We start from the raw sequence: 455,386 nt of genomic DNA, 5'->3' as shown, positions 1-455,386 counted from the left end.
ATGTTGGCGAGCGCGACATCCTCCTCGAGTTCGGGAGCCCGTGCGATCCACGCGCCGAGCTGTTGCGACAGGATGAGCGCATCGTCGCCGAGCCACCGCGCGTACTCCGCGACGTCCGCCGTCGCGGCGTGGCCCTCGGCGCCGGCCAGCTCGGCCGACAGCTCGACGTGCTCGACGGTCACGTCGCCATGCGGAAGCTCCTCGATCACAGGTGCGGCACCCCCTCGGACGCCGTGTAGTACGTGGCGTGGCGATAGTTCTTGCCCGCGGGGCTCTCGAAGAACGCCCCCTTCGAATCGGGATCGCTCGTCGTGATGGCGTCGGCGGGCACGACCCAGATCGACGTGCCCTCCCCCCGGCGTGTGTAGAGATCGCGGGCGTTGCGCAGCGCGAGCTCCGCATCTGGCGCGTGCAGCGACCCCGCGTGCACATGGCTGAGGCCGCGGTTCGCGCGGACGAACACCTCCCACAGCGGCCACGACTCGCGCGGCGACGCACCTGGAGTGGTCATGATCGGACCTCCGTCGTCGGCTCAGGGCGTTTCGACTCGCTTCGCTCGCTCAACGACCGAGAGGCGAGCTCGAGCTGCTGCTTGCGGGCGTACTCAGCCGCGGCCTCGCGGACCCACGCACCGTCCTCGTGGGCGTTGCGCCGGTTGCGGATCCGCTCGACGTTCATCGGGCCGCGGCCGGCGAGCACCTCGTGGAACTCCGTCCAGTCGATCTCGCTCGTGTGCCACCGCTCCGCCCGCTCGTCCCACCGCAGCTCCGGGTCGGGCAGCCTCACACCCAGTACCTCGGCCTGGGGCACCAGCATCCCGATGAACCGCTGCCGCAGGTCGTCGTTCGAGAACCGCTTGATCTTCCACCGCATCGACTGCGCCGAGTTCGGCGACTCGTCGTCGGGAGGCCCGAACATCATCAGCGACGGCCAGTACCAGCGGTCCACGGCCTCCTGCGCCATCTCCCGCTGCGCGGGCGAACCCTGCATCAGCGTCAGCAGGATCTCGAACCCCTGCCGCTGGTGGAACGACTCCTCCTTGCAGATGCGCACCATCGCCCGGCCGTACGGACCGTACGACGCACGGCACAGCGGCACCTGATTGCAGATCGCGGCGCCGTCCACCAGCCAGCCGATCGCACCCATGTCTGCCCACGTCGGCGTCGGGTAGTTGAAGATCGACGAGTACCGGGCCCGCCCCTCGATCAACTGCCCGGTCATCTCGTCACGGGTGATGCCGAGGGTCTGGGCCGCCGAGTACAGGTACAGGCCGTGGCCCGCCTCGTCCTGCACCTTGGCCATCAGGATCGCCTTGCGCTTGAGGCTCGGCGCGCGAGAGATCCAGTTGCCCTCGGGCTGCATCCCGATGATCTCGGAATGCGCGTGCTGCGAGATCTGCCGGATCAGCGTCTTGCGGTACGCCGCCGGCATCCAGTCCCGCGGCTCGATGCGCGAGTCGGCCTCGATGATCGCGTCGAACGCCGCCTGCTCGCCGGCCTCGTCGATCGGCGCCGTGTCGATCAGTGTCTCGGTCGTCATCATCGACTCCTTATTTACAGACCGTTCGTTCAGTAAAGTCTACAACGGACTTCTCCACCGTGCGGAAACACGGGTTGGTCACGTCGACACACCGGGAACGAATGCCGCGCCCCGGGGCGTCGCGCCACCGACCCGTGTTTCGGCGACCGGCTGTGGAAGTCAGTCGGTGGGGTGAGTGCGCCGCGTCGTCAGCGACCGGCCGCGGAGCTCGGCGACCACGTCGCCGGTCTCGTCGGTGACCGTGACGTCGTACAGCCCGTTGCGGCCCGAGAGGATGCGGCGCCGCGCGTGCGCGGTGAGCGTCTGGCCCGCATGGGTGGCCTTGAGGAACGTGATGTCGGCGCCGGCAGCCACCGTGACGTCGTCGTCCTCGTTGCAGGCCATTGCGAACGCGGTGTCGGCGAGCGCGAACACCATCCCGCCGTGCGTGATCGCGAAACCGTTCGTCATGTCGTCGCGCACCCGCATCGACACGATGGCCTCGCCCGGTTCGTCGCGCTCGACGACCATGCCGAGCGCGGCCGAAGCGTGGTCGCGCCGCAGCATGCGGCGCTGCCCGACGAAGTGCGCTGCGGGGTCGCTCATGCGCGCGCTCCAGCGGACTCGGGAGAGACGGATGCCGCGGCGGTGGCGGCATCCGTGTCGGCAGACGTCTTGGCGACCAGCGTGAGCACGTCGTAGGTCGCGACGGTCTCCTCGCGCTGGTTGAGGATGACGGCGTCCCACCGCACCTCGCCGTATGCGTCGTTCTCGCGCGGAGTGATCTGCTTCGCCGTGAGCACCACGCGGATCTCGTCTCCGGGCGACACCGGCGTCATGAACCGCAGGTTCTCGAGGCCGTAGTTGGCGAGCACGGGGCCCGGCTCGGGGTCCACGAACAGGCCCGCCGCCCACGACACCAGCAGGTAGCCGTGAGCGACCCGACCGGGGAAGAACGGGTTGGCGGCGGCGGCCGCCTCATCCATGTGGGCGTAGAACAGGTCGCCCGTGAAGTTCGCGAACGTCTCGATGTCGTCGAGCGTCACCGGGCGCAGCGGCGACGCCACCTGGTCGCCGATCGCGAGTTCGGCGAGCGACTTGCGGAACGGGTGACGATCGGAACGGGATGCCGCGCCCTGATGCCACACGCCGGTCAAGGCGGTGAGCATCGCGGGCGAGCCCTGCACCCCGGTGCGCTGCATGTGGTGCAGCACAGCGCGGATGCCGCCGAGCTCCTCGCCGCCGCCCGCACGGCCGGGTCCGCCGTGCACCAGGTGAGGGACCGGGGCGCCGTGGCCCGTCGAGGTGCGCGCGTCGTCGCGGTCGAGGAAGAGCAGGCGCCCGTTGTAGGCGGCGGTGCGGGCGAGCAGAGTCGCGGCGACCGCAGGGTCGGACGTCGCCACGCTCGTCACCAGCGACCCGCCCCCGCGGCCGACGAGGTCGGCGGCTTCGTCCACCGTCCGATAGGCGATCACGCTCGCGACCGGGCCGAACGCCTCGACGTCGTGGACGGCGTCGGGAAGGGCATCCGCGTCGCCGTCGAACCCGACGACGATGGGTCCGACGAACGCGCCGTCGGGCGCGGGGCCGGTCGAGCCGTCGGCACGGGTGACGTCCGGGGCATCCGTCGTGCCGATGAGCAGCCGGCCTCCCGCGGCTTCGAGCTCGCCGACGGCCCGCAGCACCTCGTCGCGCTGCGCGAGCGAGACGAGCGGACCCATCGTGACGCCCTCGGCATGCGGGTCCCCGATCACGACCCGCTCGTCGATCTTGGCCCGCAGTGCCTCGATGAGCGGCTCGACCGCGTCGACCGGCACGATGGCGCGCCGGATCGCGGTGCACTTCTGCCCCGCCTTCGTCGTGAGCTCGACCATGAGCTGCTTGACGTACGCGTCGAATTCGGGGGTGCCGGGCACGGCGTCGGGGCCGAGCACGGACGCGTTGATCGAGTCGGTCTCGCTGGTGAACCTGACGCCGGGCGCCGCCTGCTCGCGAAGTCGGGAAGCGGTCGAGGCGCTGCCGGTGAAGCCCACGAGGTCGCCGAGCCCGAGGTGGTCGAACAGCCCGGGTACGGCGCCGCTCACCAGCTGCAGCGAGCCGGCGGGCAGGCGTCCGGTCTCGACGAGCATCCGCACCCATGCCTCGGCCACGTACGCCGTCGGCGTCGCGGGCTTCACGATCGTCGGAACCCCCGCGAGGAACGCAGGGGCGAACTTCTCGAGCGCGCCCCACATGGGGAAGTTGAAGGCGTTGATCTGCACCGCCACACCGGGCAGCCGCGTGTACACGTGGCGCCCGAGGAACGTGCCGTCCTTCGACAGCGGCTCGACGGGGCCGTCGAGGTACACCTGCGCGTTCGGGAGCTCGCGCCGACCCTTGGACGAATAGGTGAAGAGCACGCCGATCCCGCCGTCGACGTCGCTCAGCGAGTCGCGCGTGGTCGCGCCGGCGCGCTTCGACAGCTCGTACAGCTCCTCCTTGCGCGCCGTGAGGGCGAGGCCGAACTCCTTCAGCAGCAGCGCGCGCTGGTGGAAGGTCAGAGCGCCGAGGCTCGCCTGCCCGACGGTGCGCGCGTGGGCGATCGCGCCGACCAGGTCGATGCCCCCGGTGCCGACGAGCGTCACGACCTCGCCGGTCGAGGCGTCGCGCACCTCCGTCGCGCCCGCGTCGGATACGGGCGTCCACCATGCGTCGCGCAGGTAACTGGGGAGGATGCCGGTCCCTGTCCGCTCCATCATCACTGTTCACTCCATTCGTAGAAGCCGCGGCCGGTCTTGCGGCCGAGATGTCCGTCGGCGACGAGGCGCCTGAGCAGCTCCGGGGGCGCGAAGCGCTCCCCCAGCTCGCGATGCAGCTCCTCGGCGATGCCGAGTCGCACATCGAGCCCGACGAGGTCCGTCGTGCGGAGCGGACCGACCGGATGCCGGTACCCGAGCTCCATCGCCGCGTCGATGTCGGCGGCCGAGGCGACGCCCTCCTCGAGCATGCGGATCGCCTCGAGCCCGAGCGCGACTCCGAGCCTGCTCGATGCGAAGCCCGGACTGTCGCGCACGATGATCGGCGTCTTGCCGAGCGCGGCGATCCAGCTCTTGGCGTCGTCGACGAGCGCCGGGTCGACCGCCGTGCCGGCGACGACCTCGACGAGCTGCGACGCGGGCACGGGGTTGAAGAAGTGCAGACCCAGGAAGCGCTCCGGGCGTGCGAGGCCGGAGGCGAGGTCGTCGATCGAGATGGACGAGGTGTTCGTCGCGAGCACCGCCTCCGGTGCGAGCACGCGCTCGGCGCGGCCGAGGGCCTCGAGCTTCAGCTCCCGATCCTCCGGGACCGCCTCCACGACGAGGCCGCAGCCGGCCAGGGCCGCAGCATCCGTCGCCGTCCTGATCGCTGCGGCGAGCGCCTCGTATCCGATGTCGGTGGTGCCGCGCTCGACGCTGCGGCGCACGGTTTCGAGGAGCCGAGCGGATGCTGCCACCGCCGCCGGGTCGTCGCGCTCGACGACGACCACCTCAGCGCCGGCGAGCACGAACGCGTGCGCGATGCCCGTGCCCATGCGCCCGCCGCCGATCACGCCGACGCGATCAGGAACGCTCATCGCTTCTTCCTCTCGAGGAACGCGGTCATGCGCCGCTCCTTCTCGGGGCTCTCGAAGAGCTGCGCCTGCAGCTCCAGCTCGATCTCGGGGTGCGCGGCGCGCGGGGCGAGCAGCGCCGTCTTCGTGTGGCGCGTCGCCAACGGGTCGTTGCGCGCGATGCGGTCGGCGATCGCGTGGGCCGCGGCGAGCAGGTCGGCGGGCTCGTACAGCGAGGACACGAGCCCCCAGTCGACGGCGGTGTCGGCATCCAGGATGCGCCCTGTCAGCAGCATCTCGGCGGCCCGGGCCTCGCCGACGATCTCGGGCAGGCGCCACGTCGCACCCGCCGCCGCGATGATGCCGAGACCGGTCTCGGGGTTGCCGATCTCGAGGCTCGGCGTTCCGATGCGGATGTCGGCCGCGTACGCGAGCTCGGCCCCGCCTCCCAGCGCGTAGCCGTCGATCGCCGCGATGACGGGCATCGGCAGGTTGCGTACCCGAGTGAAGGCGCGGGTGTTGATGCCCCGGCGCGCGTCGGCGGCGCGGCGTTGGCGCAGCTGGGCGATGTCGGCGCCCGAGGCGAACACACCGTCGGAGCCCGTGAGGATGAGCGTGCGGGGCTCGCGCTCGAGCTCGCCGCACAGCTCGTGCAGACGGTCGATGGTGTCCTGATCGATCGCGTTGCGCACCTCCGGCCGCGACAGCGTCGCGACGACGCGGTCCTCGCCCCGCTGGATCTTGAGCGGCTCAGGCATCGGCATCCTCTCGATCCGCTCCGTCACGGTCTCGCGCCCATAATATCTGATCGATCGTTCAGTAATGTCACCGTGTCGCCCGGCGTCCACGGCGACGGGTGCGAGACTGAGCACATGTCCGCGAGCACCGACGCCTCCCCCGCGCGACGCGGACGGCCCGGCTACGACCGCGACCAGGTGCTGGCGGTCGCGGTGGCACTCTTCAACGAGCAGGGATACGACGCGACGTCCGTCGCCGATCTCGCCTCGCGCCTGGGCCTCACGAAGTCGGCCCTGTACCACCACTTCGACTCGAAGGAGCAACTGCTCGCGCTCGCTCTCGACGAGGCGCTCGATGGGCTCGAGGGCGTGCTCGACGAGCCGGGCGCCTCCGTGGGCGACCCCGTCGAGCGACTCGGCGCCGTGCTGCGCGGAGCCGTGGGGGTGCTCGTCGACAAGCTCCCCTATGTCACGCTCCTGCTGCGCGTCCGGGGCAACAGCGAGGTCGAGCGCGCCGCCCTCGAACGCCGACGCAGCTTCGACCACCGCGTGACGGCGCTCGTGGCCGCGGCGCAGCGCGCCGGTCAGGTGCGCGCGGATGTCGACGGCGCCGTGGCCACGCGCCTGGTGTTCGGCATGGTCAACTCGATCGTCGAGTGGTATCGCCCCGGCGGCGCCGTCGATCGCGAGCGGCTTGCCCACGACGTCGTCGCGGTGGCCCTCGACGGCATGCGCACCCGCTGAGCCCCGCCCCTCCCTTCCCCTCCCGCGCCGAGCGTGCCCCTCCCGCGCCGAGCATGCCCGGCATGGTCGCGGCACCAGGGGCATGGTCGCGGCACCAGGGGCATGGTCGCGGCACCAGGGCGCGGGGCGGCGGAGCGACGGGGCGACGGAACGACGGAACGACGGAACGACGGATGCTGCGCCCCGAGCCTGCACAGCGGCTCAGGGGCGCAGCATCCGTCTCACGAAAGGTCAGGCCTTGGAGAAGCCGTAGATCGGGCTGGCCGACTGCTCGGCCTCGTGATCGGGGCCGAGCGGGATGCCGGAGCGGTCGCGCAGCAGCAGTGTCGCGATGAGTCCGATCACCGTCATGGCGGCGAGGTACCACGTGACCGACAGGGTCGAGCCGGTCGCCTGCACGAGCGCCGTCGCGATGGTGGGGGCGAACGCACCGCCGAGGATCGCGCCGATCGCGTACGAGATCGAGACGCCCGAGAAGCGGATGGATGCCGGGAACAGCTCGGAGTACAGCGCGGCCTGGGGGCCGTACGTGAAGCCGAGGCCGATCGTGAGGATCGCGAGTCCGAGGAACAGCAGCCAGATATCACCCGTGTTCACGAGCGGGAACAGCAGGAAGACGCCCACGAGCTGCAGGATCCAGCCGATGATGTACGTCGTGCGGCGCCCGATGCGGTCGGAGATGAAGCCGGCAGCCAGCGTCGACAGCAGCCAGGTGACGGCCGATCCCGCGACCGCCCACAGCACCGGTCCGCGCTCGAGGCCGAGCGGTCCCTCGGGGTTCGTCGAGTAGCCCTGGATGTACCCGCCTGTGGTCATGTAGCCGACGGCGTTGTTGCCCGCGAAGACCAGCGCGGCGATGATCACGAGGAGCAGGTGCTTGCGGAAGAGCGTGACGATCGGCATCCGCGCCTTCTCCTTGCGCTCGGCGAGCTCGGCGAAGACCGGGCTCTCCTCGACGCGGCGGCGGACGTAGTAGCCCACGAGGATCAGCACCACGCTGAGGAGGAACGGGACGCGCCAGCCCCATACGAGAAACGCGTCGCCGGGGGCGATCATCGCCATGAGCGCCATGACACCCGAGGCGAGCAGCAGGCCGAGCGGCACGCCGATCTGCGGCGAGGCGCCGAAGGCACCGCGACGCTTCTTCGGCGCGTGCTCGACGGCCATGAGCACGGCGCCACCCCACTCGCCGCCCGCGGAGATGCCCTGGATGATGCGCAGCAGCACGAGGAGGATCGGGGCCGCGATCCCGATCGCCTCGTACGTCGGCAGTACGCCGATGAGCGCGGTCGCCGCACCCATGAGGATGAGCGTCCACATGAGCACGACTTTGCGGCCGTACTTGTCGCCGAAGTGGCCGGCGAGGAACGCGCCGAGCGGGCGGAAGAGGAAGCTCACGCCGACGGTCGCGAAGGCCACGATCGCGCTGTTCGCGCCGAGCGGCGCGAAGAACAGCTGGCCGAAGACCAGCCCGACCGCGGTCGCATAGATGAAGAAGTCGTACCACTCGACGGTGGTGCCGACGACGGTCGCGAACACGACGCGACGGCGGTCGGGGGTCGACGCGATGGTTCCGGTGGGGGTGAATCCCTGAGGGGATCGTGAGGTGCTCATGTGACTCCTGTGTCGGGGCTGACGGCGTCGTCGCCGGCGAACTTCTGGGAAGCTTGCCGGATGCTGGACGATCATATACGATTTCGGATACGACGCAACAGGTCGCTTCGAGTGAGGGAGCTCATGGACGAGATCACGGATGCCGCAGACCGCCGTTTCGCAGCCCTCCCCGGCCGCCCCGGCAAGATCGTCGCCGTCCACCTCAGCTACGCGTCGCGTGCGGATCAGCGCGGGCGGCGGCCGCAGCATCCGTCGTACTTCTTCAAGCCGTCCAGCTCGGTCGCCTCCTCCGGCGACACGATCGAACGTCCTGCGGGCACTGAGCTCCTCGCCTTCGAGGGCGAGATCGCGCTGGTCATCGGCGCTCCCGCGCGACGCGTCGCGCTCGACGACGCCTGGTCGCACGTCGCGTGGGTCACCGCGTCCAACGACTTCGGGCTGTACGACCTGCGCGCGAACGACAAGGGCTCGAACGTGCGGTCCAAGGGCGGCGACGGCTGCACCCCGGTCGGTCCGTCTCTCATCGACGCCCGCGAGATCGACCCGAGCACACTCCGCGTGCGAACGTGGCTCAACGGCAGCCTCGTGCAGGACGACACCGCTGCGGGCATGATCTTCCCCTTCGCACAGCTGGTCGCCGACCTGTCGCAGCACTTCACGCTCGAGACGGGCGACGTGATTCTCACGGGCACGCCGGCGGGGTCGTCGGTGGCGCAGCCCGGCGACGTGGTCGAGGTCGAGGTCGATGTGCCCGGCGGCCCGTCTTCGGGTCGACTGGTCACCACGGTGGTGCAGGGAGCCGCCGCGTTCGACGCGGAGCTCGGGTCACTGCCCGCCGTCGACGACCTGCAGCGCAGCGAGGCGTGGGGCTCTCGGGAGGCGGCCGGACTTCCGCCGGCGGAGGCCGCGAACCCGCCACTCTCCCCCCGACTGCGCGCCAAGCTCGAGGCGGTGCCCGTCGCAGGCCTGTCGGCACAGCTGCGCAAGCGCGGGCTCGACAACGTGCACATCGACGGCGTCCGGCCGCTGCATCCCGAAGCGAAGCTCGTCGGCACCGCCCGCACGCTGCGGTTCGTGCCCAACCGCGAAGACCTCTTCGCGTCGCACGGCGGCGGCTACAACGCGCAGAAGCGCGTGTTCGACGCCGTCGGCGACGGCGAGGTCGTGGTGATCGAGGCGCGCGGAGAGGCCGGCTCGGGCACGCTCGGCGACATCCTCGCGATCCGCGCACACGCTCGCGGCGCCGCCGGCATCGTCACCGACGGAGGGGTGCGGGATGCGGCGGCCGTCGCCGCGGTCGGCATCCCGGTGTACTCCTGCGGCGCCCACCCCGCGGTGCTCGGCCGCAAGCACGTGCCCTGGGACGGCGACGTCACGATCGCGTGCGGCGGTGCCACCGTCCAGCCCGGCGACGTCATCGTCGGGGACGCGGACGGGGTCGTGGTGATCCCTCCCGCGATCGCGGAGGAGATCGCGGACGCGGCCCTCGCCCAGGAAGACGAGGACGGCTGGATCGCCGACCGCGTCGCGGAGGGGCATCCGGTCGACGGACTCTTCCCGATGAACGCCGAATGGCGCGCCGAGTACGACGCCCGAGAAGGAGGCCGCGCATGAGCCCGGCCGAAGCCGACACGCTCAGCAAGTCCCAGCAGGCGTACCGCTGGGTCAAGGAGCGCATCGCGAACCAGGAGTTCACGCCGGGTTACCGCCTGGTGCTGGGCAGCATCGCCGGCGAGCTCGACATGAGCGTCGTGCCCGTTCGCGAGGCGATCCGCCAGCTCGAGGCCGAAGGGCTCGTCACGTTCGAGCGCAATGTCGGTGCCCGCGTGTCGATGGTCGACGACTCGCACTACCGCTACAGCATGCAGGCGCTGTCCATCCTCGAGGGCACCGCCACCGCGCTGGCCGCGCGCCGGCTCACGGCCGACGACATCCGCAACGCACGTCGCATCAACGAGCTCATGATCGAGACGCTCGAGCACTTCGACCCGCGAGCGTTCACCGCGCTCAACCAGGAGTTCCACGCGGCTCTGTACGAGAAGTGCGCCAACCCGCGCATGCTCGACCTCGTGCACGCCGAGTGGGCCCGCCTCGGCCATCTGCGCGACTCGACCTTCAGCTTCGTGCCGGGCCGGGCCCAGGAGTCCGTACGGGAGCACGAGAACATCCTCGTGCTCATCGAGACCGGCGCCCCGCTGGGCGAGATCGAGAAGGCGGCCCGCCGGCACCGGTCGGCGACCCTCGACGCCTACATGATCCACGAGCACCCCGACGAGGCCCTCGGGCTTCCCGCGTTCTGAATCACGGATGCCGCGGGCCGCAGCATCCGTCTCCACAACCTCCGACGAAGGAGCAGCAATGACCGACACCCAGACACTTCTCGCGACGCGGCACGTGCCCGAGGGCCTGCCGACCCGCATCCAGCACTACATCGACGGTGAGTTCGTCGACTCGGCCGACGGCGACACGTTCGACGTGCTCGACCCGGTGACGAACGAGACGTACGTGCAGGCCGCGGCCGGCAAGAAGGCCGATATCGACCGCGCCGTCGCCGCCGCCCGGCGCGCGTTCACCGAGGGGCCGTGGCCGCGGATGCTGCCGCGTGAGCGTTCCCGCGTGCTGCACCGGATCGCGGACATCGTGGAGTCCCGCGACGCGCGTCTGGCGGAGCTGGAGTCGTTCGACTCGGGGCTGCCGATCACGCAGGCGCTCGGTCAGGCCCGTCGCGCGGCCGAGAACTTCCGGTTCTTCGCCGACCTGATCGTGGCGCAGGCCGACGACGCCTACAAGGTGCCCGGCCGGCAGATGAACTACGTCAACCGCAAGCCGATCGGCGTCGCAGGGCTCATCACGCCATGGAACACGCCGTTCATGCTCGAGTCGTGGAAGCTCGGCCCGGCGCTCGCGACCGGCAACACGGTGGTGCTCAAGCCTGCGGAGTTCACGCCGCTGTCGGCGTCGCTGTGGGCCGGCATCTTCGAGGAGGCAGGCCTTCCGAAGGGCGTCTTCAACCTCGTCAACGGACTGGGCGAGGACGCCGGCGACGCGCTGGTGAAGCATCCCGACGTCCCCCTCATCTCGTTCACGGGCGAGAGCCGCACCGGGCAGATCATCTTCGGCAACGCCGCACCGTTCCTGAAGGGCCTGTCGATGGAGCTGGGCGGCAAGAGCCCCGCCGTCGTGTTCGCCGACGCCGACCTGGAGGCGGCCATCGACGCGACGATCTTCGGTGTGTTCTCGCTGAACGGCGAGCGTTGCACCGCCGGCTCGCGCATCCTCGTCGAGCGCCCGGTCTACGACGAGTTCGTGAAGCGCTACGCGGCGCAGGCCGACCGCGTCGTGGTGGGCTACCCGCACGACCCGAAGACCGAGGTGGGCGCGCTGGTGCACCCGGAGCACTACGACAAGGTCGTCAGCTACATCGAGATCGGCAAGGACGAGGCGCGCCTCGTCGCCGGCGGCGACCGTCCAGAGGGCTTCGAGACCGGCAACTTCGTCCGTCCGACCGTGTTCGCCGACGTCGCCCCCGACGCCCGGATCTTCCAGGAGGAGATCTTCGGCCCGGTCGTGGCGATCACCCCGTTCGACACCGACGAGGAGGCGCTCGAACTCGCCAACGGCGTGCGCTACGGCCTCGCGGCGTACGTGTGGACCAACGACCTCAAGCGCGCCCACAACTTCTCGCAGGCGATCGAGGCGGGCATGGTGTGGCTCAATTCGAACAACGTGCGCGATCTCCGCACCCCGTTCGGGGGCGTCAAGGCCTCCGGCCTCGGCCACGAGGGCGGCTACCGCTCGATCGACTTCTACACCGACCAGCAGGCCGTGCACATCACGCTCGGCCCCGCTCACAACCCCACCTTCGGAAGGGCGGACGCCGCCGGCCACTGAGGGCCGCAGCATCCGTTCTCACCGTTCTCCTCGAAACCACGCAAGGACGCGACATGACCCACCGTGACCAGATGACCCGCACCTCCTCCGGCTTCTACGTGAGCCAGGAGGCTCCGATCCTCTCCGACAACCCGATCCCCGCGCCCAGCGCCCCGGCGCCCGACATCCTCCGCTGCGCGTACATGGAGCTCGTCGTCACCGACCTGCTGGCGTCGCGCGAGTTCTACGTCGACGTGCTCGGCCTGTACGTGACCGAGGAGGACGATTCCACGATCTACCTCCGCTCGACGGAGGAGTTCATCCACCACAACCTGGTGCTCCGCCAGGGACCGGTGGCCGCGGTCGCCGCGTTCTCGTACCGAGTCCGGTCCGCGGAGGACCTCGAGCGGGCCGTGGCGTTCTACGACGAGCTCGGCTGCCGCATCGAGCGCCGCCCCGAGGGCTTCACGAAGGGCATCGGCGACTCGGTGCGGGTGACCGATCCGCTCGGCTTCCCGTACGAGTTCTTCTACGCCACCGAGCACGTCGAACGGCTCTCCTGGCGGTATGACCTGCACACCCCCGGTGAGCTCGTGCGTCTGGACCACTTCAACCAGGTCACCCCCGACGTGCCCCGCGCCGTCAACTTCATGCAGTCGCTCGGGTTCCGCGTCACCGAAGACATCCAGGACGAGGAGGGCACCGTCTACGCGGCCTGGATGCGCCGCAAGCCCACGGTGCACGACACCGCCATGACCGGCGGCGACGGCCCGCGCATGCACCACGTCGCGTTCGCCACCCACGAGAAGCACAACATCCTCGCGATCTGCGACAAGCTCGGAGCGCTTCGCCGCTCCGACGCCATCGAGCGCGGCCCCGGCCGCCACGGCGTCTCGAACGCGTTCTACCTGTACCTGCGCGACCCCGACGGCCACCGCGTCGAGATCTACACCCAGGACTACTACACCGGCGACCCCGACAACCCGGTCGTCACCTGGGACGTGCACGACAACCAGCGCCGCGACTGGTGGGGCAACCCCGTCGTGCCGTCGTGGTACACCGAGGCTTCGCTCGTGCTCGACCTCGACGGCAATCCGCAGCCCGTGGTCGCCCGCACCGACTCGTCCGAGATGGCGGTCACGATCGGCGCCGACGGCTTCTCCTACACGCGCCCCGACGACGAGGGCGAGGAGATGCCCAGCTGGAAGCAGGGCGAGTACAAGCTCGGCCACCAGCTGTAGCCGAGGCATCCGTCGCCCCCCAACCGTCTGCTCGCCTGTCGCAAAGCGCCTCCCCTGCCAGCAATTTGCGACAGGTGAGCAGGAGACACCCCACCCACCAACCGCTCGCCTGTCACGAAACGCACCCCCTGCCAGCAGTCTGCGACAGGTGAGCAGGAGACACCCCACCCACCAACCGCTCGCCTGTCACGAAACGCACCCTCGGGCGACCGGTTGTGACAGGTGAGCGGAAGGTACGTTGACCCCAGGAGGAGAGACGGATGCTTCACCCCGACGACATCGCCCAGGTCGCGGCCGAGCTGGCCGAGGCCGATCGCACGCACGGTGTGATCCCGCGGATCACGGCGCGCTACCCGGACGCGACGGTCGAGGACTCGTACGCGATCCAGGGCGTGTGGCGCGACCAGAACATCGCCGCGGGACGCACGCTGGTGGGCCGCAAGATCGGGCTCACGTCCAAGGCGATGCAGCAGGCGACGGGCATCACCGAACCCGACTACGGCGTGATGTTCGACGACACCGTCTACGAGTCGGGCGCCGAGATCCCGGTCGAGAAGTTCTCGAACGTGCGCATCGAGGTCGAGCTCGCGTTCGTGCTGAAGACGCCGCTCGAGGGTCCCGACTGCACACTCGAGGACGCCCTCGCCGCGATCGACTACGCGGTGCCGGCCCTCGAGGTGCTGAACTCGCACATCGAGCTCGAGGGCCGCACGATCGTCGATACGATCAGCGACAACGCCGCGTACGGTGCGATGGTGCTCGGGACGGTGCGCAAGCGTCCCGACGAGATCGACCTCCGCTGGGTGCCGGGGGTTCTCGCCCGCAATGGCGAGATCGAGGAGACGGGCGTCGCCGCCGGCGTTCTCGGCCATCCCGCCGCCGGCGTCGCGTGGCTCGCGAACAAATTCCACCAGCACGGCGCACGGCTCGAGGCGGGCGAGATCATCCTCGCGGGCTCGTTCACCCGCCCCATGTGGGTGTCGCGGGGCGATACCGTCAGGTGCGACTACGGACCCATGGGAGTGATCGAATGCCGCTTCGTCTGAGCCCGACTCTCAGCGTCGTCCTCGCGCACGCCGATCGCCCGCTCGCGGGGATGTGGGTGTGCACGGGCTCGCCGCTCGTGGCCGAGATCTGCGCCGGCTCTGGCCTGGACTGGCTGCTCATCGACATGGAGCACTCCCCCAACGGCCTCGAATCGGTGCTGGCCCAGCTGCAGGCCGTCGCCGCGTACCCCGTCACCCCGCTCGTCCGGGTGCCGATCGGCGACGCCGTGACGATCAAGCAGGTGCTCGATCTCGGAGCCCAGAACCTGCTCGTGCCCATGGTGTCTTCGAGAACGGATGCCGAAGCCGCCGTCGCGGCCGTGCGCTATCCGCCGCGGGGCACCCGTGGCGTAGGCTCCGCGCTCGCGCGGTCGGCGCGCTGGAACCGTGTCGACGACTACCTGCAGCACGCCGACGACCATGTGTCGCTCTTCGTGCAGATCGAGACGTCGGCCGGTGTCGAGGCCGCCGCCGAGATCGCCGCGGTCGACGGCGTCGACGGCGTCTTCGTCGGCCCCTCCGACCTCGCCGCGTCGATGGGCGTGCTCGGACGGCAGACCCACCCCGACGTCATGGGCGCGGTGCATCGCGCGTTCGAGGCGGTGCGCGCCGCCGGCAAGCCCGTCGGCGTCAACGCCTTCGACCCGGCCGCCGCCGACGCCTACCTCGGGGCCGGCGCGTCGTTCGTCCTCGTGGGCGCCGACGTCGCACTCCTCGCCCGCGGCTCCGAAGCCCTCGCCGCCCGCTTCATCCCGTCCGGCGCCGCCGAGGATCGCGCCTCTTACTGACCCCACGCTCTCGTTCCTTTCCCCCAGACCACCTCTTCTCGCCGAGTCCACCCGAACCCGGGCCACCCCCGTGGGTGGTTTCGGCGAGAAGAGGTGGTCTGGGCACTGAAGCAAGCCGGGCGGCGTGTCAAGACCACCTGCGGGCGCCGCTTGCATGTCACGCTGGGGCCATGAAGCGCGACGTCACCAGCCGCATCGCCCTGAAGGTCGCCGAGCCCGCGGAACTCGTCTTCGCCGTCGCGGCCTCCGGCCACTACATCCCTGAAGCCGAGAGCATCACCGCGACGACGAACGGCACGCCTCTGCCGATCGAGGAGCTCGCCGACGCGCACGAGACTCGCCTGCACCGCGTCCTGGCGCCGGCCGGCGAGTTCGTGATCACATACAAGGCAACCGTCACCGGCGGCGAGACCGCCCGAGCCGACGACGTCGAGCGGCTCGTCTACCTCCGCCAGAGCCGCTACGCCGAGTCCGACGCCTTGGCCCCGACCGCGGCAGCGGAGTTCCGGGGCATCGACGGGGCCGCCGAGCTGCTCGCGGCAGTGTCGTCGTGGGTCGGCACGCGGCTGTCCTACGTGCCCGGTTCCTCGCTGCCGACCGACGGGGCCGTCCGCACCCTGCTCGCCCGCAAGGGCGTCTGCCGGGACTATGCGCACCTGTCGATCGCGGTGCTGCGCGGGCTCGGCATCCCGGCGCGCATGGTTTCCGTGTACGCGCCGGGGCTCACCCCGATGGACTTCCACGCGGTCGTCGAGGCCTGGATCGATGACGCCTGGCGGGTGGTCGACGCGACCACGCTCGCCCCGCGATCGAGCCTGGTCCGCATCGCGACGGGAAGGGATGCCGCCGACACGGCGTTCCTCACCGTTGTCTCCGGTCGCGCCGACCTCGTCGACATGGCCGTCACCGCCACCGCCGACGCGCTCCCCGACGACGACCTGACGCAGCTGGTCTCCATCGCCTGAGCGCAGTGCGGCGCCGCGGCGCAGCATCCGTTCCGCTGCGTCGTCGCGACGTGGCACAGTGAATCCATGAAGAAGTGGGTCGTGCGGTTCGCGTCGCTGCTGGTGTTCAACATCGTCGTGCTGCTGATCGTCGGCTGGCTGACGCCCGCGCGCGTCGGCTGGGCCGCCCTCTGGGCGGGCATCGTGCTGACGGCCCTCGTCATCTGGATCAAGCCGCTCGTCGAGAAGTGGTTCCGCTCGATGGCCGCGAAGTCCGCGAACCAGCGCACCAAGGCCGGCGAGAAGCTCGTCGAGTTCCTGCTCGCGTTCGCCGTCGCATTCCTCGTCTGGATCGTCACCGTCGTCTTCACCGGCGTCTCCATCGGCGGCGGCATCTTCGGAGCGTTCTGGGGTTGGGTCATCCCGCCGGTGATCCTGCTCATCGGCTGGGCGATCTACGGCGCCATCGACGACAGGGTCGAGTCCCACGCCGGCACGCTCTATGACAAGGCCACCGGTTCGAAAGTCGGATCGACGGATGCTGCGGCCCCACCGATCCCGAGCCCCGAGGCATCCGCCGGCCGCAGGGAACTGAACGATGGGCTCACCGACGAGCAGCGACGCATGCTCGACGAACTCGGCAACGGCTGATCTCGCCCGATCTGTCGATCGGGACGCGCTCGCATCGTCAGAGGGGTGTAGCGCCCCCTCCAGAAAGGACGACACCATGCGGTACGCACTCCTCCTCCACTACCCCGAGATGACCCCCGAAGACATGGGCGACGACGCCTGGGCCGAGGGCATGCGCGAGTTCGACGAGTACGCGAAGGCGCTCGACGAGGCGGGTGTGCTGATCTCGGCCGAGGTGCTGCAGCCCTCCGCCGTGACCACGACGGTGACGGCTCCCGACGGCACGCTGCGCGTGCAGGACGGCCCCTTCGCCGACACCAAGGAGCAGCTCGGCGGCACGTTCGTGATCGACGTCGCCGACCTCGACGCCGCCATCGGCTGGGCCGGCAAGGCTCCGTCGATCAGCTGGGGCACCGTCGAGGTGCGGCCCAGCGCGACCCGCTTCGAGAACGGCGCCTGGACCCCGTTCGCCGGCTGATGCCGAGCGTCGACGATTCCCGCGCGGTCGCCGCGCGCACCGCGCGGGAGTCGTACGGCCGCATCCTGGCCGTCGTCGCCGCTTCGACGCGCGATGTCGCCCTCGCCGAGGACGCGCTCGCCGACGCCTTCGAGCGGGCGCTGCGGACCTGGCCGGACGCCGGCATCCCCGCCAATCCCGAAGGGTGGCTGGTCACCGTGGCTCGCAATCGACTGCGCGACGCCCTCTCGTCGGCGGCCCGCCGGACCGGCGTGCCGCTGGACGAGGGGATCGCCGCGGTGCGCGCGGATGAGCACGAGGTCGATGCCCTCACGGCACTGGAGCGCGCCGAGGTGATCCCCGACCGCCGGCTCGAGCTGCTCTTCGCGTGCGCGCACCCGGCGATCGACCCGGCCATTCGCACACCGCTCATGCTGCAGACGGTGCTGGGGTTCGAGGCCGCTGACATCGCGCGGGCGTTCGGCATCGAGCCTTCGGCGATGGCCCAGCGGCTGGTGCGCGCCAAGCGGCGGATCCGGGGTGCCGGCATCCCATTCCGTGTGCCCACGCGCGCCGACATGCCGGCCCGGCTTCCGGCGGTGCTCGAGGCGATCTACGGCGCCTACGCCATCGGCTGGCTCGACCAGGGCGACGAGCCGCGCGAGTCGCTCGCCGACGAGGCCCGGTGGCTCGCGGTGCTCGCGGCCACGCTCCTCGACGACGAGCCCGAGGCCTGGGGGCTGGCCGCGCTGCTCACCTACGCGCAGTCGCGTGCGCCGGCCCGCGCCGAGCTGCCCTGGCCCCCGCTCGACGAGCAGGACCCGGCGCAGTGGGATCGCGGGCTGATCGGGGAGGGCGCCGCCCTGCTGCGCCGTGCCTCGGCACTCGGGCGGCCGCTCGGGCGCTTCCAGCTCGAGGCGGCGATCCAGGCGGTGCACTGCGACCGCGCGCGCAGCGGCGTCCTCGACGTCGAGACCCTCGCGAAGCTCTACCGAGGGCTCGTCGCGATCGCACCGACCGATGGTGCGCGACGAGCCCTGGCGGCGGCCGAAGGACGGCTCGCCGCGGCCCCGGAGGCATCGGACCTGTAACAAACCGACCCGCAACGGGCCGCGGGGCCGAACCCGTGACCAAGATGGAGGGATCCCCGCAGCGACAGCACGCATGCGCGGGCACCCCGACTCATGGAGGCACCATGTCGCGCCGCATCCGTCTCGTCCGCATCGCCGCCGGCCTCGCCGCCGCCGCGCTCGCCCTGAGCGGCTGCGCCTCGGGGTCCGCGCCCGCGAGCAGCGAGTCGCCGGCCGCCGAGGGGGGCTACCTCACGCCCGGCAAGCTCACCATCGCGACCGGCGAGACGGCCTATGAGCCTTACGTGATCGACGACGACCCCGAGTCGGGCGAGGGGTTCGAGGCGGCCATCGCCTACGCCGTCGCCGAGGAGCTGGGCTTCGCCCCCGAGGATGTCGAGTGGGTGCGGACGAGCTTCGAGGCCGCGATCGCGCCGGGACCGAAGAGTTTCGATTTCAACATCCAGCAGTACACGATCACCGACGAGCGCAAGCAGGCCGTCGACTTCTCGTCGCCGTACTACGAGGCGAGCCAGTCGGTGGTCGCGCTGAAGGGCGGCGCGGCCGAGGGAGTGACCGACATCGCGGGACTCAAGGGTCTGGTGCTGGGCGCGATGTCGGGATCCACGAGCGCGACGACGATCGAGCAGGCCATCGCCCCGACCACTGCGCCTCAGCTCTACGGCTCCAACGAGGACGCCGTCGCCGCCCTGAAGGCCGGCCAGATCGACGCCATCGTGCTCGACACCCCGACCGCGTACACCGCGGTGAACTTCTACATCGACGACTCCTTCACCGTGGGCGAGCTGCCGGCGGCGGGAGTCCCCGATCAATGGGGCCTGCTCCTTGCGAAGGACTCCCCTCTGACCGCGGACGTCACCGCGGCTGTCGACACCCTCCGCGAGAACGGCACGCTCGATGAGCTCGAGGAGGAGTGGCTCTCGGTGCTCAGCGAAGGCGTACCGCAGCTGAAGTGACCGCGTCGGCTACGTTCGTTCGGTGACCCTGCACCAGCCCAGCGCGCTCGAGCTCGACCGTCGCGCCTACCGGCGCCGCCGCTCGCGGCGGTCGGTGCTCATCGCGATCTCCTCAACGCTCGCGTTCGCGGTGATCGTCTGGGTGACGGTGATCAACACCGAGGGCTGGTCGAAGGTTCAGCAGTCCTTCTTCAATCTCGACGTCGCGATCCAGGCGCTGCCGAAGGTGTGGGACGGCTTCCTGATCAACCTGCAGGTCCTGGCCTACTCGGTCGTCACCGTCGCAGCGGTCGCTCTCGTGATCGCCGTGCTGCGCACGCTGCGCGGGCCCGTCTTCTTTCCCGCGCGCGTGCTCGCCGCCGGCTACACAGATCTCTTCCGCGGCCTGCCGTTCATCATCGTGCTGTACCTCATCGGCTTCGGACTGCCGACCATCACGAACACGCGCATGCCGGTAGTGCTGCTCGGGGTCATCGCGGTGACACTCACGTACTCCGCATACGTCGCCGAGGTGATCCGCGCCGGGATCGAGGCCGTCCATCCCTCGCAGCGCCTCGCTGCGCGCGCGCTCGGGCTCGGGTACGTGCAGTCGCTGCGTCGTGTCGTGCTGCCCCAGGCCCTGCGCAAGATCACCCCGCCCCTCATGAACGACTTCATCTCGATGCAGAAGGATGTCGGACTGATCTCCATCCTGGGCGCGGTCGATGCGATCGCCGCCGCCCGATCGGTGGCCTCGCTCACGTACAACTTCACGCCGTACGTCGTAGCCGGCGTCCTGTTCATCCTCCTCGCGATCCCGACGATCCGCCTGACCGACTGGTACACCGCGAGGCTGCGGGAGCGCGAGCAGGCGGGGGCGATCCTGTGACCGCCCTGCTGCGCGCGACCGGCATCCACAAGTCGTTCGGCGAGCGCGAGGTGCTCCGCGGCGTCGACGTCGACCTCGCGTCGCACGAAGTCGTCGCGCTCATCGGCGCGAGCGGGTCGGGCAAGTCGACACTGCTGCGGTGCCTCAACCTCCTCGAGCCGATCGACGACGGGCAGATCTTCCTCGATGACGAGGACATCTCCGATCCGCGCGTCGACGCCAACCGCGTGCGAGCACGCTTCGGCGCCGTGTTCCAGAGCTACAACCTCTTCCCGCACCTCTCGGTGCTCGACAACGTCACCCTTGCTTCGCGGGTGGTGAACCGGAGACCCCGCCGTGAGGCCGAGGCTCGAGCCATCGAGCTGCTCGGCCGCATCGGCCTCGCCGACCTCGCCCTCGAGCACCCCGACCGCCTCTCGGGGGGCCAGCAGCAGCGCGCTGCGATCGTGCGGGCCATCGCGACCGACCCCGAGGTGCTGTTCCTCGACGAGATCACCTCAGCGCTCGACCCCGAGCTGGTGGGCGAGGTGCTCGAGCTGGTGCGGCAGCTCGCCGCCGACGGCGCGACCATCCTGATGGCGACGCACGAGATGGCCTTCGCGCGCGACGTCGCGCACCGAGTGGTCTTCCTCGACGCCGGCACGATCGTCGAGCAGGGGCCGCCTTCCGAGGTCCTCGCGGCCCCGCAGGAAGCCCGCACCCGGGAGTTCCTCGCCCGCTTCACCGCGTGACCCCCGCATCCCCGGTATTCACGGCGGGTCAGTGAGTCAACCTGTTGACTTAGGGTGAGTCAACTGGTTTACTCAGTGATGTGTCCGACCGCCTGACCTTCACCCTCCACGAGCTCATCGCCGAGCTCGACGCGTTCGCCGACGCCGCCCTGCAGACGGGGTGGGGCGTCACGTTCAACCACTTCCAGTTCCTGGCCGTGCTCTACGACCACGAGCCCGTAGACATGACGACGCTCGCCCGCTGCCTCGGCGTCACCAAGGCCGCCGTGAGCAAGCGGGTGCCCGCGCTCGTCGAGGACGGCTGGATCACCGCCGTGTCCCAGCCCGGCGCGGGCCGCAGCATCCTGCTCTCGCTCACCGACAAGGGCACCGCCCTCGTGCGCGACGCCGGCGAGGTGCTCGAGCGCGAGTTCGCCGCGATGCTGACCCACCCCTCGCTCGCCGGCGACCCCATCGACGCGCCGCGGCTGAACGCCCAGCTCGTCGCCCTCACCGCCTTCATCCAGCAACAGCCGGCGCCCGGCCCGGGTGCCGCCCACCACCCTCAGGAGACCCTCGCATGAACGCTCCCCGCATCCTCGTGATCGTCGGCACGCCCTTCGCCGGCAGTCTCAACCACGCCCTCGCCCAGTCGTACGCCGACGCCGCACGCACCGGCGGCGCCGAGGTGCGCGTCGTCGACCTCGCGAAGGACGCCGTGCCGCAGCATCCGTCGCAGCGCGACGACGTGCGGCTTCCCCGTACCGAGGCGGACGTGCAGCTCCCGCCCGAGGTCGCCGCCTACGTCGCCGACGTGGACTGGGCCGACCACCTCGTCTTCTTCTTCCCCCAGTGGTGGGGCGCGCTCCCTGGTGCCCTCAAGACGTGGATCGACCGCGTGTTCGTACGCGGCTTCGCGTACCGCTACCGTCCGACCGGTCGACTGTGGGACAAGCTGCTGACCGGTCGCAGCGCGCGCATCGTCATGACGATGGACTCCCCCGCCTTCTGGAACGCGTGGGTCTACCGCGATGCGCCGATCCGGTCCCTGCGCACCGCGACGCTCGAATACTGCGGCATCAAGGTCCGCGGCGTGACGCGCCTCGCGGAGGTGCGGCACAGCTCCGAAGCCGACCGCGAGCGCTGGGTCCGCGGGATGGCGTCGTTCGGAGCGACGGATGCCGAGTCCGTCGCCCCGCGCGCACGCGACGAGCTCGTCGCGGCCTGACGTCAGGCGAGCGAGCGCTCCGCGGCCTCGACGACGTTCGTCATGAGGAGCGCGACCGTCATCGGGCCCACCCCGCCGGGGTTCGGCGAGAGGTAGCCGGCGACCTCGGCGACGTCGGGGTCGACATCGCCATGCACGCGGGACCTGCCGGTCTCGGGGTCGTCCTCACGGGTGACGCCGACGTCGAGTACCGCGGCGCCGGGCTTGACGTCCTCGGCGCGGACGATGTGCTTGACGCCCGCCGCAGCCACGATGACGTCCGCCTGGCGCAGGTGGTGCGACAGGTCGGCGGTGCCGGTGTGGGTGAGGGTCACGGTCGCGTTGATCTCGCGGCGCGTGAGCAGCAGGCCGATCGAGCGACCGATGGTCACGCCGCGACCGACGACGACCACGTCCTTGCCCTTGAGGTCGTAGTCGTTGCGCAGCAGCAGCTCGATGACACCGCGGGGGGTGCATGGCAGCGGCGTGGTGATCGGCGAGTTGACGTTGAGCACGAGCCGTCCGAGATTCGTCGGGTGCAGGCCGTCGGCGTCCTTCGCAGGGTCGATGCGCTCGAGGATCGCGTCGGTGTCGAGGTGCTTCGGCAGCGGCAGCTGCACGATGTAGCCGTGGCACGTCGGATCCGCGTTCAGATCGTCGATGAGCGCCTCGACCTCGGCCTGCGTGGCGTCGGCCGGCAGCTCCCGCTGGATCGAGTTCATGCCGATCGCCTCGGATTCGCGGTGCTTCATCCCCACGTACAGCTGCGAAGCCGGGTCGGCGCCGACGAGCACGGTGGCGATGCCGGGGGTGATGCCCCGCTCCTTGAGCGCCGCGACCCGCTCGCGCAGTTCGTCCTTGATCTGGGCCGCGGCCGCGCGCCCGTCGAGCTTCTGTGCGGTCATGTCCGCCCTTTCGTTTGGCGTTCGTGCACCGCCGGCGCCCGCGAAACTGCATCGGGGCCCCGAGACAGCGGTTGCACACCCGCAGTCTCGGGTCCCGGTTGCAGTCTCGCGGACCGCGGACGGAGGGGTGGATGCCGCGACCCTCCGGCCGCGGCATCCGTGTCGACAGTCGTACCAGACGACGCCCCCGCGATGCGGCGGCTCTCCCGCTCAGTGGCGGAAGTCGGGGTACAGCGGGAACTGGGCGGTCAGGGCCGAGACGCGCAGGCGCAGCTCTTCGACGTCGGCACCGGGCAGCAGCGCAAGCGCGATGATGTCGGCGACCTCCGTGAACTCGGCGTCGCCGAAGCCGCGGGTCGCGAGCGCCGGCGTGCCGATCCGCAAGCCCGACGTCACCATCGGCGGGCGCGGGTCGTTGGGGACCGCGTTGCGGTTCACCGTGATGTGGATCTCGTGCAGAAGGTCCTCGGCCTGCTTGCCGTCGATCTCGGCGTTGCGGAGGTCGACCAGCACGAGGTGCACGTCGGTGCCGCCCGAGCGGACCGTGATCCCCGCGCCGGCGACGTCGGGCTGCGACAGGCGTTCGGCGATGATGTGGGCGCCGCGCAGCACGCGCTCCTGGCGTTCCTTGAACTCGGGGGTCGCCGCGAGCTTGAACGCCGTCGCCTTGGCTGCGATCACGTGCATGAGGGGGCCGCCCTGCTGCCCGGGGAAGACGGCGGTGTTGATCTTCTTCGCGATGTCGGCGTCGTTGGTGAGGATGAAGCCCGAGCGGGGGCCGCCGATCGTCTTGTGCACGGTCGACGACACGACATGGGCGTGCGGCACCGGGTTCGGGTGCAGGCCGGCCGCGACGAGACCGGCGAAGTGCGCCATGTCGACCCACAGAGTCGCGCCGACCTCGTCGGCGATCGCGCGGAAGGCGGCGAAGTCGAGCTGGCGCGGGTAGGCCGACCAGCCGGCGATGATGACCTTGGGCTTGTGCTCGAGGGCGAGTCGGCGCACCTCGTCCATGTCGATGGTCGAGGTCTCGGGGTCGACGCCGTACGCGACGATGTTGTAGAGGCGGCCCGAGAAGTTGATCTTCATGCCGTGCGTCAGGTGGCCGCCCTGGTCGAGCGAGAGGCCGAGCAGCGTGTCGCCGGGGCGCGCGATGGCGTGCAGCACGGCGGCGTTGGCGGTGGCGCCCGAGTGCGGCTGGACGTTCGCGAACTCGGCCCCGAACAGCGCCTTGGCGCGGTGGATGGCGAGCTCCTCCGCGACGTCGACCTCTTCGCAGCCGCCGTAGTAGCGGCGTCCCGGGTAGCCCTCGGCGTACTTGTTGGTGAGCACCGAGCCCTGCGACTGCAGCACGGAGACGGGAACGAAGTTCTCGGAGGCGATCATCTCGAGATAACCGCGCTGACGGTCGAGCTCGCGGTCGAGCACCTGGGCGATCTCGGGATCGACCTCGGCGAGCGGGGCGTTGAAGAACTGATCGGTCATGCGATCTCCAGACTCACGGCTTTCGGATAGGGGTGTTCCACATCGGCCCAGGCGTGCGGTCGAATGCCGTAGTCGGTCGCTCCCCGGTGGTGGCCCACCTCAACGCCAGTCGCGACACACCGAGCATAACGGAACACGAACGGCTAGGCTGATTCCCACCCCTTTTGTTAGGACTCTTTACATGAATCGTCGGCGTGGACGGGTTGTCGCGGCAGCCGCCCTCACCTCCGCGCTGCTGGCCGGCTGCACCCCGGTCGCACAGAATGGAGACACCGTGTCGCTTCCCGCCGTCGTCCCCGCTCCCGTCTCGATCGAGGCGGGCTCCGGCGCGCCCTTCCGGCTCGCGACCACCGCGGTGGTGAACGGAGACACGGATGCTGCCGCCGCCCTGTCCGCGATCATCGAGACCCGCACGGGCCTGAGCCTCGCGACCGGCCACGGCTCGGTGATCGAGCTGAGGGTCGACGCGGGTTCGGGCGCGCCGGAGTCGTACCGGATCGCCGCGGACGAGGCATCCGTCGTCGTCACCGGCGCCGACGCGGCAGGACTGTTCTACGGCGTGCAGACGCTCGGTCAGCTCATCGCCCGCGACGGCAACGGGTGGGTCTTGCCTGCCGTGACGATCGAGGACGCCCCGCGCTTCGCCTACCGCGGCCTGATGCTCGACGTCGCCCGCCACTTCCACCCGGTCGACACCGTCAAGGCCTACGTCGACCGCGGGGCCTCGCTCAAGTTCAACGCTCTGCACCTGCACCTCACCGACGACCAGGGCTGGCGCATCCAGCTCGACTCGCGTCCCGAGCTCACCGAGAAGGCGTCGGGCACGTCGGTCGGCGGCGGCAGTGTCGTCGGTCAGGGCGAGGGTGGCGGCTTCTACACGAAGGCCGACTACCGCGAGATCGTCGAGTACGCGGCATCCCGTCACATGATCGTCGTGCCCGAGATCGACATGCCTGGCCACACGCACGCGGTCGGCCTCGCGTACCCCGAACTCGCCGAAGATCCGAGCATCAGCGACCACATGCGCCAGACCATCCGCGACGACGGCGGCGAGGAGCCGCGCGTGGGCGCGCCCTACGACGGCATGGCCGTCGGGTTCTCATCGCTGAAGATCCACGACGAGGCGACCTACGACTTCGTGGCCGACGTGTTCGGCGAGCTCGCCGCGATGACCCCCGGCCCTTACTTGCACTTCGGCGGCGACGAGTCGCTCTCCACGACCGACGACGACTTCGCGGCGTTCGTCGCACGCGCGAGCGGGATCATCGCCGACCTCGGCAAGACGCCGGTCGCCTGGCACGAAGCAGGCGCCGCCCCCGGCATCGCGGACACCACGGTGGGCCAGTACTGGGGATTCCTCACGCCGCAGGAGGGCGCCGCCGAGAAGGCGGCCGCGTTCGTCGACAACGGCGCGCAGCTGATCCTCTCGCCCGCTGACGCCATCTACCTCGACATGCAGCACCCCGACCTGCCGGGGCGCGGGCTCACATGGGCGAACGGACCGACGAGCGTCGAGCGCGCGTACTCGTGGGAGCCGTCGGACGTCGTGCCCGGCGTCGACGACGCCGGAATCCTCGGCGTCGAGGCGCCGCTGTGGACCGAGACGATCCGCACCGCCGCCGACATCGACACCATGGCCTTCCCGCGCGCCGCGGCGGCCGCGGAGGCCGCCTGGTCTCCGGCAACGGGGAAGAGCGAGCTGCGCACCTGGGCGTCGTTCCGCCAGCGCGTCGGCGCCCTCGGGCCGCTGTGGACGAGCATGGGCATCGGCTTCCACCCGTCCGACGAGATCCCGTGGGCCACCGAGTGACCGCCGCCGACTGATACGGAGCACCGCATGAGCACCCTCGTCCACTCCGTCCGCCTGCTGGGCTCCGTGTCGGTCGACAGCGACCGCGCCGATGCATGGGCGCTCTTCGAAGGTGATCGCGTCGCGGCGGCCGGCGTCGGCGGCGAACTCCCGCACGCCGACGAGGTCGTGGACGGCGGGAACGGATGCCTCGTCCCCGGCTTCGTCGACATCCACGGGCACGGCGGCGCCGGCGCGAGCTTCGACGACGGGCCCGAGGCCATCGCCGCGGCACGCGCCGTCCACCGTGCCCACGGGACGACGCGGGCGGTGCTGTCGCTCATCACCGCACCGATCGACGACCTCGCGGCGCGTGTGGCGATGGTCGCGGACCTCTGCGACGCCGATTCCACTGTCCTCGGCTCGCACCTCGAGGGCCCGTTCCTCGACCCGGGCCACAAAGGTGCGCACACCGCGTCGCTGCTGCGGGCCCCGGACGCGGCATCCGTCGACCGTCTTCTCGAGGCCGGACGCGGGACGATCCGCCAGATCACGCTCGCGCCGGAGCGCCAGGGCGCCTTCGACGCGATCCGGCGGTTCGTCGAGGCGGGCGTCGCGGTCGCGGTGGGCCACACGAATGCCGACGCCGACACGACGCGACGCGCCTTCGACGCCGGTGCGACGCTCATCACGCATGCGTTCAACGCGATGCCCGGCATCCACCACCGCGCCCCCGGTCCCGTCGTCTCGGCTCTGCGCGACGAGCGCGTGACTCTCGAGGTCATCGCCGACGGCGTGCACGTCGACCTCGGACTGATCGCAACGCTCTTCGCGGTCGCCGGCGATCGGATCGCGCTCATCACCGACGCGATGGCCGCGGCCGGCGCGCAGGACGGCCGGTACGAACTGGGCGGCCTCGCGGTGCGCGTGACCGACGGGGTGGCACGGCTCGAAGAGGGCGGTGCGATCGCCGGCTCGACGCTCACGCAGGATGCCGCGCTGCGCCACGTGGTGGGCGCGGGCGTGGCGCTCGAGGTCGCGTCGCACGCCCTCAGCCGGCAGCCCGCGCACGCGATCCACCGCGACGACCTCGGCAGCCTCGACGTGGGCGCGCTCGCCGACGCGGTGCTGCTGGACGACGCCCTCGCAGTGCACCGCGTCTGGATCGGCGGCCAGGCCGCCTGAGCGCTCTCGCGCGCACGTGAAAGGCGGGGCCGATGGTCCCTCCCCCGAGATACCTCCGAGCCCCGCCTTATCCGCGGGAGTCCCGCGGGGGGCGGCCGCCGTCGTGCCCCACACAAGGGCGGCCAGCCACTCTGACGAAAGAGACGGCGGGACCCTCGATCTATTACGCGAGTTCTGAGAATTCGCTCGTAACGGATGCTGCGCCTTCGAGTTCAGCCCTGGCCAAATCCGGAGGCGGCGACGACAATGGAACCTGCCGCGGTCGCCACCCGGGATCGACGTTGTCGATGTGCGCCGCGGAACTGGGGGACCGATGGACCACGAAGACGTGCAGCAGGGCGAGACCGACGTCGTCACCGACGCCGACGCCGACCTCGTCCTGCGGACGAGATCGGGCGACAACGACGCGTTCGCAGAACTCTGGCGGCGCCACTACCGCGCGGGGGTCACCGTCGCCCGCAACATGACATCGAGCCTCGATGCCGACGACCTCGTGCAGGAGGCGTACACGCGCATCTACCACTCGATCGTCCACGGCGGCGGACCGACCGGGTCCTTTCGCGCCTACCTCTTCACCAGCATCCGCAACACCGCCGCCGCGTGGGGACGCGCGCGGCGCGAGACCGCCTACGAGGAGCTCGACGGCGTCGAGGACCCCTCGGGCGTCGAGCACGAGAGCGAGGCAGCACTCGACCGCGGTCTCACGCATCAGGCTTTCCGCAGTCTTCCGACGCGGTGGCAGGAGGTCCTCTGGTACTCCGAGATCGAGCGCATGAAGCCCGCCGAGATCGCGCCGCTCTTGGGCATGAAGCCGACGGCGGTCGCGCAGTTGACGTTCCGCGCGCGCGAGGGACTGCGTGAGGCGTGGATCCAGGCGCACCTGCGGTCGGTGGCCGACGGCTCGGACTGCGAGTGGACCATCGAGCGCCTCGGCGCGTACGCCCGACTCAATCTCGGCCGACGCGACCACGCGAAGCTCGAGCGACACCTCGCCGGCTGCGTGCGGTGCTCGATCGTCGCGAGCGAGGCCAAGGAGGTCTCGAGCCGTCTCGCGCTCGTCCTGCTGCCCATCGCCCTCGGCGCGGTGGGCACAGCCGGTTACCTCGCGACCGTCCAGGGCGGCGGCACATCGCTGGTGGCGCTGGCCTCGATGCCCTCGAGCGTCGTGCACGGCACCGTGACCGTCGCACCGGCGGGAGTCGTGGGCGCGGGTGCGAGTGCGGGTGCGGGTGCCGGTGCGGCGGCGACATCGGCCGGGGTCGGATCGGCGGGGGCGGTCGGATCGGCGGGGGCGGTCGGCGCAGCAGGGGCGGCGACCGCCGTCGCCTCGTCGGCGGCGGTCTTCGGCACGTCGGCGGTCGTCGGCATCGGGACGGCCTCCGGACTCGCCGCGGCCGGCCTCGTGGTCGTCAGCGGCGTGGTCGCCGCGGCGGTGATGCTGCCGGCCACGGCCGGTCCCGGACCGGCGCCGACTCCCGCACCGACGACCGAGGTCGCGGCCGAGAACGTGGACGCACCGGCGCTCCTCGCGGACGACGGCGATGACTCCGCACTTCAGCTTCCGGCCGAGGCCGGTCCCGGTCCGGCGGACATCCCCGTGGTCCTCGACGCATCCGCCGGCGCCGAGGACGCGCAAGACGGGGGCGCCTCGGACTCCGGCGGTGGCGAGGCCGACGGAGAGACCGGTAGCGCTCATGGCGCGAACAGCGGCGGGTCGGGCAACAACGGCAACCCGACGAGCAACAACGGCAACCCGACGAGCAACAACGGCACCCCGACGAGCAACAACGGGCACGCGCAGGACAACAACGGCAAGGCGTCCGGCAACAACGGGAACTCCACCGGCGACGACGACGCAGACGTGTCGGGCGACAACGGGAGGGGCAACGGCGGCTCCAGCACCGGAACGCCGACCAACGGCACGGGCAGCGGCAACGACGGTTCGACCGGCAGCGGCACGCCGACGAACGGCAACGGCAACGGCAACGGGGGCGACACCGGCGCCGGCGCCGGCAGCGGCATGACGAAGGGAAGCGCGACGGTTCCGCGCGGACTAGGCCGTGGTCTCGCGGACCGTCAGGAGGCTCCGCCCCTCACCGACGACGCGCCGGCGGACGCCGAAGCGCCCGAAGTGACCGACACCGTCCCCCCGGAGACCGTCCCCAGCGACGGCGGGGACTGACGCGACCCCGCACCCCGGGCGGACGCGGACTGAGCGCCGCCGTAGACTGGAAGCCATGTCCGACACGCCGAACGTCACTCCCGCGCGCCCTGCCGAACCGGCACCCGGAACACGCGCACCACTGACCGAAGGCAAGGCTGCGCCGCTGGCGGCAATCGACATCATCGCGTTCATCTGCGAGATCTTCGCCTTCGGCACGCTCGCACTGTGGGGCTTCACCATGTGGCCGTTCCCGTGGAACGTCGTCGCCGGCGTCGGGGCTCCCGTGATCGCGATCCTTCTCTGGGCGCTCTTCGTATCGCCGCGCGCAGTGTTCGCGGTGCACCCCTTCGTGCGCGCCGTCGTCGAGCTGCTCGTCTACGTGTCCGCGACCGCGGCGTGGTGGTCGATGGGCAACGCCTGGATCGGCCTTGCTTTCGGCGTCGTCGCCGTGACCGCCGGGGTCGTCGCCGGCCGGCGGCGCCTGTCGTGACCTCCGGCGCCGACGCGCTGGCTCTCCTCCGCGCGGCGCTCGGCGATCGCGTCGACACCTCCCCGGCTTCACTGGCCGCCGCGCGCGCCGACAAGTCCGGGCACGCGGCATCCGGTCTCCCTCTCGTCGTCGTGCACGCCCGCAGCGTCGACGACGTGCAGCAGACGCTCCGCATCGCCGCCGGCACGGGCACGCCCGTGGTCACCCGCGGCGCCGGCACGGGCCTCGCGGGCGGCGCCAACGCGGGAGTGGGCGAGATCGCCCTGTCGGTGCGCGGCATGGACCGCATCCTCGAGATCCGCCCCGACGACCTCCTGGCCGTCGTCGAGCCCGGCATCCTCAACGCCGACCTGAACGCCGCGCTCGCCCCGCACGGCCTCTGGTGGGCGCCCGACCCGGCGAGCCGCGCCATCTCGACGGTCGGCGGCAATATCGCTACCGGCGCGGGCGGACTGCTGTGCGCCAAGTACGGCGTCGTGCGCGACGCGGTGCTCGGTGTGGATCTCGTCCTCGCGGACGGCCGCCTGCTCCATCTCGGCCACCGCACCGTCAAGGGCGTGACCGGTCTCGACCTGACGTCCTTGGTCATCGGGTCGGAGGGCACCCTGGGCGTCGTCGTCGGAGCGACGCTGAAGCTGCGCCGCCTGGTCCCCGGCGAGGTGTGCACGGTCGCCGCCACCTTCCGCGACGTGCGCACGGCGGCCGAGGCATCCGCGGCCGTCACCGCGTCCGGTGCACAGCCCGCGATCATGGAGTTGATGGATGCTGCGTCCCTCGCCGCCGTCCACGCGCTCCTGGGACTCTCGGCACCGACTCCCGGGGCGGCGCAGCTCACCATTCAGACCGACGGCCCGGCCGCGATCGCCGAGGCCGAGGCGATCGCGCGGGTGCTCCGCGGGGTGGGCGGGACAGTCGCCGTCTCGCACGACCGGGACGAGGGCGAGCGGCTGCTGACGATCCGCCGGGCGATGCATCCCGCGATGGAGACTCTCGGCACCGCGCTCATCGAGGACGTCTCGGTGCCCCGCAGCGCTCTCCCGGCGATGTTCGACGAGATCGCCCGCGTCGAGCGCGAGCATGGCGTCGCGATCCCCACGGTCGCACACGCCGGCGATGGCAACCTGCACCCCAACTTCATCTTCGACGCCGAGCCCGACGAGTTCGGCGTGGTCGAGGCGCCGGACCGCATCTGGGCGGCAGCCGACGACCTCTTCCGCGCCGCGCTCCGCCTCGGGGGAACCCTGACCGGCGAGCACGGTGTGGGCGTGCTCAAGCGCCGATGGCTCGCCGACGAGCTCGGCGACGACCAGTGGGAGCTTCAGCGGCAGATCACCCGCGTCTTCGATCCGCAGGGCATCCTCAACCCCGGCAAGGTGTTCGCGCGCTGAGCCGCGGCATCCTTCCCCCCGTCAGATGCCCTGCCAGTCGGGCTTGTTGTCGTAGGCGTAGCGGTAGTAGTCGGCGCGGGCGAGCTGCGATGCCGCCGCCTCGTCGACCACCACCGTCGCGTGCGCGTGGAGCTGGATCGCCGAGCCGGGCAGCGACGCCGAGAGCGGGCCTTCGACGGCCCCGGCGACCGCGGCCGCCTTGCCCTCGCCGAACGCGAGCAGCACGAGATGGCGAGCGCGCAGGATGGTGCCGAGGCCCTGTGTGATGCAGTGCATGGGCACGTCGTCGATCGAGTCGAAGAAGCGGGCGTTGTCGCGGCGGGTCTGCTCGGTGAGCGTCTTCACGCGCGTGATCGAAGAGAACGACGAACCCGGCTCGTTGAATCCGATGTGGCCGTCCGTGCCGATGCCGAGGATCTGCAGGTCGATGCCGCCCGCATCGCGGATGGCGTCGTCGTACTCCTCGCCATGGTGCTCGATGCCCTCCGGTGTGCCGTCCGGCGTACGGATGAGCTCGGGGTTGAAGCCCAGCGGCTCGACGAACTCGCGCGTGATCACCGAGCGGTAGCTCTCGGGATGGGCCGGGTCGATCCCGACGTACTCGTCGAGCGCGAAGCCGCGCACACGCGAGACGTCGACGCCCTCCAGGCGTGAGCGCAGCGCCTCGTACACCGGCAGCGGCGTGGACCCGGTGGCGAGACCCAGGACCGTCTCCGGGTTCGAGCGGACGAGTTCCGCTATGTGATCGGCGACGAGCGCCCCCGCGGCGGCCTTGTCTTCGACGATGACGATTTCAGCCATGGACCACTGCTTCCTCTGCGTCGTGTGTGGCGTCGCCCTCCGCGCCCACCAGCGCGGCTCCGAGTGCGGCGGCCGGTGAACCCGGCGGCAGCAGCTCGACCCGGTCGGCGAGGTGCAGAGAGCGCATGAACGAGGATGCCTCGGCACCGGCCGCGAGCTCGGCCGCGACATCCGTCATCAGTCGGTCTCCCAACGCCGTCACACCCCCTCCGAGGACCACGATATCGACGTCGACCGTCAGCACCAGCACCCGGATCGCAGCAGCCACGCCGCGGACGAGCCCGGCGCGCAGCCGGCGCCCCGAGGGGTCGCCCGCATCGGCCGCGTCGAAGACGTCGCGCACCGGCAGCGCGGACCGCTGGGCCCAGCGCTCGGCGATCGCACCGCCGCCCGCGAAGGCCTCGATGCAGCCGCGCTGACCGCAACGGCACAGGGGTCCGTTCGGGTCGACCGAGATGTGGCCGACTTCGCCGGCCGCGCCCCGCGCGCCGCGCCACAGCACCCCGTCGGACACGATGCCCGCGGCGATGCCGGTGCCGAGGTTGAGGTACGCCATCGAGCCCGCCGCCGGTGCGCCGCCCCGCGTGTGGAGCGCATGCGCGCCGAGCGCGGCCGCCTTCACGTCGTTCTCGACCTGCACCGGCACGCCCAGCGCGGGCGCGACCACGGCGGCGAGGTCCAGCTCGTCCACGCCGAGGTTCACGGCGTGCACGACCCGGCCGGTGCCCGGCTCGATCTGACCCGGAATGCCGACTCCGACCGATCGCACGGCCGAGAGGTCGACGCCGGCCTCGGAGCCGAGCGCACGCACGGCGTCGAGGACGGTCTGGGCCACCGCATCCGGTCCCCAACCCGTGGGGATGCGGAGGCGACCCGCGATCGCGCCCTCGGCGTCGACCGCCACGGCGTCCGTCTTCGTCCCGCCGACGTCGAGCCCGACCTTCATCGACCGACCTCCCCGGGGGAGGCGGCGTGGTCCTTGGTGCGCATCAGCCCTTGACCGCCCCCGAGACGAGGCCGCTGGTCATGCGGTGCTGGACGATGAGGAAGAACACGATCACCGGGATGGCCATGATCGTGGAGGCAGCCATGACGACCGCCCAGTCGGTGGCCTTCGTCACCTGCACGAAGGCGCGCAGCCAGATGGGCAGGGTGAGGGACTCCGGTCGCGTCATGATGACGAGGGCGAAGACGAATTCGTTCCATGCCTGGATGAAGGCGAACACACCCGTCGCGATGAGGCCGGGGGCCAGCAGCGGGAACGTGATGCGCCAGAACGCGCCCGATCGGCTGCATCCATCGATCATCGCCGCCTCCTCGAGGTCGGCAGGCACGCCGTTGACGAAACCGCGGAGTGTCCAGATGGTGAACGGCAGCACGAAGGCGATGTAGACGAAGCTCAGACCGATGATCGAGTTGAGCAGGTACCAGCCGTCGAGCACCCGGAACACCGAGACGATCATCGCCTCAGCCGGGATCATCTGGATCACCAGGATCGCGATGATGAACGATGTGCGCGTGCGGAAGCGGTAGCGCGACACGGCGATCGCGCCGAGGAAGGCGAACCCGAGCGCGGCCACCAAGGTGATCCCGGTGACGGCGACCGAATTGAACAGCGCGTTCAACAGGCTGTCGTCGGTGAGCGCTTCCTGATAGTTGCTGAGCGTGAACTCGTCCGGCCACCAGTGAGGGGTCGTCGAGCGCACCGCGGATGCCGGCAGCAGTGAGGTGTTCACCATCCAGTAGACGGGGAACAGCGAGGCGACGATGACGACGACCGCCGCGACGTTCAGGAACACGCGCGGGATCACGCGGCGACGGGCGGTCATGATTCCTCCTTGAGCATGGTGCGGATCCAGTACCCGGAGATGGCCAGGAGGATGACGACGAGGATCACCGAGATCGCGCCGCCGGCGCCGAGGTCGCCCGATGCCATGGAGACGCTGTAGATGTAGACGCCGATCGTGTTGGTCTCGGCGCGCACGCCGCCGATGGACTGCAGCGCGTAGATCTGCGCGAAGACCCGGAGGTCCCAGATGATCTGCAGGACGAGGAGCACGAGGAGGATCGAGCGCACGTAGGGGAACACGATGAGGCGGAACCGCGCGAGTCCTCCCGCGCCGTCGAGCGAGGCGGCCTCGAGCACCTCGTCGGGCACCTGCGAGAGCGCCGCGTACGTGCTGAAGGCGACGAACGGGATGGCGCCCCACGTGATGATGATGGCTGCGACGGCGTAGAAGCTCGTCGGGTCGATGAGCCAGCTGTGGCCGATCCAGTTATCGCCGGTGATCTGGGTGAGCACCCAGTTGACCAGACCGTACTGGGTGTCGAAGATCCAGCCCCACACGATCGTCGCGGTGAGCGCGGGCATCGCCCAGGCGAGCAGGAGCGAGACGGATACCGCCGTGCGCATCACCGTGCCGAGCTTGGTCATCATGACGGCGATCGCGACGCCGAGGAGCATCGTGGCGATGACGCTCACCACGCACAGTGCGACGCTGCGCCCCAGGACCGCCCAGAACTCGGGGTCCGTCAGCACGGCGACGTAGTTGTCGATCCCGATGAACTCGGGCGCGGCGCCGAAGATCTGCGCCCGGCCGAACTCCTGGAACGACATGATCACCAGCTGCACGAGCGGCCAGCCGATGAAGACGACGAGCATGATGAGGGCCGGCGTCAGGAGCGCGAGCGGCGCCCACGGGAAGCGGCGCTTCTTCGGGCGTTCGGGGTCTGGCCGTGACTCGGGTGACGAAGCCGGCGGAGCCGACGCCTCTGCGGGGATTGTCGTCATGGCAAACCTCCTCTCAAGAATTGTGTCGAGCCCTGAGCGGGCATGGAACGGGGCGCCCCGCGGCACGGAGCACCCCGTTCAGTGACGTCAGCCGTTCAGGATCGATTCGATCTGCTCGTCGGCTGCGGTGGCGAGCTCCTTGATGTCGCCGCCGTTCGCGATGTTGACGAACAGGTCCTGCATGATGCCCTGCGCCTCGACGTCCGCCCAGTTCGGCGAAGCGGGGGTCAGCTTGGAGTCGGCGGCGGCTTCGGCGATGACGGTCGCGAGCTCGGGCGTGGCCGCGGCGACCTTGTCACCGAGCGAGACGAGGGCGGGGACCAGGCCGTTCTCGGCGAGGATCGTCTGGTACTCGTCGCTCAGCATGATCTCGAGCGCGCTCTTGGCGAGGTCGGGGTTCTTCGACTTCGCGGCGATGCCGACGTTCGAGCCGCCCGCGAAGACCTGGGCCGCGCCGCCATCCATGCCCGGAAGGGCATAGTAGCCCGTGATGTCGGCGACGGCCGTCGGCTGCTTGTCCTCGTCGGCGACGATCGACCAGTAGGCCCAGCTCGGAGCCGAGTACGTGGCGGACTGCTCGGTGCGGAAGGGCACCCAGCCGTCGGCCTCGTCGCCGTCCTTCGGTGCCAGCGACGCCTTGGTCATGAGCTCCTGGACCTGCGCGAGGCCGGCGAGCGACTCGTCGCTCGACAGCTGAGCGTCCCACTCGTCGCCGTCCTGGACGGCGATCTCGCCGCCGTTCTCCCAGATGAACGGCAGGCCGTTGTACCAGTCCTTACCCGGGAAGTAGACGCCCGAGACACCTGGCAGCGCGCCCGCGAGGGCCACGCCGTTCGACACGTACTCGTCGAGCGTCGTGGGCACTGCCACGCCCGCCTGCTCGTACATCGCCGTGTTGTAGAAGACGACGCGGGCGCCCGAGTAGTACGGGGCCGCGTACAGGGTGCCGTCCCAGCTGCCGGCCTCGACGAACCCGGGGAGCAGGTCGTCGCCGCCGAGCTCGCCCTCGATGTCGGCGAGGCTCAGGAGAGCGCCGCTCGAGGTGAACGCGGGAGCCTGCGTGTTGCCCATCTCGACGATGTCGGGGCTGTCGTTCGAGGACAGGCTCGTGGTGAGCTTGTCGACGAGGCCGGTCCACTGCTGCTCCTCGATGACCAGCGTCGACCCGGGGTTCTCGTCCTCGAAGGTCTTCTTCAGGTAGTCGCGAGCGTCCTGCGGCGTGTCGGTGCCGACCAGCCACACGCGGATCTCGGCTCCCTCTTCGGACCCCGAGCCGCCGCCGTTGCCGCCGGCGCAGCCGGCGAGCACCAGTGCCGAGGCGCCGATGAGCGCCACAGCTCCAAGCGTCTTCTTCATGGTGTCTTCCTTCATCTTCGGTGTTCTCTTGGTGTCTCGGATGGGCCGGGTGACCCACCCGCGGGTGAGGAGGCTCCGCGGGGAGCTTCCGTGTTGTTGTGGGATCCGGGGGGATCCGTCGGGGAGTCGCGCAGTGTCAGGACACCCCGAGTTGTCCGGACAGGACCATGACGGCGGCGCCGCGCAGGACGATGTCCTGGCCTTGCTCCGTCATCCGCACTCGCACGCCTTCGTCGACGGACGGCGCGAGCGTGCGCGCACGGAGTGTCTCGACGGTCTGCTCCGCGAGGGAGCCGCCGAGGAGTTCGGGGGGGCCGGAGAGGACGATCTCCGACACGTCGAGGGCGCCGACCACGGGGGCGAGCGCGATGCCGAGCCGCTCCCCCGCGTCGCGGAGGATGCCCTCGTGGTCGGCGGGATCGGCCGCCGCGCTCAGCCGCGAGGTCAGCGAGGGCACCGAGAGCCAAGCCTCGAGGCATCCGACCTTGCCGCACGCGCACTGCGGGCCGCCATCCGTGCCGACCGTGACATGGCCGATCTCGCCCGCGGCGAAGCGGCTGCCGCGCATGGGCTGACCGGCGAGCAGAAGACCCGAGCCGACACCCCGGCCGACCTTGACGAGGAGCACGTCGTCGGGCGCGCCGCCGAACGTGTACTCGGCCAGGACGGCGGCGTTGGCGTCGTTCGCGACGAGGACGGGGACTCCGAGCGCGCCGCGCAGCGCACCTTCGAGGTCGAACCCGGCCCAGCCGAAGTTCGGCGCCGTGAGGATGACGCCGCGGTCGTCGACGACACCGGGGGTGCCGACGCCGATGCCGAGCACGGGTGCGTGGGAGTCGGCGACGAGGGCGCGGGCGAGCTCCACGACGGTGTCGACGAGGGCATCGGCGTCGGGCACCGCGACCTCGCGACGCGCGACGATGCCGCCGTCGAGCGTGAGGACGGCGCCGATGAAGGTGTCGCTCCCGGAGAGGTCGAGCCCGACGATCCGGTGCCCGGCGTGGTCGAGGTCGACGAGGATCGCCGGCTTGCCGGGCCCCGAGGCTTCGCGTACGCCGATCTCGGCGACGAACCCGTCCGCGATGAGCTCGGCGACGAGATCGGAGATCGTGACCCGGGTGAGCCCCGTCTCGCGGGACAGATCTGCGCGGCTCATGGCGCCCTGGTGGAACAGGGTCTGCAGCACGAGCGAGCGGTTGTGGCCGCGAGCGTGCTCGGGCAGGACCTTCGCGCCCTGGCGGAGCGAACGCCCGGGCATGAAGGCGCGGGTGCTCGTGGCGGGGCTCTGCGACGCGTCGAAATGGGAGGGCCCGCGTCGCGCTTCCGTGTGGGACATGTTTGTTAGTAGACCTTACGAACCATCTTTCCGCAAGCCCTTCAGGGGTATTTGAGCGGATGCTTTACAAAACCGTGATCCGCCGTGTCGCGATCGTTACGGGGTTGGGCGCGCGTTTCCGGTCGTGACCGGCGGTTCGTGCGTGACCAGGACGTGACCTCAGCACCCGGGCGAGTCGCCTACCATGGGGGGAAGCGTGGATCACAGTCGGGGGTGTGGCGTGACGAATCTGGCGACCGAGTCGCAGGCCGGAAAGGCGTCCGTCGGCGACGCCGTCCAGGCCGAGCAGGCCGTCGAGGACGAGCAGACCGCAGCGGCGGACACTGCGGCACCTGAGGCGGTGGACGAGACGGATGCGGAGCCCCCGGCGGACGCCGAAACGGCAGAGCCCGCCGCGCCCGCGGTCGCGGATGACTCCCCCGCAGCCGACAGCGCGGACGCGCCGGCGCAACCCGACGACCCCGAGCCGGAGGCGGAACACGACGCGAAGGTCGAGCCCGAGGGCGAGGCCGAGCCTGCGGACGACGCCGACCCCGAAGCGCACCCGGACCCCGAGCCGGAGGCGGAACACGACGCGAAGGTCGAGCCCGAGGGCGAGGCCGAGCCTGCGGACGACGCCGACCCCGAAGCGCACCCGGACCCCGAGCCGGAGGCGGAACACGACGCGAAGGTCGAGCCCGAGGGCGAGGACACCCAGGTCGAGGCATCCGTCACCACCGACACCGACACCGACGCAGAGACCGTCGCCGTCGCGACCGCCGTGCTGACGCCGGCAGCCGCGACCGCTCTCGCGCCCACTGCGGATCTCTCCGCCGAGACGGCGACCGCCGTCGGCACCGCTACCGCTCCCGCGGACGGCTCGCCCGCCTTCGCGTGGGCGCCCGCCGAGCCCCAGCCGAAGAAGAAGCACACGGCGCTCTGGATCAGCGCGGCGGCCGGCGTGGCCGTGGTCGGGCTCGTGGTCTCGTCGCTCGTGCTCATCGCGCCCGGCACCGCGGTCGCCGGCGTGCCGGTCGGCTGGCTCACACCCGGCGCGGCTGCGGCGGCCATCGAGCAGCGCCTCGGCGAGACGACCGTCGTGCTCACAGGCGCCGGCGAGGACGCCGAGGTCACCGGTGCCGAGCTCGGCGCTGCAGTCGATGCCCAGGCGCTCGCCGACGCCGCGTTCGCACAGCATCCGATGTGGAACCCGACGGCGTGGTTCGCCACGACCGACGCGGAGATCGAGCTCGACCCCGCGGCGGCCACCGAAGCACTGCGCGAGGCCGCGCCGCAGCTCTACACCGACGCCACCGAAGCGACGCTCGCGTACGACGCGGCAACCGCGTCGTACGTCTCAACGCCCGCGGTCGCCGGCACCGGGATCGACGTGGCCGCCGTCCAGGGCGCGATCCAGGCGGCATTCGAGGCCGGCGAGACCCGCGTGCAGCTCGACCCGGTCTCCGCCGACGTCCCTGCCGCCATCTCGACCGAGACCGCCGATGCGACCGCCGCGCAGCTGAACGGCATGCTCGACACCGCCGGCTTCTACGTGGGCGAAGAGCGCACCGTCCCGATCGATCGGGCGACGCTGGCCGCCTGGCTGACCGTCACGCCCGATCCGGAGAACGCCGCCTACGAGATCACCGCCGACGAGGCGGCCATCCAGGCCGTGGTCGACGGGCTTCCGGCGGCCGTCGACCGGCCGGCCGAGAACGGCGCGGTCATCACCAACTCGGCGGGCAAGGTGCTCCGCGAGGAGGCGCCCGGGATCTCGGGACGCGAGGTCGGCGACACCTCCGGACTGGCCTCAGACTTCGCCGCCCAGCTGGCGACGGGCGACGCGGTGTTCCAGACGCCCGTGACCGAGGTCGCGCCCGTCGTCGCGACGCTCGCCCGCACGATCGAGGTAGACCTGTCCAGCCAGACAGCGACCCTCTTCGAGAACGGCAGCGCGATCCGCTCGTACCCGATCTCTTCGGGGCTGTCCGGCACGCCGACGCCCACCGGCCATTTCACCGTGAACGCCTACACCCGCGTCCAGGACATGGGCGCGCTGTGCTACAACCCGGCCGCCGTGAACAGCTATTGCACGAAGGACGTGCCCTGGATCACGTGGTTCGCGCCGGACATCGCGTTCCACGGCGCCTCGGCGTTCCGCAGCCGTCTCGGAGTGCCGCAGAGCCATGGCTGCGTCAACATGTGGAACGACGACGCCAAGTTCGTCTACGACTGGACGGCGCGCGGCACCGAGGTGTGGGTCCACGCCTGACAGGTGTCGCGTCTCGACGACGCCCCTCGGACGCTTCACACGCGAGAGGGCCGGATGCTGCAGCATCCGGCCCTCTCGCGTGTTCGTCGTCAGAGCGCGTCGATGACCTCGTTGAAGGTCTGCGACGGCCGCATGACACCCGCGACCAGGTCGGCGTCCGGGCGATAATAGCCGCCGATCTCGACGGCCGAGCCCTGAACCGCGAGGAGCTCTTCGACGATCTTCTGCTCGTTCGCCGCGAGCGCCTCGGCCACGGGACCGAAGGCCGCCGCGAGCTCGGGGTCGGCCTGCTGCTTCGCGAGCTCCTGCGTCCAGTAGAGCGCGAGATAGAAGTGGCTGCCGCGGTTGTCGATCGTGCCGAGCGCGCGGCCGGGCGACTTGTCGTTCTCGAGGAACGTGCCCGTGGCGGCATCCAACGTGTCGGCCAGCACCCGCGCCTTCACGTTGCCGGTGAAGTCGGCCAGGTGCTCCAGCGACGCGGCGAGCGCGAAGAACTCGCCGAGCGAGTCCCAGCGCAGGTAGTCCTCGGCGAGGAGCTGCTGCACGTGCTTGGGGGCCGAGCCGCCCGCGCCGGTCTCGAAGAGGCCGCCCCCCGCGAGGAGCGGGACGATGGACAGCATCTTGGCGCTCGTGCCGACCTCGAGGATCGGGAACAGGTCGGTGAGGTAGTCGCGCAGCACGTTGCCGGTCACCGAGATGGTGTCTTCGCCCTTGCGCAGGCGGTCCAGCGAGTACTGGGTCGCCGCGGCGGGGGCGAGGATCTCGATCGTGAGCCCGTCGGTGTCGTGGTCGGCGAGGTACGTCTTGACCTTGGCGATGAGCGCCGCGTCGTGCGAGCGGTTCTCATCGAGCCAGAACACCGCGGGGGCGCCGGTGGCGCGAGCGCGCGCGACCGCCAGCTTCACCCAGTCGCGGATCGCGACGTCCTTGGTCTGGGTCGCGCGCCAGATGTCGCCCTGCTGCACGGCATGCTCGAGGAGCACGTCGCCGGCATGGTTCACGACCTGGACGGTGCCGGCAGCGGCGAGCTCGAAGGTCTTGTCGTGGCTGCCGTACTCCTCGGCGGCCTGCGCCATGAGACCGACGTTCGGGACGGTGCCGATGGTCGCGGGGTCGAGCGGGCCGTGCGCGATGACGTCGTCGATCACGGTCTGGTAGACGCCCGCGTACGACGAGTCGGGGATGACGGCCAGGGTGTCGGCCTCGCCGCCGTCGGCGCCCCACAGCTTGCCGCCGTTGCGGACGAGCGCGGGCATGGACGCGTCGACGATGACGTCGGACGGCACGTGGAGGTTGGTGATGCCCTTGTCGGAGTTCACGTACGACAGGCGCGGGGTGTCGGTCGCGGCGGCGAACGCGGCGGCGATCTCGCCACCGCCCTCGACGTCCGCCAGGCCTGCGAGGATCGCGCCCAGTCCGTCGTTGGGGGTGAGGCCCGCCTCGGCGATCTTGTCGCCGAAGGTGTCGAACACGTCGGCGTAGTACGCCTTCACGACGTGACCGAAGATAATCGGGTCGCTGACCTTCATCATCGTGGCCTTGAGGTGCACCGAGTAGAGCACATCCTCGCTCTTGGCCGTCTCGAGCGTCTCGGCGAGGAACGCGTCGAGCGCGGCCGCCGAGAGGAATGTGCCGTCGACGATCTCGCCGGGGAGCACCTTGATGCCGGTCTTCAGCTCCGTCGTGGTGCCGTCGGCGGCGACGAAGCGGATCGAGAGCACGTCGTCGGCGGGGATGACGGTGGTCTTCTCGTTCGACTTGAAGTCGTCGTGGCCGAGCGTCGCGACGCGGGTCTTCGAGCCCTCGCCGAACGCCTTGTTGCGGTGCGGGTGCTTGCGCGCGTAGCTCTTCACCGACAGCGGCGCACGGCGGTCGCTGTTGCCCTCGCGGAGCACGGGGTTCACGGCCGAGCCCTTGATGCGGTCGTAGCGCGCGCGCACGTCCTTGTCTTCGAGGGACTGCGCCTCGTCCGGGTAGTCCGGGATGTCGTAGCCCTGCGCCTGCAGCTCGGCGATCGCGGCCTTGAGCTGCGGGATGGAGGCCGAGATGTTCGGCAGCTTGATGATGTTGGCCTCGGGGAGCGTCGCGAGACCGCCGAGCTCGGCCAGCGCGTCGCCGACCTGCTGCTCGGGCGTCAGGCTCTGCGGGAACGCCGCGAGGATGCGGCCCGCGAGCGAGATGTCGCGCGTCTCGACGTCCACTCCCGCCTGGCGGGTCACGGCCTGCACGATCGGCAGGAATGAGGCGGTCGCGAGGGCCGGCGCCTCGTCGGTGTAGGTGTAGATGATGGTCGAGTCGGTCACCAGTCACGTCCTTCTTGCGGGTCGGCGTTCAGCCTATCGCAAGCGGCCGAGATATCTCGACGTCAAGATACTTCTCCGTATGAACTCCGTGTTAATCCGAGACTCCGACGATGCCGGATCTCGCCATGGGGGCTAGCCTGTGGTCCATGGGTGAACTGCGACTCGTCGAACTGTCCGCCGCGACCATCGTGGCGGTCAACAATATGTCGCTCAAGCCCGGCCAGGAGGAGTACCTGTCGCCGGTGAGCTACGGCATCGCCGCGACGGTCGTGAACCCGCAGACGACCTGGCAGCGCGTGGTCCTCGACGGCGAGGAGGTCGTCGCCTTCGTCAGCGGCAACTTCGACCCCGACGATCCGCAGGAGCACTTCCGCTCGGTGCTCTGGCGCATCAACGTCGACGCCGACGACCAGGGCCGCGGCGTCGGCCGCTTCGCGGTGGCCGGGCTCCTCGAAGAGGCCCGGAACCGCGGAATGGACCACGTGAACGTCATCTACGAGGCCGGCGAAGGCGGTCCGCAGGCATTCTTCGAGCGCGTGGGCTTCACACCGGTCGGCGAGACCGAGTACGGTGAAGTCATCGCAGAGATCCGCCTCTGACGCAAAGCCGCACGATCGACCCGAAGACTTCCCCACACAGCGCCCGCCGGGCGCTCAGAGACCGGCGGCGGGGCCTCGAATACCCCTCCCCCATCGAGACCCCGTCGCCTTCTCGGCCTGCGGCGTCGAAACGCTTCCGCGCGACGCGCTAGGGTGAGCGCGTGCCGAGATTCGATCTGTCCCCCGCGGAACTCGCGGACTACGCCCCCGACGTTCGCGAACCCGCCGACTTCGACGCCTTCTGGGCCGAGACCCTCGCGCAGTCGCGGCAGTGGGATGCGTCCCCCGACCTCGTGCGCCTCGAGACGCCGTACGCACTGGTCGACATCTTCGACGTGACGTTCCCCGGCTTCGGCGGCGACCCGATCAAGGCGTGGCTGACGCTCCCCACCGGCGCCGGGGGCCCGCTCCCCGCGGTCGTCGAGTACCAGGGCTACGGCGGCGGACGCGGTCTCGCCGGCGAGCGCCTCGGCTGGGCAGCCGCGGGTTACGCGCACCTCTTCATGGACACTCGCGGCCAGGGATCGATGTGGGGCTCCGGCGGCGACACCCTCGACCCGCACGGCACCGGACCCTCCTCGTCGGGCTTCATGACGCGCGGCATCGAGGACCCTGAGACGTACTACTACCGCCGCGTCTTCACGGATGCCGTGCGCGCTGTCGACGCGGTGCGCACGCTGCCGCAGATCGATGCCGGCCGCATCGCACTGTGCGGCGCGAGCCAGGGCGGCGGCATCGCGATCGCAGCGGCAGGCCTGTCGGACGACATCGTCGCCGTCATGCCCGACGTGCCGTTCCTCTGCCACTTCGAGCGCGCCGTCGGCCTCACGGGCGATGACCCGTACCAGGAGGTCGTGCGCTATCTCGCGGTCCACCGCGGTCGCGACGAGCGCGTGTTCGAGACGCTGTCGTACTTCGACGGCGTGAACATGGCGAAGCGAGCGGATGCTGCGGCCCTCTACTCCGTCGCGCTCATGGACACCATCTGCCCGCCGTCCACCGTGTACGCGGCGTTCAACCGCCACTCGACCGCGACGAAGCAGATCGAGGTCTACACGCACAACGGTCACGAGGGCGGCCAGGCGTTCCAGTTCCCGAAGCAAGCCCGCTTCTTCGGCGACCTGCTCTAGCAGCCGCGCCTCGGCGCTGGATCTGCCAGGGCATCACGGCAGCAGCCGCCCCATGGCCTCTTCCCAGACCGGCCGAACAGCTGGTCCTTGCCCTGTGAGGTTTCGGGCGACGAGCAACTGCGGTACGACAGGATCATGTTCGAGGCGCGCGAACAGCGCGCGTGAGGGGGGGATTGATGTCGTGGGACATTCCCGCGCGGGCGTACTCCGTGGAGGAACCTCGCGCGAACGACGACTGCGCATGCGGCAAGCCCGCGGACGAGCATCTCCGCGCGGAGCGCACGGCCCTCCCGGCGGGGGTCGCGTGACCGCCGCGGTGATCGCGATCGACGCGGGCCAGACCGGCATCAAAGTGCGCGTGCGCGAGCACGACTTCGTGTTCCCGGGCATCCGCACCGGCGAGCCGCTCATCCCCCAGCTCGCCGCCGTCACCCGCGCCGCGATCGAGCGGACGGGCGCCGAGGTCTCCGTCGTGAGCGCCGGTGTCTCGGGCCTCACCACGCGGGAATCGGATGCTGCGGCCCTCCTCGCCCGCATCGACGACCCCGCGGTGCGCGAGGTGATCCTGGCGCACGATTCGACGACCTCGTTCCTCGGCGCGCTCGGCGACACGCGGGGCGCCGTCGTCGCGGCGGGCACCGGCGTCGTGACACTCGCCGTGGGCGCGTCGCGGGTGGCGCGGGTCGACGGGTGGGGCTATCTGATGGGTGACGCGGGCAGCGGCTACTGGATCGGGCGCGAGTCCCTCGACGCCGTGATGCGCGAGTACGACGGTCGCGGGCCGGCGACGGCGCTGCGCACGGTGGCCGAGGAGCGCTGGCCCGACCTCAGCCAGGCGTACATCCAGCTGCAGTCCGACCCCGAGCGGGTGAGCGTGATCGCGTCCTTCGCGGCGCACGTCTCGCGCCTCGCGACGGAGGGCGACGCGGTGTCGCAGGACATCACGGTGCGAGCCGGCGGTGAGCTCGCGCACAGCGTCGAGACGGCGCTGCGCCACGTGCGCTCCGACGAGCCTGGCGAGCAGTTCGCCGCCTGCGCGATCGGCGGCGTCTTCCGCTCCCCGCAGCTGCGCGAGGCGTTCGCGTCGCACATCGCCGCGAGCGAGTTCGACGTCACGCTCGTCGAGCCCCTCGGCCACGGCATCGACGGCGCCGCGGCACTCGCGGACCTCGCACCGCAGCATCCGCTCGCCCACGCGGTCTCGATCGCGTACGTCTGAGGTTTCTCACTCCCCGGCCAGCAATCGCTCACCTGTCACGAAGGGTCGCCCCGCGCGGCACCTTGTGACAGGTGAGCCGCCCCGGGATGTGCTCACCTGTCACAATGTGCCGCATCTCGCGACGCTTTGTGACAGGCGAGCCGCGGGACACCGGATGTCCGTGATCGGCCGGCTTCGCCGAGACGGCGGATGCCCCGGCCCTGAGTGTGTGGACAGGGGGCCGGGGCATCCGGGGTCGACGTCGGACCGGGCTAGACGAGCGACTCCTGCCACGCGGCGTGGAGCTGGGCGAACTTGCCGGTGCCGCCGATGAGCTGCTCGGGGGTGTCGTCCTCGATGATCTCGCCATGCTCCATGACCAGCACGCGGTCCGCGATCGCGACCGTCGAGAGGCGGTGCGCGATGATGATCGCGGTGCGGTCGGCGAGCAGCGTCTGCAGCGCGTCCTGGATCTGACGCTCCGACGGGATGTCGAGCGACGCCGTCGCCTCGTCGAGGATCAGCACCGCCGGGTTCGCGAGGAACGCCCGCGCGAACGAGATCAGCTGACGCTGACCCGCCGACACGCGACCGCCGCGCTTGTTGACGTCGGTCGCGTAGCCGTCGGGAAGGGCCTGGATGAAGGCATCCGCTCCCACCGCGCGCGCCGCAGCCTGGATCTCGTCCATCGTCGCGTCGGGCTTGCCCAACGCGATGTTGTCGGCGACTGTTCCGCTGAACAGGTAGGCCTCCTGGGTGACCATGACGATCGCGCGGCGGAGATCCTTCGGGTGCAGGTTGCGCAGATCCACACCGTCGAGCGTCACCGCGCCGCGTGTCGGGTCGTAGAACCGCGACACGAGCTTGGCGAGCGTCGACTTGCCGGCACCCGTCGTGCCGACGAGTGCGATCGTCTGACCGGCCGGGATGTCGAGCGAGAAATCCGGAAGGATGACGCGGTCCTGGGAGTACCCGAACAGCACGTCGTCGAACCGGATGTGCCCTTTCGCCTCCCACAGGTCGACCGGGGTCTTGGGGTCCGGAACCGTGGGCTCCTCCTCCAGGACGCCCGACACCTTCTCGAGCGCCGCCGTCGCGGACTGGTACGAGTTCAGGAAGAACGCGACCTCCTGGAGCGGCGAGAAGAAGTTGCGGACGTACAGCACGGCCGACAGCAGGAAGCCGATCTCCATCGCGCCGTCGACGACACGGATGCCGCCCCACGCGATGACGATCGCGAGGGTGAACGACGCCACGGCCATGAGCCCCGGCTCGAACGTGCCGAACAGGCGGATCGAGCGCATGTTGACGTCGCGGTAGTCCATCGCCAGACCGCCGAACTCCTCGTCGTTGCGGCCCTCCTTGCGGAAGGCCTTCACGGCGCGGATGCCCGTCATCGTCTCGACGAACTTCACGATCACCTTCGCGCTGATGACGCGCGACTCCCGGTACACGAGCTGCGAGCGGGTGTAGAACCAGCGCATCAGGAGGAAGAGCGGGATGCCCATGAACGTGAGGATCAGGCCCGACTGCCAGTCCACGATGAACAGCGCGATCAGCGTGAACGCGCCGTACAGGATGCCCGAGACCAGCTCGTTGAGTCCGCCGTCGAGGAGTTCGCGGATGGTGTCGAGGTCGCTCGTCTGCCGCGAGATGATGCGGCCCGACGTGTACGACTCGTGGAACTCCAGGCTCAGCCGCTGCGTGTGCAGGAAGATGCGCTTGCGCAGGTCCAACATGATCGCCTGGGTGAGGCGCGCCGCGACGACGACGTACCACCCGATGAGGGCGGCGCCGCCGAGCGCGGTCACGAGGTACACGAGCACCACGAGGATCGTCGGCGCCCAATCCATGCGCTCCACCGCGGCGGGCAGCGCGTTGTTGATGCCCACGCCGATGAGCCACGGCCCCGCGACGCGCAGTGCGGTCGAGACCACGAGCACGACGCCCGCGAGGATCAGCTGCCCCCGCACCGGGGTGATGAGCGAGCCGAGCAGGCGCAGCGAGCGCTTGCGGATCGCCGTGCTCTCGGCGCGCGTGTAGTCGGAGCGGTCTTCGCCGCTCGTTCCGGTCACCGTCGTGCTCACAGGGTCACCTCCCAATCCTGGCCTTCCTGTCTCGCCCGGATGCGGGCCTGCTCGATCTCGAGACTCGAGATCACGTGCCGGTAGTGCTCACTGCTGCGCAGCAGCTCGGAATGGGTTCCGACGGCCGTCACTCGTCCCGCCTCGAGAAGGGCGACACGGTCGGCGAGCGTGACCGTCGACGGACGGTGCGCGACCACGAGCGCCGTCGTCTCGTGCAGGACCTCGCGGAGCGCGTCCTCGACGAGCGCCTCGGTGTCGACGTCGAGCGCCGACAGCGGGTCGTCGAGCACGAGCACTGCGGGCCGCGCGGCCACGGCACGAGCCAGCGCCAGACGCTGACGCTGGCCACCCGAGAGGGACAGTCCCTCTTCACCGATGATCGTGTCGACGCCGTCGGGCAGCTCGTCGACGAACGACGCCTGCGCCACGTCGAGCGCCTCGCGCATCACGCGTTCGGCCTCGGGGCTGCCGGGCACGAGGTCCTCGCGACCCAGCAGCACGTTGTCGCGCACGGTCTGGGAGAAGAGTGTCGCGTCCTCGAACGCCATGCCGATGTGCCGGCGCAGCTCGGCGAGCGTCAGGTCGCGCACGTCGACGCCGTCGAGCGTGACGCGGCCTCCGGTCACGTCGTACAGGCGCGTGGGCAGCGTCGTGAGGGTCGTCTTGCCCGAGCCGGTGAGGCCCACGAGCGCCATCGTCTCTCCGGGCCGCAGCACGAGGTCGACACCGTTGAGAAGATCGCGCTCGCGGTCCGCAGCATCCTGATACCGGAAATGCACGCCCTCGAACGCGAGCTCGCCGCGCGGCTTCGCGATGGTCTTCGGCTCCTCGGGTTCGACGATCGTGTTCTGCTCGTCGAACACCTCGAAGATGCGGTCGGTCGCCGTGCGCGCGTCGAGGAGGAACGAGAACAGGAATCCGATCGACTCCATCGGCCAGCGCAGCACCGTCGCCATGGCGAAGAACGCGATGAGCTCGGGGCCCTGGAGCTGGCCGATCGCCGTGAGGTAGATGCCCGCGCCGAGGCACAGCGCGAACGCGATATCGGGCAGCAGCACGAGCCAGAACCAGATCCAGCCGACGGCGCGCGCCTTGCTGAGCTCGGTCTCGCGCAGCGTCTCGGCCTGGCGCGTGAACTTCTGCAGCGCGTGCTTGCCGCGGCCGAACGCCTTGAGCACGCGGATTCCGTGCACGCTCTCCTCGACCGAGGTGGCGAGGTCGCCCGCCTGGTCCTGCGACTGGCGCGCGAGCGTGCCGTACGACTTCTCGAACCGGTATCCCGCGTACCAGAGCGGTGCCGACGTCACGAGGAAGATCGTGCCGAGCGCCCAGTGCCAGCGGAACAGCAGCGCCGTGCCGACGGCGATGGTGATGACGTTGACGACGAGCAGCACGAGGCCGAAGGCGAGCCAGCGGCGCAGCATGCTGATGTCCTGCATCATGCGGCTCAGCAGCTGCCCCGACTGCCACCGATCGTGGAACGCGACCGGCAGGCGCTGCAGGCGGGAGTAGAACGTCTGTCGCAGCTCGTACTCGACCATGGTCGCGGGGCCGAGCACGAACCAGCGACGGAGCCAGACCATGAGCGCCTCGGCGAGTCCCAGCGCGAGGATCGCGGCGGCGCCCCACCCGATCATGGCGATGTCGCCGGAGGCGATCGGGCCGGCGACGACCTGCTCGAGCACGAGCGGGATGGTCAGTGCGAGCAGGCTCGCGACGAGCGCGCTGGCGGCGCCCATCACCAGACGCGGAAGCACCGGCTTCGCGAAGGGAAGGAGTCGGGCGAGGGCTTGGAAGGTGGACGGTTCGGACCGTTGCGGCTGTTCTGATCGTTCAGCGAGGGCGGTAGTGGTCATGATCCTTGTGGGTGTGACGATGACCCGTCGTCGGGTCGCGTGGCGACAGCGACGCGTGGGAGCGCTGTCATGAGAGAGGAGCTTCCTGGGTGGAGGAACGCTCCGGAGGACGGCAGTATGCCGAATCCGGCAGGACCGGCGGATGCGAGGAGCGGACTACCCCTGGACGCGGGGACGCGGCAGCCGGGAGGCGGTGCGGCGTCCCGCGAGACGAAGGACGAATGCGGTCTTCGCGGCGATGGCGGCCTGATACATTTCGTCCTCCTTGGGCTGAGCGGAATCGGGCTGTGCACGCCGCTCGGTGACCCAGCGGCGCGACAGCCCTCCAGCCTATATCTGAGTGTTGCCTGAATGCAACAACCGCTTTCCGGTCTCCGGAAAGCGGTTGAGGCGAGTGGTTCAGATCAGCGCGGGCACCGCCGCTTCTCGCTCGAGCAGGCGCTGCTTGACGGGGAGCCCCCAGGCGAACCCGCCCAGCGTGCCGTCCGTGCGCAGCACCCGATGGCACGGCACGAACAGCGCGGGCGCGTTGCGGGCGCAGATGGATGCTGCGGCACGCACCGCGCTCGGAGACCCGAGCTCGACGGCGAACTCGCTGTACGTGAGCGGGCGCCCCGGGGCGATGCGCCGCAGCGCAGCCCACCCTGCGAGCTGCATCGCGGTGCCGTGCTGCGACACCGCGACCTCGTCGATCGCGGCAAGGTCTCCGCCGTAGTAGGCGGCGACGGCGGCGGCGGCATCCGTCTCGCCCTCCTCGACCGACGACGGACGCACGCGGTCCGCGAGGCGCGCGAGGATCGTGCCGGCGTCGGCGGTCCACCCTGAGGCGAGCACGCGTCCGCCGTCGTCGGCGAGGATCGTGAACGCGCCGTCGGGGGTGTCGAGGGTCTGGATGGTGGCGGTGGTCATGACATGCCTCCGGTCGTGATGAGCGATGAAGAGATGACGGATGCCGCGACCCGGCGCGGCGCGGCAGGCCTCGGCGGGACGGCGCGCCACAGGTGAGCGGTGAGGTAACTGCGCCAGGGAGCGGTGCGGGCGGCCCAGGCGTCGAGCGCGCGGGCCTCGGCGGGGAGCCCCGCTGCCGCGGCGCCCGCCCGCACGGCCACATCGCCCGGAAGGAAGACGTCGGGGTCGGCGAGCACTCGCATGCGCACGTAGTCGGCGGTCCAGGGTCCGATGCCGGGCATCGCGAGGAGAGCGGCGCGCTGCTCGGCGGCGTCGTCGCCGGCGGTGAGGATGAGCGACCCTTCGGCGAGAGCCGAGGCGGCTCCGGTGATGGCGCGGATGCGCGCGGCCGGACCGCGGAGCGCCTCGTGGCCGCGCTCTGCGATGGCGGCCATCGTCGGGAACAGACGGGCAGGAGCGGGGTTGTCGTCGGCGCCGGCGCCGAGCGACATCATCCCCGCGAATGCCGGGACCTCCTCGCCGAGCGCGGCGGTGAGCGCCGTCAGCGCGGTGCGAGCCGCGACCACCGTGATCTGCTGGCCGACCATCGCGCGGATCAGCATCTCGTGCGGATCGGCGGCACCCGGAACCCGGATGCCCGGCAACGCAGCCACGAGAGGAGCGAGCTCCGGATGCCGCGCCAGCGAGTCGTCCACCGCGTCCGGGTCGGCGTCGAGATCGAAGAGGCGCCGCGCCCGGGTGACGAGCATCGACAGGTCGGCGAGATTCGTGAGCGCGGCCCGCAGCCGCACCTGCCCCAGGTCGTCGAGGCGCAGCTCGAACCAGGCGGGGCCGTGCGGAAGGCGGATCGTGCGGGCGAACGTGGAGGCGGTCGCCGCCTCGGCGCCCGAGACGGCGCGGGCCGCCATCCATGAGAAGAGTCCTTGTGCATCCATCGCGCCGCGGTGCGGGAGGGCGAGGTCGATCGTGACTCCGGGCGCAGGCGCACCCGGCCCTTCGTGGCGCGAGACGCGACGCCGCGCGCGCAGCTCGAGCGGCGGCATCCCGAACACCTCACGGATGGTGTCGTTGAACTGGCGCACGCTCGCGAACCCGCTGGAGAACGCGACATCGGCGGCCGAGAGTTCGGTGCCGACGAGCAGCATCCGGGCGGTCTGCGCGCGGTGTGCGCGGCTGAGGGCCAGCGGGCCGGCGCCGAGCTCGGCGGTGAGCAGCCGCGTCAGGTGGCGCGGTGAGTAGCCGAGGCGCAGTGCGAGGCCGGGGACGCCCTCGCGCTCGACGACGCCGTCGGCGATGAGCCGCATGGCGCGTCCTGCGGTGTCGCCACGCAGGTTCCACTGCGGCGAGCCGGGCGCCGCCTCGGGCAGGCAGCGCTTGCAGGCACGGTAGCCCGCCTCGTGCGCGGCGGCACTTGTGGGGTAGAACGTGACGTTCGAGGCCTTGGGAGTGCGGGCGGGGCAGCTCGGACGGCAGTAGATCCCGGTCGAGCGCACCGCGGTGACGAACTGCCCGTCGAAGCGGGCGTCGCGCGAATCGATCGCGCGGTAGCGCTCCTCGAACGTCATGGCCAGGCTCATGCCCCTAGCCTGACACGCTCCCCCGACGTCGGCTCGCGGAAATCGGACACGACTGTCGCGTCGCCGTCGGCCGCTGGGGACGCGCCGGCGCCTACCGGTCGGTGCGGACGAACGCCGAGCGCAGACGATGCCAGAGCGGATCGCCCTCGCTCACACCGGAGACGATCCGGGCGACGCCGCCGGCCTGGCCCAGAGCACACGCGAGGGCGGTGATGCCGACGAGGCCTGCCGTCGCGGAAAGGCCGGCGAACGAGTCGGCGGCCAGATCGCGCAGCGCGAGCGCCACTCCACCGATCGCGAGGAGGAAGGCGAGCGTGGCCGTCGTGAGCCGGGCGAAGATGGGCGGGTCGAAGTTCGTCGTGCGGGCGAGCACCCACCCGCCGCCGCGCCGAGCGCGACCGCCCTGACGGTACGGCAGGCGGAGCCAGTCGGTCGCGGCCCTCGTCAGGGCCCGGCCGGTCAGCCACAGCCGCACGAGTCCCGTCGCGCCGGCGACGGCGATGACCGCGGCGAGCACGATGACGATGACATCGACCAGGGCGACCGCGCCGCCGAGCGCCGCGATCGCGTCGAGCATCCCGCCGATGACGAACGCGCCCAGCACCGACGCCACGAAGCACACGAGCCCGAGCGCCCAGCGCGACCAGCGTTCATAGTCGCCGCGCAGGAGCACCGCCACGCGATCCGCCTCTGCCACCGCCTTCTCCCCGCTCGGGACGTCGATCCAGGCACGCGAAGCCGGAAGGATGAGTGCGAAAGCCATACCGTCAGGCTACGACGTGCGGCAGGTCGCCCCCGCGCGCGGCCGCCTCCAGGGGAGCCGGCTCGACGCCATCGGGCAGCACCTGCGTGGTCGACAGCGTGAAAGCGGTGAGGACAGCCAGCTCGGTGCGCTGGCCGGCGTCTGTGCACATCCCCATGACGAGGATCGTCCCGTCGGCGGCGGGCAGGCGGATCTCGCCGACCGTCGTGACGACCGCCCTGCCACCGAGCTCCAGCGTGCCCGAGGCGACCGTGCCCACACGCCCGTCGGGCGCGGTGAAGGTCTCGGCCGCGGAATCCACACCGAACCGCGCGAGCGGGAAGAGACGGTGGAACTCCAGGGACGGGGCATCCGTCCCCGCCGCGACCCTCACCACGTTCGTGCAGAGGAAGCTGACGGCCGGGCGCTCGCCGAGCGTGAGGGAGACCCCTGCCGAGTCGAAGTCCGTACCCTCGAAAGCGGCGACCCCGGCGTGGAAGCCCGCCACGATCGCCGCACGTGCATCGTCGGGAAGCCAGCCGTCGCCGCCGGCCAGATACCAATCCAGCCACTCCTGGGGCGTGCGATCGCCGAACGAGCGGAACTCGATCCACCCTTGCGGCATCCGCTGCCACACACGATCGCCGCTCGTCCTCGGTGTCGCCATTTCAGAGCTCCTCATCCGTCCGCGGACCGTTGCCCTCGATGGTGTTGTCGACGCGCTCCGCGAGGTTCTGCCACGGGCCGCTCAGGCTGTCGACGAAGCTCTCGCCGTTGTCATGCGCGTCCTTCGCCTGCGACATGGTCCAGTACGTGTTCGAGACCAGGTTCGGCAGGTTGACGTTCAGGGCCACCGCGAGCGATCCCGCCGCGGTGCCGCCGCCGGCCAGCGCCGGGGTCATCCGCTGGATCGACGGGATGAGCACCTGACCACCGGGACCGATGAGCGATTTCGCCGCCATGCCGAGGGCACCGCCGGCCAGGAGGCCCAGGGCCCCGACCGCGAAGTCCGTCCAGTCCCCCCGCCCGGTGAGGGCCTGGAGACCGTCGATGGCCACGAGGGCTATCGACATGATGAGCGCCACGGTGCCGAGGACCGGGACGAACAGCGACAGGATCGCGATGATCGGCAGCGCCGCACGGAGGATGTCCTCCAGGATCGGCACCACGTTGTCCATGAGCCAGGTGCCGGCGTCGGCGAGCCATTCGCCCGCGTCGCCCAGGAAGTTCGAGAACGCGTTGCCCGCGTAGTCGTCGAGGATGCCGCCGGCGTCGTTGAGCGAGCGCGCGGCGGTCGCCGCCTCGTCGTCGACCTCCGCCTTGAGGCTGCGGGCGGAGGCGCGGATCTGCTCGAGCTCGTCGCCGGCCGTCCCGAGCGCCAGCGCCGCGTCCGAGACGGCATCGGGGTCCGCGTCGTCGTCGTCCTCGTGCTTCACCGCCGACGTGTGCGCGGACTCGCACGCGGCGACCCGCGCGGCTGCGGCATCCGCCTCCTCGGCGAGCACCCGCGCCCGCTGCTGGAAGGAGGCGAGCTGTGTGCTCCAGGTGCGCAGGGCATTCCGCGAGGTGCGCAGCGCTTCGCCGGTGTCGGCGAGCTGCGGGCGGAAGTCTTCACTCATCGAGGCGCGGAAGGCTGCGGCGGAGAGCCCCACCCAGTCGGCGTCGTCGCCGCCGTCGAGCATCGACAGCGCGTCGTCGACGCCGTCGCAGCCGCTCGACAGCGCGTCGACGTAGCTGTCGAGCGTCGCGAGGTCGCCCGGTGCGGGGTCGAACCCGAGCGCGCTGAAGTCGGTCACGCCGCACTGCCTTCCTGCGGCACCATGCTCGCTCCGAGCTCGCTGTCGAGACCTTGGAACGCCTCGAGGATGCCCTGCAGGCCGGTGCCGGCATCCTCGGCGTAGCGCGCGAGCTTGTCCATGCCGCCGCCCCATGACCCGTGCAGGTCTTCGAGGCGCCGGCGGAGCTCGTCCTGCGGCACCGCCGAGCCGCACACGTTCGAGAGCGCGCCCGTGGCGTCGTCCAGCAGTGTCCGCATGTTGGCGTACGCGTGCCGGCTCGCGTTCATCGCGTCGTAGTCGATCCGCACATCGGTCATGGCAGTCCCTCCGGAGACGACTGACCGGAGGCCGCGGGAGCGGCGCTCCGGTCAGAAAGTCGAGCTTTGCTTTGCGGGTGCGGTTCAGCCGCCGGCGAGCTGCTGGTCGAGGTCCTGGATGGCACGCATCATGCCCAGCAGCGACTCCGACATGTCGTTGATGCCGTCCACAGCACCCTTCAGACCCGTCGTCAGCTCGGTGTACCCCTCACCGAACTTGCCCGACGCGTGCTGCGTCTTGAAGTCCTCACCCAGCAGCGTGTCCACCTGGCTCTTCAGCGCGTCCAACTGACCCTGGATGTCATCACGAGCCTGCGACAGCGACGACGCCACCTGCTCCATCTCCGCATACGAAGCACCGAAATCAGCCATCGTCAACTCCCTCACTCAGATACCCGACCCCCGTCGGGCCGATGACTCCACGCTAACCGGGACGCCCGGGGGAGCCCATGGGGACCATTCCCCATGTGGATGAATGCCGGACGGTCAGACCTGATCGGGGCGGTAGTACGCGGAGCCGGCCTCGGGGGCGAGCGTCAGCGCGAGATGGCCGGGCGCCGTGGCCCGTGCGTCGTCGCCGGTCGCGGCGCCGATCAGTCCTCTCTCGACGAGCAGGTCGATGGCCGCATCGCGGTCGGCGATGATCCCGCGGAGCTGATCCGCGGGGATCTCCTTCACGCTCTGATCGACGTTGTCGTGGGGATTCTGCGGCCCGTCCTTGATCGTGTTGCCGCGCACGAACATCGCGGCGTAGATGACGACATCCGCGAGGATCACGACGATCCACGCCCAGGCGCCGCCGTCGAGGAGGTCACGACCCGCGGTGAGGGCGATGATCACTGACGCGAGGCCCGGCAGCACGTGCATGAGCGAGTTCGAGCGCACCGCCGACTTCGCGGCCGCGCGCGGGTAGCGCCGACGCTGCAGCTCGCTCCAGCCCGTGATCGGCAGCGAGATGAGCGTCAGGACGCCGGCGAGCGCCAACGGGAAGTCGTACACGCTCCCGGCCACGAGCCAGCGCAGCATGGCGGCGGCGCCGATGAGCGGCGCGATCAGCAGGAACAGGTACGCCAACGACTGCACGACGCTCCCGAACGAGAGGCCGGGATGCTCCCCGCGCACCGCCTCCTTGGGGGCGAGAACGACGAGGGTGTGCTGCGCGCGCGGCGCGCCGACGAACGAGCGAAGCTCCAGCCGCCACCACTCGAGCGGGCCCCATTCCTGGGCCTCGTCGACGAGAGCCTTCAGCGTGCGCGAGGTCATAGCTGCCATTCCTCCCCCACCCGCACCACCGCCGAATCGAGCTGATCGACGCGGGTCCGGTCCGATGTCGGCACGAACCCCTCGAGTGCGGACTCGCGCAGCACCTCTGCCGCGATCTCTTCGACGAACGCCAGACCGTAGGGTGCGACGGGACCGAGGATGGCGCCGACTGTCGCGTTCCGGCCGACGAACAGCCACCGGCGGAAGCCGAAGTCGTGGTCACCGTGACGCTCGAGCAGGGTCGCGGTGAAGCCCGGCCCGAACTGCTCGGACTCGACGACCTCGGTCGTCGCGGGCAGCAGCGCGGACGGCGACCACAGGAAGGCGGCCTGCTCGGCCTCGGCGAGGGGTTCCGCGGCGGCGAACACCGTCAGCGGCGCCAGCACGCGTCCCTCCGCTCCGACGATGAGCAGGTTCCTGCGGTCGTCGCCCGTGGCGCTCGCGATGTCTTCGAGGGCGAGCGAGAGGCGGTCGGCGACCGCTTCTTCGACGTCGTTGCGCGCGGCGAAGGCGTAGGCGGCCTCCCGGGCCCAGACGGTGCGCTCGGCTGCCGATCGCTCGGCGTGCGGAACGGCGATGGTCCGCTCGGGGTCGTGCCGGAGGGTGATCTGCATGTCAGCGAGTGCTCCACGTGAAGCTGGCGATGTGGTGGTCGAAGAGGGCGACCCACGCCAGGAGGACGGGCTCGTCCTCGGCGAGGTCGGCCGCGTGGGCGACCGTCGCGGTCCATTGCACCGCCTGCGTCCGCCGAGTGCCCGGGATCGGGATCAGATAGTTGATCAGCAGCGAGACGGCCGACACCGCGTCGATGGTGACGGGCCGTCGATCCGTCCAGCGCACGATGCGGTGCCCTTCGCCGACGGCGACGCCGCCGCGGTTGCGGACCGCGTCCTCGACGACGGCGTCCAGCGGAGACTCCGGGGTCGCCGAGCGCCGGAGGCCCACGAGGCTCGCGGCGCCCAAGGCCCAGCTGGGCGCCGACTCCCCGGCGAAAGCGATGGCGAAGGCGTCCTGGCCACGCAGACTGCGGAACGCGTCTTCCACCTGGCCGGTCAGGCCTGCCGCGAGGTCCGCACGCCCGGCGCCGGACAGGCGGCTGCGTGCAGCCCCGACGAGCTCGCGCTCGGTCTGGTCGCTGAGGTCGTACGCCTGCCAGCCGAGGGGAAGGAGCATCCGGTAAGCCGGCAGCGCCGGTGCCACGCGGCCTCTCAGCTCGCTGCGCAGATCACTCACCCGACCAGTCTCCCATCCGGCCGAGGGTGCCCCGTGCCGAAGCCGCCGCAGCGGGGCCGATCACGAGAACGGGTTCTGGTCGGGGTCGAACGACCCGGGCAGCGCACCGCCGGCCATGTCCTTGATCTGCCCCACGATCTGGAACTGGGCCACCCACACGGTGCTGACGGTGGTGAGGGCGTCGCGGGTGGAGGAACCCATCCGCGCCCAGTCGTCGATGTTCTTGCCCGAGAACAGGGCGGCTGAGAAGTCGGCGGCCCTGTCGGCGAAGGTCGTGCCGCGCAGCGCGTTCAACCCCGACGCCCAGTCGTCCATCGAGGTCGCGCGCAGACCGAGCAGTCGCACCGCGTCGTCGCCGAACGAGGTGCCCAGCGCGCGCCACCCGGACGTGGTGCCGAGCCCGCGGATCGTCCGCGCGGCCGGCCCGAGGAACGGGATGACGCCGAGGACGCCGAAGGCCACGTCCCACCAGCTGCCGTCATCGAAGGCGATCTTGCGTGTCAGGGCGACGACGAGCGTCGCGATGGCGACGATCGCGGCGAGCGCCGCGATGATCGGGCCGCCGATGACGATCGCGAGCACGGCGAGGACGATGCCCGCGACGGCAAGGACGTTCGCGAGGAAGTCCAGCGCGCCGCGCAGGTCGTCCTTCCACGAGTCCTCGATCTTGCCGCTGACGCCTTCCTTGATGTTCTTGGCGGCGAGGTCGAACGCATCGAACCAGTCGTCCCAGGCGGTGTCGTAGTCGCCGGCGGCGTCATCCCACTCGCCCTTCTTGGCCGTTGCGAGACCGCGCTTGCCGTCGGCGTTCGCGGAGGCCGTGTCGTACGCAGACTGCTCGTCGGCGTCGGCGTCGTCGTCGGGCTCGCGCGGCACGGCGCCCTCGGCCGTGTCGGCGTCGCGGGAGAGCTGGTAGTACTCCTTCCACAGGTCCTGCAGCTTCGACACGAGAGGGTCGATGACCGCCTGCGACGTCGCGAGCGCACCGCCGTAGGTGCGGATGTGCGGACCGACGGCGGCGTAGAGTTCGGAGGCCTCGGAGAGGTCGCTGCTGACCTTCTCGCACAGTTCGCGGAGCTTGTCGATCGACCGCCCCTCCATCTCGGCGCCGTTGTCGGCGAGCCGCGAGATGAGCGACCACGCATCGGCCATGTCGGCGCCGAGGTCGACGATCTGCTGGCCGCGCTGCGTCACGTCGTCGGCGTCGCCGCGCAGGTTGTCGATCAGATTGCCGCCCGTCGGGGTGTGCGAGGGCATGTAGGGGGTGACGGTCATCTCTCGCTCATTCGCTCTCGGACTTGCTGGCGGCCCGGACGTCGAAGTCCTTGAAGCCCTCGATCACGCTGTCGACGTGCTCGGCCACGCCCTTGCAGTTCTCCATCAGGCGTTTGCGGCGGTCGTCCCACCGGCCTTCGAAGTCGTGGGCGGCGTCCTTCAGCTCGCTCTTGTCGTACGGCCGGTCGACGGCGTCCTCGAGATCGCGACGGCGGCTGCCCGCGTTCTCGAACTCGTCGACGATGTGCTTGAGCTGCGTGCTCAGCTCGCCCAGCTCGTCGTAGCTGACCTTGACTCCCACGTCCGTTCCTCCCTGCGTCGTCCACCGTCATCAGCGACGCCGAAGGCGGGAGGGCGCATGGCCCTCACCGCCCCGGCGTTCCGGCGGTTCAGCCGCCGGCGAGCTGCTGGTCGAGGTCCTGGATGGCACGCATCATGCCCAGCAGCGACTCCGACATGTCGTTGATGCCGTCCACAGCACCCTTCAGACCCGTCGTCAGCTCGGTGTACCCCTCACCGAACTTGCCCGACGCGTGCTGCGTCTTGAAGTCCTCACCCAGCAGCGTGTCCACCTGGCCCTTCAGCGCGTCCAACTGACCCTGGATGTCATCACGAGCCTGCGACAGCGACGACGCCACCTGCTCCATCTCCGCATACGAAGCACCGAAATCAGCCATCGTCAACTCCCTCACTCAGATTCCCGACCCCCGTCGGGCGGGACACTCAGCAACCTAACGGAGCGCGTCGACGAGACGCGATGGGGACCATTCCCCATGTCCTCGCGCCCGGCGCCTCAGGCCGCGTCAGTGCTGCGGCGCCGCCTGCGGAACGGGGAGGACGGATGCCTCGACCAGCGGCAGCTGGACCGTGACCTGGCGCCCCGCCTGCACGAAGATGCCGCGGCCATCGGGGAAGTCGGACCGCTTGACCTTCGGGAACGGCACCTTGAACACCGCGTCGCCGTCGAAGGCGTCGGGCTTGATGATGATGCCCTTACGGCCGCCCTTGAAGTCGCCCACCAAGCCGAAGCCACTGGTGACCTGCGTGACGTCGGCGTCGCCGATGAGCAGATGCTCGCTGCGGTTGACCGCCTGGAACAGCGCCTTGAGAGGGCGCTCCGCCGGCGAGTCGGCGAACTGCGGCACGTCTTCGATCACGATCATCAGCCGCGCGTCGATCGACTCGTCGGCGACGAGCTCGCCGAGCTCGGTCGCCAGCTCCTTCGCCTCGTCGGGCGTCGTGGCGCTGCGCATCCAGGGGGCGAACTCCTTGAGCTGCGAGCGCCGGCCCCCGAAATGGAAGAGCCGCACCGTCGGATCGAAGCGCACCATCGACGTGACCAGCGCCTTCATCGCGTTGGTCTTGCCGGCCGACGGCGGCCCTGCGACGACGAACGTGCCGACGGGATCGAACTCGCGGGCCGCGAGCGTGTCTTCGGCGATGCCGAGCACCGGGAACTCGCCGAGGCGATCCGGCAGCGCCTGCCAGGCGAGCCGTGTCGGCAGCGAGCCGATCTCGTCCACCTCGTGTGCGCCGAGCGCCCGCAGCTCGTCGGCCCACTGGCCGAGGAGCTTGGTCTGCTCCGCCACGTTCGGCGTGCCGCCGAGCACCGCGATCTGCGTCTCGAAGCCGTCGACGATGGCACGGCCCGGTGCCGAGCGCTCGTCGAGCACGTCCTTGGGTGCGTTGAGCAGGGCGTACGCGTTCTCGTCGGAGAGCCGCAGCACCACCCGGCGCGACACGTTCGAGCTGATGGCGGTGGGGACCGACCCGGAGCGGTCCGCCGTCGCGACGACGTGCACACCGAGGGGGCGACCCTCGCCGAGGATGCGCATGAACGCCTGATAGAACGGCATCCGCGCGGTCGTCGACTCCCACTCGGCGCGGAACTGCGGAAGGCCGTCCAGGAGAACGATGATGCGCGACTCGTCGCGCCCGGTCAGCTCGCGGTATTCCGCGATGCTCGAGGCGTTTGCCGCGCTGAACCGCTTGGCGCGGTCGTCGAGGATGCCGGCCAGCGAGCGCATGATGCGCTGCACGCGCTCGGCGTCGTCGCCGGGGATGATCGAGCCGACGTGCGGCAGCACCTCGAGGCTCTTGAGCGCGCCGGCGCCGAAGTCCAGACCGTACACCGCGATGTTCTCGGCGCGGCGCCCCATCGCCGCGGCGATCGCGACCGTGCGCAGCACGGTGGACTTGCCCGAGCCGCTGGTGCCGTACACCAGAAGAGAGCCGTCGCGGTCGGGCTCGAAATACACCGGCTCCTGCAGCTGCCGCTCGGGCACGTCGCGCTTGCCGAGCAGGATGAAGCCGGGTCGTCCCGCCCGCAGCTGGCGGAGGTCGACGGTGGTCTCGAGGTCGTCGAGCCACGGGCGCCGAGGGGCGGGGATCCGCGCCGCCCGGGCGGCGGCGACCAGGGTCGCGACGATGCGCTTCTGGTCGTTCGGCCCGGGATCGATGTCATGCGATTCGGATTCGCCCGAGTCCGGCAGCTCCCACCGTTGCACGGACCCGAACCGCAGCTGCGCGACGCCCACGTCGGCGGCAGGCGCCTCGTCGGTGCTCCAGCCACCGGCGTAGGCGGACTGGAACGGCACGAGCCTGCCTGGGCCGGTCTTGGCGATGCCGCGGCCGGGGATGCCCGGGTCGAAGCGCGCGGCCACGGGATCGTCGACGACGTCCTTCGAGTCCGACTCGTCGGCCATGCGCAGCGCGACGCGGAGGTTGGTGTTGGCGCGCAGGTTGTCCTTGATGACGCCCGCCGGCCGCTGCGTGGCCATGATCAGGTGGATCCCCAGCGAGCGCCCGCGCTGCGCGATGTCGACGACACCGTCCACGAACTCGGGCACCTCCCCCGCGAGCGCGGCGAACTCGTCGATGACGAGCACGAGGGCGGGCGGGGTGTCGGGGTCGCGCCGCTTCTCCAGCTCGAGCAGGTCCTTCGCCTTCTTTCGGTTGAAGAGGTGCTCGCGGTGGTGCAGCTCAGCGCGCAGGCTGGTGAGCGCGCGTCGCACGAGGTGCGGGCTCAGGTCGGTGACGAGGCCCACCGTGTGCGGAAGCTCGACACAGTCTGCGAAGGCGGAGCCGCCCTTGTAGTCGACGAACAGGAACGTGACGCGGTCGGGGCTGTGGGCGGCGGCCATCCCGAGCACCCAGGCCTGGAGGAACTCGGACTTGCCCGCGCCGGTGGTGCCGCCCACGAGGGCGTGCGGTCCCTGCGTCCGCAGATCGAGGGCCATCGCGTCCGTGGCCCCCTGTCCGACGATCGCGCGGAGGGTCCCGGCCTTCTTCAAGCGCGGCAGCACCGCACCCGAGCGGTCGATGATCGTGTTGTTCTCGCGCCAGCGCTCCACGGCGGAGCCGGGATCCACGGCGAGCTCGCTGCCGACGAGCGAGAGGAACATGACCGAGTTCGGGATGTCGGACGAGTCCTCCACGACCGTGCTCGAGTCCACGACCGGGGCGAGCCGCTTGGCCAGCACGGTCATGAGCTCGTTCGACACGCCCTCGACCGCGGTCTCCGGATAGTCCACGCCGCTGCGGACCGTGCCGGCGTGGGCGTGCTCGAGGCCCTGGGACACGTCGATGAAACTGCGGCAGACGGCGGGCAGCGCCTCGACGACCGGCGCCACGAACAGGCCGTAGACACCCACGTCGGCGCCGCGCTCGAGCACCTGCGTGAGGCGCGCGCGATCGACCGGGGCGTCGGCGGTGACGATGACGAGCACCGCGGTCTGGCCGGGGAAGGTGGCCTCCTCCGCGGCGCGGCGCACATCGGTGCCGTAGCGCATCGGGTCCCACTCGTCGTCCAGCGGCAGGCGCGGCGACGAGGCGGCCTTGGAGCGCTGCATGACGAGCTCCTCGAGGCCCGACAGCAGCGCTGCGCCGGTCGACGCCGAATCCGACAGCGGCATCTCGCGGAAGGGACTGCGCTCGCTGGAGGTGTGCGGAAGCCACTTGAGCCACTCGAGGTGCGTCGCCCATCGGGGTTCGGTGAGCGCGATCGCGACCAATTCGTTGGGCGAGTGGAGGCCGAACAGCTGGACGCACAGGCCGCGCAAGGCGTCGGCGGCTTCCCGCTCGCCTCCCGCGACGCCGATCACCCCGACGCTCTGCAGCGACTCGAGCACCGGCACGCCGTCGATCATGCGGTAGCGATCCCGCAGCCGGTCGACGCGGTCGACGAACTCCTGGAGCGCCTCGGGCGATTCGGACCTCTTCACCGTCGTGCGCGACGGGGCCTCGGCGGTGCCCAGTCGCACCGACAGGAAGTTCCAGTGCTCGGGTCGCCGGGTCCACAGCATCGGGCCGAGCCGCATCGCCTCGTCGAAGACGACGGCCACCGGCGGCACCTCCGCGTTGCGGATCTCGCGCTCGCGCGGCCGTTCGCGATAGAGGCTCTCTTCCAGCTCTTCGAACGTGCGCTCGAAGATCTCGGTCTCTTTGCGGGCGCGCTGGCCGACCTGGGTGCGCTGCGAGATGAAGTTGCCGAGGAGCATGAGCGGCGACATCACCACGACCAGGAGCGAGCGAGGGTTGCCGTTCATCGCGAACAGTGCCATGCCGAGGATGAGAGGCGCGACCAGCATCGGCCACGGGAACAGCCGCGAGACCGGGTCCTTCGGCATCCGCGGCTCGGGCAGCTCCTCGCCCACGTACCGCGGCTCCACGCGCGGGCTGCGGTTGAACAGGAGCGAGCCGCCCCGCTCGAGCACGGGATCCTGTTCCACCGGCGCGAAGTCCTGCACCATGCGGACCACGATGTCCGTGTCGCCGAGGGAGAACCGCTGCCCGGGGATGACGCGAAGGCGCTGCACGAGGCCGCCGTCCACCACGATGCCGTTCGCCGAGTTCAAATCGACCAGCTCGACCGACGCACCGACTTCGATGCGTGCGTGCGACTTGGAGATCAGCGGGTCCGCCAGGACGATGTCGTTGCCCGCCACGCGGCCGAGGGTGAAGTGACCGCGCGGCAGCGGGAACTCGCGCCCGACGAGCGGGCCGCCGACGATCGAGAGGATCGCGGCCGGCGGGCCGCCGGCTGCGCGGGTGGAGATGTAGTCCTCGCCGAGGTTGACGATGGAGGCGACGAAGCCCGAGCCCACGGCTGCGTCGCTGATGAGCGTCTCGGGCGAGAGCATCGTGAACGTCGACGACGTCGGAGGCGCCACCTTGAGCGTCAGCACGTCACGCGGTGACGCGACGGTCTCGCGCGCCGGATCGGTCTCGACGATGTGCCTCGCGACATCCTGCACGGTCGCCGTCGTGTCGGAGGTGACCACGATGTCGATGTGCTGGGCGTTCCGGCGCTGCAGGGTGAGTCTGAGTCTCATGGGTTCCTCGCTGTGCTGCCTCAGCCGATGCGGACGCGGGCGCGCCGTTCGCCGAGCAGCAGGGTGTCTCCGGAGCGGACCGCGATGCCCTGGCCGGGCGGAAGGGCGTGCTCGACGCCGTCGCGGATCACCGCGCTCCCGTTGGTCGATGCACGGTCGATCGCGATGATGCTGCCACCCGTGCGCAGGAGCGCCAGATGGGTCTTCGAGATGGATTTCGACGGGTCGTCCAGCCGAACGAGCGCGAGACCGGCGTCCCCTGGCCCGGCCGCCGGATCGCGGCCGATCAGGATGCCGGACCCGTCGAGCGCGATGCGGGCGCCGGTGTCGAACTCGAGGACGACGCCCGGCGTCGCAGGGTCGGCCGGCGACGGCGATCGACGCGCCGGGGCTCCGGGCGCGGCCTGCGGGGCTGCTGGGGCAGGCGTGGGCGCGGGGCTCGCGTCGGGCAGCAGCCGGGGCGGCGTCCACGGGATCCCCGGGCCGGAGGAGGGCCCCGTGGGCGCGATGGCGGCCGGCGCGGCACCGGCCGGCGCCACGGCGGCAGGTGCGAGCGCGGGCGCCGGAGCGGACGCGGGGGACGCGGCATCCGTCCCGCTCGCCTCGGCGGTCGACGCGTACGCGTCGGTACGCGGCGCACCCACGACTCCCCCGCTGCTGCGGGTGACCGGGATGTAGGCGCCGGTGCCGGGGGCCGTCGCCGAGGTGGCGAGGGAGCGCAGCTCGCTGCGCTCGTCCGCGAGGTCCGTGGCGGCGGTCTTGCGGGCGATGCGCATGCGCTTGACGTCGTAGGGGTTGAGCCCGTCACGCGCGTCGACGAACCACGTCGCCCCGGCGAGGTCTGCCCAGCCGCGGCCCCGTCGCTCGGGGTCGAACAGCGGCGAGCACGCGATGACGAGCACCGGACCCACCAGCGGCACGAGGAAGCTGCCGTACAGCACGAGGGAGCGCACCATCGCGCCCCGCCAGAAGCCCGGGCGCTCGAGCGTGCGAACGTTGACCGATCGGATCCCGGTCGCGGCCTTGCCGACGGTGACGCCTTTGCGCCCGTGCAGCACGAGCTGCACCACGACGAACGCGCTCGTCAGCACCGCCGACGCCGCCCCGCAGGCGATGACGAGACCGAGGTTGCCGGCGTCCGGCGACGCCGTCGTGCTCAGGAGCGCAGGAAGGGTGACGAGGAGGACCGGGAGCTGGAGCACCAGCAGGATGCCAAGCTCGATCGATGTCGAGAGCACGCGCCGCCCGAACGGCGCCGTGCGCAGCCCGAGTGTCGCGGCGTACTCCGGCCTCGGCCGGCCGCGCCCATCGAGCCCCTCGACGGCACGCGTCGAGTCGTCGATCTCCCAAATCACCGGTCCTCCTGGCGAACGCTCCGCATCGACCCTATCCGGACGATCGTGCCCTCCCGACGAGAACCAGGACATGGGGAAAGAGCCCCATGTCCTGGTCGATCGGCCGGACGGCGCCTCCGGGGTGGCCGGCGTCAGTGGAAGAAGTGGCGCTCGTTCGTGAAGAACATCGTCACGTTCGCGGCCTTCGCCGCGGCGATGACCTCCTCGTCGCGGACCGAGCCGCCCGGCTGGATGATCGCCGAGATGCCTGCGTCGAGCAGGATCTGCGGGCCGTCCGCGAAGGGGAAGAAGGCGTCGGATGCGGCGACCGAACCCGCGGCGCGGTCACCGGCCCGCTCGACCGCGAGGCGGCACGAGTCGACACGGTTCACCTGACCCATGCCGATGCCGACGGTCGCCGAGTTCTTGGCGAGGACGATGGCGTTCGACTTGACGGCGCGGCAGGCCTTCCAGGCGAAGATGAGGTTGGTCATCTCCTCGTCGGCGGGACGCTCGCCCGACACCAGCTGCCAGTCCTTCGCGACGGACTCGATGTCGTCGGGGAAGCGGTCGGCGTCCTGCAGCAGCAGTCCGCCCGAGACGAGGCGCACGTCCATGCGCTCCTGCTGCCAGTCGGCGGGCAGCTGCAGCACGCGCAGGTTCTTCTTCGCCTTGAAGACCTCAAGCGCGGCCGGTTCGAACGCGGGCGCGACGATGACCTCGGTGAAGATGTCCTTGAGGTTCTCGGCCATCTTCAGGGTCACCGTGCCGTTGGCGGCGATCACGCCGCCGTACGCCGACACCGGGTCGCACTCGTGCGCGCGCAGGTGCGCGCTCGCGATGGGGTCGAGCGCATTCGGCGCGGTCACCGCGATGCCGCAGGGGTTCGCGTGCTTGATGATCGCGACGGCGGGCTTGACCATGTCGAAGGCGGCGCGCAGGGCCGCGTCGGCGTCGACGTAGTTGTTGTACGACATCTCCTTGCCCTGGAGCTGGATCGCCTGGGCGATGCCGTGGCCGCCGTTGCGGGTGTAGATCGCGGCACGCTGGTGCGAGTTCTCGCCGTAGCGGAGCGTCGCGAGGCGCTCGGCCTTGATCGTGAGGTGCGCCGGTAGATCCTCTTCGAGGAGCGTGCCCTCGGTGAACCAGGTGGCGACGGCGCGGTCGTACTCGGCCGTGTGTGCGAAGGCGCGGGCGGCGAGCTCGCGGCGCTGCACGAGAGTCGTACCGCCGGCGCGGACGGCGTCGATGACCGCGGGGTAGGAAGACGGGGAGACGACGATCGCGACGTTGGCGTAATTCTTCGCCGACGCCCGCACCATTGCGGGGCCGCCGATGTCGATCTGCTCGACGACGTCGTCGCCCTGCGCGCCGGAGCGCACGGTCTCGACGAACGGATACAGATTCACCACGACGAGCTCGAACGGCGCGATGCCGAGCTCGGCGAGCTGGCGCTCGTGATCCTCGAGGCGGAGGTCGGCGAGGAGTCCCGCGTGCACGCTCGGGTGGAGGGTCTTGACGCGCCCGTCGAGGGACTCGGGGAACCCGGTGACGCTCGACACGTCGGTGACGGTGAGGCCGGCCTCACGCAGGAGCGTCGCGGAGCCGCCCGTCGACACGATCTCGACACCCGCGGCGGCCAGCGCCTCGCCGAGCGCCAGCAGGTCGGTCTTGTCGCTCACCGACACGAGTGCGCGTCGCACCGCGACGACGTCGCGGGGGCGGTAGAGGGCGGGGTCGTGGCTCGGTCCGGCCATGGCGGATCTCCTCGGTGGGGGTGGGGGTCAGAGCTGGGCGCTCGCGGACACCGCCGCGAGGTCGAGGTCGCCGGTCGCGACGCGGCGCACCACGTCGATCAGGAGGCGGCGCTCGACGGGCTTGATGCGCTCGTGCAGGGCGTGCTCGTCGTCGCCGGGGAGCACGGGCACGCGCTCCTGAGCGAGGATCGGCCCCGAGTCGACCCCGTTGTCGACGATGATGACGCTGGCCCCGGTCTGCGCCACGTCTGCGGCGAGTGCGTCGCGCACGCCGTGCGCACCGGGGAACTCCGGCAGGTACGCCGGGTGGGTGTTGATGATGTGCGGCGACCACGCGTCGACGAGGTCCGCCGGCAGCAGGCGCATGAGCCCGCTCAGCACGACGAGGTCGGGCCGCCACACCTCGAGCTGGGTGGCGACTTCGGCGCCCCACTCCTCGCGGCTCGCAAACTGCGCGAACGGCACCATGAACGTGGGGATGCCGTACTCCTCGGCGTGCGCGAACCCGTCGGCCTCGCGATCGGCGCCGACGACGACGATGCGGGCGGGGAACTCGGGATCGGCCGCCGCGTCGAGCAGAGCGCGCAGGTTCGATCCTGTGCCCGAGATGAGAACAGCGACCGTCAGCACCGGCCCAGTCTAATCGGAACCACCCCTCGCACCGGGCGGCGTCACTCCGACCCGCCGCTCTCCCCGGGCGGCGCGGGCAGGGGCAGGTCGATCGGCTCGGTCATCGCGTCCGATGTGACAGGAGGGGGCGGATGCTGCGCCCCCGCGTCGCCCTCGGGCACCGCGCCGCCTCTCCGCGCGGTGAACGCGGCGACCGCGGCGAACGCGGCGAACGCGGCGGCCTCCGGGGGCTCGGGGTGCGGGTCCTCGTCCTGCCGGGCCGGCTCGGCCGCGGCGGGCGCCGGCACGGAGTGCTCCGTGGCCGATCGCCCGCCGGCCGATCGCGGCGACAGCAGCAGGATCGCGGCGCCGAGCAGCACCTCGAGGCCGACCGCCAGCGCGACAGGCCCGGCGTCGGGTCCGAACTCGGCGAGCCGCCCGGGTCCGAGCGACCCGGATGCCGCCCATGCGAGGAGCGCCGCCGCGGCACCCGAGAGCAGCGCGATGCCCGCGGTCACGACGAGACGTGCCGCGATCGGATCCTCGGGCGCATCGACGTCGCGCTCGAGACGCGCATCCGCGGCGGGCTCCGCCGGAGCCGACCCCGAGAGCAGCCCGCTGAGGGTGGCCGTCTTTCCCGCATCGAACCGCGACGAGGCCGGACCTGCCGACGGCGCGGGATGCGGCATCCTTTCGCGGGACCCTCCCCCGGCGTGCAGGAGCCGCGAGCGCGCGATCCACCCGGCGAGCGCGCCGAGGGCGATCGGCAGCAGGGCGAGCAGAAGCAGCCACGAGGTCGTCGATTCGGGCACGGCGCCCAGCACCGGCAGGCCCGGGATGGGACCGACCTGGGTGCCGGCGGGCGAGACCGAGGTCCCGGTGCCGACGGCGAAGCCGGGTCCGGCGGCGAAGCTCATCCCCCACACCGCGAGCGTCGGCACGTAGGCGAGCTGCGCGAGCGTGATGACGGTGGCGCCGAGCGGGTCGACGTCCCCGGCCTGGAACAGCGCGACGATCTGCCCCGCGCGAGCGAACAGGGCGACGGCGGCCATTGCGGCGCCGATGCCGACGAGCCCCACCACGACCACGGCCGTCCCGCGCGCGACGAGCGCGGGCACCTCCCCCCAGCCGTGCGGTGCGGCTTCGACGCGGTCGCGCAGGCGTGCGATCGCGCCCGAGCCGGCCTCGCACCACTCCGTGACCACGGCGGCGACGACGGCGGGAACGGCGAACAGCAGCGTCGGCACGAGGATCGCCTGCCAGTGCTCGGCGCGCGCGACGTCGTTCGCGCCGGTCAGCGCGGCGCCGGTGGTCAGCACGGCGAACACGGCACTCGAGGTGAGCACGCCGGTGAGCCACGCATCGGCGTGCGAGGCGCGGGTCCCCGAGCGGGCGGCGAAGACGACCGTGAATCCGGCGAACGCGAGCGGGGCGAGGGACAGGACGAAGGATGCGGCGCCCGCATCGATCCCCGTCGCAGCGAGGTAGTCGGGCGGCAGCGTGATCGCGAGCGGCACGAGATTGCCGAGCTGCCAGACCGACACCGCCGACGGCCACAGCACACCCCAGTCCGCTCCGCCGCCGAATCCGAACACCCACAGCAGGGTGAGCGGAGCAAGGGTCACGGCAAGGCCGACGGCCGTCGCGATGACGGCGTCGGTGGAGGCGAGAAGGGCGACGATGAGGCGATGCATGCGCCATCGACCCTACTTCGACGCACCCCCTCGGGCGGGGCGCCCGCGCGCGCGGTCGAGGCATCCGTCCAGCGGATCCTCAGGTTGGAGCGGGAGCGACCAACGTTTCACTCCGGAGGTCACCAAGCGGGATCGACCACCCCGCCGAGATCCGCTGCGGTGTCGGCACCTTCGTAACGATGGCGGAGATCGTCATCCTGAACCCCGTCATCCTGTCCAGTGGCACGGATGTCGCGGGTGACACGCTCGGGTTCACGCAGGTCGCCGCGACCACGGCGCTGACCGCCGGGGTGATGACGCTGCTGTTCGGTCTCGTGACCCGCTTGCCCTTCGCCTTCGCGGCGGGCCTCGGCATCAATTCGTTCCTCGCGGTGCCGGTTGTCGGGCGGTCACCTTGCCCGCGGGCGATGGGCCTCGTCGTCATCAACGGTCTGATGATCATCGTGCTGTCGGCCGCGACGGGCCTGCGCCGCATGATCTTCGACGCGGTGCCCATCCGGTTGAAGCTCGCCCTCACGGTGGGTACCGGCCTGTTCATCGGCCCGAAGTCCGACGGCGACGAAGTCAAACCCCGGAGGCTGGGGCCCCACGGTCCCGGACCTCCCGGCGTCGTTCGTCAGCGTGCCCGACCTGTCGCTGGTCGGCCGGGTGTCGTTCGGCTCGTTCGAGCGCATCGGCGTGCTCGCCGCGCTCATGCTCGTCCTCACGCTCGTGTTCACGAACTTCTTCGACGTCATGGGCACCATGACGGGCCTGTCGAAGGAGGCCGGCCTCGCGAAGGAGAAGGGCGACTTCCCGCGCATCAGGTCCGCGCTCATCGTCGCGTCGGCGCGGTCGCCGGTGGATTCACGTCGAGCCCGTCGAACACCGTGTTCATCGAGTCGGGAGCGGGCATCGGCGAGGGTGCCCGCACCGGGTTCGCGAACGTGGTGACCGGCGCGCTGTTCCTCGTCGCGATGTTCTTCACGCGGCTCGTGCCGATCGTGCCCACCGAGGTCGCGGCATCTGCCCTCGTCATCGTCGGCGCGCTCATGATGTCGCAGATCCGGTGCATCGACTTCTCGGACTTCTCGATCCTGCTGCCGGTGTTCCTCGCCATCACCGTGATGCCGCTGACGTATTCGATCGCGAACGGCAGCGGCGCGGGGTTCATCGCGTGGGTCGTGCGCTCGCTCTCGGGCAAGCGCGCGAGATCAGCCCGCTGCTGTGGGTCGTCGCCGCCGGCTTCGTGCTCAACTTCACGCGCGGACCGCTCGCGACCCTGCTCGGCGAGTCACGCGTCGACCGGACGGATGCCGCAGCCCCACCGGACTCGTCCCCTCCGGCGTCTCCCGGAGCGTGGTCGCTCGAGTCGGGGCGCACGGACCCTGTTCGGGGCGCACGGCGCACGGGTTCGGGGCGCACGGCGCATGTTCGGGGCGCACGGCGCACGTTCGGGGCGCACGGAACGCGCCCCAAACGAACGAAACACGCCCCAAACCCGGAGATGGCGGCGAATCACGCGTCGACCGGACGGATGCCGCAGCCCGCCGCATCCGTCCCCTCCCACGTCGCCCGGAACGGGGTCGCACGGGTTCGGGGCGCACGGCGCACGTTCGGGGCGCACGGAACGCGCCGCAAACGAACGAAACACGCCCCAAACCCGGGAGAGAGCGGCGAATCACGCGTCGACCGAACGGATGCCGCAGCCCGCCGCATCCGTCCCCTCCCACGTCGCCCGGAACGGGGTCGCAGGGGTTCGGGGCGCACGGCGCACGTTCGGGGCGCACGGAACGCGCCCCAAACGAACGAAACACGCCCCAAACCCGGAGAAGGCGGCGAATCACGCGTCGACCGAACGGATGCCGCAGCCCACCGCATCCCTCCCCTCCCACGTCTCCCGGAACGGGGTCGCACGGGTTCGGGGCGCACGGCGCACGTTCGGGGCGCACGGCGCACGTTCGGGGCGCACGGAACGCGCCCCAAACAAACAAGACACGCCCCAAACCCGGAGAAGGCGGCGAATCACGCGTCGACCGGACGGATGCCGCAGCCCCACCGGACTCGTCCCCTCCGTCCCCTCCCACGTCTCCCGGAACGGGGTCGCCCGGGTTCGGGGCGCACGGCGCACGTTCGGGGCGCACGGAACACGTTCGGGGCGCACGGAACGCGCCCCAAACGAACGGAACACGCCCCGAACCGGGAGCTGGGGCGGGTTCAGCGGCGCGGCGTCCAGCCGGCGGCGTCGCGCCGTCGTACGCGGCGCGCTCGGCGTCGGTGCGGGCCGACCAGCCCTGGGCCGCGTCGACCGTGTCGAAGCCGCCGTGCGCGACGCGGAAGCCGACGTCGTCGTGGTGCATGCGCCGGCCGCCGCCGCGGCGCGTCGATGCGCGGACGCTCCAGGCGTCCTCGGCGAACCCGCCGCCGCGGGAAGACGCGGTAGTCGGCGTAGCGGGCGGGGTCGATTACGTCCCACGTCCACTCCCCCGCGTTGCCGAGCGGGTCGAGAAGGCCGTTGAGGTCGGGCAGCTTGCCGCCGACGTTCTGCGGAGCCGTCATGCCGTCGCACTCGTCCAGGCGACCTCGGCGAGCGCGTCGTAGTGACCCCGGCCTCGAGAAGTTGGTTCTGTAGTGAGGGCGGGTCGAGCCGGCGATGCGCGTGAGCTCGATGTCGGTCACCGCGGGAGTACTACCCCACGGCCCGGGAGGGTGGGGCCGATCAGGGAGCGCGACGCCAGGAACCGGAGGCGGGCAGCTCTCCGCCGAACAGCTGTCGCACGGTGACGAGCTGGAACCCCCGGTCGAGGAGCCCGTCGAGGACGGCTCCGGCCGTGCGGGCGGTGGGTGCCTGGGTGTCGTGCTGGAGGATGATCGACCCGGCGCTCGGCTGCTCGACGGCCCGTGCGATGAGCACGTCGTCGGCGGGTCCCTGCCAGTCGAGGGTGTCGATGTCCCACAGGATCGCGGGCATGGCGGCAGCGGCGAGCACGCGCGGACTGAACTCGCCGTACGGCGGACGGAACGCGGTGATGTCCTGGCCCGAGACAGCCTCGAGCGCCTGGGTGGAGTCGACGATCTGGGCGGTGATCTGGGCGTCGGTCAGCTGCGGAAGATGCGGGTGGTTCCACGTGTGGCCCTCGAGCTCGTGGCCGTCCCGGGTCATGCGGGCAAGGGTCTCGGCGTACCCCTGCGCGTTCTGGCCCATCGCGAAGAACGTCGCGGCTGCGTCGCGCGACGCAAGCTCGTCGAGGATGCCGGCCGTGTAGGCGGACGGACCGTCGTCGTAGGTCAGCGCGACGCACGGCACGAACGCGCAGTCCACGACGCGCGCTCCCGCCGGCGCCGCGACGGGTCCGCTGTAGGGCTGTCCGGGGGAGGCCAGCACGCGTGTGCCGAGCGTCGACGCCAGACCGGCGGCGATGTCGGGGGGAACGACGATCTCGAGAGGCTCGGTGGTCGGCGGCGCGCCGAGCCCGGCGAGGTCGGGCGTCGTGAAACCCGGCGCCAGGGTGAGGACGAACCCCTGCTCCGAGGGGACGGTCGTCGCCAGCGCGGCGCGGATCGCCGCGAGCTGTGCCTCATCGCCGACCACCACCGGGCGCTGACTGAGCGCTCCCGCATCGCGGCGCAGCGCCTCGACGATGTGAGCGCCGAGCGCGGCCGCCGCGCCGTCAGCCCACAGGCCGTCGGCCGTCACCGTCTCGCCGGTCGCGACGTCCGTGTAGAGCGTCGTCGTGGCGTCGGAGTGGACGCCGGCCGGGTCGCCGGTGACCACACGGATGCGCTCGCCCACGATCGACCCGCCCGCAGCGACGATGCCGCACACCACGGCGGTCCCCGCGCCGCCCGCCGGGCCGAAAGCGGGATCGGCCAGGAGCTCGGCGGCCGGGAGCCGCGTGCTGCCGGCAGCGCAACGGCGGTCCCCGAGCCCGGACCCGACGGGCGACGGAGTGGGTACGAACGCCATCCCCGACGCCACCACGCGGTCTGCGATCGCCCCGCGGACGAACTGCTCCACCTGGGCGTTGAACGGGTCGGTGGCAGAGCCGGCCGGCAGCAGCGCGACGCGTGCCTGGATGCCGACCGCGTCGTTGCGCACGCGCAACGGCACGATACCCGCCCCGAGCGGCCCGTCCGCGGTCGCCGAGATCTCGGGGACCGGTTCGGTCGCGTGCACGACCTCGGGCGCCCACGCGGGGGGCTCCCATCCCCCGCGGGACGCCGGCGCGCACGCCGACAGTGCAAGGACCGCCGAGGCCAGCGCGGCCGTCGCCCACCGGGCCCTCATCGGCCGATGCCTTCCAGCAGATCGCCGATGGCGGTGCGGTACGCCGCCGGCTCATCGCCCGCGGTCGGGTGCACCTGCACGACGACGCGCACGCTGGGCGCGGCATCCGGCTCCCCCACCCCTGCGACGACTCGCCCATCGTCGAGATCGACATGGACCGCGGTCAGGCCGGACGCGAGCAGTTCTGACCGCGAAGCGCCCACCCCGGCGTCGGCGACGACATCGCCCGGGCTCTCGTCGACCGACTCGAGCCTCGCGCGCAGCGCGCCGTCGGGCGTCCGCACCGTGATCGCCTCATCCGAGTCGCGCGTAACGACCCAGTCGGCGGGCACGACGACCGAGGCGTCCCCGAGGTCGGTCGGAGCGCTGCCGTCCGCCACTTCGCTCGAGAGATTCGCGATCGTCGGCGGAACGGCCACGATCGCGGCGACGGTGACTGCCGCGAGGACGACGGCAGCTGCCGTGCAGGCGAGCGCGATCTCCCACCGCCGTGCGGTGGTTCCGACGCGTTCGCCCCCCGACACGGACACCCCCTGACGGGGCCGAGTCTAGGAGCGGGACGCACGCGGATCGCTCAGGAACGCCTGAGTTTCCCGAGATCAGTCCTCGCGCGGCTCGAGCACGAAGATCGCGATCCGCCGGTCGGTCCGCTGCTGGTAGTCGTCGTAGTCGGGCCAGACCTCCGCGGCCCGCGCCCACCACTCGACACGCTCGTCGCCCGACAGCTCGCGCGCGGTGTAGCCCCGCTTCGCATCGGCATCCTGCAGCTCGACGTGGGGATGCCGCCGCATGTTCTCTGCCCACTTGGGCTCGTCGGGGGCGCCGCCCTTCGACGCGACGACGGCGTAGCGCCCGTCGTGCTCGACGCGCATGAGCGCCGTCTTGCGCAGGGCTCCGGACTTGGCGCCGACGGTGGTCAGCACGATGATCGGCACGCCGCGCATGGTGTTCGCCTTCTCGCCGTTCGACGCCTCGAACGCCTCGGCCTGTTTGCGGGCCCAATCGGACGTGGACGGCTTGTACTCTCCGGTCAGCGGCATGCCACCAGCGTAAGGCGGCGGAAACCCCGTTCGGGTCGGGGTCGACTCGTCGTCTGGCGATGCCGCAGGCTCCGGCCGACGCGTCGACCTCCGTCAGCGGACGAAAGGAGGGGGACGGATGCTGCAGCCCTGGGCTGCAGCATCCGTCCCCCTTCTCGAGCTGGTGCGGGTCAGAGACTCTCGATGATCTCGCGCATGAGCGAAGCCGTCTCGGACGGCGTCTTGCCGACCTTGACGCCGGCGGCCTCGAGGGCCTCCTTCTTGGCCTGTGCGGTGCCCGCGGAGCCCGACACGATGGCACCGGCGTGACCCATGGTCTTGCCCTCGGGCGCAGTGAAGCCCGCGACGTAGCCGACGACCGGCTTGGTCACGTTCGCCTGGATGAAGTCGGCGGCGCGCTCCTCGGCGTCGCCGCCGATCTCGCCGATCATGACGATCGCCTTGGTCTCGGGGTCGGCCTCGAACGCTGCCAGCGCGTCGATGTGCGTGGTGCCGATGATCGGGTCGCCGCCGATGCCGATGGCGGTCGAGAAGCCGATCTCGCGCAGCTCGTACATCATCTGGTACGTCAGGGTGCCCGACTTCGACACCAGGCCGATCGGGCCCTTGCCGGTGATGTTGGCGGGCGTGATGCCGACCAGCGACTCGCCGGGTGTGATGATGCCGGGGCAGTTCGGGCCGATGATGCGGGTCTTGTTCCCCTTCGACTGCGCGTAGGCCCACGCCTCGGCGGTGTCGCCGACGGGCACGCCCTCGGTGATCACGACAAGGAGCGGGATCTCGGCGTCGATGGCCTCGACCATGGCGCTCTTGGTGAACGCGGGCGGCACGAAGGCGATCGAGACGTCAGCGCCGGTGGCGTCGATGGCCTCCTGCACCGAGGCGAAGACGGGGAGCTCGACCGGGTTGCCGTCGGCGTCGGCGTGCAGCACCGTGGTGCCGGCCTTGCGGGCGTTCACGCCGCCGACGACCTGGGTGCCGGCCTTGAGCATGAGCGCGGTGTGCTTGGTGCCCTCGCCGCCGGTGATGCCCTGGACGATGACCTTGGAATCCTTGTTCAGGAAGATCGACATTTCTCTGTTCCTCGTTCTCTCGGATTCTCAGATCAGGCGTTGGCGAGCTCGGCGGCCTTGTCGGCGCCCTCGTCCATCGTCTCGGCCAGGGTCACGAGCGGGTGGTTGGCGTCGCGGAGGATCGCACGGCCCTCCTCGACCTTGTTGCCGTCGAGGCGCACGACCAGCGGCTTCGAGGCCGACGAGCCGAGCTCGGCGAGCGCGCCCACGATGCCCTTGGCGACCGCGTCGCACGCGGTGATGCCGCCGAACACGTTGACGAACACGCTCTTGACCTGCGGGTCGCCGAGGATGACGTCCAGGCCCGCGGCCATGACCTCGGCCGACGCGCCGCCGCCGATGTCGAGGAAGTTGGCCGGCTTCACGCCGCCGTGGTTCTCACCGGCGTACGCGACGACGTCGAGCGTCGACATCACGAGGCCCGCGCCGTTGCCGATGACGCCGACCTCGCCGTCGAGCTTGACGTAATTGAGGTCGTTGGCCTTGGCCTTCGCCTCGAGCGGGTCGGCGGCGTCCTTGTCTTCGAGCAGCGCGTGACCGGCGTGACGGAAGTCGGCGTTCTCGTCGAGCGAGACCTTGCCGTCGAGGGCGATGATCTCGCCCTCCTCGGTGAGCACGAGCGGGTTGACCTCGACGAGCGTCGCGTCCTCGCCCTTGTAGACGTTGTAGAGCTTGACGAAGACGTCGCTCACCTTGTCGACCAGGTCGGCCGAGAAGCCCGCGGCCTCGGCGATCTCGACGGCCTTCGCCTTGTCGATGCCCGTTCCCGGGTTGACATCGATGCGCGCGAGGGCCTCGGGGCGCTCGACGGCGAGCTCCTCGATCTCCATGCCGCCCTCGACACTGCACAGCGACAGGTACGAGCGGTTCGCACGGTCGAGCAGCACCGAGAAGTAGTACTCCTTGTCGATGCGGGCACCCTGGGCGACCATGACGCGCTTGACGACGTGACCCTTGATGTCGAGGCCGAGGATGGCCTTCGCGGCCTCATAGGCCTCATCGGGCGTCTTGGCGACCTTCACGCCGCCGGCCTTGCCGCGACCGCCGGTCTTGACCTGGGCCTTGACGACGACGACACCTCCGATCTTCTCGGCTGCGGCACGCACCTCCTCCGGCGTGTCCGCGACGATGCCGGCGAGCACCGGCACCTCGTACTTCTCGAAAAGGTCTCGTGCCTGGTACTCGTACAGATCCACAGTGATTTCCTTCGCAGGTGGCGAATGGGGGTGGGGATGACGCGGAAAGCGTCTCGACGTCGAGATATCGACCAATCCCCCAGCCTACTACCGGTCATCGTCCGGTCCTGACCGCAGCGACGCGCCGCGGCGTTCCGAAGAGCGGACCGGATGCTGCGATCACGCGCTCGCAGTCACCGTGCGGTCGTGGGCTCCGTCGTCCGGACATCGGCGCGCTCATCCTCGAGCTCCTCGCCCGGGACGCGGGGCAGGCGCGGGAGGTCTCGGAGGGCCGGCCCTTCGATACGGGACCCCTCCGCCGTGAACCGCGATGCGTGCAGCGGGCAGTCCCACGTGAGTTCGGCGTCGTTCCACCGCAGCACACCGCCGAGGTGGGTGCAGACGGCGCTCACCGCGCACGTGCGCCCGTCGACCGTCGAGATCCCCACCGGCTGACCGGCCCGGTTGGCGACGACACCCTCCCCCTCGGCGGGGCGCGGCACCGGGGTGGGCACACCCTGCGCGCCGATCCATCCCGATGCCGCCTCCCACCCGACCCGCAGATTCTCCACGCCGCCGCGGGCGAGATCGGCGGGCACCGTGAACCGCGTGGAGATGACGTTCATCCACTCCGGGCGGGCGCGGCGTGGCACCCGGCAGATCTCGGCCGTCAGCCGCAGCGCCGCGGCCGGCGCGTTCGACAGCCCCCACTTCGCGTAGCCGGTGGCGAACCGGATGCGACCGAGCGCGCGCGGCATCGCACCGACGAAGGGGATGAGGTCGTGCGACGCGTAGTCCTGCGCCGACCACGAGGCGACGGGTTCGGCGCCCGGGAAGTGGTACTGCGCCCACGACACGAGGCCCGCGACGCTCGCGAGCGGGGAGGACGCGCGGCCGACAGGGAAGCCGTTGCCGCCCACGATCAGCTGCGCGGCCTCGGCGGGGCCGTCCTCGGGAGTGATCGAGCGCACCGACTTGGTCTCGCCGTCGACAGAGATGTAGAGCCCTTCGGGGAGGGGTCCGTCGGTCGCGAACGCCACGCACGACGAGCGCAGCCCGCGCACCTTGGCGAAGTAGAGACCGCGGTCGGTGATGGGGGTGGCTGTGGCGAGCACGACGTGGTTCGCCGCGAGGAATCCTGCTGTCGTCTCGATCCCGCACCACGGCACGGCGTGCACGCGCGTGACGCGCACGCCCGTGTGGAGCGTGCCTCCCTCGCGCAGCAGCGCCTGGGCGAGGGCGATCAGGAGGCGCTGCGGATCGATCGCGACCTGGCGGTCGAGCGCCACCGCGTCCACCATGTCGAACGGAGACTGCGCGAGCTGGTCGGGCTCGACCCGCCGCACCGGGAGCCCGGCTTCGACGGCCGCGTGCAGCTCGGCTTCGATGCACCCGACACCTTCCGGCGTCTGCGCGTACGAGTACGCCGCGCGGTGCGAGTAAGGCACGCCGAGCTCGTCGGCGATTCCCGTGAGCCAGTGCGCACCGTCCTGGTTGGACTCGACGTACGCGCGCACCAGCCGCGCCGAGTGGTGCCGGCGCAAGCCCGAGAGCACCGCACCCTGCAGCAGCGACAGCTTGCCCGTGTTGCCTCCCGAGGCGAGCCCTCCCACCTCCCCCGCCTCCACCACGGCGACGTCCAGTCCTCGGCGGGTGAGGAGCAGCGCGGTCGACAGGCCCGTCAGGCCGGCGCCGACGACCACGACGTCGCGTCGGCGGCCGGACGCGAACGGGGTGCCCACGACCTCGGGGGCGTCTCTCTTCCAGATCGGCGTCATGACCACAGTGAAGCCCGGTAGCCGCACACACGGCGACGGGGTTGACAGCGGCCGACCGAGCCGCCCCTGGCCGAACCGGGCACGCGGCGCGCGCGAGCGTGCCGCGCTGGCCGCAGCACGCGCATTAGGCTCTCCCCGAGATGTCCGACACCGCTGCCGCCTCCGCCACCCAGGCCGCCTCCCGCGCGGCCGTGGTCGCCGCCGCGCTCGAACTGTTCGCCGAGCAGGGGTTCGACCAGACCTCGGTGGAGCAGATCGCCCAGGCGGCCGGCGTATCGCGCTCGACGTTCTTCCGGCAGTTCGGCGGTAAGGACGACGTCGTGTTCACCGACCACGAGCTGCTGCTCGAGCGCCTGCGCGAGTTCCTGGCGCAGCCGCATCGCGATCCGTGGGCGGCCGTGTGCGAGGCATCCGTTTTCGTGTACGCGCACTTCGCGGCGGACCCCGAGCTCGCCCGGCGGCGCTACGCGGTCGTCCGAGGCGTGCCGGCGCTGCGCGATCGCGAGATCGTGACGGTGTTCCGGTACGAGCGGCTGTTCGACGAGTACCTCCGCGCGTCACTGCCCGGCCTCGACCCGCTGGATGCCGTCGGGTTCTCGGCCCTCATCACCGCGATCCACAACCACGTGCTGCGACGGCTCATCCGCGGACCGAAGAAGGTGCCTGTCTCGGTGCTGCGTGCCGCGCTCGACGACGCCCGTCGGCGGTTCGGTGTGCTGCCCGAGAGCGAGGCGGATCCTGCGGCCGACCAGGTCGTCGTCGCCGTGTTCCCGCGGGCGATGCCGACGGCCGAGGTGGCCCGCCGCCTGCGCGAGCGACTGGACGACTGACCGCCGCGGCGCGTCGCGAATATTCGTCGTCGCACGGTCTCGGCACGGCGGTATGTTCGTGCCATGAGCACCGTGGACACCTCGCCGGAAACGGCAGGGAACGCCCCCTGGTACACCCAGGATCCGGATGCCGTCGTCGCCGCGCTTCGCAGCGACCGCGACCGCGGCCTGACCGCTGCCGACGCCGCGAAGCGCCTCGCCGAGCACGGCCCGAACTCGATCGCGGCCGAGAAGCCGCCCTCGACGTGGCAGGTCGCGCTGCAGCAGCTCGCCGACCCGATGAACGTCATGCTGGTCGCCGTCGCGATCATCAGCCTCTTCATCAACCAGGTGAGCGTCGGCATCCTGGTGGGCGCGCTCGTCGTGCTGAACATCGTGCTCGGCACCCGGCAGGAGCTCAAGGCGAAGGCGTCCGTCGACGCCCTCGCCAAGATGCAGATCCCGCAGGCCAAGGTCGTCCGCGACGGGTCGCTCGTGCAGGTCGACGCCACGACCCTCGTCCCGGGCGACATCGTCGCCCTCGAGGCCGGCGACATCGTTCCCGCCGACGGGCGCATCGTGCGCTCGGCGACGCTCGAGACGCAGGAGGCGGCGCTCACGGGTGAGAGCGCGCCGATCCCGAAGGACGCCGGCACCCTCGCCGACACCGAGACGACCCTCGGCGACCGCACCGACATGGTGTTCCAGAACACCCAGGTGACGCGCGGAACGGCGACGGTGGTCATCACCGACACCGGCATGCAGACCCAGATGGGCCAGATCGCGTCGATGCTGTCCGCGGTCAAGCCGGCCAAGTCCCCGCTGCAGCGCGAGCTCGACTCGCTCACCGGCGTGCTCGGCTGGATCGCGTGGGGCGCTGTCGCGATCATCATCATCACGGGTCTGCTGCGCGGCCAGGAGATCACGTCCGTGATCCTCCTGGGCATCTCGATGGCGATCTCGGCGATCCCGACCGGCATGCCCTCGTTCGTGCAGGCGATGCTCTCGTACGGCTCGCGGCAGCTCGCCGAGCACAAGGCCGTCGTCAAGAACCTGACGGATGTCGAGACGCTCGGCGCCACGAGCGCCATCAACTCCGACAAGACCGGCACGCTCACGATGAACGAGATGACGGTGGAGTCGCTGTACTACCGCGGCGAGTGGTTCACGGTCGCGGGCTCGGGCTACGAGAAGTCGGGCGAGGTGCGCCACGTGGCCGGCCTGCCGGTGCCGCAGTTCAACCAGCTCGCGCTCGGGCTCACCCTCTGCAGCGACGCGACGGTCTCCGACGACGGCGCCGTGATCGGCGACCCCACCGAGGCCGCCCTCGTCGTGCTCGCCGCCAAGCTGGGCGCCGACGCCCAGCTCACGAGGGCGAAGTTCCCGCGCGTCGCCGAGGTGCCGTTCGACTCGGCGTACAAGTTCATGGGCACGTTCCACGAGATCCCGGTGGAGGGCGTCGAGACCCTCGTGGGCTACGTCAAGGGCGGGCCCGACGTCGTGCTCGACCGTTGCAGCTCGGTCGCGACGATGGAGGGCGTCGTTCCCATCGCGGACCGCCGCGACGCGATCCTCGAGGCGAACCGCTCGCTGTCGGAGCAGGGCCTGCGCGTCCTCGCGTTCGCGTTCCGCCGCTTCGCCCCCGACGCCCTCGTCGCGGACGACCCCATGGCGGCGGTCTCCGATCTCACCTTCGTCGGCCTCGTCGGCATCATCGACCCGCTGCGGCCGTCCTCGAAGGAGGCCGTGCGCATCGCGCGCGAGGCCGGCATCGAGGTCCGCATGATCACGGGCGACCACGCGATCACCGCCGCGGCGATCGGCGCGAAGCTCGGCCTCGGCGAGGGCGCCGCGAGCGGAGCCGAGATCCAGGCGATGAGCGACGACGAGCTGAAGGCGGCGCTGCCGCGCCTGCACATGTTCGGCCGTGTCACCCCGGAGGACAAGCTGCGTCTGGCCCGTCTCATGCAGGAGCAGGGTGCGGTCGTCGCGATGACCGGCGACGCCGTGAACGACGCCGCCGCGCTCAAGCAGGCCGACATCGGCGTCGCGATGGGCTCCGGCAGCGACGTCACGAAGCAGGCGGGGAAGATGATCCTCGTCGACGACAACTTCGGCACCCTCGTGACCGCGGTACGCCTCGGCCGCTCGATCTACGAGAAGATCGTCAGCTACGTCCGGTTCCAGATGTCTCAGCTGTTCTCGCTCGTGCTGCTGTTCCTCGTGGCGAGCATCTTCGACATCAACGACGGCGTGCCGTTGACGCCGATCATGGTGCTGTTCCTGAACTTCTTCATCGCCATCTTCCCGGTCATCGTGATCCTCCTCGACCCGGTGCCCGACGGCATCATGCTGAAGCCGCCGCGCGACCCGAAGAAGACGATCGCCAACCCGGCCGCGGTCACGCTCTGGTTCGTCTACGGCGGTCTGATCTTCATCACGACGCTCGTGCCGCTGCTGCTCTCCCCCGACCTGCTCAGCTCCACCGAACCCAACGTGCCGGTCACGATGGCGTTCGTGGTCTGCGCGCTCGGCTCGATCTTCGGTGGCCTCGTCATGCGCCGCGACCCCGAGTCGGGTCTCGCCGCCCCGATCATCGACGCGGTGAAGTGGCTGTCGATCCCGCTCGCTCTCACGGTCGTCGCGGTCGAGGTGCCGTTCATGCAGCGCCTCGTCGGCACGACGAGTCTCTCGGGCAACGAGTGGCTCACGGCGCTCGGCCTGGCACTTCTCGTGCCCGTGCTGATCGAGCTCGAGAAGTGGATCCGCCGCGCGCGGATCCGCCGCCGTGGCGCACAGGCCTGAGATACGCGCTGACTCCCGCGGAGGCGGTGGACCGCGGCATCCGTGTGCCGGTCGTCGTAGAGGCGGCCGACGCCGGGCGCGAGCGCGTCTGCACTGGTGCTCACCGCCGAGGCCCGCACCGAACGACGCCGGACCGCCGCGGCGTCGGAGGTTCGCCGTAGGCTCTCGGCGTGGCCACCCTCGACGATCTGCGCCGCACGGCGGCCGGGCTTGCGGGCACGGAGGAGCGCGCGACGACGGGCGGTGCCGCCTGGTTCGTGCGCAGCAAGCTCTACGGGTGGGAGTGTCACCCCTGGCCGAGCGTCCCCGACGACATGCGGGCGATCATCGCGTCCGAGCTCGTCGTCGGTGTGAAGGTCGCCGACCCGATCGACGCGCTGGCCCTGATCGAGATGGAACCCGACGTGTTCCTGCGCACGACGACGCCGTGGGGCGAGCCGAAGGTCGCGTTCCGCATGGCCGGCATCGACCGAGAGCACCTCGCCGAACTGGTGACCGAGGCGTGGCGCGTGCAGGCCCCGAAGTATCTGCGGCGCGCGCTCGACGACGCGGGTTAGGGCAGCGGGTCGTCGCCGCGCCCCCACGCGATGGCGATCAGCCGGCGCAGCACGTCGAGGTCGATGTCGTCGAGCTTCTTCACGTAGACGCAGCCCGCTCCTTCGGTGAACTTCCCGAGCTCCGGTAGCAGCTCGGCCCCTGCGGGAAGATCCTTCAACCCGTAGAGGGAGAGCTGCGCTTTGCGCGGCGAGAACGCGGTCTTCGGCCATTCGCCCCGGCGCCGGGGATCGGATGGGGACACGTACCGATAGCTGCCGTACCCGACCATCGACGGGCCCCACATCACGGGCTCGGCTCCGGTCACCTCGCGGAAGATCTCCGCGAGCGCCAGGCCGTCCTCCCGTCGCCGCTGCGGTGTCGCCGCCTCGAGGAAGGCCGTCACGTCGGCATCGCTGGCCTGCGTCTTGATCTCGCTCACGCCGCCATTATGGCCGCGTGCACCGACGCGGGACAGGGGCCGATCAGCCGGAGGCCGACGATCCGGTCAGCTGGTCGAGGATCGCGAACCGGCTGACCGACCCCGAGAACTCGGTGATGCGTCCGCCCCTCACCCGGTACATGGCGAACTCGGCCACGTTCACGTGACGCCGGGTCGGCGCGAGCGCGCGGCACCGCGCACCGATCCATGGCGGCCGCCGGTCTCGCGCCGTGAATGCCCGTCGCACCGCCATGGCCATTCATCGACCCCCGGTCCGCCGTTGGTACTGAGTACTATTGCTCGTGGGATTCAGTTCCACGAGAATCGGATCCGCCTTACCCGCATCCACACGCCAGGAGTCCGACCGTGCCCGACTTCCAGCCCCGCCCCGGCCAGCGCGTCGAGGGCTACGACGTCACCCGCCGCCGCGGCACCGACTACTACGCCGTGTTCGCCGACATCCCTGCGGCCGACCGCGAGGTGTGGGAACGAGCCCAGGCCTACGTCGACGAGGTCGGCACGCGCATGCAGGACGCGTGGGACACCGGCGAGTACCCCCTCGACATCGCGATGCGCGGCGGCGAGCTCGACCTCTTCAACGACGGCATCGTGCACCCGGCGCTCACGCGGATCTCGCCGCTCGGGGCAGGGCTCGTGAACATGGAGATCTCACGCGGCGACGGGTCCCTCGGCACCGTGCTCGCCGTGCAGGGCGGCCTGGCCCTGCGCACGCTCGCGCTCTTCGGCAGCGACGACCAGCAGACGCGGTGGCTCGTGCCCGTCGCGCGGGGTGAGGTCGCAGCATCCTTCGCTCTCACCGAACCCGACCACGGATCCGACTCGGTCTCCCTCGAGACCGTCGCCCAGTGGGACGCCGCCACGCAGGAGTGGGTGATCGACGGCGCGAAGAAATGGATCGGCAACGGAGCCTCGGGCGGCATCACGTTCGTGTGGGCGCGCGTCGAAGCCGACGACGACGAGTTCCACGGCGCGGTGCGCTGCTTCCTCGTCGAGCAGGACACCCCGGGCTACACGGGCACCGTGATCACGGGCAAGGCGTCGCTGCGCGGCATCCATCAGGCCCTCATCACCCTCGATGGCGTGCGCGTGCCCGCCGGTGCCGTCCTGCCGGGAACGAAGAGCTTCAAGGATGCCTCGACCGTGCTGTACTCGACGCGCTCGGGCGTCGCGTGGTCGGCGCTCGGACACGCGACCGCCTGCTACGAGGCCGCTCTCGCGTACTCGCAGCAGCGCATCCAGTTCGGCAAGCCCCTCGCGAAGTTCCAGATGGTGCAGGAGCGCCTCGCGAACATGCTCGAGGAGCTCACCGCGATGCAGCTGTACTGCCGGTGGATGGCCGATCTCGAGGAGCGCGGCGAACTGCGCCCGACGCAGGCCTCGCTCGCGAAGTATCACAACACCCGCGCGGCCCGCCGTATCGCATCGACCGCCCGCGACATGCTCGGCGGCAACGGCATCCTGCTGGAGAACGGCGTCATGCAGCACATGGCCGACATCGAGGCGATCCACACGTACGAAGGCACCGAGAGCGTGCAGGCGCTGCTGATCGGCCGCGACATCACCGGGATGAGCGCCTTCGCGTAACCCCTCCCCCCGGTTCGGCGCAAGCCGCCCGGTTCGTCCGCCGCACCGCATACGCTCGGCGCATGGGACTGTTCCGCAACGACCCTCAGCGCGTCGTCCTCGAATCGCACGATGTCGAGCCGCGGGCGACCCGCGCACCGTGGAGTCTGTGGGCCGACGGCTTCGGCAGGCTCAGCATCCGTGCCGTCCAGATCCTGGTCGTCGTCACCGTGCTCACCGGCGTCATCTTCGCGATCCAGTACCTGACGCTGGTGACCATCCCCCTGACGATCGCGCTGATCCTCGCGTGCGCGTTCGCGCCGGTGCTGAGATGGATGCGGCGCCGCGGCGTTCCGTCGCTGCCCGCCACCCTCATCACACTGTTCGCCATCACGGTCCTGCTGGCCGGTGTGGGCTGGCTCATCGTCTGGGCGGTCCGCGACCAGTGGGACGAGCTCTCCGCGCAGGCGGTGGACGGCAGCCAAGAGCTGATCGCGTGGGTGCAGACGTTGCCCTTCGCGCCGTCGCAGAATCAGCTCGACGAGTGGCTCGCGACCGTGATCGACTTCGTCACCAGCGCCCAGTTCGGGTCGGGCGCTCTCCGCGGCGTCAACGCCGTCGTGAACTTCGTCACGGGGTTCGTGCTGATGGTCACGATCCTCTTCTTCTTCCTGAAGGACGGCCCGCAGATGTGGGAGTTCGTGCTCCGCCCGTTCCGCGGCGGAAACTACGTGCGGGCGCGGCGGATCGGCGACAAGACGGTCGGCGTCCTCGGCTCGTACATGCGGGGCACCGCGACCGTCGCCCTCGTGGACGCCGTCGGCATCTTCATCGGCCTGCTCATCCTGAACGTGCCGCTGGCGATCCCTCTCGCGGTGCTGACCTTCCTGCTGGCGTTCATCCCGATCGTCGGCGCCACGGTTGCCGGCATCATCGCCGCGCTGGTCGCGCTCGTGGCCAACGGCTGGGTCAATGCCCTGCTGGTCGTGGGTGTCGTCGTGCTCGTGAACCAGCTCGAGGGCAACTTCCTGCAGCCGTTCCTCATGGGCCGCTCGATGAAGCTGCACGCGTTCGTGATCCTCGTAGCCCTGACGATCGGCACCGTTCTGGGCGGCATCGTCGGGGCGGTGCTCGCCGTGCCGATCGCCGCCGCGGCCTGGGGTGCGGTGCAGGTGTGGGACGGCGAGGACCTCCCCGCCCGCTGGGCGCGACCGAAACGTCCGATCGCCCGGTGATGCGGCGCCTGAGGCTCCGCCGCGCGCGCGTAGGGCACGCCTGGGCGGGGCTAAGGTACCCGCGGGCGCCAAGACAGGGGTAACGCCCGATGAGGGCCACCCGCCTTAGCGAGGAAAGTCGTACCCGTCAGCACAACCGGAACCGAGACCCGGCTCCGCCGCAGACAGGAGACACTCATGTACGACACCAGCTACGCGGGCCACATCATCTACCAGCAGCGCGTGGGCGAGCTCGTCCGCGAACTCGAGCTCATGCGCTCTCACGCCGAGCGCGGCCAGGCGCCCGCGCGCCCCGCGGGCCGGCCGCTGTCGGCCTGGTTCCGCGGAATCCTCCACCACGGCGGGGGTGCCGCGGCCATCGCGGGCCACTGACCTCCATTTCGCGACCGCGAGCGCGCACCCTGAACATCTGCCGACAGATGTTCGCCGGGAGGGGGCGAGGCCGGCACCGGCCTCGCCCCCTCCGCTTCGCGGGATCGGGTTCCCGGTGTCGTCGGGGAGCGGCAGGATGAGACGCATGCCGTACGAGATCCCCGCGCCGATGCTCGCGAAGTCCGTGCCCGACGTTCCCGATCGAGCGAAGGTTTCCGGTGGGCTGAGCTACGAGCCGAAGTGGGACGGGTTCCGCGCCCTCATCTCGTGGGACGGCGAGAATGTCGAGATCGGGTCTCGCGGCGCGAAGCCGCTGACGCGGTACTTCCCCGAGCTCGTCGAGGCGTTCGGCCGGCTGCTGCCCGAGCCGTGCCTCCTCGACGGCGAGATCGTCGTGCCGATCGACCGCGACGGCCGGCGCCGGCTCGACTGGGAGTCGCTGTCGCAGCGCATCCACCCCGCCGCATCGCGTGTGAACATGCTCGCCGAGCAGACGCCGGCGATGTTCATCGCGTTCGATCTGCTCGCCGTCGGCGACCGGGATCTGCGGAACGAGCCGTTCGCGACGCGCCGGCAGACGCTCGTCGACCTGTTGCGTGACGTGCCCGGCCCGGTCCACGTCACGCGCACCACCGACGATCCCGAGCTCGCACGCAGGTGGCTCGCCGAGTTCGAGGGCGCCGGTCTCGACGGCGTGGTCGCGAAGCCGCTCGACCAGCCGTACGCGCCCGGCAAGCGCACGATGTTCAAGATCAAGCACGCGCGCACGGCCGATGTCGTGGCGCTGGGGTATCGCATCCACAAGTCGGGTGAGGGCGTGGGCTCGCTGCTCGTCGGGCTGTACGGCGAAGACGGCACGCTCTACCCCGTCGGAGGTGTCGCCGCCTGGAGCAACGCGCGCCGGCTCGAGCTCATCGACGAGCTCGCCCCGCTCGTCGAGCGCGACGCCGACGGCGAGGCGTTGCGCGGCGAGGGCGAGAACTCCCGATTCCAGGCGGGGCGAGCCGATTCGTCGTTCGTGCGGCTGCGACCCGAGCGCGTGCTCGAGGTGCGGTACGACCAGCTCGAAGGCTGGCGCTTCCGCCACACCGTGCAGTTCGAGCGCTGGCGCCCCGATCGGGACCCGCGCTCCTGCACGTACGAGCAGCTCGAGGTGGTCGCAGCGTACGACCTGGCCGACGTGCTGGTCTGACGCCTCCGGCGGCGAGCGGATGCCGCGGCAGTGACCTGTTCGCCGGCCCGGCGCGGGTGTACCTTGCGGTCAGGGTCACTGCTGATGGAGGCATCCATGGCCCGCCGAGACCACCAGGATTCCCGCGGTCGTGCCGGCACGCGGATCTCGCTGATGTGCGCTGTGCTCGGGGCGCTGCTCGTCTCCGGCTGCTCGTCAGCCCTTTCTCTGCCCGAGAAGCCGCAGCCCACCGATGCCATCCGCGAAGACATCGAATCCATCTTCGGCACGCTGTACGGCGAGGATGCCGTGCGCGCAGTCCTCGTGCAGCAGCACGGGGAACTCGTCTACGAGCAGTATCAGGAGTCGACCGCGGACGACACCTGGGACGTGCGAGGCGTCACACGCGCGGTGACCTCGACCCTCATCGGCATCGCGATCGACCGCGGACTCATCTCAGGCGTCGACGCCACACTCGGTCAGCTGCTCCCCGCCTACGCGGCCGTTCTCACCGCCGAGACGGCGGCCATCCAGCTGAAGGCCGTGCTCACCCATACGGCCAACTTCGCGCCGATGTCCGAAGAGCGCGACATCCGCGGAACGCCGGCCGACCTTTATGCGCAGCCGGACTGGGTCGCCGCGATCCTCGCGGATCGCGCATCCCGCGGGCCGGGCGACGGGCGGTTCCTCTTCTCCGACCCGGGCACGCACATCCTCGCCGCCATCGTCGCCGAGGCCACGGGGATGTCGCCGTTCCGGTTCGCGGACGAGGTGCTGTTCGAGCCGCTCGACATCGACACCGCGCCCCTGTGGGAAGAGCGGTTCGCGGCCGGTCGCGACCCCCAGGAACTTCTCCGGGAGTACCAGGAAGCCGACGTGGCCTGGCCCGCCGACCCGCAAGGGGTGAATCTCGGCTATACGCACCTGCGGCTGCGCCCATCGGATCTTCTGAGCATCGGCCAGCTCATGCTCGACGAGGGCGCCTGGGACGACGAGCAGGTGGTGTCGGCCACGTGGGCCGTCCAGGCCACCAGTCCCGTCGTCGCCACCGTCGGTTACGGAACGATCGCCTACGGCTACCAGTGGTGGGTCGACCCGCAGCGCGGCGTGTTCTACGCCCAGGGCGAGGGCGGAACGGCGGTCGTCATCGACCCGGTCAGGGATGCCGTCGCCGTGATCGCCTCCGAGGTCACGATCGACGACGAGCGCGGCAATCACGGCTACGCGAGTGCGACGGCAGTGGGACTCGCTGTCCTGCTCCTCGCCGACCTCTCGGACGACTCCGAGTGAGACCGGCCGATCGCGCGGCCGCCTCGCGGCTGCCCCGTCAGGCCTCGTCCTTGGGCCAGTTCGCCTCGTTCTTGCGGCTCGGCTGCACGCGCGGCGGCTCGCCCGGCATCTTGGGGAAGTCCGGCGGGAACGGCAGCTCGCCGAGCCCGTCGTCGAGGTCGCGGTGCCACCACTCCAGCAGCGTGTCGATGCGCCCCGGCTTCGCGAGCAGGTCGGCCCACGGGTCGCCGACGTCGGCGAGGCGCCGCGGAACGGTCCGCACGGTGAAGTCCGCCGGGTCGACCCCGGCCTCCAGCTCTTCCCAGGCGAGCGGCGTCGACACCGTCGCGGTCGGCAGCGCGCGCGGACTGTAGGCGCCGGCCATCGTGCGGTCGCGGTTGGCCTGGTTGAAGTCGATGAAGATGCGCTCGCCGCGCTCCTCCTTCCACCAGTTCATCGTGACTTTGTCGGGGAGGCGCCGTTCCAGCTCGCGGCCCGCCGCGATGACCGCATGGCGCACGTCGAGGAACTCCCACTCCGGCTCGATCGGACAGAACACGTGGATGCCGCGGTTGCCGCTGGTCTTCAGAAACGCGGTCAACCCCGCCTCGGCGAGCACGTCGCGCATCGCAGGGGCGACGGCCGCGGCATCCGTGAAATCCGTCCCCGGCTGCGGGTCGAGGTCGATGCGCAGCTCGACGGGATTGTCGGTGTTCGCCGTCAGCGACGCCCACGGGTGGAAGACGATGGTGTTCATCTGCACGGCCCAGACCGCCGCGGCGATCTCGGTGAGGATGATCTGCGGATGCCGCCGCCCGCTGTTGTACGTCACGGTCTGGGCTTCGACGAAGGCTGGCGCCCCCTTCGGCGGGTTCTTCGAGTAGAACCGTTCGCCGTCGACACCCTCGGGGAACCGCTCGAGCGACACGGGGCGGTCGCCGTTCGCCGCCAGGAACGGCCCGGAGACCGCGATGAGGTACTCCGCGAGATCGCGCTTGGTGATGCCGGCCTCTGGCCAGATCACCCGGTCGGGATTCGAGATCCCCACCTCGCGATCGCCGTCGGGGCCGGGCACGGTGAGGGTGATCCGCGGGGACGCCATGGATCAGACGCTAGCGGCCGGTCGCGACATCCGTCACCCCGCTCACCGCTCGACCGGGAACACCATGTGCGTCACGCGGGCGCTCGGGATGACCACCGTCGGATCGCCCAGTCGCACCGCCGCGGGATCGACCTCGGCGAAGTACCGATGCCCCTCCCCCAGCACGACCGGCACGAGGTCGACCGCGACCTCGTCGACGAGCCCCGCGGCGAGCGCCTGGCCGGCGACGGTACCGGCGGCCACCGCGACCGTGCGATCGCCGGCGAGCTCCTGGGCCTTCGCCACTGCCTCCTCGATCCCGTCGGTCACGAAATGCGCATTCCCGGTGTGGGCATGGGCCCAGCCCTGCGGGGCCTCGTGCGTGAGCACGACGAACGGCACGCCCAGCGGGTGCACGCCGCTCCAGCCGTCGGTGATGTCGAACAGCAGGCGGCCGACCACGAGGCATCCGAGTTCCCCGATGAAGCTGCGCCAGTGATCCGCACTGGTCGGGGTGAGATGGAACGACGCCGGCTCGCTCGCGGTGAGGACCTCGACCTCACCGGCCTCGTACCAGTCGAAGAGGCGCCCCGGATCGTTGTTCTCGTGCGCGACGAAGCCGTCCAACGACATCGACGCCGACGTCACGACCTTGCCCATGGGTCAGCCCTCCGCCGCGAGCAGCCCGTCGAGCTTGTCGTAGCCCTCGCGCATGCCGCGCTCCATGCCCTCGGACTGCATGTTCGCGAGCACCTCGACGGTCGAGAACACGCTGTGGTCGACGATCCGCGAGCGACCGCCCTCGAGCGCCTCGAAGCGGATGCAGTCGATACTGACCTCGTCGGGCCAGCCCTCGAACTCGAAGGTCTGGATGATCAGCGCGTTCTCGCGCACCGTGTGGAACACGCCGCGGAACGCATACTCGCCGCTCCCGTCGCGTTGCACGAAGCGGTAGCCGCCGCCGGTGCGGAAGTCCCAGTGCGTGATCTCGGTGCGCTCCTCGCCGGGTCCGATCCACTGCTGGAAGAGCTCCGGATCGGCATGCGCCCGGAACAGCGCCTCGACGGGAGCATCGAACTCCCGCGTGATGTCGGCATACGACGTGCCCGGAACGGCTTCGATGATGAGCGGGTTGCTCATGATTCCTTCTCCTTCGTGTCGGTCCTGCGAGGGGCTGCTGCTGTGGGGACGGATGCTGCCGCCGCGAGCACCGCGTCGAGCCGCCGGTAGGCGCGCTCGGCGTCGAGCCGGTAGCGGTCGATCCATGCGGTGAGATCCTCGAGCGCCGCGGCGTCGAGGTGGACGGGTCGCCGCTGCGCATCGCGCGAGCGCGTGACGAGCCCGGCGTCTTCGAGCACCTTGATGTGGCGCGAGACCGCCTGCATGGTGATGGGGAACGGCTCGGCGAGCTCGCCCACCGTCGCCGGCCCGCGGCTCAGCCGCGCGATGATCGCGCGGCGGACCGGATCGCCCAGCGCCACGAAAGCTCGATCGAGCCGGTCATCGTCCATTGCTCAACGCATCCCTTTATCAACGCTTATGTTGAATAGAGTACGCGCGATCGGAGCGGTGTCAACCCCCCTGCTCGTGCCTCTCAGTCCGCGAGGGCGAGGAGGGGTGCGAGGTCCCCACGACTGAGGCGGATCCAAGGCCCCGCGGGGTCGACCAAGAGGCCCGCGAGTCCCTCGTCGGTGCCCAGCGCCTTCGCGAGCTGGGCGGGAGTGATGGGGCCGGCGTTGTCGCCACGACCCATGACCGCGACCTCGAGCGGGTGCGAGTAGACCTCGAGGAAGCGGCGCCCCTCGGCATCGCGCGCTTCGGCGATCCCGGGTGAGCCGCTGTCCGAGACCCCGACAGCGACCCAGAGCGGAACGCGTGTGAGCGCCTCGGCGAGCTCGGCGTTGGTCTCGGGCGTGCGTTCCGCAGCGAGGAGCGTCTTGACCGTCAGCTGGGGGTCGGCCTGCTCGACGGCACGCTGCAGCAGCGCCTTCGGCAGCACCGCGCGCGACGGCGACGACGCGGGGTCGATGATGATCCCGTCGTACGAGCTCGCGAACACGTGCCGCAGCACCGTGAGCACAGGCTGGCCCATCGCCGAAGTCTCGGCGTCGCCGTCGGCCTTGACGCTCGCCTGCAGCGCGGCGCCGCTCGAGTAGACGAGCGCGAAGGTCCGCTCTCCCGAGTTCGCGATCGCGAGCGGCAGCCCCTTCCCCTCGGCGAGGAGCGCACGCGCGTCGCCCTTGACCCGCAGGAACACGTGCCCCTGCAGCAGCTGCCGCGTGACGTCGAGCAGCGCCTGCGAGGCCGGAGCGTCGCCGATGCGCCCGAGCGCGGCGCGCAGCAGCACGTTGTCGCGCAGCCCCGGGACAGTCTCGGTCTGTTCGGGCGCCGTGCGCATCCACTCGCGGGCGCCGAGGCGGGGCTTCGGCCCCGGCGGCACGGTCTCACCGGCCTGGGGCTCGCGCGGCTCCGCCGGCTGAGAGGTCGCCGGCGACACCCCGAGCCCGCCGAACGACGAGACGGAGATGGACACGGATGCTGCAGCATTCGTCGCCGCATCTTCAGCAGGCACGTCGCGCGTGGGGTCTTCAAGCGCAGGTCGGGCGGCAGCATCCGTTCCCGCAGAGAGTGCGTCGCTGACGGCGGCGGAAGGCGCATCGCCGACAGCGGCGCCGGTCGCCTCGTCGGGTGACGGCGCCCCAGCCGGGGCAGCGGCCGCCCTCTCGGCCGTGACCTCGTCGGCCGGCGAGGGCTCGGGGAAGGTCGGCGGCTGCGCGGCGGGCTTCTTCGGACGGCGCGAGAACAAGGCCATTGTGCGAGCCTAACCCGCCGTGCTCTGCCCGATCGCGTGCCGTTCTCAGGATCGCTGAGAGAGGCTGCACGGCGTCCCCGGAATCTCGCGAGGGCGCCGACGCCGCGACGGCGGGGAGCCTTGGAGGCGGCGGGATGGAATGCCGCCCCGGCCGTGCTCCGCCGCCTGGCCCACCACCACCTGCTGATCGAGGGAGGTTCTCGCCGGGAGTGAGCCGCCGCTCGTCAGAGCTTCGTGATCGGGGCGATCTTGATCAGCAGCTTCTTCGGGCCGGCCGAGTCGAACCGCACGTGCGCGACGCGCTTGGCGCCCTCGCCGGTGATGGCGTCGACGCGGCCCTCACCGAAGTCGTCGTGACGGATGCGGTCACCGGGCGCCAGCTCGAGGTCCCCGTTGTCGCGCACCTTGGCGGGGATCTTGTTCGCGAAGCGCTCGAGGTTGCCCGACGGCTCGCGGCGCGCCAGCGGCACCAGATCATCGCCGTAGCGCCGGCTGCCTGAACCGCCGAACCCGGAGCCCGACCCCGAGCCGCGTCGTGCGTTGAGCGCGCGTGACTGCGTGCCGCCCCGCGAGTTCACGTCGCCCGGCGATTGGCGCCAGTGCAGCAGCTCGGCGGGGATCTCCTGAAGGAAACGACTTGGCATCGCGACCGTGACCTCGCCGAACTGAGCTCGGGTCATCGCGAGCGAGAGGTACAGGCGCTTGCGAGCGCGCGTGATGCCGACATAGAACAGCCGACGCTCCTCCTGCGGACCGCCGGGCTCCCCCGCCGAGATCCGGTGCGGGATGAGGTCCTCTTCGACTCCCGTCACGAAGACGGCGTCGTACTCGAGGCCCTTCGCCGTGTGCATCGTCATGAGCGACACCGAGCCTGATGCATCCTCGAGGTCGTCGGCATCCGACACCAGAGCGACCTCGGTGAGGAAGTCCAGCAGAGTTCCCTCGGGGTTGTTGCGCGCGAACTCGCGGGCGACGGCCACCATCTCGTCGAGGTTCTCGATGCGCGCCTCGTCCTGCGCGTCCTTACTGGCCCGCAGCGCGTCGTAATAGCCGCTCTTGTTGAGCAGCAGGGTGAGGCCCTCAGCGACGGCGGTGGGCGGAGCGAGCTCGCCCGAGGACGGGAGCATGATCTCGGAGGCCTCGGCCAGCACTGCGTCGAGATGCGCGACGGCCGCCTGGATCTTGGGCCCGACCCCCAGGGCCGACGAGTTCGCGAGCGCGTCCCGGAACGTGATCTGCTGATCGGCCGCGTACCGCGAGATCGTCTCGATCGTCACGTCGCCGATGCCGCGTCGCGGCCGGTTGATGATGCGGCGCATGGCCATCTCGTCGGCGGGGTTCGCGACCGCGACGAGGTACGCGAGGGCGTCCTTGATCTCGGCGCGCTCGTAGAACTTCGTGCCACCCATGATCTTGTAGGGCAGCGCCGAGCGGATGAAGATCTCTTCCAGCGCGCGCGACTGCGAGTTCGTGCGGTAGAACACCGCGATCTGCGAGTAGTCGACGCCGGCGCGGCGCAGCGCCTCGATCTCGTCGGCGACGAACTGCGCCTCGTCGTGCTGCGAGTAGCCGGTGAAGCCGACGATCTGCTCGCCCTCCCCGACGTCGGTCCAGAGCTTCTTGTCTTTGCGGTCGAAGTTGTGGCCGATGACCGCGTTCGCCGCCGACAGGATGTTCTGCGTCGACCGGTAGTTCTGCTCGAGCAGCACGACCTTGGCGCCCGGGTAGTCCTTCTCGAACTCGCTGATGTTGCGGATGTCGGCGCCGCGGAACGCGTAGATCGACTGATCGGAGTCGCCGACCACTGTCAGCGAGGCACCGTCTTCTGCGGCCGGTTCGGGCTCGAAGATCATCATGCCGCCCGACGCGGCGAGGGGCGCAGCATCCGATCCGGGCGGACGCGTGAGCTCGTGGATCAGCGCGTACTGCGCGTGGTTGGTGTCCTGGTACTCGTCGACCAGGACATGCCGGAAGCGCCGTCGGTAGACGTCGGCGACCTGCGGGAACGCGCGGAACAGGAAGACCGTCTGGCCGATGAGGTCGTCGAAGTCGAACGCGTTCGCCTTCTGCAGCTCGCGCTGGTATGCGCCGAACAGTTCGACGAAGACGCGCTCGGCAGGGTCGCTCATGTTGGCTGAGCGGGCGTAGGACTCGGCATCCGCCAGCTCGTTCTTCAGACGGGAGATCTTCGACTGCGTGGCCGCCGGCGTGAGCCCGAACGCGTCGGCCTCGTGCTCCTTGACCAGGCGCTTGATGAGGGCTCGCGAGTCGCCGGAGTCGTAGATCGTGAACGACTTGGTGAAGCCGAACTGCTCCGCCTCGCGCCGGAGGATCCGCACGCACGCGGAGTGGAACGTCGAGATCCACATGCCGCGCGACGAGTCGCCCACGAGGTGCTCGACGCGCTCGCGCATCTCGCCCGCGGCCTTGTTGGTGAACGTGATCGCGAGGATCTGGCTCGGCCACGCCTCGCGGCCTCGCAGCAGCGACGCGATGCGCCGTGTCAGCACGCTCGTCTTGCCGGAGCCCGCGCCGGCTACGATGAGCAGCGCCTGCCCTCGGTACGTCACGGCCTCCCGCTGCTGCGGGTTGAGCCCTTCGAGGAGGTCGTCGTCGAGGCGTGCGGCGGGGCCCTGGGGACCGATGTCTCTGCCGACGATGATGGGGGTGCTGGCGTCCGTCATTGCCCGTCAAGTCTAGGCGCGTGCGCCGACACCCATGCCGCCGGCGTCGTGCCGTTCACGCGCGGCGGATGCTGTGACTCACGGCAGCCGCGAGGCAGCCGCCTTCAGCTTCCGCAGCGCCGGCGACACCTCGGCGAGCCGTTTCTCCGCCTCGTCGCGCAGCAGCCCGGCGATCGTGTCGTAGGCGTCGGACAGCTCGCCCGCTCGGCCGGCGAGGGCACCTTCGTGCGCGACCCGGTGTGCGAGCAGCATCGCGTCGCGGTGCCCACCGAGCGCGTCGTGCAGGTCGTCGCCGGCCTCCGCGATGGCCTCGACCTCCTGGGGGAACAGATCGGGAGCGACGTCGGCGATCGCCTCGGCGACGTACCGCGTGCGGCGCGCGGCCTTGCGCAGCTCGTGGTGAGCATCGTCCGAGCCGTCGAGGCGGGCCTCGGCCTTCGCCACGCGCTGCGCCTGCTTCGCCAGCACGGCCGCGAACACGTCGGCTGCAGGCTGATCCGGGTCGTCGACGACCGCGGGATCGACGAACTCGCGCAGCAGTCGGGCGCGCTCCTCCGATCGCGGCGAACGCGCGAGCTCCACGAGCCGCTCGTGCGCGGCCGGGTAGAGGTCGCGCTCGCTCTCGACCAGCCGGCGCCGCACCGCGGGGTCGTCGATCTCGGCGCGCTCCAGCATCTCTTCCGCGACGTCGGCCCGCACCTCGATGTCGCGCACGACGCCGAGCTCGCGCCCCCACTCGGCGTACGCCACCCGCAGCCGCTCCGCCGCGCGCGTGTCGAGGGCCTGGCGGAAACCGCCGAGCACGCTCCGCAGCCGCCGCACCCGCACGCGGTGCTGATGCACGCCGTCCGGCTCGTCCGCCAGGGCGGCAGCGGCGGTGTCCTCGACCTCGGCCGCCGTGCGGCGCAGGATCTCTCCGAGCACGTCTCCGACGGTGGGATCCTCGCGCTGCCTGCCCATCCCCCGAGCCTAGAGAGGCGCCGCAACGAGAGCCAGCGGCGCGAGCAATCGGTACGCGTCCGGCCGAACCCTCGTCGACACACCCCCTCGGGTGTCGGCTCGTTCCTCGGCACTGGCAGCTGCGTCAGAGCCGCTCCCCCGAGATCCTGCTCGCCGAGCACCGGGATCTGGTCAACGCCCTTGCGGGTCGAGACGCCGAGGCGGCTGCCGACGTGGCGCTCCGCCACGTGGACACGAGCGACGCCCTCTCCCACGAGATCGTGCTCGGCGCCGACGGCTGACGCCGGAAACGCGTTCGCGCCTTCGTGAGCGCATGGTGAACACCCGGTCTCGGACTCCCCTTCAGGAGGGAACGGATGCTGCGCCCCGCCGCCGTCGCCATGGCACCGCGAGCAGCAGTCCGACGATGACCAGCGCACCACCGAACGCGGACGCGGCCCAGGGGGTGGCATCGGGGATCTCGAGGTACGTGGTGATGCCGAGGATGCGCGCGAGGCCCCACGGGAGCAGGCCCAACTCGTCGTTCCACAGGCTCAGCGCGGTCTCGAGGCCGACGAACCCGACGACGACCGCCGGCACGAGCAGCCCCGCGCCCGCAGCGGCGAGCACGTACCCGGTCGCGCGCCGTGCGCGCACCTGCGCCGCGAGCGCCCAGCCGGCAGCGACGAACACCCAGACGAACAGCGCGAACGCGACGGTGATGTACACGGTCCGCAGCACGGGGTCGGTCCAGAACGCGAACCAGTAGCCGCCCGGTCCGGTGAACGACAGGGCGAACAGCGTCACGATGCAGCGCAGCATCACGACACCGCCGACGGCGGCGATGACGGGCCACGGCGAGCGCTCCCAGACGAACAGGCGCAGCGCGAGGGCGAACACGACCCAGGCGCCGATGACGACGGCGAGGTGCGTCCACGACAGGAACGACGTCTGCACGGCGCGCGTCGCGATCAGCAGCCCGGCGGGCACGACCAGCAGCAGCCATCGGTCGAGCTCGAGCATGCCGAGAGTCGACTCGCGGGCCCGCCACGGCCGGGTCGAGGCGATCCACGTCGCGCGCGCCGCCGCGGCGCCGGGCTTCGCCACCAGGCGCGTGCGGGCGGCGAGCATGCCGATCACGACCCAGGCGGCGGCGAGCACGAGCAGCACGCGCGCGAACCACGCCATCGTCTCGTCGCGCTGCCCGCGGTCCACGCCCAGCTGCGCGGCGGTGAGGTTGAACGCCGGGTAGTCGATGTTCCCCTCGTACGCCTCGAGGTGCTCTGCCGCACGCTCCTCGTAGACGGCACGGTCCGCGTCCCACCGGGCATGCGCCTCGGGCGAGAGCGTGTCGTGCCACTGCCCCTGGTGCAGGATCATCGCGCGATACGCCTCGAGGAGCCGCAGGGTGTCGAGCTCGTAGTCGAGCGTGTTCAGGTACGCGGCCCGGATGTCGGCGGAGTGCCAGGTGGCAGCATCCGTCTCCGAGACCAGATCGCGCATCTGCTCGACCGCGGCCACCGCGTCCGCTCCGGAGGCGATCGCCGCCTCGACGCCGTCGGGGCCGCTGTCGCGGACGATCGAGTACAGCACATCGAGCACCGCGGAGTCGCCGGTGAGAATGTCCCACTCGAAGATCCACATCATGGGCGGCGGCTCGAGCCCGATGGCGAACACCCGCTGCTCGGCGAACTGCGGAACGTACATGCCCTCGGCGATCGCGTCGCGGGAGTGCGTCATCGCCGCGACGATCGCTTCGACGGTGGCGGGGTCTTCGGAGAAGTACTCGCGCGCCCACGCGGCGGTGATGCCGGCGACGTCGGCCTCGGGATCCTGCGCGAGGGATGCTGCGAGCTGCGTGTTCAGCTCGTACAGCTGCCAGAACCCGGACTTCAGGTACAGCGACATGGGTCCGGCTCGCCACGGTCCGCCGTCCTGAGTCCAGACCCAGACACCCTCGACCTGGTCGTTCGCGGCGAGCAGCTGCTGCAACGCCCCCTGGTACTGCGGGCCGAGGTCGTTGGGGAACGCGCCGAAGTTCTCGAACTCACGCCGGCTCTGGAACTCGACGATGCGCCGCTGGGCCCCCTGTTCGAGCGTGTCGTTCAGGGGCAGCCACGTGTAGAAGTCGCCGAGCGTGTACTTCGTCGACACGATCAGCGCGGGCGAATCGATACCGCCCAGCACCGCCTGATATGACGCGCTGTTGGTGTGCATGTCGCCGACGGCGCCGACCCCCACCGACCACGTGCGGAAGATCACTTCCCGATCGGATGCCTCGGCCTGCCCCGTGAACGCCTCGAGCATCGTGCGCACGGCGTCGACCGAGGTCACCTCGAGCGCGGAGTAGTAGTCCCAACCGCCCACGTCGTAGACCGGACCCGCCTCGCCGATGCGGATGAGCACCCCGTCGAGCGCGGGCACGGCGTCGTAGAGCTCGTCGAGGCCGGCGGTGTAGACGCTCCACAGCTCGGGGTTCTCGGTGTCGAGCGAGCCGAACTCCTCAGCGAGGTACTGCTCGAGCGGCCCGGTCAAGGCGAGCATGTCGGTGCGCAGGAACACCTTCATGCCGAGCTCGTCGGCGCGCTCCCAGAACGGTGCGTACGCGTCGCGGAGCGCCAGCGCCTTGTCTCGGTGATCGTCGCCGTCCGCGTAGACCGGGCCGTCGGGAGCGTCGTCGAACGTCACGTACTCGACGAATCCGGGGAACGCGACGGCGTTGAACCCGTTCGCGAGCGAGTGTCGCAGGAACCCGTCGAAGTCCTCGAACGCCGCGGCGAGGGCGGTCTGGTCGACGTACGGCGGCTCGGCCTGCACCACCGCCGCGAACGCCTTCGACGCGTGCGAGTAGTCGTCGCCCGCCTTCCACTGCGCCGGGTCGGGGATCACGCCGACCGCGCCGAGATCGGTCATGCGCACCGCCAGGCGCGAGGCCTCGTGTTCGCCGATGAGCTCGGTGAGCGGCGCGGCGGCGCGCACCTGGTTGCTGAGGTCGTAGATGCCGCGCGTGACGCCGGCTTCGCTGCCGGCGCGGACGAGCAGCGACGCGGCATCCCCTTCGAGCGTGTACGCGTCATCGGTCGCGACGAGGGTCGGGTCGATCCGCACCGTGAGCACGGCTTCGCCGGAGGTTGCGGATGCTGCGGCCGCAGCATCCGTCAGTTCCTCCAGTGCGACCGACACGCGCTCGGTGTCGGGAGCATCGAAGGTGAAGGACGGCGGCAGAACCGCCTCGGCGACCGCGGGCACGACCGGGGCGGCCGGCTCCATCTGGGCCGAGGGCTCGGTGCGGATGCCGAGCGCGTCGCCGACGGCGACGGCGACCCCGGCGCCGAGCGCCAGCAGGATGATCGCGGTGACGACAGCGAGGATGCCTCGCCGTCGCGCCGTCGTCATCCTCTGATCCTAGATCCGCCGCGGAGGCCCCCTTCGACCGGTGCACCGAACCGTTGCCGACATGTTGCCGAGGGGCGGAGCGGTTCACGGGAAGACGATCTCGGAGTCCGGTTGCCGGATCAGGAAGCCCTGCGCACGATCGCATCCGAGTGCCACCGCGACGTCGAGGTGGGTCAGGGTCTCGATGCCCTCGGCCACCACGCGCAGCCCGTGCTCCCGTGCGATCCGGACCTCGTCGCGCAGCGCGGACAGCGTGTCGCCGTCCGCCGCCCGCACGAGGGATCCCGGCAGCTTCACCTCGGTGAGCGGCAGCCGCGGGAGCAGCCCGCGCGAAGAGGGACCGGCGCCGAACCCGGCCATCGAGAACTCCACGCCGATCTCGCGCAGCAGGTGCAGCTGCGACAGCACCGCGCCACCGTCGACCGGCGGCAGGTCGTTCGGAAGCTCGAAGACGAGCGACCCGGGAGCGAGCTCGCGTCGCGAGATCTCACCGGCCACGTGACGGGCGAACGCCTCGTCCTCGAACTGGACGGGCGAGACATTGACGGCGACTGCCCAGTCCCGACCGGTCTCGCGCCACCCGGCGAGCGTGTCCACGCACTCGTCGAGCATTCGCCGGCCGAGCGCGTGGATGGATCCGCTGCGCTCGGCGACGCCGATCATCGTCACGGGGTCGATGTCACCGAGCCGCGGATGCCGCCAACGGCACAGCGCCTCGGCGGCCACGATCGACCCGCTCTCGAGTGACACCTGGGGCTGATAGACGGCGAAGACGTCGGAACCGCCGACAGCGGCCGCCAGATCATCCGCGAGGTCTCCAGTGCTGGGCATCCCTCAAGTCAGCCCTGCGGAGCGCCCCCTCGCAAGCCGACGCGCGAGGGACGACGATCGGGTAAAGTCCGGCACTTCGACGAGCGTGGGTGGTCTTCGAGGACAGATCCCCCGATCCCTATACTTTTGTCGTCGCAGAGGCAGCAGGAGGATCGCGATGCCGTTTCGGAGTCTGGAGACGTTGGAGTCTTGGCTCGCCGAATACCGTGCGCAAGGGAAGCCTCTGGCCGACGCCGCACGCGTGATGGTGCAGGACGGCGAGGGCGGGGCGAACACCGGCCTAGTGGCCTTCCGGCTCGGTCACGCTCCTACCGGCGTCTTCATCCAACCGGCCACGCAGGGCGCCTCCCGGTGGGTCGCGACGATGGAGCCGCGCGAAGAGAGCCTCGTGCTGGACCCGGCAGGACTGCTCGAGCTGTCCGCCGAGTTGGCTGCGGTCTCCGAGCTCTGCGCGTTCCTCGAGGCGAAGTCGCAGGAGTATCAGGGCACCGACGTCGCCTGAGCGACGGGTCAGTGCCGCGCGCCGACCGTGGCGGCGGTCAACGCCTCGAGCAGGGCGGCGGAGTCGCTGACCTTCGTCTGATCTGCAGCGCCGACCGCGACGTCGAAGTCGTCGTCGAACCGGTTGAGCACCGACCAGGGATCGACGGCGATGTCGATCGTCGCCGTGATGCGGTTGACGCGCCGGTCGGAAGGGTCAACGTCACGTCGCACGAGCGAGCGGTTGACGAGCCGATCGATCAGCGTCGTCACTCCGGCCGACGTGATCCCGAGGTATTCACGCAGCGCCGTCGGCCGGGTTCCGGGGTTGCCCACCACGAACAAGAGGGCGCGGGCGTCGATGTCGGTGATCCCGAGGCTGGCGCGCGCCGTGACCAGTGCGGCATTGCGCGCGTCGAGGTACTGGCGCAGCGCCTGCCCGAGGGTCAGCGCCGGGGTCTCGTTCGCCATGCCGCCATTCTCCCTCAGCCGCCTTGCGAGCTGAATAGTTCGTGGGCAGATCTTTAAGAAAACTAACTAAGTTTGCGAAGTATCACCTAGGATTGTGTCACCCGCCGACGTGACGTCGCACGCCGTCTCGCCACCACCGACCGCCTCGTGCAGAAGCTAGGAGGCATCGTGACCAACGGCAATGCACCGATCGTATGCCGCGTCGTGACCACCGCGCACGCCACGGACACCCCATGCTAGGCCTCGCCACCTGCGGCGTGATCGCCGTCGACCACGCGTCGACGATCCTCGACGCGAACTCGCAGGTGCTGGAGTGGCTGGGCTGCGACCGCGAGGACGTCATCGGAAAGCCGCTCGAAGCCCGCCTCACGCTGCGCATGCCGTTGGCGGACAGAGACGGCGAACGCCCGACCGACGCCACGCTCCACGGCGTCTCAGGGGTTGTTCGTCCCGTGGTCGTCGGCTCCCTCGGTGAGGACGCGCGCGGTGTGGAGCGCATCGCCGTCTACGACGTGTCGACGCGGTCCTCTTTCAATCTCGGATTCCAGGGCGCCGAGGCCAAGACCGAGCGCGGCCGGCAGCGTCTGCAGATCCTGCTCAACGCCGCGGTCGGCTTCGGCAACGTCAGGAACGAGGTCGACGCGGCTGAGCTGCTGGTGGATGTCGCCCAACGGGCATTCGCCGCGAGCGCGGTGAGCGTGCATACCGGCGGGCCCGATGGGCTGATCCAGGTCGCCGGGGTGAACCCGCTCGCCGCCCATTGGCCGGAGGGCCTCCGCCCCGCGGGAACGACGACCTTCCACGGCGGCAAGGTGCTGATCGTGCGCTCCCCCGAGGAGGCGGACTCCTCTGCACCCGGAGTCGGCATGAGCGATATCTATCGGGCCGGCGGGGTGCACGCGGCGATCGCCTCGCCGATGAGATCCCACGGTGATGCCGTCGGTGCGATGGTCTGCTTCTTCGACCACCCGCGGGAGTTCGACGAAGAGGCCGTTCCGCTCGCCGAGGCACTGTCCAATCAGGCCGCCCAGGCGATCGCGCGCATCCGTCTCGAAGACACGCTGCGGCGCGCGGCCATGCACGACGAGGTGACCGGACTGCCGAACCGGCGATTGATCGAGGAAGACGCCACGCGCACCCTTTTCCAGGACTACTCGGCGCTGACCGTGATCTTCATCGATCTCGACGGCTTCAAGGCCGTGAACGACCTGCTCGGTCATGCCGCCGGAGACGCGCTCCTGCGCGAGATCGGCGAGCGGCTGCGCGGAGTGATGCGTGAAACGGATGTGCTGGGACGATTCGGCGGCGACGAATTCATCGCGGTCGCCGCAGTGGACAGCATCGACGCCGCGGCGCTCGCCGACCGGATCCGCGCGGCGATCGCGGAGCCGTACGACGGACTGCCCGCTGCGCTGACCATCACGGCGAGCGTCGGCGTGGTCACCGTCGGCAACGACAGCGCCCCGGTCATGGACCAGCTCATCCGCGCCGCCGACCACGCCATGTACGAGGCGAAGATGGCCGGCGGAGACCGCGTCGCCGTCGCCCACCACGCCTTCATCCCCGCGACACCCGCCATCCCCGCTCGTTGAGCGGGCTTGCGAGTCGAAACGCCCCGGGCCCGGCGCAGGCAGCCGGGTCCGAGGCGTTTCGACTTCGGGCGCCAGAGCGCCCTCCGCTCAACGAGCGGTGAGGAGTGTCAGCTGCTCTTTCGCATCGCCCGAACTCCGACGGTCAGCCCGACCACCGCGAGCACGATCGCCGCCACCCAGCCCCACAGCACCTCGATCGCGCCGAGGTCGCCGGCGAACAGCGCTCGCTCGGCCTGCACGACCCAGTTCACCGGGTTCACCGCCGACACGGCGCGCATCCACGCCGGCCCCTCGTCCAGCGGCAGGAGCATGCCCGACAGGATCAGCAGCGGGAAGATCAGCGTCTGCTGCACGCCCCAGAAGAGCCATTCACGGTCCTTCGTCTTGAGGGCGAGCGTGTAGGACAGCGAGCCGAGACCGACACCGAAGACCGCGAGCAGGGCGAGCCCGATCACGAGCCCCGGCACGTTGATCGTGAACCCGAAGGGCCACGCGATCAGCACGATGATGAGCGCCTGCACGACGATCGGCGCGATCTCCTTGAGCGCACGGCCGACCAGCAGCGACGACCGCGCCAGCGGCGCGACCAGCGTGCGCTCGTGCGAGCCGGTCATCATCTCGTACTGCAGGTTCGACCCCGTCGCGCCGGTGCCGAACAGCACGATCATCACGAGCACGCCCGGCACGAACCACTGCAGGGTCTCCCCCACAGGCGCACCGGACGACCCGACCAGCAGCGGCGCGAAGAGCCCGAGGAACACCAGGGGCTGCACAAGGCTGAAGATCAGCGTGAACGGGTCGCGCACCACCGGCTTCAGTTCGCGGGTCAGCACGTTCCAGGTATCCCGCGTTGCCCTTCCCACGACGGAGTCCGCCCGCACCGCGGTGTCGGGCCGGGTCTCGATCTGCGCGCTCATCGCTTCGCTCCTGTCGTCTCGTTCACCTGTTCTGCGACGGATGCCTCGGCGGCAGCATCCGTGTTCTCCTCCGGTTCGCCCTCACCCTCGCCGGCCTCGCGCAGCGTGCGTCCGGTGAGCACCAGGAACACGTCGTCGAGCGTCGGCGGCACGCCGGTCGCGGTCCGCACCGTGAGCCCGGCCGCGTCGAGCGCTCGCACCGCGGCGGGCAGCAGCGCATCGCCCTCCGGGACCGTGAGGACGACGGATGCTGCTTCCCTACGCACCTCGCGCTCGGTGAGCCTCTGCACCACGGCGACGGCGGCGGCGGCATCCGTCGCGTCTGCGAAGCCGAAGGTGAGCACGTCGCCGGCGAGCTCCGCCTTCAGCCGCGCGGCGGTGTCGTCCGCGATGACCCGCCCGCGATCCATGACCATGACGCGTTCGGCATAGCGGTCGGCCTCCTCGAGGTAGTGCGTCGTGAGGAAGACGGTCGTGCCGTACTGCGCCCGCAGGTCGATGATGTGCTGCCAGAGGTTGGCGCGGCTCTGCGGGTCGAGCCCGGTGGACGGCTCGTCGAGGAACAGCAGCGGCGGTGCGTGCATGAGCCCGAGCGCGATGTCGAGCCGGCGCTTCTGCCCGCCCGACAGCTGCTGCACCGTGCGGGTCGCGAAGCCCGCGAGGTCGAGCGACTCGATGAGCTCGTCTGCCCGCGTGCGGGCGGCGGCCTTCGACATGCCATAGAACGCGCCCTGGCTCAGCAGCTCGTCGCGGGCGCGCTGCGAGAAGCTGCCGCTCGTGAGCTGGCCGACGTAGCCGATGCGGGCGCGGACGCCGGCGGGCTGCGTGAGGATGTCGAACCCGACGACCCGGGCCGTGCCCGACGTCGGCGGGATGAGAGTCGTGAGCATGCGCAGGCTGGTCGATTTGCCGGCGCCGTTGGGTCCGAGGAATGCGACGAGCTCGCCGCGCGCCACCTCGAATGCGAGGTCGGTGACGGCCTCGACGGTCTTGCCTTTCACGGTGAAGCGCTTGGTGAGCCCCTGCGCTTGGATGATCGATTCGTTCGCCATGCCCCCAAGCTAGAAGCGGATGCGGACAGATCCTGTCCGCGATGCATGAGATTCTCTTCTCATGTCCGACACGACCACCCGAGCCCTCTCGCTGCTCAACCTGCTCCAGACGCACCGGCACTGGCCGGGTTCTGAGCTGGCCGACCGGCTGGGCGTCACCGAGCGCACGGTGCGGCGCGATGTCGAGCGACTGCGCGACCTGGGCTACCGCATCGAGTCCATCCCGGGGGCTGCGGGCGGCTATCGCCTCGAGGCCGGCAGCGCCGTGCCGCCGTTGCTGCTCACCGATGAGGAGGCCGTGGCGATGGCCATCGGGCTGCGGGTGGCAGCATCCCAGCGGCTCGTGAGCGGCCCCGAGACGACCATCACCGCGCTCGCGAAGCTCGAGCAGGTTCTGCCCGCTCCCCTGCGCCGCCGCGTGGCCGCGCTGGCCGAGGCCGTACAGCCCGCGGGACTCAATGCCGGCGCGGCCGTCTCGGGCGAGGTGCTCGGCGAGCTGGCACTGGCCACCCGCGACCACGAGCGCGTGCGCTTCACGTACACCGCGGCGTCGGGCGAGATCACGCACCGCCGCGTCGAGCCGCACGCCCTCGCACCCGCCGACCGGCACTGGTACCTGCTCTGCTGGGACCTCGACAAGGACGACTGGCGCACTTTTCGCGTGGATCGACTGGCGGATGTCGCGCAGACGCGCGTGCTCTTCACCCCCAAGCCGCTCACGTCGGAGGAGGTCGAGGAGTTCATCTTCGTGGCGCGCTCATGGGCGCGGCAGGCGGTCGAGGCGGATGCGGTGATGGAGCTGCCCCTGGAGCAGATGCGCGAATACTTCGGCCAGTGGGGCCAGGGGGCGTCGGCGGAGGACGACGAGCGCACGCGGTGGCCGGTAGGTGGCGCGGACTTCCGCGAGACGATGTACGGCCTGTCGTGGATCCCCTCGGGAGTCGAGTACACGACGGATCTCGCCTCGCCGGCCCGGGAGGAGCTGCGCGAGACGCTGGAACGGATGCTGCGCGCCCTCGACGCGCCGGCGCCGTAGGCGAGAGGCCCCACGGCCGCAACGCCCCGACTCCCACAGCCTCAGCCGCGGATCCCCGATCCCCGGATAACCGCGCCCTGAATCCCCGCCGCCCATGCGCGCAGCATGAGAGGCACCCACCGACACAGGAGCCCTCATGCCCAAGCCACTCGACATCCCCGTTCCCGACCTCACCGGCAAGCTCGCCCTCGTCACCGGCGCGAGCGACGGCGTCGGCCTCGAGGTCGCCGCGCGTCTCGCCCGCGCCGGCGCCGACATCCTCATGCCCGCCCGCAACCCGCAGAAGGGCGAGGCCGCGGCAACTCAGATCCGCGGGCGAACGCCGGAGAGCAGCATCCGTGTCCTCCCCCTCGACCTCGCGTCGCTCGATTCGATCGCCACCCTCACCGCGCGGCTGAACGACGAAGGCCGCCCCATCGACCTCCTCATCGCGAACGCCGGCGTGATGAACCCGCCGACCCGCCAGGTCACGGCCGACGGGTTCGAGCTGCAGCTGGCGACGAATCACCTCGGCCATTTCGCGCTCGTGGCGCAGCTGCTCCCGCTGCTCGTCAAGGCGAAGGCGCACGTCACCAGCCAGGTGAGCGTCGCCGCCGATCAGGGCGCCGTGAACTGGGACGACCCGAATTGGGAGCACGGCTACGACCCGATGAAGGCGTACAGCTCGTCGAAGATCGCGTTCGGCCTGTTCGCGAGGGAGCTGCAGCGGAGATCGGATGCTGCGGGCTGGGGCATCCGGAGCAACCTGTCGCATCCCGGCATCACGCCGACGAACCTGCTCGCCGCGCAGCCGGGCATGGGCCGGTCCACGGATACGACGGCGGTGAAGTTCATCCGGGCGATGTCGCGCCGCGGTATCCTGTTCGGCACTCCTTCGTCGGCGGCGCTGGCACCGGTCTACGCCGCGACGAGCCCCGACGCCCGTGGCGGCCACCTCTACGGACCGAAGGGCTTCCGCCACCTGAGCGGCCTGCCGGCGGAACAGCCGATGTACTCCCGCCTCGAGAGCGAGAACGACGGTGGCCGCGTGTGGGACCTGTCCGAGCAGCTCACCGGCGTGCGGGTCGCACCACTCGGTCGTTGAGCGAGCGCAGCGAGTCGAAACGCGAATGGTGGGATCCCCAGTCCCTGGATGAGGAATGACGGATGCCGCAGACTCAGGGGATGGACAGAGCACAGCTGGCCGACTTCCTGCGTCGCCGCCGCGAGGCGCTGCAGCCCGAAGACGTCGGGCTGCGGCGCGGGTCGCGCCGCCGCACGGCGGGACTTCGGCGCGAGGAGGTCGCGGTGCTGTGCGACATGTCGACCGACTATTACAGCAAGCTGGAGCAGGCCCGCGGTCCGCAGCCGTCCGAGCAGATGCTCGCCGCGATCGCCCGCGGCCTGCGGCTGACGCTCGACGAGCGCGACCACCTGTTCCGGCTCGCCGGTCACACGGCGCCGGCGCGGGCGCTGCGCGGCGAGCACGTGTCGCCGGGCCTCATGCGCATTCTCGACCGCCTCGCCGACACTCCCGCGCAGGTCATGACCGAGCTCGGCGAGACGCTCGCCCAGACGCCCGCCGCCCGCGCCCTGTTCGGCGACGAGACGCGCTTCGAGGGCTTCCTGCGCAGCGTCGGCTACCGCTGGTTCGTCGATCCGTCGGCGCGCAACGTCTACCCGACCGAGGACCACCCGATGCACTCGCGCGCGTTCACCGCCGACATCCGCACCGCCTACGCGAAGTTCGGCGCCGACTCGCGTGCCGGCGCGATGGTGTCTGCGTTGCTGCGCGAGAGCCCGGAGTTCGCCGAACTGTGGGCCGAGCACGAGGTGCGCTCGACGCATGCCCGCGAGAAGCGCCTGCAGCACCCCGAGGTGGGCGTGATGGACATGCAATGCCAATTCCTCATCGACCCCGAGCAGGGGCAGACTCTTCTCGTACTCACCGCGACGCCCGGTACCCCGAGCTACGAGCGGCTGCAGCTGCTCTCGGTGATCGGCACGCAGGAGATCGCCGCCGGCCGCTGAGATCGCGTGCGCGACGCGCGTCCTCACCCGCTGTGCGCGTGCCCCTGGCAGCCCGGCGGATTGCGCCATATCATGCGGCTATTCGGCGGTGTCGCCCGAGTCGTGCACCGCCGGAATCCTGCGGCGCGAAGGGGGATGCTGTGACGTCAGCGACTCCCCCCGACCTCCGGCTGAACGACCCTTGGACGGCACTGAACGTCACGAGGTATGCCGCGGGCATCGTCTATGTGCTGTTCCTCTCTCCGTTGGCTCGCATCTTCTGGAACGTGGCCAGCGAGGTCGCCTTGGGCATCGCTCTGACGACCGCTCTGCGTGCGGGCAAGCCATTCTGGCTCGAGGCGATCTTCGTCGTGGTGACCGTGGTGCTGATCGAGGTCTTGCGCTCGATGATGCAGATGGTGGCGCGCCGGCCGAGCGTGCTGGAGAGGCTCGGCGGTCGGCCCGCTTTCAAAGACCTCGAGCTCATGCCGCTGTCGGAGTTCAAGTTCCTGCTGCGGTGCATCGGTGGACTCAAGTTCACCTTCGACGCCGAGGGGCAGGCGCTGATGCGCGCGATCGCCTCCACCGACGAGCGGTACTTCCACGACACCCTGAAGAGCGGGTACGTCGCCAAGTACGGCGACGAAGGGTGGCCCGATGCCTGGGAGCAGATTCGCAACGCGTCGGTCGGCGGGACGACATTCGCCGCCGCCATGCAGTCCGGACTGGTCGGCATCGTCAGCCTCAAGAGGCGCACCCTCAACGACATGCTGGTCGTGCCGGCGCTGCTCTACTTCTCGCTGTCGTTCCTGCTGCTTTCAGATGCTGTCGTCCGCGGCGACCCTCTCATCCTCCTGCAGGCGGTACTGGTCGGCGGCTTGATGGTGTCGGGACTGTCCTTCGCGCAGATGACCGTGATGCTCCGCCAGGTGACGGTGCTCGACCCGGATGAGGAGGTCATCACGCAAAGCGAGGTCATGGTCATCTCGGATGAGGCTCGGGCGAAGATGACCGAGATCCGTGAGGGCATGCGCGGGACGGAAGCGTACACGGCGCTCAAGCGCCACGCGGGACGGGTCTTCCTGCCGACCGTCGAAATCCGTCCGACCTACATCTCCAGCGTCCGAACTCTGGTCATGCAGCTGACGTTCGTCATCGTTCTGACGGCCGCACTGATCTGCGTGCCGCTCCTGCTGCTCCAGTGGGCAGGCAGTCTCGCGTTCTCGGAATGGCCCGCGGAACGCCTCGCATCGTGGAGCGGTGGGATGCTGCTGGGCACGGTTCTCCTCCCCTTCGGGCTTTCGCTGGCCGTGCTGTTCGGCTTCTGGCTCTTCACGCAGTTCAACAGGTTCCTCGCCTTGGCTATGGCCGCGATTCTCACCGCGATCCTCCCTTCCGTGCTCGCCTACGCCCTGGGAGTCGAATCACCGCAGACGATCGCGCTCACTGCGCTGGTGACGGCCGCGGTCGGAAGCATCCCGATCGCCGTGGCGGAACTGATCAAGAAGCAGCCGGCCGCGACCGTTCCCGCGCAGCTGGCGCCTGCTCCTGAGGCCGCTCATCCGCCGTCGGCAACCGTTCCGAGCCCGCGCACCCACGAGACGGTCGAACCCCTCCGTCCCTCTCGGTCGCGGAGCGATGAACGAGTCAGGCGAAACGCGTCGACCGCTCCGATCGACCAACCGACCCCTCCCCCGACCCGTCCTTCACGCCCCGTGCGCCGCCGCCCTCCCTCCACCGAAGCGTGAGCAGACGAATCTCGACCCGCGACCCCCTGCCCCTTCGCGGTCGGAGCGCTCCCCGACGCTCGGCGTATGCGCTGCGCCGCCTTCATGCGGAACGTCGACCAGCGCCAGCGCGGCCATCCTTCGACCGCCGATATCGTCGCCGGCTTCGCCGACGCCGGCTGCCCCGATGCACGGACCGTCCCGAGCAACGGCACGGTCCTCTGCGAGCGAAGCGAGTCGAAACGCCCGAGCCACGGAGCGACTCCGCTCTCGCAGCATCCGTTCGGATCAGTTCTCGAGCGATGCGTTGCTCACGCTCGCCTGCTGAGCCCGGGCGAGATCGAACACACCCCACACCGCCACCGCGCCGGCGGCCGCCAGCACGAGGAGCGACCAGACCGGCGCACCCGTCGCCTCGCCGAGGATCGTGATGCCGAGCACGACGGCCACGAAGGGATCGATGACCGTGAGTCCGCCGACGACGACTTCGGGCGAGTTGACGGTGTGCGCCCGCTGGATGAGGTAGATCGACAGACCACCCGAGATCGCGATCCCGATGAGGCACGCCAGCGTCAGCAGGTTCGAGGAGTCGAACCGGTAGTCCTGGGCGGTGAGGACCGTCTGCACCCGCAGGATGACGGTCTTGCCGAGCGTCGCGACGAACCCCGAGAACACGCCGGCAGCGATGACGATCAGGACGGCGGGCATGCGATGTCCGCGCCCGACGACGGCCAACACGATCGCGACGCAGAGCACGACGGCGAGCGTCAGCAGGATGGCGACGAGCTGGCGGTCCTGGATGGTGCGCTGGGTGCTCACGAGCGCGGCGACGGTGACGAAAGCACCCACTCCGATGACGCTCGTCGCGATGGCGCGCATCTCTCTCCGGGAGGGCTTCCGGTGTGTCGCACGAGCGGTGAGCAGCGAAGCGAAGACGAGCGCGACGACCCCGACGGGTTGCACCACGATGAGCGGTGCGAACGTGAGACTCGCCAGCTGAAGCAGGATCGCCGCCGCGATCAGCAGCGCGCCGATCACCCAGGGCCTGTTGCGAAGGAGCGCGAAGAACTGCTTGGCGCCGAAGGCTCCGGCCTCGCCGCTTCGCACTCCCCGCGCCTGCATCATGTTGCCGAGGGCCAGCATGGCTGCCGAGGCGACGGCCAGGACGATGCCCAGCACGGGGAACGAAGCGATGGTCGAAGGCATCCGTCCCCCTCTCCGCGGTGGGCCTCAGGCTACACAAGCGCCCCCGCGATGGCGGCGATGGCCGCCGGGCCGACACGACAGCATCCGCCGATGAAGCGCGCGCCCGCCTCAGCCCAGGAGGTGGTGAGCGCCGTGTCGAACTCGGGCTCACCGACCCATCGACGAGCCGCGCCATCCCAGGTCTCGCCCGAGTTGGGGTAGGCGATGGCGGGCTTGCCGCTCGCCTCGATCGCGGACCACACGGCAGGCAGCACGTCGCCCGGCGCGCAGCAGTTGACGCCCACGGCCACGATGCCATCACGGTCGGCGGCCAGCGCGAATGCCTCGGCTGCCGGCCGGCCGTCGCGCAACCGGTCCCCAGCGACGGTGCACGACAGCCACGCGGGCGTCGCGAGTTCGTCGGCGAGATCGAGGAGTACCGAGACCTCGTCGAGATCCGGGATCGTCTCGAGCGCGAACATGTCGGGGCCCGCGCTTGCCAGCAGCTCCATCCGCGGGGCGTGGAAGTCGCGCAGCGCGGTGCGACTCAGGCCGTAGCGGCCGCGATACTCCGATCCGTCGGCGAGCACCGCTCCGTACGGGCCCACGGACGCCGCGACCAGTCGGACCGCGTCGTCACCGGCGGACGCCGCGACGTCGTCGCGCACCTCTCGGGCGATCGTCACACTTCGGGTGATGAGATCCTTCGCCTCGTGGCGGGTCATTCCGGCGCGCTCGAACCCGGCGAAGCTCGCTTGATAGCTGGCGGTGGTGGCGACCCGCGCACCCGCGTCGAAATACGCGCGGTGCACCGCAGCCACCTCACCAGGCGCGTCGCGCAGCAGGCGCGCGGTCCAGAGGCCGTCGGTGAGGTCGTGTCCGCGCTCGGCGAGGGCGTTGGAGAGCCCGCCATCGAGCACGACCACCGGCGGTGTCCGCGACGTCATCACCCGCCCATCCTCTCCGACTCGAGGGCGTGTGAGCGGCGCGCTCGCGACGGAAACGTCGCGTCGAGGGCGGCTTCGAGATCGGCGAGCAGATCGGAGGTCTCCTCGATGCCCACCGAGAGGCGCAGGTGGCCGAAGGTGCGGAACGGCAGCGGGTAGGTGGCGACGCGACCGCCTTCGGTCCCGGTGTGCACGATCAGCGAGTCGTCGTGCCCGAGGGAGAAGCCCGACGTGATGAGCCGGAGGTTGGCGACGAACCGGTTCTGGGTGTCGGGGTCGCCCGCGACGGCGAAGGCGATCATGCCGCCGTATCCGCGACCGCCGAACTGCCGCGTCGCCAGAGCATGCTCAGGGTGTGAAGGCAGACCGGGATAGTAGACGTACTCGACTCGCGAGTCGTCTTCGAGGAACTCGGCAACGGCGAGCGCCGACGCCATGTGCTGCCGGAGACGCAGCGGGAGGGTCACCGAGCCGCGGTGGATCTGCCAGGCGTTGAAGGGGGAGATCACCCCACCGACATCGACCATGGCGTCGGCCTTGATCGGCTCGATGAGCTCGCGCGAGCCGATCACGGCGCCCCCCATGGCGTCGCCGTGACCGTTGATGTACTTGGTCAGCGAGTGGACGACGAGATCCGCGCCGTCGGCGAGCGGGCGGTAGAGCGGCGGCGGCGTGAAGGTCGAGTCCACCATCAGGATCGCACCGGCGGCGCGGGTGATCTCCGCGATGGCTGCGACGTCCGCCACCTTCGTGGTGGGGTTCGCGATGGCCTCGATGCAGACGAGCCGTGTGTGGGGACGGAAGGCCGCGCGCAGCGCATCCAGATCGCCCACGTCGACGAACGTCGCCTCGATGCCGTACCGCTGTGGCAGAAGTTCGGTCCACAGTCGCCAGGTCGCCTCGTACGTGACATCGCTGACGATGACGTGGTCGCCGACGCGGACGTGCGTGAAGAAGACGGCGTGGAGGGCCGCGACCCCGGATGCGAGCGCCACAGCGTCTTCGCCTCCGTCGAGGGCGGCGAGCTTGTCCTGCAAGCCGGCCTGGTTGACGCCCGTGTTGCGGGTGTACAGCCCCGGCGCGGAGGCCGACCAGCTGATGTCGCTCGGATCGTCGGGAAGCTCGTAGGAGTTCGCCATCACCAGCGGCGTGCGCAGCGCCTTCGTGGAGTCGAGGCGATTGCCGCCGTGCACAGCGAGGGTGAGGTCCGACAGGGTGTCGGCCCGTCGGCGGTCCGGCCGTTGCGGCATTGCGTTCCTAACTTCCAGCGAAGAGACGGGATACCGGGGTCGCCGCTCGACACGGCGCCCCTGTTCTACGGTAGTGTGTGCGATTAACACTTGCAATTGCCAATCGTGCACGGAGACATCGTGGCCGCATCGCACCTGGACGACATCGACCAGCAGCTGCTCGCAGCGTTGACCGCGGATGCGAGGCTGCCCATGGTCACCCTGGCAGCCCAGGTGCACCTGTCGCGCAACGCGGTGCGGCAGCGCATCGAACGCATGGAGCGCGACGGCGTCATCGCCGGCTACACCGTCCTCCGGGGCGCCGCGTCGCGGCCACGCGTGACCGCGATGGTCATGGTCTACCGCGTCGACCGCATGCGAGACGATCGGGTGATCGCTGCGTTGCGCGGCATCCCGGAGGTCACCCGCTGCGACGTGCTGTCGGGGGCGTACGACCTCTTCGTGACGCTGGAAGCGGACTCGATGGATCGCGTGGGCCAGATCTGGGAGCAGATCGCCGCCCTGCCGGGCGTGGCCGACACCGTGACCGCGATCTCGCTGTCGCGGGCGATCGACCGGCGGTGACGCTGCCGCCCGGGAGTCCGGGCGGCAGCGCACCTCAGTGCGCCAAGAGCGCAGCCGCCTCTTCCCGCGACAGTCCGGTGTGCTGCGACACCGCATCGGCGATCGGGATGCCGGTGCGAAGCGCGTACTGAGCCGCCCGGGCGGCCGCCTCGTAGCCGATGGACGGCACCAGGGCGGTCACGCTGCCGACAGACGACGCCACGTAGCGCGCGAGCACGGTGTCGTTCGCTTCGATGCCCTCCACGCAGAACCGGCGCAGCGCCGAGACGCCGTTGGTCACCCAGCTCAGCGATTGCAGGAGCGAGTGCGCGATGATCGGCTCGAAGGCGTTCAGCTGCAGCTGGCCGCCCTCGGCGGCGACGCCGATCGTGACGTCGGCCCCCATGACCGCGAAGGCGATCTGGTTCATCACTTCGGGAATGACCGGGTTGACCTTCCCCGGCATGATCGACGACCCGGCTTGGCGGGCGGGGAGGCGGATCTCGCCGAGACCCGCCTGCGGACCACTGGCGAGCAGCCGGAGGTCGTTGCTGATCTTCGACAGCTTGATCGCCGTGCGGCGCAGCACCGCGGAGGACTGCAGGAAGGCGCTGACATCCCAGCTGGCTTCGAACAGGTGCGCCGCCGGAGTCAGCGGAAGCCCGGAACCCTCGCGGAGTCGCTCGAGGGCGACATCCCGATAGCCTGCCGGAGCGGTCACGCCGGTGCCCACGGCGGTGCCGCCGAGGCTGCATTCCAGCAGCAGCGGCACTGTGTCGCCGATGCGCACCACGTCTTCGCGGATGGCGACCGCGAACGCGGCGAACTCGTCGCCGAGGGTCATCGGCACGGCGTCCTGGAGCTGGGTCCGGCCGATCTTGACGATGGCGCCGAACGCGGCGCTTCGCTCTTCGAACGCCTCGGCCAGGTCCTCCAGCTCCGGCACCAGCCGCAAGAGGCCCTTCGCCACGGCGATCTTGACCGCGGTCGGGTAGACGTCGTTGGTCGATTGGCTCCGGTTCACGTCGTTGATCGGGTGCACGACGTCGTAGCGGCCGCGCGGCAGCCCCAGGTGCTCCAGGGCGGCGTTGGCGATCACCTCGTTGGCGTTCATGTTCGTGCTGGTCCCCGCACCGCCCTGCAGGACGTCGACGCAGAACTGGTCGTGCAGCTCACCGGCGCGCACCCTCCGGCACGCGACGGCGATGGCCTCCGCCACGCCCGCCGGCAGCAGCCCGAGCTCGTGGTTGGCGGCGGCAGCAGCATCCTTCACGGTGACAAGGGCGTCGACGAGATCGGGATGCCGCGAGATCGGCGTGCCGCTGATCGTGAAGTTCTCCTGGGCGCGGGCCGTGTGCACGCCCCAATAGGCCTCGGCCGGCACCGCCAGCTCGCCGAGCGAATCGCGCTCGAGTCGGGTGGCGAGTGTGCTCATGCGTTGATGCAGACGACCTTGGGCTGGGTCATCTCCTCGTATGCGAATCGCACGCCCTCGCGGCCCATGCTGCCGTACTTCGCCCCACCGAAGGGCATGCTGTCGACCCGGTAGTCGGAGGAGTCGTTGATCATCACACCCCCGGCCTCCAGCTGCTCCGCCACCCGCAGCGCCCGCGTGATGTCGCGGGTGAAGGTCGCCGCGTGCAGCGCGTAGTCGATCTCGTTCGCCTGCGCGATCGCCTGGTCCTCGGTCTCGAAGGGCGAGAGGACGACCACGGGTGCGAACGCCTCGTCGGCCCACAGCTCGCACGAGAACGGCACCCCTTCGACGACGGTCGGCCAGTAGACGGCGCCTTCCCGGCGGTGCCCCGCCAGCACGCGGCCTCCCGCGGCCACCGCGTCGTCCACGAGACGCTCGGCGGCTTCCGCGGACGCGACGGAGATCATCGGGCCGACGTCGGTGGTCTCGTCGCGGGGGTCGCCGGCGCTGAGGACGATCGTCTGCGCCGCGAACCGGTCACGGAACTCTTCGTACACTGCGCTCTGCACGAGGATGCGCTGCGCCCCCACGCAGTTCTGCCCGGCCGCCCAGAATGCGCCGGACACGCACGCCTCGACCGCGGCGGGAATGTCCGCGTCGGAGAACACGATGACCGGGGCGTTGCCGCCCAGTTCCATCGCGAGCTTCTTGAGACCTGCGTTGCGGGCGATCGCTTCACCTGTGGCGAACCCTCCGGTGAAGGACACCATGCGCACCTCACGGGCCGAGATGAGCGCCTGTGCCAGTTCACGGTCGCCGTGCACGACCGTGATGATCTCGTCGGGCAGGCCCGCGTCGATCAGCAGGTCGACCAGGAACCGCGCGGTCAGCGGGGTCAGCTGGGACGGCTTGAGCACGACCGAGTTGCCGCCGGCGATGGCCGGACCCAGCTTGTGCGCGACGAGGTTCAGCGCATCGTTGTAGGGAGTGATGGCGACGATGATGCCCAGCGGCTCGCGGGTGAACCACCCGCGCCGGTTCTCCGAGCCTTCGAACGCATCGAACGGGACCACCTCCCCCGCATCGGAGCGGGCCGCGTCGGCAGAGAGCGAAAGCGTCATGACCGCACGGGCGACCTCCTTCCGCGCCTGGCGGATCGTCTTCCCCGCCTCCCGCACGATCAGGTCGGCTGCGGTCTCCGCGCGCTCGCCCAGCAGCATGGACGCACGCGCGAGGACCTTGTGCCGCGAGAATCGCGACAGCGACCGCGACAGCTGGAGCCCGGTGCGGGCGCGTTCGAGGATCTGGTCGAGCTGGGCGGGTCCGTTCTGCGGGACGGCCCCGATCGGCTCTCCGTCGAACGGACTCGTGACGACCAGATCGGGGTAGCCGGAGATGGTCTGCGTGTTCGCCATGACGCTCACCGGACGGTCTCGGCGCGAGCACGCTGGTGCGCGTCGATCGCGATGATGTCCGACAGCAGCGCGTAGGCGGTCTCGATGCGCCCGGCGCCGGGGCCCGAGACGGTCACCGTGCCGAGGAGATCGGTGTCGAAGGAGACCGCGTTCGTCGGGCCGCTGACGCTGGCGAGCGGGTGGGTCAGCGCAAGCGCCACCGGCTCGACCTTCGCGGTGACCGTTCCGGCGGCGTTGCGGAACGCCGACCCGATCAGCTTGTAGCGCCTGCCCTGCGCGGCGGCCTCGATGATGTCGGCGGCCGAGACCTCGGAGATCCCCCGACGGGTCACGTCGGCCGTGGTGATGTCGGCACCGAGGAGCTCGTTGGCCAGGATCACGACCTTCAGCTGGACGTCTGAGCCTTCGATGTCCGCCGTCGGGTCCGCCTCGGCGTAACCGAGCGCCTGCGCCTCCGCGACAGCGTCGTCCAGCGTCATTCCCGACTCCATCTGACCCAGCACGTAGTTGCTCGTGCCGTTGAGGATGCCCTCGACCGCGTCGATCCGCAGACCCTTGAGCGTCTCGGACGCGAATCGCAGGATGGGCGTCCCGCTGACGACCGACCCCTCGTACTGGAAGGTGACGCCGTTCGCGGCCGCGAGACGATTGAGCTCGAGCCCGCCCAGCGCGACCGGCCCCTTGTTCGTCGTGGTCACGCTCTTGCCGCTTTCCAGCGCGGCCCGCACATGTGAGATCCCCGGCTCACCGTCGATCGGGTTGGTGAAGGTGGCCTCGACCACGATGTCGGCCGTGCTGTTGCGGATGACGTAATCGTTCTGCGGCGCCGCCGTGCCACCCGGCTTGCCCGCGAAGGTCTCGCCGTCGGACATCGCGAACACCTCCGCCAGGTCGATGCCGTCTGCCTGCATCAGGGAGCCCAGGCGGAGGTCGGTGATGGCCACGACGCGGAGCGTGAAGCCGAGGTCGGTGGCGAGTTCGTCGCCGCGGTCGAGGATGATCTGCGCCAGCGCACGGTTGACGCCGCCGAAGCCGATCAGCGCGATGTCATGACGGTCCACGTCGAGCTCCTTCAAGAGATTCGGGAAGAGGTTCGACCCAGCATCCCCAGCCGGCGCGTCAGCTCGCGCCTGCCGGATCGCTCGCACAGGATGTCAGACTGACCACCGTCCGAAAGAACTGCCCGAACAGCCCCCGTTCGCCGCGAATTCCCGCGGATGCCTTGTGCACGGGCCCTCGCGCCCCGTAATCTGCCCGACATATGCGTTGTGCACCATAGACACATTGTTGTGATCATGTAGCACGGCGACATCCCACACCCGACTCCCGACTCGAATGCGAGAAGTCATGAGCCCGTTGCCCGAACAGAGTGAGCTTCCGAACGCTCTCCCCCACACCACCGCGACACAGGTGCCGCTGCGACGACTGCAGCGCTCCATGGACGCGCGCCACCTGATCATGATCGCCCTCGGCGGCGTGATCGGGTCCGGGCTCTTCCTGAGCTCGGGCTACACCATCAGCCAGGCCGGCCCGCTGGGCGCGATCATCGCCTACCTCATCGGCGCGTTCGTGGTCTGGCTGGTCATGGCCTGCCTCGGCGAACTGGCGCTGGCCTATCCGGTCTCGGGCGCGTTCCACATCTACGCGGCGCGCTCCATCGGCCCCGCCACGGGCTTCACCACCGCGTGGCTCTACTGGCTGTGCTGGGTCGTGGCGCTCGGCTCAGAGTTCACGGCGTCCGGCATCCTGATGCAGCGGTGGTTCCCCGGCGTCGACGTGTGGGTATGGTGCCTGATCTTCGCCCTGGGTCTCTTCGGCGTCAACGCGATCTCGGCGCGCGTCTTCGGTGAGACGGAGTTCTGGTTCTCGCTGATCAAGGTGGTCGCCATCGTCGCGCTCATCGTGTTCGGCGGCATGGCGATCTTCGGCTTCACCCCTCTCTCGAGCGAGCATCCCGCGGCTCCCCTGTTCAGCAACTTCGTCACCCCGGAAGGCCTGTTCCCGAACGGCGTCGCGGGCGTCGTCGTCACCGCCCTCGCCGTGTTCTACGCGTTCAGCGGTTCGGAGCTGATCGGCGTCGCCGCCGGTGAGACCAAGGATCCCGGCAAGAACATCCCCAAGGCCATCCGGTCGACGGTCCTCCGACTGCTGGTCCTGTTCGTCGGGTCGATCACCGTCATCGCCGCACTCCTCCCGTACGAGGACGCGGGCCTGACCAGCAGCCCGTTCGTGGACGTGTTCGAGTACGTCGGCATCCCGTACGCCGCCGACATCATGAACTTCGTCATCATCACGGCGCTGCTCTCCGCCGGCAACAGCGGCCTGTTCTCCTGCGCTCGCATGCTCTTCTCCCTCGCCGAGGAGGGGCACGCGCCGCGCGTGCTGCAGCGCCTCACCCGCCGGGGCATCCCCCTGGTCGCCCTCACCGTCAGCCTGGCACTGGGCCTCGTCTCACTGATCTCCAGCGTGATCGCGCCCCAGACCGTCTACCTGGTGCTGGTGTCGATCGCGGGATTCGCCGTCGTCGCCGTGTGGATGTCGATCGTCGCGTCGCAGTTCTTCCACCGCCGCAGGTTCGTGCGCGAGGGGGGCGACGTCTCGGCGCTGCCTTACCGCACACCGCTCTACCCTGCGCTGCCCATCGTCGCCTTCGTGCTCCTGTCGATCTCGCTCGTGGCCATCGCGTTCGACCCGAACCAGGTCGCGGCGCTGTACTTCGGGGTGCCCTTCGTCGGCCTCTGCTACCTGTACTTCTGGTGGCGCTACGGACGCCGCGGCGCGCGCCGGGTCGTCGCGGTGTCGGAGGAGGCCCCGGTCGACGAGGCGGACGACCCCGTCGCCGAAGAGCCCCACCGGCGGCCCCGCGGCTAGTCGCGGACACCGACCACCGCTGCCCATGAGCACGACACCCGCCTGGGTCGAGATCGACGCCGGTGCAATCGCCCACAACCTCGATCTCGTGCGCGGCGAACTCGGGACCACGACGCGGCTGTGCGGGGTGGTGAAGGCGGATGCCTATGGACACGGCATCTCGGTCGTGCTCCCGATCCTGATGGCGGCCGGCGTCGATGTCATCGGGATCACCTCCAACACCGAGGCGGAGGAGGCGCGCCGACGGGGCTTCTCCGGGCGCATCCTCCGGCTCCGCGCCGCGCTGCGCGAAGAGGTCGAGGACGGTGGCCGGTTCGATATCGAAGAGTGGGTGGGTGGCGACGATCACGCGCGCGTCCTGACCGCCGCCGCCCGCTCGCTCGGGCGCCCTGTCCGCACCCACCTCTCCCTCAATTCCACCGGGCTCAGTCGAGACGGAGTGGACTGGAACGACCCGAGGTCGCAGCCGTACCTCCGTCGCATCGCTGCGAGCCGTGAGCTCACCGTCGTCGGAATCTGCTCGCACTTCCCGTGCGAGGACGCTGACGATGTGATCGCCGGCGCCCACGCGTTCCGGAATCAGGCCGGCGCCGCCGAGCGGCTGCTGGGCGCTCCTCGCGGGCTCCTCGAGAAGCACTGCGCCACCTCGTACGCGGCGCTGAGCGTCCCCGAGTCACGCATGGACATGGTGCGGATCGGTGCGGCGCTCTACGGGGACACCTCGGCGGCCGTCCCCGGGCTGCGCCCCGCCATGCGCCTCGTGTCCCGTGTCGCGGCGATCAACCCGTACCCCGCGGGCAGCACCATCGGGTACGACCGAGCCGGACGGCTCGACGGCCCCGGCCGGCTGGCCGTCGTGCCTGTCGGGTACGCCGACGGCTATCCGCGCGTGCTCGGCGGCAGCGCGAGCGTGCTCGTTCGCGGCACCTTCGCGCGGGTGGTCGACCGGCTCGCGATGAACAGCCTGATCGTCGACGTCACCCATGTGCCCTCGGCCGGCGTCGGAGACGAAGTGGTACTTTACGGACGGCAGGGATCGGCACAGATCCTCTCGGCCGACATCGAGCGGGCAAGCGGCACCATCGCCGCCGCCGCCTATACCGCGTGGGGTCGGCTGAACCCACGCGTCGTCGTGAACGTGCCGGTCTGCGAGCCGACTCCCACTCCGTGACGCAACAGTGACCCCGACGGCCAGAAAGCATCGAACCATGACCGCCCCTTCCTCACTGCTGCAGGGGATCGCGCTGCTCGATGCGGCTGTCGCGCAGGAGCGATCCGGGCGCCAGGGCCACAATGCCTCCCGCCTCTCCGAGGTGACCGGGATCGAACGGAGCCGAGTCTCGCGCCTTACCCGGGAACTGCGCGACCTGGGCTACCTGGACCGCGACGACACGGCGGTCTTCAGCGCAGGCGACGAGTACTTCCGCGCCGCCGGCGCATTGAGCCGACCGTGGCTGCGCGCGGCCCGCGAGGACCTGCGCGTTCTCACCTCCCGGCTGGGAGTCTCGGCCCAGCTGATGGCGGCCGAGGGACCGGGCGCGATCCTGCTGCGCTCCGAGAAAGGTCCCGGAGTGGCGGCCGACTACCTTCGCCCTGGCATCGTCACCCCTATCTGGTGCACCGGTGCGGGCAGGGCACTGCTCTGGGACCACACCCGTGAGGAGCTCCACGCCCTCCTCGACGACGTCCAGTTCGTCGGCGTCGGCGGTCCCGGTGCAGCGCGGTCGGTCGATGAGCTCCTCCAGCTCCTCGAGCGCGACCGGGACCTGGGGATGGTGAACGCGCGCGAGGAGTACGTCGAAGGCGTGCAGGAGTACGCACTGCCGATCCGCGATGACCGGGGCATCGTGGCATCCATCGGCGTCAGCGGCGGCGCGCTCTCGCCGCGCCGTGTGCGTGAGGCGCAGGGCGCGCTCCGCGATGCCCACACGCGTCTGACCCGACTGGTCCGGGAACCGTGACGCCGGGCGGACTCAGCTCGTCGGCGCGGCAGCGGCGCCGAGCGCCACAGAGAGCCGGTGCGCCGCGTCGACGCACGCGGCCCCCAGGGCCGACGACCTCGGCTCCAGCCGGTGGCGCTCTCCCACGATCTGGACGCCCGCGATGACCTCGCCCCGGAAGTCCCAGACGGGCGCCGACACCGAGTACAGGCCCGGCTCGGCCTCCTCCGCCACGATCGCATAGCCCCGGGTCCGCGCCTGTGCCAGCCGCGCGAGGAACTCCTCGACGGACGTGGCCGCGTTCGGGCCGGTGCTTCGGAACTCGGTGCGGCTGAACACTCCGCGGATCTCGTCGTCCGACGCATCCCACAGCACCGCTTGGCCTGCATCGCTGCAGAACGCCGGGTACCCGCGGCCGATCCAGGAACCGATCATGCGGGCGCCGGCGGGCACGCTCTCGACGATGGTGACCGTGGCGTCACCCTCGAGAACGCCGAGGAAGCACGCCTCCTCGACGGCCGCGGAGAGGTCGTCGAGGATCGTGAGGCCCTCGCTGCGCAGGCGCCGGTCGACCAGCTGCTCGGCCGTCGCATACCAGCCCCACGCCAGGCGGTAGAGACCGTCCGGTCCTCGCGTCACGAGCCGCTCGGCTGCCAGCGCGGCGAGCGTGCGCGAGATCTGCGAGCGGTCGCGCTGCAGCTCCCGGGCGATGTCCTGGACGGATGCACCGTGCGCACTCGACGCCGACAGCTGAGCGACGCGGGAAAGCACGTCGATCCCTCGGCCCATGCTGGTCCGCTCGGGTACGAGATCCTCACGAAGCGACACAAGGAGAGGATATCCAGGAAACTCCGCGGCTCAGCTGACGTCGAGCTCGCCGCGCACGATCGAGTCGCCGGAGTGGGCGGGATCGCCGTCGAGGGCTCCTGCGAGACGTCGACGAGCACGTCGTCGCGCAGATCGACGTCTGCCGGAACGACGAACGTCCCCCTCTTCCCGTCGAGCGCGCCCAGGCTCACCAGGTCGACCGCGAGCACAGCGGCGATGCTCGCCGCCAGGGCGACAGCATCCGTCCGCCCGGGCGCCTGCGGCGCGGCTCCGGCTGATCCTCCGCGACGGGCAGCGGAGAGACGACGGTGGCGTTCTCGCCTCCCTCACACGCGCGTGTGCGTCGGGACGGAGAGTTCGCTGATCGTCACATCACGGAACACCGCCCTCGCGCCGCGCGCGAAGAGTCGGATGCCGTCATCTCCGGCGGCCGGGAAGACGCGGTGCGACTGCACGCTCCGGCCGTTGTCCACGAACAGCTCGACGCTCGTGCGATCGACCAGGAGGCGGATCCCCACGCGTCCGCCTGACGGGTCGAGCGGGGCTTGCGTGCGGCCTCGCGTGGGGTTGACGGTCAGCGTCCGGTCCAGATAGGCGTGCGGACCGGACAGGTTGAGCCCGGCGGCGACGAAGCGCGACCCGCCGCGGGCGCGGCACACCTCGAAGCCGATGTCGCCGGTGTGATCGACAGCCTCGGAATCCCACTGGATCTCACAGCTCAGGTCGTACGCGGGCGCGCGGACGTCGAGATCGAGGTCACCGGCGACGTCGACGTCGCCGAGGCGGTGCGTGCGAGTGGTGTACTCCGTCAACGCGGCGGTGGGAGTGGCGGCGAGGGCGTATCCGTCCTGCTCGCGCACCAGCCGGAGGTCCCGGACGATCATGTCGTCGCCGTTGTAGCCGTCGGTCACGAGGGTGGGGGTGTTGTGCGGGTAGTCCCAGAAGTTCGCCCAGCCGATCGCGTGGCGAAGGGACGGGTCTTGCGCACCGGAGCGGTCGTGGTGCGGGTAGGTGACGGCGCCGTAGAAGTCGAAGCCCCAGTCGAGCCAGCGGGGCTCCGGCGCATCGGGAAGGAACCGGCTGCCGTCGAAGGCGCCCGTCCAGTAGGCGTAGGTGGCAGGAAGGCCGCGGTGCTTCGCGTTGGCGCTGACCCCCAGAACCCACTGCGACGATCCGTCGTCGGCGGTCATCTCGAAGATGTCGGGACACTCCAGCAGCCCCAGGTCGCCGCGGGCGAACTGGCCGACCTGCGTCCAGGTCGCGAGGTCGGGCGAGGCGTAGAAGCCGAGGCGGTGGCCCTCGGCGAGGGCCATGAACCACCGGTCGCGGCGGCCGTCCCAGATCACCTTCGGGTCGCGGAACTCGTTGCGGTCCGGGTCGGCCAGCACCGGGTCGTTCCCGCCGGGCCGAAAGGATCGGCCGCCGTCGGTGGAGTACCAGATGAACTGTGCCTGGCCGCCCTCGGGCACCTGGTCGACCCGGGCCTGGGTGACCACGGCGATCACCGCTCCGCGTCCGAACCCGGCGGTGTCGTCCGTGTCGATGACAAGCGATCCCGACCAGCAGTCACCGTTTCCATCGGTGAACTTCTCGATCGCGACACCGTGATCGACGAAGCTCACATGGTCCCGGGTGGTGGCCCGGCGCCACGACGTGCCGATGCCGCCGGCGAGGTAGTCCGCGTTGTACAGGTAGTAGTAGTGGTACTCGCCGTCGACGAAGATCGGCCGCTGCGGGTCGTTCTTCCAATTGTCGGGCACGCTGAAATGAAACTCGGGCCGCATGGTCCGCCCCGTCGGCAGCCCCGGGACGACGGTCACGCGCTGCCTGCCGCGTCGCGTGCGACCGAGTGCATGGACCAGGCACGCAGCCGCGCCGGGACGCCGTCCCCGGACAGGCGGATGCCGAGGGCGTCCGGACGGGTCGGGTACACGCGCGCGGTCAGCGGGACTCCGCCCGCGAACACCTCGAGCGCCGAATGGTCCACGAGGATCCGCACGTCGACGGCCCCGTCGGCGTCCACGGGCACCTCTCCCGCGCGCGGACTAGTGTCGACCACCGGATCCAGGCTCGACCGCGTGCGGTCGAGCGCCAGCTCAGCGCGATCGCCGTGCCGCCTCAGGTGCAGCACCGTACGCTCGGCGTCGTCGTCGGTGGCGCGCAGCGCGATCGTGACGGCGCCGGAGTCGGGAATCGTGAGCCGCAGCTCGAGATCGAGCTCGTCCCCGCGGACGACCTCCAGCGGCTCGGCGCTGAGCACCGACGAGAACGCCACCATCTGCTCGTTGCGCAGCGCGTCGACCTCGGGAGCCGGCGCCTGACGGAGGGATCCGTCCGGCGCCGCCGTCACCACGCGCGGCAGCGACATGACGCCCGACCACCCCGCCGCGACGGCGGCGCTGTCGGGTCGCCCCTCCTGCAGCCAGCCGAACAGGAGGCGCCTGCCCGACTCGTCGCGCATCGACTGCGGCGCGTAGAAGTAGCGTCCGCCCAGATCGAGCCGATGCAGCGCGGCCGGCGTGAAGCGGTCGCCCTCGTACCGGCCGGACCAGTAGAGCGGGTGGTGGGTGACGCCGTCGTCCCACGCCGAGAAGACGAGGATGTCGCGGTGCGCGGCATCCTCCATGCCGATCCGGAACAGGTCGACGCACTCCCACATGGTGCCGGTCCAGTCGGGGTCGCCCGCATCGCCCACCGTGCTGTCGCCGACCACCAGGGGCCCGACATAGGCCCACTCGCGCAGGTCCGTGGACTCGTACAGGAACGCCGTTCCTCCGCGGCCCCGGATGCCGGAGCCGATCAGCTGACGCCAGGTCTCGCCTTCGCGCCACACGCAGTGGTCGCGGAAGGCAGTGACCTCGACAGCCGCCGGGGGCGCCGCGATCACGGGATTCTCGGCGACCTTCGTCCACTCGACCAGATCTGGGGAACCAGTCGCCACGCACGGCAGTTCTTTCTCACCGTGTCGACCGGAGTACACGATCGTGGGGGTGTCGCCGTCGTACACGATCACGCCGGACCAGCATCCGTCGACGTCGGGGCCGTCGCTCGGGGTCAGCGCGATCGGCAGATCGCGCCAGTGCACGAGGTCGGTGCTGACGGCGTGCCCCCAGTGGATGCGGTGGTGCAGCGGCGCGTACGGATTGAACTGGTAGAAGAGGTGGTACTCGCCGTCTCGCTGGGTCAGGCCGTTGGGATCGTTCAGCCATCCCGCCGGCGCGGTGAAATGGTAGGCCGGGCGGTGCGGATCAGCGGCGGCGCGCGCGATCAGCTCGGCCGGGACGAGCGTGGACGTGGATGTCGCGGTCATGCGGCGGGGCTCTCTTCGAGGTCGTCGGACAGTTCCAGGGCGGTGCCGGGCGCGTCGGAGGGTGGAGCGTAGAGCCCGCACCGCACCCAGTGCTCGGGCTGTTCGCTGACGTGATGGAAGACCGGTCTCGCGTCGGAGCACGGCTCGGCGGCGGTGTGGGCCAGCGCGCACCGAGTCGGCGTCAGCACCTGACGGCGGAGGCGAGCGCGTTCGACCGGGTCGAACGGCTCGGTGCGCCGGGGGTCGGGGACTGCCGAGATCAGCAGTCGCGTGTACGGGTGCTGCGGGTTCGCCAGGAGCTCCATCGCGTCACCGCCCTCGACGAACTCGCCCGCGAACATGACGACGATGCGGTCGGCGAGGTAGCGCGCCGAGGCGAGATCGTGCGTGATGTAGAGCATCGAGATGCCCTGCTCCTCGCAGAGCGTGCGCATGAGGTTGAGCACCCCGATCCGTACCGACACGTCGAGCATCGACGTGGGCTCATCGGCCAGGATCAGCCGCGGGTTCACGGCGAGCGCGCGGGCGATGGCGATGCGCTGGCGCTGACCGCCGGAGAGCTCGTGCGGATAGCGTTCGAGCATCTCGGCGGGAAGGCCGACCTTCTGCATCAGTCGCCGCTTGGCCTCGTCCATGGCGGCGCGCCCGGACGCGGCGCCGTGGATGCGCAGCGGACGCTCGAGGAAGTGGCCGACCCGGTGCACCGGGTTCAGCGAGCCGAAGGGGTCTTGGAAGATCATCTGCACCGCCGAGCGGTACTCCCGGGTCGCCCGTCGCTTCGAGGTCGCCATGATGTCTTCGCCCTCGAAGAGGAACGTGCCCGCCGACGGCTGCTCCAGACGCGCCAGGCACCGGGCGAGGGTGGACTTGCCGCTCCCGGACTCGCCGACCAGCGCGACGATCTCGCCGTGCGCGATGTCGAGGTCGACGCCGCCGAGGGCGCGCACCCGCTTGCGGGAGAGCGTCCCGCCGATGGTGAAGGTCTTCTCGAGTCCGCGCGCCGAGAGCACGGGGGTGTCGTGTGCGGTCATGAGATCGTCTCCGTCATGAGGGATGCGCCGTCGCTCGGTGCGACCCAGTGCGTGGGGCCGACCTGTTCGAGGTCGGGGATGTCGCGGAACCGCACGCCTTCGCCCAGCCCCTGCAGTCGTGCCCGGGGACCCGACATGGGCGGGAAGGCGTTCATCAGAGCGCGGGTGTACGGATGCTGCGGCGCGGCGAAGATCTCTCCGGCTCGCGCGGTCTCGACGAAGCGTCCCGCGTACATCACGGCCATGCGGTCCGACAGCTCGACCATGAGCGACATGTCGTGGGTGATGAAGAGGATCGCGAACCCCAGCTCGCGCTGCAGGTCCTTGATCTGCGCCATGATCTCCTGCTGCACCACCACGTCGAGCGCCGTGGTCGGCTCGTCCATGATGAGCAGCGGCGGTCGCAGCGCCGTCGCCATCGCGATGACCACGCGCTGCCGCATCCCGCCCGACAGCTGGTGCGGGTACGATTTCAGCCGCTCGCGGGGGATGCCGACGAGATCGAGCAGCTCGCCCGCGCGTGCCAGTGCGCTCTTGCGCGACGCGCCTTCGTGCGTGGTGAAGATGTCGGCGATCTGGTCCCCGATGGTCATCACGGGGTTGAGGGAGTTCATCGCGCTCTGGAACACCATCGCCACCTGGCGCCAGCGGAAGTCCCGCAGCTGTTCGGCGCTGAGCGCCAGGACATCGGTGCCGGCGAAGCGGATCGAGCCGCCCGAGATGAGCGCGGGGTCGCGCAGCAGCCGCAGGATCGCGTTGGCGATCGTGGACTTGCCGCAGCCGGACTCGCCGGCCAGACCGAACACCTCGCGTTCGGCGATCGAGAACGACACGCGATCGACAGCGCGCACCGTCCGGGCTTCGGTGACGTACTCGACCGACAGGTCGTGGACCTCGAGGAGCGGAGCGGTCATCGTGCCACCTCCTTCCGCGTGCGCGCGGCGACACGCGTCGGCGCGTCGGGGGTGGTCCGGCGGCGCGGCCGACGCAGACGCGGATTCGTCGTCTCGTCGACGCCGTAGTTGACCAGCGCCAGCGCGAAGGCGACGAGCGCGATGCATACGCCGGGAGGCACGAAGACCCACCAGGCGCCCGTCAAGAGGGCGCCGTCATTGCTCGCCCAGTAGAGGTTGGTGCCCCAGCTGACGGTGCTGATGTCGCCGAGCCCGAGGAACTCCAGACCCGCCTGGGCGCCGATGCCGAAGATGACGCACGCGAGGAACGTGCTCATGACGATCGACGCCATGTTGGGCAGCATCTCGCGGAACATGATCCGCACCCCGCCCTCACCGGTGACCTGGGCGGCGGAGACGAAATCCTTGCCGCGGATCGACATCGCCTGCGAGCGCAGCACGCGGGCGGATCCGGCCCAGCCTGTGATGACGAGCACCAGGATGACGGTGCCGAGGCCCTGCGGCAGGAACGCGGCGAGGATGACCAGCAGCGGCAGCCCGGGAAGCAGCAGGAACACGTTGGTCACCAGCGACAGGAGGTTGTCGATCGTGCGGCCGAGGTAGGCCGACGCGAGACCGACGAGGAGGCCGACGAAGGTGGCGGCGATTCCGACCGTGAAGCCGACGAACAGCGACGAGCGCGCGCCCCACACGTTCAGCGCGAAGACGTCCTGTCCCTTCGCGGTCGTGCCGAGCCAGTGCTCGACGGACGGCGGCTGAGAGCCGATGCCCTGGATCAGAGTCGGGTCGCCCGGCGCGATGACCGGGGCGAAGATCGCCATGAGCGCGAAGAGCACCAGGATGACGACGCCCGAGAGGGACTTCCCGTTGCCGAGGAGTCCTCGCAGGAGCCCTCCCCCGCCGCGTCGGCGGCGAGGGGGCGGTGCCGCGACGACCTGACCGTCGGGGGCGGGAGGCGAGCCGAGATCGAGCTCGGCCATGACGCGAGGATCTTGCGCGAGTGACATGTCGCACCCTCCGTTCAGCTCACGCGCACGCGCGGATCGAGGCGCACGTACACGATGTCGACCAGGAAGTTCGCGATCAGCACGGCCGTGGTGATCGTGAGGAAGAGCCCCTGCATGAGGGGGTAGTCGAGGTTCTGCACTGCGGCGAGCAGCGTGTAGCCGACGCCCGGGTAGGCGAAGACGACCTCGGTGAGCAGCGCGCCTCCGACCACGAAGCCGAGCGACATGCCGAATGCCGTCACCGACGGCAGCAGCGCGTTGCGGGCCGCGTACTGCATCATGACGCGGTTCGGGCGCAGACCCTTCGCCTCGGCCATGACGATGTAGTCCTCGGCGTTCGTGGCGATCATCGTGTTGCGCATGCCGAGCATCCAGCCGCCGATCGAGACGAGCACGATCGACGTCGCGGGCAGGATCAGGTGATAGGCGACGTCGCCGACGAAGGCGAGCGAGAACTCGGGCACGGTGCCCACCGCGTACGCGTGCCGCAGCGGGAAGGCCTGGAGCGTGACCCCGAAGAGGTACAGCAGCCCCATCGCGAGCCAGAAGTAGGGGAACGAGCCGATGAAGATCAGCACGGGCGGCACGACGGAGTCGAGGATGCCGCCACGGCGCCAGGCCGCCAGGATGCCGAGCACGTTGCCGATGACGACGGCGACGATCAGCGACACGAAGCCGAGCAGCAGTGTCCAGCCGAGCACGCTCGAGATCACGTCGACCACCGGTGTCGGGAACCGCGAGATCGAGAATCCCAGGTCTCCGGAGAAGATCTGCCCGAGGTAGCGCAGGTACTGCTCCCACAGCGGGGCGTCGCTCAGGCCGAACGACTCGCGCAGCGCTTCGATCTGGTCGGGGCGGATCTGCCCCTGCAGCCGGGCGACCATGCGCGACACCGGGTCTCCCGGCATGAACCGCGGAAGGAAGAAGTTGAGGGTGATCGACACCCAGAACGCGACGAGGTAGAACCCGAGCCGTCGCAGTATGTAGCCCATGATGCGTCTCCACGGTCGTCCTGCTGCGCCGCACCGGCGGCGCAGCAGGACGACGCGATGTGTCAGTCGGCGACGACCGGTTCGAGGCTGGTCAGGATCAGCACGGCGGTGCGCGAACGCACGCCCCCCAGGGGTGCGTACGGGTCGTCCTCCGTCGGCCAGCCCGTGAAGCGCAGGGTGCTGGCGGCGCCGAACTCCGGTCCGGGGAACAGCGTCGCCACCGGGGCCACTTCGGCGAACAGAGCCTGAAGATCGTTCATGATCGACTGCTGCTGGGCCTCGTCGGAGCTCGCGGCGAACTGCGCGAGCAGCGCGTCGGCCTCCGGGGTGCCGTAGCGGTGGTAGTTGTCGAACGACTGCTCACCGACCGGCTTGACCGTCTCGGTCGACATCACGCCGCGGTAGAACTGGTACGGCGTGGGGGCGTTGGCGCTCCACACGATCCCGGAGTCGAAGGTGCCGTTCTCGTACGAGGCGACGACGTCACCCCAGTCCTTCGCCGCGACCGTCACGGTCACGCCCAGCTCGGCGAGGTTCTGCGAGATGACGTTGCCGACCGACACCCAGTCGCTCGAGGTCGAGCCGACCGAGAAATCGAAGACGAACGGCGACCCATCGGGCAGAACGCGCTTGCCATCGGCACCGAGCGTGATGCCTGCGGCATCCAGCAGCTCACCGGCACCCTCGAGGTCGCGCTCGGTCCACGTGCACGAATCGACGACGGCCTCGTCTCGCCACGCATCGTACGAACCCGACAGACCGGTGCAGTCGGCGGGGTGCGTGTAGCCCTGCATGCCGATCTCGGTGACCTGCTCGCGGTCGACGGCCATCGAAAGCGCCTTCCGAACGTTCGCGTCATCGAACGGCGCCTTGGTGGTGTTGAACTGCCAGTTGATCATCGATCCGGTCGTCGGGAACCAGTAGAACCGGTGTTCGGGGTCCTTCGCGACGTACGCCTCGTCGATGTTCGGGATGAACTGAGGAGCCCAGTCGACGTCGCCGTTGGCGGCGGCGAGGTTCGCGCCGTCGTTGCCGGCGAAGGCCAGCATGCGGATGCCCTCGATCTGCTGCTTCTCGGGCTGCCAGTAGTTCGGGTTCTTGCCCAGGTCGAACGACTGCGCCTGGAAGTTGGTGATCTCGGTGTACGGCCCGGTGCCCACGGGCTCTTCGTTGGCGAACTTGGTCGGGTCGTCGACGTCGTTCCAGATGTGCGCGGGAGCGATGACCTGCTGACCGATGTCGAGCAGCGCGGGCGAGAACGGCTCGGTGAAGTCGAACTGCACCGTGAGCGGGTCGACCGCCGTCACGGACTCGATGTAGTCGAACCCGCCGCGCACCTCGCGCTGCAGGTCGAACGAGACCACGACGTCATCGGCGACGAGAGGCTCGCCGTCGGACCACTTCACTCCCTCGCGCAGGTGGTAGGTGATGCCCATGCTGTCGGGCGCAACCTCCCACTCGGTCGCCAGCCACGGGGTGGTCGAGCCGTCGGCGGGGTTGTAGACGAGCATCGATTCGTAGATGGCCACCTGGGTCATCGGGAAGTCGGGGTTCGCGAACGGGTTGAAGTTTCGGTCGAACGTCCCCATGTCCTCACGGGGGATGGTCAACAGCTGCGAGCCATCGAGCGAGTCGGCGGGTTCGCCTCCGCCGGCGCTGCAGCCGGAGAGGGCGAGTGCTGCTGTGGCCGCCAGGGCGGCGGCGATCAGCACCGCTGTGCGGTGAACTGTCATGATGAGGGTGTTCCTTTCTTCTTCGTTGAAGCCGAAGGGGGCTGCGCGTCGGACGAGATGTCCAGTCACACCGATGCGCGTTCGAGGAGCGGGCAGTCGACCGTCACGGTTCCCGTGCCGGTCGACTGACCCGCGATCATGCCGGCGAGGAGTTCCACGCCGAGGGCGCCCATCGTCTCGAAGGGCAGTGCAACCGTCGTCAGACCCGGCCGCAGGTAGCCCGCGATGAGCTCCTGGTTGTCGAATCCGACGACGGCGACATCATGGGGGATGCGCAGACCGCGTTCCTTGATCGCGTCGTACGCTCCCATCGCCATGCGGTCGTTCGCGCAGAAGATGGCGGTGGGCGGGTCGGTGAGATCGAGAAGAGCGGATGCTGCGTCATATCCGCCGTCAGCGGTCGCGTGTCCCGAGATCTCGAGGTTCGCGTCGGCGGCGATGCCGGCTTCCTGCAGCACCTCGTGATAGCCGCTGAGCCGGCCGACGGCGGCGGGGATATCGGGATCCAGATTGATGAACCCGATGCGCCGGTGCCCTGCGGCAAGCAGTCGCTCGGTCGCGCGGCGCCCACCGGTGCGCTCGTCCGGGACCACGGCGGGATAGCGGCCTTCCGCGTCGAAACAGTTGACGAGAACGGTCGGCACCTCGCGCGCGACCTCGGGCAGCTCGACCGCGCGGTGCCAGGTGGCCGCGTAGATGAGGCCCTCGACCCGCTGCTCGAGCAGCCGCTCGATCGCCGCCGTCTCGACGGCCGGATCGGACTCGGTCGACGCGATGAGCAGATACTTCTCGTCGACGAGGGCGCGATCCTGTGCCCCCTTGATAATGTCGACGGCGAAGGGGGCGGTGACGATCTCGGTCACGAGGCCGTACCAGTCGCTCTGCTTCTTCGCGAGCGCGCGGGCGCCCGCGTTGGGGCGGTAGCCCAGCTCGGCCGCGGCGGCGAGCACACGATCACGCGTGTCTTCGGCGATGCTGACCGAGCGCCGGTCGTTGAGCACGAACGAGACGGCAGAGCGCGAGACGCCGGCGTGACGGGCGACGTCCGCCATGGTCACCGCGCGCCTGGTCGTCTCTGACATGTCGTGTCCTTCGTTGGACGCGCGAAGCAACTAACGCGCGTGAGTTGGTGGTGAGAGCGATGCTAACGCGAGTTAGCCACTGTGTGCAAGACCCACTGTGCGCAAGACCCACTGTGCGCAAGACCCGGTGTGCGCAAGACCCAGTGCGCGCAAAACGAAGAGGCCTTCACGGATGCGCATGGCATCCGTCGCGCTCGCCCCTCTGAACCACCGCGTCAGAGCGCGAACTCCGCCATCCACGCGCACCTCGGCTCTGCCACCGCCGCCTCCGGCGCAACGGGCACCGCCACGGTCTCGATCTGCCGCGGCAGCACGCCCGGAATCAGCGGTTCGATCCGGCCCGGCTGCGCGTGCAGCGGCCCGGCGAGCGCCCACCGCTCTCCCACCTGCACCACCGCGAGCGGATGCCCGTCCGCCGTCGCGACGCCGGCCTCGTGTCCCAGCGAAGCAAGCAGCGCGGCGAGGGTCACTTGCACCTCCGCCTCCGACGCCTCGCGCGAGCGCAGCACCGCGTGCGGCGACCGCAGGTCGGTGCGGTCCGACCGCCGTAGCAGCGACCGGAGGTTCGTGCGCAGCGCGACCACCGCCGCGTCGGGCTCACTGTGCTGCTCCGACAACGCCAGAGCGATCGGCCACAGTCGCGGGTCGGCTGCGATGAGCGGAAGGATGCTGCTCAGCAGCCGTTTCCGCTCACCCTGAAACAGTCGCCGCACTCCGCGTGCGTGGCTCAGCACCGAATGAACCTCAGGCAAGTCGCCCAACAGCCGGGCAGCCTCCTCGACGGGTGTGCCCGCCCCCGCGCCCTCCGCAACGTCCGCCACGAGATTCGCGTACCCGAAGTCCCCGTCCCGCGTGTAGAGAAAAACGTCCGCCGCGATCTTGCCGGCCGACCGCGCCGGCAGCACGAGGTCGATCGGCCCGGCCGCCGGCCGCGTCGTGGCGACTGCCCGACCCACCCCGGTGTTGCTCAGCGCGGTCACTCGCGCCTGCGTGTTCGGCGTGCGGTACGTCAGCTCGAGATCCACGAGCGGCGCGAGGGAGAAATCCGCTCGCGCCCCCACGATCTCGGCGAAGCCCTCGGCCGACACGTCCACGCCGCGTGGCCGTGCGTTGATCCCGTCGGGTGACGAGAACCCCGCCGCCCGCGCCCGCCGCCAGAGCGGAGGCAGGTGCTCGCGGCGGTGCTGGGGTTGCAGCATCCGTTCCAGCATCCAGAGCAAGCGACCCGACCCGCGTTCCGGGTGCGGCGAGAGGTGCCACCACGTCAGCCGGCGGGCGAGGTCGCCGGCGACGGCGGGGGCCCAGGTGGAGGCGTCCGCATAGCCGAGTGCGGCCACCCACGCAAGGTATCGAGGCATGTCCTCCGCCGCGCGGCGGAGCTCAGCCATCGACACGCCCACCGGCGGGTTCTCGCGGGTGCGGGCGGGGGCGCGCAGCACGAGCTGCGCGGCCGCCATGCAGACGCGCGCGCCGAACCACTCGCCGGCGCGGGCGACGACGCGCGGCGACCAGCCCCGCGACAGCAGCTGGTCGACGTAGTCGGTGTAGGTGCGCTCGTTGACGGGGCGCTCGCGCAGCGACGCGACGGCGGTCGCGACCGTCTGCAGCACCAGCTCCTCGGCTTCGTCGGCGGTGGCCGGCACCGGCAGCGACTTCAGGGCGAACAGCAACGCGCCCGCCGACTCGACATCGATCATCAGCCGGGAGGTCAGTACGCCGATCGCGGTCGGAGCAAGCCGGCCGTCGACCTCGGTCGCGAACCCGCGGCGCAGCAACTCGTCGACCACTGCATCCAGATCGACGGCCGAGCGGTTCTGCCCGAACGCGAGCGTCTGCTCGAACCACGACTTCGCGGTCTCGCGGTCGACCACCGAGCCGAGCAGCAGCTCCGCGAGCACCGCGTCGCCCAACGCCGCAGTGATGCGACTGTCTGCCGCGTACCCGTCGCTGAGTTTCAGCTTCCACACGCCCTCTTCGGCGCGCGGCACCAGCATGAATCCGAAGCCCTCGGGCTCTTGCCCCGCCCGCCCGGCGCGCCCGAACATCTGCTGGGCCTGGCTCACCTCGAGCGGCGTCATCCCGAGTTCGAGGTCGCGGATGATCACGAACTTCGCGGGCGTGTTCACCCCCGTCGACAGCCCCGACGTGGCGACGAGCACGCGCAGCTGCCGTGAGCGAAACGCGTCCAGCGCACGATTCGCGCGGGGTGCATCACGGAAATGGATGCCGACACCCCGGCGAAAGCACGCCTCCACGAGCGCGTCGAGCTCGACGCCGTGAAACGGCACCCCGGCGGCGCGCGCCGCGGTGCGCAGGACGGCCGCCTTGCTCCCGCAGAACACGACGGCACTGGATGCTGCACCCTCGTCGCCTGGCGCGGTGCCGAGGCCGCCGCCGACCAGGCTCCGCAGGAGCGGCACGACCATCTCGTCCTTCGCGGATTCGTACTGCTCCCGCTTGCCGTGGGTCGGCGCGTCGTACGGCACCAGCTGCGTCGTCAGCACTGTCGGCCTCCAGGCCGAGCGCACGAGGTCGGCGTGGAACCACGCCGCCAGTTCTTCCGCGTTCGACACCGTCGCCGACAGCGCGACGATCCGGGTGCGCCCCTCGGCGACCCGCAGCCGTGCGATGAGCGACTCGAGCGTCGCGCCCCGGGTCGGGTCCCCTACGAGGTGGACTTCGTCGATGATGAGGCATCCGATGCGTCCGATGACGTCCTTCAGCGACGCCCGCCGGTACAGCGCCTCGAACTTCTCAGTGGTCGCCACCCACAGCTGCGCCTGCCGCACCGCGTCGCTCGACATGTTCGTCTCGCCGGTCAGTTCGATGGTGCGGATGCCGTGCGCGTTCCACCGCCGCGCGATCTCAGCGACTTCGGCGGCGAGCGCCCGGGCGGGCAGCAGCCACACCGCCGGCTTGCCGTCCGACACGATGGACCGCAGCGCCGCGACCTCGCCGATCAGCGTCTTGCCGGAGCTCGTCGGCGCGACGACCATCACGTGCCCGCTCGTCGACAGCACCGCCGGCACCGCCTTCGATTGCAGCGGGTTCAGCCGATCGAACCTGTCGAGGTACTTCTGCAGGGCGGGTGGGATGAGAGTGGATGCTGCGCTCCAGGCCTCGTCGCCGTGTGCGACCGCGTTCGCATTGTCGATGAGCGAGGTGAAGCCGGCCTCGACGGCGTCGACCATCGCGGGATCGGTGTGCAGGAACCCGGAGTTCTGGTTGCGGGCGATCTCGGCGGCCGTGAAGTTCATGGAGTGCGTGATCGCGACGTCGTCGGAGAGGACCTCCTTCTCGTGGATGTACCGGACCGGGATGAGAGCGACGTCGGCGCTTCGGAGTTCGCGGACCACAGCGTCGTTCGACCCCTCGGGTCTCAGGAGAACTTTGACGTCGACGCCCCGCCGGTGGGCCGCGAGCAGCGCGTCGAGCAGGCCCCTCGCCACGGGCGAAGCATCCCACCACGGCACCTTGACCCACACGCGAGTGCGGGCGCCGGCGATGGCACCGGTCAGCGCCACCAGCAGGTCGGCACCCTCGCCATAGTTCGACAGCCGTCGAGGCTCCCCCGCCGGCTTCACGTGCTCCCCCATGTCCGGGCCAGCGTACCGGTGCGGGCGGACACCCCTGCCCGATGTTCGTTCGTTGAGCGAGCGAGGAGCGAGCGGGTCGAAACATCCCACCCCCGCTCGTTGAGCGAGCGAGGAGCGAGCGAGTCGAAACGCCTCGAGCCGACGCGCAACCCGCGGATGCAGCTCACAGAGCGATGGGAGGCTGCGCGTCGGGCGCCTCGGGCAGGCCCGACGCGAGGATGCGCTCGACCATCGCGTACGCACGATCCGAAAGCGTGTCTCCAGGGAAGAACTCCTCGAAGAGCGTCTCAGCCTCTCCGACGGTGCCGATACCGCACGCCGCCAGGAGTTGACGAATGTCGTCGGTGTCTCTACCCGGCCGGCTCGCCTTGAGCTTCATCGCAAGCAGGGCGTCCACGGGCGCGACCTCGATCGTCACGAGGTCGTCCGAGTAGATCGTCTCCCATCGGATCTCACGGCCGAACCAGGGCACGAGCCCGCTCGCCTTGAAATTGAGCCAGTCCTGCTGCCAGCCGCGGCGCCCAGCGACGCGCTCAGCCGCTGCGAGCACCGAAGCCTCATCGCCGGGTCGAACATCCACGGCGTCGAGATCGGCCGTCGTGCGACGGTCGAAGTGCCGCAGAACGAGCGCTCCCCCGCCGACCACCCGAAGCCCGACCGGCTGCCCTGCGGCGTAGAGTTCGGCAACCAGGTCCCGAAGGCCGGCAATGAGGCCGGCCCGGTCGAGCAGAATCACACGCTCTCCAGGCTGTCGGCCCAGACGAGGACGCCGTGGTCAAGAAACTCGGGTGGCGCGTCCGCCCGCGTCGGCACTGGGTCTGCTTCGTCGACGACCAGCGGCCGCGCACGCGCGAGGCGGCGCTCCGGCTCCGCGACCCACTCGGGAAGCGGTACACGCTGTTCGTTGAGTCGGTAGGCCACGAGCGCGGCAATCGCCGCATCCCAGGTGCGTGAGCCGGTGAGCTCCGGCGTCGCGACCGCGAGAACACCGCGAAGAAGCCCCCGCTCGGCAACGAGGTTGTCGTTGAGCTGCACGAAGTAGCGGAACGCAAGCTGCAGCTGATCCTGCTCAAGGGCATCACCGATGGCGGCCGCGATCGTCGCAACATCGTCACGCGTCGTCGGTGCCGCATACAGGCGATAGCCGGCGCTGCTCAGGAGCCGACTCGCGGTGCCGAAACGCGGATCTTCGTGTCCGCGCTCGGCGAGCGCAACGCGACTCTGCGAGAGGCCCGCACGCGCGGCGAGATCACGCTGAGTGAGCTTGCGGGAGCGGCGAGCCGATCGCACGGCAGTACTGATCGTCGTCATGTCACCCACCTTTCACCATTGCATGACTCGGTTTACCTAATCATACGCTCTGTTTTCCATACCGTCCTTCTTCGCGTCGTCGAGCGAGGGAGTAACGAGCGAGTCGAAACGCCCCCAACCTCCGAGCAACCTCGTCCTGCGACAACCCATCCGTTTCCCCACCTGCCCCGAACAACCCTCACAGCACGGCAGATCGCCGCTGGGAAAGAGAGGTCTCTCATGGGCTCGTCACCGAATCGCATCGTCGCCACGGTCTTCGGCGCCGTCTACCTCCTCGTCGGCCTCCTCGGGTTCTTCGTCACCGGCCCCATCAGCTTCATCGCCACCGAGGGCGGGCTGCTCCTGGGCGTCTTCGAGGTCAACCCGCTGCACAACGTCGCGCACCTGCTCATCGGGGCGGCGCTGCTGATCGCCGGCATCGCCGGTGCGCGTCCGGCCAAGATCGTGAACATCACGGTCGGCGCCGCGTACCTTCTGCTGGGTGTCGTCGGCTTCTTCCTCGTCGGCACGCCGGCGAACATCCTCGCGCTCAACGCACCCGACCACTTCCTCCACCTCGCGAGCGCCATCGTGCTGCTCGGCGTCGGACTGGCCGCCGAGCGCTCCTCGCAGGTCGCGACGGCGTGACCATGGTTCAGGAGTCCACGACGGGGCGTGTCCGCCGCGCCCCGTCGTGGGTGCCGGTCGCCTCGTGGGGCTTCGGGCTCGTCGCCGTCGCGCTCGGCGCCGCGGCGATCGTCGCCGTGCAGGCCGACACGCTCTCGCGGGTTATCGGGGGGCTGTTGGTGGCGATCGGATTGGGGGTGCTGGGGTGGGGTACCGCGAGTCTCTCCCTCAACCGGACGCCGACCCCGCGCGCTGCCGTCGCCGGCATGTTCCTCGCGATAGGCGCTGCAGTAGCGCTGCTCGCGACCGCGCCGGGGCGCGCGAGCATCCTGGCGGTGGCACTGCTGCTGGGGCTCGGCGTCACCGTGGCGTGCGGGATCGTGCACGGCACGCGGCATCCGTCTCCTCGGCCGAGTCTGTGGGGCTTGGTCGGCGCAGCGGCGATGGTCACGATCGCCGTGGTGCCCGCGCTCGGCGTCTGCCAGAGCGCCGCGCTCCTCGACGCCGACGGCACCGTGCTCCCCGTCATCACCCACGACGGACACTGACGGATGCCTCGGCCACCGCTCGCCGAGCGGCTCGGGCCGCGTCGCATTCTGTCATCGCGCGACACGCTCCGACATTCCCAGGCGACCCGTGCGGGCGGCGTCTAGCGTGGAGTCATCGCGGCGATCCGGGCGGTCCCGGGCTCCGGTTCATACCCGGTAGCGTTGCGGGTTCGACTCCCGCCGTCGCGTCCACTTCGAAGGGCCGCGATCCCAGTGTTCACAAGGGATCGCGGCCCTTCACGTGTAGCGCGAAAGTGGTCTTGCCCACATTTTGCCCACACCCCTCTGGCACCTGTTCTCGCCGCTGGCCATAGATCAACGACGTCCTGGAAGAAGACGTGGGACTTCGCTCACCACAGCGGTGGCCCGCTGCCCAATCGCCGCACGGTGCAATCCCCTAGGCGAGATCCGCGGATAGGGGGTTCGGCCGTGCCCGGAATGCGATCTGATGAGGACAGGCCCTGACGCCCGATCCACGGCTGAGCGTCACCGAGAAAGGCATGAGACATGAGCGAGTATCTGGCCCACTGGAAAGAGGGGGCGAGCAAGGCGGCCATCGTCGCCTTCGTCGAGGAGGTCGTCTCTTCCAACGTGCCCGCAGAGGAGCGTGTCGCCGTCTTCGACGCCGACGGCACCCTTTGGTGCGAGCAGCCGGTACCTGCTGAGGCCGAGTTCATCCTTTCCCGGCTGGCCGAGATGGCCGAGTCCGACGCCACCCTGCGCGATCGCCAGCCGTGGAAGGCGGCGTATGAGCACGACAACGCGTGGCTCGGCAGGGTCATCACCGATCACTACGCCGGCGACGACACCGGGGCGAAGATCCTGCTCGGCGGCATCGGCGACGCGTTCGCGGGTATGGACGTCGAGGAGTTCCAGTCCCGGTCGGGCACGTTCCTGCGGGGCACCACACACCCCACCCTGAACCGAGCGCTCAGCAGCCTCACCTACGTGCCCATGCTCGAACTGCTGCGCTACCTCGAGGCCAACGGCTTCGAGACCCTTATTGTGTCCGGCAGCGGGTCTGACTTCATGCGCCCGATCAGCTCCGAGGCATTCGGCATCCCGTCCGGGCGTGTCGTCGGCACGCTCTCGCCACTGACGTACACGGACGCAGACGGCGGTCGGGTCGCCCGGAAGACTCAATTCGGCTTCCTCGACGACGGCCCGCAGAAGCCCATCCAGATCTGGAACCGATTCGGGCGGCGCCCTCTCGTAGCCGGCGGCAACTCGAATGGCGACATCCCAATGCTGCAGTACAGGCCGCACGCCGGTCGGCCGTCGCTGCGGATTCTCCTGCAGCACGACGATGCCGACCGGGAGTTCGCGTACACCAGCGGCGCCGAACGCGCGCTCAACACGGCATCCGAGAACGGCTGGACCGTGGTCAGCATGAAGAACGACTTCGCCACAATCTTCTGACACATGGAGCTTCGGAGCGGAAGGTCGATATGACTCTTGGTCGGCGGCTGATGGACGTCATCGGAATCGACGGCAAGATCACCTGATGTGGACTGAAGCGCTCCGCGCGCTGGTCTGCATGGCGCCGATGAGGGTCTGAGCAGCGCTCGGTCAGTCCGTTTCCGCGTGGTGTGGGCAGGGCGCCACAACACCGCCCGTCAGATCCAAGCCGAGGCCGAGTGCTCCCGCATCTGCGTCTAGGGCTCCGCGTCCCATTGACTCAGCGAGATGATCTCCAGCCCCAGTTCCTGCGCGCTCTCGAGAATCCCTGCCAGGTGCGATTGGTCGCGCACCCGCCCGGATAGGACCGTAGTCCCCGATTCACGTGTGATGTGCATCCCATCGAAGAGGCTCGCGTACTGGTCACCCAGTTCGCCCCGCAGAATCAGCCGATAGCCGATCGGCGGCGTGTGCGCACGCATCATCACAGCGTCCGACCCCGCGTCGTCGGTCAGCTTCGTTCGAGGAGATTCTCCTCCGGGTGAGGTCGGCTCAGCCATCACTGTCTCCATTCTGTGCAGGGGGCGCCGACGCCGTTCCGTCGGGTGAAGGTCGCTCTTGCTGGCGCTTGGCCACCCCCAGGTGCACCGCCCTCGTGAGAACGCGAACCCCGAGCCCGAGAAGGATGATGTTGAGGATCATCTGTGCCATCACCGCGATAAGCGCGACCTGGCTGACCGCCGCGATGTCGCCGAATCCGACGGTGCTGACGACAGTGAGGGTGAAGTGAAGCGCGTCCGTCCGCGTGAGCGGATCGCTGAAGCTGCGGGGATCGGCCCCGGCCACGACGTAATAGGAGGCGGCGAACAGACTCAGGAACAGCGCACCGAACCCCGCAAGAGACTCGATCGCGCGCACGGCCGGATGCGGAGATTCCATCACTGCCTTGATCTGCCACACGGCGACCAACCCGCATGACCTCGAGCGCGAGTCGCGCCCCTCGGGCAGCGACGCTCCGGACGCTCGAGTCGTAATCAGTCGACATGAGCGAGATTCTCCGCGGCGGACGAACTGGGCCGGCGCCGAGCCAGCGGAGTCCGCTTTGCTTCGGCCCCGTCGGGAGTCTGACGGGAGTACCAGCGGTGGTACACGGCTACGAGCGGCTGCGCCGTCAGGCCGTGAACGAACACGCTGATCCCGACCGTCACGACCACCGTGGTCAACAGGACCGTCGCGTCGGGCACCCCCCGTTCGAGGGCAAGAAGTGCGAAGACGATGGAGGCCAGCCCCCGGGGGCCGAACCATCCGATGAATGCCACGGTCGGCCAACGGGCGCCGGTTCGGATCATGGCCACGGCGACTGGAAGCATCCGAACCACCGTCAGGCTGAGCAGGGCGTAGATGACCACTTGCCAGGTGATCTGCGGGAAGACCATGATGACGGCGAGCGCACCGAATGCCATCCACGTGGCTGCCGCGAGAATGCTGCCGGCTTCGGACGTGAAGTACGTGGCGCCGACACCGCGCTCACGTGAGAACCACCCGAACGCCATGCCGCCGACGAAGGCGGCGATGAATCCGCTGCCGCCGAGGGTAACGGCGATCGCGTAGGCGCCCAGTGCGATGGCGAGGGTGAAGATCTGCCGCCATTGCGGCTGGAGCCAACCACGGTCCCCGGTGAAGCGGAGCAGGAACCCGCCGATCGCCCCCATGCCGATGCCCGCCAGCAGTCCCCAGCCGATCTGCGCGGCGATGTTGGCGATCACCGCGGAGGGTACCCCGCCGGCAAGGGTGGCCATCGACACGTCGACTGCCACCAAGAAGAACGGAACGGCGACGCCGTCGTTCAGGCCGCTCTCCACGTCAAGGGCTTGCCGAACGCGATCGGGCACAGCGGGGTCGTCCACCACCCGTTGACCCAGGGCAGCGTCGGTCGAGCACAGCATCGTGGAAAGGAGGAATGCGCTGGCTATCGAAAGACCGGGGAACAGGAGGATTCCCACACCAAGTCCCGCGATCAGCGTCAACGGCAGGCCGATCAGCAGAAGCCTGCTCGGCCATCCGAGGCTTCGGCGCAGTTGCCGCAGGTCGATCCGCGCGGCATCCGTGAAGAGGAGGAAGACCAGGGCGACCTCGGTGACCCGTTCCACAACCCCGGTGTCGAGGTCGGGCAGCAGCACTCCCGGGCCGAGCACGCCGACGACGAGTCCGGCCACAACAAAAGCCATGGCCGACGTGGCGCCGCGTTTGTCAAGGGGCCGCGAGACGGCGCTGTACAGGATCAGCACGACGGCCACGAGTAGCAGTGCGATCACGGCGTTCTCGATTCTGATCATCCACTTGGGTACGACGTCGTTCACGTCGCTCCCCCGGCACGGGGGATGTGGGGTTGGTATGACGTTGCCAGTGGCCTCAGGGGTCTGCATCCCCTTCCCCGAGAACCCCCTAGGTGTGATGTCCAGGGACGTTGTTCCGGGGACGCGTCTCTGAGGTGCTGACGGCGAAGGCCTCCCCGGTGTGAAGTGGAGCTGTTCAAGGAACCGCTTCACGAGCCAAGGGAGGCCTTCGTGTCTCACGTTAACGCTGCTCTGACTCCGCGCGCACGACTGAGGATGGCGCGGTTGATCGTTGATGATGGGTGGCCGGTCCAGCCGGCCGCGATGATGTTCATGGTGTCGCCGGTCACGGCTCGGAAATGGGCGGCCAGATACCGCGCCGAAGGCGCGCCCGGAATGATCGACCGCTCCAGCCGACCCCGCTCCATGCCGACCAAGACACCGCGGGAAGTGGTGAAACGGATCGTCCGGGTGCGGTGGCGGCGTCGGCTGGGACCGGCGCAGATCGCCGGCGAGCTGGGTATGCCTGCGTCAACCGTGCACGCTGTCTTGACACGGTGTCGGATCAACCGGCTCTCCCGAATCGACCGTGTCACCGGGGAACCGATCCGCCGCTACGAGCACGACCATCCCGGCGCGCTGATCCACGTCGATGTGACGAAGTTCGGCCGGATCCCAGACGGTGGCGGGCATCGCTTCGTCGGCCGTCAGCAAGGACTGAAGCACCGCGCTGTCACCTCCGACCGTGAAGGCACCCGCAACGCCCGCTACCAACCACACCTTGGAATCGGGTATCTGCACACCGTCGTCGATGACCATTCCCGCGTCGCCTACGTCGAGATGCACACCGATGAACGCAAGGACACAGCGGTCGGCGTCCTGCAACGGGCGGTCGCCTGGTTCGCCGACCAGGGCGTCACGGTCGAGCGAGTGCTCTCGGACAACGGCTCGGCCTACAAGTCATTCGCCTGGCGGGACGCCTGCGTCGAGCTCGGGATCGTGCACAAGCGCACCCGGCCCTACCGGCCTCAGACAAACGGCAAAATCGAGCGTTTCCATCGCACCCTCGCCGACGGCTGGGCATACGCGAGGTTCTACAGCTCAGAAACCGAACGCCGAGCCGCCCTGCCCGGATGGCTGCACTTCTACAATCACCACAGGCGACACTCCGCAATCGGCGGGCCGCCGATCAGCAGGCTCAACAACCTGCCTGGACATCACACCTAGGTGAAGTTCCATTCGCGGCCCGGGGCCTGGGGCGGGAGCATTTCTTCCGGCTCGACCCGTGTCGGCCCGCGCTTTGGGGGGATATCCTTCCGTTGACCGCCCTAAGGGGAGCGGTCCCACGACGTCCCATTGGGCGTTGTCGCCTCGCGAACGGAGATCGGCGTGCGTCAACCTTCCGGGTTCGCACATGAGGAGGCCGCTGTCTTCACCGAGCGGGTGCTGGTGGAGACGAAGCTGCAGGTGCCTCCCGTCCGAGACCAAGTCCTTGTCCGTGACCGGTTGGTGGATCGCCTGAACTCTGGCGCAGGAATGGGCCTGACCCTCGTGGCGTGCCCCGCCGGGTTCGGAAAGACCAGTCTGTTGGCGGCCTGGCACCGTCGTGAGTCGCAGCGGAGACCGATGGCTGGTACGGGGTGGAGGGCGCCGACTGGGCGCATCCGGGCGGGCGGGACAGCTCGATCGACGGACTCGGCGATCACCCGGTCGTGCACATCAGCTGGAACGATTCGGTGGCGTACTGCGCTTGGGCGGGCCGCCGTCTGCCGACCGAAGCCGAGTGGGAACGCGCCGCCCGCGGTGGAGTCCAGGGGGCAAAGTACCCGTGGGGAGATGAGGGAGTTGATGAAGGCGGATGGCGCGCCAACATCTTCCAGGGCAGATTCCCCACCCACAACACCATCGAGGACGGGTGGCTCACGACCGCGCCCACGCGCACGTTCGAGCCGAACGGCTTCGGCCTCTGGCAGGCCGTCGGAAACGTCTGGGAATGGTGCTCGGACTGGTTCGACCCCGGCTACTACGCCTCCTCCCCGATCATGAACCCCCGGGGACCCGCGCACGGCACCCGACGTGTCATGCGCGGCGGCAGCTACCTCTGCCACACCTCCTACTGCAACTGCTACCGCAACTCCGCCCGCTCCCAGAACACGCCGGACTCGTCGATGGGTAACGGCGGATTCCGTACTGTCGCACACTCTTCACGCGAGAGCACGCCCGCATGAACACCGCCGGCTCCATCGTCACGCGGCGCTCGCCATCGGCGCCGTCGTCATCATGATCGCTCCCCAGCGCAGTCCCGTGTATGAGGCGAGATACACCAGCGTCGAGTACTCGCCCGATGCGCTCGCGAGTCGCTCGATCTCCTCGTGGCTGAGGTAGCGGTGAGCTTTGGGGTGCTTGCGGGGCAGGTTGTCGACGCCGCGCGCCGGGTTATGCGGGATGCGGCGGTCCTTGACCGCGATATCGAGGACGGATGCCAGCACCCCGTGTGCTCGGATGACGACCGTGGCGCTCTTCGGCCGCGCGGCCTGCCCGCGCGTGCGGATGTGATCCCGCCGGTTCGTCTTCGCCGTCCCGGCGGCCAGCTGCGACACCCATGTGCGTACGTCGCTGTGTGAGATCGCGGACACCTGGGTGGTACCCCAGCGAGGCACGACGTAGACGCGCCAGGCGTCGTCGATCGCTCGGTAGCTCGACGGCTTCAGATTCTGAGTACGCGCACTTGCCGCAGCCGACTCGGCGAGGATGTGCCGGCTACCCTTCCTCCTCCCGCATGAGGATGTCGAGGAAGCGTTGATTGATGAAAAGCCGGTCCCGGCCCGCCTTCACATCGCGCAAGACGCCAAGAGCAACGAGTTCGTTGAGCCACTTTGTGGCCGTTGGTCGCGACACCGCGCACTGCTTGATCACGTCCGCAATGCGCGAGTATGGCTGCTCGAAGAGGACATCGAGCAGGTCCGAGTTCGCGCCTGCGCTCGTCCCGCGTAGCTGCTCACGGACCGCCGCCTGCAGCGCTTGGATCGCGTCGATTTTCGCAAGAGTCGTGATCGCAGTCGCCTCGACTGCGGCCAGCATGAAGAGCACCCACTGCTCCCACGCGGCATCCGTGGTCACGTCGAGCAGCAAGCGGTAGTAGTCGTCCTTGTGGGCGATGATGAAGCGCGACAAGTAGAGAATCGGCGACGCAAGCAGGCCGGCATCCACCAGCATCAGGATGTTTAGAATGCGCCCGGTGCGACCATTTCCATCGTCGAACGGGTGGATCGCTTCGAATTGGTAATGTGCGATCGCCATGCGGACGAGGGGGTCGACCTCGTCGGAGTTGTGGATGAAGTCCGCCCAATTAGCGAGCTTCTCCCGCACAATCGACTCGCCTTGCGGGGGTGTGTAGATCGCGCGGCGGGTAGTTGGGCTCGCGATGATCGTGCCCGGGAGCTTGCGCACGTCCATTTCGCGGCCCTGCACAATTGAGCAGATCTCAACAGCAGTGGTCACCGACAGTGGTCGGGAACGGACGCTGTCGAGCCCCGCGAACAGCGCGGTGCGATAGCGGAGGGTCTCCTTCGTCTCCGGCGCCGCAAGGTCGGACTCGTCTTGAGCGAACCGGAACAGTTCGTCGGTGGTCGTTACGATGTTCTCGATCTCGGAGCTCGCCTGCGCCTCCAGGATCGGGATTGCGTTCAGGAGCACTGCCGGGTTCGGCATCCGCCTCGCGGCCTGATCGAGCGCGGCAACCACCGAACGCGCTTCGATCGCGCGCTTGAGCACTGCCACTGTCTCCATGTCGGTCCCCGGTGGGAGTGGTGGTAGCTCGTTGTATGGGTCGTCTGGCCGCCAGGTCACGTGACAAGCGTATTGCCACGTTCGCTTAACATGTAAAAAGTTCGCTCTATTCTTTACACGTCCAGGGTATGGGTCAACTGTGGAGACCCGCCTGATGTGACCGCCGACGTCAAGCTCCGTTGCAACCGCCCTCGCATCGGCTGCGCCGGAGACGTTCCGCAGCCGCAGCGTGAGCTCCCCGTATTGCGGATCTGCGAAGCGATGCACAGCGCGAAGTTCGACGACATGGTCGGCGCTGCGCGTGAGCAGCGCCATCGCGCCGACATGGCCGACCGGCGCGGCTTGCGGCGGGTCGCCGATCATCGCGATCCCCGCGCCAGTCTGATCGAGGACACTTGCGAGAGCATCCGCGCTGCGCAGATCGACCATCCCCGGCTCGTCGACGACAACCCTGTCGCCCCTGCGCAGTGCGAAGCGCTGAGGCCCGAAGTAGCGCTGCCCTGTCGCCACGTCGATCTTCCCGATCCCCAGGCGCGACCATCGATGGCCGCCGGCCGCATCGTTCTCCCAGCGCCATCCGTAGTCCGCGAGGAGCGCATGCAGACTCGATGCCGTGACTCCGACCTCGCGCTCGGCGACGACCGCCGCCTTCTTGGTGGGCGCCACCAGAACACGGCCCTGCGTTGAAGGCGCAGCGCGTCGCGCGCGACACGGAGCCGGGTTGTCTTCCCCGACCCGGCGGGGCCAGTGATCGAGACGAGGCGACTCGATCCGGCGATGGCGGATGCCGCGGCCAGTTGCGCATCGTCGAGTACGCCGTGCTCCCCCGCGTGCCGACGCGCAAGCTCGCGCATCTGCTCTTGGTTCGGCAGCTCACCGGGCGCGGCGAGGGCCGCGTAGCGGTTGCCGACGCGGAGCTTCAGCAGGACCGTCTCCGAGGCCATGAGCGCCTTGATGTGCCGCGGCTTGCTGGTGTCGTCGGGCACGAGGTCGATGGTGTCGAGGACCGCCCGCTCGACCACGTCGTCGATGAGTTCATCGAGCACTGTGCGATCGGCGACCACCCCGCTGCGCGCGAGCGCTCGGAGCGCTCCTGCACGGACGTCCCACGGCGAGAACCGTCCACTGCTCGAGACCGATCGTGCGTCGGCATCCACGAGCGCCATCTGCGCGAGCAAATCACGGTCAAGGTCAGCGATCGACGTCGACTCAAGGCGCGCCGGATTGCGATGCCACAGCAAGAACGGGTCGATGACGCCGAGTTCGGCGCGCACCCGCTCCTTCCACTCCGCCTCGTCGAGGTGGGCGGGCTTGCCCGGTCTCCCTTGCGCCCAGGCGAGCGTGTCGATGTGATGCAGGTCGTCGGCGCCAGGCTCGCGACCCGGGTGCTCACTCCGCCATGGGCAGATCCGCGTGCCCGGCGCGGCCGGTCGGCCACGGTCCCGGCCGGAGCGGGTGATCGCAGACAAGGGATACCCGTCCAGGGCGAACCGCGCCTGGCTGCGCGAGCGAGGGATCGCGGCGACGATCCCCGAACGTGACGACCAGATCGACACCGCCGCAAGCGGAACGGCCGGCCGATCGACTTCGGCGACCAGCAGCGCGAACGCTACCGCGACCGCAACGTCGTCGAGCGATGCTTCAACAAGCTCAAGCAATGGCGAGGGATCGCCATGCGCTCAGACAAGACCGCACGCAACTACCACGCCGGGCTCTGCCTCGCCGCCACCCTCTACTGGCTCACCAGCAGCTCTAACAACACGTCCTAGTCGAAGCTGATGCCGGTGCGCTCGGCCGTGATCGCGATGAGCCGCTCCTGGTCGTCGCGGTCGAGAGATGCTGCCGACGGCGCGGCCCGCGTGAAACGGTCGAAGTAGCTCCCGCATCCTGCACTACGACCGGCATCCATCAGGTGGAGCACGGGTGCGGCACCCTTCGCGACTGAGATCGACATCGCGTTCGCGAGAGCCACCTGCGCTCTCGGGAAGTCACGACCGATCCGGGTCCGCACCATGCCCGGGTGCAGGGCGTTGATGGTGAACTCGGACCCGGAGCGGCGGTCGAACGCGAATACCGTCATCAGCGCGGCGAGCTTGCCGCGGCTGTACGCCATGAACGGGTCGTAGCCTCCGGCCGCTTCGAGGTCGGACCATTCGAGCCGCACGGGACCCGAGCCCATGAGCGGCGCGTGGTGGCCGGCGGAGTTGACAGACACGATCGTCGCGTCCGGCGCAAGGAAACTCCGCACGTGCGCGAGGAGCACGTACTGCGCGACATGGTGGACTGCGAAGTTCAGTTCGAAGCCGTCGGGCGTAAGAACTCGTCGACGCGGCATGACGCCTGCCGCGAGGACCAGGGTTTCGATCGGCCCCCGGCGTGCCAGCTCGGCGGTGATACGAATGGTCCCTTCGACCGTCGAGAGGTCACCGGCGACGAACGACGCGCCCGACGCCTCCCGTTCGAGGCGTTCGCCGCGACGTGCGTCGCGGCCGACCGCGATGATCCGGTCGGACTTCGACGCCGACTCGAGCACGACCTGACGGCCGATGCCGCTGGTCCCGCCTATGACGGCAAGCGTCCCGCTCATCGCGCGACGCGCGCCGAGAGACCGAAATTGCCGGCGATCACGCGATCGCCGAGCCGGTCGGGCAGGCGCGAGAGCATCGGCAGCACGTTCGCGCCGCGGCCGGCGTAGTACACGGTCTTCGGGCGGCGAGCAGTGATCGCCTCGACGAGCACCTTCGCGACGTCGTCGGGGTCGGCGAGCTTCTGGCCGGCGGATGCTTCGGCGACCGCCGTCAGCTGCCCCTGATACGCCCGGATCACCGGCGCCGGGAGGGTGCCGAGCGCGTCGGCCGCCGCGGCATCCGCCTTGCTGAAGACCGCGGTCGACGCGGCGGTCGGCTCGACGATCACGACGTCGCAGCCCCATGGCGCGAGCTCGACGCGCAGCGCGGTCGAGAGCGACTCGAGCGCGGCCTTACTCGCCGAGATCGGGCCGAGGTGCGGCACCGCGCGGCGCGCGGTCGGCGCGCTCACGTTCACGACGCGGGCAGCATCCTTCCTGATGCGCGGGCCGAACGCGCGGATGACGGATGCCGGCCCGTAGACGTTCACGCGGAACTGCCGCTCGAGCTCGCTCGGCGGCACGAGCTCGACCGGCCCCTGCACGATGATCCCCGCGTTGTTCACGACTGCACCGAGCTTCGCGCCGCCGAGCCGACGTTCCACCTCGGCGGCGGCGCGGGTGATCGACTCCTCGTCGAGCACATCGACGACGATCGGCACAACCCCGCTCACGCCGTCGAACGCCCGCGCATCCGCTGCCTTCCGCACGCCTGCGAAGACCGTGCGCCCGAGCCCCGCCAACCGCCGTGCCGCCGCGCTGCCGATGCCGCCCGCCGCGCCCGTGATGAAGACCGCTCCACCGTTCTTTGCCATGATCACTCCTCACCTGTTGTTAATGACATGTAACGCTCATCATGTCGTGATTGTCAAGTTGTAGGGTGAGGATGATGGGGAGAAGGGCGCAGGATGTCGTTGAAGCACGGGTTGCTCGGACTGCTCAGCGAGGCGCCCGCGAGCGGCTACGACCTGACGAAGCGATTCGAGGAGCTGCTCAGCGCGGTCTGGCCGGCGAAGCATCCGCAGATCTACCTCGAGCTCGGCCGACTGCATGCCGACGAGCTCATCGCCATCGACAGTGAGGGAGCGCGCTCGCGAAAGGTCTATCGCATCACCGATGCCGGCACCGCGGAGCTGCACCGCTGGCTCCTCTCGGAGCCCGACCACACCCTGCGTTCCGAGCCCCTCCTGCGCTCGTTCTTCTTCTGGCAGCTCACGCCGCCCGAGCTGCTCGGCGTCGCGACGGCCGAGGCCGAGTACTACCGCGGGGTGCGCGACGCCTATGCCCGCATGGCGAGCGCGAAGGATGCCGCCGGGCTCAGCGCCGACGGCCCCGGGCGGTCAGTGCGGGTGACGCTCGAAGCCGGAGTGCGGCTCTACTCGGCGCTCGCCGAGTGGGCCGAGTGGGTCAAGGCGACCGGCGGGAACGAGCGGGACGGCGCCATCGGCGGCGGCTGAGATGCCGCGAGCCCCCGCCCGCGGCATCCGCTCGATCCCGGCTTCGCCGTCAGCGGCGCAGCGCTGCGAAGAACACCTGCATGTCGCCGGCCCGCACCGAGGGCACCTCCAGTGCCGCGTAGTGACCGCCCTCCTCGAAGCTGCTCCAGTGCACGATGTTCGAGTTGTCGCGCTCGGCGAACACCTTGATCGTCTGGAAGTCGTCCTTGAACACCGCCACCCCGGTGGGTGCAGCGTTGACCTCGAGCTCCGCCTGGGCCCGGGCGTTCTCGAGGTAGCTGCGGCTCATGCCGGCGGCGGCATTCACGAACCAGTTGACTGGGGTTTAGACGATATGGGTTGGGCTCGCTCTTGAGGCTGGGGCCTCGATTCGCGTAGACGTGGGTTGCCAGCCGGTCGACTGGCCTTTCCGACAAGCGAATGTGGAGGCCCCAGTTGTTGATTGAGCGTACGAGCGTCGGGCTCGATGTGCACGCGCGGAGCATTGTTGGCTGCGCGATCGATGAGCAGACCGGCGAGATTGTGCATCGCCGGTTCGGGTACGACCCTGCCGAGGCGATCGCGTGGGTGAAGGACCTGCCCGGCCCTCAGAACGTGGTTTACGAGGCCGGTCCGACGGGGTTCGAGTTGGAGTACTGCCTACGAGTGCTGCAGCAGCGACTGCCACCGCGAACCGAACCGTGCCGCGCATAGTCTCAGCATCGCCACTGAACGCGGCCGCGACATGACGAGCACCTGAACATGCCCCGCTGCGCACCCGGCGGAGCGTGCTCAGACTCCGCCCGCCGCGTCGTTGGGTGAACCGTTGAAGGACCGCCGTAAGTGCGCCAACGGCGCAGCGGGCGTCCGCGCCGTCAATATGCTGAGCAACGTGAGATTTCACAGCGCAGGCCGACTGTTAGTCGCATCAGCCGCCGCGACTCTCATACTCACTGGATGTGAGGGGCAACCTCGGGGAGTCTCGATTCCGCCCGGGTCAGAAGACCTCCCACCCTGCCCGGTCACTCAGATTCCGATCGGTGAACTGTCCAATGTCGGCGAGCCCGGCTGCGACCTCACCGGGACCTCGCTGACGTTCGCCGACGACACGTTGAACTTCGCTGTTGGCCAGCCAACTGCCGATGGCAGTACGCCGAGCCTGACCGTTCCTGCGGTCGGAGCTGTACTCAGCCAGGGCGACGGTGATGGACGCGAGCTGCTGATCGTCAATTGGGGGGTACCGGGCGTCGGCGTAGCCGCCATCGAAGACCAGCGCCTCGTCGCTATCTGGGCAACCAGCGACTGGGCGTTGGACCTCCAACATCAACAGCTGGCGGTCGAGAACATCGACTCGGACTGACTCGTCCCCCAGAGGTCGACAAGGACAAGGCACCCGCGGCAAGCGTAGCTACGAGGGATCCCCTCTCGATCGCGGTCACTGCGTGTCGGGCCGAGTGCGGGGCCCGGAAGTTCTAGAGAGTTTCGGGAGAAGATGTCCCGGTGACATCGTCGACCCGGCAGCCATCGCACCGCGGCCGCGGCATCCTGATCCTCGCCTTCACGGTGTATCTCGCGCTCCTCGCCTGGGTGGTGCTGTGGAAGCTCGAGGTGCCATGGATCGGCGATGCCGCAGGCATGGCCAGGCCGTTCAAGCTTGTCCCGTTCGTGCCGAGCGGAGACGCCGGCGCGAGCACGCCCGTCGAGATGCTGATCAACCTCATCCTCTTCGTGCCCTTCGGGCTGTTCGTCGGCGCGCTCGCACCGACCTGGCCCTGGTGGAAGACCGGCGCCGCCGCGCTGACCACCAGCCTCGCGCTGGAAACGATGCAGCATCTCATCTCGACGGGCAGCTTCGACACCACCGACCTCATCGTCAACACCGCCGGCGGCCTCATCGGCTGGGCCATATTCGTCGCCGTGCGCCGCGCAGCGGGTGAACGCGCGCCGGTCGTGATGTCACGCCTATGCATTGCTGTGTCGGCGCTCACCGTCATCGCCGTCATCGCGTTCGTCGCGTCTCCCCTTGCCTACGGGCCGCAGCGCGACGTCGTCGTGGAACGGTCAGGTCCGACGCCGTAGCGGCGCAGGTTCGAGTTCACCGCCGACGTCGATCCATGCGAGGACGATTCGCGAGCGCTGAAGGACCAACGTGCGGGCGGCAAGATGGGTGGGTGCCGTCGTCCTTCACCCTTGTAACGGAAACGGCGATCCCGGCACCGGCTCTGTTCGACTTGTCGCTCGATATCGACGCGCACCTGTCGTCGATGTCTCAGACGGGCGAGCGTGCGGTGGCCGGCGTGACGACCGGACGGATCGGTCTTGGGGACACGGTCACCTGGCGAGCGAGACACTTTGGGATCTGGTGGACGCTGACCTCGAAGATCACCGTCCTTGATCGGCCGACGCACTTCGTGGATCAGCAGGTACGCGGACCCTTCAAGTCGTTCATTCACGAACACAGATTCGAACAGCTCGACGATCGGTCCCGTATGACCGATCTCATCACGGTCGCGTCGCCGATCTTTGGTTCGCTCGCCGAGCGACTCGTGCTCGTTCCGTACCTGCGTCGACTCATCGCCAAGCGCAACGCACACCTGGTCACCGCGCTCAGTCGAGTGGGCGAGCCGCGCGCTGAGCCACCGGCAATCGCACGGCCAGGGTCCGGCGGCTTGAGACCAGGCCGGGCACTCCACAGATCCGCACAGGAACAAGAACCCCAGCAAAGCCCTCCTGCTTGCTCTGCGCGCAACCCAGCCCCTACGCTCGCGCCATGCGCCGCATCTCCGCTTTCCTTCTCGCCCTGCTCGTCGTCGGGGCGGCGTTAGTGGGATGCTCCCCAGCGACCTCGCCTGCCATCTTCGACCGAGACCGGACCGCCGAAGATGAGCTTCCGGCAGGCCTCACCGCCGAGGTGAACGCGGACACGAGCCGGTACGTCGGTGAGGATTCGGCGGGCAATCGCTTCTGGGTGGTGCAGACCGCCGAGCTGAACGGGACGTGCATCATCCTCGTTGACGTCGACACTGACGCGCCCTGGTCGGGCTGCGGTGGCCCACCGATTGCGCTGACAATAGAAAGCGGGCTGAGGGTAGAGCTCGCGGACTACCCGGACCAGCTGTCAGAGAGCAACGCCGAGCTGATCGGCGACACGCTCCTCGTCGGCAGCCCACGCTAGACCGCCTGATCATCTCAACTGCGGCTCAACCAGCCGCCCGCAGTCGGCGCGGGTCACGCCGACGTCGCGTTGAGGGACCGCTAAGAGAACACGGGAGATAGGAACCGACGTTCGTAGCGACGGATGCACCCGGTCGTGCGCGCGAGCTCGAACGCCTCCTGACATTGGGGATCCGTCTTCGAGGCAATCCGGTAGACCTCGTAGTCGGCCAGCGACGGAAATGTGAACAGCGCAAACGCCTCGTCGCTGTCGCCCTCGCTCGGCATGAAGTAGCCGTGGTGCTGGCCACCGAGTTTCTTGACAAGTCGGATCCACGCGCGGCCGTACTCGATGAAGTCGTCGAGCTTGTCGGGATCGATCTCGTAGCGGAGATGAACAGTGATCATTGAGAGCCTCCGGGGTCAGTTGCTCGTGAGTCTCGCCGACGCGAGGACGGCGCGACGACAATCGCGCACCCGCGCACGAAGCGTGGCGGGCAAGCGTGGAAACTTGGCAGACCGCAGCGCAGAGTGGGACCGCGCACGCAGTGCGACGGCGTTTGCGCGCAGGCCGGAGCCGGTCGGGAACACTGGGTACGTGAAAGAGCTCACTCCCCCGCAACTCTTCGTTGTGGTCGCGCTCTTTCGCCCGGTCGGCATCGGAACGAGCTTTGACCGTCGCCAGTGGCCGGCGCACGTCACGCTCGCGTCAAACTTCGTAGTCACGGAGCACGGCGACAGACTCGCCCGCGCGGTGAGTGAAGCATGTGCTGCCTACAGACCGCTATCGGTTCGCTTCGCAGCCGTACCATGTTCGGTCGCGATGAGACTGTCCCTGCAGCTCGTGGACTCCGCCGACCTACCCGAGATGCATGAGCGCCTCGCCGATGTCCTGGAAGTCATGCCCGGTTTTGTCGCAACCGACCCCGATTACTGGCGTGCCGGGTACCGTCCTCACATGACCCAGGTGCCGACCGTCACCGTCCGCGACGGCGACATCAAGCAGATGGCGTACATTGCTGTCGCCGCGCTGAATGAGAACACAACCGTCACCACAGCTCTCGCCCTTTCGCACGAGTCCGAGGGCGCGTGAACGCTTGGCACTCGCGATTGGGTGATCGCTGGAACGCGGAGACCAAGGGCCGTTCAAGGACCGGTCTATGTGCCATGAAGGGACAGCGGCGGCTTCTATGCTCGGCTCATGATTCAGTCCGGCCGAGCGTCGCTGGTTGTGGTTTCCAGCGAGACGGATCCCGCTGTCATATCGGAGATGCTTGCGCTCACGCCGACCAGGGTCGAGCACAAGGGCACGGTGGCCCGCTCCGGTCGCGTCCGCGAGAACCACGTCTGGTCGCTCGACGTCGACTCACTCGACAACACCGGCGACGACCAAACCGGTACGCGAGCCCTAAGAGCGCTTCTCATGCGCAGCGATCCGGCGTTCGGGCGGGTCACGGACTTGCCGACGGACTGCGATGCCCGGATCTGGTGGTCGCTCGATTCAGACTCGACGCAAGGCGGGTTCTTTCTCCCAGCGGACTTGGCCGACAGTATCTCGGCGCTCGGTGTCGACATTTACGCAACGGTCTACCTGGATGAAGGTGAAGAGTGATCCGAGGGGGTATACGGCGCGCGTTGGCCGACCGTCAAACGCTTTGGCCAGTCACCGAGGCAGATCGGTTGCCGGGGCGTAGGGAAGAATCTTCGCGTGACACAACTCGGCGGGCCCTCGAACGAGGCTGACGATCGTTCGCGGATCACGGAGCTGAAGGCGCGTCTGACCGAAGATCCCGACGACGAGGAAGCGCGGCGTGAACTGGTCGAGAACTATCGTGCGCGTCGTCACCTCGATCAGGCCGGACGCTACGGCATCGCCATTGACGGGCTCCCCACAGTGAGCGAGCTTCGCGCGTACGGCGCCATGCTTCGCGGCATAGGCGCCGACGACGACCGCATGCGAGTGCTGAGCCGACTTCCCGAAGGAACCTCGATCTCACCCCAGACAAGAGACGCGCTTGATGGAAAGACCGGCGGTGAAGGGTTCCTCGAGTATGCACTTCCAGTGGTGTGGATGCTCGTCGTCTTCGCGATCCTGGCGGCGTTGTTTGTAACCTTCTTCAGCGCGCTGTCCGGCTCGCGAGACGTCCACGGCGTGGCAGTCACGTGCACTCTCGTGGTGGTTATCTGCGCTGGCCTCGCCTCTGCCCTCACGGCCACGTGGGCCGCTGTGCGCAAGTCCTGGCGCTCATTCATGATCTGGGGGCTGATCGCTGCCACGCTGCTGATCGTCACCTTCGTGCTCGTACTCAGCTAGCAAACCCGGTACCCGGTCGCTAGCGGACCCCCTTATGTCGGCAGTGTCGGGATGAGACCCTACGTCTGTGGAGAGCATCGAATGGTGGCCGTCGTTGGACGCGGCGACCAGGGACTGGCTGATCACGCACAACGGCGAGGCGCTGCCCACCGAGGTGCTCAGCCGGGTTGTTGCAGCCGGCGGGATCGTAACGTCGAACGCTTGGTGGGTCGGCGAAGAAGGACCCGACGGCTTCTTCCTCTCCGACGAGGCCGTGGACTGGATCGAAGCTGTCGGGAACGCCGAAGAGCCGTAACGCGTGCGCAGAAGGACCGGCGCACGGACGTCGATCAAGGCTGCCGTGGCAGTGCTGATGCCCCCGCGCGGATGGCCGCTGCGGCGAGTAGTCCGGCGGCGGGCAATGTGTTGATGCTTAGCCCTGGCTGCAGGAGGGTCGCGAGGACGAGTCCGAACGCAGCGGCGAATGAAAGGATCGCTGCGAGACGGCCGCGGAGGAAGAGGGCGACCATGGCGACCGTGAGGCTGACGCCGATGGCGACGGCGGCCGGTCCGACCGCGTGCAGCCAGTACTGCTCGCCCGGCATCGGTCGCGTAGATGTCGTCGACGAACTCAGCGGACCCGTAGCGACTGAAGCTGAGGATCCATCCGGCCGACAGGGCCGCCAGAACTATGAGAACGAGGCGTGCCGCTCGCTCGCGACGGACCAGGCCGGCGGTCAGGGACCCGAGGAGGACCGCGAGAAGCCACATCGCGCCGAGCACGACCGCGACACCGAGATAACCCACACTGTCGATGCATGTACAGGTGTCGGCGCCCTCCGAGCCGGGCTGTCCCATGCTGCACCTGATGTGTAGTAGCTCACGAACGAGCCAGAGCGCCGTGGAACCGAGGAAGAGCGCGACCACTCCGCTGCAGAGGATCACCCCGACAGCAAGACTGCGCGCACCCTTAGGCGCCGCGCCGCGGTGCGCTGTCGCAACCGGCGTACTCGTGACATCGAAACTGAAGTGACGCTAGCAACCTGCCCGGCCAGGGCGCGTAATCGAGCGAGCGTTCGCATTGCCCGAGCAAGTGGACCCTCCGGTGGTCGATGTCGCGGAGCGCCGCATCGACGCTGGACGCACCTCGGCGGTCCCGCACACGTTCGACGCGCTCAGGAGGACCGGCATCCGCTCCCTGCTGGGGCGGTCGCCTCAGGGTGATTCGAAGTCCGGTCGCACTTCGGCGATTGCGTCGAGCTCTGCCTGCATCCGCGCGTGGAGGTGTCGTCCGTGATCGATCCACCCATCTGGCACAGGATCGGTTTCCGCTCTCGCCTGCCAAGCGGCGTTCCAGGCATAGAGATCGCCGATTAGGTCATTGCTCAGCGGCAGGTCGTCAGCGTCGAGTGCGTATTCCTCACTGAAGGATTCCCAGAACGGCCACTCCCGCCCCCAATCCGGAAAGAGACGGATGACCCGCCGTCCGTCCGGGAGGGTAAGCGGCAGTCTCCTGCGGCTTCGGTGTGCGAGCAGGCGGTCTTGCATCTCCGCGCGCATTTGCCACTCGCGAGGCGAGTGCGGCGGCGAGTTGTAGTCGCCCCCGACCAGCCAGATCAAGCCGCGGCCGCGAGTGGAATCATCGACGACGAGCAACCTCGCCGACAAGAACCCGCGCGTACAGGTCATCGGAAGGCGAAAACACCGCACCCTCAAGTTCACGTCGGACGACCCTCGCTCCTACGGCAAGGTCAGTAGCGAGTTGTTCGTCAACACAGGGTTGGACTTCTTGCTGAGACCGGGACTCGACTCCCGCTTCTCGTTCTACGACGTCGTGCAAACTGACGCGCTCGACGCTGCCGTGAATGACATGGTTAACTCCGGCAAGGTTGCCGAAGGTATCGCATAACACCCAGCGGCTTACCGAACGCATTCCGGCTCGACGCGCGCGCAGGCGGACCGGCTCGCGGACACCGCGATCGGCCGACTCGTCGGCGGGAACCGGAGACTTACCCACTCGCCAGGCGGGCAACTTGGACCACGACCATGATCACGCCGACAACTACTGCCGGCACGAATGCCCAACGCATATTGCGCCCGGTGTACATGGAATCCGCGATCCGGGGGCCGAAGAGTCCCGCTCCGGCGTTATGCATGACGCGCGTGATCGGATGGATGAAGACGAGTCCAGTGACACCGACAGCGCAGAACACCAGTCCTACAACGAGTGCTGCCCAGGGCGATCCCGTTTCCTCCACCCGCCGATCATGTCAAGGGAACGGCCAGAGCCGACCGGGCTCGCACATCCCCGGTAGGACCGTTCTCCGCACTTGAGTTAGCGGTTCATGGCTCTTGAGTGAGCGGTTCATGACGTTGTCCACAGCAGTCATCGCGCGCCGCCTGCGGGGCGCTACTGTGCCCCCATGGGTGCATGGAGTGCAGAGCCGTTCGGCAACGACACCGCGGCCGACTGGGCCTGGGAACTGGACGAGGCAGAGAATTGGGATCTTGTCCTTGACGCGTTCACTGGTGTCCTCGAAGAGGAACCGGCAACGATCGACGCGGATGTAGCGAGTATCGCGATCGCAGCGGCCGAGGTCGTCGCGCACGCCAGCGGCAGCCCCACTCAGTCCGACGTCTATACGGAGAGCGTCACCGCGTTCGTGAAGCGCCTTCCGGATCCGCCACACGGCATCGTGTCGGTCGCCCTGAGCGCACTCGACATCGCTGCATCGCCGCAAGGCGAGCTCGCTGCGCTGTGGAGTGACGGCGGATCCGACGACTGGACGACCGCAATCGCGCGAGTCCGCGAGAGTCTCTCCGCCGCCCGATAGCGCACCCCACGTCGCGCACTGAGTAAGGTCATTTCGTGCCCAACGTGACATTGATCCGATCGAATGACTTGGCTGCGACTCCCGGCTATGCATACGCCTCCGTCATCCCGGCTCGGGCCAGCGTCGTTCACCTCGCGGGCGCATGCCCGCTTGACGCTGACGGCACGATCGTGCCGGTCGGCGACTTCGCCGGTCAGGCGACGAAGTGCATCGAGAACATGTTGGTCGCATTGGACGCCGCGGGCGCCACGATCTCCGACATTGCGTACACTCGCGTGCTCGTCGCATCCTCTAAGAACGACGATCTCGGGATGGTGTGGGCCGTCGTGCGAGATGCCTTCGCCGGCCATGAAGTGCCGAGCACATTGTTCGGCGTCGCCGCACTCGGCTTCGAGAACCAGCTCGTAGAGATCGAGGCAGTCGCGGGCATCGCCGAGTAGCAGCGCGACCGCTCGCCGAAGGACCGGCTTGCGGACTCGCGCGCGGTGAGCCGTGAACACGAACCATAAGATCCAGGAGTGATCGGCAAACACGACAGGCAGGAGACAGACGAGCAAATGGAGCTCGGCGTTCGCGCCATCCAAGTCTCGCGAGCCCGGTACCAACGAGTTGCCGTCGCCACTGGTCGTTTGGAAGGCGAGCAGTGCGTTCCTCCATGGCAGTGAGCAGGTGATGCGGGCGCTGAGCGATGTTCGCCAGATGAACGATTTCACCGACGGAGTTGCGTCGTTCGAGATCACGCCCAGCACTCAAATGCTGGCAGTTTCAATCAGCACGTGTGTGGCCCTCATCGAGCAGCTCGACGAGCGATACGCGCATCTAGCCAGAAACGACTACGCGGGGCGTCTCGTAAGCGATAGCGCCCGCGAGTAGCACCGCCGCGGGGGCGAACCGCGCGACTAGCGGGCGGATCGCCTTGGTCACCCGCATACAGGCTCGGTCGAGCGCGAGCTTCGCAACATGTCTAGCTGGCGGACCCCCGAACGAGTGCCCTCGGCGCCTGGCGCCGACCTGTTTCTGATCCCTGCCGCGGTGATCGACGACGAGTGCTTGGACGTCGTCATCATGCGTCCGAGCGGCAGTTTCGGTTGGGCGCAGATCGGGACCCGCCTCACGCTTCAATACGCTGCTCGCCGCTCCCCGCTGACGCGGCGGCGGCTCTCACGAGCCCCTGATCTTCACGCGCTCGCCTATGTCCGAGGCCGACCATTGGAAGGGCACTTCGAAGCTCCCCACGTCGTCGAACTCGATGGCGACAGCTTCCGTCACGTCACTCGGGTGCGGATCACCGTCCGGCCGGGCGCGCTGCGGGTCCGAAGCGTCGCCCCGTGATCTGATCCTCGCCCGCCAACCGGGCGTTGCGCACTACGCCTTGGTGCGCCGGGCCCGCTGGCGGATGATCCCGAAGATGAGGGTGCCGACGAAAAGCACGATTCCGATGATGGCCAGCCAGAACAAGCCCTCGAACGCGAACCCTACGATCGACAGCACGACCCATATCACCAGCAAGATGAGAAGAACTGTCCACATGTTCGTCACGGTACGCGCCATTGCCGACGAAGAACAGATCACCACCCGGGGCCTTGTAGGCAGCGGTGTACGATCGCGGCAAGGGCACCCGGACCCAGCGCCCGCTCATTCCGATGCGAACGGCGGGGAGCGATGTCGATGACAGCCGGCAAGGAGCCAGAAGGCGATGCGTTCTCGCTCGCCGCCGCCGCGCTCACCGCGGTGGGAAGCGATGATCTGTGCTCGCCGCTGCGAGCGGCCGTCGCGATGGCGGGCGCGGTGATCTCCACCCTCGGTTCGCCGATGGGATCGCAGACGGTGTGTGCCAGCACCACGCTCGGAGCCCGGATCGACGAGATCCAGATCGACTTGGGTGAGGGTCCGTCGTGGGAGGCCCTGCGTACCCGGCGCCCGGTCGCGGCAGCCGATCTCCAGGTCGACGGCGGAGCGCTGTGGCCGGGCGCGTGGGCGGCCCTCCGAGAGCTCGATCTGGGGTCGCTCTACGCCTTCCCGCTGTTCGTCGGGACGGTGGGCATCGGGTCGATCGCTCTCTATTCGACCGCCGCCCGCGAGTTGTCCGTCGCCGACATCACCGGGCTGAGCAAGCTCGCGGTGATCGTCTCCGGCACGCTCCTGCGCCGAGCGTTGGGCCGCCTCGATGTGACCGATGATGAAACGGCCGACGAGCCGTACTCGCGGCGGGAGGTGCACCAGGCGACGGGCATGGTCGCGGCCAGGAACGGAATCGACGTGGACGACGCCCTCATGCTCCTGCGCGGGCACGCCTACGCGACGGGCCGCCCCGTGCGCGACGTCGCCGCCGCGGTGATCGCCCGCAGCCTGGACCTCGGCCCGTGACAGGACACCGCCTAGGATGACGGCATGACGGTGCCGACCCGTGAGCATCAGCTGCTGGGAACCTTCGTCACGCTGGCGGACTCTCTCGTCGACGACTTCGATGTCGTCGACCTTCTCCAGCGACTCGTCGACGACTGCATCTCGCTGTTCGACGCGTCCGCGGCCGGCATCCTTCTGCTGAGCCCGTCGAATCAGCTCGAGGTGATCGTCTCCACCAGCGAGCGAAGCGAACTCGTCGAGCTGATGCAGCTGAGAGTCGGTGCCGGCCCCTGCGTGGAGGCGGCGACGACCGGCGAAGTCGTCTCGGTGGACGACATCGACCAGATCGCGGACCGTTGGCCGGCGTTCGCGGCCGATGCCCGCGCCTCCGGGTTCCTGTCGATTCACGCCATTCCGCTGCGACTGCGGGACTCGACGCTGGGATCGCTGAACCTGTTGCGGGAGGAACCGGGAGCGCTCAACGCAGCAGATGCCGCCGCGGCGCAGGCCCTGGCTGACATCGCCACCATCAGCATCCTGCAGCAGCGCCTGGCAGAGGAGTCGGAGCTCACCCAGGCTCAGCTCCAGCGCGCGCTCGACAGCCGGGTGGTGATCGAGCAGGCCAAGGGATACCTCGCCCAGCGACAGAACATCGACATGGACGAGGCGTTCGCGCGGATCCGGAGCCGCGCCCGCTCCACCCAGACCCGCATCGGTGTCGTCGCGGCCGACGTCATCGCCGGGCGACTGGTCCTCTGACCACGCCGGAGCTGCGCCGGTTGCCGGTCCGGCTAAAGGGTCTGCCGCTGCTGGAGCAGCGGACACTCGAAGGGATCGCGCTCGCCGAGCCCCACCCTGTTGATGTAGCGGACGACGATCCCGTAGGACTGCCAGAGACCCGTCTGGGTATAAGGCACGCCATGCTCCCGGCAAAATGCGCTGATCATCCCCGACGCCTGCCGGAGGTGCGGTCGGGGCATCGAGGGGAACAGGTGATGCTCGATCTGGTAGTTGAGCCCTCCCATTGCCGTGTCCAGCAGCCGGTTGCCACGGATATTCCGGCTCATCAGCACCTGCCGACGGAGGAAATCCACCTTCACGTCGGCCGGGACAAGCGGCATCCCCTTGTGGTTCGGAGCGAACGCCATGCCCATGTAGACGCCGAACACACCGAGCTGAACCCCGAGGAACGCGAACGCGATCCCCGGCGACAGCACCAGGAACACGAGCACGAGGAACCCGATGATCCGCGCCGCGAGGAACGCGATCTCGATCGGACGGCGACGCAACGGTTCCCGCGAGAACACACGACGCACGCTCGATGCGTGCAGCGAGAGGCCCTCCAGCAGCAGGATCGGGAAGAACAACACCCCCTGGTGCGCGATCAGCCAACGCAGTGGTCCACTGCGACTCGCGCGCCGACGGTCCGCCTGCTCCGGAGTGAACGCGATGACGGGCAGTTCGATGTCGGGATCGCTGCCGATCTTGTTCGGGTTGGCATGATGCCGCGTGTGTTTGTGCTGCCACCAGCCGTAACTCATTCCCACGAGGAGATTACCGATCACCAGCGTGGTCCAGTCGTTCCACCGACCCGAGCGGAAGATCTGCCGGTGGGCAGCGTCATGACCGAGCATGGCAACCTGCGTGAGAACGACGGCCAGCACGGCCGCCGTCACCAGCTGCCACCAGGTGTCGCCGATGAGGATGAAACCGGTGATCACGCCCGCGATCACGATCGGGGCCGCGACGAGCTTCGTCCAGTAATAGCCGTAACGACGACGCATGAGACCGCTTCCGGTCACCAGCTGCGACAACTCCGTGTAGTGATTCGGCGTCTTCGGCGTCGTGGATCGCACCGACGATGCGATCGATCCCGAAGGGATGACGGCCATCTCATGCCCCCTGCCACATGAAGCGCGCACAGATCGTGTCGCATCAATGACGGGGTCCGGGCCATCTGCTCTCAGAGTATCCCCGTAACCCCGCGCGCGCACCGGGGGCACGGCGAACGCACAGGCAGGTCACCGCGTGGGAAGGCTACGGAACCAGGTGCGCGAGGAGCTCATCGACCTCGATGGAGCACACTCCGATGCGGGAGTCCGCGATGCCGATCGGGATCCAGACCACGTCGTCCACGATGAGCCCGCCGCACGAGTACACGACGTTCGGCACGTAGCCGTCGCGGCGTTCGTCGAACGGCTGCAGGATCGGATTCGCCGTCCGTCCGAGGACGATGGTCGGATCCTCGAGGTCGAGCAGCAATGCTCCCAGGGAGTACCGTCGCATCGGACCCACGCCGTGCACCAGGACGACCCACCCCTGCGGGGTCTCGAGCGGCGGGCCGCAGTTGCCGGTCTGGACGATCTCCCAGGGCTCCCCGGGGGTATGGACGTTTCCGACGTGGTCCCAGATCACGCCGTCGCCGGACTCTGCGAGCGAGATGCTCTCGCCTCCGGTTCGGCTCAGCGCGAGGTACCTGCCGCCCACGGGGCGCGGGAACAGCGCCATCCCCTTGTCCTGAGCGGCGTCTCCGGTCAGCCGGTGGATCTCGAACTCGCGCAGATCCTGGGTGACGATCAGACGCGGTGCGATGTCGCGACCGTCGTACGCGGTGTACGTCCCGCGGTAGTGAGTGGCACCGGCGAGGTCGGTGAATCGCACGAAACGCGCGTCCTCCATTCCATGCCGTTCCTCTGCCGCCACGGGGGTGAGGACCCGCTGGCTGAGGGCGGTCTCTGGGGAGAACACCGCGCGATAGACGGAATTCGTCAGGTCGCGCAACGCCTCGATATGCCGACCGCTGTCCGCCCGCCTCGACAGCGCGCTCGGCAGGGCGGCCACCGACGCCTCGACCTCCGACGCGGTGAACCGCTCGGGAAGCCCTTGCAGCACGCTGTGCGAGATCTCGTTGATGATCCCCTCGTCCTCCAGCGCAGCACGGAAGTGCACGATGCTCCAGTCCCCTTCTTCGATCCGCGCTCGCCACAGCGGCAGCTGCCGCTCTGCGAACGTCCAGCACAGGCCCGGGCCGATGATCGCCTCGGCGAATTCGATGGAGGAGCGATGTCCCTCTCCGATGGAGCGGAGGGCGATGGCCACGCGCAGCTGTCCGGGCGCCAATCCCGTCTGGTCGGGGTGCTCCACGGCGCTGGGGTTGCACAGCGCCGCGCCCTCGACCGCATACTCCGACGTGAAGCTGGCGCCGAGCACCAGGCGTCGAGCGTCGCTGATGTCGACCGGATCGGCAAGACGAGAACTCACGACGTCGGCGTTGTCCCGGAACAGACCGCGGATGTCGGGATGCCGCGAACCGAAGTCGCGGGTGAGCGCCGCCGCGAGCACGTCGGCCCGCTCGTCAGGTATCGCCATCACGCGCGCGATGATCTCGGCCGCGCGGGAATGGTGGGCGGACCATTCCTCGCCCGGAAGGAACAGCTGCGCGATCACCCGGTCCGGCTGTGCCAAGAGTTCCGCCGCGTGCATCCGGGCGGTCATCCCGTGTTCACTTCACTGTGGCGGTACGCCTGCTGGTAGGTGCTCAGCGCGGCCAACGTCGATTCGGCGCCGCGGTTCTCGTTCCGGCCGTCGCGTTCGAGGCCGTCGAAGCCGGCTCCCGTCAGCTCGTCGAACATGGCGGTCCCGGTGTCATTGAGACCGGTGAACCAGCGCCACGCGAGTGAGATCGGGGCCAGCCACGCCGTGTCTGCGGTAACCGCGTACGCGCGTGCACACGCGTCCGCGAGTGCGGCGAGCTCGATGGGCTGCTGATCGAACAGCGGTCCCGACTCGCCGGGCCCGCGCCCTCCCGTCCCGGTTACGGACAATCGGTCGTCCGACGTCTCCACGGAAAGCAGGAACTCGAGCATCCGCAGACCCCGCGCTGCGGCATCCGCATCACCGAGAACATGCCCGGCGGCGATCAGCGCTTCTGCGATGGAGGCGTTCCCATAGGCGAGGCGCGGCTCGGGCCAGAGCCAGGTGCGATCCGTCGGCGCAGGCACCGCGGCGACGAACTCCCGCAGGAGAGTCCGGGCAATGTGGTCATCCGAACGCACGCGCACGATCTCCGCAGCTCCCAGCGCCGCGAAGGCGAGAGTCCGCAGGCTCGTCGACCGCTCGCGGGCTGCGATGCGGAAAGTGCGCAACGCGCGAGCTCGGGTCCAAGGATCGCCTCGCTGGACGGCGATCGTGCCGAGCGCCCACAGCAGCCGTCCCCACCAGTCGCCCATGGCCGGCTCGTCGGACCACTCCCCGGCGGCGCTCATGCGATTGTGCGCGAGCCCGTCCGAGCGCACGGCCGACTCGAGGAAGCGCAGATAGATCGAGGCCATCTTCCGGAGTTCGGCGGTCTGCTGCCGCTCACGGGCGACCACGATCAGCGCTCGCGCCACGTCGTCGACGCAGTAGCCGTGGTCCGGGCGTGGCGCGTCGAGGAGGGCGTGCTCGAAGATGCCGTTGTGATCCGTCAGCACGCGCAGGTGCTCGTACGGCGGAGAAGGGTCCATCATGCTGCCCGCGCCGCGACGAGCCTCGCAGTGAGCGCACGGTAGCGATCGGCGACCGCCGACCACGTCGTCTCGTGCGTCTCGCGGAGGGCGGCCTCGCGCATGCTATCGGCAACGGACGACCCCGTGATGATCTCGCGAAGCGCCCGGGCCATGGCGTCAGGGTCCTGATGGGCGACGACCGTCCCGGCTCCGCTCGACAACAGCTCCACCGCATGCGGGAACCCGGTGGCGACCACGGGAACGCCGGCGGCCACGGCCTCGGCAAGGACGCCGGAGGTCGCCTGGTCGACCGAGTCGTACGGCAGAAGCACGACATCGGCCGAAGCGATGAGGGCGGCGAGCTGCGACATGTCGAGGTAGCGACCGTCGATGCGGACGGATGCCTCGATGCCCAGCTCGACGGCGAGTGCGGCGAGCATCGTGCGGTAGCTCTCGCCCGCATGTGTGAGCACCTTGGGGTGCGTCTGCCCGGCGACGATGTACTCGACGTGCGGGTCGAGGTCGGTGAGCTGTGCCATGGCGCGGATGCCCCATTCGATGCCCTTGCCCGGTGAGAGCAGCCCCCACGTGAGGACGCGGCGGCCGCTGTGCGGCTCGGACCCGCTGAGAGCCACGTGCTGCACACCGTGCGGGATGACGTGGACGCGACCGAGATCGACCGCGTAGTGCGCGGCGAGGTTGTCGCGTGCGTGGGCGGTCATCACGACGACGACCGCGGCGAGGCGGCAGACTTCCGTGAGCACTTCCCGTTGGTGCGGCGTCGGTGCGACCAGGACGGTGTGGAGCACGACGATGGTCGGTGTCCGCGTCGCGGCGAGCACCTCGACGATCTGATCGCCATCGTCTCCGCCGTAGATCCCGTACTCGTGCTGCACGATCACGACATCGCACGCGTTGAGCGCCATGGTCGCCCGCATCATGCTGAGCCTGTCGTCCGCGATCAGATCGGTGCGCACCCGCGACCGCGCGCGGGGGTCCGGACGGCCACGATCCTCGGGGCGGTCGAGAACGCGCACGATCGTGCCGTCCTCGTCACCGTCGAGGACGAGGGCGTCGGAGAGGGACTCGGTGAAAGTGGCCAGGCCGCAGCGGGTCGGCGGAAACGTGCTGAGGAATCCGTAGTGGGTCATGGTGACGCTCTCTGATGATGCCCGGGCGGAATCGCTCCGGGCTTTGGCGAGACGTCTGCCAACGGCATCCCTCGTGGAACTGCGCCCTCATCGCCGCAGTCCGGTTCACGTCCGAGTCACGACCCGGACGCTGTAGTCGTCACGGTACACGCCCGACCTGGACGTCGGCCCGGGGATCAGCGACGCCGCACAGTCTCGTACACGCGCAGGTACTCGTCGACCATCCGCTCCACGCCGAATCGCATGACGGCGAGATCGTGCACGCGACGACGGTTCAGCGACAGGACGGCGGGGAGCGCCGAGACGGCCTCCTCGATCGAGGCCACAGTGCTGCCGGTCGCGCCCTCGTCGATGACTTCTGCCATGGACCCCCGGCGATACGCGAGAACGGGCGTGCCGCACATCATGGACTCCACCACCGAGAGTCCGAACGGCTCGTCGAAATCGATCGGATGAAGCAGCGCCACCGCCTGCCCGAGGACGCGCGCACGTTCCTCAGCCCCGACAGCGCCGAGGAACACGACTTGCTCCCCGTCGATGTGGGGTTCCACCTCGCGGCGGAAGTAGTCGGGGTCGTGGATGAGACCGCAGATCACGAGGCGCCGGCCGGCGCGCCGCGCGATCTCCACCGCGGCCGCGGTGCCTTTGTCGGGGTGGATCCGCCCGAACGACACCAGGTAGTCGTCCGGTTCGGTGACGCAGGGAAGCTCTGTGGCGTCGATCCCGTGGTGGATCGTCGCGAGATACTCCAGACCGGGGGAGCGATCGGAGTCGGAGATCGAGACGAACGCCGAGGTCGAGGAGACGTACGCGGGCAGGATCGCCGGGCCCGAGAAGCCGTGGATCGTCGTGATCATCGGCGCGCGCCACTGGGCGCTGAACGCGAGAGGGAGCCAGTCGAGCTGGTTGTGCACGAGGTCGAACTCGCCCGAGCGCTCGATGGCGTGGGCGACGTGAAGCGCTTCCCACACGCGGCCGTCCATCGACGGGTCTTCGGCGTAACCGTGCGGCGTCACGGCATCGAGCTCGGCGCCGGTGATCGAGTCGCCGGTCGCGAACAGCGTCACGTCCACCCCACGGCGCACGAGACCCTCCGTGAGCAGGCTCGTCACGCGCTCCCATGGCCCATAGCCCAGCGGGGGCGTCCGCCAGGCGATGGGACCGAGCATCGCGACCTTCACCCGAGCGCTCGCCGGGCTCGCCTCACTCGCTCGGGGCGTCGGGATGCGACGGCTCGAAGACGACCGACTCGGCCAGCGTCGCGACGGCGGCCGCCCGTTCGTGCTCGTGTCCGGCCGCTGCCTCGAACGTGACCGCAGCGGCGTCCCGTCGGGCGCGCAGGTTGTGGCTGACGGCGGCGAGCCTCTCGGAGAGGAGTCCGGCCAGGCCGTCGCGCAGTCCCTCCAGATTGGTGTTCGCGATCTCGAGTCTGCGATCCGAGACCGTCAGCACGACCGCGGGGTATCCTGCATCCGACAGGAACCGACGTGTGTCGCCATCGAGGATCTGCTTGATCTCTTCGGGCTCGGGGCGTCGTGTGAAGACCGCCTCGACCGTGTATGTGTCCGGGGCGTCATCCGTGAGCAGCGTCGCCGGCAACGAGCCGACGAGTACCGATCTGAGCCCCAGCAGCGCGACGTCGCTGCCGTTGGTCTGTGTCTGTATATTCATGATCGGACGTTACGCCCCCATTCTGTGTGGCTCACAGATTGGCCTGTCCGGCTCAGTCCTCGGACGGCGCAGGTGTCGCGGCCGGTTCGGGCGGCGGGGTGACGGGAGCCGCCGGTTCACGCTGCCACGAGCGCCGGCGTTGGATCTCGAGCAACCGTGCTAGTTCCGCAGGGACAGGAACTCCCCGGGCCAGCAACTCCTGGGCCGGAAGGTGCACACTGAAGGCGTCACGGGACCCGGCGTTTCGCCTTGCCGCCCGGCTGACGAAAAGAACGTGTGAGTCGCAGCCCGGCGACTGCTCGTGAACGGTCAACGCACCGACCACCGCAGCCCCACGACTTCCACGGTGGATTCAGACGCGGGCTGCCGTGCTGAGCGCCGACGAGATCACCGAGCTCAGCCGTGTAGCGGCGGTAGTCCGAGAATCTGCCCACTTCGAACGACCCGGGCGCCAAGCTGCCCGAGAGGTCCACAGCAGTTCGCTGAGAACCGCTATCACGCAAACTCGTCGGGGGTGAAGGAACGCGGTTACGCCGTGGGCTTGCCTGGTCGGCCGGTGCCGACACCTTGGCGGCCTCAGCGGGCGAACGCGGCCGGGAGGACGACCCGGTCGATGGTCGTGATCATGAAGTCGCGGTCGACGGGCTCGCGCAGCATCAGTGTGCGGTAGGCGACCATCGCCGGGCCGATCAGGCACAGCGCCTCGATGTCCACATCCGAAGCGATCTCACCGCGGTCGATGGCGCGGCGGAAAAGGATGCGATTAGCCGCGGCTCGTGGCTCGATGATCGCCTCGCGCGCTGCGGCAGCGAGTTCGGGGTCGCGGGCGATCATCGAAACGATCCCGGCCATGACCTGGAGTTTGCGCTGGCTCTCCTGGATGGTCGGCGAGCGCACCATCGCCACGAGGTCTCCGCGAAGTGTTCCGGTGTCGGGCAGCGACTCGAGATCGAGATCCTTCGCCTTCATGCAGGCAACCGCGTCGAGCACGAGCTCAGGCTTTGACGCCCACCGTCGGTAGACCGTCGCTTTGCCGGCTTTGGCACGGGCTGCCACCATGTCGATCGTCATGCCGTCGTACCCGGTCTCTGCCAGCACCTCGATGGTGGCATCCAGAATCTCGGCATCACGCGTGTGATCCCGCTTGCGTCCGAGGCGGGGCTTGGCCTCGAGGTCGACCTGCGTCATCGCGGTTCGCCTCCTTCGCGTTCCGATCCGCACTCAACATTACCGCCGGGTAAATTCCTGAACCGAGTTGATCCGGAACTCCATAGTTCCGTATAGTCTCGCTCCATGACTTCCACCCCCGTCACCACGACCAGCGGACGACGCTGGCTCACCCTCGCCGTGGTCGGGCTTGCCCAACTCATGGTCGTGCTCGATGCCACCGTCGTGAACATCGCGCTCCCGTCGGCGCAGGCCGACCTCGGCTTCACCGACGGCCAGCGCCAATGGATCATCACGGCCTACTCCCTCGCGTTCGGCAGCCTGCTGCTGCTCGGCGGTCGCTTGTCCGACCTCATCGGCCGCAAGCGCACGTTCATCATCGGGCTGATCGGTTTCGCCATTGCATCGGCCTTCGGCGGCGCAGCGGGCACGTTCGAACTGCTGGTTGCCGCGCGCGCCATACAGGGTGCGTTCGCCGCTCTTCTCGCCCCCACGGCGCTGGCCGTGCTTACCACGACCTTCGTGATCCCCAAGGAGCGAGCCCGCGCATTCGGTGTCTTTGGCGCGATCGCCGGCGCGGGCGGCGCGATCGGGCTTCTGCTCGGCGGCATCCTCACCGAGGCCTTCAACTGGCGCTGGAACCTCTACATCAACGTCTTCATCGCCGCCGCAGCGCTGATCGGCGCCCTGATCTACATCCCGTTCATCGCGCGCACCGGCCCCCGGCCGAAGCTCGACGTTCCGGGCACCCTCCTCGTCTCGGGCGGGCTCTTCGGCCTGGTTTTCGGCTTCTCGAACGCCGAGACCGACGGCTGGGACTCACCTCTGACGTGGGGCATGCTCGCAACCGCCGTGGTCCTGCTGGGAGCCTTCGTGCTCTGGCAGCGCCGGGCGAAGCATCCATTGCTTCCCCTCGCGATCGTCCTCGACCGCAACCGCGGCGCAGCCTTTCTCTCGGTGATGATCGCGGGCGCGGGGATGTTCGGCATCTTCCTCTTCGTCACCTACTACATGCAGCTGACCCTGGGTTACTCGCCGATCCAGGCGGGACTCGCCTTCCTTCCCATGATCGGGATGCTGGTGCTCGCCGCGCAGCTGGGCACGAACATCTTCGTGCCGAGGTTCGGCCCGAAGGTGCTGGTGCCGTCGGGCATGATCCTGGGCGTGATCGGGATGATCTGGCTCACGTTCCTCGACGCTTCGAGCGCGTATGCGGCGAACGTGATGCCGCCGCTCATGGTGATCGGCTTCGCCATGGGCACGATCATGCCGGCATCGATGCAGACTGCGACGCTGGGTGTGAACCGCGAGTTCGCTGGTGTGGCCTCGGCGACGGTCAACACGAGCCAGCAGGTCGGCGGGTCGATCGGTACCTCATTGCTGAACACGCTCGCGGCCACCGCCGCGGCGGACTATCTCGCTTCGCACACTCCCCTGACACCCGAAGTCGGTGTGGATGCCGCGCTCGCAAGCTACGCGACGGCGTACTGGTGGGGTGCAGCCTTCTTCGCCGCGGGGGCGGTCATGTCGGCACTGTTGTTCCGTCGACGCGGCGACGGAATCTCGCTATCGCACGACCGGCAACCCGCAACTGGCGCGGACGCGAAGGCGGAGCCTGTCATCGCACACTGAAAGAGCGGACTGCCTCGCCGCAGCCCACACCAGCATCGTCGAGGACTCAATCGGTCGAGACCATCCGAGCAGATACAGGGGCAGTCTGAGCGCAACGCCTATAGCGGGCAAGAGGATCGTCACGCAACGCCGTGCCTCGCTGGACAGCATCGCGGTTGTCCATCTGTCTGTCGTAGACCTCATCGGTCGCGTCCGGGCCGTCAGTGGTCGCGTGCCCACCGCTGAGGGTCAAGCCCGGGTTCTGGCCGGACCCTGGATCGAGTTGGCGCGTCGCGCCATGATGGTGGCATGCCCGGGGAGGATCCCGTGCGACGTGGGAACGCCGCCCTCGCAGTCGGGGACTGGGCGTCGGCAAGGGAGTGCTTCACCGACGCTGTGGCACAGTCTTGCTCGGCGGAGGCGTTAGATGGCTTAGGTCGAGCCGAGTGGTGGCTCAAGGATGTCCGCGGCGCGATCGAAACACGGACTCGTGCGCACAGCGCCTTCAAGCGCGATGGCCGGTACAGGGAGGCCGCGCTGGTTGCGGTGTGGCTCTCGCGGGAGCTCCGTCCGCTGCTGCGGAGCGACGCGGCCGCCGACGGATGGCTCGCGAGGGCGGAGACGCTTACCGCCAGGACAGACGAGGCCTCCCTACCGGGATGGATCTCGCTTGCGCGCGCCGAAGCCGCGTCCGACGTGACGGATGCGGTCGCATGCTGTCGATTCGCGGTGGAGCGCGCGCGCAAGCGTGACGATGCGGACCTGGAGATCCAGGCTCTGGCACGGCTCGGAGTGCTGCAGGTCGCCGCGGGCGAGGTCGAGGAGGGCATCACTCGGCTGGATGAGGCCATGGCGGCGGTGAGTGCCGGAGAAGCTCGGGATCTGGCCAGCGTCGGCATGGTCTTCTGCGCCCTCATGGAGCTGGCGGAACTGCTCGGGGACCATACGAGATTCGCGGAGTGGACGGCGGCGTTGACCCAGATAGGGGGAACGCAGGGGTTCGGTCCGCTCGACGGGTTCGGGGCCGACGCCGGGTACGGTGCGCTGTCGTCGTTCTGCGGGGCGTGCTGCGGCGGGCTGTATCTCGTCACCGGGCGCCTGGACGAGGCCGAGGGTGAGTTGCTCGGCGCGGTCAGGGATCTCGAGTCCCACGACATGGGCTTCCGCTGCGTGCATCCGATCACTCAACTCGCCGAGCTGCGCGTGCTCCAGGGGCGATTCGAAGAGGCGCGCGACCTGCTCGGCTCCTACGAGGATCTCCCCGAGGCCGTGCGCCCGCTGGCCGTGCTGGATCTCGCCGTCGGGTCGCCTGCAGCCGCGGCGGCACGCCTGGAGCGGCGGATCGATGAGCTCGGCGGGCTCACGGTGATGGCGTTTCCGTTGCTCGCTGTCCTCGTCGATGCGCACCTCTCCCTCGGCCATCCCGAGATCGCGGCCGACTCGCTCTCGCGAATGGTGGGCGTCGCCGCCATCACCCGCAGCCGGCGCCACCGCGCCGAGGCGCTCTTCGCCCAGGGCAAGATTGCGGCGCTCGAGCAGCGCGAGGAGGCGGTGCCACTCCTCCGCGAGGCCGCGAGGGCCTTCAGCGAGGCATCCATCGCACTCCAGGCGTGCCGCGCACGGCTGGCGCTGTCGCGCGCGCTCGCTCATCGCGACCGCCCGGTGGCGATCACGGAGGCACGTGCCGCGCTCGCGGCCTTCGAGCGGCTCGGCGTGGCACCCGACGCCGATGCGGCCGCAGCATTCCTGCGCGAACTGGGCGTGAGGGGCCGGACCGGTCCGAAGAACTTGGAGCTCCTCAGCAAGCGCGAAGTCGAGGTTCTCCGGCTCGTGGCCAACGGGCTGTCGAACGCCGAGATCGCGTCGCGCCTCTTCATCAGCGTCAAGACCGCCGGCAACCACGTGAGCAGCGTGCTATCGAAGCTCGGTCTGCGCAGCCGGACCGAGGCTGCCGCGTTCGCGGCGATCCACCTCCGAGGCGGTCAGTTCGAAAACAGGGAAGTCTCCCCATCCTCCGTCCCACCTTCCGGCGCACGATGAGAGGACGGAAGGAGCAGGGGCCATGGTGCACATCAAGACATCCATCGTGATCCGGAGGACCCAGGAGGCGACCTTCGACTACATCACCGATCTGAGGAATACGACGCAATGGGCCGCCGAGCTCGTCGACATCACCTACGACGGCGACCTGCGGCTCGGCGCCACCGGCGTGGAGACCAGACGTCGAGGCAAGACGGAGTTCTCGTGGCCATGGACGGTGACGGCGTACGAACGCCCGCACCGCGTGGTTCTCGAATACGGTGCGCCGTATCCCGCAATCGCCGACTTCACCTTCGGCCGTGACCCGGAGGGAACCCGCTTCACCTGCGACACCGAGCTGAGGCTGATGGGAATCCGGCGGATGCTGTGGCCCCTGGTCGCCGCGGAAGCACGGCGGGTCGACGCCGCCCAGTTCCAGAAGGCGAAGGAGATCCTCGAGTCGCAGGACACCGCCCTGCACAGCGAGGAGAAGGGGGCGAAGTCGTGAACGCGGATCCGAAGACGGTCGCTCAGCGGTTCTACGACATCCTCAACGAGGGAGCGCTCGAGCGACTCGACGAGGTCTGCGCCGCCGACATCAAGGGCCATGCCGGTGCCGGCGCAGACCTCACCGAGGTGAAGCGGGCAATCGGGAGCCTGCTCGAAGCCTTCCCGGGTCTGCGGGCGACTCCCCGGCACGTCCTCCAAGACGGCGACCTCGTCAGCACCTGGGTCACCTACGAGGGAGCCCACCAGGGATCGTACGCGGGGGTATCGGGCACGGGGCGTCGAGTGAGGTTCATGGCCTGGGATCTGTTCCGGGTGCGGGACGGGCACATCGTGGAGATCACGCAGGCCTGCGACCTCTTCACCCTCATGAACCAGATCGGCGCATTGCCGACGGCCGCGCCCGCATAGCCACACGCCATCACAGGGAAGGACAGGAAGAATGCCCAAGTCATCGAAGAACAGCGCAGCGGAAACGGTCGAGGTCGAGGGTTACGAGGGCCACCTCGACCACCTCGACGGGGGCTACACCGTCGCATTCGAGAAGTACACCGCAGACGCCGACCTGAGTCCCTACTTTGCCGGCCTTCCAGACAACCGATGCCAGGCTGCCCACTGGGGCTATGTCCTTGCCGGCAAGGTCACGTTCAAGACCGCCGACGGGGAGGAGACGTTCGTCGCCGGCGATGCATACTATGTCGCACCCGGTCACACGCCGGTGCTATACGCCGGAACCGAGGTCGTGGAGTTCAGCCCCACCGAGCAATTCCAGCAGACCATCGACGTGGTCACCAAGAACATGGATGCCGCAGGCTAGATACCAGTGAAAGTGCCCTGCGAGACTGGGTCGATTCCGCCCGTCGGCGGCGGTTGAACGTGGACACGATTTGGACATAAGCGCCGGCGTCTGCGGACTTCCCTCCTGATGGAGACCGACGGAGCCTGGACCGACCGAAGCCACACGAATAGGCGAGATCACAGGCTTGCACGCCCACTTCCGCGCAAATACTGCGAACCGCGAGAATGGCTGATTATCCCCGCCCGTGTTTCGGCTCCCGCCGACGCGTCGACTCGGCCCCGGTCTACCGCCGCACGACATCTCCCGATCCCGACACGCGCACATCCGTGCTCGGATCGCCGGAGTACGTAACCCGCCCGCTGCCCGACAGATCGACCGACAGGCTGACGTTCGCCGAGACATCCACCTCGCCCGATCCGGAGAGCGTGACGACGGCGTCCTCGGCCACGAGTTGTTCGGCGTCGACGCTGCCGCTGCCCTCCAGATCGACGGAGAGCTCTCCGGCCGAGCCGGCCAGGGTGACATCGCCCGAACCCGCGAGGCGCACCTCGACGCGACCGGCCGACAGCCCCGACCAGTCGACGTCTCCCGAGCCGTCGATGTCGACCCGCACGGTGCCGTCTGCGGAGACCGTCGCGTCGACATCACCCGAGCCGTTCAGCTCGATCAACTCGAGGCTGGGCACGGTCAGGTCATAGCGCACCTCGCGAAACCCCATCGTGAAGCCCGGCGTGGTCGCGAGCACGAGCGTGTCGCCGTCAACCTCCGATGTGAGGCGGTCCAGCACGCCTTCTGGCGCGTGCACAGTGAGTGCCGGCTCCCCCTCCGACACGACGAGATCGCCGGAGGTGTCGAGCACCACGTGCGACACCTCGCCGATCTCTCGCTCCTCGCTGGCCTGAGGCCCGGCGGGGATCATGAGCGAGCACCCCGACAGCGCGAGGAGCGACGCCGCGATCACGACGGAGCCGGGCAGGCGACACCTGTTCTCGTTCATCTGTGACCCTTTCTCCCGCAAAGGTGGGCCGACACGCGTGCGGCGACTCACCCGCACCCGCCGGACGAACGGCGAGAGCACCGAGAACCGGAGCGCGCCCAGTCGCGCCCATCGACACCATGATCGGAGGACGAGGGCGTTTGTGCCACCCCCTCCTCGGCAGAGCCCGACGCGCGGCCGTCCACCGATGCCGGACCGACAAGCGCGGCCGTCACCTCACCCCAGGTGCTGGCGGGCGAAGTCGCCGAACTCGGCGAGCGCGGCGCGCGCCGCAGGGAGCACGGCGTTCCACAGCGGGAAGGCATGGATCATGTGCGGCAGTACGTGCAGGCGCACATCCGCCTCGGCGCGCGCGGCTGCGCGCACCAGGCGCACGGAGTCGTCGAGCAGGGTCTCGTCGGCTCCCACCTGGACGAGCGCCGGCGGCAGGCCGGTCAGATCCGCGAAGAGCGGCGACACGCGGGGGTCATCGCGTGTCACCCCCGACGCCACATACGCCGAGGCGAGCTCATCGAGGTACGACCGGTGCAGCAACGGGTCGATCGCGTCGTTGTCGTCGACGGAAGCGCCCGACATCGTCAGGTCGGTCCACGGCGACACCAGCCACAGGCCCGCCGGACCCTCCCGCCCGGTGCGACGCAGTTCCTGCCACAGCGCGAGGGTGAGCCCTCCGCCGGCGCTGTCGCCGCCGACGACGATGTGGTTCGGTGCGATCCCCGTCGCGGTGAGCCAGTCCCACGCCGCGAGCGCGTCGGTGAGCGCGGCGGGGAACGGATGCTCCGGCGCGAGCCGGTACTCCAGCGCGAGTGCACGGATGCCCGCCGCGCGGCCGGCCTCGGCCGCCATCGTGCGGTGACTCGCGATCGAGCCGGAACAGTACCCGCCGCCGTGGAGGAAGAGGAGGGCACGCGCCGTGTCAGCGTCGGGAGCACGGGACCACTCCGCGGGAACGCCGCCGGCATCCGTCTGTTCGAACACGATGTCGTCGGCGACGGGCCAGGCACCCCCGACCTCGACGATCCGCGCCCGGCGCTCTGCCCACCCCACCGGCCGCGGTTTCGAGCCGAGAAGCGCGCGCACCTGCTCGATGCCGCTGTCGTCGTTGGCGCTCACGCGGTCAGACTAGCGACAGCCTGCGTCAGCTGCCGCGAACCTGCTTGCGGAGGGCGACGGCGGCGGCAGCATCCGTCTTCTTCCGTCGATCGCGAACCGCCCCGCCGACCGACACCGCGGCGTAGAGGAAGAGCGAGCCGGCGACGACCGCCAGCACGACGGCGCGATTCGAGCCGTTGAGCACGTTGTTCACCCAGCCGAGCAGCGGCAGGCTGTACCAGAGCGTGCCCCGGATCTGCACGGGCTTCACCGGCGCAGGATCGACCGAGTCGTTGTTGTCACCCTTCGTGACGAAGGTCAGCTCGCCGTCCGCGTAGGTCTTCGACACCACGCGGTGACTCACGACGGCCGCCTCGCCCGAGCTGATCTGATACGTGACGACGTCCCCGACCCGGATCTCGTCCACCGGCGTCGGGCGGATGACGACGAGCGTTCCGTGCGGCAGGCCGGGCTCCATCGACTGGGTGAGCACCGTCATCGCGCTGCCGCCGACGACGACGGGCAGGCCGACCACGGCGACCGCCACGGCGAGCAGCAGCACCAGGATCGACGCGCTGAGCGAGACGGCGAGGTAGTGCAGCAGGCTCTTTCCCTCGTCACGACGGCGGGCGTCGGCGCGGCGGGTTCTGCGCGACGACGGCCCGGCGGGGCCGCGCGTCGGGAGGGTGGTCGTCGACACGGGAGGGGAGAGGGTCATGGCATCACGCATTCGTACTTGATGTTGGAGTTGCCGACGGCGGTCCGCCGCACCATGAGGGTCGAGCTGTCGGACGAGACGGTGCCTGCCGCGGTCATCTCGGTGGCGACGATGCGGAGCTCGTGGACGCCGTCCGCCGCGATGTCGACACCGCCCAGAACCACAGAGAGGGTCGCGGCGCTGGAGGTCAGTTCCTTCACGACGACGTTCGCCTTGTCGACCACGCGGTACTGCAGAGTCGCGCCCGCGCCGCGGTTCGTGGGGGCGGTCCAGCTCAGTTGCACCCCGTGCGGCGGCGCCTGCACGCAGGTCGGGGCGCCGGCGGCGGCGAGACCGTAGACCGACTGGGTGAAGGCGGCAGTTGTGGCGGTGACGGTCCAGCTCGTGCCGACGACACCGGTCACACCGAATGTCGCCGCCACGGTCTGCCCCGCCATCGACGAGACGCTCTGCGCGTCGATCTCCGTGGCGACGCACACCACCACGGATGCCCCTGACGCGAGCGTGCGCGCCGCGGCCGGCAGGGCCGGAGCGGCGTTGGCCAGTGTGGTGCTCTCCGCCGTGCTCGGCGCGGTGGTGCCGCAGGCGCTGCCGGTCCACAGGCGCAGCGCGATCTTGTCGGCGAGGGCGGTGCTGCTGCCCGCGCCGAGCTGCGTGGCGAGCGTGTACGACAGCGGCGCCCCACCGGTGTTGGCGATCGTCAGCTCGCCCGCCGCGACCGGCGGGGTGCCGGAGCCTGCCCGGTAGGTCGTGGCGAGCCCGCCCGTGAGCTGCACCGTGGTGGCGACGGTGGTGGACGAGACGGATGCCGCCACAGACGCGCTCGCCATCCACACGGCGGCCGCGCCGCCCGCGCCGCCGAGCACTGCGAGGGTGACGAGGGCGGCGATGGGGCCGAGCAGGCGGCGGATCATGGGCGCACCTGCGTTCCCGAGATCGTGATGGTGAGAACGGATGCCGCTCCCCCGGCCGCTGCGGCAGGCGCGGTCAGCGGCAGGCCGACGCCGACGCAGAGCAGCTGCGATGCGCCGGGAGCGAGCGTCAGGCGCAGGTCCGACGCCGCGGCGGCACCGACGCCGGTGGTCTCCCCGCCGGCGATGCGGCCCGCGGTGCAGTCTGCGGCCGAGGCGGCCTGGCCGACGGTGACGGCCACCGCGCTCGTGAACGGCGTGGCCGCCGTGGAACTCGTCACCGGGTCGATCGTGAGAGCGAGCGGCGTGGTGCCGGTGTTGCGCACCGTGGTCGCCGCGTAGATCGTGCGACCCGGGTACAGGCCCGTGGCCGACAGGTCGAGGGGCGTGGCGGTGACGCCGGACGACCCCGCCTGCAGAGTGACCGCTGCAGCCGCGGGTGCCGCCGCGGTCCAGAGTGCGAAGGTGCCGCCGCCGGCGAGGATGCCGAACGCGATCGCGCCCGCCGTGCCGAGTGCGCCGAGCAGCAGGCGCCGGGGCGCCGCCGCACGGCGAGCGTCGCGCCGTGCGGCGTGGCGGCGAGTGCGGCGGCTCATCGCGGCTCCTTCCCGGTGTCTGACGGACGTGGAACCGGAGACCCGCCTCTCGGGCAGAGACGGGCCCCCGGGGCCTACTTGGTGTTCTGCGTGAGGCTGACGGTGAGCTCGTCGAGCGTGACGGCACCGTTCATCGCGGCGTTGTTGCCGCCCACGACATCGCCGTACGGGAAGGCGATGGTGACCGTGACGGTGACGTCCTGGCTGACGACGTCGCCGGCCGGGGTGACGGTGAACGTGGGGCCGGTGCCGGTGATGCCGGCACCCGAGGCCGTGAGGACCGCCGAGTCGGTGAGGTAGCTCGCGAGGGCGACGTCAGCGGGCTTCGTCGCGTCCGCGGGCGCGATCGACGAGTCGGTCAGGGCGAGCGTCGCGCTCAGGCTGTCGCCCTCGGCGCCGACGTTCATCGTCTTCGTGTAGGTGAGCACGTCGCCCGGGACGATGGCGTAGTCCGCGATGTCGATGGCAGACCCGTTGGCCGTCCAGGTGCCGGCTTCCTGGGACGCCTCGACGACCAGGTTGCCCGAGACGATGGATGCGCCCTCGGCCGTCGCCGACGAGTTCCAGGTGGCGAAGGTGCCCGCGCCGCCGAGCAGCAGGACGACACCGGCGGTGGTGGCGATGGAGGCCTTGACGATCTTCTTCATGGGAGTGTCCTTTCGCGGGCGGCGCCCGCTTGTTCAGGTGAGGAGCGAAAGGTGCGGGTGGGCGGTCGGTGAGATCTCCGATCGCTCCTCGAGCACGACCCCAGTCTTCGGGCCCCACCGCAACGTCCCGCCGAGCGAACGTCAGCGGTACCGCAAGATCGTGCGAAGGATCGTGCGAGCCCGGGAGCGCTTCCACAAGAAGCGCAAGGTCAGCGCAAGACTCCCGCGCCAGGGAGGGTCGTGGGAGGTCGCCGTGCGGGCTCGGTCGCCGCGCCGTGACGCGACGAGCGCTCAGACCGCGGCGGCCGGTCCGAGCTCGACCAGGAGCGGAGTCATCGTCCGACCATGACGGCCTGCGTGTTCTCCGACCTGTTGTCCGCTCACCACCACCACGACCGCCCGTGGAGCATGTCGCCGAAGTCCTCCGGCGTCCCGCGCCCGGTGTGCCGCGCGCCGAGGTAGCTGTCGACCACCGCGCGCCCGAGGTCGTCCAGCTCCGGCGCCACCACGTGCCCGCCGGCGCGCCGCGCGAGCGCGTCGATGAACCGGGCCAGACCCGGATCCTCCCCCAGCCGGAAGAACGTCGTCTGCGCGCCGAGTCGCTGCACGTTGTCGAGCTCGCGCACCGTCACGGCGACCGTCCGCGGGTCCGGCGGGTACGAGAAGAACACGCTCCCGTCCGGGCGCAGGTGCGACGTCGGCTCGCCGTCCGTCACGATCAGCAGCACCGGCTGCGCCGTCGGGTTCTTGCGGAAGTGCCGCTGCGCGAGCAGAAGCGCGTGCTGCAGGTTCGTGCCCTTGTCCCACACCGCGTCCTTCGCGGTGAGCTGCTCGATGTCGATCACCTCGGCGTGACGGGCGAACGCGATCAGCTGCAGCCTGTCGCCGCGGAACCGCGTCGAGATCAGGTGATGCAGCGCCAGCGCCGTGCGCTTCATCGGCACCCAGCGGCCGTCCATCGCCATCGAGAACGACGTGTCCACCAGCAGCGCGACCGCGGCCTGCGTGCGCTCCTCGGTCTCGACCACCTCGACATCGCGCGTGTCGAGCCGCACGCCGCCTGAGACCTCTCCCCCGTCGAGCACGGTCCGCAGCACCGCGTTCGACACCGTGCGCGGGATGTCCCACGGCTCGGTGTCGCCGAAGGCCCATTCGCGCGTCGAACCCGTGGGATCGCCGGCGGCACCCACGTTGCGGGTCTCACGACGACCCGAGCGACCCGACTGCCGCGTCGCGATGTCTCTCAGCAACGCGCGCCCCAGCTGCCGCATCGCCCGCGGGGTCAGCCTGAGCTGTCCGTCGGACGCGCGCTGCAGCATCCCGGTATCCCGCAGCTCCTGCTCCAGCTCGCGCAGTGTGCGGGCACTGACGGCGGCGTCCTCGCCCATCAGCCGCTCGAGTGCGTCGAGGTCGATGTCGTCCATGCGCGCGCCCGGGTACATCTGGCCGAGCTGATCGGTCAGCGAGTCGAGATCGGAGAGGTCCTGCATGATGCCGGTCGCCTCGCCGAGACCCGTCGGCTGATCGCCGGAGAAGGATGCCGAACCCGACCAGTCCTCGCCGGGCCGGAGGGAGCGCAGATTGTCGTCGAGACGCGAGAGCGACTGCATGAGGTCGGGCGAGCCGAATGCCTGCTCAGCAAGGCTCAGCAGTTCGTCGCGCTGCTGCGGGGTCATGGAGTTGAGCATGCGCTGCGCCGCCGCCGAGCGCTCGGCCAGAGTGTCGAGCAGCTCGTCGAGGTTCTGCGGATTCTCGGGGAACTGATCCCCGTGCGTGCGCATGAACTCGTCGAAGTCCTCCTGCGTGTCATCGCCGAGCCGGCGCTTCTCGAGCAGGTCGTTGAGATCGTTGAGCATGTCGCGGATCGCCTGGCGGTCGGCATCCGTCGCGTTCTCGAGCGCGTTCTTCATACCGGCGAAGCGCTGATCCAGAAGCTCGCGGCCGAGCAGCTCGCGGATGCGGTCGTAGTCGGCACGCGCGGTCGGGCTCCGCCAGTCGTAGTCGGCGAGGTCGTTGACGGCCGCCGCGGTGCTCGTGGGGAGGTTCTCGAGCCGCATCTCGGAGAAGGCTCTTGTGTCGTCGTCGAGATCGACGTCGCGGACGAGGTGCTTTCGCTCTTCGAGCACCGCGTGGTCGAGGAGGCGACGGACCTCTTCGAGGGTGCCGTCGAGGCGGTGGCGTTGGGTGAGTTGGGCTCGGCGCTCGCGCACGCGGCGGGCGAGCTCGTCGAGACCGGCGCGGTTCCGGTCGCCGCGGCGGAGGTACTCGCGCATCGCGCGCTCGGCGGAGGTTCCCTCCATGACCTCGCGGCCGATCGCCTCGAGCGCCGACTGGATGGAGACGGGAGGCGCGAGGGGGTCGCCGCCGGCGTAGCGGCCGTAGCGGGAGGTGTGCGCGGGGGTGCGGTGGAAGGAGCGGGGCATTACGGATGCCTCGGGATGAGGTTGCGACCGCGTTCGGGGCGTTTCGACTCGCTCGTTCCTCGCTCGCTCACCGAGCGAGAAACAAGGCCTGGCCCCCGTTCGTCGAGCGGAGGGCGCTCCAGCGCCCGAAGTCGAAACGCCTTGAGCATACGAGCGACGTCAGCCATAGACCGTCTCACCGCCTGTGCTGTCCTTGCCGATCCTCTTCTCGAGGTACAGCGACTCGAGGAGGAGCTCCAGAGCCCCAGCCCGCTCGCCCGGCGTACGCGCGTCGAGGCGCTCGGCCACCTGGTCGTACAGGTCCGACTCGCCCAGCACCGGCATCGCCGACAGCACCTCGGCCGCGGGCACCTGCTCACCCGTCATCACGGTCGCACCGGTGTGCAGCGCATCCGCGAGGGCGCGCGAATCAAGACCCCGCAGGTGCGCCCGAGCCGTATCCGCCACCGCGGTCCGCAGCAGGTGCTCGAGGATGGCGCGCTCGCGGCCCTCCTCCCCCGTCTCGAACTCGATCTTGCCGCCGAGCACGTCGACGGCGGTCTCGAGGTCGACAGGACGCGCCACCGCGACCGATTCGTGCTGGCGCGTCGCGCGGTGCAGGGCCGCGGCGGCGATCGTCTCGGCGCCGGCGATCGCGAACCTGGCGGATACGCCCGCGCGCTGGTCCACAGCATCCGATTCCCGAAGATTGCGCGTGAAGCGCGCGAGGATCTCCAGCAGGTGAGCGGGCACCTCGGCGACCAGGTCGGCCTCCTGGCGGATGACGGCGACTTCCTCATCGATCGTCTGGGGGTAGTGCGTACGGATCTCGGCGCCGAAGCGGTCCTGCAGCGGCGTGATGATGCGGCCGCGGTTGGTGTAATCCTCGGGATTCGCGGTGGCGACGACGAGCACGTCGAGGTCGAGGCGCAGCACGTAGCCGCGGATCTGGATGTCGCGCTCCTCCATGACGTTCAGCAGCGACACCTGGATGCGCTCGGCGAGGTCGGGCAGCTCGTTGATCGCGACGATGCCTCCGTTGCTGCGCGGCACGAGTCCGTAGTGGATCGTCTCGGGATCGCCGAGCGAGCGGCCCTCGGCCACCTTGATCGGGTCGACGTCGCCGATGAGGTCGGCGACCGATGTGTCGGGGGTGGCGAGCTTCTCGGCGTACCGCTCGCTGCGGTGGCGCCATTTCACGGGGAGGTCGTCGCCGAGTTCACTCGCACGACGGACGGAGGCCGGGGCGATGGGGTGGAACGGATGCTCGCCGAGCTCCGACCCGTCGATGACCGGGCTGTACTCGTCGAGCAGACCGTTGAGGCTGCGCAACAGGCGGGTCTTGCCCTGGCCGCGCTCGCCCAGCAGGACGATGTCGTGCCCGGCGAGGATGGCCCGTTCGAGCTGCGGGATGACGGTGGTGTCGAAGCCGTGGATGCCGGGCCACGGGTCGTCGGCGTTCGCGAGGGCGGCGAGGAGGTTCTCGCGCATCTCGATGCGCACCGGGCGGTAGGTGTGACCCGATGCGCGGAGCTGACCGACGGTGGTGATCGCGGGTGAAGGCGTCATGTCCGCACGCTACGCCTGGTGCACGGCGGTCGGGGCAGGATCGGAGGAATTCCTCAGGCTCCCGCACGGGTCGTCGCGGCCGCCCGCTGAGGACGACGCCGGGCGGGTCTGCGGAACGCCGGCGTCCCCATCGACGCGAAGGCGGCGACCGCCGGGCACGAGCCGCGGTCGCCGTCCTCGGTGGCGTCCTCAGTCGTCGCCCTCGGTCCCCGTCGCGACCACCGCGAACTCGGCATCCAGGTCGAGCTCGACGAACTCGCCGGCGCCGGTCAGGACCGTGACGTCCCACGGTGACGTGCTGTCGTCATCGGCCTCGATCTCGACGATGCGGCCGTCGGCCTCCGCGAGCGCCGCGTCCACGATGGCCGCGATCGTCTCTGCGGCGAGGACGTGCTGCGGGCCGCCGTCGTCGTCGGCGGACTCCGTGGAGACGACGGATGCCTCGCCGCCGGCGTCGACGCGGACCTCGGTCTCGGCGCCGTTCTCGGCCTCGAGCGTCACCTCGGCGCTGCCGTCGCGCTTCAGGTCGATCGATGTGGGCTCGCCCTCACCGGCGCCGGAGGCTGCATCGATCATCGCGACGAGGTCGTCGGCGGAGTCGGTGCCCAGATTCGACACGTCGCCGCTCGGGCTGTCGTCACTCGCGTCGTCGTCGCTCGAGTCGTCGTGACTGCGATCGTCCGACACCGACGCGTCGTCGTCCGCTGCGTCCACGATCTCCGCGCCGAGGGCGATGCCGCCACCGGCGAGAAGCGCCGCGGCCAGCACCGCACCGCCGCCGATCAGCCAGCCGCGCGTGCGGCTGCGCTTCGGGACGGGGGCGGCTGACGGCATGGGCGTGACGGTCTCGGCACGATCGCCGGGCTGAGCGGCGGGTGGAGTCTCTGGGGTGCTGTTCTTGTCATCCATGCTTCGATGGTGCCGAGCGGTCGCTGAAGCAGACCTGAAGCACCCTGAAGCGCCGTTCAGCGTGCCGCCGGCAGGCTGACCGCGAACCGTGCGCCTCCGAGTGGCGAGTGCTCGACACGGATGCTGCCGCCCTCCGCCTCCGCGATGGCACGCGCGATCGCGAGCCCCAGGCCGCTGCCCCCGGCGTCGCGCGCGCGGGCCTCGTCGAGTCGCACGAAGCGCTCGAAGATGCGCTCGCGCTCCTCGATCGGCACGCCTTCACCGTCGTCGTCGACCGTCAGCAGCACCTGCCCATCGCGCTCGAGCACGCCGATCGCGACGGCGGTCCGCGCGTGGCGGGCCGCGTTGTCGGCGAGATTGCGCACCAGCTGACCGAGCAAGCGCGCATCACCGCGCACCCGCGCCGCGCGGACGCCGGTCGCATCCACCACCGCGCCCGCTGCGCGGAGCCGCTTCGCCTCGGCGAGCGCGAGGTCGTCCACGTCGACGTCGTCCCTCTGCAGGACCGCCCTCTCGTCGAGCCGGGTCAGCAGCAGCAGGGCGTCGACGAGCTCCTGCATCCTGAGGCCCTCGTCGTGCACCACCCCGGCGAGGTCGTCGACAGAGGTCGCGTCGGGGTGCAGCTGCGCCAGCTCGGCGTGCTGGCGAATCGTCGCCAGGGGTGAGCGCAGCTCGTGCGAGGCGTCGGACACGAAGCGGCGCTGCGCGGTGGCGGCAGCATCCAATCGGTCCAGCATGCGGTTCATCGTTCCCGCGAGGGCCGCGATCTCGTCGCCCGACGACGGAACGGCCACTCGACGGTCGAGGCGATCGGCGGTGATGTCGTCGACCTCCGCACGGATGCGCGAGACCGGGCGCAGCGCCCGCCCGACGACCCACCACGTGATCCCCGCGACCAGCGCGACGACGCCGGCGACGGCGACCGCCAGCAGCATCGCCACCGTCGCAAGCGTCTGCTGGTCGTCCTCCACCGGCACGGCGAGGAGCAGGGTGCCGTCGTCGAGATCTTCCCGCACGACGAGCATCGGCTCGTCGTCGTATGTGACGGTCCCCCCGGAATCCGGCAGGTCTCCGCTGTCGGCCTCCTCGGAGGCGGCGACGACACGCCCCTCGTCGTCGAGCACCTGGGCGATGTCGTCGTCGAGCTCGGTCACCGCCGACGGACCCTCGGCGTCGATCCGCGCGGCGAGCTGCTCGGCGCGCGTCTCCCCGGCGCGCACCGTCGCGTCATGCATGCTGGCAGACAGGATGCCGTAGAACGCCAGCGCCCCCACCACCAGCGCGGCGGCGACGACGAGCGTCGCGGCCGCAGTGATGCGCGTCCGCAATGAGCGGCGCCGCGGCTCAGCCACCGTCCGCCGCCAGTCGGTAGCCCGCTCCGCGAATGGTCTCGATCGCCTGGCGAGCGAACGGCCGGTCGACCTTGCGCCGGAGGTGCCCGACATACACCTCGACGATGTTCGGGTCGCCCTCGAAGTCGTCGTTCCACACCCCGGCGATGAGGTCGCGCTTGGAGACCACCTGCCCGCGATGGCGGATGAGGTGCTCGAGCACGGAGAACTCCCGCGATGTCAGGTCGAGCTCGGCATCGCCGCGCCAGACCCTTCGCGCCCCCGGGTCCAGCCGCAGGTCTCCCGCCTCGAGCACGGTCGGCCGCTCGACCCCGCCGCGGCGGATCAGCGCACGCAGACGGGCGACGAGCACCGCGAACGAGAAGGGCTTGGTCACGTAGTCGTCGGCGCCGGTCTCGAGCGCCTCGACCTGGTCCCACTCGCCGTCCTTCGCCGTGAGCATGAGCACCGGCGTCCAGTTCTCCTCCGCGCGCAGCGCCTCGCAGACCTTCCACCCGCTCATGCCGGGCATCATGAGGTCGAGCACGATCGCGTCGTACGCCGTCTCGCGTGCTCGCCACAGTCCGTCCACACCGTTGTGCGCGACATCCACCCCGAAGCCTTCGGCCTCCAGCCCGCGACGGATGCCGTCGGCCAGGCGCACCTCGTCATCCACCACCAGAATCCGCATCCGCTCCAGTCTGGCCCTCCGCGCCTGAATCCACCCTGAAGCGCGCGCTGCGGCGGCCGTGCGCGAGACTGGGCACATGGTCACCGTCACCGCCGTCCACGGCGACATCACCCGGCAGCAGGTCGATGCGATCGTGAACGCGGCCAACAACCGGATGCGGGGCGGGGGCGGAGTCGACGGCGCCATCCACCGTGCGGGCGGACGGGCGATCCTCGACGACTGCATCGCGCGGTTCCCCGACGGGCTGGCCACAGGCGACGCCGGATGGACCACCGCCGGAGACCTTCCGGCGAGCTGGGTGATCCACACCGTCGGCCCCAACTTCGCGGCAGGTGAACGGGACCGGGCGATCCTCGAGTCCTGCTACCGGCGCGCGCTGCAGGTCGCCGATGAGATCGGCGCCCGCAGCGTGAGCTTCCCCCTGATCAGCGCCGGGGTGTATGGGTGGCCGCTGAACGACGCCATCGAGGCGGCGGTCACCACGATCGCGACGACGCCGACCCGCGTCGAAGAGGTCACGCTGGTCTCGTTCAGCGAAGACACGCACCGGCGGCTGCAGGCACAGGTGCAGCGCCGGTTCCCTCCGCTCACGGAAGCCGGGTCGGTCGGACGACTGTTCGAGCGAGCGCCCGTACAGATGGGCATGCGGGGAGATGCGTACCTCTGGCTCGCTCTCCGTGCCGAGTTCGCGACGACGCCGCTGCCGCCCATGTGGTTCGAGCTCCGCTCGATGATCCAGAAGGCAGCGGAAGGGATCATCGGCGTTCCCCTCGCGCACACCGACGGTCCGATCCATGTGCCCGAGTTCGATCCCGGTCACGGCATGTCGGCGGGCAATGTGCTGCCGTCGTGGTGGCACGACACGGGCATCCCGATCCTGATCGATCGGTACGAAGCGGCGCAGCAGGCGACCTGGTCAGAACCCGGCCAGGACTGAGCCCATCTCGCCCCAGGAGCCGGCGCGGACGGCGCATTCATGGTGGGTCGAGCCGGATGACCCGCGCAGCAACGACCAGCTCGCGTACGACCTGATGATGGAGGTGGTCCGCGCCGGCGCGCTCGCCGACGCGGCGGCCGTGTTCGGCGCGCGCCAGGCAGGCATCCGCATCCTCGTCACGCGAGCGACTCACGATGACGCTCAGTCCGGGCGACCGGCGGTCGCTCTGGTCGAAGACACGGGCGCCACGCTCCCCGGCTGGCTCATCGGCGCCCGCACCTGCGCCACCGGCACGGTGACCGTCACGCTCGACCCTGCGGGCAATCCCCTCGATCCGGGGCGAGAAGCGCGGCTCTTCGCCCCCAGGCAGCGGATCGCGCTCGCGATCCGCGACGGCGGATGCCGCATCCCCGCGTGCGACCGACCCGCATCGTACTGCGAGGCGCATCACATCGATCCCTTTGCACACGGAGGCCGCACCGACATCGACCGCGGCATCCTGCTGTGCCCGTTCCACCACATGAACCTGCACCACCACGGCTGGCGCATCACGAGGAAGGACAAAGGCGATTTCATCCTCCACCGCCCCGGACTTGCGCCGACCGTGCTGCCGACTCGGATTGCGCGAAGGTACGACTTCGGCGACCTCCAACCGCCGCCGCGAAGACTCATTCCCGCGGGGTACCCGCGGGGAGCACCGCCTCGATCTCGGGACCATCGGCGCAGGGACCGCCGACCTGCTCGCGGGGTTCGGCGCCGCGACCGCCGACCCCCTTGCGGGGGGATCCCGCCGGGAGTATCTGTGAGGTGGTCGCGCGTGCGATCGCGCGGTATGGGGATCGCGAGTGCAGGCGGGAGCGTGGGCGATGCCAGATGAGCAGTTCCTCACCATCTCGTCGATCCCCGAAGCGATCGTCGACGACCGGCATCCGGGTGCCATCGCGGTCAGATCACCCTGGGGTTCGCCACCGTGACCATGACCTACCAGACGACGCTGCCCGACGGCTCGCTCGGCGACCCGGTCGCGGTCACGATCGGGCACGCCCAGCGGTGATCGGCGCGGTGTGAGGGTACGTGGAACAATCCACCGATCCGAAGAGGAGTCACCGATGAGTTGGAACGAGATCAGCCCCACGGTTCGCATGCTCTCGCTGCTGGGGCGCATCAAGCCGGAGATCTTCGACGTCTTCCCGCCGCACGGCCACCGAGCGGCATTGCTGAGCCGGGTCGAGGCGGTGGCGCTCAATCCGCAGCCACTCCCGCCCCGGTGGATGCTGGCGGCCTCCGACCTGGCCGGCCACATCGCCCAGGAGGTGCTCGCCGCCGACCTCGCGGGTGAGGACCGGCCGGGCTGGGTGACGGAGGTCGTGGACGACTGGTGCGGCACGGGCTGGCCGAGGAGGCTGCCCATTCCGCTCCCGGGTCCGCGCGGCGAAGGCCCGCAGCCGGAGCCGTGGGATGTCGCGGCCGCGCAGATCACGGGTGCGGTGGCGTTCGCCTCGCTCGCGGCACGGATGGGCCCGGGCGGCGCCCAGGAGACCTTCGCCCAGATGGCCGAGAGGCTGGCAGAGGCGTCGAGCCGCGAGATGTGAGCCGCGTTCGGGGCGGCGCACGCCGACCCCGAACGGAGCGGTCCGGGCGGGCAGGCTCACGGCCGGAGCCTACCCAGCGGATCGCGCGCCGAATCGATCGACTTCTGCCAGGCTCATCATGTCCGACACGCCTCGAGAGGGACGAAAGACATGGTCGAGCTGCGCTTCTCCTGGGTGGACGTCTTCGCTGAGACGCCCCTCACCGGCAATCCGCTCGCGCTGGTGCCGGGCGCCGACGGGCTGAGCGAGCGGGAGATGCGCGCCATCGCCCGAGAGTTCAATCAGTCCGAGACGACGTTCCTCGTCACGCCGACCGCCTCCGGCGCGGACTACCGCCTGCGGTCTTTCACGGCGGCCGGGGTCGAGGTGCTGGGTGCGGGCCACAACGCGATGGGCGCATGGATCTGGCTCGCGGCCACCGGCGAGCTGCCACGGGATCGGGAGGAGTTCACGCAGCAGATCGGCGACGACGTGCTGCCGGTGTGGATCACCCGCACCGAACGCGAGCGGTCGAGGATCACGATGCGGCAGGCCGCACCGCGATTCGTGCACTCGACCACCGAACACGCGGATTTCGCCGAGGCACTCGGCCTTCCCGCCGCCGCTCTCGCCGACCGGCCGGCCGAAGTGGTCTGGACAGGCGCCGAGCACCTCATGCTCGGGTTCCGCACGCGCGCCGACGTCGACGCCGCCAACCCGGAGCCGGCGCGACTGCGGGCTCTCCTCGCCGGGGTCGGCGCAGAAGGGTGCTACGTCTACTCGACCGAGAGCGGCGCGGACGGCGCCGACGCGTACACCCGGTTCTTCAATCCCACGGTCGGCATCGTCGAGGACCCCGCCACCGGCACGGCCGCGGGACCCCTCGCCGCACTCCTCGCGCGCGACGGTCGGGCGCCGGCGGGCAGCATCCGTATCCTCCAAGGCCATGCCATGGGAAGGCCCAGCGTTCTCGAGGTCGCCGTGGACGGCGACCTCGTCGACCTGTCGGGCACCGGCTTGGTGGTCGCCGACGGCGTGCTCAGGCTCTGACCGCACACGCACGACGGCTCCGCTCGGCCGCCGGGACCGTTGCGCTCCTGGCGAATCCGTCGAACTCGACCCGCCGCGCCGGCGAGGATCGAAGACGCCCCCGCCATCGAGCACTCGATGCTCCTCGATGCGATGTACATCGGCATGCGCACGCGGTTCATCGACGACGAATTGGCAGTGACGGACACCCCGGAGACGCGCGAGCGGCTCGAGGGCCGCTGACTGCGCGGATCCGAGCAGTAGATCCAACACTAGAGACATAGTATCCTCGCGGTATGGGCGCGAGGAAGCCCCGAGCGGGCACCGATCACCGAGGCGCGGCGGTCGCTGACGCCACACCCGAGTCACTGCCGCACGTCGAGGGCGTGCGCCACCGGTTCGTCGAACTGCCCGGCCTGCGCATGCATGTCGCGGAGGCCGGCGACGGGCCACCCCTCCAGAGGCACGGCGCTCGGGTGCGCGCGCCTATCGCGGCACCCGCCTCACGACTCCCACGCTCTCGCTGTACGGAGCCGTCCTCTACGGCGACAACCCGTCGCCAGGGGAACACCCCGAGATCCTCGACGGGTACCGGGAGCATGCCGACGACTTCACCCTCGACCACGTACCGGGCTCCGGGCACTACATGGCCGAGGAGCGGCCCGACGTCGTGGTCGCCCGCGCGCACGCCTTCCTCACCGCCTCCTCCCACCGCGAGGGGTAGGGGACTCGGCTCGGCGCATCACCCGCGGCGCGCGTCAACGGGCCGGACGGACGCGGCGAAGCGGGAGCGCCCGGCGACAATCGTCTCCACGACCTGAGTATCCAGCAGCGCTTGCGCCCCGACCGCGAACGGGTCGGTGTCGAGCACCGCGAAATCGGCGGCGAAGCCGGAGGCGATGCGTCCGCGCCACTCGCCGTCGCCGACGGAGGCGGCGGCGTCGCGCGTCGCGTGGCCGACCGCGCGCTCGAGCGGCAGCGCGTACTGCGGGTGGGTCGCGGGCACGGCCGGGTCGAGCGCGGAGGCGCGCGTCGCGGCGATGTACATGTTCGCGAGCGAGCTGTGCGGTGCCGTCGGCGCGTCGGTCGAGAACGCCAGCAGCGCCCCGGCGTCTTCGTACTCCGGCCATGCGAAGGCGCGCTCGACACGTTCGTCGCCGAGCATCTCGGCCCAGTTCGCGAAGATCGCGGGGTCGGAGTGGACTGGCTGCATCGACGCCGTGACACCGAGTGACGCCAGGCGCGCCGCGGTCTCGGGAGCGGCGTACTCGAGGTGCTCGATGCGGTGACGCCGGTCGCGCGGGCCGTTGACCGCGATCGCGTGCTCGATCGCATCGAGGGCGATGTCGCTCGCCAGGTCGCCGATCGCGTGCTGCGCGATCTGCAGGCCGGCCGCGTCGGCGGCCGCGACCACAGGCTTGAGCTGCTCCAGAGGCCAGATCGGACCCGCGTTGGTTCCGTCGGCGTACGGGTGGCGCATCGCGGCGGTGCACGCATCGATGACGCCGTCGAGGATGAGCTTGATGCCGACGACCCGGAGCCACGGCGACGACGGGGAGGTGGCGAGCTCCGCGGCGCGGGCCACCTGCGCGACGTTCGCCGCGTCGTCCCCGGTGTTCTCGATGAGCCAGTGCGCGGCCACCCGGATCGGCAGCTCGCCGCCGCGGCGGGCGCGGGCGCGCTCGAAGGCGGCGAGGCCGAACTCGTCGAAGGCCATGTCGACGACCCCGGTGACGCCGGTCGCGAGGTACGCGTCGATCGCACGCTCGGCAGCCTCGTCGCGGTCGGCGTCGGTCGTGCTCACGTCGCGATGTGCCCACGCGAGCCGCACCGCCGCCGTCTCGTAGAGCATCCCGGTCGGCTCGCCGTCGGCGTCGCGGGCGATCTCGCCGCCGAGCGGGTCCGGCGTGTCGCGCGTGATGCCGAGCTCGGCGAGCGCCGCGCGGTTGACCCAGCACGAGTGGTAGTCGTTGGCGTCGAGATAGACGGGGATGTCGGAGACCACGGCGTCGATCATCGCCGCGGTGGGTGCCCCGCCGGGGACGGAATCGAAGAGCCATCCGCGTCCGCGCAGGACCACAGCATCCGGATCCCGATCGCGTGCCTCGCGCAGCCGGGACTGGATCTCATCCAGCGACCGGGCGTCGGTGAGGTGCACCTGCCCGAGCGCCGCGCCCATCATGAGCAGATGGGTGTGGGCGTCGGTGACGCCGGGGAGTACCAGCCGGCCCTGCAGGTCGACGGTGTCGTCGGCCTCGGGGGCCTGCGCACTGTCGCCGACGAACGCGATCACGTCGTCGCGGACGGTGAACGCCTCTGCCCACGCGTTCTCGGGGTCGGGATCGGCGGTGAAGACGCGACCGTTCACGTAGTTGGTGCTCATGGACGGCCCTTCTTTCCGAGCGGGGTGCGCTGCAGGCCGGCGTAGAGAGCCGCGGCGACGAGCATGCCGACCGGCACCGAGAGGTCGATGTACCCGGTCGCCACCGCGATCGGTCCCGACCAGACGCTCGTCGAGAGGCACAGCGCAGTGACGAGCCCGCCGATCAGCAGGGCGATCACGCCCGGCAGTCCCCATCCGCCCGAGTACCAGAAGCGGCCGCCGGGGTGGTCGTCGAACAGCTCCACGCCGTCGTACCGGTATCGGCGCAGCAGCACGTCCACGACGAAGATCGCCATCGCGGGCCCCGAGACGATCACGAGGAACTGCAGCATGAGGTTCGCGGCCTCGAGCAGGCTCGACGACAGCACGAGGTAGATCGTCAGGGCCGTACCCACCCCGCCCACGATGATGGCGGCGGGGATGCGGCGAAGCCGGAAGCCGATCGCCTGGAGCGCCATGCTCGAGGTGTAGGTCGTCATCGCGTTCAGGGCGATCGTGTTGAGGACGACTCCGATCACGAGGATCGGACCGAACCACCCGGGCAGCAGGTCGAGCAGGGCCACGTCCAGGCCGGCGTCGAAAGCCGCTCCGCTCAGACCGGTGGCAAGCAGCACACCGACGATGGTGAAGACCATGAACGGGATGCCGCCGCCCAGCCCCGTCGCGAGCGCGATGTGCGACGGCTTCGTGGAGCGCGGCAGGTAGCGCGCGATGTCGGGGCTGTTGATGAACGACAGTGGCGTCGACGCGAGGATCGTGAACCCGATGGCCATCGCCGACCAGAGGCCGACCCCCTCGAGCGGCACCGGCGCGGTGTACTGCCAGTCGACCGTCGGCAGGATGAAGGCGGCGACCCCGAGGAAGATGAGGAACAGTGCCGCGGCCATGTACGAGTATGCGCGCACGATCAGCCCGTGGCCGAAGATCGCGACCAGGATCGTGATCGTCGCCACGACCACCGTCACGCCGATGGGAACCCAGACGGGATCCTCGAGGCCCATCCGGCGCAGCAGGTCCGCCCCCATGAACGACGAGGCGAGCCACGTCAGCGACAGGAACACCGCACCGATGAACCAGCCGACGAACGCCACGAAGAGCCGATTGCCGAGGATGCCGTACATGGCCCGCGTCACGACGGATCCCGAGGTGCCCGAGGCGGGTCCGCTGCCGGCGATGAGGCCGGGGAAGGCCCACAGCAGCGAGGCGGCGAGGACGACCGCGATCGACTGCCACAGCTCGAGCCCGAGCAGGATGAGCGTCGCGCCGACGGTCAGATTCAGGATGCTGACGCTCGGCGCCGCCCAGATGAAGAAGAGGTCCCGTGCACGGCCGTGGCGTTCGGCGTCGCCGACCAGCTCGATTCCGCGCGTCTCGGGACGCGATGCGGTGTCGACGAACTCGTCATCGAGTTCTGTCTGTGAATGGGTCACGGTGTTCCTTCCGGGAAAGCCTCATTGCTATTGGTCACATGCCCAATGGACTATTGGTCACACATTCAATAGCATTGGTGGCGTGACGTCAAGCGAGATTCCGGTACGGACGCGCAAGCGTCCCGAGGAGCGCCGCGAGGAGATCCTGGAGCACGCGACGGCGATCGCCCTCGACGAGGGGCTCGAGCGCATCACGCTGCGCGCCGTCGCCGACCGGCTCGGGGTGCGCCCGGGCCTGATCACGCACTACTTCCCCGCCGCCGAAGCCCTCGTCATCGAGGCGTTCACGCGCGCCGCCGTGCGGGAGCGCGAGAGGTTCTTCACCACGTCGGGCACCCCCATGGACCGGGTGGCGCATTTCGCGGCGCACATCGAACGGGGCGCGTCCCTGCCGCTCGCGCGCATGTGGCTCAACGCGCGGCACCTCGCACGCTTCAGCCCGGCGCTCGACACCGCGCTGCAACACCAGGATCAGCTCGACCGCGAGCGACTGACCGCGATCATCGAGGACGGCATCGCCTCGAGCGTCTTCCCCATCACCGATGCGGAGACCGCCTGCATCCGGATCCTCATGGCCGTCGACGGCGGCGGCTCGTACGTGAACACCGCGACCCCGCCCACGCACCGCGCGCACCGTCAGGTCGTCGCCGACGTCAGCGAATGGGCTCTCGGGCTCGAGCCCGGCGCGCTGCGCGCGGCCGTCGACGCGGCTTCCGAGGCTTAGTCCCGCAGCGGACCGAGCGCGGACGCCGTGCATCCGGGACGCGGAGTCGCGTCGGCGCCCGCTGCGAGCGGGCGGTCGCGATCCTCCCCTGCAGTCGACACCGCCCGCGATGCGTGCATGAGTTTCCGACCGGGACCGAGGCTGCGCCCCTGTCGGATGTCGGGCGCCCGTGATTGGCTGGCGCAATGAACACCGCGACCTCCGCCGACGGCACCCCCATCGCCTACGACGAGACCGGCGACGGCCCCGTCGTCGTCATCGTGAACGGTGCCATGTCGACCGCCGCCGACGCGACAGGACTCGCGACGGCCCTGGCCGAGGTCGGCTTCCGAGCCGTCACATGGGACCGCCGTGCACGCGGCTCCAGTGGTGACGCGCGGGGCTCGACGCCCGACCGGGAAGTCGAGGATCTGGCAGCCGTGATCGACGCCGTCGGCGGCGACGCGGCCGTGCTCGGTCACTCGTCCGGTGCGGTGCTCGGACTCGTCGCCGCCTCGCGAGGGGTGCCGGTCCGGGCCTTGTTCCTGTCGGAGCCACCGGTGCGCTTCGGCGAGGACGAACCCGCCGACGACCTGGCCGAGCGGCTGCAGGCCTTCGTCGACGAGGGGCGACCCGAGGAGGCGATCGTCACTTTCCAGCTCGAGGGCGTCGGACTCCCCCGCGAGATGGTGGACCAGATCCGGGCCAGCGAGATGTTCCCCGGCCTGGTGGCGCTCGCACAGTCGACCGTCTACGACACGAACCTCACGCGTGAGGCGTCGACGCCGAGCCCGGAGATGCTCTCGGTCGCCGCTCCGATCACGGTGCTGCGCGGAGCCCAGACGTTCCCGATGCTGATCACCGCCGCCGACCGCCTGGCCGACGAGGTCGACGGCGCCGAGCTCGTCGTCGTTCCGGAGTCGATCATGCATCGCCCCGACCCCGCCGCCACGGCGCGGGTGGTGCGGGAACGCCTCGCGTAGCGCCGATCTGCGGTCGCTGAGCGAGCAGGCGACGAGGGAGACGAGACGCCGAGGGCGCGGCGCAGATCCTGCGCCGCTTCAGTCCCCGAGTCGGTCGAGCAGATCGACCCTGGCGCGTGTGTACTCCCCCGGCGCAGCGGTCATGTGACCTCGCCGAGGTGGCACGATCCGTGCGTCCGGAACGTGTCGGCTCGGCGAGAGCACACGATGTCGGCGCGCGAGCGGCGGCCGCGCCGGGTCAGCGCGGGCGGCTTGCGGCCATCCGTCCATCGGGGTCGAGCCGGGTGAGCACGGTGGCGGTGATCCCCCGCAGCTGCTCCGCCTGCTCGGGTGTGATGACGTCGAGCAGCACCTTGCGCACGGTCTCCACGTGCCCGGGAGTCGCCTGCAGAACCTTGCGCCTGCCGTCGGCGGTGATGACCGCGTCGGTGGCGCGGGCGTCGGAGGTGTTGCGCTCCCGCCGCACGAGGCCGCGCGCCTCGAGCCGCGAGACCACGTGCGACAGGCGCGGCAGCGTCGCGTTGGTCATCGACGCGAGCTCCTTCATCTGCAGGCGGTGATCGTCGGCGTTCGACAGCATCGACAGCGCGAAGTAGTCGAAGTGCGTGAGGTCCTCGTCGCGCAGCAGCTGGGCGTCGAGCTCGCGCGGGAGCAGTTCGAGGAGCGCGGCGAACGGCACCCAGGTGTCCTGCTCGTCCGCCGTGTAGAACCGCGGCCTGTTCATCCTCCGATTCTAGGAATAGTTGTGACGACAAGCGAGTTGGTTCCTACAGATGCTTGAAGCTACAAGCAATTCATGCGACAGGAGAACAGCCATGACCACGATCACGATCTTCGGAAACGGCAACATGGGCCAGGCCATCAGCGGCGTGCTCGCCCGCGGCGGTGCCGACGTCCAGCACATCGGCGGCGCCGACACGGGCGCCACCGTGAACGGCGACATCGTCGTGCTCGCCGTCCCGTACCCGGCGCTCGCGCAGATCACCGCCGCCTACGGCGCGCAGCTCGCCGGCAAGACGGTCGTCGACATCACCAACCCCCTGGACTTCTCGACGTTCGACGCGCTCGTCGTGCCCGCCGGCACCTCGGCGGCGGCGGAGCTGCAGGCTGAGCTGCCCGCGTCGAAGGTGCTGAAGGCGTTCAACACGAACTTCGCCGCCACCCTGGTGAGCGGTCGCGAGGGCGACGTCCCGACCACCGTGCTCGTCGCGGGCGACGACACCGACGCCAAGGCGGGCCTCATCGCGGCGATCACCGCCGGAGGACTCGACGCCGTCGACGCAGGCTCCCTCGCGCGTGCCCACGAGCTCGAGTCGATCGGATTCCTCCAGCTGACCCTCGCGGTCGGCGAGCAGATCGGCTGGGCCGGCGGCCTCGCGCTCGTGCGCTGAGGCTCGACCGCTAGGCGATGCGCGTCCCCGTCGGCAGGCGCCCGGCGGGGGTGCGCGTGCGCGCCCATGCCCACCACATCAGGCCTACCGCGAGCAGCAGCTGCAGTGCCATGCCGACGAACCAGCTCGGCGTGGAGTGGTCGATGACCTCCGCGGGCGTGGGCCGTTCGTCCTCGAGCGGTGGCGCGCAGTCGTCCCAGCGCTGCTCGAGCTCGGGCGGCTGCTGAGCCGCCCGCACACCGAACTTGATCTGGCCGAAGAGGTCGTTCGGGTTGCCGTATGCGTCGTACTGCGTCGGCGTCGCGTCCGCGAGGATCACGAACGGATTCGCCGCGAGCAGCCACCACACATGGTCGAACCGCGGCATCTCGTAGGTCGACGTCTGCCACTCGCCGCAGCGCATCTCGACGTCGTCATCGCACGGATAGTCGTCGCGCGGCGTCTCGCCGGGCATGCACGGGAAGCTGTCGCCGGAGTACTGGTCGTACTCGATCGAGCGGTAGTGGTTCGTCACCTCGGACCGCATCGTCATGCCGACGAGCGCGAACGCGATGAGCGTGCCGACGACGAGCGCCGCGACCACCAGATACGTGGTCGCGACCGAGAACAGCGGTCGCGACAGGATGCCGCTCAGCGCGACGCCGATCGCCGAGATGATGCCGACCTCGAACACCAGCACGAGCAGCGACACCGTGATCGTCGCCGGCGCTCCCCCGCCGCCGAGCGTCGCGAGCACGAGGAACGGGACGGCCACCGCCACGAACGCCAGGCCCGTGACCCATGCGGCGAGGAACTTCCCGATCAGGATCTCGAGGGTCGTCGCCAGCGTCACCTGCACGGGCGCGAGGGTCGCAGCATCCCGGTCGCCGTTGATCGCGTTGCCGCTCAGCGTGGGCGACACCAGCACCACCAGCAGGAGCGTGATGTACACGATCGTGGAGTAGATCGCGCCGCCCGGCTGGAGCGTCGAGCCCCAAGCCAGGAATGACAGGCCGGTCACGATCGCGAGCAGCAGCGCGAAGACGCCGAGCAGCACGTACCAGGCGATGCTGCGGGTGCGCTGGGTCAGCTCGAGGCCGACGATGGTGCTGAGTCGCTGACCGTTCACGACGTCGCCTCGCTCTCGTCCGCACCCGGCAGCGGTGGTTCGGATGGCGGTGGCGCCAGTGGTGGACGCCCGTCGCCGAGATCGAGGAACGTGCGCTCGAGCGCGCCCTGCGCCGCGGCGAACTCCACCACGTCGAGCCCCGCGCCGACGAGATCGCGCAGCGCGGCGGCCGCGGCATCCTCCGAGTCGAACGACACCACGACGTCGCGGCGGTCGACGCCCAGGCCCTCCACCGGGATCCCCAGTGCGCCAGCAACGGCCTGGACGGCGACGGATGCCTCGGCCCCGGCGATCCGGACCCGCCACGGGCGGGCGCGGCGCGCAGCGGCCTCGACGCGGGCCGGGTCGACGGTGGCGCCCGCCATCAGGAAGACGGCGTCGTCGACGACCTCCTCGAGCTCGGACAGGATGTGACTCGACACGAGCACGGTGCGTCCCTCGGCGGCGAACCGCCGCAGCAGCAGGCGCAGGTCGATGCGCGCCTGCGGGTCGAGACCCGACGCCGGTTCGTCGAGCAGCAGCACCCGCGGGTCGTGCACGAGGGCGCGCGCGAGGCCGAGGCGCTGCTTCTGCCCCCGCGACAGCACGCGGGCGGGCGCGTCGGCGAGGTCGACCAGCCCCACTTCGGCGAGGAGGGCGTCGGCGCGGACGGATGCCTCGGCCCGCGGCATCCCGTACAGCCGCGCCGTCACCGCCAGCGTCTCGCGCGAGCTGAGCGAGTTCCAGGCGCCGAGCGCGTCGGGCATCCAGCCGAGGAGCGCCCTGGCCGCCTGCGGGTCGGACACCGGGTCGACGCCGTCGATGCGGATCGAGCCCGCGTCGGGCGCCAGGAGCGACGCGAGCATGAGGAGCAGCGTCGTCTTGCCCGAGCCGTTCGGACCGACCAGGCCGGTGACCCGGCCGGCGTGCGCCCGCAGCGTCACGTTGCGGACGGCCTGCACCTCGCCGAACGAGCGCCGCACGCCCTGGACGACGATGCCGGGCTCGGCGGGGATTCCGGGGGCCCGAGGGGCCAGGCTCGGCGTGCTCACCCGCCCCACCCTAGCGACACCGGGTCGGCAGACCGCGTGGAGAAGGAGCGTCAAGACACCCCGAGCCCCCCCGGCCGGCGCCAGGTCAGGAACGGAAGAACGCGACCCCGAGGTCGGGGTGATCGACGAAGACGCCGTCGACGCCCGCGTCTCTGATCACCGCCCACTCGGACTCCCAGTCGCCGAACGACCCGGGACCGCCGCGGGTGCGGAACTGGCCGATCAGGAATCTATTCTCGGGGCGGCAGGTCCAGGTGAAGACACGCAGGCCGCGCTCGTGCGCGTCGGCGACGACGGGCGAGGGCCCGGCGGTGCGACCGAGCCGGTCGGGGCGGAGGATGGTGCGCTTGTCGACGCTGATCCCGTCCACCCGCCCGACAAGTGCGTCGAGCCCCGCGGGCGCCGCCGTCTGCCGGTACGTCAGCGAGGCCTTGCCGTGTGCGCTGAACAGGTCGAAGGGGCGTCCCGCGTCCTCCAGCAGGTACACGTACGCCCCACGGATGCCGCGTTCCTGAAGCGCGTACAGCACCGTCGACTCGAACGACTCGATCGTGAGCGGCAGCTCCCCCGACGCCCAGCCCGCCTCCCGCAGCTCGGCGTCGACGAGCTCAGCGATATCCCATCCGATCGACGCGAAGTACGTCGCGTGCTTGATCTCGAGCACGACGCCGATCTCGCGCCCGAACTCGAGCGAGGCCTCCCGCGTCGCGTCGAGAACGTCGCGCAGCCGCAGCACGCGCTGTTCATCGTCGAAGCTCGCGCTCGTCGGACGGACGTCGGCGATCCGCTCGCGGCAGCGCAGCGTCGACAGCTCGTCCCACGTGAAGTCCTCGGTGAACCAGCCGGTCAGCTCAGCCCCGTCCACGTACTTCGTCGCGTGCCGGTCGGCGAACTCCGGGCGGTCTGCGACATCGGTGGTGCCCGAGATCTCGTTCTCGTGCCGCACCACGAGCACGCCGTCCTTCGACACCACGACATCGGGTTCGACGGCATCGACGCCCATCTCGAAGGCCAGGGCGTACGAGGAGCGCGAGTGCTCTGGCCGGTACCCGGGGGCACCGCGGTGTCCGATCACGAGGGGATGTCGACGAGGCACCGCTTAAGGGTAGCCACGAGCGCCTCGGGGACCGGGGGCCGCGGCATCCGTTCATAGTCCACTCACAGCACGCACCCGTGCCACCCGGGCACCCGTCGGATAGTGTTGATCAACAGCATCGTGCTGGGATTCCCTTGACATTGGAGTGTGAGAGCAGTGGCCCTCAACAACCCCGCGTTCAACAACCCGGCCTTCCAGGACCCGAAGGCCGTTCAGACCTACCCCGGCGGTTCGCAGGCGGCGAACCTGGGCGGGCAGACGCAGTTCGCGACGACGCAGCGCGCCGGAACGGATGCCGCGGCCCAGGCGCATCTCGAAGGCATGTACGCGGCACCGTCCGCGGGTGCCGCCGAGACCGGCCGCATGTCGTACGAGGACACCATCTGGAAGACCGTCGGCCTCTTCGCCGTCCTCCTCGTCACCGCGGCCGTCGGCTGGGTGTGGACGATGGCGGGCGTCACGCCGACGAACCCCCAGCCCTCGATCCTCCCCTGGATGATCGGCGCGCTCGGTGGCTTCGTGCTCTCGCTCGTCGTGATCTTCACCTCGCGCAAGAAGATCCGCCCGGCGCTCATCTTCGGCTACGCCGCCTTCGAGGGCCTCTTCGTGGGTGCGATCTCGGCGTTCTTCGAGTTCCTCTGGGCGGGGATCGTCGTGCAGGCGACGCTCGCGACCTTCGCCGTCGTCGGTGTGACCCTCGCCCTGTTCGCGAGCGGCAAGATCCGGGCGTCGAAGCGCGCGACCAAGGTCTTCATGATCGCGATGGTCGGCTACCTGGTGTTCTCGCTGGTGAACATCTTCCTGATGCTCTTCAACGTCCCGATCGCTGGTGGCGCGTTCGGTCTGCTGAGCGAGCAGAGCCCCATCCTCGGCATCCCGTGGGGCGTGCTCATCGGCGTCTTCGTCGTGATCATGGCGGCGTACTCGCTGGTGCTCGACTTCGACAGCATCCAGCAGGGCGTGCGCAACGGCGCTCCACGTCAGTTCGGCTGGCTGGGCGCATTCGGCATCATGGTGACGGTCGTGTGGCTGTACCTCGAGATCCTGCGCATCCTCGCGATCGCGCGCGGTAACAGCTGACGCCTCGCGCTCCGCTTCGAACGGCCGCCCGGTTCTCCGGGCGGCCGTTCTGTTCCGTGCACTCCACGCTTAGGCTGAAGCCGATCCGAGGAGTGTCATGGCTCGACGTCGTACAGCCTTCGGCGCGGTCGCGGTGCTGCTCGCCGCCCTCACCGCCTGCTCAGGAGGCCCCGTGACCGAGCCGCAGCCCGCCCAGCCCAGCCAGCCGACGAGCGCCGCCTCGCCCACCCGGCCGCCGTTTCGGACCGCCTCACCGGGGCCGCTCGAACCCACCGGCAGCCCGGTCGCGGTGCCTCCGGCCCGCTGGGACGCGATCGTCGTCGATCTCGCCACCCGCGGCGTCACCGGCACGCCCGAGCTCGTCTCGGCCGAGGCCGTCACGTGGAACAACGGGGCACTGGGCTGCCCGTCGCCGGGGGTCTCCTACACGCAGGCGCTCGTCGACGGCATGCGCGTCGTCGTCACGGTCGACGGCACGACCTACGACTACCGCTTCGGCACGACCGACTCCCCGAAGCTCTGCACACGCTGAAGGAGGACGGATGCTGCGGCTGCAGCATCCGTCCTCCTTCGAGTCGTGCGACTACTTGGCCTTCACGAGGATCGCCTCGCCCGCACCGGCGGGGTTGTCGAGAACGACAGCCATGACGCCGAGCGGCTTCTGCGCCGTGAACGCCGCAGCGTCGACGCCGACCGGCACGTCGACGCCACCGCCGACGGGCACCGTCACATACTGGCCGTTCTCCAGCGCCCGGGCCCACGGGTTGTACGTGGCCATCCCGTCGAAGCCGTCGAAGCTGGCGTCGTCGAGCAGCGTGAAGGACTGCACCGTGTAGTCGAACGTCGGCGACTGGGCGGTGATGCCGAGTTCGGCGCCCGCCCACACCGGGATCAGGACGGTGCTGCTGTCGGTCGGCGCCATCGGTGCCAGGTCGAGCGCGAACGCGTCCGGGCCGGTGAGGCTGAACGCGAACGCCGTCGGAACGCCGTCGGCGCTGCCGCTGGTGACCACGCCGCCGTCGGTCACGACGACCGCCCAGTCCGGCTCCCCGTCACGGTTCGTGTCGATGAGCACGTCGAACTCGTTGGTCGCCGCGTTCGACCACCGCTGGTGGGTGTTGACGGCGAAGACCAACAGGTGGTCGGTGCCGTAGTCGAACGACTGCACGCCCGCGGCCCTCAGGTCGTATCCGGTGTCGGTGAAGGCCTTCGAGACATCCCTCTTGTCTTCCAGGCCCCACGTGTAGAAGTCGGCGTTGACGTCGAACGCGCCCGCCTTGCCGCGCAGCGCCGCGGTGACCGTCCCGTCGACGGGCTGCTTCTTCTTCGTCACCTTGAGGTCGCCCTGTGCCGACACGCCGCTCGTCGCGCGCGGCACCAGCAGGTACGGAACCCGCAGGGTGTCGGCCGCCGACGTGAAGACGACGTCGCCCGAGAACTCCGCGAACTGGAACCCGCCGCCCTCGGAGGTGCCGGCCTCGGCGGCCGGCGCGCTCAGGGTCACGGTGACCGTGGCGGACCCGCCGGGTGCGACCGTCACCGTGCTCGGGCTGACCGTCACGGAAGCCTCCGCCGACTGGGCGGATGCGGCAGCGCTGACGTCGTACGTCACCGGGCTCGTGCCCTTGTTGGTGAGCCTGACCCTCTTCGTGCCCGTGAAGGTCGTGGAGCTCTCCTGGAACCCGAAGCTGAGCCCGGCCTCCCGCAACCATCCGTTCGTCGTCTTGAACGAGTCGCCCACGGCCGTGGCCTGCTGCGCCACCGCCTGTGCGGCGTCGACGAGGCCGACGCCGCCGCGAACGAGGTTCTGCCCGGCGACCTTGTCGGGGTCGGCCGACGAGACCAGCACCGACGACACCTCGGCCGCCGACCAGGTCGGGTGGGCCTCCACGGCGAGCGCCGCGACGCCGGCGACGTGCGGTGCCGCCATCGAGGTGCCCGAGATGGTGGCGGGTCCGTCACCGGTGCCGACGCCCGTCGAGACGATCGAGACGCCCGGCGCCGCGACATCGACCGCGAGCGCGCTGTCGCCCGTGCGCGGACCGCTCGAGCTGAACGACGCGTAGCCGCGGAACGCCGGGTTCTCGAGGTCCGCCGGGGCGAGGGTCGCGGCCGCATCGTCGACGAGCTTCGGGCCATCCGACTTGCGAACGCCGAGGAACGGGATCGTGACGGTGTAGTCGTCGCCCGTGTCGGGGTTCTCGGTGATCGTGCCCTCGAACGGCGGGTAGTCGTCGGAGGTGTTGATCATGACGGATGCTGCGGCCCCGGCCTGCTGCGCGTAGATCGCCTTTGCGACACGGGCGCAGACACCACGGGTCGAGACGGCGAGCATGTTGCTGCCTGCTGTCACCCCCGCGTGGTTGTAGGCCGCGACCGAACAGCCGAGCGCCTCGTTCTCGCCAGGGGTGCTCAGGTCATCGGTGAGCACCGCCACGGTCATCTCGTCGAGATCGGTCAGCACCGCGCCGTTCGCGTTGATCGCCGGGATGGCGACCCCGTTCACCGTGATCGTGGCGCCCGGGAACGTGGCCGTGCTGTCGACGGCCGCGACGGTGACCACACCGTCCCCTTCGCCGGCGAGGTACGGGCTCGGGCCGTCGTTGCCGGCGGACTTCACGACCACCACGCCCGCGCCGATCGCGTTCGACGCGGCGACGGCCTCGGGGTCGTTGCCGCTGTACGGCGAGCCGAGCGACATGTTGATGACGTCCATGTCGTGCTCGACGGCCCAGTCGATGGCCGGCACGACGATGTCGGTCGAGCCGCCGCAGCCGAACACCCGCAGGGCGTAGACGTCGGCCTGCGGTGCGACACCGGGGCCGATCTTCCAGTCCGCCGACGCCGTCGACTCGTCGTAGGGTCCTGTGTATGTCTGGCCCTCGGCCGTGACGCCGCTGCCCGCTGCGCTGCCGGCGACGTGACTGCCGTGCCCGTTGCAGTCGAGCGGGTTGGCGTCGGGCATCGCCTCGGGCTGGTAGTCAGGGGAATCGGGATCCGCGTTGTACAAGTCGCCGACGAAGTCCCAGCCGCCCTTCACGCGCGGCGCATCAGGACCGAACTGGGCGGGGTCCGCCGCAGCCGCCTCGGCGGCGTGGGCCGCGTCGTACGCCTCGACCGTGCCGACCCCGCCGAAGTTGGCGTGCGTGTAGTCGACGCCGGTGTCGATGATCGCCACCTTGACGTTCTCGCCGGTGAACCCGGTGTTCTGCCACACCTCCGGCACACCGAGGAACGGAACCGACACCGCGTTGTCGAGTTCGTACGTCCTGACCGCGTGGATGCCCACGACGTTGGGCAGTGCCGCTACTGCGTCGACCTGGTCGGCCGGGATGGTCGCCTGGATGCCGTTGTACGCCGACTGCATCTCGGCCTGGATCTTCCCGCCCTTGGCCTTCAGCGGGCCGGCGATCGCGTCCTGGTTCTTCTTGAGCGAGTCCCTTATGGCCTTGCGCTCGGCCTTCGTCAGCTCGCCGCCCGTCTTCGCCTCGGCGACGGCGACCGGGTCACCGGCCATCTCGACGATGACCGTGACCGAGGTGTCGCGGTCCTCGCTCAAGGGGCGGAAGGCCGTCCCGATCGGACCGGACACCTCGGACTTCTCGAATCGCGACGACGGATCATCGTCAGGGGTGGCGGCCATCGCCGCGGTGGGAGTGGCGATCGCGAGCGCGAGCGCGCTGACGACGGCTAGGGAACGTCGGAACAAAGGGGGAGCCTGCTTTCTCGTGCACGGAACCGCGAGGGGATACGCCGCACGCTATGTGCGAACTCTCAAAAGATCAACAGAGACCTCCCAGGTTGAGCAAACCGCTCAATCGAGCCGGTTTGGTATTCGGCGTTTCATGCATCACGCCCATCCGTGGATGCAGCGCGCACAGCCGGCGAGCGTTGTCCCACCGCATTCTGCTCAGAGCGGAACGGTCTCGGCTTCGGGTGCCTTCGCGTCCTATCGTGAGCGCATGGCCGAGATCATCCCGCTGTCGGCGAAAGCCCCGCGCCCCTCTCGTGAGCTCGAGCCGCTCTGGCGCGACGCGCTGGGCGAGCGGCTGCGCAACCTGCGCCATGAACGGGGCGAGCGCCTCGCAGACACGGCCGACCGTGCCGGCGTCTCTCCGCAGTACCTCTCCGAGATCGAACGAGGTCTCAAGGAGCCGTCCAGCGAGATGATCGCGGCGGTCGCGGGTGCGCTCGAGGTGACGCTGATCGAACTGACGGCGGGTGTCGTCGACGACCTCCGCTCGCGCGCCACCGAGCGTGCGGTGGTCGGATGCCGCGCCACCTACGCCCTCGCCGCGTGACCGGCCCGGACGTGCCTCTGGTCGATGCCCCGGGCCGTCGCTAGCCTGGCCGAGTGACGCCCGCGAAGTCGGAAGCCGAGATCCTCGAGATCGACGGGCACGAGGTGCGCATCTCGAGCCCGAGCAAGATCGTGTTCCCCGAGCCGGGGATCACCAAGCTCGACGTCGTCCGGTACTACCTCGCCGTCGCCGACGGCGCGCTCCGTGGCGCGGGCGGTCGCCCGATGGTCCTCAAGCGCTTCCCGAAGGGCATCGACCAGGAGCCGTTCTTCCAGAAGCGCGTACCCGAGAACCATCCCGACTTCATCGACACGGCGACGCTGCAGTACGCGCGGGGCACGTCCGCCGAGGAGGCGGTGATCCGGGATGCTGCGGGCCTCGCATGGGTCGTCAACCTCGGTTGTCTCGACCTGAACCCGCATCCCGTCCGTGCCGAGGACCTCGACCGTCCCGACGAGTTGCGTATCGATCTCGACCCCATGCCGGGGGTCGACTGGTCGCAGATCGTCGACGTCGCCTTCGTCGCGCGCGAGGTGCTCGACGACGTCGGACTCGTGGGCTGGCCGAAGACGAGCGGCTCGCGGGGAATGCACATCCTGGTGCGGATCGCGCCGGACTGGGACTACAGGCAGGTGCGCCTCGCCGCCGAGACGCTCGCCCGCGAGGTCGAGAACCGCGCGCCCGGACTCGCGACCGCGCGGTGGTGGAAGGAGGAGCGGGGCGAGAGCGTGTTCGTCGACTTCAACCAGAACGCCAAGGACCGCACCGTGGCGTCGGCCTACTCGATCCGCCCGCTGCCCGACGCACGCGTCTCCACCCCGCTCGACTGGGACGAGGTGCGCGCGCGACGCCCCGCCGAGTTCACCGCGCTCACGGTGCCCCGGCGGTACGCGGACATCGGCGACCCTCACGCCGGCATCGACGACGCTCTCGGCACGCTCGACGGGCTCCTGCGCCTCGCCGAGGAACTCGGCCCGGCCGATAAGCCGCCCCGCGGGGGTGACGGGTCTGGACGCCGCCAGTCGACGATGCCGCTCATCGAGATCGCCCGCACGAAGACCAAGCCCGAGGCGGTCCACGCCCTCGAGGCGTGGAAGAGCAGCCACGCGTCCGTGGTGGCGCAGCTGCACCCCGCCGACGTGCTCATCGACGGCATGCGCGGGTCGAGCTCGCTCTGGTACCGCGTGCGCGTCAACTTGCAGCACGTGCCCGAGGCTGAGCGCCCGCCCCAGGAGGAGCTCCTCGCCGACTACGACCCCTGGGAGGGCAAGACCTGGCCGGGCGCTCCTGGCGCGCCCGCCCCCGCGCGTTGAGCGAGCTGGAGCGCCCTCCGCTCAACGCGCGGGGGCGGATGCCCGATCGAGCACGTGGTCGGCGAGGCCGTAGGTCACCGCGTCGGCGGCGGTGAAGACGCGGTCGCGGTCGGTGTCGGTCCGCAGCTTGGCGGCATCTTGTCCCGTGTGCCTCGCGAGGATCTCCTCCACCTCGCCGCGCACGCGCACCAGTTCGTCGGCCTGGAGGATGAGGTCGGGGATGGCGCCCCTCCCTTGGCCCGCCGGCTGGTGCAGCACGATTCGCGCGTGCGGCAGCACCGAGCGCTTGCCGGCCGCGCCCGCCGCGAGCATCACGGCGCCGACGCCGATCGCCTGTCCCACGACGGTCGTCGCGACGTCGGGCCGCACGTGCTGCATCGTGTCGTACACCGCGAGCATCGCCGAGGGATCGCCGCCCTCGCAGTTGATGTAGAGCTGGATATCGCTGTCCGGGCTGTCGGCGTCGAGGTGCAGCAGTTGCGCGATGAGTGCGTTGGCGACGCCCGCGTCGATGCCCGTGCCGAGGTAGACGACCCGCTCGGCGAGCAGGTGCGAGTAGACGTCCATGATGCGGTCGCCGCGCGGATGCTGCGCCACTACGTTCGGGATCGTGTACGAGCTCATGCCGCCACCTCAGCCGGTCCGAGTCCGAGCCCCGCGGGCCGTCGCCGTCGCGGAACCACCTGTGCGAACGACTCGACGATCCCGTCGATGAACCCGTAGTCCCGAGCCTCGGCGGCCGTGTACCAGCGGTCGTGCAGCGAATCCTCGAAGATGCGCTCGAGGCTCTGCCCGGTGTCGGCGGCGATGAGGCCCAGCACGGTGTCCCGCATGTGTCGCAGGTCGCCGGCCTGCACCTCGACATCGACCGCTGAGCCGCCGATGCCCGCGGAACCCTGGTGCATGAGGATCCGCGCGTGGGGCAGCGCGCGCCGCTTGCCTCGTGCACCCGCCGACAGCAGGAACTGCCCCGCGCTGCATGCAAGGCCGAGCGCGAGGGTCGCAACATCGTTCGGGATGAGGCTCATGACGTCGCGGATCGCGAGCATCGAGGGCACCGATCCTCCGGGAGAGTGGATCCAGAGGGCGATATCGGATGCCTCGTCCTCCGCCGCGAGCGCCAGCAGCTGCGTCGCGATCAGGGTGCCGTTGTCGTCGTCGAGCGGGCCGTCGAGCACGAGCACGCGCTGATGGAACAGCTCGCGCCGCGCCTCGGCCCCGAACTGGGGGATTTTGCCTTCGTCTGCCATGCCCTCAGCCTGCGCGCCCGTGGCGGGCGCGGCATCCGTCTCCGCTCCCAGCGGCTCTGCCGTCGGCGGATCCCTCTCGCCCTGCGATTTTGGCGACTCGCCAAGACCCACCCACGCCGGAACGAGAGCCTGGCGACTCGCCAAGACCACAAGGGCGCCCGCCGGCAGCGATCCTGGCGACTCGCCATGAACCACCCACGGCGGGCCCCGGATGCGGCGACTCGCCAACAACGACCCACGGGGTCCAGAGTGCGGCGACTCGCCAAGAACCACCCACGGCGGGCCCCGGATGCGGCGACTCGCCAAGAACCACCCACGGCGGGCCCCGGATGTTGCGACTCGCCAAGAACGACCCACGGCGGGCCCCGGATGTTGCGACTCGCCAAGAACGACCCACGGCGGGCCCCGGATGCGGCGACTCGCCAAGACCACAAGGACGCCCGCCGGCAGCGATCCTGGCGACTCGCCATGAACCAGAGCCCGCATCGCCGCGACATGGCGACTCGCCAACAACGACCCACGGGGTCCAGAGTGCGGCGACTCGCCAAGAACCACCCACGGCGGGCCCCGGATGCGGCGACTCGCCAAGAACCACCCACGAGGTCCAGAGTGCGGCGACTCGCCAAGAACGACCCACGGGGGGCCCCGGATGTGGCGGCTCGCCAAGAACCACCCACGGCGGCCCCGGATGTGGCGACTCGCCAAAACCGCCAGGGAGAGCTCAGGCGCGCCGCGACGGGTTCTCGACCGCGGACCGCAGCGCGGCGACCAACGCGGGACGCACCGCGTCGGGCGTGAACGCCGCAGCGGCGGCCCTCGCGCGCGACGCCAGCTCGGCACGGCGGGCGTCGTCGCGCAGCAGGTCGATGATCTCGGCGGCGAGCGCGTCGGCGTCACCCGGCGGCACGAGCACGCCGGCACCGTCAGTCGTCTCCCGCGGTCCGTACCGGGCGTCGAACGAGACGACGGGCAGTCCGCGGGCGAGCGCCTCGGCGATCGACAGCCCCTGTCCCTCGAACGCCGTCGATGTGACGAACAGAGCGGCACGGTCGAAGATCGCGTCGCGGTCGGCGGTCGCGCCATGGAGAGACACGGATGCCGCCACCCCGAGCTCGTCGATCAGGCCCTGAAGCTCCTCGCGCAGCGGGCCGTCGCCGTAGACATCGAGCCTCGCCTCGGGTACCGCCTCGACCACCCGCACCCACGCGCGGATCGCGAGGTCGACGCGCTTCTGGGGGGCGAGCCTGTTGAGCATCACCACGAGGTGCGGGTCGCGCGACTCCACGCCCGGCGGCTCGGTGCCGAGCTCGATGGTGTTGGGCACGACGTGGAACGTGCCGGGGTTGCCGAAGCGCGCGGCGACCTCGTCGCGCTGAGCCGCAGTCGGCCAGAGCACCGCGTCATAGCGATCGACGGTCGACAGCCACCGCTCCCACATCCCGGTGACCGGAGCATCGGGGTCGTCGTACGGCTCCGGCAGGTGCGAGTTGTGCACGGTGTGCACGAGGCGCACCCGGGGATCGTCCCAGTCGACCATCGCCTCGCCGATCTGGCGCGACTCGAAGATCACCACGAGCACGCGGTCGGGGTCGCCCGCAGCCGCGCGACGCTCGTCGGCCAGGTGCGTGAGCCACGCGGCGTACAGGCTTCGGAAGCCGCGCAGCACGCGGTCCCCGTCGGGGGCGTGCACCACGATCGGGGCGTCGCCGAGGTGCCACGTCGGGTTGTCGCGGAACACGGGCAGCGTGACGATCGCCGAGCCCGAGGCATCCGTGATCGTCCGCTGCTCCCCCTCGAACGTGCCGTCCGCGATCGGATCGCCCGCTGCGAGAAGCCACGTCGGATCGGCGACGATGTCGTCGAAGAGGTTGCGTGCCGATGCAGTGCTCTCGAGCAGCCCGGCGTCGACGAAAGCCTGCCGCTGCGCGGCGTGGACCTGGGGCGACGCGCCGTCAAGGCTCAATTGCAGCGGGTCGGGCGCCCCCGCCGACGCGAGCAGGCGCAGCCGCGACGGCACAGCGACCGCGAACCCGCCGTCCAGTCCCAGGGCGACGCGGCTGCCGACCAGCACATAGTCGGCGTCGGGCAGCGAGGGGGCGGAGTCCGTCGTCACTCGTCCATCCTCACCCATGAGCAGACCACCCGGCCCGCCGAGGCGCCCGGGAAAACGACGAACGCCCCGGCATCGCCGAGGCGTTCATCATGAACTCACTCCCACTCGATGGTCCCCGGGGGCTTCGACGTCACGTCGAGCACCACGCGGTTGACCTCGCGCACCTCGTTCGTGATGCGGTTCGAGATCTTCGACAGCACGTCGTAGGGCAGGCGCGTCCAGTCGGCGGTCATCGCGTCCTCGCTCGAGACGGGGCGCAGCACGATCGGGTGGCCGTACGTGCGGCCGTCGCCCTGCACGCCGACCGAGCGCACGTCGGCGAGCAGCACCACCGGGCACTGCCAGATCTCACCGTCGAGGCCCGCCTTCGTCAGCTCCTCGCGGGCGATGGCGTCCGCATCGCGCAGAATCTCGAGACGGTCAGCGGTGACCTCACCCACGATCCGGATGCCGAGGCCGGGGCCCGGAAACGGCTGGCGGCCCACGATCACCTCGGGAAGGCCGAGTTCGCGTCCGATCGCACGCACCTCGTCCTTGAAGAGGGTGCGCAGCGGCTCGACGAGCTCGAACTGCAGGTCCTCGGGGAGGCCGCCCACGTTGTGGTGCGACTTGATGTTCGCGGTGCCCGTGCCGCCGCCCGACTCGACGACGTCGGGGTAGAGCGTGCCCTGAACGAGGAAGCGGATAGGCTCGCCGTCGGCCTCCGCCTCCGCAACGAGCGCGGCCTCGGCCTGCTCGAACGTGCGGATGAATTCGCGGCCGATGATCTTGCGCTTCTGCTCGGGGTCGCTGACACCGGCGAGGGCGTTCAGGAACTGCTCGCGCGCGTCGACCGTGACCAGGCGCACACCGGTCGAGGCGACGTAGTCCTGCTCGACCTGCTCGCGCTCGTCCTTCCGCAGGAGCCCGTGATCGACGAAGATGCAGACGAGCTGGTCGCCGACGGCCTTGTGCACGAGGGCCGCCGCGACGGCGGAGTCGACGCCCCCCGACAGACCGCAGATGACGCGGCCGGTGCCGACCTGCGCCTGGATCTTCGCGACCTGCTCGGCGATGACATTGCCGCTGTTCCAGTCGGCCGGAAGACCCGCCGCCTTGTGCAGGAAGTTCTCGATGACCTGCTGGCCGTGATCGGAGTGCTTGACCTCGGGGTGCCACTGCACGCCGTACAGGCGCCGCTCGTCGCTGCCGAACGCGGCGACCGGGGTGGCAGCCGTCGCGGCGAGCACCTCGAAGCCCTCCGGTGCGCGCGACACCTGGTCGCCGTGGCTCATCCAGACGTTCTGCTCGACGGGCTGCCCGCCCAGCAGCACACCGCCGTCGTTCGCGACGACGGCGTCCGTCGCTCCGTACTCACGGAGTCCGGTGTTCGCGACCTCGCCGCCGAGCGCCTGCGCCATCACCTGGAAGCCGTAGCAGATGCCGAGCGTCGGCACGTTCAGGTCGAAGACATCGGTGTCGAGCGCGGGAGCACCCTCCTCGTACACGGACGACGGCCCGCCCGACAGGATGATGCCGACCGGGTTCTTCGCCGCGATGTCGGCGGCGGTCGCGGTGTGCGGCACGATCTCGCTGTAGACGCCGGCCTCGCGCACGCGGCGCGCGATCAGCTGCGCATACTGGGCGCCGAAATCGACGACGAGAACGGGGCGCTGGGACGTATCGGTCGCTGTTTCTGAAGGGCTCTGGGTCAACGCTTGTTCTCCGTCGGGATGGCGTGAGTGAGGGACGAGTGCTCGGCGCGCGAGTGCAGCTCAGCCGCCTCACGCTCGGCCAGATAGGTCTTGACGTCGCGGCCGACGCGCGCCTCCATGAAGAACGAGAGGAGGGGCACGATGCCGCCCGCGGCGAGCATGCCCAGACGCAGGAGGTTCCAGCGCATCAGGCTCCACACGCGGAAGCACGAGATCAGGTAGACCACGTAGAACCAGCCGTGGGCGACGAGGATGCCGAGCGACAGGTTGAACCCGTCACCGGTGGACTCGAGGCCCGAGGCGGTCTCGACGACGGGGGCGAACCACAGGAACCCGCCGGAACCACCGAGGAACAGCTCGTAGCCGACCGCGTACTTGACGATCATCTCGGCAACGAGCAGCAGCAGCATCGTGCCCGTGATGATCGAGCAGATCTGGTAGAACTTCAGGGCTCCGCGGATCGCCGGAAAGGAAGCGAGCTTCGGGGCGCGGGGCATGACCCTCAGTCTACCCGCGGCATTGTGCCGGATTTCCTGGCTCAGGGCTGCGGGGCGGTTCCCGCTCAGGATGCTGCGGGCTCAGGGTCGTCGCCGGACGCGCGGTCGTCCTCGAAGTCCTCGACCTCCTTCTCCCACGCGTCCTTCGCGAGGCGGTACCAGAGGTAGAACGCGAAGGCCGCGAAGACCGCCCACTCGACGGCGTAGAAGATGTTGAGCCAGTTGATGCCCGAACCCTCGACCGGCGCCGGCGATGAGATCGCGTCGAGACCCGCGACGGCGTCGACCGAGACGATGTAGGGCCGGTAGACGAACAGGGCGTCGACATCGTGCCACTGGCCGAGCAGTGCGGCCGGCGACATGCGCGTCAGCGTCTGCGGATCCTCGCCACGGGGCGGAAGCACCGGCCCTTCGTCGGAGATCAGGCGTCCGGTCACCTCGACGGTCTCGGCGACGGATGCTGCGCCCTCGAGCTGCTCGACGGCCGCGCGCGCGTCCTCCTCGGTCGCGGCCCACCCGAGCGCCACCGCGACGGAGGTCGGGCCGACCGTCGCGCTCACGTCGGGGTCGATGCGCAGCTGCCCGGTCACCCAGTAGCCCTCGACGCCGTCGTTGTAGCGCGACTCGACGACGATGAAGTCGTCGGGCACCCAGCTGCCGCGCGTCTGAACGCGCTGGCCCACGAGCGGCTCGGGGAGGTACTGGCCCGGCAGCGCGACGTCCGCGAGGGGCTGCACCTCCTCCGTCGCCCCGGGGGGCACCGGATTCGTCTGCACCGCACGACCCAGCTGCCACTGCCCGAGCCACGCGAAGACACCCGCGACGACGAGGCAGAGCAGCAGCATCCCGATCCATCGCGGCCGCAGCATCACCTCGCGCAGGGTCGGCGGGAAGGCCTCGGGTGCGAGGTCGGCCGCTCCCGCCGGGTCGGGGTCGGTCATGGCATCCGTCATCCCGCGGCGTATGGCGCGACGACGACCTCGACTCGCTGGAACTCCTTGAGGTCGGAGTATCCGGTCGTGGCCATCGACTTGCGGAGAGCCCCGATGAGGTTCGCGGTGCCGTCGGCGACCGGGGCGGGGCCGTAGAGCACCTCCTCGAGCGAGGCGACCTGGTCGACCTTCACGCGGCGGCCGCGCGGCAGCTTGGCGTGGTGCGCCTCGGGTCCCCAGTGGAAGCCCTGGCCCGGAGCATCCGTCGCCCGCGCAAGCGCGACCCCGAGCATGACGGCGTCGGCGCCCATCGCGATCGCCTTGACGATGTCGCCCGATGTGCCCACGCCGCCGTCGGCGATGACGTGCACATAGCGCCCGCCCGACTCGTCGAGGTAGTCGCGGCGCGCGCCGGCGACGTCGGCGACCGCGGTGGCCATCGGGGCATGAAGGCCCAGGGTGGCCCGCGTCGTGGACGCCGCTCCCCCACCGAAGCCGACGAGCACGCCGGCGGCGCCGGTGCGCATCAGGTGCAGCGCGGCGGTGTACGTCGACGCACCGCCGACGATGACGGGAACGTCGAGGTCGTAGATGAACTTCTTGAGGTTCAGCGGCTGGTCGACGCTCGAGACGTGCTCGGCGGAGACCGTGGTGCCGCGGATCACGAAGAGGTCGACGCCGGCGGCGACGACCGTCTCGTACAGCTCCTGGGTGCGCTGCGGGGTCAGGGAACCGGCGACCGTGACGCCCCCGGCGCGGATCTCGGCGAGGCGATCGCGCACGAGCTCGGGCTTGATGGGCTCGGCGTAGAGCTCCTGCATGCGGCGGGTCGCGGCGGCCTTCTCGAGGCCGGCGATCTCGGCGAGCAGCGGCTCGGGGTCGTCGTAGCGAGTCCAGAGACCCTCGAGGTCGAGGACGCCGAGCCCGCCGAGCTGACCCAGCATGATCGCGGTGCGCGGGCTCACGACCGAGTCCATCGGGGCGCCCAGCACAGGGATGTCGAAGCTGAAGGCGTCGATCGTCCAGGTCGTCGAGACGTCCTCGGGGTTGCGGGTGCGCCGCGACGGCACCACGGCGATGTCGTCGAACGAGTAGGCACGGCGCGCGCGCTTGGCCCGGCCGAGTTCGATGTCCATGCTCACGCGTCCACCCTACCCGGCGGCCCTGGCCGCCCTTCGCTCTCCGACGATGCCCCTTTTCCGCCGACCTTGCCCCATCTGCGCTGACCATGCCCCTTTTCACGCGAGCATGCCAGGGCATGGTCGCGTCGGGAAGGACATGGTCGCGTCGGGAAGGGCATGGTCGCGACGGGAAGGACATGGTCGCGACGGGAAGGACATGGTCGCGACGGGAAGGGCATGGTCGCGACGGGAAGGGCATGGTCGCGTCGGGAAGGGCATGGTCGACCAACCAGCGTGAGCGGGGCCGGATGCTGCGGAACGCGGCATCCGGGAGGCTCAGCGTGCGCGGGCGACGCGGGACTCGTCCCACACGGGCTCGCTGGATTCGAAGACCCGGCCGTCGGAACCGAAGACGAGGAAGCGGTCGAAGGACTTCGCGAGCCAGCGGTCGTGCGTCACCGCGAGCACGGTGCCCTCGAAGCGGGCGAGCGCGTCCTGCAGCGCCTCGGCCGAGACGAGGTCGAGGTTGTCGGTCGGCTCGTCGAGCAGGAGCAGCGTGGCGCCCGAGAGCTCGAGCAGCAGGATCTGGAACCTCGCCTGCTGTCCGCCCGACAGGCTGTCGAAGGTCTGCTCAGCCTGCGCGACCAGTCCGTAGCGGTCGAGCGCGCTGCTGGCCGCCTCGCGTGGCAGACCGGGCCGGGCGTCCTCCCCGCGATGCAGGATGTCCAGCAGCGTCTTTCCGTCGAACTCGGGATGGCGGTGGGTCTGCGCGAACCATCCCGGCAGCACGCGCGCGCCGAGCATGACGCGGCCGGTGTGCGCCACCGGCGCGAGCCCCGCGCCGGTGGTCGTCACGTGCCCGAGGCGCCCGTCGGGGTCGGTGCCGCCGCGGGCGAGCAGCCGCAGGAAGTGCGATTTGCCCGAGCCGTTCGAGCCGAGCACCGCGACCCGGTCGCCGAACCACACCTCGAGGTCGAACGGCTTCATGAGCCCGGTCAGCTCGAGCTGCTCCGCCACGACCGCGCGCCGCCCGGTGCGCGCACCGCGCAGGCGCACGTCGAGGTCGTGCTCCCTGGGGCGTTCCTGCGGCGGACCCGCCTCCTCGAACTTGCGCAGGCGCGTCTGGGCGGCGCGGTACCGCGAGGTGAACGTGTCGTTCGCGGTGGCCTTCACCTTGAGGGTGGCCACGAGCTCCCTCAGCTTGACGTGCTGCTCGTCCCAGCGGCGGCGCAGTTCGTCGAGGCGCCGCATCCGGTCCTCCCGCGCACGGTGATACGTGCCGAAGCCGCCGCCGTGCACCCAGGCCGTGCTGCCTGCGCCGCCCGCCTCGAGCGTCACGATGCGGTCGGCCGCCCGGGCCAGCAGCTCCCGGTCGTGCGACACGAGGAGCACCGTCTTGTTCGTCTCGCGCAGGCGCTCCTCGAGCCAGCGCTTGCCGGGCACGTCGAGGTAGTTGTCGGGCTCGTCGAGAAGCAGCACCTGGTCGGGGCCGCGCAGCAGCGCCTCGAGCGCCAGTCTCTTCTGCTCGCCGCCCGAGAGCGTGGTGAGCTCGCGGAACCTTGCCCGCGAGAACGGGATGCCGAGAGCCGTCGTCGTGCAGGTGTCCCAGACGGTCTCGTACTCGTAGCCGCCGGCCTCGGCGTAGTCGGCGAGCGCCCCGGCGTAGCGCATCTGCGTGTCGAGGTCGTCCTGCTCGATGATCGCCGCCTCGGAGTCCTCGAGCTCGCGCGCGGCACGGCGCACACGGTCGGGCGAGACGGAGATGAGGAGGTCGTGGACGGTCTGCCCGGCCTCGCCGTGGCCGACGAACTGGTCCATCACGCCGAGTCCGCCGTCGATCGAGACGGCACCCGAGAGAGCGGGCGTCCACCCCCGGATGATCCGCAGCAGCGTGGTCTTGCCGGCACCGTTCTGCCCGATGAGCGCCGTCGTCGACCCCTCGCCCACGCGGAACGAGACCTCGTCGAGCAGCGGGCGGCCGTCCGGCAGCGCGTACGAGACGGCGGCGATGTCGATGTACCCCACGGTGTTCCCTGTCTGCTCCGCGGGACGGGTTCGTCCGATGGGGAGCCGACCAGAATACCCCACCGCTCAACGACCGGGGGCGGGGCTCAGGCGGCCGGCGCGGCGTAGCGGCCGGACTTGATCGCGCGCTCGCGCGCCTTGGCGGCCTCGACTTCGCGGTTCTTCGGCGGCGTCACCGCGACGAGGTCGTCGAGCAGGTGCTGCGTGATGTGCGCGATCTCGTGCACGGCGCGATCGAACGCCTCCTGGTTCGCCTTCGACGGCTTCGTGGTGCCCGCGATCTTGCGCACGTACTGGAGCGCGGCGGCGTGGACCTCTGCGGACGAGGCGGCGGGCTCGAAGTTGTGGAGCGTGTGGATGTTCCGGCACATGCCCCCGACGATACGCCGCGCTCCCGACGCGCGGCCAGGGTGCGGCATCCACGCCGTCGCGCCGTGTGTCTACCAGCGGTCAGTGCCCACCTGCTACCAGCGGTCAGTGCCCACCTGCTACCAGCGGTCAGTGCCCACCTGCTACCAGCGGTCAGTGCCCACCTGCTACCAGCGGTCAGTGCCTCGCGGGAGGACCTCGAGCACGTGCGGCAGCTCGCTCGGGAAGCACGAGCGGAACAGCTCGGTGATCTGCGGGTCGGAGCCGTAGTCGTCGACGATGCGCAGACCGATCATCGTGCTGATGAGCATGCCCTCGGCCAGGAAGGCGCGCGCCTCGTCGGTGTCGAGCCCCATCTCGTCGCGGAAGAACCGCCACACCGAGGCGAAGCCGCGGCGGGCCGCAGCCCCGATCACGGGGTTGCTGCCGAGGAGGTAGGCATGCGCCAGAGTCTGGTGCAGACCCCGCACTTCGATGAGGTCGACGTAGGCGCGTCCGATGCGCTTGCCGGCAGTGATGCCTGCACCGTCGTCCTCCTCGGCGAGCGCGGCCCGGAAGGCTGCGAGCAGCCGAGCCAGGGCATCCTCGATGGCCGCGAGGAACAGATTCTCCTTGGAGCCGAACAGCCGCACCACGTAGGGCTGGCTGACGCCGGCGGCGCGGGCCACCTCGTCGGTCGTCGCACCTTCGTAGCCCCGAGTGCCGAAGACGGCGAGCGCGGCCACCAGGATCTGGCGACGCCGCTCGTCCGACGACAGGCGCTTGCCGGCCTCGGCCGGTTCATCGAGTGCGACGCCGCCACCCAGCCCTGCAGATGTCATGGCGAAAGGTTATCAGCGAATGACTTGACTTTGTAATCAGTCGATTACTACATTGCTCTCTAGCAGGTAATCATCCAATTACAACCGGAGACTTCCATGACCGACCTCTCCCTCGCCCCAGGCACCCGGCGGACCCGTCCGTTCGCGCTCGTGCTGGCCGCGGCATCCCTCCCGATGTTCATGGCCACGCTCGACAACCTCGTCATGACTAACGCGCTCCCGGTGCTGCACCGCGACATGGGAGCGAGCGTCGAAGAGCTGCAGTGGTTCGTCAACGCGTACACGCTGGCGTTCGCCGGCGCGATCCTCATCGCCTCCGCTCTCGGCGACCGCTTCGGGCGGCGCACGCTGTTCGTCGTCGGCATCGCAGTGTTCGGCGCCGGCTCCGTGCTGGCCGCCCTCAGCACCGACCCGGGTCAGCTCATCGCCGCCCGCGCCGTGCAGGGCCTCGGCGCCGCCGGCGTCATGCCGCTGTCGCTGGCGCTGCTCAGCGGCGCGGTCGCCCCGGCCAGGCGCGCCCTCGCCATCGGCATCTGGGGCGGCGTCTCGGGCCTCGGCGTCGCCGTCGGGCCGCTGATCGGCGGTGCGATCATGGAGGGCTGGGACTGGCAGGCGATCTTCTGGATCAACCTGCCCGTCGCCATCATCGCGATCCCGCTCGCGATCATCGTGCTCGACAACGACTTCGGCGCCCGTGCGCGCATCGACGTGCCGGGAGCCGTGCTCGCTGCGGCGGGCGTGCTCGCCCTGGTCCATGCGATCGTCCGCGGCAACGACGACGGCTGGGGCTCGGGCGGGGTCATCGCCGAGATCGTGCTCGGCGCCCTCCTCCTCGCCGCATTCCTGTGGTGGCAGACGCGCGCGCAGGCCCCGCTGATGCCGCTGCGCCTGTTCCGCGACCGCTCGTTCTCGATCACCAACATCGTCGGCTTCGCGTTCAGCTTCGGCACGTTCGGCGCGGTGTTCATCCTCATCCAGTACCTGCAGGTCGTGCAGGGGTCCACCCCGCTCGAGGCCGCCGTGCAGACCACCCCGTGGACGCTCGCGCCCATGATCGTCGCCCCGATCGCCGGCATCCTCGCCCCGCGCGTCGGCACGCGCGTGCTCCTGGTGCTCGGCCTCACGCTGCAGGGCACGGCGCTCACCTGGATCGCCGCCGTCATGTCGATCGACCTCGACTACCCGACGCTGATCGCCCCCTTCGTGATGGCGGGTGTCGGCATGGCGCTCGTGTTCGCCCCCTCGGCGACGGCGCTGCTCGCGACCCTCGGACTCATCGACCATGCCAAGGCGTCGGGCGTGAACTCCACGGTCCGCGAGCTCGGCGTCGCCCTCGGCACCGCCGTGATGACGGCGATCTTCGTCAGCGCCGGCGGCGAGCTCCTCCCCGACATGTACGTCGACGCCGCGCGCCCCGCCGTCTTCACCGGCGCGGCCGTGCTGTTCGCGGCGACGATCGCGGCGCTGTGGCTCCCGTCCGGGAAGGGGACGACGGATGCTGCCGCCTCCGGCCCGTCCGAGACCGACGCCACCGAGCCCGAGCTCGCAGCCGCTGCATAGGCCTGCGCGTCGGGAGCGTGTGCTCTCGCCGAGATGACGCGGCGTGTACGCCGCCAGCGTGTCTTCTCGGCGAGAGCACATGATGTCGACGGATGCCTCGGCCCGGGGCATCCCGATGGCGCCGCGAGCGGGTCAGTCGCCCTTCCCTCGCAGAAGACGCGTGAAAGGTCCGTCAAGCAGGAAGAGCAGGAAGGCGGGAGACCCGATCCACGGGGCGAGCACCACCACCGCGGCCGAGATGAGCAGGGCGCTCAGCGAGCTGCGTCCGTAGGCCACGGCATCCGCTCTGCTCATGTCGGGCATCAGGGCTTCGCGCTGCCGCACCGCCCACCCCCACTGCAGCCAGCTGAACAGGATGGCGAGGAAGAACGTCACGGGCATGGCGAGCCGGCCCGCGAGCCACTCGGAGTACTCGGTCGTGAGGTTCGTCGCGAACGGCACGAGCACGATGAAGAGCAGCCGCGCGTTGTTCAGCCACACCGTCGTCGAATCGACGCGGGCGAGGTGCTCGAACTGCTGGACGTGCACCATCCACATCAGGCACAGCAGCACGAAGCTCAGCCCGAAGTTGAGGAACAGCTCGTACATGCCGCCGAGGGCCGCCCACATCTCGGCGTCGGAGTCGACCTCACCGAGTGAATGCTGCGTGAGATCGAGCACGAGCAGCGTCGCCGCGATCGCGAACACCCCGTCGGTGAACGCCTCGAGACGCGTGGTCCGCTGCGTCGCCAGGGGGTGCCGTCGCTGCCTGATCATGGCGCCCAGGGTAGCGACACCGCGCACTCGGGCGCCCGTCACACTCCGTCACCCCCGGCAGCGCACGCGATGCGATCGACCGGATCCCGGTTTCCCGACGAGTCTCGGCCGGATAGACGGATGCTGCGGCCCGGCGCGGTGCGCCGGGCCGCAGCATCCGTTCCCCGAAGGGGTTACTTCTTGTAGTTGGGCGCCTCGACGACGATCTGCACGTCGTGGGGGTGCGATTCCTTGAGGCCGGCGGCGGTGATGCGGACGAACTTGCCCTTGGCCTTGAGCTCCTCGATGGTGCGCGCACCGACGTAGAACATCGACTGGCGCAGGCCCCCGACGAGCTGGTAGGCGACGGCCGAGACCGGACCGCGATAGGCGACCTGGCCCTCGATGCCCTCGGGGATGAGCTTGTCGTCGTTGGGGACGTCGGCCTGGAAGTAGCGGTCCTTCGAGTACGAGGTCTTCTTGCCGCGGGTCTGCAGCGCGCCCAGCGAACCCATGCCGCGGTACTGCTTGAACTGCTTCCCGCCCTGGAAGACGATCTCGCCCGGCGACTCGTCGGTGCCGGCGAGGAGAGAACCGAGCATGACGGTGTCGGCGCCGGCGACGAGCGCCTTGGCGATGTCGCCCGAGTACTGCAGGCCGCCGTCGGCGATCACCGGGATGCCGGACTCACGAGCGGCGAGGTACGCCTCGTACACGGCGGTGACCTGCGGCACGCCGACACCGGCGACGACGCGGGTGGTGCAGATCGAACCGGGTCCGACGCCGACCTTGACGGCGTCGACGCCGGCGTCGATGAGCGCCTGTGCGCCCTCGCGGGTCGCGACGTTGCCGCCGATGACGTCGATGTGGTCGAAGCTCGCGTCGGCCTTGAGGCGGCGGACGATGTCGATGACGCCGGCCGACTGGCCGTTGGCCGTGTCGACGACCAGGACGTCGACGCCCGCGTCGCGCAGCGCTTCGGCGCGCTGCCACGCGTCGCCGAAGAAGCCGATGGCGGCGCCGACGCGCAGGCGGCCCTGTTCGTCCTTCGTGGCGAGGGGGTACTTCTCGCTCTTGTCGAAGTCCTTGATGGTGATGAGGCCCGCGAGCGTGCCGTTCTCGTCGATGAGCGGCAGCTTCTCCACGCGGTGCTGAGCGAAGAGGGCGATGACCTCGCCCGCGCTGATGCCGACGCGGCCGGTGACGAGGCCCTCGGTGGTCATGACGTCGCGCACCTTGGTGGTCTGACGCTCGAAGCCCGAGACGAAGCGCATGTCTCGGTTGGTCACGATGCCCACGAGGTGGTTGTCGTCGTCGACGACCGGAAGGCCCGAGATGCGGTACTGGGCGCAGAGGGAGTCGACCTCTTCGATCGTCGCGTCCGGGGTGGTCGTGATCGGGTCGGTGATCATGCCCGACTCACTCCGCTTGACGCGGTCGACCATCGCGGCCTGATCCTCGATCGAGAGGTTGCGGTGAATGATCCCGAGGCCGCCTTCGCGGGCGATCGCGATCGCCATGCGCGACTCCGTCACCGTGTCCATCGCGCTCGAGATGAGCGGGGTCGCGACGGTGATGCGTCGCGTCACCCGGGACGAGGTGTCGGCTTCGCTGGGGATCACGTCGGTGTGGCCGGGCAGCAGCAGCACATCGTCGTAAGTCAGTCCGACGAAGCCGAAGGGGTCGTTGTGCTCCATGGGGTCTCCTCGCGCGGGCGCGCGCGTGCTCTCGGGGTTTGGACGGCGGCGGCCGGTGCGCTCGTGACGCTCCGTACTCGATTCTAAGCGTCGGCGGGCGTCGTTTGTTCCCGGGATAACGGCACGCGCAGGCGCGCGCGAGCCGGTGAGTGCAGACCGGTTGCGATCGCATCACTTATCCACAAGGGACCTTGGGCGAAACAGCGACGACACATTACAGTCGTAGCGTCGTCATCACGGCCGATGCGACCCGAGCTTCGGTGTCCGCGTGGTGTGCCGAACTGGAGGTTCTGTGGGTCCTACGACTGCGACCGTGATCAACAGGCGCCGCTGGATCTTCGTGATCTTCGGCGTGCTCTTGGCCGCGGGAATGGTGTTCCTGTCCGCACCCACCGGTGCGCGCGCGGACGCCCCCGACACCCCAGGTGGCGACCAGGAGCAGACCGACTTCTACTTCGGCGGCGTGATCAAGTACGACGACGAGCCCGTCGAGGGCGTGACGATGTCGATCGAAGGCAACGGCTTCGAGGCTGAGACCGTGACGGATGCGGAAGGCAAGTGGCGTCTGTACGTGCCCGAGAAAGAGGAGTACGTCCTGACGGTCGACGAGGACACGCTGCCCGATGGCGTGATCGTCGATCCGGCGCAGCTGCCGGAGGGCATCCAGCCCAAACAGGGGACGACGGCGTCCTTCGACGTGACCTTCGGTCTCACCGGCTCGAAGATCGTCAACCTCTTCCTCGGCGAGGGCGAGCGCGTCACGACGTCGTTCTGGGACCAGCTTCTCGAGCGGTTCATGAACGGCATCAACTTCGGTCTGCTGCTCGCGCTGGCGGCCGTCGGCGTCTCCCTGATCTTCGGCACGACCGGCCTCAGCAACTTCGCCCACGGCGAGATGCTGACGTACGGCGCGGTCATGGCACTCATCTTCGGCGTGTGGCTGAACATCCCCATGTGGCTCACGATCCCGATCGTGATCGTGCTCGGCGCGGTACTCGGCTACGTCCTCGATGCCGGACTGTGGCGACCGCTGCGCCGCAGAGGGCTGGGCCTCGTGCAGCTCATGATCGTGAGCATCGGCCTGTCGCTCGCCGGCCGCTATGTCTTCCAGTACTTCATCGGCGGCGGCACGTATCAGCTCCCCGGAGCCGGAGCTCCGCAGGACATCCACATCGGTCCGATCTCGCTGTCGTGGATCGACGTCGCGTCGATGGCGATCAGCATCGTGCTGCTCATCGCCGTCGCGTACTGGCTGCTTCGCACCCGAATCGGCAAGGCGACACGCGCGATCAGCGACAACCCGGGCCTGGCGGCAGCATCCGGCATCAACGTCGACCGCGTGATCCGAATCGTATGGATCCTCGCGACCGCCCTCGCCGCGATCGCCGGTGTGCTGTGGGCCTACTTCCGCCCGGGCGTGAAGTGGGACATGGGTGTGCAGGTGCTGCTGCTCATCTTCGCCGCCGTGACCCTCGGCGGCCTCGGCACCGCGTTCGGCGCCCTCATCGGCGCCCTGATCGTCGGCATCCTCGTCGAGATCTCGACGCTGTGGATTCCGCCGGACATGAAGTACGTCGGCGCGCTGGCCGTGCTGATCATCATCCTGCTGGTGAGACCCCAGGGCATCTTGGGCCGGAAAGAGAGGCTCGGTTAGTCATGGACTGGGGACAGATCTTCAACAACACGGCCTATTGGGTCTTCAGCCCGGAGACCATCGCCTACGCCCTTGCGGCCACCGGTCTCGCCGTGCAGTTCGGGTTCGGCGGCCTGCTGAACTTCGGTATGGCAGGCTTCATGGCTCTCGGCGCCTACGGATACGCGATCTCGATCCTGAGCTTCGGCTGGCCCTGGTGGGTCGGCATTCTCGTCGGATGCGCCGCGGCCGTGGTCTTCGCGCTCATCCTCGGTATCCCGACGCTGCGTCTGCGTGCCGACTACCTCGCCATCGTGACCATCGCTGCGGCCGAGATCGTACGACTGCTGCTGACCACTCAGCTGTTCGACGAGTGGACGAACTCCGCCGACGGACTCGGCGGCTACCATGCCGGGTTCCGAGGGGCGAATCCGTTCCCCAAGACCGGCGCCGACGGCGAGCCGATCATCTACGGCTTCGGGCCGTGGCAGTGGACCGCCGACCAGCTGTGGGTCCGTGTCTTCGGCATCGTCCTGCTCGCGATCGCGGTGTATCTCGTGTGGGCGATCATGCGCAGCCCGTGGGGCCGCGTGCTCAAGGGCATCCGCGAGGACGAGGACGCCGTGCGCTCGCTCGGCAAGAACGTCTTCTCGTACAAGATGCAGGCGCTCATGATCGGTGGTGTCTTCGGCGCCCTCGGTGGCGTGGTGTTCGCACTTCCGTCCGCCGTGATCCCGGCGACCTACACGACGAGCCTCACGTTCTTCATCTGGACGATCCTGCTCCTGGGCGGCGCGGCCACCGTGTTCGGCCCCGTCGTCGGCTCGGTGATCTTCTGGGTCATCATGGGCTTCCTCGACAACGTCCTCCCGTTGCTGGCACAGTCCGACATCCTTCCGATCACGAGCCAGCAGGCCGCGACCCTCCGGTTCATCCTCGTCGGCGTCGCGCTCATGCTGATCGTGATCTTCCGCCCGCAGGGCATCTTCGGAAACAAGAGGGAGCTGACCTTTGTCAAGTAACCCGCCCAGCAACCCGCCCGCTGACGAGCCGGTGGTCCCCGCAGAGTCGGCGGCCCCGCCGGCGGCGCCAGCCACGACCGCGACCGGCAGCATCCGTCGTCCGAAGACCGCCGGGCTCGCGAAGGGGGATGCGATCCCGGGCGTCGCCAAGAACGACCCGATCCTCGTCATCGACGGTGTCACGCGTCGCTTCGGCGGCCTCACCGCCGTCGACGTCGAGCACCTCGAGATCCCGCGGAACGCGATCACCGCCCTCATCGGCCCCAACGGCGCCGGCAAGACGACGCTGTTCAACCTGCTGTGCGGCTTCGACAAGCCGAACAGCGGAACCTGGAGTTTCGACGGCAAGAACCTGTCGGGGATCCCGTCGTTCAAGGTCGCCCGCATGGGCCAGGTGCGCACGTTCCAGCTGACCAAGGCGCTGTCGCTTCTGACCGTGCTCGAGAACATGAAGCTCGGCGCCACCGCCCAGAAGGGCGAGAGCCTCTGGGCCAGCATCGTGCCCACGATCTGGCGCAAGCAGGACAACGACATCGAAGACAAGGCGATGGAGCTGCTCGCACGCTTCAAGCTCGATTCCAAGTCCGACGACTACGCGGCCTCGCTCTCGGGCGGTCAGCGCAAGCTCCTCGAGATGGCGCGCGCCCTCATGAGCGATCCGACGCTGGTGATGCTCGACGAGCCGATGGCGGGTGTCAACCCGGCGCTCACCGAGTCGCTGCTCGACCACATCCTCGACCTCAAGGACCTCGGCATGACGGTGCTCTTCGTCGAGCACGACATGCACATGGTGCGGCACATCGCCGACTGGGTCATCGTCATGGCCGAGGGCAAGGTCGTGGCCGAAGGCCCGCCCGACACCGTCATGCAGGACCCGGCCGTGGTCGACGCCTACCTCGGCAGCCACCAGGACGTCGACCTCGGCGTCGTGACCGGTCGCGTGGCCGGCGAGCTCGACGCGTCCGCCGAAGAGCTGCTCGAAGAGATCAAAGAGGCCGAGGAGGCCTCGATCGCCGAGGCCGAGGAGGAGAACAAATGACCGACGCTTCGACAGGCTCGGGGAACCCGGCGGGCACGACGGCCGAGGACGCACTCACCTCGGGCAGCGCGACCGCCGTCAAGAGCGATCGCATCGTCGTCGAGGTCAAGGACCTCACGGCGGGCTACCTGCCCGGCATCAACATCATCAACGGCGCCAACCTCATCGCCCGCAAGGGCGAGCTGATCGGCATCATCGGCCCCAACGGCGCCGGCAAGTCGACACTCCTGAAGTCGATCTTCGGCATGGTCAAGGTGCGCGGCGGCGAGATCACGGTAGACGGCACGAGCGTGGTCGGACTCAAGTCCGACAAGCTCGTGCAGCGAGGCGTCGGCTTCGTGCCGCAGACGAACAACGTCTTCCCCTCGCTCACCATCGAGGAGAATCTGCAGATGGGGCTCTACCAGCGCCCCAAGGCGTACGAAGAGCGGCTCGACTTCGTCACCGGCATCTTCGCCGAGCTCGGCAAGCGCCTCAAGCAGCGCGCGGGGTCGCTCTCCGGCGGCGAGCGACAGATGGTCGCGATGTCGCGCGCCCTCATGATGAACCCGTCCGTGCTGCTCCTCGATGAGCCGTCGGCCGGTCTGTCGCCCGTCCGCCAGGACGACGCCTTCATCCGCGTCTCCGACATCAACAAGGCCGGCGTGACCACGATCATGGTCGAGCAGAACGCCCGCCGCTGCCTGCAGATCTGCGACCGCGGCTACGTCCTCGACCAGGGCCGCGATGCCTACGAGGGAACCGGCCGCGAGCTGCTGAGCGACCCCAAGGTCATCGGCCTGTACCTCGGCTCCCTCGGCGCCGACGGGGTCTGACACCGACACGCAGATAAGAGGAGGGGACCGGATGCTGCAGCATCCGGTCCCCTCCTCTTATCTGCGTCCCCTCCCCCGCCGTGGGCGACGACCTCGGGTTCCGCACCGGTGAGACGAGGGGCGGTCGGCCCCGGACCGCCTCCGGGAACGCGACAGGGCCCCGGATCGCTCCGGGGCCCTGCGCTGCGTCAGCCTGGTTTACAGGTCGATGCGGGTGTAGGTGTTGTCGGCGCCGTACTGGAAGACACCGATGGTGGCCTCGGTCGGGTCGCCGTGCTCGTCGAACGTGATCGGACCGGAGTAGCCGTCGTAGTCGGCCGTGCCGCCGCCGAGGATGATGTCGGCGCAGTCGGCGAAGCTGTCGCACTTCTCGCCGTCACCCGAACCGCCCGAGACCTCCTGCAGCTTCGCGGCGATGTCGGCCGAGTCGCTGGAGTTGGCGGCGAGCGAGGCGAGCGCGAGCAGCACGACGGCGTCGTACGCCTCGTTGCCGTACGAGAAGTCGGTCAGCTCGCTGTTGCCGTCGGCGACCCACCAGTCGTTCAGGCGCCCCTGGAACTCCTCGTCAGGCGCGGGACCCGCAGGGGTCGTGCCCTTCGCACCCTCCATGCTCACGCCGGCAGGCCACTTCGGGTCGGCACCGAAGTTCTTCAGGTTGCCGTCGACGAGGTAGAGGTCTTCGGCGGGGTAGCCCGCGGCGATGAGCGCCGGACCGACCGTGAAGATCTCATCGAACGTGATCAGCGCGATCGCGTCCGGGTTCGAGGCGAGGATCGCGGAGATCTGGGCGTCGAAGTTGGTGTCACCGGTGTTGTAGGACTGCTCGGCGACGATCTCACCGCCCGAGCCCGTGAAGACCTCCTGGAAGACCTGGTTCAGGCCGGTGCCGTAGGCGTCGTTCTGGTAGAGGACCGCGACGTTCTCGTGGCCGTCCTCGGCGACGAGGTTGCCGAGCACCTCGCCCTGAAGTGTGTCGGCCGGAGCCGTGCGCCAGTAGAGGTTGTTGTCGTCCCAGTTGGTGAAGTCGAGCGACGTGTTGGCCGGTGAGAACGTGATGATGCCCGCGGCGACGGCGTCGTCGAGGAAGAGCTTGGTCACACCCGAGGATGCGGCGCCGATGGCAGCCGTCACCTTCTCGGAGATGAGCTTCTGGATCGTGGTGGCGTAGGCCTTGTTGTCGGTGTCGCCCGAGTCGCCCCACACGATGTCGTCGATGGTGATGCCCTTGGCGGCCTCATTGATGTCGGCGGCGGCGAGTCCGACGCCGGCCTCCTCGGGCGGGCCGAGGTACGAAAGGCTTCCCGTCTGGGGAAGGATCGTGCCGATCTTGATCGTGAGGTCGCGCTCCTCGGTGGGCGGGGTGGTCTCGTCGCCACCACCGGTGCCCCCACCGGCGCAGCCGGCGAGGACGAGGGCGCTGGCGCCGATGAGCGCGATGCCACCGAGGACGGTGGACGTGCGCGAGCGGGTGAAGACGCTCATGTTGCTCCTTGCTGTGCGATTACAACGGGAACGGCTCGGGCGCCGACCCAATGCACTAAACCTAATCGCCGTCAGGCGTCGTCAATGTTGCCATTCGTTAACGATCTGTAACAGCTTGAAAACCGTGATCGGACCGTAATTCTGGCGGCCCGCAGACCTCCCTCGCTGTGGATAACTCGCGCGTGCCGGCGCCCGAGCCGCCGCCACAGGGGCCACATCCGACGCACGGCTCTCATACCCCGCGCGGGTATACACTGGAGCGATGCAGTACCCCGCAGGGGTATCCGTCCCCGACCTATGGAGGAGAAGTCATGGCTGAGGCCGAATACACGGTGACAGGAATGAGCTGCGGGCACTGCGAGGCGTCCGTGCGCGGCGAGGTGTCGAAGCTCGCAGGCGTGCAGGACGTCCAGGTGAGTGCCGCCGCCGGCACGCTCAAGGTCGTCTCCGCCGCCGAGATCGCCCATGACGCCGTCATCGCGGCCGTCGACGAGGCCGGCTACAGCGCGGTCCGCGCATGAGCGAGGCCTCGATCCCCGCCGCCCGGTTCGAACTCGAGATCGGCGGGATGACGTGCGCGTCGTGCGCCGCGCGGATCGAGAAGCGGCTGAACCGGATGGACGGGGTCGAGGCATCCGTCAACTACGCCACGGAGAAGGCGTTCGTCACCGTCCCCTCGGGAACCGACCCGCAGGCGCTCATCGAGGAGGTCGAGAAGACCGGCTACACGGCCGCCCTCCCCGCACCGCCCGCGCCTGAGGATGCCGGCGACGAGCCCGCCGACCCGGAGCTCACGAGCCTCCGCCACCGGCTCATCGGGTCGATCGTGCTGTCGGTGCCGGTGATCCTTCTGGCGATGATCCCGGCTCTGCAGTTCACGTACTGGCAGTGGGCGTCGCTGGCGCTCGCGGCGCCCGTGGTGGTGTGGGGCGCGTGGCCGTTCCACCGCGCGGCCTGGATCAACCTGCGCCACGGCGCCGCCACGATGGACACGCTGATCTCGCTCGGTGTCTCTGCGGCATTCCTGTGGTCGCTGTACGCGCTGTTCCTCGGGCATGCGGGCATGCCGGGCATGACGCACACGTTCGAGTGGTCGGTCACGCCGCAGGACGGCGCCGGCGACATCTACCTCGAGGTCGCCGCCGGCGTCACGACGTTCGTGCTCGCGGGCAGGTACTTCGAGCAGCGCTCGAAGCGCCGTGCGGGCGCGGCGCTGCGCGCCCTGCTCGAGATCGGCGCGAAGGACGTCGCGGTGCTGCGCCCCTCAGGCGCCCCCGCCGGGCAGGTCTCACTCGGGATGCCGGGGATCGGCTCCCCCTCCGCCCCCGCGCTGGTCGAGGTGCGCGTGCCGGTCGCCGCGCTCCGCGTCGGCGAGGAGTTCGTCGTGCGCCCCGGCGAGAAGATCGCCACCGACGGCGTCGTGACCTCCGGCACGTCCGCGGTCGACGCCTCGATGGTGACGGGCGAATCCGTGCCCGTCGAGGTCGCACCCGGTGACGCGGTCATCGGCGCCACCGTCAACGCGGGCGGCCGTCTGGTCGTGCGGGCGACGCGCGTCGGCGACGACACGCAGCTCGCGCTGATGGCGCGACTCGTCGAGGACGCCCAGTCGGGCAAGGCCCAGGTGCAGCGCCTGGCCGATCGCATCTCGGGCGTCTTCGTGCCCATCGTGCTGCTGATCTCGCTCGGCACGCTCGCGGCTTGGCTGCTGATGGGCGCCTCGGCCGCGATGGCGTTCACCGCGGCCGTCGCAGTGCTCATCATCGCGTGCCCGTGCGCGCTGGGACTCGCGACCCCGACCGCGCTGCTCGTCGGCACGGGTCGCGGCGCGCAGCTCGGCATCCTCATCAAGGGTCCGGAGGTGCTCGAGTCCACGCGCACGGTCGACACGGTCGTGCTCGACAAGACCGGGACCGTCACGAGCGGTCGCATGTCGCTCGTCGACGTCGTCGTGGCCGGGTCGCTCGATCCGCACACGAACGAGGCATCGGCCGCGCGTGCCGAGCTGGTGCGCCTCGCCGGAGCCCTGGAGCACGCGTCCGAGCATCCGATCGCGCAGGCGATCGCCCGCGCCGCCACGGCGGAGACGGGGCCCCTCCCCGACGTCGCGTCGTTCCAGAACGTGCCGGGCAAGGGCGTCTCGGGCATCGTCGAAGGGCACGCCGTGCTCGTCGGCCGCGCGGCGCTGCTCGCGGACTGGGTGCTGACGCTCCCCGAGGATCTCGCCGCTGCGAAGGCAGCGGCCGAGGCGCTCGGCCGAACCCCGGTGCTGGCGGCATGGGACGGCGCGGTGCGCGGACTCCTGGTCGTCGCCGACCAGGTCAAGCCCTCGAGCCGCGAGGCCGTCGGGCAGCTGAAGGCCCTCGGGCTCACGCCGGTGCTGCTCACCGGCGACAACGCCGCCGCGGCGCGCGCGATCGCCGACGAGGTCGGGATCGACCGCGTGATCGCCGAGGTGCTCCCGCACGACAAGGTCGCCGTCGTCACCGAGCTCCAAGGCGAAGGCCGCGTCGTCGCCATGGTGGGCGACGGCGTGAACGACGCCGCCGCTCTCGCGCAGGCCGATCTGGGTCTCGCGATGGGAACGGGAACGGATGCTGCGATCGAGGCCTCCGACGTCACCCTGGTGCGCGGCGACCTGCGCAGCGCTGCCGACGCGATCCGCCTCTCGCGCGCGACCCTCGGCACGATCAAGGTCAACCTCTTCTGGGCCTTCGCCTACAACGTCGCCGCGATCCCGCTCGCAGCGCTGGGGCTGTTGAACCCTATGATCGCGGGAGCGGCGATGGCGTTCTCGAGCGTCTTCGTGGTGGGCAACAGCCTGCGCCTGCGACGGTTCCGCAGCCTCTCGACCACTCACCGTTGAAGGAGTCCGACATGACCGACACCGCTCTCGAGCACTCCCCCGCCCACGCCGGCGAGCACGCCCACCACGGCTACATCACCGACAAGGACAAGTACCTGAACCGCCTCAAGCGCATCGAGGGTCAGGCCCGCGGCATCCACAAGATGGTCGAGGACGAGAAGTACTGCATCGACATCCTCACGCAGATCAGCGCGCTGACCTCCGCCCTCGAGGCCGTCGCAGTCGGTCTGCTCGACGACCACCTGCGTCACTGCGTCGTGGATGCCGCGCGCCTGGGCGGTGCCGAGGCCGACGCCAAGATCACCGAGGCCACGCAGGCCATCGCCCGCCTCGTGCGCTGAGCGCGCCCCGGGCTGCGGCATCCCGCGCCTGTTCTGTACCCAAACCACCCCTTCTCGCCGAATCCATGCGTGATGGGCGGACCACGACGGGTGGTATCGGCGAGAAGGGGTGGTTTGGCGCAGAGGGTCAGGAGGCGAGGGATGCCGCACCCCGTGCGCGACGGGCGTGGATGAGCGAGTCGACCGTCAGCACGATGAGCGCGACCCACACCAGGCCGAAGCCGATCCAGCGTTCCAAGGGCATCGGCTCGCCGAGCACGAGCCAGCCCACCAGGAATTGCAGCACCGGCGCGACGAACTGCATGAGCCCGATCGTGGTGAGCGACACCCGGCGTGCACCCGCCGCGAACAGCAGCAGCGGCACGGCCGTGATGACGCCGGTGAGGCTGAGGAGCACGGTGTGCTGCCATCCGTACGCACCCATCGTCAGGCCGCCGGTCGCGCCGACGATGACGAGCACGACCACGGCGATCGGCGAGAGCCACAGCGTCTCGAGGGTGAGTCCGCTGACCGCGTCCACCGAGGGGCCGACCTTCTTCTTCACGAGGCCATAGAGGCCGAAGGATGCGGCGAGCGTGAGCGCGATCCAGGGGAAGGCGCCGTAGCCGATCACGATGACGAGCACCGCCGCCGCGGCGATGCCGATGGCGACCCACTGCGTCGTGCGCAGGCGCTCGCGGAGCACGAGCACCGCCAGGAGCACGGTGGCGATCGGGTTGATGAAGTAGCCCAGGCTGGTCTCGATGACGTGGCCGCTGAGCGCGCCGTAGATGAAGACCTGCCAGTTGACGTAGATCAGCAGGCCCGCGACGACGGTGAGCCCGAGCACCCTCGGCTGCCGGAAGATCGCCGCCAGGCGCGGCCACGTGCGGGTCACGGTGAGCAGCAGGGCGCAGAAGACGAGCGACAGCAGGATGCGCCACGCCACGATCTCCCACGGCCCGGTGGGCGCGAGGAGCAGGAAGTACAGCGGCAGGAAACCCCACAGCAGGTACGCCGAGAACGCGAAGATCCCGCCCAGCCGGCCCTCCCGGACCGCGGCGGCGTCGGACACGATCCGGCGGGCCCCGGTGGTGACACCGAGGTCGAGCGCCGTCGAATCATCGAGTGCTTCCACCACGTCGCGATCGGGAAGGGAAGACTGCTCGTGACTCACCGAGTCAGCCTACGCCCGCCCCGCCGCGGGCACGGCCGCTTCCCCGGGCTCGCAGCATCCGTTTCCTGCCGTCCTCGACCGGAATCCTGCCACCGCGTCCGCGAACGACGAGAGGGCCGGATGCCGAAGCATCCGACCCTCTCGGTACGCTGTGCGCGGGACTCAGCGAACGACGACCGCGAGGACGTCGCGAGCCGACAGGACGAGGAACTCGTCGCCGCCGAACTTGACCTCGGTCCCGCCGTACTTGCTGTAGATCACGCGGTCGCCGACGGCGACGTCGAGCGGGATGCGGTTGCCGTTGTCGTCGATACGACCCGGGCCCACCGCCACGACCTCGCCCTCCTGGGGCTTCTCCTTGGCGGTGTCGGGGATGACCAGACCGCTGGACGTGGTCTGCTCGGCCTCGACCTGCTTGATGACGATGCGGTCCTCGAGCGGCTTGATGGAAACCGACACGGTCTACCTCTTCTTTCTTGAGACTAAGACTCGTTAGCACTCTGACATTGAGAGTGCTTACGTCAGTCTAGGCAACCGGCTGGCACTCATGCAACGTGAGTGCCAATGAGTCGTCATGCTCGAACGCGGGTTTCGCTTCGTGACCTCCGCGCTTCGCATAATGAGCCAACCCCTTGAACGCCATTTCGAAGCGGATGTATCATCGCAGACGTCGGCCGCTCTTTCGTGGGGAACGAACGAGGGCGGTCGATGCGAGGTCGGGGGAGCTCGCACGCAAACGATGTGGGGGCGTTTCAGCGTGGAATCCTATTTCCTCTCGGTTGATGTCGGGACCAGCCGAGTAGGTGCGGCAACAGCCAGGCTTGCTCCCGACGGCAGTATCGTCACCTCCTCTTTCCCGCTGGGCCGCCGCGCCGACAGCGTGGCAACGGTCGTCTTCGTCGCGGAAGACGGTGAACTGCTCTTCGGCGATGCGGCAGAGCGCCGCGGTGTGACGCAGCCCGAGCGATTGATCCGCGAGTTCAAGCGGAGCATCGGCGACGAGGTCCCGATCGTCGTCGGCGGCCGCTCGATCCCGGCCGAACAGCTGTACGCACGGACCGTCGCCGATGTGATCGACACGGTCGCGGAGCGGGAGGGCGCACGCCCGGAAGGCGTGATCCTGACGCACCCCGCCATGTGGGGTCCGCACCGCATCGGCCTGGTGCGGTCGGCGCTCGAGGCGATCGGCATAGGCGCGGTCGCCTTCATCACCGAGCCCGAGGCCGCCGCCCGCCACTACGACGCGTCCCGCAACGTCGACGACGGCCACGTCCTCGCCGTGTACGACCTCGGCGGAGGAACATTCGACTGCGTGGTCCTGCGCAAGGACCACGCCGCCTTCGACCTCGTGGGCGAGCCCGTCGGCATCGACAATCTCGGTGGCGCGGACTTCGACGACGCCGTCCTTCGCCACGTGCTGCGCACAGCCGAGGTGCCCGCCGAAGCTCTGCAGGACGCCTCCCCCGACTCCCGCATCGCGCTCTCCCAGCTGCGGCGCGAGTGCGTCGACGCCAAAGAGGCGCTGTCGTTCGACTCCGATGCCGTGATCCCGGTGCTCCTGCCGGGGGGTCGCTCGAGCGTGCGGCTGACGCGCGCGGAGTTCGAGGGCATGATCGACGAGTCGCTCGCCAAGACCATCGACGCTCTCGAGGATGCGCTCGAGGACGCGGGAATCGACCCCGATCAGATCGAGTCCATCCTGCTGATCGGCGGTTCGTCGCGGATCCCGCTGGTCACCCAGGGTCTCTCCGAGCGGTTCGGCCGACCGACCGCGATCGATGCCGACCCGAAGTCTTCGATCGCGCTCGGCGCCGCCCACACGGCTCTCATCCGCGCGACCGACGTGCAGCTGGGCGTGTCCAGCGCGCTGGCCATCTTCGACGGCACGCGGGCGGCGGCCGCCGAGATCGAGCTCGCGGGGTCCCCGATCGAGCGCGGCATCCCGGCTCCGGTCGGACCGGCCGCGGCAGCATCGTCCGCGCCCAGCGCCCGACACATCGTCGCGATCGCGGGCGGCGCGGTCATCGTCGCGGCCGCGATCGTCTTCGGAAGCACGCTCACGGCGGGCACGGGCGCACTGAACGGGTTCTTCACCGTCTCGACCGAGCCGACGCCTGAGCCCACCGACGAGCAGGCCGCCTCCGAGGCGACCGCACCGGAGGCGCAGCAGGCGGCCCCCGAGACCGCCGCCCCCGTCGGCGAGCAGCCCGCGCCGCGTGCGGCCAACCCGCAGCGCAAGGGTGCGACCCCGCAGAAGAAGACGACCACCACGACCACGACGACCGAAGCCGCACCGGCGCCTCGCCCCACGAAGGGCGCTTCACCCGCTCCCAGTACCGGCACGCAGAGCGCAGGCACCGGCGACAGCGGCGGCACGGGCGGCACCGACCCCGGCACCGACCCCGGCACGGACCCGGGAACCGACCCCGGTACCGACCCCGGAACCGACCCGGGAACGGACCCCGGCACCGACCCGGGAACAGACCCGGGAACGGACCCCGGCACCGACCCCGGCACCGACCCCGGAACCGACCCCGGAACGGACCCCGGCACCGACCCCGGAACGGACCCCGGCACCGACCCGGGAACAGACCCGGGAACGGACCCCGGAACCGACCCCGGAACCGACCCCGGAACGGACCCCGGCACCGACCCCGGCACCGACCCGGGAACGGAGACCCCACCGGTGGACCCGCCCCCCGCGGATCCCGCACCGGAGCCCTCGCCCACACCCACCATGGACCCTGTGGCCTGACGCCGGGAACGACGATTCATCATGGCTTCACCCACAATGACTGTGGCAGCGTTCTTCGACGCGACGACCTTCACCGGTTCGCGCCACGCACGCCCGCTCATCGACGCGCTCACGGCTCACGACATGCCGCCGCGCGTGCTGATCTCGGGGAACGCGGGCTCCGGCAAGACCACGATGCTGCGCGGCGCCCAGCGCTTTCTCGCGCAGAAGAGCGCAACGGTCACCGTCCTCGGCCCTGAGACCGATGTGCTCGACGTCCCCGCCTCGAGCATCCTCCTCGTCGACGACCTGCATCTGCTGCCGGCCGCACAGATGGAGGGGCTGCGAGTGCGGGCGAGCGACCCCGACGCGGCTCTGGTCGCGACGAGCCGGCCCTGGTCGAACTCTCACGCACTGTCGTCGATCGCGCGGCACCTCGAGCGCAGCCGCCCCGCAGTGGTGCTGGGCCACCTCACTCGCGCGGACGTGCTCGACTACCTGGAGGCGAACGAGCGCACACTGAAGCCGGAGTGTCTGGATCATCTGCTCGAGGTGACGGGCGGGGTGGCGTGGCTCGTGTCCGCCGCGCTCGCCGCCCACGACGATCGCGACTGCGTGGACGACGGCACACACGCCGCGCTCGGCCACGTGCTCGAGCAGAGCGTCGCCCACCGGATGGGCGTCGTCGAGGAGGATGTACGGCGCATCATCGAGGCGATGAGCGTGTGGTCGGACGACGCGCCGGTGCTCACCGACCCTCTCGACGATGTCGAAAGCGTCATCGCCCAGGGCTATGCGGAAGGGCTGCTGCTGCGCAACGGGCGTCCGGTGCCGGTGGTGCGCTCCGCAGTACGGGCGAACCTGTCAGCTCGGCGGCTGGTCGACCTCATCGCGGGCATGCCCGGAGGCATGGACCCTCTCGCATCCCGCACCGGCGACTGGCTCGCGGACATCCGCGACCCGCGCCTGTCATCGGCCCTCGTCGAACACGGCGACCAGCTCCTCGATTCCGATCCCGTGCGCGCGGGCGAGCTGTACTGCGCTGCGGCGGATGCGGGCGTGAACTCGGCTGACCTCGCCGCGAAGCGCGCACAGGCGGCGTGGTCATGCGGCGACATCGACTCGGCCGCCCAGCTCCTCGATGAAGCGACGGCCTTCGCCGACCGCTCCGAGAGCGTCACGGCGCGCATCGCCGATGTCGCGGCCGCCACCTGGTCGATGCGGGGCATGCTCCACACCGGGTCGGGGTTCTACGATGTGTTCCCCCCGACGACGGCCGAGGCATCCGTCCGCCGTCTGATCGCCCGCATCGGGATCGGCGAGACGGGCTCGGCCGAGACCGAAGACGCATCCGCGCCTGCAGTGCAGCGCGCGGCACCCTCGACGCTGGGCGTGGCGATGAATCTCCTGCAGCGAGGCCTTCAGACGTCGCTGCGCACCGATCACGCCGATGCGGCGGTCGCCGATCTCGTGCGCGCGTCGCACCTGTACACGGCGTCGCGCTCGTCCACCCCCATGCCGGAGCACCCCGCGGTGATCGCCGCCGTCGCCGCCATCAGCGCCGGCGACCTCGCGACAGCGCGGGCGGTCGTCGATGCGGCGATCGAGGGACATCAGGGGACCCCGTGGGTGATGTCGCGGCTCCTGCTGTGGAAGTCGTGGATCGCCCTGCAGCAGGCGAGAGGTGCGCGGTCCCGCGAAGCGCTCGAGGCCGCGGTCGCGCTGACGCCCAAGGCCGCCGCGCGCGATGAGCTGCTCCTTCAGGCGATCCGTGTCGGGCTGGCGCGGCGTTACGAGGACGCCGCGGGCCTGGAGGCGGCGTGGGAGCGCGGCCGCGACGGTCTCCTCGACGCGGACGTCGACCTCTACGCGCTGCTTCCGCTGGTCGAGTTCGTCAGTGCCGGTGCCCGGGTGGGCGACGAGACGGTCACCGAGCCGCTCTTCACGCGGGCGCTCGCGCTCGTCGACGCGCTAGGTCGGCCGGCGCTCTGGTCGGCGCATCTGCGGTGGGCCGGCATCCAGCGCGGCATCCTCCGCAATCTCCCCGAGTCGCTGAGCCCTCACGCCCACGCGCTGGTGGACGCTGCCCCGCACAGCGGCGTCGCCGAGACCATGGCGAAGGCCGGGCGACTGTGGACATCCGTCCTCGCGGGCTCGGTCGACGTCGACGAGGTCGACGCGGCGGCCCAGTCGCTCGCCGCGATAGGGCTGAGATGGGATGCCGCACGGCTGGCCGGTCAGGGAGCCGGACGCTCCGACGACCGCAAGGTGTCGGCACGCCTGCTCGCGCGGGCGCGGGAGCTGTACCCGCAGGACAAGCCCGCAGTCGCCGAGAAGCCCGGAGAGAACGCCGAAACGCCCTCGGACGCCACCGAATCAGTGCTGAGCGAGCGCGAGACGGATGTCGCGCGTCTCGTCGTGGAGGGCAAGACGTACGCCGAGATCGGCGAGACGATCTTCATCTCTCCGCGCACCGCGGAGCACCACATCGCCAGCATCCGGCGGCGGCTCGGCGCGACCTCGCGCTCCGATCTGATCGCCAAGTTGCGCGTCGCCCTCTCGCAGACCCGACCCCTCGCGGAGGACGGCTGAGGACACGGGTGCGCAACGCCCCCAGAACCCCCAAGAACCCCCGTACCGATTCGGGAAAACCCCCGATTCGCCGATTGTGAGAAACACCTAATGTCGAGAGTGATTCTCGAAGTGACAGGAGCCGAGTCATGACAACACCTCTGGCAACGATTGCCGACGCATTGATCGAGTTCATACTCAGTCTCCTGGGCGACCCGGCCGCCGCCGCGGAGTTCGAGGAGGACCCGCAGGGCACGCTGGCCCGCAACGGTCTGAGCGACGCATGCGTCGAAGACGTTCGCGCTGTCGCCCCCGTCATCGTGGACCACCCCCAGGTGAGCCCCAAGCCGCCGATGCCTCCGGCACCGCCGAAGCCGCCGTCGGTCGAGAACGAGATCTACAACATCACGAACAGCTTCGCGATCGACAACCGCGCGACGATCGTGGACCAGTCGGTGAACCAGAACATCTGGGCGGACGGCGACGTCAACCAGATCTTCGACCAGGAGGCCGTCGTCAACAGCGGCGACAACGGTGCTGCCGCCGGCGATGACGCCGAGGTCGACAACTCCGAAGACACCACCACGGTGGGTGACGTGTCCATCGGCAACGAAGACACGACGACCAACATCGACGGTTCGTTCAACGACAACTCGACGAACACCGACACCGATGTGGATGCCGAGGCCGACGACTCGTTCAACAACTCGCCCGATGCTGCGCCCGTCGTGGCTGTCGATGCGGCCCCCGTCGAAGCTGCTCCCGTCGAAGAGGTCGCGCCACCGGTCGAGATCCAGACGGTGGCCGACGACGCCGACGATTACGCCGTCGACGCGGCGACGTTCGTCGCGGAGGAACCTCCGCTCGAGCTGGAGCCCGACGACCAGTACTAAGGATCCGACGTGCCCGAACGGGAAGACGACGATCGCTCGCGCGCCCTGGCAGGACCAGGGCGCGCGAGCGCGCGTCCCAAGCCGCCCCCGCCCACATTCGAGGAGGCTCCGCCCCCGGGCGAAGCCATCGGCCGTGTGCCGGTGCGCAAGATTGCGGCCTCGAGCGTGCAGCGCCCGCCCGCGCCCACCGCCGTGCCCAGACAAGCGACGCCTCCGCCCCCGCCACCGCGGCGAGAAGCTCCGGAGCGGCCGCCGACCGCCAGTGCGAACGCGGCTCCCGTACTCACCAAGCGTCCCCCGCCGTTCTCGGTCAGGCTCAGCCAGTTCCTGTGGGTGTTGAGCCTGCTCACCGGCGGCGTGGCGGTGGTCTATCTGTTCGTCATCCGCGAGGACCAGCTCCCCATCATCGCGGACGTCGCCCGCGCCGTCGAAGAAGGCCGGAGCGAAGAGACCTACACCGCGGCGGCCGACATCATCTTCTGGCTCGTGTTCGGCACGGCGCTCGCACTGCTGCTGGTGCAGATCGTGCTTCTCGTGTCGTTCACCAACCGCAAGCCGCACGTCCGGTGGTGGCAGCTGGCCACCGTGGCGGGGCAGATCCTGCTCTTCCTGCTGTCAGCGGAGATCTTCACCACGGGCGAGCACGCCCCCGTGCTGCGGCAGGTGCTCCTCGCCCAGTGGGCTCTCGCGCTCCTCGCGCTCCTCTTCAGCACCTTCCACGGCGCCCTCCAGTGGACCGCCCGGAAGTACGACGTCCGTCGCGCCGGTTCCGACGACGGCGAGCTCTGACGCGACCTCCTCGAGACTGCGGATCACCGAGCGGGCCACCTCCACGGTGGCCCGTTCGGCCAGCGGCGACTCGCTGAGCGTGCGCCATCGCGCCAGCAGCTCGTCGACGCGCTCGCGGGTCTCGGCGGTGGTTGCGGTCTCCGCCAGTCCCAGACGGGCGCCGGCAGAGGGGCCGGTTCCGCCGATGATGCGCTCCGCCTCCTCCGCATCCAGTCGGCTCAGCGGCAGTCCCGAGGAGCGCGCCCGCGACAGGAGCGAGAGCTCGCGCAACGTGTGCGCCGATGCGTAGATGCGCTCGACGCCACCCAGGACCGCATCCGCACCGTCGCGCGGCTTCTCGCGCAGGAGCGTCTGCAGCGCATCGAGCACGCCGCGCACCTTCAGCGCCCCGGCGCGGGTGCGGAATTGCAGCTGGATGAACTGCTGCAGTTCATTCAGCCCGCTCTGCTGAACGAGTTGTTCCGACAGCTGCGAGGAGTCGGCGGCACCGCCGCGGATCAGCGCGCTCGCGAGGCGCACGCCGAAGATGCCGAACCGGTTGAGCAGCGCGCGGCGGACGTCCTCGCTCAACGATGACGCCTCCGTCGGGCGCACGAATCGGTCAGCCGACACCATCAGAGCCTCGCGGGAGGTGCGGTCCATCCCTGCGATGTCGCGGAAGGCGGCGAACTCGTCCTCGCGCAGCGTCCGCGCGCTCTCCGCGAGGAGCCCTGCGACGGGCACCACGCCGAGTGACAGCGATGCGAGGTCGCCGTCCTTCTCATAGCGACGCGCCACTTTCCCCGCCGACAGGAGCGAATCGATGCGACCGGATCCGATCTCGTCGGCGCGCGACAGTACGGCGACGGCGTTCACCGTCTGCGACGCCCCGGCAGCCGTGTCGCGGAACGACTCCAGGAACTTCAGGTCCGATGCGTGCAGGTGACGCATCAGGTAGACGATCGCGTCGGCCGACGAAGGCTCGGTGTCGGGCACGAGGAAGTCCGTGGAGCGAGCGGACACATCCCGCGAGAGCGAAGCGATTCCCGGGGTGTCGATCAGGATGAGCGAGCGCAGACCGGTCGATGGCCAGCCGACATCGATCCAGGCGACGTCTTCCGGCGCCACGCCGTCGAGATCGAGCACGAGTCGGCCCGCCTCGCGCCGGATGGGCATCGGGCGCGATTCTCCGTCATAGGGGTGCATGGTGATCGTCGGAGTCGCCGAGTAGCGGTACCACGTCACCACCCGCGTGCATTCGCCCGCGTCCGTGGGCGCCAGGCGTTCGCCGAGCATCGCGTTCAGCAGCGTGGACTTGCCGGCCTTGACCATGCCCGCGATGGCGAGACGGATCGGCTCGCTGAGGCGCCGTTCCAGGTCGGCGAGCAGGTCGCCGGCTTCTGGATCGTCGGCGTACAGCTCGCGCGCGGCGCGGACCAGCGCGCTCGCGTCTTCGAGGATCGACCCCCTCACCGGTTCGCTGCCTCCACGGCCCGCAGCGCCGGCAGCGCAGGGATCTTGGCCTTCAGCGCCTCGAGCTGCTGCACCCGCAGCTGAAGCTCCTTCACTCGCTGGTCCTGCTCCCCCGCGTACGTGCCGGCCGCCTGCTTGGCGGCGAGCACCGCGTCCGAGAGCGAGCGGTGGAGCTCGTCGGCGATGCTGCCGAATTGGTCGCGCGCGGCGCGCTGCACGATGCGCAGTCGGTCCTTCAACTGCTTGCCGACCTGGAACTGCACCTCGTCGAGATAGCGGCGCACGAGGGTCTTGGCCTCGAAGCGCCGGCGCGAAAGCCGCGAGTTCATGTCCTCCCGGTAGGCCCTGCGCCCCACCAGCACGCCGGCGAGGAGCGACAGCGGGTTGATGAGCGAAAGGCCGATGAGGCCGGTGGCGAGGCCGACCATGAGCACGCCGCCGTATGAGCCGCGGACGCCGATGAAGATCTTCTCGCCGGCACCCATCTGACGATGGTCGAGCGTGGCTATGTTCTCCACGTCGTCGAGGATGCCCTCGGTGTCGCCGACATAGATCACGGGAAGGTCGGTCTCACCCTGGATGAACAGTTCGGCGACCTCCTCAGAGAGCCATCGCGACCGCTCGTCGGTCCACACGAACGTCTCCGAGACGGCCGCCGAGACGCGCTGATCGAGCCACTCGGTGAGCTGGTCCCAGATCGGCCCGGGGTCGCCCTCGTCGATGGCGTTCTCCGCCTCGCGCTGCACCTTGCGAAGGCGGTCGCGCAGGTCGTGCTCCATGTCCGAGATGAGGTCGGCGACGCCGTCGTTCAACTGCACCTGCCATTTGGACGACCGTCCGCGGAACTCGTCCGCGCGCGCCTTCGCGTCCTCGAGCTGCGCGATGAGCTTGGGGGTGTCCTCGGGGTGGAGGATCGCCTCGAGTTCGGAAGTCAGCGACATCTTGAGCTGGTCGACGACCGAGATGAGGTCGTGCACCGCGCTGCGCGCTTGGATGACCTCGGCGCGTCCGAGGACTTCCTGACGCAGGTGGCTCACGAGCGCGGGGAAGCCCGACTCCTCGTTCAGCCCGCGGTCGCGCTCTTCCGCCGCGATCAGGCGCAGGTCGCTCGAAACGGCGAAGATCGGCACATCCCCGATGTCGCCCAGGTGCGAGCGGTCGATCCGCTCGATGTCGCGCCATTGCGGGTACAGGTCGGTCTTGGCGAGCACGGCTGCCACATTCGGGGACACGCGCATCGCATGCTTGAGGAACTGCACCTCGGGCTCGGTGTACTCCTGCGACGCGTCCGACACGAGAAGGACCGCGTGTGCCGACGACAGAGCGGCGAGTGTCGCAAGAGCGTTCGTCGAGTCCAGGCCGCCGACGCCGGGCGAGTCCACCAGTCTCAGGCCGCCCTTGAGCAGTTCGCGGGGAAGCACCACCTCGGCGGTGATGACCTTGCGCTCGTTCGCGGGATTCCCGCTCTCCGAGACGTACTGGGCCAGGTTCTCGAGGGGGATGCGCTGGCGAACCGGAGGCGTCTCGTCGTCGCCCTGGATCGTCACCCACGCGTCGGGTTCCGCGGCGTAGCCGACGGACGTCGGCACACTCGTGGCCACGTCGTCGTCGACCGGGCAGACCGGCGCGTTGACGAGGGCGTTGATGAGCTTGCTCTTGCCCTGCTTGAATTCACCGACCACGATGACCCGCACATTCGGGTCCTGCAGACGGGCATGCGTGTTCTCGAGGCGTTTGGCCAGGTCGCCGCGGCCCGTCGTCGTGGCGAGCTGACCGACGTTGTCGACGATCGAGACGAGGGCCTTGCTCGCCGCCGGTGCGACCGGCGGCGGTGTCGGCTTGTCGGCGTCCCCTGCGACCGCTTTCTGGACGGCTGTGCTTTCAGCCACGAATGCTCCCCCTTGTACGCACTCCCCCGCACCACGCTAGTCGAAGGTCGAGAAGCGCGGGCGGTACCGAAAAATACATGTCCATGACGTGGTCTTGCCCGGCCACCCTCTCGGGAGGGCGGCCGGGCAAGGTCTGTGTGAGCGGATCAGAAGTCGACGATGTCGTCGCCCGCGACGTCGCCGCCAGGGCTGAAGAAGTTGCCGCTGTTCTCCCACTCGAGCTCGTTCTCCACCGAGTTGTCGACCTCGCTCGTGAACGAGTCCTCGATGTCGACGTCGACGTCCGTCGAGTTGTCGGTCTCGTTGAACGAGTCGTCGATCTCGACCTCGAACTCGTTCCACTCGTTGGTCGAGTTGTCCTGGAACGAGTCCTGGATGTGGGTGTCGATCCACGTGTTGCCGATCGACACGTCGCCGACGCTGATCGTCGTCTGCGAGTTGTCGACGTCGGCGTCGTCGCCGGCAGCCGCACCCCAGTCGCCCGAGTTCGCCACGGCCTCCTGCTCGAACTCCTGGTCGACGTCGCCGTTCACGAAGCCGAACGACTGCGCGACCGACTGGTCGACGACCTGTGCGCGGTTGTCGATGTCGAGGTTCAGCGCGCCCGACGCGGCAGCAGCCGCAGCAGCAGCGCCGCCGGCACCGCCGAGGGCGAGGTTCAGGTCGCCGCCGACACCGGTGTTGTACTGGCGGACGCCGACCGTCACCGAGTCGTCGTTGAGCGTGGTCTCGTTGAAGGAGTCCGTGTAGTTGTCCGAGTTGTCGTTGTACGAGTCCTCGGTCTCCGAGTTGTCGTCGGTGGAGTTGTCCGAGTTGTCGTTGAAGGAGTCCTCGATCTCGACCTCGACGTCGGTCTCGACGGAGTTGTCCGAGTTGTCGGAGTTGTCCGAGTTGTCCGAGTTGTCGGTGTTGCCGCTGAAGTTGCCGTTGCCCGAGTCCTCGATGTCGGTGTTGCCGATCTCGTTGTCGGAGGCGATGTCGTTGCCGACGGCGCTGTTGACGTTGTTGTCGTCGTTGTCGACCGCGCTGTTGACGTTGTTGTCCTCGACCTCGACATCGGTGTCGTTGCCGACGACGTTGCCGTCGTTGCCGACGACGTTGTCCTCGACCTCTACGTCGGTGTTGCCGATGTCGTTGTTGGAGAGGACGTCTTCGATGTTGGTCTGAACACCGAGGACATTCACATTCTCGTCAGCCATGATCATTCCTTTGTTCGCGGAGCCTGGTGGCGTACGTGTAAGAGTCTGTTCTCAGGGCCGCCCGGTCACATCCGGGGTGATCCCGCAACCTCCCTAGGGGAGGAGGGGGTTCCGGTTGGGGGTTTCGGGACGCGGTCCGGGCTGCCCCCGGGGCGGCGGCGCCGTAGGCTCGGCGGGTGGAACTCTCCGAACTCGAAGCGCTCCTGACGCCCGAGGGCCTGCGTCTGCTCGACGCGATGCCGCCTGTGGACTCTTCCGACGACGTCGCGCGCGCCGTGACCCGACTGCGCCGCGACGGCCACTCCCCCGACCTCGTCTCCGCGGTCGTCGGCCAGGCGCGGCTGCGCACACGCGGGCGCGCGAAGTTCGGCGATCTGGCGCAACGGATGCTGTTCACCCGCGCCGGCCTCGAACAGGCCACACGTCTGCCGATCGCGGCCCGTCACGCGGCACGTTTCCGCGACGCCGGGTTCACGCACGTCGCCGACCTCGGCTGCGGCATCGGCGGTGACGCCCTCGGCCTCGCGGGGCTCGGCCTGCGCGTGACGGCCGTCGATGCCGACGCGGTGACCGCCGGCATCGCGGCCTACAACCTCGCGCCGTTCGGCACCGACGCCGAGGTGCGTCTAGGCGCCGCAGAAGACGCCGACCTCGACGGCATCGACGCCGTGTGGCTCGACCCGGCCCGCCGCACCGCCGGGCACTCCGAGACCGCCCGCACGCGCCCCGAGGACTGGTCGCCGTCGCTCGACTGGGTCTTCGACCTCACCCGGCGCCTGCCCGTCGGTGTGAAGCTCGGCCCCGGGCTCGACCGCGACCTCATCCCCGACGACGTCGAGGCGCAGTGGGTCAGCGCCGACGGGTCGACCGTCGAGCTCGCGCTGTGGTCAGGAGCCCTGGCGCGCACGGGTGTCCGCCGCGCCGCCCTCGTCATCCGCGGCGATCAGGCGCACGAACTGACGGCCGAGACGGATGCTCGGGACCAGCCCGCCCGCGAGCTCGGCGCCTTCCTGCACGAGCCCGACGGCGCCGTCATCCGCGCGCGCCTCATCGGTGACGTCGCCCGGACGCTCGAGGCGGGGATGCTCGACGAGCACATCGCCTACCTCACGTCGGACGCCGCCCTCACGTCGCCGTTCGTCTCGACCTTCCGCGTTCGCGACGTGCTGCCCGCCGACGAGAAGGCCCTCGCGAGGGCGTTGCGCGAGCGCGACATCGGCCGCCTCGAGATCAAGAAGCGGGGCGTGGACGTCGACCCCGCCGCCTTGCGCACGCGCCTGAAGCTGCGTGGCTCGGCCTCGGCGACGCTCCTCCTCACACGCATCGGCAGCCGCCGCACCGCGATCCTCGCCGACCGCCTCTAGCCCCGGCCCGCCGGCTGGTCAGCCGATGATGTGGGCCTGTGCCGCGGCGTAGAGGAGCCAGCCGGCGCTGTACAGGATCGACAGCGTTCCGAGCACGATCGCCCAAACGGCGATGGAGCGGCTCTCCAGCGGGCGTCGGAGGGCGATGATGGCCGACACGACAGCGACCAGGCCGATCGGGAACCCCCAGCCGACGAACATCGACACGATGAGCCCGACGATCGCGAATGCCAGCGCCCACCCCGCGAGCCCGCGGTGGAACCCCGAGTCCGTCGCCGTCCACGACGTGTCGTCGGGAGTGAAATCGCCGCCCGGCTCGGCCGGCGCGGTCTCCACGGTGACGGCGACCGGTGCCGTCGGCAGCCGCAGGAACCCACCGCGATGCGCCCCCGGCAGAGGTGAGGCGTCCTGCGCGGGGTCGACGTCCGGCGACACCGATATCACGGTCGGTCCCCCCGGATCCTCCGGTCGCCCCACGGAGGGCGCTCTCGCGCCCGCCGTCGGAACGCCTCCTGCACCCGCACGCGCCGGATCGAGATCGGCCGATTCAGCACCGGGCGTCCCGTCCTCGTCGGGGCGCGGCATCCGTTCGTCCGTCATGCCGACTCCGCGACCTGGATCTCGGTGACGGGCAGCGTCGAGTCGGCGCCGAACTCGAGGCTCGACGGGGCGCGGCCCGACATGATGAGCTCGGACGTCAGCGCCGCGATCATCGCGCCGTTGTCGGTGCAGAGCGACAACGGCGGGATGCGCACGGTGACGCCCTCCTCCGCGGCGCGCTCGAGGGCCACCTCCCGCAGCCGGCGATTCGCGATGACACCGCCGCCGAGCAGCAGGCGGGGGACGCCGTGGTCCCGGCAGGCGGCGAGGGCCTTGGTGACGAGCACGTCGACGACGGCCTCGCGGAAGCTCGCGGCGACATCGGCGACGGGCACCGTCTCCCCGAGAGCCTCGCGCTGCTCGACCCAGCGGGCGACCGCGGTCTTCAGCCCCGAGAACGAGAAGTCGTAGCGGTGCTTCGCCATGTCGCTCGCGCGCGACAGCCCGCGCGGGAACGGGATCGCCTTCGGATCACCGGATGCTGCCGCCCGGTCGATCTCCGGACCCCCGGGGTACGGCAGCCCGAGCAGCCGCGCGACCTTGTCGAAGGCCTCGCCGGCGGCGTCGTCCATCGTCTCGCCGAGCAGCTCGACGTCGGTGGTGAGGTCCCGGACGAGGAGCAGCGACGTGTGCCCGCCCGAGACGAGCAGAGCGACCGTCGGATACTCGAGCGGCGGCGCGTCGGCGTCGAGGATGTCGGCCGCGATGTGGCCGACGAGATGGTTCACGGCGTACAGGGGCTTCTCGAGCGACACCGAGAGCGCCTTCGCCGCACCGACGCCGACCATGAGCGCGCCCGCCAGTCCCGGTCCGGACGTCACGGCCACGGCGTCGAGGTCTGCCAGAGCGACCCCCGACTCGGCGAGCGCCGCCTCGATCGACGGCTGCAGCGCCTCGAGGTGCGCGCGGGCGGCGACCTCCGGCACGACGCCGCCGTAGCGGGCGTGTTCGTCCATCGAGCTCGCGATCGTGTTCGACAGCAGCGTGCGGCCGCGCACGATCCCGATACCGGTCTCGTCGCAGCTCGTCTCGATGCCGAGCACCAGCGGTTCGGCGCCGTTCACGTGCACACCCCTCCGTCCCAGGCAGCCGTCTGCCCGATCCGAGACTCGGCGGAGGGCGAGGACGGATGCTGCGCCCCGTGCCACCCACGCAGGTCGAGCTTCATCACCACGGCGTCGACGTCGTCGGGCTGGTAGTACCGGGGCTTGCGACCGATCTCGGCGAAGCCCTCCGAGACGTACAGCGTCTGGGCGACCGGATTGTCGGCGCGGACCTCGAGGAACACGTCCGTGACGCCGCGCCGCTCGGCCTCCTCGAGCAGCGCCCGCAGCATCGCACGACCACGACCGCGGCCGCGCGACGCCTCGGCGATCGCGATCGTCTGGATGTCGGCATCCTTCGCCCCGGCGACCGCCCGCAGTCCCGCGTACCCGACGAGGCGGCCGGCCACGTCGTCGACGACGTACCAGCCGTGCGGCGACGCGAGCTCTTCGCGCATCATCGCCTCGGACCAGGCATCGGTCGGGAACGACGTCCGCTCGAGCATCATGATCGCGGCGAGGTCGTCGGCGGTCGCGCCGCGGAGCGTCACAGGTTCACCCGCTTCGGCGCGTGCGGCAGCGTCACATCGGGCGAGCGGAGGTACAGCGCGTCGGAGGGGCCGATCGTGCGCCCGGCGGCGAGTGCGCGGGCCGCGGCGAGCGCGAGCATGGCCGCGGGGATGCGGTCGGCGTCGCGGCGCGCGGCCACGGCGCTCGCGAGCACCCCGTCGAGGTCGTCGCGGGGCGCGAGCGCGGGCTCCGTGACCCGCACGGGGAGGCCGTCATCGTCGAGCCCGCGGTAGAGCGTGTACGCGAACTCGCGTCGGCGCGCGTCGGTCACGACGGCGAACGTCTCGTCGCCGGCATCCTCGTATCCGCCGGTGAGGGCGTCGTGGATGAGCAGCTCGAGGGCGGCGGCGTCGTGGCTCGGGACCGGCACGACCGGCACGCCTCGCCCGAGGGCGAAGGCGCGCGCCGCGGCGATGCCGACGCGCAGCCCGGTGAACGGACCGGGCCCCATTCCCGCAGCGACATGCGTGATCTCGGAGGGAGAGACGGATGCCTCGCCCAGCGCCCGCTCGATCAGCGTGCCGATCACCTCGGCGTGGCCGCGAGGGTCTGTGCTCTCGACCTGCGAGCGGATCACGCCGTCCGGCTCGACCACCGCCACCGCGGAGCCGAGCGATGTGTCGATGCCGAGGATCACCCTTCCAGGGTAGTCGGCGCCCCGCTCCCCGAGATCCGAGGGGTTCTGGAGCTTCCGCTCCTCATTTGAGGACCAGAGCCGAGGTGAGGAGCGTCTCTCCGGTCTCCGTCCTCATCTCGGCCGGGATCCTCAATTGAGGACGCGGGACCGCGAGCGCGGACGGACGATGGATGCCGCGGCCACCGCACGCTCAGGGGTGCCGAGTGATCTTCACCAGGCGGGGGGTGTCGGCGTCGAGGTCGGCCTCGTGGGCGACGGTGCCGCAGGCGTTGTCGACGCCGTGGCCGTGCCACTCGCGCTCGAGCTCGACCTCCCACCACTGCTCGCGGAGGCCGTCGACGAGTCCGCGGCCCCACTCCACGATGACGACGGAGCCGTCGAAGTCGATGTCGAGGTCGTCGAGCTCGGCGGCCGAGCCGAGGCGGTATGCGTCCACGTGCACGAGCGGCGCCCCGCCGGAGAGCGACGGGTGCGTGCGGGCGAGCACGAACGTCGGGCTCTGGATGGGTCCGCGCACGTCGAGCCCCCTGCCGATGCCGCGGGTGAGGGTGGTCTTCCCCGCGCCGAGCGGACCGGTGAGCACCACCATGTCGCCGGGGCGCAGCATCCGTCCCATCTCTTCGCCGAGTGCCTCCATCGACTCGGGCGAGGTGATCTCGCGCGTGCCGACCAGTGCATCCAAGCCCTGTGCTGTCGTCTTCACCCCCGGTGCAACAACGGGCGTGTCGTCTGCGTTCCCGCTCACTCCGACACCTGCCGGCGGGGCACGCGGGGACCGACGCGCGTGACGATCTCGTAGTTGATGGTGCCCGCGGCATCCGCCCAGTCCGTGGCCGACGGCACGCCCAGGGTGGGGTCGCCGAACAGCACCGCCGTCTCGCCCACGGCGACGGGCGCGTCGCCCACGTCGACGACGAACTGGTCCATCGCGATACGGCCGGCGACGGTGAAGCGGCGTCCGCCGATCATCACGGGCCCGGCACCCGATGCCTGGCGCGGCACGCCGTCGGCGTAGCCGAGCGGCACGAGCGCGAGCGTGGTGTCGCGCTCGGCGCGGTAGTCGTAGCCGTACGACACGCCCTTGCCCGCGGGCACGCGGCGCACCGCGGCGACCGCGCCGCGCAGCGTCATCGCGGGACGCAGGCCGAGGTCGGCCGACGTGCGGTCGTCGAACGGCGAGAGTCCGTAGATGCCGATGCCGATGCGCACGCAGCCCAGGCGCGCCTCCGGCAGGTCGATCGCGGCGTGGGTCGCCGCGATGTGTCGCAGCGGCGGCGCGAGGCCGAGCGAGGCAGCGACGGCCACGCCGTCTTCGAACGCGCGCAGGGCGGCGCGGTCGTCCTCCGTCGAGGCGTTCGAGAGGTGGCTGAACAGCGCGATGACGCGCACCCGGCCGATCCGCTCGAGGCGCGCGGCCTCGGCGAAGACCACGCGGTAGTCCGCGGGCGCGATCCCGTTACGTGAGAGCCCGGTCTCCAGCTTCAGGTGCACACCGACGGGACGATCGGCGGATGCTGCGGCCGCCGCCTTCTGCAGCTGCTCGAGGCTCGAGACGCCGAGCTCGATGCCGAGCGCGGCCGCCTCGGCGAAGTCCGCGCCGGGTGCATGCAGCCACGCCACGATCGGGGCATCGATGCCCGCGCGGCGGAGCGCGAGCGCCTCGGTGACGTCGGACACACCGAGCCGCGACGCCCCGCCCGCGAGGGCGGCGAGCGCCGAGCGCACCGCGCCGTGCCCGTACCCGTCGGCCTTGACGACCGCGATGACCTCCGACTCGGTGAGCCGGCGGAGGTGCCGCACGTTGTCCTCGATCGCTCCGACGTCGATCGTTGCCTCGCGCAGGGCTCCGGGGGGAAGGCGGCTCATGCGCCGGCTCCTTCGGTGCCGAGGGCGCCGGCTCCTTCGGTACCGAGGGCGCCGGATCCTTCGGTACCGAGAGCGCTGGGGGTCTCGCGGGTCTCGCGGGTCTCGCGGGTCTCGCGGGTCAGGGGATTCGCGCCCAGATCGGGGATGCCAGCCTCGGTCTCGCGAAGAATCGCCTGGTTCGGCGGCCCCTGCACGGCCTCGGCGATGACGTACGCCGTCGCGAGGCCCGCGTCGTGGGAGAGCGACAGGTGCAGCGCGGTGATGCCCCGCTCTGCGACGACGGCCGCCGTCTCGCCGCAGAGCGAGAACACGGGGCGCCCTGACGCCTCGGACGCGATCTCGATCTCGGTCCAGTGCACGCCGTCCGAGCCGCCCAGCGCCTTGATGAGGGCCTCCTTCGCGGCGTATCGCGCCGCGAGCGAGTGCGGCTTGAGCTGCTGCTCGGCCTCCGAGAAGAGTCGCGGGAGCAGCTGCGGGGTGCGTTCGATCGTGCGCTCGAACCGCGGGATGTCGACGATGTCGACGCCGATACCGACGATCATGTGGTCCTCCTGCGCGCTGCAGCCGCAGCATCCGCCACCCTATCGCGCGGCCGCGCGGCCGCCGCCGCGGCACCAGACACGACAGGCGCCGGGACGGATGCTGCTACTCGACCGTGACGGACTTCGCGAGGTTGCGGGGCTGGTCGACGTCGAGGCCCTTCGCCGTGGCGAGGCCCATCGCGAAGATGTGCAGCGGCACGACGGCCAGGAGCGGCTCGAAGAACGGGCCGGCCAGGGGGATGCGGAGCACTTCGTCCGCCTTGGGCAGCACCGCGGCGTCGCCCTCTTCGGCGATCGCGATGACGCGGGCCCCCCGCGCTCGGACCTCCTCGATCGAGGAGATGACCTTCTTGTGCATCTCCGACGACTTGCGCGGAGACGGGACGATGACGAACACGGGCTGGCCGGGCTCGATCAGCGCGATCGGGCCGTGCTTGAGCTCGCCGGCCGCGAAGCCCTCGGCATGGATGTACGCGAGCTCCTTGAGCTTGAGCGCACCCTCGAGCGCGATCGGGTAGCCGACGTGGCGACCGAGGAAGAGCACCGAGCGGGTGTCGCCCATCCAGTGGGCGAACTGCTCGATGCGGGGCTGCTCGCGCTCGAGGATCTGCGCGATCTTTGCCGGGATGGCCTCGAGCTCACGCACGTGGTCGGCGGCGTCCGCCGCCGTGATCGCGCCGCGGGCGCGACCGATGTGCAGGGCCATCAGGTACAGCGCCGTGATCTGCGCGACGAAGGCCTTCGTCGAGGCGACCGCGACCTCGGGGCCCGCGTGGGTGTACACGATCGCGTCGGACTCGCGCGGGATCGTGGCGCCCTGGGTGTTGCAGACCGACAGCGTCTTCGCGCCGTGCTCGCGGGCGTACTTGACGGCCATGAGGGTGTCCATGGTCTCGCCCGACTGGCTGATCGAGACGACGAGGGTGTCAGGACCGATCACCGGGTCGCGGTAGCGGAACTCGTGGGCGAGCTCGACGTCGACCGGGATGCGGGTCCACTGCTCGATCGCGTACTTGCCCACCTGGCCTGCGTAGGCCGCGGTGCCGCAGGCGATCACGATGATGCGCGACACGTCGCCGAACAGCTCGTCGAGTCCGTCGAGCTCGGGGATCACGACCTCGCCCTCGTGGACGCGGCCGCGCAGCGTGTTCGCGACCGCCTCGGGCTCCTCCGAGATCTCCTTCGCCATGAACGACGACCAGCCGCCCTTCTCGGCGGCCGAGGCGTCCCACGTGACCTCGAACGGCTCGACCTCCACCGTGTTGCCGGCGAAATCGGTGACGGTCACCGCGTCGGGGGTGATCGCGACGATCTGGTCCTGGCCGATCGCGAGGGCGTTGCGGGTGTGCTCGACGAAGGCGGCGACGTCCGAGCCGAGGAAGTTCTCCCCCTCGCCCAGGCCGATGACGAGCGGCGAGTTGCGGCGTGCGCCGACGACGAGCCCGGGCTGGTCCTCGTGCATCGCGAGAAGGGTGAAGGCGCCCTCGAGACGGGAGACGACGGCACGGAAGGCCCGCTCGAGGTCACCGGCGCGGCGGTATTCTCGGCCGAGGAGCACGGCGGCGACCTCGGTGTCGGTCTCGCTGCGGAAGGTGAAGCCGTCCGCGATCAGCTCGTCCTTGAGCTCGGAGAAGTTCTCGATGATGCCGTTGTGGATCACGGCGAGCTTGTCGTCGTCGGCGAGGTGCGGGTGCGCGTTGCCGTCGGTCGGCCCGCCGTGCGTGGCCCAGCGGGTGTGGCCGATGCCGGTCGTGCCGTCGGCGAGCGGGTGGGCGGCGAGGTCGTCGCGCAGCACCTTGAGCTTGCCCGCGCGCTTGCGCATCCCCAGTCCCCCGTCGCCGTCGATCACGGCGATGCCGGCCGAGTCGTACCCGCGGTACTCGAGGCGCGAAAGCCCCGAGATCAGGACGGCCTGGCTCTGGCGCGGGCCGACGTATCCGACGATTCCACACATGCGGTCAATGGTAGGCGGGCGGTTTCGCTAGGCACCCTTACGAATCCGGCCCTGTTCACCGGAGAAATCGGATGCTGCGCCCCCGGCCACCGACCGGGCGTTATGGCGACTCGCCAGGAAGGGCACCCACCGCACCGCGTTCTTGGCGACTCGCCAGGAGCCGCGGAGGGCCAGGGGTTCTGGCGGGTCGCCAAGAAGTGCGGCTGAACGCGCGGGAATTCGGCGACTCGCCAAAAGGACCGCGGGCGGCCGCGCCGGGACGGACGGGTGAGCGCGCGAGGACGGACGGGTGAGCGCGCCGGGACGGAGGGGTGAGCGCGCGACCGGCTGGTCAGAGCTTGCGGAGGAGGACCGTCTCCACGGTGTGGTCGGCCGCCTTCTGCAGCACCAGGTTCGCGCGGTGGCGGGTGGGGAGCACGTTCTCCTCGAGGTTCGGGAGGTTGATCGAGTTCCAGAACCCGAGGGCGCGCTCCACGGCCTCCTCGTCCGACAGCTGCGCGAAGACGTTGAAGAACGAGCTCGGGTTGCTGAACGCGGCTCGGCGCAGGGCGAGGAAGCGGTCGACGTACCACTGCGCGATGTGCGCAGCATCCGCGTCGACGTAGATGGAGAAGTCGAACAGGTCGCTGACGGCGACGTCGTTCGGGGTGGGCGGTGGCTGCAGCACGTTGAGGCCCTCGACGATGACGATGTCGGGGCGGCGCACGGTGACGACCGCGTCGGGCACGATGTCGTACCGCATGTGGGAGTAGAACGGCGCCCTCACCTCGGGCGCCCCGCTCTTCACCTCCGTGAGGAACGACACGAGCGCGCGGCGGTCGTACGACTCGGGGAAGCCCTTGCGCTCCATGAGGCCCCGGCGCTCGAGCTCGGCGTTCGGGTAGAGGAAGCCGTCGGTCGTGACGAGCTCGACGCGCGGGGTTCCGGGCCAGCGCGACGTGAGCTCCCGCAGCAGGCGCGCGATCGTCGACTTGCCCACGGCCACCGAGCCAGCGACGCCGACGATGAACGGGGTGGTCGAGTCCGCCTCGCCGAGGAACGCGGACTCCTCCTCGCCGAGACGCTTCGTCGACTCCGCGTAGAGCGACAGCAGGCGGGACAGCGGCACGTACACCTGTGCGACCTCGGCGATGTCGAGGCGGTCGCCGAGCCCCCGGATCTGCACGATCTCGGTCTCGGTGAGCGGCTGCGCCATGCCCGACGCGAGGCGGGCCCAGTCGGCGCGGTCGATCTCGCGGTACAGCGAGAGTGCGGGGGCGACAGCGGTCACTTCGTCGGCGGACATCGCGCCCATCGTAGCCCGTCTGCACCGCTACTCTTTTGGCGTGCGCCTCGGAGTTCTCGACATCGGCTCGAACACCGTCCACCTGCTGGTCGCCGACGTCCGCCCCGGCGGCCGGCCTCTCGCCACGACGAGTCAGCGCACAGTGCTGCGGCTCATGCGTTACCTCTCACCCGACGGCTCGATCACCGAGGAGGGCGTCACGTCGCTCGTCGCCGCAGTGACCGAGGCACGCAGGATCGCGGTGTCCGAGCGGGTCGACGAGCTGCTCGCGACGGCCACGAGCGCCGTGCGCGAGGCGAAGAACGGTCCCGACGTGATCGCACTCATCGAGGAGGCGCTCGGCCAGCCGCTCCAGGTGCTGGGCGGCGAGACCGAGGCGCGTTACACGTTCCTCGCCGTGCGCCGCTGGTTCGGGTGGGCGGCGGGGCAGATCCTGCTGTTCGACATCGGGGGCGGCTCGCTCGAGATCGCCGCCGGAGCCGACGAGCTGCCCGAGCAGGCAGCATCCGTGCCCCTCGGCGCAGGGCGCATGACGGTGCAGTTCCTTCCCGACGACCCGCCGGGCGAGGCGGCCGTCGAGAAGCTGCGCGACCACGCACGCAAGACGCTCGCCCCTGTGGCGAAGTCGTTCAGCAAGCTGCCGCCGCCCGACCACGTGGTGGGCTCGTCGAAGGCGATCCGGTCGCTCGCGAAGCTCGTGGGCTATCCGGTTCCGGGTTGGTCCGGAATCGAACGGATGCTGCTCCCCCGCGCCTCCCTCGGCTCGTGGATCCCGCGCCTGGCCCGCATTCCCGCGTCCGCCCGCCAGGAGCTGCCCGGCATCACGCCGGACCGGACGTTCCAGATCGTCGCGGGCGCCGTCGTGCTGCACGAGGCGATGCGCGCGATGGACGTCGACGAGCTCGAGGTCTCGCCGTGGGCGCTGCGCGAGGGCGTGCTGCTGCGCTACATCGAGTCGCTCAGCTGGAGCGCGCCGAGCGCCTGACCGCGTCGGGCGGGTGCGCGCTACGCCTCGACCTCCTCGGTGTACGCGGTGTAGATGCCGTAGACGGCGATCCCGGCGAGATGCCACTCGCGAGGACCCTCGGGACCGAGGGCGGCGACCCGAGGCGCGTCGACCATCGCCGGGTTGATGCGGCGGTGGTCGCTCATGCCGTCGACCATCGCCATGATGGCGACGGCCAGATCGCGTTCGTCCACCCCCGCACGCATGCGGAGCGCGAAGGCCGCATTGAGCGCCCGGTAGGTCTCGGCCATCCGGGTCAGGTACCGGTCCTCGATCTCCGACAGCAGCGCGCGAACCTCTTCACCGCCGGGAACGGCGTCGCCGCTGGAGAGCGCAGCCGACATCGCCCGGTATGCGCGGAACGCCACGATGTGCTCCACCGCGGTCATGTTGTGCGACACGGTGACCCGCAACGCCTCGCGGAGCGCCATCTGCCGGCCCTCGGGCGTGCTCATCGCCGCCGCCTCCCCGTTCACCGCCTGCTCGAGGTGCTGCAGCGTCTCACCGTCGAAGCCGGTGTCGAAGCCCGGGTCGGCTTCGAACAAGGCGCGCACGAGGTCCGCGACGAAGGCCATGCGGTCGGGCCAGATGCGGAAGACGGTCGAACGCGGCACTCCCGCGGTGCGGATCAGATCCTCGAGCTCGATGTTGGCGTAGTCGAGCAGCAGGCCCTCATCTTTGACGCGGTCCACGGCGACCGCGAGCATCAGTGCGCGCGTTTCGCCCGCGGGCCTCCGCGACCGGGATTCGGGTTGCTCCACCCCTTGATTATCGCCCTCAGCGCGCTGTCCGGAAGGCCTCCTCGCCCCGGCAGAAACTCGCGGTGCCGGGTCCCCACAACCCGGCACCGACTAGATCGAACACGACGACATGGGGCCGCCTGCAAGATCGTTGTGCACGAGCCCCCCGACTCGTTCACATTCTCCACACTAGAGACTGGAAGTCTCATATCTCAAGTCCATTGCCCAAAGACCGTCATGCGTTCACGTCAGTCCGACAGGATGACCTGGTCGACCATCAGGTGCCCCCACTGTCCGGTCGCGTCGTCCAGGATCTGGAACTGTGCCGTCCGTCCCGCCAGGTCGCGCAGATCCCACTCCACGTGCCGCAGATCCGCCGAATCGGCCCCGGTCGCGGTGCGCACCGGCTGCCCGTCCACGAGCAGCTGCGCCGAGGTAGCGGGTTCCACGCCCAGCGGGTGATCTCCGCCGCCGACCAGGAAGTGGAGGAAGTTCCTGTCGATCGTGAACGCCGGCGAGGTGATGGTGCCGGTGGCCGGGTCTCCCCCACCCACGAACGTGTCGGCGAGGCGCGCGCCCACCTGCCCGGGGGCGTCGGCCGCGGTCGGTCCCGTGCCGATGAAGCTGTTCGTCGCCGTCCAGCCCTGCGCCCACGAGTCGCCCTCGAAATCCGCGATCACTCGCGCGGGCCGCTGCACGACGCTGCCGAACTCGGTGATCGTCAGATCGTGGAACACGGCCGGGCCACCCGAGGAGTAGAGCGCGATGCCGTCGTCACCGGGCGGCGCGAAGACCTGGCTCGAGTGGACGTATCTCCCGTCGTCGACGAAGACCTCGACCGTGGTGCGGTCGACGAGGATGCGCAGGTGCACCGTGTCGGCGTCGCCATCGAAGGGCGTACGGCTCTCGGTCTTCCAGGTGCCGGCCGGGTAGCCGGTCTGACCGCGGTTCAGGTAGGCGTACGTGCCGGTCACGCCGACATCGGCGTGACGTGTCCCGTCGGCGGAGCGCCGCAGCTGCAGGCCGATGTTGGTCGCGCTCTCCCATGTCACGTCCGCCTCGACCTGGTACGCGTCGCCCTCGTAGGCGAGCGGCAGGAACCCGTCCACGGCCACGTCGCCGAGTTCTGTTCGCGCCGTCGCGATCCCGGCGAGGGCCGTCACCGGCTGCGACACCAGGCCGAACGCCGCGCCGTACCTCTTGAGACGGATCTCACGGGTGATCGAGTCGGTGCCGTTGAAGCCGTCGGCCGTCCATGTCGGGGTCGAGTGCGCATAGTCCCAGTTGTTCATCCAGCCCACCGCGTAGCGGCGGTCCAGCGGCGCGGCGGGATCCTCCCACGTCACCGCGCCGTACCAGTCGAACCCGTGGTCGAGCCACTGCGGGGCGCTCTGGTCGAACGTGAACGACGTGCCGTCGAACGCTCCGGTCCAGTACGCGAAGGTCGCGGGCTCCGCGGTGGCGTACCCGTTCGCGCTGACGCCGAACACCCACTTCATCGTGCCGTCGTCGGCGCGGATCCGGAACAGGTCTGGGCACTCGATCGTGCCGATGCCCGGGTTCACATACTCCCACGTGCGAGCCCACGTCTTCAGGTCGGGTGACGTGTAGAAGCTCACCCGGTCGCGCTCGGCGATCAGCGCGACCCAGCGACCGCGCTCGGCATCCCACACGATCTTCGGGTCGCGGAAGTCTGCGCGCCCGCCGTTCGCGATGACCGGCTCGTCGCCGTACGGACGGAAGTTGCGGCCGCCGTCCGTCGAGTACCAGAGGAACTGCGCCTGCGGACCGGAGGCGTTCGCCTGCTGAGCGAGAGTCGGGTGATCCATCTGCGTGACCAGCATCACGACCGCTCCGGCGCCGAAGCCGGCGGTGTTCTGCACGTCGACCACGGTCGACCCCGACCAGAGGTCGTAGTTCGCGTTGGTCTTCTTGGGCGCGGCGACGCCCTGGTCGGCGAACACGACGCCGTCATAAGAGGTCGCCAGCCGCCATTCCGTCCCGAAATTCGCCGTGGGATCCGCGTTGTAGTCGCTGTTGTAGAGGTAGTAGTAGTGGAACTCGCCGTCGACGAACACCGGCCGCTGCGGGTCGTTCTTCCAGTGGTCGGGCACGGTGAAGTGGTACTGCGCGCGGTAGTCGTCTTCGGGCTCCGCGGCGACGGCGTCATCGCCCACGCCGGCGGCGACACCTCCACCGATCCCCACCGCGATCACGGCCAGCGCGGCCGCCGTCAGGCGCACCGAGCGCCTCTTCGAAACTGACATCATCGTCATCCTTGTCTCGCGCGGACCTGGCACTCCGGAGCGGGAGAGGGCCGGGGCTCGTCCGCGAAGCCCCGGCCGCGGGTGTCAGACGGAGGCGCTCACCGCTTCGCGGCGGACGAGGCGGTCGCCGTCCCAGCCCACCGGCATGGGATCGGTGACGCCGCCCACGAACCGCCCGTCCTCGCCGATGTTGCGGAAGGCGAACAGCAGCCACTCACCGTCGGACCGGCGCTGCAGCAGCCGCCCGACGTACAGCCGCTCGTCGGTCAGCGGGTATGCGGCATCGATGTCGAACGGTCCGAGGAGGCTCTCCGCCGGAATCACCCACGTGCCGGCAGCCGCGGCACGACGGGACTCGGTGCTCTGCTCCTTCAGGCAGGAGAAGATCACCACCGGGCGCCCGTCGACGATCTCGGCCTGCAGGACCTCGAGCTGGCCGAACCCGTCGACGCTGGGCGCGCTGAGCGGTGGGCGCAGCTCCCACGTGCGCAGGTCCGCCGACCAGGCGTGCCCGATGACGCCTCGCCCGTCGACCGGCCCCTCCGGCGCACGGGCGGTGATGAGCATGTGCCAGCCGTTCCCGTCCGGGTCGGCGAACACCCACGGGTCGCGGAACGCCTCGTCGTGCCATGCGCCGCTCGAGAGCTTCTCGTACCAGGGGCTCCTCGCTTCGAGCACCGGCCCGTCCGCTTTCGTCCACGTGAAGAGGTCGGACGACGTGGCGTAGCCGATCCGCTGGACGTTCTGAGCGCCGGGCGCGAGCGTCGAGCCCGTGTAGAACATGAACCACGTCCCATCCGGGTGCCGCACCACCGACCCGGTCCACGTGGCGAGCTCGTCGAAGGCGGGGGCGTCGCTGCGCACCAGCGCATCGGCGACCTGCGTCCACTCGACGAGATCCGTCGAGACCGCGTGCCCCACGGAGGCGCGGTAGTGGCGGGCCTCGGGGTCGTGCAGCGCACGCGAGGCGTAGAGGAAGAAGAGGTGATAGCGCTCGCCGTCGTCGGCGAACCAGTAGTCCCATACCCAGGAATCGGGGAGGTCGAACACGAGAGTTCCTTCGAGAGTCGTGCGCGGTGGATCGCGCGATGGTGGGCCCTCCGCCACGGGCGGGCGGGAGTGCGATGGGAGATGCGGCGCTACCCCGTCGCGGCGGGCAAGGGCGGCGCGGCGAGCTCGGCGCGACGTGGCGGATCGGCGCCCGGACGCGACACCGTGATCGCCGCCGCCTGCGCCGATCGGTGCAGGAGCGTTTCGATGTCGGAGGAACGGATGCCGCGCCCCTCGGTCCGCAGCCACATCTGGAGCTCGTCGCTGCCGGCGATGCTGTCGATGAGCACGCCCATGAACGTGTCGCCGGCCCCGACCGTGTCGACGACCTCGCTCACGACGGCCGGCACGGCGACCTCGCCGTCGGCGGTCACACCGATCGCCCCGTCCGCTCCGAGGGTGACGACCACGAGTCGCGGGCCGCGCCTCACCCAGTCACGGGCGACCTCTACGAGATCCCGCCCCGGATGGAGCCACCTGAGGTCTTCGTCACTCGCCTTCACGACGTCGGCGAGCTCGACGAGTGCGGCGACGCGCTTCCGGACGCGGTCGGGGTCGTCGACGAGCGACGGCCGGATGTTCGGGTCGAAGGTCACGATCGCCCGCCCGCGCACCGATCGCACGAGGGCGGCGACGTGGCCCGCGCCGGGCTCGAGCACGGCGGCCACGGAGCCGACGTGCACGACGTCGGCGGCGCCCGCGAGTTCCCCGAGGCGGGCGGCGTCCGCTCCGAGGTCCCACTCGAGATCGAAGTCGTACGTGGCAGCACCGCTCGCATCCAGGTGGGCGGCGGCCGTCGACGTGCGCGGCGACGCGACGGCCACCACCTCGACCTGGGACTCCTCGAGCCACCGCCGCACACGGCCGCCCCGGTCGTCGCCCGCCAGGCGGGTGATCAGCGTCGGGCGCCGTCCCAGCCTCCCCAGCGTCAGCGCGGTGTTCGCGGGGCTGCCGCCGGGCGCTTCCTCGACGCTGCCGTCCGCACGGTGCACGATGTCGACCAGGGCTTCCCCGACGACCACGAGGCGCAGCATCCGTTCGCTCATCCCTTCACCCCGCTCGCCGCGATGCTGCTGACGAACGCCCGCTGGAAGACCAGGAAGACGATGAGCACCGGGATCGTGATGAGCGAGGTATAGGCCATCACCTCGCCCCACGCCGTGTTCAGCTGGAAGAAGTACTGCACGCCGACCATGACCGGCCGCAGCTCCTCCTTCTGCACGACCATGAGCGGCCAGAGGTACTGGTTCCACGCGGGCAGGAAGGTCAGGATCGCGACGGTCGCGAATGCCGGGCCCGACAGGGGCACGAGGATGCGGCGGTAGATCGTGAACCAGCTCGCACCGTCGATGCGCGCTGCCTCGTCGAGCGACTTGGGGATCGTCGAGAAGTACTGCGTGAACAGGAAGATCGAGAACGCATTCGCGATGAACGGCACGATCTGCACCTGGTAGGTGTTGAGCCAGCCGAAGTCGTACTTCAGCACGCCGCCCTCCATCACCAGCGTCGGCAGCTGCGCGACCCAGTAGACCATGGGCACCGCGATCGTCTCGAAGGGCACGATCAGGGTGGCGATGATGACCGCGAGGACGACGATCCGGCCCTTCCACGCGAGGCGGGAGAGGGCGAAGCCGGCCATCGAGTTCACGATCAGCCCGAGCCCCACGGTGAGCACCGTCACGAGCACGGAGTTGAACATGAACTGCGCGACCGGCACCCGGTCGAAGACCCCGAAGTAGTTGTCGAGGCTGATGTCGCCGACCGGGAGGAATGCCGCGACGGAGTCGATGTCCTGCAGGATCTGGCTGTCGGGCTTGAGGCTCGACACGAACATGAAGACCAGCGGGAACAGGAAGATGATCCCGAACAGCGACAGGGCGATGTAGAGGAACACCTTTCCCCATCGTCGCTGGGCCTTCGCACTCCGCTCCGGAGCAATCGACCGCGCGGTGCGGCGCGATTCTGCGGGTGCCGTGGTGAGGGTTCTGGTGGCGGTCACGTCAGTCCTTCTCTCGCGTGAGCCGGCGCTGGATGAGCGCGATGACGAGGACCGCGATGAAGAAGATGAGAGAGATCGCCGCGGCGTAACCGATCTCCTGCTGGGCATACCCCTTGCGCACGGCGTGGAAGACGATGGTCGAGGTCGAGTTCACCGGTCCGCCCTGCGTCATGACGCTGATCTGCACGAACAGACCGAGCGCGGCGATGGTGATGGTGACCAGAACGAAGACCATGGTGGGCCGAAGGCCCGGCCAGGTCACGCTCGTGAACTGGCGCCAGGGGCTCGCGCCGTCCATCTTGGCGGCCTCGTAGAGCTCCTCGGGGATCGTCTGCAGCCCCGCGAGCCAGATGATCATGTGGAATCCGACGGCCTGCCAGATCGACATCACGATGATCGCACCGAGCGCTGTGTTCGGATCGTTGAGCCAGTCGGCCCCCTGCCAGGCCCCGAAGGTGATCGCGTCGATCATCGAGTTGATCAGGCCGTCATTCTGATACATGAACTTCCACAGGATCGAGACGACGACGATCGAGGTCACGACGGGGATGAAGAAGATCACGCGGAAGGCCGTGATGCCGCGCATGCGGCGGTTGACGAGCACGGCCAGAAGCAGGCCCAGACCGGCCTGAACCGGCACGACCACGAGAGCGAAGACCGCGGTGTTGCCGACGGACTGCAGGAAGACCGGGTCGGCCGTGAAGGCGCGGAGGAAGTTGTCCATCCCCACGAAGCGCGGGGGGTTGGGCGAGATGAGCCGCGCGTTCGTGAACGACAGCGCGAACGCGAGGATCACCGGGATGATCAGGAACAGCACGAGGAGGATCCCCGCAGGGGCGATCATCCCCAGGCCGGCCCACGTCTCGCGGCCCTTGGTGGAGCGGAAGCGACGGTAGGCGCGCCGAGGTTCTTCGGCGGCGACCGTCGGAGGAGTGACAGTCATGACAGGTCTCTCGGAGAGTGCGCCGGCGGGGACCCGTGGCCCCCGCCGGCGCGGTGGATCACTGGAAGCCGTAGCCGTCGTTCGACTCGATGTTGGCGTCGATCTCCGACACCGCCTGGTCGAGCGTCTGCTGCACGTCGGCACCGTTCATGATGTCCTTGGCCGCCGTCTCGAACGTCGTCGAGATGACCGCGTACGCGGGCGTCTCGGGGCGCAGCACCGCGTACTGCTGCGAGAACTCGACGAACGGACGCAGGGCGCCGTCCTCGCCGAAGTACTTCGACGCCTCGGCCGCGGCCTCCGTGGCGGGGATCACGACCTGCTTGTCGGCGAACTCGGTGAGGTACTTGTCCTGGAAGCTGAACTCGAGGTATGCGCGGGCACCGTCCGCGTCGTCGCACGACGAGGAGATCGCCCACTGCCACGAGCCGCCGCCGATCTTCGGGCCGTTGCCCAGGTCCGGCGGGGGCAGGATCAGCAGGTCGTCGCCCACCTCGTCGAGTGCGGTCACGGCGTTCCAGACGCCCGTGTAGCTGAGGGCCACCTCGTCGTCGATGAACTCCTGGTTGCCGATCGTGCCGCTGTTGTTCGCGTATCCGTCGGCGAAGAGACCCTGGAACCACTCACCCCACGCGACCGCGTCGGGGCCGTTGAGCGCGCCATCGGCCGAGAGCATGGTGTCGCGGTCGATCAGGTCGCCGCCGAAGCTCTGCAGGAACGGCGAGTACGCGTAGGGCCACCACTCGCCCTTGTCCTCGGCGCCGATGTCGATCGGGGTGTCGTACCCGGCGGACTTCAGCGTGGCCAGAACGTCGGCGAACTCGTCCTCCGTCCACGGCTCCTCGACGGTCGGGATGCGGACGCCGTTCGCCTCGAGCACCGACTTGCGCGCGAAGATGCTGAGCGCGGCATCCCAGTAGCCGGCCGAGTAGATCTCGTCGTCCCACACGCCGACCGCGGTCGGGAGGAGGGAGTCGGTGATGTCGGTCGAGATGCCGAGCGGCTGCAGGTAGCCGGCCCAGGCCCAGTTGGGCATGATCGGGCCGTCGAGGTCGAGAAGGCAGGGCAGATCACCGGATGCTGCGGCCGCGACGATCGCGTCGTTGTAGGCGCCCTGCGGGAACGACTCGTGCACGACCTCGTAGTCGTCCTGCGACGCGTTGAAGTCGGAGATGATCTGCTCGTAGACCTCGAGCTCAGCGGGGTTGCCCGCGGAGTGGGTCCACATCGTCAACGGGGTGCGGCCGTCCGCTGTGGTGGTGTCTCCTTGGCCGGCCTGCCCGCAGCCGGTCAGGGCGATCGCCGTGACCAGGCCCGCGGACACGAGGATCGGGGTCCTTGTGCGCATTGTTGTGGTTTCCTTTTCTTGGTGACTCACGCCCGCGTGGGTCACTGATCGGTGGCCGCCTGCGGCGGCCGCTCGGTGTGTGAAGCCCGTCGCCGGTTCGGTTTGGCGACTTGCGCCGGCGGCGGGCCTACGGAGTCTCGTCGGATGACGGGACACTCCATCAGGTGCGTGGCGTCCTCATCCCCTTCCGCGCGGACGCCGAGCGCGACCTCCATCGCCCAGCGGCCCATGGCGTAATGGGGCAGAGCGACGGTGGTGAGTGGGGGATCCTGTTCCGCCGCGATCAGCTGCTGGTCATCGAAGCCGACGACGGAGAGATCGCGGGGGATGTCGAGCCCGCGGCGGTGCGCGGCGATGTACACGCCGGCCGCCATGCGGTCGTTGAAGCAGAAGATGCCGGTCGGCCGCTGCTCTTCGGGCAGGTCGAGCAGGAGCTCGGCTGCCGCGCGCCCGCCGTGGGCCGAGGTCTCGGCGGTGACGTGCAGCGCCGGGTCGGCGGCGATGCCGGCCTCGGCGAGCGCCTCGAGGTACCCCTCGTGGCGCAGTCGCGAGGCGATGGGCAGCGGGTCGTCGGTGTCGAGGTAGGCGATGCGCCGGTGCCCGGCGGCGACGAGCTCGCGCACCGCCGCAGCTCCCCCCGCACGGTCGTCGGGGACGACGCTGCGGTAGCCGCCGTCCGCGGGCCGGCAGTCCAGCAGCACGGTCTTCGGAAGGACGCCCTGCGGGACGTCGACGACCCGGTGCCACATGCACGCGTAGATCATCGCGTCGACCTGCTGCGCGGTGAGCGCGTCGATCGCCGCGCGCTCGATCTCGACATCTCCGCTGGTGTCGAGGAGGTAGACGAGGTGCCCGCTGTCGCGGGCCGCATCCTGTGCGCCGGCGAGCATGCGCCCCGCGAACGGGGTGGTCGCGATCTGGTCGGAGATGAGTCCGACGGTGCGGGTCTGCTGCGTGCGCAGTCCGCGGGCGACCGAGCTCGGCGCGTATCCGATCGCGCGCGCGGCTTCGCGGACGCGCGTCCTCGTCTCCTCCGAGATGCGCGACTCCACATCGTTCATGACGAGCGAGACCGTGGTCACCGAGACGCCGGCAACCGCCGCCACGTCTGAGATCCGGGCCCTCGCCATGTTGTCACTTCCTTGTGATAAATCGATTTATCGAACGGGATCGATTATGAACCGCAAGGCGCCTCCACGTCAAGTACTGCTTCGCACCAGCCGTGTCCCCCGAATGGCCGACATGCGGGATCCCGTACCGCATGCGACTATGGATACAGGACGCAAATCGATTTGCATCCTCTGAGAATCAAGGAGCCACAGAAATGAACACTCCCCCCAAGAAGGTCAGGCGCGTCCTGACCGGCGGCCTCACCGCCGCGGCGGTCGCAGCATCCGTGCTCGTCGGCCTGCCCGCGGCAGCGGTTGCGGCCCCCACCGCGACGGCCGTCCCCGACCTGCAGGACGGTCCCCAGCCGACCGTGCACACCCAGGAGGCGCACGCCCCCGAAGACGACTTCACCGCCAAGTGGACCCGGGCCGACGCCCGGCAGCTCAAGCGGCTGTCGGACCCGACCGCCGGCTCGAAGCAGAACTCGATGCCCGCCGAGCTCACCATGCCCGCGGTTCCGCAGGACTTCCCGGACATGAGCAACGAGCAGGTCTGGGTCTGGGACTCGTGGCCCCTGACCGATGAGGACGCCAACCAGTACAGCGTCAACGGCCAGGAGATCATCTTCTCGCTCGTGGCCGACCGCAACCTCGTGTTCGACGAGCGCCACGTGTTCGCGAAGATCGGCTACTTCTATCGCCCCGCCGGCGTCCCCGCCGACGAGCGTCCGGAGAACGGCGGCTGGACGTATGGCGGCCTCGTCTTCGACGAAGGCGTGACCGGCAAGATCTTCCCCGACCAGTCGTACAGCCACCAGACCCAGTGGTCGGGTTCGGCGCGCATCTCGAAGGGCGGCGAGATCAAGCTGTTCTTCACGGATGTCGCGTTCTACCGCAACGAGGACGGCAGCAACCGCAAGCCCTACGACCCGCGCATCGCGCTGAGCGTCGGCAAGGTGCACGCCAACAAGAACGGCGTGAAGCTCACCGGATTCGACACGGTCACCGATCTGCTGCAGGCCGACGGCACGTACTACCAGACCGGTGCGCAGAACGAGTTCTTCAACTTCCGCGACCCGTTCACGTTCGAGGACCCGGCTCACCCCGGTGAGACCTTCATGGTCTTCGAGGGCAACTCCGCCATGCCGCGCGAGTCCGCCACGTGCGACGAAGAGGACCTCGGCTACCGCGAGGGCGACCCCTTCGCAGAGACGGTCGAGCAGGTGAACGCCTCCGGTGCCACCTACCAGATCGGCAACGTCGGTCTCGCGAAGGCGAAGAACAAGGACCTCACCGAGTGGGAGTTCCTGCCGCCCATCCTGTCGGCGAACTGCGTCACCGACCAGACCGAGCGTCCGCAGATCTACATGAAGGACGGCAAGTACTACCTCTTCACCATCAGCCACCGCGGCACGTTCGCGAACGGCATCGATGGCCCCGAGGGCGTCTACGGGTTCGTCGGCGACGGCATCCGCAGCGACTACCAGCCGATGAACTCCGGCTCCGGCCTGGCACTGGGCAACCCGACGAACCTGAACTTCCTGGGCGGACAGCCGTTCGCACCGGACTTCAACCAGCCGATCGGGCACTTCCAGGCGTACTCGCACTACGTGATGCCCGGCGGACTGGTGCAGTCGTTCATCGACACCATCGGCACCGAGGGGAACTTCCGCCGCGGCGGCACCCTCGCGCCGACCGTCAAGATCGACATCGACGGCGCCTCGTCGGCGGTCGACTACTCGTACGGCAACGGCGGGCTCGGCGGCTACGCCGACATCCCGGCGAACATCAACGTCAACCCGGGCGGCAAGGTCACGCCGCTGCCGTGACCTGACCTGACCTGACGGTCGAGCGGATGCCTCGGCACGGCCCCGTGCCGAGGCATCCGTTCTCCCGTTTCCCGAGGAGAGATGGAGACCGAATGCCCCCGCAGAACACCCGATCCGCGGCGCCCCGGCGCCTGCTCGTCCTGGTGGCGGCCGCGGCCGCCGCGATCCTGCTCGTGGTGGCGATCGCGGTCGCCCTCTCACCGCGGACGGGGACGGATGCTGCACCCTCGCCGTCCGCGACGACCGACGCGTTCGAACGGCCGGCGGACTGGTCGCCGCATCGGCCCGCGGTTCACCTCACGCCCGACGAGAACTGGATGAACGACCCGCAGAAGCCGTTCCTCCTCGACGGCGTGTGGCACTACTACTACCTCTACAACGCCGACTACCCCGACGGGAACGGCACCGCGTGGTACCACGCGACCTCCACCGACCTCGTGCACTGGAGCGACGAGGGCGTCGCGATCGACAAGTACACGAACGGGCTCGGCGACATCTGGACCGGCACCGCCGTCGTCGACGAGAAGGGCACCGCCGGATTCGGCGAGGGCGCCGTGATCGCGCTCGTGACGCAGCAGGTGGACGGCGTCCAGCGCCAGTCCCTGTTCGTCTCGCGCGACGGCGGCTACCACTTCGACTCGTTCGAGGGCAACCCGGTGATGGACAATCCCGGCGTGGCCGACTGGCGCGACCCCCGCGTGTTCTGGGACGAGGCGGCCGGGCACTGGGTGATGGCGCTCGCCGAGCACGACCGGATCGGGTTCTACACGTCGCCGAACCTGCGCGACTGGACCTATGCGTCGGACTTCGCCACCTCGGATCTCGGCGTGCTGGAGTGCCCGGACCTGTTCCCCATGGCGGTCGACGGTGACCCCGACGACGTGCGCTGGGTGCTGGTCGCCGGCGCGAACGGGGCCGCGGAGGGCATGACGACCGGCACCGCGTACTGGGTGGGCGACTGGGACGGCGAGCGCTTCACCGCCGACGGCACCGGCCACCAGTGGATGGATCACGGGCCCGACTACTACGCCGCCGTCACGTGGGACGACCCGCGCCTCGACGAGACAGACCGCCTCGCGTCGCGGTACGGCATCGGCTGGATGAACAACTGGGCCTACGCCGGCGGGCTCCCGGGCGAGGAGTGGCAGGGCGGGTCGGACTCGCTCGTGCGGCAGATCACGCTGCGGGATGACGGCGGACGCGCGACGCTGCACTCGTCGCCGGCGCCCGAGCTGGATGCGCTGGAGGGCACGCCGGAACACCTCGACGACGCGCGGCTGGCCGACGGCGATACCGTCGACGTCACGGTGCCGGAATCGGGCGCGTATCGACTGCGATTGGATGCTGCGGGCAAGGCCGGCGAGCTGCGGGTGAAGGTCCTGACGGGCGACGGCGGCTTCGCGACGGTCGGCTACGACTTCGAGGCGCGCTCCGTGTTCGTCGCACGGGACGCCGACGCCGTCGCCGAGACGATGCCGGAGGCGTACCGCGAGGTGCGCACCGCGGCGGTGGACCCCGTCGATGGCCGCATCGAGCTCGACATCGTCGTGGACGCCGCCTCGATCGAGGTCTTCGCGGGCGGGGGCCGTGCCGCGCTCACGATGGCGACGTTCGGGACGACGGGCGAGCGGGGTCTGCAGCTGGAGGGTGCTCGGGAAGAGGTCGCGGTCGCGGACGCGAGCCTGACGCCGTTGCGGGTTGCGCCGGTCGAGAGGCAGGCACCGCGCGGATAGCGGCTAGCGCGGCGGCGGCACCGCGACGGACTGACGCTCGACGAGCCAGCCCCGGAGCAGGTGCACGCCGTCGCCGAGTGCGGGCGCCGTCCCGTCGATCCGGTCGAGCAGGCGCGTCATCCCCCATCGCCCCATCTCGCCGTGGGGCAGCGCGATCGTGGTCAGCCCCGGGTCGAGGGCATCCGCGACCGGACGAAGATCGTCGATCCCCACGACGGACAGGCCCTGCGGGACGGGGATGCCCCGGCGGGCGGCGGCCTGCATCACGCCCATCGCGATCTGGTCGTTGAAGCAGATCACCGCCGTGGGCGGATCGGGCTGATCGAGGAGCCGCCCGCCGGCCTCGCGCCCTCCGGCCGCATCGGACGAGCAGAAGTCGAGGCGCCCGTCGGTCAGAGCGATGCCCTCGTCGCCGAGGGCGGATCGCACGCCGATCAGACGGCCCCGCGCTGCGCGGGACTCGTCGGTGGTCCCGACGTAGGCGATGTCGCGGTGCCCCTCGCGCGTGAGGCGCTCGCACGCGAGGGCGGCGATCTGCGCCTCGTCAGGCACGACCGCGTCGACCTGCCAGCCGGGTTCCGGCGCGGCGTCGACGAGGACGACGGGCACGTCGCCGGGCATGTCGGGCTGCGCGACGCGCTGGTGGTACATGCGGGCGATCAGCAGGCCGTCGACCCGCTGGGCGAGGAAGCGCGTGACCAGGTCGCGTTCGGCATCGGGGTCGCCTTCGCTCTCGGCGACCATCAGCAGCACGTCGCGCTCGACCCCCGCTCGTCGGGCGCCCTCGATGATGCGGCCGGCGAAGGGGGTCGCCGCGAGGTCGTCGCCGATGAGTCCGATGACGCCGGTGCGGCGGCGCCTGAGGCCGCTGGCCACCCGGTCGGGGACGTAGCCGAGCTCACGCGCGACGGCGAGGATGCGCTCGCGCGTCTCGGCGTTCACCGCCCGCGCGCCGCTCAGCGCGTGCGAGACCGTCGTCGCCGAGACGCCGGCGGCCGCGGCCACGTCGCTGACGCGCGCGCGCCCGCCGGTCCTCCCAGACATGTGCCCAGCCTAAGGCGCCGTCCGGAGGCCGGAGAAGTCACCCCACGTCGCGCTCGCTGCGCCCGTCGCTCACGCGAGACCGCACAACAGCACCGGACCCGACACTCACACGGTGATATCGCGCGTTCTCGCGGGCCCGGCAGGTGCGAAGTCCGAGCCGACGATCGCAACGACCGACGGCGGACGGATGCCGCGTCCGCGCGCGCTGCGCGATCTTCAGCGCACCACGGCGGTCACGGTGGCGAGCCGTGCGAGCACTTCCTGGCTGATCGAGCCGAGCAGGAAGCGCGCCAGCGCTCCGCGGCCGTGCGACCCGACGACGGCGAGCCGCGCCGAAGCCGCGAGCTCGTTGATGATGTGCGACGGATAGCCCCGCTCGACGCGCCGCTCGACCTCGAGGTCGGGGTAGCGCGCGGCGAGTCCCGCGAGCGAGAGCCCGAGCGCCTCGCTGGTCAGCTTCTCCATGTTCTCGAGATACTGCACGGGGTACGCGCCCATGTTGCGCGGCACCTCGAGCGGCGTCCAGACCGCCACGGCGATGAGCGGCTCGCCGAGCCGGTCGGCCTCTGCCGCGGCGAACGCGACGGCCTTCTCCGACACCGGGGATCCGTCGACGCCCACGACGACTCCGGTGCGGCCGGAGACGTCGACGTCGGGCACGACCACCACGGGGCAGTGCGCTCCGGCCGCGATGCGCAATCCGTGCGCGCCACGGCGGTGCGACCCGGTGCCGGTGTGATCGCTGCCGATGACGAGGAGCGAGGCGTGGGCGGAGGCATCCGTCAGCACTGCGACGGGATTACCGCGGTCGACGCGCATGTACACCTTGAGGCCGAGATGAGGCATTGCGGATGCGGTGGCCTCGACCCGCTCCCGGGCCGCCGAGACGGCGGCATCCAGCACCTCGTCCTCACCCACCGCGCCGACGGCTCCGCCGACGACCTCGATGAGCTTCAACGGCAGGCGATGGGCGGACGCGCGCTTCACCGCCCACTCGACGGCGCGCTGCGCGGCAGGGCCGTCTGTGATTCCCACGACGATCGGTTCACCCACGTCGGCTCCTCTCGGATGCCCCCACGTTAGCTCGCCACGACGCCGCAACGCCGGAGGTCGGACCGTGAGAGATTCGCGCGTCGATCAGGAATTGTCGGGCCACGGCCAGGGCCATGGCCACTCGTCTCCGGGGTTCGGGCCCGGTTCGGGTTGAGGCTCGGGTCCGGGTTGGGGCTGCGGCTCGGGTTCGGGTTGGGGCTGCGGTTCGGGTTCGGGTTGGGGCGCGGGTTCGTCTGCCCCCGGCGCCGGTTGCGGCGCGGGTGCGGGTACGGCGTCCTCCGTCCGCGGGGCGCGTGGTGTCTGCGCGCGCTGCTCCAGCAGCTCCCGGATCCGCAGCTGCTCCGCGGCGATCCGGGTCTGCTCGTCGCGCAGCGCCGCCACGGCGGCGGCGTACGACGCCATCGCCTCGAGCGCAGCGGCCTGTTCCGTGGCTGCTGCCGCTGCTCCCGCTGCGGCACGAACGGCGTCGTGGAAGGGGGCAGCGGCCAGGGGGTTCTCCGCGACGATCCGCTCGCCCCACGCGGGCAGCGTGCCGCCGAGCGCGAACAGCGCCGAACGCGCGTCGTCGATTCGGCCTTCGGATGTCGCCGCGGCCGCGCGCACGTTCGCCGCGGCGGAGGCGAGCCGCTCGGCCTGGACATCGGCGGCCGCCGCCGCGGCCGTGACCGCCTCGAGATCGGTGGTGTCGGTATCGGCCGGCGCGTACGCGGCCGCCTCGGTGACAGGCCCGGCGGTCCCCTGCGCCGCCAACGCATCGAGCGCCGCCCGGACCGCGAGCCGTGCGGGTTCGTCGCTCACACCGGCGAGCTGGGCGACTACCGGACCGGCCGCGGCAACGGCGTCTGCTCCCTGCGCACCGAGCGTGCTGTACTCGCCGATCGCGGCGTCCAGGTCGCTCTGCGCGGCGGCTGCCGCCTGCTCTGCCGTGTCCCACTGGGCGACCGCCGCCACGAGGCGCTCGCGAGCCTGAGCGGACTGCACCGTGAGGGTTCCGGTGACGGCGATCGCGGCGACGATGATGGCGGATGCCGCAGCCAGCCCCCACTTCATCGCTCCCCTGCGGCGTGCCGGGCGGGAGACACGGGGCGCGGCCGCGGCCGAGTCCGCGGATCGCGCCGTCGCGAGCGGGAAGACAGACCTCCCCGTGTCCGCGACCGGCACGCCTGTCCTCGGCGCCGGCGTCACCTGCGCCGCCGGCAGCGCGGCGGCCGGAGCCCCAGCTCCGACCACCGCGGGCACCCCGGGCGCCATCCCCAACGCAGCGGCCGGATCTCCCGCGCCGACCACCGCGGGCACCTCGGGCGCCATCCCCAACGCAGCAGCCATGTGCCCGGCCCCGCCCCAGGCAGGCACTTCGGGTGCCGTCGACGGCTCGTTCAGGTCCTCGGCGCCGACTACCGCGGGCACCTCGGGCGCCATCCCCAACGCAGCGGCCGGATCTCCCGCGCCGACCACCGCGGGCACCTCGAACGCCATCCCCGACGCAGGAGCCATGTCCCCCGCGCCGACCAGCGCAGGCACCTCGGGCGCCGTGCCCAGCGCCGCAGCCGGGGCCCCACCCCTTGAGGGCGCGACGGCCGGGTCCCCAGGCCCGACCGCCGCAGTCTGAACAGCGATGTCGATCAGAGCGGGCACGAGCGTCGGATCCGCGACCTCGGAAGCGACTGCCGCGGGCGCGACGGCGACGACCGGCACACTCCTGCGCACGGTGGCCACCCCCGAGGGAACGCCGACCAATCCGCCGACGGTCGGCGCCGACGGGGGCAGGGCGACGGCCGCCGCCCCGTGGCGCGCCATCAGGCGAGCACTGGCAGCCGCCATCGCGATCGGCTGCTGGCGCTCCCCCTCTGCCAGCGGGCCGAACAAGCCGGCCAGCGCCGCTTCGCGCGCGCGCTCCGCCTCGAGGTCGCTCTGATCCGCGGCATCCCGCGATCGATCGCTCTGCGGCGCGCGGGGCTTGCTGCGAACGCCCATGTCGATCCCCCCTCCTCATCGCTGAGAAGGACGCCAGTGTAAGTCGGCGTCAGCACACGTCACATGGGGGTTTTCCCCGGAACCCCCGGCTCGACGATAGGGGTCCGAGAGACTCCACCGGTCGAAGATCGCACCATTCCGGCACCGATCGGCACACAGTGGTGAACCCTCGATGAGCGGACATCGATTCCCCTCGCGGTAGACACCCGGGATCGTGGTCGGCACGCCCTCCAGGAAGAGCGAAAGGGCGGACCCTCGCACGACTTGCGTGCGACGATCCGCCCTTCACGGTCCCGGGTGTGCAGATCCTGACCGAGGCGGACTACAGCGAGAGGCGATCGCGGACGACGCCGGCGAGCTCGTCGGCGTGGCGGCGGGCTTCATCCTCGGAGGATGCCTCGACCATCACGCGCACGAGCTGCTCGGTGCCCGACGGGCGCAGCAGCACGCGGCCGGAGAGCCCGAGCTGGGCCGAGGCGCGGGCGACGGCATCCTGAACTCCCTCGTCTGTCGCGGCGCGAGAGCGGTCGACGCCCTTCACGTTCACGAGCACCTGCGGGTACACGGTCATGATCGACGCGAGCTCTTCGAGCGTCTTGCCGGTGCGGGCGATCTCGGCGACCAGGTGCAGGCCGGTGAGCAGGCCGTCGCCGGTCGTGGCGTAGTCGCTCATGATGACGTGGCCCGACTGCTCGCCGCCGAGCGAGAAGCCCTGCTCGTTCATGCGCTCGAGCACGTAGCGGTCGCCGACCGCGGTGGTCTCGACGTGGATGCCGTGGGCCGACATCGCGCGGTGAAGTCCGAGGTTGCTCATCACGGTGGCGACGAGGGTGTCGTCCTTGAGCTGGCCGCGGCTTTTCATCGACACCGCGAGGATCGCCATGATCTGGTCGCCGTCGACGACCCTGCCGTTCGCGTCGACCGCGAGGCAGCGGTCGGCGTCGCCGTCGTGCGCGATGCCCACATCGGCACCGACGCGGACGACGTGCTCGGCCAGCTGGTCGAGGTGCGTCGAACCGACGCCGTCGTTGATGTTCCAGCCGTCGGGGTCGGCACCGATGACGGTGACCCGTGCGCCGGCGTCGCGGAACGTCTCGGGTGAGACTCCGGATGCCGCGCCGTGCGCGCAGTCGAGCACGACGTGGATGCCGTCGAGTCGGTGCGGCAGCGAGCCGAGCAGGTGGATGACGTAGCGGTCCTCGGCGTCGGCGAAACGACGGATGCGGCCGACGTCGGCGCCGGTCGGCAGCAGCTTGGGGCCGGCCATGGCGGACTCGATGCGCCCTTCGACGACATCGGGGAGCTTCACACCGCCGCGGGCGAAGATCTTGATGCCGTTGTCGGGTGCGGGATTGTGGGACGCCGAGACCATGACGCCGAAGTCGGCATCGATGTCGGCGATCAGGAACGCCGCTGCGGGGGTCGGCAGAACGCCGGCGTCGAAGACGTCGACGCCCGACGAGGCCAGGCCGGCTTCGACCGCGGCGGAGAGGAACTCGCCGGAGACGCGGGGGTCGCGGGCGACGACGGCCGTGAGCCGCTTGCCCGCGGCGCGGCGCGCCTCGGCAGAACGGCCCTGGCCCAGGACGACGGCGGTCGCCTGGGCCAGGGACAGTGCGAGATCGGCGGTGAGGGGGCCGTTGGCCAGCCCCCTCACCCCGTCCGTGCCAAAGATCGGCATACGGAGTGGAAGCCGATCAGCGCTTCGAGTACTGCGGGGCCTTGCGGGCCTTCTTGAGACCGGCCTTCTTGCGCTCGATGACGCGAGCGTCGCGCGAGAGGAAGCCGGCCTTCTTGAGGGTCGGGCGGTTGTTCTCGACGTCGATCTCGTTCAGCGCACGGGCGATGCCGAGGCGGAGCGCGCCGGCCTGACCCGAGGGGCCGCCACCCGAGATGCGGACGATGACGTCGTACGCACCCGTGAGGTTGAGCACCGTGAAGGGGTCGGTGATGAGCTGCTGGTGGAGCTTGTTCGGGAAGTAGTCCTCGAACGCACGGCCGTTGACCGTGATGGTGCCGGAGCCCGGGACGACGCGCACGCGGGCGATGGCCTGCTTGCGGCGACCGACTGCGGCGCCCGAGACCGAGAGCACGGGGCGCTCGGCGGCGACGACGGTCTCGTCGACGGTGGACTCGGTGGAGTAGCTCGTGGGGGTTTCTTCGATGTTCGCCATCAGTGTGTCCTGTTCTGTGCGGCGCTTACTGGGCGACCTGGTCGAAAACGTACGCGGTGGGCTTCTGCGCGGCGTGCGGGTGCTCGGCACCGCGGTACACCTTGAGCTTCGACAGCTGGTTGGCGCCGAGGCTGTTCTTCGGGAGCATGCCGCGGACGGCCTTCTCGACGGCGCGGACCGGGTTCTTCTCGAGGAGCTCCGCGTACGTGACCGACTTGAGGCCGCCCGGGTAGCCCGAGTGACGGTAGGCCTTCTTCTGCTCGAGCTTCTGGCCCGTCAGCGCGACCTTGTCGGCGTTGATGATGATGACGAAGTCGCCCATGTCGACGTGGGGGGCGAAGGTCGCCTTGTGCTTGCCACGCAGGAGCGCGGCAGCGTGCGAGGCGAGGCGGCCGAGGACGACGTCAGTCGCGTCGATGACCAGCCACTCGCGCTGGGCTTCGCCAGCCTTGGGGGTGTAAGTGCGCGTCACAGTAGTGCTGCTTTCTTGATTCGAACGGAGAGGTTCGTGAATCCCACTCCGGGGTGGTTCTCTTTCGGTCGCTTCGCGTGCATCACCCGCTCGTCGAGCGAGCGAAGCGGGTCGAAACGCAGAACACGCCAGTGGAGGGCTCACGTTCGCGGTGCCGGGTCAGCTGAGCCGGACACCAAAGATCAATAGTACGCGACGCGGATGCCTCGGCCAAACCGGCGCATTACCCGCAGACCTCGTCACATCAGAAGCGCCACGCCGTGGGCATCACGCGCCGGCTGGTCGACACGTCGGATCGTGTGACATCTGTCACACCCCGTTCACACGATGTATCTAACCTTCTTCTCATGAATGCACCGTCGATCAAAGCAGTGATCCCCGCCGCCGGTTTGGGCACACGCTTCCTGCCGGCCACCAAGGCGATGCCGAAGGAGATGCTCCCCGTCGTCGACAAGCCCGCTATTCAGTACGTCGTCGAAGAGGCGGTGGCTGCGGGCATCGACGATGTGCTCGTCATCATCGGACGCAACAAGAACGCGCTCGCCAACCACTTCGACCGGGTCACCGAGCTCGAGGACACGCTCCACCGCAAGGGCGATATGACCAAGCTCGAGCGGGTCATGCACTCCAGTTCGCTCGCGGACGTCCACTTCGTCCGCCAGGGCGACCCGCGCGGTCTCGGTCACGCGGTGCTGCGCGCCCGCAAGCACGTCGGCAACGAGACCTTCGCCGTTCTCCTCGGCGATGACCTCATCGACGCCCGCGACCCCCTGCTCTCACGCATGATCGAGGTCTCGCAGGGCCAGTCTGCGACGGTCGTGGCGCTCATGGAGGTGGATCCGAGCCAGATCCACCTGTACGGGTGCGCCGATGTCGAGACCACCGACGAAGCCGACATCGTCAAGATCAAGGCTCTGGTCGAGAAGCCGTCGGCCGACGAAGCACCGAGCAACCTGGCGATCATCGGTCGCTATGTGCTCAAGCCTGAGATCTTCGACGTGCTCGAGCGCACCGAGCCCGGCAAGGGTGGCGAGATCCAGCTGACGGATGCCCTCGAGGTGCTCGCCGACGACGAGCAGGTCGCCGGACCGGTGCTCGGTGTCGTGTTCGGTGGTCGCCGCTACGACACCGGCGATCGCCTCGACTACCTGAAGTCGACCATCCGGCTCGCCCTCGACCGCGACGACCTCGGCCCTGAGCTGGCCCAGTGGATCAAGGAACTCGCACCGCAACTGGATTGAGCCGGACTCGGCGACGAGGGACGGATGCCGCGACCCGAGGCATCCGTCTCATGCCGCCGGCCAACGTCCGGGTCAGGTGCCGGTTCGCCGTCCGCCGCCCCTCGCATGCCCCGCGAGGTGCGACCCTTCGTGAGTCCAGGCGCCCGGACTGCCCGGTCTGGGTGGAAGGTCGGGCGGTTGTCGCCACTCGGCGCGGTCGGGCGGTCTGGGCGAATCCCATGCCCAGCTCCACGCCGCCTTCGAGACCAGCACGATCGGAGCGCCTTCGCCGGCCGGCGGGCGCAGCACGAACGGGCCCTTGCCGTCCCGGGTGATTCGCCACCCGGTGTTGTGCAGCTTCATGTGGTGGAACCGGCCGAGCAGCACGCCGCGATCGACGTTCGTCTCACCGCCCTCAGCGAAGTGGTCGCAGTGATGCGCTTCGCAGTACGACGGAGGCCGGTCGCAGCCGGGCCACACACAGCCGCCGTCACGGACGGCGAGCGCGACCCGCTGCGCGGCTGAGTACATACGGGCTTCACGCCCGAGGTCGAACGGGTTGCCCTCGGGATCGACGATGACCTCGATGAACCCGTTCGAGCAGGCGTTGCGGTCGATCACCGAACCCGGCAGCGCGCATCCGCCGTCCATGTCGTGGCCGACGGCGACAAGTCGGCCGAAGGCATCCCGGGGTCCGGCGTCCTTGACGACGACCATCCGCACGCCCGGCTGCCGGGATCCGAACACACGCTTCGCCTCGGCGAGCGCGCCGGCGCGAGTCATGTCCATCAGCAGGTCATAGGCGAGCTGGTCGTTCGTGCGCGGGTCGTCGATGAGGCTCTCCGCGGCCGCACGCTCTTCGTCGGTCATGAAGCGAGGCCCGCCGCGGCGCGGGCGCAGCCCCGCGGCGAGCATGGACCGTACGAACGCCCCCATCTCATCGTCGAAGGCGATCGTGCCGCGTTCCTGCCCGTCGGCGTCGGTCCACATCCGTAATCCGCGGTTCTCGAACCGTCGCCCGTAACGTTCCTCGGCCCCGACCGGGTCGAGCATGTCTCGCACGGTCCGCGCGCGCTTCGCCAGTTCCTCCACCGGAAGCCTTGACGCCTCCGCCGCGAGCGCTTCGGCCGCCAGCGACCACGCCTCACGCGCCATCGCCTCGCGCGGGGCCGCCTGAGCCAAGTCCACCAGCGGGAACAGCATCGACTCCGCCCCCGGATCCCCGTCGTCGACGGGCGCATCCACCCCACCCGAGCCCGCAGCACCATTCGCATCGGGCTCAGTCCCACGCGTCGGCGCATCCATCGCGCCAGGCACGGCACCGCCCTCAGCGGTCGCCGCTCGAGGCTCACCGAGCCCACGGCGGATCGCGTCATGCTGCGCCGTCGTCAGCCGCCCGTCGAGCAGTCCCCGCCGCAGCGGCTCATCCCAGGGAACCACCCGCACCCGAGCCTCGCCCACCGCGCCGACCTCACCGTCAGTGCCGGCCTCCGGAACTCCATCGCCCGCGCTGCCACCGCTCTCGTCCGCACCGGACTCCGGCAGCCGCGTCCCGCCAGACACCCCAAGCCCTGGCACGCACGGCGGGGGCGCAGCATCCGTTCCCTCCACCAACGACGTGCCGACGCGCACCTGTCGCACGGCGTCGGCCCTCGTTCCGCCGGTGATCGACTGGATCAGCTTCTCGGGCGTGGAGAAGCCCTGCCCTGCGGCGAGTCCGCCCTGCCCCCGATCGCGTGACGACCGGGTGGCCGCGACTCCGGCGAGCACCGCCTGCAACCGGTCGGCGTCGTTCGCGATCGCGCCGACCTCGGCGAGGATCTCGAGCACCGACGCATCGCTCAATCGCGAGGCGCTCGACGGGAGCGCCTCCGCATCGACATCGAGCTCCGACCATGCCCCGAGCCGGTTCAGCCGGCCCTGCAGCTCGGTGAGGATGTTCATACGTGAAGCATCTCACCGACCTCCGACATTCGAAGCTCCGTTCCCACCCACTGCACGCCTCCGCACGAACGCTTCCTCGAGCAGTCCGTTCATCGCCGCGAAGCACGCCATCGCGAGCACCGCCGCCCCCACCGGGGTGAAGAGCGCGAGGCTGTGCCGCTCGGTCGCCCGCGCGAGCGCCGCGTTCACCTCGTCGAGGTCGGCGTCACCGAGATCATCGAGGTCGATGCCCTCGGCCGACAGCAGCGGCGCCATCTCGTCGAGCATCCGTTTCCCCGATCCGGGCGACTGCACCACGCCCATCGCAGCCGACCGTGCACGAGATTCCGGGCCGTCGAACGGCGAATCTCTGACGAAACGCTGCCCGCCGCAGCCGCAGCCCATATAAGAGGAACGGATGCTGCGCCCCGCCGCCTCACCAGATCAGCAGTGCCACCCCGATCGCGTTGAAAGCGACGTGCGCGATCACGGCGCCCGCGAGCCTTCCGGTCAGCAGGGTCAGCACGCCGCACCCCAGACCGACGGCAACGGTTCCGAGCAGGAGCCCGAGGGGCACCGAGGCACCGTAGGCGAGCACGTGGAGCCCGGTGAAGATCGCGGTCGAGAAGAGCACGGCGACCGCGCCGGCGATCCACCGCCCCGCCCCCGCGAGCGCGTCGCCGAGGGTGCGCTGGAGCAATCCGCGGAAGAACAGCTCCTCGATCACCGGGGTGACGAGCACGGCCCCGGCGAGAGCGACCATCGTCGCGGCGATCAGCCCCGAGTCATCCGCGAGCAGCCCGCCCCCGAGTCCGCCGGTGGTCGGCGCGACGAGTTCCACCAGGGCGCGCGCGATGAGCCCGACGCCGAGTCCGGCGACGGCGTCGATCCACGAGAACCCGCGCAGCCCGGTCGCCGCCGCGAACCGCTCCTGCGTCACCCGCACGGCGACGAAGACCGCGCCCAGCAGCGGAGCCGACAGCAGCACCAGATCGACGAGCGCCACCACCACCGCCGGCCAGCGAGAGAGCGCGAAACGCACAGACGGCAGCCAGAGGATCACCGCCGCGGCGAGCAGCGCGCCCACGGCCGCGACCGCCAGCGCCACCCACGGATGCCGCCACGCGCGCCCGCGAACCATCGAATCTGCCGACCCCTCGGCGCCGTTGTTCACCATTGGCCCCCCGACCCCTGGATAAGCCGAAGACCCCGGGCGGGAGCCCGGGGTCTTCGAAAAGTCGTGAATCAGCGGTTGGCAGCCGCGCGACGACGAGCGACGGCTGCCGCGACGGCGATGCCGCCGAGGCCGATGGCGCCGACGCCGAGCCAGATGATCGCACCCGGAACCTCGCCACCCGTAGCGGGCAGCTGGCCCGAGCCACCGGCAGCGGCCGTCCCGACGGTGAGCGTCTGGGTGGCGACCACGTTGCCCTCGCCGTCCGTGGCCGTGACCACGTAGGTGCCGGTCTGGCTGGCCGTGAACTGGACCGAGGCCGTGCCGTTGACGACCTGCTTCTCGACACCGCCGCTACCGGCGGCGTGGACGAGCGACGCGAGCGTGACGCCCTGGCCCGGGGTCACGGTGATGCGGACGAACGGAACGTTCAGGTTGTTGAACGTGATGGTGATGGTCTGACCCACGGCGGGCGTCGTGTCGCTCACGACAACGGTCGGGGGGTCAGGCGTGTAGTCGGCGGATGCCGCACCGGCGCCGCCGAGAACCAGCAGGCCGGCGACAGCAATCGCGGCGAAAGTCTTCTTGATCATGGCAGAGATCTCCCGAGGTATGTGCACGTCATCGGCTGGGGGGATTTGTGTCGGGCAAGCGCTCCCCGGTTGCCCGACGAGTGACACGCTATCGCATTCTGAGAGTTCGATGAGAGGCCCTGGGTTTCCAGAAAGTAACAAATTGTCGTCGGTGTCCCCCGAACGGAGGACACGAACAGAATGGCCTGTCCCCCATTCGGGGGACAGAGCGATTCGGCATGTACCAATGCCCCCCTTTCGGGGGACAAATCACGGGCAGGACGCGAAATGTCCCCCATTCGGGGGACATTTCGAGCCGCAGGGAAAGCCCGGATGTCTAGGTCATCGCGGTCGCCAGCACCATCACAGCGACGTACGAGGCGTTGTAGACCGCGTGCACGAGCACGGCTCCCCAGATGCGTCCGGTCAGCAGCACGAGCAGCGCGCACACCATCCCGAGAAGCGAGAGCGACACCACGCCGCTCACGTCGCCGGCGGACGAGATCCCGTGCACCAGCACGAACAGCGCCGTCGACCCGAGCGCCGCCGCGAGCCCGGCGGCGAGCTTGCCGAACGGCCGCCGCAGCACCGTGTACAGCGCGACGAGCAGCACGCCGCGGAAGAAGAACTCCTCCACCATCGGGGCGACGACGACCGGCGCGACCGCGTCGAACACCACCGTCGACAACGGCACTGTCCGGTTCACCTCCACGAGCGTCGGGAGCACGGCCGGCGTCCCGTCCAGCCCTTCGATCCATCCCTGGGTCGTGCGCAGCAGTGCGCCGAGCACGAGACCGTAGAGCACGTCGAGCGCGCGGATCCGCAGCAGGCCTATCGGGCGCGACCGGGTGAAGGCCCAGACGATGGGCAGCAGCATCCCGATCCAGACGATGACGGTGGCGGATGCCGCGGCCCACGGCGAATCCCACACCGCGGCGACGGCCGCCCCGAGCAGCACGCCGGCGCCGAGCGAGATGAGGGCGACCGCCAGCAGGCCCTCGCGCCACCGGTAGACCGTGCGCCCGCCGAGCCGCCAGTCCGTGCGCGCCTCGTGCGCGCCGCGCCGCGACCGCCGCGGAGCAGCAGCCTCGTCGACGGGCGCCTCCTCCGCGGGGACGGCCGCGGAAGCAGCCGCCGGCGGCTCCAGCGACCACAGGTCGACCATGGGTGCGGCGTCGCTAGGCTGATCGGGCACGCGCCTACGTTACCCGCCGTGTGGAGGCCCCTTCGTGTTCGACATCCTCACGGTGTGCACGGGCAACATCTGCCGCTCACCCCTCGCCGAGCAGCTGCTGCGTGCCCGGCTCGCCGATCTCGCGCCCCACGTGTCAAGCGCCGGCACGCGGGGCCTGCCGGCCGCCCCGATGACCCCCGAAGCCGCGCACATCGCCGAAGCGCTGGGCGTTCCGGCGTCCGAGACGGCCGAGCACCGGTCGCGGTTCCTCACCGAGCAGCACCTCGTGTCGCCCGACCTCATCCTCGCGATGACCCGCGTGCACCGCCGTGCGATCGCCGAGCTGGCGCCGTCGCGCCTGCGCTCCACGTTCACGATCCGCGAGTTCGCGCGCATCGCCGCCGCGGTGCCCGAAGACGAGATCAGGGCCGCGACGGATGCTGCCGCCTACCCCTCCGAGAAGCTCAGGGCGGCGGCATCCGTGCTCGCGTCCTACCGGGGTCTCGTGGCGCCGCCGGAGGATCCCGAGGACGACGACGTGATCGACCCGTACCGGCAGCCGTGGGAGACGTACCTGCTGTCGGCGCGGCAGCTCGAACCCGCCGTCACGGTCGTCGCGGCGACGGTGCGCACCGCACTGACGTAACGCTTTCCGGGGCTCCACCGGGCCCTGTGCAACAATTCACGGAGCACACGCCCAACCCCCACGAGAGGCGACATGGAGCTCACCGACTACATCCGGATCCTCCGCAAGAACTGGGTGATCATCGTCGTCGCCACCCTGGTAGGGATCGGGGTGGCAGCCGCATGGTCGCTCACCCGCACCCCGCAGTACGAGGCGCAGAGCACGGTTTTCGTGTCGACCCAGTCGGGTTCGACCATCCAGGATCTGCAGCAGGGATCGAACTTCACGCAGTCCCGCGTGCAGACGTACACGAACCTCGTCAAGACGCCGATCGTCATGAATCCGGTGATCGCCGAGCTCGGACTCGGCTCCACCGCAGAAGAGCTCTCCGCCACGGTCGACGCGACCGCTGCGCTCAACACGACCCTCATCACCATCACGGTGACCGCCGCTGATCCGGTGAAGGCGGCCGATGTCGCGAACGCCCTCGGCGCGTCGCTCAAGTCCGTCGTCGAGCGGCTCGAGACGCCGAACGGCACCGACACGAGCCCGGTGCGCGTCGAGCGCGTGAAAGACGCGCTGCCGCCGCTCAGGCCGTCGAGCCCCAATGTTCCGCTCAACCTCGCGCTGGGCGCGCTGGTGGGTCTCGCGCTCGGCATCGGCGTCGCGGTGCTGCGGGCTGTGCTCGACACGCGCATCCGCACGCCGCGGGATGTGGAGCAGGTGACCGACCGCCCGCTGCTCGGCGCGATTGCCTTCGACCCGAAGGCGAAGGAGCGCCCGCTCATCGTGCACGCCGACCCGCTCAGCCCGCGGGCCGAGTCGTTCCGCGCGATGCGCACGAACCTGCAGTTCCTCGACACCGAGGGGCACGCCTCGTACGTGATCACCTCGAGCGTGCCGAGCGAGGGCAAGTCGACCTCGACCATCAACCTCGCCATCGCGCTCGCCGATGCCGGCAAGCGCGTCGCGCTGCTTGACACCGACCTGCGCAAGCCGAAGGTGGCCGAGTACCTCGGCGTCGAGGGGGGAGCGGGTCTCACCGACGTGCTGATCGGCCGCGCGCGTCTGGCCGACGTCATGCTGCCGTGGGGCAACCGCAGCCTCTACGTGCTGCCGGCGGGCAAGATCCCGCCGAACCCGAGCGAACTGCTGGGCTCGAAGAGCATGCACCAGCTGCTCGAGGCCCTCGAGCGCGACTTCGACGTCGTGCTGTGCGACGCTCCTCCCCTGCTTCCCGTGACGGATGCCGCGATCCTCGCGAACGCGACCAGCGGGGCGATCCTCGTGGTCCGCGCCGGTCACACCAACCGCCACCAGCTCTCGGGCGCGGTCGAGGCGCTGAACGTCGCCGGCGCGCGCATCGCCGGTGTGGCCATGACGATGGTGCCCACGCGCGGCCCGGACTCGTACGCCTACGGCTATGGATACGGCTACGGCGGGTACGGCTACGGGTACGTCGCCGACGCCCCGGGCGCGAAGAAGGGCAAGCAGGCCAGGAAGGCCAAGCCCGCACCGCCGAAGGCACCGGTCGTCGAGCGAGCGAAGAACGAGCGAGTCGAAACGCCCCGCACGCCCGCACAACCGGTCGTTGAGCAAGCGCGCACCCCCGCACAACCGGTCGTTGAGCGAGCGAGGAACGAGCGAGTCGAAACGCCCCGGGCCTCCGCGGTGCGCTCTATCCCGGCAACCGACCAGGCCGGTAAGGCTCAGGCCGCTCCCGACGCGAACCTGACGATCGACGACATCGTGCGGCAGGCCGGCGGGTCGTCGACCACACCCGGCCGCAACGACCCCCTCCCCTGACCCGGGAAGACATCATGCAACGCATCGGCGGCGCGAAATGGGTCGCGATCGCGGGAATCGCCGTGCTCGTCGCGGCCGTCGCGGTGCTCGTCTTCGCCGCGCTCGAGCACGCGCGCCCGGAGGCCGTGAGCGGCGAGGCGGAGCCGGTGCCGACGTTCACGCTCGGTGTGCAGACTCCGACGCCGACGCCGACCCCGACTCCCACCCAGGCCGCCCCGAGTCTCGAACAGACCCGCATGCTCGGGCTCGGCTCAGAGGTGTGGTGGCGCGCCACAGCCGGCTCCTGCGCCGGCCCGGGGCCGCTGATCGAGCGCTCGTACGACCAGGGTGCGACCTGGACCGACGTGACCCCCACCTACCGGGGCATCGCGCAGGTGCAGACGCTCGAGGCCTTCTCGGCCCGCGACGCCGAGATCGTCGCCGCCGTGGCCGGCTGCGAGCCGCAGGCGCTGCGCACGTACACGCGCGGCGAGTTCTGGGACTTCTACCCCGACGTGCTCGCCGCCTCGCGTTACATCGAGCCGAGCGACCCCAGCTCGGTGCACTTCCCCTCTGGCCCGGTGCCCGCGCCGTGCCCCGCCGCGTTCGGTCTGCACGCCTTCGGCGACGTGATCGCGCTGATCTGCGACGACCGCGCGTGGTCGTGGGCCGGCGGCGAGTGGGTCGCGCTCGCCCCCGAGAACGCGCTGGCCCTGACCATCGACGGATCAGACGTGCTCGTCGCTCATCGTGCCGAGGACTGCGCCGGTGTGGCGATCTCGCGGGTCGCGGCGGGCGCCCCCGACGTCGCGACGGCCGTGGGCTGTGCGGAGGGGACGGATGCTTCGTCCCCGGTCGCGATCGCGGCCCGGGGTGATGGCGCCGTGGTGTGGATGGGCGACGCCCTCGTCGGCATCCCGTGACCTCCACTCGATGCCCTTGACGTCGTCGCCGTCAGCGAGGAACATGTCTCGCGTCCGGCACACTGGGGCTGCCGGACGGGGCCGTTCCGCTTGCGCTCACCCGAGGCGCGGGACGGAAACCGAGGTCGATATGCCGAGACAGCGACACCGAATGCGAGTCGCGCTGAGCGCGTGGGCACTGCCCCGCTCAGGGGGACGGGCGCGAGCCTGCCGGCGGTAGCCCTCGAGTAGGCCCAGACCGAGTCCGCCGCGACTTCCCGAGAGCCGCGGCGGACTCCTCTTGTCCGGTTCGATCCCCTTTCCCCCGACCCTGACCCCGCCCCTCCCGCCGCTCATTGAGCGAGCGACTCGAAACGCCCCGAGCCGCCGCGCAACCCCGTCCCGCCCCCTCTCCCCGTTCCCACCCTCACCCCCGCCCTCACACCCCCCTCCCTCGCTCGTTGAGCAAGCGAGGAACGAGCGAGTCGATACGTCCTCCCCTCGCTCGTTGAGCGAGCGAGGGGAGCGAGTCGAAACGCTCCGAACCTCCCCCCCTCCCTCCGCCCCTCCCTCCGCCCCGCCCCGCGACGCCCATACACTCCCGCACAGGCCCGCGCGCGTCAGCCGACGGCCCCTCCCTTTGTCACATTCGCCCGCGATATAGCACGCCGCTCAGCCTGGTCAAAATCAACGTCCAGCGCCGACACATTGACTCGGACGAGCCCACCGTCGCCGTCAAGCCTTGAGCGAATCCTGAGCCTGGATGCCACGCAGCGAAACATGCGCGCGAGCAGGATGAGAACGCTCTAATACTGGAGACGGCGCCTTTACGCCCCTAGGACTCGAGCGCCACTTTCGTTTGTTCGGCCGTAACAATCAACTGATACCCTGCCCCTGGTGGCCAGGTAATCCACCACAAAAAGCGAGAAGGCATCGTGACGTCGAATCCCCACATCGACGCGCCAAAGGAGTCGCCAGCCCATCCCCAGGCACGGGCAGCCGCTCATTCGGCGAGCCCCGCATCCCCCCCGGGCTCTTCGTCCCTGGCGTCCCGCTCGGATTGGTCCCCCCCGACGTCTCCCTCGGATTCGAGGTCTCCAACGTCCGCCTCGTACTCGGCGCCGACCTCTCTCTCGGTCGTTGAGCGAGCGAGGAAAAAGCGAGTCGAAACGCCTCTGCCCTCCGAGCAACGCCGTCCTTGGCGCCGCGCATACGCGACACGCCTCTGGCTGAGTGACCTGTTCGTCCTCACGTGGGCGGTCTACGGCACGCAGTTGCTCTGGTTCGGCTGGGGGAACGCCCAAGTCGACATCCGGGCAGACTCCAGGTTCAACGAGTTCTCCTACTGGGCCTTCTCGGCGCTCCTGGTCATTGCCTGGATGTGGGCGCTCTCGCTAATCGACTCTCGCGACCATCGAGTTATCGGCACGGGCAACACCGAGTATGTGCGCGTTGCCCGCGCGAGCTTCATGTTGTTCGGCGCGATCGCGATTCTTGCTTTCCTCTTCCGCGTTGACGTGGCACGCGGATACCTGCTGATCGCCCTACCACTGGGCAGCTTCATGCTCCTGCTCGAGCGTTCCCTCTGGCGACAGTGGCTCATCGCTCAGCGCTGGCTCGGCCGCTTCTCGGCGAGGGTCCTCCTCGTCGGCTCGGAGGAATCAGTCGGCGCAATCGCGCGCGAACTTCACCGCTCCCCGACCGCCGGTTACCAGGTCGTCGGTGCGTGCGTGCCTTCGGGCAAGGTTGCCGGCACCATCCCGGGCACCTCCGTGCCGGTGATGGGCAGCGTCGACAATGTCGAGCGAGCCATCACTGCGATTGGCGCCGATACCGTTGCAGTCACGAGTACCGATGACCTGCCCCCCATGAAGGTCAAGCAGATCTCCTGGGCACTCGAAGCGGGCCGTCAGCATCTCGTGCTCGCGCCCAGCATTGTGGACATCGCCGGACCACGCATACATACGCGGCCGGTAGCCGGGCTACCGCTGATCCACGTGGAGACTCCGAGGTTCAGCCGCGGCCAGCGGATTGCCAAGCGTACCTTCGATATCGTTGCCTCCTCGCTCATCATCGTTGCCCTTTCGCCAATCATCCTCGCGGTCGCCATTACGGTGCGTGCCACCAGCCCTGGCCCAGTTCTCTACCGTCAGGAGCGTGTAGGGCGCCGGGGGGAGCCATTCGAGATGCTCAAGTTCCGCTCGATGCGGGTCGGAGCGGATCGAGAGCTAAAGGCTCTTCTCGAAGCACAGGGAACGAGTGAACAGCCCCTGTTCAAGATCAAGGACGACCCACGCATCACCCCCATCGGGCGCGTAATCAGGAAGTACTCGCTCGACGAATTGCCCCAGTTGTTCAATGTTCTTGGCGGATCGATGAGTCTGGTGGGGCCGCGCCCCCAGATCGCAGCCGAAGTCGCGCTCTACTCGCACGCAGCGCGACGCAGACTGCTCGCCCGGCCGGGTATCTCCGGACTGTGGCAGGTAAGCGGCCGTTCCGCGCTTAGCTGGGACGACGCGGTTAGGCTCGACCTCTTCTACGTCGAAAACTGGTCACTGGTTGGCGATCTGGCAATTCTGGCCAAGACTCTGCGTGCGGTCATAGTTCCGGGAGATAGCGCACATTGATGGCAAGGCAGGAAACAGCAGCATCGCCCGTGCTGGCTCGCACCGGAGCTCCGTGTCGCAGGTTGGTTGTTGTGTGCCCAACTGAGTACGGCGGCCAGATCGAGCATGCCGGCGAGCTTGCTAATGCCGCGCTGGCGGGTGGGCACTATGGCAATGCTGAGGTGGTAACCCGTCCCGGAGGCGCGAAAGCTCTCGTCGGTTTTCGACATGACTTTGGCGTGACAGAAGCGCTGAGCCCGCGACGCACCGAGCGCAACAGGGCAAGGGCGGTCGTTCAGTTCATTGACGCTTGGCGCGATCGGCTTCGGCTCCGCGCCCTGATCAGGGACCAGGCGAGCCGCGGCCCGGTTGACGTCTTGTACGAAACGAGCAAATACGGCGTAATCTCGAGAACCGGGGCCGACCGCCATGTGTTCTTCGCCCACAATGCCGCTCCGCACGCGCTGAAGCCGTCCGCGCGTGACCGATACCTCTTTCGCCAAGAGCGGCGCGCCGCCGCGTCCGCTGACCTAACTGTCGTTCACGGCAAGAGGCAGGCCGACGCGGTAAGCGAGTGGACTCGGTCTCCCGTGCGAGTCGTCCCTTTGCCGGGCGACAGTCGGCTTCAAGAACCGGGGCCGGGTGCCGCTGAGCCCTACGCCCTGTGCTTGGGCGAGATTCGTCCCAACAAGGGTGTGGAGGCTGCAATATCGGCCGCGAGGACAGCCGGAGTTCGGCTACTTGTTCGTGGAAAGCCGGAGCCCCAGGAGTATGGCGCGAGTATCTCGGCACTGGCTGGGCCTGAAGTCGACGTCAGCCTGGGATTCGTCGAAGCTGAAACGTTCTCCAATCTTCTCGCCAATGCCAGGGTGGTCCTGCTCCCGTATGTGAGCTTCTCGGCTCAGAGCGGGATACTCGCGAAGGCGATTCAGATGAGGCGGAGGGTAATCGCCTCGGACCTCGCATCCCTCCGCGAGCAGGCCGGGGACGATCCGCGGGTTTCATTCGTGCGACCGGGCGACGTGGAAGCGCTTACGAAGGCATTGAGCGCAGCTTTGTCTGAGCGGGAGTATCTGGACGATAGCGTTGGTACCGACGCCTGTGAAGCATGGATCCGAGTTGCAGACGTCATATTTGCCACGTGAACCGGCAGTCCTGCGGCATCCCAGCGGCCTGTCAATCTTTCTCGCCCGAGCCTTCGTCGCTCTGACGTTTCTCCCGTACCTGGCCGTGCCACTAGGTGGTTCCACCAGCGTCCCGGCAGCTGCGGTGGTTGGAGCGCTGGCCTGGCTTGCCTCGCCTCGTTCCCGCGCGATCGACTCCTTCGTGTTGACTCTGTTTGTCGTACCGACCGTCGTCAGCGCCATCGCTGCTGTTTTCACCGGTGCTCCGTTTCCTCTAAGCGGCGTGCTGATGTGGGCTGGGACCGCGGCTACGGTCGCGGGCGGCGCCGCGGCGATAGTCGCGTTACGCCGATCGCTTTCAGCCCTGCTGTCCTGGCTCATCATCGGGACTGCGCTTTTCGGTATCGTCCAGCTGGCGGCGATACGCAGCGGCGTCATCCCGTTTGTTGAGTTCTACCGCGCGAGCGGATATGCGAGCGTTGAGACAAACGCGTTCGCAATCATCACGTACATCCAGCGCCCATTCGCCCAGTTTCCCGAGCCATCGTTCATGGCGGGCTCGATGTCGCTTGCTTTGATCGCGATGGTGGTGATTGCCCGTGGGCGGACCCGGGAGCGACTGACCAGCCTCAATAGCTGTGCTCTACTGCTCGGCGCTGTAGTCGTGTTCCTGAGCGCATCGGGAAGCGCGATCGTATGCCTTGCGCTCATTGCGGTCGTGCTGGTTCTCACGTCCAGGAGATCCCTCGCGAACCAGGTGCGCGCCGTGGTTGCGGTGGTCATCGCGGGCATAGGAGGCAGCCTGATTCTTCAAGAGCGCGGCGTAGCGTCCAACTTTTCCTGGGGCGACAGATTTGGCTCTATCGTCGTGGCGTTTGACTATTGGGTTGCCGACGTGGGACGGCTTTTCTTAGGCGCGGGCAGAGGCCAGATCACGACAGCTTTCACCTCGGGTGTGATTGACCCGGCGGGGTATCAGTTTGTCCAAGTTCCGGCCGATGTCTACAGCGTCCAGGCGCGCGTCCTGTTCGAGTACGGCCTGCTCGGAGGCGCGGTCATCCTCTTCATGTGCTGTCTCGTGATCGTCCGGCAGTTTGGGTCTTCTACTCCTGCCGTCGGGGTCATCGGCCTGGGCGCGTGGATCGTGGTCGCCGGCTTCACTATCAGCTATGAGAGCGCCTCCATGATCTGGCTGATCCCCGGAGTCGCGCTGGGCCTGGCCGCTACTCGAGACACCGCGGCGGAAGAGGTCGTATGAAAATCCTCCACATCGTCAACAGTCTGGAAACGGGTGGCGCCCAAACGTTGATAGAGACGCTGGCGAGCGAGCACTCCCGTGCGGACGTAGAGACTCATGTTGTCGTGCTGCTCGGCACCGACACCTTGAGCGAACGGGTGGAGGCGGTCGCTGCTAGCGTGACATACCTGGACCTTCCAGTTGGTGCCTTAGCGCTTCCGTTGGGAGCTGTCCGGTTGCGCCGTGCGATCAAGGCTCTCCGACCTGACGTGGTTCATTCGCACCTCCTGCAGTCCGATCTGTTGACGACCTTTGCGCGCGGATCAGTACCGCACATCTCGACCGTTCATACAAGCGGCGGTCACGAGTCGAACTGGCAGTCTCGGGTTGTTACCAAGCTCACTGCCGCGACCTCGCGGTTCCGCAGCCGGGTTATCGCATGCTCCCCCAGCGCATTCCGCTTCTCGGTTGCTTCGCTCGGGCGCGAGCCAGACGACGTAATCCTGAACGCCGTCGAATTGCGGTCTCCCGACTTGAGCCGGGCGCCCGGCCGCGCAGTGATAACGAGCCTCGCCCGCTGGCATCCCATGAAGGACCATCGGAATCTGCTGGCGGCAGTGAGTTCGCTTCCCACACCCAAGCCACAGCTCGTCCTTGCTGGCTCCGGGATAGACGAAGACAACGCACAACTCGTCGAGCTCCTGGCCGAATACGCCAATGTAGATGTGACGGTCCTTGGTGCGGTAGCCGATGTTATTCCCCACATCGATAGGTCGATCTGCCTGATAATTGCGAGCGCTTATGGCGAGGCATTGCCGATGGCTGGGATCGAATCACTTTCTCGAGGGGTGCCGGTCGTGACAACAGCCGTCGGCGACTGCGACCTGCTTGCCATCAAGAAGTCGTATCTGGCGTTGCCCAGCGATCCTGTAGATCTACGAAGGGCTCTCGTAGCCGCGCTCGGTGATTTCTCGTCTGATGCAACCGGCACGGCGCGACTCGCCTATGCAAAGGCCGAGTCCGAGTTCGATGCCCGCCGGGCAGGAACTCGATACCTCGGCCATTATCGGAGCATGCTTGCAGAACAGGAAGCGCGATGAAGATACTGCATGTGACAGAGACGCTTGCAGCGGGAGTGCTCGATGTAATCGCCGCCATGGCCACCTCGCAACGCGAATTGGGCCATTCTGTGGCCGTACTTCATGTCGATCGCCCCGAAACACCCCCATCGGCCGAACTCGACGAGCGGCTCGAAGGCGTAGACCTAATTCACCTGGGGCATCGTGAATCGGGGCGAGCGAAGAGACTCGCTGTGCTCGCGCGCGCGCTGGGTGATTTGGCGCCACACGGGTATGACATCGTCCATCTTCATTCGACATTCGCAGGATTGGTTGGGCGGATCGTGCGGATCGCGGACGTGACGATCTATTCGCCACATGGCTACTCGTTTCTGCGGGCGAACGAGCGAAAAGGCACACGGATCGCGTACCTAGCCGTCGAGAGGATCTTGCGGTCCAGATCCGCGCTCACGTTGTGCGTTTCCGAGGATGAGCGGATCGTTGCGATGAACTCCGTCCGCGCGAAGGCGATCACGGTTCGGAACACGCTCAACCTTGAGTCGCTCGGCGAACCCGCTCGGCCCGCGACCCGGCGGCAACCCAAGGTGGTAAACGTCGGTCGCTGGGCACCCCAGAAGGGGCCAGACCGGTTTGTCCGCGCTGCGAGCGCGTTGTCGTCGATGGCCACCTTTAGGTGGATTGGAGATGCCCCGACGGACGCATCGCACCGGTGGTCGGCGAGTGGATGGCTTGACCCAAATAAAGTCCTCGACGAACTTAGAAGCGCCGACGTGATTTACTTCACGTCGCGGTGGGAAGGGATGCCCGTCGGGCTGATGCAAGCCCAGGCATTGGGGGTCCCCGCAGTCGCAGTTAGGTGCAGTGGCGTCGATGACGTCGTGATCGACGGCGTTACCGGCATTGTCGCGGACGACGAGGCGACAGCGCTCCGCCACCTCGAGGGTGTACTTCGCGACTCAGCTGCACTACGAGTACTCGCCGATGGTGCGCTCTCTAAACGCACTCGATTCTCCGACGAAGGTTATGGCGAAGCGACGATCCACGCATATCGATTGGCCGGTGCTAGATGAGCGACGGCAGACTGGTGTTCTTGTCGCTTGCGCCCGGAGTGTGGGGCGCCGAGCGCAGCATGCTTACTCTCGCCCAGAGTCTCCTCGGTCTTGGCGAAGAGTTGCTGCTGATTTGCACGGACGAAGGTCTTGCAAATGAATGGCAACGCATCACCCACGCACCGGTGGAAGTAGTGGCTATTCCAGGTGGTAGCCGGCGCGCGGTCGTTCGCCGCTTCTTCGGCCAGGTCACGCCGCGGACAAGTCGCACCGACACTCTCGTGATCTTCTCCTACGTACTTGCAGCCGGGACTCTAGGCCGCTTTTCGTGGCCACATGGGCGTCCCCGCGTCGTTATTGATCTCCACGACACGCTCACTCGCCACAAGGGTCGGTTGGCGCTATCGCTCGCCTCCATCAGAGCGCATCGGGTAGTTGCCGTCAGCAAGTTCACGGCCCAGCAACTTCACCGCCCTCTCCGCAACAAGGTCCGAGTGCTGACCCGCCCCGTCTCCCCCATCAGCTTTGATCCGCCCGACCTTCAATCTGCATCGATCCGCGTGGGTGTGATTGGTCGGATCCATCCGCAGAAGAATGCCGCGCTCCTCATACGCGCGGCCGAGGAACTGCCGGACGTTCGGGTAGTCGTCCGTGGGGACGTCGCTGCCGACGATTCCGACTACGCGCGCAGTCTCCAAGAGCTCGGTTCGAGCCGGCTGGGAACGCGCTTTGTGATCGAGAGCGCTCGGCCGTGGCGTTACGCCCTGGATGACCTCGATGTGCTGCTGGTTGCGAATTCTTCAGAGCCCATGGGTCGCACCGTCCTGGAGGCCCAACTACGCGGGGTAACGGTTGTCGTCCCAGACTCGGGTGGGTCCACCGAGCTCGTTGCAGACGGCGTGACCGGATTCGTCTACCACGCAGACGACGCTCAATCGCTTGCTCGAGTGCTGGGACGTCTTCGCGAAACAGATGTCATGGGCATGCGCGAAGCGGCGCGCATGGAAGCTAAGCGCGCGACAGATCCTGTGGCGTATGCAACAAACTACCTTGGCGTGATCCGATGAAGCGGGCGACCCCGGATCTCGTGATGATGTCCTTCACGCCGCCGACTGCTGCGTCCAACCCCTACGTGCATTTACTCGTTGCCTCTCTGAACGACGCCGGCGTCAAAGTGGAGTTCTTTTCCTGGCGCCGCCTGCTCCGCGGAAGTGTTCGGCTGCTGCATGTTCACTGGCCCGAGACGATGCTCCAGCGGCGGACGCGCATTGGTCGCGTCGTGTCCCGAGTGCTCTTCCTCCTGCTTCTCGTTCGTGTGAAGCTCCGGTGGACGGCGGTGGTGCGAACGGTACACAACCGTGCGCCGCACGAAGGAGCCGCAGGCATGGACGCTTGGTTGCTGCGCCAGCTAGACGTGGTGACGACGCTCTGGATCAATCTGAACCCTGACGTCTTCGCTCCAAATGGTCGCCCAGCGGTCGTGATACCACACGGTGAACTTGGTTCGTGGTACGAAAAGCACGAGCTCGGCACTGGCACAGTTCCCCCAGTGGACTTGCTCTACTTCGGGCTCGTTCGCCCCTATAAAGGTGTCGATCGGTTGGCCTCCATCGTGGCCGAGCAAGAGGCGTTCAGCCTGCGGATCGCGGGCCGCCCGCTGGATGAGGACCTTCGGTTGGTACTCGAGAGCGTATCCGCAGCCTCAAAGAACATTCAGCTCGACCTGCGACACATTCCGGATGATGAGCTGATCGCTTACATCCGTGCAAGTCGTCTCATCGTTCTTCCGTATACCAAGTTCGAGAATTCAGGGTCGGCGAATCTCGCGCTCGACCTCGGAACCCCGGTGCTCGTGCGAGAATCGCCAAGTTCACGTGAGTTGCAACAGCTGTTCGGAACGGGATTGGTCCATCTTTTCAGCGGTGACCTATCCGCGGGTGACCTCGCAGCGGCGCTTCAGATCCGGAGCGATGCCCTTCCGGGCAGTCGTCCGATCGTTCCTCACCGAGAATGGAACAACCAGGCCGCGCTTCATAAGGCCGCGTACGGTGACGCACTCGTCGCCATGACCAGTGGCTCGGGCTGATATGCGCAAACACGAATCGCGCTCCTTCTCGTACCGCGCGCATGCCTCGCGCCGGGTGCGTCGCAACTATTCGGCCGGCGACCCGGCGCGCTACTGCACATCAAACGGTGCCGATTCGAGGAGGAATTCCGTTGGCTAGAGAACAGGTCGCATTCCAGCCGTCATGGGGCAAGCGCATCGTCGGCATGGAAGGTTTGCGTGCCGTCGCCGCCATCGGTGTCCTCGTGGGCCACACACAGGTGCATCTCGCACCGTCCGTGTCGTGGGGGCCGGCGGCGCCGATAATGGCGGTCGCATTGAACGGCCTCACCTTGTTCTTCGCGCTCTCAGGATTTCTACTGTTCCGGCCGTTCGCGACGGCGCTGCTCACAGGAGAACGGTTCCCGATCATCGGGCGATACGCAGCAAACCGCCTGCTGCGCATCTATCCGGCTTACATCGTGATTCTTCTGCTTGTATCGCTGGTGCTGGGCGTGGCGTACGCAACGCCGCAACTCGACGCGATGACCGAGACTCGCGACACGGTCGGATACATGACAGACCCTGCACTGCTCGGAATGAACCTCACGATGCTGCAGACGCTGCTCCCATTCAGCCTCAAGACTGGTCTTGGTGTCGCGTGGAGCCTCACGGTGGAACTTGTCTTCTACGTCGTTATGCCCGCAGTAGCGATTCTCACATGGGCGATTGTGAAGCGGACCCGTATGACGTGGGGAGTGGTCGCTGCGGTGACTCCGATTGCTGCAATCTTCGTTATCGGCGCGATCGGGAAGCTCGTGAAGCGATCGATCTTCGATGGTCTGCCCGAGGGCAACGATTTTATCTACGAGTGGGGCGGTAATTGGTACGCGGTCCTAGCTCGTAGCTTCTTCGCCCACGCGGATCTCTTCGCCTTCGGCATGTTCGCTGCCCTCCTGATCGCGGCCTTCGAGACCGGGACGCTGAACCACCGCCACGCGCGCCCCGCCCGTGTCGCAAGTGCCAGTGCCGCAGTGTTTGGCTTCGTGGCCGCGCGCCTCGCGCCTGGCGACTTCGGAGACACAGCCTACGCGGCGGCATTTGGAGCCGTGATCTTCTTCGTCGCTCTCCCTTCGGGCAACGGGTCACCGGGCATATTCGCCCGTGTCCTGGAGACTTTGCCTTTCCGCTACGTTGGCCTCGTCTCGTATAGCTTCTATCTGTGGCACCTCCCAGTAATCTGGCTCATGGTACGACTCGGTTGGGCGGGTGAAAATTCGTGGCCGGGCCTCCTCCGTAGCCTCGGAGTCGCATTCGTGATCACGCTCGCTCTCGCCTCGATCACTTACTACGGGGTTGAGAAGCCCGCCATGCGACTCAAACGTCGGACAGATCGCGGGACGGGTACAGCGCCTCGGCGAGAGACTTGGCCAGCGCACGTCAACCGAACCGCCCCATTCCGATACAAGTCAAAGCGGGTGGGGGGCGGTAGCAGGGAATGAATCATCAGGCCACGGCGCGCACTAAAAGCGTCTTGCGTGAAGGCGGGCGAACGGAACGTGCGGACCCTTGCCACCGCCGCAGGAGGCCTCCGGGCCCCCGCCGCATCGCTGATCTATCGGGAAGCCTCGTCCCATAGATCCATAGGAAAGGCCCCGAGAAGCTTCGAAGCATCAAACTCCGGGCCGCGCTCCCCGCCCATATCAATCGCCTCGGCCGCCGTGCGCGCCGGCTTGTAGGTCCGGCGTCCGGTCCCCGCGTAGTAGTCGTCGTATTTGAACGACGCTTCTGCTCCTGGGACGATCAAGCGCGCAGGAATACCGAAGGACTCGGCGAGCGCGATCCCGTGTAGCGATGACCCGCACACGAACTTGCTGAGCGCTATCTGGCGGACAACGTCGAACGGAGACCCGATCGGGCTGACGACGTGCGGCCCACGCATTCGTCCGAGGTCGTGGAAATTTGGGACGACGGTGACTTCGCGGCGGTGAGCCTTCGGGTTCTCGGCGATGTAGGAGTCGAGGGGCCAGAAATGCGACCACAGCAGCGCCGGGTCACCGAAGACCTCGGGAACATGAACTCCGCGCGCCTGCAGCAGTTCTCGCGTCCGCGGTCCTCGCACGGCCCGGACATCTAGATCCTCCGGGATCGGTTTGGACAGTTCTTTACCGTTGATGCCCGTTCCCCAAACTACGTCGCCCGACCGCGCAAAATGCATGATCGAGCCGACGCTAACCAGCCGCTTGTTGTCCCCGGGCTCGCGCAGTCGCATGTCGCTGGTGATCCGAGCGACGAGGGCTGGGCCTATCAGATCCCCGAAGTTGTTGACGGGTCTCTTCGGAAGAAACTGACCGAATGCCCCTCCCCGGCGGCGGATCGGATTCCAGTGCACAACTTCAACAGGCATATTGTCCTTTTCAACGCCGCAAGCGCTTGACAGTATCCAAGATGCTTGCGTAATCCGATCGGATCTGAGGAATAAGCGCCCCAACCGCCGCGTAGGCCAAGTTCGCGACGAGGAGGATTGCGAGCATCACGAGCGCGGGGATGGTGCTGAGTAGTGTCCAAGAGAGCACCCATGCTCCCACAGCCGCAGGCGCGAAGAACAGGACCGGGCGGAGCGCCGCGACGACCAGCGGCCTTCGCTGGATGCCGGCTCGCCGCATCGGAAACAGCGTGAGCAGTGACCAGTTCAATGCTTGTCCCACTGTGGAGGCCACAGCCACACCCACTGGCCCCCAGGCGACGCCGAGAATCATTAAAGCAACCGTCAGCGATCGACTGATCACTGACCACCGCAGTTGCACGCCAGTCAGTGCGCGCGACAGGAAGATCCAGTAATAGACGTAGCCGATTCCCTGAAAAACACCGCCGATAGCGAGGACCGCGAAGATCGGTTTGGCGAGGCCCCACCCGGGACCCAGGAGAACCTCGATAAGAGGATTCGAGCACCCGGCGAGCACGAGAAGGGACCCGGCGAACGCGTATCCAAGAATGGTTTGAGCTCGGTGGAGGTACGGCTCGTAGCGGGCGTCTGCCTGTAGCTTCGAGAGAATGGGCATCGCGACTCGTGTCATGGGAGCGGCGATCTGCTGCAGGGGCAGGCTGAAGAGCCGGTATGCGCGGTCGTACACACCCAATTGCTCTGGCCCGGAAACGCGCCCGATCAGCACGGAGTCGATGTTTCCAGTGACATAGGTCAGCACTTGGACGCCGAATGAGTTGGCACCGAAATTGTAGAGCGACCGCATCTGGTGTCCACGCCGCGGGAGGCTCGGAAACCATGCCGCAGCGATCACGAGCACCAAGAGCGTCAACGCGGCCACGACCACCTGCTGTGCGACGAGTGCCCAGTAGCCCGCGCCACCCAGGGCGAGGAGGATCGCAACGATCAGTGCTAACGCGGCAGGTGCCACGTCGGCTGCGGCGAGCCATTTGAAGCGCAGACGAATGGACACCTCAGCCCGGAATTGTGCTGAAACTGCGCCGAGCAGGAACGTCACCGCGAGCACCTGCGTGATGGGCGTGACGGCGGGCTCGCCATAAAACGCCGCGATCCACGGGGCCGCGATCAGCGCAATCAGAAACAAGGCGACACCGATGGCAGTGTTAGTCCAGAAAAGATTGCTGCGTTGTTGCTGAGTGATCGTCTGGGATTGAATTGCAGCCATCGAGAGTCCGAAGTCGCTCACCACTGCCGCGATGCCAATGATCGCGAGCGACATAGTGACGAGCCCAAAGTCGGACTGGTCTACCAGGCGCGCCAGAACTGCGATGCTGACGAATTGGATTCCCGCGCGAGCTAGTTGTCCGGCCAGTGTGACGGCTCCGCCTCGAGCCGCCGCGCCGGCAAGGCTCAGGTTCCGCTCCCATCGATCACGTGTTCGATGCTATCCGTACGCGACCAGCATGTTTCACGGAGCACGCCCAACGCCTACGGGATGAGCATAGGAGCCACGGACGCAGGCCGAGGCTTAGACCCGGTGCGGGCCGGCTCGCGGTCGGATGCCCAAGCTTGACGGCGCAACATTCCCGCGCCATTTCTTCACCGGAATCTCGCCCCCACTGTGATCTGTCTCATCGTCACCGTCGCGCTCGCGCTCGTCGACCTTCGTCTCGACCGCGGCCGTCACCCTTTACGCACTCTTCGTCATCGACTCCCGCGGGACCGTCCGGCACTTCTACGGCGACACTCCGGGACCCCAAACGCCGGAACACCGGGCTCAACCGGGACAAAACGCGGAAGCAACCCCCCGCGGGTCGGATCGCCGCTGCGGGGCACACAGATGGGGCACTGCCGCCCGGAGCCGGAAGGAAACGGCCCCGGGCGTTCTCTTCGGGCTCGGGGGCACTTGTACAGAGGCAGACGAGGCGCAATCCTGGCGGCGGCGATCACCCTCGGCCTCGGCGGCGGAACAGTCGCCGCCGTCGCAGCATCGGCTGGAGCAGCGCCGTGCTCGGCGAGGCCAGCGTCTTCATCGAGTTCACCTCGCAACACGTTGGTCACCGAATAAGACGAACCGCGACCTCGCCCCGGAAGATGCCATCGCGCTCCTGCTTAGAACCGCCCCCAAACTTCCGCTCACTGCGTGCTGCTCTGCGAGGTCCCCTCCGCGCGTGGAAGAAGGCGGCGCCGACGAACTGGGAATCCGCAACGGCAACGATGGTCGCTGATCTGGGCATTCCGCGGAGTTTCGCCGAGGTATGCCGCCGCAGCCGCCGGGTTCACGCGTCGTTCCACGGCGGCCTGGTTAAAGGCATCGACGAAGCCCGCGAGCAGGGCGTCATCGTCTCCAGGCTCTCGCGGTCGGGCCACGATGCACTGCGCTTCAGTCATCTCATTCCTCCCGGCACTCGGGCGGGCCTCAGCGGACTGCGATCGTCGGGGTCACGGCATCCGTCAGCACGGCGTCGCTCACCGAGCCGATGAAGAGGCGGGCGAGAGCGCCTCGCCCGTGTGTGCCGACCACGAGCAGCGACGCGTCCGACGCGACCTCCTGAAGGAGCTGGGCGGCGTCACCGGGCTGCACCTGCGTGGCTATCGAGAGATCGGAGTGAGCTGCGCGCACGGCAGCGAGGGCGTGCTCGACCAACTCCTCGGTCGGTTCCTGCAGGTCGAGCGGCTCGACGTAGTCAGCCCCCGGAACGCCGGACATGACGCCGTCACCCACCAGCACCGGAGACCACGCGGCGACGGCGACCAGACGCTCGCCCCGATGCACCGCCTCCGCGGCGGCGAACACGACCGCCGCCGCGGTCACCTCGGAACTGTCGATGCCCACCACCACACCGGAACGACCCTCGAGGTCGATATCGGGCACCACCGCCACCGCGCAGTGCGCCGCGGCCGCGATTCGCCGGCCGTGATCGCCCCAATGGTGCCCGGGGTGCGGGTCGCCGAGCACGAGCAGCGCGGCGTCGCGTGAAGCTTCGACCAGAAGGTCGACCGCGTTGCCGCGCTCGGCGTGCGCCTCGACATCCAGCCCCGCATCGGCGATGGCGACAGAGAGGCGGGCGGTCTCGGCCTCGAGAAGGATGTCGCCCGCCGACACCGCCTCAGAATCCTCGGGGTCCTTCGTGACAGCGATCAGGACGAGCACCGCCCCCGTCTGCGCCGCGCGCTGCGCCGCCCAGTCCACCGCACGGCGGCTGGCCGCAGCATCCGTCACACCCACGACGATTCTCTCGGTCATACGCTCATCCTGCCCCGTGCTGCCCGAGGGCAGCGAGCGGCGTGGCGGACGCGCCGCGACGCCGACCCATGTCGCAGACCGGCGCCCGCTGCTAGCATCGCGCTCAAGTCCGCTGGGGGGACGGGATGCGACGTGGGATCCGGGTGCTCCTCGCGACGATCGTGTCGGTCGCCGCGCTCGGCGTCAGCGCCCCGACGGGGCACGCCGCGACCGACGACATCGAGGACGCACTGGCCGCGTGGATTCCGCCCGACGCCGACGGCGCAGCATCCGGGATCCCCGCCATCGAGTTCACCGAAGAGTCGCTCGCGGGCTGCGAGAGCGGCGCGGCGCGCGACCTGACACTCGCGTCGGGCGGCAAGGTGCGCGTGTTCTGGATGGAGTGCGGCACGCCGGCGGGAGCGGTGGAACGCGTCAGCACCGAGTGGTCGGGCTACGGCTTGCTGCCTGCCCCCGAGGTGGCCCCGGCTCTCGGCGAGGGGTTCGAGCTCACCGCACGATTCGTCTCGCCCGAGACCTCGCCGATGCTGTTCCGGGTCTGGGCACAGGGCACTCACGTCGTCGGCGTCGGCCGCACGTGCGAAACGGGCGATGTCGCCTGCGAAGACGCGAGCGGCCAGGACGCGCGCGCCCTCGCAGCGCTGACGCCGACCCCGGTGAGCGCGACGGCGCTGCCGGAGCGGATCGACGACGACCCCCTTCGTGACTTCGCACCGGCCGAAGAGGACGGGCCATGGATGCTGCGGTTCTCGCTCCCCTCCGACACCACCGTGCGGGGCGCCCCCGACGCGCGGTGCGGGGACGGTGTCGCCACGCAGTTCGTCAATCCGGCCGGCGAGACGGTCAAGGTGTTCTGGGTCGATTGTGCGACGGTGGCCCGAGCTCAGGAGCTCTCAGCCGACTACTGGCGCGTGACCGACAGCGCCGGCCTGAGCCTGGTGTACATCGCGGGATACGACGGCGTCACGCGACTGCAGGAGGCGAACGGTTCGCGCGTCCTCCGGTGGTGGATTCAAGGACCCCAGTACATCCAGGTCGAGCAGTCGTGCGCCGACGCCGACGAAGCGCGGTGCGCCGAGCGCACCGCCGCCTACCTGCATGAGATCACGGCGTCGATGACCGGAGACGTGCAGCCGCTCACCGACTGGAACAAGGCCCTCTGGGCGGTGGTGGTGCTGGTCGGGGTGCCCATCGCGACCTACCTGGTGATCCTCATCCCCCGCCGCGTGATCGCCCGGCGACGGCAGCGCGAGGCCGATCCCGCGACCGAGCCGGAGGCGACGGCGGCATACGTGTCGGTCGACCGGCTGATCCGCCGGACGCGCACCGGGCGCACCGTGCGCCGGATCATCGTCGTCGTGGTCGGCACGGTCGCCTCGATCGCGGTGGCGGTGCTCGGACTGTACTCGGGCCAGTTCGTCGTTCAGCTGGTCGCCCTCTTCGTGGCGCCCGTGCTCGTCTTCGTCGCCGTCGGCGCGTTGCTCGAGCTGGTGTGGCGCCCCCACCGGCTCATTCGGCCGCCCCGCCGACGCGGTCGGCCCTCGCTGCAAGGACTGGTGGGGATGCTGCTGCGCGGCCTCGCCGCACTGATCGCGGCGTCGACCCTCATGCTCTACCTGCTGGCCGTGCTCTTCATGTGGTTCAACGGGCAGCAGACCGCGGCCACGTTCCGCGCGCAGATCGAGGAGCTGCTCGCGCAGGCGGAGGGCGCCGCGCGGCTGCTGCCGCTCGCGCTGCTGTGGCTGCAGGACCTGCAGCGCACCGGGCTCATCGTGGTGCTCTTCTTCGTCATGGTGGCGATCCCGATCTTCCTGGCGTACCTGCTCGACCGGGTCGGGCGGCGGCTCGGCCGCCGCTCCCTCGCCGACACCCTCATGCACGACGACCGCCCGTACTTCCTCTACCTGCGCGGGTTCGACGAGGATCGGCTGCGCATCGACGAGTCGCTGGGACGGCGCGGGTTCCTCGAGGTGTTCTCACCCTTCGGTCGCCCCCGATTCGAGGAAGTTCTGGCGGAACATCTGAGCGGATGGGGTCCCGTCATCGCCATCGCGGGCACGAAGCGCCGGATGCAAGATCTCGGCGCGGCGAAGATGTCGTTCGACGGCGACCACTGGCGCGACGAGGTCGAGAAGTGGATCGACGGCGCACGCGCCGTCGTGATCGCGGCGACGCCGAGCGAGGTGCGGGCCGGGCTCGAGTGGGAGATCGCACACCTCGCCTCGCGGTCCGAGGCGCCCCCGGTGATCCTGGTGATCTCGCCGTGGCCGCGGTCGGCGCGCGAGGCACGGTGGCGAGGATTCCTCGCGACCGCCGGGCAGTGGCCGCTGTTCCGGCAGCTCATCGACGGGCCCGTGCCCTCGGCGACCACCATCGTGACGCATCGACCGGGACGCGGGTGGACCGCCTACGGAGCGCGCCGACGGTGGGACTGGTCGTATGCCGCGGCGCTGCTCACCGCGATCGGCAACGGCGACCTCGAGCGGGCGGAATCGGTCGGGGTGCGGGGTTCGGTGGCGCCGGCCGCGGCGGAGCGGGTCGCGGCGGAGCCGGCCGCCGCGAACCCGGCCGCGGCGGAGCATGAAGCGGAGCCGGCATGAGCGAGGTGTCGTGGTGGCCGGCGGTGCGGCGGGTCGGAATCGTCGTGTCGGCGGCCGCGTGCACCGTGCTGGTGGTGCTGCTGGCGGTCGCCGCGCTGCGTCCTGATCAGCCGCTCCCGCCGCCGCTCGCCGAGTTCTGGGATCCGCAGTCGTGGCAGATCGTCACGCTCTCCCTCGTGTGGGGTGGACTGCTCAGCGCGTTCATCCTCGTGGGAAGACGCCCGCGGCAGTCGGCACGCCCGCTCCTCGCGCTCGTGCTCATGGGCGCCACCGCCGTCGGGCTGGGGTTCACCGCCTACCTCCCCTGCACGGGCGACGGCGTGCCGTTCTGGACGCCGCTCAGCTGGGGGCTCGCCGTCTTCGTGGGAAGCCCCGGTGACCCCTTCGGCACCACTGCCGACTGCCCCGACCATGCCCCGCTCGCCCTTCTCGTCGCCCGGTATCTCGCCGTCGCCGCGGTCGGTCTCGGGTTCGTGGCCGCAGCATCCGTTCTCTTCCGATCACAGCTCGACGTGCTGCGCATGCGACGCTCCCGCTCGCGCATCGTGATCGACAGCCCGCTCGATGTGACGCTGCGCGCGGCCACCCGGATCCGTGATCGAGTGGGGCACCGCACGCTGATCGTCGTGCGTGCCGACGCGAGCGATCCCCCGCCACCCGCGCATCGCCAGCAGGGCATCGTGCTTCTCCGCTGGCCCGACCCGGTCGACGCCGCCCTCCGCGCCTTCTCCCTCCGGCGCGGACGCGTCGCCCTGACCGCGCTCTACCTGCTGGGCCCGGAGGCGAGCGTGAATCTCACCCGCTTCGAGCATCTCGCCGACGGCCTGGCGGCAGCATCCGTCGCTCCTCGTGACATCCGCGCAGTCGTGCGCATCGACGACGTCTGGGTCGCGGAATACTGGCGCCGGCAGAACGTCGACCGGCCCGGCTGGGCGCTCGACGCCATCAGCGTGTTCGAGGCGACCGCGGAGCGGCTGGTGGCGCGGTGGGTGCACGACGGCCACGACATGGTCGCCGTGCACGGCGACCCCGATCTCGTGCTGGCGGTCGCAGCAGAGGTCGCGCAGCGCGAGCGCGAACGCAAGGCCCGTCGTGTCGCCGGTGCACCGCTGCCGCAGATCGTGATCGTGGGGATGGATGCTGCGACCCTGCGTCGACAGCACGAACTCCACCAGCGCGCGTTCGGCAACGTGGGCGCCGGCGTCGGCGCCCACACCTGCGATGACATGGCGGAAGGGTTCGCCGACGCGCTCGCGGGCGCGCGATCACCCGCGGTCATGACGGCGCCCGTCGTGGGCGCGGCCTGGGCCGGGGTTCGCCCTGCGGAGCTTGCCGCGGCGCACCCGGACTGGGCGGTCTACGCCCGTGTGAACGAGGGCAGCAGCCTTCCGAGCGTGCCGGTCATGGAGCGCCTGTACCCGTTCGCCCTGAGCTTCGGGGAAGCGCGCGTCATCGATCGCTGGGAACGCGTCGCCCGTGTCGCCCACGCGAACTTCCTCGCCGACCACGGCGAGGATCCCACTATCCCGGTCCGGCGACCCTGGGATGAGGGACTGCCCGACTTCTACAAGGAGAGCAACATCCGCCTGGTGCGCACCACGCTGGCCTCGGCGGTCGCCGTCGGCAGGACGTGGGGGCGGCTGCCGTCGGGCGCCGACCCGGAAGATGTCACCCCGACGCCGGAGCAGTTCGACGTCATGGTCGAACGCGAGCACGAGTCGTGGCGGGCTGCCCTGCTCGCCGCCGGGTGGCGGCCCGGCGCGCGTCGCGACGATGCGCGGCGCACGCACCCGATGCTCGTCCCATGGGCGGCTCTCGACGAAGACGGGAGGGCGCAGACGCGCAGCTCCGTGCGGGATGCGCTCGAGCTGCTCCGCGCGCTGGGGTACGCGTCCCGCCCGCCGGGGGCGGAGGTGGGGACGGGGCCCGGGGCCGAGGCGGGGGCGGAGTTCGGGGCGGGAACGTCGGGGACGGAGTTCGGGGCGGGGGCGGAGTTCGGGACGGGAGCGTCGGGGACGGCGTTCGCGGCGGGAGCGTCGGGGACGGAGTTCGGGACGGGAGCGGAGTTCGGGACGGGGACGGGGGCGGGGGCGCCGGGGACGGAGTTCGGGGCGGGGGCGGGGGCGGAGTTCGGGACGGGGACGGAGTTCGGGACGGGAGCGTCGGGGACGGAGTTCGGGACGGGAGCGTCGGGGACGGAGTTCGCGGCGGGGGCGGGGGCGGGGGCGGAGTTCGGGACGGGAACGTCGGGGACGGAGTTCGCGGCGGGGGCGGGGGCGGGGGCGGAGTTCGGGACGGGAGCGTCGGGGACGGAGTTCGCGGCGGGGGCGGAGTTCGGGACGGGAGCGTCGGGGACGGAGTTCGCGGCGGGGGCGGAGTTCGGGGCGGGAGCGTCGGGGACGGAGTTCGCGGCGGGGGCGGAGTTCGGGACGGGGACGGGGGCGGGGGCGCCGGGGAACGGCGCGGGGTTTGTGGTTGGCGCGGGGGTTGGGGCGGGGGCGGGGGCGCCGGGGACGGAGTTCGCGGCGGGAGCGTCGGGGACGGAGTTCGCGGCGGGGGCGGAGTTCGGGACGGGGACGGGGGCGGGGGCGTCGGGGACGGAGTTCGCGGCGGGGGCGGAGTTCGGGACGGGAGCGTCGGGGACGGAGTTCGGGACGGGAGCGTCGGGGACGGAGTTCGGGGCGGGAGCGTCGGGGACGGAGTTCGGGACGGGAGCGTCGGGGACGGAGTTCGCGGCGGCGGCGGGGGCGGGGGCGGAGTTCGGGACGGGAGCGTCGGGGACGGAGTTCGCGGCGGGGGCGGAGTTCGGGACGGGAGCGTCGGGGACGGAGTTCGCGGCGGGGGCGGAGTTCGGGACGGGAGCGTCGGGGACGGAGTTCGCGGCGGGGGCGGAGTTCGGGACGGGAGCGTCGGGGACGGAGTTCGCGGCGGGGGCGGGGGCGGGGGCGGAGTTCGGGACGGGAGCGTCGGGGACGGAGTTCGCGGCGGGGGCGGAGTTCGGGACGGGGACGGGGGCGGGGGCGCCGGGGAACGGTCGTTACCGCCGTCGTGGCGAGGTCACCGCTGAGCGGGTGAACACGCCGTGGAACTGGACCACGCGATCCGGAAGCGTCATGGAGGCGCAGGCCGGTGACTGGCGGGTCAGCGACGGCGAGCGGACGTGGTCCGTACGGCCGGCGGAGTTCGCTGCGAGCTACCAGAGCACGGGCGGCGGGCGCTGGCGCCGCACCGGGATCGTGAACGCACGCCGCGCCGAGCCGGCGGAACGCATCGAGACGCTCGAGGGAACCGCGACCGCGGCGAGCGGAGACTGGATCGTCGAGGGCGCCGGCGGCGAGCGCTGGATCGTGCCCGACGAGCACTTCGCCGACTCGTACGAAGCTGTCGTCTGACCAGGTCGGGATCTCTGGTCGGAGCATGGGGCGTGAACAGCATCGATGAATGGGACAAATGTTCGAGGCACGGTGGAACATGGCCGGGTCGGCACCTGATTCTCTGCGGCCTGTTCGTAGATTTATTCGACAATCGCACCCAACTGCGGTAGAGTGGACCCATGACGGACCCCCTCGCTCCCCTCGCCGCAGCGGTGGACTCCGCACGCGCGCTGTGGGCTGAGGACGCCATCGAGGCGCTGGCGCCGGGAGCATTGATCCGTCTCAACGAACAGCTTGCCGACAGCCAGCGACTTCTCGACGCGGCGCGGGCGCGCGTCGCCGCCGAGATCGCACGGCAGTCGCGACCCGAGCTCGGCGCAGGTGGGCTCGCCAAGCAGCAGGGGTTTCGCAACCCCACCGCGCTGATCGCCACGGTCGGCGGAACGAGTGCCGGCGAAGCGGCGCGGCTCGTCAAGGTCGGCGAAGCCACCGCACCCCGCGTGACGTTCAGCGGCGAAACCGCTCCCGCGCGGTACCCGCATGTCGCGGCAGCCCTCGCGGCCGGCCGCATCGGCGCTGCCGCATCCAGTGCGATCATCACCATGCTCGACAAGGTGGCGTTGCGAGCCGGCCGGGACGCAACCGACGAGGCTGAGAAGATGCTCGCCGAGAAGGCGCCCGGCCTCACCTCCGACCAACTCGCGCGGCTCATCAGCCGCGCCGAAGCCCGGCTCGATCCGGCCGGTGTCGAGGTCCGCGAAGAGGAGCTGCGCGCCGAGCGCGCTCTGCACATCTACGAAGACCGCCGGGGCATGATCGTCGTCAACGGCAAGTTCGACCCCGAGCACGGCGCATCGGTGAAGATCGCGATCGAGACCATGGTCGGCGCCGAGATGCGCGCCGAGCGCGATGGTGCCGGTGCCACGACGGATGCTGCGCGCCGCAGCGTCCCGCAGATGCAAGCCGACGCCCTCTCCCGCCTCGCCGAACACGCGCTCGGGTGCGCGCACACGGATCTGCCGCTCCAGGGCGCGACCGTCGTCGTGCGGATCGACCACGAAGACCTCGTCGCCGGGAGCGGCCACGCCACCATCGACGGCATCGCCGCACCGATCTCGGTCTCGACCGCGCGGCGCATGGCTGCGGGCGGAGGGATCATCTCGTGCGTCCTCGGGGCCGACGGCGAGATCCTCGACTGGGGCCGCGTCCGCCGGCTCTTCACGCCGGCACAGAAACTCGCCCTCGTCGAACGCGACGGCGGCTGCGCCAAGTGCGGCGCACCACCCTCCCACACGAAGACCCACCACATCAGATGGTGGGCCAGAGATGCGGGGCCCACCGATCTCGATAACGGGGTGCTCCTCTGCGAGTCCTGTCACCATCGGATCCACGACAACGGGTGGGACATACAGATCGAAGGCACTGGCACCCGCGCGAAAGTGTGGTTCCTGCCGCCCGCGCACATCGACCCCGAACGCACGCCGCAACTCGGCGGTCGCGCGCGCTTCGACCTGGCCGCCTGACACCGCCGCGCCGCGGGCGCGTCACACCGCCGCTCCAACCCCGGCGCAATCTCCGCGACCGCAGTCATCGCTGCCCACGCGCGATCGCACGGTAGCCGGGATCGCACGGTACCCACGGCCGCACAGAACCCACGACCACACAGAACCCACGACCACACAGAACCCACGACCGCACAGAACCCACGACCGCACAGAACCCACGACCGCACAGAACCCCCGACCGCGCGCATCACGCAGCCGACGCGCGCGCCCATCCGACGAGCCCCGTCCGCGAGCCTAAGCTTGACCCGCACCCCCATCTCGTCAGTACCCCTGCGGAGCCTCGTCCCCACCGTGATCCGAGCCATCGTCACCGTCGCCATCGCACTCGCCGCCCTCGTCGCGACGGCGGCCGTCACCCTTTACGCACTCCTCGTCATCGACTCCCGTGAGTCCGTGCGGCACTACTACGGCGACACCCCGAACCGCAAACGCCTGAACACCGGGCTTAACCGACACGAAACGCGGAAGTAACCCCCCGCGCGCCGGATCGCCGTAGCGTGGCACCCAGATGGGGCACTGCCGCCCGGAGCCGGAACGGAAGCGGCCCCGGGCGTTCTCTTTGGGCTTGGGGAGCACATGTACAGAGGCAGACGAGTCACAATCCTGGCGGCCGCGATCACCCTCGGCCTCGGCGGAGGGGCACTCGCCGCCGTCGCGGCATCGGCGGAGAGCAGCGATGTGGTCGGCGACGTCAGCGTCGTCATCGAGTTCACCTCGCCGAAGGTCGCAGAGATCTCGGTCTACACCCGCAACGCATCCTCGGTTCCGGCCTGGGGCGCCGCGCGCGTCAACGGCCCCGACGGCAAGGTGTACACGTGGGGGCCGACCCGCTATGAGCCGGGCGAAGTGCGCACCCACGACGTGACGATCACCGGGCACCCCTGCGCCGACCTCCACCACACCTCGGCGATCGCGTACGGCTACGCCGCTCCCGACGACGCAGAACCGTCGTGGACCACCGGACTCATCACGTACAAGAGCCCGCTCATCACCATCATCGGCTGCGGCCCCACGCCGACGCCCACGCCGACTCCGACGCCCACCCCGACGCCGACTCCCACTCCCACCCCGACTCCCACTCCCACCCCGACTCCCACACCCACCCCGACGGCGTCGCCGACTCCCTCTCCGACGACCCCTGTGCCGACGGCCTCGGCGACGCCAGTGCCGTCGGCAGCGGCGACCCCCACGTCAGCCGCTGCCGACGGCGCGCTTGCCTCCACCGGCGCAGCCATCGGCTGGACCGTCGTCGCCACCATCGCCGCCGCGGCAGCCATCGTCGGCGGAATCGCGCTGAACCGGCGACGGAGAACCTGAGCGGGCCGGCGCGTAAGGCACCAGATGGCAGCGGTCGAGAAGTCGCGCATCGAGTGGATGGACGTCCTCCGCGGGACGTCGATCATCCTCGTGGTGTTCAACCACGCCATCCTGTTCGCGAGTTCCTCCCCGCTCGGCGCACCCGAGGTCGCGTGGGTGCTCAACACGATCTTCTCCCCCGTGCGGATGCCGCTCATGGTGTTCCTCTCGGGCCTGCTCGTCGGCGGCTCGCTCGCCCGCGGCCCGCGCGCCTACGTCACCGGCAAGGTGCGCCGTGTGCTCTGGCCCTACATCGTGTGGTCGATCATCGCGCTCGCGCTGCTGTACGGATTCGGCATCCGTGAAGGCATCGTCGGCGGCGTCACCGACCACACCGTCACCGCGTGGGACCTGCTGCTGCCGCTGTACGACCCCGTCGAGCACCTGTGGTTCCTGTACGACCTGTTCCTCTTCTATATGATCGCGCTCGTCACTCCCCGCGTGCCGCCGCTGTGGATCGCCGCGGGGGCACTCGTCGCCGCAGCCCTCGTGCCCGACTTCGGCATGCGCCGGTTCTTCCTGCTGCTCGTGTTCTTCATGATCGGCGTGTGGTTCTCGCAGCACGTCGGCGCCCTCGAGCGCACACTCGCCCGCCGCTGGGTGGTCTGGGCGTGCGCGGCGCTCGCCCTCGCCACCGTCGCCGCCGCGGCCGTGGGTGTCGGCCTGCGCTACACCGCCCTGTCGGCGCCGTTCGCGGCCGGCGGCATCGGCATCGCCATCGTCATCGCGCGTCGGTTCGGATCGGCGCGGATGCTGCGTCCCCTCCGCGCCGTCGGACGCGACTCGCTCGTCTACTACATCGTGCACTGGTGGCCGGCGAGCGCCGGCGTCGCGCTCGGCGCCCTCACCGGGAACGCCTGGATCGCCCTCGCCGTCGGGTTCGTGTTCGGACTCGGGGCCGGCGTCGTCATGGTTCATCTGCTGCGCATACTGCCTGCCCTCGACCTGCTGTTCGCGTGGCCCGCCCGCCGTTCGGGAACCGTCGCGCAGTCCTCCGGAACGTTCTCCATCTCCGACGGAAGGCCCACGCCATGACCACCAGCCCGTTCAGCCGCCGATCCTTCGTTCGCCTCCTCGCCGTCGCAGCGCCGGCCGCGGCCACCGCCATGTGCTCGCCGGCCCAGACGTCGGGCGGGCCTTCGGCGACAGCATCCGTCCCCTCCTCCTCCGCGAGCGCCGTCGCACCGACCGGCGCACCGGCGGCCATCGTCGGCGGAGCCCGACCGGCCGTCGTGCGCTCGTTCGGACCCAACGGAACCCACTGGCCCGCCCACACGCCGTGGATCAACGACGCCGTGACGACCGTCGAGGTCGCCTGCACGTGGGCGGCGATCCGCACGGCGCTGCTCGCCGTGACCGCATCGCAGGCCGCCGCCGGCGTGCACATCAAGGTGCGACCCGGAACCCTCCCCGGCCTCGGCGCCTCGTCGGGGTCGAAAGCGGTGCTGCAGGGTCTCGGCAGCGCCGAGTGGAGCAAGAACGTGCTCGTCTCGCCACGCGACGGCTGGGGCACGGTCATCATCACCGAGCCCGCGCGCCTGCGCGAGGTGTACGGCGTGACCTTCGCCCGCATCAACGGCGTCGACGTGCTGCTGACCAACTGCACGCGGAGCGCGTGGGCGCAGTCCGTCATGTCGGACGGCCTCAGCATGGCCTCGTCGTACGGGGCGACCACTCGCGAGTGCGGCGCCTACGAGATCGTCATGAGCAACGTGAAGGCCGACATCTCCGACCCGCTCGGCTATGCCGCCGGCTCCGGCTCCGTCATGACCGACAGCGTGTGGGACGGATGCTACTCCGCACCGGTGTTCCGCCCCACCGGCGCCACCGACCACGTCGACACCCTGCAGATGTACGGGTCAGGCTGGTACCGGGGGCTCACCGTGCGCGACACGACGTTCTTCGGGTCCCTCAACTGCGCCCTGCAGATCGGCGGCATGCGCAGCGACGACCCCAACAAGGGCACGCGATTCCTCACGGTGGACCACAGCATCATCACGTCGCAGGCCACCGCGATCCGCGTGCGCTACCCCAAGCCCTCGGGCGCCGACACGCCCTCGCTCGCGCAGGCGATCAACGGCATCGGCGAGGACTTCCAGCTCTACGCCAACGACTCGTACATCTTCGGCTCGATGTACCGCAGCAAGTGGGGGGCCGTCTCGAACACGAAGGTCTCGTACGATCAGGCGATCACCCGCAACCCGGTCGCCTCGGGAAAGTGGACATACGACAGCTCGATGAACTCGTGGGGCGCCTCGCAGTTCGACGCGCTGGTGCCCACCCCCACCGTCGCGTACCTGAAGTCGATCTGGAAATGACGCGAGAGGGCCACGGCGAATGGAGCTGAACCGGCGAACGGTGCTCAGGGCAGGCGCGTGGGCGACGCCGGTGATCCTGGTCGCCGCGCAGACCCCGCTCGCGGTGGCGAGTGAGGAGCCGGCCGGCCCGGTGCCGCTGACGCTCGCGGTCGAACCTGTGACGACGACCGGTGAGCAGCTGCTCACCTTCGAGGTGGCGAACCCCACCCCCACGAGCGTCGCGAGCCAGGTGATGCTGGTGCTGACGCCGCTCGGTTCGACCACCCTGATCGAGGCCGAGCCGATCGACGGCTGGACGATCACGATCAGCCCGACCGGCACGGCCACCGCCGTCGGCGTGCTGGCACCCGGGGCCTCGGCGACCATCGGGGTGCGGGCGAACGTGCAGCCGCTGCCGAACGGCAGCGTCGCGAGCGCCACACTGTTCGAATCGGGCGAGGCCGTCGCCGGCGAGACCGCGGTGATCGACGGGTTCGCCGAGACGCGACCCGCGGTCGTGCGTTCGTTCGGCCCCAACGGCACCCACTGGCCCGCGCACACGCCCTGGATCGGCGCCGCCGCGGCGCATACGGTCGATGTCGACTGCACGTGGGCGGCCATCGGCGCGGCCATCCGCGCGGTCACGGCAGAGCAGGCGGCGGCCGGGGTGCACATCCGGGTGCGGCCGGGGACGCTTCCGGGCAACGGGTCGTCGAGCGGCTCGACGCCGGTGCTGCGCGGCATGGGCAACGCGAACTGGGGCCAGAACGTGCTGATCTCACCGCTCGAGGGCTGGGGCAGCGTCACCATCTCTGCGCCGGCGCGACTGCGTGACGTGCACGGCGTCACTTTCGCGCGCATCAACGGCGACCGGATGCTGCTCACCAACGGCACGCGCAGCGCCTGGGCGCAGTCGCGCTTCACGACGGGCTTCAGCATCGCCTCCTCGTACAACGCCGTCACCGAGAACTGCGGCGCGTACGAGATCGTGGTACTCGATCCGCGCACGGGCATCGCGGACCCGCTCGGCTACGCCGCCGGCGCGGGCTCCACACTCGACAAGAGCGTGTTCGAAGGTTGCTACGTCGCACCCGTCTTCCGGCCGGTGGGGGCGACCGATCACCTCGACACGCTCCAGATGTACGGCAGCGGCTGGTACCGCGGTCTCACGGTGCGCGATTCCACTTTCTTCGGGTCGCGCAACTGCGCTCTGCAGATCGGCGGGTCTCCAGCATCCGATCCCCGCAAAGGAACCCCGTTCGTGACCGTTGATCACAGCGTGCTCACCTCGCAAGCGACCGCGGTGCGTGTGCGGTACTCGCAGCCGGACGGCACCGAGCCGCCGACGATCAACCAGGCGATCAACGGTTCCGGCGAGCCCGGGCAGCTGCATGCCTACGACTCGTACGTGTTCGGTTCGATCTACGAATCGACGTGGGGCACCGTGCGCAACACGCGCGTGTCGTCTACTGGGCGCCCCGCGAACGACGGGGCCTTCACCGCCGACCTGTCGCTCGAGCAGTGGGGCGCTGCGGAGTTCGATGAGCTGACGCCGGCCCCCACCGACGCGTACCTCGCGCAGATCTGGTCGTGACGCCGTGAATGTGGATACGAACCTCGCCCACCGCGCCTCGCGGGGCATCGTCGTGACCATGGGCGGGATGTGGGGCAAGACCCTCATCCAGATGGCCGCGATCATGCTGCTCGGGCGCCTCCTCAGTCCCGAGGACTTCGGTCTCGTCGCGATGGTCACGGCGATCTCGGGCATCATCGACCTCGTCCGCGACTTCGGGCTCACGGGTGCGATCATCCAGGCGCGGGAGATCTCGGAGCGGGCCTGGCGAAGTCTCTTCTGGCTCGCGCTCGGGCTCGGCGTGCTGCTGGGCGGAATTCTGGCGGCATGCGCACCGCTGATCGCCGACCTGTACAACGAGCCCCAGCTCGTGCTGATCACGCTGGTCATCGCGCCGAGCCTCATCGTCAACGGGCTCACCATGCCCCTGCAGGCCCGCGCCACGCGCGAGCTGAAGTTCGCGCTGCTCGCCCGCATCGACGTCGTGTCGATGGTGGGCGGGGTCGCGGCGGCGATCACCGGCGGCCTGCTCGGCTGGGGATACTGGGCGCTCATCCTCATGGTCGGCACCGGACTCGTCGTGCGGCTCGTGATGCTGTGGGTGGCGATCAAGCCGCACCCGGGCTGGCCGCGCATACACCGCGACGTCGTTCCGCTCGTGTCGCGGGGCGGCAGCATCTTCGGCGCCGAGCTGCTCAACTACGTCGAGCGCAACGCCGACACCGTCATCATCGGCCAGCAGCTCGGACCCGCCGTGCTCGGCCAGTACTCGCGCGCGTATGCGCTGTTCCTCATGCCGCTGCAGCAGCTGAACGGACCCATCGGCCGGGTCGCCCTCCCCGTGCTCAGCAAACTGCAGGACGACGGCGACCGTTACCGCCGCTACATCCGAGGCGCCCTGCTGGTCATCGGGTACCTGACGCTCCCCACCTACGCGATCCTCGCGACGATCTCAGAGCCGCTGTTCGCGATCCTCCTCGGCCCCGGCTGGGAACAGGCCGCCGTGCTGTTCAGCATCCTCGCCATCGCCGGCATCGCCCAGGGCATCGGCAAGGTGCGCGGCTGGCTCTTCATCACGATGGGGCGCTCGCACCAGCAGCTGCTCTACGACCTCGTCGCGAGACCGCTCGTGGTCGTGGGCTTCTTCGTCGGGATCTGGTGGGGCGGGATCTACGGGCTCGCCCTGACCTACGGCATCCTGTCGGCCCTGCTCCTCATCCCGGGGTTCGCGTTCGCGATCCGCGGCACCTTCGTGCGCGGCAGCGACATCGTCTTCCCGGTGCTGCGCCCGCTGGTGTTCGCGCTGCTCGCTTTCGGGGCCGCGTTCGCGGCGACCCGCGCCGTGGAGGTCATCCCGATTCTCGAGATCCTCGTGGGCGGCGTCGCGGGGGCGATCGTGCTCGGCCCGCTGCTGCTGATCCCGGCGTACCGGCGGGACGTGGCCCAGATCATGGGCTTCGTGAAGCAGATGCGCAAGCCCAAAGCGCGGGCGGAGAAGACGGAGGAGGCGCCGACCGACGACGACGCGACGGCGGCAGGGACGCAGGCGTACGAGGCCGTGCTGCTGGAAGACGCCGCGACGCCCGGCGATGTGCTGGACGCCGAGATCGAGAAGCGCCAGCTCGAGCAGAACCGCTGACCCCCGGGCTCGGGGGTGGGATCCTCCCTCCCTCGTTGAGCGAGCGAGGAACGAGCGAGTCGAAACGCGCCGGGGATGGGGGCTTTGGTCGCGAATCGGTTTCAGTAGTGCGACTGACGCCCTCCGGACCAGCCGAACCATCGGTCGATCGCCACGTGGACCGTCACGAGCGGGCTCTCCCTGGCGGGGTAGTCCTTGCCGAGGAAATGCCTCGAGAGTCGATCGATGTCTGCGAGTCCCTCATCGGGCCTGATCGACACGACGTGCCCCTGGACAGACAGGTGCGTCCCGAAGTCATCCCGTGCGAGCACGGTCAACGACACGTGGCCGTTGTTCTGCAGGTGCTTCAGGCGCGCGCGGTCTGCGTTCATGCAGAGCATGAGCAGCCCGTCGTCTTCGATCAGATACCAGGTCGCCACCGATACGGGACGGCCCTTCGCCGTGACCGTCGCCATGACGGCGGGGTTCGGCTGTCGGAGGAAGGCGAGGGCGGCTTCAGGCAACGGAGTGTCGGTCACTGGTCCATTTTGCCAGTCCCCTACGGCACGGGCGCCCGGAGAGCGCGTGCTCGGCGCCCGAGCGCCCTCCGCTCAACGAGCGGGGACCCGCTCGTCAGTTGCGGAGCGTCAGCGAGATCGTCGGACTGTCACCCGTGTTACCCGCGGCGTCCACCGCACGTGCGCGCACGGGGTAGGTCGCGTTCGGATAGCTGCTCGACGGCAGGGTGCCGGCCCACGACCCGTCGGACTGCTTCGCCAGCGTGCCGAGCTTCGTCGTGCCCGACCACAGCGTCACCCCGGTGACCGCCACGTTGTCGGAGGCCGTGACCCGCACCGTCACGCTGCCCGAGACCGTCGATCCCGATGCCGGCGCGGTGATCGTCGCCGTCGGCGCCTGCGTATCGGGCGTCGGAGTGGGCGTCGGAGTGGGCGTCGGCGTCGGGGTCGGCGTCGGCGTCGGAGTCGGCGTCGGAGTCGGCGTCGGCGTCGGCGTCGGCGTCGGGGTGGTGCCCGTCGGCACGGTCGACGCGAGCCAACCGGAGTGCCGGCCCGAGATCGGGCTGAGCGGGTCGCCCGCGAAGCGCTTGCCGCGCGTCGTGGCCGCCGCCTGCGCCTGACCCTCGAGGATCTGGAACACCTCGCGCGGAGTGCGCCCCTCGCACGTGCCCTCGGCGAAGCAGGCGAGCACGACGCCCGACATCACCGCGGCAGACATGCTCGTTCCTGACGCGATGTAGCCGTACCGGTTGCCCTTCTTGGTCGTGTACGGGCACGTGCCCGGCGCCGCGATCGTGTGCGCGCGGTCAGCCGCGCTCACCGCCCAATTGCTCTTCGGGTTGATCGTGTCGTCCGCCGGGGCCGACGACTCGGTGCAGGGCTTCGTGCCGCGCGACCCGGGCTTGCCGTCGTAGTCAGCCACGTTGGTGACCGTGATGACCTCGTCGAAGTTGCCCGGCGAGTACTGCGCCAGGTCTCGTGTCGAGTTGCCGGCCGCCGCGACGACGACGACGCCGTCCTCGACGAGGGCGCAGATCGCCTGGTGGATGACGTCGCCGTTCGTGTACCCGCAGTTGCCGTCGTCGGACTGGCCGAACTGCATGCTCATGTTCATCACGGCGATGTCGTAGCGCTCGTGGTTCTCCATGACCCACTCGAGTCCGCACATCAGGGTCGCCGACGTGCCCTGCATCTTGCTGTCGAGCACACGTACCGACGTGATCGGCGCTCCCGGGGCGATGCCGACGAGCCCCACGGTGTTGTTGATCGCTGCTGCGGCGCCCGCGACGCCCGTGCCGTGACCGTTCGCGTCGGTGCCGTCGCCGCTGCCGAAGCAGTTGATCTGCCGGGCGACGTTGAGGTCGGTGTGCACGCTCACGCCGGAGTCGATGATCGCGAGCCCGGGGCCGTCCCACACGCCCGCCGAGGTGGCGCTCGTCGGCGGCAGATCGGCCTCCACCGTGCCCACGGCGGGCGGCACCGTCTGCGCGGCGCCGGTCACCACCTTGTTCGACGAGATGCCCCGCACGGTCGACGACACCCGGAGGAGGGCGACCTCGTCGGCGGTGAGATAGCCGGTGAAGCCCTTCACCACGCTGTCGTAGACGGCGTCGGGCTGTGCCGCGATACCCGAGAGCGCAGCATCCAACCCCTCCGTCGACCGGAAGCTGACGGTGTACACGCCCGCCTCGTCGCCGGCGGCGAACGAGGCCGTGGCGATTCCACCGCCCAGCAGCGACGCCACGACCGCGGTCCCCACCGCGAGCCCCGCGACGCGCATCCCCCTATCCGACTCTCTCCTTCTGAGCATCCCCACGGCTCTCTCCCTCTTCTTGACCCGAAGGCCTCTCGCCGATGACCCGCGCCGGAACCCCTCCGACGATCGAGAACGCCGGAACGTCCTTCGTCACCACTGCCCCGGCCGCGACCACGGCGCCCTCGCCGATCGTCACGCCCGCCAGAACCACCACATTCGCACCCAGCCAGGCACCCGCGCCGATCACCACATCGCGCTCGATCTTGGGCTGGTCCATGATCGGGACCGGGCCCATCTCGACGCCGTAGTTCGACGCCGTCACCATCACGTGCGGCGCGAACAGGCACTTCTCGCCGATCTCGATGCGACCGGTCTCGTTGCCCGCCCAGATGAGGCTGAACTCACCGATATGGGTGCCCGCGCCGATCGAGATGCGCTCGCCGTTGCGGAACGACACGTTCGGTGCCATCGAGACGTCCGGCCCCATCCGGATCAGCGGCACCTGCCGCACGAACGAGTAACCGTGGAAGTGTGCGAGACGCAGCCCGTGCAGCAGCGTGCGGGGGTCGAGCACCGACCCGAGCGCGCCCCGGAGGCGGCTCATCGCGCCGCCCCCGCAGCATCCGTCCCCACCGGCACGGGTGCCGGCGCAAGCAGCTCGCGATAGGTCGCCATGAGCGCGGGAAGGTCGACCGAAGAGCGCGCGGTCACGCTGATCACGAGCTCGCGGCGGTACGAACAGGCCAGGCACGCGACCTCGTCGCGCGGGTCGCCCGCCGGCCACCCGGTGACCGTCTCGACCGGAGCCGTGCCGAAGAACCGCTCGTCGCGGCCCCACGTCACCGAGGTGGCATAGCCCACCCAGTCCTCGGCGCCCTCGACCACCGAGCCGCCGGACTCGACCGCCGCCTGAACCTGGGCCCGCACGCTCGGCACGATCTCTTCCAGCGGAGCGGATGCTGCGACCGACACCTTCACGACGCTGATGTCGTTGCGCACCCCGCCGTCACCGGCCCCGCGTCGCGAGATCGGCACGAGGATCGACAGCGTCTCGGCGTCGGGGCGCTGACGCGCCATCGCGAGCAGAGTGGCGGCCGTGACCAGGTCGTTGACGGTGCCGCCGAGCTTGTACGCCCGGCGCGTGGCGGCGGCGAGGTCCGCGACCTCGTAGGCCGAGCTGCGGCCCTCCCGCACGCCGACGAGGAGACCTGTGCGCGCGATGCGCGCGTTCTTGACCGGGCGCAGCATCCGCCCGCCCCAGCGCCGGAGCCGCATGCGGAACGACTTGCGCCAGTACGCCCGCCACGCCTGCCGCACGCCGGGATTGCGCTCGCGCCACTGCGCGAACGCGATCGCGAGCACCTCGAAGCCGTTGCGGGGCGCGACGCCGAGCTCGTCGTACTCCGCCTCGCCCGGCTCAGGCGGCTCGGGCGCCGGCGTCGTGCCGGCGATCACATCGCCGATGCGCAGCCCGTACATCGCGTCGCCCACCACGTGGTGGTAGCGCATGACGATCGCCACGCGCCCGGTGTCGAGCTCGACGAACTCGAAGTCCCACAGCGGCCGCGACGGGTCCATCGTCGGGCTCAGGCGTCCCGTGAACCGCTCGACGCGGGTCGGGTCGTCGGGCTCGATGTCGTCGGCGAACCGCACGTGGTAGTCGAGGTCGAGGCTCGTCACGGGCACCCACGCCGGCGTCGTCAGGCGCAGCGGCGTGGACACGAGCCGCTGCCGCATCGCCGGCGCGAACCAGCTGAGGCGCTCGACGCGCCGGCGGATCGCGGTGCGGTCGAGGGTGCCGTCGGGCGCGCGCAGCGGCCCGCCGTCGACGATCATCGTGCCGGCGGCGTGCATCGCGGCGAACGTGACCGCGTTCGAGACGTACTTCTCGTCGAGCGAGCTGATCAGCTGCGCCCGGCGGGCGAGTTCGGGGTGCGCGGTCATTGCTCTCCTCCGTGCGTCGCGACGCCGAGGGTGATCGGCGCCGGCGGGTCGTCGTCGACGAAGAGACGCCCGTCGAGCGCGAAGCGCACGGCGGTGAAGAACCCGCCGAGGAATCCGCGGAACAGAGCGAGGTCGGCATCCCGACGCCGATGCTCGCGCCGGTTGTGCACCGCGCGCGACAGGGTGCGCTTCGCGACCACCGCGAACAGGCGCACCCCCACTCGTGCCCGCAGCCGCACCCACTTCGCGGTGAGCGCGCCGAGTCCGAGCCCGTAGCCATGGTGCAGCTGCGTGTACGCGTCGTCGGCTCGCGTGTGCACGTGGTGCACGACGCACGACGGGTCGTAGACGATGTGCGCGCCGTCGTCGAGCACGCGGCAGAACATGTCGAGATCCTCGGCGCCCGCCAAGCGCCGCCCCGCGCCCAGCACCGGGTCGAAACCGCCGAGTGCGACGAGCTGCTCGCGCCGGAACGCCATGATCGCGCCGTGGCCGGCATCGATGCCCTCGATCGTGCGGGTGAAGCGCCGGGGCGGCGGCGCCTGCTGTGTGCCTACCAGGGTGTGGTCCAGCATCCGTCCCGTCACCGCGCCGACGGCCGGATCGTCGAAGTCTGCGAGGATCGGCGCCATCCAGCCCTCGACCGCGGCGCAGTCGTCGTCGGTGAACACGACGATCGGCCGCCGGCTCGTCTCGAGGGCGAGGTTGCGGGCGATCGAGAGCCCCTTGATGTCGCTGCGCACGTAGTCGACGCCCGCCGCGCCGGCGACCTCCCACGTCGCGGGCGTCGTCGACGCCGAATCGACGACGAGGATCTGCACGCCCGGCGGCGTCACCGCCGTGAACGAGGCGAGCGCCGCGGCGAGCATCTCGGGCCGCTCGCGCGTGCAGATGGCGAGGGTCACGTCCTCAGGCCGCGGCATCGGTCGTTCCCCTCACCAGGCGCGCGGCCTCGCGGTACGCCGCCCGCGTCGCCTGGGTCGCCGCCGCCCAGCTGAGCTGGTCGGCCCGTGCCATCGCGGCGCTCGACAGGCCGGCGAGCACCTCCGGGCGCTCGATCAGCAGGTCGAGCTGCGCCGTCAGCACTTCGACGTCGCCGACCTCGTGCGTCATCCCGGTGACGCCCTCGTCGATCACCGCACCCGCGGCGAGCGAGACGAGCGGGACGCACCCGGCCACCTGCGCCTCGTACGTCACGAGGGCGCTGCCCTCCTCGACGGTCGGGAGCATCATCACGTCGGCCGAGGCCAGCGCGCGCATCGGCTCGGAGGTGACGCCCCTCACCTCGACGCTCGGGTGCGCGAGCAGGGGCGCCAGATGCGCGGCGTAGTCCTCGTCGAGCCGGCCGTATATGAGGAACCGGCCCTCGTCGGCCGCCTTCGACGCCGTCCACGCCTGCAGCGCCGTGTGCAGTCCCTTTCGCGGGGTGCCCCGGCCGAGGAACACGGCGGTGAACGGCCCGTCGCCGTCGCGGGCGGGCGGTGCGCTCACCGTGCACCCGTAGCGATGTCGGAGCAGCCGGGCGTCGTCGAACCCGCGCGCCAGGAATGTCTCGGCGACCGCTTCGCTCGGCACGAGCAGCGCGGCCGCCGCCGTGTACTCGCTCTCTTCGGTGGCAAGCCGGCGCGGGTCGGCGGTGTGGCTCTCGCCGCGACGCGGCTCGAGACCGAGGGACGCGTACTCGCGCGCGACGACCTCGTACGCGTGTGCGGTATGGGTGTTGGGCACCTCGCGCACGCCCGGGATACCGAGCTGACGCGCCGCCTGCAGCGTGCGGACCGACGCGAGCGGCCACGCGTGCACGACATCGCCGCTGTCAGCGCTCAGCAGCCGCCCGACGAGACCCGCCGCGACGGCGTCGTGATAGCGCAGGGCGCGGTCGCGTCCGAGCAGGCGGTGGGGCACGCGCCGGCCCCGGAAGGCGAGGGTCGTCCGCACGGACGCCGCCCCTTCGACCGGCTTGGCCATGGAGGCCGCGACGATGTGCACGTCGACGCCGGCGCGAACGAGTTCGTTCGCCTGGTTCCACGCGGTCCAGCCGATGCCGGGGGCTCCGAGCGCATGCGGGAAGCTGTACAGGACTGCCAGAACGCCACCTCCCCCCAGGACGAAGGCCCGCCTCCATAGGAGCCGTGCCGGGCTCTCGCTCATCACTCTGTGGGAGCCCTCCGGACGGGCACAACCCGGGCCGTCGAATGTCGCCCAGTCTTTACAACCGTGCAACAAAGGCACAGGGCGCCGTTAACAATCCGGCGCGACGATGGCAGAGCAAGTCTTGTCGCACCACCTGCGTATCTGGGATCCGGTGTGTGCGACGCGGACGGCCCGATGGCGTGCTGGGGGGTTTCGGGCGGTCTGCGTCCGGAAGCACACGGAGAGAGGTGTCTGATGGAGACTCCGAAGTACCTGCAAGTGCTGTGGAACTACAAGTGGGTGCTGATGTTCGGCGCCCTCGTCGCCGCGGTGGCCGCGTTCTTCGCCGGCTTCGCGATCGTCGACGGTCAGGTCGTGTCGAGAGCTCAGCAGACCTGGTCGGCCGCGACCACGATGCTGGTCACGAGTCCGGCCGACCGGCTGTACCAAGCCGAGGTGCCGGGCGTGCCGATCCAACAAGGCACATCCGAGCCGCAGGTCATCGACCTGGCCTCGACCGCTCTCGTGTACGCGTACATCCTGTCGGGCGACATGATCCAGGACGCCGTCGAGGCCGAGATCGGCCCGCTCGACGACGAGACCGAGTCGATCACCGCGCTGCGCCGCACGACGCAGCCGACGGGCGACGAGCGCTTCCCAGGCCGTCTCAGCCTGCCGGTGCTCGAAGCCGTCGGAACCGCCGAGACCGCCGACCGCGCCGAAGAGATCTCGCGCGCCGCGGCGGCAGCCTTCACGACCTATGTCGTGACCCAGCAGGACGAGCAGCAGCTCGCGCCCGAGCTGCGCGTGCAGCTCGAGCCGATCGGCGCGAGCCCCGCGGTCGAGGGCGACTCGTCCAACCCCGCGATCCCGGTCGTCGTCACCTTCGTGGGCGTCTTCCTCGCGTTCGTCGTGCTGGTGTTCATCATCGCCGGCCTGCGCTCCCGATCGGCCAAGCGCAAAGCCGCTCGCGCCGAGAAGGCTGCCGCGGCAGCGGAAGAGCCGGCCGACGAGACGGATGCTGCGCCCGCCATGCCTGCGGAGAGCGCCGACGACATCGCGCCCGAGGTCGAGGTCGGCGAGCTGGTCGGCGCAGGACCGCCGTCGCGCCGATCCGGTCGAGCCGCCCGCGAGGACGAGACCGCGTAGGCGACGGCCCTCCTCGGAGCACCGACATGTCGACCCGCACCGCGCACGCACCCGCGGACGAGACCGACGCGCCGACCGCCGAGATCGCGCCCGGCGACGGAGCACGGCCCCACTGGGCCACCGTCGCCGGGATCGCGATCCTCTTCGCCGCGGTCGTAATCGCCGGGGTGGTCTTCCTCCCGCCTATCGCCATGGGGGCGGCACTGCTGGGCATCGCTCTCATCGTGCTGCTGCGCCGCATCCTGTTCACCTGGCCGGCGCTGCTGTTCCTGCTCGCAGCGACCGTCATGTTCATTCCGGCCCGGCGCTACGCGCTGCCCATCCCGCTGCCGTTCGCGCTCGAGGCCTACCGCCTCATGATCTTCATCGCGATCTTCGCGCTCGGGCTCGCATTCCTGTTCGACCGGTCCCGTCGGTGGCGGCCCGTCGCGTTCGGCTGGCCGATCGGCATCTTCCTGGCGACCCTGCTCGTCTCGTTCATCGTGAACGGCATGCGCCTCGCGAACCTGGGGCTGGCGAACACCTCGCTGTCGGGCTTCTTCCAGCTCGGCGTCCTGCTGTCGGTGTTCTACTCGGTGCGCCAGATGCTCACGAGCGAGCGCATGGTCATGGGCTTCCTCATGGTGCTCTCGTGGATGGCCGTGATCGTCGCCTTCTTCGCCGTCCTCGAGCGGGTGGCGCGCACCAACGTGTTCCTCATGCTCGCGAACTTCCTGCCGCTGATCGTGCTGCGGGACGACGGCGGCGACGCCACGCGGGCCGGCGTGAATCGCGCGTACGGTTCGGCGCAGCATCCGATCGCCCTCGCTGTCATGCTCTGCATGTTCCTGCCGATCCTCATCTACCTCGCCAAGTACGCGATCTGGCCGCGCAACATCTGGAACCGGCGCATCGCCTACGGCATCGGCACCTTCCTCGTGTTCGGCGGCATCATCGCCGCCATCTCGCGCACGGCCGTCGTCGTGATGGGCGTCATGTTCCTGATCGCGCTGGTGCTGCGGCCCAAGGTCGCGCTGCTGCTGCTCGCCTTCGCGGTGCCGGGGATGCTGCTCGCGATGTTCGTCGTGCCGGCGCAGGTCGAATCCATGCTGCTGTCGTTCCTCGACGTCGACACGCTCATCGCGTCGCAGTACACATCGGCGGGCATGACGGGCGCCGGACGCCTCGCCGATCTGGAACCCGCGTTCGTCGAAGTGCGGCAGTTCCCCTTCTTCGGGCAGGGGTACGGCAGCCGCATCGTCGTCGGCGATGACGCGAACTCGTTCATCCTCGACAACCAGGTGCTCGGCATCCTGATGGAGGCGGGCGCGCTCGGCGTCATCGGCTACGCGATCTTCATGCTCGCGCCGGTCGTCATGCTCCTCGTCTACGCCCTGCGCTGGGCTGCCGAGCCCCGGCACGCGCTGCTCGCGTTCGCCGTCGCGGTCTCGATGGCGGGGTACAGCGCGGCGCTCTTCTTCTTCGACGCTTTCGGGTTCTTCCAGTCGTTCCTCGTGCACATGATGCTGCTCGCGGTCGCTGCGTGGGTGTACACCGAGGGCTCGCGCAAGGCGTCTGCGCCCAAGCCGGCATGGACGGCGGAGCCGATATCGAGCCCGGAGCCGGCATCGAGCGCGGAGGTCGTGCGGTGACCGCGCGGCTGAGCGTCGTCATTCCGGCCCACGACGAGGGCGCGGTGATCGACCGCGTGCTGGGCGCGCTGTGCGCCTCGAGCCGGCGGGACGAGTTCGAGATCGTCGTCGCCGCCAACGGCTGCACGGACGACACCGTGGAGCGGGCACGCGCGTACGACGGTGTGCAGGTGGTGGAGACGTCTCGCGCGTCCAAGATCGCGGCTCTGCAGGCCGGCGATGACGCGGCATCCGTCTTTCCACGCGCGTATGTCGACGCGGATGTCCTGATCGACCCCGATACGCTGCTGGCCCTCGCTGATGCGCTCGACGAGCCCGGCGTCGAGGTCGCATCTCCCCGGCTGCACGTCGACACCTCCGCCGCGTCGTGGCCGGTGCGCCAGCACTACCGCATCTGGGAGCTCAGCGACTACCGCCGCCGCGGCCACATCGGGTCGGGGGTGTACGCCATGACGCGGGCGGGCCGCGCGCGGTTCGACGCGTGGCCCGATGTCATCGCCGACGACCGGTTCGTGCAGCAGCTGTTCGCGCCCGCCGAGCGCGCGACGCTCGCCGACCACTCGTTCAGCGTGCGCTCCGCCGCCGACATGCGCGCGCACCTGCGCCGCTCCGTGCGCATCGCACGCGGCAACCGCGAGCTGCCCGACCGTGTGCAGCACGAGGACGCCGCACGGCCGACGGCGGGTACTCGCGGCGGACTGGCGCGGCGGGTCGCGGGACGACCGGGTCTGTGGGTGCCCTTCGCCGTCTACTGCGTGAGCTGGACGCTTCCGAACGTGCTCGCCCGCCGCGACATCGCCCGCGCGCGCACGTCGACCTGGAACCGCGACGACACGAGCCGGGTGATGGCATGACCAGAAGACGCACAGCGACGATCGTGACGATCGGACTGCTCCTCGGGGTGCTCACCGCCTGCGCGGCGGCACCCGTGCCGGAGCCGGTCGACCTGGCGGATCTGGAGACGAGTCCCGGGATCGGGGACGTCACGACGATCGGCGCCCTCGGAGACTCGATGACGCTCGGGGTGAACGCCTGCGACGAGCCCGGCCGCTGCATGGCGGCGAGCTGGGCCACCGGAGACGACCCCGCCGTCGGCTCGATCGCGATGCGCGTCGGTGCGGCGTCGGGCACCGTTCCCGACACGGTCAACTCGGCGAAGGACGGCGGCACCGTGGCCGACGCGGTCGCCCGCGTCGACGAGGTGATCGCCGCCCAGCCTCAGCTCGTGCTCGTGCTGCTCGGCGGCAACGACGTGTGCGATGCCGATGTCGACGGCATGACGAGCGTCGACGACTTCCGCGCGTCGTACACCGCGCTGCTGGCCGCGCTCAGCGAGGGCCTCCCCGACGCGCGCGTGCTCGCGCTGTCGATACCGGACCTGTACCACCTGTGGGAGGTCGGACGCGACGACGAGGGCACCCGGCAGATCTGGGACAGCAGCCCGTCGTGCAGCAACCTGCTGGGCGACGCCGCCGCGACCGACGCGGCCGCCACCGAGCGACGCGACGCGGTCGCCACCCGCACGGTCGAGCTCAACGCGGTCATCGCCGAGGTGTGCGCGGCCGACAGCGCCTGCACCTCGGACGGCGGCGCCGTCTTCGACTACGAGTTCTCACCCGCGGAGATCTCGGCGATCGACCACTTCCACCCGTCGGTGGCGGGCCAGCAGGTCATCGCCGAGATCGCCTGGAACACCCTGGTGGAGGCCGCACCATGACCACGCTCCTCGTCGCGATCTCGGGCGGCCACCTCACACAACTCACCATGCTCGCACCGCGTGTCGCCGACGGCGACGACGTCGTGTGGCTGACCGACGACACCGCGCAGAGCCGGTCGCTGCTCGAGGGACAGACCGTCTACCACGTGCCCACCCGGCCGCCGCGCGACTACGCCGGTGTCATGCGCGACACGGGCATCGCCCTGCGGGCGATGAAGCACCACAAGGTGGACCGCGTCATCAGCACCGGCGCCCAGATCGCCCTGTCGGCCCTCGTACCCGCGTCGGCGCGACGTCTGCCGTTCACCTACATCGAGAGCGCCACGCGTGTCACCGGCATCTCGGCGACGGGCAAGGTGATGGAGCGGGTGCCGTGGGTCGACCGGTACGTGCAGTACCCGCACGCGGTCAACGCCCGCTGGCGGTACGCGCTGTCGGTCTTCGACGGCTTCCGCGTCGAACCCGTCGACGACCCCGCACCGATCCGCCGGGCCGTGGTCACGGTCGGCGGCAACGGCGACTTCGGGTACCGCCGGCTCGTCGACGGTGCCCGCGCGGCGCTCGACGATCTCGACGGCGACGTCGACACGCTGTGGCAGGTCGGCGCGACGGACGTGTCGGACCTCCCCCTCGATGCCGTCGCGTCGCTGCCGTCGAGCGAGCTCGGCGCGGCGCTGCGGCAGGCGGACGTCGTGATCGGGCACGCCGGCACGGGCACCGCGCTGGCCGCGCTCTCCGCCGGAAAGGTGCCGGTGCTCGCCCCGCGCTCGGTCGACCACGGCGAGCACGTCGACGCCCACCAGCAGGATCTGGCGCGGTTCCTCGGCGACCGGGGGCTCGCCGTGGTGTGCGACGCGGACTCGATCCGCCCGTCGACCCTCGACACCGCGCGGCGCTGGCGCGCCGTGCGCTCCGAAGACCTGGCGCCCGTCCCGCTCTGAGCCCCGCATCGCGCCGCGACAGCATCCTGGAGGAGAGCAGCACGTGCAGACCCCCGACGTCACCGTCGTCATCGTCAACTACGAGACCCGCGACGACACCATCGCCTGCGTTGCATCGGTTCTCGAGCACGCCGGTCGCCTCGAGGAGCAGGTGGTCGTGGTCGACAACGGCTCGCGTGACGGCAGCGCGGCCGCGCTGCGCGCGGCGCACCCCGGAATCGACGTGATCGAGGCCGGAGAGAACCTCGGATTCGCCCGCGCCGTCAACCGCGGCGTCTCCGTCGCCCGCGGAGAGTTCGTGCTGCTGCTCAACCCCGACGCGATCATGCTCGAGGACTCGCTCCCCCGGCTGATCGCCTTCGCCCGTGAGAACCCGCAGTACGGCATCGTCGGCGGGCGCACGCTGCGTGAGGACCTCACTCTCGAGCCCTCGTCGTGCTGGGGCGCCCCGACGCTCTGGTCGCTCACCATGTACGCGACGATGCTGTCGACCGTCTTCCGGCGGTCGCGCGTGTTCGACCCGGAGTCGCTGGGGTCGTGGCAGCGCGACACGATCCGCGAGGTGCCGATCATCACCGGATGCCTGCTGCTCATCCGCCGCGACGACTTCGCCGCCCTGGGCGGCATGGACGAGGACTTCTTCCTCTACGGCGAGGACGCCGAGTTCAGCATGCGGGCGGCCGCCCGAGGTATGGCCAGGGTCGTGTACCCGCCGGCAGCGATCATCCACACGGTGGGCGGGTCGTCGGCGGGCAGTTCGAAGGGCTCCATGGTGCTGGCGGGCAAGGTCACGTATCTGGAGAAGACCTGGTCACCCCGGCGGGCTGCAGTGGGTGTGCTGCTGCTGAAGGCCGGCGTCGCGGTTCGTGCTGCGCTGGAGGCCGCGACGCGGCGGTCGAACCGGCCGTGGTCGACGGTGTGGCGCCGGCGCGCCGACTGGGGCTCGGGCTACCCGCACGCCGAGGCGGCGCTGTTCGGCCGCCCGCTGCCCGAGCCCGCAGCGGCCGGTTCTCCCCCCGCGCGTTGAGCGGGGCTCTCGGGCGCCCGCATTCGCTCGGGGCCGGGGTGCGCGCCGGGTGCGGCGCGTTTCGACTCGCTCGGACCTCGCTCGCGCAACGGCCGGAGGGAGGGCGACGGGAGGGCGGCCGTGCGGATCATGTTCACTCGCCGAGTGCGCACGATCCTTACGCGCATAGCGCGTGGTCTCGGCGAGAGCACATCGTGTGAACGCGGCGCGAGCGGCGCCGGGGTCGACGCCTACGCGGAGGCCGAGACCCGCGCTCCCTCCGCCCGAGCGGACTCCGGCGGCGCGGCGGAGGCCGAGAGCGCAGCATCCGTTCCCCCCAGCACCCACGTACGCACCGACCCGATGAAGCGGGAGATGTCGAACTCGGCGGCGCGTGCCCGCGCCGCAGCCGGATCGATGCGGTCGAGACCCGACACCGCCGTGGCGAGCTCTACGGGGTCGTCGGGGTCGACCGTGAAGCCGGTCACGCCGTCGAGCACCGACTCGGCGGCGCCGCCCACACGGTTGACGATGACGGGGCATCCGGCGGCCATCGCCTCGACGGGGATGATGCCGAAGTCCTCCACCGGCGGGAACACGAACGCGAGGGCGCGCTGGAACAGCGCCCGCATGAGGGCGTCCGACACGAACCCCAGCATGTGCACGGGCACCGACGCCGACTCGGCGAGCGCCTGCAGGTGCTCGCGCTCCGGTCCGGTGCCGGCGACGACCACCGGCACGCCCAACCTGTCGCCCATGCGGATGACCGCATCGTGCCGCTTGTACGGCACCAGTCGCGAGGCCGCCATCAGGAAGCCGCGCTCGGGGAGCGCCTCGAGCACCGCGGCCTCCTCGGCGGTGAGCGCATCGGCCCAGTCGCCGCCCTCGATGATCTCGTGCGCCTTCACCGGCGGGTGGATCACCCGTGCGTCGCGCCCCCACGAGCGGAGGATGCGGCGGCGCACGAACTCGCTGTTCGCCGCCAGATCGCCGGCGTTGCGGGCCGCTTCGCGGTCGACGCGCTTCAGCACGCTGCGGGCGGCGGCCAGCGCCGGAGAGCTCCCCCGCGCGTCGAGCTCGGGCTCCCACAGGTAGCGCGCGGGCGAGTGCACGTACGAGAACTTCGGGACGCCCTCGCGCCGCGTGCCGAAGTCGCAGTGATGCGCGAACACGTAGCTGCTGGTGAGCACCCAATCCGGCCGCGGCCGCACTTTCGCCGCGCGCCACGTCGCCGGCATCAGGGGCAGCCCCATCGCCTTGTGGCGGCGCAGCGGCGTGCGCGCCATCCACGATTCGCTCACGGTGCTACGCGGGAACCGCTCCCCGTCGTCGCTCCAGAGCGCGAACATCCGCGAGTCGGGCAGCGCCACCCGGAACGCGTCGAGCACCTGTTCGGCGCCGCCCGAGCGTTCGATCCATTCCTGAACGATGAGACCAGACATGAGTGCGACGACCTCTCGAGTGAGGATTCAGTAGGCGCCGTCGCTGTGCAGGACGGCCTTGACGGTCTTCGCGAGCACGACGATGTCTCCGGTGATGGACCAGTTCTCGACGTAGTACAGGTCGAGCCGGACGCTGTCCTCCCACGAGAGGTTGGAGCGGCCGTTGACCTGCCAGAGCCCGGTGATGCCGGGACGGGTGAGCAGCCGGCGACTGACGGGTCCCTCGTACTGCTCGACCTCGCTCGGCAGCGGCGGGCGCGGGCCGACGAGGCTCATGTCGCCGCGCAGCACATTCCACAGCTGCGGCAGCTCGTCGAGCGAGTAGGCGCGGAGGAAGCGGCCGGTACGGGTGACGCGGGGGTCGTCCTTCATCTTGAAGAGCACCCCGTTGCCTTCGTCGAGCGCGCGCAACTGCGCCAGCCGGTCCTCGGCGTCGATGACCATCGACCGGAACTTGAGCATCGTGAACCGGGTTCCGTGGGCTCCGACGCGCTCCTGCCGGAAGACCACGGGACCGGGGCTGTCGAGCCGCACCGCCAGCGCGATGGCGGCGAACACCGGCGACAGCAGCAGCAGGGCGACCGTGACGATCGACACGTCGAACAGCCGCTTCACCACGTGGCTGTAGCCCGAGTAGCGCGGCAGGTCGACGTGGACCATGGGCAGGCCGTTGATGGGCCGCATGTGGATGCGCGGACCGGCGACGTCGGTGAGCCGCGACATGAGGATCAGCTCGACCTGTGAGTTCTCGAGGTCCCACCCGAGCCTGCGGATCGCGTCGTTCCCCCCGGGCAGGCTCCCCGCCACGATGACGGCCCGAGCACGGCGATGCTTCGACACCCGGGCGACCTCATCGAGCGGCACGAACGGCAGCACCCCGGCTCGCACGTCGACGGGATGCGAGCGGGGCTCGCCCGGCGTGCTCACCGCGATCGCGCGGTAGCCGATGCGGTAGTGGCTGCGCAGCTGCGACAGCACGCGCAGCACGTCGTCCCGTCCGCCGACGACGATCGCGCCGGTCATGCAGCGCCCCGCACGCCGCAGCCGGTGCAGGTAGGTGCGCCACACCCCGCGGCCGACGATGAGGAGCACGAGCCCCAGCGGCAGCGCGATGGCGAGGTACCCGCGGGCCGTCTGCAACTGCAGCAGGTAGGAGACGATCGCGAAGGCGCCGAAGGTGAACAGCGTCGCCTGCAGCACGCGCTGGTACTCGACCATGCCCGTGCCGATGTTTCGCAGCAGCCGGCTGCGGGTCGCGGCGAGCGCCACGAGCCACAGCACGATGAGCGCGACGCTGGTGAGTGCATACGCCGCGTCGGCCGTCCAGGCACTCCCCGCGCCGGGCCCCCGGATGGGGTCACCGAACCTCAGCAGCTGCGCGGTGAACACGGCTGCCGCGATGGATGCCGCATCCGTCGCGATCATTCCCCACGCCAGGCGCCGGCGCCAGCCCAGCCGGCGCGGCTGCGGCGCGATCTCGGCAACCGTCGAGAAGAGCTCGACCGGAGAAGCGGGTCGGGCGGTGGAACGAAGATCGAGAAAAGCCGATGACACGGGCGTACCCCCAAAGAACGCAGCCGAACACGCATGCCGGGGCCATCGGCCCCAGTGCCCGTCGATGCGATCCCCGCTCGCGAAGGCCACGCTAGCCGCGCGTCCGAGCCGAAGCCAGGGTCGTCACCACCTGTTTACACAGGCTTCGGGTGCGCGTGACACGCGCGAAACACCGCCGGCGTCAGAGGCCGCGGGCGAGCGCGATGATCCGCTCGTGGCGGGCGGTCCACGAGTTGGCCTCGACGAAGGCGACCCGCGCGGCCTCGTCGGCCCGCCCCGCCTGCAGCGCGGCGTCGACCACGTCGACGAAGTCCGACACTGCCGGCGTCAGCCACACCCGGTCGCTGATGCCGCGGACCGGCGGCAGGTCGATCGACAGCACCGGCAGCCCCGCCGCAAGATACTCGTAGAGCTTCAACGGGCTCATCGCCTCGGTCAGCGGCGTGCGCCGGTGCGAGACGAGGGCGAGATCGCAGTTGCGCAGGGTCGCGATGAGCTCGGCCCGCCCGACGCTGCCGTGCACGTGCACATTGGCGAGCTCCCGCAGCGGCGCGATGTACGACGCGTCGGGCAGGGGACCCAGCAGCACCGTGTGCACGTCGGGCCGCGCCCGTGCGAACTCGGCGATGCCCTCGACGTCGAGACGGCTGTCGAGCGTGCCGACGTACACGGCACGCGATCGCGGCACGCGGGCGAGCCAGTCGGGTTGCTTCGGCGGCGCCTGCAGCCATTCGGCGGGCTCGACGCCGTTCGGGACGACCTCGTGGGGCCCCGTCGGCTCGATCCGCTCGAGGATCTGCGCCGACACCGCAGCCACGCCGCGCCCGGAGGCCGAGATACGGCGGTACGCCTCCCGGAAGGCCGGCCAGTACTCGCTCCGCCCCGGCGAGCTCAGCCAGTCGTCGCGAGCGAAGAACGTGACCTGCCGCGTCCAGTCGAAGGGCGAGAAGCCGGCCACGAGCGGGTTGCAGGTCAGCGCCACCGGATCATTGAGCCCTCGCCGCTGGGCTTCGCGCCGCAGCGACGCGTCGTACTCCGCGTACTCGGCGGCGACCGCCGCAGGGTCGAGTCGATCGGAACGGCGACGGCGGGCGGGCGAGTGGAGCCAGATCCGATCGGATGCCGGAAACCTGGCGTCGCGGTCGAGCATCGGCGACATCGCGACGCGGGGCAGCCACCGGAACGGGTTCGCGACCAGCATGCGGCCGACGTTCGAACTGCGCATGAGGCTGGAGACGATGCGGTCCGGTGGACGCATCATGCCACGTCGGACCGCGTCCGCGTAGGTCTCGAACGAGAAGGTGAACACGAAGTCGTCAGCGCCTTCGGCTGTGCTTCCGGCCACCATCCGGTGGACGCGCGGCTCCGCTTCTGTCACCCCGGCACCAGCTCTCTCACCACGCGCGCGGGCGCGCCGACGGCGACCGTCCGCGGAGGGATGTCGCGGGTGACGACCGCGTTCGCGCCGATGACCGCCTGCTCCCCGATCGTGACACCGGGCATCACCACGACGTTCTGGCCGAGCCAGGCACCGCGGCCGATCCGGACGGGCCGGGGCTCGGTCAGCGGCTGGTCGCGGATCGGCACGTCGACGCGGTCGAAGCCGTGGCTGTGATCGGAGATGTACACCCCCGCCGCGATGCCGACGGCCTCCTCGATGACGACGCTGCGCACCGCCGAGATCGACGCACCGCGCATGCGCACCCGATCGTGGAGCTCGATCACGGGACCGGGCTCGTCGCGCGAGGGGACCATGAGCCATGAGCCGGCGCCGATGAGCACGCCCGCGCCGACGGCGATCCTGTCGGGGTTCGCGATGCGCGTGGGCAGCAGGATGCGCGACCCCGCGCCGAACGACTGGAAGCCGCCGGCGACGAGCCGGCTGTATGCCGAGTCGCGCAGGCGCTGGGCCCCCAGCAGCACCCCATACCCATTCATCCGCCCCACGTGGCTCAGAGTAGCCGCCGCGATCCGCGCCGCCAGGAGGGTGCCGGAGAGTTAACGCGCGTGTAACAGCGTCGTCGCTTGCGTCGGCCACTCTGGAGCACGAGGGTGCCGCAGTGTCGCCGCTGGATCCGTCGGCCGGCACGGCTATGGGGAGTTTCGGACGGACTCGCGGGACGCACGGCGTCAGGACCGAGGGGAGTCCGTGATGACCGAAAGAGAAGTGCACGTGCCAGGGGCCGAGGCGCCCATGAGGGAGGGCGGCACCCAGGGACGCGGGAGCGAGTTCGTGCGGCGACTGCGCCGGACCGCCCTGATGTCGGCGGGGCGCGGCATCCGGTTCTATCGTTCGCCCACCGATTTCGCAGAGGCGCCTTACGCCGACCTCGACGCCGATGCGCGAGCCCGCGCCGTCGAACTCGCCCGCGCCGGCCTCGCGCCCGGCGACGTCGCGATCCTCGCCTTCGAGCCGGGCCTGCCGTTCGTTCGGGCGCTGCTCGCGTGTCTCTACGCAGGCGTCACCGCAGCGCCGGTGCCGATCACGGCGATGCGGAACGCGGATGCTGTGCGCCAGCGTCTGCTCGCGATCCTCCAGGACGCCGGCGCCAAGGCCGTACTCACCGAGACCGGCGCACTCGACGGGCTCGGGCTCGCCGGAGAGACGTCGATCGCGGAAGCCGTCGTGATCCCCGTCGACGGGCCCGCCGCGGCGTCACCGGATGAGTGGGGCATGCCCGACATCGACGAGTCGACGCTGGCGATCCTGCAGTACACGTCGGGATCGACCGGGCTGCCCAAGGGCGTCATGGTGTCGCACGGCAACCTGTACGCGAACCAGCAGGCGATCGGCGGGATCGTCGGCATGACCGCCGACTCGGTGGCCGTGGGCTGGCTCCCGCACTACCACGACATGGGTCTCATCGGGCAGATCCTCCAGCCGATCTTCACGGGCGCGAGCCTGCACATGACCTCGCCGTCGCAGTTCCTGCGCCGCCCGGTGCTGTGGCTGCGGCTCATCACCGAGCACCGCGCGACCCACACCGTCGGGCCGGACTTCGCGTTCGCATTGTGCAGCCGTCTGGTGACCGACGAACAGCTCGTCGAGCTCGACCTGTCGTCGCTTGAGACGGTGATCACCGGCGCTGAGCCCGTGCGCATCGACACGCTCGAGGCGTTCACGGCGCGGTTCGCCGCCGCCGGGTTCCGGGGCGAGGCTTTCGTGCCGGCCTTCGGCATGGCCGAGACGACGCTGCTCATCACCGCCCACCGCGACGCCGTGCCGCCGCAGGCGATCGTCGTCAGCGCCGAGGCGCTCGAGCGCGATGAGATCGCCCCGGCGACCGGCGGCGAGCGCAGCGCGCAGCTCGTGCCGTGCGGTGCGCCCGGAGCGGGCATGGACATCGCCATCGTCGACCCGGCCACGGCGACGGAGCTGCGCGACGGACGGATCGGCGAGATCTGGGTGCGCGGCACGAGCGTGACCCAGGGCTACTGGCGCCGGCCCGAGCAGACCGCGGCGGACTTCGGCGCGACCCTCGCCGGCGTCCCCGACGAGGTGTACCTGCGCACCGGCGACCTCGGGGCCATGATCGACGGCGAACTCGTCATCACGGGCCGACTGAAAGACCTCATCATCGTCCGGGGGCGCAACATCTACCCGCAGGACCTCGAGCACAGCGCGGCGGCGCTGCTCGGAGCAGGATGCCTGAGCGCGGCCTTCGAGCGCCCGGGCGCGGCCCCGGAGGTCGGGATCGTCGCCGAGGTCGAGCCCTCGGCGACCGCGGAAGAGCTCGACGCGCTGACGGCGGCGCTGCGCTCGCGCGTCGGCGGAGAGTTCACACTGCCCGCGCTGGGCGTGGCGCTCATCCGCAAGGGCACGCTGCCGCGCACCACCAGCGGCAAGGTGCAGCGCGCCCTCACGCGCCGTCTCCTTCACGAGCAGCGACTGCAGCTCGTGCACCTGGACGGGTTCGAGGCGGTCCCGGCATGACCGCGGTCGCGACCGGCGTGGGCGCCGGCACGCTCGCGCCGGTGCGTGCCTTCGACGCGTTCCTCGGCGACCCGGCCGACGACGACGCGGTGATCTCGACCTCGCGGTCGGTGCTGCTCGACGAACGGTCGGCCTTCCCCGACGACGAGATCACGGCCGTGACCGCCTTCGGACTGCAGCGGTGGTACATCCCGGCAGCCCATGGCGGGGCGCTGACCGACGCGCTCGTGCCGCTCCTCATGATCCGCCACCTCGCGCGGCGCGACTTCACCGTGGCCGCCGCGCACGGCAAGACCTTCCTCGGCGCGATCTGCGCGTGGGTGGCCGACGGCTCGATCGCGACGCGCATGGCGGGGCTCGTCGAGACCGGCGGACCCGTGTCGTGGGGACTCACTGAGCGCGGGCGCGGCTCGGATCTGTCGCGTTCGGCGACGACGGCGCAGCTCGGTGCGGACGCTGTCCGCGTCGACGGCGGGAAGTGGCCGATCAACAACGCCGTCCGCTGCCGCGCGATGACGGTGCTCGCCCGCTCCGACGAACGGGGCGGCCCGCGCTCGCTGTCGCTCGTGCTCGTCGACAAGGACGAGGCGGAACCCGCGACGATCGGGTACGAGCCGAAGGTGGCGTCCCACGGACTGCGAGGCGCCAACCTCGCCGGCATCCGCTTCGAGGGATCAGTCGTGGGGCCGGACACCGTGGTCGGCCCCGAGGGCCACGGCCTCGAAATCGTGCTGAAGAGCCTGCAGCTCACCCGGCCCTTCACGACCGGTCTGTCGATGGGCGCCGTCGATCGGGCGCTGCAGACCGCGCTGGACGCCGCCGCCGTGCCGGACGGTGCGCACGGTCGCCTCCTCGACTCTCCGACCGCGCGGCGGTCGCTGGGCGTCGCCGTGGCCGACGCACTCCTGGTCGAGTGCCTGATGCTGGTCGGGGTCCGCTCGGCCCACGCCGTCCCCGCAGAGATGGCGCTCGTCAGCGCGCTGGTGAAGTTCCTCGGCCCCGACACCGCCGACCTGCTGTTCCGCGATCTCACCCGGCTGCTCGGGGCGCGGGCGCTCGTCGTGGGTACCGAGACCTCGGGGGCGCTGCATCCGTCCGCCTTCGGCGCGTTCCAGAAGGCCGCCCGCGACAGCCGCGTCGTCGGCATCTTCGACGGCAACTCGGTCGTCAACCTCAACATGATCGTCAACGAGCTGCCGAACCAGCTGCGTCCGGCACCCACCCCGCCGCTGGCGGAGGTGCTCGCTCCCCTGCGCGCCGACGCGCATTTCGACGCGCTCGACACGACCGCGCTGCGACTGGTGACGCGGCACGGCTCCCGGCTGCTGCGATCGCTGCCGGCGTTCGTCGACGCGGTCGACGACGGGCGGACGTCCCGCGCCGCCGTCGACGCGGCCCGCTGGATCGGCCGCGAGTACACGGCGCTGCTCGTCGAGGCGGAGACGCTCCCCCGGCAGTCGCAGCCCGATCCGCTCGCCTTCCACCTCGCCGAGCGGTTCGCGCTCGTCTTCGGCGGGGCATGCGCGCTGGCCGTCCACCTGGCGCGGGCGGACTCGGTGCCCGGCCCTCTGGGCGACAGCGACGTGTGGCTCGCGGCCGTGCTCCAGCGGGTGGCGAACCGCCTCGGCGCGGATCCGGTCCAGGCTCCGGTCGCCGACGCGCTGCTCGACGCCGCGGTCCGCGCGCACGCGGCGGGCAGCGCGGTGACGCTGCTCGGTTCGTGGACGGCGCGATCATGAGCATCGCGGAGAGCGTGGAGCGGGCACGTCCCGCCTTCGGACGCGACGTCGCTGCGGGACTCGGCGTCCTCGAGCCGCTCATCGGGCGGGTGCGGCTCGTCGTTCCCGGAGGGGGTCGCGCGGTGACGAGCGCGCTGCGGACGTATCGGTTCGACGTCTCCGACGTCGCGCCGGAGTCCGATGCCGCCGCGGCCACCGCCGTCCGCGCGGCCGTGCCGGCCGCGGCGCTCGCCGCGCTCGACGCCGCGCTGCGCGAGTCCGTGCAGTACTCCCATGCCCGTCACCTGTATGGCGGCACGGTGCTCGACATCCCGCACGCTCGCAGCCTGCTGGCCGCGGCGCTGGCCGATGCGCTCACCGCCGATGCGCTGAGCTCCGCCGCCGTGTGCCGTGCGGACGCACGTGCCGCTGCAGCATCCGTCGCCGTCGCCCTGAGCGCTCACCTCTCGTGCCTGCTGCTCGCCGAGGCGGCCCAGCAGGTGTCGGTGCTCGCCGGCTCGACGTTCTACGCGCGCATCGCGCCGTTCGAGCTCATCGAGCAGCACGTGCGCGACCTCTCCGCTCTCGCCGTCCTCGTTCCCGACCTCGCTGATCCGCTTCCAGCGGCCCTCGACAGGCTGCGCGCGTGGTGCACCGATACGGATGCCGTCGCCCCGGGCTCCCTGCTGCGGCCCGAGGTCGTGGCGGCGATCGCCATGGACGCGCCCGGGGCGGTCGAGGTGCACGTGTCGCTCGCGGCGGCCGCCGCCGAGACCGCGGCGGAGGCGGCGGAGTCGGAGTCGCTCGACCCGCACCAGTCGCTCGAACTCGCCCATCGGGTGTCGCTGCTCACCGCGGCCGCCGCGGTGGTCGACGGCTGGATGCACGCGCGCGGCTCGGAGGCGATCACGGGCGACCCGCTCGCGATGGAGGCGTGCCTCAGGCGCATCCGCGGGCGGGTGGTGCGGCGACAGCCGCCGCTTCCCGCCGACCTCGTGGCGCGGCTCGTCGCGCACGCCGAAGCCCGCGCCGCGAGCGGCGAGGAGATGGTGATCGGTCCCGCCCGGGCGACCGTCCCGCCGATGTGAGATGAGAAAGGACGACATATGCCTGTACAGCTGACCGCCACCGAGATCGAGCAGTGGCTCGTCGGACGCGTCGTCGCCTACGGCAAGATCCAGGCCGACGCCTTCACGATCGACACGCCCCTGGCAGAGCTCGGACTCGACTCCGTCTACGCCCTCACGCTCTGCGGCGACATCGAGGACGAGTTCCAGCTCGAGGTCGACCCGACGATCGTGTGGGACCACCCCACGATCCGCGAGCTCGCCGAAGGCATCCGTCAGCGTGCCGAGGAGTGAAGCCGGCGGCGACAGCCGGCGCACGCTCGTCTCCGCGCGGGGCGTGCACGTCGTGACGGGCCGCGTCCCCGGTGCCGACTCCGGCTTCGATGCCGAGGACGCCGCCCAGCTTCTCGGAACGGATGCCGCCACCCTCGGCTCGCTCGACGAGACACGTATCGCGTCGTACCTCACGGCGCGCCAGTGGGTGCGCGACATCGTCACCGGGCGCCTGCGGCGGCCCTGGAGCGGGTTCGAGGCGACCCCGCGCGGGGTGAAGCCGCGGCTCGCCGACTCGACGCTGGACGTCAGCATCGCCCACGCGGGAGACCGGCTCGTCGTGGGGGTGGTCGAACACGGGCGGATCGGCGTCGACGTCGAGCTCGTGGCATCCGTCTTCGATCAGCCGTCGCTCGCCCGTCGCCTGTGCACCCCTGCCGAGCGCCGACGCGCCGACGCGCTGGGGCCGGCCGAGCGGCGGGCGTGGCTCACGCAGCTGTGGACCGTGAAGGAGTCGTACGCGAAGGCGCTGGGGGCGGGTCTGTCGCTGGACTTCCGGCAGCTCGACGGTGCCGCTCTGCGTCACAGAGTCGCGGTTCGCGGTGTGCTGACTCCCGCGACGGGGGCGAGTCGTGCAAAGATCGCTGTCAGCTGGGTCGATGCTGCCCCTTCCTGTTCTCCCTCGTCCGTTCGGGCGATCTAGTCCCATCCCTGGAAGGGCATACTCATGCGTCTGTCTGTCATCGGCTGCGGGTACCTCGGCGCCGTCCACGCCGCCGCGATGGCCTCGATCGGTCACGATGTCGTCGGTATCGACGTCGACGCGCGCAAGGTCGCGTCGCTGTCCAAGGGCGAGGCACCGTTCTTCGAGCCCGGGCTGCAGGAGATCCTCACCGAGGGCATCGCGTCCGGCCGGCTCCGGTTCACCACCGACATGGCCGCCGCCGCCGGCGCGGCAGTGCACTTCGTGGGCGTCGGCACCCCGCAGCAGAAAGACGGCTACGCCGCCGACCTCACCTACGTCAACGCCGCCGTCGACGCCCTGCTGCCCTACCTGACCCCGGGTGACATCGTGGCCGGCAAATCGACCGTCCCGGTCGGCACCGCCGCCGACCTCACCCCCCGCATCGAGGCCACCGGCGCCACCCTGGTCTGGAACCCCGAGTTCCTCCGCGAAGGATTCGCGGTCAAGGACACCATCGACCCCGACCGGCTCGTCGTCGGCGTGCCCGCCGGCGAGCCCGGCCACACCGCCGCCGACACACTCCGCGAGGTGTACCACCCGTCCGTCGCGAAGAACACCCCGTTCATCGTCACCGACCTCGCCACGGCCGAACTGGTCAAGGTCGCCGCGAACGCGTTCCTGGCCACCAAGATCTCGTTCATCAACGCGATGGCCGAGATCGCCGAGGTCACCGGCGCCGACGTCACCCAGCTCGCCGACGCCATCGGCCACGACGTGCGCATCGGCCGCCGCTTCCTCGGCGCCGGCATCGGCTTCGGCGGCGGCTGCCTGCCCAAAGACATCCGCGCGTTCTCCGCCCGCGCCGAAGAACTCGGCCGCGGCGAATCGGTCGCGTTCCTCCGCGAAGTCGACGCGATCAACCTCCGCCGCCGCGAACGCGCCGTGCAGCTCGTCCTCGAAGCACTCGACGGATCCGTGTTCAAGAAGAACATCACCGTCCTCGGCGCCGCGTTCAAACCCCACAGTGACGACATCCGCGACTCCCCCGCCCTCGACGTCGCCGTCCGCCTGCACGGCCTGGGCGCCTGGGTCACCATCACCGACCCCGCCGCGATCGACAACGCCCAGCGCCTGCACCCGCAGCTGAACTACGTCGAAGACCGCGACGAAGCCCTCCGCGAAGCCGACGCCATCATCCTCGTCACCGAATGGGACGAATACCGCCGCGACCTCACCCCCGAACACGCCGCCACCCTCACCCGCGGCAAAGTCGCCATCGACGGCCGCAACGGCTGGGACGCCACCGCCTGGCGCGACGCCGGCTGGGCCTACCACGGCATGGGACGCCCCTGACCCCGAGGGCGCTCCCCTGCCGGCTCGGAAACGCCGAGGCCCTCAGAGCTGGTGGACGCTGAGCAGCTGCCAGCCCTCGGGCACCTTGGCCTCCAGCGCCGCCATGTCGTCGGCCTCGATCTCTTCGACGTCACCGCGGCGCGCGATCGTCGCGGTCGAGGTGAGCAGCTGCGAGCCCTTCGGCATCGCCGCCGGGACGTCCGTCACGACCCACCCCGCCGGCAGCTCGGTGGTGACGGCTTCCGTCAAGGCCTCGAGCGAGGGGCCTTCCACATCGACGGTACGGGTCTCGACAGGGCGGATGCGGCCGATGAGCATGGCTCGATCCTACGAGGGCGTTGTGCCGGACGATCGAGGGCAGCCTGTTTTCCGCGGGCAGCCTGCGGTATCGTCACTCTATTCTCGACGGTGAGACAGCTCCCGACAGGTTCACCGAGAGCCTGGCTGCCGCCGTCACGGAATCCGTGACCGGTGCGGAGACGCTGTACGCCCTCTGCAGGTCGCTGGGGGACGGAGTACGACGTGAAGCGTGCACTCATCACCGGGATCACCGGTCAGGATGGCTCTTACCTCGCCGAGCTGCTGCTCGGAAAGGGCTACGAGGTCCACGGCCTCATCCGCCGGGCATCGACCTTCAATACGCAGCGCATCGACCATCTCTATGTGGATCCACACGACCCGAGCGCGCGGCTGTTCCTTCATTACGGCGACCTGAGCGACGGCGCAGGGCTCGTGAGCCTGCTCGTGAAGATCCATCCGAACGAGGTGTACAACCTCGCTGCCCAATCGCACGTGCGGGTGTCGTTCGACGAGCCGGTGCACACCGCCGACACGACGGGGGTCGGCACGATCCGCCTCCTGGAGGCCGTGCGCTCGTCGGGCATCGACACGAAGTTCTACCAGGCGTCCACTTCGGAGCTCTATGGCGCCACACCCCCGCCGCAGAACGAGCTGTCGCCGTTCTCCCCGCGCTCGCCGTACGCGGCCGCGAAGCTCTACAGCTTCTGGATCACCAAGAACTACCGCGAGGCTTACGGCCTGTTCGCCGTCAATGGGATCCTCTTCAACCACGAGTCTCCGCGACGCGGAGAGACCTTCGTGACCCGCAAGGTCTCGCGCGCGGTCGCCCGGATTCAGGCGGGTGTGCAGAAGGACCTCTACCTCGGCAATCTCGACTCCATCAGAGACTGGGGCTATGCGGCCGAGTACGTGGAAGGAATGTGGCGGATGCTGCAGGTCGACGAACCGGAGGACTTCGTGCTCGCGACGGGCCGCGGTTACACGATCCGCGACTTCCTGGAGGCATCGTTCGGGCACGTGGGCTTGGACTGGCAGGAGTTCGTGAAGTTCGACGAACGCTACCTGCGCCCGACCGAGGTCGACGCCCTCATCGGCAACCCGGCGAAGGCCGCCGAGAAGCTCGGGTGGAAGGCCACGCTCGACGGCAAGGATCTCGCGAAGCTCATGGTCGACGCCGACATCGAGGCACTGGAGAAGCGTCCGGAGTGGATCGACTCGGTCAACCTGGCCTCGTGGACGCCCGAGCCGTCGCTGGTTGGCCCATGACCACCGCGACCGACGGTGTCTCATACGCGCCCGGGATACTCGATCGCGACGCGACCTTCTACGTCGCGGGCCACCGCGGGCTGGTGGGCTCAGCCATCGTGCGACGGTTGGATGCTGCGGGCTTCACGAACATCGTCGGCAAGACGTCCGCCGAACTCGACCTCAAGAACCGCGACGACGTCTTCGAGTACCTGGGCGAGATCAGGCCGCGGTACCTCGTGCTCGCTGCGGCCAAGGTCGGCGGCATCCTGGCGAACAGCACCTATCCGGTCGATTTCCTGAGCGACAACCTCCGGATCCAGTCCAACGTGCTCGACGCGGCGCTGGCGAACGACGTGGAGCGGGTCGCCTTCCTGGGCTCGTCGTGCATCTATCCGAAGTTCGCGGAGCAGCCGATCCGCGAGGACTCGCTGCTCACCGGACGCCTGGAACCGACGAACGACGCGTATGCGATCGCGAAGATCGCCGGCATCATGAACATCCAAGCCGTGCGCCGCCAGTACGGGCTGCCGTGGATCTCAGCGATGCCCACCAACCTCTACGGGCCGAACGACAACTTCTCGCCGAAGGGGTCGCACGTGCTGCCGGCGCTGATCCGCCGATACGACGAGGCGGTGAGGTCGGGTGCGTCGTCGGTGACGAATTGGGGCAGCGGAACGCCGCGGCGCGAGTTCCTGCACTCCGACGACATGGCCGATGCCGTGCTGCACCTGCTCGAGCACTACGACGGCCCGGAGCAGGTGAACGTCGGGACCGGGACCGACGTCACGATCCGCGAGGTCGCCGACACGATCGCTCGGGTTGTTGGTTTCGAGGGCGAGACCGAATGGGACACCTCCAAGCCCGACGGGACTCCGCAGAAGCTGCTCGATGTGTCCAAGCTCACCGACGCCGGGTGGACGTCGAAGATCCCTCTGGAGGAGGGACTCGAGCGCACCGTGACCTGGTACCGCGAGCACGCCGGCGCGATCCGCGTGTAGTTCGCGAGTGCAGCGGCCCTCACGCTCGGGGGAGAGATGGTGATGAGAGCCGCTGCACAGGTCACCCTAGATTCGATTGCATCGTCGTCGCTCTGGGGTTGACAGCCCCTTCGCGGGGCATGTACCGCTAGCTTGGAGCCACTGTCGGCTCTGTCTCGCCACGGAGGAGAAACAATGGCTCAGCGCCCGCTCGGCGTCACCCTCGTCGCCATCATCGCCTGGATCTCGGGCTTCCTGCAGATCCTCGGCTCGATCTTCGTGATCATCGGCGGCGTCTTCATCACCTGGCCCGCGATCGTCGGGTGGATCAGCCTGATCATCGGCGGCGTCACTCTCGCGGTGGGCGTCGGGCTCTGGCGCGGCAACCACACCGCCCGCACGATCGCGACGATCGTGTTCATCGCCAACATCGTGCTCGAGGTGCTCGGGATGTTCACCGGCGAGAGCCTCTGGTCGGCCCTCGGCGGCAGCATCCTGTCGATCATCGGCCTGATCCTGCTCTACACGCGCCCGGCGCGGGAGTACTTCGGGTCGTGAGCACCTGCCGGCGACGAGCCGGCGATCACACGAACGGAAGCTCGCGCTCCATGCTCGCCAAGGGGTCCACCACCCGCATCACGGCGGTCTGATACGGGTTGTTCACGAAGCGCGACGCGTAGTCGTACCACGTGCTGTAGCTCCCCCGATTCGCGGGCGTGTCCCACGAGCGCAGCAGCTCGCGCGTGAGGACTCCCTGCACCTTGTTACCGAAAGAACGCTCGCGCGCCTGTTGCTCCTGCATCGCCGCCGAGATCAGCACACGACGAGGCCCCGCGCTCGTGGTGTCGTAGTGGATCACGGGCTCGATGGGTGCCGCGCGGTAGGCGATCGAATCGGAGTGGCACGAGTCCACGATCACGACCGCCTTCATGTCGGTTCGGGCGCCCTTCCAGAACGGAACCCACCAGTCGTCGATGAGCGGCAGATCCGAGAGCGCGAACAGCTCGTCCATGCGGTCCGGCTCGCTGTCGTCGTACGCCATCCACCGGAAGCCGTGGCCAACCATCACGATCACCAGCGTCGAGCACGTGCAGGGATGCCGCGGGTCGACGTGACGCGAGAGCTCGGTGGTGACGGATGCCAAGGTTGTCCGGGCCGGTTCGTCGAGCCGCTCGACCTGAAGCGCACCGCTGTCGACCTCGGAGTTCTCCAGAATCCGCGCATAGGCATCGAGGTCGTTCGCTACGCCGTCGAGCCTCGCGAACGCGATGTCGCCCTCTCGCAGAGCGCCGGCCGCGGGCTCGAAACGGCTCTGAGCGGATGACCAGCGGAGTGCCTGTGGCGCCCTGACACCGATGAGCACCGCGTGCGTGGTCACGGCCTGCTCAATCCCGCGGGGCCGGGGTGGAGACCGCCGGGTCAGGCGTCGTCGCCCCCGACGACACCAGCGCGTCCCCGCCCAACAGTCCTCCGAGCCCCAGGACGATGAGAATAACCCCCACGACGTAGGCGGCGATCGTCCCCCGCACCTTGCTCAGCGCGGCGGCGAGCTTCTCGATGTCTTGGATGGGCAGACCGATGCCGCCTCGCGTCGTCTCGGCGGCGAGCAGGGCGCGAGCCCGCTGCCTCCCCCTTACCTCCAAGACCGACAGCCAGACGCCCATCAACACGGCTACGGCGCCCGCGACCAGAGCGAGCACGCTGCCGGCCGCGATGATCCGTTCCTGGAAGTCGACCTCGGTGCAGCACCCCGATCCGCCCATCGGCAGGGTCCACAGGATGATCCAACCGCCGAGCGCCAGCACGACGAACGCCAGTGCGCGGAACACGCCGCCGGTCCACTTGGCGAACTCAGGATCGTACTCGCCGATCTGGATCTCGGCCGGCGCGCCCGGTGGGTTCTCCGCAGGAGGGGCGGGTGCAGTGCTCGCGAGCGCGACGCGGATCGGCGGCGATCGGTGAATGACGGTGCCGACGGTGACGCTCGCGTAGAGGTCGTGCTCGGGTGCTTCGGTGAATGACGTCGTCGCTTGCCATGTCGTCGAGGTCGCGGCGCTGGCGTCGTTCGTGAAGTTCACCGAATCAAGCTTCTGCGTGCCGGCGAACAGCGCCGGAACGGGAATCGGCGACGGATGCGCGACGACGAACGTCACCTTCTTGCCAGGCGGAAGGTCGGTGAGCGGCTTGGGCGCCACCGTCGCCGTGCCGCCTTCCGGCGTGGCCGACAGCACGAGGGGAGTCGGCTGGCCTCCGCCTGGCGCAGGCCCGGCCGGCGCGGGCGGCACGCCCTCCGCCGGATGATCCTGCGGTGCTCGGGCTTGGTCGTCGGTCATTTCTCGCCCCCGGTCGTCGTCTTTGACGAAGGCGCGCCGAATACCGGTGACCCGTGGTCACGGCGCGATACCCCCTCGGCCGCTCACTGCCCAGGCGACCGATGGCCGAATCGTAGCGACGCACTGAAGCCCCCACAAGAGCTTGAGCGATCTCGGCCCGCTCGGGGCACGCGGCACCCTTTGCGCTGCCGAGCCAGGGACCCCTGCGCTGCGGCAGGCGCCGGGCGCGGCATCCGTCAATCCGGAATCTTGCGCCGCTCCCTCAGGTGCACGATCGCGAGGCCGATGGCGGCGCCCAGCACGTTGGCGACGATGTCGCGCAGGCTCGGCGTGCGCTCGGCGAGGATCAGCGCCTGCCCCGACTCGATGACGAGCGTGGTGGCGAGGGCGATCGGCACGACGAGTCCGCGGTGCAGCGGAAGCACGAGCGCCAGCAGCACCCCGAACGGCACGAAGAGCGCGACATTCGCCGTCGTTTCGATGAGGTCGTACGTCAGCCACGGCACCGCCCGCGTGATCGCATCGAGAAAGTCGGATGCGCCGCGGTCCACGGGTGTCGGCCAGAACGCGATGAGCGCGAGCATCACACCGTAGATGACGAGCAGACGGATGCCGCGCCCCTGCGTGCGACGCAGGTGGAGGGTGGCGACCGCCGCTGTGGAGGGCGGCGCGGGCGCGAGCGGGGGTGCATCGGCGATGGCGGGCTCCCCTCGATCGGGCGCCGGCGACACTGCCGCGCAGTGCGGCGATTCTACTCGGGAGATGGCGTGGGCGCAGAAGTATCTGGATTGACGAACATGTGTTCGGATGTCTCGTGTCGGAGAGGATCCGAAGTCGCGGACACGCGAATTCATCGAGGACGCGCACCGCGGGGGTCCAGACTCGCGCAAAGTAGCGCGACTTTCGTCCACCAGCTTCATTCGACACGGAGTATCAGTTCTCGCGCGAGAACTGAAGACGAATCGGCATGCGTCGTTTACTCGAACAAATGTTTGACACTCGTACCAGTCTTCGATATCCTGAGTGCATGACCAGCGCACTGTCGTTTCTCGCCGAGGCGATCGACGTCGCGCGGGGAATTCTGCCCGACGGGCGCGACATCGCGTCGCTCACACCGGCGGAGCTGCTCGCTCTCAACGAGCAGATCGGGCGCGGCAAGCGCCTCGCCGAGAGTGTGCAGGCGCTGGTGGCGTCCGAGATCCAGCGGCAGTCCACGCCCGAGCTCGGGCCCGACAGCCTCGCGAAGGTCCAGGGCTTCCGCAATCCCACGCAGTTCATCGCGGCGACGATGGGCACGACCACCGGCGATGCTGCGCGGCTCGTGAAGGTCGGCGAGGCCACGACCCCGCGCACGCTGCTGTCGGGCGACAAGGCACCTGCCCGGCACCCTCAGGTCGGCCAGGGTCTCAGCGACGGCCGCATCGGGGCGCAAGCCGCGTCGGCGATCATCGCGATGCTCGACCGCGTCGCGATCCGTGCCGGCGCAGAGAAGGTCGACCAGGCTGAGAAGCTCCTCGTCGAGCAGGCCGCCGGACTCCCCCTCGATGCGCTCTCGAAGCTCATCCTCCGCGCGGAGGCATGGCTCGATCCCGATGGCGTCGAGCCACGCGAAGCAGACCTGGCCGCCGAGACGGCGCTGACCGTGCGCCAGGATCGCACGGGCATGATCATCGTCAACGGCAAGTTCGACCCCGTGAGCGGCGCGCCCGTCAAGGCGGCGATCGAGGGCTATGTCACGGCGAGACTTCGCGCCCGGCGCGACGCCGAGGCCGCGCGCGACGCCGAGGCCGCCCGCACGACGTCGGCAGCCGACGCGCCCGCGACACCCCTTCTTGGCGAGACGCCGGATGCTGAGCGCCGAACGATCCCGCAGATGCAGGCCGACGCCCTCGTGAGCATCTGCGAGCACGCCCTCGGGTGCGGCGAGAAGGACCTCCCCCTCAACGGCGTGACGGTGGTCGTGCGCATGGACCTCGAGACGCTCCGCGAAGGCACCGGCACCGCCGAGATCGACGGCATCGACGCCCCGATATCCGCATCCGCCGCCCGAAAGCTCGCGTCGAGCGCCTCCATCATCCCCGCCGTGCTCGGCGGCGACAGCGAAATCCTCGACTGGGGCCGCGAACGACGGCTCTACTCCAAGTCCCAGAAGCTCGCCCTTGGCGAGCGCGACGGCGGGTGCGCCGGGTGCGCGCTTCCGCCGCAGTTCACGAAGGTGCATCACATCCGCTGGTGGTCGCGAGACGTCGGCCCCACCGACCTCGACAACGGGGTGCTGCTGTGCGAATCGTGCCACCACCGCGTCCATGACAACGGGTGGGACATACAGGTCGAAGGCACCGGCAGAAGAGCCAAGGTGCGGTTCATCCCTCCCACCTACATCGACCCCGCCCGCACCCCGCGCCTCGGCGGGCGCGCTCGATACGACTTCGCCGCATGAACCCCCGTTATCGTGGGCCCGTGCTCACCGACTCGGCCGACGCGACGGTACTGCTGCGCCTGGACGAAGCCGACGAGCTCGCCGCTGCCTGGGTATTCGCGCTGGCCGAGAGGCGCGGCATCCGTGCCCTTCTCATCAAGGGGCCGGCCCTGCACCTCCATGGGCTGCGCGACGAGCGGGTGTCGGCCGACGTCGACCTGCTCGTCGAGCCGGCACGGTTCGACGAACTCTGCCAGGCGATCGCGGAATCCGGCTGGACGAAGCGACCGTCGGGATTCCTCGGCGAACTGACGACCGTGCACTCGGTGACGTTCCTGCGCGACGGATGGCCGTGCGACCTCGATGTGCACAGCTTCTTTCCGGGATTCCTCGCCGACCCCGCAGTCGTGTTCGAGGCGCTCTGGCGCCACCGGTGGGCGCTGCCGCTGGCGCACCACGACTGCCTCGCGCTCGACAAGGTCTCCGGGGCGCTCGTGCTCGGGCTGCACTCCCTCCGCGGAGCGACGATCCAGGCGCGCCACCTCGACGAGCTCGAGCAGCTCGTGCGCACGCCGTTCACCGACGAGGAGCGCGCTGATCTCTGCGCGCTCGCGCGCGAGACCGGCTGCGTCGCCACCCTCGAGACCGTCCTCCCGCGCTTGGGCGTGCATGTGGAGCCGACTGCCGAAGAGCTGGCGTCACCCGGCCTGCGGGACTGGCGCGAGCGGGTGACCGCAGGATCCCACGGCTCCTACTTCTGGATGCTGGCGCTCCGCAAGTCGCGGTGGAGCAAGCGCCCCCGAATCCTGTGGCGCGCGGTCTGGCCCACCCGACGCGACCTGCTCGTCGCCCGGCCCGAGACCATCGACACCTTTCGCGGGCGCACGCGGGCGCGCCTGGCACGGTGGGGGCGCGGCATCCGTTCCGCCCCTGCGGGACTGCGAGCCGTCTGGACGCACCGCCGCGGCGTCAGCCCATGATCAACCAGAGCACGCAGACCGCCGCGAGAAACGCGACAGCCACGCAGATGAGCCACATCGGCGCCCCGCCGTATTCGCGGAGCAGCCACGGCTCCTGCCCGATCTCGTAGCGCCGCCGCCGGCGTCGTCGTGAACCCGCCATTCCACACCCTTTCCCCAGTTCGCGACGCCCTTGTCACGAACTGACGCTATGCGCGCCGGGTTGCCGGTCGGCGACGCCGATGTTTCGTGTTCGCCGCGCGACGCTCAGCATCACCTGAAGAAGCGGATGCTGTCACCCAGCGCCAACGGGACCCCCCGGTCGTTCCCGTGGATGAGGACAACCACCACTCACCCCACCCGCGACACGATCACGGTGTCAACGGATGTGACAGTCGACAAGACGGCAACTCTAGCCAGTGAAGACGAGGTCCTGATCTCGCAGCGTTCCGAGGAAGGACTCGACGTCGGGGCGGATCGCATCACCGTCGACTTCGGCGGCTTCGGCGACCCGGGAGACGATCGTGTCGGAGCACCCTGGCCCCGCGGCGAGCGCGGTCCAGATCAGCGCGGCAGAACCCTCGAGCGCCAGGGGCGACGCGGCGGGATTCGCCAGGGCCAGCACCACCACTCGCGGTGACTCCCCCGTCCACGCGACGTCGTCGTGGATGCGCCACAACGGGGGGTCAGCGGGTGGCAGCTCGCGCGATCGCTTCAGCACGCCGGCCGCGACCAGTTCTGCGACCGCGGCTTCCACGGCCGGCGCAGCCTCCTTATCCCCGGGAACGCCGTACGCCTCCACCGCCGCCTCCACGAGGGCATCAACACCGACGCCGTCGGCCGCGCGCCAGAGCGCCGGGGCGATGCCGGCCAGCACCCGCACCGTGCCGACGTGATCAGCATCGACGTGGAGGAGCGCGACACGATCGGGATCACTCAGCGCGAACTCGTCGAGAGGAGCGATGCGCCGGAAGGTCCACTCCGCGCCCGAACGCGCACCAGGATGCGGCACGCCCAACGGCCTCGACACCCGCGGCGTCGACGGCGAGACCGCCGCGAGCTCGGGGACCACCGGGGCCAGGGCCGAGGCATCCGTGTACGACACCCGACGCAGGCCACCGACCGACGCTACGTGCGCGGCGATCGTGCGCAGCGGCGCCGGAAGGTTCGTGAGGTAGCTCGACTGCGCCACGAGTTCCTCGAGCGCGTCGCCCAGGTCGACGTCCGAAACGACCGCACCGTCGACGCCCTCGCGTCGATCGAGCAGCACGATGCCAGCGAGCCTCAGCGAGCCATCCGGGAACGAGCCAAGCCCCAGAGCCGACGGGGAGTGCTGTGCCTTCTCAGGCTCACCCGGCTCGATGATCGACAGCGGCTTTCGGTAGGGCAGAACGCGCCCCGAAGCATCGATCGCCACCGTCTCGTCCGACACGTACCCGTACGCCTCGCCCAGCACCCGCGACGCCGTCGTCTTGCCGCGACCACTCGGACCGATGAGCGCCACCACCCGACCGTCAGGCAGGGCGATGCCGGCGGCGTGCAGCATCCACAACCGTCCGCGTTGGGCCTCGATCGCCGCGAGCGTCACCCGCTGGGACAGCGACGACAGCAAAGCACGGATGCTGCCACCCGCCGCCGCGACCACCTCGATGTCGGCGTCACCCACCCCCGCAGCATCCGTCCGCGCATCCTGCCAGGCCGCTTCGACAGCACCCCGCGAATCACGGTCGAGGCCGTCGCACACGATGCCCACCCGCACGCCCAGGGCAGCGATCACGAGGTTGCGGGGCACAGGCGGTAGTGTACGTGGGACTGGGAGGCGCCCATGGAGCTGCGGGATTACCTGCGCATCTTGCGAGCGCACTGGCTCGCCGTGATGGCCCTCACTCTCCTGGGCGTGGCCGTTGCGTGGGGATGGACCGCCCTGCAACCCAAGGTCTACACGGCCGATGCCAGCGGGATCGTCACGGCGACCAACGCCGGATCCGACACGGGCGCGTCGCTCGTCGGTGACCAGCTCGCCCGCAGCAAGGTGACGTCGTACGTCGAGCTCGGGTCGTGGCGCGCCGTCGCCGAGTGCGCGATCGACGAACTCGGACTCAGCACGACCCCCGAATCGCTTGTCACCCGCGTCGACGTCTCGAACCCGCTCGACACCGTCATCGTGCGGGTGACCGCGAGCGCGTCGAGCCCCGAAGAGGCCCGCGACCTCGCCGAATCCTGGCTCGGGTGCATGGTCGAGCAGATCGACAACGTCGAGGGCACCGACGAGACCGGCACCGCCGCCGTCACGCTCGTCACCGGCGACTCCGCGCGCCTTCCCACCGCGCCGTCGTCGCCGAACGTGCGCCTCGCGCTCGCCCTCGGCGCACTCGTCGGACTCGCCCTCGGCATCGGCTACGCGGTCGTGCGCCACGTGATCGACCGGCGCCTCCGCGACCCGCGCGACATCGAACGCGAGACCGGCGTGCCCGTCGTCGGAACCCTGCCCGTCGACAAGGGTCTGAGCGTCGAGCGCGGCCTCGCCGATTTCGAGAGCCAGCACTCCTCGTCCGCCCCGCTCGCCGAGGCGATGCGGGAACTCCGCACGAACCTGCAGTTCATGGACGTCGACAACCCGCCCCGCGCGATCGTCGTCACGAGCCCGCTGCCCGGCGACGGCAAGTCCACGATGGCCGCCAACCTCGCCGTGAGCATCGCTGCCGCGGGCCGCCACGTCGTCCTGCTCGACGCGGACCTGCGCCGCCCCATGGTCTCGACGGTGTTCGGCCTGCCCGACGGCGCCGGCGTCACCGACGTACTCGCCGGACGCGCCGAGCTCAACGAGGTCGTGCACAACGTCGGCACGAGCCGCAACCTCGCCGTCATCACCGCCGGGCGCATCCCGCCGAACCCCAGCGAGGTGCTTGGCTCGAACCGCATGCAGGCGCTCCTGCAAAGCCTCACCGAGCACGCCCTCGTCATCATCGACTCCCCGCCCCTTCTTCCGGTGACGGATGCTGCGGTCCTCACGACCGCGGCAGACGGGGCGCTCATCGTGGTCAGCGCCGGCAAGACGACGTACGACATGCTGCACAAGGCGCTCGCGAACCTCGGCAAGGCCAACGCCCGCGTGCTCGGTGTCGTGCTCAACCGCGTGCCTCGCAAGAACGGTGGGTACTACGGGTACCAGTACGAGGGCGACTACGCCGCAGCGGACACCCGCTGACTTCGAAAGCGGACGCTCAGACCAGCCCCTTAGGGTGGAGCGGTGACCGACTCCGCCCTGCCCCGCTCCGTGCGCCGCGGGGGCCTCGTCTTCGCGATCGTCCTCGGTGGCCTGCTGGTGGCCGCTGTGGTCGCCACCGTGTGGATCGCGGTGCGCGGCGCCCTCGCCTACAGCCACCTCCACGATGCGCAGCAGACCGCGGCCGCGGTGCGCGAGAACCTCTCCGATCCTGCCGCGGCCAGCGACGCGATCGCCGCTCTCGCCGCCGACACGGGGGCCGCGCACGCGATGACCTCCGACCCGGTGTGGGAGCTGGCCGAAGGGCTCCCCTGGGTCGGCCCGCAGCTTGCCGCGGTATCCACCGTCGCCGAGTCCCTCGACGGCGTCACGAGTACCGCTCTGCGCCCGTTGTCGGAGGTCGCCGCCTCGTTCCAGGTCGACGCACTCCGCCCCCAGGACGGACGCCTCGACCTCGCGCCGCTGCAGCAGATCAGCGGCGCCGCGCAGACCGCGAGCGACGGGGTCGGTGCGGCTGCAGCATCCGTCTCATCGATCGATCGCGCCGCGCTCGTCGCGCCCGTCCGCGAGGCCGTGGAAGAGGTCGACGGACTGCTCACCGAAGCCGGCATCGCCACCGACGCACTCGCCCGTGCCACCCGGCTGCTGCCGTCGATGCTCGGCGCCGACGCGCCGCGCGACTACCTGGTGCTGTTCCAGAACAACGCGGAGTGGCGCTCGCTGGGCGGCATCCCGGGCGCGATGGCGCTCATCCACACCGAAGGCGGCGTGCTCAGCCTCGCCGCCCAGGAGTCCTCCAGCGACTACCCCCGCTATGACGACGCGGTGCTGCCGCTCGGCGACGAGGTCACGGCGATCTACGGGGAGCGCCCGGGCCGGTGGATCCAGAACGTCACGCAGGTGCCCGACTTCGCCGTGAGCGGCGCGCTCGCCCGCGAGATGTGGGCGCGGCAGCACGGCGGGCAGCAGGTCGACGGGGTGATCTCGCTCGACCCGGTCGCGCTGTCGTACCTGCTCGAGGCGACAGGACCCATCACCCTGCCGACCGGCGACGTGCTCGCCCCCGACAACGCCGTGCAGCTCCTGCTCAACGATGTCTACGCCCGGTACACGCGCCCCGCCGACCAGGACGCGTTCTTCGCCATGGCGGCGGCCGCCGTGTTCGAGAGGCTCTCGAGCGGCGACGTCGACCCGGCCGCCCTCGTCGGCGCCCTCACCCGCGCCGGTGACGAGGATCGCCTGCTGCTGTGGAGCACGCACGAGAACGAGCAGAGCCTGCTCGCCGACACGACCCTCGCCGGCGGCCTGCCCACGTCGGATGACGACGCCGCGCGCTTCGGCGTGTATGTCAACGACGGCACCGGCTCGAAGATGGACTACTACCAGAACGCGACGACAGCGCTCGAGTGGTCGAGCTGCACCCTCGACGCGGCCGGAACCGCGACGGGGGACGCCGTGCTGACGGTCACCGTGGGCAACACGGCGCCCGCGGATGCCGCATCCCTTCCCGCGTACATCACCGGCGACAGCGCCTTCGGCGTCCCCGCCGGCATCACCCGCACGATCGGCTACCTGTACCTGCCGGAGGGCTTCGAGCTCGTCGACGCGACCATGTCGGACGGAACGGGATTGGGCGGCGGGACGCACGACGGACGCCGGGTCGTGAGCTTCGCGATCGACCTTCCGCCGGGCGGATCCGTGACCGCGACGCTCACCGCACGGACGACCGAACCCGCCGCCGCGACGCTCGAAGCGGTCACCACACCGACGCTCACCCCGCCGGCCGAAGTTGCCGCGGTCTGCGACGGTTCGTAGACTGCTCCCGATGCCCCACATCGCGAATCTCCCCACGCCCAGGCTTTTTCCCCGAACCGCTCTCGTCGCAACGCTCGCTCTCGGAGCGGTTCTCGCGGTGCCCGCGGCGGCGAACGCATCGACCATCTACCCTCCCTCGGGTTCGTGCACCGCGACCCCGACGGCGCAGACCGGCGGCACCGTCTCGTTCGAGTGCGACGCCGAGACCTTCTCGCCCGACGAGGCCATCACCATCACCGTCACCGGTGAGAACGGCGCTGCCGCGCGCATCGGCATGGTGAGGTTCGCGATCACCACGGCGAGCGGCACCGCCTCGTCCGAGGCCGACGGCTCGCTCGCGGCGGTCGACATCACGCTCCCCTCGAACGCCACGGGCACCTACAACATCGCCGCGGTGTCGTCGACCTCCGCCGGCGGCACGGCGGCCGTCACCATCACCGGCGCCGACGGGCTCCCCGCGACGGGCCTCGACCAGGGCCAGACGCTCGGCCTCTGGATCGGCGGCGGGGCACTCCTGCTCGCCGGCGCGGCGCTTGCGGTCGTGGCCGCGGTGCGCCGCTCGCGCGACTCGCGCTGACCCGCGATCCGCGCTGACCTGCGGCGCGGTACGACGTGCAGCTCCGGGTGACCCGCGGTTCGACTCGGCGCCGCCGTCCGGGCCGACCGCTATCGTGATCGCCATGGCACCCGCCGCGTCGACGTCGCTCGAGCGCACCTACCGGTACCTGCGGATCGGACTCGCCGGCACCGTCGTGGCGATCTTCGTGGCGATCCTCCAGTCCGCGGCGACGTACGGCTGGCTGACGTCCCTCAGCGACTACTTCTACACACCTGCCCGTGACGTGTTCGTCGGGGCGCTGATCGCCGTCTCCCTCGCCCTGTTCGCCCTGTCGGGCCGCGGCGCCGAGCGCGCGCTCCTCGACGCCGCCGCACTGTTCGCACCGCTCATCGCGCTGGTGCCGACGACGGTGCTGGCAGGCACCGTCCCCGGGGTCGGCGTGACGTGCAGCGGACGCTGCTTCCCGCCGGAGTACGAAGCCGATGTCGCGAACGGCGTCGTCGTCTACCTCGTGCTCGGCGTGCTGCTGCTGCTGGTCGCCCTGCTGCTCGGCGCGCTCGGTCAGGTCCCGCTCGCGGCGGTGTGGCCGTCGCTGCTGATCGCGGCGATCGTGATCGCGCTGACCGGCCTCACGTGGGCGCTCGCGCGGGACGGGTTCCTGGAGAACGCGCACTTCTTCGCGACGACGGCGTTCTTCGCACTGTTCGCAGCGGTCGCGGTGCGGGGCGCCTTCCCGCGGCAGGGTCCGCCCCCGACGCCGGTGTTCCGGGTGCTCTACACCGCGATCGCCGTGGGACTGGTGGTCGTGCTCGTGGCGTACGTGGTGCTGCTGCCGCAGGCGAGCGGTTCCGGCATCCCCATCGTCCTCATCGTCGAGGCGATCGCCCTCGCGCTGTTCTTCGCGTTCTGGGTGGTGCAGGGGATCGAGAAGTGGAGCGACCCCGACCCGTCGATCATCGCGGGGTGAGGCCTGCGCCGGGTTCGGGGGCTTCGACTCGCAAGCTCGCTCGACGGGCGGGCATACGGAGGAGTGGCCTGTGAGAGACGAAACGTCCCCGGGGGTTCGGGAGGGTCCGGGGACGTTCCGCCTGGCTTGTGACACGCCCCGTCAGCGCTCGGAGGCCGCGGGGAAGAGGCCGCTGCAACCCGGATCGATCGTGACGGGAGTCGCGGTCGCCGTCGGGGTATGACGCAGTCGCAGCGGACCGAGCCCGCCCTCGGGCAGCACAGCGGTGAACGAGACGGTCTCGGTCTCCCCCTTGCCGATGAACACGGTCTTGCTCACCGCCGTGTTGGCCTTCTCCACACCACTGCGCTCCCACCGCGCGACGTCGCCGCGCGCGGGGACCGTCTGCGTGATCTGTGCGCCGGGCGGCGCGAAGAACAGCACATCGAGGATCATCGTGCTGCGCGGCACCCCCAGCTGTCTGTTGCGGTACCCCAGGGTGTAATTGCTGCGGATGTCGTCGGTGATCCCGTTGTGCATCGTCATCGTTGTGGTGATGGTGCGTGCCGCGGCATCGCAGGTCGCGGTGACAGCGGTGGTGAGGTGGTAGTCGAGCTTGCTGACCGCCGAGTCGTTCAGATAGATCCCCACCTGCGTCTGCGTGGTCGTGTCGCCGGCGAGGGCGCCGTCGAGGCCGAATTCCACGGCGAGCGCCTGCGCCGCCGGATCCGTGAACGCGAGGTTGATGCGCTGTTCCTTCGCCGACTGCTCGAGTGCGGCGAGCATCTGCAGCGGATCCCATGACGACGATGTGAGGTGATCGAACACCTCCCGCGCAGCATCCGCGAAGAAGGCGTCCGAATCGGCGCCGACCGGATAGCGCTCGTACGCATCGCTCAGCAGCACCTTGACCGCGTTGTCGGCCGTGAGCAGCTCACCGGTGCCGAGCGTCACCGGCCCCGACACCGCGAGCATGTGGGCGAGCACCACGGGATCGATGGAGACGACGCCGTCGAACGTCGTGCCCGTCGTGTGGGTCCACAGCGCCTGGAACAGCTGCGCCGTCGTCGGGAAGTCGGGGGTGAAGGTGAAGTCCTGCGAGTGCCTGGTCAGCGTGGGCAGGTAGATGCCCATGGTCTCGCCAGGCAGCGGCACGTATTCGTTGCCCTGCGTGCCCGCGTCGTAGAACGTCTGCGAGCTGCCCTGATCGACGTAGCCCAGTGTGCCGTCGGTGAGCGTCACGATCATGCTTGCGGCGGGATTGCCGCCCGTGGCACGGATCTCGGCGTTGTTCTGGAACATCAGCAGGTACGTCTTGGTGCCCGCCGAGCCGGCCATGTCGAGCAGCGTCGGCAAATACTTCTCAGCCACGCCCAGGGCGGGCGTCGCGAGGTCGATGAAGCCGAGGATGTCGGAGATCGACTCCCCGACCTCGGGGAGCAGCGTCGAGGTGTCGATGGGTGCGACGATCGCCTGCGCCTCGGTGAAGGCCGCGGCGATCTCGGGGATCGAGCCCTGCACCTGCCGGAAGGGCTCGAGGTCGATCCCGCCGCCGGCCACGGCGAGCCGGTCGAAGTCGGTCGCCGCCATGAACTGCAGCCCGGCCGGCAGCGCACGGTCCACGAGCACGTCGACCGCATGCGTCACGCGTCGCACCGCGTCGACGTTCTGCCCGACGAACGGCACGTTCATCGCGATGTCCCACAGCGGCCCGTCGACCGTCCGGACGGCGAGCGTGACGTTCGCCTGCACCTCGTCGGTCACGGCGCGCAGCTGGGCCGTGTCGGCGGCGTCGAAATCGGCGCGCAGCGATTCGATCCCGGCCGCCGCCCGCTCGACGGCGGCGCGGGCGCGCTGCGCCTCCGACCAGAACTGCATCGCGAAGGCGCCGGCGACGACGCCGCCCACCAGCAGCACGGTGAGCAACGCGACCACGATCCACGGCCACGCGCGCCGGTGGCGCGTCGCTACAGGCGTCGCCTCAGCATCGAGAACGGCCCCAGTTTGCGCACCCTCGGGTTCGGAGCGCGTGACGATCCCCCTCGTCACGAGGGCAATGGTACTCTTCGCGCCCCCTGCTGTCAGGGGTCACGCGAGATTCGGATTCAGGCGGCGCCGGACGTTCCGGTGGCGGTCGCCGCCGCCTCGGGGTCGGCGATCTCGACCACGCGGCGCACACCCGGAGCGGGGTGCGCGGTCACGAGGATCGGCAGGTGGTCGCTCAGCCCCTGCGGCAGCGTGCGCACGCGGTCGATCTCGAACCCGATCGACGTCGCGAAGTCGTAGTGGCCGCGGAAGAAGCGGTACCGCGTGTACGTGCGCGAATCCGACAGATTCAGCTCGTACCCCTGCTCGCGGATGTGCTGCCCCAGCCGCTCCTTGAACACCGGGTAGTTGTAGTCGCCGACCATGAGCGCCGGAAGCCCCTCGCCCAGCTGCTGCAGCTCGCCGAGCGCCGTGCGGATCTGGTGCCGGCGCAGCGAGTTCAGGGCGGTCAGCGGAGCCGCATGGAACGACGCCACGATCAGGTCGGTGTTCTCGTCGATGTCGTGCAGCCGGACGCCGAGCAGTCGCTCCTCCGCGGGCTTGAGCACACGGTCGTGGAGCGACTTCTTGAGCGCCAGCGCCCGCACCTCGACCGCGCGGTACGTGTTCTCGCGGTAGTAGACGGCGAGCCCCAGGCGGTTGCGCTGCGTCGAGTCGGCCAGCCGCAGCCCCGAGATCTCTTCGGGAATGTCGGACGTGTCGGCTTCCTGAAGGCACAGCACGTCCGTGCCATGCCGCTCCACCAGATGGGCAAGCTCCCCCGCCGCCCGGTGCTTGCGCAGGTTGTACGAGATGACCTTCATGACGACCACAGCCTATTCCGTGGACGTTTCGAGCGGATGGCCTTGACAGGAAGTCCCCATGTACGAAAACCGGATGCCGCGCCTCTGGATTGGTGTGCCGGTTCACGGCATCCGAGCGTGAAACCCGCACCCCGATCCTGGAGGAACCCATGACCGCTGCATCCCCGAAGACCGTCCGCGCCGAGCTCGCCGACGCCCTCGACGCGAGCCGCGCCGCGCGCGAAGAGGCGCAGCGCGAGCTGCACCGCAGTGTCGCCCTGCGCTCCCGCGCCGCCGACGCCCTCGAGCGCACCGCCCGCCGGCCCGGACTCGACGAGTCCGAGCGCTCGCGCCTGCGCTCCGAGTACGCCGCCGCCGACCGCGTCGTCGCCGAGCACCGCGCGGCTCTGGACAAGGCGCAGGAGTTCGAGCGCGCAGCATCCGTCGTGGCCGGCGCCTTCGAGGACGAGGCCGCCTCGGCCAGCCCGCTCGCCGCGGCACTGCTCCAGCTCGTCGGCTCGAAGCGCGGCGGCACCGCACGCCGCGGCGCACTCGCGTCCGGACGCACCGCGCCCGCCGCACGCGTGCGCAGCCCGCGCCCGCGGACCGCCTGACGCGACACGCCGGGGTCCCGGGGCCCCGGCGCCGGTCTCGTAGGCTCGCCTTCGTGCCCACCTCGCGACGGACCCTCACGATCGCCGCGATCACGGGCGTCGTGGCCGTCGTCGCGGTCGTCGCGGTCGTCGTGCTCCTGGGCGGGCAGGCTCCCGAGCCGCCCGGCCCCGGCACGAAGATCGTCGTCTCGGAGCTCTCGAAGGCGACGGATGCGGCGACCCGCGCCGCCGACGACAGCCCCGAGCAGGCCGCGGCCGAGTACCTGAGCGAGCAGCCCACGGCCGTGTGGCTCACGCCCGAGGGCGACCCCGTCGACGTCGTCGGCGAGCGCATCGCGGGCCTGGCGGCCGAGGCGCGCGCCCAGTCCGCACGCATCGCGGTGGTCGTCTACGGCCTGCCGGAGCGGGACTGCGGCGGTCACTCCGCGGGCGGCCTCGACGTCGCTGCGTACGTCGAGTGGACGCAGGCGATCGGCGACGCGCTGCGCGAGGCCGCCGACGCGGCGCCGATCGTGATCCTCGAACCCGACAGCCTCGCCCTCGCGCGCGAGTGCGGCAACGTCGATGAGCGCATCGCGCAGCTGAGCGCCGCGGTCGAGGCGATCGCCGCCCAGAGCACGTGGATCTACGTCGACGGCGGGCATTCGAACTGGCTGGCGCCGGCGGAGATGGCCGCGCTCATCGAGGAGCTCGACCGTGCGTCACGCGGGGAGGGCGGCCGAGGCATCCGTGGGTTCGCCACCAACGTGTCGAACTTCCAGGCGACCGACCACGAGGTGGCGTACGCCCACGACGTGTCCGGACGGCTCGACGGACTGCACGCGATCATCGACACCGGCCGAAACGGCGCGGGCTCGAACGGCGAATGGTGCAACCCGCCCGGCCGACTCGTCGGCGAGTCCGGAGGCACGATCGGCGACGACGTCGTCGACACGAATCTGTGGGTCAAGCCGCCCGGCGAGAGCGACGGCGAGTGCAACGGCGGCCCGGCCGCCGGACGCTGGTTCCCCGACGCCGCCGTCGAGCTCACCCGGGACGTCGTCGCGGATTGATACCCGACCAGGCCTTCCCGGTGTTGTGTAGCATCGGGAGTACTTTGCGCATGCGTCGGGGGCCGCGGCTGGGGTCGGTAATCGGCGCATATCCGGTTCCACCGTCCGAGAAAGATCGCCACGCATGAGCACCCCTTCTGACGAGCTGAAGACAGCGGTCATCATCGAGGACGACAAAGAGATCCGCCACGTCCTGGCCGAGGTCCTCGAATCGTCGGGGTTCTCGACCGTCTCCGTCGGCAACGGCATCGACGGCGTGCGGGCGGTGCTCACCTACAAGCCCGTGCTCACGACGATCGACGTCAACATGCCCGGCATCGACGGCATCGAGGCGGCCAAGCGCATCCGCGCCCAGTCCGACACGTACATCATCATGCTGACCGGCATGAACGATGAGGCCGACGTCATCGCCGGTCTCGGTGCCGGCGCCGACGACTACCTTCTCAAGCCCTTCCGCCCCCGCGAGCTGCGCGCCCGTGTCGAGGCCCTCATGCGACGGCGGACGACTGACGCGGAGCGCGCGGTGGCCGCGCCGTCCGCACCGTCGCAGGGGAGCGTGGGTCCGTCGTTCCCCGGCGTGCGGGCGATGACCACCGCCGTGCCGGCGGCACCCGCGATGGAAGACCTCGACCTCGCGACACCCGCGACACCCGCGACCGTCATCGTGCCGTCGGGCGCAGCATCCGTCTCTCCGATCGGCGACGCCGACTCCGACGCCGACGGCGAATGGCTGACGCACCGCGACCTGCGGCTGCACGCCGAGAACCGCATCGTGCTGATCGGAGGCGACGAGCTCGAGCTCACACGCACCGAGTTCGACCTGCTCGCGACGCTGCTGGAGTCGAAGCGGCGCGTGCGCAGCAAGGCCGATCTCACGCTGGTGCTGCGCGGCGAGTCCTACGTGACGAGCTACTTCGTGGGCGACGCCGACAAGCGCGCGGTCGAGGCGCATATGACGAATCTGCGACGCAAGCTCGGCGAGAGCGCCGCGAACCCGCGGTACATCGAGACCGTGCGCGGCGTCGGGTACCGGCTGACGTCCGAAGGCTGACACACACCTCAGACAGGGAAGGGGGCCTCCGCTCGCCCCACGCGAGCGGATGCCCCCTTCTCTTTCGGCGAGGGTGTCCGTTCCTCCCCGTGCGGACTCCCTCTCCCATTCCTCCCCCGCGCCGTGGTCCCCAGCTTCGGCGCCCACCCCGGTGGTGACACGCTTCGGGTGTGTGCCGGACGAGCGGATGCCTCCGCCCCGGCTTGTTCGGTGAGGGTGCCCGCCCCTCCCCCAAGGCGGGACCCTCACCTCCTCCCCCTGCGCCGTGCTCCCCAGCCGCGGCGCTTCCCCAGTTCTGACCCGATTCGGGTCCGGGTCAGACCTTGTATCCGTGATGACGACGGATGAGCTTGAAGAACATGGACAGCGTCTGCAGCACCGTGACGACGCCGACGATCGGCCAGCCGATCCACAGGACGGTGGACTGCACCATCACGGGGAGCATGATCCAGATCGCGACCATCGCGGCGATGACGGCGACGGCGAGGATGAGCGGCGTCCAGTGGCCGAAGCCGCCGCCGCGCTCGGCCTTCGCCTGCATGGCCCAGTTGTCGACCTTCTTGCGCGACAGGAACCTGGTCCAGGAGCGCACGAAGTGGCTGCAGCGGATCCACATGTAGATCTCGGCCGGGACCAGCGTCAGGCCGAAGATGATGTCCCGCGCATTGCGGTTGTTCATCGTCAGCGCCATGCGGGTGTTCAGCGCGATCGCGACCACCGGCGGGATGAGCCACCAGTACGAGAACTCGAACGCGCCGATCGACAGCGATGCCGCCAGCAGGGTGATGAACGCGACACGCACGAACATGTTCATGAGCATGTCGAAGTGCTCGAGCCAGCGGACACGCAGGTTCGGATGGAACGGCTGGCCCTTGGTGTCACCGCGCTGGCCCGGCCACATGAGCTCGATGGCGCCGTACGTCCACTTGACCTGCTGCGCGTCGAGTGCGCGGAGGGTCGTCATGCCGCCGACGTCGGCACGGGCGAAGGGGCTGATCTTCGTGAGGTACCCGGCGCTCTTGATCTGCAGCGAGAGCAGCGAGTCCTCGACCTCGGAGTCCTTGACCCACGGGGTCGACTGGTGGTTCTCCTTCATCACGTCGCGCAGGGCGTGCGTCGAGAAGATCGAGAACTGGCCGCCGAGCACCGCCATGTTGCGGCCGCGAAGCAGGTTGTGCAGATTGAAGGCCGCGAACTGCGAGCGCTGACCGGTCGTGAGGAACTTCGCCAGGGCACCCTTGATCGGCTTGTCGTCGATCGAGTAGATCGCCGAGATGCCGCCGATGCGGGTGTCGCTCGTGGCCTCGGCCTCGAGGTATTCGACGGCCTTCGCGTCGGCCACGGTGTCGCCGTCGACGCCGAGCAGGTAGTCGTAGCCCTCGACCAGCGTGTAGCCGTAGTTGAGCGCGCCGACCTTCTTGTCGGGGTTCTTGCCGATGTCGTGGACGAAGACCTCGGTGAACTGCTCGCCGAGCTCGGTGACGACCTCGTGCGGACCGGCGTACTGCGACGCGAGCTTGACCGTCGCGTCGGACGTGTTGTTGACGACGACGTGGATGACATCCGGCACGCGCGTCTGACCGAGCAGCGACTCGATCACCTGGGCGATCGACTCCTCCTCGTTGTACGCGGGGATGACGCAGCCGATGGTCGAGCGGTGCACCGACGTGTCATCGAGTACGGCCTCGAAGTCGTCGGCGAATCTGTGGGCGTGACCGTGGACAGTCGTGACGTCCTCGAGCGGAGCGGGGGCGTCACCGTGGTGCGTCCGCTTGCTGCGGATGAGGGGGACGATGTCGGTCACGTTCGTCGCCTTTCGGATTCTCCGGCCGGTGTCTCCGGCACATGAAGAGCTTCTCCCACCGACCGCAAGGGCCCTCCGAGAGACCGCGAACACAACCGCAAGGTTTCCGCAAGGCATCCGCAAGAGAGCGTTTGCCGATCATCGGCTCGGCACCGAAATGCGGGGTGGCCGGGTCAATAGAATCGCCGTATGGCTACCGGGGCTGCACGACCGACGCTCGTCGTGGGCGCGCCCGACGGCCGCACCCGGTCGATCTGGCTCACACAGCTCGTGCTCGCCGCGAGCGTGCTCATCACGGCGATCCTCGTGATGGCGCTGCAGCCGGCGATCTTCGGCCGCTGGAACTTCCTCGCGGGCACATTCGCGGTCGTCGTGCTCTCGATCGCCACGCTGGCCCTGCCGTGGTCGCGGCTGCCCACGCTCGCGGTGCTCGTGATCCCGTTCGCCGACGCAGTCGCCATCGGTCTGATGTCCAGCGGCATGGAGCTGCGCCTCGGCTATCTGTGGGGCTTCCCCGTGATGTGGGTCGCGATGCATTTCCGGGCGACCGCCCTCGGAGCGATGCTCGCCACCATCGGCGTCATCCTTCTGGTCGACTCGGCCATTTCGACGGGCAGCATCGCCGCACTGCGCGCTTTCGTCGTGCTGCTGTCGCTGACGTTCATCGGCATCACCGCCCACCTCGCCCTCCGCCGCACCCGCTCGCTGCGGCGACTGCTCAAGCGCCAGGCCGATCGCCTCACCGCCACCTACACGCGCAGGGCCGACCAGCAGCGGCGCACCAGCGAGATCCTCAACGGCGTCGACACCGGCATCGCCCGCATCTCCGACGACGGCTCCGTGCTCGCCGTCAACGACGCGTACTCGCGCCTGTACGGCCTCGACCCGCTCGACCCGACGCTGCCCGCCCGCTCCGTCGAGTACACCGGGCGGCGCGGCATGCCGGTGCCGTTCTCGGAGCGGCCGTTCGCACGCGCCGCACGCGGCGAGACCTTCACGGATGCCTCGGTCTGGCTGTTCACCGCAGCCGGCGAGTGGCGTGCGCTCTCGGTGACCGCCAAGCGCCTCGCCGCCGGCGGAGGCGAGGGCTCCAGCATCCTTCTCCTCGTCCATGACGTGACCGCCCTCACCTACGCCCAGCGCGAGCGCGAGCGTTTCACCGCGATGGCGTCGCACGAGCTGAAGCACCCGCTCACGGTGATGATCGGCAACGCGGAGCTCGCCCTCGAGCTCGACGACCTCACCCCGCGCACGCGTGAGCGGTTCGAGTCGATCGTCGCGGCGAGCGATCGCATGCTGACGATGGTCCAGACGCTGGGCACGACCTCGAAACGCGGCTTCTCGTTCCGCGACGACGTCGACGACATCGACCTGCGTCAGATCCTGCTCGAGTCGGTCGCCTCGTTCCGCCCGACCGCCGTCTCGGGCGATATCTCGATCGACGTTCAGGCCGACGAGGCGCTGCCGATCACCGCCGACGGGTTCCGGCTGCGGCAGGTCGTCGACAACGTCGTGAGCAACGCGATCAAGTACACCCCGCGAGACGGCCGTGTGCGCATCGCCGGTGCCGTCGAGCATCACCAGGTCGTGCTGTCGGTCGCCGACACCGGCATCGGGATCGCGGCCGAGGACCTGCCCAACATCCTCACGCCGTACTTCCGCACCGAGGAAGCCAAGAAGACGTCCGGCGGCACCGGCCTCGGCCTCGGCATCAGCAACGACATCGTGCTCGCCCACGGCGGCACGCTCTCGATCGACAGCGACGCCGGGGCCGGCACCACCGTCACGATCCGCCTGCCCCTGGCCGGAGAGCTGGCCGGGGATCCGGCCACGCGGCCGGAGGCCGGGCGCGACACAGAAGGACGAGCATGACCGACCTCATCGCCGGAACCGGCGTGGACCTGGGCACCGCACAGGCGGTGATCACCACGCTCGCGACGATGCTCACCATCGGCATCGCGTTCCTGGTGCGGCCGGGGCTCCCGACGCTGTACTGGAGCATCGCCTTCACCCTCGCGATGCTCGCCACCTACGGCGTCGTGGCGGGGGATGTCACCGGCGCCGAGCCTCTCCGCCGCGCGTCGCTCGGCGCGCTGATGGGCGCCCCCGCGTTCCTGTGGTCGGGCTTCCGTGCCGCATGGGGGCTGCGTCCGCACGTCTGGGCAGGGGCGGCCATGGCGGCGGTGTCGGCGTTCTCGCTGGCGATCGTCGCCGACATCGCATGGTTCACAGTGGCGTATCGCACGGTCTTCTTCGCAGCATCCGTGTTCGCGGGTCTGTTCGTCCTGGACTGGGCTCGGTCCTCGTCCCGGCGCAACGACCGCCTGCTGCTGCCGCTCGTGATCGTGTCGGTCGCGTTCTTCGTGACCGGCGTGGGAACGTTGATCGCCGGCCTCGTGTTCCCGCCCTCGGGCGGCGACGACTTCGAGCTCGTTCGCCTGATCTCTTCGGCCGGGATGCTGGTGTACGTGGCCTGTGCGCTGATCGCGGTGGTCGGCACCACGGCGCGCGACAGCGGGCTCGGTCGCGCCGCGACCGTCTCGACGGCGTGGCAGCAGTTCGAGCGGACCGCGGGCGACCGCCTGGCGCGGGCGCAGAGGACCTCGGAGCCGTGGTCGGTCGTCTACCTCGGGCTCGACGACGCCGCCGACATCCGCCAGACCGCGGGGGCGGCGGCGTTCGCCGCCCTGTCGGAGCGACTCGAGGACGAGGTGCGGGCGGCATTCCCCGCCGAGTCCGACGTCGGATCTCCCTCAGCGGGCGCGGTCGTCGTGCTCGTGCCCCGGTCCGATGCCGTGGTGCGCGACCTGCTGCGCGCCACCCTGGAACGGGTGACACTCCTCGACGTGCACGGGGCGCTGCCGATCCGCCCGACGGCGAGCGCCGGCTGGGCGCCGGTCTCGGTTCTCGGCTACGACCTCGACACGCTCGTGTACACCGGCCGCGAGGCCGCGCGCGTTGCGAGCGGCAAAGGCGGCGACCGATGGGAGCGCGTCGGCGCCACCATCGTCAACCGCCTGATCAGTGAGTCAGAGCTACCGTGAGCGTGTCGGTCGCCGTCTGCTTGGCGTACTCGCTCGACGTCGGCGTCGTCTGCACGAGGAAGTCGTAGCTGAACTGCAGCGTCACGTACGTCGCCTCGGCAGGCACCGGCCCGACGTTGAAGGTCTGGGAGTAGCTGTACGGATCCAGCACGAGGTAGCCGGGGCTCACCGTGGAGGCGTCGACCTGCGGGGCGAGAGCGTCCAGCGCACCCGTCGGCGTCGCCGGGACGGCCGTCATGGTCGCGCGCTGCAGGTACACCTTCTGGCCGTCGTTCGGCGTGACTGTCGTCATGAGCGAGATGCTGACGGGTTTGATCGCCTCGGCGGTCCACTCATCCATCGAGAGCGTCGACCAGTAGTCGATCGTCGCGGTGACCGCGCCGGCGGCGAGCTCGCGCTGGGTCGCCCCGCCCGAGAGGTCGTTGGGCACCGGCGTCGGGATCGCGGTCGACGTCGAGGTCGGCGTGCTGCCGCCCGCTCCCTCTTCCCACGGCGCAGGCCCGCAGCCGGCAAGAGCAGCCACGCCCACGAGCGAGATCGTCACGACACCGGCGAACCGGTTCCACCTGCGCATAGAACCCCCGAGTCGCGCCGGAAAACGTCCGGTCAGTCTAGCGGGGCGATATCACTCGCGGTCGCGCCGCGCGCGGGTCTTCTCGGCGCGCTGGGCGAGCAGGTCGTCGGCGGGGTAGCCGACCTCGGTGAGGGTGAGCCCGCGCGCCGCGAGCACCTTCACCTCGGGCACGCGCTCCTGCGCGTCGCGGATGTCGACGACGTCCTCCACGTCGAGCCTGCCCTCGCCGACGGCGACGCACGCCCCGACGAGCGCCCGCACCATGCTGTGGCAGAACGCGTCGGCCTTGACGTTCGCGACGAGCACTCCCGCGGCGTCGCGGTGCCAGTCGAACTCGAGCAGTGTGCGGATCGTCGTGGCCTCTTCGCGCGGCTTGCAGTAGGCGGCGAAGTCGTGGAGTCCGATGAGAGCGCGGGCCGCAGCATCCATCGCCTCCGCATCGAGAGCCGCGCGCACCGAGGTCGTACGATGGCGCTCGAGCGGGTCGTAGCCGGTGACGGTGTCGCCGATGCGGTACTCGTAGCGGCGCCACACCGCCGAGAAGCGGGCGTCGAAGCCGTCGGGCGCGATGCGCGAGCCCGTGACGGCGACGTCGGAGTAGGCGCCCACCACCCCCGTCATGCGCGCGGCGAGCGCCGTGGCGCGGTCGTCGGCGGTGGGGATGTCGGTGGCCGAGCGCGCGTGCCGCGCCAGCATGCGCTGCTGCTGGCTCTCGTCGAGGTCCACGTGCGCCACCTGGCCGGTGGCGTGCACGCCCGCGTCGGTGCGTCCGGCGACCACGAGCCGCGGGTCACCGCCGAGCACGCGCGCGAGCGAGGCTTCGAGCGTCTCTTGGACCGTGCGCAGTCGGGGCTGGCGCGCCCACCCTCGGAAATGCGTGCCGTCGTAGGCGATGTCGAGGCGGATCCGCACGGACTCCAGCCTACCGACGCGCCGTCACCCGACGACGAAGCGGCCGCGGGGCAGCGTCTCGCCGACCGCGGCGAGCGCGGCACCGGCCTGGCGGAGGCGGTTCTCGCTCTCGCGGACGATCTCGCGCGCGACCACGGGATGCGCGCGCACGATGTCGTCGAGTGCGGAGACGGGCACGACCACGACGTCCACCTCGCTCGTCGCCAGCGCCCGCGAGATCGTCGGCGTGCGGGAGAGAGCGGTGAGCCCGACGGCGTCGCCCGCCGCCAGCACCCCCACTTGCACGAAACCCTCGTCCTCGGTCGGGATGCCCAGCACGACGGAGCCGGCGAGGATGAAGCGGGTCTCCACGGGAACGATGCCGGGTCGTAGCAGCGACTCTCCCGCGCAGTAGCGCTCCAGCCGCGCGTGAGCGGCGAGCGACTCCGCCTCGCCGGACGCGAGGCTCAGCGACGGCGCGATCTGCCGCAGCGCGTCCTGCAGCCGCGCGGGTGTTCGCCAGTCGTCGGTGAGGTCGCCGTCGAGGTGCAGGTCGGCGCGGCGCGCGGCGTACCAGATGCGGGTCGCGAAGGCATCGAGAGCATCGGCGCGATCGCCGGGGGTGCGCAGCGGAATCGCCACCTCGTACCGCGAACCGCCCACGGTCACTGCCGAGGGTTCGAGATCCGGCGACAGCAGCGGGATGTCGCGGGCCACCGCCACGAGCAGCTCCCGCACGCGGCCCGGCGGGTCGTCGGTGCCGAACTGCACCCCGAGGGTCGCGGCGTACGGCTCCGGATTGCGCGAGAGATTCACGAACGAGCCGCCGGCGAGTTCCGCGGTGGGGATGATGACCGTGCCGTTGCCGGTCTCGAGGTGCACCGCGCGCCAGTTGACCTCGACGATCTGCCCGCGCGTGCCGCCGGTCTCGATCCAGTCCCCGAGTTCGAACGGCGCCTCGAACACCAGGAAGAGGCCCGACACGATCGACCCGACCGCGTTCTGCAGGGCGAGCCCGACCACGATCGACGTGATGCCGAGTGCGGCGAACACGCCGGCGACGTCGGCATCCCACACCCACCAGAACACCGCCGCGATGCCGAGGATGATGAAGACGAACCGGATGAGGTCGCTGAAGATCGTCGGGAAGCGGTCGCGCCACGATCCCTTCTCCGCGCGGTGGAAGACCAGGTGGTTGACGGCGTTGATCGTGACGACGATCACGAGCAGCCCGAAGATCGTCCACACGACCTTCGGCCACGTGCCCGACCCCTCCCACGCGCCCGGCTGGCTGAGCAGCACCAGGATGCCCGCGACCGGCACGAGGTAGTTGCGCACCATCAGCACGATCGGCGCCGCGCGGCTGCCGCGGCGGGCCAGCGCGTTGTGGAACTCCGTCAGTCCGATGAGCGCGAGCGGCAGCCCCACCGAGACGACGACGGCGGGCCAGAACCACGGCTGCGAGACGATATCGGCCACGGATGCCTCACCCCTCCGTCACGACGATGCTGGGGGCCTCGACCTTCCAGACGCGCTGGCCGCCCGTCTGCGTCTCGATCTCTCCGGCGGGCAGCACGGTGATCGAATCGGGCAGTCGCTCCGCCACGCGCTGGGTGATGTAGATGCCGGGGTCGTCGGAGTCGCCCTGTACGCGGAACGCGAGATTCACGGCATCCCCCCACATGTCGTACACGACCCGCGCCCGACCGATGAGTCCGCTCGTCACCTTGCCGGAGTCGAGACCCGCCCGCAGCGACAGGGAGACACCCTGCTGGGTGGAGTAGCGCTCGAGGATCGTGTCGAGCTCGAGCGCGAATTCGACGGCGCGGCGCGCGTTGTCGACGCGCGGCGTCGCCAGCCCGCAACTGGCGAGGTAGCTCTGCCGAGTGGTGCGCACCCGCTCGACGCCGTGCCGCTCCGCGGCCTCGTCGAACGCGCGGATGAGGTCGTTGAGGCGCGCGATCGCGTCGACGGACGACATCGACAGCGCCAACGCCTCGAAGCCGACGATGTCGGCGAAGACGACCGTCACATCGTCGCTGTCCTGCGTGATCGCCTCGTCGCCGAGTTTGTAGCGGCTCGCCATGCCCTCCGGCATGAAGGAGAGGATGAGGTCCTCGTTGGCCTTCTCCTGCTGGGCGATGAGGTGCGACTTGACCTGCAGGCTGCGGCTCATGTCGTTGAACGCGTTCGCGACATCGGCGAGCTCGTCGCTCGAGCCGGCGTCGACCTGCACGCCCTCGTCGCCGGCGGCGATGCGCTGGGCGGCGGTCTTGAGGCGGCGCAGCGGCCGCACGAACACCTGCGCGAGCACGAGCGACAGCACGCAGACGAAGATGATCATGGCGGCCGTCGACAGGATGAGGTTGCGCGTGAAGTCCTCGACGGGGACCATCGCCTCGTGCTCGGTCTCCTGCGCGACGATGACCCAGTCCAGGCCGTCGACCTCGAGCGGAGCGTACGCGGTGAGGCTCGGGCGCCCCAGATAGTCGCTCTCCAGCAGCGTGCCCGAGTCGCCGGCCAGGGCCCGGGTCACCGCAGTGCTCGCGATCGCCTGGTTGAGCAGCGTGTTCCCGTTGCTCACGGCGAGCGCGGCGGCGGCGGGTGTGAGACCAGCGGCCACAGCATCCGTCTCGTATGCCTCCGCGTCGTCGAGCAGGGCGCGCGAAACCGACCGCATCGTGCCGTCGGCGCCCACGAGGTACGTCTCGCCCGTCGCGCCGAGGCCGTTGAGCTCCCACTCGCCCGCGACCGTCATGACATCGTCGATGCGCTCGATCGGCAGCTCGATGGCGAGCGCGCCGAGCACCTCGCCATCGTCGGCGATCGGCACCACGGCCCAGCCCGCCGGGGCGCCGAGGCTCGGCCCGTACGACGCGAAGTCGGCGAGCACGACGTCGCCGACGATGTTGCGGTCCATCGCCTCGCGGTACGCGACGGCGAGGTTCGACAACCGGTAGGGCCCGTCGAAGAGGTTCGTGCCGAGATCGAGCCCCTTGTAGGCGGTGTAGACGACGTTGCCCTCCGTGTCGAGCATGAGCACGTCCTCGTACTCCTGCAGCTCCGTCATCGTGCGGTAGTAGTCGTGGTACTCCGCGTGCGCCGCCGACCACGCACTGCCGTCGCCCGCGTCGTCGGCGACGATCGCGTCCTCCCACGAGTCGTACGGGATCACGTAGTGGTTCTGCAGGTAGGTCTCGGCCGCCCCGCGCGGGGCGAACGCCGAGCCGTCGACGTCTTCTCCGGTGGCCTCCTCGAGATCGGCGGCGAACGTGTCGCGATAGTACGCGTCGACGGCGGCGGATGCTGCGGCATCCGTCTCCTGCGCGTTCAGCTCGTCGAAACCCGCGGTGAAGGCGCGCACAGCGGCCTTGCTCGTGTCGTTGAGCGCCGACAGCCGCACCGAGTTCTCGATCGCGCGGAACAGCTGCGACACCTCGCGGGCGCGGTTCTCGCGGATCTCGACGAGCTTCTCGTACGCGATCGCGCGCAGCGCCTCGGTGCCGTTGACGTACCCGATGATGCCGACGACGATGCTCGAGAGCACGCTCACCGCCAGCAGCATGATGAGCAGGATCGAGTAGATCGACAGTCCCGCACGCGTGCGGACGCGTGGCGTGCCCACCCAATGCGCGGGTGTCTCTCCGGGCATCTCCGATCCGGACACGCTCTCTCCCCTCGTACGCCGCCGTTCGATCACGTGCAGCGGCGCTGGAAGCATCCCCAAAACACCCCGGCCCGCCGAGGTTGGGGCAAGAGTAGCGCTCGGCCTGCCTCTGGCAAAGAGGCGCGACCGCGCGCCGTGATACGCCCAGCCACGCCACGTACAATTGCCGTTTCCCCCCACCTTCGTTCGCGAGAACCCATGACGTCGACAGCGCCCGCCACCGCCCCGCCCGCCCGCTTCGCCGGGCTGGACGGCATGCGCGCGATCGCGGTGCTGCTCGTGGTCGTCTACCACCTGTTCCCGCCGGCGCTGCTGCCGGGCGGCTTCGTCGGGGTCGACGTGTTCTTCGTGATCAGCGGCTTCCTCATCACGAGCCTGCTGCTGCGCGAGCGGGTCTCCACCGGACGAGTGGCCCTCGGCCGCTTCTGGCAACGGCGTGCGAGACGCCTGCTGCCGGCGCTCGCCGTCGTGGTCGTGGTGTGCTCGGCGCTCGCCTGGGTCGTCGGCGGCGACGTGCTCGTCGACCTCGACGCGCAGGTGCTGGGCGTCGCGACCTTCAGCTACAACTGGGTGTCGGTCGCGGGCGGCGGCGGGTACTTCGCCGCCGCGACACCCGAGCTGTTCCGCAACTTCTGGTCTCTCGCGGTCGAAGAGCAGTTCTACGTGCTCTGGCCGCTCCTCTTCCCGTTGTTCGTGCTGCTGCCGCGGACGTGGGCCCGCTCGACGGCAGCCTTCGCCCTCGCGGCCGCATCGGCCGTCTGGATGGGCGTCACCGTCTCGGGCGGCGGCGACGTCACGCGCGCATACTTCGGCACCGACACCCACGCTTTCGGGCTGCTGCTCGGTGTCGGCCTGGCGTTCCTGCTGACGCCGGTGTCGAGAACCGGCGGCCCACGATGGGCGCACTCGAGGGCGGCGCGGAAGCTGACCGGGGCGGCCGGTGTGCTCGCCCTCTCGGGCCTCATCGCGCTCGCCATGGTGCCGCAGAGCACCGCGGCCCTCACGTTCCCCGGAGCTCTCCTGGCCGCGAGCCTGCTCAGCGCACTCGCGATCGTCGCGGGCGTGTGGCCGGGCTCCTGGTTCGGGCCGGCGATCGACGCGCGACCGATGCGCTGGATCGGCGACCGCTCCTACGGCATCTACCTGTGGCACTGGCCGCTGCTCGTGCTCGCGGTCGCGGCGTTCGCGCCGGACGCGACCGTCGCCACGGCACCGACGTGGATCGGCCTGGGCGTGCTCGCGGCGACGGCCGCAGCATCCGCTCTGTCGTTCCGCTTCATCGAGACCCCGGTGCGCCGTCACGGATTCCGCGCCTCGGTCCGCATGCTCGCCGCACGGCTGCGCGGCGACCCCGGCGCCCGGCTCGGCGCAGTCGGCGTCGCGCTCAGCGGGGCTCTCGTGCTCGCCGGCGCCGGCGCCGCCATCGCGGTCTCCCCCGACGAGACCAGCGCCGAGGCCGCCGTCGAGGCGGGTCGCGCCGCGCTCGAGAAGGCGCTGCGCGAGGATCCCGCGCCGATCGCCCCGAATCCGTCGGCAACGGATGCTGCGTCCCCCGCGCCCGCCGACGTCGCCGGCGACCAGATCAGCGCCGTGGGCGACTCCGTCATGCTCGCGTCAGCCGGTGGCCTCATGGAACGCCTGCCGGGCATCGAGGTCGACGCCGAGGTGTCGCGCTCCATGTGGGCCGGGCCGGAGATCGTCGACGAGCTCGACGCCACGGGCCGCCTGCGACCCTACGTCGTGGTCGCCCTCGGCACGAACGGCGCGGTGGACCCCTCGACGCTCGAGCACCTCGCCGACACCGTCGGCACGAAGCGCAACCTCGTGCTGGTGAACGCCTACGCGCCGCGCGACTGGATCCCCGGCGTCAACGCCGAGCTCGCCGAGTTCGCCGAGGACCACCGCAACGTCATCGTCGCCGACTGGTCGGGTGCCATCGCGCCCCACGAGGACCTGCTCGCCGGTGACAAGATCCATCCCGGCGCCGCGGGCGGGCGCATCTTCGCCGACACCGTCGCAGCCGCGGTGGACGAGCTGGCCGAAGAGCGCCGCGAGTACGCCGCCGACCGCGCCGACCGCCTCGCCGAGATCCTCAGCGCCGACCTCACGCCGTAGCGCTCCCACCGCCGCGCAGCGTCCCTCCGCGGGAGCCGAGCATCCGTCCTCGGGAACGCAGCGAGACCCGCCACCCAGTGGGTGGCGGGTCTCGCGGTGCAAGGGGTGCCGGGCTGCTGCGCCCAGCTGGATCCGCGTTACGCGGACTTCTCCTCGGCAGGAGCCTCGACGGCCTCCTCGGCAGCAGCCTCGGCGGCGGCGCCCTCCTCCTGCGACTCGGCGCCGGCGTCGGCGGCCTCGTCGGTGGCGGGCGTCTCCGAGGCGTCGGTCTCCTCGGCGGGAGCCTCCTCGGCCGGAGCGGCCTTCGCGGCGGCAGCCTTCTCGGCCGACGGCTTCTTCGTCACGGGCTCGAGGACGAGCTCGATGACGGCCATGGGCGCGTTGTCGCCCTTGCGGTTGCCGACCTTCGTGATGCGGGTGTAGCCGCCGTCACGGTCCGCGACCAGCGGAGCGATCTCGGTGAACAGGACGTGCACGACTTCCTTGTCACCGATGACCGAGAGCACGCGACGACGCGCGTGCAGGTCGCCGCGCTTCGCGAACGTGATGAGACGCTCGGCGAGCGGACGCAGGCGCTTGGCCTTGGTCTCGGTCGTCTTGATCGACTTGTGGGTGAACAGCGCGGCGGCCAGGTTCGCAAGCAGCAGACGCTCGTGGGCGGGGCCGCCTCCGAGGCGGGGACCCTTGGTGGGCTTGGGCATTCTCAGTTACTCCAGTGTGAAAAGTCGGTCGGGGGGACGGATGCCGCGAGCCGCGGCATCCGGAACCAATCGGCTCAGACGGTCTCGTCGTCGTAGCCGCCGTAGAAGTGCGCGCCGTCGAACCCGGGGACCGAGTCCTTCAGCGACAGCCCGAGCGAGACGAGCTTGTCGCGCACCTCGTCGACCGACTTCTGACCGAAGTTGCGGATGTTCATGAGCTGCGTCTCCGAGAGGGCGACGAGCTCCGACACGGTGTTGATGCCCTCGCGCTTGAGGCAGTTGTACGAACGCACCGACAGGTCGAGGTCCTCGATCGGCATCGACAGCTCGTTCGAGAGGACGGTCTCGACCGGCGCCGGGCCGATCTCGATGCCCTCGGCCTCGACGTTGAGCTCACGGGCCAGGCCGAAGAGCTCCGTCAGGGTGCGACCGGCCGACGCGACGGCGTCGCGCGGGGCGATCGACGACTTGGTCTCGACGTCCAGCACCAGCTTGTCGAAGTCGGTGCGCTCACCGGCACGGGTGGCCTCCACGCGGTACGACACCTTCAGGACCGGCGAGTAGATCGAGTCGACCGGGATCTGGCCGGCCTCGGCGTACTCGTTGCGGTTCTGGGTCGCCGACACGTAGCCGCGACCGCGCTCGATCGTGAGCTCGAGCTCGAACTTGGCCGTGTCGTTGAGCGTCGCGATGACGAGCTCGGGGTTGTGCACCTCGACGCCCGCGGGAGCGGAGATGTCAGCGGCGGTGACCTCACCGGCGCCGGTCTTGCGCAGGTACGCGGTGATGGGCTCGTCGCGCTCGCTGGAGACGACCAGCTGCTTGATGTTGAGGATGATCTCGGTGACATCCTCCTTCACACCCGGGATGGTGCTGAACTCGTGGAGGACGCCGTCGATGCGGATCGACGTCACTGCGGCGCCGGGGATCGACGACAGGAGGCTGCGACGCAGCGCGTTGCCGATCGTGTAACCGAAGCCGGGCTCCAGCGGCTCGATGATGAAGCGGCTGCGGAACTCCCCGACCTTCTCCTCGGTCAGAGTGGGACGCTGTGCGATGAGCACTATGTGTTCCTTTCGATCACGTGCCCGCTATATGACACGTGCGGTGGGTGAGGTGTTGAGTTTTTCTCGGGGATGCCTCGGGAACGAGCCATCCGTGAAGCGTGCGGTAGCCGGGGCACCCACGAGGGGTGCCCCGGCTCCGGGATGTCAGACGCGGCGGCGCTTGGGCGGACGGCAGCCGTTGTGGGCCTGCGGCGTCACGTCCTGGATCGAGCCGACCTCGAGGCCGGCGGCCGTGAGCGAGCGGATCGCGGTCTCGCGGCCCGAGCCCGGGCCCTTGACGAAGACGTCGACCTTCTTGACGCCGTGCTCCTGCGCCTGGCGGGCAGCGGACTCGGCCGCCATGCCGGCGGCGTACGGCGTCGACTTGCGCGAACCCTTGAAGCCCACGCCACCCGACGACGCCCAGCTGATGACGGCGCCCGACGGGTCGGTGATCGAGACGATCGTGTTGTTGAACGTCGACTTGATGTGGGCCTGGCCCAGCGCGATGTTCTTCTTCTCCTTGCGGCGCGGCTTGCGCGCGGCGGACTTGGCCTGTGCCATTGCTTTGCTCTCCTAAACCCTGGGGCCGCGCCTTAGCGCGCCTTCTTCTTGCCGGCGACGGTGCGCTTCGGGCCCTTGCGGGTACGCGCGTTCGTCTTCGTACGCTGACCGCGCACCGGGAGGCCGCGACGGTGGCGCAGGCCCTCGTACGAGCCGATCTCGACCTTGCGGCGGATGTCGGCGGCGACCTCACGGCGGAGATCACCCTCGACCTTGTAGTTGCCTTCGATGTAGTCGCGGAGCGCAACGAGCTGGTCGTCGCTGAGGTCCTTGACGCGGATGTTCTCGTCGATCTCCGTCGCCTTGAGGATCTCGTTCGAGCGGGTACGGCCGACGCCGTAGATGTACGTGAGGGCGATCACCACGCGCTTGTCGCGCGGGATGTCAACGCCGGCAAGACGTGCCATGCGGTTCTCCTGAGAGTTGGTGGAGGTGTGGAGCAGTGTCGGTGCCCGGGCCCCCAGCCCGAGGTGTCCCCTCCGGAGAGGTTCTGACGCTGCCTGTAGTCGTATTCAGTTGTGGGGTACCGGATGCCGCGGCGCGCGGCATCCGGTCAGACCTGACGTCGCTGTGCGGCGAACTCAGCCCTGGCGCTGCTTGTGACGCGGGTTGCTCTTGCAGATCACCATGACGCGACCGTGGCGACGGATGACCTTGCAGTGGTCGCAGATGGGCTTGACGGAGGGGTTGACCTTCATGATTTCTTCTCTTCGCTGTCTTCACCGGGCACGCCGGAGCGTGGGGTGTTACTTCTCGACCGGCCTAGCGGTAGCGGTAGACGATGCGCCCGCGGGTGAGGTCGTAGGGCGACAGCTCCACGACGACACGGTCCTCGGGGATGATGCGGATGTAGTTCTGCCGCATCTTGCCGGAGATCGTCGCGAGGACCTTGTGGCCGTTGCTGAGCTCAACGCGGAACATCGCGTTGGGCAGCGCCTCGGACACGACGCCCTCGATCTCGATGACACCGTCTTTCTTCGCCATACGCTCGCTAACACTTATGCAGACCGGTCGATCTGCGGTGGATGGGATTCGGTGCGACGACACGCCAATACAGGCGCAACGCACCAAAGATCAAGCATACGTGATAGTGGATGCCTCGGCAAACCACCGGCTTCGCCCCACGCCCCGCGCCCCGCTGTCCCGCAGTCTTCCCCGCCAATGCGCCCAAACCACCCCTTGTCGCCGAGTCCACCCAGCGCGGACGCGCGATCTCGGGTGGTTTCGGCGACAAGGGGTGGTTTGGGCGAGGTGATCCGCCTCAGGGGCGCTGGGCCGAGGGGTTCACCCGGGCGCGTGGATATGGAAGGCGGCGAGCCGCCGGGCGAGGTCATCGGCGGAACCGATGTGCACCATCCCCCACCTTGCGAACCTGCGGTTGGTGGTCCCGCGGATCCAGTCCTCCCGATACTTCTCTGCCAGCACCGCCTGCTCCGCCGTTCGTCCTCGAAGGAAGGCCGGGTCGGTGTACTTTCCCGTTCCGTCGAATTCTCCCCAGGCATCGACGTCGTCGAGGCTGAAATCGATGGCCCAGTCCTCGCCACGCGGGCCGAGGATGGGCACCTGAAGACGAGCCGGGGCGAAGCCGAGGTCGTGAAGGTGCAGCCGACTGACGCTCTCGCCGGGCAGCTGGGCGCGGCCATCGGCGAAAGCGACCACGAATCGAGCCTGCCGCACGCCCCGGGCTCCGCGCGCCGTTGTCAATCTGTCGAGGAGCTGCCGCCGGAACGCCTCGGCGGCGGCCTCGTCATACTTGCGGCTCCGCGGATCCCACGCGACGAGCCGGAGAGCTGCATCCGCCGCCGCGATCGCGGGCGCGCGCGGAATCGTCCGCACGAGATCGAAGACCGTCCGCGCCAGGGAGGTGCAGGGGACCCCATCGATCACGACCTTGTCGCCGTCCGACAACAATGCAGAGTGGTGGGAGAGTCCGGCCTTCGGCCTCGCGACGGCATCCGTTCGCGGTCCTGCGACGTGAACGTACTCGGGCACAATCTGGAACAGCGGGAGACCGTGCGCCACCGCCGCCGAGACCGACGAGAAGACCACATCGCCATCGCGCCGCGCGGCGTCGGCGGCCACGACCTTCAGCAGGTGACGGTCCTCCGCGTACAGCCCGGTCCATGTCCTCCCAGTGGCATAGAAGCCGCTTCGAATACGGACCAGCTCCCCCGCCGCCACGAGCGTCCGAAGCTGTCGCTCCGTCGTCCCGTTCGCGAGGATCTCGCCCCGCCGGATGACGCGAGTTCGGGCGTCGTCGATCTTCACACCACGACGGTGTACGACACGCGCCCCTCCCGTCATCCGCAGAGCGCGAGTCCGTGGAGGAGAACGCCCGCTCCGCACCTGTGGAGGAACCGGCCACCCTGCTCCGGCAGAGTGAGAAGGCGCATCCCGGCCCCGATGCCCAAACCACCTCTTCTCGCCGAGCCCACCCGGTTCCGACCGACCGTCGTGGGTGGTTTCGGCGAGAAGGGGTGGTTTGGGCGCAAGGTGCGCCGGCAGGGAGCGACACTGCAGGGAACGGATGCCGCGGGGCGCGGCATCCGTTCTGTCCGAGGCTTACTCGAAGAGCGTTGCGAGCGAGCCGGCGGGCGGCAGCTGCGAATTCGCGATGACCTGGCCGTTGACGGCGATGGTCGGGGTTCCGATGCCCGAGGAGCCCGGCTGGATCGGGGTCGCCTCCGTCTTCTCGGTGACGAAGCCCGCGTACGTGCCGTCGTTGACGCACGAGTCGATCCCCGTGACACCCACGCCGGACGCGATCTCGAGGATCTCGCTGTTCGTGAGGCCGCTTGACTTCTCGGCGGGCTGATTCTCGAACATCGCCTGCAGGAAGGGCAGCGACGCGTCGGGGTCCGCCGCGGCGACGCAGTAGGCGGCATTCGCCGCACGCGTCGAGTACTGGGTGCCGTTGGACTGGCTGTCGAGGATCGAGATCGGGTGGATGCCGAGCGTGATGCTGCCGTCGCTCACCATGCTCTCGATCTCGGCGCCGTAGATCTGCTCGAACTGATTGCACACGGGGCACATGAAGTCGATGTAGGTGTCGAGGCGGTCGGGACCGTCTCCGACGAGGATGGCGCCGGTCTCCGTGTCGATCCCCGCCGACGTCGGCGTGTTCACCTCGGTCGGCAGCGGCTTCGGCGTCGCCGCGTTGTTCAGGGTGATGACGAGCACGGTGACGAGCACGAGTGCCACCACGACGCCCAGGGTCACCCAGATCGCGAACCAGTTGGTCTTGCGTGCCGTCTGTGCCATGTCGTGCCTCCTAGGCGATCTCGCGCGGGGTCACGCCGAAGGGCGCAAGTCCCGCGGCACCGCCGTCGGGTGCCGTCAGCACCCAGATTCCGTCTTCGTGAACAGCGACGCTGTGCTCCCAGTGGGAGCCGGCCGTCCCGTCGATCGTGGAGACCGTCCATCCGTCGTCCTCGACGAACGTGGCCTGGTCGCCGATGACGACCATGGGCTCGATGGCGAGCACGAGACCCGGACGCACCTCCGGCCCGGGGTCGGCGACGCGGTAGTTGAACACCGACGGCGACTCGTGCATCTTGCGGCCGATGCCGTGACCGACATACTCGCGCAGGATGCCGTAGGTTCCGGAGTCCGGCGAGTTCGCCTCGATGTGCGCCTGGATCGCCGTGCCGACCTCGCCGATGTGCTTCGCGGAGGCGAGTGCGGCGATACCGGCCCACAGCGATCCCTCGGTCACGTCCGAGAGGTGCTGCCGTGCGGCGACGAGCTCGGGGCGGCTGTCATCCGGCAGGACGAACGTGAAGGCGGAGTCCCCGTTCCAGCCCTTGTACTCGGCGCCGGCGTCGATGGAGAGGATGTCGCCGGGCGCCAGCACCCGGTCGCCCGGGATGCCGTGCACGACCTCCTCGTTGACCGAGGCGCAGATGGTGTGGCGGTACCCGCGCACCATCTGGAAATTGGACTTCGCGCCCCGGCCGGTGATGAGAGCGGATGCTGCGGCATCCAGCTCCGCCGTCGTCACGCCGGGCGCGATCATGCCGCGGGCCGCGTCGAGCGCCGCAGCCGTGATGAGCCCGGGCTCCACCATCGCACGCAGCTGGGCGGGCGACTTGTAGATCGAACGGCGGAGCGACACGGGATCAGGCGACGGGGACGCGGACGAGCCCGCGAGCCTCGAGCGCGGACACGATCCGCTCGGTGATCTCGTCGAGCGTGCCCACGCCGTCGACGGACACGACGAGGTCACGCGCCTCGTAGACGCCGAGGATCGGTGCCGTCTCACGCTCGTAGATCGCCAGGCGGTTCGCGATGACCTCTTCGGTGTCGTCGCTGCGGCCCTGCTCGGCGGCACGGCCCGCGATGCGCGAGATGCTCTCGTCACGCGGCACGTCCAGGAGGATCACGGCGTCGAGCTCTTCGTCGCGGCCCTCGAGGAACTCGTCCAGGTGCATGACCTGGGCGACGTTGCGGGGGTAGCCGTCGAGCAGGAAGCCACCCTCGGCGTCCTCCTGCGAGAGACGCTCACGCACGACGGCGCTGGTCAGCTCGTCGGGGACGAGGTCGCCCGCCTCGATGATGGCCTTGACCTGGCTGCCGAGCTCCGACCCGTCCGCGACGGCGGCGCGGAACACGTCGCCCGTCGAGATGGCCGGGACGCCGAACGCCTCGGCGATGCGGATGCCCTGCGTGCCTTTGCCGGAACCCTGGGGGCCGACGATCAGAAGTCGCGTCATCGGAGGAGCCCTTCGTAGTGGCGCTGCTGGAGCTGCGCGTCGATCTGCTTCACCGTCTCGAGACCCACGCCGACGATGATGAGGATCGAGGCGCCGCCGAACGGGAAGTTCTGGTTGGCACCGACCGTCGCGAGGGCGATGAGCGGCAGGAGCGCGATCAGACCGAGGTAGATCGAGCCCGGGAGGGTGATGCGCGTGAGCACGTAGTCCAGGTACTCCGCCGTCGGACGACCTGCACGGATGCCGGGGATGAAGCCGCCGTACTTCTTCATGTTGTCGGCGACCTCGACCGGGTTGAACGTGATCGCGACGTAGAAGTACGTGAAGCCGACGATGAGGAGGAAGTACAGCGCCATGTACAGCGGGTGGTCACCGCGCACCAGGTACAGCTGGATCCACGCGACCCAGGCCGGAACCTCTTCGCCCGCCTGCGGCTGGTTGAACTGCGCGATGAGCGCCGGGATGTACAGCAGCGACGAGGCGAAGATGACGGGCACGACGCCGGCCATGTTGACCTTGATCGGGATGTAGGTATTCGTGCCGCCGTAGGTGCGGCGACCGACCATGCGCTTCGCGTACTGCACCGGGATGCGGCGCTGCGACTGCTCGACGAAGACGACGAGCGCGACGACGACGATGCCGACAGCCAGGACGAGCAGGAAGACCTCGAAGCCCTTGGACTGCCAGATCGCCCACATCGAGGCGGGGAACGCGGCGGCGATCGAGGTGAAGATCAGCAGCGACATGCCGTTGCCGATGCCGCGCTCGGTGACGAGCTCGGCGAACCACATGATGAGGCCGGTGCCGGCGGTCATGGTGATGATCATGAGCAGCTGAGCCCACCACACGTCGTTCGTGAGGAGGTTCTCGCACTCGGGAACGCCGGTGGTCCCGAAGAGCTGGCCGCTGCGCGCAACGGTGACGAGCGTCGTCGACTGCAGGAGCGCGAGCGCGATCGTCAGGTAGCGGGTGTACTGCGTGAGCTTGGCCTGGCCCGCCTGGCCCTCCTTGTAGAGGGTCTCGAAGTGCGGGATGACGACGCGCAGCAGCTGCACGATGATCGTCGCCGTGATGTATGGCATGACGCCGAGGGCGAAGATCGACAGCTGCAGGAGGGCGCCGCCGGAGAACAGATTCACCAGCGAGAGGAGGCCCTCGGTGCCCGCGGACTGCCGCAGACACGACTGCACGTTCGGGAAGTCGACGAAGGGCGCAGGCACGTGCGCGCCGAAGCGATACAGGGCGATGATCGCCAGGGTGAAAGCGATCTTCCGCCGAAGGTCGGGTGTGCGGAAGATCCGCGCGATGGCGCTGAACAAGAGGATTCCTCCAGAAGGGGCGTCGGCACGCAGACGTGCCGACGTCCAGGGTAACCCAGAGGGGGCCGGAGCAAGCTCCGACCCCCACTGTGTGCGTATTACTTGACGGCGCCGCCCGCGGCGACGATCTTCTGCTCGGCGGAGGCCGAGACCTTGTCGACCGACACGTTGAGCTTCACCGAGATGTCGCCGGTGCCGAGCACCTTGACCTTCTCGTTCTTGCGCACTGCACCCTTGGCGACCAGGTCGCCGATGGTGACGTCGCCACCGGCCGGGTACAGCTCCGCGAGCTTGTCCAGGTTCACGACCTGGTACTCCACGCGGAACGGGTTCTTGAAGCCGCGGAGCTTCGGGGTGCGCATGTGCAGCGGCATCTGCCCACCCTCGAAGCCGACCTTGACCTGGTAGCGGGCCTTCGTACCCTTGGTACCGCGACCCGCCGTCTTGCCCTTCGAGCCCTCACCGCGACCCACGCGGGTCTTGGCCTGGTTGGAACCCGGGACCGGACGCAGGTGGTGCACCTTGAGCACGCCCGGGCGCGAAGCCGGGGCGTCCTTCTTCGCGGCGGCCTTCTTGGCGGGCGCCTTCTCAGCCTTGTCGGCCTTGGCGGCGGCTGCCTTCGCGGGCGCCTTCTTCTCGGCGGCAGCCTTGGGAGCAGCAGCCTTCTTCGGGGCCTTCTCGGCCTCGACGGCGTCGTTCTTCTCAGCCATCAGTCGATCTCCTCAACCTTCACGAGGTGCGCGACGGTCCGGACGTAACCGCGCGTCTGCGCGTCGTCGGGACGGACGACCGAGTCGCCGATCCGCTTCAGACCGAGCGAACGCAGCGTGTCACGCTGGTTCTGCTTCTCGCTCACCTTGGACTTGACCTGCGTAACCTTCAGGCGCGCAGCCATCAGACACCTGCCTTCGCAGCGGCCGCGGCCTCAGCCTCGGCACGGACGAGACGGGCGGGGGCGACCTGGTCGAAGTCGAGACCGCGACGCGCGGCGACCGCACGGGGCTCCTCGAGCTGCTTCAGGGCCTCCACCGTCGCGTGGACGATGTTGATCGTGTTCGACGAGCCGAGCGACTTCGACAGCACGTCGTGGATGCCGGCGCACTCGAGGACGGCGCGCACCGGGCCACCGGCGATAACACCGGTACCGGCGGCGGCGGGGCGCAGCAGCACCACACCGGCAGCGGCCTCACCCTGCACCGGGTGCGGGATGGTCGAGCCGACGCGCGGCACACGGAAGAAGTTGCGCTTGGCCTCTTCGACACCCTTCGAGATCGCCAGGGGCACCTCGCGGGCCTTGCCGTAGCCGACGCCGACCACGCCGTTGCCGTCGCCGACGACGACGAGCGCGGTGAAGCTGAAGCGACGACCACCCTTGACGACCTTCGACACGCGGTTGATGGTGACGACGCGCTCGAGGAACTGGCTCTCGTTGCGGTCGCGGCCACCGCGGTCACCGCGGGTCTGGTTGCGCTCGCGACCACCGCGGCGCGGCTCGCGCTCGCGCTCGGCGGGCGCGTCAGCAGCCGGGGCCTGGGCCTCGGCAGCAGCCTGCTCGGTCACGATGTTCTCCTTGTTGTCACTCACAGGTTCAGACCTCCCTCGCGGGCGCCGTCGGCGATCGCCGCGACACGGCCGGCGTAGCGGTTGCCGCCACGGTCGAACACGACGTCCGAGACGCCGGCGGCCTTCGCGCGCTCGGCGAGAAGCTCGCCGACCTTGCGGGCCTTGGCGGTCTTGTCAGCGTCGGACGCACGCAGGTCGGTCTCGAGGGTCGAGGCAGAGGCCACGGTGTGGCCCTTGCTGTCGTCGACGAGCTGCACGAACACGTGACGCGACGAACGCGTGACGACCAGGCGGGGACGCTCGGTGGTGCCGACGACCTTCTTGCGAAGGCGGGCGTGACGACGCGCGCGCGCGTCGGACTTCGACTTCACAGCCATGGTTACTTACCAGCCTTTCCGGCCTTGCGCCGAACGACCTCGCCGGCGTAGCGCACGCCCTTGCCCTTGTACGGCTCGGGCTTGCGAATCTTGCGGATGTTGGCCGCGGCCTCGCCGACGGCCTGCTTGTCGATGCCCGAGACCGTGAGCTTGTTGTTGCCCTCGACGGTCAGGGTGATGCCCGCGGGCGCCTCGACGAGGACGGGGTGCGAGAAGCCGAGAGCGAACTCGACCGCCGTGCCCTTCTGCGCGACGCGGTAACCCGTGCCGACGACCTCGAGACCCTTGGTGTATCCCTGGGTCACACCGATGATGTTGTTGTTGATGAGCGTGCGGGTCAGGCCGTGGAGCGAACGCGAAGCGCGCTCGTCGTCGGGACGGGTCACGACGACCTGGCTGTCCTCGACCTTGACTTCGATGGGACGGGCCACGGTGAGCACGAGCTCGCCCTTGGGCCCCTTGACGGCGACATCCTGGCCCTCGACCGAAACGGTCACGCCGGCGGGGATGTCGATCGGAAGACGACCGATACGCGACATGTCAGATCACCACACGTAGGCGAGGACTTCCCCACCCACGCCCTTCTGCTCTGCCTGACGGTCCGTGAGCAGACCGGAGGAGGTGGACAGGATCGCGACGCCGAGGCCGCCGAGGACGCGGGGGATCTCGGTCGACTTCGCGTACACGCGGAGGCCGGGCTTGGAGACGCGCTTGATGCCGGCGATCGACCGCTCGCGGTTCGGGCCGTACTTGAGCGTCAGCGTGAGGGTCTGGCCGACGCGGGCGTCGCTGACCTCCCACGCGGAGATGTAGCCCTCCTGCTTGAGGATCTCGGCGATGTGGGTCTTGAGCTTGGAGCTCGGCAGCGACACGGAGTCGTGGTGCGCCGAGTTCGCGTTGCGCAGACGGGTCAGCATGTCTGCGACCGGGTCTGTCATTGTCATTTCTTGATTCCTTTGTTCACGAGGTATCGGCTGCCGTTACACGCCAGACGACCTTCCATGATCTGCCATGTTCAGTTGTGGGATCGGATGCTGCGACCCGGCCGTGTGCGCCGGGCCGCAGCATCCGTTTCAGGAATTACGCCTGCGCGTCGTCCGACTTGAACGGGAAGCCCAGGGCGCGCAGGAGCGCGCGGCCCTCGGCGTCCGTCTTCGCCGTCGTCACGATGGTGATGTCGAAGCCGCGGACGCGGTCGATCTTGTCCTGGTTGATCTCGTGGAACACGGACTGCTCCTGGAGACCGAAGGTGTAGTTGCCGTGACCGTCGAACTGCGCGCCCGAGAGGCCGCGGAAGTCGCGGATGCGGGGCAGCGCCAGGTTGACGAGACGGTCGATGAACTCCCACGCGCGGTCGCCGCGGAGGGTGACGTGCGCGCCGATGGCCTGGCCCTCGCGCAGCTTGAACTGCGCGATGGACTTGCGGGCCTTCGTCACGACCGGCTTCTGACCGGTGATCTTGGTGAGGTCGTCGACCGCGCCATCGATCACCTTGCTGTCGCGAGCTGCCTCGCCGACACCGGTGTTCACGACGACCTTGACCAGGCCGGGGATCTGCATGACGTTCTCGTAGCCGAACTCGTCCTGCAGCGCCTTCTTGATCTCGGCGTTGTACTTGGCCTTCAGACGAGGCTGGATTTTGCCAGTCTCGAGGGCGGTGGTGCTCATATTCAGAGGTCCTTGCCTGACTTCTTCGCGTAGCGCACGCGGACGGTGCGCTTCACGCCGTCCTTGGTCTGCTCCTCGACACGGTGGCCGACGCGGGTCGGCTTCTTGGTCGAGGGGTCGACGACCTGGACGTTGGAGATGTGGATGGGGGCTTCCATCGTCTCGATGCCGCCCGTCTTGGTGCCGCGCTGCGACTGACCGACACGGTTGTGCTTCGTGACGTAGTTCACGCCCTCGACGATGACGCGGTTCTGCTCGGCGAGGACCTCGAGGACCTTGCCCTGCTTGCCGCGGTCGCCGCCCTTGTCCTGCTTCTTGCCCGTGATGACCTGAACCAGGTCACCCTTCTTGATCTTGGCCATGAGGTCAGATCACCTCCGGTGCGAGCGAGACGATCTTCATGAACTTCTTGTCGCGAAGCTCACGACCGACCGGTCCGAAGATGCGGGTGCCGCGGGGCTCCCCGTCGTTCTTCAGGATGACGGCGGCGTTCTCGTCGAACTTGATGTACGAACCGTCGGCACGACGGGTCTGCTTGACGGTGCGGACGACGACGGCCTTGACCACGTCGCCCTTCTTGACGTTGCCGCCCGGGATCGCGTCCTTGACGGTGGCCACGATGATGTCACCCAGGCCCGCGTAACGGCGGTTCGAGCCACCGAGAACGCGGATGGTGAGCAGCTCCTTGGCGCCCGTGTTGTCGGCGACCTTGAGGCGGGACTCGTTCTGAATCACTTGGCCTTCTCCAGGATCTCGACCAGACGCCAGCGCTTGGTGGCGCTGAGCGGGCGGGTCTCGTTGATGAGGACGAGGTCGCCGATGCCGGCGGAGTTCGTCTCGTCGTGCGCCTTCACCTTGGAGGTGCGGCGGATGACCTTGCCGTAGAGCGGGTGCTTCACGCGGTCCTCGACCTCGACGACGATGGTCTTGTCCATCTTGTCGCTGACGACGTAGCCACGGCGGGCCTTGCGGTAACCGCGGGCGTCGGCGTCGCGGACGTCGTGCTCCGACGACTCGTGGCCCTTGACCTCGACCGCCTCGGCGGTCTGCTTCTTGTCAGCCATCACTCGGCCTCTTCCTTCGCGGCCTCGGAAGCCTCATCCGACTTCTTGGCCTTCGTCTTCTTCGCCTTCGTCGCGGTCTCCAGCGGCGCGGGCGTGGCACGGATGCCGAGCTCGCGCTCACGGATCACGGTGTAGAGCCGCGCGATGTCGCGCTTGACCGCACGGATGCGGCCGTGGCTCTCGAGCTGGCCGGTGGCCGACTGGAAGCGCAGGTTGAACAGCTCTTCCTTGGCCTTGCGCAGCTCCTCGACGAGGCGCTGATCTTCGAACGTGTCGAGCTCGCTCGGGGCGAGCGTCTTGGTGCCGATCGCCATTACGCGTCGCCCTCCTCGCGCTTGATGATGCGTGCCTTGAGAGGCAGCTTGTGGATGGCACGGGTCAGGGCCTCACGAGCGAGTTCCTCGTTGACGCCGGCGACCTCGAAGAGGACGCGACCCGGCTTGACGTTTGCGACCCACCACTCGGGCGAACCCTTACCGGAACCCATGCGGGTCTCGGCCGGCTTCTTGGTGAGTGGACGGTCGGGGTAGATGTTGATCCACACCTTGCCGCCACGCTTGATGTGACGGGTCATCGCGATACGAGCGGACTCGATCTGACGGTTCGTCACGTACGCGGGCGTGAGGGCCTGGATGCCGAACTCACCGAACGACACCTTGGTGCCACCGGTGGCCTGGCCCGAGCGGCCGGGGTGGTGCTGCTTGCGGTACTTGACCTTGCGGGGGATGAGCATTACGCCGACGCTCCTTCTGCCACGGGGGCCTCGTTGCGGCGGTCGCCGCCACGCTCGCCGCGGTCGCCACGCGGGCCGCCACGACGGTCGTCACGACGACGGTCCGACTTCGGCGCGTTGGCCTGCTCGCGCGCGAGCTCCTTGTTGGTGAGGTCGCCCTTGTAGATCCAGACCTTCACGCCGATGCGGCCGAAGGTGGTCTTCGCCTCGTAGAAGCCGTAGTCGATGTTCGCGCGCAGCGTGTGCAGCGGCACACGACCCTCGCGGTAGAACTCCGAGCGGCTCATCTCGGCGCCGCCGAGACGGCCCGAGACCTGGATGCGGACGCCCTTGGCGCCGGCGCGCTGAGCGCCCTGCAGGCCCTTGCGCATCGCGCGGCGGAAAGCCACGCGAGCGGTGAGCTGCTCGGCGATGCCCTGCGCGACGAGCTGGGCGTCGGCCTCGGGGTTCTTGACCTCGAGGATGTTCAGCTGGATCTGCTTGCCGGTGAGCTTCTCGAGGTCGGCGCGGATGCGCTCAGCCTCGGCGCCGCGGCGACCGATCACGATGCCCGGACGGGCGGTGTGGATGTCGACGCGAACGCGGTCACGGGTGCGCTCGATCTCGATGTTGCTCACGCCGGCCCGGTCGAGCTGGGTCTGCAGGAGCTTGCGGATGCGGATGTCCTCGGCGACGTAGTCGGCGTAACGCTGGCCGGGCTTCGTCGAGTCCGAGAACCAACGCGACACGTGGTCGGTCGTGATGCCGAGGCGGAAGCCGTACGGGTGGACCTTCTGTCCCATTACTTGCTCGCCTTCTTGCTCTTGGCAGCCGGCGCCGTCTCCGCGACCTCGGGGGTCGAGAGCACGACGGTGATGTGGCTGGTGCGCTTCTTGATCTGGAAGGCACGACCCTGCGCGCGGGGCTGGAAACGCTTGAGCGTCGTGCCCTCGTCGACGTACGCGTTCTTCACGTACAGGTCCTGCTCGTCCAGGTACTCGCCGTCCTTGTCAGCCTTGACGCGAGCGTTCGCGATCGCGGCGGCGACGAGCTTGTAGATCGGCTCGCTCGCACCCTGCGGTGCGAACTTGAGGATGGCCAGGGCCTCCTCAGCCTGCTTGCCCTTGATGAGCGCAACGACACGACGAGCCTTCTGAGGGGTCACGCGGATGTGTCGCACGCGTGCGATGGACTCCACCATTTCTCTCTCCTCTGCCCCCGCGTCAGCGGCGGCGGCCCTTCTTGTCGTCCTTCACGTGGCCGCGGAAGGTGCGGGTGGGCGCGAACTCGCCCAGCTTGTGGCCGACCATGGTCTCGGACACGAACACAGGGATGTGCTTGCGTCCGTCGTGCACGGCGATGGTGTGACCCAGCATGGCCGGGATGATCATCGAACGGCGCGACCAGGTCTTGATGACGTTCTTGGTGCCGGCTTCGTTCTGGACGACGACCTTGCGAAGCAGGTGCTCGTCGACGAAGGGGCCCTTCTTAAGGCTGCGAGGCATCTTCCTCTACTCCTACTTCCGCTTCTTGCCGGCGTTGCGACGACGGACGATGTACTTGTCGCTTTCCTTGTTCGCGTGACGGGTGCGGCCTTCGGCCTGACCCCACGGCGAAACCGGGTGACGACCACCGGAGGTCTTACCCTCACCACCACCGTGCGGGTGGTCGACCGGGTTCATGGCGACACCGCGGACGGTCGGGCGGATGCCCTTCCAGCGGTTGCGGCCGGCCTTGCCCCAGTTGATGTTCGACTGCTCGGCGTTGCCGACCTCGCCGACGGTCGCGCGGCAGCGCGCGTCGACGTTGCGGATCTCGCCCGAGGGCAGACGCAGCTGGGCGTAGGGACCGTCCTTCGCCACGAGGCGAACCGACGCGCCGGCCGAGCGGGCCAGCTTCGCGCCGCCGCCGGGGCGGAGCTCGATCGCGTGGATCACGGTACCGGTGGGGATGTTCTTCAGCGGCAGGTTGTTGCCCGGCTTGATGTCGGCCGAGGGACCCGACTCGACGATGTCGCCCTGCGCCAGCTTGTTCGGCGCGATGATGTAGCGCTTCTCGCCGTCGAAGTAGTGCAGGAGCGCGATGCGCGCGGTGCGGTTGGGGTCGTACTCGATGTGAGCGACCTTGGCGTTGATGCCGTCCTTGTCGTTACGACGGAAGTCGATGACGCGGTACTGGCGCTTGTGGCCACCACCGATGTGACGCGTGGTGATGCGGCCCTGGTTGTTGCGGCCACCGGTCTTGCTGAGCGGGCGGAGGAGCGACTTCTCAGGCGTCGATCGGGTGATCTCGGCGAAGTCGGCCACCGACGAGCCGCGGCGACCCGGGGTCGTGGGCTTGTACTTGCGAATAGCCATATCTCTAGTCCTCTATCCCGACCGTCAGCCGACTGCCGTGAAGATGTCGATGGTGCCCGACTTCAGGGTCACGATGGCGCGCTTGGTGTCCTTGCGCTTGCCGGTGCCGAAGCGGGTGCGACGGGCCTTGCCCGTGCGGTTGAGCGTGTTGACCGCAGCGACCTTGACGCCGAAGATCTTCTCGATGGCGAGCTTGATCTCGGTCTTCGAGGCGCGGGGGTCGACGAGGAAGGTGTACTTGCCCTCGTCGATGAGCCCGTAGCTCTTCTCCGAAACGACCGGCTTGAGGATGATGTCGCGCGGGTCCTTGTTCACGGCGGTCATGCCGAGGCCTCCTCGGTGGCGGCGCTCTTCGACGCGACGAAAGCGTCGTAAGCAGCCTTGGTGAAGACGATGTCGTCCGAGACGAGCACGTCGTAGGCGTTGAGCTGGTCAGCCGGCAGCACGTGCGCGAACGCGATGTTGCGGACGCTCAGGACGCTGATGTCGTCCGAGCGGTCGACGACCACGAGCACGTTCTTGGTCGCGCCGAGAGCGGTCAGGACCGCAGCGGCAGCCTTGGTCGACGGGGCACCCTCGATCGCGAACGACTCCACGACGTGGAGGCGCTCGCCACGAGCACGGTCGCTGAGCGCGCCCAGGAGGGCGGCCGCGATCATCTTCTTGGGGGTGCGCTGCGAGTAGTCGCGCGGCTTCGGGCCGTGGACGATGCCACCACCGGTCATGTGCGGCGCGCGGATCGAGCCCTGGCGGGCGTTACCCGTGCCCTTCTGCTTGAAGGGCTTGCGACCGGCGCCCGAGACCTCACCGCGACGCTTGGTCGAGTGGGTGCCCTGGCGAGCCGCCGCGAGCTGCGCGACGACGACCTGGTGGATGAGCGGGATGTTCGTCTTGACGTCGAAGAGAGCGGCGGGCAGCTGGACCGAGCCAGCCTTCTTGCCGTCTGCCTTCACGACGTCGAGCGCGAGAGTCGAGTCAGCCATGAGATCAGGCACCCTTCACTGCGTTGCGGACGTAGACGATGCGGCCGCGAGCACCGGGGACGGCGCCCTTGACGAGCAGCAGACCCTTCTCGGCGTCGACGGCGTGCACCTTGAGGTTGAGGACGGTCACGCGCTCGCCACCCATACGGCCGGCCATGCGCATGCCCTTGAAGACGCGGCTCGGGGTCGACGACGCGCCGATCGAACCGGGCTTGCGGTGGTTGCGGTGCGCACCGTGCGAAGCGGAGACACCCTTGAAGTTGTGGCGCTTCATGACACCCGCGGTGCCCTTGCCCTTGCTGGTGCCGACGACGTCGACCAGCTGGCCAGCCTCGAACGTGCCGTCCACCGTGAGCTCCTGACCGAGTGAGTAGTCAGCGGCGTCCGCGGTGCGGATCTCGGTGAGGTGACGGCGCGGGGTGACACCCGCGGCCTCGAAGTGGGCCGTGAGGGGCTGGTTCACCTTGCGGGGGTCGATCTGCCCGTAGCCGATCTGCACGGCCTTGTAGCCGTCCTTCTCGGGGGTGCGAACCTGGGTGACCACGTTCGGGGCGATCTCGATGACGGTGACGGGAACGAGCTTGCCGTTCTCATCCCAGACCTGGGTCATGCCGAGCTTGGTGCCCAGCAGGCCCTTGGAAACCTTGTTGTTGATGTCAGCCATGTCGAACCTCAGAGCTTGATCTCGATGTTGACATCGGCCGGGAGGTCGAGGCGCATGAGCGAATCGACAGCCTTGGGCGTCGGATCGATGATGTCGATCAGACGCTTGTGGGTGCGCATCTCGAAGTGCTCGCGGCTGTCCTTGTACTTGTGGGGAGAACGGATCACGGCGATCACGTTCTTCTCCGTCGGAAGGGGCACGGGGCCCACGACCGTCGCGCCCGCACGGGTCACGGTGTCGACGATCTTGCGCGCCGACGAGTCGATGACCTCGTGGTCGTACGACTTCAGGCGAATGCGGATCTTCTGTCCCGCCATTGTCTGCTCACTCTCTTTCTCGCGTCATACCCCTGTGGCATTGGACGCACGTGGCGCAAAGCGCCATGGCACTTCTGCACCGCTTACGCAGTGCGTGCTGCACCGCTGTTCTGCTGTCAACCCGGGTGCCGCGCCGAAGCGCCGCGTCCCGGCATCCGTCCTCCCCCGCGCGCGAAGCAACGCTCCGCCCGAGGTGGATTCATGATGTGGTGGTTCTGCTGCCCGCGGCCTAGGACCCTGCGCGTCGCGCTGCCTATGCACTGCCCTGGCAGTGATCCGACGCACGCCAAGAGGGGCGTCGGAATGTGGAACCTCACTAGTCTACGTGCAGCCCGGGCGTGTCGCAAACTCGGGCGTGTCGCGACGCGGGTACGCTCGGGCGTTTCTCAGCAGCGGACGGGAACGGATGCTGCGCACCCAGGCGAAAGGGCGGCCGCGCCGCGCGCGACCGCCCTCTCTTCCTATCTGTGCGGTGTTACTCCGCGCTGACCTGACGGCGACGGTAGGCGGCGAACGCGACGGCCGACACGCCGGCGAACAGCACCGCGCCACCGGCGACCGCGAACATCGGGCTGATGCCGCCACCCGTGGCCGCGAGGGCTCCCGGATCGGTGGATGCCGGCGTCGCCGGCACGACGGGCGTCTCAGTCGGCGTCGGGGTCGGGGTCGGGGTCGGCTCGCAGTCCTTCTCGGACTCCTCGGCCGTGAGCTCGCGGGTCTGCGTCTGCGTCGTCGTGACGGTCGGCTCCGCGACCTCGCCGTGGTAGACGGTGGTGTAGACCTCGCGCGTCTGCGTCACACTCGTGTCGCCGCACTCCCACTCACCGTCGGCCCACTCGCCGTAGGTGGTCTTGGTCGTGGTCGGGTTGCAGTCCGCCCATTCCTCCTCGGTCAGCGCGCGGGTCTCGCGCTTCTCCTCCGTCTTCGCGTTGGCCTCGTCGAGGACCCACTCGTCCGCCTCGGCGTCCCACTTGTAGGGCGTGGTCGTGGTGGTGGTGACGGTGACCACGACGTCTTCACCGCAATCGGTGGTCGACTGCTTGCTCTCGGTGACCTTGTCCTTCGGCTGCTCGGGCGTCTCGCCCTTGCAGACGATCCAGTGCGAGACGTTCGCCTGCTGGCCGCCGCTGTTGGGCGGCGAGGCGTACGCGACCCCGGCCTCCGGGTTCTCGATCACGCTGTTCCACAGGTTGCCCGCCTTGATGACGAGCAGCTCCCAGTGGTCGCCCGGCCACGACGGGTCGTACTCATTGAGCGTCACGGTCTTGCCGTCGTCCGTGATCTCGCCGTGGTCGGTGTTCCCGTCGCTCGAGTAGCACTTGATGGCGTTCGGATACTCCTGTTCCCAGTAGTCGGTGTGGTTCGTCTCCGGCGTCCACTCGACCAGCTCACCCTTCTCGCCGACGGTCTCGGCCGGCCAGGTGGCGGGCGCCTCCTCAGCGGACGCTCCGGCGGTCACCAGCGGTGCCACCACGAGGGCGGCGGCGACCAGCGCCCCAGCCAGTGCCTTGAATGTTCGCTTGCGCACTGCAGACACAGTGGTCCTCCCCTTTTTCGGCGCACGGCGCCGTCCCAGCGGTGCGCCGAGGCGCACCGTCATCCCAGCGGCGCACCATCGAGGCACGCCGTACTTCCCAGCGACGCGCAGGGCGCGCCGTAGATCCCAGCGACGTGCGGGGGCACGTCGTCACTGCTGCGGCACGGGGGTACCGCGTTCCTTCGATGCGCAGGGCGCACCACCCACCCGTCGGGGGGAACGGGTGTCGGACTCCACGCGGTTCGGGCCGAATGGGATCCGGTTCCGCGTCCTTCCCGAAGGTTGCGGAACGGGCGGAGAACCGCCGTTCGTGCAGGCTATCGCGACACGCCCGGATGCGCGAAATCGGCGCGCGGGACGGATGCTGCGGGTCGCGGAATCCGTCCCTCCCCGGCGCACGAACGAGCCCCTCGCCTTTGGGGTGCGAGGGGCTCGAGCGTCCTTTCCGCTCACGCGGCCGGAATCGTGTGGGAGAGAGCGGGCCTCGGAGCGCTCCCGCTCTCTCTCACGTTCAGAGGGTCGCCTTGGCCTCTCCGCGACGGCGGCGGGCGACGATCAGCATCGTCGTGCCTCCGAGCAGGGCGAGCACGCTGAGCAGGACCAGGAGCGGCGGCACCTGTCCGCCACCGGTCGCCGGCAGCGGCGGCTGCGCCGCAGGGCACACCTCGACCGACTGCGACGCCGAGACGGGTTCGTCGTCCGACGGGGCGACCGTGGCCGTGTTCGGGTGCTTCGCGCACGCGCCGTCGACCGTCGACAGGTCACGCGAGTACGTGAAGACCTTCTCGCCGTCGACCGCGTCGAGCACGACCTCGCCGCCGAACTCCGCCGAGGTGTCCGATACGGTCGCGGTGGCGTCCGTCGTCACCGGCGTCACCTCCGCGAAGTCCACGTCGGCGGTCGCCTGGGCGGCACCCGAGGTGCCGAGCAGCTCCTCGGCGTCCCATGTGATGTCCACCGGGTTCGTCACGGCCGTCTCGGCGGTCGCGTCGGCCAGGGTGCACTCGTACGGGAACTCGACCGTCGCACCGGCCGGGATCATGAGGTCGTCGGTCCCGCCGACCTCGCACTCCCCGCCCGGCAGAGCGTCCTCGAGGGTGATGGCCACGTCCACGTCGTTCGGGTTGGTGACCGAGATGCTGCCCCATACCGCGAAGTTCGAGTCCATGGCCGCCGTCGGCGTGACGGTCACGGTGTACGCGAAGGTCGCCGACGCACCGGCGCCCACCGTGGCGGAGGTGTGGTCCACCGTCTTGGTGATCGTCCAGTTGTAGTCGCGGTCGAACGAACCCTCAGCCGACTTGCTGACGATGAGGTCCTGGTAGTCGCAGACCGTGACGGTCTCGTCCGCCCGCTCCCCCGTCTCCTCGATCCACGCGGTGTTCGTGTAGTCGACGCAGGTGCCCGGCGTGCCGTCGAGCGTCAGCTCGTACGTGAACTCCCGCGGGCCGTCGGCCCAGTTCGCGGTGCCGAGCTCGACCGGGTTCTCCGGGTCGGTCATGTCGTCGATCACCGTGATGGTGTCGTTGACGAGGGTCATGTCCCAGTCGGCCTCGGTGATCTGCGCGGTGTACTCGGCGCTCGAGTCGGGACTCGACGCCTCGTCGGCGTCCCACGTCACCGTCGCCTTGTTGGACCCCGTGATGAACGGGCCGTCCTCCGAGAAGCTGCAGGTGTACTCGAATGTCATGGTCGAGTTCGCAGGGATCGTCGCATCGACGCCATCGGTCACCGTGCACGAGGCGCCTTCGAACGACGGCACGTCGGTCACGGTCGCTGTCACGTCCTCGTTGTTCGGGTTGGAGACGTCGATCTCACCCTCCATCGCCCAGTCGGAGTCGGTCGCGGCACCCGGAGTCACCTCGACGGTGTACTCGAAGGTCGCCTGGCCGTTCTCGTCGACCGTCCGGAGCGTCTCATCGACGCTCTTGTCGATGTCCCACGCGTACGTCCGCGTCAGGCTCACCACGACGTTCTTCTCGATGGTCAGGTTCTCACCGGTGCAGACCTCGACGGTGGCGCTGTCGGAGAGCTCCGGCTGGGTCCTCGTCTGGGCGATGGTCGCGGTGTTGTCGTACTCCTTGCATGCGCCGGCTGCGACATCGTCGCCGAGGTCACGCGAGTACTCGAAGACCGTGGGGCCGTCGAGCTTGGTCACCACCACCGGCCCGTCGAACTCGGGGGCCGTGTCGGACACGGTCACCGAGGCATCCGTCGTCGTGCTCGGCGCCACGCCCGCGAAGGTGAAGTCCGCGGTCGCATTCGTCGAACCGGCGGGGATCGCCGACGAGTCCCAGGTCACGGTCGCCGTGTTCGTGCCGGCCGTTCCCGAGGGCAGTGTGCAGCTGTACTCGACCTGCGCGGTGCCGCCGTTCTTCGGCACCGTCGGCAGCTGCGGGGTCGTGATCGTGCACTGTGCGCCGGGAATCGAGTCCGTGACCCCGGTGATCGGCACATCGATCGGGTTGGTGTTGGTGACCGTGATCACGCCCTTGACGGTGTAGCCCGAGTCGATCGGCGCCGAGGGAGTGACCGTGACGGTGTAGTCGAACGTCGCGTTCTCACCGGGGCGCACGGTGGCGCTCGCGGGGTCGACCGTCTTCTCGATCTGCCAGTCGTAGTCGCGCACGAAGGACGGGACAGCGGTCTTGGTCGCGGTCAGCGGCACACACGTCGACGGCGGGGTGATCGTCAGCGGGCCGGCCCACGCCTGGATGTTGCCGCCGAGCTCGTTGTTGTTACCCGTGAACGAGCGGATGTAGACGGCCGAGCCGAGCGACGGCGGGCAACCGGGCTTCACGTTCGCGAGCAGAGCGAGGTTGAGCCCGACCTCCACGAACGTGCCGTCGGCGTTGGTGAGACCCATGAAGCTGTTCGCCGGGAAGTTGCTCGTGAGGCAGGTGCCCGGGTACGAGGCGGTATCGGTGTACGTGCACACGCCGCGGAGGATGGTCCCGTCGTTGCCACTCTGGTCGAGGAAGAAGACCGTGCCGCCGAGCGAGCGGTCCGGCTGGGGCACGTTGCCCTCACCACCGGAGCGCGTCGGAGCCTTGGTGATCTCGATGATGAACCCGGAGGATCCGGTGCCGCTGGCGCGATCCCAGGCCGCGAACAGGATCGGGTCGCCACCCACGGTCGTGGACCACGCCTGCGCGTTGAGGATCGTGGCGTGCTGCGACGGGCTTCCCGCGGCGTACCACGTCGACGGGTCGGTGTTGTCGTTGGTGGTCTTGTACGGACCGTGGCTGTTCGTGCTCGCGTCGGGCACGCTGTCCCAGTCCTGGCCACCACAGTTGACCGGCCGGTCACCGTCGATCTCGAAACCGTAGAAGAGCGGCGGACACGCCAGTGCCACGACGTCCTCCTCCGTGGGCGCGGCAAGCGCGGCGACCGGAGCGGCCAGCTCCTCGGTGGCGGGCTCTTCGGCCTTCTGCTCCTCGACGGGAGCCGCGGGCTCTTCGGCTGCCGGCTCTTCCGCGGCCGGCTCTTCCGCGGCCGGCTCTTCCGCGGCCGGCTCTTCCGCGGCCGGCTCTTCCGCGACCGGCTCCTCGGCAGGCGGCGGAGTCGCAGCATCCGTCGCTGTCGTATCGGTCGTCGCCTCTGTCGTGGCGGCGGGATCTGTGGTCACCTCCTCCGCCGACGCGGGGGACATCCCCGAGAACACAAGAGAACTCGCGACGATGGCCGCGAGTCCTCCCACATACCAGCGGTTCTGCAGCGCGATCCTGCGCTCCTGATTCCGCTCCTGACGCATGCGGCTGCGCAGACCCTCAGACTTCGAGGCGCGCACGAAAGTACGACTGAACATTTCCTTCACCCTTGGTCGCAACGACACAGGGTGCCCCAGATGGAGCCCCTCCCAGCACGCAACGGCCAGCGAAGTAGGCGTCCCCAGATGATCCCCAAATGGTTCGGCGTTCTCCCCAAACACGAGCCGAAGCGTGTTCCCGCCGCCAAACGTATTCGCGACACCGCCGCGCGTCAAGAACCCGCGCGGAAACTGCGGGCTCTCGCGCGCATCTCCTGAGGGAACGAAGAAGCGGCCCGGGTCGCCCCGGGCCGCCTGTCGATGATTCCGCCGCTACTGGTTGCCGACTGCTCCGTCGACGTTCCCGCGGACGTCGTCGACCGTTCCGTGGTGCTCCTCGGGCACGACCTTCTTGGCGAGATCCGAGGCGCCATCGAGCACCTTGTCGCTGATGTCCTCGGCCTGCTCGGACTTCAGGAACTCGCCGATCTTGTCCTTGTTCTGCGCATACAGGTCCTTGCCCTGGTTGACGAGGTCGTCGAAACCGCCCATGCTCTCTCCTTCGCACACCCCTACCGCGGGGCGACACCACACCCATCATGTCGGGACGGATGCTGCGGCGGAACCCCTCCTCCGTGAGCAGGGGACGCGCAGCGGGCGCCCCTTCCCCGATGAGGGTTTCACAGCAGCCCGATCGAGCGAAGGTACTCCGCGAATGCGTCGATGCTCAGCATCCGCTCGAATCCGTGGCGATCGCATCGCCACCCGGTCAGCCGCCGTACGCGGTCTTCACGGCTCTGCTGATCTGCGCGCACGTCGTCGGCGGTGCGCCCGCCCATCACGTCCTCGTCGGTGAGCTTGAAGGCGCCGTCGAACTCGACCCACCGCCCCAATGCGGGCCAAGCAAGATCGAGCAGCGCGAAGGCGCCGTCGGGGAAGCCGATGCGGTGCTGGAGCTCGGGCTTGGCCACGCCGAGCTGGAGCAGCCAGAGCCGGGTGATGGTCTCTCCGGGCAGTTGCGCACGCCCGTCCCCGATCGCGGAGAGGAGGCGCGCTTGACGGATGCCGCGGGCACCGGCGCCGCGGACGATCCGCGTGTCGACGAGCGCACGGAACCCCGCCGCCCTGGCTTCGTCATACGAACGCGTGGCTTCGTTCCACGCACATTTCCGGAGTGCTGCGTCGTATACGACGAGCGCGGTCTCCATCGACGCCGTGCGGATCACATCGTAGACCGTACGGTCGAGCGACGTCACGCGAAGGCCGTCGATGAGGACGACGTCCTGCTCGGGAAGCGGTTCCTGATGTCGGATCACGTCCCGCGCGTTGCGTCGCGTATGCGGCCGCGCGCAGATCATGTCCACGCGGTCGAAACGCCACCGGTAGACGGGGAGCCGGTGGCATGCGACTGCCGTCATCCGGCAGAACGCGGCTCCCGGCGCCGTTGCGCGCCGCGCGACAGCGCGTGCCCGGGCCCGCAGCCGCTCCTCCGCGAACACGGCATCCCACTCCGACGTACGGACGTAGGCGCCAGGTCGCAGCTGCGTGAAGTCATCCGGAGACATGCCGTCGAACGCCGGCTCCCCGGCGCCATGCGCATGGCGCGGAACGACTCGGACAGTCCGACTCCTTCGCGACATGGCCCCACTCTTCCCGGCGGCGCTTCCGCGATCCGCCCGGACGCAGCATCCGTGGAATCTTCCTCGTCAGTCCCGTCGCCCCGCCCCCCTGTGGAGGAGCCTCCGTGCTCCACGCCACCGGGCCCCTTCTCTGTCGACCGCGCCCCTTCCACCGCGACCGTGCCCCTTCCACCGCGACCGCGCCCCTTTTACATCGAGGATGCCCAGGCATGGTCGCGACACGAAGGGCATGGTCGCGACACGAAGGGCATGGTCGCGACACGGGGACGACGAAAGAGGGGGCCGGACCCTTGCGGATCCGACCCCCTCTGGAGATCGCGCGAAGAACCTTACTTGAGGATCTTCGTGACCGTGCCGGCGCCGACGGTGCGGCCACCCTCACGGATGGCGTAGCCGAGGCCCTCCTCCATGGCGATCGGCTGGATCAGCTCGACCGTCATGTCGGTGGTGTCGCCGGGCATGACCATCTCGGTGCCCTCGGGCAGCGTGATGACGCCGGTGACGTCGGTGGTGCGGAAGTAGAACTGCGGACGGTAGTTCGTGAAGAACGGGTTGTGACGGCCGCCCTCCTCCTTGGACAGGATGTACGCCGTGCCCTCGAAGTTGGTGTGCGGGGTGACCGAACCGGGCTTCACGACGACCTGGCCGCGCTCGACGTCGTCACGCTTGGTGCCGCGCAGGAGCAGACCACAGTTCTCGCCGGCCCAGGCCTCGTCGAGCTGCTTGTGGAACATCTCGATACCGGTGACGATCGTCTTCTGCGTCGGGCGCAGACCCACGATCTCGACCTCGGAGTTGATGGCCAGCGTGCCACGCTCGGCGCGACCCGTGACGACCGTGCCACGGCCGGTGATGGTGAAGACGTCCTCGATGGGCATGAGGAACGGCTTGTCCTTGTCACGCACCGGGTCGGGAATCGACTCGTCGACCGCCTCCATGAGCTCGAGGATCTTGGCGGTCCACTCGGCGTCGCCCTCGAGAGCCTTGAGGCCCGAGACGCGGACGACAGGAGCGTTGTCACCGTCGAAGTCCTGCGACGAGAGGAGCTCGCGAACCTCGAGCTCGACGAGCTCCAGGATCTCCTCGTCGTCGACCATGTCCGACTTGTTCAGCGCCACGAGCAGGTAGGGCACGCCGACCTGCTTGGCGAGCAGCACGTGCTCACGCGTCTGAGCCATCGGGCCGTCGGTGGCGGCGACCACGAGGATCGCGCCGTCCATCTGAGCGGCACCGGTGATCATGTTCTTGATGTAGTCGGCGTGACCCGGGGCGTCGACGTGGGCGTAGTGACGCTTCGGGGTCTCGTACTCGACGTGCGAGATGTTGATCGTGATACCGCGCTGACGCTCCTCGGGAGCCGAGTCGATCGACGCGAAGTCGCGCTGCACGTTGGTGGCCGACGGGTACGTGTCGGCGAGCACCTTCGAGATTGCGGCGGTGAGCGTGGTCTTGCCGTGGTCGACGTGACCGATCGTTCCGATGTTCACGTGCGGCTTGGTGCGCTCGAACTTGGCCTTAGCCACTGGGTCCTCCTCAGGACGTTCGTGTAGAGGTTCCGGGCGCTGGTGTGCGCCGGTCGTCTACGGGGATATCTCCACCTTAGTAGAGACGGTTCTGGTGATTCTGTGTGAAGTTGTGCCGTCGGGATGCCTCGTCACCGAGGCATCCCGACGGAAAGGGTTACTCGCCCTTGACCTTCTGGACGATTTCGTCGGCCACGTTGCGAGGAACCTCGGCGTAGCTGTCGAACTCCATCGAGTAGACGGCGCGGCCCGAGGTCTTCGAGCGCAGGTCGCCGATGTAGCCGAACATCTCGGACAGCGGCACCAGCGCGCGGACGACCTTGACGCCCTGGGCGTCCTCCATCGACTGGATCTGGCCACGACGCGAGTTCAGGTCGCCGATGACGTCGCCCATGTACTCCTCGGGGGTACGCACCTCGACCGCCATGAGCGGCTCGAGGATGACGGGGTTCGCCTTGCGGACGGCCTCCTTGAAGCCCATGGAGCCTGCGATCTTGAACGCCATCTCGGACGAGTCGACGTCGTGCGACGCACCGTCCATGAGGATGGCCTTCACGCCCACCATGGGGTAGCCGGCGAGCACGCCGACGTTCATGGCGTCCTGGAAACCCTGGTTGGTCGGCTCGATGTACTCGCGCGGGATGCGGCCACCGGTGACCTTGTTCTCGAACTCGTACGTCTTGTCGGCCGTGACCTCGAGGGGCTCGAGCGCGAACTGGATCTTCGCGAACTGGCCCGAACCACCGGTCTGCTTCTTGTGGGTGTAGTCGTGACGCTCGACGGTCTTCTTGATCGTCTCGCGGTACGCCACCTGGGGCTTTCCGACGTTGGCCTCGACCTTGAACTCGCGCTTCATGCGGTCCACGAGGATGTCCAGGTGCAGTTCGCCCATGCCCTTGATGACCGTCTGGCCGGTCTCGGCGTTCTGCTCGACGCGGAACGTCGGGTCCTCCTCGGCGAGCTTCTGGATCGCGAGACCCAGCTTCTCCTGGTCGGCCTTGGTCTTCGGCTCGATGGCGACCTCGATGACCGGCTCCGGGAACGTCATCGACTCGAGGACGACCTGGTTGTTCGAGTCGGCGAGGGTGTCACCGGTCGTGGTGTCCTTCAGGCCGATGACCGCGTAGATGTGACCGGCGGTGACCGAGTCGACCGGCATCTCCTTGTTGGCGTGCATCTGGAAGATCTTCCCGATGCGCTCCTTCTTGCCCTTGGTCGCGTTGACGACCTGGGCGCCCGAGTCGAGGTGACCGGAGTAGACGCGGATGTAGGTGAGGCGACCGAAGAAGGGGTGCGTCACGATCTTGAAGGCGAGGGCCGCGAACGGCTCGTCACGGTCAGCGTGACGCTCGATGATGATCTCTTCGTCCTTCGGGTCCTTCGCCTCGATGGCGGGGACGTCGAGGGGCGACGGGAGGTAGTCCACGACGGCGTCGAGCATCGGCTGCACGCCGCGGTTCTTGAACGCCGAGCCGCACAGCACGGGGTAGAGCTCCGAGGCGATGGTGAGCTTGCGGATCGCGGCCTTGATCTCGGCCACCGTCAGCTCCTCGCCGCCGAAGTGCTTCTCGAGAAGCTCCTCATCGGACTCGGCGACCGTCTCGAGGAGGATCTCGCGGTACTCCGCGGCCTTGTCGGCGAGGTCGGCCGGGATCTCCTGGATCTCGTACTTGGCACCCATGGTCACGTCGCCCTTGGCGTCGCCGGGCCACACCAGTGCGCGCATCTCGACGAGGTCGACGACACCCACGAAGTCGCTCTCCGAGCCGATGGGCAGCTGGAGCACGAGCGGCTTGGCCTTCAGGCGGTTGACGATGGTGTCGACCGTGAAGTAGAAGTCGGCGCCCAGCTTGTCCATCTTGTTGACGAAGCAGATACGGGGCACGTCGTACTTGTCGGCCTGACGCCACACGGTCTCGGACTGGGGCTCGACGCCCTCCTTGCCATCGAAGACGGCGACCGCGCCGTCGAGGACGCGCAGCGACCGCTCGACCTCGACCGTGAAGTCGACGTGGCCGGGCGTGTCGATGATGTTGATCTGGTTCTTGTTCCAGAAGCACGTGACGGCGGCCGACGTGATCGTGATGCCGCGCTCCTGCTCCTGCTCCATCCAGTCGGTGGTGGCAGCGCCGTCGTGCGTCTCGCCGATCTTGTGGTTGACGCCCGTGTAGAACAGGATGCGCTCGGTCGTCGTCGTCTTGCCGGCATCGATGTGCGCCATGATGCCGATGTTGCGGACCTTGTTGAGGTCGGTGAGCACTTCTTGTGCCACGGGGTGTCCTTAGCTGTTGAAAGTGGTAGCTGGCCCGCCGCTCCCGCGGGTCGCAGGAGCGGCGGGGATGCTGGTTACCAGCGGTAGTGCGCGAAGGCGCGGTTCGACTCGGCCATCTTGTGGGTGTCTTCGCGGCGCTTGACCGCGGCACCGAGGCCGTTCGAGGCGTCCAGGATCTCGTTCTGGAGGCGCTCGGTCATCGTCTTCTCACGACGGCCCTTGGCGTAGCTCACGAGCCAGCGGAGGGCGAGCGTGTTGGCGCGGTGAGGCTTGACCTCGACCGGCACCTGGTAGGTCGAGCCGCCGACGCGGCGCGACTTGACCTCGAGGGTCGGGCGCACGTTGTCGAGCGCCTTCTTGAGCGTGGCGACGGCGTCCTGGCCGTTCTTCGCCTCGACGCCCTTGAGGGCGGTGTACACGATCGACTCGGCGAGCGACTTCTTGCCGTCGACGAGGATCTTGTTCACGAGCTGGCTGACGATCGGAGCGCCGTAGACCGGGTCGTTGACGACGGGGCGCTTCGGGGCGGGTCCCTTACGAGGCATCTTTCTCAGCCCTTCTTCGCGCCGTAGCGGCTGCGAGCCTGCTTACGGTTCTTGACTGCCTGGGTGTCGAGCGCACCGCGGACGATCTTGTAGCGGACACCGGGGAGGTCCTTCACACGACCGCCGCGGACGAGCACGAGCGAGTGCTCCTGCAGGTTGTGGCCCTCGCCGGGGATGTACGCGGTGACCTCGGTGCCGTTGCGGAGCTTGACACGGGCGACCTTGCGCATCGCCGAGTTCGGCTTCTTCGGGGTGGTGGTGTACACGCGGGTGCAGACACCCGCCTGCTGCGGGTTCGCCTTGAGCGCCGGCGCCTTGGTCTTCGAGACCTTGGGCGAGCGACCCTTGCGAACCAACTGCTGAATGGTTGGCACGTTCTCTCCTTGTTGTACTGCACGGTGCCTGTCGGCTTCGCACAGGTGCTGCACGGTGACAGCGTCGTGGTCTCCCCCGCGGCATCCGGATCTTTCGATTCGTGACGCTGCGGGCTCACGCTGACCCACCGACGCGCCAGAATGACTGTCGCGCTCTCGTTGGTGGGTATGCCGTGGGGGTGGCCTGTTCGCAGGCCGTTCCCTGAGATGCGGCGCTCGCACCGATTCCCGCACCAAGGCACGGTCGACGGCGCGCGTGAGCGCACACCCGATCCATGATACGTGGGTTTCGGGGGTCGGGCAAACGCGGAAGCACGTGACAGGCCCGACGGAGGGACGACACGCCGCAGCGCGGCCCAGATCGCCGTCGGGCGTACCCCTCAGCCGGTCGTCAGCAGGGCGACCAGCGCCAGCGCGGCGACGATGATGAGGACGGATGCTGCGAACACGACGGCGATCGTCTGGCGCCGGCGGCGACGCGTGCGGGCCTGATCGGCAGCCGCCGTGTCGACGTGGTCCTGCGGCGCACGCCGGGCCGGCTCGGCGCGCACCACGGTGACCGGAGGGACGTCGCGCGCCCGGTAGGCGGCGACTGCGGAGGCGGGCGGAGCGGCGACCCGGCCGAGGGCCGCGGACGTCCCGGCGGCGGGCTCCGGGGCGAGCGGTGCCGGCGAGGGAGCGCGCCTCGAGGCTGCGGGGGCTTCCCGCGGCTCGTGTGCTGCCGGATGCGCGGTCCGTCGCGGACCCGCGGGTGCCGACTCGGTCGCCGCCTGCGTGGCCTGCTCGGAATCGGCGCGGACGGCCGAACCGACCGAGATCACGGTGTCGTCTGCCGCCTGGGCCTCGCCCGAGGCACGCCGCGACGGCAGGGTCCGGTCGTCGAGGGGGTCCTCGTGCTCCGGCGCGGGCGCCGGGCCCCTCCGCCGGGAGAGAGCCGTGTGCTCGTCGTCCGAATCGATCACCCGTCGCTCCGCCGCAGCCGGACCTCGGCGTCGCCCAGCAGGAACCGGTCGCCGGCCTCGACCTCGACGCCCGCAGGTGCCTCGACCTCGGTGCCCATCACGGTGGCGAACAGGACGCCGTTGGTGGAGTCGAGGTCCGTCACGTACCACTTGTCGTCGCGCAGCTGGAGCCGTGCATGCGTCTTCGACACCGTGCCGTCCTGGATCGAGACCAGCTGCGCACTCGGGTGTTCCGGGTCGGCGGCGGGGCGGCGGCCCAGGATGACCACCTCCGACGAGAGCGCGACGGGCTCCCCGGTCGGCGGCACGAGCGCCCAGTCCGTCCGTTTGCGACGGGCGATGATCGTCTCTTCGAGGATGTCCTGCTCGTCGGGGATCTCGGGCTTGGTGTGGAACGCCGACACCGACGACCGCGCCGAGCGCGGGGATCCGGCATCCGGCGAGCCGTGGATCGCCGAGACCGGGCCGGAGGTCTCGGGGAAGGCGTCGGCCTCGCTCATCGGCGAGCGCGCCGGGGCCCACGGCTCGTGGTCCTCGTCCGACGACGGGGCGGCGGGCACGCGCGTGACCGGCGGCCGGGTGATGCCCTCCTCGCCCGTCGTCGCCGCCTCAGGCGCCGTGAACGGCTGCGCGGCGCTGCGCGAGGGACCGGCGGGCGCGGGCGCCGCGGCCGCGGGGGGAACGGACGCGAGCGGGGTCGCGGGCACCGCGGAGATCGGCGCGGGAGCACCGGGCACGGCACCGGTGACCTCCGCGCTCAGGTCGATGCCGTCGAGCGCGAATCCCTGCCACGGGTCCGCGTCACCGGAACCGTTCCCGCTCGCCTCGCCCGGCGTCGCAGCGACGGGGCGACCGGGCACCGGTGGAGGCGTCCAGCCCGCGGCGGGCGGCGGGACATCGGCCCCGGCGGCCGTCATGGATGCCGCGTGGGCGGGCGCGCCGGGAGCAGGCGGCGCGGCGGCAGCACGCGGCGCGGCACCCGGCGCGGGCGGAGCATACGCGGACGGCGCGAACCCCGCACCCGCACTCGTCGGCGCAGGGACCGCCGGCGGGGTGGGATACGCCGCCCGCGCACCGGTCAGCGCAGCCGTTGCGGGCGACGATGGAAGGGGAGGCAGCTCGGCGTCGCCCGGGGTGCGACGCACGCCGGCGCCGAAGGGGGTGCGGGTGCCGGCCGGGCCCCGCTGCCCGGAGGCTCCGCGCGACGCGCCGGCGGCGTGCGAAGGGGACGTGGGGACCGTCTCCCGTCCGACCCAGCGCGCACTCCCCCAGCCGACGATCGACGCCCACACCGGGAACAGCAGGAAGCCGAGGACGGTCATGCCGGCGCCGAAGCCGAAAGCGACGTTCACGCGGAACAGCGCGATCGCCCAGACGACCAGGAACGCGATGTCGACGAACGGGATGAACGCGAGGATCACGAGCCACGGCGAGAACCCGGCGAGGCGGAGCAGCACGATGGTGTTGAGGATCGGCACCCACGCCTGCCACGCCTCGACCCCGGACTTGCGGAACACCGCCGACAGTGCGAGGGCGGTCCAGATGTAGAGACCGGCGAACAGGAGCAGGCTGACCAGGGTGCCGACGACGGCTGCGGTGGCATCTGTGGCGTTCATGGCATGGGACGCACGGGCTGTGCCCGTCGTCTCCCCCTCTCGGCGAATCGCGTGCGGCCGCCCGGTTGGGGCGCCATCGGACGGAACAACGATCTCAACGATACGGTCGCGAGCGCCGCGCGCCAGAACCCTCGTCCCCGTCGCAGGGCGCGCCGCTCCGCGTCGACGGCCACCCAGTAGCGCTTCGCCTCGTCGGCGGAGATGTCCGCGTGCGCGAACACGGCGCGGTCGGCGTCGCGCGCGAGGGCGGCCCCGGCGGGCGTCGCGAAGGCGGCGGCGAGCTCTGAGCGCGTGGAGGTGCGCGCTGCGGCACGGCCGCTGTCGAGCGCCGCGTCGACGTACTCGTCCCACCCGCCCGCGACGCGGTTCGCCGGTGTCCCGGTGCGGCGACGGCCCCGGCGGCGCGCGGCCTTCGTGCCGATCACGATGAGGAACGGACCGAGCGCGAGCACGAGCACGAGAAGCGCGACGCCGCCGATCCGCAGCATCGGCCAAAGCCACGCCAGGTCGGCTCCTGCATCTTCGTCGGCGGGGCGGTCCGCCGCGGAGTCCTCCTGGGCGGGATCGGGCGGCACGACCTCCTCGACCGACTCGGGGCGCACCTCGGTGACGTTCTCGGGGTCGCGCTGCTCGGTCGTGTCCAGGCTCGGCGACTGGGCGTACTGGGGCGTGACGTCGATGGCGACCCAGTCGCCGGCTGCCGACTGCACCTCCGTCCACGCGGTGAGGTCCTGTGCGCGGCAGGCGCCCTCGTCGCACGTCGCGAGACCCGGCTCCGTCGCGGTCAGCCGCGCACCCAGAACCACCCGGGAGGGGAACCCGAGCTCGCGGGCCATGAGGGCCACCGCGACGGCGAACTGCTCGTCGTCGCCGATCGCAGCGAAGTAGTTGCCGGAGGCAACCGCCCGCGGGTCGGTCTCGCGTTCGAGCAGGCGCGCGAACATCGTGTCGACGCGGGCGAGCGAGTGGCCCGAGGCGCTGGGCTGGAATGCGTAGTCGGGCAGGGCGGCCGCCCATGCCGGCTCCTGCTCGCCCTCGGCGAGACCGTGACTGAGGTAGCCGCGATCGCGCAGCATCGCGACCGCGCCTTCGAGGGCGGGACCGCCCGACCCCGTAGCGTGCTCGTCCATCCACGTGCGAAGGCTGTCGGGTGCGGCGACGCCACCCGGGCTGCCGGGGGCCTCCAGTTCCGCGAGCACCGGGGTTGCGGGCTCGACGCCGCGCACGACGAATGCGTCGCCCGACTCGAACCCGCCCCCGGCCGTCTGCACCGCCGCCGACGCGGCGGCGTTGTAGTAGAACTTGTCGGCCAGTGATGCGGCGCGGTCGCCGTCGAATGCGACCGCCTCGAGGCGACCGGCCGTCGGCATCCAGATCCCGTCCCACGCGTCGATCTCGATGCGCGCCGCGACCGGCGTGCCCTCGCCGGCGTCGAGCGCCGACGGCACGCGGACGAACCGACCGGCGTCGACGGCGCCTTCGCCGCCCGAGCGGAACACCTCGCCGTCGTAGGCGTCGAGGGTCGCCAGCCGCACCCGCTCGGGGAGCGTCTCCACGACGCCGTCGATCACGACGGGCTCGACCGTGAACAGCACGTCGTCGGCCCGGGCGTCGGCGAACAGCGCGCGGTACCGCGACAACGGGCTCACCTCGGCCGACAGGTCGACGTCAGGGCCGATGGCCGAGCGCAGCACGTCGCGCTCCGCGCCGCGGGCGGCGAAGGGCACGATCGCCACGGCCAGCACGAGAGCCACCGCCACCATGCCCGCGCCGAGCGCGGTGCGACGGCGGTCGGCCGCGGAGGGGCGGCGCGAGATGCGGACGCCGCTGGATGCCGCGGCCCGCTGCAGGGCGCGGATGCGCTCGTCATGCGTGCGCCAGGCCAGCCACAGCAGGCACGCCACGAGTCCTGCGACACCGACCGCGGTCTCGACCGGCGCGTAGAGGAACACCGGCCCGAGCTCGAGCGGGGAGCTCACGGTGGTGCGGCCGAAGAAGAGCCCGAACGTCACCATGCCGAGCGCCACCGGAACCGCGGCGTAGGCGGCGCGATCCTCCCTCCACGCGAGGAGCAGCACCGCACAGGTGCCGACGAGGAAGACGACGAGCGCGGGCACGAGCAGGTTGCGGTACGAGCCGACCGGCAGCTCGACGGTGACGAGGTCCTTCCAGCCCAGCACCAGCCCGCTCGCCAGCTCTCCGAGACCCCGCACCAGGTCGGCCGGTGAGCCGAGGCGGGAAGGCACCGCGAGGGGCACGCCGACGACGAGGATCGCGAGGGCCAGCGCCCCGGCGACCGCCCACCCGCTCCAGTGCCGCCACCACGCCAGGGCGGCGATCCCACCCCCCGCGACGGTGGCGACGACGACCAGGAGCGCGAAGGCGCCCGAGCGGTAGATGGGCCACCCGGCGACGGCTGCGACGACGGCGATCACGGCGGCGAAAGCCACCCCGACCCACACGCGGGCGACGAGCCGCGGCGCGCGCAGACTCGGAGTCTCGGTCGCCCCCCGGGATGCAGCATCCATCCGCCCCATCACCGGGATCTGCCCGCTCACGACGCGGCTCCCCGCAGCAGGAGGCCCGAGAGGTCTTCGAGGGTTCCGACGGTGAGCACCGTCATGCCCGACAGCGGCTGCATGCGCGGATGGGCGCGCTCGTCGCAGATGACGGCGACCACCGCGGTGTCGGACGGGAATGCGAGGGCGGCCCGCTGCAGTCTCGTGAGCGGCACGCGGGAGCCGACCACGACGAACGCGATCGAGAGCCGCTCGCCCGACTCGGCGGCGAGGCGGCACACCTCGCCGACCGGCATCGTGCTCTCGAGCAGATCGACCCCGCTGAAGCCGTCCAGCATGGGGCGCGGCGCCGCGGCGGGGATGTGGCGGATCGCGCGGAGGCGCCCGCGCACGACGCGTGGGATCTCGGATCCGGTCACGATCTGCACGTCACGGGCGTCGTGGACGGCCCGCAATCCCAGCGATGCCGCGCACGACACGGCCAGCTCGAACTCGTCGGCGTCCGCGTACTCGGAGTCCCAGGCCGCGAGCACCACGGCCATGCGCGAGCGCCGGGACTCCTCGTACTGGCGCACCATGAGCCGCCCGGTCTTGGCCGTCGACCGCCAGTGGATCTGGCGACGCGAATCGCCCGGCGCATACTCGCGGATGGCGTGGAACGACATGTCGGCGTCGACCAGGCGGCGGGTGGGCGCGCCCTCGAGATCGCGGATGAGCCCCGCGCTCGTCGACGGCAGCGAGACCGTGCGGGGGTGGACGTAGAGGTCGTGCACGTCGGGGAACGAGTGCTCGCGTCGCAGCATCCCGATCGGATCGCTGCGCACGGTGGTCGCGGGACCGACCGTCACGATGCCGCGCTTGAGGCCGGGGATGTCGAGCGGCTGCTCGACCGCGTGGCCGGGACGCAGCAGCGGCACGCCGAACTCGACCAGCCCGGCCCCGACCGGGATGTCGATGCGGCCCGGCAGGGCCGTGCGGTGGCCGTCGTTGCGCACGCCGATGCGGCCGGCGACGCCCTCGCCCGCGACGATCCGCTCGTGCGTCAGCGAGAGGTCGACGTCGTAAGCGCGGGCGCCGAACAGGAACGGCACGGCCGCGATGAGGAGGACCACGGATGCTGCGCCCGCGACCATGAACTCCACCCAGCCGAACACGATCCCGAGCACGAGGCCCGCGGTCGCCGCGACGGCCACGAGGGCTCCCGCGGGCCGGATCGCCTCTGCGGCCCACTCGGCTGCGGTGGTGATGCCCGAGCCCGCCGCCCGCCACACACGCGTCCACCACACGGCCACGCGCACGAACGTGCGACCGCGGCGCGACCCGCCGACGCTCGTGGCCGTAGCGGTCACGTGCGTGCGGCTGGTCGTGCCGGTGGCCTGGACGGTCCGCGTGATGCGCGGCTCCATCGTGCTGGTGGAACCGCCGCGGCGCTCGGGGACGCTCATATCGCTTCGCGCCTCGAAGGCGGCGCCACGTCGAGCAGCACCTGCCCGACCACGGTCTCGGGGGTGACGCCGTCGAACTCGGCCTCGGGGTGCAGGATCAGGCGGTGCGACAGCACGGGCACGGCGAGCGTCTTGACGTCGTCGGGGGTCGCGTAGGTGCGGCCCTGCGAGGCGGCCCGCGTGCGCGCGGCGCGCGTGAGGGCGAGGGCGCCGCGGATGCTGACCCCCAGGCGCACCTCGTCAGCCGTGCGCGTGCTGTCGACGAGGCGGGCGATGTAGTCGAGCACGAGCGCGTCGACGTACACGTCGGCGGCGAGGTCGGCCATGCCGACGAGCGCCTGGGGCGTGATGATCGGCGAGAGCTCGGCGGTCGCGACGGCGGCACCGTCGAGGATGCGGACGGTCGCCGCGTGGTCGGGGTAGCCGAGCGACGTGCGCATCATGAAGCGGTCGAGCTGCGCCTCGGGCAGGCGGTAGGTACCGGCCTGCTCGACCGGGTTCTGCGTCGCGAGCACGAGGAACGGCACACCGGCTTCGCGCGAGACGCCGTCGATCGTGACGCGCCCCTCCTCCATGACCTCGAGGAGCGCCGACTGCGTCTTCGGGCTCGCCCGGTTGATCTCGTCGGCGAGCACGATGTTGGCGAAGATCGGACCGGCGTGGAACTCGAACACGCCCTCCTTCTGGTCGTACACGCTGAGGCCCGTGATGTCGCTCGGCAGCAGGTCCGGAGTGAACTGGATGCGCGTGTTCGTGCCCTGCACCGACTGCGCCATGGCCCGCGCCAGCGACGTCTTGCCGGTTCCCGGCACATCCTCGAGGAGCACGTGGCCGTCGCTGAGCATCGCGGTGAGCACGAGCTCGACGACGTGGCGCTTGCCGAGCACGGCGCGCTCGACGTTGTCGGCGATCTGCCCGAACGTCTGCGCGAACCAGTCGGCCTGCTCCTGCGTGATCGTCATGTGGTGTCCTTCGTCGTCTGCGGGGATCGTGGGGCGAACGGATGCTGCCGCTCAGGGTGCGGCGGGTGGGCCGGGGCTGCCGTTGTTCGGCTGGCACGCCGCCGAGAACTCGGTGCTCGCGGGGGCGAGCCCCCAGCCCTGGGCGTCCCAGTTCACCGTCACCGAGATGCCTTCGACCCGCTTCGCGCCGACCGGCACTTCCCACGTGTCGACGGTGTGCGGCAGGAGCGTGTTGTCCTCGTCGTAGTAGCGCAGGCCCGCGTTGCCGAACGTGAAGGCTGCGGAGGAGCCGTTCGGAGCGTTCGACGACTGGCCGCGGTAGGTGAGCGGGCTGCCGCCGACGCACGAGGTGACCGTCCAGTTCGCCTGCACCTGATACGGGGCGCTGCCCGAACGCGGAGTCACGGTGGACCAGGCGCTCGCGGTGTCCCAGAAGTCGTGCACGTACCGCACCTGGATGCCGGGGTCCTGGCCGAACACCGTGCTCCCCGGGCCCCAGCCCTGGAACTCGGCGTGGTTGCGGTTGGGGAGCCGCTCCGTCGTCGTCGGGTTCTCGCGGATCACCCAGTCGGCGCGCTGCGCCTGCACTTCGGGGCGGCCGTCCACGACGAACGTCCAGCCCTCCGGCGCCCGGCCCGACTGCTGGGCGCGGACGGTCGCGGTCGCCTCGGCGCGGCCGAAGGACTCGTCATCCCACCACGACTCGACGCACATCCGGACCGCGTACTCCTCGCCGTCCTCCAGTCCGGGGAAGGAGGCCGTCTCGCCGCCGTCGATGACCCTGCAGCGATCACCATCCAGCACGATGCCGTAGCGCAGCGCCGAGCCGTCGCCGTTGCGCTGCGCGGTGGCTCGGGCCGTGACCGTCGCGGTGCCGTCGCCGTTGGACACCGAACTCAGGGTGAGCTGCGGCGACAGCGGACTGCCGATGCCGTTCGTCTGCACCGTCGCGGCCGCGCCCGACGCGTTGCCGCCGAGGCCGGGCGGCAGGTCGTAACGCGAGTAGGGAGTGACCGTCACGAGCGTGCCGGTGTTGCTGCCCACGCGGAACCACGGCACCTCGACGCGGGTCTGGCGGGGGTTCACCGGCACCCGCACGGTCTCGCCGGCGGGGCTCGCGATCTCGAGGCTGCCGGTCTCGCCGGCCTCGATCCCGTCGATGACCAGCGACACGATGCCGCCCGCGCCGTCGCCGGTGACGACGGGAGCCGCGGTCACGCTCGCGGGCGCGAGCGGTGCATCGTACGCCCACGCGATCGTGCGCACGCCCGCCTTCGACTCACCCACGGCGTTGACGCCCCACGCGTCGTACGTGCGCTGCTCCCCGTTCGGAGCAGGGATCGGGGGGCACACGCCGTCGGCCCCGCAGCGCGCGACCTCCTGCCCACCGGTGCGGACGACGAAGCCGGACAGCGCCGGGTAGGCCGACCGCGCCTCGCCCGGATCGATCCGCAGAGTGACGGTCCCCTCGGCATATGCCGTCTGAGTAATACTCGCGGGAGACTTGGGGTACCCGAGCAGGTCGAGAAGCACGCGGCCGTCGCGTTCCGCGTTCGTGACGCGGCCCTGGGCGTCGCGCACCGAGAACGTGGCGGTGCACGTCGCGCCCGGAGCATCCGTCGTCCAGCTCGCTGTGATCGACGTCGCCGACGCCACCTGGAAGCTCACGCCGGCGCAGGCGCCGGCCGGGCGCACGGCGACGACCTCGAGCGGCGTGCGCGGCAGCGGGTTGACCTCGCCGCCGGCGCCGATCACCGGGATCGTGCACGACGGTCCTCCGGCCTGCGAGCACTGCTGCACGACGGAGCCGCCCTGCGGAAGAGTGGAAGGAGCGGCACCGACCCGGAGGATGAGCCGCGCCGGCGACACCGACGGATGGCTCGTGACAGAGACGAGCACGGCCTCCTCGGAGCCGGGGACGGCGCGGTCCGCGCCGGTCACGGTCACGACGGAACCCTCCTGGGTGACCGCGAAGGCGGTGCCCGAATGCTCGGTCGCGTAGACGATGCCGTCCCAGTCCGGGCGCAGCTGCCACGTGGTCATGTTCGCGAGGTCGAACGTCGCGGTCTCGCCCGGCCCCACCGTGATCGATGCCGGGCGCAGTTCGGGCTGCGGGTCTCGCGGGCGCACCACGATCGGCACCGACAGGTACGTCCAGTCCTCCTGGCCGGTCAGGCGCACGGGCACCTGGCAGGCGTCGACCCACGGGGCGCCCGCGCCCGCGACGTAGCGGACGACGGCGCCCGCGTCGATCGTGCACGATGCCTCGACGCGTGCGCCCGATGACCGCACGTCATCGCCCAGCTCGACGACCGCGCCGCGCGGGCGCGCGACGAGGTCCGCCATGTCGAAGGTGGTGGACTCGAGCTCGGTGACCTCGGGCGACGCCGCGTTCGCGCGCAGCGTCAGGGCCAGGTCGTCGTCGCCCGGCACGCGGAGGAAGCCGTACGACGTGACCTCGCCCGCGGCGCTGTCGCCGGTGACGGCGAACGGGATCAGCCGGGTGGTCTCGGGCAGCGCCCCGCGCAGTCGCGAACCCTGCACCGCGACGCCGTCGGGGTCGCCCCACAGCGACAGCTCGAGGTCGTCCACATCGCCGCCCGACCACGTGACCTTGCCGGCCAGCACGTCGACGCCGCGCGGGAAATCCTCACGGGTCTCGACCGTGAGGCCGGTGTCGGCGACGACCGGGAAGTCGGGCACGCTCTCGCGCACGACCCGTACGACGATGAGTCCTCGACCGGTGTTTCCCGACGAAGACTCGACGTCGTAGAGGAACGACATCGTCGCCGGGTCGTCGCCCGCGGCGATCCGGACCGTGGTGTCATCCGCGCCGACGATCTGCTCGTTCAGCCGCGCGTACTCAGGGTTCTCGCTGCCGTCGACGAGGGTCCCCGGCACGTCCGGGCGGATGTCGGTGATCCGCAGCTCGCCGAGCGTGGGGTCGGCGTCGTTGGAGAGCGGGCTGACCCGGATCGTATTGCCCTCGCCCGCCTGCACCTGGACGTAGTCGGTGAACGTGACCGGACTCGGGTTGGCCTGGCCGTCGAGCACTCCGATCCGCACCGTGCCGTCGGCCGTCGCACCGAACGCGTCGACCACGCGGTAGCGGAAGGACACCTGACCGCTGTCGCCGGGCACGCTCGTGTACATGATCGACGCGCCGTCGGCGGTGACGGTGGCCGCGCCCCGCTCGGGCTGATCGACGATGCGGTCGAGGGTCACGACGTCGCCGTCGGGGTCCGTGCCGAAGTCGTCGAACTCGATGAGCGCCGACTGTCCGCTGAGCACGCGACCCTCGAGGGTGTCGGCCGTGGGTGCGCGGTTGGCCTCGGCATCGATCACCGTCACGCGCACCGTCGCGGTGTCCGCGAGCGCCGGAGCGCCGGTGGTGAACACGGAGTACTCGATCGCGTACTCCCCCGGCTCGCCCGGGGCGAGATACCGCAGCAGGTCGCCCGACGCGAAGGCGAGTGCGCCCTCCGACGACGAGCGCACGGATGCCGGGTTCAGCGTCGGCCGCCCGCCGGCAGGCGAGATGTCGTTGTCGAGTACCGGGATGTCGATCTGGGCGCCGGAGCGCACCATCACGGAGTCGTCCACCGCGATCGGGGCGAGCTCGGGTGCGGGCGGCAGCAGGTACACCGTCGCCTCGCCCGCGACGCTCGCACCGGCGTCCTCCGTCCCGTCGCTCACCACATACGAGACGGTGCCGAGGCGGCCGGCGGCGCCGTCCTCCGTCGTGCCCGACACCCGGAGGTGGTTCTGTCCGACCGCGTCGACCGACAGCGTGGCGCCGTCATCCGCCCGTGCGACCACGTCGCTCAGCAGCAGCACGCGGCGCGTCGGGTTCGAGACGGCGTCGAAGATCTCGAGGGTCGCGTCCTGCTGGGGGTGCACGAACGCCACCACCGGCGAGGTCGCCAGCTGCGCCGGCGCGTCGGTGGGCAGCAGCGTGATGCGGGCGGTGCCGGTCGCCTCGCCGACGCCGTCGGTCACCGTGAAGTCGACGCGGAACGTGCCCGGGTTCTCGGCCGCGAAGTCGAAGGAGGTGGAGCCGCTGACGGCGGTCGCGGTTGCGGCGGCGTCGTCGAGCACGCGCACCGATCCGAGTGACAGCGTGCCGGCGGTGCCCGTGACGTGGTCCGCGACGTCGACGGTGATGCCGGAGGCGACCGTGTCGGTCACCGCGAACGACTGCACTGTGAGCTGTGGCTGGGGCGATACCTTCACCACGAGCGGCTTCACCGTCGTCAGACCCTGGGTGTCGGCCACCGTGACGTCGAGCTCGACGAGCTGCTCCCCGCCGTCGCCCGCGTCGTCGTGCTGGTAGACGACGTCGCCGCCGGGGGTCGCCGCAACACTGCCGACGCCGCTCGTGTTCTCGACCGAGAGGAGCAGCAGCGGGTCGCCCTCCCGGTCGACCCAGCCCGGCAGCACCGGCACGGTCACCGTGCCGCCGCGCGCGACCTCGGGCTGCGGCCACTCGACGAGGCATCGCTCGACGCCGCACCATTCCGGCGCCGAGTCGGCCGCGGCATCCGCCACCGTGACGGTGACCGTCGTCGGCCCGGACGTCAGGCCGTTGGCGGCGGTGCCGTCGGCGACCGCGTAGGAGAACGTCGCCGATCCCGTCGCGCCGGGCTGCACGCGGATCGCGAGGCGCTGATCGTCGTCGGTGACCGACACCGTGCCGAACGCGGGGTCGAGGCCGGTGACCGACGCGGGGTCGATCGTGAGAACGTCCTCGTTCGGGTCGTGGTCGTTCATGAGCACGGGCAGCGACGCGAGCGCGCCGGCCCGCACGCCGAACGCGTCGGGCTCGGCGACCGGCGGCTTCGGGTCGAGCACGACCTGCAGCTGCTCTTCGCTCGGCACGGCGTCGGGGTCGGTGCGGTCGTCGAGGCTCCAGTCCTGGCTCGACGGGATCAGCGCGCCATCGGGCACCGACCACGCCCACCCGGACCGGGTGTCGTTGAGGATGACCGCGGAATCGCTCGCGACGAATGCGGGGCGCGGCTGGTCGCCGATCGTCCGGTCGCCGTAGTCCAGCGTCGCGGTGGTGCCGCCCGAGCGCCACAGCAGGCCGCCCGCGTCGCCCTGGCCCAGCCACGCGGCGTACGTCTCGCCGTCGTGCGCGACCGGCTGCGCAGGAGTTCCGAGCACCGTCTCCGCACCGCCTCCGACCGGTGTCTCCATCGCCGACCCGTCCGCGGGTACCCGCACCAGCCCGGTGTCGTCGGCGAGGTAGACGGCGGTGCCGCTCGCGTCCGGTGCGCCGACGACGACGGTGCCGGTCGACGGCGCCCGGGTCGAGGCGTCCTGCCCCCGCAGCCAGATCTCGCCACTCTCGGTGTCGACGACGGCCCACGTGTCGCCCGCCGCGGTGATGGCCGGCGCCTCGAGCCCGTCGGCGTCGAGCGGATCGCGTCCGCGCACCTCACCGCCCGGGATGTCGTAGCGCAGCACCGAGTCGTCAGCGGCCGAGTAGGCGAACAGCATGCCGCGGACGTCGACGGCGATCGCCTCGGCGGTGTACTGCGGGGCGTCCTCGTCGTCGGCGCCGAACGGGTCGAGCTGCGACGACGCGCCGCTGGAGAGACGCCCCGCGTGCACGGCGCCCGAGTCGGTGAGGTAGGCGACCCAGTCCCCGGCCGTCACGACCTCCGTCGTGCCGGACGGGGTCTTCTGCGAGGACTTCAGCGCCTCCTCGTCGAGGTCGGCGGGCATCGCGGCGTCGATGCGCGTGAGCGTCGAGTAGCTGTCGCTGAAGAGGTATGCGGCATCCCCCGTCTGCACCACCTGGTCGGGGTTGCTGATGCTGCGGACCGTGTCGAGCTCGCCGACGGACGTGTTCACGCGGGCGTAGCGGCGGCCGTCGCCGGTCTGCAGCGCCCACACCGCGGTGTCGACGTCAGGGGTCTGCTGCGCGTCGAGCCCCGGCCACACGATGCTGATGCCGATGATGCTGGCCGCCACGGCCCCGGCGGCGACGAGGCCGGTGATCGCGCCGCGTCGCATCAGAGCACCCCTGCGACCATCAGCGCCACGACGACCGCGCCGGCCCCCGCGACGATCCCCGCTCCGACGCCGATGGCCCAGGGCAGCACGGCCCGACCGCGGCGGCGGGCGGGTGCGGAGATCTCGGTGTCCTCGTCACGGGCGAGCTGCGCGACGCCGGTGCCGGCGCGCGCCTTGCGCGTGAGATCGCGCTCCACGTGCGAACGCGCGGGTCCTCGCAGCGCCGAATCCGCGAAATCGACGGGAGCGGATGCGGGAGACCACTCCTCGTCCGGGATCTCGAGCGGCGTCGGCGAGAGGCCGAGCCCCGACTGCACCTCGCGCAGCCCTTCGCCGAAGGCACGGGCGGAGTCGTGGCGGCGACCGGGGTCGCGGCTCATCGCGGTCGCGAGCACGGCCTGCAGCGACGCCGGGACGTCGGCCCGCGGGATCTCGACGTAGGTGGCGCGCGCGATGCGCTTGCGCAGCAGGTCCTTGGTGTTCTGGCCGCGCTCGCGGCGCTCGAACGGGCTGTGGCCGGCCAGCAGCGAGTACACCGTGGCACCGAGGCTCCACACCTCGCTCGTCACCGTCCCGCTCGTCCGCTCGGCGACGACCTCGGGAGCACTCCACGGGATCGACATCGCCAGCACCTCGCCGCCGCTCTTGCGCTGCAGCGAGGCTGAGATGCCGAAGTCGGCGAGCACGGGCGTGCCGAATGTGGTGATGAGGATGTTGCTGGGTTTCACGTCGCGGTGGATGAGGCCGGCGCGGTGCGCGGACTCGAGCGCGCTCGCCATGCGCACGCCGATGGCGAGCACCTCCTCGACCGGGATGCGCTCGACTCGGTAGCGCTGCGCCAGAGAGCCGGGGCAGTACTCCATGACGATGTACGGGCGGCCGTCTGCCGAGATGCTCGCCTGGTAGACCGTCACGATCGAAGGGTGTGCCGACAGGTGCGCCAGCACGTCGGCCTCGGCGTTGAACATTCGCCGAAGCTCCGGGTCGCGCACGTCGCTCGGCATGACCTTCACCGCGACGTTGCGACGTGGCATGTCCTGCTCGTAGAGGAAGACGTCGGCGAATCCGCCCGAGCCGAGCGGGCGGATGTAGGCGAGTCCCGGAAGGATCGGGGGCGCCGAGGGAAGCCGTGCCGCCACCCGCACACCTCCCCGCAGTCCGCTACCGTCACACCACTGCCGCCAGCGCGACGACAAACCCGGTCATGCTAACAAAACCCACCTCCCGGGAACCCGCGTGGCAAGCAGAGATGTGGACAGTGCGAGCGCGTGCGGCGGGCCGGCACCGGACGAGCCGCGACGACGGGGCCGGCGTCAGTCTAGCCGCGGAGCCCCCCGGGGTCGTGGGGGTCGAACGGTGCGTCGAGCGACTTGGTGAGATCGGCGAGCATCGCCTCGATCTGGGGCTCGACGTACTCTGTCACCGCGGCCTGGATGCGCAGGCGATGGTGCAACAGGATCGTGCACACCTCGCGGCCCACCATGTTCGCGTAGTCGTCGGCGAGCCCGACCTCCTGGCGGAGCGCCGCCTTGGCCTCCTCGCTCAGCGGCGGGAGCGCCGGCACGTGCGCGTCGGCCTCCTCGGCGAGTCCCGCGATCGTGAACAGGAAGGGTGCGCCCGGCACCGGATCGGGGTCCATCGGCAGCCCCTCGAACTCGGGGTCGAGCCCCTCGCCCGGACGGTAGCTGCGCGCGCGGTTGCGGGCGGCCTGCTGGTCGAGCTCGGCCTGCAGCATCGGCAGGTTCAGCGCGGTGTACTCGGCGACGGACCGGTCGACGATCGTCTTGATCCGGGTCGACAGGCCGTGCTGCACACCGTGCGGCACATCGGCGCCGAGGCCGGCGGCCGAGAGCACGGGCGACCCGAAGCAGCGGCGACACGGGGCGGTCCGGCCGTGGTGGGTCGCGGGCTCCCAGCGAGGCACCCACGCGAGCCAGGCGTCCACCGCCTGGCTGACCTGGGTCTCGAGCGACCGCTCCACGCGTTCCACGCTAGTGCCCGGCATCCGTGCTCGCGCGGATTTCCGCGGCGCCAGGACCATCTGCGCCCGCATCACTCATCGAACTCGTCCTCCCACGGCCACCGCGGGCGGCGGGCCCGGGTGCGCACGAGCGCGATGCCCGACCAGGCCGACACGAACGCGGCCGCCGCCACCACGAGCCCGAACCAGGTGGTCGCGAGCCGGCCCACCACCGCCGTCGCGACGCCGAGATCGGCGCCGGTGAGAACGGCGCCGAACCAGACTCCCCCGAGGTACGCGAGGAAGGTCGCGGCGGTCGTCCACGCGGCGCCCCAGTACGACGGATGCTGCGCCCCGGCGCCGGTGATGGGCGCCGCGCCCGACGCAGCCGAAGCGTCGTCGCGATCCGAGGTGGCAGCATCCGTCCGTCTTCCGGCGCGTGCGATCGCGGCCCACAGGCCGGCGGCGAACGCCAGGGTCGCGCACACGACACCCGTGATCCCGGGGACCTGCCCGAGCCCGGGGGTCGCGATGACGTCCTGCCCCGTCGCCAGGCTGGTCATTCCGAGCCCGAAGATCAGGAGCGCGACGAAGCCCAGCGTCGCGAAGGCCAGGGCGACGGGCGGTCGCACGGGTCCTTGCGACGGCCCATCCGAACCGTCAGCGGCCATGCCGCCAGCCTACGGCGGCCACGGACGCGAACGGGGGTCACTGCTGGACGAGCTGCGGGCCTGCCTCGAGCGTGCGCTCGTACTCGCGCTGCGCCTCGACGTTGAGCTCGGTGACGCGCTTCGCGCGCGCGGCTGCCCACGCGCCGAACCAGATCGTGAGCTCGCGGCCGATGATGAACGCGGCGATCGCCAGCGGCGCCAGCAGCTCGGCCTCGACGAGTTTCGCACCCTCGCTGGCGGTGAGGTTCCAGAACGGCGCTTGGAACAGCGCTCCCAGGATGTGTCCGCCGTAGGCGGCGGCACCGACGAGGATGCCGAAGATCACCCACGCGCCCCAACGGCCGCGATTGATGATGGCGCCGAGCAGCCAGAAGCCGATGAAGAACACCACCACGGGCACCCACAGCGACCAGGTCGCGAGAGCCTCGAGGGCGGTCGTCCCGACGTTGTCGCCGGTGACGTCGCCCTTGATCGCGTCGACGCCGAGCCACACCGCCAGGTAGAGCACGGCGAACGCGAGGGCGGCGAGCAGGCCGATCGCGCCGGCGGCGGCGCGGTTTCCCCGCGGACGCGGCGCCTCGGGCGCCTGAACGAAGATCGGCTGCGGGGCGGGCGCGGCGACGACCGCGGGCTCGGCGATGACGGGCTCGCTCGGGGTGACGACCGGTGGCACCACGACGGTCGGCGAGTCGTCAGCGGCGGGGGTCGGGGTCGACGTGTAGTCGAGGGACGCCGCCTCCGGCGAGTCCCACGGGTCGGGCTGGGCGGCGGCCGGCGTCGCGACGGTGGTCGAGGCGCCGTCGGCGGACGCGGCCGCGCCGGAGGTGTCGGGCGTCCCGGCAGCGTCGGCGGGGGTCTCTGCGGCGGGAGTCTCGGTGGCGCCGGCATCACGGCGGGCGGCCTCGGCGTCGGCGAGGCCTTCGTTCGCACGGCCGACGACGTCGTCGACGCCGTGCGGCTCCTCGACCGGCTCGCCGTAGGACGACTTGGGGTCACTCATCGCAGGCACTCCTCACGCAGGGATCATCCCCGCAGAGGCAGAGTAACCCGCAGTTCCGCGCACACGAGGGAGGCGTGCCGGGGAATCCGCTCCAGCCCCAGTACCCTGACCCCATGGCACCACGGACGTTCCGGCTCGCCGCAGCCGCGGCATCCACCCTTCTCGCACTCGCGGCGCTGACGGCCTGCGCCCCCGACGCCCCCTCCGGCGGCGGACTCACCTTCACGCCGGGGCCCTCGGCCTCGACGCCTGCCTCCGCGACACCCACGCCGACGCCCTCGCCGACTGCCCGCGCCGAGATCCCCGACGACTGCCGCGCGATCCTCACCGCCGACGTGCTCGCGCAGCTCGAGGGCGTGCCGCTCAACGACCCCGCCTTCGGCGCCTCCGGACCACAGCCGGACGGCAGCCTGGTGTGCGTGTGGCGCGACCCCGCCGCCGACACCACGGGCCTGGTCACGAAGATCACCGACATGTCGCGGGGACCTGCGCTCGACATGCTCAACAAGCTCGTGACCGACGAGGGCTACACCTGCTACACCCCCGACGGCGGCACGCGCTGCGAGAAGACGTGGCCGAACGAGACCTATCCGGTCACCGACGGGCGCACACTGTTCTGGCGCGACGACATCCTCATCGACACGCAGTACTCGAACCTCGCGCCCACGGGTTACACGGCGGCCGTCGTGGCGAGCATCTTCGGCTGAGTCAGCCCCAGACCGTGCGGTCGAGCCGCGGGCCGTAGTCCTCAGGGTGCCAGTCCGTCTCGACGCTGACGAGCCACAGCCCCTCGCGCAGGGTGTGCTCCTCGCGCACCGCACCGCGCGTCCGGTCGCACACCGTCGCTCCATCCCGCGACCGGCACGCGAACCCGTCCCCCGCCAGTGCGGCCTCGGCGATCGCCCCGGCGTCGGCATCGACCTTCGACAGTGTCGTGACGATGCCGCCCGCGTCGAACCGCCACGTGCAGGTCACGAGCACGTCGGGCGCGGCCGCGTCGGCGAACGCCGTCGCCTGTGTCGCGGGCGCCGCCATCGACTGGTCCAGCAGCGACCCCTCCCGCCACGTCAGCTCGTTCCACAGGTCGTCGGAGTACAGCGTGCGGCAGTCGACCGCTCCGCCCGCCGCCGCGGTCTGCGCAGGCGTCCGCGCGGGCGTCGCCTCGGGCCGCGGCGCCGTGGCGCCGCGCAGCGTGTCACCGACCCACGCGACGGCAACGGGCACCATCGGCAGCGCCAGCCACACGAGCGAGGCGACGACCGCGGCGCACAGCATCCCGGCGGGCACGGCGATCCACGGGTTGCGTCCGCCGATCCGCGCCATGGGGCCCCCACCTCCGTCTCCACGGTAAGCCGGAGGGACGGATGCTGCGCCGCGGCGCGCGCGGGGCAGCCGAGGAAGCCGCGGGGCCCGGCATCCGCCGCTCGTACCTCCCGACGCGGCGCCAGCGGCCGTGAAGGATACTCCGCCGTCCCCCGGAGTGCCAGCCTCTCTTCACTTCTGCTCTTCATGACGGACGGTGTTGGTCACCGCGGATCCCCGAGGACCAGCACATCGCCGGTCCGACGCCGCACGTGAGATGGAGGAGGAGCATGTCGACTTACGACACCGATCCGTACGCGACCCGGAGCACGGGTCCGGGCCAGAGCACGGACTCAGGCGACATGAAGGAGCGCGTCGTCGACGGCGCCGCCGAGGCGCAGGCCGGCGCGCAGTACGTCGCCGGAGTGGCCGGTGAGGAGGCCAAGAGCGTGGCCCACGACGCGAAGGATGCTGCGCGCGGGTTCCTCTACGAGGCCCGCACGGAGCTGTCGGACCAGGCGTCGAGCCAGCAGCGCCGCGCCGCACAGGCGCTGCAGAGCACGAGCGACGAGCTCTCCGGGCTGGCCAACGGCACGGCCACGGGCTCGGGCGGAATGGCCACCGACGCCGTCCGCGCTTTCGGCGATCAGACTCGCCGGGTCGCCGACTGGCTGGAGCAGCGCGAGCCGGCCGACGTCATCCACGAGGTGCGCTCGTTCGCGCGACGGCACACCGGCGCGTTCCTGGCCATCGCCGTCGGCGTGGGTCTGCTCGCCGGGCGGGTGACGAAGGCACTCGTGTCCGACGCCCACGACAACGACCGGAACGCCGACAGAGCGCTCGACTACTCGGGTGGAACGCGGCCGGCCCTCGCCACGTCCTTGCCGACGGCCGGCGGCACCGTCGGCGCGGGCTACGGCGGCACGGCTGCGGGCGCCGCGACCGTGGGAACGGCGGGCTACGAAGGCGAGACGCCCATCGGCGACGCGCTCGCGGGTGATCCGCTGACCACCGGCGCCGACACCTCGGTCACCGGCGGAGCAGGAGACGAGTGGTCCGCGACGGGAGAGGTACGACGATGACGGACATGCCCACGCCGTCTCAGCAGAAGGCGGCCGAGACATCGCTGGGCGAGCTGGTCGGCGAGGTCTCCCGTGACCTTTCAGATCTCATGCGCAAGGAGCTCGAACTCGCGAAGGCCGAGCTCTCGGAGTCGGCCAAACGGGCCGGTGCAGGTGCCGGGCTCCTCGGCGGGGCGGGATACGCCGGCCTGATGGCCGTGTTCTTCCTGTCCGTCGCGATCTGGTGGGGTCTGGGCGATCTCGTCGACAGCCTGGGCTGGTCGGCCGTCATCGTGGCGGTCCTCTGGGTCATCGTGGCCGGGATCCTCTACGCCGTCGGGCGCAAGCGACTGAAGACCGTGCAAGGGGCGCCGAAGACGGTGGAGACCGTCAAGGAGATCCCCGAGGCGCTCAAGAGAAACCAGGAGAACCGATAATGAGCAACGCAGATCAGATCCGCGCCGACATCGAGGTGACGCGGGACGAACTGGGCCGGGACGTCGACGCACTCGCCGACAAGGTCTCGCCCCCGAAGATCATGGAGCGGCAGAAGACGCGCGTCCGGCAGGTGCTCGGCGACGTCAGGGGTCGCGTGATGGGAGTCGCCGACGACATCGGCGACTCGGCCTCCTCGGCCGGCCACACGGTGGGCGACAAGGTCGGCGCCGCGGGCGAGGCGGTCAAGGACCTGCCGCACAGGGCCAGGCGCCAGACCCAGGGCACGCCGCTCGTGGTGGGCCTCCTCGCCGCGGGCGCCGGCTTCCTCGTCGCCAGCCTGATCCCGACGACCGATGCCGAGAAGCGCTGGAGCACCCAGCTGCGCGACCAGGCTCAGCCGCTCGTCGACAAGGCGGTCGACAAGGCGAAGGATGCTGCGCAGGAGGTCGCGCAGAACCTCAAGGAGCCGGCGAAGGACGCCGTCGAACAGGTCAAGGAGTCGGCCGTCTCGTCGGCGGAGACCGTGAAGGACGAGGCGCAGAGCACCGCCGAGCGGGTCAAGGAGAACGTCGCACCGAGCAGCGGCTCGACGGGAACCACGGGAACGACGGGAACGACCGGCACCACCGGCGACACCGGGGGGCCGACGCAGTACTGAGTCGCAGCATCCGTTCCCGCAACGGCGAAGGGCCCTGGCAAGCCAGGGCCCTTCGTGTGTTCCAGGGTCTCGAAGACCCCGGACTCAGTTGTAGTCGGTGCTGAAGCCGTCCGTGGAGAAGCTGTCGAAGTCGACGTAGCTCAGGTCGGCGTCGGTGTACGCGCCGTCCGAGGCGAAGATGCGGTTGGGGTACCGCTCGCTCTTCGCCTCCTCCGTCGCCTCGACCGTGACGTTGCGGTACTTCGCAAGGCCGGTTCCGGCGGGGATGAGCTTTCCGATGATGACGTTCTCCTTGAGGCCGACGAGCGGATCGCTCTTGCCCTCCATGGCCGCCTGCGTGAGGACGCGGGTGGTCTCCTGGAACGACGCGGCCGACAGCCACGACTCCGTCGCGAGCGATGCCTTCGTGATACCCATCAGCTCGGGGCGACCCGACGCGGGGCGCTTGCCCTCGCCGACCGCCTCGCGGTTGATCTGCTGGTAGCGCTTGAAGTCCACCAGCTCACCCGGCAGCAGCGTGGTGTCGCCGTGGTCGACCACGGTGACCTTGCGCAGCATCTGACGGACGATGACCTCGATGTGCTTGTCGTGGATCGGCACACCCTGCGAGCGGTACACGCCCTGGACGCCGTTGACGAGGTACTTCTGCACCTCGCGGGCACCCATGACACGCATGACCTCCTTGGGGTCGAGCGTGCCGACCTGGAGGGGCTGACCGACGGTGACATGCTGACCGTCCTCGACCAGGAGCGTCGCGCGCTTCAGGACCGGGTAGACGTGCGGCTCGTCGCCGTTGTCGGGCGTGAGGATGACCTTCTTCGACTTCTCGGTCTCGTCGATCGTGATGCGGCCGTCGGACTCCGCGATCGGCGACGCGCCCTTCGGGGTGCGGGCCTCGAACAGCTCCTGCACGCGGGGAAGACCCTGCGTGATGTCGTCGGCCGAGGCCGAACCACCGGTGTGGAACGTACGCATCGTCAGCTGCGTGCCGGGCTCACCGATCGACTGGGCCGCGATGATGCCGACGGCCTCGCCGATGTCGACGATCTTTCCGGTCGCGAGCGAACGGCCGTAGCACTTCGCGCAGACGCCGACAGCCGAGTCGCAGGTGAGCACCGAGCGCACCTTGATGGACTCGACACCCGCCTCGACGAGCTTGTCGATGAGCACGTCGCCGACGTCCTCACCGGCCGAAGCGACGACCTCGCCCTTCGGGTCGACCGCGTCGGCCGCGAGCGTGCGGGCGAACACCGAGTTCTCGACGTTCGCGTCGCGCACCAGCGCGCCGTCGGCGCCCGGAGCGGCGATGGTGAACTCGAGACCCTTGGTCGTGCCGCAGTCCTCCTCGCGGATGATGACATCCTGCGAGACGTCCACGAGGCGACGGGTGAGGTAGCCCGAGTCGGCCGTACGGAGGGCCGTGTCGGCCAGACCCTTACGGGCACCGTGCGTCGCGATGAAGTACTCCGCCACCGACAGACCCTCGCGGTACGAGGAGATGATCGGGCGCGGGATGATCTCACCCTTCGGGTTGTTCACCAGGCCTCGCATACCCGCGATGTTGCGGATCTGCAGCCAGTTACCACGGGCACCCGACGAGACCATGCGGTTGATGGTGTTGTCGGCCGGGAAGTGGTCGCGCATCGCCTTCTGGACCTCGTCGGTCGCCTCGGTCCAGATCTTGATGAGCTCCTGACGACGCTCGGCGTCGGTGGTGAGACCCTTCTCGAACTGGCCCTGGACCTTCGCGGCCTGCTTCTCGTAGCCGGCGACGATCTCGGCCTTGTTCGGCGGCGTGAGGATGTCGCTCAGCGCCACCGTGACACCCGAGCGGGTGGCCCAGTAGAAGCCGGCGTCCTTGATGCGGTCGAGCGAAGCCGCGACCTCCACCTTCGGGTACTCCTCGGCGAGCTTGTTGACGATCTGCGACAGCTTGCCCTTGTCGGCCTGCTCGCGCACGAACGGGTAGCCCTTGGGGAGCGTGTCGTTGAAGATCGCCTGGCCGAGCGACGCGTCCACGAGGCCGTGGCGCTCGTAGCCCTCCGGGGCTTCGCCCTCGAGGAATGCGAGCCCCGGGATGCGGATGCGGACCTTGGCCTGCAGGTCGAGGGTGCCCTCGTCCTTCGCCAGGATCGCCTCGCCGACCGAGCCGAACACGCGGCCCTCACCCGTCGCACCCTCGATGACCGTGGTCAGGTGGTGCAGACCGATGATCATGTCCTGCGAGGGCAGGGTCACCGGGCGGCCGTCCGAGGGCTTCAGGATGTTGTTCGAGGCGAGCATCAGGATGCGGGCCTCGGCCTGGGCCTCGACCGACAGCGGCAGGTGCACGGCCATCTGGTCACCGTCGAAGTCCGCGTTGAAGGCGGCGCAGACGAGCGGGTGCAGCTGGATGGCCTTGCCCTCGACGAGCTGCGGCTCGAAGGCCTGGATGCCGAGGCGGTGGAGCGTCGGCGCACGGTTGAGCAGCACGGGACGCTCGCGGATGATCTCCTCGAGCACGTCCCACACCTCGGGACGGGTGCGCTCGACGGCGCGCTTGGCCGCCTTGATGTTCTGCGAGTGGCCGAGGTCGATCAGGCGCTTGATCACGAACGGCTTGAACAGCTCGAGCGCCATCTGCTTGGGCAGACCGCACTGGTGGAGCTTGAGCTGCGGACCCACGATGATGACCGAACGGCCCGAGTAGTCCACGCGCTTGCCGAGCAGGTTCTGGCGGAAGCGACCCTGCTTTCCCTTGAGCATGTCGCTCAGGGACTTGAGGGCGCGGTTGCCGGTACCGGTGACGGGGCGACCGCGACGGCCGTTGTCGAACAGCGCGTCGACGGCCTCCTGCAGCATGCGCTTCTCGTTGTTGACGATGATCTCGGGGGCACCGAGGTCGATCAGGCGACGGAGGCGGTTGTTGCGGTTGATGACGCGACGGTACAGGTCGTTCAGGTCGGAGGTCGCGAAGCGGCCACCGTCCAGCTGCACCATCGGGCGCAGCTCCGGCGGGATCACCGGAACGACGTCGAGCACCATCGAGGCCGGGCTCATGCCGGTCTGCAGGAACGAGTTGACGACCTTGAGGCGCTTGATCGCACGGATCTTGCGCTGGCCCTTGCCCTCCGAGATCTGCAGGTGCAGGCTGTCGGCCTCGGCCGCCAGGTCGAAGGCCTCGAGGCGACGCTTGATCGACTCGGCGCCCATGTGGGCCTCGAAGTACTGACCGAAGCGGTCCTGGAGCTCGTGGAAGATCTCGTCCTCGCCCTTGAGCTGGCCGACCTCGAGCGTGCGGAAGTCCTCCCACACCTTCTCGAGACGCGTGATCTGGTCGTCCGTACCCTTGCGGATAGCGGCCATCTCCTTCTCGGCGGCGTCCTTGACCTTCTTCTTCTGGTCGGCCTTGGCGCCCTCCTCCTCGAGCGCGGCGAGCTCCTCCTCCAGCTTCTGGAGGCGGGCGGCCACCCGCGCGTCGCGGCGGTCGGCGAGCGTCTTCAGCTCGAGGCGGATGTTGTTCTCCTGCGTCGAGAGGTCGCGGTGGCGCGCCTCTTCGTCGACCGAGATCACCATGTAGGCCGCGAAGTAGATGACCTTCTCGAGGTCCTTCGGCGCCATGTCGAGCAGGTACCCGAGGCGCGAGGGCACGCCCTTGAAGTACCAGATGTGCGTGACGGGCGCGGCGAGCTCGATGTGGCCCATGCGCTCACGGCGGACAGAGGACTTGGTGACCTCGACGCCGCATCGCTCGCAGACGATGCCCTTGAAGCGGACGCGCTTGTACTTGCCGCACGCGCACTCCCAGTCGCGCGAGGGTCCGAAGATCTGCTCACCGAACAGACCGTCCTTCTCGGGCTTCAGGGTGCGGTAGTTGATGGTCTCGGGCTTCTTGACCTCGCCGTAGGACCAACGACGGATGTCGTCAGCGGTGGCCAGGCCGATGCGAAGCTGATCGAAAGTGGTTGATTCGAGCACTGGTTCTCCTGTGTCGGAAATTCGTTCGTTACCTGGCGCGCTTAGATCTCGTCGATCGACGAGGACTCGAAGCGGCTGGAGATGTTGATGCCGAGCTCTTCAGCGGCGCGGAAGGCGTCGTCGTCCGTGTCGCGGAGGTTGACCGCCGTGCCGTCGGCCGAGAGGACCTCGACGTTCAGGCAGAGCGACTGCATCTCCTTCATGAGCACCTTGAACGACTCGGGGATGCCGGGCTCCTGGATGTTCTCGCCCTTGACGATCGCCTCATAGACCTTGACGCGGCCGAGGATGTCGTCGGACTTGATCGTGAGGAGCTCCTGGAGCGCGTACGCGGCGCCGTAGGCCTCGAGGGCCCACACCTCCATCTCACCGAAGCGCTGGCCACCGAACTGCGCCTTACCACCGAGCGGCTGCTGGGTGATCATCGAGTAGGGGCCCGTCGAGCGCGCGTGGATCTTGTCGTCCACGAGGTGGTGCAGCTTCAGGATGTACATGTAGCCGACCGAGATCGGAGCCGGGAACGGCTCGCCGGAGCGGCCGTCGAACAACTGCGTCTTGCCGGACGAGTCGATCAGGCGCTCGCCGTCGCGGGTCGGGTTCGTCGAGTCGAGCAGACCCGCGATCTCGGCCTCGAACGCGCCGTCGAACACCGGCGTGGCGACCTTGGTGCCCGCCGGAGCCTCGAACGCCTGCTCGGGCAGCTGGGCGGCCCACTCCGGGGTGCCCTCGACCTTCCAGCCCTGCTTGGCGATCCAGCCGAGGTGGAGCTCGAGGACCTGGCCGAAGTTCATTCGACCGGGGATGCCGAGCGGGTTCAGGATGACCTGGACCGGCGTGCCGTCCGCCAGGAACGGCATGTCCTCCACCGGGAGGATCTTCGCGATGACGCCCTTGTTGCCGTGACGACCGGCGAGCTTGTCGCCCTCGGTGATCTTGCGCTTCTGGGCGATGTAGACCACGACGCGGCGGTTGACGCCCGAGCCGAGCTCGTCGTCGCCGTCCTCGGCGTTGAACTCCTTGACCGCGATGATCGTGCCCTGCTCACCGTGGGGCACCTTCAGCGACGTGTCGCGGACCTCGCGGCTCTTCTCGTTGAAGATCGCGCGGAGCAGGCGCTCCTCGGCCGACAGCTCGGTCTCGCCCTTCGGCGTGACCTTGCCGACGAGGATGTCGCCGGGACGCACCTCGGCGCCGATGCGGATGATGCCGCGCTCGTCGAGGTCCTTCAGCAGGTCGGGGCTGACGTTGGGGAGGTCACGCGTGATCTCCTCCTTGCCGAGCTTCGTGTCGCGGGCGTCGACCTCGTACTCCTCGATGTGGATCGAGGAGAGGGTGTCGTCCTTCACCAGGTCCTGGCTGAGGATGATCGCGTCCTCGAAGTTGTGACCCTCCCACGTCATGAACGCGACGAGGAGGTTCTTGCCGAGGGCGAGCTCGCCGTTCTCGGTCGCGGGACCGTCGGCGATGACCTCGCCGGCCTCGACGCGCTCACCGGCCGAGACGACCACGCGCTGGTTGTACGACGTGCCCTGGTTCGAGCGGTCGAACTTGCGCAGGAAGTAGTCCTGGGTGCCGCCCTCGTCGAGCTGCACGGTCACGACGTCGGCCGATACCTCGACGACGACGCCTGCCTTGTCGGCGGTGACGACGTCACCGGCGTCGATCGCGGCGAAGCCCTCCATACCCGTGCCGACCACCGGCGACTCCGAGCGCAGGAGCGGGACGGCCTGGCGCTGCATGTTCGCGCCCATGAGGGCGCGGTTGGCGTCGTCGTGCTCGAGGAACGGGATGAGCGAGGTCGCCACCGACACCATCTGGCGCGGCGAGACGTCCATGTAGCCGATCTCCTCCGAGTGGAAGAGGTCGACCTCGCCGCCGTTGCCGCGACGGGCCAGGACGCGGTCCTGCGCGAAGCTGCCGTCGGCCTTGAGCTCGACACCGGCCTGGGCGACGATGTAGTCGCTCTCCTCCGAGGCGGTCAGGTAGTCGATCTGGTCGGTGACCTTGCCCTCGACGACACGACGGTACGGCGTCTCGATGAAGCCGAACGCGTTGATGCGCGCGAAGGACGCGAGCGAGCCGATCAGACCGATGTTCGGGCCTTCCGGCGTCTCGATGGGGCACATGCGGCCGTAGTGCGACGGGTGGACGTCGCGGACCTCGACGCCTGCGCGCTCACGCGACAGACCGCCGGGGCCGAGCGCCGAGAGGCGGCGCTTGTGGGTCAGACCCGCGAGCGGGTTGTTCTGGTCCATGAACTGCGACAGCTGCGACGTTCCGAAGAACTCCTTGATCGCGGCCACGACGGGGCGGACGTTGATCAGGGTCTGCGGCGTGATCGCCTCGATGTCCTGCGTGGTCATGCGCTCGCGGACGACGCGCTCCATGCGCGACAGACCGGTGCGGACCTGGTTCTGGATGAGCTCGCCGACCGCGCGGATACGGCGGTTGCCGAAGTTGTCGATGTCGTCGACGTCGAGGCGGATCTCGGCCGGCTTGCCGCCGCGCACGCCGTCGAACGTGACGTCGCCGCGGTGGAGGCGGACGAGGTACTTGATCGTCGCGACGATGTCGTCGACCGTCAGCACCGAGTCGGTGAGCGGCTTGTCGACGCCGAGCTTGTGGTTGATCTTGTACCGGCCGACCTTGGCGAGGTCGTAGCGCTTCGGGTTGAAGTAGAAGTTGTCCAGGAGCGCGCGGGCGGCCTCGGCGGCGACCTGCTCGCCCGGACGGAGCTTGCGGTAGATGTCGCGGAGCGCGTCCTCCTTGGTGAGGATCGTGTCCTTGGAGAGCGTCTCCTCGATCGAGTCGAAGCCGGCGAACTCGGCGAGGATGTCCTCGCTGGTGAGGCCGAGGGCCTTCAGGAAGACGGTGACCGACTGCTTGCGCTTGCGGTCGATGCGCACGCCCACCTGGTCGCGCTTGTCGATCTCGAACTCGAGCCAGGCACCGCGCGACGGGATGACGCGCGCCGACACGATGTCCTTGTCGCTCGTCTTGTCGGGCGTCTTGTCGAAGTAGACGCCGGGCGAACGGACGAGCTGCGACACGACGACGCGCTCGGTGCCGTTGATGATGAACGTGCCCTTGTCGGTCTGGAGCGGGAAGTCGCCCATGAAGACCGTCTGGGTCTTGATCTCACCGGTCTGGTGGTTCATGAACTCGGCCTCGACGTAGAGCGGGGCCGCGTACGTCTTGCCGCGCTCCTTGCACTCCTCGATGGAGTACTTCTCGGGCTCGAGGTACGGGTTCGTGAACGAGAGCTGCATCGTCTCGCTCAGGTCCTCGATCGGCGAGATCTCCTCGAAGATCTCCTCGAGGCCGCTGACCTCGGGCACGTCGGTGCGGCCGGCGGCCTTCGCGTCGGCGACGCGAGCCTTCCAGGCCTCGTTGCCGACGAGCCAGTCGAACGACTCGGTCTGCAGCGCCAGAAGGTCGGGGACCGTCAGCGTGTCGGAGATCTTGGCGAACGAGAGGCGGGAAGCTCCGCGTCCGTTCTTGGGGGTGGTGGGGTTGGATGCGTTGCTCGCAGCAGCCAAGGGGATTACCTCCGTGGGCCCGTAGGGCTCGTTTCCTTGTCGTCAGGTGGAGTGCTCCTCATCCCCGAAACCCGCGCGGCACTCCCCACGTGAACGTGAGGGGGCGCAGGCACAGCCGACCACCATATGAGGGCAGGGGGAATCCAAGAGCGCAAAGACCCACTATACGTCGCACGACGCGCCGTGTCCAGTCGGATTCTTGAAAAGTTCTGGATGCTGCGGTATAAGCCTGCCCGGAACGCCGAAGCCGCCCCCGCACCTGCGCGGAGGCGGCCAGGCTGCAGGCTTTACGGTGCGGTGCTTTCGAGGTTGCCGCGACACTCCGCGCCCGGAGAAGGCACCAGCTCGTCGATGCCCATCTCCTTGGCGAGCGGACGCTGGAACATCCCATAGTTCTGCACGCCGTGGTGGCGATCGTTGCCCGCCGGTGATTGGTTGCCCCGCAGGGCGAGCGTGTCGTCGGGGAACGGGATGACGCCCTCGATGGAGTCCGCCGTGTCCAATCCCGAGAACGCGCAGATCGAGGCAGCAGTGTCATGCCCCGCGATCGGTGTGTCGTCCCCGTTCCCGTTGACCTCGCCCGCCATCGCCGCGCCGCCGCTGCCCAGCACCAGCCCGATCGCCACGACCGCGCACGCCAGTACCTTCTTCATCGAATTCCCCTCCCATGGGATGACGCCCGAAGCCCCGATCCGGACGAACGGCGTCCACTCCGACGCCGTCACCGCCGCACCATACTCCTGCGCGCGCCCTCACGGAAGAGCGGGGCCGGGACGCGGAACGAGGTGCGCCCGAGCCGAAACGGGACCGGGCATCCGATGCATCCGTGCACCGAAACCATGGCGAAACTTCCCCGATCGCGCCAGTATATGCACATGACTGGGGTGGAACACCCCGTGATCCGTACGCCCGACCAGCGGATCCGGGTGTTCGTGAGCTCGACCCTGCGCGAGCTCGCGGAAGAACGAGAAGCAGTGCGGTCGGCCATCGAGCGGCTCCGGCTCGCCCCAGTGATGTTCGAACTCGGCGCCCGCCCCCACCCGCCCCGCGACCTCTACCGCTCCTACCTCGCCCAATCCGACATCTTCATCGGCATCTACGGCCAGAGCTACGGCTGGGTCGCCCCCGACGAGAACGTCTCCGGCCTCGAAGACGAATACAACCTCGCCCCCGCCGGCATGCCCAAACTCATCTACGTCAAAGACACCGACACCCGCGACCAGCGGCTCACCGACCTCATCGCCCGCATCCAAGCCGACGACACCGCCGCCTACCTCCACTTCCACAACGCCCACGACCTCGAAGACCACGTCGCCGGCGACCTCGCCATGCTCCTCGCCGAACGCTTCGACCAGTCGCGGCGCACCGAGCCGGCGACGGCCGCCGAGATCTCGCTCGCGGCACGCGTGCCCGAGCCGTACACCGAGACGATCGGTCGCGAGGGCGAGCTCGCCGAGATCCGGGCGCTGCTGGCCGGCGGCCTCCACCGGGTCGTCAGCCTCATCGGGCCGGGCGGCATCGGCAAGAGCCGGCTCGCCATCGAGGCGGCGCACGCGAACACCGACCTGTTCCCCGACGGCGTCTACTTCGTGCCGCTCGAGGGCGTGCTCGAACCGGGGCTGCTGCTGCCCACGATCGCCTACATCCTCGGCGTGCGCGACACCGGCGCGGCTACGCTCGAGGAGAGGATCGCGCAGGCGATCGGGGACCGCCACGTGCTCATCGTGCTCGACAACTTCGAGCAGATCATCGACGAGGCGCCCGTCCTGGTGCGGCTGTACTCGCTGGCACCGCGCGCGTGCTTCCTGGTGACGAGCCGCATCGTGCTGCGCATCCGCGGGGAGCGCGTGTTCGAGGTCGAGACGCTCGACACCCCCGCACCAGACCTTCCTGCCACACTCGCGCAGGCGCAGGCCTCCTCGGCGTGCGTGCTGTTCGCCGAGCGTGCCGCGTCCGCACTCCCCGGCTTCCAGCTGACCGCCGACAACGCGGCCGACGTCATCGCCATCTGCCGGCAGCTCGACGGTCTGCCCCTGGCGATCGAGCTCGCCGCGGCGAAGATCCGGATCCTCTCGCCCCGCGACGTCGCCGAGCGGCTCGGGCAGAGCCTCCCGCTGCTGTCGACCTCGGTGCGCGACCTTCCCGACCGTCACCGCACCATGCGCGCGACGATCGACTGGAGCGTGGGCCTGTTGACCGATGAGCAGCGGGCGATGCTCGAGGACCTCGGCGTCTTCGCCGCCCGGTTCAGTCTCGAGTCGGTCGAGGCGGTGGGTGAGAACCGTGCGTGGGGTTCCGAGACGATCGAGACGCTCGCCGCGCTGATCGACGCGTCCCTGGTGCAGCGCATCGACTCGGGCGGCCGTTCGGTGTTCTCGCTTCTGGCGATCGTGCGCGAATACGCGCTCGACACGCTCGAGTCCCGCAGGGCGGCCGACGAGATGCGGATCGCGCACGCCGACTACTACCTCGACCTGGTGCACCGGGTCGCGCCGCGCCTGCGCGGCGCCGAGCAGATCGACGCCGTCGCCGAACTGGGGCTCGAGGTGCCGAACCTGCGCGCGGCGGCGCGCCACCTCGTCTCCATGAACCGGCTCGACGATGCGGGCGACTTCGCATGGACGATGTTCCCCTATTGGTGGATCTGCGGGTACTTCGCCGACGTGCGGCTGTGGATGCTGGAACTGCTCGAGAAACGGATGCCGCTGACCCCGCGCACACGCGCGATCGCGACGTTCTTCCCGCTGTGGGCGGAGCTGTGGCAGCGCCCGAACGATCAGGCGGTGGAGCGCCTCGGCGAGGTCGTGCGGCTGTTCACCGAGAGCGGCGACGAGCAGGCCGCCGCGATGGCGCTCGCCGCGAAGGCGTCGACCCGGCTGCAGTCCACCGACCTCGACGAAGAGGTGTTCCTGGCCGAGATCGGCGAGGCGATCGCGACCCTCCACGACCTCGGCGACAGCTGGTCGGAGTCCCTCGCCGAGACGGTGCTCGGTCAGTTCGGCATGCTGCGTCGCGACATCCCGGCGGCGCTGGAGCACCTCGGTCGCGCGGTCGACATCGCCGACGCCGCCGATGACGCCTTCACCCGCGTCGTTGCTGGCAACAACCGCGCGCGTCTGCGCTTCGTTCTGGGCGAGCGCGACGAGGCCGAGGCGGAGTTCCTGCTGACGCTGCTGCTGTCGATCCGGCTGCACTTCGTCGACGGCGCCACCTACGGGCTGGAGGGCATGTGCGCGATCGCCGCCTCGCACGGCGACGCGTGGCGTGCCGGCGCTCTCTCGGCGGTGGCGGCGACGATCCGTGAGACGACGGGCATCTACGACATCGAAGGCTTCGCCATCCACCTGGCGCCGCTCGAGGCCCTGCGGGCCGTCGACCCCGAGAGCGTCGAGGCCGGCGAGCGCGCGGGGAGGGAGATGGGCCTTGCGGAGGCCATCTCGATCGCACTGCCCGACGCCGACGCGGACGTCCGAGCGAAGGTCCCTTCGTGGTGACAGGCCCCGAGCGAACCCCGGTGATCCGTACGCCCGACCAGCGGATCCGGGTGTTCGTGAGCTCGACCCTGCGCGAGCTCGCGGAAGAACGAGAAGCAGTGCGGTCGGCCATCGAGCGGCTCCGGCTCGCCCCAGTGATGTTCGAACTCGGCGCCCGCCCCCACCCGCCCCGCGACCTCTACCGCTCCTACCTCGCCCAATCCGACATCTTCATCGGCATCTACGGCCAGAGCTACGGCTGGGTCGCCCCCGACGAGAACGTCTCCGGCCTCGAAGACGAATACAACCTCGCCCCCGCCGGCATGCCCAAACTCATCTACGTCAAAGACACCGACACCCGCGACCAGCGGCTCACCGACCTCATCGCCCGCATCCAAGCCGACGACACCGCCGCCTACCTCCACTTCCACAACGCCCACGACCTCGAAGACCACGTCGCCGGCGACCTCGCCATGCTCCTCGCCGAACGCTTCGACGAATCCCGTGCGCCGGAGGTGCCCGACGCCGATGCGGTACCGGTGAGCCTGGTCGGCCGCGTCCCCGTGCCCTACACGACCACCATCGGCCGCGAAGCCGACATCGACGCGGTGCGCACGCTCCTGGCGCGAGGCACCGACCGCGTGGTGAGCCTCATCGGGCCGGGCGGCATCGGCAAGAGCCGGCTCGCGATCGAGTCCGCGCTGGCCTGCGGCGACCTCTTCCCCGACGGCGTGTACTTCGTCCTCCTCGAGGGCGTGCTCGAACCCGGGCTGCTGCTGCCGACGATCGCCTACTATCTCGGCATCCGTGACAACGGCGAAGCCGCGCTCGAGGAGCGCATCGCCCACGCCCTCACGGATCGCCGCGTGCTGATCGTGGTCGACAACTTCGAGCAGATCGTGGATGCCGCACCCGTCCTGGTGCGGCTGTACACCCTCGCGCCGGCGGCGACGTTCCTGGTGACGAGCCGGATCGTGCTGCGCATCCGCGGCGAGCACGTGTACGACGTGCCGCCGCTCACGACTCCGGCCGGCGACGGCCCGGCGAGCCTCGACCGCACCACGCGCTCCGCGGCGGTGTCGCTGTTCGTCGACCGCGCACGCGCGATCGATCCCCGCTTCGACGTCACGCCGGGCAACGCGCGGGATCTCGCGGACATCTGCCGGCGCCTGGAGGGCCTGCCGCTGGCGATCGAGCTCGCCGCGGCGAAGGTGCGGATCCTGAACCCGGCGCAGATCGCGAGCCGCCTCGAGCAGAGCCTGCCGCTCCTGACGGCGGCAGTGCGCGATCTGCCCGAGCGGCACCGCACGATGCGGGCGACGATCGACTGGAGCGTGAGCCTGCTGCCCTCCGAGCACCGCGACCTCCTCGAGGACCTCGGGGTGTTCGCGACGAGGTTCACGCTCGACGCCGTCGAGGCGCTGGGCGAGGGCCGTCCGTGGGGCCCTCACGCGATCGATGCCCTCGCCGCCCTCGCGGACGGCTCGCTCGTGAAGCAGAGCGAGCTCGGCGGCCGGCGGGTCTTCTCACTGCTCGCGATCGTGCGCGAGTACGCGCTCGGGCGCCTCAAGGAGCGCGGCGACGCGCAGCGCGTGCGGCGCGCCCACGCCGATTACTACCGGGGGCTCGTCGAGCGCATCGCCCCCGATCTCGGCGGACGCGGCCAGGCCGAGGCTGTGGTGCGGCTCGGCCTCGATCTGCCGAACCTCCGCGCTGCCGTTCGCCACCTCGTCTACACGAACCGGCTCGACGACGCCGGCGACTTCGCCTGGTGCTTGCTGATCTACTGGTGGATCTCCGGCTTCTTCGCGGAGGTCCGGGTGTGGATGCTGGAGCTCCTCGAGAAGCAGCACGAGCAGCCGATCACCCCGCACACTCGCGCGATCGCCTGGTTCTTCGCGCTGTGGGGCGAGATGTGGCAGCGGCCCAGCGAGCAGGTGGTGGCCGGACTCGGCGAATGCGTCCGTCTGTTCCGCGAGAGCGGCGACGAGGATGCGGCAGCGATGGCCCTCGCCGCCCGTGCCACCGCGCGCGTGCAGTTCTCCCCCCTCGACACCGACAAGGCCGCGGGCGAACTGCGCGAGGCGGTCGTGACCCTGCGAGAGCTCGGCAACACATGGGCGGAGGCGATCACCGAGGTCTCGCTCGGCCGGCTCGCCTGGGTGCGCGGTTCCACCGACGACGCGCTCGCGCACTTCGACCGCGCCACCTCTGTCGCCGAGTCCCGCGGCGATCTGTTCACGACCTCCGTCGCGGGCAACCTCCGCGCGCGGCTGAACTTCCAGCTCGGCCGCATCGACGAGGCCGAGCGTGAGTTCGTGCACACCCTCCTGATCTCGGTCGGACTGCACTATGACGAGGGGGTCGCGTACGGGCTCGAGGGGGTGTGCGCGGTCGCCGCCGCGCACGGCGAGGCATGGCGGGCGGCCGCGCTGGCCGTGGCGGCCGGGGAGATCCGCCGGCGCATCGGCATCTTCGACGTGGAGGCCTTCACCGTCCACACCCCGTACCTCGAGATCCTCCGCGGCCGCGATCCGCAGAGCGTCGAGGCCGGTGAACTCGCGGGGGCCGAACTCACCATCGCCGAAGCGGTGCAGCTGGCCCTCTCCGAGCACGAGTTCGAAACCGTCGCCGAGGCGCTGCACGCCTGGTAGCGGGACGGATGCCGCGGGCCTCGGCATCCGTGCTTCCGAGGTATCAGGACCCGGCGCGGCGCGCTCTGGTGCGGTGAGGCGTGCGCTCGTATGCTGTGCACCGGACTGCACTCCTCGGATTCACCAGGTGGCGGTGCTCGTGGGGAACGGGCAGCGGAGCGAGGGGGTCGGGATGACTCTGGTTCCGGATGGGCCGCGCGTCGACGTCGATGCCGACGCCGATGCCCTCGAGGTGCGTCTGGACCCCGCCCCGCCCGGCACCGGCCCCGACCGGACGGGCATCATGCTGCTGGCCGACGCCCTGCTGGAAGGGCGAGCGGACACCGTGGCCACGGTGCGCGTGCACGGGTCCGACGACTTCCATTACGCCGTGATCGTCTCGCGCGACTCCGGAGTGGTGCTGGTCCACCTCGAGCCCGACGGGCACGGGTACTCGGCGCGGATCGTCGTGCGCGGTGGGGAGAGGGTGCACCTCAGCATCGTCGCGAGCGAGGCCGAGACGGGGATGGCCGCGCTCGAGGAGAAGGTCGCGCACGGCGGCATGGGCGCGACCCCCGCGCGGCCCCTGCCTCGGGCCGTCCCGCCACCCGACCTCGGCGACATCCTCGGCGGGGGCTTCTCCGTCGGAGGGCGATCGCCCGGACTCGCACCGCCGCCGATGGCGGCTCCGGCACCGGCGCCCGCGCCCCTCCCGCCCCCCGGGCCCGCGGCGCGGCCCGCCGTGCCGTCGACGGGTGTGGCCGGCGCGGCACCCGTGCCGGCTTTCGTCGACGCGGCGATGCCGTCACGGCTCGTGCAGGAAATCGAGTTCGAGGCGGTCGTCCGGGTGTCGCTGCAGGACCTCGTCCCGACGGCGGGCACCGCACACATCAGGGTTCCGGCGCAGTTCGACCCGACGCGCGAGATCGAGGTGGCGGTGCAGCTGCGCGGCCTCTCCTTCGCCGAAGGGCAGCCGGCATCCCTCACCACCACTCTGCCCACCTCTGGCGACGCGCCCCGGCGCCTCGTCTTCCGTCTCGTCCCGCGCGATCCCGGGCGCGGCCACATCACCGTGAAGTTCACGCAGCCGCCGGTCATGGCCACGCTCGCCACCCTTGCGCTGAGCGCCCCGATCCTGCCCGCCGATGCGGACGGCGTCGGCACCGGCGATGCGCAGGTGGTCGAGGCATCCGTCGCCGTCCCGCCGCGCAGCATCGCCGACCTGCCGACGCTCGCGATCGACGAGTCCATCGCCCGCGGTGAGAGCGAGCTGGTCATCACCGCGAAGATCGGCGACACCGTGGCGCGCCACACGGCGCACCTGCCCGACAAGGCGGGCTACGTCGAGCAGATCTACACCGATCTCGCGGGCATCCGCTCCGCCTACGAGGAGGAGGCGAATGCCGACGCCGAGGCGGCCGCCGCGACCGCCCGACGGGAGGTGCGGTCCCTCGGCGCGCGGATCGCGCGCGAGCTCCTCGGCGACGACGTCAACGCCCTGCTCTGGAACCGGCGACGGCGGATCTCGCAGCTCGTCCTGCAGACGTCGGGTGAACTCGACATCCCGTGGGAGATCGTGCACCTGGTACCGGTGGGCAATCAGCGTCCCGATGCCGACCGGTTCTTCCTCGGCGACCTCGGGCTCATGCGCTGGATGTACGGGACGCCCCGGCCCACGGTCATTCCGATCGATCCCCGCCGCGTCGTCGCGATCGCGCCGAGCTATGTCAACCGGCGTCTGCGCCTTCCGCGCGCCCGCGAAGAGGTCACGATCCTCAAGAAGCTCCTCAAGCGCACTCCGCAGACGGCCGCCGACGCCGCGCAGCTGCGTGCCGCGATCTCGCAGGGCGAGTTCGACCTCCTCCATTTCGCGGGACACGGCAGATGGCGGGACGTGGCGCCGCTGGGCCAGGAGATCGCGTTCGCCCGCTTCTCGCTGCGTCGCAACGACGGCTCCGCCTCATACACCGACTCGGATGCCCGGCGGGACCTGCCCGAGGCCGGCGGAGACGAGGGGAGGCCGTCGACGCCGTTCGTGTTCCTGAGCGCGTGCGACGTGGGACGCCTGCGCTCGGGGGCCACCGGACTCGGCGGGTTCGCCGAGGTGTTCCTCCGCGGCGGCGTCGGAGTGTTCATCGGATGCTCCTGGGCCGTACGCGACGACGTCACGGCACTGTTCGTCCGCACGTTCTACGAGCACGCGCTGCGCGACGGGGCCACGCTCGGCGAGGCCGTCCTGGCTGCGCGCCGCGCCGCGCGCGACGCCGGTGATCTCACCTCGCTCGCCTTCACCGTCTTCGCCGATCCCCGCGCGAAGTTCGAACCCCGATGACCGGATCCACGCGCACCACCGCCCACCGCCACCACCAGCAGACAGGACGTGACACCATGCCCACCACCACAGCATCCCGCGGAGCGACCCTGAGCGCGGCGGATCTGGCCGCGCTGCGCAAGCACGTCGTCCACACCGCCGACGGCAAGCTCGCGACGACGTCGGTGACCAAGCCTCGCACCGTCGAGGAGTTCGCGACCACCGCTGACGACGTGCGCCGGATCGTCGCGACCGACCTTGCCGCGTTCGTCGAGCAGCAGGCGAAGAAGGCGCCGAAGGGCGACGTGCCGCCACCGGTCCCTGTGCTGATCTGGGCGCACGGCGGGCTCACCGACAAGAGCGCCGGGCTGCTGACGGCCCACCACCAGGTCGCGTGGTGGAAGAAGAACGGCGTGTACCCCATCCACCTGGTCTGGGAGAGCGGGCTCATGACGACGCTCGCCGACGTCATCTCGGGGAAGGCCACCGGCAAGCGGGGGTTCACCGACATCACGGATCGCGCCGTCGAGGCCGCCGCCCGCGTGCTCGGCGGGCGCAAGTTCTGGGACGACATGAAGCTGGACTCGGCGGCGGCCTGCCTCCCCGCGATGAAGGACGGGACCCGCGGCGGCGCGGACGTCCTCGCCGGCGCGCTGCGAGAGTACATGGCGGCCAATCAGGGGGCGATCGACATCCACGTCGCCGGGCACAGCGCCGGTTCGATCTACCACTCGCACTTCGTCCCCCGCCTGTTCGACGGCGCCGATGCCATCGATCACGTCGCGAGCGTCACATTCCTCGCGCCGGCCGTGCGGCTCGACACCTTCGAGGCGACCCTCCTGCCCCTGGCCGAGAGCGGGAAGATCCACGACGTCGCGATCTTCACGATGGATGAGACCCACGAGAAGCGGGACAACACCGCGGGGGTCTACCGCAAATCGCTGCTGTACCTGGTCTCGCGGGCGTTCGAGGCCGAGCGCGGTGCCAAGATCCTCGGCCTGGACGAGCATCTCCGCAGTGCCGGGAGGACGATGGCCTACCTCGGAGACGACCCCGGCCGCCTTGTGAAGGGGCCGATCTCGAAGGGTCGTCTCAGCAGCACGCAGGCGACCTCCCACGGCGATTTCGACAACGACGTCGAGACAATGATGAGCCTCGCGCGCCGCGTCGTCGGCGTCCCCGACAGCGACGAGCCCGACGGTGTCGCGGACTTCCCGATGCGGGCGCGAGAGGTCGCGCTCGAAGGCGGGAGCTCGCGCATGCCGCGCCCCGAGCCGACGGGGGTGCGCGGTGCCGTGCCGCGCAAGCTCGCCCTGTGCATCGGCATCGACAAGTACCCGAAGGACCCGCTCGGCGGCTGCGTGGCCGATGCCGACGCGTGGGGCGCGGCCCTTGAGGCCGCGAGGTTCGACGTCGAGTACATCCGCGACGGCGATGCGACACGCGACGAGATCCTGCGGGCGATGCTCGACAAGATCTCGAGCGCGCGGGACGGCGACGTCGTCGCCATCCAGTTCGCCGGGCACGGCACGTTCGTCCCCGACCTCGACGGCGACGAGACCGACGCGTTCGGCGCGAGCGACGAAGCGCTCTGCCCCGTCGACTTCCGAGGGGGGGAGCTCATCGTCGATGACGACCTCGGCGCGATCTGGGACGCGATCCCCGACGGGGTCTCGGCGACGCTCTTCTTCGACTCGTGCCACTCGGGAACGGTCAACCGCGGCCTCACGCGCTCGGAGTTCGACGCGAAGCGGTACCCCGTCGGCGCGACGCCCCGCATGACGGTCCTGGACGGCGACGAGGAGGAGGCGTTCCGCAGCAAGCGTGCCGCCGCGCTCGGCGACGAGTTCCGCCGAGCCGCCTGGGACCGCGTCGTCGCCGTCGAGACCGACCGCGCCGCCGAAGCCCCGGCGCCCCGCGGCGACCAGCGCGAGGTGCTCGTCAGTGCGTGTCAGCCCGATCAGGTGGCGCTCGAGACGAACGGGCACGGTGTGTTCACGACCGCGGCCCTCGCGGTGCTGGCGAAGAGCCCGGGTCTCACGAACAGCGAGTTCGTCGCCGCGGTCTTCGACATCATCGACGACGACTACGAGCAGCGGCCGCTGCTCTCGGCCGCCGGCTCGCTCGGCTCGAGGGTGCTGCTGACCTCACTGCACGACGCCGTCGATCAGCAGAAGGTCATCGTCGAGCCCGACGGTCAGCGTTCGCCGGCCGACGTGCGCACCGCCGCGATCGTCGCGATCCTGCGGGCCACCGCCGACCTGCTGGAGTCCGGCTCTCCGTAGCGGCCCTGCACGAAGTCAGGACGCCGGCCGCGCGTGGCGGAAGCGGATGCGGGTGCCCGGACGGGCCTGGGCGACGAGGTCGAGACTCGCATCGGTCACGACCGCGATCACGGGGTAGCCGCCCGTCACCGGACCGTCGGCGAGCAGGATCGTGGGCCGGCCGCTGGGCGGCACCTGCAGCGCGCCCGGCACCATGCCCTCGCTCGCGAGCTCCCCGGTGCGCACGCGCGCGAGCTCCGGCCCGTCGAGGCGTGCGCCGACGCGGTCCGCGTGGTTCGAGACGGTCCACACGGTGTCATAGAGGGTCGCGAGCGCCGCGGGGGCGAACCAGTCGGCGCGCGGACCGGGCGCGAGCTCGAGTTCGAGCTCATCGTCGTGGGGCGCTCCCCACCCGCCCGGAGGCGCGACGGGGATCGGCCCCGTCTCGTCGTCGCGCACGCCCACGACATCGCCGGCGCGCAGCGCCGCCGGCCCGAGCCCTGCGAGCAGATCCGTCGACCGCGAGCCGAGCGCGACCCGCGCGTCGAGTCCGCCGCGGACGGCGACGTAGCCGCGCGCGCCGTGTGCGAACCAGTCGAGGTGGAGCTCGGCGCCGCCCGGCCACGCGTGGGCCTCGTACGGATCGACCTCGCGCCCGTCGATGCGCATCGTGCCCCACGCGCCCGTCACCGCGACCCAGAGGTCGGCGCCTGCCGCGACGCGCAGTCCGCCCATCGTCACCTCGAGCCCGGCGGCTTCCTCGGGGTTGCCGACGAGACGGTTCGCGGTGCGCAGCGCCCCGCGGTCGAGGCCTCCCGACACGGCGACGCCGACAGACGCCGCGCCCTCTCGCCCGAGATCCTGCACGGTCGTCAAGAGGCCCGGTTCGAGGACACGGATGCTGCGGCCCGCCGCCGGCTCGCCCGACGGCGCCCCCGCATCCCCGGCATGCCGCCGCTCACCGGTCATGACGTGTCGCTCCGGCCGGCCATTCGCGGCAGAGGAGCGGTTCTCGACCGGGGCGGGGCGGGCTCCGCCGCCGGTGGGCACGGGGCGGAACCGCACGCGCGCTCCCGGTTCGAGCAGCGCGGGGGACGCGGCATCCGGATCGAACAGGCGTGCCGCGGTCGTGCCGATGAGCCGCCAGCCGCCCGGAGTGTCGCGCGGGTACGCGCCGCTGAAGACGCCGGCGAGCCCGACGGAGCCGGCCGGTACGCGGGTGCGGGGCGACTCCAGTCGCGGCACATCGAACGGCCAGTCGTCGCTCACGAGGTAGCCGAAACCGGGGGCGAAGCCGGTGAACGCCACCCGCCAGGCCGCCTCGGCATGGCGCCGCACGAGTTCGTCGACCTCGACGCCCAGCAGTCGTGCGGTGTCGGCCAGGTCGGCCCCGTCGTAGGCGATGTCGAGCTCGACGATCGGGGCCGCGGCATCGGTCTCCTGCACCGCGGTCGTCGCCGCGGCGAGCGCCCACGCGCGCGCCGTGGACAGCGGGAGCACCCGCGGATCGATCCGCACGAGCACCGTGCGCGCCGCCGGCACGAGATCGGTCACCCCCGCGGGCCGCGATCCGGCGAGCGCGGCGCGCAGCGGAAGCACGTCGTCGAGCGCGCCGACCTCGAGGAGGAACGCGCGCTCCCCCATCGGCCGCACGCGCGGAGTCACCATGGCGCCCGCACCTCCACGCCGGCGGCGTCCAGCGCCGCGCGCACGGCGCGGGCCATGTCGACGGCCGACGGCGAGTCGCCGTGCACGCACAGGGATGCGGCATCCGCTCGCACGAGAGAGCCGTCCACCGCCTCGACCACGCCCTCGCGCGCGAGGCGCACGGCCCGCTCCGCCACCAGCTCGGGGTCGCCGAGCAGGGCACCCGGCTGCGTGCGCGGCACGAGCGAGCCGTCCGGCAGATAGCCCCGATCGAGGAACGCCTCGTGGACGAACGGCAGACCGACGGATGCTGCGGCCCGCTCGATCTCGCCCGCCAGGCCCAGCACCGGCAGAGGCCGGCCGACCAGCGCCGAACTGTGTGCGATCGCCCGGGCGACGGCTTCGGCCTGCACCGGGTCGGCGGTCACCGCGTGATACAGCGCGCCGTGCGGCTTGACGTAGCGGAGGTCGGCGCCGGCATCGGCGAGGGCGGCCAGCTGCCGCGCGACCGTGGCGGTGAGCTCGGCGGGGTCGATCACGACGGCCACGCGCCCGAAGTTCCCGCGATCGGGATAGGACGGGTGCGCCCCGACGGCGACCCCGAACCGCTCGGCGCGGAGCACCGCCTCGCGCATCGAGGCCGCGTCGCCCGCGTGCCCGCCGCAGGCCACGTTCGCGCTCGAGATGACCGCGAACATCGCCTCGTCGTCGGCCGTGGGCAGCCCGTCGACGGTCTCGCCGAGGTCCGCGTTGAGGTCGATCGCCGCCATTCCTCAACGGTACTGCGGAGCCCTGCGGTCGGCGGTGCGGAACCGGAGGCGGCTAACGTGGTGCGCATGGCACGCGCGAGGGAAGAGGCATCCGTCCCCTCCGCCCGGCTGTCGGACGGCACCCTCGCCCGCGTCATCCGCTCGCCGTTCGGCGGCGGGTGGGAGCTCGACGTCGACGGCACACCGCAGTCGCATGTCGACCTCGACGACCCGACGCACCTGCACTTCGAGTACGTCGCGCGCATGGGCGCCGTCATCGACCGGCTGCGGATGCCCGGGCAGCCGCTCACCGCCATCCATCTGGGCGCCGGCGCCCTGACGATCCCGCGCTACATCGAGCAGACGCGTCCGGGCTCACGGCAGCAGGTCGTCGAGCTCGAGCCGGCGCTGTGGGATCTCGTGCGAGACAACCTGCCGATCCCGCGGGGCGCCTCGATCCGCGTGCGGATCGGCGACGCGCGCGAAGCGCTCGGGCGCCTGCCCGCGGGTCTGGTGGGGGCCGCCGACCTCGTCGTCTCGGACGTCTACTCCGGCGCTCAGACGCCCGCGCATCTCACCACGGTGGAGTTCTTCACGGAGGCGGCGAGATTCCTCGCACCCGACGGCGTGCTGCTGGTCAACGTCGCGGACGGCGCCGGACTCGCGTTCGCGCGCCGCGAGGTCGCGACGGTGCAGGCCGTGCTCGACCACGTCATCGTGCTGGCGGAGGTGCAGACCCTCAAGGGCCGCCGTTTCGGCAACCTCGTGATCGCGGCATCCCGAGCCCCGCTTCCGACCGAGTGGCTCCCGCGCCTCATGGCCGCCGGGCCGCACCCCGCGAAGGTCGCCGAGGGGCGCGAGCTCGACGAGTTCGCGCGCGGCGCGCGGGTCGCGACCGACGCCGACGCGACGCCCTCACCCAAGCCCTCGGCATCCGTCTTCCTGCGCTGATGCGCCTTCTGGCGACTCGCCAGAAGCTTCGTCGGCACCGGAGTGTCTTGGCGACTCGCCAGAACCCGAGGCGACGTTCCCACGGCACCTTCTGGCGACTCGCCAGAAACCCCGTCGCCACTGGAATGTCTTGGCGACTCGCCAGAAGCCGAGGCGACGTTCCCACGGCGCCTTCTGGCGACTCGCCAGAAGGTGCCGATTCGTCAGCGGTTTCGTGGCGACTCGCCAAGACGCGGCCGGTTGCCGACGGCGCCCGGGGACGGATGCCGCGACCCGGCGTGGCACGACCGCCACCGGGGACGCGGCAAGGCACACTGGAACAGGCCACCGGGCGCGGCGAAGGGAGTCAGACGTGAGCTACATCAGCGGGTACGATCCCGACACTCTCCGCGAAAAGGTGAACGCGAGCCAGTGCAGGGAGCGGCTGGAGGAGATCGGCGACCAGCGGAGCCTTCCGGCGCTGCTCGAGCGGGTGTGGCTGCTCAAGGTTCTGGACCGCGCCGACGAGGCCCTCGTCATCTCGGAGCAGTCGGTGCGCGTCGCGCGCATGGCGGGCACCCGCAAAGACCTCCTGCGGGCGCGCATCCTGCACGCCACGGTGCTGCAGGCGCGTGGCGCGTACGCCGCCGCCGACCAGGAGCTGACCACCTGCGCCGAGGAGGCGGACGGCCAGGGCTGGGCGGGCATCGGCGCCTTCGCCTACCAGCACCGCGGCAAGGTCAACTACGACGCCGGCGACTTCGAGGCGGCCCGCAAGGACTTCAAGCGCGCACTCTTCCTGCGCCAGGAGTCCGGCGCCACCGAGGACCAGCTCGAGTCCACCCTCCTCGCCATCGACGCCGCCGACCGGCGCCGGGCCGCGGCATCCGTCGCCAGCTGAGGTGGGCACCGCAGGCCGGAGTGTCGGAGATACGTTCTAGTCTCGCGCACATGTCGGATCTTCATCGCGTGCGGCACTGGGCCGAGGCCCTCATCGCCCTCCACCTCGACGACTCCTGGAGCTTCGCGTTCGACAACGCGAAGCGCCGGGCGGGGCTGTGCGACTACACGCACAAGCGCATCAGCGTCTCGCGCTACCTCGCCGCGCGATACGACGACGACACCAACCACCAGACGCTGCTGCACGAGATCGCCCACGCGCTCGCCGGTCCGCGTGCCGGCCACGGTGCGCGATGGAAGGCCGTCGCCCGCGACCTCGGCTACGTCGGCGGCACCACCCACCACGGCGAGACGGCCACAGAGCTCGCGCCGTGGATCGGCGTGTGCCCGGCCGGCCATGTCGCGTACCGCCACCGCAAGGCGACGCGGCCGACATCGTGCGCCAAGTGCGCCCCGCAGTTCGACGAGCGCCATGCCTTCAGCTGGACCCGTCGCGAGATCACCCGGGCGACCCGCCTCGCGGCGATGACCCCCCGCGACTGAGCCGCGTCAGTACGCGACGAACGCCCCGTCGCGCAGGACGGGGACGGCGGATGCCGCGTCCACCGCGGCCGCGTTCAGCACCTCGTCGCGGGCGCCGCGGGCGAGAAGCTCCTGGCCCGAGCCGGCGGCGGTGAGCAGGTGACGCACGGCGCCGCGCAGCCCGCGGAACGCCTCGCACGCGGCCGCTGCCTCCGGTGAGGTGTGATCGACGCCCAGACCGCCGAGGGCGTCGACGATCGCGCCGGCGCCGAGCTGGTCCTCGACCGCGAACCGGAGCGGCGCGTCGGGCGTGCGGCCCGCGGGCTCGCCCGCCGCGATCACAGCGATGCTGGTGCGCGCAGCGCGCTCGTGCTGGATGTCGAGCACCGCCCGGGCGACCGCGGCCGCGTTGCGGAGGCATCCGAGCAGCACCACCGCACCGCTCTCTCCCGCCGCCTGGGCCACCGCCGCACCGTTGATCGACACCGCGTGCGCATCCCCGTCGAGGGCGACGCCGTCACCCCCGGCCACAGCGTCGGTCACGGTCGTCGAGAACCGCAGCACGTCGACCACCACGATGACGTCGGCGGGCGCGAGGCGCCGCAGCCCCTCGATCCCCCAGTCGTGGCGGACCTGGTAGCGGTGCTGGTCGAACGGGCGGTCGGGCATCCGTCCAGCCTAGGCCGCGGCATCCGTCCCCCCGTCTTCGGCGATCGGCGCAACCCCGGATCCGATGAGGGGAGCGGGTGCGACACTGGAGCGCATGCGGATCCTGCTGAAGTTCGTGATCGACTGCGATGCCGACGCTGCATGGCGCGCGGTGCACTCGCCCCGGGCGGTGGCCGAGCTCTACGGCCCGCTGATGGACCTCGCGCCGCTGGTTCCGAGCGGACTGCCGACCTCGTGGACGCCCGGCGACGACGTGCCGGTGCAGCTGTCCGCGTTCGGCGCGGTGCCGATGGGGCGGCAGCTCATCCATGTCAGCGACCGCTCGGTCGACGAAACCGGCGGCCGTGTCTGGATCTTCCGCGACAGCGGCATCCCGCTCACAGGTCCGCTCGCGAGCCTCGACGTGTGGGACCACCAGATGGCGGTGTCGCCGGCGCCCGGTCAGCCCGGCAGGACGCTGTGGCGCGACCGGCTGGTGATCGGCGGCCCCACCGCACCCCTCCTCTGGCCCGTGCTGTGGGGCATGTGGCAGTGGCGGGCCGCGCGCGTGCGCGCCCTCGCGCCCACGTGGGCCCACGACCCCGAACTCGCCAGGGAAGAATGACACGGATGCTGCGGCCCGCAGCATCCGTCGCCTCACTCCTGCGGGATGACGGTCAGGCCCCGCGCGACGTGCTCCGGGAACCTCACCATGAACGTCCGGAGAAACGTCTCGGTCTCGGCGTCGGTCACGCGTCCGTCGTCGTCGATCGGACCCGGCGTGATCTGGACGTACGCTTCGGGTGACGTCATCTGCCGCGCGTTGAGGTAGCTCAGCGTGCTGCGGAGCGTCTGCTGGCCGACCGCCGTGCCGATCCTGCCCGGCGACCCTCCGATGACGCCCGTGGGCTTGTCCTCCCAGGCGTTGTCGCCGTAGGGCCGGCTCCCCCCAGGCGATCGCCTGCACCGGCGCCCCCGGCCCGGGCACCCCCTTGCGCCCGGGCCGCCGAGTATCACCCCCGCGCGCCGACCCTCTTCCAGAGCGGGGAATGTCGCTGCATTGTGGAGCCGTAGACCCTGGGGGTGTGACATGGCGGACGGTGTCGATTTCGCGGAACCGGCCGATGAACCGCGGACGCACGTGACGCTGCGGCTCATCGCGCAGGATCCCTCGGTGAGCGGGGACGACGACCGGATCCTCACCGCCACCGTGAAAGTGCCGTGGTCGCGCATGGAGGACGGGCCCCGCGGCGCACGGCTGCACGTGGTCGACTACGACACCGCGACCGGCCGGTACGTGAAGCACGAGCCGCTGGGCAAGGACGACCTGTTCGCGGAGGCCACCGACGACGTCCTGCGCACCGACTGGGCCTTCCACGCGCAGCATGTGTATGCCACCGCGGCGCGGACGCTCGCCACGTTCGAGACGGCCCTGGGCCGCCGCCTGCCCTGGGGCTTCCGCAGCCACCAGCTGTTCCTCGTGCCGCACGCGTTCGCCGAGGCGAACGCGTACTACTCCTTCGAGGATCGCGCGCTGCTGTTCGGCTACGTGCCGCCGGCGAACCCGACCGGCGAGGCGATCTACACCTGCCTGAGCCACGACGTCGTGGTGCACGAGACGACGCACGCGGTGCTCGACGGGCTGCGCGGCCGGTTCCTCGAACCGAGCCTGCCCGACCAGGCCGCGTTCCACGAGGGGTTCGCCGACATCGTCGCGCTGCTGTCGGTGTTCTCGATGCGCCCCGTGATCGAGCAGGCGCTCGGCAAGCCCGACAAGAGCGGACGCATCCCCCGCAGTCATGTGGAGCCCGATGCGCTGCGCAAGAACATGCTTGCCCGTGTCGCCGAGCAGATCGGCAGCGTGCTGACGCAGGGCCGCGGCGCGCTGCGGGAATCGGCGCTCAACCCGCCGCCGGCCGACTGGGCGAGGCGGACGGACTTCCTCGAGCCGCACCGGCGCGGCGAGGTGCTGGTGGCGATCGCGTTCGATCTGCTCATCGAGATCTGGGACAAGCGGCTGCGGGCGCTGTTCTCACGGCCGAACGGGACGGCCGTGACGGGCAAGGGCGTCACGGTCGACCGCGCGCGTGCCGCCGAGGAGGGGGCGAAGGCGGCGTCGCAGCTGCTCACGATGCTGATCCGCGGCCTCGACTACCTGCCACCCGTCGAGTTCGACTTCGGCGACCTGCTCAACGCGGTGCTGCTCGCGGACCACGAGGTCGTGCCCGACGACGACCTCGGGTACCGGAAGCTGCTGGTCGACGGGTTCGCCAAGGCCGGTATCACGCTCCCGTCCGGGCGCGTGACCGACGTGCTCGAGTCGGAGCTGCCGCCGCGTTACCTCGGGATCAACTTCGCGGGGCTGCGCAGCGACCGCGACGAGGTGTCGCGGTTCCTCTGGCAGAACGCCCGCCGCCTCGACGTGTCGACGGACTACTACACCGTGATCGAGTCGGTGCTGCCGACGCAGCGGATCGGTCCCGACGGGCTGATCGTGCCGGAGTCGGTGGCCACGTACGTGCAGATGGCCGATATGACGGCCCGCGAGTTCACCGACGAGTCGGGGCTCCAGCTCTCGTCCGCGATCGATCCGCACACTCCCGTTCAGCTGTTCGGCGGCGGAACGCTGATCTTCGACCAGTTCGGCCGGCTCAAGCTGCACATCCACAAGCGCCTCGATGACTGGCGACGTCAGCAGCTGCGGCTCGACCACCTCGCCCGCACCGGCCGCATCGACGCGAAGCGACGTCTCGGCTTCTCCGACGGCGCCGCCCGCGGGCAGACGTTCGCCGAGCTGCATCGCACCGAACAGAGCTCCGGGGAGACATGGTGAGCACTCCGACACGCGTTCGCGTCCGCATGTACCAGGTCGGCTTCGGCGACTGCTTCCTGGTGTCGGTCGAGTACGACGCGCCCCTGGCCGACGGCCGCGCCGAGCGGCACGTCCTCATCGACTACGGCACCAGCCACTCGCCCCGCGAGGGCATGGCCCGCGGCCGCATGGGCGACGTCGCCGCCCTTATCGAGAAGCACACGGGGGGCGAGCTGGACGTGCTCGTGGTGACGCACCGGCACCGCGACCATCTGCGCGGGTTCGAGGTCGACGCCGGGGCGGCGATCATGAAGAAGCTCGCTCCGAAGCTCGTGCTGCGATCGTGGACCGAGGATCCCCGGCTGTCAGCGACCGCGAACGGCCCGGACGGCGCGGGACTGGATGCCGCCGAGCCGCCCCACGGCCTCAGCCGAGCCTCCGTGCGGTACGCCGCGCTGCTCGCGCAGGCCCAGGAGCACGTGGCGAAGCTGACGCGGCTCGTCGGCCTCGACGACGACGTCAAGGCCGCCGCCGAGGACCAGCTCAAGAACGCCGAGGCGGTGGCCCTCCTGGACGAGCTCTCCATGGGTGAGCGTGGCCGCTATCTGCACGCCGGGATGCAGTCGGGCATCGACGACGTGGTTCCGGGGATGCGGGCGACGGTGCTCGGCCCGCCCACGGTCGACCAGGACCCGCGCGTCGCCAAGCAGCGCGAGGACGACCCGGAGTACTGGCTCTCCGCCCTCGGCGCCTCGCTGCGCGTGGTGGGCGCGGCCGCCGACGCCGGCGCCGACGCCCCCGCGCCGATCTCGCACAGCCCGGGGCCGGTGCGCTGGCTCATCGACCGCCTCGCGGACCAGCGGTCGCACTCGGCCGCGCGCCTGGTGCGCGACCTCGACAACGCCCTCAACAACACGAGCGTCATCCTGCTGCTCGAGATCGAGGGCCTGTCGATGCTGTTCCCCGGCGACGCCCAGATCGAGAACTGGCGGCTCACGCTGGAGCGGCTGAAGGACGAGCCGCAGCTGCGCGACCGACTCTCCCGCATCGACCTGTACAAAGTGGGGCACCACGGCAGTCGAAACGCCACGCCCCGCTCTCTGCACGCGCTGTGGAAGGACCGTGGGGCCGACCGCCCCCGGCTGGCCGCCGTCATGTCGACCCGCCGGGACGTCCACGGCAAGGGCGACGGCGCGGTGCCGCAGGAGCAGCTCGTCACCGCTCTCCGAGAGGTCGCCGACCTCTACTCGACCGACGACCTCACCGCGGGCGAGGAGTGGATCGAGCTCATGGCCGACGCCGCGCGCGGCCCCTTCCGTCAGGTCCCGCTCGTCAAAGACGAATGATGGATGCTGCGGCGCGAAGCCCTGCGCCGCAGCATCCGTCCGTCCACCCGACGTCTTTCCAGCTCACCTGTCACGAAGTGCTGTCCACTCCGGCACTTCGTGACAGGCGAGCGGCACTCTTCAGTCCGCGAGTGCTTCCACCGGCGCCACCCGCGTCGCGAGCCGCGTCGGCACGACCGCGGCGACGAGGGTGAGCACCGCCGTCGCCCCCACGATGATCGCCGTCGGCAGCCACGGCACCGCGGGGGCGACGAGGGTCGGAGCCGAGAACGACGGCGGCATCGGCACGGCGCCGAGGAGGGACTGCGCGCCCGCCCAGCCGTAGGCGATGCCGAGCACGAGCCCGGTCGCGGTCGCGGTGATCGTGATGTGCGCGGCCTCGAGCAGCACCATGCGTCGCACCTGCCCGGTCGACACGCCGAGCGCCCGCAGCAGCCCCAGTTCGCGTCGGCGCTGCACCACGCCGATCGTGAGGAGGTTCACGAGCCCGACCGCGGCGATCACCGCCGACACCGCGACGAGGCCCATCATGATCCCGGCGAACGTGTCGAGCAGCGTGGTCATCTCCTGCGGGGCCTCGCCGCCCGCCGAGGTCGTGAGCACGGCCTTCACGGTCTCGAGGGCGACGGCGAACATCGTCACGAGCGTCACTCCCATCACGACCCCGATCGCCATGCGGCTCGAGCGCTCGGGGTATCGGAGCGCGTTCTCCGACGCGAGGCGCGCCGTCGCCGACGACCCGAAGACCCGGCCGACCAGCCGCAGCACCGGCGGCATCACGAGGGTCGCGCCGAGCGCCAGGCCGGTGAACGAGAAGATCCCGCCGAAGAACGCCACGATGACCCCGAGCGGCGACACGAGCCCGATAGCGATGCCGCCCGCGAGCAGCGCCCCGCCGATCGCGAACAGCGTGATCGCGGCGCCGTTGCGCGCCCCCTTGCGGGCGAACGCGTCGTGGGACGCCTCGACGGACCCGCCCAACGCCTGCAGCGGCGTCACCGTCAGCACGCGTCGGGACCCTGCCCACGCCGCGGCCCAGGTCGTGAGCGCGACCACGACGGCAGGAATCACGAGCACCGGCTGAACGACGGCGTACGCCACGTCCTCGATGCCGAACGCGGGCCCCGCCAGCACGACTCCCGCCCACGACACGAGGGTGCCGCCGACGAGCCCGAGCACGGCGCCGACGACGCCGACGACGAGCCCCTGGCGAGCGACCTCGGTGCGCTGCGAGCGCGCGGAGGCGCCGATGAGGCGCAGCAGCGCGATGCGCCGCGTCCGGCCGGCGATGACCGTCGCGAACGTGTTGGCGGTGACGATCGCGGCGACGTACACCGCGACGCCGATCAGGAGGAAGCTCATGATCGCGAGCACCGCGGCCAGCATGCCGCTCTCGCCGATGAACGGGTCGGCGCGCAGCACCGCGGCGATGAACCCGGTGGCGCTCAGCAGGATCGCGCCGAACGCGCTCGAGATCGCCGCGACCAGGATGCTCGCCCCCATGCCGCGCTCGCGCAGCCACGCCGGCGGCGCGGAGGCGCTGGGCGAGACGGATGCCGCGGGCCGAGGCATCCGTCGTCCCGTCTCGGCGATCACGGTCATGACGTCACCGCCAGGGCGCCGAGCTCGGAGGCGAGCGTGTAGGCCGAGATCTCCTCGGCGCTCTGGCGGGGCTTGTCGGCGACGATGCGTCCGTCGCCGAGGAACAGCACGCGGTCGGCGTGGGAAGCCGCGACCGGGTCGTGCGTCACCATCGCGATCGACTGCCCGTGCTCGCGGCTGGCCACGGCCAGGAGCGCGAGCACCTCGCGCCCCGCGCGCGAGTCGAGATTGCCGGTCGGCTCGTCGGCGAACACGAGGTCGGGCGAGGTCGCGAGCGCGCGGGCGATCGCGACGCGCTGCTGCTGGCCGCCCGACAGCTGGTGCGGCCTGTGGTTCACGCGGGAGGCAAGGCCGAGACGCTCGACGAGGCCGTCGATGCGCGCCCGCTCGAGCGTCGTGGGCCGGCGGCCGTCGAGGTCGAACGGCAGCAGGATGTTGCCCAGCGCGTCGAGGGTCGGCACGAGGTTGAACGCCTGGAACACGAACCCGACGCGGCGGCGACGCAGGATCGTGAGTTCGAGGTCGGACAGGCCCGTGATGTCGGTGTCGCCGATCCACGCGCGCCCCGACGACGGCGCGTCGAGGCCCGCCATGATGTGCATGAGCGTCGACTTGCCCGAGCCCGACGGGCCCATGATCGCGGTGAACTCGCCACGGCGGATGCCGACGCTCACCCCGTCGAGGGCGTGCGCCGTGCTCTCGCCGGTTCCGTAGGTCTTGGTGAGCTGCTGCACCCGGGCGGCCAGGCCCAGGTCGGTCGATGAGAGTTCCATGCTTCGACGGTATGGACGGCCTCGTGTCGCCCGCGTCGCCCGGCAGAGGCATCCGTCCTACATCTCGAGGATGATCTCTCCCCCGCCCATGAATCGCTGTCACCTGCGCGGGATGTACGCGATCGCGGGCGCGCGCACATGCAGCGCAAAGGAACGGGGAGGGAGGGCGATGACGGCGGAGCGTGACAGAGGACGACGACGGGGACGAGCTACGCGAGGCCGTGCTCGAAGGCGAAGACCACGAGCTGCACGCGGTCGCGCAGGCCGAGCTTGGTGAGGATGCGGCTGATGTGCGTCTTCACCGTCGCCTCGGAGAGGTACTCGCGGGCGGCGATCTCGGCGTTCGACAGGCCGCGCGCGGCGAGGGCGAAGATCTCGCGCTCGCGCTCGGTGAGCTCGGCGTAGGCGGGCGGGACCGGGCGGGGCGCAGCATCCGTGAAGCTCTCGAACAGCTCCCGAGTGGCGGATGCTGCGATCACCGCCGACCCCGAATGCACCGTGCGGATCGCCGCGAGGAGGAACTCGGGGTCGGCGTCCTTGAGGAGGAACCCGCTCGCGCCCTGGCGGATCGCGCGGGCGGCGGCCTCGTCGAGGTCGAACGTCGTGAGCATCACGATGCGGGGAGGTTCTGGGTCGGTGAGGAGCTCTGCGGTGGCGGCGAGGCCGTCCATGACGGGCATGCGGATGTCCATGAGCACGACGTCGGGCCGCGATTGGCGCACGGCTTCGATCGCCTCGCGGCCGTCGGAGGCCTCGGCCACGACCTCGAGGTCGGGCTGGGAGTCGACCAGCATGCGGATGCCGGCGCGGAACAGCGACTGGTCGTCGACGAGCGCGACGCGGATCATGCGGGTCCTCCGAGGGGGATGGTGGCACGCACGACGAAGGCGCCGCCTTCGTCGGCCGCGTCGAGCCGACCGCCGGCGAGCTGAGCGCGCTCGCGCATGCCGATGATGCCGTGGCCCGACCGGCCGGGCTGCGATCCCGGCACGACAGGGTTGCGCACGTCGAGCTCCACGCGGTCGGGGAGCCACGAAAGCCGCACGTCGACCGAACTGCCCGGAGCGCCGTGGCGCAGGGCATTGGTGAGCGCCTCCTGCAGGATCCGGTAGACCGCGAGCTGCGCCGCCGCGGGCGGCTCGCCCGGGGGTGCGGGATCGACGTCGACGCGCAGCTGCACGCCGGCTGCACGCACCTGCGCGTACAACTCCTCGAGGTCGGCGATCGTGGGCTGCGGCCCATCCCCTTGACGGTGGCGCAGCTGTCCGAGCAGCAGCCGCACATCGGCGAGCGCCGAGCGGGCGGTGCTCGAGATCGTGGCCAGCGCATCGGTCGCGACCGCGGGGTCGGCGGCGGCCGCGTAGCGCGCACCGTCTGCCTGGGCGATCACGACCGCGAGCGAGTGGGCGACGACGTCGTGCATGTCGCGTGCGATGCGCACGCGCTCCTGCTCGGCAGCCGTCTCGGCCTCGGCGCGCTGCTGCGCCTCGCGGTTCTCGCGTGCCCGCACGGCGGTGCGCACGAGGGCGCCGATCGTCCATGACAGCCCGAGCGCGAATCCACCCGCGACGAGCACGACGAGCGCGAGCGGCAGCGTCTGCCACGACAGCCCTCCGCCGGCGAACACCGGGCCCGCGAAGAGGTAGACGGTGATCACGAGCGCTCCGACGAGCGCCGAGGCGAAGCCGGCCCAGTAGACGAGCCGAGACCCGTAGGCGGCGGTCGCGTAGAGGACCCCGAAGATGGCGACGTCCGAGAAGCTGGGCGGGCGCCCGAGCCCCATCTGCACGAGAGCGCCGACCCACGCGATGCCCAGGGCGAGCGGCGGCGAGAGCCGGCGCAGCGCCAGCGCGCCGCTGAAGAGGGCGGCGATGAGCAGGCCGAACAGGGCATGCCCGACCGAACCCAGACCGTCACCGAGCCCGTACGCGCGGCTGGCGAGGACCGTCTCGACCGGCCATGCGATCACGAAGAACACGACCGCGGCGACGACGTCGGTGACGATCTGCGATGTCTTCAGGCGGCGGAACACCGTCTCACGCTACGCGAGGGCCTCGGGCGGCGGCATCCGTCCCCCGCTGTATCCGCCCACCGCGAGATCCGTCGAGCGATGTACGGCGACGGATGCCGCGGCATCCCGATCACCCGATTCATAAGGTCTGCCCACCCGACCATTGCGCCGCACCGGGCGAGGCTTTACTGTCGCGTCACAGGCCGAAACCGACGGGAAATGTCGGATGGCCAGGATCGGGAATCGGGGCGGCTCCATCGATCGGACCCCACCCGACCCGCCCGAGGGACGGACGAACACGGCGCCTGCCGGTTCATGAACGGAGAGACGATGACGACGGTACGCGCGGCGATCTCGCAGACCACCTGGACGGGCGACAAGGAGTCGATGCTCGACAAGCACGAAGGGTTCGCGCGCGACGCCGCGGCCCAGGGCGCGCAGGTGGTGTGCTTCCAGGAGCTGTTCTACGGCCCGTACTTCGGGATCACGCAGGACAAGAAGTACTACCGCTTCGCGGAGTCGTCAGAGGGTCCGATCGTGCAGCGGTTCACCGCGCTCGCGAAGGAGCTCGGGATCGTGACGGTGCTCCCGATCTACGAAGAGGCCGAGACGGGGGTCTACTACAACACCGCGGTGCTCGTCGACGCCGACGGCACCATCCTCGGCAAGTACCGCAAGCACCACCTCCCGCACCTCGACCGGTTCTGGGAGAAGTTCTACTTCCGCCCCGGCAACCTCGGCTACCCGGTGTTCGACACCGCGGTGGGTCGGATCGGCATGTACATCTGCTACGACCGCCACTTCCCCGAGGGCTGGCGCGAACTCGGCCTGAACGACGCGCACATCGTCTTCAACCCGAACGCCACGAAGCCGGGGCTGTCGAACCGGCTCTGGGAGGTCGAGGGACCGGCAGCGGCCGTCGCGAACGGCTACTTCGTGCTGCAGCCGAACCGCGTGGGCCGCGAAGACAACGAGTACGGCGACCTCGCCGTCGACTTCTACGGCACGAGCCAGGTCATCGACCCGCGCGGCAACTTCGTGGGTGAGCGCGGCTCGGGCGAGCACGAGGAGCTGCTGGTGCGCGACCTCGACCTCGACATGGTGCGCGAGATGCGCGACGACTGGCAGTTCTACCGCGATCGCCGGCCCGACTCCTACACGAAGATCGCGAGGCCGTGACGGACGTGCGCCGCGCCATCTGCTGCTCACCTGTCGCGAAGCGCTGTCGCAGACGACAATTCGCGACAGGCGAGCGGGTGGGCCTCGAATCAGAAAGCGAATGACATGGCAACGACACTGATCAAGGGCGGCACCGTCGTCTCGGCGACAGGCCGCGGCGAAGCGGACGTGCTCATCGACGGCGAGACCATCGCGGCCGTGCTCGCGCCCGGCTCGCAGCTTCTCGGGACGGATGTCGCGGCATCCGTCGACACCGTCATCGACGCGACCGGCAAGTACGTGATCCCCGGCGGCATCGACGCGCACACGCACATGGAGCTGCCGTTCGGGGGCACCAACGCCTCCGACACCTTCGAGACCGGCACCCGGGCGGCGGCCTGGGGCGGCACGACGTCGATCATCGACTTCGCCGTGCAGCGCTACGGCGAGCGCGTGCAGGACGGCCTGGCCGCCTGGCACGAGAAGGCCGCGGGCAACTGCGCGATCGACTACGGCTTCCACCAGATCGTCGGAGGCGTCGACGACGACTCGCTCGCGGCGATGCGCGGGCTCGTCGACGAGGGCGTGTCGAGCTTCAAGCTCTTCATGGCCTACCCGGGCGTCTTCTACTCCGACGACGCGCAGGTGCTGAAGGCCATGCAGGTCTCGCAGGAGACCGGTCTCCTCACGATGATGCACGCCGAGAACGGCCCGGCGATCGACGTGCTGGCGGCGCAGCTGGCGGATGCCGGCAAGAAGGCGCCGTACTACCACGGCATCGCCCGCGCGTGGCAGATGGAGGAGGAGGCCACGCACCGGGCGATCATGCTGGCCAACCTCACCGGCGCGCCGCTGTACGTCGTGCACGTGTCGGCGAAGCAGGCGGTCGACCAGCTCGCCTGGGCCCGCGACCAGGGCTGGAACGTGTTCGGCGAGACGTGTCCGCAGTACCTGTACCTGTCGCTCGAGGAGCAGCTGGGCGCCTTCAGCGAGGAGTGGGGGCAGTTCGAGGGCGCCAAGTGGGTGTGCTCGACGCCGCTGCGCAGCAGCAAGGAGGGCCACCAGCACCACATGTGGCAGGCGCTGCGCACCAACGACATCCAGATGGTCTCGACCGACCACTGCCCGTTCTGCATGAAAGGACAGAAGGACCTCGGCCTCGCGGACTTCCGCGCGATCCCGAACGGGATCGGCTCGGTCGAGCACCGCATGGACCTCATGTACCAGGGTGTCGTGACGGGCAAGATCACGCTCGAGCGGTGGGTGGAGCTGACGTCCACCACGCCTGCGCGCATGTTCGGGCTGTACGGGCGCAAGGGCGTGATCCAGCCCGGCGCCGACGGCGACGTCGTGGTCTACGACCCGAACGGCCACACGTCGATCGGGTACGGCGAGGGTCGCACGCACCACATGAACATGGACCACTCCGCGTGGGAGGGCTACGAGATCGACGGGCACGTCGACACCGTCATCTCGCGCGGCAAGGTCGTGGTCGACGGCGGCGAGTACCTCGGCGCCAAGGGCGACGGCCGGTTCCTCAAGCGCGGCCTGAGCCAGTACCTGATCTGAGGAGGATCCCATGGACTTCGGAGTCGTCCTGCAGACCAATCCGCCCGCCGCGCGCACCGTGCAGCTGGCCAAGCTCGCGGAGGCCCACGGCTTCAGCCACGTGTGGACCTTCGACTCGCACCTGCTGTGGCAGGAGCCTTATGTCATCCACTCCGCGATCCTCGCCGAGACCACCCGCGTCACCGTGGGGCCGTTCGTGACGAACCCCGCGACGAGGGACTGGACGGTCACGGCATCCGTCTTCGCCACGCTCAACGAGATGTACGGCAACCGCACGATCTGCGGCATCGGCCGCGGCGACTCGGCGGTACGGGTGACCAACGGCAGGCCCACCACGATGGCCGAGTTGCGCGAGTCGATCCACGTGATCCGCGAGCTCGCCAACTCGCGGCCGGTCGAGTACAAGGGCGCGACCCTGCAGTTCCCGTGGAGCCACGGCTCCGAGCTCGAGGTGTGGGTCGCCGCGTACGGACCGATGGCGCTCAAGCTCACCGGCGAGGTGGGCGACGGCTACATCCTGCAGCTGGCCGACATCGACATCGCCGCCTGGATGATCAAGACGGTGAAGGATGCCGCGGCCGCCGCCGGCCGTGACCCCGAGTCGCTGTCGTTCTGCGTCGCCGCGCCGATGTACATCGGCGACGACTGGGAGCACATGCGCGACCAGTGCCGGTGGTTCGGCGGAATGGTCGGCAACCACGTCGCCGACATCGTCGCGAAGTACGGCCACCACGGCGAGGGCGTGCCCGAGGCGCTCACCGACTACATCGAGCGGCGCCAGGGCTACGACTACAACACCCACGGCAGGGCGGAGAACGACCACGTCGACTTCGTGCCCGACGAGATCGTCGACCGGTTCTGCATCCTCGGCACGGCATCCGACCACATCGCCAAGCTCGAGCAGCTGCGCGCGCTGGGCGTGACGCAGTTCGCCGGGTACTTGCAACACGACAACAAGGAAGAGACCCTCCGCGCCTACGGCGAGACCGTGATCCCGGCGCTTTCGACCCACGTCACGGCGAAGAAGTGACGGGGGTCCCGAGCCCGAAGGCCCGGCGTCGCCCGGGAGCGGCGACCGCGATCGCGTATGGCATGCTCGGCATCGCGGTGCTCATCCTGCTGTGGGAGCTCTACCGCGCGTTCGCACCGCCCCAGGGTTTCGTGATCGGCGCCGTCGACGGCCAGACCGGGAGCGGCATCCGCCTCCTTCCTCGTGCCGACGAGCGGACCATGCCACACGTCTGGGACATGATCGGCC

At 69.9% G+C, this 455,386-nt stretch carries 404 protein-coding genes, 1 tRNA gene, 5 pseudogenes and 1 riboswitch (2 of these 411 cut by a window edge); of the genes and pseudogenes, 162 read left to right on the top strand and 248 right to left on the bottom strand.

What is annotated here, in order from left to right; genetic code table 11:
- The 7 genes from paaC to MRBLWH3_RS08335 all read right to left on the bottom strand — a co-directional run.
- Window positions 1–182, bottom strand: the 5' portion of a protein-coding gene (gene paaC, locus MRBLWH3_RS08365) for a 1,2-phenylacetyl-CoA epoxidase subunit PaaC (RefSeq protein WP_414685323.1). It extends 616 nt beyond the left edge of the window; only the first 182 of its 798 coding nucleotides appear in the window; the start codon lies at window positions 180–182; its stop codon lies off the left edge, out of view.
- Window positions 183–205: 23 nt separating this feature from the next.
- Window positions 206–511, bottom strand: coding sequence for a 1,2-phenylacetyl-CoA epoxidase subunit PaaB (gene paaB / locus MRBLWH3_RS08360; protein ID WP_342001176.1), 306 nt, complete (start codon window positions 509–511; stop codon window positions 206–208).
- Window positions 508–1,539 carry a 1,2-phenylacetyl-CoA epoxidase subunit PaaA gene (paaA, locus tag MRBLWH3_RS08355; RefSeq protein WP_363430456.1) on the bottom strand — a complete coding sequence of 344 codons (1,032 nt, stop codon included), beginning with the start codon at window positions 1,537–1,539 and terminating at the stop codon, window positions 508–510. Before paaA ends, paaB begins: the two co-directional genes overlap by 4 nt.
- Window positions 1,540–1,698: 159 nt before the next feature.
- Window positions 1,699–2,124: a hydroxyphenylacetyl-CoA thioesterase PaaI gene (gene paaI / locus MRBLWH3_RS08350; RefSeq protein WP_363430454.1), complete on the bottom strand. Its 426-nt coding sequence runs from the start codon at window positions 2,122–2,124 to the stop codon at window positions 1,699–1,701.
- Window positions 2,121–4,253, bottom strand: a complete 2,133-nt coding sequence (gene paaZ, locus MRBLWH3_RS08345; protein ID WP_363435379.1) for a phenylacetic acid degradation bifunctional protein PaaZ — start codon at window positions 4,251–4,253, stop codon at window positions 2,121–2,123. Before paaZ ends, paaI begins: the two co-directional genes overlap by 4 nt.
- Before the next feature lie 2 nt (window positions 4,254–4,255).
- Complete coding sequence (locus MRBLWH3_RS08340; protein ID WP_363430452.1) at window positions 4,256–5,110, bottom strand: 3-hydroxyacyl-CoA dehydrogenase family protein; 855 nt, start codon at window positions 5,108–5,110, stop codon at window positions 4,256–4,258.
- Window positions 5,107–5,844 carry an enoyl-CoA hydratase/isomerase family protein gene (locus MRBLWH3_RS08335; protein ID WP_363430450.1) on the bottom strand — a complete coding sequence of 246 codons (738 nt, stop codon included), beginning with the start codon at window positions 5,842–5,844 and terminating at the stop codon, window positions 5,107–5,109. The genes MRBLWH3_RS08340 and MRBLWH3_RS08335 overlap by 4 nt, the downstream gene beginning before the upstream one ends.
- Before the next feature lie 114 nt (window positions 5,845–5,958).
- Here MRBLWH3_RS08335 and MRBLWH3_RS08330 point away from each other — a divergent pair, with 114 nt between their 5' ends.
- Window positions 5,959–6,567, top strand: coding sequence for a TetR/AcrR family transcriptional regulator (locus tag MRBLWH3_RS08330; protein WP_363430448.1), 609 nt, complete (start codon window positions 5,959–5,961; stop codon window positions 6,565–6,567).
- 231 nt (window positions 6,568–6,798) lie between these two features.
- Here MRBLWH3_RS08330 and MRBLWH3_RS08325 read toward each other — a convergent pair whose 3' ends face one another.
- On the bottom strand, window positions 6,799–8,181 hold the full coding sequence (locus MRBLWH3_RS08325; RefSeq protein WP_363430446.1) for an MFS transporter: 1,383 nt from the start codon (window positions 8,179–8,181) through the stop codon (window positions 6,799–6,801).
- A 123-nt stretch (window positions 8,182–8,304) separates the two neighbouring features.
- Between MRBLWH3_RS08325 and MRBLWH3_RS08320 the strand changes: the two genes are divergently transcribed.
- From MRBLWH3_RS08320 to MRBLWH3_RS08250, 15 genes are all read left to right on the top strand, one after another.
- Window positions 8,305–9,795, top strand: coding sequence for a fumarylacetoacetate hydrolase family protein (locus MRBLWH3_RS08320; RefSeq protein WP_363430445.1), 1,491 nt, complete (start codon window positions 8,305–8,307; stop codon window positions 9,793–9,795).
- Entirely contained in the window at window positions 9,792–10,481 is a 690-nt protein-coding gene (locus MRBLWH3_RS08315) for a GntR family transcriptional regulator (RefSeq protein WP_363430443.1), read from the top strand. Before MRBLWH3_RS08320 ends, MRBLWH3_RS08315 begins: the two co-directional genes overlap by 4 nt.
- 58 nt (window positions 10,482–10,539) lie before the next feature.
- Window positions 10,540–12,072: a 5-carboxymethyl-2-hydroxymuconate semialdehyde dehydrogenase gene (hpaE, locus tag MRBLWH3_RS08310; protein WP_363430441.1), complete on the top strand. Its 1,533-nt coding sequence runs from the start codon at window positions 10,540–10,542 to the stop codon at window positions 12,070–12,072.
- Between the two features lie 53 nt (window positions 12,073–12,125).
- Window positions 12,126–13,292: a 3,4-dihydroxyphenylacetate 2,3-dioxygenase gene (hpaD, locus tag MRBLWH3_RS08305; RefSeq protein ID WP_363430439.1), complete on the top strand. Its 1,167-nt coding sequence runs from the start codon at window positions 12,126–12,128 to the stop codon at window positions 13,290–13,292.
- Window positions 13,293–13,552: 260 nt separating this feature from the next.
- Window positions 13,553–14,338 carry a fumarylacetoacetate hydrolase family protein gene (locus tag MRBLWH3_RS08300; protein WP_363430437.1) on the top strand — a complete coding sequence of 262 codons (786 nt, stop codon included), beginning with the start codon at window positions 13,553–13,555 and terminating at the stop codon, window positions 14,336–14,338.
- Window positions 14,323–15,126 (top strand): aldolase/citrate lyase family protein, encoded by an 804-nt coding sequence (locus MRBLWH3_RS08295; RefSeq protein WP_363430435.1) that lies wholly within the window; start codon window positions 14,323–14,325, stop codon window positions 15,124–15,126. Before MRBLWH3_RS08300 ends, MRBLWH3_RS08295 begins: the two co-directional genes overlap by 16 nt.
- A 170-nt stretch (window positions 15,127–15,296) precedes the next feature.
- On the top strand, window positions 15,297–16,091 hold the full coding sequence (locus MRBLWH3_RS08290; RefSeq protein ID WP_363430433.1) for a transglutaminase-like domain-containing protein: 795 nt from the start codon (window positions 15,297–15,299) through the stop codon (window positions 16,089–16,091).
- Between the two features lie 66 nt (window positions 16,092–16,157).
- The gene (locus MRBLWH3_RS08285) at window positions 16,158–16,721 is read left to right on the top strand and encodes a hypothetical protein (protein WP_363430432.1); all 564 of its coding nucleotides are present in this window, start codon (window positions 16,158–16,160) and stop codon (window positions 16,719–16,721) included.
- A gap of 76 nt (window positions 16,722–16,797) precedes the next feature.
- Window positions 16,798–17,178, top strand: coding sequence for a YciI family protein (locus MRBLWH3_RS08280; RefSeq protein WP_363430430.1), 381 nt, complete (start codon window positions 16,798–16,800; stop codon window positions 17,176–17,178).
- A complete protein-coding gene (locus MRBLWH3_RS08275; protein WP_363430428.1) occupies window positions 17,178–18,248 on the top strand; it encodes an RNA polymerase sigma factor in 1,071 nt (356 codons plus the stop codon). Before MRBLWH3_RS08280 ends, MRBLWH3_RS08275 begins: the two co-directional genes overlap by 1 nt.
- A 104-nt stretch (window positions 18,249–18,352) precedes the next feature.
- Window positions 18,353–19,204: an ABC transporter substrate-binding protein gene (locus MRBLWH3_RS08270; RefSeq protein WP_363430426.1), complete on the top strand. Its 852-nt coding sequence runs from the start codon at window positions 18,353–18,355 to the stop codon at window positions 19,202–19,204.
- A gap of 22 nt (window positions 19,205–19,226) precedes the next feature.
- The gene (locus MRBLWH3_RS08265; RefSeq protein WP_363430424.1) at window positions 19,227–20,072 is read left to right on the top strand and encodes an amino acid ABC transporter permease; all 846 of its coding nucleotides are present in this window, start codon (window positions 19,227–19,229) and stop codon (window positions 20,070–20,072) included.
- Window positions 20,069–20,803, top strand: coding sequence for an amino acid ABC transporter ATP-binding protein (locus MRBLWH3_RS08260; RefSeq protein WP_363430422.1), 735 nt, complete (start codon window positions 20,069–20,071; stop codon window positions 20,801–20,803). The genes MRBLWH3_RS08265 and MRBLWH3_RS08260 overlap by 4 nt, the downstream gene beginning before the upstream one ends.
- Before the next feature lie 80 nt (window positions 20,804–20,883).
- Window positions 20,884–21,366: a MarR family winged helix-turn-helix transcriptional regulator gene (locus tag MRBLWH3_RS08255; RefSeq protein ID WP_363430420.1), complete on the top strand. Its 483-nt coding sequence runs from the start codon at window positions 20,884–20,886 to the stop codon at window positions 21,364–21,366.
- Complete coding sequence (locus tag MRBLWH3_RS08250; protein ID WP_363430418.1) at window positions 21,363–22,010, top strand: NAD(P)H-dependent oxidoreductase; 648 nt, start codon at window positions 21,363–21,365, stop codon at window positions 22,008–22,010. Before MRBLWH3_RS08255 ends, MRBLWH3_RS08250 begins: the two co-directional genes overlap by 4 nt.
- A 2-nt stretch (window positions 22,011–22,012) precedes the next feature.
- Here MRBLWH3_RS08250 and MRBLWH3_RS08245 read toward each other — a convergent pair whose 3' ends face one another.
- Window positions 22,013–22,894: a bifunctional methylenetetrahydrofolate dehydrogenase/methenyltetrahydrofolate cyclohydrolase gene (locus tag MRBLWH3_RS08245; protein ID WP_363430416.1), complete on the bottom strand. Its 882-nt coding sequence runs from the start codon at window positions 22,892–22,894 to the stop codon at window positions 22,013–22,015.
- Between the two features lie 210 nt (window positions 22,895–23,104).
- Window positions 23,105–24,379, bottom strand: a complete 1,275-nt coding sequence (gene glyA / locus MRBLWH3_RS08240) for a serine hydroxymethyltransferase (protein WP_363430414.1) — start codon at window positions 24,377–24,379, stop codon at window positions 23,105–23,107.
- Window positions 24,380–24,417: 38 nt separating this feature from the next.
- Window positions 24,418–24,502, bottom strand: a riboswitch (ZMP/ZTP riboswitch).
- Between the two features lie 151 nt (window positions 24,503–24,653).
- On the opposite strand from glyA, the gene MRBLWH3_RS08235 reads away from it, so the two are divergent.
- The 5 genes from MRBLWH3_RS08235 to MRBLWH3_RS08215 all read left to right on the top strand — a co-directional run bounded on the left by MRBLWH3_RS08235 (window position 24,654) and on the right by MRBLWH3_RS08215 (window position 31,395).
- Window positions 24,654–26,189, top strand: coding sequence for a beta-N-acetylhexosaminidase (locus MRBLWH3_RS08235; RefSeq protein ID WP_414685398.1), 1,536 nt, complete (start codon window positions 24,654–24,656; stop codon window positions 26,187–26,189).
- Between the two features lie 27 nt (window positions 26,190–26,216).
- Complete coding sequence (gene nagA / locus MRBLWH3_RS08230; RefSeq protein ID WP_363430410.1) at window positions 26,217–27,353, top strand: N-acetylglucosamine-6-phosphate deacetylase; 1,137 nt, start codon at window positions 26,217–26,219, stop codon at window positions 27,351–27,353.
- A 313-nt stretch (window positions 27,354–27,666) separates the two neighbouring features.
- Entirely contained in the window at window positions 27,667–29,535 is a 1,869-nt protein-coding gene (locus MRBLWH3_RS08225) for a sigma-70 family RNA polymerase sigma factor (RefSeq protein WP_363430408.1), read from the top strand.
- Between the two features lie 55 nt (window positions 29,536–29,590).
- A complete protein-coding gene (locus MRBLWH3_RS08220; protein ID WP_363430406.1) occupies window positions 29,591–30,007 on the top strand; it encodes a YrdB family protein in 417 nt (138 codons plus the stop codon).
- A complete protein-coding gene (locus MRBLWH3_RS08215; protein WP_363430404.1) occupies window positions 30,004–31,395 on the top strand; it encodes an FAD-binding oxidoreductase in 1,392 nt (463 codons plus the stop codon). The genes MRBLWH3_RS08220 and MRBLWH3_RS08215 overlap by 4 nt, the downstream gene beginning before the upstream one ends.
- A 21-nt stretch (window positions 31,396–31,416) precedes the next feature.
- Here the strand turns inward: MRBLWH3_RS08215 and MRBLWH3_RS08210 are convergent, their stop codons facing one another.
- The 6 genes from MRBLWH3_RS08210 to MRBLWH3_RS08185 all read right to left on the bottom strand — a co-directional run bounded on the left by MRBLWH3_RS08210 (window position 31,417) and on the right by MRBLWH3_RS08185 (window position 37,679).
- On the bottom strand, window positions 31,417–32,196 hold the full coding sequence (locus MRBLWH3_RS08210) for a glucosamine-6-phosphate deaminase (protein ID WP_363430402.1): 780 nt from the start codon (window positions 32,194–32,196) through the stop codon (window positions 31,417–31,419).
- Entirely contained in the window at window positions 32,189–33,142 is a 954-nt protein-coding gene (locus MRBLWH3_RS08205; RefSeq protein WP_363430400.1) for an ROK family protein, read from the bottom strand. The genes MRBLWH3_RS08210 and MRBLWH3_RS08205 overlap by 8 nt, the downstream gene beginning before the upstream one ends.
- A gap of 43 nt (window positions 33,143–33,185) precedes the next feature.
- Window positions 33,186–34,025 (bottom strand): carbohydrate ABC transporter permease, encoded by an 840-nt coding sequence (locus MRBLWH3_RS08200; RefSeq protein WP_363430398.1) that lies wholly within the window; start codon window positions 34,023–34,025, stop codon window positions 33,186–33,188.
- Window positions 34,022–34,987 carry a carbohydrate ABC transporter permease gene (locus tag MRBLWH3_RS08195; protein WP_363430396.1) on the bottom strand — a complete coding sequence of 322 codons (966 nt, stop codon included), beginning with the start codon at window positions 34,985–34,987 and terminating at the stop codon, window positions 34,022–34,024. Before MRBLWH3_RS08195 ends, MRBLWH3_RS08200 begins: the two co-directional genes overlap by 4 nt.
- Window positions 34,988–35,074: 87 nt before the next feature.
- Window positions 35,075–36,343, bottom strand: a complete 1,269-nt coding sequence (locus tag MRBLWH3_RS08190; RefSeq protein ID WP_363430394.1) for an extracellular solute-binding protein — start codon at window positions 36,341–36,343, stop codon at window positions 35,075–35,077.
- A gap of 136 nt (window positions 36,344–36,479) precedes the next feature.
- Window positions 36,480–37,679 carry an ROK family transcriptional regulator gene (locus MRBLWH3_RS08185; RefSeq protein WP_414685322.1) on the bottom strand — a complete coding sequence of 400 codons (1,200 nt, stop codon included), beginning with the start codon at window positions 37,677–37,679 and terminating at the stop codon, window positions 36,480–36,482.
- 220 nt (window positions 37,680–37,899) lie between these two features.
- On the opposite strand from MRBLWH3_RS08185, the gene MRBLWH3_RS08180 reads away from it, so the two are divergent.
- Window positions 37,900–39,930, top strand: coding sequence for a L,D-transpeptidase family protein (locus tag MRBLWH3_RS08180; protein ID WP_363430392.1), 2,031 nt, complete (start codon window positions 37,900–37,902; stop codon window positions 39,928–39,930).
- Window positions 39,931–40,019: 89 nt separating this feature from the next.
- Here the strand turns inward: MRBLWH3_RS08180 and MRBLWH3_RS08175 are convergent, their stop codons facing one another.
- On the bottom strand, window positions 40,020–42,233 hold the full coding sequence (locus MRBLWH3_RS08175; protein ID WP_363430390.1) for an NADP-dependent isocitrate dehydrogenase: 2,214 nt from the start codon (window positions 42,231–42,233) through the stop codon (window positions 40,020–40,022).
- Between the two features lie 146 nt (window positions 42,234–42,379).
- Between MRBLWH3_RS08175 and MRBLWH3_RS08170 the strand changes: the two genes are divergently transcribed.
- The 3 genes from MRBLWH3_RS08170 (at window position 42,380) to MRBLWH3_RS08160 (ending at window position 45,181) form a co-directional block, all read left to right on the top strand.
- Window positions 42,380–42,832 (top strand): GNAT family N-acetyltransferase, encoded by a 453-nt coding sequence (locus tag MRBLWH3_RS08170; RefSeq protein WP_116194175.1) that lies wholly within the window; start codon window positions 42,380–42,382, stop codon window positions 42,830–42,832.
- 161 nt (window positions 42,833–42,993) lie between these two features.
- Window positions 42,994–43,962 carry an acetylxylan esterase gene (locus MRBLWH3_RS08165; RefSeq protein ID WP_363430388.1) on the top strand — a complete coding sequence of 323 codons (969 nt, stop codon included), beginning with the start codon at window positions 42,994–42,996 and terminating at the stop codon, window positions 43,960–43,962.
- A gap of 304 nt (window positions 43,963–44,266) precedes the next feature.
- On the top strand, window positions 44,267–45,181 hold the full coding sequence (locus MRBLWH3_RS08160; protein WP_363430386.1) for an N-acetylglucosamine kinase: 915 nt from the start codon (window positions 44,267–44,269) through the stop codon (window positions 45,179–45,181).
- A gap of 251 nt (window positions 45,182–45,432) precedes the next feature.
- On the opposite strand, the gene MRBLWH3_RS08155 is transcribed toward MRBLWH3_RS08160, so the two are convergent.
- The 20 genes from MRBLWH3_RS08155 to MRBLWH3_RS08060 all read right to left on the bottom strand — a co-directional run bounded on the left by MRBLWH3_RS08155 (window position 45,433) and on the right by MRBLWH3_RS08060 (window position 68,924).
- On the bottom strand, window positions 45,433–47,247 hold the full coding sequence (locus MRBLWH3_RS08155) for an ABC transporter ATP-binding protein (RefSeq protein WP_363430384.1): 1,815 nt from the start codon (window positions 47,245–47,247) through the stop codon (window positions 45,433–45,435).
- Window positions 47,244–49,103, bottom strand: coding sequence for an ABC transporter ATP-binding protein (locus MRBLWH3_RS08150; RefSeq protein ID WP_363430382.1), 1,860 nt, complete (start codon window positions 49,101–49,103; stop codon window positions 47,244–47,246). The genes MRBLWH3_RS08155 and MRBLWH3_RS08150 overlap by 4 nt, the downstream gene beginning before the upstream one ends.
- A gap of 399 nt (window positions 49,104–49,502) precedes the next feature.
- Window positions 49,503–50,012, bottom strand: coding sequence for a methylated-DNA--[protein]-cysteine S-methyltransferase (locus MRBLWH3_RS08145; protein ID WP_363430380.1), 510 nt, complete (start codon window positions 50,010–50,012; stop codon window positions 49,503–49,505).
- Window positions 50,009–51,589 (bottom strand): DNA-3-methyladenine glycosylase 2 family protein, encoded by a 1,581-nt coding sequence (locus tag MRBLWH3_RS08140; RefSeq protein WP_363430378.1) that lies wholly within the window; start codon window positions 51,587–51,589, stop codon window positions 50,009–50,011. The genes MRBLWH3_RS08145 and MRBLWH3_RS08140 overlap by 4 nt, the downstream gene beginning before the upstream one ends.
- Window positions 51,590–51,680: 91 nt before the next feature.
- On the bottom strand, window positions 51,681–52,352 hold the full coding sequence (locus MRBLWH3_RS08135) for a hypothetical protein (RefSeq protein WP_363430376.1): 672 nt from the start codon (window positions 52,350–52,352) through the stop codon (window positions 51,681–51,683).
- Window positions 52,353–52,356: 4 nt separating this feature from the next.
- A complete protein-coding gene (locus MRBLWH3_RS08130) occupies window positions 52,357–52,998 on the bottom strand; it encodes a hypothetical protein (protein WP_363430374.1) in 642 nt (213 codons plus the stop codon).
- 1 nt (window position 52,999) lies between these two features.
- Entirely contained in the window at window positions 53,000–54,127 is a 1,128-nt protein-coding gene (locus MRBLWH3_RS08125; protein ID WP_363430372.1) for a hypothetical protein, read from the bottom strand.
- The gene (locus MRBLWH3_RS08120) at window positions 54,124–54,426 is read right to left on the bottom strand and encodes a hypothetical protein (RefSeq protein WP_363430370.1); all 303 of its coding nucleotides are present in this window, start codon (window positions 54,424–54,426) and stop codon (window positions 54,124–54,126) included. The genes MRBLWH3_RS08125 and MRBLWH3_RS08120 overlap by 4 nt, the downstream gene beginning before the upstream one ends.
- An 84-nt stretch (window positions 54,427–54,510) precedes the next feature.
- Window positions 54,511–54,798, bottom strand: a complete 288-nt coding sequence (locus tag MRBLWH3_RS08115; protein WP_116194191.1) for a WXG100 family type VII secretion target — start codon at window positions 54,796–54,798, stop codon at window positions 54,511–54,513.
- A gap of 114 nt (window positions 54,799–54,912) precedes the next feature.
- A complete protein-coding gene (locus MRBLWH3_RS08110; RefSeq protein WP_363430368.1) occupies window positions 54,913–55,689 on the bottom strand; it encodes a hypothetical protein in 777 nt (258 codons plus the stop codon).
- Window positions 55,686–56,303, bottom strand: a complete 618-nt coding sequence (locus MRBLWH3_RS08105) for a hypothetical protein (RefSeq protein ID WP_363430366.1) — start codon at window positions 56,301–56,303, stop codon at window positions 55,686–55,688. The genes MRBLWH3_RS08110 and MRBLWH3_RS08105 overlap by 4 nt, the downstream gene beginning before the upstream one ends.
- A gap of 1 nt (window position 56,304) precedes the next feature.
- Window positions 56,305–56,922: a hypothetical protein gene (locus MRBLWH3_RS08100; protein ID WP_363430364.1), complete on the bottom strand. Its 618-nt coding sequence runs from the start codon at window positions 56,920–56,922 to the stop codon at window positions 56,305–56,307.
- A gap of 60 nt (window positions 56,923–56,982) precedes the next feature.
- Entirely contained in the window at window positions 56,983–58,197 is a 1,215-nt protein-coding gene (locus tag MRBLWH3_RS08095; protein ID WP_363430362.1) for a hypothetical protein, read from the bottom strand.
- 7 nt (window positions 58,198–58,204) lie between these two features.
- Window positions 58,205–58,498: a hypothetical protein gene (locus MRBLWH3_RS08090; protein WP_363430360.1), complete on the bottom strand. Its 294-nt coding sequence runs from the start codon at window positions 58,496–58,498 to the stop codon at window positions 58,205–58,207.
- 88 nt (window positions 58,499–58,586) lie between these two features.
- Entirely contained in the window at window positions 58,587–58,874 is a 288-nt protein-coding gene (locus MRBLWH3_RS08085) for a WXG100 family type VII secretion target (protein WP_363430358.1), read from the bottom strand.
- Between the two features lie 126 nt (window positions 58,875–59,000).
- Entirely contained in the window at window positions 59,001–63,530 is a 4,530-nt protein-coding gene (locus MRBLWH3_RS08080; protein ID WP_363430356.1) for an FtsK/SpoIIIE domain-containing protein, read from the bottom strand.
- 20 nt (window positions 63,531–63,550) lie between these two features.
- Window positions 63,551–64,885 (bottom strand): RDD family protein, encoded by a 1,335-nt coding sequence (locus MRBLWH3_RS08075; RefSeq protein WP_363430354.1) that lies wholly within the window; start codon window positions 64,883–64,885, stop codon window positions 63,551–63,553.
- 131 nt (window positions 64,886–65,016) lie between these two features.
- Window positions 65,017–66,621: a bifunctional phosphoribosylaminoimidazolecarboxamide formyltransferase/IMP cyclohydrolase gene (gene purH, locus MRBLWH3_RS08070; protein WP_363430352.1), complete on the bottom strand. Its 1,605-nt coding sequence runs from the start codon at window positions 66,619–66,621 to the stop codon at window positions 65,017–65,019.
- Window positions 66,622–66,648: 27 nt separating this feature from the next.
- The gene (gene purN, locus MRBLWH3_RS08065; RefSeq protein WP_363430350.1) at window positions 66,649–67,251 is read right to left on the bottom strand and encodes a phosphoribosylglycinamide formyltransferase; all 603 of its coding nucleotides are present in this window, start codon (window positions 67,249–67,251) and stop codon (window positions 66,649–66,651) included.
- 41 nt (window positions 67,252–67,292) lie between these two features.
- The gene (locus tag MRBLWH3_RS08060; RefSeq protein WP_363430348.1) at window positions 67,293–68,924 is read right to left on the bottom strand and encodes a DUF6350 family protein; all 1,632 of its coding nucleotides are present in this window, start codon (window positions 68,922–68,924) and stop codon (window positions 67,293–67,295) included.
- Window positions 68,925–69,055: 131 nt separating this feature from the next.
- On the opposite strand from MRBLWH3_RS08060, the pseudogene MRBLWH3_RS08055 reads away from it, so the two are divergent.
- Window positions 69,056–70,197, top strand: a pseudogene (locus MRBLWH3_RS08055) (NCS2 family permease); the annotation flags it as partial.
- 923 nt (window positions 70,198–71,120) lie between these two features.
- Here MRBLWH3_RS08055 and MRBLWH3_RS08050 read toward each other — a convergent pair.
- The 7 genes from MRBLWH3_RS08050 to MRBLWH3_RS08020 form a co-directional block, all read right to left on the bottom strand.
- The gene (locus MRBLWH3_RS08050) at window positions 71,121–71,462 is read right to left on the bottom strand and encodes a hypothetical protein (protein ID WP_414685414.1); all 342 of its coding nucleotides are present in this window, start codon (window positions 71,460–71,462) and stop codon (window positions 71,121–71,123) included.
- A gap of 160 nt (window positions 71,463–71,622) precedes the next feature.
- Window positions 71,623–73,191 (bottom strand): polysaccharide deacetylase family protein, encoded by a 1,569-nt coding sequence (locus MRBLWH3_RS08045; protein WP_363430346.1) that lies wholly within the window; start codon window positions 73,189–73,191, stop codon window positions 71,623–71,625.
- Window positions 73,188–73,715, bottom strand: a complete 528-nt coding sequence (locus MRBLWH3_RS08040) for a hypothetical protein (RefSeq protein ID WP_363430344.1) — start codon at window positions 73,713–73,715, stop codon at window positions 73,188–73,190. Before MRBLWH3_RS08040 ends, MRBLWH3_RS08045 begins: the two co-directional genes overlap by 4 nt.
- A gap of 75 nt (window positions 73,716–73,790) precedes the next feature.
- Window positions 73,791–74,231 (bottom strand): nitroreductase family deazaflavin-dependent oxidoreductase, encoded by a 441-nt coding sequence (locus MRBLWH3_RS08035; RefSeq protein ID WP_363430342.1) that lies wholly within the window; start codon window positions 74,229–74,231, stop codon window positions 73,791–73,793.
- Between the two features lie 170 nt (window positions 74,232–74,401).
- Window positions 74,402–75,304 carry a succinate--CoA ligase subunit alpha gene (gene sucD / locus MRBLWH3_RS08030; protein WP_363430340.1) on the bottom strand — a complete coding sequence of 301 codons (903 nt, stop codon included), beginning with the start codon at window positions 75,302–75,304 and terminating at the stop codon, window positions 74,402–74,404.
- A gap of 32 nt (window positions 75,305–75,336) precedes the next feature.
- Window positions 75,337–76,500: an ADP-forming succinate--CoA ligase subunit beta gene (sucC, locus tag MRBLWH3_RS08025; protein ID WP_363430338.1), complete on the bottom strand. Its 1,164-nt coding sequence runs from the start codon at window positions 76,498–76,500 to the stop codon at window positions 75,337–75,339.
- A gap of 173 nt (window positions 76,501–76,673) precedes the next feature.
- Entirely contained in the window at window positions 76,674–78,257 is a 1,584-nt protein-coding gene (locus tag MRBLWH3_RS08020; protein ID WP_363430336.1) for an FAD-dependent oxidoreductase, read from the bottom strand.
- 140 nt (window positions 78,258–78,397) lie between these two features.
- Here MRBLWH3_RS08020 and MRBLWH3_RS08015 point away from each other — a divergent pair, with 140 nt between their 5' ends.
- From MRBLWH3_RS08015 to MRBLWH3_RS08005, 3 genes are all read left to right on the top strand, one after another.
- Window positions 78,398–79,087 (top strand): TetR family transcriptional regulator, encoded by a 690-nt coding sequence (locus tag MRBLWH3_RS08015; RefSeq protein ID WP_363430334.1) that lies wholly within the window; start codon window positions 78,398–78,400, stop codon window positions 79,085–79,087.
- 63 nt (window positions 79,088–79,150) lie between these two features.
- Window positions 79,151–81,871 carry a cation-translocating P-type ATPase gene (locus MRBLWH3_RS08010; RefSeq protein ID WP_363430332.1) on the top strand — a complete coding sequence of 907 codons (2,721 nt, stop codon included), beginning with the start codon at window positions 79,151–79,153 and terminating at the stop codon, window positions 81,869–81,871.
- A 170-nt stretch (window positions 81,872–82,041) separates the two neighbouring features.
- Complete coding sequence (locus MRBLWH3_RS08005) at window positions 82,042–82,428, top strand: MmcQ/YjbR family DNA-binding protein (protein WP_363430330.1); 387 nt, start codon at window positions 82,042–82,044, stop codon at window positions 82,426–82,428.
- Here the strand turns inward: MRBLWH3_RS08005 and MRBLWH3_RS08000 are convergent.
- Window positions 82,425–82,847 carry a DUF1801 domain-containing protein gene (locus tag MRBLWH3_RS08000; protein WP_363430328.1) on the bottom strand — a complete coding sequence of 141 codons (423 nt, stop codon included), beginning with the start codon at window positions 82,845–82,847 and terminating at the stop codon, window positions 82,425–82,427. The genes MRBLWH3_RS08005 and MRBLWH3_RS08000 overlap by 4 nt on opposite strands.
- A 43-nt stretch (window positions 82,848–82,890) precedes the next feature.
- Window positions 82,891–83,100: a hypothetical protein gene (locus MRBLWH3_RS07995; protein ID WP_363430326.1), complete on the bottom strand. Its 210-nt coding sequence runs from the start codon at window positions 83,098–83,100 to the stop codon at window positions 82,891–82,893.
- 113 nt (window positions 83,101–83,213) lie between these two features.
- On the opposite strand from MRBLWH3_RS07995, the gene MRBLWH3_RS07990 reads away from it, so the two are divergent.
- The 5 genes from MRBLWH3_RS07990 (at window position 83,214) to MRBLWH3_RS07970 (ending at window position 88,499) form a co-directional block, all read left to right on the top strand.
- Window positions 83,214–84,452: an acyl-CoA dehydrogenase family protein gene (locus MRBLWH3_RS07990; protein WP_363430324.1), complete on the top strand. Its 1,239-nt coding sequence runs from the start codon at window positions 83,214–83,216 to the stop codon at window positions 84,450–84,452.
- Between the two features lie 62 nt (window positions 84,453–84,514).
- Window positions 84,515–85,666, top strand: a complete 1,152-nt coding sequence (locus tag MRBLWH3_RS07985; protein ID WP_363430322.1) for an AI-2E family transporter — start codon at window positions 84,515–84,517, stop codon at window positions 85,664–85,666.
- Between the two features lie 177 nt (window positions 85,667–85,843).
- On the top strand, window positions 85,844–86,038 hold the full coding sequence (locus tag MRBLWH3_RS07980; protein ID WP_363430320.1) for a hypothetical protein: 195 nt from the start codon (window positions 85,844–85,846) through the stop codon (window positions 86,036–86,038).
- A gap of 145 nt (window positions 86,039–86,183) precedes the next feature.
- Window positions 86,184–87,230 (top strand): ATP-dependent DNA ligase, encoded by a 1,047-nt coding sequence (locus MRBLWH3_RS07975; protein WP_363430318.1) that lies wholly within the window; start codon window positions 86,184–86,186, stop codon window positions 87,228–87,230.
- A gap of 96 nt (window positions 87,231–87,326) precedes the next feature.
- Window positions 87,327–88,499 carry a serine hydrolase domain-containing protein gene (locus tag MRBLWH3_RS07970; protein WP_363430316.1) on the top strand — a complete coding sequence of 391 codons (1,173 nt, stop codon included), beginning with the start codon at window positions 87,327–87,329 and terminating at the stop codon, window positions 88,497–88,499.
- A gap of 37 nt (window positions 88,500–88,536) precedes the next feature.
- Here the strand turns inward: MRBLWH3_RS07970 and ligD (MRBLWH3_RS07965) are convergent, their stop codons facing one another.
- The 9 genes from ligD (MRBLWH3_RS07965) to MRBLWH3_RS07925 all read right to left on the bottom strand — a co-directional run bounded on the left by ligD (MRBLWH3_RS07965) (window position 88,537) and on the right by MRBLWH3_RS07925 (window position 100,221).
- The gene (ligD, locus tag MRBLWH3_RS07965) at window positions 88,537–89,580 is read right to left on the bottom strand and encodes a non-homologous end-joining DNA ligase (protein WP_363430314.1); all 1,044 of its coding nucleotides are present in this window, start codon (window positions 89,578–89,580) and stop codon (window positions 88,537–88,539) included.
- 42 nt (window positions 89,581–89,622) lie between these two features.
- Window positions 89,623–90,219 (bottom strand): dihydrofolate reductase family protein, encoded by a 597-nt coding sequence (locus MRBLWH3_RS07960; protein ID WP_363430312.1) that lies wholly within the window; start codon window positions 90,217–90,219, stop codon window positions 89,623–89,625.
- A gap of 3 nt (window positions 90,220–90,222) precedes the next feature.
- Entirely contained in the window at window positions 90,223–90,699 is a 477-nt protein-coding gene (locus tag MRBLWH3_RS07955; RefSeq protein WP_363430310.1) for an SRPBCC family protein, read from the bottom strand.
- On the bottom strand, window positions 90,696–91,070 hold the full coding sequence (locus MRBLWH3_RS07950; protein ID WP_363430308.1) for an ArsR/SmtB family transcription factor: 375 nt from the start codon (window positions 91,068–91,070) through the stop codon (window positions 90,696–90,698). Before MRBLWH3_RS07950 ends, MRBLWH3_RS07955 begins: the two co-directional genes overlap by 4 nt.
- 83 nt (window positions 91,071–91,153) lie before the next feature.
- A complete protein-coding gene (locus MRBLWH3_RS07945) occupies window positions 91,154–92,371 on the bottom strand; it encodes an SseB family protein (protein ID WP_363430306.1) in 1,218 nt (405 codons plus the stop codon).
- Window positions 92,372–92,595: 224 nt separating this feature from the next.
- Window positions 92,596–95,055, bottom strand: coding sequence for an ATP-dependent helicase (locus MRBLWH3_RS07940; protein ID WP_363430304.1), 2,460 nt, complete (start codon window positions 95,053–95,055; stop codon window positions 92,596–92,598).
- A gap of 78 nt (window positions 95,056–95,133) precedes the next feature.
- Window positions 95,134–96,015 carry a CHAD domain-containing protein gene (locus MRBLWH3_RS07935; protein ID WP_363430302.1) on the bottom strand — a complete coding sequence of 294 codons (882 nt, stop codon included), beginning with the start codon at window positions 96,013–96,015 and terminating at the stop codon, window positions 95,134–95,136.
- A gap of 342 nt (window positions 96,016–96,357) precedes the next feature.
- Complete coding sequence (locus MRBLWH3_RS07930) at window positions 96,358–99,390, bottom strand: hypothetical protein (RefSeq protein ID WP_363430300.1); 3,033 nt, start codon at window positions 99,388–99,390, stop codon at window positions 96,358–96,360.
- Window positions 99,391–99,474: 84 nt separating this feature from the next.
- Window positions 99,475–100,221, bottom strand: a complete 747-nt coding sequence (locus tag MRBLWH3_RS07925; protein WP_363430298.1) for an EAL domain-containing protein — start codon at window positions 100,219–100,221, stop codon at window positions 99,475–99,477.
- A 157-nt stretch (window positions 100,222–100,378) separates the two neighbouring features.
- On the opposite strand from MRBLWH3_RS07925, the gene MRBLWH3_RS07920 reads away from it, so the two are divergent.
- Window positions 100,379–100,723: a hypothetical protein gene (locus MRBLWH3_RS07920; protein WP_363430296.1), complete on the top strand. Its 345-nt coding sequence runs from the start codon at window positions 100,379–100,381 to the stop codon at window positions 100,721–100,723.
- An 8-nt stretch (window positions 100,724–100,731) separates the two neighbouring features.
- Here the strand turns inward: MRBLWH3_RS07920 and MRBLWH3_RS07915 are convergent, their stop codons facing one another.
- On the bottom strand, window positions 100,732–101,172 hold the full coding sequence (locus MRBLWH3_RS07915) for a MarR family winged helix-turn-helix transcriptional regulator (protein ID WP_363430294.1): 441 nt from the start codon (window positions 101,170–101,172) through the stop codon (window positions 100,732–100,734).
- 233 nt (window positions 101,173–101,405) lie between these two features.
- Here MRBLWH3_RS07915 and MRBLWH3_RS07910 point away from each other — a divergent pair, with 233 nt between their 5' ends.
- On the top strand, window positions 101,406–102,764 hold the full coding sequence (locus MRBLWH3_RS07910) for a sensor domain-containing protein (RefSeq protein WP_363430292.1): 1,359 nt from the start codon (window positions 101,406–101,408) through the stop codon (window positions 102,762–102,764).
- A gap of 107 nt (window positions 102,765–102,871) precedes the next feature.
- Here MRBLWH3_RS07910 and MRBLWH3_RS07905 read toward each other — a convergent pair whose 3' ends face one another.
- Window positions 102,872–103,681, bottom strand: a complete 810-nt coding sequence (locus MRBLWH3_RS07905; protein ID WP_363430290.1) for an ABC transporter permease — start codon at window positions 103,679–103,681, stop codon at window positions 102,872–102,874.
- Window positions 103,678–104,733, bottom strand: a complete 1,056-nt coding sequence (locus MRBLWH3_RS07900) for an ATP-binding cassette domain-containing protein (protein WP_363430288.1) — start codon at window positions 104,731–104,733, stop codon at window positions 103,678–103,680. Before MRBLWH3_RS07900 ends, MRBLWH3_RS07905 begins: the two co-directional genes overlap by 4 nt.
- Before the next feature lie 61 nt (window positions 104,734–104,794).
- Here MRBLWH3_RS07900 and MRBLWH3_RS07895 point away from each other — a divergent pair, with 61 nt between their 5' ends.
- The 4 genes from MRBLWH3_RS07895 (at window position 104,795) to MRBLWH3_RS07880 (ending at window position 109,506) form a co-directional block, all read left to right on the top strand.
- Window positions 104,795–105,769, top strand: coding sequence for a helix-turn-helix transcriptional regulator (locus MRBLWH3_RS07895; RefSeq protein ID WP_363430286.1), 975 nt, complete (start codon window positions 104,795–104,797; stop codon window positions 105,767–105,769).
- 136 nt (window positions 105,770–105,905) lie between these two features.
- The gene (locus tag MRBLWH3_RS07890) at window positions 105,906–106,853 is read left to right on the top strand and encodes an SDR family oxidoreductase (protein WP_363430284.1); all 948 of its coding nucleotides are present in this window, start codon (window positions 105,906–105,908) and stop codon (window positions 106,851–106,853) included.
- A gap of 80 nt (window positions 106,854–106,933) precedes the next feature.
- Window positions 106,934–107,779 carry a helix-turn-helix transcriptional regulator gene (locus MRBLWH3_RS07885; RefSeq protein WP_363430282.1) on the top strand — a complete coding sequence of 282 codons (846 nt, stop codon included), beginning with the start codon at window positions 106,934–106,936 and terminating at the stop codon, window positions 107,777–107,779.
- Between the two features lie 140 nt (window positions 107,780–107,919).
- Entirely contained in the window at window positions 107,920–109,506 is a 1,587-nt protein-coding gene (locus tag MRBLWH3_RS07880; RefSeq protein ID WP_363430280.1) for a hypothetical protein, read from the top strand.
- A 267-nt stretch (window positions 109,507–109,773) separates the two neighbouring features.
- Here MRBLWH3_RS07880 and MRBLWH3_RS07875 read toward each other — a convergent pair whose 3' ends face one another.
- Genes MRBLWH3_RS07875 through MRBLWH3_RS07865 form a run of 3 tightly spaced genes read right to left on the bottom strand, consistent with a single transcriptional unit; the run spans window position 109,774 to window position 112,867 of the window.
- A complete protein-coding gene (locus MRBLWH3_RS07875; RefSeq protein WP_363430278.1) occupies window positions 109,774–110,691 on the bottom strand; it encodes a DMT family transporter in 918 nt (305 codons plus the stop codon).
- Between the two features lie 29 nt (window positions 110,692–110,720).
- Entirely contained in the window at window positions 110,721–111,617 is an 897-nt protein-coding gene (gene mmuM / locus MRBLWH3_RS07870) for a homocysteine S-methyltransferase (protein WP_363430276.1), read from the bottom strand.
- Complete coding sequence (locus MRBLWH3_RS07865) at window positions 111,617–112,867, bottom strand: trans-sulfuration enzyme family protein (protein WP_363430274.1); 1,251 nt, start codon at window positions 112,865–112,867, stop codon at window positions 111,617–111,619. The genes mmuM and MRBLWH3_RS07865 overlap by 1 nt, the downstream gene beginning before the upstream one ends.
- Window positions 112,868–112,987: 120 nt before the next feature.
- Between MRBLWH3_RS07865 and MRBLWH3_RS07860 the strand changes: the two genes are divergently transcribed.
- Window positions 112,988–113,431, top strand: coding sequence for an Lrp/AsnC family transcriptional regulator (locus MRBLWH3_RS07860; RefSeq protein WP_363430272.1), 444 nt, complete (start codon window positions 112,988–112,990; stop codon window positions 113,429–113,431).
- Between the two features lie 34 nt (window positions 113,432–113,465).
- On the opposite strand, the gene MRBLWH3_RS07855 is transcribed toward MRBLWH3_RS07860, so the two are convergent.
- From MRBLWH3_RS07855 to MRBLWH3_RS07845, 3 genes are read right to left on the bottom strand one after another with little or no spacing between them, the layout of a single operon-like run.
- Window positions 113,466–114,845: an aspartate ammonia-lyase gene (locus MRBLWH3_RS07855; RefSeq protein WP_363430270.1), complete on the bottom strand. Its 1,380-nt coding sequence runs from the start codon at window positions 114,843–114,845 to the stop codon at window positions 113,466–113,468.
- Window positions 114,842–116,242, bottom strand: a complete 1,401-nt coding sequence (locus MRBLWH3_RS07850; protein WP_363430268.1) for an aldehyde dehydrogenase family protein — start codon at window positions 116,240–116,242, stop codon at window positions 114,842–114,844. Before MRBLWH3_RS07850 ends, MRBLWH3_RS07855 begins: the two co-directional genes overlap by 4 nt.
- A gap of 5 nt (window positions 116,243–116,247) precedes the next feature.
- Window positions 116,248–117,303 carry a homoserine dehydrogenase gene (locus MRBLWH3_RS07845; RefSeq protein WP_363430266.1) on the bottom strand — a complete coding sequence of 352 codons (1,056 nt, stop codon included), beginning with the start codon at window positions 117,301–117,303 and terminating at the stop codon, window positions 116,248–116,250.
- Between the two features lie 286 nt (window positions 117,304–117,589).
- Here MRBLWH3_RS07845 and MRBLWH3_RS07840 point away from each other — a divergent pair, with 286 nt between their 5' ends.
- The 3 genes from MRBLWH3_RS07840 to MRBLWH3_RS07830 are packed head-to-tail and all read left to right on the top strand — an operon-like array spanning window position 117,590 to window position 121,074.
- The gene (locus MRBLWH3_RS07840; RefSeq protein WP_363430264.1) at window positions 117,590–119,113 is read left to right on the top strand and encodes an amino acid permease; all 1,524 of its coding nucleotides are present in this window, start codon (window positions 117,590–117,592) and stop codon (window positions 119,111–119,113) included.
- A gap of 25 nt (window positions 119,114–119,138) precedes the next feature.
- Entirely contained in the window at window positions 119,139–120,284 is a 1,146-nt protein-coding gene (gene alr / locus MRBLWH3_RS07835) for an alanine racemase (protein WP_363430262.1), read from the top strand.
- A 37-nt stretch (window positions 120,285–120,321) separates the two neighbouring features.
- The gene (locus tag MRBLWH3_RS07830) at window positions 120,322–121,074 is read left to right on the top strand and encodes an IclR family transcriptional regulator (RefSeq protein ID WP_363430260.1); all 753 of its coding nucleotides are present in this window, start codon (window positions 120,322–120,324) and stop codon (window positions 121,072–121,074) included.
- 12 nt (window positions 121,075–121,086) lie between these two features.
- Here MRBLWH3_RS07830 and MRBLWH3_RS07825 read toward each other — a convergent pair whose 3' ends face one another.
- The 12 genes from MRBLWH3_RS07825 to MRBLWH3_RS07770 all read right to left on the bottom strand — a co-directional run bounded on the left by MRBLWH3_RS07825 (window position 121,087) and on the right by MRBLWH3_RS07770 (window position 136,857).
- Complete coding sequence (locus tag MRBLWH3_RS07825) at window positions 121,087–121,881, bottom strand: IclR family transcriptional regulator (RefSeq protein ID WP_363430258.1); 795 nt, start codon at window positions 121,879–121,881, stop codon at window positions 121,087–121,089.
- Window positions 121,882–122,207: 326 nt separating this feature from the next.
- Window positions 122,208–123,641, bottom strand: a complete 1,434-nt coding sequence (locus MRBLWH3_RS07820; protein WP_363430256.1) for a glycoside hydrolase family 32 protein — start codon at window positions 123,639–123,641, stop codon at window positions 122,208–122,210.
- A gap of 56 nt (window positions 123,642–123,697) precedes the next feature.
- Complete coding sequence (locus MRBLWH3_RS07815) at window positions 123,698–125,191, bottom strand: glycoside hydrolase family 32 protein (RefSeq protein WP_363430254.1); 1,494 nt, start codon at window positions 125,189–125,191, stop codon at window positions 123,698–123,700.
- Complete coding sequence (locus MRBLWH3_RS07810) at window positions 125,188–126,222, bottom strand: ATP-binding cassette domain-containing protein (RefSeq protein ID WP_363430252.1); 1,035 nt, start codon at window positions 126,220–126,222, stop codon at window positions 125,188–125,190. Before MRBLWH3_RS07810 ends, MRBLWH3_RS07815 begins: the two co-directional genes overlap by 4 nt.
- Window positions 126,219–127,136, bottom strand: coding sequence for an ABC transporter ATP-binding protein (locus tag MRBLWH3_RS07805; protein WP_363430250.1), 918 nt, complete (start codon window positions 127,134–127,136; stop codon window positions 126,219–126,221). The genes MRBLWH3_RS07810 and MRBLWH3_RS07805 overlap by 4 nt, the downstream gene beginning before the upstream one ends.
- Entirely contained in the window at window positions 127,133–128,116 is a 984-nt protein-coding gene (locus MRBLWH3_RS07800) for an ABC transporter permease (RefSeq protein WP_363430248.1), read from the bottom strand. The genes MRBLWH3_RS07805 and MRBLWH3_RS07800 overlap by 4 nt, the downstream gene beginning before the upstream one ends.
- Before the next feature lie 41 nt (window positions 128,117–128,157).
- A complete protein-coding gene (locus MRBLWH3_RS07795) occupies window positions 128,158–129,135 on the bottom strand; it encodes an ABC transporter permease (RefSeq protein WP_363430246.1) in 978 nt (325 codons plus the stop codon).
- 62 nt (window positions 129,136–129,197) lie between these two features.
- The gene (locus tag MRBLWH3_RS07790) at window positions 129,198–130,868 is read right to left on the bottom strand and encodes an ABC transporter substrate-binding protein (protein WP_363430244.1); all 1,671 of its coding nucleotides are present in this window, start codon (window positions 130,866–130,868) and stop codon (window positions 129,198–129,200) included.
- A 65-nt stretch (window positions 130,869–130,933) separates the two neighbouring features.
- Entirely contained in the window at window positions 130,934–131,950 is a 1,017-nt protein-coding gene (locus MRBLWH3_RS07785) for a LacI family DNA-binding transcriptional regulator (protein ID WP_363430242.1), read from the bottom strand.
- Between the two features lie 215 nt (window positions 131,951–132,165).
- Entirely contained in the window at window positions 132,166–135,546 is a 3,381-nt protein-coding gene (locus tag MRBLWH3_RS07780) for a DEAD/DEAH box helicase (protein WP_363430240.1), read from the bottom strand.
- A 163-nt stretch (window positions 135,547–135,709) separates the two neighbouring features.
- Complete coding sequence (locus MRBLWH3_RS07775; protein ID WP_363430238.1) at window positions 135,710–136,282, bottom strand: hypothetical protein; 573 nt, start codon at window positions 136,280–136,282, stop codon at window positions 135,710–135,712.
- Window positions 136,279–136,857 carry a helix-turn-helix domain-containing protein gene (locus MRBLWH3_RS07770; protein WP_363435374.1) on the bottom strand — a complete coding sequence of 193 codons (579 nt, stop codon included), beginning with the start codon at window positions 136,855–136,857 and terminating at the stop codon, window positions 136,279–136,281. Before MRBLWH3_RS07770 ends, MRBLWH3_RS07775 begins: the two co-directional genes overlap by 4 nt.
- A gap of 219 nt (window positions 136,858–137,076) precedes the next feature.
- On the opposite strand from MRBLWH3_RS07770, the gene MRBLWH3_RS07765 reads away from it, so the two are divergent.
- From MRBLWH3_RS07765 to MRBLWH3_RS07750, 4 genes are all read left to right on the top strand, one after another.
- Window positions 137,077–137,484: a DUF4383 domain-containing protein gene (locus tag MRBLWH3_RS07765; protein ID WP_363430236.1), complete on the top strand. Its 408-nt coding sequence runs from the start codon at window positions 137,077–137,079 to the stop codon at window positions 137,482–137,484.
- Window positions 137,481–138,011: a hypothetical protein gene (locus MRBLWH3_RS07760; protein ID WP_363430234.1), complete on the top strand. Its 531-nt coding sequence runs from the start codon at window positions 137,481–137,483 to the stop codon at window positions 138,009–138,011. The genes MRBLWH3_RS07765 and MRBLWH3_RS07760 overlap by 4 nt, the downstream gene beginning before the upstream one ends.
- A gap of 116 nt (window positions 138,012–138,127) precedes the next feature.
- Window positions 138,128–138,203 (top strand) — tRNA-Met (locus tag MRBLWH3_RS07755).
- A gap of 315 nt (window positions 138,204–138,518) precedes the next feature.
- Window positions 138,519–139,430 (top strand): HAD family hydrolase, encoded by a 912-nt coding sequence (locus MRBLWH3_RS07750; protein WP_363430232.1) that lies wholly within the window; start codon window positions 138,519–138,521, stop codon window positions 139,428–139,430.
- Window positions 139,431–139,666: 236 nt separating this feature from the next.
- Here MRBLWH3_RS07750 and MRBLWH3_RS07745 read toward each other — a convergent pair whose 3' ends face one another.
- The 3 genes from MRBLWH3_RS07745 to MRBLWH3_RS07735 all read right to left on the bottom strand — a co-directional run bounded on the left by MRBLWH3_RS07745 (window position 139,667) and on the right by MRBLWH3_RS07735 (window position 141,745).
- A complete protein-coding gene (locus MRBLWH3_RS07745; RefSeq protein WP_363430230.1) occupies window positions 139,667–139,969 on the bottom strand; it encodes a hypothetical protein in 303 nt (100 codons plus the stop codon).
- Window positions 139,962–140,348 (bottom strand): potassium channel family protein, encoded by a 387-nt coding sequence (locus tag MRBLWH3_RS07740; RefSeq protein ID WP_363430228.1) that lies wholly within the window; start codon window positions 140,346–140,348, stop codon window positions 139,962–139,964. The genes MRBLWH3_RS07745 and MRBLWH3_RS07740 overlap by 8 nt, the downstream gene beginning before the upstream one ends.
- A gap of 95 nt (window positions 140,349–140,443) precedes the next feature.
- Entirely contained in the window at window positions 140,444–141,745 is a 1,302-nt protein-coding gene (locus tag MRBLWH3_RS07735; RefSeq protein WP_363430226.1) for a cation:proton antiporter, read from the bottom strand.
- A 231-nt stretch (window positions 141,746–141,976) separates the two neighbouring features.
- On the opposite strand from MRBLWH3_RS07735, the gene MRBLWH3_RS07730 reads away from it, so the two are divergent.
- Both MRBLWH3_RS07730 and MRBLWH3_RS07725 read left to right on the top strand, forming a co-directional pair.
- Window positions 141,977–142,972 carry an IS481 family transposase gene (locus tag MRBLWH3_RS07730; RefSeq protein WP_363435371.1) on the top strand — a complete coding sequence of 332 codons (996 nt, stop codon included), beginning with the start codon at window positions 141,977–141,979 and terminating at the stop codon, window positions 142,970–142,972.
- 395 nt (window positions 142,973–143,367) lie between these two features.
- Window positions 143,368–143,973, top strand: a pseudogene (locus MRBLWH3_RS07725) (SUMF1/EgtB/PvdO family nonheme iron enzyme); the annotation flags it as partial.
- A gap of 18 nt (window positions 143,974–143,991) precedes the next feature.
- Here MRBLWH3_RS07725 and MRBLWH3_RS07720 read toward each other — a convergent pair.
- The 3 genes and pseudogenes from MRBLWH3_RS07720 to MRBLWH3_RS07710 all read right to left on the bottom strand — a co-directional run.
- On the bottom strand, window positions 143,992–144,381 hold the full coding sequence (locus MRBLWH3_RS07720) for a hypothetical protein (RefSeq protein WP_363430224.1): 390 nt from the start codon (window positions 144,379–144,381) through the stop codon (window positions 143,992–143,994).
- 124 nt (window positions 144,382–144,505) lie between these two features.
- Entirely contained in the window at window positions 144,506–144,826 is a 321-nt protein-coding gene (locus MRBLWH3_RS07715; RefSeq protein ID WP_363435368.1) for a hypothetical protein, read from the bottom strand.
- 141 nt (window positions 144,827–144,967) lie between these two features.
- A pseudogene (locus MRBLWH3_RS07710) lies at window positions 144,968–146,388 on the bottom strand (AAA family ATPase); the annotation flags it as partial.
- On the opposite strand from MRBLWH3_RS07710, the gene MRBLWH3_RS07705 reads away from it, so the two are divergent.
- Entirely contained in the window at window positions 146,332–147,075 is a 744-nt protein-coding gene (locus MRBLWH3_RS07705) for a hypothetical protein (protein ID WP_363435637.1), read from the top strand. The pseudogene MRBLWH3_RS07710 and the gene MRBLWH3_RS07705 sit on opposite strands and share 57 nt — an antisense overlap.
- A gap of 224 nt (window positions 147,076–147,299) precedes the next feature.
- Here the strand turns inward: MRBLWH3_RS07705 and MRBLWH3_RS07695 are convergent, their stop codons facing one another.
- Entirely contained in the window at window positions 147,300–148,121 is an 822-nt protein-coding gene (locus MRBLWH3_RS07695; RefSeq protein ID WP_363430222.1) for an SDR family NAD(P)-dependent oxidoreductase, read from the bottom strand.
- On the bottom strand, window positions 148,118–148,975 hold the full coding sequence (locus MRBLWH3_RS07690) for an SDR family NAD(P)-dependent oxidoreductase (RefSeq protein ID WP_363430219.1): 858 nt from the start codon (window positions 148,973–148,975) through the stop codon (window positions 148,118–148,120). The genes MRBLWH3_RS07695 and MRBLWH3_RS07690 overlap by 4 nt, the downstream gene beginning before the upstream one ends.
- A 93-nt stretch (window positions 148,976–149,068) precedes the next feature.
- On the opposite strand from MRBLWH3_RS07690, the gene MRBLWH3_RS07685 reads away from it, so the two are divergent.
- Window positions 149,069–149,617 (top strand): PadR family transcriptional regulator, encoded by a 549-nt coding sequence (locus MRBLWH3_RS07685; RefSeq protein WP_363430217.1) that lies wholly within the window; start codon window positions 149,069–149,071, stop codon window positions 149,615–149,617.
- 49 nt (window positions 149,618–149,666) lie between these two features.
- Here MRBLWH3_RS07685 and MRBLWH3_RS07680 read toward each other — a convergent pair whose 3' ends face one another.
- Complete coding sequence (locus MRBLWH3_RS07680) at window positions 149,667–149,924, bottom strand: hypothetical protein (protein WP_363430215.1); 258 nt, start codon at window positions 149,922–149,924, stop codon at window positions 149,667–149,669.
- 131 nt (window positions 149,925–150,055) lie between these two features.
- Between MRBLWH3_RS07680 and MRBLWH3_RS18450 the strand changes: the two are divergent.
- From MRBLWH3_RS18450 to MRBLWH3_RS07665, 4 genes and pseudogenes are all read left to right on the top strand, one after another.
- Window positions 150,056–150,247 (top strand): annotated as a pseudogene (locus MRBLWH3_RS18450) (IS110 family transposase); the annotation flags it as partial.
- Window positions 150,248–150,422: 175 nt separating this feature from the next.
- Window positions 150,423–150,956, top strand: coding sequence for a hypothetical protein (locus MRBLWH3_RS07675; RefSeq protein ID WP_363430213.1), 534 nt, complete (start codon window positions 150,423–150,425; stop codon window positions 150,954–150,956).
- Window positions 150,957–151,096: 140 nt separating this feature from the next.
- Complete coding sequence (locus MRBLWH3_RS07670; RefSeq protein WP_363430211.1) at window positions 151,097–151,675, top strand: VanZ family protein; 579 nt, start codon at window positions 151,097–151,099, stop codon at window positions 151,673–151,675.
- A gap of 691 nt (window positions 151,676–152,366) precedes the next feature.
- Window positions 152,367–152,771: a hypothetical protein gene (locus tag MRBLWH3_RS07665; RefSeq protein WP_363430209.1), complete on the top strand. Its 405-nt coding sequence runs from the start codon at window positions 152,367–152,369 to the stop codon at window positions 152,769–152,771.
- An 80-nt stretch (window positions 152,772–152,851) separates the two neighbouring features.
- Here MRBLWH3_RS07665 and MRBLWH3_RS07660 read toward each other — a convergent pair whose 3' ends face one another.
- Window positions 152,852–153,157: an NIPSNAP family protein gene (locus tag MRBLWH3_RS07660; protein ID WP_363430207.1), complete on the bottom strand. Its 306-nt coding sequence runs from the start codon at window positions 153,155–153,157 to the stop codon at window positions 152,852–152,854.
- A gap of 190 nt (window positions 153,158–153,347) precedes the next feature.
- Between MRBLWH3_RS07660 and MRBLWH3_RS07655 the strand changes: the two genes are divergently transcribed.
- The 4 genes from MRBLWH3_RS07655 to MRBLWH3_RS07640 all read left to right on the top strand — a co-directional run bounded on the left by MRBLWH3_RS07655 (window position 153,348) and on the right by MRBLWH3_RS07640 (window position 155,358).
- Complete coding sequence (locus MRBLWH3_RS07655) at window positions 153,348–153,842, top strand: 2'-5' RNA ligase family protein (protein ID WP_363430205.1); 495 nt, start codon at window positions 153,348–153,350, stop codon at window positions 153,840–153,842.
- Between the two features lie 108 nt (window positions 153,843–153,950).
- On the top strand, window positions 153,951–154,361 hold the full coding sequence (locus MRBLWH3_RS07650) for a DUF4279 domain-containing protein (RefSeq protein WP_363430203.1): 411 nt from the start codon (window positions 153,951–153,953) through the stop codon (window positions 154,359–154,361).
- 96 nt (window positions 154,362–154,457) lie between these two features.
- On the top strand, window positions 154,458–155,063 hold the full coding sequence (locus MRBLWH3_RS07645) for a hypothetical protein (RefSeq protein WP_363430201.1): 606 nt from the start codon (window positions 154,458–154,460) through the stop codon (window positions 155,061–155,063).
- 67 nt (window positions 155,064–155,130) lie between these two features.
- A complete protein-coding gene (locus MRBLWH3_RS07640) occupies window positions 155,131–155,358 on the top strand; it encodes a hypothetical protein (RefSeq protein WP_363430199.1) in 228 nt (75 codons plus the stop codon).
- A gap of 34 nt (window positions 155,359–155,392) precedes the next feature.
- Here MRBLWH3_RS07640 and MRBLWH3_RS07635 read toward each other — a convergent pair whose 3' ends face one another.
- Both MRBLWH3_RS07635 and MRBLWH3_RS07630 read right to left on the bottom strand, forming a co-directional pair.
- Window positions 155,393–155,647, bottom strand: a complete 255-nt coding sequence (locus MRBLWH3_RS07635; RefSeq protein ID WP_363430197.1) for a hypothetical protein — start codon at window positions 155,645–155,647, stop codon at window positions 155,393–155,395.
- A gap of 610 nt (window positions 155,648–156,257) precedes the next feature.
- The gene (locus MRBLWH3_RS07630) at window positions 156,258–156,662 is read right to left on the bottom strand and encodes a hypothetical protein (protein ID WP_363430195.1); all 405 of its coding nucleotides are present in this window, start codon (window positions 156,660–156,662) and stop codon (window positions 156,258–156,260) included.
- A 13-nt stretch (window positions 156,663–156,675) separates the two neighbouring features.
- Here MRBLWH3_RS07630 and MRBLWH3_RS07625 point away from each other — a divergent pair, with 13 nt between their 5' ends.
- From MRBLWH3_RS07625 to MRBLWH3_RS07610, 4 genes are all read left to right on the top strand, one after another.
- Window positions 156,676–156,951: a hypothetical protein gene (locus MRBLWH3_RS07625; protein ID WP_363430193.1), complete on the top strand. Its 276-nt coding sequence runs from the start codon at window positions 156,676–156,678 to the stop codon at window positions 156,949–156,951.
- 514 nt (window positions 156,952–157,465) lie between these two features.
- Window positions 157,466–157,876, top strand: a complete 411-nt coding sequence (locus tag MRBLWH3_RS07620; RefSeq protein ID WP_363430191.1) for a DUF4259 domain-containing protein — start codon at window positions 157,466–157,468, stop codon at window positions 157,874–157,876.
- A gap of 68 nt (window positions 157,877–157,944) precedes the next feature.
- Complete coding sequence (locus tag MRBLWH3_RS07615; protein ID WP_414685315.1) at window positions 157,945–158,316, top strand: RidA family protein; 372 nt, start codon at window positions 157,945–157,947, stop codon at window positions 158,314–158,316.
- Window positions 158,317–158,908: 592 nt separating this feature from the next.
- Window positions 158,909–159,208, top strand: coding sequence for a hypothetical protein (locus MRBLWH3_RS07610; protein WP_363430187.1), 300 nt, complete (start codon window positions 158,909–158,911; stop codon window positions 159,206–159,208).
- A 33-nt stretch (window positions 159,209–159,241) separates the two neighbouring features.
- On the opposite strand, the gene MRBLWH3_RS07605 is transcribed toward MRBLWH3_RS07610, so the two are convergent.
- The gene (locus MRBLWH3_RS07605) at window positions 159,242–159,406 is read right to left on the bottom strand and encodes a hypothetical protein (RefSeq protein ID WP_363430185.1); all 165 of its coding nucleotides are present in this window, start codon (window positions 159,404–159,406) and stop codon (window positions 159,242–159,244) included.
- Between the two features lie 138 nt (window positions 159,407–159,544).
- Here MRBLWH3_RS07605 and MRBLWH3_RS07600 point away from each other — a divergent pair, with 138 nt between their 5' ends.
- A complete protein-coding gene (locus MRBLWH3_RS07600) occupies window positions 159,545–160,243 on the top strand; it encodes a GAF and ANTAR domain-containing protein (RefSeq protein ID WP_363430183.1) in 699 nt (232 codons plus the stop codon).
- 24 nt (window positions 160,244–160,267) lie between these two features.
- On the top strand, window positions 160,268–160,981 hold the full coding sequence (locus tag MRBLWH3_RS07595) for a GAF and ANTAR domain-containing protein (protein ID WP_363430181.1): 714 nt from the start codon (window positions 160,268–160,270) through the stop codon (window positions 160,979–160,981).
- Between the two features lie 32 nt (window positions 160,982–161,013).
- Here MRBLWH3_RS07595 and MRBLWH3_RS07590 read toward each other — a convergent pair whose 3' ends face one another.
- The 7 genes from MRBLWH3_RS07590 to MRBLWH3_RS07560 all read right to left on the bottom strand — a co-directional run bounded on the left by MRBLWH3_RS07590 (window position 161,014) and on the right by MRBLWH3_RS07560 (window position 168,719).
- The gene (locus MRBLWH3_RS07590; RefSeq protein ID WP_363430179.1) at window positions 161,014–162,114 is read right to left on the bottom strand and encodes a fatty acid desaturase family protein; all 1,101 of its coding nucleotides are present in this window, start codon (window positions 162,112–162,114) and stop codon (window positions 161,014–161,016) included.
- A gap of 145 nt (window positions 162,115–162,259) precedes the next feature.
- Window positions 162,260–163,717: a glycosylase gene (locus tag MRBLWH3_RS07585; RefSeq protein ID WP_363430177.1), complete on the bottom strand. Its 1,458-nt coding sequence runs from the start codon at window positions 163,715–163,717 to the stop codon at window positions 162,260–162,262.
- Window positions 163,714–164,730: a glycosyltransferase gene (locus MRBLWH3_RS07580; RefSeq protein WP_363430175.1), complete on the bottom strand. Its 1,017-nt coding sequence runs from the start codon at window positions 164,728–164,730 to the stop codon at window positions 163,714–163,716. The genes MRBLWH3_RS07585 and MRBLWH3_RS07580 overlap by 4 nt, the downstream gene beginning before the upstream one ends.
- Window positions 164,727–165,860 carry a glycosyltransferase gene (locus MRBLWH3_RS07575; protein WP_363430173.1) on the bottom strand — a complete coding sequence of 378 codons (1,134 nt, stop codon included), beginning with the start codon at window positions 165,858–165,860 and terminating at the stop codon, window positions 164,727–164,729. The genes MRBLWH3_RS07580 and MRBLWH3_RS07575 overlap by 4 nt, the downstream gene beginning before the upstream one ends.
- A gap of 176 nt (window positions 165,861–166,036) precedes the next feature.
- The gene (locus MRBLWH3_RS07570; RefSeq protein WP_363430171.1) at window positions 166,037–167,029 is read right to left on the bottom strand and encodes a glycosyltransferase family 4 protein; all 993 of its coding nucleotides are present in this window, start codon (window positions 167,027–167,029) and stop codon (window positions 166,037–166,039) included.
- Between the two features lie 34 nt (window positions 167,030–167,063).
- On the bottom strand, window positions 167,064–167,531 hold the full coding sequence (locus MRBLWH3_RS07565; protein ID WP_363430169.1) for a hypothetical protein: 468 nt from the start codon (window positions 167,529–167,531) through the stop codon (window positions 167,064–167,066).
- Window positions 167,532–168,107: 576 nt separating this feature from the next.
- Complete coding sequence (locus MRBLWH3_RS07560; protein WP_363430167.1) at window positions 168,108–168,719, bottom strand: TetR/AcrR family transcriptional regulator; 612 nt, start codon at window positions 168,717–168,719, stop codon at window positions 168,108–168,110.
- A 105-nt stretch (window positions 168,720–168,824) separates the two neighbouring features.
- Here MRBLWH3_RS07560 and MRBLWH3_RS07555 point away from each other — a divergent pair, with 105 nt between their 5' ends.
- The 5 genes from MRBLWH3_RS07555 to MRBLWH3_RS07535 all read left to right on the top strand — a co-directional run bounded on the left by MRBLWH3_RS07555 (window position 168,825) and on the right by MRBLWH3_RS07535 (window position 173,652).
- A complete protein-coding gene (locus MRBLWH3_RS07555; protein WP_363430165.1) occupies window positions 168,825–170,330 on the top strand; it encodes an MFS transporter in 1,506 nt (501 codons plus the stop codon).
- Window positions 170,331–170,705: 375 nt separating this feature from the next.
- The gene (locus tag MRBLWH3_RS07550; protein WP_363430163.1) at window positions 170,706–172,349 is read left to right on the top strand and encodes a response regulator transcription factor; all 1,644 of its coding nucleotides are present in this window, start codon (window positions 170,706–170,708) and stop codon (window positions 172,347–172,349) included.
- A 22-nt stretch (window positions 172,350–172,371) separates the two neighbouring features.
- The gene (locus tag MRBLWH3_RS07545; RefSeq protein ID WP_363430161.1) at window positions 172,372–172,836 is read left to right on the top strand and encodes an SRPBCC family protein; all 465 of its coding nucleotides are present in this window, start codon (window positions 172,372–172,374) and stop codon (window positions 172,834–172,836) included.
- Window positions 172,833–173,246, top strand: a complete 414-nt coding sequence (locus tag MRBLWH3_RS07540; RefSeq protein WP_363430159.1) for an ester cyclase — start codon at window positions 172,833–172,835, stop codon at window positions 173,244–173,246. Before MRBLWH3_RS07545 ends, MRBLWH3_RS07540 begins: the two co-directional genes overlap by 4 nt.
- A 31-nt stretch (window positions 173,247–173,277) precedes the next feature.
- Window positions 173,278–173,652 carry a hypothetical protein gene (locus MRBLWH3_RS07535; protein ID WP_363430157.1) on the top strand — a complete coding sequence of 125 codons (375 nt, stop codon included), beginning with the start codon at window positions 173,278–173,280 and terminating at the stop codon, window positions 173,650–173,652.
- A 265-nt stretch (window positions 173,653–173,917) separates the two neighbouring features.
- Here MRBLWH3_RS07535 and MRBLWH3_RS07530 read toward each other — a convergent pair whose 3' ends face one another.
- The 11 genes from MRBLWH3_RS07530 to MRBLWH3_RS07480 all read right to left on the bottom strand — a co-directional run bounded on the left by MRBLWH3_RS07530 (window position 173,918) and on the right by MRBLWH3_RS07480 (window position 185,497).
- Window positions 173,918–174,631: a head GIN domain-containing protein gene (locus MRBLWH3_RS07530; RefSeq protein WP_363430155.1), complete on the bottom strand. Its 714-nt coding sequence runs from the start codon at window positions 174,629–174,631 to the stop codon at window positions 173,918–173,920.
- A gap of 216 nt (window positions 174,632–174,847) precedes the next feature.
- On the bottom strand, window positions 174,848–175,744 hold the full coding sequence (locus tag MRBLWH3_RS07525) for an alpha/beta hydrolase (protein ID WP_363430154.1): 897 nt from the start codon (window positions 175,742–175,744) through the stop codon (window positions 174,848–174,850).
- Between the two features lie 25 nt (window positions 175,745–175,769).
- Window positions 175,770–176,441, bottom strand: a complete 672-nt coding sequence (locus MRBLWH3_RS07520; protein ID WP_363430152.1) for a signal peptidase I — start codon at window positions 176,439–176,441, stop codon at window positions 175,770–175,772.
- On the bottom strand, window positions 176,438–177,355 hold the full coding sequence (locus tag MRBLWH3_RS07515; RefSeq protein WP_363430150.1) for a hypothetical protein: 918 nt from the start codon (window positions 177,353–177,355) through the stop codon (window positions 176,438–176,440). The genes MRBLWH3_RS07520 and MRBLWH3_RS07515 overlap by 4 nt, the downstream gene beginning before the upstream one ends.
- Window positions 177,352–177,948 carry a hypothetical protein gene (locus MRBLWH3_RS07510; protein WP_363430148.1) on the bottom strand — a complete coding sequence of 199 codons (597 nt, stop codon included), beginning with the start codon at window positions 177,946–177,948 and terminating at the stop codon, window positions 177,352–177,354. The genes MRBLWH3_RS07515 and MRBLWH3_RS07510 overlap by 4 nt, the downstream gene beginning before the upstream one ends.
- A 74-nt stretch (window positions 177,949–178,022) precedes the next feature.
- Window positions 178,023–178,595: an alternate-type signal peptide domain-containing protein gene (locus MRBLWH3_RS07505; protein WP_363430146.1), complete on the bottom strand. Its 573-nt coding sequence runs from the start codon at window positions 178,593–178,595 to the stop codon at window positions 178,023–178,025.
- 380 nt (window positions 178,596–178,975) lie between these two features.
- Window positions 178,976–181,018, bottom strand: coding sequence for a VWA domain-containing protein (locus tag MRBLWH3_RS07500; protein WP_363430144.1), 2,043 nt, complete (start codon window positions 181,016–181,018; stop codon window positions 178,976–178,978).
- Between the two features lie 159 nt (window positions 181,019–181,177).
- Window positions 181,178–182,566, bottom strand: coding sequence for an AAA family ATPase (locus MRBLWH3_RS07495; protein WP_363430142.1), 1,389 nt, complete (start codon window positions 182,564–182,566; stop codon window positions 181,178–181,180).
- A gap of 189 nt (window positions 182,567–182,755) precedes the next feature.
- Window positions 182,756–183,475: a PepSY domain-containing protein gene (locus MRBLWH3_RS07490; protein WP_363430140.1), complete on the bottom strand. Its 720-nt coding sequence runs from the start codon at window positions 183,473–183,475 to the stop codon at window positions 182,756–182,758.
- Window positions 183,476–183,531: 56 nt separating this feature from the next.
- On the bottom strand, window positions 183,532–184,827 hold the full coding sequence (locus tag MRBLWH3_RS07485) for a sensor histidine kinase (RefSeq protein ID WP_363430138.1): 1,296 nt from the start codon (window positions 184,825–184,827) through the stop codon (window positions 183,532–183,534).
- The gene (locus MRBLWH3_RS07480) at window positions 184,820–185,497 is read right to left on the bottom strand and encodes a response regulator transcription factor (protein WP_363430136.1); all 678 of its coding nucleotides are present in this window, start codon (window positions 185,495–185,497) and stop codon (window positions 184,820–184,822) included. Before MRBLWH3_RS07480 ends, MRBLWH3_RS07485 begins: the two co-directional genes overlap by 8 nt.
- A 76-nt stretch (window positions 185,498–185,573) precedes the next feature.
- Between MRBLWH3_RS07480 and MRBLWH3_RS07475 the strand changes: the two genes are divergently transcribed.
- Window positions 185,574–186,434, top strand: a complete 861-nt coding sequence (locus tag MRBLWH3_RS07475; protein WP_363430134.1) for an O-acetyl-ADP-ribose deacetylase — start codon at window positions 185,574–185,576, stop codon at window positions 186,432–186,434.
- Between the two features lie 37 nt (window positions 186,435–186,471).
- Here MRBLWH3_RS07475 and MRBLWH3_RS07470 read toward each other — a convergent pair whose 3' ends face one another.
- Complete coding sequence (locus MRBLWH3_RS07470; RefSeq protein WP_363430132.1) at window positions 186,472–187,017, bottom strand: hypothetical protein; 546 nt, start codon at window positions 187,015–187,017, stop codon at window positions 186,472–186,474.
- A gap of 526 nt (window positions 187,018–187,543) precedes the next feature.
- Between MRBLWH3_RS07470 and MRBLWH3_RS07465 the strand changes: the two genes are divergently transcribed.
- On the top strand, window positions 187,544–188,026 hold the full coding sequence (locus MRBLWH3_RS07465; protein ID WP_363430130.1) for a hypothetical protein: 483 nt from the start codon (window positions 187,544–187,546) through the stop codon (window positions 188,024–188,026).
- Window positions 188,027–188,176: 150 nt separating this feature from the next.
- A complete protein-coding gene (locus tag MRBLWH3_RS07460) occupies window positions 188,177–189,055 on the top strand; it encodes a PhzF family phenazine biosynthesis protein (protein WP_363430128.1) in 879 nt (292 codons plus the stop codon).
- A gap of 721 nt (window positions 189,056–189,776) precedes the next feature.
- Here the strand turns inward: MRBLWH3_RS07460 and MRBLWH3_RS07455 are convergent.
- Both MRBLWH3_RS07455 and MRBLWH3_RS07450 read right to left on the bottom strand, forming a co-directional pair.
- Window positions 189,777–191,417, bottom strand: coding sequence for an amidohydrolase (locus tag MRBLWH3_RS07455; RefSeq protein ID WP_363430126.1), 1,641 nt, complete (start codon window positions 191,415–191,417; stop codon window positions 189,777–189,779).
- Entirely contained in the window at window positions 191,414–192,847 is a 1,434-nt protein-coding gene (locus MRBLWH3_RS07450) for a purine-cytosine permease family protein (protein WP_363430124.1), read from the bottom strand. The genes MRBLWH3_RS07455 and MRBLWH3_RS07450 overlap by 4 nt, the downstream gene beginning before the upstream one ends.
- An 82-nt stretch (window positions 192,848–192,929) precedes the next feature.
- On the opposite strand from MRBLWH3_RS07450, the gene MRBLWH3_RS07445 reads away from it, so the two are divergent.
- Both MRBLWH3_RS07445 and MRBLWH3_RS07440 read left to right on the top strand, forming a co-directional pair.
- The gene (locus MRBLWH3_RS07445) at window positions 192,930–193,571 is read left to right on the top strand and encodes a TetR/AcrR family transcriptional regulator (RefSeq protein ID WP_363430122.1); all 642 of its coding nucleotides are present in this window, start codon (window positions 192,930–192,932) and stop codon (window positions 193,569–193,571) included.
- A gap of 185 nt (window positions 193,572–193,756) precedes the next feature.
- Entirely contained in the window at window positions 193,757–194,533 is a 777-nt protein-coding gene (locus MRBLWH3_RS07440) for an alpha/beta fold hydrolase (RefSeq protein ID WP_363430120.1), read from the top strand.
- Between the two features lie 238 nt (window positions 194,534–194,771).
- Here the strand turns inward: MRBLWH3_RS07440 and MRBLWH3_RS07435 are convergent, their stop codons facing one another.
- Window positions 194,772–195,257, bottom strand: a complete 486-nt coding sequence (locus MRBLWH3_RS07435) for a MarR family winged helix-turn-helix transcriptional regulator (RefSeq protein WP_363430118.1) — start codon at window positions 195,255–195,257, stop codon at window positions 194,772–194,774.
- A gap of 91 nt (window positions 195,258–195,348) precedes the next feature.
- On the opposite strand from MRBLWH3_RS07435, the gene MRBLWH3_RS07430 reads away from it, so the two are divergent.
- Window positions 195,349–195,924 (top strand): NADPH-dependent F420 reductase, encoded by a 576-nt coding sequence (locus MRBLWH3_RS07430; protein WP_363430116.1) that lies wholly within the window; start codon window positions 195,349–195,351, stop codon window positions 195,922–195,924.
- Between the two features lie 10 nt (window positions 195,925–195,934).
- Here the strand turns inward: MRBLWH3_RS07430 and MRBLWH3_RS07425 are convergent, their stop codons facing one another.
- The 3 genes from MRBLWH3_RS07425 to MRBLWH3_RS07415 form a co-directional block, all read right to left on the bottom strand.
- Entirely contained in the window at window positions 195,935–197,032 is a 1,098-nt protein-coding gene (locus MRBLWH3_RS07425; RefSeq protein WP_363430114.1) for an ABC transporter permease, read from the bottom strand.
- Complete coding sequence (locus MRBLWH3_RS07420) at window positions 197,029–198,063, bottom strand: ABC transporter ATP-binding protein (protein ID WP_363430112.1); 1,035 nt, start codon at window positions 198,061–198,063, stop codon at window positions 197,029–197,031. Before MRBLWH3_RS07420 ends, MRBLWH3_RS07425 begins: the two co-directional genes overlap by 4 nt.
- Before the next feature lie 85 nt (window positions 198,064–198,148).
- Window positions 198,149–199,159 (bottom strand): glycerophosphodiester phosphodiesterase family protein, encoded by a 1,011-nt coding sequence (locus MRBLWH3_RS07415; RefSeq protein ID WP_363430110.1) that lies wholly within the window; start codon window positions 199,157–199,159, stop codon window positions 198,149–198,151.
- Between the two features lie 156 nt (window positions 199,160–199,315).
- On the opposite strand from MRBLWH3_RS07415, the gene MRBLWH3_RS07410 reads away from it, so the two are divergent.
- Entirely contained in the window at window positions 199,316–200,239 is a 924-nt protein-coding gene (locus MRBLWH3_RS07410) for a Bax inhibitor-1/YccA family protein (protein WP_363430108.1), read from the top strand.
- Between the two features lie 97 nt (window positions 200,240–200,336).
- Complete coding sequence (locus MRBLWH3_RS07405; protein WP_363430106.1) at window positions 200,337–200,771, top strand: hypothetical protein; 435 nt, start codon at window positions 200,337–200,339, stop codon at window positions 200,769–200,771.
- Between the two features lie 51 nt (window positions 200,772–200,822).
- Here MRBLWH3_RS07405 and MRBLWH3_RS07400 read toward each other — a convergent pair whose 3' ends face one another.
- Window positions 200,823–203,948, bottom strand: a complete 3,126-nt coding sequence (locus MRBLWH3_RS07400; RefSeq protein ID WP_363430104.1) for a S8 family peptidase — start codon at window positions 203,946–203,948, stop codon at window positions 200,823–200,825.
- A 253-nt stretch (window positions 203,949–204,201) separates the two neighbouring features.
- Here MRBLWH3_RS07400 and MRBLWH3_RS07395 point away from each other — a divergent pair, with 253 nt between their 5' ends.
- Together MRBLWH3_RS07395 and ligD (MRBLWH3_RS07390) are read left to right on the top strand one after the other, a co-directional pair.
- On the top strand, window positions 204,202–204,540 hold the full coding sequence (locus MRBLWH3_RS07395; RefSeq protein ID WP_363430102.1) for a helix-turn-helix domain-containing protein: 339 nt from the start codon (window positions 204,202–204,204) through the stop codon (window positions 204,538–204,540).
- Window positions 204,541–204,593: 53 nt separating this feature from the next.
- Window positions 204,594–205,853: a non-homologous end-joining DNA ligase gene (ligD, locus tag MRBLWH3_RS07390; RefSeq protein ID WP_363430100.1), complete on the top strand. Its 1,260-nt coding sequence runs from the start codon at window positions 204,594–204,596 to the stop codon at window positions 205,851–205,853.
- A gap of 21 nt (window positions 205,854–205,874) precedes the next feature.
- Here ligD (MRBLWH3_RS07390) and MRBLWH3_RS07385 read toward each other — a convergent pair whose 3' ends face one another.
- The 10 genes from MRBLWH3_RS07385 to MRBLWH3_RS07340 form a co-directional block, all read right to left on the bottom strand.
- Window positions 205,875–206,477, bottom strand: coding sequence for a ClpP family protease (locus MRBLWH3_RS07385; protein WP_363430098.1), 603 nt, complete (start codon window positions 206,475–206,477; stop codon window positions 205,875–205,877).
- Window positions 206,474–207,103 (bottom strand): ClpP family protease, encoded by a 630-nt coding sequence (locus tag MRBLWH3_RS07380; RefSeq protein ID WP_363430096.1) that lies wholly within the window; start codon window positions 207,101–207,103, stop codon window positions 206,474–206,476. Before MRBLWH3_RS07380 ends, MRBLWH3_RS07385 begins: the two co-directional genes overlap by 4 nt.
- 721 nt (window positions 207,104–207,824) lie before the next feature.
- Window positions 207,825–209,216: a glycosyltransferase gene (locus tag MRBLWH3_RS07375; RefSeq protein ID WP_363430094.1), complete on the bottom strand. Its 1,392-nt coding sequence runs from the start codon at window positions 209,214–209,216 to the stop codon at window positions 207,825–207,827.
- 95 nt (window positions 209,217–209,311) lie between these two features.
- Window positions 209,312–210,910, bottom strand: a complete 1,599-nt coding sequence (guaA, locus tag MRBLWH3_RS07370; RefSeq protein ID WP_363430092.1) for a glutamine-hydrolyzing GMP synthase — start codon at window positions 210,908–210,910, stop codon at window positions 209,312–209,314.
- A complete protein-coding gene (locus MRBLWH3_RS07365; protein ID WP_363430090.1) occupies window positions 210,907–211,407 on the bottom strand; it encodes a DUF3817 domain-containing protein in 501 nt (166 codons plus the stop codon). Before MRBLWH3_RS07365 ends, guaA begins: the two co-directional genes overlap by 4 nt.
- A 65-nt stretch (window positions 211,408–211,472) precedes the next feature.
- Entirely contained in the window at window positions 211,473–212,276 is an 804-nt protein-coding gene (locus MRBLWH3_RS07360) for an SURF1 family protein (RefSeq protein WP_363435365.1), read from the bottom strand.
- A gap of 80 nt (window positions 212,277–212,356) precedes the next feature.
- On the bottom strand, window positions 212,357–213,475 hold the full coding sequence (locus tag MRBLWH3_RS07355) for a GuaB3 family IMP dehydrogenase-related protein (RefSeq protein ID WP_363435362.1): 1,119 nt from the start codon (window positions 213,473–213,475) through the stop codon (window positions 212,357–212,359).
- Between the two features lie 321 nt (window positions 213,476–213,796).
- Window positions 213,797–215,485 (bottom strand): ABC-F family ATP-binding cassette domain-containing protein, encoded by a 1,689-nt coding sequence (locus MRBLWH3_RS07350; protein WP_363430088.1) that lies wholly within the window; start codon window positions 215,483–215,485, stop codon window positions 213,797–213,799.
- 86 nt (window positions 215,486–215,571) lie between these two features.
- A complete protein-coding gene (locus tag MRBLWH3_RS07345) occupies window positions 215,572–215,856 on the bottom strand; it encodes a DUF2277 domain-containing protein (RefSeq protein ID WP_342001601.1) in 285 nt (94 codons plus the stop codon).
- Window positions 215,857–216,021: 165 nt separating this feature from the next.
- On the bottom strand, window positions 216,022–216,675 hold the full coding sequence (locus MRBLWH3_RS07340) for a TetR/AcrR family transcriptional regulator (protein ID WP_363430086.1): 654 nt from the start codon (window positions 216,673–216,675) through the stop codon (window positions 216,022–216,024).
- A gap of 96 nt (window positions 216,676–216,771) precedes the next feature.
- Here MRBLWH3_RS07340 and MRBLWH3_RS07335 point away from each other — a divergent pair, with 96 nt between their 5' ends.
- Window positions 216,772–218,235, top strand: coding sequence for an MFS transporter (locus tag MRBLWH3_RS07335; protein WP_363430084.1), 1,464 nt, complete (start codon window positions 216,772–216,774; stop codon window positions 218,233–218,235).
- Window positions 218,236–218,367: 132 nt separating this feature from the next.
- Here MRBLWH3_RS07335 and MRBLWH3_RS07330 read toward each other — a convergent pair whose 3' ends face one another.
- Both MRBLWH3_RS07330 and guaB read right to left on the bottom strand, forming a co-directional pair.
- The gene (locus MRBLWH3_RS07330; RefSeq protein ID WP_363430082.1) at window positions 218,368–218,991 is read right to left on the bottom strand and encodes a TMEM175 family protein; all 624 of its coding nucleotides are present in this window, start codon (window positions 218,989–218,991) and stop codon (window positions 218,368–218,370) included.
- A 173-nt stretch (window positions 218,992–219,164) separates the two neighbouring features.
- Window positions 219,165–220,667 carry an IMP dehydrogenase gene (gene guaB, locus MRBLWH3_RS07325; RefSeq protein ID WP_363430080.1) on the bottom strand — a complete coding sequence of 501 codons (1,503 nt, stop codon included), beginning with the start codon at window positions 220,665–220,667 and terminating at the stop codon, window positions 219,165–219,167.
- A 370-nt stretch (window positions 220,668–221,037) separates the two neighbouring features.
- Here guaB and MRBLWH3_RS07320 point away from each other — a divergent pair, with 370 nt between their 5' ends.
- The 4 genes from MRBLWH3_RS07320 to MRBLWH3_RS07305 all read left to right on the top strand — a co-directional run bounded on the left by MRBLWH3_RS07320 (window position 221,038) and on the right by MRBLWH3_RS07305 (window position 225,176).
- On the top strand, window positions 221,038–222,321 hold the full coding sequence (locus MRBLWH3_RS07320) for an ABC transporter permease subunit (RefSeq protein ID WP_414685397.1): 1,284 nt from the start codon (window positions 221,038–221,040) through the stop codon (window positions 222,319–222,321).
- 2 nt (window positions 222,322–222,323) lie between these two features.
- Window positions 222,324–223,322 (top strand): branched-chain amino acid ABC transporter permease, encoded by a 999-nt coding sequence (locus MRBLWH3_RS07315; RefSeq protein WP_363430078.1) that lies wholly within the window; start codon window positions 222,324–222,326, stop codon window positions 223,320–223,322.
- Window positions 223,323–223,413: 91 nt separating this feature from the next.
- Complete coding sequence (locus MRBLWH3_RS07310) at window positions 223,414–224,361, top strand: ABC transporter ATP-binding protein (protein WP_363435357.1); 948 nt, start codon at window positions 223,414–223,416, stop codon at window positions 224,359–224,361.
- Entirely contained in the window at window positions 224,358–225,176 is an 819-nt protein-coding gene (locus MRBLWH3_RS07305; protein WP_363430076.1) for an ABC transporter ATP-binding protein, read from the top strand. The genes MRBLWH3_RS07310 and MRBLWH3_RS07305 overlap by 4 nt, the downstream gene beginning before the upstream one ends.
- A gap of 198 nt (window positions 225,177–225,374) precedes the next feature.
- Here the strand turns inward: MRBLWH3_RS07305 and MRBLWH3_RS07300 are convergent, their stop codons facing one another.
- Window positions 225,375–226,658: an ABC transporter substrate-binding protein gene (locus MRBLWH3_RS07300; protein WP_363430074.1), complete on the bottom strand. Its 1,284-nt coding sequence runs from the start codon at window positions 226,656–226,658 to the stop codon at window positions 225,375–225,377.
- Between the two features lie 311 nt (window positions 226,659–226,969).
- On the opposite strand from MRBLWH3_RS07300, the gene MRBLWH3_RS07295 reads away from it, so the two are divergent.
- From MRBLWH3_RS07295 to MRBLWH3_RS07285, 3 genes are read left to right on the top strand one after another with little or no spacing between them, the layout of a single operon-like run.
- Window positions 226,970–227,179 (top strand): heavy-metal-associated domain-containing protein, encoded by a 210-nt coding sequence (locus MRBLWH3_RS07295; RefSeq protein WP_363430072.1) that lies wholly within the window; start codon window positions 226,970–226,972, stop codon window positions 227,177–227,179.
- Window positions 227,176–229,524, top strand: a complete 2,349-nt coding sequence (locus MRBLWH3_RS07290) for a heavy metal translocating P-type ATPase (protein ID WP_363430070.1) — start codon at window positions 227,176–227,178, stop codon at window positions 229,522–229,524. Before MRBLWH3_RS07295 ends, MRBLWH3_RS07290 begins: the two co-directional genes overlap by 4 nt.
- 11 nt (window positions 229,525–229,535) lie before the next feature.
- On the top strand, window positions 229,536–229,865 hold the full coding sequence (locus tag MRBLWH3_RS07285; RefSeq protein ID WP_363430068.1) for a metal-sensitive transcriptional regulator: 330 nt from the start codon (window positions 229,536–229,538) through the stop codon (window positions 229,863–229,865).
- A 127-nt stretch (window positions 229,866–229,992) separates the two neighbouring features.
- Here the strand turns inward: MRBLWH3_RS07285 and rarD are convergent, their stop codons facing one another.
- Window positions 229,993–230,919 (bottom strand): EamA family transporter RarD, encoded by a 927-nt coding sequence (gene rarD / locus MRBLWH3_RS07280; RefSeq protein ID WP_363435354.1) that lies wholly within the window; start codon window positions 230,917–230,919, stop codon window positions 229,993–229,995.
- 264 nt (window positions 230,920–231,183) lie between these two features.
- Entirely contained in the window at window positions 231,184–231,480 is a 297-nt protein-coding gene (groES, locus tag MRBLWH3_RS07275; RefSeq protein WP_045275440.1) for a co-chaperone GroES, read from the bottom strand.
- A 421-nt stretch (window positions 231,481–231,901) separates the two neighbouring features.
- Between groES and MRBLWH3_RS07270 the strand changes: the two genes are divergently transcribed.
- The 3 genes from MRBLWH3_RS07270 (at window position 231,902) to MRBLWH3_RS07260 (ending at window position 237,219) form a co-directional block, all read left to right on the top strand.
- Complete coding sequence (locus MRBLWH3_RS07270; protein ID WP_363430065.1) at window positions 231,902–233,776, top strand: Hsp70 family protein; 1,875 nt, start codon at window positions 231,902–231,904, stop codon at window positions 233,774–233,776.
- A 21-nt stretch (window positions 233,777–233,797) separates the two neighbouring features.
- The gene (locus tag MRBLWH3_RS07265; RefSeq protein ID WP_363430063.1) at window positions 233,798–236,347 is read left to right on the top strand and encodes a LuxR C-terminal-related transcriptional regulator; all 2,550 of its coding nucleotides are present in this window, start codon (window positions 233,798–233,800) and stop codon (window positions 236,345–236,347) included.
- A gap of 128 nt (window positions 236,348–236,475) precedes the next feature.
- Window positions 236,476–237,219: an IniB N-terminal domain-containing protein gene (locus tag MRBLWH3_RS07260; protein WP_363430061.1), complete on the top strand. Its 744-nt coding sequence runs from the start codon at window positions 236,476–236,478 to the stop codon at window positions 237,217–237,219.
- 615 nt (window positions 237,220–237,834) lie between these two features.
- On the opposite strand, the gene MRBLWH3_RS07255 is transcribed toward MRBLWH3_RS07260, so the two are convergent.
- The 3 genes from MRBLWH3_RS07255 to MRBLWH3_RS07245 form a co-directional block, all read right to left on the bottom strand.
- Window positions 237,835–239,460, bottom strand: coding sequence for a dynamin family protein (locus MRBLWH3_RS07255; protein WP_363430059.1), 1,626 nt, complete (start codon window positions 239,458–239,460; stop codon window positions 237,835–237,837).
- Complete coding sequence (locus tag MRBLWH3_RS07250) at window positions 239,457–241,250, bottom strand: dynamin family protein (RefSeq protein WP_414685396.1); 1,794 nt, start codon at window positions 241,248–241,250, stop codon at window positions 239,457–239,459. Before MRBLWH3_RS07250 ends, MRBLWH3_RS07255 begins: the two co-directional genes overlap by 4 nt.
- 245 nt (window positions 241,251–241,495) lie before the next feature.
- On the bottom strand, window positions 241,496–242,548 hold the full coding sequence (locus tag MRBLWH3_RS07245) for a hypothetical protein (protein ID WP_363430055.1): 1,053 nt from the start codon (window positions 242,546–242,548) through the stop codon (window positions 241,496–241,498).
- 176 nt (window positions 242,549–242,724) lie between these two features.
- Between MRBLWH3_RS07245 and MRBLWH3_RS07240 the strand changes: the two genes are divergently transcribed.
- Window positions 242,725–243,912 (top strand): class I SAM-dependent methyltransferase, encoded by a 1,188-nt coding sequence (locus MRBLWH3_RS07240; protein WP_363430053.1) that lies wholly within the window; start codon window positions 242,725–242,727, stop codon window positions 243,910–243,912.
- Between the two features lie 18 nt (window positions 243,913–243,930).
- Here the strand turns inward: MRBLWH3_RS07240 and MRBLWH3_RS07235 are convergent, their stop codons facing one another.
- The 9 genes and pseudogenes from MRBLWH3_RS07235 to coaA all read right to left on the bottom strand — a co-directional run bounded on the left by MRBLWH3_RS07235 (window position 243,931) and on the right by coaA (window position 252,409).
- Window positions 243,931–244,347 (bottom strand): hypothetical protein, encoded by a 417-nt coding sequence (locus MRBLWH3_RS07235; RefSeq protein WP_363430051.1) that lies wholly within the window; start codon window positions 244,345–244,347, stop codon window positions 243,931–243,933.
- Between the two features lie 161 nt (window positions 244,348–244,508).
- A complete protein-coding gene (gene tsaD, locus MRBLWH3_RS07230) occupies window positions 244,509–245,576 on the bottom strand; it encodes a tRNA (adenosine(37)-N6)-threonylcarbamoyltransferase complex transferase subunit TsaD (RefSeq protein ID WP_363430049.1) in 1,068 nt (355 codons plus the stop codon).
- Window positions 245,573–246,106 carry a ribosomal protein S18-alanine N-acetyltransferase gene (gene rimI / locus MRBLWH3_RS07225; RefSeq protein ID WP_363430047.1) on the bottom strand — a complete coding sequence of 178 codons (534 nt, stop codon included), beginning with the start codon at window positions 246,104–246,106 and terminating at the stop codon, window positions 245,573–245,575. Before rimI ends, tsaD begins: the two co-directional genes overlap by 4 nt.
- Window positions 246,103–246,762, bottom strand: coding sequence for a tRNA (adenosine(37)-N6)-threonylcarbamoyltransferase complex dimerization subunit type 1 TsaB (tsaB, locus tag MRBLWH3_RS07220; RefSeq protein WP_363430045.1), 660 nt, complete (start codon window positions 246,760–246,762; stop codon window positions 246,103–246,105). The genes rimI and tsaB overlap by 4 nt, the downstream gene beginning before the upstream one ends.
- 190 nt (window positions 246,763–246,952) lie before the next feature.
- Entirely contained in the window at window positions 246,953–247,399 is a 447-nt protein-coding gene (gene tsaE / locus MRBLWH3_RS07215) for a tRNA (adenosine(37)-N6)-threonylcarbamoyltransferase complex ATPase subunit type 1 TsaE (protein WP_414685395.1), read from the bottom strand.
- Window positions 247,400–247,503: 104 nt separating this feature from the next.
- A complete protein-coding gene (gene alr, locus MRBLWH3_RS07210; RefSeq protein ID WP_363430043.1) occupies window positions 247,504–248,628 on the bottom strand; it encodes an alanine racemase in 1,125 nt (374 codons plus the stop codon).
- A gap of 194 nt (window positions 248,629–248,822) precedes the next feature.
- Window positions 248,823–249,170 (bottom strand): annotated as a pseudogene (locus tag MRBLWH3_RS07205) (holo-ACP synthase); the annotation flags it as partial.
- 103 nt (window positions 249,171–249,273) lie between these two features.
- Window positions 249,274–251,124, bottom strand: a complete 1,851-nt coding sequence (gene glmS / locus MRBLWH3_RS07200; RefSeq protein ID WP_363430041.1) for a glutamine--fructose-6-phosphate transaminase (isomerizing) — start codon at window positions 251,122–251,124, stop codon at window positions 249,274–249,276.
- 331 nt (window positions 251,125–251,455) lie between these two features.
- Complete coding sequence (coaA, locus tag MRBLWH3_RS07195) at window positions 251,456–252,409, bottom strand: type I pantothenate kinase (protein WP_363430039.1); 954 nt, start codon at window positions 252,407–252,409, stop codon at window positions 251,456–251,458.
- Window positions 252,410–252,449: 40 nt separating this feature from the next.
- On the opposite strand from coaA, the gene MRBLWH3_RS07190 reads away from it, so the two are divergent.
- Window positions 252,450–253,394, top strand: coding sequence for a Ppx/GppA phosphatase family protein (locus tag MRBLWH3_RS07190; protein ID WP_363430037.1), 945 nt, complete (start codon window positions 252,450–252,452; stop codon window positions 253,392–253,394).
- Window positions 253,395–253,414: 20 nt separating this feature from the next.
- Here the strand turns inward: MRBLWH3_RS07190 and MRBLWH3_RS07185 are convergent, their stop codons facing one another.
- The 8 genes from MRBLWH3_RS07185 to MRBLWH3_RS07150 all read right to left on the bottom strand — a co-directional run bounded on the left by MRBLWH3_RS07185 (window position 253,415) and on the right by MRBLWH3_RS07150 (window position 262,892).
- Window positions 253,415–254,122: a hypothetical protein gene (locus MRBLWH3_RS07185; RefSeq protein ID WP_363430035.1), complete on the bottom strand. Its 708-nt coding sequence runs from the start codon at window positions 254,120–254,122 to the stop codon at window positions 253,415–253,417.
- Between the two features lie 281 nt (window positions 254,123–254,403).
- A complete protein-coding gene (locus tag MRBLWH3_RS07180) occupies window positions 254,404–256,422 on the bottom strand; it encodes a glycoside hydrolase family 32 protein (protein WP_363430033.1) in 2,019 nt (672 codons plus the stop codon).
- A gap of 84 nt (window positions 256,423–256,506) precedes the next feature.
- On the bottom strand, window positions 256,507–257,472 hold the full coding sequence (locus MRBLWH3_RS07175; RefSeq protein WP_363430031.1) for a glycosyl hydrolase family 32: 966 nt from the start codon (window positions 257,470–257,472) through the stop codon (window positions 256,507–256,509).
- 89 nt (window positions 257,473–257,561) lie between these two features.
- The gene (locus tag MRBLWH3_RS07170; RefSeq protein WP_363430029.1) at window positions 257,562–258,518 is read right to left on the bottom strand and encodes a carbohydrate kinase family protein; all 957 of its coding nucleotides are present in this window, start codon (window positions 258,516–258,518) and stop codon (window positions 257,562–257,564) included.
- The gene (locus MRBLWH3_RS07165) at window positions 258,515–259,471 is read right to left on the bottom strand and encodes a carbohydrate ABC transporter permease (RefSeq protein ID WP_363430027.1); all 957 of its coding nucleotides are present in this window, start codon (window positions 259,469–259,471) and stop codon (window positions 258,515–258,517) included. The genes MRBLWH3_RS07170 and MRBLWH3_RS07165 overlap by 4 nt, the downstream gene beginning before the upstream one ends.
- 1 nt (window position 259,472) lies before the next feature.
- A complete protein-coding gene (locus MRBLWH3_RS07160; RefSeq protein ID WP_363430025.1) occupies window positions 259,473–260,414 on the bottom strand; it encodes a carbohydrate ABC transporter permease in 942 nt (313 codons plus the stop codon).
- A 58-nt stretch (window positions 260,415–260,472) separates the two neighbouring features.
- A complete protein-coding gene (locus tag MRBLWH3_RS07155) occupies window positions 260,473–261,762 on the bottom strand; it encodes a sugar ABC transporter substrate-binding protein (RefSeq protein ID WP_363430023.1) in 1,290 nt (429 codons plus the stop codon).
- Between the two features lie 41 nt (window positions 261,763–261,803).
- Window positions 261,804–262,892, bottom strand: coding sequence for a LacI family DNA-binding transcriptional regulator (locus tag MRBLWH3_RS07150; RefSeq protein ID WP_363430021.1), 1,089 nt, complete (start codon window positions 262,890–262,892; stop codon window positions 261,804–261,806).
- Window positions 262,893–263,086: 194 nt separating this feature from the next.
- On the opposite strand from MRBLWH3_RS07150, the gene MRBLWH3_RS07145 reads away from it, so the two are divergent.
- Together MRBLWH3_RS07145 and MRBLWH3_RS07140 are read left to right on the top strand one after the other, a co-directional pair.
- On the top strand, window positions 263,087–264,700 hold the full coding sequence (locus tag MRBLWH3_RS07145; RefSeq protein WP_363430019.1) for a glycoside hydrolase family 68 protein: 1,614 nt from the start codon (window positions 263,087–263,089) through the stop codon (window positions 264,698–264,700).
- A 92-nt stretch (window positions 264,701–264,792) separates the two neighbouring features.
- Complete coding sequence (locus MRBLWH3_RS07140; RefSeq protein WP_363430017.1) at window positions 264,793–266,433, top strand: glycoside hydrolase family 32 protein; 1,641 nt, start codon at window positions 264,793–264,795, stop codon at window positions 266,431–266,433.
- A 3-nt stretch (window positions 266,434–266,436) separates the two neighbouring features.
- Here MRBLWH3_RS07140 and MRBLWH3_RS07135 read toward each other — a convergent pair whose 3' ends face one another.
- The 6 genes from MRBLWH3_RS07135 to rplM form a co-directional block, all read right to left on the bottom strand.
- Window positions 266,437–267,477 (bottom strand): LacI family DNA-binding transcriptional regulator, encoded by a 1,041-nt coding sequence (locus tag MRBLWH3_RS07135; protein ID WP_363430015.1) that lies wholly within the window; start codon window positions 267,475–267,477, stop codon window positions 266,437–266,439.
- Window positions 267,478–267,693: 216 nt separating this feature from the next.
- On the bottom strand, window positions 267,694–268,530 hold the full coding sequence (locus MRBLWH3_RS07130; protein ID WP_363430013.1) for a universal stress protein: 837 nt from the start codon (window positions 268,528–268,530) through the stop codon (window positions 267,694–267,696).
- A gap of 84 nt (window positions 268,531–268,614) precedes the next feature.
- Complete coding sequence (locus MRBLWH3_RS07125; RefSeq protein WP_363430011.1) at window positions 268,615–270,504, bottom strand: hypothetical protein; 1,890 nt, start codon at window positions 270,502–270,504, stop codon at window positions 268,615–268,617.
- A 322-nt stretch (window positions 270,505–270,826) separates the two neighbouring features.
- Window positions 270,827–272,185 carry a phosphoglucosamine mutase gene (gene glmM / locus MRBLWH3_RS07120; protein WP_363430009.1) on the bottom strand — a complete coding sequence of 453 codons (1,359 nt, stop codon included), beginning with the start codon at window positions 272,183–272,185 and terminating at the stop codon, window positions 270,827–270,829.
- A gap of 16 nt (window positions 272,186–272,201) precedes the next feature.
- Window positions 272,202–272,678, bottom strand: a complete 477-nt coding sequence (rpsI, locus tag MRBLWH3_RS07115) for a 30S ribosomal protein S9 (RefSeq protein ID WP_056371198.1) — start codon at window positions 272,676–272,678, stop codon at window positions 272,202–272,204.
- Between the two features lie 25 nt (window positions 272,679–272,703).
- Window positions 272,704–273,150, bottom strand: coding sequence for a 50S ribosomal protein L13 (gene rplM, locus MRBLWH3_RS07110; RefSeq protein ID WP_363430007.1), 447 nt, complete (start codon window positions 273,148–273,150; stop codon window positions 272,704–272,706).
- 347 nt (window positions 273,151–273,497) lie between these two features.
- Between rplM and galU the strand changes: the two genes are divergently transcribed.
- Window positions 273,498–274,391 carry a UTP--glucose-1-phosphate uridylyltransferase GalU gene (galU, locus tag MRBLWH3_RS07105; RefSeq protein WP_363430005.1) on the top strand — a complete coding sequence of 298 codons (894 nt, stop codon included), beginning with the start codon at window positions 273,498–273,500 and terminating at the stop codon, window positions 274,389–274,391.
- Between the two features lie 72 nt (window positions 274,392–274,463).
- Here galU and MRBLWH3_RS07100 read toward each other — a convergent pair whose 3' ends face one another.
- The 5 genes from MRBLWH3_RS07100 to MRBLWH3_RS07080 form a co-directional block, all read right to left on the bottom strand.
- The gene (locus MRBLWH3_RS07100) at window positions 274,464–276,314 is read right to left on the bottom strand and encodes an HNH endonuclease signature motif containing protein (protein WP_363430003.1); all 1,851 of its coding nucleotides are present in this window, start codon (window positions 276,312–276,314) and stop codon (window positions 274,464–274,466) included.
- 12 nt (window positions 276,315–276,326) lie between these two features.
- Window positions 276,327–276,581, bottom strand: a complete 255-nt coding sequence (locus tag MRBLWH3_RS07095; protein ID WP_363430001.1) for a hypothetical protein — start codon at window positions 276,579–276,581, stop codon at window positions 276,327–276,329.
- Between the two features lie 148 nt (window positions 276,582–276,729).
- A complete protein-coding gene (locus tag MRBLWH3_RS07090; RefSeq protein ID WP_363429999.1) occupies window positions 276,730–277,470 on the bottom strand; it encodes a CPBP family intramembrane glutamic endopeptidase in 741 nt (246 codons plus the stop codon).
- A 68-nt stretch (window positions 277,471–277,538) separates the two neighbouring features.
- Window positions 277,539–278,060 (bottom strand): LPXTG cell wall anchor domain-containing protein, encoded by a 522-nt coding sequence (locus MRBLWH3_RS07085; protein ID WP_363429997.1) that lies wholly within the window; start codon window positions 278,058–278,060, stop codon window positions 277,539–277,541.
- Between the two features lie 316 nt (window positions 278,061–278,376).
- Window positions 278,377–279,234 (bottom strand): CPBP family intramembrane glutamic endopeptidase, encoded by an 858-nt coding sequence (locus MRBLWH3_RS07080; protein ID WP_363429995.1) that lies wholly within the window; start codon window positions 279,232–279,234, stop codon window positions 278,377–278,379.
- Between the two features lie 34 nt (window positions 279,235–279,268).
- Between MRBLWH3_RS07080 and MRBLWH3_RS07075 the strand changes: the two genes are divergently transcribed.
- The 11 genes from MRBLWH3_RS07075 to MRBLWH3_RS07025 all read left to right on the top strand — a co-directional run bounded on the left by MRBLWH3_RS07075 (window position 279,269) and on the right by MRBLWH3_RS07025 (window position 293,166).
- A complete protein-coding gene (locus MRBLWH3_RS07075) occupies window positions 279,269–279,859 on the top strand; it encodes a low molecular weight phosphatase family protein (RefSeq protein ID WP_363429993.1) in 591 nt (196 codons plus the stop codon).
- 72 nt (window positions 279,860–279,931) lie between these two features.
- Window positions 279,932–281,644, top strand: a complete 1,713-nt coding sequence (locus MRBLWH3_RS07070) for a polysaccharide biosynthesis tyrosine autokinase (RefSeq protein WP_363429991.1) — start codon at window positions 279,932–279,934, stop codon at window positions 281,642–281,644.
- A gap of 14 nt (window positions 281,645–281,658) precedes the next feature.
- On the top strand, window positions 281,659–282,546 hold the full coding sequence (locus tag MRBLWH3_RS07065; protein WP_363429989.1) for a hypothetical protein: 888 nt from the start codon (window positions 281,659–281,661) through the stop codon (window positions 282,544–282,546).
- Window positions 282,547–283,568: 1,022 nt separating this feature from the next.
- Window positions 283,569–285,152 (top strand): sugar transferase, encoded by a 1,584-nt coding sequence (locus MRBLWH3_RS07060; RefSeq protein ID WP_363435348.1) that lies wholly within the window; start codon window positions 283,569–283,571, stop codon window positions 285,150–285,152.
- Complete coding sequence (locus MRBLWH3_RS07055; protein ID WP_363429987.1) at window positions 285,152–286,276, top strand: glycosyltransferase; 1,125 nt, start codon at window positions 285,152–285,154, stop codon at window positions 286,274–286,276. The genes MRBLWH3_RS07060 and MRBLWH3_RS07055 overlap by 1 nt, the downstream gene beginning before the upstream one ends.
- Complete coding sequence (locus MRBLWH3_RS07050; protein WP_363429985.1) at window positions 286,233–287,513, top strand: hypothetical protein; 1,281 nt, start codon at window positions 286,233–286,235, stop codon at window positions 287,511–287,513. Before MRBLWH3_RS07055 ends, MRBLWH3_RS07050 begins: the two co-directional genes overlap by 44 nt.
- Window positions 287,510–288,592 (top strand): glycosyltransferase, encoded by a 1,083-nt coding sequence (locus MRBLWH3_RS07045; RefSeq protein ID WP_363429983.1) that lies wholly within the window; start codon window positions 287,510–287,512, stop codon window positions 288,590–288,592. Before MRBLWH3_RS07050 ends, MRBLWH3_RS07045 begins: the two co-directional genes overlap by 4 nt.
- Window positions 288,589–289,641, top strand: a complete 1,053-nt coding sequence (locus MRBLWH3_RS07040) for a glycosyltransferase (RefSeq protein ID WP_363429981.1) — start codon at window positions 288,589–288,591, stop codon at window positions 289,639–289,641. The genes MRBLWH3_RS07045 and MRBLWH3_RS07040 overlap by 4 nt, the downstream gene beginning before the upstream one ends.
- Window positions 289,638–290,687 (top strand): glycosyltransferase family 4 protein, encoded by a 1,050-nt coding sequence (locus MRBLWH3_RS07035; protein WP_363429979.1) that lies wholly within the window; start codon window positions 289,638–289,640, stop codon window positions 290,685–290,687. Before MRBLWH3_RS07040 ends, MRBLWH3_RS07035 begins: the two co-directional genes overlap by 4 nt.
- Window positions 290,684–291,706 (top strand): hypothetical protein, encoded by a 1,023-nt coding sequence (locus tag MRBLWH3_RS07030; RefSeq protein ID WP_363429977.1) that lies wholly within the window; start codon window positions 290,684–290,686, stop codon window positions 291,704–291,706. The genes MRBLWH3_RS07035 and MRBLWH3_RS07030 overlap by 4 nt, the downstream gene beginning before the upstream one ends.
- 131 nt (window positions 291,707–291,837) lie before the next feature.
- The gene (locus MRBLWH3_RS07025; protein WP_363429975.1) at window positions 291,838–293,166 is read left to right on the top strand and encodes an acyltransferase family protein; all 1,329 of its coding nucleotides are present in this window, start codon (window positions 291,838–291,840) and stop codon (window positions 293,164–293,166) included.
- A gap of 113 nt (window positions 293,167–293,279) precedes the next feature.
- Here the strand turns inward: MRBLWH3_RS07025 and MRBLWH3_RS07020 are convergent, their stop codons facing one another.
- The 3 genes from MRBLWH3_RS07020 to MRBLWH3_RS07010 form a co-directional block, all read right to left on the bottom strand.
- Window positions 293,280–294,071, bottom strand: a complete 792-nt coding sequence (locus MRBLWH3_RS07020; protein WP_363429973.1) for a polysaccharide pyruvyl transferase family protein — start codon at window positions 294,069–294,071, stop codon at window positions 293,280–293,282.
- A gap of 10 nt (window positions 294,072–294,081) precedes the next feature.
- Window positions 294,082–295,524, bottom strand: coding sequence for a lipopolysaccharide biosynthesis protein (locus MRBLWH3_RS07015; RefSeq protein WP_363435345.1), 1,443 nt, complete (start codon window positions 295,522–295,524; stop codon window positions 294,082–294,084).
- Window positions 295,525–296,529: 1,005 nt separating this feature from the next.
- Window positions 296,530–297,357 carry a universal stress protein gene (locus tag MRBLWH3_RS07010; protein ID WP_363429971.1) on the bottom strand — a complete coding sequence of 276 codons (828 nt, stop codon included), beginning with the start codon at window positions 297,355–297,357 and terminating at the stop codon, window positions 296,530–296,532.
- A gap of 125 nt (window positions 297,358–297,482) precedes the next feature.
- Between MRBLWH3_RS07010 and MRBLWH3_RS07005 the strand changes: the two genes are divergently transcribed.
- From MRBLWH3_RS07005 to MRBLWH3_RS06965, 9 genes are all read left to right on the top strand, one after another.
- On the top strand, window positions 297,483–299,957 hold the full coding sequence (locus MRBLWH3_RS07005) for a hypothetical protein (RefSeq protein WP_363429969.1): 2,475 nt from the start codon (window positions 297,483–297,485) through the stop codon (window positions 299,955–299,957).
- Window positions 299,954–303,349: a RyR domain-containing protein gene (locus MRBLWH3_RS07000; protein WP_363429967.1), complete on the top strand. Its 3,396-nt coding sequence runs from the start codon at window positions 299,954–299,956 to the stop codon at window positions 303,347–303,349. The genes MRBLWH3_RS07005 and MRBLWH3_RS07000 overlap by 4 nt, the downstream gene beginning before the upstream one ends.
- A 161-nt stretch (window positions 303,350–303,510) precedes the next feature.
- A complete protein-coding gene (locus MRBLWH3_RS06995) occupies window positions 303,511–304,854 on the top strand; it encodes an HNH endonuclease (protein ID WP_363429965.1) in 1,344 nt (447 codons plus the stop codon).
- 333 nt (window positions 304,855–305,187) lie between these two features.
- Window positions 305,188–305,367, top strand: a complete 180-nt coding sequence (locus MRBLWH3_RS06990) for a hypothetical protein (RefSeq protein ID WP_363429963.1) — start codon at window positions 305,188–305,190, stop codon at window positions 305,365–305,367.
- A gap of 105 nt (window positions 305,368–305,472) precedes the next feature.
- Entirely contained in the window at window positions 305,473–306,213 is a 741-nt protein-coding gene (locus tag MRBLWH3_RS06985; protein ID WP_363429961.1) for a hypothetical protein, read from the top strand.
- A gap of 24 nt (window positions 306,214–306,237) precedes the next feature.
- On the top strand, window positions 306,238–307,287 hold the full coding sequence (locus tag MRBLWH3_RS06980) for an acyltransferase (protein ID WP_363429959.1): 1,050 nt from the start codon (window positions 306,238–306,240) through the stop codon (window positions 307,285–307,287).
- The gene (locus tag MRBLWH3_RS06975; protein ID WP_363429957.1) at window positions 307,284–308,570 is read left to right on the top strand and encodes a hypothetical protein; all 1,287 of its coding nucleotides are present in this window, start codon (window positions 307,284–307,286) and stop codon (window positions 308,568–308,570) included. Before MRBLWH3_RS06980 ends, MRBLWH3_RS06975 begins: the two co-directional genes overlap by 4 nt.
- 40 nt (window positions 308,571–308,610) lie before the next feature.
- Complete coding sequence (locus MRBLWH3_RS06970) at window positions 308,611–310,143, top strand: hypothetical protein (protein WP_363429955.1); 1,533 nt, start codon at window positions 308,611–308,613, stop codon at window positions 310,141–310,143.
- Between the two features lie 10 nt (window positions 310,144–310,153).
- Entirely contained in the window at window positions 310,154–311,761 is a 1,608-nt protein-coding gene (locus MRBLWH3_RS06965; protein ID WP_363429953.1) for a lipopolysaccharide biosynthesis protein, read from the top strand.
- A 101-nt stretch (window positions 311,762–311,862) separates the two neighbouring features.
- Here MRBLWH3_RS06965 and MRBLWH3_RS06960 read toward each other — a convergent pair whose 3' ends face one another.
- From MRBLWH3_RS06960 to MRBLWH3_RS06935, 6 genes are all read right to left on the bottom strand, one after another.
- On the bottom strand, window positions 311,863–312,279 hold the full coding sequence (locus tag MRBLWH3_RS06960) for a pyridoxamine 5'-phosphate oxidase family protein (protein WP_363427940.1): 417 nt from the start codon (window positions 312,277–312,279) through the stop codon (window positions 311,863–311,865).
- Window positions 312,280–312,373: 94 nt separating this feature from the next.
- Entirely contained in the window at window positions 312,374–314,038 is a 1,665-nt protein-coding gene (locus MRBLWH3_RS06955) for a S8 family serine peptidase (protein WP_363429951.1), read from the bottom strand.
- Between the two features lie 4 nt (window positions 314,039–314,042).
- On the bottom strand, window positions 314,043–314,618 hold the full coding sequence (locus MRBLWH3_RS06950) for an acyltransferase (RefSeq protein ID WP_363429949.1): 576 nt from the start codon (window positions 314,616–314,618) through the stop codon (window positions 314,043–314,045).
- Window positions 314,615–315,958 (bottom strand): wax ester/triacylglycerol synthase domain-containing protein, encoded by a 1,344-nt coding sequence (locus MRBLWH3_RS06945; RefSeq protein WP_363429947.1) that lies wholly within the window; start codon window positions 315,956–315,958, stop codon window positions 314,615–314,617. The genes MRBLWH3_RS06950 and MRBLWH3_RS06945 overlap by 4 nt, the downstream gene beginning before the upstream one ends.
- Window positions 315,955–316,881: a glycosyltransferase family 2 protein gene (locus tag MRBLWH3_RS06940; protein ID WP_363429946.1), complete on the bottom strand. Its 927-nt coding sequence runs from the start codon at window positions 316,879–316,881 to the stop codon at window positions 315,955–315,957. The genes MRBLWH3_RS06945 and MRBLWH3_RS06940 overlap by 4 nt, the downstream gene beginning before the upstream one ends.
- Entirely contained in the window at window positions 316,868–318,109 is a 1,242-nt protein-coding gene (locus MRBLWH3_RS06935; protein ID WP_363429944.1) for a glycosyltransferase family 4 protein, read from the bottom strand. Before MRBLWH3_RS06935 ends, MRBLWH3_RS06940 begins: the two co-directional genes overlap by 14 nt.
- A gap of 237 nt (window positions 318,110–318,346) precedes the next feature.
- Between MRBLWH3_RS06935 and MRBLWH3_RS06930 the strand changes: the two genes are divergently transcribed.
- Genes MRBLWH3_RS06930 through MRBLWH3_RS06905 form a run of 6 tightly spaced genes read left to right on the top strand, consistent with a single transcriptional unit; the run spans window position 318,347 to window position 324,556 of the window.
- Complete coding sequence (locus MRBLWH3_RS06930; RefSeq protein ID WP_363429942.1) at window positions 318,347–319,240, top strand: hypothetical protein; 894 nt, start codon at window positions 318,347–318,349, stop codon at window positions 319,238–319,240.
- A gap of 26 nt (window positions 319,241–319,266) precedes the next feature.
- Window positions 319,267–320,871, top strand: coding sequence for an O-antigen ligase family protein (locus MRBLWH3_RS06925; protein ID WP_363429940.1), 1,605 nt, complete (start codon window positions 319,267–319,269; stop codon window positions 320,869–320,871).
- On the top strand, window positions 320,868–321,725 hold the full coding sequence (locus MRBLWH3_RS06920; RefSeq protein WP_363429938.1) for a glycosyltransferase: 858 nt from the start codon (window positions 320,868–320,870) through the stop codon (window positions 321,723–321,725). The genes MRBLWH3_RS06925 and MRBLWH3_RS06920 overlap by 4 nt, the downstream gene beginning before the upstream one ends.
- Complete coding sequence (locus MRBLWH3_RS06915) at window positions 321,722–322,588, top strand: SGNH/GDSL hydrolase family protein (protein WP_363429936.1); 867 nt, start codon at window positions 321,722–321,724, stop codon at window positions 322,586–322,588. The genes MRBLWH3_RS06920 and MRBLWH3_RS06915 overlap by 4 nt, the downstream gene beginning before the upstream one ends.
- Window positions 322,585–323,529, top strand: a complete 945-nt coding sequence (locus MRBLWH3_RS06910) for a glycosyltransferase (protein ID WP_363429934.1) — start codon at window positions 322,585–322,587, stop codon at window positions 323,527–323,529. Before MRBLWH3_RS06915 ends, MRBLWH3_RS06910 begins: the two co-directional genes overlap by 4 nt.
- Before the next feature lie 43 nt (window positions 323,530–323,572).
- Window positions 323,573–324,556: a glycosyltransferase family 2 protein gene (locus MRBLWH3_RS06905; protein WP_363429932.1), complete on the top strand. Its 984-nt coding sequence runs from the start codon at window positions 323,573–323,575 to the stop codon at window positions 324,554–324,556.
- 230 nt (window positions 324,557–324,786) lie between these two features.
- On the opposite strand, the gene MRBLWH3_RS06900 is transcribed toward MRBLWH3_RS06905, so the two are convergent.
- From MRBLWH3_RS06900 to MRBLWH3_RS06885, 4 genes are all read right to left on the bottom strand, one after another.
- A complete protein-coding gene (locus tag MRBLWH3_RS06900; protein ID WP_363429930.1) occupies window positions 324,787–325,977 on the bottom strand; it encodes a glycosyltransferase in 1,191 nt (396 codons plus the stop codon).
- Between the two features lie 27 nt (window positions 325,978–326,004).
- Complete coding sequence (locus MRBLWH3_RS06895) at window positions 326,005–327,531, bottom strand: sugar transferase (protein WP_363429928.1); 1,527 nt, start codon at window positions 327,529–327,531, stop codon at window positions 326,005–326,007.
- Window positions 327,532–327,712: 181 nt separating this feature from the next.
- Window positions 327,713–328,879 (bottom strand): glycosyltransferase, encoded by a 1,167-nt coding sequence (locus MRBLWH3_RS06890; protein ID WP_363429926.1) that lies wholly within the window; start codon window positions 328,877–328,879, stop codon window positions 327,713–327,715.
- Between the two features lie 26 nt (window positions 328,880–328,905).
- Entirely contained in the window at window positions 328,906–329,469 is a 564-nt protein-coding gene (locus tag MRBLWH3_RS06885) for an acyltransferase (protein ID WP_363435343.1), read from the bottom strand.
- 214 nt (window positions 329,470–329,683) lie between these two features.
- Here MRBLWH3_RS06885 and MRBLWH3_RS06880 point away from each other — a divergent pair, with 214 nt between their 5' ends.
- Genes MRBLWH3_RS06880 through MRBLWH3_RS06855 form a run of 6 tightly spaced genes read left to right on the top strand, consistent with a single transcriptional unit; the run spans window position 329,684 to window position 336,561 of the window.
- A complete protein-coding gene (locus tag MRBLWH3_RS06880) occupies window positions 329,684–331,465 on the top strand; it encodes a fatty acyl-AMP ligase (RefSeq protein WP_363429924.1) in 1,782 nt (593 codons plus the stop codon).
- Window positions 331,462–333,204 (top strand): acyl-CoA dehydrogenase family protein, encoded by a 1,743-nt coding sequence (locus tag MRBLWH3_RS06875; RefSeq protein WP_363429922.1) that lies wholly within the window; start codon window positions 331,462–331,464, stop codon window positions 333,202–333,204. Before MRBLWH3_RS06880 ends, MRBLWH3_RS06875 begins: the two co-directional genes overlap by 4 nt.
- Window positions 333,201–334,271: a hypothetical protein gene (locus tag MRBLWH3_RS06870; RefSeq protein ID WP_363429920.1), complete on the top strand. Its 1,071-nt coding sequence runs from the start codon at window positions 333,201–333,203 to the stop codon at window positions 334,269–334,271. The genes MRBLWH3_RS06875 and MRBLWH3_RS06870 overlap by 4 nt, the downstream gene beginning before the upstream one ends.
- An 18-nt stretch (window positions 334,272–334,289) precedes the next feature.
- Window positions 334,290–334,544, top strand: a complete 255-nt coding sequence (locus tag MRBLWH3_RS06865; protein WP_363429918.1) for an acyl carrier protein — start codon at window positions 334,290–334,292, stop codon at window positions 334,542–334,544.
- Window positions 334,531–335,226, top strand: coding sequence for a 4'-phosphopantetheinyl transferase family protein (locus MRBLWH3_RS06860; protein WP_363429916.1), 696 nt, complete (start codon window positions 334,531–334,533; stop codon window positions 335,224–335,226). Before MRBLWH3_RS06865 ends, MRBLWH3_RS06860 begins: the two co-directional genes overlap by 14 nt.
- A gap of 24 nt (window positions 335,227–335,250) precedes the next feature.
- Window positions 335,251–336,561, top strand: a complete 1,311-nt coding sequence (locus tag MRBLWH3_RS06855) for a UDP-glucose dehydrogenase family protein (RefSeq protein WP_363429914.1) — start codon at window positions 335,251–335,253, stop codon at window positions 336,559–336,561.
- Window positions 336,562–336,603: 42 nt separating this feature from the next.
- Here MRBLWH3_RS06855 and MRBLWH3_RS06850 read toward each other — a convergent pair whose 3' ends face one another.
- On the bottom strand, window positions 336,604–336,879 hold the full coding sequence (locus tag MRBLWH3_RS06850) for a hypothetical protein (protein WP_363429912.1): 276 nt from the start codon (window positions 336,877–336,879) through the stop codon (window positions 336,604–336,606).
- Between the two features lie 204 nt (window positions 336,880–337,083).
- Between MRBLWH3_RS06850 and gmd the strand changes: the two genes are divergently transcribed.
- From gmd to MRBLWH3_RS06835, 3 genes are all read left to right on the top strand, one after another.
- Window positions 337,084–338,127 carry a GDP-mannose 4,6-dehydratase gene (gene gmd / locus MRBLWH3_RS06845; RefSeq protein ID WP_363429910.1) on the top strand — a complete coding sequence of 348 codons (1,044 nt, stop codon included), beginning with the start codon at window positions 337,084–337,086 and terminating at the stop codon, window positions 338,125–338,127.
- Window positions 338,124–339,107 (top strand): GDP-L-fucose synthase family protein, encoded by a 984-nt coding sequence (locus MRBLWH3_RS06840; RefSeq protein ID WP_363429908.1) that lies wholly within the window; start codon window positions 338,124–338,126, stop codon window positions 339,105–339,107. Before gmd ends, MRBLWH3_RS06840 begins: the two co-directional genes overlap by 4 nt.
- Before the next feature lie 174 nt (window positions 339,108–339,281).
- On the top strand, window positions 339,282–339,644 hold the full coding sequence (locus MRBLWH3_RS06835) for a hypothetical protein (protein ID WP_363429906.1): 363 nt from the start codon (window positions 339,282–339,284) through the stop codon (window positions 339,642–339,644).
- Between the two features lie 25 nt (window positions 339,645–339,669).
- On the opposite strand, the gene MRBLWH3_RS06830 is transcribed toward MRBLWH3_RS06835, so the two are convergent.
- The 3 genes from MRBLWH3_RS06830 to MRBLWH3_RS06820 form a co-directional block, all read right to left on the bottom strand.
- Window positions 339,670–340,464, bottom strand: a complete 795-nt coding sequence (locus MRBLWH3_RS06830) for a caspase family protein (RefSeq protein WP_363429904.1) — start codon at window positions 340,462–340,464, stop codon at window positions 339,670–339,672.
- 7 nt (window positions 340,465–340,471) lie between these two features.
- Window positions 340,472–341,419 carry a hypothetical protein gene (locus MRBLWH3_RS06825; RefSeq protein WP_363429902.1) on the bottom strand — a complete coding sequence of 316 codons (948 nt, stop codon included), beginning with the start codon at window positions 341,417–341,419 and terminating at the stop codon, window positions 340,472–340,474.
- Between the two features lie 236 nt (window positions 341,420–341,655).
- Window positions 341,656–342,150, bottom strand: a complete 495-nt coding sequence (locus MRBLWH3_RS06820; protein WP_363429900.1) for a VanZ family protein — start codon at window positions 342,148–342,150, stop codon at window positions 341,656–341,658.
- A 296-nt stretch (window positions 342,151–342,446) separates the two neighbouring features.
- Here MRBLWH3_RS06820 and MRBLWH3_RS06815 point away from each other — a divergent pair, with 296 nt between their 5' ends.
- Together MRBLWH3_RS06815 and MRBLWH3_RS06810 are read left to right on the top strand one after the other, a co-directional pair.
- A complete protein-coding gene (locus tag MRBLWH3_RS06815; protein ID WP_363429898.1) occupies window positions 342,447–343,859 on the top strand; it encodes an HNH endonuclease in 1,413 nt (470 codons plus the stop codon).
- 20 nt (window positions 343,860–343,879) lie between these two features.
- Window positions 343,880–344,818, top strand: coding sequence for a nucleotidyltransferase family protein (locus MRBLWH3_RS06810; RefSeq protein WP_363429896.1), 939 nt, complete (start codon window positions 343,880–343,882; stop codon window positions 344,816–344,818).
- Here the strand turns inward: MRBLWH3_RS06810 and MRBLWH3_RS06805 are convergent.
- Both MRBLWH3_RS06805 and MRBLWH3_RS06800 read right to left on the bottom strand, forming a co-directional pair.
- Window positions 344,808–344,960, bottom strand: a complete 153-nt coding sequence (locus MRBLWH3_RS06805; RefSeq protein ID WP_363429894.1) for a hypothetical protein — start codon at window positions 344,958–344,960, stop codon at window positions 344,808–344,810. The two genes, MRBLWH3_RS06810 and MRBLWH3_RS06805, sit on opposite strands and share 11 nt — an antisense overlap.
- Before the next feature lie 249 nt (window positions 344,961–345,209).
- Window positions 345,210–346,589 carry a PqqD family peptide modification chaperone gene (locus tag MRBLWH3_RS06800; RefSeq protein WP_363429892.1) on the bottom strand — a complete coding sequence of 460 codons (1,380 nt, stop codon included), beginning with the start codon at window positions 346,587–346,589 and terminating at the stop codon, window positions 345,210–345,212.
- Between the two features lie 33 nt (window positions 346,590–346,622).
- Between MRBLWH3_RS06800 and MRBLWH3_RS06795 the strand changes: the two genes are divergently transcribed.
- The 4 genes from MRBLWH3_RS06795 to MRBLWH3_RS06780 all read left to right on the top strand — a co-directional run bounded on the left by MRBLWH3_RS06795 (window position 346,623) and on the right by MRBLWH3_RS06780 (window position 351,364).
- A complete protein-coding gene (locus MRBLWH3_RS06795) occupies window positions 346,623–348,005 on the top strand; it encodes a polysaccharide biosynthesis tyrosine autokinase (RefSeq protein WP_363429890.1) in 1,383 nt (460 codons plus the stop codon).
- A gap of 42 nt (window positions 348,006–348,047) precedes the next feature.
- Window positions 348,048–349,838, top strand: coding sequence for a DUF4012 domain-containing protein (locus tag MRBLWH3_RS06790; protein ID WP_363429888.1), 1,791 nt, complete (start codon window positions 348,048–348,050; stop codon window positions 349,836–349,838).
- Between the two features lie 10 nt (window positions 349,839–349,848).
- Window positions 349,849–350,415 carry an LPXTG cell wall anchor domain-containing protein gene (locus tag MRBLWH3_RS06785; protein ID WP_363429886.1) on the top strand — a complete coding sequence of 189 codons (567 nt, stop codon included), beginning with the start codon at window positions 349,849–349,851 and terminating at the stop codon, window positions 350,413–350,415.
- A gap of 103 nt (window positions 350,416–350,518) precedes the next feature.
- A complete protein-coding gene (locus MRBLWH3_RS06780; protein WP_363429884.1) occupies window positions 350,519–351,364 on the top strand; it encodes a hypothetical protein in 846 nt (281 codons plus the stop codon).
- A gap of 141 nt (window positions 351,365–351,505) precedes the next feature.
- Here MRBLWH3_RS06780 and MRBLWH3_RS06775 read toward each other — a convergent pair whose 3' ends face one another.
- Both MRBLWH3_RS06775 and MRBLWH3_RS06770 read right to left on the bottom strand, forming a co-directional pair.
- Window positions 351,506–353,392, bottom strand: coding sequence for a DUF4012 domain-containing protein (locus MRBLWH3_RS06775; RefSeq protein ID WP_363429882.1), 1,887 nt, complete (start codon window positions 353,390–353,392; stop codon window positions 351,506–351,508).
- Between the two features lie 56 nt (window positions 353,393–353,448).
- Window positions 353,449–354,192 (bottom strand): endonuclease/exonuclease/phosphatase family protein, encoded by a 744-nt coding sequence (locus MRBLWH3_RS06770; protein WP_363429880.1) that lies wholly within the window; start codon window positions 354,190–354,192, stop codon window positions 353,449–353,451.
- 149 nt (window positions 354,193–354,341) lie between these two features.
- Here MRBLWH3_RS06770 and MRBLWH3_RS06765 point away from each other — a divergent pair, with 149 nt between their 5' ends.
- The 3 genes from MRBLWH3_RS06765 to MRBLWH3_RS06755 all read left to right on the top strand — a co-directional run bounded on the left by MRBLWH3_RS06765 (window position 354,342) and on the right by MRBLWH3_RS06755 (window position 356,888).
- Window positions 354,342–354,785 carry a hypothetical protein gene (locus tag MRBLWH3_RS06765; protein ID WP_363429878.1) on the top strand — a complete coding sequence of 148 codons (444 nt, stop codon included), beginning with the start codon at window positions 354,342–354,344 and terminating at the stop codon, window positions 354,783–354,785.
- A gap of 53 nt (window positions 354,786–354,838) precedes the next feature.
- The gene (locus MRBLWH3_RS06760; RefSeq protein WP_363429877.1) at window positions 354,839–355,837 is read left to right on the top strand and encodes a glycoside hydrolase family 6 protein; all 999 of its coding nucleotides are present in this window, start codon (window positions 354,839–354,841) and stop codon (window positions 355,835–355,837) included.
- A gap of 124 nt (window positions 355,838–355,961) precedes the next feature.
- Window positions 355,962–356,888 (top strand): response regulator transcription factor, encoded by a 927-nt coding sequence (locus MRBLWH3_RS06755; RefSeq protein WP_363429875.1) that lies wholly within the window; start codon window positions 355,962–355,964, stop codon window positions 356,886–356,888.
- 316 nt (window positions 356,889–357,204) lie between these two features.
- Here MRBLWH3_RS06755 and MRBLWH3_RS06750 read toward each other — a convergent pair whose 3' ends face one another.
- The gene (locus MRBLWH3_RS06750; RefSeq protein WP_363429873.1) at window positions 357,205–358,692 is read right to left on the bottom strand and encodes a glycosyltransferase family 2 protein; all 1,488 of its coding nucleotides are present in this window, start codon (window positions 358,690–358,692) and stop codon (window positions 357,205–357,207) included.
- A gap of 189 nt (window positions 358,693–358,881) precedes the next feature.
- Here MRBLWH3_RS06750 and MRBLWH3_RS06745 point away from each other — a divergent pair, with 189 nt between their 5' ends.
- Entirely contained in the window at window positions 358,882–360,564 is a 1,683-nt protein-coding gene (locus MRBLWH3_RS06745) for a sensor histidine kinase (protein WP_363429871.1), read from the top strand.
- Window positions 360,561–361,736 (top strand): hypothetical protein, encoded by a 1,176-nt coding sequence (locus MRBLWH3_RS06740; RefSeq protein ID WP_363429869.1) that lies wholly within the window; start codon window positions 360,561–360,563, stop codon window positions 361,734–361,736. Before MRBLWH3_RS06745 ends, MRBLWH3_RS06740 begins: the two co-directional genes overlap by 4 nt.
- On the opposite strand, the gene MRBLWH3_RS06735 is transcribed toward MRBLWH3_RS06740, so the two are convergent.
- From MRBLWH3_RS06735 to MRBLWH3_RS06720, 4 genes are read right to left on the bottom strand one after another with little or no spacing between them, the layout of a single operon-like run.
- Window positions 361,714–362,310 carry a hypothetical protein gene (locus MRBLWH3_RS06735; RefSeq protein ID WP_363429867.1) on the bottom strand — a complete coding sequence of 199 codons (597 nt, stop codon included), beginning with the start codon at window positions 362,308–362,310 and terminating at the stop codon, window positions 361,714–361,716. The genes MRBLWH3_RS06740 and MRBLWH3_RS06735 overlap by 23 nt on opposite strands.
- 51 nt (window positions 362,311–362,361) lie before the next feature.
- Window positions 362,362–363,222 carry a tRNA pseudouridine(38-40) synthase TruA gene (truA, locus tag MRBLWH3_RS06730; protein WP_363429865.1) on the bottom strand — a complete coding sequence of 287 codons (861 nt, stop codon included), beginning with the start codon at window positions 363,220–363,222 and terminating at the stop codon, window positions 362,362–362,364.
- Window positions 363,223–363,246: 24 nt separating this feature from the next.
- Window positions 363,247–364,680 (bottom strand): mechanosensitive ion channel domain-containing protein, encoded by a 1,434-nt coding sequence (locus tag MRBLWH3_RS06725; RefSeq protein WP_363429863.1) that lies wholly within the window; start codon window positions 364,678–364,680, stop codon window positions 363,247–363,249.
- Window positions 364,681–364,687: 7 nt separating this feature from the next.
- Complete coding sequence (locus tag MRBLWH3_RS06720) at window positions 364,688–366,868, bottom strand: adenylate/guanylate cyclase domain-containing protein (RefSeq protein ID WP_363429861.1); 2,181 nt, start codon at window positions 366,866–366,868, stop codon at window positions 364,688–364,690.
- A 198-nt stretch (window positions 366,869–367,066) separates the two neighbouring features.
- On the opposite strand from MRBLWH3_RS06720, the gene MRBLWH3_RS06715 reads away from it, so the two are divergent.
- On the top strand, window positions 367,067–368,983 hold the full coding sequence (locus tag MRBLWH3_RS06715; RefSeq protein ID WP_363429859.1) for an acyltransferase family protein: 1,917 nt from the start codon (window positions 367,067–367,069) through the stop codon (window positions 368,981–368,983).
- Between the two features lie 137 nt (window positions 368,984–369,120).
- On the opposite strand, the gene rplQ is transcribed toward MRBLWH3_RS06715, so the two are convergent.
- From rplQ to MRBLWH3_RS06470, 49 genes are all read right to left on the bottom strand, one after another.
- A complete protein-coding gene (rplQ, locus tag MRBLWH3_RS06710) occupies window positions 369,121–369,684 on the bottom strand; it encodes a 50S ribosomal protein L17 (protein ID WP_363429857.1) in 564 nt (187 codons plus the stop codon).
- Window positions 369,685–369,758: 74 nt separating this feature from the next.
- Entirely contained in the window at window positions 369,759–370,748 is a 990-nt protein-coding gene (locus MRBLWH3_RS06705; protein ID WP_363429855.1) for a DNA-directed RNA polymerase subunit alpha, read from the bottom strand.
- 147 nt (window positions 370,749–370,895) lie between these two features.
- The gene (rpsK, locus tag MRBLWH3_RS06700) at window positions 370,896–371,294 is read right to left on the bottom strand and encodes a 30S ribosomal protein S11 (protein WP_018171470.1); all 399 of its coding nucleotides are present in this window, start codon (window positions 371,292–371,294) and stop codon (window positions 370,896–370,898) included.
- A 32-nt stretch (window positions 371,295–371,326) separates the two neighbouring features.
- A complete protein-coding gene (gene rpsM / locus MRBLWH3_RS06695) occupies window positions 371,327–371,701 on the bottom strand; it encodes a 30S ribosomal protein S13 (protein WP_141892573.1) in 375 nt (124 codons plus the stop codon).
- Between the two features lie 174 nt (window positions 371,702–371,875).
- Window positions 371,876–371,992 (bottom strand): 50S ribosomal protein L36, encoded by a 117-nt coding sequence (rpmJ, locus tag MRBLWH3_RS06690; RefSeq protein WP_005050492.1) that lies wholly within the window; start codon window positions 371,990–371,992, stop codon window positions 371,876–371,878.
- Between the two features lie 64 nt (window positions 371,993–372,056).
- Window positions 372,057–372,278 carry a translation initiation factor IF-1 gene (gene infA / locus MRBLWH3_RS06685; protein ID WP_018171468.1) on the bottom strand — a complete coding sequence of 74 codons (222 nt, stop codon included), beginning with the start codon at window positions 372,276–372,278 and terminating at the stop codon, window positions 372,057–372,059.
- Window positions 372,279–372,578: 300 nt separating this feature from the next.
- Window positions 372,579–373,562 carry a type IV toxin-antitoxin system AbiEi family antitoxin domain-containing protein gene (locus MRBLWH3_RS06680; protein WP_363429853.1) on the bottom strand — a complete coding sequence of 328 codons (984 nt, stop codon included), beginning with the start codon at window positions 373,560–373,562 and terminating at the stop codon, window positions 372,579–372,581.
- Between the two features lie 294 nt (window positions 373,563–373,856).
- Complete coding sequence (locus MRBLWH3_RS06675; RefSeq protein ID WP_363429851.1) at window positions 373,857–374,555, bottom strand: DsbA family protein; 699 nt, start codon at window positions 374,553–374,555, stop codon at window positions 373,857–373,859.
- A gap of 10 nt (window positions 374,556–374,565) precedes the next feature.
- Window positions 374,566–375,408 carry a type I methionyl aminopeptidase gene (gene map, locus MRBLWH3_RS06670; RefSeq protein WP_363429849.1) on the bottom strand — a complete coding sequence of 281 codons (843 nt, stop codon included), beginning with the start codon at window positions 375,406–375,408 and terminating at the stop codon, window positions 374,566–374,568.
- Window positions 375,409–375,412: 4 nt separating this feature from the next.
- Complete coding sequence (locus tag MRBLWH3_RS06665; protein ID WP_363429847.1) at window positions 375,413–376,006, bottom strand: adenylate kinase; 594 nt, start codon at window positions 376,004–376,006, stop codon at window positions 375,413–375,415.
- Window positions 376,003–377,325, bottom strand: coding sequence for a preprotein translocase subunit SecY (secY, locus tag MRBLWH3_RS06660; protein WP_045301508.1), 1,323 nt, complete (start codon window positions 377,323–377,325; stop codon window positions 376,003–376,005). The genes MRBLWH3_RS06665 and secY overlap by 4 nt, the downstream gene beginning before the upstream one ends.
- Window positions 377,326–377,423: 98 nt before the next feature.
- Window positions 377,424–378,035 carry a 50S ribosomal protein L15 gene (gene rplO / locus MRBLWH3_RS06655; protein ID WP_342001843.1) on the bottom strand — a complete coding sequence of 204 codons (612 nt, stop codon included), beginning with the start codon at window positions 378,033–378,035 and terminating at the stop codon, window positions 377,424–377,426.
- The gene (rpmD, locus tag MRBLWH3_RS06650; protein ID WP_018171461.1) at window positions 378,035–378,220 is read right to left on the bottom strand and encodes a 50S ribosomal protein L30; all 186 of its coding nucleotides are present in this window, start codon (window positions 378,218–378,220) and stop codon (window positions 378,035–378,037) included. The genes rplO and rpmD overlap by 1 nt, the downstream gene beginning before the upstream one ends.
- Complete coding sequence (gene rpsE / locus MRBLWH3_RS06645) at window positions 378,220–378,909, bottom strand: 30S ribosomal protein S5 (protein WP_084695719.1); 690 nt, start codon at window positions 378,907–378,909, stop codon at window positions 378,220–378,222. Before rpsE ends, rpmD begins: the two co-directional genes overlap by 1 nt.
- The gene (gene rplR / locus MRBLWH3_RS06640; RefSeq protein WP_045301506.1) at window positions 378,906–379,265 is read right to left on the bottom strand and encodes a 50S ribosomal protein L18; all 360 of its coding nucleotides are present in this window, start codon (window positions 379,263–379,265) and stop codon (window positions 378,906–378,908) included. The genes rpsE and rplR overlap by 4 nt, the downstream gene beginning before the upstream one ends.
- 2 nt (window positions 379,266–379,267) lie before the next feature.
- Complete coding sequence (gene rplF / locus MRBLWH3_RS06635; protein ID WP_363429844.1) at window positions 379,268–379,804, bottom strand: 50S ribosomal protein L6; 537 nt, start codon at window positions 379,802–379,804, stop codon at window positions 379,268–379,270.
- Between the two features lie 6 nt (window positions 379,805–379,810).
- Window positions 379,811–380,209, bottom strand: coding sequence for a 30S ribosomal protein S8 (gene rpsH / locus MRBLWH3_RS06630; RefSeq protein ID WP_116194490.1), 399 nt, complete (start codon window positions 380,207–380,209; stop codon window positions 379,811–379,813).
- Between the two features lie 136 nt (window positions 380,210–380,345).
- Window positions 380,346–380,933, bottom strand: a complete 588-nt coding sequence (gene rplE, locus MRBLWH3_RS06625) for a 50S ribosomal protein L5 (RefSeq protein WP_363429842.1) — start codon at window positions 380,931–380,933, stop codon at window positions 380,346–380,348.
- 2 nt (window positions 380,934–380,935) lie between these two features.
- A complete protein-coding gene (rplX, locus tag MRBLWH3_RS06620) occupies window positions 380,936–381,295 on the bottom strand; it encodes a 50S ribosomal protein L24 (protein WP_159846873.1) in 360 nt (119 codons plus the stop codon).
- 4 nt (window positions 381,296–381,299) lie between these two features.
- Window positions 381,300–381,668 (bottom strand): 50S ribosomal protein L14, encoded by a 369-nt coding sequence (rplN, locus tag MRBLWH3_RS06615; RefSeq protein ID WP_045301495.1) that lies wholly within the window; start codon window positions 381,666–381,668, stop codon window positions 381,300–381,302.
- Window positions 381,665–381,997, bottom strand: a complete 333-nt coding sequence (gene rpsQ, locus MRBLWH3_RS06610; protein ID WP_363429839.1) for a 30S ribosomal protein S17 — start codon at window positions 381,995–381,997, stop codon at window positions 381,665–381,667. Before rpsQ ends, rplN begins: the two co-directional genes overlap by 4 nt.
- On the bottom strand, window positions 381,997–382,311 hold the full coding sequence (rpmC, locus tag MRBLWH3_RS06605) for a 50S ribosomal protein L29 (RefSeq protein ID WP_109210485.1): 315 nt from the start codon (window positions 382,309–382,311) through the stop codon (window positions 381,997–381,999). Before rpmC ends, rpsQ begins: the two co-directional genes overlap by 1 nt.
- Window positions 382,311–382,730 carry a 50S ribosomal protein L16 gene (rplP, locus tag MRBLWH3_RS06600; protein WP_018171451.1) on the bottom strand — a complete coding sequence of 140 codons (420 nt, stop codon included), beginning with the start codon at window positions 382,728–382,730 and terminating at the stop codon, window positions 382,311–382,313. The genes rpmC and rplP overlap by 1 nt, the downstream gene beginning before the upstream one ends.
- Window positions 382,730–383,512, bottom strand: coding sequence for a 30S ribosomal protein S3 (gene rpsC / locus MRBLWH3_RS06595; RefSeq protein ID WP_045301490.1), 783 nt, complete (start codon window positions 383,510–383,512; stop codon window positions 382,730–382,732). The genes rplP and rpsC overlap by 1 nt, the downstream gene beginning before the upstream one ends.
- Window positions 383,512–383,910, bottom strand: coding sequence for a 50S ribosomal protein L22 (gene rplV, locus MRBLWH3_RS06590; RefSeq protein WP_045301488.1), 399 nt, complete (start codon window positions 383,908–383,910; stop codon window positions 383,512–383,514). The genes rpsC and rplV overlap by 1 nt, the downstream gene beginning before the upstream one ends.
- 22 nt (window positions 383,911–383,932) lie before the next feature.
- Window positions 383,933–384,214, bottom strand: a complete 282-nt coding sequence (gene rpsS, locus MRBLWH3_RS06585; protein WP_045275479.1) for a 30S ribosomal protein S19 — start codon at window positions 384,212–384,214, stop codon at window positions 383,933–383,935.
- 12 nt (window positions 384,215–384,226) lie between these two features.
- The gene (rplB, locus tag MRBLWH3_RS06580; protein WP_116194494.1) at window positions 384,227–385,066 is read right to left on the bottom strand and encodes a 50S ribosomal protein L2; all 840 of its coding nucleotides are present in this window, start codon (window positions 385,064–385,066) and stop codon (window positions 384,227–384,229) included.
- Between the two features lie 24 nt (window positions 385,067–385,090).
- Window positions 385,091–385,390: a 50S ribosomal protein L23 gene (gene rplW, locus MRBLWH3_RS06575; RefSeq protein ID WP_045301485.1), complete on the bottom strand. Its 300-nt coding sequence runs from the start codon at window positions 385,388–385,390 to the stop codon at window positions 385,091–385,093.
- Window positions 385,387–386,049, bottom strand: a complete 663-nt coding sequence (gene rplD, locus MRBLWH3_RS06570; RefSeq protein WP_363429835.1) for a 50S ribosomal protein L4 — start codon at window positions 386,047–386,049, stop codon at window positions 385,387–385,389. Before rplD ends, rplW begins: the two co-directional genes overlap by 4 nt.
- Before the next feature lie 4 nt (window positions 386,050–386,053).
- Entirely contained in the window at window positions 386,054–386,713 is a 660-nt protein-coding gene (gene rplC / locus MRBLWH3_RS06565; RefSeq protein WP_116194496.1) for a 50S ribosomal protein L3, read from the bottom strand.
- A gap of 8 nt (window positions 386,714–386,721) precedes the next feature.
- Window positions 386,722–387,030 (bottom strand): 30S ribosomal protein S10, encoded by a 309-nt coding sequence (gene rpsJ / locus MRBLWH3_RS06560; protein ID WP_018171443.1) that lies wholly within the window; start codon window positions 387,028–387,030, stop codon window positions 386,722–386,724.
- 475 nt (window positions 387,031–387,505) lie between these two features.
- Window positions 387,506–388,558, bottom strand: a complete 1,053-nt coding sequence (locus MRBLWH3_RS06555) for a hypothetical protein (RefSeq protein ID WP_363429833.1) — start codon at window positions 388,556–388,558, stop codon at window positions 387,506–387,508.
- 520 nt (window positions 388,559–389,078) lie between these two features.
- Window positions 389,079–392,375, bottom strand: coding sequence for a hypothetical protein (locus MRBLWH3_RS06550; RefSeq protein ID WP_363429831.1), 3,297 nt, complete (start codon window positions 392,373–392,375; stop codon window positions 389,079–389,081).
- Between the two features lie 273 nt (window positions 392,376–392,648).
- The gene (locus MRBLWH3_RS06545; RefSeq protein ID WP_363429829.1) at window positions 392,649–392,867 is read right to left on the bottom strand and encodes an Rv0909 family putative TA system antitoxin; all 219 of its coding nucleotides are present in this window, start codon (window positions 392,865–392,867) and stop codon (window positions 392,649–392,651) included.
- A 128-nt stretch (window positions 392,868–392,995) separates the two neighbouring features.
- Window positions 392,996–393,880 carry a hypothetical protein gene (locus MRBLWH3_RS06540; RefSeq protein WP_363429827.1) on the bottom strand — a complete coding sequence of 295 codons (885 nt, stop codon included), beginning with the start codon at window positions 393,878–393,880 and terminating at the stop codon, window positions 392,996–392,998.
- Between the two features lie 404 nt (window positions 393,881–394,284).
- Window positions 394,285–395,478: an elongation factor Tu gene (gene tuf, locus MRBLWH3_RS06535; protein WP_056371402.1), complete on the bottom strand. Its 1,194-nt coding sequence runs from the start codon at window positions 395,476–395,478 to the stop codon at window positions 394,285–394,287.
- 157 nt (window positions 395,479–395,635) lie between these two features.
- Window positions 395,636–397,750: an elongation factor G gene (gene fusA / locus MRBLWH3_RS06530; protein WP_363429825.1), complete on the bottom strand. Its 2,115-nt coding sequence runs from the start codon at window positions 397,748–397,750 to the stop codon at window positions 395,636–395,638.
- Between the two features lie 74 nt (window positions 397,751–397,824).
- Complete coding sequence (gene rpsG / locus MRBLWH3_RS06525) at window positions 397,825–398,295, bottom strand: 30S ribosomal protein S7 (protein ID WP_056117669.1); 471 nt, start codon at window positions 398,293–398,295, stop codon at window positions 397,825–397,827.
- A gap of 5 nt (window positions 398,296–398,300) precedes the next feature.
- Window positions 398,301–398,669, bottom strand: a complete 369-nt coding sequence (rpsL, locus tag MRBLWH3_RS06520) for a 30S ribosomal protein S12 (RefSeq protein ID WP_018171438.1) — start codon at window positions 398,667–398,669, stop codon at window positions 398,301–398,303.
- Window positions 398,670–399,049: 380 nt separating this feature from the next.
- Window positions 399,050–399,631 carry a hypothetical protein gene (locus MRBLWH3_RS06515; RefSeq protein WP_363429823.1) on the bottom strand — a complete coding sequence of 194 codons (582 nt, stop codon included), beginning with the start codon at window positions 399,629–399,631 and terminating at the stop codon, window positions 399,050–399,052.
- The gene (locus MRBLWH3_RS06510) at window positions 399,628–401,247 is read right to left on the bottom strand and encodes a DUF5684 domain-containing protein (RefSeq protein ID WP_363429821.1); all 1,620 of its coding nucleotides are present in this window, start codon (window positions 401,245–401,247) and stop codon (window positions 399,628–399,630) included. The genes MRBLWH3_RS06515 and MRBLWH3_RS06510 overlap by 4 nt, the downstream gene beginning before the upstream one ends.
- A complete protein-coding gene (locus MRBLWH3_RS06505) occupies window positions 401,244–403,805 on the bottom strand; it encodes a transglutaminaseTgpA domain-containing protein (protein WP_363429819.1) in 2,562 nt (853 codons plus the stop codon). Before MRBLWH3_RS06505 ends, MRBLWH3_RS06510 begins: the two co-directional genes overlap by 4 nt.
- Window positions 403,802–405,211 (bottom strand): DUF58 domain-containing protein, encoded by a 1,410-nt coding sequence (locus tag MRBLWH3_RS06500; RefSeq protein WP_363429817.1) that lies wholly within the window; start codon window positions 405,209–405,211, stop codon window positions 403,802–403,804. The genes MRBLWH3_RS06505 and MRBLWH3_RS06500 overlap by 4 nt, the downstream gene beginning before the upstream one ends.
- The gene (locus MRBLWH3_RS06495; RefSeq protein WP_363429815.1) at window positions 405,208–406,173 is read right to left on the bottom strand and encodes an AAA family ATPase; all 966 of its coding nucleotides are present in this window, start codon (window positions 406,171–406,173) and stop codon (window positions 405,208–405,210) included. Before MRBLWH3_RS06495 ends, MRBLWH3_RS06500 begins: the two co-directional genes overlap by 4 nt.
- Before the next feature lie 51 nt (window positions 406,174–406,224).
- Window positions 406,225–412,194: an Ig-like domain-containing protein gene (locus MRBLWH3_RS06490; RefSeq protein ID WP_363429813.1), complete on the bottom strand. Its 5,970-nt coding sequence runs from the start codon at window positions 412,192–412,194 to the stop codon at window positions 406,225–406,227.
- Window positions 412,194–413,333 carry a serine/threonine-protein kinase gene (locus tag MRBLWH3_RS06485; RefSeq protein ID WP_363429811.1) on the bottom strand — a complete coding sequence of 380 codons (1,140 nt, stop codon included), beginning with the start codon at window positions 413,331–413,333 and terminating at the stop codon, window positions 412,194–412,196. Before MRBLWH3_RS06485 ends, MRBLWH3_RS06490 begins: the two co-directional genes overlap by 1 nt.
- Window positions 413,334–413,512: 179 nt before the next feature.
- Window positions 413,513–414,175, bottom strand: a complete 663-nt coding sequence (locus tag MRBLWH3_RS06480) for a spermidine/putrescine ABC transporter substrate-binding protein (RefSeq protein ID WP_363429809.1) — start codon at window positions 414,173–414,175, stop codon at window positions 413,513–413,515.
- Between the two features lie 71 nt (window positions 414,176–414,246).
- Window positions 414,247–414,825: a hypothetical protein gene (locus MRBLWH3_RS06475; RefSeq protein ID WP_363429807.1), complete on the bottom strand. Its 579-nt coding sequence runs from the start codon at window positions 414,823–414,825 to the stop codon at window positions 414,247–414,249.
- A gap of 37 nt (window positions 414,826–414,862) precedes the next feature.
- Window positions 414,863–415,825 carry an ABC transporter gene (locus MRBLWH3_RS06470; protein WP_363429805.1) on the bottom strand — a complete coding sequence of 321 codons (963 nt, stop codon included), beginning with the start codon at window positions 415,823–415,825 and terminating at the stop codon, window positions 414,863–414,865.
- A gap of 113 nt (window positions 415,826–415,938) precedes the next feature.
- Here MRBLWH3_RS06470 and MRBLWH3_RS06465 point away from each other — a divergent pair, with 113 nt between their 5' ends.
- Complete coding sequence (locus MRBLWH3_RS06465) at window positions 415,939–416,532, top strand: hypothetical protein (RefSeq protein ID WP_363429803.1); 594 nt, start codon at window positions 415,939–415,941, stop codon at window positions 416,530–416,532.
- A gap of 1 nt (window position 416,533) precedes the next feature.
- Here the strand turns inward: MRBLWH3_RS06465 and MRBLWH3_RS06460 are convergent, their stop codons facing one another.
- Window positions 416,534–417,148 (bottom strand): hypothetical protein, encoded by a 615-nt coding sequence (locus MRBLWH3_RS06460; RefSeq protein ID WP_363429801.1) that lies wholly within the window; start codon window positions 417,146–417,148, stop codon window positions 416,534–416,536.
- A 269-nt stretch (window positions 417,149–417,417) separates the two neighbouring features.
- Between MRBLWH3_RS06460 and MRBLWH3_RS06455 the strand changes: the two genes are divergently transcribed.
- Genes MRBLWH3_RS06455 through MRBLWH3_RS06445 form a run of 3 tightly spaced genes read left to right on the top strand, consistent with a single transcriptional unit; the run spans window position 417,418 to window position 419,284 of the window.
- A complete protein-coding gene (locus MRBLWH3_RS06455) occupies window positions 417,418–418,209 on the top strand; it encodes a hypothetical protein (RefSeq protein ID WP_363429799.1) in 792 nt (263 codons plus the stop codon).
- A complete protein-coding gene (locus tag MRBLWH3_RS06450) occupies window positions 418,206–418,625 on the top strand; it encodes a phage holin family protein (RefSeq protein ID WP_363429797.1) in 420 nt (139 codons plus the stop codon). The genes MRBLWH3_RS06455 and MRBLWH3_RS06450 overlap by 4 nt, the downstream gene beginning before the upstream one ends.
- The gene (locus MRBLWH3_RS06445) at window positions 418,625–419,284 is read left to right on the top strand and encodes a DUF3618 domain-containing protein (RefSeq protein WP_363429795.1); all 660 of its coding nucleotides are present in this window, start codon (window positions 418,625–418,627) and stop codon (window positions 419,282–419,284) included. The genes MRBLWH3_RS06450 and MRBLWH3_RS06445 overlap by 1 nt, the downstream gene beginning before the upstream one ends.
- 84 nt (window positions 419,285–419,368) lie before the next feature.
- Here MRBLWH3_RS06445 and rpoC read toward each other — a convergent pair whose 3' ends face one another.
- The 3 genes from rpoC to MRBLWH3_RS06430 all read right to left on the bottom strand — a co-directional run bounded on the left by rpoC (window position 419,369) and on the right by MRBLWH3_RS06430 (window position 427,433).
- Window positions 419,369–423,241, bottom strand: coding sequence for a DNA-directed RNA polymerase subunit beta' (gene rpoC / locus MRBLWH3_RS06440; RefSeq protein WP_363429793.1), 3,873 nt, complete (start codon window positions 423,239–423,241; stop codon window positions 419,369–419,371).
- A 41-nt stretch (window positions 423,242–423,282) separates the two neighbouring features.
- Window positions 423,283–426,780, bottom strand: a complete 3,498-nt coding sequence (locus MRBLWH3_RS06435) for a DNA-directed RNA polymerase subunit beta (protein ID WP_341994249.1) — start codon at window positions 426,778–426,780, stop codon at window positions 423,283–423,285.
- A 287-nt stretch (window positions 426,781–427,067) separates the two neighbouring features.
- Window positions 427,068–427,433, bottom strand: a complete 366-nt coding sequence (locus MRBLWH3_RS06430) for a hypothetical protein (RefSeq protein ID WP_363429791.1) — start codon at window positions 427,431–427,433, stop codon at window positions 427,068–427,070.
- A 222-nt stretch (window positions 427,434–427,655) separates the two neighbouring features.
- Here MRBLWH3_RS06430 and MRBLWH3_RS06425 point away from each other — a divergent pair, with 222 nt between their 5' ends.
- From MRBLWH3_RS06425 to MRBLWH3_RS06410, 4 genes are all read left to right on the top strand, one after another.
- On the top strand, window positions 427,656–430,274 hold the full coding sequence (locus tag MRBLWH3_RS06425; RefSeq protein ID WP_363429789.1) for a DUF4062 domain-containing protein: 2,619 nt from the start codon (window positions 427,656–427,658) through the stop codon (window positions 430,272–430,274).
- On the top strand, window positions 430,268–432,907 hold the full coding sequence (locus MRBLWH3_RS06420) for a DUF4062 domain-containing protein (protein ID WP_363429787.1): 2,640 nt from the start codon (window positions 430,268–430,270) through the stop codon (window positions 432,905–432,907). The genes MRBLWH3_RS06425 and MRBLWH3_RS06420 overlap by 7 nt, the downstream gene beginning before the upstream one ends.
- A gap of 172 nt (window positions 432,908–433,079) precedes the next feature.
- A complete protein-coding gene (locus MRBLWH3_RS06415; RefSeq protein WP_363429785.1) occupies window positions 433,080–435,218 on the top strand; it encodes a CHAT domain-containing protein in 2,139 nt (712 codons plus the stop codon).
- Window positions 435,215–437,482, top strand: coding sequence for a caspase family protein (locus MRBLWH3_RS06410; protein ID WP_363429783.1), 2,268 nt, complete (start codon window positions 435,215–435,217; stop codon window positions 437,480–437,482). The genes MRBLWH3_RS06415 and MRBLWH3_RS06410 overlap by 4 nt, the downstream gene beginning before the upstream one ends.
- Window positions 437,483–437,497: 15 nt before the next feature.
- Here MRBLWH3_RS06410 and MRBLWH3_RS06405 read toward each other — a convergent pair whose 3' ends face one another.
- Window positions 437,498–439,129 carry a 5-oxoprolinase/urea amidolyase family protein gene (locus tag MRBLWH3_RS06405; protein WP_363429781.1) on the bottom strand — a complete coding sequence of 544 codons (1,632 nt, stop codon included), beginning with the start codon at window positions 439,127–439,129 and terminating at the stop codon, window positions 437,498–437,500.
- Window positions 439,123–439,878 carry a LamB/YcsF family protein gene (locus MRBLWH3_RS06400; RefSeq protein ID WP_363429779.1) on the bottom strand — a complete coding sequence of 252 codons (756 nt, stop codon included), beginning with the start codon at window positions 439,876–439,878 and terminating at the stop codon, window positions 439,123–439,125. The genes MRBLWH3_RS06405 and MRBLWH3_RS06400 overlap by 7 nt, the downstream gene beginning before the upstream one ends.
- 66 nt (window positions 439,879–439,944) lie before the next feature.
- On the opposite strand from MRBLWH3_RS06400, the gene MRBLWH3_RS06395 reads away from it, so the two are divergent.
- The 3 genes from MRBLWH3_RS06395 to MRBLWH3_RS06385 all read left to right on the top strand — a co-directional run bounded on the left by MRBLWH3_RS06395 (window position 439,945) and on the right by MRBLWH3_RS06385 (window position 442,230).
- The gene (locus MRBLWH3_RS06395; protein ID WP_363429777.1) at window positions 439,945–440,808 is read left to right on the top strand and encodes a spermidine synthase; all 864 of its coding nucleotides are present in this window, start codon (window positions 439,945–439,947) and stop codon (window positions 440,806–440,808) included.
- 352 nt (window positions 440,809–441,160) lie between these two features.
- Complete coding sequence (locus MRBLWH3_RS06390; protein WP_363429775.1) at window positions 441,161–441,688, top strand: hypothetical protein; 528 nt, start codon at window positions 441,161–441,163, stop codon at window positions 441,686–441,688.
- 50 nt (window positions 441,689–441,738) lie between these two features.
- Entirely contained in the window at window positions 441,739–442,230 is a 492-nt protein-coding gene (locus MRBLWH3_RS06385; RefSeq protein ID WP_363429773.1) for a SprT-like domain-containing protein, read from the top strand.
- Between the two features lie 6 nt (window positions 442,231–442,236).
- Here MRBLWH3_RS06385 and MRBLWH3_RS06380 read toward each other — a convergent pair whose 3' ends face one another.
- Entirely contained in the window at window positions 442,237–442,878 is a 642-nt protein-coding gene (locus MRBLWH3_RS06380; protein WP_363429772.1) for a 2-phosphosulfolactate phosphatase, read from the bottom strand.
- Between the two features lie 94 nt (window positions 442,879–442,972).
- On the opposite strand from MRBLWH3_RS06380, the gene MRBLWH3_RS06375 reads away from it, so the two are divergent.
- On the top strand, window positions 442,973–443,482 hold the full coding sequence (locus MRBLWH3_RS06375) for a hypothetical protein (RefSeq protein ID WP_363429770.1): 510 nt from the start codon (window positions 442,973–442,975) through the stop codon (window positions 443,480–443,482).
- Between the two features lie 32 nt (window positions 443,483–443,514).
- On the opposite strand, the gene MRBLWH3_RS06370 is transcribed toward MRBLWH3_RS06375, so the two are convergent.
- On the bottom strand, window positions 443,515–443,670 hold the full coding sequence (locus MRBLWH3_RS06370; RefSeq protein ID WP_363429768.1) for a hypothetical protein: 156 nt from the start codon (window positions 443,668–443,670) through the stop codon (window positions 443,515–443,517).
- Window positions 443,671–443,947: 277 nt separating this feature from the next.
- On the opposite strand from MRBLWH3_RS06370, the gene MRBLWH3_RS06365 reads away from it, so the two are divergent.
- Complete coding sequence (locus MRBLWH3_RS06365; RefSeq protein ID WP_363429766.1) at window positions 443,948–445,690, top strand: hypothetical protein; 1,743 nt, start codon at window positions 443,948–443,950, stop codon at window positions 445,688–445,690.
- Entirely contained in the window at window positions 445,687–447,015 is a 1,329-nt protein-coding gene (locus MRBLWH3_RS06360) for a hypothetical protein (RefSeq protein WP_363429764.1), read from the top strand. The genes MRBLWH3_RS06365 and MRBLWH3_RS06360 overlap by 4 nt, the downstream gene beginning before the upstream one ends.
- Before the next feature lie 120 nt (window positions 447,016–447,135).
- On the opposite strand, the gene MRBLWH3_RS06355 is transcribed toward MRBLWH3_RS06360, so the two are convergent.
- The 4 genes from MRBLWH3_RS06355 to MRBLWH3_RS06340 form a co-directional block, all read right to left on the bottom strand.
- Window positions 447,136–448,518, bottom strand: coding sequence for an ABC transporter permease (locus MRBLWH3_RS06355; RefSeq protein WP_414685394.1), 1,383 nt, complete (start codon window positions 448,516–448,518; stop codon window positions 447,136–447,138).
- 95 nt (window positions 448,519–448,613) lie between these two features.
- Window positions 448,614–449,390: an ABC transporter ATP-binding protein gene (locus MRBLWH3_RS06350; protein WP_363429760.1), complete on the bottom strand. Its 777-nt coding sequence runs from the start codon at window positions 449,388–449,390 to the stop codon at window positions 448,614–448,616.
- Window positions 449,391–449,599: 209 nt separating this feature from the next.
- Window positions 449,600–450,238, bottom strand: a complete 639-nt coding sequence (locus MRBLWH3_RS06345; RefSeq protein WP_363429758.1) for a response regulator transcription factor — start codon at window positions 450,236–450,238, stop codon at window positions 449,600–449,602.
- On the bottom strand, window positions 450,235–451,422 hold the full coding sequence (locus MRBLWH3_RS06340) for a sensor histidine kinase (protein WP_363429756.1): 1,188 nt from the start codon (window positions 451,420–451,422) through the stop codon (window positions 450,235–450,237). The genes MRBLWH3_RS06345 and MRBLWH3_RS06340 overlap by 4 nt, the downstream gene beginning before the upstream one ends.
- A 309-nt stretch (window positions 451,423–451,731) precedes the next feature.
- Here MRBLWH3_RS06340 and MRBLWH3_RS06335 point away from each other — a divergent pair, with 309 nt between their 5' ends.
- The 4 genes from MRBLWH3_RS06335 to MRBLWH3_RS06320 all read left to right on the top strand — a co-directional run.
- Window positions 451,732–452,580, top strand: a complete 849-nt coding sequence (locus tag MRBLWH3_RS06335) for a nitrilase-related carbon-nitrogen hydrolase (RefSeq protein ID WP_363429754.1) — start codon at window positions 451,732–451,734, stop codon at window positions 452,578–452,580.
- Window positions 452,581–452,685: 105 nt separating this feature from the next.
- Window positions 452,686–454,128, top strand: a complete 1,443-nt coding sequence (hydA, locus tag MRBLWH3_RS06330) for a dihydropyrimidinase (protein ID WP_363429752.1) — start codon at window positions 452,686–452,688, stop codon at window positions 454,126–454,128.
- 10 nt (window positions 454,129–454,138) lie between these two features.
- Window positions 454,139–455,158 carry a TIGR03842 family LLM class F420-dependent oxidoreductase gene (locus MRBLWH3_RS06325; protein ID WP_363429750.1) on the top strand — a complete coding sequence of 340 codons (1,020 nt, stop codon included), beginning with the start codon at window positions 454,139–454,141 and terminating at the stop codon, window positions 455,156–455,158.
- Window positions 455,155–455,386, top strand: the 5' portion of a protein-coding gene (locus MRBLWH3_RS06320; protein ID WP_363429748.1) for an ABC transporter permease. The gene runs 704 nt beyond the window's last position; only the first 232 of its 936 coding nucleotides appear in the window; it begins with the start codon at window positions 455,155–455,157; its stop codon lies off the right edge, out of view. Before MRBLWH3_RS06325 ends, MRBLWH3_RS06320 begins: the two co-directional genes overlap by 4 nt.

Origin of the sequence: Microbacterium sp. LWH3-1.2, from assembly GCF_040675855.1 — a bacterium.
Lineage (GTDB): Bacteria > Actinomycetota > Actinomycetes > Actinomycetales > Microbacteriaceae > Microbacterium.
This window is presented reverse-complemented; position numbering and strand designations above follow the sequence as displayed.

Excerpts from the sequence above, each read along its gene's own strand:
- galU (WP_363430005.1), top strand. The coding sequence starts at position 273,498 with ATGAATGCACCGTCGATCAAAGCAGTGATCCCCGCCGCCGGTTTGGGC.
- MRBLWH3_RS07260 (WP_363430061.1), top strand. The coding sequence starts at position 236,476 with ATGACAACACCTCTGGCAACGATTGCCGACGCATTGATCGAGTTCATA.
- rplV (WP_045301488.1), bottom strand. The coding sequence starts at position 383,910 with ATGGTGGAGTCCATCGCACGCGTGCGACACATCCGCGTGACCCCTCAG.
- rpsI (WP_056371198.1), bottom strand. The coding sequence starts at position 272,678 with ATGGCGAACATCGAAGAAACCCCCACGAGCTACTCCACCGAGTCCACC.
- MRBLWH3_RS07185 (WP_363430035.1), bottom strand. The coding sequence starts at position 254,122 with ATGCTCGCGGTCGCCGTGGACCGCGTCAAAGATGAGGGCCTGCTGCTC.
- rplW (WP_045301485.1), bottom strand. The coding sequence starts at position 385,390 with ATGACCGCCGTGAACAAGGACCCGCGCGACATCATCCTCAAGCCGGTC.
- rpsS (WP_045275479.1), bottom strand. The coding sequence starts at position 384,214 with ATGCCTCGCAGCCTTAAGAAGGGCCCCTTCGTCGACGAGCACCTGCTT.
- MRBLWH3_RS07910 (WP_363430292.1), top strand. The coding sequence starts at position 101,406 with ATGCTAGGCCTCGCCACCTGCGGCGTGATCGCCGTCGACCACGCGTCG.
- MRBLWH3_RS08110 (WP_363430368.1), bottom strand. The coding sequence starts at position 55,689 with ATGACCTCGCGCACGCTGAAGGCTCTCGTCGACGAGGCCCAGGAATGG.
- MRBLWH3_RS06805 (WP_363429894.1), bottom strand. The coding sequence starts at position 344,960 with ATGGCGGGTTCACGACGACGCCGGCGGCGGCGCTACGAGATCGGGCAG.
- MRBLWH3_RS07055 (WP_363429987.1), top strand. The coding sequence starts at position 285,152 with ATGGCAAGGCAGGAAACAGCAGCATCGCCCGTGCTGGCTCGCACCGGA.
- MRBLWH3_RS07555 (WP_363430165.1), top strand. The coding sequence starts at position 168,825 with ATGACTTCCACCCCCGTCACCACGACCAGCGGACGACGCTGGCTCACC.
- MRBLWH3_RS08275 (WP_363430428.1), top strand. The coding sequence starts at position 17,178 with ATGCCGAGCGTCGACGATTCCCGCGCGGTCGCCGCGCGCACCGCGCGG.
- MRBLWH3_RS07900 (WP_363430288.1), bottom strand. The coding sequence starts at position 104,733 with ATGGCGAACGAATCGATCATCCAAGCGCAGGGGCTCACCAAGCGCTTC.
- MRBLWH3_RS08285 (WP_363430432.1), top strand. The coding sequence starts at position 16,158 with ATGAAGAAGTGGGTCGTGCGGTTCGCGTCGCTGCTGGTGTTCAACATC.
- glmS (WP_363430041.1), bottom strand. The coding sequence starts at position 251,124 with ATGTGTGGAATCGTCGGATACGTCGGCCCGCGCCAGAGCCAGGCCGTC.
- MRBLWH3_RS06350 (WP_363429760.1), bottom strand. The coding sequence starts at position 449,390 with ATGGAACTCTCATCGACCGACCTGGGCCTGGCCGCCCGGGTGCAGCAG.
- MRBLWH3_RS07840 (WP_363430264.1), top strand. The coding sequence starts at position 117,590 with ATGAGCCCGTTGCCCGAACAGAGTGAGCTTCCGAACGCTCTCCCCCAC.
- MRBLWH3_RS07085 (WP_363429997.1), bottom strand. The coding sequence starts at position 278,060 with ATGATCAAGAAGACTTTCGCCGCGATTGCTGTCGCCGGCCTGCTGGTT.
- MRBLWH3_RS08335 (WP_363430450.1), bottom strand. The coding sequence starts at position 5,844 with ATGCCTGAGCCGCTCAAGATCCAGCGGGGCGAGGACCGCGTCGTCGCG.
- MRBLWH3_RS06325 (WP_363429750.1), top strand. The coding sequence starts at position 454,139 with ATGGACTTCGGAGTCGTCCTGCAGACCAATCCGCCCGCCGCGCGCACC.
- MRBLWH3_RS08045 (WP_363430346.1), bottom strand. The coding sequence starts at position 73,191 with ATGAGGGCCCGGTGGGCGACGGCCGCGCTGGCCTCGGCGGTCCTTGCA.
- MRBLWH3_RS08150 (WP_363430382.1), bottom strand. The coding sequence starts at position 49,103 with ATGACCACTACCGCCCTCGCTGAACGATCAGAACAGCCGCAACGGTCC.
- MRBLWH3_RS06385 (WP_363429773.1), top strand. The coding sequence starts at position 441,739 with ATGTCGGATCTTCATCGCGTGCGGCACTGGGCCGAGGCCCTCATCGCC.
- MRBLWH3_RS07885 (WP_363430282.1), top strand. The coding sequence starts at position 106,934 with ATGGACAGAGCACAGCTGGCCGACTTCCTGCGTCGCCGCCGCGAGGCG.
- MRBLWH3_RS07440 (WP_363430120.1), top strand. The coding sequence starts at position 193,757 with ATGAACACCGCGACCTCCGCCGACGGCACCCCCATCGCCTACGACGAG.
- MRBLWH3_RS06765 (WP_363429878.1), top strand. The coding sequence starts at position 354,342 with ATGACCGCTGCATCCCCGAAGACCGTCCGCGCCGAGCTCGCCGACGCC.
- MRBLWH3_RS08085 (WP_363430358.1), bottom strand. The coding sequence starts at position 58,874 with ATGGCTGATTTCGGTGCTTCGTATGCGGAGATGGAGCAGGTGGCGTCG.
- MRBLWH3_RS07970 (WP_363430316.1), top strand. The coding sequence starts at position 87,327 with ATGGCCCGCCGAGACCACCAGGATTCCCGCGGTCGTGCCGGCACGCGG.
- MRBLWH3_RS06735 (WP_363429867.1), bottom strand. The coding sequence starts at position 362,310 with ATGCGCAGGTGGAACCGGTTCGCCGGTGTCGTGACGATCTCGCTCGTG.
- MRBLWH3_RS06345 (WP_363429758.1), bottom strand. The coding sequence starts at position 450,238 with ATGATCCGCGTCGCGCTCGTCGACGACCAGTCGCTGTTCCGCGCCGGC.
- MRBLWH3_RS08185 (WP_414685322.1), bottom strand. The coding sequence starts at position 37,679 with ATGTCCCACACGGAAGCGCGACGCGGGCCCTCCCATTTCGACGCGTCG.
- MRBLWH3_RS07340 (WP_363430086.1), bottom strand. The coding sequence starts at position 216,675 with ATGACATCTGCAGGGCTGGGTGGCGGCGTCGCACTCGATGAACCGGCC.
- MRBLWH3_RS06355 (WP_414685394.1), bottom strand. The coding sequence starts at position 448,518 with ATGGGGGCGAGCATCCTGGTCGCGGCGATCTCGAGCGCGTTCGGCGCG.
- MRBLWH3_RS06665 (WP_363429847.1), bottom strand. The coding sequence starts at position 376,006 with ATGACGCGACTTCTGATCGTCGGCCCCCAGGGTTCCGGCAAAGGCACG.
- MRBLWH3_RS07305 (WP_363430076.1), top strand. The coding sequence starts at position 224,358 with ATGACCGACGCTTCGACAGGCTCGGGGAACCCGGCGGGCACGACGGCC.
- MRBLWH3_RS07160 (WP_363430025.1), bottom strand. The coding sequence starts at position 260,414 with ATGACTGTCACTCCTCCGACGGTCGCCGCCGAAGAACCTCGGCGCGCC.
- MRBLWH3_RS07800 (WP_363430248.1), bottom strand. The coding sequence starts at position 128,116 with ATGGCCGAGCTCGATCTCGGCTCGCCTCCCGCCCCCGACGGTCAGGTC.
- MRBLWH3_RS06945 (WP_363429947.1), bottom strand. The coding sequence starts at position 315,958 with ATGACCGCGCACCCCGAACTCGCCCGCCGGGCGCAGCTGATCAGCTCG.
- MRBLWH3_RS07895 (WP_363430286.1), top strand. The coding sequence starts at position 104,795 with ATGTCCGACACGACCACCCGAGCCCTCTCGCTGCTCAACCTGCTCCAG.
- MRBLWH3_RS06995 (WP_363429965.1), top strand. The coding sequence starts at position 303,511 with ATGACGGACCCCCTCGCTCCCCTCGCCGCAGCGGTGGACTCCGCACGC.
- MRBLWH3_RS07135 (WP_363430015.1), bottom strand. The coding sequence starts at position 267,477 with ATGTCTGGGAGGACCGGCGGGCGCGCGCGCGTCAGCGACGTGGCCGCG.
- MRBLWH3_RS07770 (WP_363435374.1), bottom strand. The coding sequence starts at position 136,857 with ATGACGACGATCAGTACTGCCGTGCGATCGGCTCGCCGCTCCCGCAAG.
- MRBLWH3_RS08245 (WP_363430416.1), bottom strand. The coding sequence starts at position 22,894 with ATGACCGCACAGAAGCTCGACGGGCGCGCGGCCGCGGCCCAGATCAAG.
- MRBLWH3_RS08145 (WP_363430380.1), bottom strand. The coding sequence starts at position 50,012 with ATGACCACCGCCACCATCCAGACCCTCGACACCCCCGACGGCGCGTTC.
- MRBLWH3_RS07815 (WP_363430254.1), bottom strand. The coding sequence starts at position 125,191 with ATGACCGCGACATCCACGTCCACGCTCGTCCCGGCCGAGCTGATCGCG.
- MRBLWH3_RS07385 (WP_363430098.1), bottom strand. The coding sequence starts at position 206,477 with ATGAGCTCGTACACGATCCCGAACGTAGTGGCGCAGCATCCGCGCGGC.
- MRBLWH3_RS08200 (WP_363430398.1), bottom strand. The coding sequence starts at position 34,025 with ATGACCGCCCGTCGCCGCGTGATCCCGCGCGTGTTCCTGAACGTCGCG.
- MRBLWH3_RS07035 (WP_363429979.1), top strand. The coding sequence starts at position 289,638 with ATGAGCGACGGCAGACTGGTGTTCTTGTCGCTTGCGCCCGGAGTGTGG.
- MRBLWH3_RS07635 (WP_363430197.1), bottom strand. The coding sequence starts at position 155,647 with ATGCCGGGCGAGCAGTACTGGCTGCACGCGGTCGGACCGGCCGCCGTC.
- MRBLWH3_RS06430 (WP_363429791.1), bottom strand. The coding sequence starts at position 427,433 with ATGAAGAAGGTACTGGCGTGCGCGGTCGTGGCGATCGGGCTGGTGCTG.
- MRBLWH3_RS06495 (WP_363429815.1), bottom strand. The coding sequence starts at position 406,173 with ATGACGATCACGCAGGAGCAGGCCGACTGGTTCGCGCAGACGTTCGGG.
- MRBLWH3_RS08020 (WP_363430336.1), bottom strand. The coding sequence starts at position 78,257 with ATGACGCCGATCTGGAAGAGAGACGCCCCCGAGGTCGTGGGCACCCCG.
- MRBLWH3_RS07295 (WP_363430072.1), top strand. The coding sequence starts at position 226,970 with ATGGCTGAGGCCGAATACACGGTGACAGGAATGAGCTGCGGGCACTGC.
- rplE (WP_363429842.1), bottom strand. The coding sequence starts at position 380,933 with ATGAGCACCACCGCCCTCGAGACTGGCAAAATCCAGCCTCGTCTGAAG.
- rplO (WP_342001843.1), bottom strand. The coding sequence starts at position 378,035 with ATGGCTGAGAAGAACGACGCCGTCGAGGCCGAGAAGGCCCCGAAGAAG.
- MRBLWH3_RS07605 (WP_363430185.1), bottom strand. The coding sequence starts at position 159,406 with ATGTGGACAGTTCTTCTCATCTTGCTGGTGATATGGGTCGTGCTGTCG.
- MRBLWH3_RS07975 (WP_363430318.1), top strand. The coding sequence starts at position 86,184 with ATGCCGTACGAGATCCCCGCGCCGATGCTCGCGAAGTCCGTGCCCGAC.
- MRBLWH3_RS07490 (WP_363430140.1), bottom strand. The coding sequence starts at position 183,475 with ATGGATGACAAGAACAGCACCCCAGAGACTCCACCCGCCGCTCAGCCC.
- MRBLWH3_RS08060 (WP_363430348.1), bottom strand. The coding sequence starts at position 68,924 with ATGCATCGCCTCATCGTCGCCCTTCTCGCCTCCACCGACGCCGTCATC.
- MRBLWH3_RS07150 (WP_363430021.1), bottom strand. The coding sequence starts at position 262,892 with ATGGCGAGGGCCCGGATCTCAGACGTGGCGGCGGTTGCCGGCGTCTCG.
- coaA (WP_363430039.1), bottom strand. The coding sequence starts at position 252,409 with ATGTCCGCCGACGAAGTGACCGCTGTCGCCCCCGCACTCTCGCTGTAC.
- MRBLWH3_RS07585 (WP_363430177.1), bottom strand. The coding sequence starts at position 163,717 with ATGACCGCCCGGATGCACGCGGCGGAACTCTTGGCACAGCCGGACCGG.
- MRBLWH3_RS07040 (WP_363429981.1), top strand. The coding sequence starts at position 288,589 with ATGAAGATACTGCATGTGACAGAGACGCTTGCAGCGGGAGTGCTCGAT.
- MRBLWH3_RS07330 (WP_363430082.1), bottom strand. The coding sequence starts at position 218,991 with ATGATCAGGCAGCGACGGCACCCCCTGGCGACGCAGCGGACCACGCGT.
- MRBLWH3_RS07930 (WP_363430300.1), bottom strand. The coding sequence starts at position 99,390 with ATGACGACGGCGCGACGGCGAGGCATCCTCGCTGTCGTCACCGCGATC.
- MRBLWH3_RS06475 (WP_363429807.1), bottom strand. The coding sequence starts at position 414,825 with ATGGCCGCTGACGGTTCGGATGGGCCGTCGCAAGGACCCGTGCGACCG.
- MRBLWH3_RS07665 (WP_363430209.1), top strand. The coding sequence starts at position 152,367 with ATGCGCCGCATCTCCGCTTTCCTTCTCGCCCTGCTCGTCGTCGGGGCG.
- MRBLWH3_RS07955 (WP_363430310.1), bottom strand. The coding sequence starts at position 90,699 with ATGAGCAACCCGCTCATCATCGAAGCCGTTCCGGGCACGTCGTATGCC.
- MRBLWH3_RS06865 (WP_363429918.1), top strand. The coding sequence starts at position 334,290 with ATGCCTGTACAGCTGACCGCCACCGAGATCGAGCAGTGGCTCGTCGGA.
- MRBLWH3_RS07855 (WP_363430270.1), bottom strand. The coding sequence starts at position 114,845 with ATGAGCACACTCGCCACCCGACTCGAGCGCGATTCGCTCGGCGAGCTG.
- MRBLWH3_RS07505 (WP_363430146.1), bottom strand. The coding sequence starts at position 178,595 with ATGAAGAAGATCGTCAAGGCCTCCATCGCCACCACCGCCGGTGTCGTC.
- MRBLWH3_RS08170 (WP_116194175.1), top strand. The coding sequence starts at position 42,380 with ATGGGTGAACTGCGACTCGTCGAACTGTCCGCCGCGACCATCGTGGCG.
- MRBLWH3_RS07735 (WP_363430226.1), bottom strand. The coding sequence starts at position 141,745 with ATGATCAGAATCGAGAACGCCGTGATCGCACTGCTACTCGTGGCCGTC.
- MRBLWH3_RS06375 (WP_363429770.1), top strand. The coding sequence starts at position 442,973 with ATGCGGATCCTGCTGAAGTTCGTGATCGACTGCGATGCCGACGCTGCA.
- MRBLWH3_RS06825 (WP_363429902.1), bottom strand. The coding sequence starts at position 341,419 with ATGACCGACGACCAAGCCCGAGCACCGCAGGATCATCCGGCGGAGGGC.
- nagA (WP_363430410.1), top strand. The coding sequence starts at position 26,217 with ATGAGCACCCTCGTCCACTCCGTCCGCCTGCTGGGCTCCGTGTCGGTC.
- MRBLWH3_RS08115 (WP_116194191.1), bottom strand. The coding sequence starts at position 54,798 with ATGGCTGATTTCGGTGCTTCGTATGCGGAGATGGAGCAGGTGGCGTCG.
- MRBLWH3_RS06675 (WP_363429851.1), bottom strand. The coding sequence starts at position 374,555 with ATGGCACAGACGGCACGCAAGACCAACTGGTTCGCGATCTGGGTGACC.
- rpmC (WP_109210485.1), bottom strand. The coding sequence starts at position 382,311 with ATGGCGATCGGCACCAAGACGCTCGCCCCGAGCGAGCTCGACACGTTC.
- MRBLWH3_RS06465 (WP_363429803.1), top strand. The coding sequence starts at position 415,939 with ATGGCACCACGGACGTTCCGGCTCGCCGCAGCCGCGGCATCCACCCTT.
- MRBLWH3_RS08340 (WP_363430452.1), bottom strand. The coding sequence starts at position 5,110 with ATGAGCGTTCCTGATCGCGTCGGCGTGATCGGCGGCGGGCGCATGGGC.
- MRBLWH3_RS06950 (WP_363429949.1), bottom strand. The coding sequence starts at position 314,618 with ATGAGCCGCCTCCGGGGCGCGCTCGGGTCGGTGCTCGACCCCCGCACG.
- MRBLWH3_RS07145 (WP_363430019.1), top strand. The coding sequence starts at position 263,087 with ATGAACACTCCCCCCAAGAAGGTCAGGCGCGTCCTGACCGGCGGCCTC.
- glyA (WP_363430414.1), bottom strand. The coding sequence starts at position 24,379 with ATGACCGATCAGTTCTTCAACGCCCCGCTCGCCGAGGTCGATCCCGAG.
- rpsQ (WP_363429839.1), bottom strand. The coding sequence starts at position 381,997 with ATGGCTGACAAGAAGCAGACCGCCGAGGCGGTCGAGGTCAAGGGCCAC.
- MRBLWH3_RS07480 (WP_363430136.1), bottom strand. The coding sequence starts at position 185,497 with ATGCGGATTCTGGTGGTGGATGACGAGGTGCGCCTGGCCGACGGCATC.
- MRBLWH3_RS06985 (WP_363429961.1), top strand. The coding sequence starts at position 305,473 with ATGTACAGAGGCAGACGAGTCACAATCCTGGCGGCCGCGATCACCCTC.
- MRBLWH3_RS06770 (WP_363429880.1), bottom strand. The coding sequence starts at position 354,192 with ATGAAGGTCATCTCGTACAACCTGCGCAAGCACCGGGCGGCGGGGGAG.
- MRBLWH3_RS07620 (WP_363430191.1), top strand. The coding sequence starts at position 157,466 with ATGGGTGCATGGAGTGCAGAGCCGTTCGGCAACGACACCGCGGCCGAC.
- MRBLWH3_RS06890 (WP_363429926.1), bottom strand. The coding sequence starts at position 328,879 with ATGGTGGCCGGAAGCACAGCCGAAGGCGCTGACGACTTCGTGTTCACC.
- MRBLWH3_RS06410 (WP_363429783.1), top strand. The coding sequence starts at position 435,215 with ATGACCGGATCCACGCGCACCACCGCCCACCGCCACCACCAGCAGACA.
- MRBLWH3_RS07660 (WP_363430207.1), bottom strand. The coding sequence starts at position 153,157 with ATGATCACTGTTCATCTCCGCTACGAGATCGATCCCGACAAGCTCGAC.
- MRBLWH3_RS06545 (WP_363429829.1), bottom strand. The coding sequence starts at position 392,867 with ATGGGCGGTTTCGACGACCTCGTCAACCAGGGCAAGGACCTGTATGCG.
- MRBLWH3_RS06930 (WP_363429942.1), top strand. The coding sequence starts at position 318,347 with ATGGAGACTCCGAAGTACCTGCAAGTGCTGTGGAACTACAAGTGGGTG.
- rplD (WP_363429835.1), bottom strand. The coding sequence starts at position 386,049 with ATGGCTGACTCGACTCTCGCGCTCGACGTCGTGAAGGCAGACGGCAAG.
- sucD (WP_363430340.1), bottom strand. The coding sequence starts at position 75,304 with ATGTCGATCTTCCTGAACAAGGATTCCAAGGTCATCGTCCAGGGCATC.
- MRBLWH3_RS07785 (WP_363430242.1), bottom strand. The coding sequence starts at position 131,950 with ATGTCAGAGACGACCAGGCGCGCGGTGACCATGGCGGACGTCGCCCGT.
- MRBLWH3_RS06400 (WP_363429779.1), bottom strand. The coding sequence starts at position 439,878 with ATGGCGGCGATCGACCTCAACGCGGACCTCGGCGAGACCGTCGACGGG.
- ligD (WP_363430314.1), bottom strand. The coding sequence starts at position 89,580 with ATGGCGTCCCCGCGGATCACCCTCACCGTGCCCGGCCCCGACGGCGAT.
- MRBLWH3_RS07865 (WP_363430274.1), bottom strand. The coding sequence starts at position 112,867 with ATGCCGCAACGGCCGGACCGCCGACGGGCCGACACCCTGTCGGACCTC.
- glmM (WP_363430009.1), bottom strand. The coding sequence starts at position 272,185 with ATGCCGATCTTTGGCACGGACGGGGTGAGGGGGCTGGCCAACGGCCCC.
- MRBLWH3_RS07520 (WP_363430152.1), bottom strand. The coding sequence starts at position 176,441 with ATGACCCTCTCCCCTCCCGTGTCGACGACCACCCTCCCGACGCGCGGC.
- MRBLWH3_RS06935 (WP_363429944.1), bottom strand. The coding sequence starts at position 318,109 with ATGAGCGAGAGCCCGGCACGGCTCCTATGGAGGCGGGCCTTCGTCCTG.
- MRBLWH3_RS06715 (WP_363429859.1), top strand. The coding sequence starts at position 367,067 with ATGACGTCGACAGCGCCCGCCACCGCCCCGCCCGCCCGCTTCGCCGGG.
- MRBLWH3_RS07320 (WP_414685397.1), top strand. The coding sequence starts at position 221,038 with ATGGTGTTCCTGTCCGCACCCACCGGTGCGCGCGCGGACGCCCCCGAC.
- MRBLWH3_RS07125 (WP_363430011.1), bottom strand. The coding sequence starts at position 270,504 with ATGGGCGTTCGCAGCAAGCCCCGCGCGCCGCAGAGCGATCGATCGCGG.
- MRBLWH3_RS07795 (WP_363430246.1), bottom strand. The coding sequence starts at position 129,135 with ATGGGCTACATACTGCGACGGCTCGGGTTCTACCTCGTCGCGTTCTGG.
- MRBLWH3_RS08120 (WP_363430370.1), bottom strand. The coding sequence starts at position 54,426 with ATGACCGATGTGCGGATCGACTACGACGCGATGAACGCGAGCCGGCAC.
- MRBLWH3_RS07315 (WP_363430078.1), top strand. The coding sequence starts at position 222,324 with ATGGACTGGGGACAGATCTTCAACAACACGGCCTATTGGGTCTTCAGC.
- MRBLWH3_RS06550 (WP_363429831.1), bottom strand. The coding sequence starts at position 392,375 with ATGTTCAGTCGTACTTTCGTGCGCGCCTCGAAGTCTGAGGGTCTGCGC.
- MRBLWH3_RS07985 (WP_363430322.1), top strand. The coding sequence starts at position 84,515 with ATGGGACTGTTCCGCAACGACCCTCAGCGCGTCGTCCTCGAATCGCAC.
- tsaE (WP_414685395.1), bottom strand. The coding sequence starts at position 247,399 with ATGGAGGCACTCGGCGAAGAGATGGGACGGATGCTGCGCCCCGGCGAC.
- hpaD (WP_363430439.1), top strand. The coding sequence starts at position 12,126 with ATGACCCACCGTGACCAGATGACCCGCACCTCCTCCGGCTTCTACGTG.
- MRBLWH3_RS07245 (WP_363430055.1), bottom strand. The coding sequence starts at position 242,548 with ATGGCTGACGAGAATGTGAATGTCCTCGGTGTTCAGACCAACATCGAA.
- MRBLWH3_RS07905 (WP_363430290.1), bottom strand. The coding sequence starts at position 103,681 with ATGAGCGCGCAGATCGAGACCCGGCCCGACACCGCGGTGCGGGCGGAC.
- MRBLWH3_RS06425 (WP_363429789.1), top strand. The coding sequence starts at position 427,656 with ATGACTGGGGTGGAACACCCCGTGATCCGTACGCCCGACCAGCGGATC.
- paaZ (WP_363435379.1), bottom strand. The coding sequence starts at position 4,253 with ATGGAGCGGACAGGGACCGGCATCCTCCCCAGTTACCTGCGCGACGCA.
- MRBLWH3_RS08105 (WP_363430366.1), bottom strand. The coding sequence starts at position 56,303 with ATGCAGATCACCCTCCGGCACGACCCCGAGCGGACCATCGCCGTTCCG.
- MRBLWH3_RS08330 (WP_363430448.1), top strand. The coding sequence starts at position 5,959 with ATGTCCGCGAGCACCGACGCCTCCCCCGCGCGACGCGGACGGCCCGGC.
- MRBLWH3_RS06415 (WP_363429785.1), top strand. The coding sequence starts at position 433,080 with ATGACTCTGGTTCCGGATGGGCCGCGCGTCGACGTCGATGCCGACGCC.
- MRBLWH3_RS07155 (WP_363430023.1), bottom strand. The coding sequence starts at position 261,762 with ATGCGCACAAGGACCCCGATCCTCGTGTCCGCGGGCCTGGTCACGGCG.
- MRBLWH3_RS08095 (WP_363430362.1), bottom strand. The coding sequence starts at position 58,197 with ATGACCGTCACCCCCTACATGCCCTCGCACACCCCGACGGGCGGCAAT.
- mmuM (WP_363430276.1), bottom strand. The coding sequence starts at position 111,617 with ATGACGTCGCGGACACCGCCGGTGGTCGTGCTCGATGGCGGGCTCTCC.
- MRBLWH3_RS08010 (WP_363430332.1), top strand. The coding sequence starts at position 79,151 with ATGAGCACCGTGGACACCTCGCCGGAAACGGCAGGGAACGCCCCCTGG.
- MRBLWH3_RS07595 (WP_363430181.1), top strand. The coding sequence starts at position 160,268 with ATGACGGTGCCGACCCGTGAGCATCAGCTGCTGGGAACCTTCGTCACG.
- MRBLWH3_RS07535 (WP_363430157.1), top strand. The coding sequence starts at position 173,278 with ATGCCCAAGTCATCGAAGAACAGCGCAGCGGAAACGGTCGAGGTCGAG.
- MRBLWH3_RS08050 (WP_414685414.1), bottom strand. The coding sequence starts at position 71,462 with ATGACGGCTCCGCAGAACGTCGGCGGCAAGCTGCCCGACCTCAACGGC.
- MRBLWH3_RS06365 (WP_363429766.1), top strand. The coding sequence starts at position 443,948 with ATGGCGGACGGTGTCGATTTCGCGGAACCGGCCGATGAACCGCGGACG.
- MRBLWH3_RS07915 (WP_363430294.1), bottom strand. The coding sequence starts at position 101,172 with ATGGCGAACGAGACCCCGGCGCTGACCCTCGGGCAGGCGCTGCGCCAG.
- MRBLWH3_RS07830 (WP_363430260.1), top strand. The coding sequence starts at position 120,322 with ATGACCGCCCCTTCCTCACTGCTGCAGGGGATCGCGCTGCTCGATGCG.
- MRBLWH3_RS07780 (WP_363430240.1), bottom strand. The coding sequence starts at position 135,546 with ATGGGGGAGCACGTGAAGCCGGCGGGGGAGCCTCGACGGCTGTCGAAC.
- purH (WP_363430352.1), bottom strand. The coding sequence starts at position 66,621 with ATGGCCGGACCGAGCCACGACCCCGCCCTCTACCGCCCCCGCGACGTC.
- MRBLWH3_RS06815 (WP_363429898.1), top strand. The coding sequence starts at position 342,447 with ATGACCAGCGCACTGTCGTTTCTCGCCGAGGCGATCGACGTCGCGCGG.
- MRBLWH3_RS06405 (WP_363429781.1), bottom strand. The coding sequence starts at position 439,129 with ATGGTGACTCCGCGCGTGCGGCCGATGGGGGAGCGCGCGTTCCTCCTC.
- MRBLWH3_RS07380 (WP_363430096.1), bottom strand. The coding sequence starts at position 207,103 with ATGGCAGACGAAGGCAAAATCCCCCAGTTCGGGGCCGAGGCGCGGCGC.
- paaA (WP_363430456.1), bottom strand. The coding sequence starts at position 1,539 with ATGACGACCGAGACACTGATCGACACGGCGCCGATCGACGAGGCCGGC.
- MRBLWH3_RS07565 (WP_363430169.1), bottom strand. The coding sequence starts at position 167,531 with ATGAATATACAGACACAGACCAACGGCAGCGACGTCGCGCTGCTGGGG.
- MRBLWH3_RS07545 (WP_363430161.1), top strand. The coding sequence starts at position 172,372 with ATGGTGCACATCAAGACATCCATCGTGATCCGGAGGACCCAGGAGGCG.
- MRBLWH3_RS06540 (WP_363429827.1), bottom strand. The coding sequence starts at position 393,880 with ATGTCTCCGGATGACTTCACGCAGCTGCGACCTGGCGCCTACGTCCGT.
- MRBLWH3_RS07500 (WP_363430144.1), bottom strand. The coding sequence starts at position 181,018 with ATGCCCCGCTCCTTCCACCGCACCCCCGCGCACACCTCCCGCTACGGC.
- MRBLWH3_RS08190 (WP_363430394.1), bottom strand. The coding sequence starts at position 36,343 with ATGAAGAAGACGCTTGGAGCTGTGGCGCTCATCGGCGCCTCGGCACTG.
- MRBLWH3_RS06840 (WP_363429908.1), top strand. The coding sequence starts at position 338,124 with ATGACCACCGCGACCGACGGTGTCTCATACGCGCCCGGGATACTCGAT.
- MRBLWH3_RS07920 (WP_363430296.1), top strand. The coding sequence starts at position 100,379 with ATGCCGTTTCGGAGTCTGGAGACGTTGGAGTCTTGGCTCGCCGAATAC.
- MRBLWH3_RS07460 (WP_363430128.1), top strand. The coding sequence starts at position 188,177 with ATGGTCGAGCTGCGCTTCTCCTGGGTGGACGTCTTCGCTGAGACGCCC.
- guaB (WP_363430080.1), bottom strand. The coding sequence starts at position 220,667 with ATGGAGCACAACGACCCCTTCGGCTTCGTCGGACTGACTTACGACGAT.
- rpmJ (WP_005050492.1), bottom strand. The coding sequence starts at position 371,992 with ATGAAGGTCAACCCCTCCGTCAAGCCCATCTGCGACCACTGCAAGGTC.
- MRBLWH3_RS07960 (WP_363430312.1), bottom strand. The coding sequence starts at position 90,219 with ATGGGCAAGGTCGTGACGTCGGCGTCGATGTCGTTGGACGGCTTCGTC.
- MRBLWH3_RS06885 (WP_363435343.1), bottom strand. The coding sequence starts at position 329,469 with ATGAATGGGTATGGGGTGCTGCTGGGGGCCCAGCGCCTGCGCGACTCG.
- MRBLWH3_RS07300 (WP_363430074.1), bottom strand. The coding sequence starts at position 226,658 with ATGAGCGTCTTCACCCGCTCGCGCACGTCCACCGTCCTCGGTGGCATC.
- MRBLWH3_RS07455 (WP_363430126.1), bottom strand. The coding sequence starts at position 191,417 with ATGAGCACCAACTACGTGAACGGTCGCGTCTTCACCGCCGATCCCGAC.
- MRBLWH3_RS06875 (WP_363429922.1), top strand. The coding sequence starts at position 331,462 with ATGACCGCGGTCGCGACCGGCGTGGGCGCCGGCACGCTCGCGCCGGTG.
- MRBLWH3_RS07285 (WP_363430068.1), top strand. The coding sequence starts at position 229,536 with ATGACCGACACCGCTCTCGAGCACTCCCCCGCCCACGCCGGCGAGCAC.
- MRBLWH3_RS06925 (WP_363429940.1), top strand. The coding sequence starts at position 319,267 with ATGTCGACCCGCACCGCGCACGCACCCGCGGACGAGACCGACGCGCCG.
- MRBLWH3_RS07405 (WP_363430106.1), top strand. The coding sequence starts at position 200,337 with ATGGCTCGACGTCGTACAGCCTTCGGCGCGGTCGCGGTGCTGCTCGCC.
- MRBLWH3_RS07335 (WP_363430084.1), top strand. The coding sequence starts at position 216,772 with ATGACCGACCTCTCCCTCGCCCCAGGCACCCGGCGGACCCGTCCGTTC.
- rpmD (WP_018171461.1), bottom strand. The coding sequence starts at position 378,220 with ATGGCTGCGCGCCTGAAGGTTACGCAGGTCAAGTCCAAGGTGAGCGAG.
- MRBLWH3_RS07590 (WP_363430179.1), bottom strand. The coding sequence starts at position 162,114 with ATGGCCGTCATCCCTTCGGGATCGATCGCATCGTCGGTGCGATCCACG.
- MRBLWH3_RS07600 (WP_363430183.1), top strand. The coding sequence starts at position 159,545 with ATGACAGCCGGCAAGGAGCCAGAAGGCGATGCGTTCTCGCTCGCCGCC.
- MRBLWH3_RS06835 (WP_363429906.1), top strand. The coding sequence starts at position 339,282 with ATGGCTCAGCGCCCGCTCGGCGTCACCCTCGTCGCCATCATCGCCTGG.
- MRBLWH3_RS08035 (WP_363430342.1), bottom strand. The coding sequence starts at position 74,231 with ATGCCGCTGACCGGAGAGTACAAGCCGTCCACGTCCGATTGGGCCCGC.
- MRBLWH3_RS06745 (WP_363429871.1), top strand. The coding sequence starts at position 358,882 with ATGGCTACCGGGGCTGCACGACCGACGCTCGTCGTGGGCGCGCCCGAC.
- MRBLWH3_RS07560 (WP_363430167.1), bottom strand. The coding sequence starts at position 168,719 with ATGACGCAGGTCGACCTCGAGGCCAAGCCCCGCCTCGGACGCAAGCGG.
- alr (WP_363430043.1), bottom strand. The coding sequence starts at position 248,628 with ATGAGCCGCCTTCCCCCCGGAGCCCTGCGCGAGGCAACGATCGACGTC.
- MRBLWH3_RS08205 (WP_363430400.1), bottom strand. The coding sequence starts at position 33,142 with ATGAAGGTCGGGCTCGACGTCGGCGGGACGAAGACGGACGCCGTGGCG.
- MRBLWH3_RS07355 (WP_363435362.1), bottom strand. The coding sequence starts at position 213,475 with ATGGACATCGAACTCGGCCGGGCCAAGCGCGCGCGCCGTGCCTACTCG.
- MRBLWH3_RS06780 (WP_363429884.1), top strand. The coding sequence starts at position 350,519 with ATGGCACCCGCCGCGTCGACGTCGCTCGAGCGCACCTACCGGTACCTG.
- MRBLWH3_RS07935 (WP_363430302.1), bottom strand. The coding sequence starts at position 96,015 with ATGGGCAGGCAGCGCGAGGATCCCACCGTCGGAGACGTGCTCGGAGAG.
- MRBLWH3_RS06335 (WP_363429754.1), top strand. The coding sequence starts at position 451,732 with ATGACGACGGTACGCGCGGCGATCTCGCAGACCACCTGGACGGGCGAC.
- MRBLWH3_RS07750 (WP_363430232.1), top strand. The coding sequence starts at position 138,519 with ATGAGCGAGTATCTGGCCCACTGGAAAGAGGGGGCGAGCAAGGCGGCC.
- MRBLWH3_RS07435 (WP_363430118.1), bottom strand. The coding sequence starts at position 195,257 with ATGAACAGGCCGCGGTTCTACACGGCGGACGAGCAGGACACCTGGGTG.
- alr (WP_363430262.1), top strand. The coding sequence starts at position 119,139 with ATGAGCACGACACCCGCCTGGGTCGAGATCGACGCCGGTGCAATCGCC.
- MRBLWH3_RS07100 (WP_363430003.1), bottom strand. The coding sequence starts at position 276,314 with ATGAACATCCTCACCGAGCTGCAGGGCCGGCTGAACCGGCTCGGGGCA.
- MRBLWH3_RS07940 (WP_363430304.1), bottom strand. The coding sequence starts at position 95,055 with ATGACGGACGCCAGCACCCCCATCATCGTCGGCAGAGACATCGGTCCC.
- MRBLWH3_RS06460 (WP_363429801.1), bottom strand. The coding sequence starts at position 417,148 with ATGGCGCGGATCGGCGGACGCAACCCGTGGATCGCCGTGCCCGCCGGG.
- MRBLWH3_RS06940 (WP_363429946.1), bottom strand. The coding sequence starts at position 316,881 with ATGCCGCGGCCTGAGGACGTGACCCTCGCCATCTGCACGCGCGAGCGG.
- MRBLWH3_RS07360 (WP_363435365.1), bottom strand. The coding sequence starts at position 212,276 with ATGCTGCGGCCGCGATGGATCGGGATGCTGCTGCTCTGCCTCGTCGTC.
- rpsG (WP_056117669.1), bottom strand. The coding sequence starts at position 398,295 with ATGCCTCGTAAGGGACCCGCCCCGAAGCGCCCCGTCGTCAACGACCCG.
- MRBLWH3_RS08295 (WP_363430435.1), top strand. The coding sequence starts at position 14,323 with ATGCCGCTTCGTCTGAGCCCGACTCTCAGCGTCGTCCTCGCGCACGCC.
- MRBLWH3_RS07365 (WP_363430090.1), bottom strand. The coding sequence starts at position 211,407 with ATGCCCCGCGCCCCGAAGCTCGCTTCCTTTCCGGCGATCCGCGGAGCC.
- MRBLWH3_RS07850 (WP_363430268.1), bottom strand. The coding sequence starts at position 116,242 with ATGGCGAACACGCAGACCATCTCCGGCTACCCCGATCTGGTCGTCACG.
- MRBLWH3_RS07765 (WP_363430236.1), top strand. The coding sequence starts at position 137,077 with ATGGGCTCGTCACCGAATCGCATCGTCGCCACGGTCTTCGGCGCCGTC.
- MRBLWH3_RS07745 (WP_363430230.1), bottom strand. The coding sequence starts at position 139,969 with ATGGCTGAGCCGACCTCACCCGGAGGAGAATCTCCTCGAACGAAGCTG.
- MRBLWH3_RS07510 (WP_363430148.1), bottom strand. The coding sequence starts at position 177,948 with ATGAGCCGCCGCACTCGCCGCCACGCCGCACGGCGCGACGCTCGCCGT.
- MRBLWH3_RS06445 (WP_363429795.1), top strand. The coding sequence starts at position 418,625 with ATGAGCAACGCAGATCAGATCCGCGCCGACATCGAGGTGACGCGGGAC.
- rplR (WP_045301506.1), bottom strand. The coding sequence starts at position 379,265 with ATGGCTGTGAAGTCGAAGTCCGACGCGCGCGCGCGTCGTCACGCCCGC.
- MRBLWH3_RS07070 (WP_363429991.1), top strand. The coding sequence starts at position 279,932 with ATGGAGCTCACCGACTACATCCGGATCCTCCGCAAGAACTGGGTGATC.
- rplP (WP_018171451.1), bottom strand. The coding sequence starts at position 382,730 with ATGCTCATCCCCCGCAAGGTCAAGTACCGCAAGCAGCACCACCCCGGC.
- MRBLWH3_RS08250 (WP_363430418.1), top strand. The coding sequence starts at position 21,363 with ATGAACGCTCCCCGCATCCTCGTGATCGTCGGCACGCCCTTCGCCGGC.
- MRBLWH3_RS06795 (WP_363429890.1), top strand. The coding sequence starts at position 346,623 with ATGGAGCTGCGGGATTACCTGCGCATCTTGCGAGCGCACTGGCTCGCC.
- MRBLWH3_RS06500 (WP_363429817.1), bottom strand. The coding sequence starts at position 405,211 with ATGAGCGTCCCCGAGCGCCGCGGCGGTTCCACCAGCACGATGGAGCCG.
- infA (WP_018171468.1), bottom strand. The coding sequence starts at position 372,278 with ATGGCGAAGAAAGACGGTGTCATCGAGATCGAGGGCGTCGTGTCCGAG.
- MRBLWH3_RS06510 (WP_363429821.1), bottom strand. The coding sequence starts at position 401,247 with ATGAACGCCACAGATGCCACCGCAGCCGTCGTCGGCACCCTGGTCAGC.
- MRBLWH3_RS06740 (WP_363429869.1), top strand. The coding sequence starts at position 360,561 with ATGACCGACCTCATCGCCGGAACCGGCGTGGACCTGGGCACCGCACAG.
- MRBLWH3_RS07290 (WP_363430070.1), top strand. The coding sequence starts at position 227,176 with ATGAGCGAGGCCTCGATCCCCGCCGCCCGGTTCGAACTCGAGATCGGC.
- rplQ (WP_363429857.1), bottom strand. The coding sequence starts at position 369,684 with ATGCCCAAGCCCACCAAGGGTCCCCGCCTCGGAGGCGGCCCCGCCCAC.
- rplF (WP_363429844.1), bottom strand. The coding sequence starts at position 379,804 with ATGTCGCGTATCGGTCGTCTTCCGATCGACATCCCCGCCGGCGTGACC.
- rpsJ (WP_018171443.1), bottom strand. The coding sequence starts at position 387,030 with ATGGCGGGACAGAAGATCCGCATTCGCCTGAAGTCGTACGACCACGAG.
- MRBLWH3_RS06880 (WP_363429924.1), top strand. The coding sequence starts at position 329,684 with ATGACCGAAAGAGAAGTGCACGTGCCAGGGGCCGAGGCGCCCATGAGG.
- MRBLWH3_RS07345 (WP_342001601.1), bottom strand. The coding sequence starts at position 215,856 with ATGTGCCGGAACATCCACACGCTCCACAACTTCGAGCCCGCCGCCTCG.
- rpsM (WP_141892573.1), bottom strand. The coding sequence starts at position 371,701 with ATGGCACGTCTTGCCGGCGTTGACATCCCGCGCGACAAGCGCGTGGTG.
- rpsK (WP_018171470.1), bottom strand. The coding sequence starts at position 371,294 with ATGGCACAGGCCAAGTCCGCCGCGCGCAAGCCGCGCCGCAAGGAGAAG.
- MRBLWH3_RS08270 (WP_363430426.1), top strand. The coding sequence starts at position 18,353 with ATGTCGCGCCGCATCCGTCTCGTCCGCATCGCCGCCGGCCTCGCCGCC.
- MRBLWH3_RS07530 (WP_363430155.1), bottom strand. The coding sequence starts at position 174,631 with ATGAACGAGAACAGGTGTCGCCTGCCCGGCTCCGTCGTGATCGCGGCG.
- MRBLWH3_RS06980 (WP_363429959.1), top strand. The coding sequence starts at position 306,238 with ATGGCAGCGGTCGAGAAGTCGCGCATCGAGTGGATGGACGTCCTCCGC.
- MRBLWH3_RS06380 (WP_363429772.1), bottom strand. The coding sequence starts at position 442,878 with ATGCCCGACCGCCCGTTCGACCAGCACCGCTACCAGGTCCGCCACGAC.
- MRBLWH3_RS07875 (WP_363430278.1), bottom strand. The coding sequence starts at position 110,691 with ATGCCTTCGACCATCGCTTCGTTCCCCGTGCTGGGCATCGTCCTGGCC.
- MRBLWH3_RS07740 (WP_363430228.1), bottom strand. The coding sequence starts at position 140,348 with ATGGAATCTCCGCATCCGGCCGTGCGCGCGATCGAGTCTCTTGCGGGG.
- MRBLWH3_RS08325 (WP_363430446.1), bottom strand. The coding sequence starts at position 8,181 with ATGAGCACCTCACGATCCCCTCAGGGATTCACCCCCACCGGAACCATC.
- MRBLWH3_RS08080 (WP_363430356.1), bottom strand. The coding sequence starts at position 63,530 with ATGAGACTCAGACTCACCCTGCAGCGCCGGAACGCCCAGCACATCGAC.
- MRBLWH3_RS08280 (WP_363430430.1), top strand. The coding sequence starts at position 16,798 with ATGCGGTACGCACTCCTCCTCCACTACCCCGAGATGACCCCCGAAGAC.
- rpsH (WP_116194490.1), bottom strand. The coding sequence starts at position 380,209 with ATGACAATGACAGACCCGGTCGCAGACATGCTGACCCGTCTGCGCAAC.
- MRBLWH3_RS07995 (WP_363430326.1), bottom strand. The coding sequence starts at position 83,100 with ATGGCGGTGCGACGGGCATTCACGGCGCGAGACCGGCGGCCGCCATGG.
- MRBLWH3_RS08315 (WP_363430443.1), top strand. The coding sequence starts at position 9,792 with ATGAGCCCGGCCGAAGCCGACACGCTCAGCAAGTCCCAGCAGGCGTAC.
- rpsC (WP_045301490.1), bottom strand. The coding sequence starts at position 383,512 with ATGGGACAGAAGGTCCACCCGTACGGCTTCCGCCTCGGCATCACGACC.
- MRBLWH3_RS07650 (WP_363430203.1), top strand. The coding sequence starts at position 153,951 with ATGATTCAGTCCGGCCGAGCGTCGCTGGTTGTGGTTTCCAGCGAGACG.
- MRBLWH3_RS07695 (WP_363430222.1), bottom strand. The coding sequence starts at position 148,121 with ATGAGCGGGACGCTTGCCGTCATAGGCGGGACCAGCGGCATCGGCCGT.
- MRBLWH3_RS08290 (WP_363430433.1), top strand. The coding sequence starts at position 15,297 with ATGAAGCGCGACGTCACCAGCCGCATCGCCCTGAAGGTCGCCGAGCCC.
- MRBLWH3_RS07980 (WP_363430320.1), top strand. The coding sequence starts at position 85,844 with ATGTACGACACCAGCTACGCGGGCCACATCATCTACCAGCAGCGCGTG.
- MRBLWH3_RS07265 (WP_363430063.1), top strand. The coding sequence starts at position 233,798 with ATGGCTTCACCCACAATGACTGTGGCAGCGTTCTTCGACGCGACGACC.
- MRBLWH3_RS07950 (WP_363430308.1), bottom strand. The coding sequence starts at position 91,070 with ATGGACGATGACCGGCTCGATCGAGCTTTCGTGGCGCTGGGCGATCCG.
- MRBLWH3_RS07465 (WP_363430130.1), top strand. The coding sequence starts at position 187,544 with ATGAGTTGGAACGAGATCAGCCCCACGGTTCGCATGCTCTCGCTGCTG.
- paaB (WP_342001176.1), bottom strand. The coding sequence starts at position 511 with ATGACCACTCCAGGTGCGTCGCCGCGCGAGTCGTGGCCGCTGTGGGAG.
- MRBLWH3_RS06855 (WP_363429914.1), top strand. The coding sequence starts at position 335,251 with ATGCGTCTGTCTGTCATCGGCTGCGGGTACCTCGGCGCCGTCCACGCC.
- MRBLWH3_RS07140 (WP_363430017.1), top strand. The coding sequence starts at position 264,793 with ATGCCCCCGCAGAACACCCGATCCGCGGCGCCCCGGCGCCTGCTCGTC.
- MRBLWH3_RS06910 (WP_363429934.1), top strand. The coding sequence starts at position 322,585 with ATGACCACGCTCCTCGTCGCGATCTCGGGCGGCCACCTCACACAACTC.
- MRBLWH3_RS08220 (WP_363430406.1), top strand. The coding sequence starts at position 29,591 with ATGTCCGACACGCCGAACGTCACTCCCGCGCGCCCTGCCGAACCGGCA.
- MRBLWH3_RS07805 (WP_363430250.1), bottom strand. The coding sequence starts at position 127,136 with ATGACCGCTCCGCTCCTCGAGGTCCACGACCTGTCGGTCGAGTACGTC.
- MRBLWH3_RS08140 (WP_363430378.1), bottom strand. The coding sequence starts at position 51,589 with ATGAGCCTGGCCATGACGTTCGAGGAGCGCTACCGCGCGATCGATTCG.
- paaI (WP_363430454.1), bottom strand. The coding sequence starts at position 2,124 with ATGAGCGACCCCGCAGCGCACTTCGTCGGGCAGCGCCGCATGCTGCGG.
- MRBLWH3_RS07690 (WP_363430219.1), bottom strand. The coding sequence starts at position 148,975 with ATGGCAAAGAACGGTGGAGCGGTCTTCATCACGGGCGCGGCGGGCGGC.
- MRBLWH3_RS07570 (WP_363430171.1), bottom strand. The coding sequence starts at position 167,029 with ATGCTCGGTCCCATCGCCTGGCGGACGCCCCCGCTGGGCTATGGGCCA.
- MRBLWH3_RS08135 (WP_363430376.1), bottom strand. The coding sequence starts at position 52,352 with ATGGCTTTCGCACTCATCCTTCCGGCTTCGCGTGCCTGGATCGACGTC.
- MRBLWH3_RS07395 (WP_363430102.1), top strand. The coding sequence starts at position 204,202 with ATGGCCGAGATCATCCCGCTGTCGGCGAAAGCCCCGCGCCCCTCTCGT.
- MRBLWH3_RS07715 (WP_363435368.1), bottom strand. The coding sequence starts at position 144,826 with ATGCTGGCCGCAGTCGAGGCGACTGCGATCACGACTCTTGCGAAAATC.
- MRBLWH3_RS07010 (WP_363429971.1), bottom strand. The coding sequence starts at position 297,357 with ATGACCGAGAGAATCGTCGTGGGTGTGACGGATGCTGCGGCCAGCCGC.
- MRBLWH3_RS07030 (WP_363429977.1), top strand. The coding sequence starts at position 290,684 with ATGAAGCGGGCGACCCCGGATCTCGTGATGATGTCCTTCACGCCGCCG.
- MRBLWH3_RS07095 (WP_363430001.1), bottom strand. The coding sequence starts at position 276,581 with ATGCTCGACGAGATGGCGCCGCTGCTGTCGGCCGAGGGCATCGACCTC.
- MRBLWH3_RS07045 (WP_363429983.1), top strand. The coding sequence starts at position 287,510 with ATGAAAATCCTCCACATCGTCAACAGTCTGGAAACGGGTGGCGCCCAA.
- MRBLWH3_RS07575 (WP_363430173.1), bottom strand. The coding sequence starts at position 165,860 with ATGACCCACTACGGATTCCTCAGCACGTTTCCGCCGACCCGCTGCGGC.
- MRBLWH3_RS06900 (WP_363429930.1), bottom strand. The coding sequence starts at position 325,977 with ATGTCTGGTCTCATCGTTCAGGAATGGATCGAACGCTCGGGCGGCGCC.
- rplC (WP_116194496.1), bottom strand. The coding sequence starts at position 386,713 with ATGGCTGACATCAACAACAAGGTTTCCAAGGGCCTGCTGGGCACCAAG.
- MRBLWH3_RS07005 (WP_363429969.1), top strand. The coding sequence starts at position 297,483 with ATGCGACGTGGGATCCGGGTGCTCCTCGCGACGATCGTGTCGGTCGCC.
- MRBLWH3_RS07020 (WP_363429973.1), bottom strand. The coding sequence starts at position 294,071 with ATGCCTGTTGAAGTTGTGCACTGGAATCCGATCCGCCGCCGGGGAGGG.
- hydA (WP_363429752.1), top strand. The coding sequence starts at position 452,686 with ATGGCAACGACACTGATCAAGGGCGGCACCGTCGTCTCGGCGACAGGC.
- MRBLWH3_RS08210 (WP_363430402.1), bottom strand. The coding sequence starts at position 32,196 with ATGGCTGAAATCGTCATCGTCGAAGACAAGGCCGCCGCGGGGGCGCTC.
- MRBLWH3_RS07580 (WP_363430175.1), bottom strand. The coding sequence starts at position 164,730 with ATGATGGACCCTTCTCCGCCGTACGAGCACCTGCGCGTGCTGACGGAT.
- MRBLWH3_RS08300 (WP_363430437.1), top strand. The coding sequence starts at position 13,553 with ATGCTTCACCCCGACGACATCGCCCAGGTCGCGGCCGAGCTGGCCGAG.
- MRBLWH3_RS07475 (WP_363430134.1), top strand. The coding sequence starts at position 185,574 with ATGGTCACCGTCACCGCCGTCCACGGCGACATCACCCGGCAGCAGGTC.
- MRBLWH3_RS06395 (WP_363429777.1), top strand. The coding sequence starts at position 439,945 with ATGGCACGCGCGAGGGAAGAGGCATCCGTCCCCTCCGCCCGGCTGTCG.
- MRBLWH3_RS07090 (WP_363429999.1), bottom strand. The coding sequence starts at position 277,470 with ATGGTGAACAACGGCGCCGAGGGGTCGGCAGATTCGATGGTTCGCGGG.
- MRBLWH3_RS07945 (WP_363430306.1), bottom strand. The coding sequence starts at position 92,371 with ATGGCCTTGTTCTCGCGCCGTCCGAAGAAGCCCGCCGCGCAGCCGCCG.
- MRBLWH3_RS07065 (WP_363429989.1), top strand. The coding sequence starts at position 281,659 with ATGCAACGCATCGGCGGCGCGAAATGGGTCGCGATCGCGGGAATCGCC.
- MRBLWH3_RS06850 (WP_363429912.1), bottom strand. The coding sequence starts at position 336,879 with ATGCTCATCGGCCGCATCCGCCCTGTCGAGACCCGTACCGTCGATGTG.
- MRBLWH3_RS07925 (WP_363430298.1), bottom strand. The coding sequence starts at position 100,221 with ATGCCCAGCACTGGAGACCTCGCGGATGATCTGGCGGCCGCTGTCGGC.
- MRBLWH3_RS07790 (WP_363430244.1), bottom strand. The coding sequence starts at position 130,868 with ATGACAGTTCACCGCACAGCGGTGCTGATCGCCGCCGCCCTGGCGGCC.
- MRBLWH3_RS07430 (WP_363430116.1), top strand. The coding sequence starts at position 195,349 with ATGACCACGATCACGATCTTCGGAAACGGCAACATGGGCCAGGCCATC.
- MRBLWH3_RS06370 (WP_363429768.1), bottom strand. The coding sequence starts at position 443,670 with ATGACGTCACCCGAAGCGTACGTCCAGATCACGCCGGGTCCGATCGAC.
- MRBLWH3_RS08015 (WP_363430334.1), top strand. The coding sequence starts at position 78,398 with ATGTCCGACACCGCTGCCGCCTCCGCCACCCAGGCCGCCTCCCGCGCG.
- MRBLWH3_RS06755 (WP_363429875.1), top strand. The coding sequence starts at position 355,962 with ATGAGCACCCCTTCTGACGAGCTGAAGACAGCGGTCATCATCGAGGAC.
- MRBLWH3_RS07810 (WP_363430252.1), bottom strand. The coding sequence starts at position 126,222 with ATGACCGCACACGACACCCCCGTGCTCTCGGCGCGCGGACTCGAGAAG.
- hpaE (WP_363430441.1), top strand. The coding sequence starts at position 10,540 with ATGACCGACACCCAGACACTTCTCGCGACGCGGCACGTGCCCGAGGGC.
- MRBLWH3_RS07495 (WP_363430142.1), bottom strand. The coding sequence starts at position 182,566 with ATGACGCCTTCACCCGCGATCACCACCGTCGGTCAGCTCCGCGCATCG.
- MRBLWH3_RS08130 (WP_363430374.1), bottom strand. The coding sequence starts at position 52,998 with ATGGCGACACCGAGGACGAGCGGCGATCGTGTGTGGCAGCGGATGCCG.
- MRBLWH3_RS07170 (WP_363430029.1), bottom strand. The coding sequence starts at position 258,518 with ATGAGCGAACGGATGCTGCGCCTCGTGGTCGTCGGGGAAGCCCTGGTC.
- MRBLWH3_RS06450 (WP_363429797.1), top strand. The coding sequence starts at position 418,206 with ATGACGGACATGCCCACGCCGTCTCAGCAGAAGGCGGCCGAGACATCG.
- MRBLWH3_RS07000 (WP_363429967.1), top strand. The coding sequence starts at position 299,954 with ATGAGCGAGGTGTCGTGGTGGCCGGCGGTGCGGCGGGTCGGAATCGTC.
- MRBLWH3_RS06470 (WP_363429805.1), bottom strand. The coding sequence starts at position 415,825 with ATGAGTGACCCCAAGTCGTCCTACGGCGAGCCGGTCGAGGAGCCGCAC.
- MRBLWH3_RS08320 (WP_363430445.1), top strand. The coding sequence starts at position 8,305 with ATGGACGAGATCACGGATGCCGCAGACCGCCGTTTCGCAGCCCTCCCC.
- MRBLWH3_RS07685 (WP_363430217.1), top strand. The coding sequence starts at position 149,069 with ATGTCGTTGAAGCACGGGTTGCTCGGACTGCTCAGCGAGGCGCCCGCG.
- MRBLWH3_RS06870 (WP_363429920.1), top strand. The coding sequence starts at position 333,201 with ATGAGCATCGCGGAGAGCGTGGAGCGGGCACGTCCCGCCTTCGGACGC.
- MRBLWH3_RS08225 (WP_363430408.1), top strand. The coding sequence starts at position 27,667 with ATGGACCACGAAGACGTGCAGCAGGGCGAGACCGACGTCGTCACCGAC.
- MRBLWH3_RS06490 (WP_363429813.1), bottom strand. The coding sequence starts at position 412,194 with ATGCGACGCGGCGCGATCACCGGCCTCGTCGCCGCCGGGGCCGTGGCG.
- rplB (WP_116194494.1), bottom strand. The coding sequence starts at position 385,066 with ATGGCTATTCGCAAGTACAAGCCCACGACCCCGGGTCGCCGCGGCTCG.
- MRBLWH3_RS06975 (WP_363429957.1), top strand. The coding sequence starts at position 307,284 with ATGACCACCAGCCCGTTCAGCCGCCGATCCTTCGTTCGCCTCCTCGCC.
- MRBLWH3_RS07890 (WP_363430284.1), top strand. The coding sequence starts at position 105,906 with ATGCCCAAGCCACTCGACATCCCCGTTCCCGACCTCACCGGCAAGCTC.
- MRBLWH3_RS07515 (WP_363430150.1), bottom strand. The coding sequence starts at position 177,355 with ATGATCCGCCGCCTGCTCGGCCCCATCGCCGCCCTCGTCACCCTCGCA.
- rplX (WP_159846873.1), bottom strand. The coding sequence starts at position 381,295 with ATGGCCAAGATCAAGAAGGGTGACCTGGTTCAGGTCATCACGGGCAAG.
- MRBLWH3_RS06955 (WP_363429951.1), bottom strand. The coding sequence starts at position 314,038 with ATGCGCGTCGCGGGGCTCGCGGTGGGGACCGCGGTCGTGGCGTCGCTG.
- MRBLWH3_RS08195 (WP_363430396.1), bottom strand. The coding sequence starts at position 34,987 with ATGACGACAATCCCCGCAGAGGCGTCGGCTCCGCCGGCTTCGTCACCC.
- MRBLWH3_RS06455 (WP_363429799.1), top strand. The coding sequence starts at position 417,418 with ATGTCGACTTACGACACCGATCCGTACGCGACCCGGAGCACGGGTCCG.
- MRBLWH3_RS07180 (WP_363430033.1), bottom strand. The coding sequence starts at position 256,422 with ATGTCAGTTTCGAAGAGGCGCTCGGTGCGCCTGACGGCGGCCGCGCTG.
- MRBLWH3_RS06915 (WP_363429936.1), top strand. The coding sequence starts at position 321,722 with ATGACCAGAAGACGCACAGCGACGATCGTGACGATCGGACTGCTCCTC.
- MRBLWH3_RS06785 (WP_363429886.1), top strand. The coding sequence starts at position 349,849 with ATGCCCCACATCGCGAATCTCCCCACGCCCAGGCTTTTTCCCCGAACC.